Origin of the sequence: Bacteroides sp. 14(A), from assembly GCF_000526555.1 — a bacterium.
GTDB classification, from domain to species: domain Bacteria; phylum Bacteroidota; class Bacteroidia; order Bacteroidales; family Bacteroidaceae; genus Bacteroides; species Bacteroides cellulosilyticus.
In genome coordinates, this window is record NZ_JAGH01000001.1 from 230,687 (window position 1) to 692,059 (window position 461,373).

The 461,373-nt window shown below is 43.1% G+C and carries 309 protein-coding genes, 7 tRNA genes, 3 rRNA genes, 2 pseudogenes, 1 CRISPR repeat array and 1 riboswitch (2 of these 323 only partly in view); of the genes and pseudogenes, 220 read left to right on the top strand and 101 right to left on the bottom strand.

Features of this window, described 5'->3' with window-relative positions; genetic code table 11:
* The 3 genes from K429_RS0100820 to K429_RS0100830 all read left to right on the top strand — a co-directional run.
* On the top strand, positions 1-472 hold the end of the coding sequence (locus tag K429_RS0100820) for a beta-N-acetylhexosaminidase (RefSeq protein ID WP_231501793.1). The gene continues 1,190 nt to the left of window position 1, outside the view; only the last 472 of its 1,662 coding nucleotides appear in the window; its start codon lies beyond the left edge, outside the window; the stop codon is at positions 470-472.
* Between the two features lie 106 nt (positions 473-578).
* The gene (locus tag K429_RS0100825) at positions 579-1,223 is read left to right on the top strand and encodes a hypothetical protein (protein WP_007217084.1); all 645 of its coding nucleotides are present in this window, start codon (positions 579-581) and stop codon (positions 1,221-1,223) included.
* A gap of 5 nt (positions 1,224-1,228) precedes the next feature.
* On the top strand, positions 1,229-1,678 hold the full coding sequence (locus K429_RS0100830) for a hypothetical protein (RefSeq protein ID WP_007217085.1): 450 nt from the start codon (positions 1,229-1,231) through the stop codon (positions 1,676-1,678).
* 72 nt (positions 1,679-1,750) lie between these two features.
* On the opposite strand, the gene K429_RS0100835 is transcribed toward K429_RS0100830, so the two are convergent.
* The 22 genes from K429_RS0100835 to K429_RS0100950 all read right to left on the bottom strand — a co-directional run bounded on the left by K429_RS0100835 (position 1,751) and on the right by K429_RS0100950 (position 36,253).
* Positions 1,751-3,304, bottom strand: coding sequence for a Gfo/Idh/MocA family protein (locus K429_RS0100835; protein WP_022209511.1), 1,554 nt, complete (start codon positions 3,302-3,304; stop codon positions 1,751-1,753).
* A 56-nt stretch (positions 3,305-3,360) separates the two neighbouring features.
* Positions 3,361-5,436, bottom strand: coding sequence for a glycoside hydrolase family 2 protein (locus K429_RS0100845; RefSeq protein ID WP_369796065.1), 2,076 nt, complete (start codon positions 5,434-5,436; stop codon positions 3,361-3,363).
* 56 nt (positions 5,437-5,492) lie between these two features.
* Complete coding sequence (locus K429_RS0100850; protein ID WP_007210590.1) at positions 5,493-6,602, bottom strand: glycoside hydrolase family 105 protein; 1,110 nt, start codon at positions 6,600-6,602, stop codon at positions 5,493-5,495.
* A 23-nt stretch (positions 6,603-6,625) separates the two neighbouring features.
* Positions 6,626-8,065: an alpha-L-fucosidase gene (locus tag K429_RS0100855; protein WP_025725740.1), complete on the bottom strand. Its 1,440-nt coding sequence runs from the start codon at positions 8,063-8,065 to the stop codon at positions 6,626-6,628.
* Positions 8,066-8,122: 57 nt separating this feature from the next.
* The gene (locus tag K429_RS0100860; protein WP_025725741.1) at positions 8,123-12,184 is read right to left on the bottom strand and encodes a hybrid sensor histidine kinase/response regulator transcription factor; all 4,062 of its coding nucleotides are present in this window, start codon (positions 12,182-12,184) and stop codon (positions 8,123-8,125) included.
* Positions 12,185-12,361: 177 nt separating this feature from the next.
* Positions 12,362-13,525 (bottom strand): Ig-like domain-containing protein, encoded by a 1,164-nt coding sequence (locus K429_RS0100870; RefSeq protein WP_007217090.1) that lies wholly within the window; start codon positions 13,523-13,525, stop codon positions 12,362-12,364.
* 22 nt (positions 13,526-13,547) lie between these two features.
* A complete protein-coding gene (locus K429_RS0100875) occupies positions 13,548-15,536 on the bottom strand; it encodes a RagB/SusD family nutrient uptake outer membrane protein (protein ID WP_025725742.1) in 1,989 nt (662 codons plus the stop codon).
* Positions 15,537-15,557: 21 nt separating this feature from the next.
* Positions 15,558-18,815, bottom strand: coding sequence for a TonB-dependent receptor (locus K429_RS0100880; RefSeq protein WP_025725743.1), 3,258 nt, complete (start codon positions 18,813-18,815; stop codon positions 15,558-15,560).
* An 827-nt stretch (positions 18,816-19,642) separates the two neighbouring features.
* Complete coding sequence (locus K429_RS0100885) at positions 19,643-19,840, bottom strand: DUF2007-related protein (protein ID WP_025725744.1); 198 nt, start codon at positions 19,838-19,840, stop codon at positions 19,643-19,645.
* 137 nt (positions 19,841-19,977) lie between these two features.
* On the bottom strand, positions 19,978-21,633 hold the full coding sequence (locus K429_RS0100890) for an AMP-binding protein (RefSeq protein WP_007217093.1): 1,656 nt from the start codon (positions 21,631-21,633) through the stop codon (positions 19,978-19,980).
* A 49-nt stretch (positions 21,634-21,682) separates the two neighbouring features.
* Entirely contained in the window at positions 21,683-22,237 is a 555-nt protein-coding gene (locus K429_RS0100895; RefSeq protein WP_007210581.1) for a helix-turn-helix domain-containing protein, read from the bottom strand.
* A 33-nt stretch (positions 22,238-22,270) separates the two neighbouring features.
* Complete coding sequence (gene proC / locus K429_RS0100900) at positions 22,271-23,047, bottom strand: pyrroline-5-carboxylate reductase (RefSeq protein ID WP_025725745.1); 777 nt, start codon at positions 23,045-23,047, stop codon at positions 22,271-22,273.
* A 174-nt stretch (positions 23,048-23,221) separates the two neighbouring features.
* Complete coding sequence (locus K429_RS0100905) at positions 23,222-24,343, bottom strand: aspartate aminotransferase family protein (protein ID WP_007210579.1); 1,122 nt, start codon at positions 24,341-24,343, stop codon at positions 23,222-23,224.
* Positions 24,344-24,376: 33 nt separating this feature from the next.
* On the bottom strand, positions 24,377-25,345 hold the full coding sequence (gene argC / locus K429_RS0100910) for an N-acetyl-gamma-glutamyl-phosphate reductase (protein ID WP_007210578.1): 969 nt from the start codon (positions 25,343-25,345) through the stop codon (positions 24,377-24,379).
* Positions 25,346-25,367: 22 nt separating this feature from the next.
* Complete coding sequence (locus K429_RS0100915; RefSeq protein ID WP_007210577.1) at positions 25,368-25,580, bottom strand: PspC domain-containing protein; 213 nt, start codon at positions 25,578-25,580, stop codon at positions 25,368-25,370.
* Between the two features lie 67 nt (positions 25,581-25,647).
* Positions 25,648-26,853 (bottom strand): argininosuccinate synthase, encoded by a 1,206-nt coding sequence (locus tag K429_RS0100920; RefSeq protein ID WP_007210576.1) that lies wholly within the window; start codon positions 26,851-26,853, stop codon positions 25,648-25,650.
* 12 nt (positions 26,854-26,865) lie between these two features.
* Entirely contained in the window at positions 26,866-27,423 is a 558-nt protein-coding gene (locus K429_RS0100925) for an N-acetyltransferase (RefSeq protein ID WP_007210575.1), read from the bottom strand.
* 22 nt (positions 27,424-27,445) lie between these two features.
* Positions 27,446-27,919: an arginine repressor gene (argR, locus tag K429_RS0100930; RefSeq protein ID WP_007210574.1), complete on the bottom strand. Its 474-nt coding sequence runs from the start codon at positions 27,917-27,919 to the stop codon at positions 27,446-27,448.
* Between the two features lie 135 nt (positions 27,920-28,054).
* Entirely contained in the window at positions 28,055-30,142 is a 2,088-nt protein-coding gene (locus tag K429_RS0100935) for a glycoside hydrolase 43 family protein (protein ID WP_025725746.1), read from the bottom strand.
* A gap of 25 nt (positions 30,143-30,167) precedes the next feature.
* Positions 30,168-31,538 (bottom strand): glycoside hydrolase family 43 protein, encoded by a 1,371-nt coding sequence (locus K429_RS0100940; RefSeq protein WP_052340617.1) that lies wholly within the window; start codon positions 31,536-31,538, stop codon positions 30,168-30,170.
* Between the two features lie 63 nt (positions 31,539-31,601).
* Entirely contained in the window at positions 31,602-33,344 is a 1,743-nt protein-coding gene (locus tag K429_RS0100945) for a family 43 glycosylhydrolase (protein WP_007217098.1), read from the bottom strand.
* Positions 33,345-33,484: 140 nt separating this feature from the next.
* Complete coding sequence (locus tag K429_RS0100950; RefSeq protein WP_231501794.1) at positions 33,485-36,253, bottom strand: two-component regulator propeller domain-containing protein; 2,769 nt, start codon at positions 36,251-36,253, stop codon at positions 33,485-33,487.
* Positions 36,254-37,561: 1,308 nt separating this feature from the next.
* Between K429_RS0100950 and K429_RS0100960 the strand changes: the two genes are divergently transcribed.
* The 27 genes from K429_RS0100960 to K429_RS0101090 all read left to right on the top strand — a co-directional run bounded on the left by K429_RS0100960 (position 37,562) and on the right by K429_RS0101090 (position 82,063).
* A complete protein-coding gene (locus K429_RS0100960; protein WP_007210563.1) occupies positions 37,562-37,786 on the top strand; it encodes a hypothetical protein in 225 nt (74 codons plus the stop codon).
* Between the two features lie 157 nt (positions 37,787-37,943).
* Positions 37,944-40,475, top strand: coding sequence for a glycoside hydrolase family 88 protein (locus tag K429_RS0100965; protein ID WP_025725749.1), 2,532 nt, complete (start codon positions 37,944-37,946; stop codon positions 40,473-40,475).
* Between the two features lie 8 nt (positions 40,476-40,483).
* Positions 40,484-43,312, top strand: a complete 2,829-nt coding sequence (locus K429_RS0100970) for a glycosyl hydrolase (protein ID WP_025725750.1) — start codon at positions 40,484-40,486, stop codon at positions 43,310-43,312.
* 149 nt (positions 43,313-43,461) lie between these two features.
* A complete protein-coding gene (locus K429_RS0100975) occupies positions 43,462-45,291 on the top strand; it encodes a silent information regulator protein Sir2 (protein WP_025725751.1) in 1,830 nt (609 codons plus the stop codon).
* 37 nt (positions 45,292-45,328) lie between these two features.
* Entirely contained in the window at positions 45,329-46,852 is a 1,524-nt protein-coding gene (locus K429_RS0100980) for a glycoside hydrolase family 28 protein (RefSeq protein WP_022209528.1), read from the top strand.
* 119 nt (positions 46,853-46,971) lie between these two features.
* Positions 46,972-48,429: a rhamnulokinase family protein gene (locus tag K429_RS0100985; protein WP_025725752.1), complete on the top strand. Its 1,458-nt coding sequence runs from the start codon at positions 46,972-46,974 to the stop codon at positions 48,427-48,429.
* A 66-nt stretch (positions 48,430-48,495) separates the two neighbouring features.
* Positions 48,496-49,749: an L-rhamnose isomerase gene (locus tag K429_RS0100990; RefSeq protein ID WP_007210555.1), complete on the top strand. Its 1,254-nt coding sequence runs from the start codon at positions 48,496-48,498 to the stop codon at positions 49,747-49,749.
* Positions 49,750-49,848: 99 nt separating this feature from the next.
* Positions 49,849-50,880 (top strand): L-rhamnose/proton symporter RhaT, encoded by a 1,032-nt coding sequence (rhaT, locus tag K429_RS0100995; RefSeq protein WP_025725753.1) that lies wholly within the window; start codon positions 49,849-49,851, stop codon positions 50,878-50,880.
* Between the two features lie 101 nt (positions 50,881-50,981).
* Positions 50,982-51,791: a rhamnulose-1-phosphate aldolase gene (gene rhaD, locus K429_RS0101000; protein ID WP_007210553.1), complete on the top strand. Its 810-nt coding sequence runs from the start codon at positions 50,982-50,984 to the stop codon at positions 51,789-51,791.
* Positions 51,792-51,815: 24 nt separating this feature from the next.
* Positions 51,816-53,114 carry a glycoside hydrolase family 105 protein gene (locus tag K429_RS0101005; protein ID WP_025725754.1) on the top strand — a complete coding sequence of 433 codons (1,299 nt, stop codon included), beginning with the start codon at positions 51,816-51,818 and terminating at the stop codon, positions 53,112-53,114.
* Between the two features lie 133 nt (positions 53,115-53,247).
* Positions 53,248-54,174 carry an AraC family transcriptional regulator gene (locus K429_RS0101010; RefSeq protein ID WP_007217109.1) on the top strand — a complete coding sequence of 309 codons (927 nt, stop codon included), beginning with the start codon at positions 53,248-53,250 and terminating at the stop codon, positions 54,172-54,174.
* 243 nt (positions 54,175-54,417) lie between these two features.
* Entirely contained in the window at positions 54,418-57,651 is a 3,234-nt protein-coding gene (locus K429_RS0101015) for a TonB-dependent receptor (RefSeq protein ID WP_025725755.1), read from the top strand.
* Positions 57,652-57,664: 13 nt separating this feature from the next.
* Positions 57,665-59,764 (top strand): RagB/SusD family nutrient uptake outer membrane protein, encoded by a 2,100-nt coding sequence (locus tag K429_RS0101020; protein ID WP_025725756.1) that lies wholly within the window; start codon positions 57,665-57,667, stop codon positions 59,762-59,764.
* A gap of 223 nt (positions 59,765-59,987) precedes the next feature.
* On the top strand, positions 59,988-61,451 hold the full coding sequence (locus K429_RS0101025) for a pectate lyase (RefSeq protein ID WP_025725757.1): 1,464 nt from the start codon (positions 59,988-59,990) through the stop codon (positions 61,449-61,451).
* Between the two features lie 27 nt (positions 61,452-61,478).
* Entirely contained in the window at positions 61,479-63,350 is a 1,872-nt protein-coding gene (locus K429_RS0101030; RefSeq protein WP_025725758.1) for an FISUMP domain-containing protein, read from the top strand.
* Positions 63,351-63,428: 78 nt separating this feature from the next.
* The gene (locus tag K429_RS0101035; RefSeq protein WP_197031225.1) at positions 63,429-64,637 is read left to right on the top strand and encodes a family 43 glycosylhydrolase; all 1,209 of its coding nucleotides are present in this window, start codon (positions 63,429-63,431) and stop codon (positions 64,635-64,637) included.
* A 329-nt stretch (positions 64,638-64,966) separates the two neighbouring features.
* The gene (locus tag K429_RS0101045) at positions 64,967-67,264 is read left to right on the top strand and encodes a TonB-dependent receptor domain-containing protein (protein ID WP_369796066.1); all 2,298 of its coding nucleotides are present in this window, start codon (positions 64,967-64,969) and stop codon (positions 67,262-67,264) included.
* A 48-nt stretch (positions 67,265-67,312) separates the two neighbouring features.
* Entirely contained in the window at positions 67,313-68,710 is a 1,398-nt protein-coding gene (locus tag K429_RS0101050; RefSeq protein ID WP_025725761.1) for a DUF4374 domain-containing protein, read from the top strand.
* Between the two features lie 93 nt (positions 68,711-68,803).
* Positions 68,804-69,982, top strand: a complete 1,179-nt coding sequence (locus K429_RS0101055; protein WP_025725762.1) for a PepSY domain-containing protein — start codon at positions 68,804-68,806, stop codon at positions 69,980-69,982.
* Between the two features lie 889 nt (positions 69,983-70,871).
* Complete coding sequence (locus K429_RS0101060; protein WP_044096279.1) at positions 70,872-71,303, top strand: hypothetical protein; 432 nt, start codon at positions 70,872-70,874, stop codon at positions 71,301-71,303.
* Positions 71,304-71,313: 10 nt separating this feature from the next.
* Positions 71,314-71,793 carry a hypothetical protein gene (locus K429_RS0101065; protein ID WP_007210536.1) on the top strand — a complete coding sequence of 160 codons (480 nt, stop codon included), beginning with the start codon at positions 71,314-71,316 and terminating at the stop codon, positions 71,791-71,793.
* Positions 71,794-71,818: 25 nt separating this feature from the next.
* A complete protein-coding gene (locus K429_RS0101070; protein ID WP_007210535.1) occupies positions 71,819-72,337 on the top strand; it encodes a DUF5043 domain-containing protein in 519 nt (172 codons plus the stop codon).
* Positions 72,338-72,378: 41 nt separating this feature from the next.
* On the top strand, positions 72,379-72,924 hold the full coding sequence (locus K429_RS0101075) for a DUF5043 domain-containing protein (RefSeq protein ID WP_025725765.1): 546 nt from the start codon (positions 72,379-72,381) through the stop codon (positions 72,922-72,924).
* A 31-nt stretch (positions 72,925-72,955) separates the two neighbouring features.
* On the top strand, positions 72,956-73,165 hold the full coding sequence (locus tag K429_RS30155; RefSeq protein WP_022208488.1) for a DUF5043 domain-containing protein: 210 nt from the start codon (positions 72,956-72,958) through the stop codon (positions 73,163-73,165).
* A 159-nt stretch (positions 73,166-73,324) separates the two neighbouring features.
* Positions 73,325-76,255 carry a glycoside hydrolase family 2 TIM barrel-domain containing protein gene (locus K429_RS0101080; protein ID WP_025725766.1) on the top strand — a complete coding sequence of 977 codons (2,931 nt, stop codon included), beginning with the start codon at positions 73,325-73,327 and terminating at the stop codon, positions 76,253-76,255.
* Positions 76,256-76,596: 341 nt separating this feature from the next.
* Complete coding sequence (locus K429_RS0101085) at positions 76,597-78,747, top strand: hypothetical protein (protein ID WP_025725767.1); 2,151 nt, start codon at positions 76,597-76,599, stop codon at positions 78,745-78,747.
* Between the two features lie 154 nt (positions 78,748-78,901).
* A complete protein-coding gene (locus K429_RS0101090) occupies positions 78,902-82,063 on the top strand; it encodes a DUF4450 domain-containing protein (RefSeq protein WP_025725768.1) in 3,162 nt (1,053 codons plus the stop codon).
* A 90-nt stretch (positions 82,064-82,153) separates the two neighbouring features.
* Here the strand turns inward: K429_RS0101090 and K429_RS0101095 are convergent, their stop codons facing one another.
* The 4 genes from K429_RS0101095 to K429_RS0101110 all read right to left on the bottom strand — a co-directional run bounded on the left by K429_RS0101095 (position 82,154) and on the right by K429_RS0101110 (position 84,041).
* Positions 82,154-82,633: a DUF456 domain-containing protein gene (locus K429_RS0101095; protein ID WP_007212148.1), complete on the bottom strand. Its 480-nt coding sequence runs from the start codon at positions 82,631-82,633 to the stop codon at positions 82,154-82,156.
* Between the two features lie 90 nt (positions 82,634-82,723).
* Positions 82,724-82,796, bottom strand: a tRNA-Pro gene (locus tag K429_RS0101100).
* 16 nt (positions 82,797-82,812) lie between these two features.
* A tRNA-Phe gene (locus tag K429_RS0101105) sits at positions 82,813-82,885 on the bottom strand.
* Positions 82,886-83,039: 154 nt separating this feature from the next.
* On the bottom strand, positions 83,040-84,041 hold the full coding sequence (locus K429_RS0101110) for a malate dehydrogenase (protein WP_022210154.1): 1,002 nt from the start codon (positions 84,039-84,041) through the stop codon (positions 83,040-83,042).
* Between the two features lie 241 nt (positions 84,042-84,282).
* Here K429_RS0101110 and K429_RS0101115 point away from each other — a divergent pair, with 241 nt between their 5' ends.
* The 4 genes from K429_RS0101115 (at position 84,283) to K429_RS0101130 (ending at position 89,214) form a co-directional block, all read left to right on the top strand.
* Positions 84,283-85,131: a S1 RNA-binding domain-containing protein gene (locus K429_RS0101115; RefSeq protein ID WP_025725769.1), complete on the top strand. Its 849-nt coding sequence runs from the start codon at positions 84,283-84,285 to the stop codon at positions 85,129-85,131.
* Positions 85,132-85,251: 120 nt separating this feature from the next.
* A complete protein-coding gene (locus K429_RS0101120; RefSeq protein WP_025725770.1) occupies positions 85,252-86,307 on the top strand; it encodes a hypothetical protein in 1,056 nt (351 codons plus the stop codon).
* Positions 86,308-86,446: 139 nt separating this feature from the next.
* Entirely contained in the window at positions 86,447-86,800 is a 354-nt protein-coding gene (gene rplS, locus K429_RS0101125) for a 50S ribosomal protein L19 (RefSeq protein WP_007212144.1), read from the top strand.
* Between the two features lie 113 nt (positions 86,801-86,913).
* Complete coding sequence (locus K429_RS0101130) at positions 86,914-89,214, top strand: TonB-dependent receptor (RefSeq protein ID WP_025725771.1); 2,301 nt, start codon at positions 86,914-86,916, stop codon at positions 89,212-89,214.
* 124 nt (positions 89,215-89,338) lie between these two features.
* On the opposite strand, the gene K429_RS0101135 is transcribed toward K429_RS0101130, so the two are convergent.
* Both K429_RS0101135 and K429_RS0101140 read right to left on the bottom strand, forming a co-directional pair.
* Complete coding sequence (locus K429_RS0101135) at positions 89,339-90,136, bottom strand: DUF6266 family protein (RefSeq protein ID WP_025725772.1); 798 nt, start codon at positions 90,134-90,136, stop codon at positions 89,339-89,341.
* 411 nt (positions 90,137-90,547) lie between these two features.
* Positions 90,548-91,528: an ROK family protein gene (locus K429_RS0101140; protein ID WP_022210159.1), complete on the bottom strand. Its 981-nt coding sequence runs from the start codon at positions 91,526-91,528 to the stop codon at positions 90,548-90,550.
* Between the two features lie 178 nt (positions 91,529-91,706).
* On the opposite strand from K429_RS0101140, the gene K429_RS0101145 reads away from it, so the two are divergent.
* The 9 genes from K429_RS0101145 (at position 91,707) to K429_RS31125 (ending at position 104,314) form a co-directional block, all read left to right on the top strand.
* The gene (locus K429_RS0101145) at positions 91,707-92,423 is read left to right on the top strand and encodes an ABC transporter ATP-binding protein (RefSeq protein WP_007211960.1); all 717 of its coding nucleotides are present in this window, start codon (positions 91,707-91,709) and stop codon (positions 92,421-92,423) included.
* Positions 92,424-92,523: 100 nt separating this feature from the next.
* Positions 92,524-93,783: an ABC transporter permease gene (locus tag K429_RS0101150; RefSeq protein WP_007211959.1), complete on the top strand. Its 1,260-nt coding sequence runs from the start codon at positions 92,524-92,526 to the stop codon at positions 93,781-93,783.
* Positions 93,784-93,830: 47 nt separating this feature from the next.
* Complete coding sequence (locus K429_RS0101155; protein WP_007211958.1) at positions 93,831-95,075, top strand: ABC transporter permease; 1,245 nt, start codon at positions 93,831-93,833, stop codon at positions 95,073-95,075.
* Positions 95,076-95,140: 65 nt separating this feature from the next.
* Positions 95,141-96,241: an efflux RND transporter periplasmic adaptor subunit gene (locus K429_RS0101160; protein WP_007211957.1), complete on the top strand. Its 1,101-nt coding sequence runs from the start codon at positions 95,141-95,143 to the stop codon at positions 96,239-96,241.
* Positions 96,242-96,283: 42 nt separating this feature from the next.
* Entirely contained in the window at positions 96,284-97,594 is a 1,311-nt protein-coding gene (locus tag K429_RS0101165) for a TolC family protein (protein ID WP_025725773.1), read from the top strand.
* A gap of 75 nt (positions 97,595-97,669) precedes the next feature.
* Entirely contained in the window at positions 97,670-98,572 is a 903-nt protein-coding gene (locus tag K429_RS0101170; protein ID WP_025725774.1) for a glycosyltransferase family 2 protein, read from the top strand.
* Positions 98,569-99,666, top strand: coding sequence for a glycosyltransferase (locus K429_RS0101175; RefSeq protein WP_022210163.1), 1,098 nt, complete (start codon positions 98,569-98,571; stop codon positions 99,664-99,666). The genes K429_RS0101170 and K429_RS0101175 overlap by 4 nt, the downstream gene beginning before the upstream one ends.
* A 291-nt stretch (positions 99,667-99,957) precedes the next feature.
* Positions 99,958-101,517: a glycoside hydrolase 43 family protein gene (locus K429_RS0101180; RefSeq protein ID WP_025725775.1), complete on the top strand. Its 1,560-nt coding sequence runs from the start codon at positions 99,958-99,960 to the stop codon at positions 101,515-101,517.
* Positions 101,518-101,554: 37 nt separating this feature from the next.
* Positions 101,555-104,314, top strand: a complete 2,760-nt coding sequence (locus K429_RS31125) for an endo-1,4-beta-xylanase (RefSeq protein ID WP_025725776.1) — start codon at positions 101,555-101,557, stop codon at positions 104,312-104,314.
* On the opposite strand, the gene K429_RS0101190 is transcribed toward K429_RS31125, so the two are convergent.
* Both K429_RS0101190 and K429_RS0101195 read right to left on the bottom strand, forming a co-directional pair.
* The gene (locus K429_RS0101190; protein WP_025725777.1) at positions 104,311-105,453 is read right to left on the bottom strand and encodes a DegT/DnrJ/EryC1/StrS aminotransferase family protein; all 1,143 of its coding nucleotides are present in this window, start codon (positions 105,451-105,453) and stop codon (positions 104,311-104,313) included. The two genes, K429_RS31125 and K429_RS0101190, sit on opposite strands and share 4 nt — an antisense overlap.
* Complete coding sequence (locus tag K429_RS0101195) at positions 105,450-106,415, bottom strand: GNAT family N-acetyltransferase (protein WP_025725778.1); 966 nt, start codon at positions 106,413-106,415, stop codon at positions 105,450-105,452. The genes K429_RS0101190 and K429_RS0101195 overlap by 4 nt, the downstream gene beginning before the upstream one ends.
* A 927-nt stretch (positions 106,416-107,342) precedes the next feature.
* Between K429_RS0101195 and K429_RS0101200 the strand changes: the two genes are divergently transcribed.
* From K429_RS0101200 to K429_RS0101215, 4 genes are all read left to right on the top strand, one after another.
* Positions 107,343-108,116 (top strand): 5'-nucleotidase C-terminal domain-containing protein, encoded by a 774-nt coding sequence (locus K429_RS0101200; protein WP_007211763.1) that lies wholly within the window; start codon positions 107,343-107,345, stop codon positions 108,114-108,116.
* A gap of 45 nt (positions 108,117-108,161) precedes the next feature.
* Positions 108,162-109,082 carry a bifunctional UDP-sugar hydrolase/5'-nucleotidase gene (locus K429_RS0101205; RefSeq protein WP_025725779.1) on the top strand — a complete coding sequence of 307 codons (921 nt, stop codon included), beginning with the start codon at positions 108,162-108,164 and terminating at the stop codon, positions 109,080-109,082.
* A gap of 233 nt (positions 109,083-109,315) precedes the next feature.
* Positions 109,316-112,318: a glycoside hydrolase family 3 N-terminal domain-containing protein gene (locus tag K429_RS0101210; RefSeq protein ID WP_007211761.1), complete on the top strand. Its 3,003-nt coding sequence runs from the start codon at positions 109,316-109,318 to the stop codon at positions 112,316-112,318.
* Between the two features lie 130 nt (positions 112,319-112,448).
* A complete protein-coding gene (locus K429_RS0101215; RefSeq protein ID WP_025725780.1) occupies positions 112,449-115,589 on the top strand; it encodes a glycoside hydrolase family 3 N-terminal domain-containing protein in 3,141 nt (1,046 codons plus the stop codon).
* 204 nt (positions 115,590-115,793) lie between these two features.
* On the opposite strand, the gene K429_RS0101220 is transcribed toward K429_RS0101215, so the two are convergent.
* From K429_RS0101220 to K429_RS0101230, 3 genes are all read right to left on the bottom strand, one after another.
* Positions 115,794-116,423, bottom strand: coding sequence for a porin family protein (locus tag K429_RS0101220; protein WP_007211759.1), 630 nt, complete (start codon positions 116,421-116,423; stop codon positions 115,794-115,796).
* Positions 116,424-116,493: 70 nt separating this feature from the next.
* Positions 116,494-117,126, bottom strand: coding sequence for a DUF4136 domain-containing protein (locus K429_RS0101225; RefSeq protein ID WP_007211758.1), 633 nt, complete (start codon positions 117,124-117,126; stop codon positions 116,494-116,496).
* A gap of 626 nt (positions 117,127-117,752) precedes the next feature.
* Entirely contained in the window at positions 117,753-118,754 is a 1,002-nt protein-coding gene (locus K429_RS0101230) for an aldo/keto reductase (RefSeq protein WP_025725781.1), read from the bottom strand.
* Positions 118,755-119,083: 329 nt separating this feature from the next.
* Here K429_RS0101230 and K429_RS0101240 point away from each other — a divergent pair, with 329 nt between their 5' ends.
* The 15 genes from K429_RS0101240 (at position 119,084) to K429_RS0101310 (ending at position 143,060) form a co-directional block, all read left to right on the top strand.
* Positions 119,084-121,384: a glycoside hydrolase family 3 N-terminal domain-containing protein gene (locus K429_RS0101240; protein ID WP_025725783.1), complete on the top strand. Its 2,301-nt coding sequence runs from the start codon at positions 119,084-119,086 to the stop codon at positions 121,382-121,384.
* 165 nt (positions 121,385-121,549) lie between these two features.
* Positions 121,550-122,437 carry a helix-turn-helix domain-containing protein gene (locus tag K429_RS0101245; RefSeq protein ID WP_007211754.1) on the top strand — a complete coding sequence of 296 codons (888 nt, stop codon included), beginning with the start codon at positions 121,550-121,552 and terminating at the stop codon, positions 122,435-122,437.
* Between the two features lie 71 nt (positions 122,438-122,508).
* On the top strand, positions 122,509-123,792 hold the full coding sequence (locus K429_RS0101250) for an acetylxylan esterase (protein WP_022210179.1): 1,284 nt from the start codon (positions 122,509-122,511) through the stop codon (positions 123,790-123,792).
* A 26-nt stretch (positions 123,793-123,818) separates the two neighbouring features.
* A complete protein-coding gene (locus K429_RS0101255; protein ID WP_025725785.1) occupies positions 123,819-125,105 on the top strand; it encodes a cellulase family glycosylhydrolase in 1,287 nt (428 codons plus the stop codon).
* A gap of 1 nt (position 125,106) precedes the next feature.
* The gene (locus K429_RS0101260) at positions 125,107-126,090 is read left to right on the top strand and encodes a glycoside hydrolase family 5 protein (RefSeq protein ID WP_025725786.1); all 984 of its coding nucleotides are present in this window, start codon (positions 125,107-125,109) and stop codon (positions 126,088-126,090) included.
* Between the two features lie 214 nt (positions 126,091-126,304).
* Positions 126,305-129,475, top strand: a complete 3,171-nt coding sequence (locus K429_RS0101265) for a SusC/RagA family TonB-linked outer membrane protein (protein WP_369796067.1) — start codon at positions 126,305-126,307, stop codon at positions 129,473-129,475.
* 20 nt (positions 129,476-129,495) lie between these two features.
* The gene (locus K429_RS0101270) at positions 129,496-131,220 is read left to right on the top strand and encodes a RagB/SusD family nutrient uptake outer membrane protein (protein WP_025725788.1); all 1,725 of its coding nucleotides are present in this window, start codon (positions 129,496-129,498) and stop codon (positions 131,218-131,220) included.
* Between the two features lie 18 nt (positions 131,221-131,238).
* On the top strand, positions 131,239-132,591 hold the full coding sequence (locus K429_RS0101275; protein WP_025725789.1) for a glycan-binding surface protein: 1,353 nt from the start codon (positions 131,239-131,241) through the stop codon (positions 132,589-132,591).
* Positions 132,592-132,611: 20 nt separating this feature from the next.
* A complete protein-coding gene (locus K429_RS0101280) occupies positions 132,612-135,038 on the top strand; it encodes a hypothetical protein (protein ID WP_025725790.1) in 2,427 nt (808 codons plus the stop codon).
* A gap of 19 nt (positions 135,039-135,057) precedes the next feature.
* Positions 135,058-136,734, top strand: a complete 1,677-nt coding sequence (locus K429_RS0101285; protein ID WP_155923368.1) for a glycosyl hydrolase — start codon at positions 135,058-135,060, stop codon at positions 136,732-136,734.
* 174 nt (positions 136,735-136,908) lie between these two features.
* Positions 136,909-138,021: a glycoside hydrolase family 26 protein gene (locus K429_RS0101290; RefSeq protein ID WP_025725792.1), complete on the top strand. Its 1,113-nt coding sequence runs from the start codon at positions 136,909-136,911 to the stop codon at positions 138,019-138,021.
* 15 nt (positions 138,022-138,036) lie between these two features.
* Entirely contained in the window at positions 138,037-139,215 is a 1,179-nt protein-coding gene (locus K429_RS0101295) for a glycoside hydrolase family 130 protein (protein ID WP_007211744.1), read from the top strand.
* A gap of 74 nt (positions 139,216-139,289) precedes the next feature.
* On the top strand, positions 139,290-140,669 hold the full coding sequence (locus K429_RS0101300) for an MFS transporter (RefSeq protein WP_007211743.1): 1,380 nt from the start codon (positions 139,290-139,292) through the stop codon (positions 140,667-140,669).
* 393 nt (positions 140,670-141,062) lie between these two features.
* The gene (locus K429_RS0101305; protein ID WP_025725793.1) at positions 141,063-142,250 is read left to right on the top strand and encodes an AGE family epimerase/isomerase; all 1,188 of its coding nucleotides are present in this window, start codon (positions 141,063-141,065) and stop codon (positions 142,248-142,250) included.
* Positions 142,251-142,268: 18 nt separating this feature from the next.
* The gene (locus K429_RS0101310; RefSeq protein ID WP_025725794.1) at positions 142,269-143,060 is read left to right on the top strand and encodes a GDSL-type esterase/lipase family protein; all 792 of its coding nucleotides are present in this window, start codon (positions 142,269-142,271) and stop codon (positions 143,058-143,060) included.
* Positions 143,061-143,319: 259 nt separating this feature from the next.
* Here K429_RS0101310 and K429_RS0101315 read toward each other — a convergent pair whose 3' ends face one another.
* Entirely contained in the window at positions 143,320-144,642 is a 1,323-nt protein-coding gene (locus K429_RS0101315) for an aspartate kinase (RefSeq protein ID WP_025725795.1), read from the bottom strand.
* A gap of 279 nt (positions 144,643-144,921) precedes the next feature.
* Between K429_RS0101315 and K429_RS0101320 the strand changes: the two genes are divergently transcribed.
* From K429_RS0101320 to K429_RS0101360, 8 genes are all read left to right on the top strand, one after another.
* A complete protein-coding gene (locus K429_RS0101320) occupies positions 144,922-146,265 on the top strand; it encodes a sigma-54 dependent transcriptional regulator (protein WP_025725796.1) in 1,344 nt (447 codons plus the stop codon).
* A gap of 1,007 nt (positions 146,266-147,272) precedes the next feature.
* A complete protein-coding gene (kdpF, locus tag K429_RS31245; protein ID WP_081450799.1) occupies positions 147,273-147,353 on the top strand; it encodes a K(+)-transporting ATPase subunit F in 81 nt (26 codons plus the stop codon).
* Positions 147,354-147,365: 12 nt separating this feature from the next.
* Positions 147,366-149,072, top strand: a complete 1,707-nt coding sequence (kdpA, locus tag K429_RS0101335) for a potassium-transporting ATPase subunit KdpA (protein WP_025725797.1) — start codon at positions 147,366-147,368, stop codon at positions 149,070-149,072.
* Between the two features lie 30 nt (positions 149,073-149,102).
* Positions 149,103-151,154 carry a potassium-transporting ATPase subunit KdpB gene (kdpB, locus tag K429_RS0101340; protein WP_025725798.1) on the top strand — a complete coding sequence of 684 codons (2,052 nt, stop codon included), beginning with the start codon at positions 149,103-149,105 and terminating at the stop codon, positions 151,152-151,154.
* 12 nt (positions 151,155-151,166) lie between these two features.
* Positions 151,167-151,742, top strand: a complete 576-nt coding sequence (locus tag K429_RS0101345; protein ID WP_025725799.1) for a K(+)-transporting ATPase subunit C — start codon at positions 151,167-151,169, stop codon at positions 151,740-151,742.
* Between the two features lie 128 nt (positions 151,743-151,870).
* Entirely contained in the window at positions 151,871-152,620 is a 750-nt protein-coding gene (locus tag K429_RS0101350; protein WP_025725800.1) for a TorF family putative porin, read from the top strand.
* A 102-nt stretch (positions 152,621-152,722) separates the two neighbouring features.
* Positions 152,723-153,847: a sensor protein KdpD gene (locus K429_RS0101355; protein ID WP_025725801.1), complete on the top strand. Its 1,125-nt coding sequence runs from the start codon at positions 152,723-152,725 to the stop codon at positions 153,845-153,847.
* 21 nt (positions 153,848-153,868) lie between these two features.
* Positions 153,869-155,308 carry an ATP-binding protein gene (locus K429_RS0101360; protein ID WP_025725802.1) on the top strand — a complete coding sequence of 480 codons (1,440 nt, stop codon included), beginning with the start codon at positions 153,869-153,871 and terminating at the stop codon, positions 155,306-155,308.
* A 68-nt stretch (positions 155,309-155,376) separates the two neighbouring features.
* Here K429_RS0101360 and K429_RS0101365 read toward each other — a convergent pair whose 3' ends face one another.
* From K429_RS0101365 to K429_RS0101405, 9 genes are all read right to left on the bottom strand, one after another.
* Positions 155,377-157,371 (bottom strand): beta-L-arabinofuranosidase domain-containing protein, encoded by a 1,995-nt coding sequence (locus K429_RS0101365; RefSeq protein WP_025725803.1) that lies wholly within the window; start codon positions 157,369-157,371, stop codon positions 155,377-155,379.
* A gap of 45 nt (positions 157,372-157,416) precedes the next feature.
* Positions 157,417-160,182 (bottom strand): DUF5695 domain-containing protein, encoded by a 2,766-nt coding sequence (locus tag K429_RS0101370; protein WP_229126041.1) that lies wholly within the window; start codon positions 160,180-160,182, stop codon positions 157,417-157,419.
* Positions 160,183-160,211: 29 nt separating this feature from the next.
* Positions 160,212-161,831, bottom strand: a complete 1,620-nt coding sequence (locus K429_RS0101375; RefSeq protein WP_025725805.1) for a RagB/SusD family nutrient uptake outer membrane protein — start codon at positions 161,829-161,831, stop codon at positions 160,212-160,214.
* A gap of 19 nt (positions 161,832-161,850) precedes the next feature.
* Complete coding sequence (locus tag K429_RS0101380) at positions 161,851-164,853, bottom strand: TonB-dependent receptor (protein ID WP_025725806.1); 3,003 nt, start codon at positions 164,851-164,853, stop codon at positions 161,851-161,853.
* 208 nt (positions 164,854-165,061) lie between these two features.
* Positions 165,062-167,929 carry a two-component regulator propeller domain-containing protein gene (locus K429_RS0101385; RefSeq protein WP_025725807.1) on the bottom strand — a complete coding sequence of 956 codons (2,868 nt, stop codon included), beginning with the start codon at positions 167,927-167,929 and terminating at the stop codon, positions 165,062-165,064.
* Between the two features lie 179 nt (positions 167,930-168,108).
* Positions 168,109-170,361, bottom strand: coding sequence for a S9 family peptidase (locus tag K429_RS0101390; protein ID WP_025725808.1), 2,253 nt, complete (start codon positions 170,359-170,361; stop codon positions 168,109-168,111).
* 13 nt (positions 170,362-170,374) lie between these two features.
* Positions 170,375-172,780, bottom strand: a complete 2,406-nt coding sequence (locus K429_RS0101395; RefSeq protein ID WP_025725809.1) for a glycoside hydrolase family 127 protein — start codon at positions 172,778-172,780, stop codon at positions 170,375-170,377.
* A gap of 22 nt (positions 172,781-172,802) precedes the next feature.
* Positions 172,803-175,205: a family 43 glycosylhydrolase gene (locus K429_RS0101400; protein ID WP_025725810.1), complete on the bottom strand. Its 2,403-nt coding sequence runs from the start codon at positions 175,203-175,205 to the stop codon at positions 172,803-172,805.
* Positions 175,206-175,272: 67 nt separating this feature from the next.
* Positions 175,273-177,999 carry a glycoside hydrolase family 97 catalytic domain-containing protein gene (locus K429_RS0101405; protein WP_025725811.1) on the bottom strand — a complete coding sequence of 909 codons (2,727 nt, stop codon included), beginning with the start codon at positions 177,997-177,999 and terminating at the stop codon, positions 175,273-175,275.
* 916 nt (positions 178,000-178,915) lie between these two features.
* Here K429_RS0101405 and K429_RS0101410 point away from each other — a divergent pair.
* The 11 genes from K429_RS0101410 (at position 178,916) to K429_RS0101455 (ending at position 199,819) form a co-directional block, all read left to right on the top strand.
* Positions 178,916-181,351 carry a glycoside hydrolase family 127 protein gene (locus K429_RS0101410; RefSeq protein WP_025725812.1) on the top strand — a complete coding sequence of 812 codons (2,436 nt, stop codon included), beginning with the start codon at positions 178,916-178,918 and terminating at the stop codon, positions 181,349-181,351.
* A 60-nt stretch (positions 181,352-181,411) separates the two neighbouring features.
* A complete protein-coding gene (locus K429_RS28350) occupies positions 181,412-183,481 on the top strand; it encodes a SusC/RagA family TonB-linked outer membrane protein (protein WP_052340618.1) in 2,070 nt (689 codons plus the stop codon).
* Entirely contained in the window at positions 183,478-184,461 is a 984-nt protein-coding gene (locus tag K429_RS29325) for a TonB-dependent receptor (RefSeq protein WP_052340619.1), read from the top strand. The genes K429_RS28350 and K429_RS29325 overlap by 4 nt, the downstream gene beginning before the upstream one ends.
* Before the next feature lie 12 nt (positions 184,462-184,473).
* A complete protein-coding gene (locus K429_RS0101420; RefSeq protein WP_007217235.1) occupies positions 184,474-186,552 on the top strand; it encodes a RagB/SusD family nutrient uptake outer membrane protein in 2,079 nt (692 codons plus the stop codon).
* A 79-nt stretch (positions 186,553-186,631) separates the two neighbouring features.
* Positions 186,632-188,488, top strand: coding sequence for a DUF4859 domain-containing protein (locus K429_RS0101425; RefSeq protein ID WP_025725813.1), 1,857 nt, complete (start codon positions 186,632-186,634; stop codon positions 188,486-188,488).
* Position 188,489: 1 nt separating this feature from the next.
* Entirely contained in the window at positions 188,490-189,815 is a 1,326-nt protein-coding gene (locus tag K429_RS0101430; RefSeq protein ID WP_025725814.1) for a DUF6055 domain-containing protein, read from the top strand.
* Positions 189,816-189,825: 10 nt separating this feature from the next.
* Positions 189,826-190,737, top strand: a complete 912-nt coding sequence (locus K429_RS0101435) for a DMT family transporter (RefSeq protein WP_044096441.1) — start codon at positions 189,826-189,828, stop codon at positions 190,735-190,737.
* Positions 190,734-194,708 carry a hybrid sensor histidine kinase/response regulator transcription factor gene (locus tag K429_RS0101440; RefSeq protein ID WP_025725816.1) on the top strand — a complete coding sequence of 1,325 codons (3,975 nt, stop codon included), beginning with the start codon at positions 190,734-190,736 and terminating at the stop codon, positions 194,706-194,708. Before K429_RS0101435 ends, K429_RS0101440 begins: the two co-directional genes overlap by 4 nt.
* Before the next feature lie 80 nt (positions 194,709-194,788).
* On the top strand, positions 194,789-198,037 hold the full coding sequence (locus K429_RS0101445) for a S41 family peptidase (RefSeq protein ID WP_025725817.1): 3,249 nt from the start codon (positions 194,789-194,791) through the stop codon (positions 198,035-198,037).
* Positions 198,038-198,161: 124 nt separating this feature from the next.
* Positions 198,162-198,980: an MBL fold metallo-hydrolase gene (locus K429_RS0101450; protein WP_025725818.1), complete on the top strand. Its 819-nt coding sequence runs from the start codon at positions 198,162-198,164 to the stop codon at positions 198,978-198,980.
* A gap of 86 nt (positions 198,981-199,066) precedes the next feature.
* Complete coding sequence (locus tag K429_RS0101455; protein WP_007211320.1) at positions 199,067-199,819, top strand: NigD-like protein; 753 nt, start codon at positions 199,067-199,069, stop codon at positions 199,817-199,819.
* A gap of 78 nt (positions 199,820-199,897) precedes the next feature.
* Here K429_RS0101455 and K429_RS0101460 read toward each other — a convergent pair whose 3' ends face one another.
* Positions 199,898-200,749 (bottom strand): urea transporter, encoded by an 852-nt coding sequence (locus tag K429_RS0101460; RefSeq protein WP_007217242.1) that lies wholly within the window; start codon positions 200,747-200,749, stop codon positions 199,898-199,900.
* Positions 200,750-201,711: 962 nt separating this feature from the next.
* Here K429_RS0101460 and K429_RS0101465 point away from each other — a divergent pair.
* The 4 genes from K429_RS0101465 (at position 201,712) to K429_RS0101480 (ending at position 206,275) form a co-directional block, all read left to right on the top strand.
* A complete protein-coding gene (locus K429_RS0101465; RefSeq protein ID WP_025725819.1) occupies positions 201,712-202,941 on the top strand; it encodes a site-specific integrase in 1,230 nt (409 codons plus the stop codon).
* A 65-nt stretch (positions 202,942-203,006) separates the two neighbouring features.
* The gene (locus K429_RS28355) at positions 203,007-204,005 is read left to right on the top strand and encodes a hypothetical protein (RefSeq protein WP_044096282.1); all 999 of its coding nucleotides are present in this window, start codon (positions 203,007-203,009) and stop codon (positions 204,003-204,005) included.
* 284 nt (positions 204,006-204,289) lie between these two features.
* On the top strand, positions 204,290-205,564 hold the full coding sequence (locus K429_RS0101475) for a hypothetical protein (RefSeq protein WP_231501795.1): 1,275 nt from the start codon (positions 204,290-204,292) through the stop codon (positions 205,562-205,564).
* A gap of 84 nt (positions 205,565-205,648) precedes the next feature.
* Positions 205,649-206,275 (top strand): hypothetical protein, encoded by a 627-nt coding sequence (locus K429_RS0101480; protein ID WP_025725821.1) that lies wholly within the window; start codon positions 205,649-205,651, stop codon positions 206,273-206,275.
* Between the two features lie 501 nt (positions 206,276-206,776).
* Here K429_RS0101480 and K429_RS0101485 read toward each other — a convergent pair.
* Positions 206,777-207,001 carry a hypothetical protein gene (locus tag K429_RS0101485; RefSeq protein ID WP_025725822.1) on the bottom strand — a complete coding sequence of 75 codons (225 nt, stop codon included), beginning with the start codon at positions 206,999-207,001 and terminating at the stop codon, positions 206,777-206,779.
* A gap of 787 nt (positions 207,002-207,788) precedes the next feature.
* On the opposite strand from K429_RS0101485, the gene K429_RS0101490 reads away from it, so the two are divergent.
* The 3 genes from K429_RS0101490 to K429_RS0101505 all read left to right on the top strand — a co-directional run bounded on the left by K429_RS0101490 (position 207,789) and on the right by K429_RS0101505 (position 210,691).
* Positions 207,789-208,811: a DUF3871 family protein gene (locus K429_RS0101490; RefSeq protein WP_025725823.1), complete on the top strand. Its 1,023-nt coding sequence runs from the start codon at positions 207,789-207,791 to the stop codon at positions 208,809-208,811.
* A gap of 339 nt (positions 208,812-209,150) precedes the next feature.
* Entirely contained in the window at positions 209,151-209,789 is a 639-nt protein-coding gene (locus K429_RS0101500; protein WP_025725825.1) for a recombinase family protein, read from the top strand.
* 506 nt (positions 209,790-210,295) lie between these two features.
* Positions 210,296-210,691 carry a hypothetical protein gene (locus tag K429_RS0101505; protein ID WP_025725826.1) on the top strand — a complete coding sequence of 132 codons (396 nt, stop codon included), beginning with the start codon at positions 210,296-210,298 and terminating at the stop codon, positions 210,689-210,691.
* A gap of 247 nt (positions 210,692-210,938) precedes the next feature.
* Here the strand turns inward: K429_RS0101505 and K429_RS0101510 are convergent.
* Positions 210,939-211,012, bottom strand: a tRNA-Met gene (locus tag K429_RS0101510).
* Positions 211,013-211,268: 256 nt separating this feature from the next.
* Here K429_RS0101510 and K429_RS0101515 point away from each other — a divergent pair.
* From K429_RS0101515 to K429_RS0101530, 4 genes are all read left to right on the top strand, one after another.
* Complete coding sequence (locus tag K429_RS0101515) at positions 211,269-211,655, top strand: START-like domain-containing protein (protein WP_007211134.1); 387 nt, start codon at positions 211,269-211,271, stop codon at positions 211,653-211,655.
* 76 nt (positions 211,656-211,731) lie between these two features.
* Complete coding sequence (locus K429_RS0101520; RefSeq protein WP_025725827.1) at positions 211,732-213,630, top strand: LptF/LptG family permease; 1,899 nt, start codon at positions 211,732-211,734, stop codon at positions 213,628-213,630.
* A gap of 26 nt (positions 213,631-213,656) precedes the next feature.
* Positions 213,657-214,871, top strand: coding sequence for a bifunctional 3,4-dihydroxy-2-butanone-4-phosphate synthase/GTP cyclohydrolase II (locus K429_RS0101525; protein ID WP_007211132.1), 1,215 nt, complete (start codon positions 213,657-213,659; stop codon positions 214,869-214,871).
* An 83-nt stretch (positions 214,872-214,954) separates the two neighbouring features.
* Positions 214,955-216,148 (top strand): pyridoxal phosphate-dependent aminotransferase, encoded by a 1,194-nt coding sequence (locus K429_RS0101530; RefSeq protein ID WP_007217245.1) that lies wholly within the window; start codon positions 214,955-214,957, stop codon positions 216,146-216,148.
* A gap of 73 nt (positions 216,149-216,221) precedes the next feature.
* Here the strand turns inward: K429_RS0101530 and K429_RS0101535 are convergent, their stop codons facing one another.
* On the bottom strand, positions 216,222-216,392 hold the full coding sequence (locus K429_RS0101535; RefSeq protein WP_007211130.1) for a DUF362 domain-containing protein: 171 nt from the start codon (positions 216,390-216,392) through the stop codon (positions 216,222-216,224).
* 173 nt (positions 216,393-216,565) lie between these two features.
* Between K429_RS0101535 and K429_RS0101540 the strand changes: the two genes are divergently transcribed.
* The gene (locus K429_RS0101540; protein ID WP_025725828.1) at positions 216,566-217,267 is read left to right on the top strand and encodes a porin family protein; all 702 of its coding nucleotides are present in this window, start codon (positions 216,566-216,568) and stop codon (positions 217,265-217,267) included.
* 6 nt (positions 217,268-217,273) lie between these two features.
* Here the strand turns inward: K429_RS0101540 and K429_RS0101545 are convergent, their stop codons facing one another.
* The 3 genes from K429_RS0101545 to K429_RS0101555 form a co-directional block, all read right to left on the bottom strand.
* Positions 217,274-219,223, bottom strand: coding sequence for a histidine kinase dimerization/phospho-acceptor domain-containing protein (locus K429_RS0101545; RefSeq protein ID WP_025725829.1), 1,950 nt, complete (start codon positions 219,221-219,223; stop codon positions 217,274-217,276).
* Entirely contained in the window at positions 219,220-221,097 is a 1,878-nt protein-coding gene (locus K429_RS0101550; RefSeq protein WP_025725830.1) for a HAMP domain-containing sensor histidine kinase, read from the bottom strand. The genes K429_RS0101545 and K429_RS0101550 overlap by 4 nt, the downstream gene beginning before the upstream one ends.
* Positions 221,098-221,198: 101 nt before the next feature.
* Entirely contained in the window at positions 221,199-223,046 is a 1,848-nt protein-coding gene (locus tag K429_RS0101555) for a DNA polymerase III subunit gamma/tau (RefSeq protein ID WP_025725831.1), read from the bottom strand.
* 147 nt (positions 223,047-223,193) lie between these two features.
* Here K429_RS0101555 and K429_RS0101560 point away from each other — a divergent pair, with 147 nt between their 5' ends.
* Both K429_RS0101560 and K429_RS0101565 read left to right on the top strand, forming a co-directional pair.
* Positions 223,194-223,502 (top strand): septum formation initiator family protein, encoded by a 309-nt coding sequence (locus K429_RS0101560; protein ID WP_007211125.1) that lies wholly within the window; start codon positions 223,194-223,196, stop codon positions 223,500-223,502.
* Positions 223,499-223,834: a hypothetical protein gene (locus tag K429_RS0101565; protein ID WP_007211124.1), complete on the top strand. Its 336-nt coding sequence runs from the start codon at positions 223,499-223,501 to the stop codon at positions 223,832-223,834. Before K429_RS0101560 ends, K429_RS0101565 begins: the two co-directional genes overlap by 4 nt.
* A 2-nt stretch (positions 223,835-223,836) precedes the next feature.
* Here K429_RS0101565 and K429_RS0101570 read toward each other — a convergent pair whose 3' ends face one another.
* Together K429_RS0101570 and K429_RS0101575 are read right to left on the bottom strand one after the other, a co-directional pair.
* Positions 223,837-225,873, bottom strand: a complete 2,037-nt coding sequence (locus tag K429_RS0101570; protein ID WP_025725832.1) for a patatin-like phospholipase family protein — start codon at positions 225,871-225,873, stop codon at positions 223,837-223,839.
* A gap of 286 nt (positions 225,874-226,159) precedes the next feature.
* Positions 226,160-227,071, bottom strand: a complete 912-nt coding sequence (locus K429_RS0101575; RefSeq protein ID WP_007217252.1) for an AraC family transcriptional regulator — start codon at positions 227,069-227,071, stop codon at positions 226,160-226,162.
* A gap of 222 nt (positions 227,072-227,293) precedes the next feature.
* On the opposite strand from K429_RS0101575, the gene K429_RS0101580 reads away from it, so the two are divergent.
* The 3 genes from K429_RS0101580 to K429_RS0101595 all read left to right on the top strand — a co-directional run bounded on the left by K429_RS0101580 (position 227,294) and on the right by K429_RS0101595 (position 233,088).
* Entirely contained in the window at positions 227,294-228,397 is a 1,104-nt protein-coding gene (locus tag K429_RS0101580; protein WP_025725833.1) for an efflux RND transporter periplasmic adaptor subunit, read from the top strand.
* Between the two features lie 15 nt (positions 228,398-228,412).
* Complete coding sequence (locus K429_RS0101585; protein ID WP_025725834.1) at positions 228,413-231,592, top strand: efflux RND transporter permease subunit; 3,180 nt, start codon at positions 228,413-228,415, stop codon at positions 231,590-231,592.
* Between the two features lie 131 nt (positions 231,593-231,723).
* Positions 231,724-233,088, top strand: a complete 1,365-nt coding sequence (locus K429_RS0101595; protein ID WP_025725835.1) for an efflux transporter outer membrane subunit — start codon at positions 231,724-231,726, stop codon at positions 233,086-233,088.
* On the opposite strand, the gene K429_RS0101600 is transcribed toward K429_RS0101595, so the two are convergent.
* Entirely contained in the window at positions 233,056-233,256 is a 201-nt protein-coding gene (locus tag K429_RS0101600) for a hypothetical protein (protein WP_025725836.1), read from the bottom strand. The two genes, K429_RS0101595 and K429_RS0101600, sit on opposite strands and share 33 nt — an antisense overlap.
* Positions 233,257-233,680: 424 nt before the next feature.
* Here K429_RS0101600 and K429_RS30160 point away from each other — a divergent pair, with 424 nt between their 5' ends.
* The 14 genes from K429_RS30160 (at position 233,681) to K429_RS0101670 (ending at position 248,667) form a co-directional block, all read left to right on the top strand.
* On the top strand, positions 233,681-233,869 hold the full coding sequence (locus K429_RS30160; RefSeq protein ID WP_155923369.1) for a hypothetical protein: 189 nt from the start codon (positions 233,681-233,683) through the stop codon (positions 233,867-233,869).
* Between the two features lie 1,083 nt (positions 233,870-234,952).
* A 16S ribosomal RNA gene (locus K429_RS0101610) occupies positions 234,953-236,475 on the top strand.
* Between the two features lie 198 nt (positions 236,476-236,673).
* Positions 236,674-236,747, top strand: a tRNA-Ile gene (locus tag K429_RS0101615).
* Positions 236,748-236,831: 84 nt separating this feature from the next.
* Positions 236,832-236,905, top strand: a tRNA-Ala gene (locus K429_RS0101620).
* Positions 236,906-237,030: 125 nt separating this feature from the next.
* A 23S ribosomal RNA gene (locus K429_RS0101625) occupies positions 237,031-239,913 on the top strand.
* A gap of 69 nt (positions 239,914-239,982) precedes the next feature.
* Positions 239,983-240,092 (top strand): 5S ribosomal RNA (rrf, locus tag K429_RS0101630).
* The 16S, 23S and 5S rRNA genes sit together here with 2 tRNA genes alongside, the layout of an rRNA operon.
* 114 nt (positions 240,093-240,206) lie before the next feature.
* The gene (locus K429_RS0101635; RefSeq protein WP_025725838.1) at positions 240,207-241,355 is read left to right on the top strand and encodes a HAMP domain-containing sensor histidine kinase; all 1,149 of its coding nucleotides are present in this window, start codon (positions 240,207-240,209) and stop codon (positions 241,353-241,355) included.
* Positions 241,356-241,429: 74 nt separating this feature from the next.
* Complete coding sequence (locus tag K429_RS0101640) at positions 241,430-242,014, top strand: DUF177 domain-containing protein (protein WP_025725839.1); 585 nt, start codon at positions 241,430-241,432, stop codon at positions 242,012-242,014.
* A 12-nt stretch (positions 242,015-242,026) separates the two neighbouring features.
* The gene (rpmF, locus tag K429_RS0101645) at positions 242,027-242,212 is read left to right on the top strand and encodes a 50S ribosomal protein L32 (RefSeq protein ID WP_002562387.1); all 186 of its coding nucleotides are present in this window, start codon (positions 242,027-242,029) and stop codon (positions 242,210-242,212) included.
* A 111-nt stretch (positions 242,213-242,323) separates the two neighbouring features.
* Complete coding sequence (locus K429_RS0101650; RefSeq protein WP_007210034.1) at positions 242,324-243,328, top strand: beta-ketoacyl-ACP synthase III; 1,005 nt, start codon at positions 242,324-242,326, stop codon at positions 243,326-243,328.
* A gap of 80 nt (positions 243,329-243,408) precedes the next feature.
* A complete protein-coding gene (era, locus tag K429_RS0101655) occupies positions 243,409-244,290 on the top strand; it encodes a GTPase Era (protein ID WP_025725840.1) in 882 nt (293 codons plus the stop codon).
* Positions 244,291-244,337: 47 nt separating this feature from the next.
* Positions 244,338-245,651 carry a ribosome biogenesis GTPase Der gene (gene der / locus K429_RS0101660; RefSeq protein WP_007210036.1) on the top strand — a complete coding sequence of 438 codons (1,314 nt, stop codon included), beginning with the start codon at positions 244,338-244,340 and terminating at the stop codon, positions 245,649-245,651.
* A 153-nt stretch (positions 245,652-245,804) separates the two neighbouring features.
* A complete protein-coding gene (locus K429_RS0101665) occupies positions 245,805-248,006 on the top strand; it encodes a tetratricopeptide repeat protein (RefSeq protein WP_025725841.1) in 2,202 nt (733 codons plus the stop codon).
* A gap of 7 nt (positions 248,007-248,013) precedes the next feature.
* The gene (locus K429_RS0101670; protein WP_025725842.1) at positions 248,014-248,667 is read left to right on the top strand and encodes a response regulator transcription factor; all 654 of its coding nucleotides are present in this window, start codon (positions 248,014-248,016) and stop codon (positions 248,665-248,667) included.
* Between the two features lie 233 nt (positions 248,668-248,900).
* On the opposite strand, the gene K429_RS0101675 is transcribed toward K429_RS0101670, so the two are convergent.
* Together K429_RS0101675 and K429_RS0101680 are read right to left on the bottom strand one after the other, a co-directional pair.
* Positions 248,901-249,671 carry an ABC transporter ATP-binding protein gene (locus K429_RS0101675; protein WP_007210209.1) on the bottom strand — a complete coding sequence of 257 codons (771 nt, stop codon included), beginning with the start codon at positions 249,669-249,671 and terminating at the stop codon, positions 248,901-248,903.
* Entirely contained in the window at positions 249,668-250,411 is a 744-nt protein-coding gene (locus K429_RS0101680) for an ABC transporter permease (RefSeq protein WP_007210210.1), read from the bottom strand. The genes K429_RS0101675 and K429_RS0101680 overlap by 4 nt, the downstream gene beginning before the upstream one ends.
* A 123-nt stretch (positions 250,412-250,534) precedes the next feature.
* On the opposite strand from K429_RS0101680, the gene lptB reads away from it, so the two are divergent.
* Positions 250,535-251,290: an LPS export ABC transporter ATP-binding protein gene (lptB, locus tag K429_RS0101685; protein ID WP_007210211.1), complete on the top strand. Its 756-nt coding sequence runs from the start codon at positions 250,535-250,537 to the stop codon at positions 251,288-251,290.
* A gap of 127 nt (positions 251,291-251,417) precedes the next feature.
* Here the strand turns inward: lptB and K429_RS0101690 are convergent, their stop codons facing one another.
* Entirely contained in the window at positions 251,418-251,666 is a 249-nt protein-coding gene (locus K429_RS0101690; RefSeq protein ID WP_007210212.1) for an RNA-binding protein, read from the bottom strand.
* 453 nt (positions 251,667-252,119) lie between these two features.
* Between K429_RS0101690 and tig the strand changes: the two genes are divergently transcribed.
* The 19 genes from tig (at position 252,120) to K429_RS0101785 (ending at position 285,061) form a co-directional block, all read left to right on the top strand.
* Positions 252,120-253,475: a trigger factor gene (gene tig / locus K429_RS0101695; RefSeq protein WP_007210213.1), complete on the top strand. Its 1,356-nt coding sequence runs from the start codon at positions 252,120-252,122 to the stop codon at positions 253,473-253,475.
* Between the two features lie 139 nt (positions 253,476-253,614).
* Positions 253,615-254,277 carry an ATP-dependent Clp endopeptidase proteolytic subunit ClpP gene (gene clpP / locus K429_RS0101700; RefSeq protein WP_007210214.1) on the top strand — a complete coding sequence of 221 codons (663 nt, stop codon included), beginning with the start codon at positions 253,615-253,617 and terminating at the stop codon, positions 254,275-254,277.
* Positions 254,278-254,279: 2 nt separating this feature from the next.
* A complete protein-coding gene (clpX, locus tag K429_RS0101705) occupies positions 254,280-255,527 on the top strand; it encodes an ATP-dependent Clp protease ATP-binding subunit ClpX (protein WP_007210215.1) in 1,248 nt (415 codons plus the stop codon).
* 169 nt (positions 255,528-255,696) lie between these two features.
* Entirely contained in the window at positions 255,697-257,880 is a 2,184-nt protein-coding gene (gene recQ, locus K429_RS0101710) for a DNA helicase RecQ (RefSeq protein ID WP_007210216.1), read from the top strand.
* Positions 257,881-257,990: 110 nt separating this feature from the next.
* A complete protein-coding gene (locus K429_RS0101715; protein ID WP_231501796.1) occupies positions 257,991-260,540 on the top strand; it encodes a kelch repeat-containing protein in 2,550 nt (849 codons plus the stop codon).
* Positions 260,541-260,797: 257 nt separating this feature from the next.
* Positions 260,798-263,497, top strand: a complete 2,700-nt coding sequence (locus K429_RS0101720; protein WP_025725844.1) for a GH116 family glycosyl-hydrolase — start codon at positions 260,798-260,800, stop codon at positions 263,495-263,497.
* Positions 263,498-263,648: 151 nt separating this feature from the next.
* On the top strand, positions 263,649-266,780 hold the full coding sequence (locus K429_RS0101725) for a TonB-dependent receptor (RefSeq protein ID WP_229097795.1): 3,132 nt from the start codon (positions 263,649-263,651) through the stop codon (positions 266,778-266,780).
* A gap of 17 nt (positions 266,781-266,797) precedes the next feature.
* The gene (locus tag K429_RS0101730; RefSeq protein WP_007210220.1) at positions 266,798-268,729 is read left to right on the top strand and encodes a RagB/SusD family nutrient uptake outer membrane protein; all 1,932 of its coding nucleotides are present in this window, start codon (positions 266,798-266,800) and stop codon (positions 268,727-268,729) included.
* 20 nt (positions 268,730-268,749) lie between these two features.
* Positions 268,750-269,496: a DUF3823 domain-containing protein gene (locus K429_RS0101735; RefSeq protein WP_007210221.1), complete on the top strand. Its 747-nt coding sequence runs from the start codon at positions 268,750-268,752 to the stop codon at positions 269,494-269,496.
* 49 nt (positions 269,497-269,545) lie between these two features.
* The gene (locus K429_RS0101740) at positions 269,546-271,348 is read left to right on the top strand and encodes a GxGYxYP domain-containing protein (RefSeq protein WP_025725845.1); all 1,803 of its coding nucleotides are present in this window, start codon (positions 269,546-269,548) and stop codon (positions 271,346-271,348) included.
* 5 nt (positions 271,349-271,353) lie between these two features.
* Entirely contained in the window at positions 271,354-273,576 is a 2,223-nt protein-coding gene (locus K429_RS0101745; protein WP_025725846.1) for a glycoside hydrolase family 92 protein, read from the top strand.
* 586 nt (positions 273,577-274,162) lie between these two features.
* The gene (guaB, locus tag K429_RS0101750; protein WP_007218717.1) at positions 274,163-275,638 is read left to right on the top strand and encodes an IMP dehydrogenase; all 1,476 of its coding nucleotides are present in this window, start codon (positions 274,163-274,165) and stop codon (positions 275,636-275,638) included.
* A gap of 151 nt (positions 275,639-275,789) precedes the next feature.
* Entirely contained in the window at positions 275,790-277,331 is a 1,542-nt protein-coding gene (locus K429_RS0101755) for a peptidylprolyl isomerase (protein ID WP_025725847.1), read from the top strand.
* A 57-nt stretch (positions 277,332-277,388) separates the two neighbouring features.
* Positions 277,389-278,231: a peptidylprolyl isomerase gene (locus K429_RS0101760; protein ID WP_007210302.1), complete on the top strand. Its 843-nt coding sequence runs from the start codon at positions 277,389-277,391 to the stop codon at positions 278,229-278,231.
* A gap of 14 nt (positions 278,232-278,245) precedes the next feature.
* Positions 278,246-279,610, top strand: coding sequence for a peptidylprolyl isomerase (locus K429_RS0101765; protein WP_007210303.1), 1,365 nt, complete (start codon positions 278,246-278,248; stop codon positions 279,608-279,610).
* Between the two features lie 26 nt (positions 279,611-279,636).
* A complete protein-coding gene (locus K429_RS0101770) occupies positions 279,637-281,298 on the top strand; it encodes an OstA-like protein (protein ID WP_007210304.1) in 1,662 nt (553 codons plus the stop codon).
* 5 nt (positions 281,299-281,303) lie between these two features.
* Complete coding sequence (locus K429_RS0101775) at positions 281,304-281,594, top strand: hypothetical protein (protein ID WP_007210305.1); 291 nt, start codon at positions 281,304-281,306, stop codon at positions 281,592-281,594.
* Between the two features lie 97 nt (positions 281,595-281,691).
* Positions 281,692-283,623: a DNA mismatch repair endonuclease MutL gene (gene mutL, locus K429_RS0101780; RefSeq protein WP_007218721.1), complete on the top strand. Its 1,932-nt coding sequence runs from the start codon at positions 281,692-281,694 to the stop codon at positions 283,621-283,623.
* 247 nt (positions 283,624-283,870) lie between these two features.
* Positions 283,871-285,061: an OmpA family protein gene (locus tag K429_RS0101785; protein WP_007210422.1), complete on the top strand. Its 1,191-nt coding sequence runs from the start codon at positions 283,871-283,873 to the stop codon at positions 285,059-285,061.
* A 91-nt stretch (positions 285,062-285,152) separates the two neighbouring features.
* On the opposite strand, the gene trpS is transcribed toward K429_RS0101785, so the two are convergent.
* Positions 285,153-286,247, bottom strand: coding sequence for a tryptophan--tRNA ligase (gene trpS / locus K429_RS0101790; RefSeq protein WP_025725848.1), 1,095 nt, complete (start codon positions 286,245-286,247; stop codon positions 285,153-285,155).
* A 172-nt stretch (positions 286,248-286,419) separates the two neighbouring features.
* Here trpS and K429_RS0101795 point away from each other — a divergent pair, with 172 nt between their 5' ends.
* The 14 genes from K429_RS0101795 (at position 286,420) to tsf (ending at position 302,246) form a co-directional block, all read left to right on the top strand.
* Positions 286,420-286,854 carry a DUF6078 family protein gene (locus K429_RS0101795; protein WP_007210424.1) on the top strand — a complete coding sequence of 145 codons (435 nt, stop codon included), beginning with the start codon at positions 286,420-286,422 and terminating at the stop codon, positions 286,852-286,854.
* Between the two features lie 438 nt (positions 286,855-287,292).
* Positions 287,293-290,511 (top strand): carbamoyl-phosphate synthase (glutamine-hydrolyzing) large subunit, encoded by a 3,219-nt coding sequence (gene carB, locus K429_RS0101800; RefSeq protein ID WP_025725849.1) that lies wholly within the window; start codon positions 287,293-287,295, stop codon positions 290,509-290,511.
* Between the two features lie 113 nt (positions 290,512-290,624).
* Entirely contained in the window at positions 290,625-291,185 is a 561-nt protein-coding gene (locus tag K429_RS0101805; protein WP_022209484.1) for a sugar O-acetyltransferase, read from the top strand.
* Between the two features lie 48 nt (positions 291,186-291,233).
* The gene (locus K429_RS0101810; RefSeq protein ID WP_025725850.1) at positions 291,234-293,435 is read left to right on the top strand and encodes an alpha-L-rhamnosidase C-terminal domain-containing protein; all 2,202 of its coding nucleotides are present in this window, start codon (positions 291,234-291,236) and stop codon (positions 293,433-293,435) included.
* Positions 293,436-293,619: 184 nt separating this feature from the next.
* Positions 293,620-293,694, top strand: a tRNA-Val gene (locus tag K429_RS0101820).
* 29 nt (positions 293,695-293,723) lie between these two features.
* A tRNA-Val gene (locus tag K429_RS0101825) sits at positions 293,724-293,798 on the top strand.
* Between the two features lie 152 nt (positions 293,799-293,950).
* Positions 293,951-295,297, top strand: coding sequence for an adenylosuccinate lyase (gene purB / locus K429_RS0101830; protein WP_007218728.1), 1,347 nt, complete (start codon positions 293,951-293,953; stop codon positions 295,295-295,297).
* 145 nt (positions 295,298-295,442) lie between these two features.
* Positions 295,443-296,921, top strand: coding sequence for a pseudouridine synthase (locus tag K429_RS0101835; protein WP_025725851.1), 1,479 nt, complete (start codon positions 295,443-295,445; stop codon positions 296,919-296,921).
* A 30-nt stretch (positions 296,922-296,951) separates the two neighbouring features.
* Positions 296,952-298,355 carry an asparagine--tRNA ligase gene (gene asnS, locus K429_RS0101840; RefSeq protein WP_007210465.1) on the top strand — a complete coding sequence of 468 codons (1,404 nt, stop codon included), beginning with the start codon at positions 296,952-296,954 and terminating at the stop codon, positions 298,353-298,355.
* A gap of 141 nt (positions 298,356-298,496) precedes the next feature.
* Positions 298,497-298,988: a DUF4488 domain-containing protein gene (locus K429_RS0101845; RefSeq protein ID WP_007210466.1), complete on the top strand. Its 492-nt coding sequence runs from the start codon at positions 298,497-298,499 to the stop codon at positions 298,986-298,988.
* A gap of 289 nt (positions 298,989-299,277) precedes the next feature.
* Complete coding sequence (gene rplM / locus K429_RS0101850) at positions 299,278-299,739, top strand: 50S ribosomal protein L13 (RefSeq protein ID WP_007210469.1); 462 nt, start codon at positions 299,278-299,280, stop codon at positions 299,737-299,739.
* A 5-nt stretch (positions 299,740-299,744) separates the two neighbouring features.
* A complete protein-coding gene (rpsI, locus tag K429_RS0101855) occupies positions 299,745-300,131 on the top strand; it encodes a 30S ribosomal protein S9 (protein ID WP_007210470.1) in 387 nt (128 codons plus the stop codon).
* Between the two features lie 174 nt (positions 300,132-300,305).
* The gene (rpsB, locus tag K429_RS0101860) at positions 300,306-301,142 is read left to right on the top strand and encodes a 30S ribosomal protein S2 (RefSeq protein WP_007210471.1); all 837 of its coding nucleotides are present in this window, start codon (positions 300,306-300,308) and stop codon (positions 301,140-301,142) included.
* Positions 301,143-301,253: 111 nt separating this feature from the next.
* Positions 301,254-302,246, top strand: coding sequence for a translation elongation factor Ts (gene tsf / locus K429_RS0101865; protein ID WP_007210472.1), 993 nt, complete (start codon positions 301,254-301,256; stop codon positions 302,244-302,246).
* A gap of 116 nt (positions 302,247-302,362) precedes the next feature.
* On the opposite strand, the gene K429_RS0101870 is transcribed toward tsf, so the two are convergent.
* Positions 302,363-302,710 (bottom strand): translation initiation factor, encoded by a 348-nt coding sequence (locus K429_RS0101870; protein ID WP_007210473.1) that lies wholly within the window; start codon positions 302,708-302,710, stop codon positions 302,363-302,365.
* A 109-nt stretch (positions 302,711-302,819) separates the two neighbouring features.
* Here K429_RS0101870 and K429_RS0101875 point away from each other — a divergent pair, with 109 nt between their 5' ends.
* From K429_RS0101875 to K429_RS0101925, 11 genes are all read left to right on the top strand, one after another.
* Positions 302,820-305,309: a DUF5686 family protein gene (locus K429_RS0101875; RefSeq protein WP_025725852.1), complete on the top strand. Its 2,490-nt coding sequence runs from the start codon at positions 302,820-302,822 to the stop codon at positions 305,307-305,309.
* 97 nt (positions 305,310-305,406) lie between these two features.
* Complete coding sequence (locus tag K429_RS0101880; protein WP_007218733.1) at positions 305,407-306,069, top strand: redox-sensing transcriptional repressor Rex; 663 nt, start codon at positions 305,407-305,409, stop codon at positions 306,067-306,069.
* On the top strand, positions 306,069-306,686 hold the full coding sequence (locus K429_RS0101885; RefSeq protein WP_007210477.1) for a fumarylacetoacetate hydrolase family protein: 618 nt from the start codon (positions 306,069-306,071) through the stop codon (positions 306,684-306,686). The genes K429_RS0101880 and K429_RS0101885 overlap by 1 nt, the downstream gene beginning before the upstream one ends.
* Before the next feature lie 16 nt (positions 306,687-306,702).
* On the top strand, positions 306,703-310,539 hold the full coding sequence (gene porU, locus K429_RS0101890) for a type IX secretion system sortase PorU (protein WP_025725853.1): 3,837 nt from the start codon (positions 306,703-306,705) through the stop codon (positions 310,537-310,539).
* 151 nt (positions 310,540-310,690) lie between these two features.
* Positions 310,691-311,863, top strand: coding sequence for a type IX secretion system outer membrane channel protein PorV (porV, locus tag K429_RS0101895; protein ID WP_007210479.1), 1,173 nt, complete (start codon positions 310,691-310,693; stop codon positions 311,861-311,863).
* Between the two features lie 631 nt (positions 311,864-312,494).
* Entirely contained in the window at positions 312,495-314,114 is a 1,620-nt protein-coding gene (locus K429_RS0101900; protein WP_025725854.1) for a DUF6377 domain-containing protein, read from the top strand.
* A gap of 348 nt (positions 314,115-314,462) precedes the next feature.
* Positions 314,463-317,405, top strand: coding sequence for a TonB-dependent receptor (locus tag K429_RS0101905; protein WP_007218737.1), 2,943 nt, complete (start codon positions 314,463-314,465; stop codon positions 317,403-317,405).
* Between the two features lie 21 nt (positions 317,406-317,426).
* Positions 317,427-319,124, top strand: coding sequence for a RagB/SusD family nutrient uptake outer membrane protein (locus tag K429_RS0101910; RefSeq protein WP_025725855.1), 1,698 nt, complete (start codon positions 317,427-317,429; stop codon positions 319,122-319,124).
* 264 nt (positions 319,125-319,388) lie between these two features.
* Entirely contained in the window at positions 319,389-320,684 is a 1,296-nt protein-coding gene (locus tag K429_RS0101915) for a histidine-type phosphatase (RefSeq protein ID WP_007218739.1), read from the top strand.
* Between the two features lie 188 nt (positions 320,685-320,872).
* Positions 320,873-321,352 (top strand): 2-C-methyl-D-erythritol 2,4-cyclodiphosphate synthase, encoded by a 480-nt coding sequence (gene ispF / locus K429_RS0101920; RefSeq protein WP_007210486.1) that lies wholly within the window; start codon positions 320,873-320,875, stop codon positions 321,350-321,352.
* Positions 321,353-321,399: 47 nt separating this feature from the next.
* Complete coding sequence (locus K429_RS0101925; protein WP_007218741.1) at positions 321,400-322,416, top strand: metallophosphoesterase family protein; 1,017 nt, start codon at positions 321,400-321,402, stop codon at positions 322,414-322,416.
* Between the two features lie 150 nt (positions 322,417-322,566).
* On the opposite strand, the gene K429_RS0101930 is transcribed toward K429_RS0101925, so the two are convergent.
* Positions 322,567-323,937 carry a glycoside hydrolase family 28 protein gene (locus K429_RS0101930; protein ID WP_025725856.1) on the bottom strand — a complete coding sequence of 457 codons (1,371 nt, stop codon included), beginning with the start codon at positions 323,935-323,937 and terminating at the stop codon, positions 322,567-322,569.
* Positions 323,938-324,054: 117 nt separating this feature from the next.
* On the opposite strand from K429_RS0101930, the gene K429_RS0101935 reads away from it, so the two are divergent.
* The 4 genes from K429_RS0101935 (at position 324,055) to K429_RS0101950 (ending at position 328,672) form a co-directional block, all read left to right on the top strand.
* A complete protein-coding gene (locus K429_RS0101935; protein ID WP_025725857.1) occupies positions 324,055-326,097 on the top strand; it encodes a DUF3857 domain-containing protein in 2,043 nt (680 codons plus the stop codon).
* Between the two features lie 88 nt (positions 326,098-326,185).
* The gene (locus tag K429_RS0101940; protein WP_025725858.1) at positions 326,186-327,241 is read left to right on the top strand and encodes a Gfo/Idh/MocA family oxidoreductase; all 1,056 of its coding nucleotides are present in this window, start codon (positions 326,186-326,188) and stop codon (positions 327,239-327,241) included.
* Positions 327,242-327,249: 8 nt separating this feature from the next.
* Positions 327,250-328,068, top strand: a complete 819-nt coding sequence (thiD, locus tag K429_RS0101945; protein ID WP_025725859.1) for a bifunctional hydroxymethylpyrimidine kinase/phosphomethylpyrimidine kinase — start codon at positions 327,250-327,252, stop codon at positions 328,066-328,068.
* Positions 328,069-328,072: 4 nt separating this feature from the next.
* Positions 328,073-328,672, top strand: coding sequence for a thiamine phosphate synthase (locus K429_RS0101950; RefSeq protein WP_025725860.1), 600 nt, complete (start codon positions 328,073-328,075; stop codon positions 328,670-328,672).
* 79 nt (positions 328,673-328,751) lie between these two features.
* Here the strand turns inward: K429_RS0101950 and K429_RS0101955 are convergent, their stop codons facing one another.
* The 5 genes from K429_RS0101955 to K429_RS0101975 form a co-directional block, all read right to left on the bottom strand.
* On the bottom strand, positions 328,752-329,825 hold the full coding sequence (locus K429_RS0101955; protein WP_007218747.1) for a 6-bladed beta-propeller: 1,074 nt from the start codon (positions 329,823-329,825) through the stop codon (positions 328,752-328,754).
* 311 nt (positions 329,826-330,136) lie between these two features.
* Positions 330,137-330,910 carry a sulfide-dependent adenosine diphosphate thiazole synthase gene (locus tag K429_RS0101960; protein ID WP_007210494.1) on the bottom strand — a complete coding sequence of 258 codons (774 nt, stop codon included), beginning with the start codon at positions 330,908-330,910 and terminating at the stop codon, positions 330,137-330,139.
* Positions 330,911-330,930: 20 nt separating this feature from the next.
* Entirely contained in the window at positions 330,931-332,652 is a 1,722-nt protein-coding gene (gene thiC, locus K429_RS0101965) for a phosphomethylpyrimidine synthase ThiC (RefSeq protein WP_025725862.1), read from the bottom strand.
* A 17-nt stretch (positions 332,653-332,669) separates the two neighbouring features.
* Entirely contained in the window at positions 332,670-333,290 is a 621-nt protein-coding gene (locus tag K429_RS0101970; protein ID WP_025725863.1) for a thiamine phosphate synthase, read from the bottom strand.
* 59 nt (positions 333,291-333,349) lie between these two features.
* Positions 333,350-333,444: riboswitch (TPP riboswitch) on the bottom strand.
* A gap of 54 nt (positions 333,445-333,498) precedes the next feature.
* Positions 333,499-334,350 carry a hypothetical protein gene (locus K429_RS0101975; RefSeq protein ID WP_007218757.1) on the bottom strand — a complete coding sequence of 284 codons (852 nt, stop codon included), beginning with the start codon at positions 334,348-334,350 and terminating at the stop codon, positions 333,499-333,501.
* A 350-nt stretch (positions 334,351-334,700) separates the two neighbouring features.
* Between K429_RS0101975 and K429_RS29645 the strand changes: the two are divergent.
* Positions 334,701-334,976, top strand: a pseudogene (locus K429_RS29645) (DUF4846 domain-containing protein); the annotation flags it as partial.
* 68 nt (positions 334,977-335,044) lie between these two features.
* On the opposite strand, the gene K429_RS0101985 reads toward K429_RS29645, so the two are convergent.
* On the bottom strand, positions 335,045-336,100 hold the full coding sequence (locus K429_RS0101985) for a porin (protein WP_025725865.1): 1,056 nt from the start codon (positions 336,098-336,100) through the stop codon (positions 335,045-335,047).
* A gap of 317 nt (positions 336,101-336,417) precedes the next feature.
* On the opposite strand from K429_RS0101985, the gene xyn10D/fae1 reads away from it, so the two are divergent.
* Together xyn10D/fae1 and K429_RS0101995 are read left to right on the top strand one after the other, a co-directional pair.
* Positions 336,418-338,568: a bifunctional endo-1,4-beta-xylanase/feruloyl esterase gene (xyn10D/fae1, locus tag K429_RS0101990; RefSeq protein WP_025725866.1), complete on the top strand. Its 2,151-nt coding sequence runs from the start codon at positions 336,418-336,420 to the stop codon at positions 338,566-338,568.
* Positions 338,569-338,747: 179 nt separating this feature from the next.
* Positions 338,748-342,758, top strand: a complete 4,011-nt coding sequence (locus K429_RS0101995) for a hybrid sensor histidine kinase/response regulator transcription factor (protein ID WP_025725867.1) — start codon at positions 338,748-338,750, stop codon at positions 342,756-342,758.
* Positions 342,759-342,797: 39 nt separating this feature from the next.
* Here the strand turns inward: K429_RS0101995 and K429_RS0102000 are convergent, their stop codons facing one another.
* Together K429_RS0102000 and K429_RS0102005 are read right to left on the bottom strand one after the other, a co-directional pair.
* Positions 342,798-344,219: an alkaline phosphatase gene (locus K429_RS0102000; protein ID WP_022209203.1), complete on the bottom strand. Its 1,422-nt coding sequence runs from the start codon at positions 344,217-344,219 to the stop codon at positions 342,798-342,800.
* Between the two features lie 34 nt (positions 344,220-344,253).
* Positions 344,254-345,495 carry a DUF2264 domain-containing protein gene (locus tag K429_RS0102005; protein WP_025725868.1) on the bottom strand — a complete coding sequence of 414 codons (1,242 nt, stop codon included), beginning with the start codon at positions 345,493-345,495 and terminating at the stop codon, positions 344,254-344,256.
* A gap of 302 nt (positions 345,496-345,797) precedes the next feature.
* On the opposite strand from K429_RS0102005, the gene K429_RS0102010 reads away from it, so the two are divergent.
* The 5 genes and pseudogenes from K429_RS0102010 (at position 345,798) to K429_RS0102025 (ending at position 356,502) form a co-directional block, all read left to right on the top strand.
* Positions 345,798-348,989 carry a TonB-dependent receptor gene (locus tag K429_RS0102010; protein WP_025725869.1) on the top strand — a complete coding sequence of 1,064 codons (3,192 nt, stop codon included), beginning with the start codon at positions 345,798-345,800 and terminating at the stop codon, positions 348,987-348,989.
* 11 nt (positions 348,990-349,000) lie between these two features.
* A complete protein-coding gene (locus K429_RS0102015) occupies positions 349,001-350,743 on the top strand; it encodes a RagB/SusD family nutrient uptake outer membrane protein (RefSeq protein WP_025725870.1) in 1,743 nt (580 codons plus the stop codon).
* A 24-nt stretch (positions 350,744-350,767) separates the two neighbouring features.
* Positions 350,768-352,225 (top strand): Ig domain-containing protein, encoded by a 1,458-nt coding sequence (locus K429_RS0102020; protein WP_022209207.1) that lies wholly within the window; start codon positions 350,768-350,770, stop codon positions 352,223-352,225.
* A gap of 149 nt (positions 352,226-352,374) precedes the next feature.
* Positions 352,375-353,091 (top strand): annotated as a pseudogene (locus K429_RS31250) (metallophosphoesterase); the annotation flags it as partial.
* 60 nt (positions 353,092-353,151) lie between these two features.
* Complete coding sequence (locus K429_RS0102025; RefSeq protein WP_369796070.1) at positions 353,152-356,502, top strand: glycoside hydrolase family 2 TIM barrel-domain containing protein; 3,351 nt, start codon at positions 353,152-353,154, stop codon at positions 356,500-356,502.
* 68 nt (positions 356,503-356,570) lie between these two features.
* Here the strand turns inward: K429_RS0102025 and K429_RS28360 are convergent, their stop codons facing one another.
* Complete coding sequence (locus tag K429_RS28360) at positions 356,571-356,711, bottom strand: hypothetical protein (RefSeq protein ID WP_174518101.1); 141 nt, start codon at positions 356,709-356,711, stop codon at positions 356,571-356,573.
* Positions 356,712-356,995: 284 nt separating this feature from the next.
* Here K429_RS28360 and mnmA point away from each other — a divergent pair, with 284 nt between their 5' ends.
* The 7 genes from mnmA to K429_RS0102065 all read left to right on the top strand — a co-directional run bounded on the left by mnmA (position 356,996) and on the right by K429_RS0102065 (position 363,939).
* Positions 356,996-358,075, top strand: a complete 1,080-nt coding sequence (gene mnmA, locus K429_RS0102035) for a tRNA 2-thiouridine(34) synthase MnmA (protein WP_007210506.1) — start codon at positions 356,996-356,998, stop codon at positions 358,073-358,075.
* A 16-nt stretch (positions 358,076-358,091) separates the two neighbouring features.
* On the top strand, positions 358,092-359,462 hold the full coding sequence (locus K429_RS0102040) for a S8 family serine peptidase (protein WP_025725873.1): 1,371 nt from the start codon (positions 358,092-358,094) through the stop codon (positions 359,460-359,462).
* Between the two features lie 68 nt (positions 359,463-359,530).
* Complete coding sequence (gene xseA / locus K429_RS0102045; RefSeq protein WP_025725874.1) at positions 359,531-360,769, top strand: exodeoxyribonuclease VII large subunit; 1,239 nt, start codon at positions 359,531-359,533, stop codon at positions 360,767-360,769.
* 9 nt (positions 360,770-360,778) lie between these two features.
* Positions 360,779-360,994: an exodeoxyribonuclease VII small subunit gene (gene xseB / locus K429_RS0102050; protein ID WP_007210509.1), complete on the top strand. Its 216-nt coding sequence runs from the start codon at positions 360,779-360,781 to the stop codon at positions 360,992-360,994.
* A gap of 52 nt (positions 360,995-361,046) precedes the next feature.
* Positions 361,047-362,066: a branched-chain amino acid aminotransferase gene (locus K429_RS0102055; RefSeq protein ID WP_007210510.1), complete on the top strand. Its 1,020-nt coding sequence runs from the start codon at positions 361,047-361,049 to the stop codon at positions 362,064-362,066.
* A gap of 3 nt (positions 362,067-362,069) precedes the next feature.
* A complete protein-coding gene (gene trmB, locus K429_RS0102060; protein WP_007210511.1) occupies positions 362,070-362,828 on the top strand; it encodes a tRNA (guanosine(46)-N7)-methyltransferase TrmB in 759 nt (252 codons plus the stop codon).
* Positions 362,829-362,838: 10 nt separating this feature from the next.
* Entirely contained in the window at positions 362,839-363,939 is a 1,101-nt protein-coding gene (locus K429_RS0102065; protein ID WP_025725875.1) for an Mrp/NBP35 family ATP-binding protein, read from the top strand.
* A 104-nt stretch (positions 363,940-364,043) separates the two neighbouring features.
* On the opposite strand, the gene K429_RS0102070 is transcribed toward K429_RS0102065, so the two are convergent.
* The 3 genes from K429_RS0102070 to K429_RS0102080 form a co-directional block, all read right to left on the bottom strand.
* The gene (locus K429_RS0102070) at positions 364,044-366,071 is read right to left on the bottom strand and encodes a M56 family metallopeptidase (protein WP_025725876.1); all 2,028 of its coding nucleotides are present in this window, start codon (positions 366,069-366,071) and stop codon (positions 364,044-364,046) included.
* Positions 366,072-366,175: 104 nt separating this feature from the next.
* The gene (locus tag K429_RS0102075; protein WP_025725877.1) at positions 366,176-366,538 is read right to left on the bottom strand and encodes a BlaI/MecI/CopY family transcriptional regulator; all 363 of its coding nucleotides are present in this window, start codon (positions 366,536-366,538) and stop codon (positions 366,176-366,178) included.
* Positions 366,539-366,626: 88 nt separating this feature from the next.
* Positions 366,627-368,528: a TlpA disulfide reductase family protein gene (locus tag K429_RS0102080; RefSeq protein ID WP_025725878.1), complete on the bottom strand. Its 1,902-nt coding sequence runs from the start codon at positions 368,526-368,528 to the stop codon at positions 366,627-366,629.
* A gap of 130 nt (positions 368,529-368,658) precedes the next feature.
* Between K429_RS0102080 and K429_RS0102085 the strand changes: the two genes are divergently transcribed.
* The 3 genes from K429_RS0102085 to K429_RS0102095 are packed head-to-tail and all read left to right on the top strand — an operon-like array spanning position 368,659 to position 373,550.
* Entirely contained in the window at positions 368,659-369,723 is a 1,065-nt protein-coding gene (locus K429_RS0102085; protein ID WP_025725879.1) for an SGNH/GDSL hydrolase family protein, read from the top strand.
* Between the two features lie 21 nt (positions 369,724-369,744).
* A complete protein-coding gene (locus tag K429_RS0102090) occupies positions 369,745-372,036 on the top strand; it encodes a GH92 family glycosyl hydrolase (protein ID WP_025725880.1) in 2,292 nt (763 codons plus the stop codon).
* The gene (locus K429_RS0102095) at positions 372,036-373,550 is read left to right on the top strand and encodes a beta-N-acetylhexosaminidase (protein WP_025725881.1); all 1,515 of its coding nucleotides are present in this window, start codon (positions 372,036-372,038) and stop codon (positions 373,548-373,550) included. Before K429_RS0102090 ends, K429_RS0102095 begins: the two co-directional genes overlap by 1 nt.
* 16 nt (positions 373,551-373,566) lie before the next feature.
* Here the strand turns inward: K429_RS0102095 and K429_RS0102100 are convergent, their stop codons facing one another.
* From K429_RS0102100 to K429_RS0102120, 5 genes are all read right to left on the bottom strand, one after another.
* On the bottom strand, positions 373,567-374,799 hold the full coding sequence (locus K429_RS0102100) for an ABC transporter permease (RefSeq protein WP_025725882.1): 1,233 nt from the start codon (positions 374,797-374,799) through the stop codon (positions 373,567-373,569).
* Positions 374,799-375,977: an ABC transporter permease gene (locus K429_RS0102105; protein WP_007210521.1), complete on the bottom strand. Its 1,179-nt coding sequence runs from the start codon at positions 375,975-375,977 to the stop codon at positions 374,799-374,801. The genes K429_RS0102100 and K429_RS0102105 overlap by 1 nt, the downstream gene beginning before the upstream one ends.
* Before the next feature lie 32 nt (positions 375,978-376,009).
* On the bottom strand, positions 376,010-376,996 hold the full coding sequence (locus K429_RS0102110; protein ID WP_025725883.1) for an HlyD family secretion protein: 987 nt from the start codon (positions 376,994-376,996) through the stop codon (positions 376,010-376,012).
* A 61-nt stretch (positions 376,997-377,057) separates the two neighbouring features.
* The gene (locus K429_RS0102115; protein WP_025725884.1) at positions 377,058-378,545 is read right to left on the bottom strand and encodes a TolC family protein; all 1,488 of its coding nucleotides are present in this window, start codon (positions 378,543-378,545) and stop codon (positions 377,058-377,060) included.
* A gap of 117 nt (positions 378,546-378,662) precedes the next feature.
* The gene (locus K429_RS0102120) at positions 378,663-379,541 is read right to left on the bottom strand and encodes a hypothetical protein (RefSeq protein WP_025725885.1); all 879 of its coding nucleotides are present in this window, start codon (positions 379,539-379,541) and stop codon (positions 378,663-378,665) included.
* Positions 379,542-379,746: 205 nt separating this feature from the next.
* Here K429_RS0102120 and mdh point away from each other — a divergent pair, with 205 nt between their 5' ends.
* Positions 379,747-380,688, top strand: a complete 942-nt coding sequence (mdh, locus tag K429_RS0102125; protein WP_007210525.1) for a malate dehydrogenase — start codon at positions 379,747-379,749, stop codon at positions 380,686-380,688.
* A gap of 400 nt (positions 380,689-381,088) precedes the next feature.
* Here mdh and K429_RS0102130 read toward each other — a convergent pair whose 3' ends face one another.
* From K429_RS0102130 to K429_RS0102140, 3 genes are all read right to left on the bottom strand, one after another.
* Positions 381,089-381,892, bottom strand: coding sequence for a DUF4373 domain-containing protein (locus K429_RS0102130; protein WP_025725886.1), 804 nt, complete (start codon positions 381,890-381,892; stop codon positions 381,089-381,091).
* Positions 381,893-381,925: 33 nt separating this feature from the next.
* Complete coding sequence (locus K429_RS0102135) at positions 381,926-382,279, bottom strand: SH3 beta-barrel fold-containing protein (protein ID WP_007217150.1); 354 nt, start codon at positions 382,277-382,279, stop codon at positions 381,926-381,928.
* Positions 382,280-382,447: 168 nt separating this feature from the next.
* Positions 382,448-382,708, bottom strand: a complete 261-nt coding sequence (locus K429_RS0102140) for a hypothetical protein (protein ID WP_007210529.1) — start codon at positions 382,706-382,708, stop codon at positions 382,448-382,450.
* 690 nt (positions 382,709-383,398) lie between these two features.
* Between K429_RS0102140 and K429_RS0102145 the strand changes: the two genes are divergently transcribed.
* The 18 genes from K429_RS0102145 to K429_RS30165 all read left to right on the top strand — a co-directional run bounded on the left by K429_RS0102145 (position 383,399) and on the right by K429_RS30165 (position 399,646).
* Positions 383,399-383,932, top strand: coding sequence for a UpxY family transcription antiterminator (locus K429_RS0102145; RefSeq protein WP_025725887.1), 534 nt, complete (start codon positions 383,399-383,401; stop codon positions 383,930-383,932).
* Positions 383,933-383,965: 33 nt separating this feature from the next.
* Positions 383,966-384,448 carry a UpxZ family transcription anti-terminator antagonist gene (locus K429_RS0102150; RefSeq protein WP_025725888.1) on the top strand — a complete coding sequence of 161 codons (483 nt, stop codon included), beginning with the start codon at positions 383,966-383,968 and terminating at the stop codon, positions 384,446-384,448.
* An 18-nt stretch (positions 384,449-384,466) separates the two neighbouring features.
* Positions 384,467-385,102 carry a sugar transferase gene (locus K429_RS0102155; RefSeq protein WP_025725889.1) on the top strand — a complete coding sequence of 212 codons (636 nt, stop codon included), beginning with the start codon at positions 384,467-384,469 and terminating at the stop codon, positions 385,100-385,102.
* Positions 385,103-385,189: 87 nt separating this feature from the next.
* Entirely contained in the window at positions 385,190-386,623 is a 1,434-nt protein-coding gene (locus tag K429_RS0102160) for a lipopolysaccharide biosynthesis protein (RefSeq protein ID WP_025725890.1), read from the top strand.
* 25 nt (positions 386,624-386,648) lie between these two features.
* A complete protein-coding gene (locus tag K429_RS0102165; RefSeq protein WP_025725891.1) occupies positions 386,649-387,758 on the top strand; it encodes a DegT/DnrJ/EryC1/StrS aminotransferase family protein in 1,110 nt (369 codons plus the stop codon).
* Positions 387,759-387,847: 89 nt separating this feature from the next.
* The gene (locus tag K429_RS0102170) at positions 387,848-388,510 is read left to right on the top strand and encodes a hypothetical protein (protein ID WP_025725892.1); all 663 of its coding nucleotides are present in this window, start codon (positions 387,848-387,850) and stop codon (positions 388,508-388,510) included.
* Between the two features lie 25 nt (positions 388,511-388,535).
* Positions 388,536-389,687 carry a TDP-N-acetylfucosamine:lipid II N-acetylfucosaminyltransferase gene (locus K429_RS0102175; RefSeq protein WP_025725893.1) on the top strand — a complete coding sequence of 384 codons (1,152 nt, stop codon included), beginning with the start codon at positions 388,536-388,538 and terminating at the stop codon, positions 389,685-389,687.
* Complete coding sequence (locus K429_RS0102180) at positions 389,632-390,861, top strand: hypothetical protein (RefSeq protein WP_197031226.1); 1,230 nt, start codon at positions 389,632-389,634, stop codon at positions 390,859-390,861. Before K429_RS0102175 ends, K429_RS0102180 begins: the two co-directional genes overlap by 56 nt.
* A gap of 10 nt (positions 390,862-390,871) precedes the next feature.
* Positions 390,872-392,077: a UDP-N-acetyl-D-mannosamine dehydrogenase gene (gene wecC / locus K429_RS0102185; protein ID WP_025725895.1), complete on the top strand. Its 1,206-nt coding sequence runs from the start codon at positions 390,872-390,874 to the stop codon at positions 392,075-392,077.
* An 18-nt stretch (positions 392,078-392,095) separates the two neighbouring features.
* Positions 392,096-393,247: a non-hydrolyzing UDP-N-acetylglucosamine 2-epimerase gene (wecB, locus tag K429_RS0102190; RefSeq protein WP_025725896.1), complete on the top strand. Its 1,152-nt coding sequence runs from the start codon at positions 392,096-392,098 to the stop codon at positions 393,245-393,247.
* Positions 393,248-393,256: 9 nt separating this feature from the next.
* Positions 393,257-394,552: an O-antigen polymerase gene (locus K429_RS0102195; protein WP_025725897.1), complete on the top strand. Its 1,296-nt coding sequence runs from the start codon at positions 393,257-393,259 to the stop codon at positions 394,550-394,552.
* Positions 394,552-395,697, top strand: a complete 1,146-nt coding sequence (locus K429_RS0102200; protein WP_025725898.1) for a hypothetical protein — start codon at positions 394,552-394,554, stop codon at positions 395,695-395,697. Before K429_RS0102195 ends, K429_RS0102200 begins: the two co-directional genes overlap by 1 nt.
* Before the next feature lie 64 nt (positions 395,698-395,761).
* A complete protein-coding gene (locus K429_RS0102205) occupies positions 395,762-396,571 on the top strand; it encodes a glycosyltransferase family 2 protein (protein ID WP_025725899.1) in 810 nt (269 codons plus the stop codon).
* A gap of 1 nt (position 396,572) precedes the next feature.
* Complete coding sequence (locus tag K429_RS0102210; protein ID WP_025725900.1) at positions 396,573-397,349, top strand: glycosyltransferase family 2 protein; 777 nt, start codon at positions 396,573-396,575, stop codon at positions 397,347-397,349.
* Between the two features lie 46 nt (positions 397,350-397,395).
* Positions 397,396-398,478: a GDP-mannose 4,6-dehydratase gene (gmd, locus tag K429_RS0102215; RefSeq protein WP_025725901.1), complete on the top strand. Its 1,083-nt coding sequence runs from the start codon at positions 397,396-397,398 to the stop codon at positions 398,476-398,478.
* A gap of 2 nt (positions 398,479-398,480) precedes the next feature.
* Positions 398,481-398,711: a hypothetical protein gene (locus K429_RS0102220; protein WP_025725902.1), complete on the top strand. Its 231-nt coding sequence runs from the start codon at positions 398,481-398,483 to the stop codon at positions 398,709-398,711.
* A 282-nt stretch (positions 398,712-398,993) separates the two neighbouring features.
* Positions 398,994-399,503, top strand: a complete 510-nt coding sequence (locus K429_RS0102225) for an HU family DNA-binding protein (protein WP_007210068.1) — start codon at positions 398,994-398,996, stop codon at positions 399,501-399,503.
* A 47-nt stretch (positions 399,504-399,550) separates the two neighbouring features.
* Positions 399,551-399,646 carry a smalltalk protein gene (locus K429_RS30165; RefSeq protein WP_007218802.1) on the top strand — a complete coding sequence of 32 codons (96 nt, stop codon included), beginning with the start codon at positions 399,551-399,553 and terminating at the stop codon, positions 399,644-399,646.
* 64 nt (positions 399,647-399,710) lie between these two features.
* On the opposite strand, the gene K429_RS0102235 is transcribed toward K429_RS30165, so the two are convergent.
* Positions 399,711-400,580, bottom strand: a complete 870-nt coding sequence (locus K429_RS0102235) for an NAD kinase (protein ID WP_007218803.1) — start codon at positions 400,578-400,580, stop codon at positions 399,711-399,713.
* A 104-nt stretch (positions 400,581-400,684) separates the two neighbouring features.
* Between K429_RS0102235 and K429_RS0102240 the strand changes: the two genes are divergently transcribed.
* The 13 genes from K429_RS0102240 to folE all read left to right on the top strand — a co-directional run bounded on the left by K429_RS0102240 (position 400,685) and on the right by folE (position 411,805).
* Entirely contained in the window at positions 400,685-401,398 is a 714-nt protein-coding gene (locus K429_RS0102240) for a pyridoxine 5'-phosphate synthase (protein ID WP_025725903.1), read from the top strand.
* A complete protein-coding gene (locus K429_RS0102245; protein WP_025725904.1) occupies positions 401,398-402,114 on the top strand; it encodes a MotA/TolQ/ExbB proton channel family protein in 717 nt (238 codons plus the stop codon). Before K429_RS0102240 ends, K429_RS0102245 begins: the two co-directional genes overlap by 1 nt.
* Before the next feature lie 75 nt (positions 402,115-402,189).
* Entirely contained in the window at positions 402,190-402,564 is a 375-nt protein-coding gene (locus K429_RS0102250) for a biopolymer transporter ExbD (RefSeq protein ID WP_007210072.1), read from the top strand.
* Between the two features lie 50 nt (positions 402,565-402,614).
* Positions 402,615-403,442, top strand: a complete 828-nt coding sequence (locus tag K429_RS0102255; RefSeq protein WP_007218805.1) for a TonB family protein — start codon at positions 402,615-402,617, stop codon at positions 403,440-403,442.
* 14 nt (positions 403,443-403,456) lie between these two features.
* The gene (locus tag K429_RS0102260) at positions 403,457-404,005 is read left to right on the top strand and encodes a DJ-1 family glyoxalase III (RefSeq protein WP_007210074.1); all 549 of its coding nucleotides are present in this window, start codon (positions 403,457-403,459) and stop codon (positions 404,003-404,005) included.
* A 20-nt stretch (positions 404,006-404,025) separates the two neighbouring features.
* Positions 404,026-404,700 carry a 2-C-methyl-D-erythritol 4-phosphate cytidylyltransferase gene (locus K429_RS0102265; RefSeq protein WP_025725906.1) on the top strand — a complete coding sequence of 225 codons (675 nt, stop codon included), beginning with the start codon at positions 404,026-404,028 and terminating at the stop codon, positions 404,698-404,700.
* Positions 404,688-406,784: an ATP-dependent DNA helicase RecG gene (gene recG / locus K429_RS0102270; RefSeq protein WP_007210076.1), complete on the top strand. Its 2,097-nt coding sequence runs from the start codon at positions 404,688-404,690 to the stop codon at positions 406,782-406,784. Before K429_RS0102265 ends, recG begins: the two co-directional genes overlap by 13 nt.
* 201 nt (positions 406,785-406,985) lie before the next feature.
* Positions 406,986-407,855, top strand: a complete 870-nt coding sequence (locus K429_RS0102275) for a M23 family metallopeptidase (RefSeq protein ID WP_007210077.1) — start codon at positions 406,986-406,988, stop codon at positions 407,853-407,855.
* 105 nt (positions 407,856-407,960) lie between these two features.
* A complete protein-coding gene (locus K429_RS0102280; RefSeq protein ID WP_007210078.1) occupies positions 407,961-408,503 on the top strand; it encodes a DUF1599 domain-containing protein in 543 nt (180 codons plus the stop codon).
* Positions 408,493-409,833, top strand: coding sequence for a BT_3928 family protein (locus K429_RS0102285; protein ID WP_025725907.1), 1,341 nt, complete (start codon positions 408,493-408,495; stop codon positions 409,831-409,833). Before K429_RS0102280 ends, K429_RS0102285 begins: the two co-directional genes overlap by 11 nt.
* 54 nt (positions 409,834-409,887) lie before the next feature.
* On the top strand, positions 409,888-410,643 hold the full coding sequence (tpiA, locus tag K429_RS0102290; RefSeq protein WP_025725908.1) for a triose-phosphate isomerase: 756 nt from the start codon (positions 409,888-409,890) through the stop codon (positions 410,641-410,643).
* A 102-nt stretch (positions 410,644-410,745) separates the two neighbouring features.
* On the top strand, positions 410,746-411,201 hold the full coding sequence (locus K429_RS0102295) for an SPOR domain-containing protein (protein ID WP_007210081.1): 456 nt from the start codon (positions 410,746-410,748) through the stop codon (positions 411,199-411,201).
* 10 nt (positions 411,202-411,211) lie between these two features.
* Positions 411,212-411,805: a GTP cyclohydrolase I FolE gene (folE, locus tag K429_RS0102300; protein ID WP_007210082.1), complete on the top strand. Its 594-nt coding sequence runs from the start codon at positions 411,212-411,214 to the stop codon at positions 411,803-411,805.
* 168 nt (positions 411,806-411,973) lie between these two features.
* On the opposite strand, the gene dnaG is transcribed toward folE, so the two are convergent.
* A complete protein-coding gene (dnaG, locus tag K429_RS0102305) occupies positions 411,974-414,058 on the bottom strand; it encodes a DNA primase (RefSeq protein ID WP_025725909.1) in 2,085 nt (694 codons plus the stop codon).
* A 196-nt stretch (positions 414,059-414,254) separates the two neighbouring features.
* Between dnaG and cas9 the strand changes: the two genes are divergently transcribed.
* The 3 genes from cas9 (at position 414,255) to cas2 (ending at position 420,524) form a co-directional block, all read left to right on the top strand.
* Positions 414,255-418,556: a type II CRISPR RNA-guided endonuclease Cas9 gene (cas9, locus tag K429_RS0102310; protein WP_025725910.1), complete on the top strand. Its 4,302-nt coding sequence runs from the start codon at positions 414,255-414,257 to the stop codon at positions 418,554-418,556.
* A 704-nt stretch (positions 418,557-419,260) separates the two neighbouring features.
* Complete coding sequence (gene cas1, locus K429_RS0102315; protein ID WP_007210087.1) at positions 419,261-420,190, top strand: type II CRISPR-associated endonuclease Cas1; 930 nt, start codon at positions 419,261-419,263, stop codon at positions 420,188-420,190.
* A gap of 1 nt (position 420,191) precedes the next feature.
* Complete coding sequence (gene cas2, locus K429_RS0102320) at positions 420,192-420,524, top strand: CRISPR-associated endonuclease Cas2 (protein ID WP_007210088.1); 333 nt, start codon at positions 420,192-420,194, stop codon at positions 420,522-420,524.
* Positions 420,525-420,939: 415 nt separating this feature from the next.
* Positions 420,940-422,446: direct repeats of the CRISPR family, unit length 47 nt; unit sequence ACTGTTTCCTATGGTTCAAAGATACTAAAATGAAAGCAAATCACAAC.
* A gap of 247 nt (positions 422,447-422,693) precedes the next feature.
* On the opposite strand, the gene K429_RS0102325 is transcribed toward cas2, so the two are convergent.
* The 14 genes from K429_RS0102325 to K429_RS0102390 form a co-directional block, all read right to left on the bottom strand.
* Entirely contained in the window at positions 422,694-423,467 is a 774-nt protein-coding gene (locus K429_RS0102325; protein WP_007218812.1) for a prephenate dehydrogenase/arogenate dehydrogenase family protein, read from the bottom strand.
* Positions 423,468-423,546: 79 nt separating this feature from the next.
* Positions 423,547-424,614, bottom strand: coding sequence for a bifunctional 3-deoxy-7-phosphoheptulonate synthase/chorismate mutase type II (locus K429_RS0102330; protein WP_007210090.1), 1,068 nt, complete (start codon positions 424,612-424,614; stop codon positions 423,547-423,549).
* A gap of 215 nt (positions 424,615-424,829) precedes the next feature.
* The gene (locus tag K429_RS0102335; protein WP_025725911.1) at positions 424,830-426,011 is read right to left on the bottom strand and encodes a pyridoxal phosphate-dependent aminotransferase; all 1,182 of its coding nucleotides are present in this window, start codon (positions 426,009-426,011) and stop codon (positions 424,830-424,832) included.
* The gene (locus tag K429_RS0102340; protein ID WP_025725912.1) at positions 425,986-426,834 is read right to left on the bottom strand and encodes a prephenate dehydratase; all 849 of its coding nucleotides are present in this window, start codon (positions 426,832-426,834) and stop codon (positions 425,986-425,988) included. Before K429_RS0102340 ends, K429_RS0102335 begins: the two co-directional genes overlap by 26 nt.
* Before the next feature lie 328 nt (positions 426,835-427,162).
* Positions 427,163-428,746 carry an arylsulfatase gene (locus K429_RS0102350; RefSeq protein WP_025725913.1) on the bottom strand — a complete coding sequence of 528 codons (1,584 nt, stop codon included), beginning with the start codon at positions 428,744-428,746 and terminating at the stop codon, positions 427,163-427,165.
* 15 nt (positions 428,747-428,761) lie between these two features.
* The gene (locus K429_RS0102355) at positions 428,762-430,237 is read right to left on the bottom strand and encodes a sulfatase-like hydrolase/transferase (protein ID WP_081750819.1); all 1,476 of its coding nucleotides are present in this window, start codon (positions 430,235-430,237) and stop codon (positions 428,762-428,764) included.
* A gap of 174 nt (positions 430,238-430,411) precedes the next feature.
* Positions 430,412-433,438 (bottom strand): M14 family zinc carboxypeptidase, encoded by a 3,027-nt coding sequence (locus K429_RS0102360; protein ID WP_025725915.1) that lies wholly within the window; start codon positions 433,436-433,438, stop codon positions 430,412-430,414.
* Positions 433,435-434,580, bottom strand: coding sequence for a beta-aspartyl-peptidase (iadA, locus tag K429_RS0102365; protein WP_025725916.1), 1,146 nt, complete (start codon positions 434,578-434,580; stop codon positions 433,435-433,437). Before iadA ends, K429_RS0102360 begins: the two co-directional genes overlap by 4 nt.
* 14 nt (positions 434,581-434,594) lie before the next feature.
* On the bottom strand, positions 434,595-435,983 hold the full coding sequence (gene dcuC, locus K429_RS0102370) for a C4-dicarboxylate transporter DcuC (RefSeq protein ID WP_025725917.1): 1,389 nt from the start codon (positions 435,981-435,983) through the stop codon (positions 434,595-434,597).
* 144 nt (positions 435,984-436,127) lie between these two features.
* A complete protein-coding gene (locus K429_RS0102375; RefSeq protein WP_025725918.1) occupies positions 436,128-437,921 on the bottom strand; it encodes a RagB/SusD family nutrient uptake outer membrane protein in 1,794 nt (597 codons plus the stop codon).
* Between the two features lie 24 nt (positions 437,922-437,945).
* Positions 437,946-440,147 (bottom strand): SusC/RagA family TonB-linked outer membrane protein, encoded by a 2,202-nt coding sequence (locus K429_RS28365; protein ID WP_231501797.1) that lies wholly within the window; start codon positions 440,145-440,147, stop codon positions 437,946-437,948.
* Positions 440,122-440,988, bottom strand: a complete 867-nt coding sequence (locus K429_RS30780) for a TonB-dependent receptor plug domain-containing protein (protein WP_231501798.1) — start codon at positions 440,986-440,988, stop codon at positions 440,122-440,124. Before K429_RS30780 ends, K429_RS28365 begins: the two co-directional genes overlap by 26 nt.
* Positions 440,989-441,189: 201 nt before the next feature.
* On the bottom strand, positions 441,190-442,905 hold the full coding sequence (locus tag K429_RS0102385) for a DUF6377 domain-containing protein (protein ID WP_025725919.1): 1,716 nt from the start codon (positions 442,903-442,905) through the stop codon (positions 441,190-441,192).
* Positions 442,906-442,909: 4 nt separating this feature from the next.
* Positions 442,910-443,866, bottom strand: coding sequence for a tetratricopeptide repeat protein (locus K429_RS0102390; RefSeq protein WP_197031235.1), 957 nt, complete (start codon positions 443,864-443,866; stop codon positions 442,910-442,912).
* A gap of 193 nt (positions 443,867-444,059) precedes the next feature.
* Here K429_RS0102390 and K429_RS0102395 point away from each other — a divergent pair, with 193 nt between their 5' ends.
* Complete coding sequence (locus K429_RS0102395) at positions 444,060-444,860, top strand: M48 family metallopeptidase (protein WP_007210106.1); 801 nt, start codon at positions 444,060-444,062, stop codon at positions 444,858-444,860.
* A 52-nt stretch (positions 444,861-444,912) separates the two neighbouring features.
* Here the strand turns inward: K429_RS0102395 and K429_RS0102400 are convergent, their stop codons facing one another.
* Together K429_RS0102400 and recJ are read right to left on the bottom strand one after the other, a co-directional pair.
* Positions 444,913-446,838, bottom strand: coding sequence for an ATP-dependent DNA helicase RecQ (locus K429_RS0102400; RefSeq protein ID WP_025725921.1), 1,926 nt, complete (start codon positions 446,836-446,838; stop codon positions 444,913-444,915).
* 61 nt (positions 446,839-446,899) lie between these two features.
* Positions 446,900-448,615, bottom strand: coding sequence for a single-stranded-DNA-specific exonuclease RecJ (gene recJ, locus K429_RS0102405; protein WP_025725922.1), 1,716 nt, complete (start codon positions 448,613-448,615; stop codon positions 446,900-446,902).
* 222 nt (positions 448,616-448,837) lie between these two features.
* Between recJ and yaaA the strand changes: the two genes are divergently transcribed.
* Complete coding sequence (yaaA, locus tag K429_RS0102410) at positions 448,838-449,602, top strand: peroxide stress protein YaaA (RefSeq protein WP_025725923.1); 765 nt, start codon at positions 448,838-448,840, stop codon at positions 449,600-449,602.
* 13 nt (positions 449,603-449,615) lie between these two features.
* Here the strand turns inward: yaaA and aat are convergent, their stop codons facing one another.
* The 4 genes from aat to K429_RS0102430 form a co-directional block, all read right to left on the bottom strand.
* Entirely contained in the window at positions 449,616-450,254 is a 639-nt protein-coding gene (gene aat, locus K429_RS0102415) for a leucyl/phenylalanyl-tRNA--protein transferase (protein WP_007210110.1), read from the bottom strand.
* 4 nt (positions 450,255-450,258) lie between these two features.
* Positions 450,259-452,487 carry an AAA family ATPase gene (locus K429_RS0102420; protein ID WP_025725924.1) on the bottom strand — a complete coding sequence of 743 codons (2,229 nt, stop codon included), beginning with the start codon at positions 452,485-452,487 and terminating at the stop codon, positions 450,259-450,261.
* A 16-nt stretch (positions 452,488-452,503) separates the two neighbouring features.
* On the bottom strand, positions 452,504-452,812 hold the full coding sequence (locus tag K429_RS0102425; protein WP_025725925.1) for an ATP-dependent Clp protease adaptor ClpS: 309 nt from the start codon (positions 452,810-452,812) through the stop codon (positions 452,504-452,506).
* An 833-nt stretch (positions 452,813-453,645) separates the two neighbouring features.
* Complete coding sequence (locus K429_RS0102430) at positions 453,646-454,374, bottom strand: GntR family transcriptional regulator (protein WP_025725926.1); 729 nt, start codon at positions 454,372-454,374, stop codon at positions 453,646-453,648.
* A gap of 160 nt (positions 454,375-454,534) precedes the next feature.
* Here K429_RS0102430 and K429_RS0102435 point away from each other — a divergent pair, with 160 nt between their 5' ends.
* From K429_RS0102435 to K429_RS0102450, 4 genes are all read left to right on the top strand, one after another.
* Positions 454,535-456,265, top strand: a complete 1,731-nt coding sequence (locus tag K429_RS0102435) for a class I mannose-6-phosphate isomerase (protein ID WP_025725927.1) — start codon at positions 454,535-454,537, stop codon at positions 456,263-456,265.
* A 33-nt stretch (positions 456,266-456,298) separates the two neighbouring features.
* Complete coding sequence (locus K429_RS0102440) at positions 456,299-457,408, top strand: ROK family protein (RefSeq protein WP_025725928.1); 1,110 nt, start codon at positions 456,299-456,301, stop codon at positions 457,406-457,408.
* A gap of 116 nt (positions 457,409-457,524) precedes the next feature.
* The gene (locus tag K429_RS0102445) at positions 457,525-460,674 is read left to right on the top strand and encodes a GH92 family glycosyl hydrolase (RefSeq protein ID WP_025725929.1); all 3,150 of its coding nucleotides are present in this window, start codon (positions 457,525-457,527) and stop codon (positions 460,672-460,674) included.
* Between the two features lie 28 nt (positions 460,675-460,702).
* Positions 460,703-461,373 carry the 5' portion of a GH92 family glycosyl hydrolase gene (locus K429_RS0102450; protein WP_025725930.1) on the top strand. The gene runs 1,681 nt beyond the window's last position, so the window shows 671 of its 2,352 coding nt (coding positions 1-671); its start codon is at positions 460,703-460,705; its stop codon lies off the right edge, out of view.

Consider the following 461,373-nt stretch of genomic DNA (forward strand, 5'->3'; position numbering starts at 1 on the left):
TGAAGGAGGTATTTCTGAAGATTGTATTGTAATGAACTGGCGTCGGCCTGAATTTGGAAAAAAGGCAGTGCGGACCAATCATCGTACTATATTTACCTGTTCTGCCTGGTCGTATTTCAATCTGAAGGAAAGTCGTATCCAGTCGGAAATAGGTCCTCGTGGCCCGTTGTCATTGGAGAAGGTCTATGAATTTCAGATTGTGCCCGATTCGTTGACTACGGAGCAACAAGAACTTGTATGGGGTGCACAAGGGTGCCTTTGGACGGAATATATTCCTACAACCTGGAAGGCTGAGTTTGCCATCTTCCCGCGGATGTCGGCACTGGCTGAGAATGTATGGTCGCCGTTAGAGAAGAAAGACTGGATAAACTTTACCCGTAAAGTAGAAATGCAATTTGAACGCTATGAACTTTGGGGAGCCCGGTATTCGGAGGCATTCTTTCGTACACAGGATATAGAGCGGAAAAGGTAGCTGAAGAAGATGCGGATTTATAACTTTGATTAAAAATAGTTATTATCCGAATGCAGTACTTTCGATTTTTGAGTATTTATAAGGAAAAGACGCTATACAAATCATTATGAGATACTTGCTTTCTTTCTTTGTCGGGGTGTTATTAAGCGCCTCTTTATACGCTCAAAGTGCAGGTGATAAAAGATCATCATTTTCCGTTCATGCCGGACCGTCATGGTACCTGGGGCGCTTTGTGGGAATTACTGATAGGGCAGATACCTATCGCAGTGACTTACGAAAAGGTGTAGCCTGGGATGTCAACTACCTTGGACAGATTACGGGTAGGGAACTGAAGTTCGGGCTGGGATTCCTGTATCAGGGAAGTGCGTATAAGAACACACATGATACTGGGGCAGATAAGATATATATGCATTATATGGCTCCTCAGGTAGCCTTGACTATGGTGCAAAAGCATTATCAACTTCAATTCTCCGGTGGAATCGGATATCAACTTTATCGTGATAAGAGTACAGTATATGATAAACCTCGAAAAGTTACCATGAGTAAGTTTGCAGGTAACTTGTCTCTCTCGGGTGAGTATTTTCTGTCAAGTCATTGGGGAGCTTCTGCCAGGGTGAACTGGCTGGCATCCAGTTCCGAGTCTTATTCGGTGAAGTATCATAATGTGGAGTGGGATGTGGAGAGTCCGAGAGCCGGTAGCGGTTATTTCGGACAGTTATCCTTACTTTTCGGTTTAAACTATCATTTTTAGGCGTTATGAAAAAACTGTTATTTCTATTCCTGTTGGTTTGTTGTTGTGCTTGTGATGAAGACAAAACTGTTGATCCGACACTGATGCCGGAGGCTACGACTACGGGTGCAAATACGTTAGGCTGTCTGATTGACGGCTGGGTATATGCCAGTGGACGGTATGGGACACCCTCAGTTCGTCTTTCTGACGATGAAGAGAATCATTATGTTGAGATTGATGCCGCAGTCGGTGTCTTCAGTAGTTTGCATTTGGTACTTGTGAATCCTCGTCAGGGTACTACTTGTACTTATACAGATGCCGTTCTTGATGAAGGAGATTTAGGCGATGGCGAAGCTTATATTACCCGTATGGATGGAACCATTATTAGTGGTACATTCAGTGGTGGAAGTATCAAGGAAGGACGTTTTGATATAAAATATCGTGAGAAGCCCGAAGGAGGTGAAGCGGTATATTAAGATGAATAAAAAAACGCCCCTTCGGAAATAGAAGGGGCGATATCTTTTCACTTCGTTTTCTCAGCTATATTGCTATTTTGCTTCTTGATTCTCAGTTTCTCCCCATTCTTTTTCTCCTTGTTCCTTCAGTTTGGCTGTGAAAGCTGCTGCTTTCTCGGCTACGGCTTTTTCTTCTTCAGGACTTGCATAAGCGTGTTTGTAACCTTTTACAACATTCCACTCTCCACGGGTAAAGTCAGGAAATGCTACGGCGGCACAGTTGTTATCCATAGAGAGTGTTCCGAGTTCGGCAAGACAACACCACTCTGCTAGATCGTATACATCCATATCCAATGGCAAACCATTTTGTAAGCAATAAACTAGACGGCAGTCCATAATGAAATCCATGCCACCATGTCCCCCTACTTCCTTAGCCATTTCACCATATTTCTTCAATATCGGATGCTGGTACTTGGCTACAAGAGTTTCCATCTCACTCTTAGGCAAGAAACTATGTGAATTTAAATCATCAATCTTGGGCTGTACTCCGGAAGCTGTCAACTGTTTAGCATCAAGAGCATAACCGCTGATCGGATATTTATTGGCAAAGCCTTTAGTACCCGTAAGTTGATACAAGCGATTGTAAGGTTGCGGAGTCATTACATTATGTTGGATTTCTATAACTTTACCGTTTTCGGTACGAATCAGAGTGGTAGTATGGTCGCCATTGCGGAAGTTATTACAAGTGGAATCAGCTCTTTCTTCTACCAGTGCTTTACCTATGGCTGACTTGGTATCCATAGCCACTAGTGTCTTCATGCGATCTCCACGGTGAATGTCGAGCGCTTGTGCTACTGGACCCAGACCGTGAGTGGCATATACATCCCCGCGATGTCTCATGTTGTAGTCCAAGCGCCAACCCAGCTTGTCATTCTCACCGTTCTTCCAATAATGATTCCAAAATGGGCTTAGGTTGTGAATGTAGGCACCTTGTGCGCGAATTACTTCACCGAATACCCCTTGCTGTGCCATGTTCAGCGTGTTCATTTCAAACCAGTCATAACAGCAGTTTTCTAGAATCATGCAGTGCTTACGATACTTTTCGCTCATATTAATCAAGTCCCAACATTGCTGGAGATTCATTGCTGAAGGTACTTCGATCGCTACATGTTTGCCATTTTCCAAAGCGTATTTGGCTACGGGAAAGTGATGTAGCCAATCGGCAGCGATATAAACCAAGTCTATATCGTCTCGTTTACAAAGTTCTTCGTACCCTTTCTCTCCCGAATAGATGGCAGCTTTGGGCATGGATGCTTTCTTTAGGTATTTCTGACATCTCTCTGCGCGCGACTGCTCATAATCACAAAGTGCCACGACTTGTGTACCCGGTATATGCGTGAAACGTTCCACCGCACCGGGACCGCGCATGCCCAGTCCTACGAATCCTACGCGTACTACTTCCATCTTCGGGACAGTCAGTCCCAACACGCTTTTTTGGCCGGCGGGACGCTCGGGAGTTTCTATTACGATGGTCCCGTTTTCCCACTGCCAATTAGTGCCGTACTCATTGGTTTGCCGGGGAGTTTGTGTCGAGCATGCACACATCACGATGCAAAGTCCCAACAGCAAGGTCTTAAAAGTCTTCATACTTCAATCCTAATTTAATGTTATCAGTAATAATAATAATTTCTTTCTTTATGGAATTACCAACTACCATGCTCTTTCTTATGCTCCAGGAAATCAGCTTCCCGGTTGCACTCTCCGTTATAATTCCATTCTATTTCGTCTGTATATTCTTTTCCTTGATGGAGAAGGGATGCTTTCAGTACATTCTTGCCATCGTCCAGCACTACCTTGTCGAATATATAATGTACATCAGTATAACCTTTCCGCACTCCGGTCAATTCTTTCCCGTTCAGATACACCTTGGGGGTACCGATATTGGAATACACTGTAATGGAAGTCTCTTTTTTCTCGCGCACTGCATTCCGGCGCTGTGTCAGGTAAAGAACCGGTTCCTTGCTCCAGTTCGCCTTATACCAGAAATAAGAATCTTTCTTGATTCTACGATCGAAAGTCATCATGCCTTTCATGTTGCGGGCGTCTACACTGCCTCTTTTTGATGTTGGCACTGCAAAGTCGAACATATTCCACAGGTAAGAAGCAATGATGTAAGGATGCTGGGCAATGATGCTCCATTGGTATTCGTGGGTTTTAGTTTGAAATGTTTCCGGATAGAAAGGGCTTGTCCAATTCAGTGCATCGCCCAATATTTCCGTCTGATGTTCTATATTGGCGTCTGCACCATATTCTGTCAGCATCAGGCGTTGCCAAGGATATTCTTTTTCCATTTTCTCTATCCATGGCTTGATGTCTTGTATCTTCCGTTCGTACCAACCGAAGTAACGGTTCATGCCCTGTATATCCGCATTTTGGTTGACGGGGTGATCGGCATGACCGTAACCATTTACCGCAACCGTGTAGCGGTCTGGATCCTCCAGTTTGCAGAGGTCGTGAATGGATTGGGTAAGTGCGGCGGTATAACCATGCGGATGATACACTTCATTATGGATTCCCCATACATAGATGGAGGGATGATTAAAGCTTTGACGGATAAGTTCGCGCATCTGTTGGTGGGCATTGTCCCACTCTTGGCCGCTGACTCGGTTCACGAAGGGGATCTCTGCCCAGATTACCAATCCCAGCGTGTCGCAGCGTGAATAGATGTAGTCAGACTGCTGGTAATGTGCAAAGCGGACGGTGGTTGCACCGATATCCATAATTTGTTCCAAGTCGAAGTCGTGCTCTTTATTGGTGAGGGCGCTACCCAGTCCCCACCAGTCTTGATGGCGGGTTACCCCCAGCATGGGGTACTTCTTTCCATTGAGGAAGAATCCTTTGCCTGCCACGATTTCATACTTGCGAATCCCCAGGGGCTGAATAACTTCGTCTATCACGCGTCCATTCTGCATGAGACGTGAAACGACTTTATACAGATATGGGTCTTCACGTCCTTGCCATAAATGGGGATTGTTCAGTCGGAAGTGTGAGGAATAGTTCTGCACTCCTTGTGGAGTAAGTTCGAAGTTCTGACTATGTTTCTTTACCAATTTGCCGTTCCTGTCGTATATTGCATTCTCTAGTTCCAGTGGGACGGGAGCTAAGGTTGCATTGTCCACCTTTACTTTTACAGTCACTTCGGCTGACTTCTTTGAAACATTTTTCTGGGTAATATACACTCCCGGAGAGGCACAGTCGTTTGCAATGATGCTGCAAGTTTCCGTAACAACCAGCCATACGGGGCGGTAAATACCTCCATAAACACCGAACAAAATGTGGTTCGTGGGGATAACATCGGGACGTGAAGAGTTGTCTGCCTTTACTATAATTTCGTTTTCCTTGCCGAACTTCACTTGCGAGCTGATCTCGCATGCAAAAGCAGAGTAAGCTCCTTTGTGTGTTCCTGCCAGATAGCCATTGATATATACTTCGGCATAAGAACCTACACCCTCGAAGCGTAGAAAGATGCGCTTGCCTTCCATATTTTCGGGGAAAGTGAACTTTTTGCGGTAGTAGCCTACACCTTCATAGAAAGCGGAGGCTTGCTTTTGCATGTCGTCCGCATTCCAAGTATGTGGGATGGATACCTCCTGCCAGTCTGAATTCCATTTCTGTACAGCCTGCAACGCTTCTTTGGAAAACGGACCTTTCTTGAATTCCCAACCGTCGTTGAAGGATGCTACCTCACGTGCACCTATCGTACCGGATATACCTAACATTAGCAAAGCAATCCACAAAAACAATGTATAATTCTTCATGATAGATCTAACTTATTTTACTTCATCTTATAAATCTGACACCCGGACAGCAGGAATGCCCCTGTCCCATATACTTCGGTCATGTCCCGCGTCACTTTACGCGGATCAGCTCCGATGGGTTGTACGTAGCCTAACTTACCATCTGGTTCGACCGCATCTAATAAGGCTTTCCATCCCTTTTCGATGGTTGGCATAAAAGTGGCTTTGTCCAGCACCCCTTCGTTTACGCCATAGGCAAGTGCATAAACGATAAAACCGGTTGCACTTGTTTCGGGCGATGGGTAAGACGCTGGATCGAGCAGGCTGGCATGCCAATATCCATCAGCACTCTGCAGGCTGGCTACACGGGTGGCCAATGCCACAAATAAGTCCTGATAAAACGTGCGTGAGGATTCATCTTTAGGAAGAGCTTGAAGGATTTCGACCAGTCCTCCTAACACCCAACCGTTGCCACGTCCCCAAAACACTTTCTTACCATTAGCTTCGCGTTTGGCAAAATATCGATGGTCACGGTAGAATAAATGCTCTTCTTTATCATACAAATAATTATAAGTGGCCTTGTATTCCTTGTTCAGGAAATCCAGATACCTTTTGTCCTTGGTCAACGCATATAGTTTGGCATATACGGGGGGAGCCATAAACAATGCGTCGCACCAGGACCATCGGTCCAGAGTTTCGAGTTTGCCGTAATCCAGTTCCAAAGTAGTTTCAGCCGGATTTTCTACTACCCAGTTGGCTCGTGCCATGACGGGAGCGATCATCTTCTTATTGCCATATTTCAAGTAAAGGTCGATAAAGGGCTGTCCGACGGCAATAAAATCAGCATGATACATCCATTTACCTATCTGGAAGTGATTACGTTGTCCGATACGGAGCAACCACTGATAATAAGAATCGTCGCTGTCTTCTTTTTCTGTTAGCTCTGCCCAGTCCAACATACCCATGTACAGGGCTGCATGCGTCCAGTCTAAATCATCGTGCTCTGCTCCTTTGTTGGGATTGGCAATCTGCCAGTCAGCCACGCGTTTCATGACAGATTTTACGGCAGTCTTGTCAAAGCTTTGCTGTGCGGCAGCTTGCAGGACCGTTATCAGGAAGAAATAAATAAAAAGAGAAAGCCTTTTCATAACATAATCAGATTAAATAAGAATCAAGTCAAAGCATCACGGTATTTATCAGCGGAACTTACGTTTTCCTCTATCTGTAGTTTGATGACAAAGGGACCTTCGGGGGCTTTTGCGGGCATATCCACATTGTATTCATTGCGGGCGGTTTCTGTCACTGCCACCTCTTTCCCGTTTGTCACAGTTGCTTTCAGAATTTTTGTACCCTTTGGGGTTTTAACCACCAAGTGTTTGGAATAAGGAGGATTGAAGACAATCATATATACCTCTTTTCCCTTGTGGGTATAGTATCCCCAGGGTTGTTTGTCCCAACCGGCGTAATCACATCCGTAGATGCATTCGCCATATTGTTGCATCCATTTGCCAATGGTATCAGCCATTTCTTTTTCTTCCCGGCGGAAGTCACCGTCGGCTTGCGGTCCGAAGTTCACAACCATGTTTCCTCCCATTGAAACGGCATGCACTATGCGTTCCAGTACTTCCAAGGGAGTTTTCACATAGCTCAACGACCAATCTTTGTGATATCCCCATTGATTTTCGGGCAAGGTCATACATGCTTCCCAATCCCAGCGGGTTACTTTCAAGTCTTTCACTGGATCGGGTAGGCGGCGCTCATACCCTGACTCATAATCTCCCATCAAGTGTCCGTTACTGTCGAAGTGTCGCTTGCCGTAATCATCGGCACGTAGTCGACTGTTGATAGTTACGCCCGGTAACAGGTCTTTCAACATTTGTTCGGCATGAGCTGTCCACCAGCCATTTTTCTTGATGCTGGCATCCCATGTGCCGTCAAACCAGAAGTCTTTTACGGTAGGATAACGGGTAGCAAGCTCTTTCAGCTGGTTGTCCGTAAATTCAAGGAAACGCGCAAAAGCAACTTCATCATCTTTCGATTTGATGTCATATCGGTAGTCTGGATGACTCCAGTCCATCACCGAGAAGTAGAAATGAACGTCAATACCTTCATCATTGTAGGCCTTTACCAATTCGCCTAAAATATCTTTCTTATAAGGGGTTTGAGCCACTGTATAATTACTGTACTTACTTGGCCACAGACAGAAACCTTCATGATGCTTGGTTGTGATTTTCACGTATTTCACTCCCATCTTTCGAGCCATCTTTGCCCAAACTTTGGCATTGAACTTTTCTGGATTCCATTGGTCCATCAGCCTCAACCACTCATCTGCAGGAACTTTGGCCCACGACTTCAACCACTCGGCTGCTCCATTGTACATTTTTCCGTTCCATTCTCCTCCGGGAATGGCGTAAAGCCCCCAATGTATGAAAGCTCCCAATCTGTTGTCACGGAATTTTTTCATAGCTGCATCTGAACGTTTACCTAAACGATCGGCACCGTATTTTAAAGGAATTTCCTGATCGGCCGGTAATATTTGTTGTTGCTTTTGAGCAAACGAACCGACAGTCAATAAGGAAAACAAAATGGTTACCTGCAAAATCTTTTTCATGTTATTAAATTTATAAGTTTTTGCAAAGGAAGGCAATTCTTCTTTCCTTGTTTTACTCTATTTGCCATTTGTTTTATCTAAATCGCCTTTGGACAACTTTTTGTGCTTTGCGGCGAAGGATGTAGGTGTTTCACCAAATACTTTCTTAAATGAATTGGTAAAATAGGCTTGACTTTCTATACCTATTTGCATCATCACTTCCCTCATGGTCAGATTTTCCTCAATAATCAATCTGGCAGCTTTGCGTAACCGACAATTCAATACAAATTCTACAACAGACTTTCCGGTCAGGCTCTTAACCTTTGTGTAAAGTTTGCTTCTGCTTATCAACAATTCCTCGGCAATCTGATTGACATCCATTTGAGACTGGTCCATATTAGCCTCGATAAAAGTAATCAGGTGTTTTAGAAATTTACCGTCCTGCTCGTTGGAAGAGAGCTCGCTGCTGTCCGCATAATAATTCTTGGCATAATGTTCCTTCAACTGCTGCTGGTTTCTGAATATGTTTTGGATGGACAATTTTAGATAGGTCAAATCGATAGGCTTTTCGAAATAAAGGTCGGCACCCGAATCCACTCCTTCGATCTTGCTTTCAAGACTAGTTTTGGCTGTCAGTAAAATGACCGGAATATGTGATGTATTCATGTCTTTCTTGATGTCATTGCACAAAGATACCCCGTCTTTGTGAGGCATCATGATATCGCTTATAACCAAATCAAAATCTACATCCTCTATCAACTTCAGCGCTTCAACACCATCTCTTGCCTGCATCACCTGAAATTCATCGGATAGGGATTCGGCGATTAATACCCTCAAGTCATCATTATCTTCGGTAATCAATATTTTTTTCTTGTTTGCGGGCATGAATTCGCTTCCCATATCTTTAATATCGACAGGCAGGGCTTCTTTGTCTGTAATTTCCATGATAGTTTCTTGTGTCGTTTCCTTCTGTTTCATGAAATCAGTTTCGTTGAAGATACTGCTGTCAAGCGGTAAGTATACAATCATGTCCGTGCCCTTTTCCCGCTCACTGTGGATGGAGATAGTTCCTTTCTGTAACAATACCAAGCTCTTTACAAGTGCCAGGCCTATTCCCGTACCCAGGTGGGAGTCGGCGTTTACTGTATTTACCTTATAAAAACGTTCGAAAACACTGCTTATGGACTCTCGGGATATGCCTACTCCCGTATCACTGACGATGATAGAAAAGACATCGTTCGTGCTTTCGCCTACGGTGTAGCTGTTCTTATACAAGGATGTAAAAGCTTTCCTGCAGCGTGTTTCTAAAATAATGCTTCCCCTGTCAGGCGTATATTTGAAAGCATTGTTTAACAAGTTCATGACAATTTTTTCCACTATGTTTTTGTCTATATAAACGTCAGTGGGCATGCTTTCGTCGCATAGTATCTGGAAGTCGATATTTCGTTGCCGTGCATAGTCGATGAAGTCATTGGCGATTTCTTTTATGAAACGGTTGATGTCCAGTGGCTGCAATTCCAGTTTCATCATACCGTTTTCTACTGTTCTAAAATCCATCAGTTCGTTTACCAAATTCAGTAAACGTTGCACGTTGCCGTTCAATATACGATAATAATATTCTTTCAATCCTTCACGTCTCAGTTTGTCCAGTGCAGCAAGGATAAGAGATAGTGGAGTTCGGAAGTCATGTGATATGTTGGTAAAGAATCGTAGCTGTGCCTGATGTATTTGCTCCTTTTGGTCTTTTTCTATATTTTCTTGGTAGAGCAGCATCTCCAGTTTTTTCTTCTCGGCATAGTGATGATACATCAGGTAAGTGATTCCTATTACCGTCAGCACATAAAGGAAGTATGCTGGCAGACTAACCCACGGGGCTACTTTTCTTATCACTTTTATCACCGCGGGCTTGTCACTCCAGATACCGTCATTGTTGGCAGCGTAGACTTCAAAGTAATACGTACCGGCAGGTACTTTCGAGTACATGACTGTGCGCTGTTGTGCATTTGTAGTGATCCAAGAATCACTATATCCTTTCAGCCGGTATTTGAAGCGGTTTTTTTCAGGGATATGATAATTGTCGGAAGAAAATTGAAAACCGAAGTTTACCTGGTCATAATCAAGGATAATACAATTAAGTGTATCGTTGAGTGTATAGTTGGGATGAACCGCTTGGTGGTCAATAAAGAAATCTGATATAATGGCTTTGGGCTTGTAACTGTTGTACGAGATGTTTTTCGGATTGATGACGGTAAAGCCATTTGTTCCTCCGAAATACAATAATCCGTCTCTTCCCTTCATGGATGCCAGTGGGTAGTAAACTTGTCCCTGCGTATTTTCCCTTTTGTCGAATCTCATCAGCTGGTTGTCGGCTATGTTATAGCAAAACAGACCGTTGTCAGTTCCCATCCACACATTCCCGTTGTCATAGCAAATGCTGTAGATGGAGTAGATGTCCTGCTGCAATACATTTTTCAGCGAGATGAAGTGCGAGGTGTTGGTGTCGAACTTAATAAGCCCATTGCCGATGGTGCCGATCCAGATATTGCCGGAATCGTCCAGGCAGAAAGTAAACAGTCCTAGGTATGTGGAATCATTGGGAATGATCTTTTCCACGGCACGTGTGTGCGTGTCCATCTGATAGAGGGCCTCATTGCTGATAGCCCATAGTGTCTTCTCTCCTTGCCTCAGGATGTCGAACAAGTAGGCGTAATCGTGTATGCTATCGAGGCTGAAATGGGTGAACGACTTGCTGTGGAAAGAAAAATAGGATATTTCAGGCTTGTGATACTGATACGATATCCACATACCCGAGTCTCCTTCAAGAACAGTCTTTCGGATATCATCTACCAGCAAGGAACAGGAATCCTTTTTGGAATGTTTGTAATTGATTGCCTTATTCTGTCTGGAATCATAAAGATCCAGTCCGCCCCTGAATGTCGAAATCCATAGATTGCGTCCGGCGTCAATCACCAGCGATTTTACATTCTTGGATGTAACGTTGTTCGGGAGTGTAAAGCCACTTATTTCTCCGTTGACTTTATCCATCCGGTTAATGCCTCCACCTTCCGTACCTATCCAGATATAGTCCTGCTCCTCGGCGAACGCGCTTACCGGAGCATAATTCAGACCGCTGTTCTGGGTGTGATAAGTTCTGAACGCATGGTTTTCATTTACGTTTACATAAGATAAAGTGCCCGAATAGGTGCCTATCCAAACATTGTCCTGCCTGTCTTCATAGATTTCCCAAATGGAATTGTTCGGTAGACTGAAGGGGTCTGTTCCGGAATGTTTATAAAGTGATAGTTCTCTGCTTGACGGATTGAGTATGTACAATCCGTTTATGGTTCCTAACCAAATATTCCCTTTCTTGTCCACATGAAATGCTCGCAATGAGCTGTCGTCATATTCAGGGAGAGGTTTATAATGGTCTTCAATCTTGAAAGATGACAAGTCAATCTTATATAATCCATCTTTATCAATAAATACCCATAACTTTCCCATATGCGTCTGGGCAAAGCGAATATAACCACTGCCCGTATTGGGGAGCGTGAAACAGAGAACAAACCTACTCTCCGCATAATTGTAACGGTAAATTTCCCGATAAATGAATGTATATAGGTCCTGGTTGTGGAGGCAGAAAACTGGATTACTATAAACAGGAATTTTCTCGTCATAGTAAGGCGTATTGACTTCTCCTGTATTGGAATCCAATATGCTCCATTTGTTTTTAGATCTGATCCAGACATTGTCGGCTTTGTCGACCTTCACTTGAGAAACCGCATCATATATTTTCTCAAACCTATCCGAGATGCGCTTATAACGGTATAGTCCGTTGTTTGTATTTACATATAGATGACCGGAGGCGTCGGATGCTATATTGTTGAATATCCATCTTTTTGTTGGGGCAATCGAGGCAAAATAAGGATAGTACTTTTTATAGTGATAGCCGTCAAAACGGTAGAGCTCGTAGTCCATCATTACCCAGATAAAACCTTCTATGTCTTGCTCTATCGCCTTTATTCCATCATAGTAGAACCCTCCATCGGGCGACATGGTTCTGAACTTATACTTTTCAGTGGCAAAGGAAGCTGATGCTTGATAAATGAAGACCAGAAAGAGTAATAGGTATTTGCTTTTCATACATAAACTATCGGAATAAAGATTATTCGGCGGATTCTGAAAAATATAATGGCAAGTTATCAAGAAAACCTTGAATGTGCAAGAAAGAAAACGGAAATATTTTATAAGAAATTATTATCGTTGAAGAAAGAGGGAAATCTCATAATAAGATTTCCCTCGACACTTTAACAAAAGTAATTATCTGTTGTAAATGAATACCTGTAAGTCTCCCACGGAAACGTTTCCGGTTTCTGAGTAATCCCAGTCTGTATAGCCGCTTCTCAGATGCCCTTTGATAAAGGTTATTCTAATGTATTGGGCTTCCGTAGGTTCAACTTGGAACAACTGGTAATCATCCACCTTCAAGGCTTCTGTTACATATTCGCCTAGATCTGTCCATGCGTCACTTTCCACCTTTTTGGCTTCTAATTTGAAAGTGTGACATTGCAGATGAGAATAATTCAGATTACGGTGCCTGTAACCTAATTGACCGAATTTGATGATTTGCCCCAGATTGAGATCCAAGTAGCACACCGGATCATAAATGGGACGAGTGATGATCTCGGGTGCCCAGAATGTTGAATTCTTATCATCGAACAGGTTTTTCATGTCGCCTTCCTTGGTTCCCAGATTGGATGAGTAATTCCAGTTGTCCGAGAAGGGGAAGCCTACATACATAGGAGCTTCTGCGGCAACCTTTACTCTGCAAGTAGCCGTTTGTTTCCCTCTGTCGTTGGCGGTTATATAAATATCGGTGGTTTGTCCCACTTCTCCTATTACGGTTATCAAACCGTCTTGGTCTACTGTAGCCACAGTTTCATCTGCAGAAGAATAAGTGACGCTCTTGTCGGTAGCATTGTTTGGATTAATGGTTACATACTGGGCCAAATTGAAGGTCTTTCCATTTTCCACTTCCACACTCTGTCCGGCAGACTGAATCGTGATACTCGAAACAAGTACTATCTTACTGATTACTCTGATCGGGTATCTGACAAATGTGCCCGAACCGTCGTCAACTCTTACAATAATGGTATCCGTACCCAACGGAAATGGAATGTTTCCTTCGGCAGGTGTGGTCAGTTTAGGGGTAATCAAGCCGTCCGCGCTTAAGTCGATGGCACCCGAAGGCTCTCCGGCAAAGTGGTAGCTGACGGCATTTTCTCTCGCACTTTCGGGCATGATGAACGGTTTCAGTTGCACGGGCTGTCCTTCCGTCACGTCGACCCCGAAAACATCGCTTTCAAGGTTTGTTGCATTTTCAACGGTAATGGTCACCGCTTTACCAAAGTCATCGTCGTCGCATCCCGTAAACAGTGCCCCGAACGAAAGCATTCCTGCTAAGAAATATATATTTTTTTTCATGATCTTACGCTATATTTATCGGTTATCTATTAATGTCTTTCCAACCTGGATTCTGCGTCAGCAGCGGATTCATAAGCATCTCGTTTAAAGGGATCGGATAATAGTAACGTTTGTCATCCCAAGGTCGCACGCCTTTGATAACAGTGGTTGAGGTAGGATAAGGAATGATGAAACCGTCATCGTCTACAATCACCTTATTACCTACCTCTCCTATAGGAACTGTTACTTTGTAGGGATAATCCTTATATACTTCATCGTTGCGGTTTTTGCTGTACAATTCTATTTTCTCCTGCGTCATCTTCATTCCTCTTACGGGGACCGTGAACAGCTTACCGGCTTTCCATCTCATCAAATCTTCGTAGCGCATGCCTTCCATCATTGTTTCCACACGGCGTTCACGTCTGATTTCGCGAATTATCGGAGTAACGGAATAATCCAGATACTTTGCATAGATGGCGTCCAGACGTGGGTCAGCAGGTATGTTGGTTAGAGTCAGCTTGGCATTGGGGTATTTGGCAAAATCAAATCCGGCTCTTTCTCTTAAGGCATTGACGGTGATCTCCAAATCGTCGTTGGTAATTTCACCTAATTCCGCTCTGGCTTCGGCGTAAATCAGCAACAACTCTCCATAGCGGAACATGTGGGCTGTTTGCACACCTTTTGGGTTAGCTTCCCATTCAGCGTAATCGGGCATCCAGTGTTTGATGAATCGATAGCCGGTTACCGTTGAATTGTACTTCTTCATTGGAGAACCGCCACCTGTATCATACGTAATCATTGGATAGATGATACCGGATTCTTCCAAAGAATATGTATTATCGTCCGCATCAAAGATGGACGCATATTCACCCGGTCTGCAAACAGTTTGCGTCAAGCGGGGATCACGGTTGTCCAACTCCTCCCACATTCCGTCATATCCTTTGAACAGCGGGTTTACCTCGTAGCTGCCTTCTACACCTCCTATATAGATGGGACGTCCGTCTTCGCACAGATAGTCTTCGAGCATAGTTACGGGAGCACCCATGCAATAGCGTGTGTGGTTGTTCATTCCCCAATAACGCGGATTGTCATGTCCCAGTTTAACACCGTCGTATACACGTGACAGGATGGTTTCGTTGTTACCCTCAGTTTCGGGAGAACCTTTTTGTACGAACAGTTGCCAATAAGAATCTTTTGCTGTAGGATGTTTGAAAAGGGAGTATCTGTTCTTCTCGATAATCGTCCAGGCAGCATCACGACTCATACCCAATAATTCGTTGGCTGTAGATTGCAGATTCAATTCTGTATGATATTTCCGGAAGGTTCCTTCGAACAAACAGAAGCGGGCTTTTAAGAATAATGCCATATCTTTGTTGATATATCCACAGGAATTGTCGTTATCCTCCAAATTTTCAATGGCAAGGTCAAAACACTTCAGGATATTGGTAACCAATTCCGTGCGTGGCATGCGGGAGCCGTAGAGTTCCGGTGAACTTGTATCCAGTTCCTTATCCAACCAAGGCACTTCACCCAGAGCCACCAGTTTGATGTAATAGTCCCATGCCTTGAAGAAATAGGCCTGAGCTGCATATTTCTTCAATGTTTCCGGATCCCCTACTTCCGCATAATGATTCAGGAAGTAGTTCACCTTGCGAAGTTTTTCCCACTGCCAGGGCGCATCAAAATTCTTTGATGCTGTGTTCGGAGTGTCATAAGTACCGCCTAATTTAGCATCGATATTACCCGCATATACAGTATTGTCGCTGAATGCATCTCCAAAAATAATCTGGCTGCCTGCCTTTACCGCCAAGAAACCTTTATCGTGCGAGGTATTGTTGGTTCCACTCACTCCATGTCCGTATACATAATATCTGTAAATTCCGTCCAAGTACAGCTGTAAGTCGGCTTCTTTTGTAAAGAATGTACCGTCAGCCATGTCATCTATCGGATCTCGTTGCATGAAGTCGTCATTACAAGACGACAAAGATGCCACCAAGGTCACAAGTAAAGCTATAATTGAATATTTCTTCATAATCTCTATTGATTTAAAACGTTAAAAACCTACTTGAATACCTACGCTGAATGTCCGTTTCGGAGGATACGCATCGGAGAGATAGTCAGCATCATAATACTTGGGCATATCCGAAATAGTAAACAGATTATAGGCGGCTAAATTCAATCTCAATTTCTCCAAACCGATTTTGTTGATTAAAGCTCTCGGGAATGTATATCCCAGAATCACTTGTTTCAATTTGATATAGGAAGCATCAAGCAAATAACCTGTTTGGGGGTAACTACCTGTACCGGAACCATACATCGGGAATTTGGCATCTGTTCTTTCGGGAGTCCAGGAGTTGTTGTATACTTCCCATGAACCGGCTCCGTTGCCCCAATAACTGGAAGTAGACGACAACCAATAGTCTCGTTTGCCCACACCTTGGAACATCAGATCGAGATCGAATCCTTTGTACTGGAAGTTGGCGGTGATGTTGTAGCGATAGCGTGGTGCATTGTTGCCAATCACTTTTCTGTCACCCGGATCGTCTACGGTATTCAAGCCGGTAGTGATGACGCCGTCGTGATCCAAATCTTGATACCAAATGTAGCCGGGATAAGCCTGTCCGCCTTTGAAATAGGGGCCATGATACAGCGGTTTCCCATTTGCGCCTACACCGTCGAAGTCACCTTCCTGAAGGATACCTCCGGTTACGTATCCCCAGATATCTCCTACGGTATATCCCTTATACAATACACCGTCACCAATCTTATTCGTAGGGTTGGAAGGGTAGCTCACCACTTTGGCCTTATCATCTGAGAGTGCTACGCCTACGCTATAACGGAATCCGTTAGCCAGTTTGTCAGACCATTTTGCCTGGAGTTCAAATCCGGTGGTTTTCAAGATACCTGCATTCTCGAAGGGCAAGTCATCGTCACCGATCAATGCCGGGTAATCCTTTCCACCCGGTATCAGGATGTCGGTCACTTTTCTTTCGAATATGTCGGCGGTGAATGTCAATCGGCTCTGCAAGAAAGTAAAGTCGAAGCCAAGGTTCTTGGTAGTCGATTTTTCCCAAGTCAAATTAGGATTGATTAATGAAGGAGTATTGATACCAGTAGGGTAACGTGTTCCATCAAACAAGAAATATCCCTCTGAAGTACTGAAAACGGATTGATATGGGTATTCCGAATCGGGCTGGCTGCCCAAACGTCCCCATGAGGCCCTGATCTTGAAGTTGTCCAGCCAGTCCTTCGACCATTCCATGAATTTCTCTTCTGATACTCTCCATCCCAATGATACGGTGGGGAAGAACTGGAAGCGGGAATCTTTCGGGAACTTGGAACTACCGTCATAACGGGCATCCAGTTCTATCAAATATCTGCTCATGTAGTTGTACATGATACGGCCGAACAATGCGCGTGAAGCAATTTCATGATGAGAATTGGCAGAGGTGTTTGCCGTAACATCTTGCACCAGCTCGGGATTCAGGATGTACGGATCGAGCATGCTTTTCAGGTAAAGAGTAGAACCGGCATAAGATTCTTCTTCTTGGTTAAGGCCTAATAACACGGAAACATTGTGCTTTTCCTTGAAAGTTTGGTTATAATCCGCATACACGTTGATAGCATATCTATCCGTGGTAGAACGTGTGACTTCACCCGTATTTTCGGTTGCCCAGCGAGTTTCGAGAGCGGTCCATGAATTGTTTACACGCGCCTGTTTCGGATGAGTCTTTTCTTTTTGGTAAGTAGTGGGAGCCACAGATAGATCCGCCTTGATTTTCAATATCTTGGGGATGATTGTGAACTCGGGACTGATGGAAAGAATTGTTTTTCGTCTGGAACTGATATTACGTCCGCCCGCATACAAATAGCTTACGGGATTTTCTGTCGGGTGATTCGGTAGAAAATCGTCTGGTCCTGTCAATACAGGTTGATAAATAAAGTTCTCCGGATAGTAGGATTTGGCATAACTCCAAAGGTTCATACCATCTGTTTGTTGCGTAGGACCTTCATAATCGAACACATTGTATGAGGCTTTGGCAGCTACATTGAACCACTTCGTAACTTTGGCGTTAATGCTGAGCATGGCATTGTATCTTTTTAATCTGTCGGTTTTAATTTCATACATACCTTTTTGGTCTTGCATACCCAGAGAGATATAATAACTGATTCTGTCACCACCACCACTGATAGAGAGGTTATGCTTTTGAGTCGGAGTCCAGCTTTTCACTAACTCTTTGTAAGGATTCGTGTTGCCTACCCATTGTATGGCATCCCCCTCCATAAAATAAGGCTTGTTGTTCACAGGATCTTTCATGTAGGCCATCATGTGATCCAACATGTCTCTGTCGTGTTGGGAATACTCAGCGATAGTACCAGTCCAAACTTCTTTGTCCCTTAACGCTTTATAAATATAGTATGAATCCAAAATGTCAGGCAATTCATAAGGCTGATCGAAAGCTAAATTGTAAGAGTAGTCGATTTTCGCTTTCTGATTGTAATTACCTCCTTTGGTAGTTACCAGTATCACGCCGAAGGTGGCTCTTGTTCCATAAATAGCGGCGGCGGAAGCATCTTTCAGGAACGACATGTTGTCTATGTCATTCGGATTCAACTGATTCAAGTCTTCAGCAGTGATTTCCACACCATCCAACAGGATCAGCGGAGAGCCGGATTTCACATCGAACTTGTTCTTGTCATCATTAGATGTGCCTCTCTGGCGAAAAGTAGTGGCACCACGGATATTCAATGAAGGAACTTTGTTTGGGTCGCCACCTTCGATACTGATGTTTAAGCCCGGAACCATGCCTTGCAAGGCTTGTCCGATATTGGCAACCGGCCTGTTTTCCAATGCTTCTGCTCCAACGGAAGCTACAGAAGCTGTCAAATTCCCTTTTTTCTGTGATTGGAAACCGATGACTACTACTTCGTCTATCATCTTGGAGTCTTCGGATAGAGTGACATTTATACTCTTCTGATTACCAACGGTCACTTCTTTAGTAGTATATCCTACGAAAGAGAATGTCAGTACGCTCTTGTTTCCAGGCACGGATACGCTATACTTGCCGTCAATGTCTGTGATGGTACCGGTCCCCGTTCCTTTTACCATTACTGTCACTCCAATCATAGGTTCACCGTTGGTGTCTTTTACAACACCGGTAATTTGCAGTTGCTGGTCAATGCCCATTGCGATACTCTGGACGGCATATACCCTTTGCGACAATCCTGCAGATAAAAAGAAAAAGCATAGGAAAAACATCAAGCATTGATGTTTGTTCCAATCTCTCATTAATGTTTTTACATCTTTCATAATGTTTAAATTAAAATTAACGTCGCAAATCTATGCGTATTAAAATAATACGTTTTACTGATTTAATTTTTTTTTTTTACTCAAATTCAAACCTTAGAGTAATGTGCTGTTAATTAATGAATTATGTGGAGTGACTTGTCTCCGGACTGGACGTTTTGTATGTATAGTGGGAGAGTGAAAGGCAGATAAAGAGCGTCTATACACCCTCTTGCCGTAGTGCTCATATCAAATTGCTGTATACAAATCTGTGTTGCGGTCTTAAGTGTCTAAATGCCATTTTTGGCCCTTTTATTTTTGTACACTTCTTTTGGGTAATATTATATATGTCAGTGTATTAAAGAAAAGAAGTGTACAAAAATGAAATGATCAATATTACTTTATTTTATTCATTTCAGATACAAGAAGAATGTAAATACATCTTTTCTATATAATAATGGAATGCTTTCTCCTGTTTGTTTCACTTTGCTACGTATTTGCAACTTGAGCTCAAGCTAATGAACTTCACTTTGCGAAGACACGACTGTAATATTAGTACACAATTTAATCTTCTATAAAGAGATGCTATATCGCTGTTTTCCTGGCGGTTACAAATTGTTGCTTTTTTGTTGACAAGAAGTTAGGAGTTTGTCGACAAGAAGTTAACTTCCTGTTGACAAACTCCTAACTTCTTGTTGACGGGGAATGACTTGATTTTCTGTTCCTTTACACAAGGAAGGCGGTGAAGGGAGAATTATCATGGAGAAGCGGTATACTAATGAATAAAAAACTGCCCCTTCGGAAATTTCTTCCAAGGGGCAGTCCTTTTTCACTTCGTTTTCTTTTCAGTCTTATAAAGCCTTTCGGTTACTGATAACTCGCATGGCGGCAGTGTACTGCTGACAAGGCACAGACACGTGAATGCCATTACCTTTGTCCTCTGTTGAAGCGGTGATGTAAGCTGACTTCAGCAATTGCTTCACACTTTCCACTTCCCAGGGGCTACCTGCGAAAACGTTAATCTGAGAAATCTTTCTACTTGTAATCATGTGCTTTAAACTTTTTAGTTGTACTTTCCGGTCGCAAATGTAAGTGGTTTGCGGGAAACCGAATAGCTCAAATCGATCAAAAAGTAACATAAAAGGTGCAAACGATTTAGAAGTAGCTTATTCCTCATATTTTTTTCTTATTTCGTATCGTTCTTCCGGATTTCCACACGACGGATCTTTCCACTGATGGTTTTCGGCAGTTCGTCTACAAATTCAATCACACGCGGATATTTGTAAGGGGCTGTCACTTTCTTTACATGATTTTGCAATTCCTTGATAAGTGCTTCTCCCTCTTTCCCTTTATATTCTTTAGCCAGTACGATGGTAGCTTTCACTACCTGACCGCGGATTTCATCAGGTACGCCTGTGATGGCACATTCTATTACAGCTGGGTGTGTCATCAGAGCACTTTCCACTTCGAAGGGGCCGATACGGTAACCGGAACTCTTGATCACATCGTCGGCACGGCCTACAAACCAGAGATAGCCGTCCTCATCTTTCCAGGCAACGTCTCCCGTATAGTAGATATTATTGTTCCAGGCTTCGTGTGTACGTTCCGGATCGCGGTAATACTCTTTGAACAATCCCAGTGGCTTACCCTTGTCTGTACGGATTACGATTTGTCCCTGTTCACCGGCTTCTACGGAACGGCCGTCATTGTCTATCAGGTCTACATCGTATTGTGGATTAGGCAATCCCATACTTCCCGGTTTCGGTTCCATCCAAGGCATGGTAGCAATGGTCAGCGTGGTTTCTGTCTGTCCGAATCCTTCCATCAGTTTGATGCCTGTTAGTTTCTTGAAGGTCTCAAATACGGCTGGGTTCAGAGCTTCGCCAGCGATGGTACAATATTGCAGTGATGAGAGATCGTACTTTGTCAGATCTTCGTGAATGAGGAAACGGAAGATGGTGGGAGGTGCACAGAGAGAAGTTACGTGATAATCCTGTATCTTCTCCAGGATGGCGGCAGGGGTAAATTTCTCGTGGTCATACACAAATATATTTGCTCCGGCAATCCATTGTCCGTAAAGTTTGCCCCATACAGCTTTCCCCCAACCGGTATCGGCGATGGTGAGATGCAGGCTGTTTTCCGTCAGGTTATGCCAGAAACTACCGGTAACGATATGCCCCAACGGATATGTAAAGTCATGGGCGACCATTTTCGGTTCACCGGTGGTTCCGCTGGTGAAGTACATCAGTGAGATATCTTCGTTCGTATTCGGATGTTCCGGCTTCACGAAAGGTGCGGCATTTTCGATCCCTTTGTGGAAATCATCGAATCCTTCGGCTACTTGGGGACCTACACTGACGAGTTTCTTCACGCTGGGGGAATCCGGCATGGCAGCTACAATATGATCTGTGATAACCGATTCTCCTGCACAAACAATCATCTTGATGTCCGCAGCGTTACAGCGGTACACGATATCTTTCTTTGTCAGCAAGTGAGTGGCGGGAATGACGACGGCACCGAGTTTATGTAAAGCTATGGTGCTGTACCAGAATTCAAAGCGGCGTTTCAATATCAACATTACCATATCACCATGGCCGATGCCGAGGCTTTGGAAATACGAGGCGGTCATGTCCGTATAACGTTTCATGTCGGCAAACGTAAATTGCCGGTGTTCACCCTTATCATTAGTCCATAACAATGCAGGTTTGTCAGGTTGTTCGGCAGCCCAGGCGTCTACTACATCGTATCCGAAGTTGAAGTTTTCCGGTACGTTTATTTTAAAGTTTTTGATAAAGTCCTCTTGTGTAGTGAAAGAGGTTTGTGATAAAAATCTTTCTACCATAATTATAGGAATTAAGAATGAGAGATTCCCTTCATTCTCCATTTAGTTGTTACATGATAATTGCCAGGAATCGTACCGTTTTTCCATCCAGTGCTTTCATGCCATGCGGCAATTTTGAATTGAAGTACAGGCTGTCTCCTTCGTTTAGTATAAGCTCTTTGCCATCGATGTTGACCATCATGCGCCCTTCGAGCACAAGACTGAATTCTTGTCCGGCGTGGCTGTTGTAATGTATCGGTTCATCGTCCGGTTTAGGTTCAACGGTTACAATGAACGGATCTACGCTACGGTTCATGAAACCGGAAGCGAGGGCTTGATATTTGTAGGCCTTGGTACGTTCGATGCTGACACCTTTTCCGGCACGAGTCAGGAAGTAGCTGCTCATTTTAGGTTCTTCACCAAACATCAGTGCGTCCAATGAAACTCCGTATCTGCGTGCAATCTTTTGCAACATACTTACGGAGATATCAAAATCTCCCGTTTCGGCAAGACGGTAGTCGTAAGGAGAGATGTCACATTCACGGGCAATGTCTTCAGCGGTCAGCTCCAGTACATCACGAAGCCCGCGAAGGCGTTCTGCTATTTGCTTAATTTGTTCGTCCATGTGGTTGTTTATTTAATGAATTAATTGTTAGTCTTATTGCTTACTTGCTTTGATAGCATTGATGATGGCGGATGTATAACCGTCATGTTCCAGTTCATTGATACCTTTGATGGTAATACCGCCGGGGGTACATACTTTATCGATTTCTACGCTGGGATGCGTATCATTATTCAGTATCAGTTCGGCTGCTCCCTTTACCGATTGAGCCACCATTCTCATAGCATCTTTGGGATAAACCCCCATTTCTATACCGGCTTGCATGGCAGCCTGGATGTATTTCAACACATAAGCGATTCCGCAGGAAGCCATGGAAGTGCAGGCTGCGAATTTTTCTTCGGGGATCAGCATGGCAAGTCCCATCTGATTGAAAATATCCAGCATCAGTTGTTCTTGTTCTTTGGTCGCATTACGACTGGCAATCAGTGTCATACTTTCCATTTCGCTGATGGCGGTGTTAGGAATAATGCGGAACATGGTCATTTCCGGTTCGGGTACGTAGTGAGCCAGCTCTTCAAAGTTGATGCCTGCAGCAACAGAAATGATAATTTGTTTGCTTTTCAGTTTCAGCTCGCGCAGCACACCTTTGATAAGCCACGGTTTCACAGCGAGTATGATGAATTCGGCGCCGATGATGGCTTCCTGATTGTCATGGGTGATTTGTAAAGCAGGAAACTCTGCTTGTAGTTCATCCAACTTTCCTTGTGAGGGATTAGAAACTATGATATCCGAGGCGGGGATAATACTTCCCTTTGCCAATCCACGGGCTATAGAGCCGCCCATGTTTCCTGCTCCGATAATTGCTGTTCTCATATCATTCTGTTATTAAAAGGGTTGTCGATGGGCAAAGGTAGATATTTTTTCTACCTTTCTAACCTAATTGATGTAAAAAAAGTGCTTGTGTATTTAAAACAACAGGCAGCCTTAAGAAACGCTGAAACGCTTGAAGGCTGCCTGTTTATTGCTGATTATGTTATCAAATATACTTTAAAGTACTTTTCTGAAACGTTCGAGGAAGAGATTGGCTTCTTCCATGCTGAGGCAGAGGGGTGGAAGCAGGCGGAGTACATTTGTACCGCTGACACCGGTAAATACATGTTGTTCTTTCAACAGTTTCAGACGAAGTTCCTTTATTGGTTCTTCAAATTCAAGACCGATCATCAGACCACGTCCGCGAACTTCTTTGATCTGCGGGAACTTTTTTAACTCCGTCATCAGATACTCACCTACCTTGGCTGCATTTTCAACCAGATTCTCCTGACCTATTACGTCCAAGACAGCAAGCGCTGCGCTGCATGCCAGGTGATTACCGCCGAAAGTAGTGCCCAACTGTCCGTAAACCGGAGTGAACATCGGACTGATAAGTACACCGGCCATTGGGAAACCGTTACCGATGCCTTTGGCTACCGTGATAATATCTGCTTTGATACCATTATATTGATGAGCGAAGAACTTACCGCTGCGGCCATAACCGCTTTGAATTTCGTCCAGAACCAATATCGTATTATGAGCTGTACAAGCTTCACGCAAAGCCTGCATGAATTCATCTGTCGGCAATTGAATACCACCCACACCTTGAATACCTTCGATAATCACTGCGCAAACATCACCTTTTGCCAGTTCGTTTTTCATAGCTTCAATATCGTTCAGCGGAAGGTAAGTGACATGTCCGCAGTCATTAATAGGAGCTATGATTTTGGGATTATTAGTCACTTCCACGGCAAGTGAAGTACGTCCGTGGAATGCCTTGTTGAAGGAAACCACACGTGTACGTCCGTTGTAGAACGAGGCGAGTTTCAAAGCATTTTCGTTGGCTTCTGCACCGCTGTTAATCAGGAATAAGGAGTAGTCATCATAACCACAAACTTTTCCCAGACGTTCAGCAACCTGTTCCTGTAGCTTGTTAATCACAGAGTTGGAATAAAATCCCAACGTGGCAACCTGGTTGCTGATCATCTCCACGTAATGCGGATGTGCATGACCGATGGAGATAACAGCATGTCCGCCGTAGAGATCGAGGTACTCAGTACCGTTCTCGTCCCACACGTGGCAGCCTTTTCCCTTGACAATGTTGATGTCAAAAAGGGGATATACGTCGAATAAGTTCATTTCTTTAATTCTAAATTACAAAATACAAATTACTTAGAAGGCGCTGGGTTTCAATCGCAAGCCGACGGTTTCTTCTAAATTGAACATCAGATTCATGTTGTGCACCGCCTGACCACTGGCACCTTTCAACAGGTTGTCGATGCAGGAGATGATAAGCAGCTTATCACCGTGCTTTTCCAAATGCAGAAGACATTTGTTGGTGTTCACTACTTGTTTCAGGTCAATGTTCTTTTCTACGATATGCACGAAAGAGTCTTTGGCGTAATATTCTTCGTACATACGGACTATTTCATCCAGTGCAACTTTAGTTTTTACTACGATGGTAGCAAAAATACCACGTGCGAAATCACCGCGGTAAGGGATAAAGTCAATATCCGCATCAAAACTGTTCTGCAATTGCTTCAGAGATTGCTTGATTTCGGGTACATGCTGGTGCTCGAATGCCTTGTAAACACTCATGTTGTTGTTGCGCCAACTGAAGTGACTGGTTGATCCCGGTTTTACACCAGCCCCGGTGGAACCGGTAATGGCATTCACCATGATGTCATTGTTCAGCATCAGATGTTTGGCAAGGGGGAGCAATCCCAATTGGATACAAGTGGCAAAGCAACCCGGATTAGCCACATGCTTTGCTTTGCAGGTAGCGCGACGGTTCAATTCCGGCAAACCGTAAATAAAGTCATGTTCCGGAGAAGCGATGCGGTAGTCCATAGAAAGGTCGATAATTTTCAATTCCTCGGGAAGGTTGTGACTCTCCATGAACTTCTTCGTGTCGCCATGGGCGGTACAGAAGAATAACACGTCAATTTTGTCCAAAGGTAACTCGTCGGTGAAGACAAGGTCCGTTTCGCCGTACAATCCTTCATGTACGTCGGTAATTTTGTTTCCGGCGTTACTTGAGCTGTTGATGAATACGATTTCCGCTTCCGGATGATTGATCAGCAAACGAATTAATTCACCTGCCGTATATCCGGCTCCGCCGATGATTCCTACTTTAATCATGTTAGTTTATACTATTATTCTTTTATCTGTTATACAAGTTCTTTTCCTCGGGAACAATAAGCCACATTATAAGGTACACGGGGATACCGGCAAATACGGTAAAAAACGTCAATAACGCATAGCCGATACGTACGAGTGAAGGGTCGAGTCCGAAATAAGCGGCCAATCCTCCGCAGACGCCGGCAAGCATTCTGTCGCTGCGTGAGCGAGTTAGTTTTTTGTTATTATTATCCATATCTGTTCGTATAATTGTTCTATCCCCTAACCGTTCTCTATGAGAGATGGGTTAGGGGATAGGCTTTTTAGATTTCTTCGTCTTTATGATTGTTATAATATACTCTCAGTGGAGTAGAAGTAACCTTGATGAAACCTTTCGCATCTTCTGCTGTCCAGCCTTTTTGCATTTCGCCATATTCGCCGAACTTCGTTTTCACAAGGTCGTCTTCTGATTCTACACCTACCGTCGAGAAAGATAATGGGCGAAGTTCCAGAATAGCCGTACCGTTTACGTTACGCTGGCTTTCCTGTAGCATGGCTTCGATATCGCGCATTACCGGTTCCAGATATTGGCTTTCGTGCAGGAACATACCGTACCAATTGGCAACCTGGTCTTTCCAGTATTGCTGCCATTTACTCAGTGTATATTTTTCCAGGAATTTATGTGCACCGATAATCAGCATCGGAGCAGCAGCTTCGAAACCTACGCGGCCTTTGATACCGATAATTGTATCACCCACATGCATATCACGACCAATACCGTAAGCAGCACCGATTTCTTCTACTTTCTGAATGGCTTTGATGGGATCATCAAATTTCTCATCGTTCACAGCTTTCAACTCACCTTTTTCGAAAGTAAGACGGAGTTGTTCGCTGCCTTCCTTTACACAGTGTTTCAGATAAGCGCTTTCGGGTAATCCTTGTGCGGAATCCAGAATCTCACCACCGCAGATAGAGGTACCCCACAAACCTACATTGTAAGAGTATTTCAGTTTGGTGAAGTCTGCTGAGAAACCATGTTTGTTCAGATAATCGATTTCTTCCTGGCGGCTCAATGCCATATCACGAGTTAGTGTGATGATTTCCACGCCCGGAGCCAATACAAGGAATGTCATGTCAAAACGAATCTGGTCGTTGCCTGCACCGGTAGAACCGTGAGCGATAGCATCTGCACCGATCTCGTTGGCATAGCGTGCGATGGCAAGTGCCTGGAAGATACGTTCGGAACTTACGGAAATAGGATAGGTACCATTACGCAGCACGTTGCCAAATACCATGTATTTCAAGCTCTTTTCGTAATATTCCTGCGTCACGTCGATAGTGACATATTCTTTTGCGCCCAGTTTATAGGCATTTTCTTCGTTTGTTTTCAGTTGTTCGGGGCTGAAACCACCGGTGTTTGCACAAGCTGCATACACTTCATACCCTTTTTCCTTGGCAAGGTACATTACCGTAAATGAAGTATCAAGACCGCCGCTGAATGCGACTACTACTTTTTTCTTTTCTTCCATATCCTTTGTTTTTTAAATTTTATCATCTTCATGCAGAGCCGGGTCGTAGAGCATTGCTGTGCAGATGCAGAATTTGCGGTTCTTGGCTACTAATATATCATGGTTGATGCAGCCTTCGCAGCCTTTCCAGAAGGATTCGTCATCAGTCAGTTCATTGAAAGTGACGGGAACGTATCCCAGTTCCGTATTCATTTTCATGACGGCGGCTCCGCTGGTGAGACTGAATACTTTGGCGTTGGGCCATCGCAAGCGTGCCAGGCGGAAAGATGCCATTTTGATACGCTTAGCCAATCCAATACCGCGAAAGTCGGGATGCACAATCAAACCGGAAGTCGCAACATATTGTTTGTTTCCCCAACTCTCGATGTAGCTGAAGCCTGCAAACACGTCTCCGCATAAGGCGATGATGGCTTTTCCTTCTTTCATTTTTGTCGCCACATATTCGTGTGTGCGTTCTGCGATGCCCGTTCCACGTACTTTGGCCGCTTCTCTGATGGTATCCAAAATCTTATCCACATAAACTTCGTGAGAGGCGTCAGCCACCATCACGTCCACTTTTTTGGTATCCATTTCTTATTGATTCGTTCTTTATTTATTTAATGTTCGGAATGATTTGCGACAGAAATTCGCGTACTTCGCCATGTGAAGCAGCTTCATGCACTACCAACATGATGGTGTCGTCTCCGGCAATAGTGCCCAGAATGGCGGGACATTCGCGGTTGTCGATGTCGTAGGCCATACTGCTGGCATATCCCGGTCGTGTACGGATAACGGCAATGTTACCGGAGAATTGCAGGGACACGAATCCGCTGGTCATCAGCATTTCGCTGGCACTCTGGTCATTGGAACGTTTGTACATGATGTTGTTGGGTAATACATATACGTATTTCCCGTTCATGTTTGCCGCCTTGGCAACTTTCAGTTGTTTCAAGTCGCGGGAGAGAGTGGCTTGTGTCAGTTCAAAGCCTTCTTTGCTCAGAGCTTGCAGCAGTTCTTCCTGAGAACTGACGTCCTTGCTTGAGATAATCATCTTGATAGCGTCTAACCGATTGGCTTTTTTCTTCATTGTTCTGTATAATTATTCTAAGAATGGTGCAAAAGTAGCGATAATTTTGGAAAGAATATGCATTAAAGAGGGAATTTTTATACTTTTTATACTATGAATGCTGTGCTTTATGCATAAATCGGAGAATATATGCAATTATTTTATTTCCTGCCAGGAAAACACAGTCCCGTCTTTACGGTTGGGTATAGTCCCGGGCCAGTCGGCAGAATAAGGTTCGTCTGTACGCGGATCTAAACCAATGAAGCGATTGGTCTTTAGGGATAGTAGCATACACTGTCCCCATAGCATATCCTGCCACATGAAGAGGCTGCCTTCCGTTTCTTTCTGCATGAGTCGAACATCTGCTGAGAGGCCGGCTCCGGTGACGGTGACAAAGCCTGATCCGTCTAATGCTTCAAGAGCTATACGTCCTTGTCCGCGGTCGTGTACACGGAACTGGCATCCGGTACCGTTGAACGTATTACTTCCCGGATAGGAACGATTCAGCATACCGTGGGGATTAGCCCAGACTTGCTCACCGTTTGCGAGATTGGTTAGTGTTATCACTTTGCCGAGAGGACGATTTTTAGAGCGATCTGCCAGTGGTTCTTTTACCTTGAAATTGTCGAAGTCGGCATAACCTCCCGCTTTTCCATTCGTATTGAAAGCAAATAAGGCATACCGTACTCCCTGGAAAGTCTTCATTTGATACCCCAGACGCAGTTCGCCGCCGACTTCTTTAAATGTTTTACCGTCTGTACTGAAGCTGAGTGTTGCCAGGTCTCTATTGTAATCACCACTGGCACGCAGGTACACTTGTGGGCCGGATAATGGTTCGTCTGTAGACTGGTTCTTTACTAAGTCGTAAAATCTCAGGATGAATCCCTCGTCAGTACGCACTACACCGATCCAATAATAGGGAACATTCAATAACCCAAGTCCGGCTACGTCACCTTTCTTTAAGGATTTGGCATTTAATTCGACGGTGGCGCTGGACTCCGGACCGATAGCGCGTTGAGTAAGTGTATTTTTCGCATACATGAAGTTTTTGGCAGGGAGAGTGTGCAGACGCAGTACACCTTTTTTCTCAGTGAGCGACCATTTCTTATCTACCGGAATATGGTTCCATTGCCAGATCGGTTTTAGTTTGGCAGACGAGAAATCATCATCACGCTGATAAGTTGTCAGAGGAGCTATATCCGTTCCGGTATCCGGTTTGAACCAGGTGCGTGGTGAGCGTCCCAGGTTTCCTTCCAATCCGAAGTAGGGCCAACCATCTTTCCAGGTCACGGGTGAAAGGAAAGTCAGGCGGCCTGCGGATTTTACGTCCATCATTGAGAATCCCCACCATTCACCATTAGGCAGATCGACGATGCCTCCCTGATGAAGGGTTACTGCACCGAAACCATTTTCAGAAGGGCGCTCAAATTCCATTGCTTCTCCTTCATTGGGGATGTTCGACCAGAAGCCATATCCTTTGGTCCACCAGCCACGTTGTGTACCCATGGTTTCACGATTACTGATAACCACGGTTTCGTAAGGACCTTCCAGTTTGTCGGCGCGGGCACATTGCATACGGCCTACGGGTGCATAGTCTGCACTGATGATATAATATTTTCCGTCTATTTTATAGAAATGATGCCCTTCTCCCATGGCATTACCTTTAGGGATGATTACTTTTTCACTGCCTTCCACATAGCCGCTGAAGTCAGGTTTGAGTTGAATCAGATGTACTTCGTCGTAACCATGTACTGCATATATCTTGTCGTCGTCATCAAACAATATGCCCAGGTCGTAAATTCTGCCACCCATATTCTTGTGTGTCCAGGGGCCGGCGGGATCTTTGGCAGAGAAAACTTGTAAGCCATGGTCATTTACGTTGACGAATACATAGAAAGTGCCTTTGTGATAACGGATGGCAGGTGCCCATATTCCGTTTCCATAAATGCCTTTATCGCCTTCCAGATGAAAATCAGGTCCTAAATCGAGTTTGTCAAAGATATATGTTACGAACTCCCAGTTTACCAGATCTTTGGAACGTAGTAGCGGTAGTCCGGGCATGGCATGCATGGAACTGGCAACCATGTAATAATCTGTTCCTACACGTATCAGGTCAGGATCGGTAAATTCATCGTAAAACAGAGGATTGGTAAAAGTACCGTTACCGTTGTCGGCTGTCCACGACTGGGCTTGTAACTGGCAGAATGCCATCAGGCCGAGGATGATAGAGAATATATGCTTCATGGTCATAATAAATAGAATAAATTAATTAATTTGAGGACTTTTCGGAGAACATCCAATAATCGAAGTTGAAAAGCTCGTGGGGAGTTTTACCTTTAAATATAAGGTATAGGTCATGAACTCCTTTGACCGGCTTCACATGGGTAGAGTGTTGTTCCCAATTATCCCATTCTCCGGTATAGGGAATGTTTAAGGTGCCGATCACTTCACCTTCGGGTGAGTCGATTCTTAGTTCTATTTCTCCTCCATGATATCTGCTGGATGCGGAAGCGGTGAATTGCGAAGCACCTTTCTGTCCGAAGTTCACATCACGCACCTTGATGTAATCGGTATTATGAATAGCGGTTATATATACACCTTTTTCTTTATCGGTGGCAGATGTAACGCCTTGTGCCCATGCTATAGTTTCCGCTTCAGTTCGTTTGTATGGATTGAGTGTACCTGTTCCTTTCTTTATACCTTCATTAGTCATGTGCATTTGCGGTATGGTTCCGTCGGGGTTGTATGTGAACTGTTCCACACATACCGATCTGCAATAACTGTGCCCACCGGGCAGCGCATCATTATGATAGAAGAAGTAGGAGTTACCTTTAAAATCAATTATTCCGGGATGGTTGGTATTACTTCCTTTTTCCAATGGCATTACGACTCCTCGGGCTTTCCAGGGACCTTCTGCGGTCCGGGCGGTTGAATAATGTATGGATTCCGGGAATTCGGCGGCATAAATCATATAATACAGGTTGTTACGCTTATATACCCAGGGCGCCTCTGTGAACCTTCCCACAAAGGCGGTCTGGTCTTTGATGTCGAGTGCTGTGATTGAGCCGTCCAGGGATATCATATCTTTATTCAGTTTGGTCTGATAACAAGCCCCGTTTCCCCAATAGAGATATGCTTGTTTATTACTGTCGATAAAGACCGTAGGGTCAAGGTCATCCCAGGAGTGTTTGGCGGCTGTAGTCATGTCGTTGGTTACTAATGCCTGGCCCAATGCATCTCCGAAGGGACCATAAGGAGTATCTGCAACGGCTACACCGATGGATGAACCCGGACTGAATCTGTTTTGTGAGGATATATACCAATAAAACTTGCCATCCCGCTCTATGCATTGTGCAGCGCTGGCATCTCCGGCTGACCATTTGAAATCACTTGTTTTCAGCGGTGCTCCACAGTCCGTCCAATTCACCATGTCGGTAGTGGTATACAGGCGGTATTCTCTCATCAGGTATGCGTTGGAAGGAGCATCCTTTTCATCGCATCCCACATAAAGGAATAATGTATCGTTATGCACCATTGGAGCAGGATCGGCTGTATATTTGGTTTGAATAATCGGATTTTGAGCCGTTGCCAAAAGTGGAAGGAACCCCAGATATAGGGCTAAAATCTTGTTTTTCATCATAATCGTTATTGTTGATAGTTGTTTTTAATACAAATATTTATTGTGGATATTAATGTATGAATTTTATTGAATGGTTTTGATTTCTTTTCCGATAGTGACACCCGCTTCATTGAAACTGTCTATTGCGAAATAATAAGTCTGGTCAGTGTTCAATATGTTAATGGATACCTTGTTGTCTTCATATACCAGATAATTATGGTATAATTTGTTTTTCTGTGTACCGAACCGGATATTGTATCCGGTAGCATCGTTGACTTTACTCCAACTCAGATTTACGGTTCTGCGGTTATCGTTGTTTCTGGTTAATTCCGTGAATTGGGCAGTTGCCGGAACCGGTTTATCCACTTTCCCGAACACTCTTAAGCCGGAGATGGAAAACTTGCCGGAAGGGAAATAGATATTGGTGATACGGATATACCTGGTGTCTGCCGGTTTGTCCAATTGGATGTAGTCATTGGGAGCATCAACTTTGTTCTCTGATTTGTCAACTAACAGATTCCATGTAATCCCATCTTGGGATTCTTCTATCCGGTATTGGTAATATATGGAATCCGATTTTCCCAATGCGGTAGCATCCTGGTCGGCAAAGTTGACCTGAATGGCATAGACTTTAGAGTTCCGGTCTAAATCAACAGTCATAAACTCTCCTTTGTCTGCGGTTTTTGCGCTCCACCATGTTCTGATATCTTCATTCACGGCATTCTCTGTAGGATATCCTTCCAATGTAGATGACGCTTCTACCTTCTTTTTATAAGACAGGAGCATCCATCCCGGGAATAAATCTTGTGGAGAAGATATTTTTTTATCAGGAACAATCATAGGATAGTCCCCCCATGCTGTGTATGCATAAACATCCCCATCTTTGTCAAAGAAGGTTGGATATAGGGAAATCCTTCTTTCGAACATGTGCCTTCGTGAGATTGTGGAAGTACCGATATTCCAGTAGTTCCCATATAAATCCTGAAATGTGCTGCCATGTCCGGTTCCGTTGACAAAACCTTCGGGTTTATAAGAGAAAGGATTATGTTTGAGTAAAGTGAATGGGCCCAATGGATTTTCCGATACGTAAACTCCGTTGCTGTAACTTTTGAATTCGGTACCGGGTACTGCATATTGCAGGTAATACTTCCCTTTGTATTGGTTCATCCATGCGCCTTCAAGCCAGCAAGTGTGCTTGTAATTGGTATTATAGTCTCCGGATACTTCCCAACCGTATTTTTCAGCATTGCTGTAAAATAAGGGAATGGCTTCCCCTTTGGGCATAAATGTTTTTTTATCCAATTCCATTCCCATCATGGGAGTGGCTGCACCGGAACCATAGTATAGATATACTTTGTCAGTATCTGAATCGTAAAACAACATCGGGTCTGCCAGGATATAAGGAAACTGATCGGTTACCAACTCCCATTTGCCTGATTTGGGATCAGCGCTTTTATAGATTTTGTTGGTGGCTACGGAGGCCGTGAAGTAGATCTCTCCGTCCATTTCCATAACGGTGGGAGCATACTTCTCGATGGGAAGACTGTCAGTGGTTATTAAATCCCAATGAACAAGATCTGTTGAATGGAAATAACCGCCGGATTTAGAAAGGAAAAGATAATATTCTCCTTTGTATTTTATCATACTGGGGTCTGCTGCCTCACGCCAGGACGGAGAGTCGAGTGAAAAACGATAACTTAGGTTTACCGGATTACAAATTGTTTTGACCTTATTCTCTTTTTCCCTACATGCTGCCAATAGAATGGATAATAGGGAGAGTAGCAGAAATAATACTTTGGAATGATTGGTATGATACATGTTTTTCATTATTCTGATATTTTAAAAGTTCTGCCTGCAAAGTTAGGGGAGGAGATAGGGAAAGGACTTTTCATTTTAGATATTTCATTTTGCATTTCAGATAAAAAAGGCCTGCATAATGGTCTCCGGCCTTATTTTTGAGGCTTTTCTTAGATTTCGGTAGGTGTTTTGCCGAAATAGCTTTTGAAGGCGCGGCTGAAAATGCTAAGGCTTGAAAAACCGGAAAGTTCGCTAACTTCGGTTACAGTATATTGACCGGATTGCAGAAGTTTGAGAGCATGATTCATCCGTACGGTCTTGATAAAGTCAGACGGCGATTGATCCGTCAATGTTTTAATTTTCTTATATAGAAGTGAAGAACTCACATTCATGGCTGCGGCAAATTCTTCCTTTCCAAATTCGTTATTGGAAATGTTTTCGTTGATGATGCTAATTGCCCGGCTTACGAACGGATCACTTGGCTTACTCTGGGGCACAGGCAGCTCTTCCCGGATGCCCGGTTCTGCCTGTGCCATTCTTTCTTGCATGAGTGCCTGGACAGTATCGGCAATAAGCCTGTCATTGGTACTCTTCCGCTTCAAGCGGTTCGAATAACTTTTGAAAGCATAAATGATATAGCAGATGGTGCATAGACTGATGATAGCTGCAAACCACCAGGTTTTCCAGAAAGGAGGCGTGACGTGTATGTTCAGGCTGCGTTCATCAATCATTTGTGATAGAGAACTGTCGTACATCCTGATGTGTAATTTGAAGTTTCCACCCGGAAGATTGGTATAATTAATAAAGTGAAGTTCCGAAGGGCGGCTCCAGTTTGCGTCCAATCCCTCTAATAGCCACGAGAATTTCATGTTTCCTGAAGAATTCCCTATTGGAAGCAGCTCTAACATGAAATTGTTCTGAGTGTAGTTTAAGGAAAGATTCTTCTGTTGATTGACGGGAGTATTGTTTAATAAACCGGGAATTGTGCGTATGGAGCGGCCTGCTACGGTGATATTCTGGAAAAAGATATTTCCTCGTGGAGGGGTTTCCTGAATCAGTTCCGGCGCAAACATGATTGCACCGTTGCTTGTTCCCCAGATCAGCTTGCCATTCTTCAGCCGCGTACAGGAGTTGACGCAGAAAGTCGTGGTTGAAAGGGAATAGACCGATGTGTAGGGTTGGATTGTATTATCTAAGATGTTGAGCCGGCACAAGCCTCGTTCTGTACCAATCCATAAGAAACCGCTGTCAAATAAGATACTGTTCACATAGTTGGACGTCAGGCCGGATTCCGTTGTAAATCTCTCTGTTTGTTGTTTGTCATAGTCATATCTTATCAGGCCGTCTCTGCAAGTGGCAACCCATATTGTATTGCCGGTTACTACTACGTCCTGAGTCAGACTGCCTTCAACTAACGTTTCCACCGTTCCCTGATTTTTATCCAGCAACAACAAACCACGTGAGGTTGTAAGCAACAGTTTCCCCGGAGAAAGTTCGGCAAACGCGCTGACGGGCTGGACCGGATATTCACGGAAACGATCTTCTTTTACCAGATAACAGGATAGCTTTTGGTTGCCGCCTATCCACACGTCTCCTTCTTTATCCACGAAAAAGTCAAAGATGAAATCGCCAGTAAAGCCGGGAGTGTTGGTCTTGGAGGAGTAATGTTTCAGCGTTTTTCCGGTTTCACGATCCAATAGATAGATGCCGGAAGAATAACTTCCTGCCCAGATATGTCCCTGGTTATCTTCACATAGAGATAAGAATACCTTTGCCTGTTCCGATTTATTCTGGTAATAATGCTTCCACTTGTTGGATGCTGCATCCCAGCGGCTTACACCATTGTTTGTAGCAAACCATATATGCCCTTCGTGATCTTCAATGATCTGGTTGACGTAATTGTTTCCTAAGGAGTTTGGGTTGTTTATCTGGTAAGTGACCGGTGTGATCTGGGAGTTGTTGTTTTCAAAGAAAGACAGCTTTCCGGTGAATGTGGCTATCCAGTTTTTTGAACCGTCGCAAAGAATATCATATACTCCGTCACCCCGGAGTGAAAAAGGATTGTTCAGGTCCTCCTTATATATATGGAGAATTGTATCTCCTTTTTCGCTGATGTTCCAGATACCTTGTCCGTCAATACCAATCAGAAGGGTGTTTTTGGCATCCTTTCTGATAGCAAGAATGGGTTGCTTCGGAAAGTTTCTGATAGGGATATCTGATAAAGATTTCCGGATGATGTCATAGTAGAAAAGCCCGGCCGATCCGGTTCCAATCCATAGACGTTTTAGCTGGTCGTCATAGTACAGGCTGGGTACCTGAAAGAAATCTTCCGTAATGTTTGAGTAAAGAAGCCGGCTTTCTGATGTCGAAATATTCAGTAGTGAAATGCCTGCCGATGTAATATAGAATAAATGATTGCCGTCATAAAAAGTGAGATGCTTTATGTCCTCTTCCGTTTGTGGGATTTTTGTAAGTATGTTATTCTCATATTTAAAGAGTCCGATCGAGGAAGCAATCCAAAGTACATTGCTTGTATCGGCAACGATGGTTCCTATTGTAATGTGGCTATTATCGGTTTCTTCCCGCAAGTCTGTCAGGAAGAAGAACTGGTCTGTAGGTTCGTCATAATGGAATATCTGGCCGTTATTGGTGTAGGAGAATAGTTGTGAATTGCTATAAGTCAGCTTTACGAATACAAAATCTGTGGTTCGGCAGGGAAGTTCATAATTGCGGCAGTCGCCTTCAGTCACTCTTAAAATGCCGGTTTTGGTGGAGGTCCAGATAAAACCATACTGGTCTTTACAGATGGAAAATGCTTCTCCTGATGTAATGCCATAGGTGTCACTGATGTTGTAGAATTTGGTATTGGTAGAGAAAGAGTTCAAACTAATAGAAAGCAAGACAAACAGCAGCAGTTTGACTCTTTCTTGTAATATCATTTGGAACTTTTTCATTAAAGGAGCATTCGTTGTTTAGAAATTCTGTAGCAAAGATAATAAATATCTATTGAGTTATGAATTAATTCGCCACGGAGTAACACAGAGTTTCACGGAGATGAATCCTGCACCGTAAAGCAAATAAGAAAGAGCGCTTTGCAGGAGTTAGACTTCATTATCTCGTTATATAGAAAGCTGAATGATAGAGGAAAAACTTGATATGCTCCTTCCTTTTTCTCCTAAAGCCTTAATGTTAATGTTATTATGCTATAAGCAAAATCTCGTTTTTCAATTGAAGGCTGTGCAGCCCGCAGTTGTGGGACCGATAGCCCTCAACTGTAAAACGTAGAGCCCTCAACTGTGAAACGAAGTTTTGTTACGGGCAAAGGAACAAAAACAATAAGGCTAAGTTGGGTTTTCATAGGACCTTCTTTCCATTTTTCTTATTGTTCCTAAGTATTCTATTGTGGGATTTGTCGATCTCGCAACAGGATTTTCAAGTTCTTTTCGTCGCCTAATATTATGATATGAAAGGAATCAGGAAGGTTTTTTGAAGAATAATGCAGAGATATCCTCTGTTTTCTTGTAAAAGAGAGGTGTTTACGGGGATGTGCGTAAGGTATGTGAAAAAACGTGTTGAGAGTCTGATTATTAGCTGGTTGTAATAGAAAAAGTGCTTTGAAAGCCTGTTTTTGGGGTGTAGGATGAAATTTGCCTACACCATTCTACATCATTCTCCACGCATCTATTTGTCTGATAATCAAATGAAAAAAGTCTCCGGTGTAGGATGTAGGAAATAGAGAACTATTTTTCCAATAGAAGAAATTTATTGTTTGCGTTGTTTTTGTATGGGATAAATAGGCATTTGTATCTTTAACATACCGTTCTACAATACTTAGATTGCGTTATTCCGGTCGGGAACATTATTTCTAAAACGTTGGTGGAGTCGTTTTCTCTATCATAATGCGCTAAATGATAATTGCCGTATCCTATGATATCTATTCCGATATTTTGTGTATCTTTGTTGCATATTTCTTCAGTGGTGAAGGGATATGTTTATGATTTGGAGATCATTTTATTATTCGTAATTCAAAAAGTCTGGTAAATTTTTAAAAGCACGGATAATAAGTGAAGGTCTCCACGTCTGAGTTGCATATAACTTTGTTATATACATTCTGGCGTGGAGCTATTGCTTATTATTTGCTTGCGGGTTTACCAGAGCCTTTGAATTAAATAATATGTTAATAGCTCTTACGCCACTTCTATTATAGAGGTATAGGGGCGACATCAACCTTTAAAACTTATAACACGATGGATGAACCTTTTACTTGCACTTGCCAAATGAAAACCGACTTAGAAAACTCAGCCGATGTATTTTCCTTTTTTAAAGAGAACTACCCTTTACCCGGTATTGTTGATAATCTTAATAAACTTTCCAATAAAGAGTTACGCTGTGCCTGTTGCTTGATGGGGGCTGCTTTACTTAGCATCTCCCGAAAGAAAACGATTTGGGGCTGGCTGAAGATAAAGGGATAGATAATGCCAATTCTGTTTTTATGGAAACGACAAAAGCAATAAGAAAACTATCAAAATATAAAGAAGGGGTTTCGGTGGAAACCCCTATTTTTGTGCCGTCAGGTATTGGCATGTTCTATAAAATAATCTATGTGAATCTATAAACTATTAAAGGCACATGAAAAAGCTTCTTGGATTTTCTATTTTTCTTGTATTCGTTTTGATTGCTTCTCTCACGGCAGAAGCAAAGGTAACACTTCCTGCTATTTTTTCAGACAACATGGTATTGCAGCAAAACACACAGGTGAATGTGTGGGGGAAAGCTGCGCCCGGAGAAAAAGTAACGGTTAAAGCATCATGGCTGGATAAACCTGTGACTGCCAAGGCTGCGGCCAATGGTAAATGGACCGTGAAACTGAAGACACCGAAGGCAACAACCAACCAGTCCGTTACGGTGAGCGGTGAAAATGAGATTACCATTAATAATGTATTAATAGGTGAAGTTTGGCTTTGTACGGGACAGAGTAATATGGAGTTCCCCGTATCGCGTCATCCGGATGTGAAGTGGAATACCGGAATGCTGAATGAAGCGGAAGAACTGAAGGATGCTGATTATCCGGAAATCCGCCTGTTCCATGTGAAACACCAATTGGCGCACGAGGGTGAGTTGGACGACTGTGAGGGGGAATGGTTGGTTTGCAATCCGAAGAACCTGTATGACTTTTCGGCTGTGGGCTTTGTCTTCGGACGTAAGTTATATAAAGAGCTGAAGATGCCCGTAGGGTTGATTCAGTCTACCTGGGGCGGAACACATGCGGAGTCATGGACAAAGCTGGATGTAATGAAGAAAAATCCGCTTTATGCCGATGTGCTGAAAGACTTTGCATTGGAAGGCGTGAAGCAACAGAAAAACTATTGTAAAGTACCCGCAACATTGTGGAATGGTATGATACATCCCATTCTGGGATATACGATAAAAGGAAATATCTGGTATCAGGGAGAGTCAAACTCTATCCGTGCCGATAAATACCAGCAGGTATTCACCAATATGATAAACAGTTGGCGTAAGGAATGGAAACAGCCGGATATGCCATTCTACTTTGTGCAGATAGCTCCGCACTACGGACAGCCGGCTACTATCCGCGAAGCCCAACTCCGGACCTGGCAAAGCGGACTCAAGAATGTGGGTATGGCAGTTATCACTGATGCGGGCGACTCGCTCGATATCCATCCCCGCAATAAAACAGTGACGGGTGAACGTCTGGCTGCCTGGGCATTGGCAAAGCAATATGGTAAGGACGTGACTTATTCCGGCCCGTTGTTCAAGACAATGAAGGTGGAAGGGAATAAAGCTGTATTGAGCTTTGACTATGCTGACGACGGACTGATGACTCCGGACAATGAACCGGTGAAAGGTTTTATCGTTGCCGGTGAAGATCGCCGCTTTTATCCCGCTACGGCCCTAATCAGGGGAGACAAACTGGAAGTTTCCGCTCCGCAGGTTTCCGTGCCGGTAGCTGTGCGTTATGCATATTGCAATTTCTTCCGCGTGAATCTTTATAATAAAGCCGGATTCCCGGCTACTCCTTTCCGTACAGATACGTGGGAGCCGGATTCGTATGCCCGTTGGTTTGCCGATTCGGAAATGGTACGTTTTCCGAAAGCCTATCAGTTGGATCATGGGAAGCGTCTGTTCTTTGGATATGCGCAGGGTGTAGGCTGCTGTGCGATGTTGCGGATGTGGAAGAAGACAGGAGAGCGCCGTTATTTCGACTATGTGGAGCAATGGGCGGATTCGCTGATTAATGATAAAGGAGAAATCCATTTGTATCATGTGGAAACATACAACCTCGATTATATAAATTCAGGTAAGGTTTTGTTCGACCTGTACCGTGAAACAGGCAAAGAGAAATATAAAACAGCAATGGATGCCCTGGTTAAGCAACTGAAAAACCATCCGCGCACGCTGGAAGGCGCGTACTGGCATAAGCTGATCTATCAGCATCAGATTTGGCTGGATGGCTTATATATGGCATCTCCTTTCCTCGCACAATATGGTGCGGAGTTCAACAAACCCGAATGGATTGATGAGGCGGTAAAGCAGTTTACGCTTTGCCAGAAACATACGTATGATGCCAAAACCGGGCTTTATCATCATGCCTGGGATGAAAGCAAGAGCCAGCGTTGGGCAGATCCGGAAACAGGACATTCGCCTAACTTCTGGGGACGGAGTATCGGATGGTGGTTTATGGCGATGGTGGATGCGTTGGATTTCATTCCCGAGAACCACGAAGGACGTGCCCGGATGATTGGCTGGATACAGGGACTGGCTGAAGTGTTGCCCGCTTATCAGGACAAAAATGGTTTGTGGTATCAGGTACTCGACCAGCCGAAACGGAAAGGAAACTTCCCGGAAGCATCTGTGACCACGCAATTCATGTATGCTTATGCAAAAGCTGTGAATAAAGGGTATATTGACCCGAAATATCGTGCTGTGGCTGAGAAGGCTTTCAAGGGATTGAAAAGTAAACTGATGGTAGAACGCCAGGATGGTACGCTGACACTGACACGTTGCTGCCAGGTGGGCGGCTTGGGCGGACATCCGTATCGCGATGGCAGCTTCGAATATTATATCGGTGAGAAGATGCGGGATAATGATGCAAAAGCAACAGGACCGTTCATTATGGGCTGTCTGGAGCTGAATAAATAGTATATATCATGAAAAAGAATTTATTGGCAATAATCTTTGCTTCTTTCTGTGCCGGGACCCTTTCCGCACAAAATATAGCGTGGCCTGAAGTAACTACGGAAGCTAAACCGGGGGCTCGCTGGTGGTGGATGGGGAGTGCGGTAGATGCGGCTAACCTGACCCGCAATCTGGAAGCATATTCCAAAGCCGGGATGGGCACGATGGAAGTTACTCCTATCTATGGGGTGCAGGGTAATGATGCAAACGAAATTCAGTTCCTGACTCCCGGGTGGATGCAAATGTTACGCCATACGGAAAGTGAAGCTGCACGCCTGGGTATGAAGATTGATATGAACACAGGTACGGGCTGGCCTTTCGGTGGCCCGGAAGTGGGTATAGAAGATGCTGCCTGTAAATTGCTGATTGAAGAATATACACTGAAGGGTGGTGAACGCCTGAAAGCAAAGATAGAAGTGACGGATGAAAAACAACGTCCGTATGCCAAACTGTGTAAGCTGATGGCTTTCAGAGTGCTGACTGACGCTGCTACTTCGAAAGAACAAAAGGCTGTGCGTTGCTATGACCTGACTTCGAAGATAGAGAACGGAAAGCTGGTATGGAAGGCTCCGAAAGGGGAGTGGCGGCTGATTGCCGCTTTCGTAGGTAAAACATTTCAGAAAGTGAAGCGTGCAGCTCCCGGTGGTGAAGGATATGTGATGAACCATTTTTCGGCAAAAGCAGTATCCAATTATCTGAACCGGTTTGAACGGGCTTTTGCCGGAAAGGCGACTGATGGTTCTGCCGGAACTCCAACAGAGTATCCGCATAATTTTTTCAATGACTCTTATGAAGTTTACGGTGCCGACTGGACGGACGACCTTTTTGAACAGTTTGCCCGCCGTCGTGGCTATAAACTGGAACACTTTCTTCCGGATTTCCTTTCGAAAGACCGGACAGAGACTACCCGTCGCATTATCTCCGATTACCGCGAAACTCTTGCCGAACTGCTTCAGGAGAACTTCACCCGCCAGTGGACGGACTGGGCGCACAAACATGGTTCACGTACCCGTAACCAGGCACACGGTTCTCCCGGTAATCTGATAGATCTTTATGCGACGGTCGACGTGCCCGAATGTGAGGGGTTCGGACTGTCCGACTTCGGTATCCGAGGATTGCGTAAGGATTCGCTGACGCGTCCCAACGACTCTGATCTTTCCATGCTGAAATATGCTTCTTCGGCAGCGCATATTGCCGGAAAACCGTTCACTACTTCAGAAACATTCACTTGGCTGACAGAGCACTTCCGCACTTCACTTTCGCAGTGCAAACCCGATATGGACCTGATGTTTATCTCGGGTGTGAATCACATGTATTTTCATGGAACCACTTACTCGCCCGCTGAGGCTGCCTGGCCGGGTTGGAAGTTCTATGCTTCCATTGATATGAGTCCTACGAATAATATTTGGCGGGATGCCCCTGCATTTTTCGATTATGTCACCCGTTGCCAGAGTTTCCTGCAAATGGGACAACCGGATAATGACTTCCTGGTTTATCTGCCTGTATACGATATGTGGGATGAACAGGACGGGCGTCTGTTGCTTTTCGATATTCATAAGATGGCAAAGCGTGCTCCCCGTTTTATAGAGGCGGTGCATCGTATTTATAGTGCGGGATATGATATGGACTATATTTCTGATAACTTCATCCGTAATGCCATGTGTCAGGACGGCAAGATATTGACTTCCGGTGGTGTCTCTTATAAAGCGCTGGTAGTTCCCGGTGCCCGCCTGATGCCTGCCGATGTACTGGAGAAACTGCTTCGTCTGGCAGATGAAGGTGCTACGATTGTCTTTCTGGAGCAATATCCGGAAGATGTGCCGGGGTTGAATACTTTGGAAGGACGCCGTACTGAGTTCAATAAGGCGCTGGCACAGATAAAGGAGCGGGAAGGAAAGGGACATATTCTCTTTGGAACAGATTATGCTCGTACACTGGCCGCCACTGATGCTGTTCCCGAAGAGATGAAAACAACTTTCGGATTAAGCAGCATTCGCCGCTCGCATCCTGAAGGACACCACTATTTCATCTCTGCTTTGAAAACAGAAGATACCGAAAACTGGATACCTTTGGCTGTGCAGGCACGTTCGGCAATGCTTTATAATCCAATGAACGGAACCTCCGGTAAGGCACGGTTGCGCCAAAATAATGGCAGGACGGAAGTGTTCCTGCAATTGGCATCCGGTGAATCTGTTATCCTGAAGACGTTCGCGGACCAGGACGTTTCTGCACCCGAATATGGATACTGGACGCCTGTGGTGCAGAACGATGTGAAGAAGACGTCTCCGGTAACTTATTCTTTTACCGATAAATGGGGATTCCGCTTTGTAGAGGCAAGCCCTGCGGTTGCTGCCACTCCGGACAGTGTATCTCTTGGCTCATGGACGGAAATTCCTGCCGAAGGTGCAAAGAATGTGATGGGAGCTGCTTGCTATACCACTACGTTTACACTGAAGAGTCCTGCCGATGTCGAAGAGTGGATGCTCGACCTCGGGGATGTTCGTGAGAGTGCCCGTGTACGCATCAACGGACAGGCGGTAGCTACGCTTATTGCAGTTCCTTATCGTTGTCTGGTAGGTAAGTATCTTCGTCCGGGCGTGAATACATTGGAGGTGGAAGTAACCAATCTGCCCGCTAACCGTATTGCTGATATGGATCGGCGCGACGTTCCCTGGCGTATTTATAAGGATGCCAATATTGTGAATATCCATTATAAAAAGGATAATTATGGCAAATGGGAGCCGGTTCCAAGCGGTTTGCTGGGACCTGTACACTTGATTCCTATGCAGACTTTGAAATGAGAACTTTATAATTCGGAGACAGGAAAGCACCACAGATTACACAGATTATCACAGATTATTTTTTTATCATTAATAATCATATTTATATCTGTGTAAATCTGTGTAATCTGTGGTGATTCCGGTACATCCTCAAACTAAAGCGATAATCAATGAAATCGAATCTAATTATGCTCTGCCTGCTTGGGTTGGCGAGTACTCTGAATGCCCAGGACCCTCGCGAGAGGCATTACTACTATGAAATACTTGATCCGAGGCATGAACCGAAACCCTTAGTGGAAGGTTTTGCCCGGGAACGGGTGACTGAGAATCTGAACCGTGGATTGACAGTAATCCCTGCCCGCGATGGCAAAGGTATTTATCTCAGTTGGCGGTTATTGGCATCGGATGCTCCCGGTACTGCATTTCATGTCTATCGGGAAGCTGACGGTAAAGCGCGTCGCCTAACTAAAAAGCCGCTTACACAGACTTGTGACTTTATGGATGTCACTCCTGCCGAAAAGGCGTCTTATTGGGTGGAAGCTCTGGTGAAAGGAAAGAAATCTGCCTTATCGGAGAAACGGGAAGTGATTCTTTCCGAATTGAAGCCTTATACTTCTATTCCATTGAAAGAGGGTGTGAAAGCCGGGAAGATCGCTTTAGCGGATTTGAACGGTGACGGTATTTATGACTATATCATCCGTACTCCCGAAACGAATGTTGACCCCGGTATGCCCGGAGATACAACCGGAAAGACATATAAAATATCAGCTTACCTGAGTGACGGAAGCTACCTCTGGACCTATGATATGGGACCGGGTATCGAACCGGGAATCTGGTATTCTCCTTTCATAGTATACGATTTCAATGGAGATGGGAAAGCTGAAGTTGCTATCAAGACTGCTGCTGATGACTATGTAAAGAATGAAAAAGGTCGTGTTTGTGGTGGCAGTGAATACCTCTCCGTGCTGGATGGCATGACCGGTAAAGAGATAGATCGCGTGGACTGGCCTGAACGGAACGACCGCTATGGAAATCTGATTCGCCAGAACCGTAACCAAATGGGGGTTGCTTATCTGGATGGAAAGACACCTTATATATTGGCTGCCCGCGGCACTTACAAACTGATGGTGGTAGATGCCTGGATGCTGAAAGACGGAAAACTGCAACGTGCCTGGCGCTGGGATGGGGATGAAGAAAATCCCATTGTGCGCAGTATGGGTGCGCACAGCATGGTGACGGCTGATGTGGACGGTGACGGACGGGATGAGATTCTGTTAGGCTCGTGTATGCTCGATGATAATGGTACGTTACTTTGGTCTTCCGGCTTGGGGCATAGTGACAAGGCTTATCTCTGCAAACTTCATCCTGATATGGAAGGTATGCAGGTGTTTATGGTGAGTGAGCCGAAGAAAGAGGATGGTCGCGGTGTTTCCGTGGTGGATGCAGCTACCGGCAAATTGATCTGGAAAATCGGGCAGACCACCTATCATGTAGGTGACGGTATGGTGGCCGATTTTGATTCTTCACATCCCGGTATGGAATGTTTTGCCAGTGAAGACCGTAAAGGTGGCAGCACGGATAAATACCTGCTCACTGCCGATGGCAAGAAAATAAACACTACAAATGCGGAAGTACCCGGTTGCCGTAATTGGATATGGTGGGATGCGGATCTGCTGCGTGAGACTTTTAAAGGAGATGATAACCGCTGGGGAGCTTCTTCATCTTCAGGTGGGCGCAAACAAAGCATCTGGAAATGGCAGGGAGAAGTGTTGACTGAAGGAATCGAAGGTGATATCTTGATGATAGCTGACTTGGAAGGTGATTGGCGTGAAGAACTGATTACTGCTTTGCCGGGAGAGTTGCGTATCTATCATACCAATATTCCGGCTCGCGACCGCCGCGTAACGCTGATGCAAGATCCGCTTTATCGTAGCTATGTGGCGCATCGCAGCATGGGATATCCGCAGGCGCCCGTACCTTCCTTCTATCTGGGAGAATAGAAATAAATATCTGATTATAAATAAAAAAAAACTAAGAATGACGAAACAATTGTATGTGATTGCAGCCGTGTGTCTGTGGTTGCTCAGTGCTTGCCAATCTTCAACGTATAAGTATGAAGCAGTATATAAAGACCTGCCTTTTGATATGCCAAGGGTAGAAGCACCGAAATTCCCCGATCGCAAGGTGAACCTTGCTGACTTTGGTGCAGTGGGTAATGGCGAAGAACTTTGTACGGCGGCTTTTGCCAAGGCTATTGATGCCTTGGCGGAAAAGGGGGGCGGACATTTGATTGTTCCTGCCGGTGTTTGGTTTACAGGTCCTATTGTCCTGAAAAGTAATATTGACCTGCACTTGGAAAAGGGTGCTGTTATCCTCTTTTCACCTGATGTAGACCTCTATCCATTGGTAGAGACTGTATTTGAAGGATTGGATACCCGCCGTTGCCAATCGCCTGTCTCCGGACGTAATCTGGAAAATGTAGCGATAACGGGAGAAGGTGCCATTGATGGTAACGGACATTATTGGCGTCCTCTGAAACGGGAGAAAGTAACAGAAGGTGTATGGAAACAGACTATCGCCCGGGGTGGGGTATATAAACGTCCCACCTACTGGTTCCCTTATCCGCAGACGTTGAAAGGGGATACTATCAGTAATATGAACGTTCCTCAGAATCTGAAAACCGAGGAAGAATGGCAGAGTGTGCGTCATTTTCTTCGTCCGGTGATGGTGAGCCTGATAGAGTGTAAGAATGTATGGTTGCAGGGTGTGATTTTCCAGAATTCACCGGCATGGAACCTGCATCCGTTGATGTGTGAGAATGTGTTGATAGAAGAAGTACAGGTTCGTAATCCGAGTTATGCGCAGAATGGTGATGGTCTGGATCTGGAATCTTGCAAGAATGCACTGATTGTGAACTCTACATTTGATGTGGGCGATGATGGTATTTGTCTGAAGAGTGGCAAAGACGAAGACGGTCGCCGCCGGGGACGTGTTTGTGAGAATGTGGTGGTAGATGGTTGTACAGTATTCAAAGGCCACGGTGGTTTTGTGGTTGGTAGTGAAATGAGTGGTGGTGTACGCAATGTCTCTGTCAGCAATTGTCAGTTCCTGGGGACGGATGTCGGTTTGCGTTTTAAGAGCAAGCGTGGGCGCGGAGGAGTTGTTGAGAATATCTGGATACGTAATATTGCCATGATGGATATCCCGACGGAGCCGATTACATTCAATCTTTATTATGGTGGCAAATCGGCTGTTGAAGTGTTGGAAAGTGGTGAGAAGGTACCTGCTAAAGTAGAACCGTTGCCAGTGGATGAAACTACACCTTGTTTCCGTAATATTCATGTGAAGAACCTGGTTTGCGCCGGAGCCCGCCGTGCTTTATTCTTCAATGGTATTCCTGAAATGCCGATTGATGGTATTGTGTTGGAAGATATAGATATTACTTCTAAATTGGGGGCTGAATTTATATATAGTAAGAATATCAGTATGAAGAATGTGAATATTCGTAATACGGAAGGAGAAAAGATAGTGACCCGTTATTGTGAAGGAGTGGAGGAGTAATTTGATCTCTGTGCACTCTCTGGTAAGAATATCAGAAACAGCACCTTTTCAATCAAAACTAATACAAAGTATAGGGGAGGTTTCCCCTATTTTTGTATCGTCAAATTATATTTAATATCATGAAACATTGCTTTTTTGCGGTTGATTTGGGAGCTACCAGCGGCCGTACCATATTGGGAACATTTACTCCGCAGGGATTGGAATTGCAGGATGTAAACCGCTTTCCTAACTATCTGATCGAAGTCGGTGGACATTACTACTGGGATATTTACGAATTGTATCGTCACATTTTGGAAGGCTTGAAACTAGCTGCCCACATGGATGATGTACAGATAACTTCTATCGGAATTGATACTTGGGGAGTGGATTTTGTGTGCGTAGGTAAAGACGGTGGATTGCTTCGCCAGCCCTATTCTTATCGTGATCCGCATACCATGGGTGCTCCTGAGACATTCTTCGCCCGTGTTCCCCGTAAGCAAGTTTATGGATGGACAGGTATTCAGGTCATGAATTTCAATTCACTTTTTCAATTAGATACCTTACGCCGTAATAAAGATAGTGCACTGGAAGCAGCTGATAAAATACTTTTCATGCCGGACGCCCTTAGTTACTTATTGACGGGGGAGATGGTGACAGAATATACCATTGCCACCACTGCGCAACTGGTGAATGCTGAAACGCGTCGTTTGGAACCGGCATTGTTAAAAGAAATCGGTTTGACGGAAGAGCATTTCGGCCGTTTTGTTTATCCGGGCGAAAAGGTAGGTGTATTGACTAAAGAAATACAAACGATCACTGGGTTGGGGGCAATTCCGGTGATTGCTGTTGCCGGGCATGATACGGCTTCGGCTGTGGCGGCTGTGCCGGCATTGGATCGTAACTTTGCTTATCTGAGTAGCGGCACATGGTCATTGATGGGGGTAGAGACGGATGCACCGGTTATTAATGAAGAAACCGAAGCTTTAAATTTTACGAATGAGGGCGGTGTTGCCGGAACCATTCGTTTACTCAAGAATATTTGTGGAATGTGGTTACTGGAACGCTGCCGTTGCGATTGGGAAGAAATCTCTTATCCCGAACTGATCGCCGAAGCGGAAGCCAGTGAACCGTTCCGTAGCCTGATAAATCCGGATGATGCTCTGTTTGCCAATCCGATGAATATGGAACAGGCAATCCGTACTTATTGTGCTGACCATCATCAGCCGATACCGGAGACCCGAGGGCAAGTGGTACGGTGTATCTTCGAAAGTCTGGCACTGCGCTATCGTCAGGTGCTGGAGAACCTGCGCGGTCTTTCTCCCCGTCCGGTAGAGGCCCTGCATGTTATCGGAGGAGGCAGCCGTAATGATTTATTAAATCAGTGGACAGCCAATGCAGTAGGTATACCAGTAGTGGCCGGTCCGTCAGAAGCGACAGCAATCGGTAATGTCATGATACAAGCCCTTACAGCGGGTGCGGCGAGTGACGTTGTTTCCATGCGTCAGCTCATCAACCGTTCCATTCCGTTGAAAACCTTCACCCCGGAAAATGTGGAAGTATGGAATGCTGCTTATCTGCACTTCTTGCAGTTAGCCTGATTTACCTTACCGCCTGAATAGAAAATACTTAATACTTAAAACTTTATAATTAAAACTAGTACCATCATGAAAGAAGAATTAATCCAGAGAGCCTATGAATTGGCAAAAGAACGTTATGCGGCTATTGGCGTAGATGTAGAAAAAGCAATGGATGCTTTGCAAAAGATTTCCCTCTCCCTGCACTGTTGGCAGGCAGATGATGTAGCCGGATTTGAAGCGCAGGGTGCGCTGACAGGAGGTATCCAGGCTACCGGAAACTATCCCGGCAAAGCTCGCAATATGGAAGAATTGAGACAAGACGTCTTGAAGGCAGCCAGCTATATTCCTGGAACTCATCGTTTGAATCTGCATGAAATCTATGGTGACTTCGGCGGTAAGTTCGTTGACCGCGACCAGGTGGAGCCGGCTCATTTTGAAAGCTGGATACAATGGGCGGCCGAAAACAATATGAAGCTGGACTTCAACTCTACCTCCTTCTCTCATCCGAAGAGTGGTAATCTTTCACTTGCTAATCCTGATAAAGGAATCCGTGATTTCTGGGTAGAGCACACAAAACGTTGCCGTGCTATTGCCGAGGAAATGGGTAAACGCCAGGGCGATCCTTGTATCATGAACCTGTGGGTGCATGATGGAAGTAAGGATATTACTGTAAACCGTATGTTATATCGCGAGTTACTGAAGGATTCTTTGGATCGTATCTTCGAGGTGGAATACAAGAATATGAAGGACTGTGTGGAATCTAAAGTATTCGGTATTGGTCTGGAGAGTTATACGGTAGGTTCCAACGATTTCTATATCGGTTATGGTGTGAGCCGTAATAAGATTGTTACGTTGGATACAGGTCACTTCCATCCGACAGAAAGCGTTGCCGACAAGTTGTCTTCATTGTTACTGTTTATTCCGGAAATCATGTTGCATGTGAGCCGTCCGGTACGTTGGGATTCTGACCATGTAACGATAATGAATGATGAGACGATGGATCTTTGCAAAGAAATCGTACGTTGTAATGCGTTAGATCGCGTGCATATCGGTTTGGACTATTTTGATGCTTCTATCAATCGTATCGGTGCGTATGTAGTAGGTAGCCGTGCTACACAGAAGTGTGTGTTGCAAGCTCTGTTGGAACCGCTGGATACATTGCGTAAATACGAGGCGAACGATCAGCTGTTTGAACGCCTTGCTCTGCTCGAAGAAGGAAAATCTCTGCCTTGGAATGCTGTTTGGGATATGTTCTGTCTGAAGAACGGTGTACCTGTAGGTGAGGAATTCATTACTGAGATACAGAAATACGAAGCAGACGTTACGTCGAAACGTAATTGAGGGATTAATGGTTAGTGACGAGTGTTTAGCGGAGAAAGCTGTATCTTTGTACGGTTCTTTGTGTTAAACACTCATCATTTATCACTAAACGTTATTATCATGAATACACTGATAGGATTGTTGATTATAGCTATCGGGAGCTTCGGACAGAGTAGTTCGTATGTACCCATTAACAAGGTGAAAAACTGGTCGTGGGAGAGTTTCTGGCTTGTACAGGGAATCTTTGCATGGCTTGTTTTCCCATTGTTAGGTGCGTTGCTTGCCATTCCGGCGGGAAGTTCGCTGATTGAACTTTGGGGGGCCGGAGGCGCTTTGCCTGCAATGGTTTACGGCGTTCTGTGGGGCGTGGGTGGACTGACATTCGGTTTGAGTATGCGCTATCTGGGTGTAGCACTCGGACAGAGTATTGCCCTCGGTACGTGCGCCGGTTTCGGAACACTTTTCCCAGCTTTGTTTGTCGGAAAAGACTTGCTTCATGGTGAAGGACTGATGTTGCTCATCGGCGTATGTATCACGTTGGCAGGTATTGCTATTATCGGATATGCCGGTAGTCTTCGTTCCAAGAATATGACGGAAGAGGAGAAACGCGCTGCCGTTAAGGATTTTGCTCTGACAAAGGGGCTGCTTGTGGCTCTGTTGGCAGGTGTGATGAGCGCTTGTTTCGCTCTCGGTCTGGATGCGGGAACACCGATAAAAGAGGCTGCTTTGGCTGGTGGAGTAGAAGCGCTCTATGCCGGATTACCTGTAATTTTCCTGGTAACTCTTGGAGGTTTCTGTACGAATGCCGCTTACTGTATTTGGCAGAATATCAAGAATAAGACGGGTAAGGAATATCTTTCTGTGAAAGGTTCGGTACTGACGAATAATCTGTTGTTCTGTGCGCTTGCAGGCGTATTGTGGTATTCCCAGTTCTTCGGCCTTGAAATGGGTAAGAGCTTCCTGACAGACAGTCCTGTACTACTTGCTTTCTCCTGGAGTATCCTGATGTCATTGAACGTAACGTTCAGCAATGTCTGGGGAATTCTGTTGAAGGAATGGAAAGGTGTCAGCAATACTACGATTGCGGTTCTTATTCTGGGGTTGGTAGTTCTGATATCTTCTATTATTGTGGTGGCAATGGCACAAGTGTAATAGTATATATAGCTACGAGTTACGAGTTACAAGTGCCTTTCGGTATGATAGCGCAGCAACTCGTAGCTTGTAGTTCGTAACCCGTAACTTAATTTATTATAATGAAATCAATTCTCGAAAACCGTCCGGCATTGACTTATGCAGTCAATCAAGTGGCAGAGGTTGCCGGATATCTCTGGCAAAAAGGGTGGGCCGAACGTAATGGCGGTAATATCACCCTGAATATTACTGAATTTGTAGACGATGAAATAAAAGCATTGCCTGCCATCAGCGAAGTGAAACAAATCGGTGCTACTCTTCCGTATCTGAAAGATTGCTATTTCTATTGCAAGGGCACCAATAAACGGATGCGCGATCTGGCCCGTTGGCCGATGGAGCACGGTTCTGTAATTCGTATTCTGGATGACTGTGCCAGCTATGTCATCATTGCCGATCATCCGGTGATGCCTACTTCCGAACTTCCTGCCCATCTTAGTGTGCACAATCGCTTGATTGAGAAAGGATCTCCCTATAAAGCTTCATTGCATACCCATCCTATCGAACTGATTGCTATGACGCATTGCAAGAAATTCCTGGAGAAAGATGTGGCTACCAATTTACTTTGGAGTATGATTCCTGAAACAAAGGCTTTCTGTCCGCGTGGTTTAGGCATCATTCCTTACGAACTGCCAAGCTCCGTGAAACTGGCGGAAGCAACTATTGAACAACTTGAAGATTATGACGTGGCTATGTGGGAAAAGCATGGTGTTTTTGCTGTAGATGTGGATGTTATGTCTGCTTTCGATCAGGTAGATGTATTGAATAAATCTGCCTTGATTTATATTGCTGCCAAAAACATGGGCTTTGAGCCTGATGGTATGAGTCAGGAGCAAATGCAGGAAATGACTCGCGCATTTAATCTTCCTAAATGATAATCAAGTACTTAAACAAATATCATGAAACGAACATTCTTTTCCCTCGCCCTGCTGTTGGCAGTGGCAACCCTTACCGCCCAAACTAAGATGACGGCAAGAGAAGCTGCCGTAAAGATTGCAGACCGCATTCTTGCCAGCACTACATACGAGTTCAAGAATACGAAGACTGGTGAGATATATAAGTCCGTCAAGAAGTTACCTCTTGATATGGATGTAAAGGTTGCTTGCAAGTATAATAACTGGCACTATACCAATGGGGTAACAAACATGGCTTTGATGGAACTGGGTGATAAGCTCGGTGATAAGAAGTATGAGAAATATGTTTTGAAGAATATGAACTTCGTATTCAACGAAGGTAACCTTGATTTCTTCCGTAAACAATATGATGAAGCTTTTAAGCGGGATGGTTGGAATGCTGTCCGCAAATTGAGTTGGCACATGATCTTCCGTGGCAAACGTCTGGACGATAATGGACCGATGGGAGCCAGTTTGATAGAGTTGCAGTTGAAGTATCCTAATGATTCATTTCTGGGTTACATTAATGAGACTGCCGAACATCTGAATTATGGTGAACCTCGTCTGGTTGATGGTACCATTGCCCGCATCTGGCCACACGTTAATACTATCTGGGCGGACGATGCGTTCATGGCAATTTCTTTTTTGGCACGTATGGGTAAGTTGACCGGTGATGAGAAGTATTTCAATGATGCCGCTAATCAGGTATTGAATTATAATCGCTATCTCTGGTGTCCTGAAAAGCAGATTTATTATCACTGTTATCATACAGACAATAAGGAACATGGAGTAGCTCACTGGAGCCGTGCCAACGGCTGGGTGTTTATGGCACAAGCTGATTTGCTCAGTATGATGCCGAAAGATCATCCGATGCGTGAAGCGGTTATTGAAAATTTCCGCCAGCAAGCCAGTGGTGTAGCACGCTATCAAGGTAAGAACGGACTTTGGCATCAATTGCTGGATAAGGAAGATTCTTATGAAGAAATCACTGGTACCGCTATGTTTGTGTTCGGTATTGCCCGTGGTGTGAAGGAGGGTTGGTTGCATCCGGACTTTATCTATGTGGCTGAACAAGGTTTGAAGGGTATGATGAAAAAAATCTCAGATGATGGTGATGTAACTTCTATTTGTGTAGGAACCGGCATTATGCCTTCTGTGGCATACTATTACAACCGTCCTACCCAGGAGAACGATCCTATGGGTGAAGGCCCTGTACTCCGTGCACTTATCGAGATGATAGATGCACCTAAGTATACAGAAATCAAGGCCGAACAACAATATGATAAGATTGTCGTAAAGAAATAGACTCTTTCTCTTTATTCGTATTTATTAGTCCGCTCCGGTATATTTTTAGAATTAACCCGGAGCGGACATTTTTTTATTCGCAAATAATTTCTATTTTTGCCCTTACCTATCCTATCCTGTAAAAACACGTATTATGACTAAGAACTATAATGATTTAGGGGTTGAATTTAAGTACTTGATTGTAAATGACATGGACCAGAAATTCGGTCTGTGGGTAAATACTGTAGGCTTTCAGTCTATCCAGCCGAATTCTCCCTATCCCTTGAAGGATCATCCTTCTGGTTACTTCTTCAATGCTCAAAAAGGACGTGTTTTACGTGAGTATCAGCTGGTTTACATAACTAAAGGTCGAGGATTATTTACCTCTGAGACCACTCCTGAGAAGCAAGTTTGTAAGGGAAGGCTCATGGTGCTGTTTCCCGGACAGTGGCACACATACCACCCATACCAGCAGACAGGATGGAATGAATACTACATTGGTTTTGAAGGACCGGTCATAGATGATATGTTGAAAGGTGGTTTCCTTTCTAAAGATAATCAAGTATTAGAGGTAGGATTGAATGAGGAATTAGTTACTCTTTTCTCGCGTGCATTGGAAATTGCTGAAGCTGATAAGATTTCTTCTCAGCAATATCTTTCTGGTATTGTGTTGCATATGATAGGAATGATCCTTTCCATTTCTAAGAATAAGATTTTTGAGGTCGGTGATGTTGATCAAAAGATTGAACAAGCGAAAATCATTATGAATGAAAATGTGTTCAAAGATATTGATCCGGAAGAATTGGCTATGAAACTGAATATTAGCTATTCCTGGTTTCGCAAGGTTTTTAAGGATTATACGGGATATGCACCTGCCAAATATTTTCAGGAATTGAAACTCCGTAAAGCAAAGCAGTTGTTAGTAGGTACATCCCAGTCTGTCAAGGAAATATCTTTTATGCTCGATTATAAATCCACTGAGCATTTCTTCTCTCTTTTCAAAAAACGTACTGGATTTACCCCCTTGGAATATAGATCTTTTGGGCGTGAAACCAATGTAGAAGAAGAGGACTTATTGTAAAATCAAAACGTTTAGTCTTAGATCAAAATCATTATTAATCCTTTGTGAATCTGTTGATTTAGCTTCTGAAGTGCTTTTCTTTTCATGAATAAAATCAAAAGCAAAAGTGTTTCGGTCAAAATTCGCATTTTATATAGACGTAAGAGTTTCTATTTTTGCTGACACAAGTTCTGTGTCCGATAACGGTCATGGTGTAATTTGTTAGGCTTGAATTTATTTATTAATCAATTATATTAATAATCTATGAGAATCTTACACAAAAATCTGTGCTTATTAATGCTCATATTAATAAGCTGTCCTCTAAGCATTTTAGCTCAGAACAAAACGATTACCGGTACCGTCAGGGATGCAATTGACGTGGTAATCGGTGCTTCTGTTACGGTGAAAGGTAATAGTTCTGTCGGTACAATTACTGATATGGATGGTAACTTTAAACTCTCTGTGCCAGCTTCTGCCAAGGAGTTGATAGTCTCTTTTATCGGTTATGACAACCATACGGTGATAATCGGTAACAAAACGCATTTTGACATTACATTGAAAGAATCCAGTGTGATGTTGGAAGAAGTTGTTGCTATTGGTTATGCAAAGGTGAAGCGCAAAGATTTGACGGGGTCTACCTCTTCTGTTTCAAGCAGTGAGTTAGCAGCTGTTCCGGCAATAACAGCTGCTCAGGCTTTGCAGGGTAAGGCGGCAGGTGTGAACATCGTCACAAAAAGTGGTGCACCTGGTGCTGGTATTAATATCACTGTCCGTGGTGGTACTTCTATTACTCAGAGCACGGAACCTCTTTATATTGTAGATGGTTTTGAAATGAGTGATGCTTTGACCAATATTGATGTGAATGATATTGAAAGCATTGATATTTTGAAAGATGCATCGGCCACTGCTATCTATGGTTCACGTGGTTCTAACGGTATTGTGTTAATTACGACAAAGTCCGGTAAGAAAGGAAAGACACAGATAACTTATAATACTTACTTCTCTTTTGACAAACTTTCCAAAAAACTGGATATGATGTCTAATGCTGAGGATTTTGTGAAGTATCAATATGAGATGGCAGAACTGCAAGGTAAAACAGCAGTGTGGAGTAATGTATTTGATAATGGAAAAGGTATTGATGCCAGTGATTTTTATTCAGGAGTTTATGGACGTATCAATAGCCAATATGGAGATGCTTATGGCATCGACTGGCAAGATGAAGTATTTGGAGGTTCAGCCCTGACACAAAATCATAATGTCAATGTTTCTACTGGAACTGAAAAGACCCAGGTGATGTTGAGTTATAATTATAGTGATCAGGAAGGTTTGCTTGCTAATCATGGTATAAAGAAGAATTCAATCCGTGCGAAGGTTAATACGGAACTTTATAAAGGGGTTCGTTTTGATCTTAACACAATGTTTTCAGGCAATTCGACAGATGGTGGTGGCGCTTATTCCGGAATGAAGAATGTACTTCTTCAGCCTATTAATGGAGGAAGCATGTTTACCCGTGATGATTTGCTCTATACGCAGACTTATCCGGACTTCTCGGGACTTGATGCTTCTTTTGATACTGCTAATCCGATTGTACAGAATGATGCTTCTACTTCGAATAAACGTTCCAAATTATATACGGTAAATGCAGGTCTGGAATTTGACTTCCTGAAACATTTTACTTGGAGAACAGCAGGTAGTTATACATGGTCGCATAGTAAATCTACTTCTTTTGCCGATGAGAATTCTACTTCCTATATAATGGATCCCAGTAATACTGGTATAAACGGTAGTATCAGTAATTCAGAGTCATATAAATGGCAAGTAACCAATACCTTGAATTACAGCCAGACTTTTGCCAAGAAACACAAGGTAAATGTTCTTATGGGTCATGAAGTTACTTATTCAGAAAGTGAGAGTGATAAGATGACACTTATCAAGTTCCCTTATCCAAATCATGGACTGGATAATATTACTGATGCAACAGTTAAGGAACAATCAACGAGCCATAAAAACAGTGGTATTGTTTCGGCTTTTGCACGTTTTAATTATACATTTGACGAACGTTATTTATTAACAGCTACAGTTCGCGGTGATGGAGCAACTAATTTTGCCAAAGGAAACAAGTGGGGAGTATTCCCTTCCGTATCTGGTGCATGGCGTATTTCAGAAGAAAATTTCTGGAAGAACAGTAAATTGATGAATGTAGTTAATAGTTTAAAGCTTCGTGTTGGTTATGGTGTGACTGGTAATAATGCTATTGGTAGTAGTAAATATACCACTAACTATTCACAAACCACTTACCCTATGGGTAATAATGAGAATAATTCAGCTTATGTTGTAGGTACTACATTGGGTAATAAGGATTTGAAATGGGAGACTTTACATGCAACGAATATTGGTCTGGATATATCGTTGTTTAACAGTCGCGTGAATTTGACTGCTGAATGGTATAATAACCAAATCAGTGACTTGTTGATGAATTGTGTTATTCCGTCTTCAACGGGTTACTCAAGTCAGTATCAGAATGTTGGTGAAATGCGTAACCGTGGATGGGAAATCACTCTTAATACGGTGAACATCAACACGAAGAACTTCCGTTGGACTACTGACCTGAATCTTGCTTTCAACAGTTCTAAAGTTTTGGCTCTAGAAGGAGTAGAAGATCATAAGACGTTTGCAGCTGGTAGTAACCGTTCGGGTACGTTAACCTATTATGCTGTGGTAGGTGAAGCATTGGGTGATATGTATGGATACGTATATGACGGCATTTATACTACTGATGATTTTACTCAGGGAGAAGATGGTTCTTTCATTTTGCGTGATGGTGTTGTGAAACCTTTTGATGGAACACCCCAGCCTGGTGATATAAAGTTTGCAGCTGACAATGAAGCTGGCGATCAGTTTACGAGACAATATGTGAAAATAGGTAACGGTACTCCTGATTGCATTGGAGGTTTCAACAATACTTTCTCTTTCTATGGTTTTGACTTGAGTGTATTCATGAAATTCTCTATTGGAAATGATGTGTATAATGCAACAAAGCACAGTATGAGTCCTTATGCTCTCTATCAGAATGTTCCGGCTGAATTTGGCAATAATTATTATCGTTTGGTTGATCCTGCAACAGGAAAGAAAGCCACTACGCTGGCACGTCTTAAAGAGTTGAATCCTAATGAATCACTGCGTAAATGGAGTTTGAATACAACCAACTCAAGTTATATTACTTATCCTTCTTCTTATTATGTAGAGGATGGTTCTTATTTGCGTATTGCACAGCTGACATTGGGCTATACATTCCCTAAGAAGTGGTTGCAAAAGATAATGATATCTAATGCACGCGTCTATTTTACCGCTAACAATCTGGCTACTATTACCGGTTATTCGGGTTATGACCCTGAAGTATCGTCAGCTAATGATAACGTGGTTTGTACACCGGGCTATGATAGTTCTACTTATCCTCGTTCAAGAAGTTATGTTGTTGGTCTTAACTTAACATTCTAAATAAAGATTTATCATGAAAAAAATATCAATCATATTGGCTGGCATACAAAAGACATTTATTGCTTTGGCCATAGTATCTTTCTCTTTCGGAATATCTTCTTGCCAGGACTGGCTTGAAATGCCAGATTTAACGGCAGAAGATTCAGACTTCGTTTTTGAAAACGAGTATAAAGCTGACATGTTTGTACAAGGTTGCTATCGTGGCTTGATTCACTCAGAAATGTTTTACCAATTGGGCATGGGAGAAACAGTGATGCATGCCAGTGAAGATGGTACTACAAATAACTCGAAATATATGATTTGTAACTATAAGTATGATCCGACCATGCCGGCTACGGTCACTACTATTTTTAAGGAACAATATCGTATCATCGAATCTACAAATATCGGTATCAGTCAACTGAGTAATATGCCGGAAACGAGCAAACGCAATGCTTTAATGGGTGAATTGCTTGCTATTCGTGCGTTTTGTTATCATAATCTTATCCGTATATATGGTGATGTACCTTCCATATTTCAACCCTTGGAAGAGATGGATCCGTCGGATGAAAACACCTTTTATCCTAAACGTTCACCTCGGGATGGAATCTACGATAAAATTGTAGCTGACCTTCAGCAGGCAGTAGAATACTTGCCTTGGTACAGTGAAAGTGGTTATGGTACTCCTGAACGTTTATCCAAACAAGGTGCTTATGCATTGCTGGCTCGCGTAGCTCTTTATGCAGGAGGATATTCATTGCGTTGGAATTTCGAAACCAATGATCCGAGTACTCTCCAGATGGCTCGGCGTAGTGATGATGCTAAGGTAAAGGAGTTTTATCAGATTGCTGATGATGCATGTAAGGCAATTATCAATCGTAGCGAACACTCTCTGGTTAAAGCACAAAATAATATGACTGGTTTTCAGTACCTATGGTATAATTATTGTCAACGTAATTTCTCCGCAACCAGTGGTGAAATGATTTGGGAACTTGCCCAATATGGTACTACCACTAACTCTAATTTTGGTGTATATGCACATCCGGGTTCAAGAGGTGGTACGTATGGTTCGCGTAAGGCCATGCAGTTCATGTTGCCTACCTACTATTTGTCATTTGATGAGAACGATACCCGCCGTGATGTTTCTTGTACATCTTATAGTGTTTATTTTCTGAATAAAGGTGCCGCTGGCGACACATGGGTAGATGTCGGTACTACTTACTCTTGTATCATGCCGGGTAAGTTCCGTATTTCATGGTGTGTAGAACCGGCAGGAGCATCACAACGTAACTTGAATATTCCTGTTATGCGCTATGCAGATGTATTGCTTATGTATGCTGAAACTCAGAACTATTTGAATAATGGACCGACTCAAGCCGCTAAAGATGCTTTGAAAGAAGTTCGCGAACGTGCCGGTATTGGCTCTATGGAAATACCTACTGGACAACAGGAATTTGAGGACGCTATTGTTCAGGAACGTAAGTGGGAATTTGCTGGTGAGTTTACATTACGTAGCGATTTAACTCGTATGAACAGGCTGGCTGATGAGTTGGCTACTTGTAAACAGGCGATGAAAGATCTTTCTGATCGCAGAAATGAGTATGCGGATGTGTCGGTATATCGTTTGTATAAGTTCCAGGTAGATGCTCAGGCTTATGGTGATAAATTCCTGGCCTTAGATTATATTGATCTGACAGATGCTAATGAAATAGCTTTGGTTAAAGCTGTGCCTACTAATTCTGCTGAGTATGATGCTTTCCAGGAAACATTGGCAGACATTGTGAAAGCACACGGTATAACTATGGCCGATGGAGATAAATGGTATCCCGTCAATATGTTCGAAGCCTATACAAGTACTTATAATGGTAACGCACGTAAGGCAGTAGGATTTACCAATGGTTATAATGCTTTGCAGATAGGTAATATTATCTATACGAAACCGACCGGTTCTGCGGAAAATGGTGGTACTTATCCGAACTGGATTGAGGCTGCAGATGGTAGTGACGGCTTGTATTATGGTTTTGAGAAAAACAAATGTGAATTATTACCTTTTGCTGCTAAGTCTTCCGGACATCCGATGATTGACAATCCTAACCTGACACAACATCCAGGCTACTTACAAAGCGGTGAATAACCACTCTTTGACATACTTTTAATGTCTATAGCCTTAAATTCGCAGAGGTGTTTATCCTGCAATAGGTAATCGACTTTACGAATTTAAGGCTATATCTTTTCAATCTTTCTCGTAATTTATTTCAACTATTAAAAGATTGGCTTTTGTCCTTCCGGACAGAGGCAGCAATCTTTATTGCTTTTAACGAACAACAAAATGTTTACCTGTATAAATCAACCTAAAAATGAAAACTACTCTATTTAATTTCTTTAAGAATGCCGGGGTTTTACTCCTTATTGCAACATTAGGAATGAGTTGCAGTGATAATGATATTGAAGTTATTATAAAGAAAGGCAGCGACGGTCCTTTCCCTGATTATGGTAAAGTTTTGGCCTTTCCCGGTGCTGAAGGTTATGGAGCCGGGGCAACAGGAGGTCGTGGTGGTGACGTTTACCATGTTACTACTTTGGAAGACAACGGAGAAGAAGGCTCATTGCGTGCTGCAGTAAGTAAACCCGACCGGATAATTGTATTCGATGTTGCAGGTATTATCAACCTGAAAGAGGCACTTGTATTTTCCAAGAATCTGACTATTGCAGCTCAAACAGCTCCTGGAGATGGTGTAGTCCTTTATGGTAACCGCGTTTCGTTTACTGGAGCCAGTAATCTGATTTGTCGTTACTTGCGTATCCGTATGGGAACGAATGGGCCTGATGGAAAAGACGCTGCCGGAATAGCAAATGGTGAAAATATGATTTTCGATCATTTATCTGTTACTTGGGGACGTGATGAAAACTTCTCCATCAACTGGGATAGTAAAGGAACACTTCCACGCAATATTACCATTCAGAATTCAATTCTTGGTCAGGGATTACAAAATCATTCTTGCGGTGGTTTGATTCAAACAGATACAGAATCAGGCATTACCCTTTTCCGTAATCTTTATACTGATAATAAAACACGTAATCCGAAAGTGAAAGGTCTGAATCAGTTTGTAAACAATGTGGTTTATAACTGGGGAAGTGGTGCCGCTTATAATATGGGCGGTGATTCGTCCGGTCAGTCGGAAACAACTATTGAGGATAACTACTTCATTGTAGGGCCTGTGGACAACTGGCAGAATGTAAGACAAGAAGATAACTCTATTAAGGTGGAAAAAGTTCCGATGGGTCCTACTCCGCCGTTTCTGGGAGGTAATGCCGACTTTAGAGCTTATTATAAAGGAAATTATTATGATAATGATAAGGATGGTTCGCTCAATGGTTTTGAACTGACGCAAGCCAACTGGGCCGAATATTGCAAAGGGGAACCTACTTTCCTGAGTGCGCCTTCGGATAAACATCCTGCTATTAGCCAGCAAACATCTGCAACAGAAGCCTATAACTGGATTGTAAAGAATGTAGGTGCCAGTCTTCCGGTTCGTGACGAAGTGGACCAATATCTGATTGATGAGCTGACTTCACTGGGTAAAAAGGGAACGATTATTCAGAATGAACAAGATGTACAGCAGTTTTCATTGGGAGGTGTAGGTACTATTCAAAACGGGGAGAAACCTTTGGATAGCGACAATGACGGTATGCCTGATGAATTTGAAGACAAATATGGCTTGGATAAGAATGACCCCTCTGATGCTGCAAAGATAGCAAACAACGGTTATACGAATATCGAAAACTATATCTTTACACTTGATGCTAAACTTAATAATTAACTCTTAAACATAAGGAGAAGGAACAGTATGAAAACACTGATAAAATATCTCGTTGCTGCATTAGTGGTAATTATGGTTAGTTGTGACGATACCGAACAATTAATTTATGAACAGCCCAATTCGTTTACTTTAACCCTTAATCAGGAAGATGAATTGAAGGTAGAAATCCAGACCGGAGAAAAAATAGGCATCAATGGAACGGAATACTCTGTATTGTCGAATGCATGCGTTAGTATGTACGATGTTCCTGTTGCCAATCAATATCTGATTTATTATCCTGCTAATGCCCAACTTTCGGGTAATAATCTGGATTATTCTTTACCGACGGTTCAGACTTATACACAAGGTGCGATAGACCAGTCCGCTTGTCCGCTTTATTGCCTAACGGATAATGACGGTTTGAATAATATGAAAATGAATGCAGCCTGTGGAGGATTGAAACTGATAGTTCCGGCTAATGAAGATTTTGCTTCTCTTACCTCCGTTACTTTTGAGTCCAAGAACGATATGCTTGCGGGAGATGTACGTGTAGATGCAACGACGGGACAGGTTACTTTCCTGGAGAATACATCTAAAACACTTATGTTGAAAGGCGATATAAACATATCCGAAGGTCAGGAACTGTATCTTGCCCTTCCGCCGATGGCATTGAGCAGTACGTTGGATATAACACTTGTTTCTCCTAAAGGAATGGGGACTTGCTCTGTAGACTTGAACGGAAAGAGCATTGAACGCGGTAAAGTACTTTCTGTTGCTTTAGAGAGCATTGAATGGGTATCGGTGACCAATTATTATGGTAAGGCCAATTCAATCATAGTGGCTCCCGGTACAACTTCAGTAACTGTTGATTGTACTCCTTACTATACTACCAGTCTGAAGTACACTTACGAGAATCATGCTTCGGACGATAGCCGATTAGCTCGTTCTGCCAAATTACTTTGGAATGATGTTTCTACCGATTTTATAAGCAATGTGTCATTATCTTCCGACCGTAAATCTTTTACAGCTACTTTGAATGGGCAACCGGGTAATGCGGTTGTCGCTATTTATGACATGGAAGATCCTGATGCAGAAGATGCTACTATTCTCTGGTCTTATCATATTTGGGTAACTGATGTTGCAGATCAGCCTTTCGGAGTAAATAGCAAAGGCAATAGTTATACAGTTATGGATCGTAATCTGGGTGCTGTTTCTGTTACTCCGGGTGATGCGGGAGCCATAGGGTTACTTTATCAATGGGGGCGTAAGGACCCGTTTGTAACAACCTGTGAAATAGGAAAGAATACTGAAGCTGAGATGTATGACCAGAGTGGGGTAGTTAGCCTGAAAATAGAAAGTGGTAGTGAAGAAAGAGGTACGGTGGCCTATTCTGTCCGGAATCCGGCTACGTATATTAAGTATTCACGTTCCAAGAGTAATGTTTCCACCCCACCTTACTATTATTCATATGACTGGCTCTATTGGGGTGATAATGCTCTCTGGGGAAATCCCGAAGGATATGATTATCCGTCAGTTGCTTCTATTCAGAAATCTGTATACGATCCTTGTCCTGAAGGTTATATGGTTGCACCACGTGATACATGGTTGAATTCATCTTCTTCTACATCCGGCATTGAGGCGAGTGTTTTTCTCTCTACCTCTAATTGGGATGCGGAGAATTTAGGTTACTCTTTAAATTATAATGGACAGGAGTTGTGGTATCCGCTTGGTGGCTTACGTAATCGTAAAACAGGGAAACTTCAGGATGCGGAGAAATCCGGTTACTATTGGCAAAGTACAGCCTCCGCATCCAATGGGGCAGATGCAAGTTACATGAACGTGGGCAAGGATAAGGTAGATACGGCAGGGAAGAATAGCCGTGCCAATGCCTTCTCCGTGCGTTGTGTAAAAGTAGATTAATTTTATATATAGAAAAACATGAGAGTGAATCAGAGAATGTTTTCTTTTAATTCAAGCTTTGGAAAGAGTCTCCTTCTTGTGGTAAATTGTTTGTTTTCCTGTTGGGCATTTGCTCAGGAAGATACATATATTGCACCGCAAGAACAAATAGAGTGGGCTAAACAGTTCTCTGGCGTTAGCGGACCGGGAATGCCTGTAGAGGGAGATGGTCGTGGAGGCTGGAGAAGTGGTACTGAAGGAGTTGTATACTATGGTAATCATCCCCGTCCGGAATATCAGGAAGGAAATCTCCGGATGTGTACGGGTTCAGCTGTGGAAAAAGGATTGGTACCTCCCATTAAGCCTGCGTGGGAACTACATTTGCGTGATGGAGTTGTAACTTTGGGTGGCGATGGAAATTACTATCTTACAGGTTCCTCCGGTGATAATATTTGGGCTTGGGCTGAGGGTATAGAACTGTGGAAATCTGCGGATTTGCATAATTGGGAGTATTTAGGTCTGGTTTGGGATATTGATAAGGAAGCGGACGATTGGGTGAAAGCATGGCGTAAGCACCCGAAACGTGCAGTTCGTGCTGTTTGGGCACCTGAAATTCATTACATCAAAGGCAATTATTTCATCTGTTTCAGCATGTGCCCGGATGGGATTGGAATATTGAAAAGTAGTACAGGCAAGCCGGAAGGGCCTTACGTAAACGCTTTTACTATTGATCGTCCCATTGTTGAGGGAATTGACGCCACTTTATTCGAGGATGAGGATGGTAAAGTCTATTTCACATACGGGAAGGCAACTGAGATTGCTCTGTTGAAAGATGATATGAGTGGCCTGGCTGAACCCTTTCGTAAGGTTGTCCTGACTGAACCGGATCATAATCCGGACCATCATGCTAAGAAGTGTGTAGGTCGTGGTATGAATGATCTGGGACATGAGGGCGCGGTATTGTTCAAGCGGAATGGGAAATACTATCTGGGAGCGGCTGACAATTATGAAGGAAGATATTCTACTTGTTTGGCAATTTCTGATAATGTTTACGGACCCTATCAAAAACGCCATGAATCGATACCTTGCGGTGGTGGCACCGGATTCTTTAAAGATAAAGAAGGTAATTGGTGGTGCAGCTATTTCGGCAATGACAGCCAATCTCATTTCCGGGAGAAAATCGGATTTATCCGTGCTGACTTTACTTCTGATGGTCTGGTTTATCCAGCGAAAGAACAACCTTTTGTAGATAAGAAAGACCGGGGAACATGGGAGAATAGTTGGAATAAGATTTGGAAAGAAAAATAAATAGGGGTAATAAGGTTAGTTAGTGGATGAAGAGGTGGATGCTCATTATGAGTATGCCGCCTCTTTTTTTGTAAAGAACTATGATTGGATTCTTTTGTGTTAATGCAATATACCTATTAATAGCGATTGCGGCGTATACTCCTATCTGATATTCCGATTGGAAATTTACCTGCATATAGCGATTGTTTTGCCTCCCTTTTATAAAGACCTTTGCAGCGATTTATTAATCGTATAAAACTCTTTGTAAATTGAAAGCAAATATAATAAAACTCTCCGTTCTCGTTGTCTTGTTAATTCCCTCATTATCTGTCTTTTCACAAGACAAAGCAATGATCTCCGGTAAGATACTGTCTACTGAGAAGGAAATCGTTGATTTTGCGACTGTCTACCTGAAGGGTACCAGTTATGGTGGAACTACCAATCAGGAAGGTATTTACCATATAAAAGCACCCGCCGGTAACTATACATTGGTCGTGTCTGCCATCGGCTATAAGACAGTGGAGAAACAAGTGAAGCTGATTGCAGGGGAGCGGGTGAAACAGAACCTCACGATTACTCCCGAGACACAGCAGTTGGACGAAGTGACCATTGTTTCTACAGGGGTGACCCGTTTGAAGAGATCAGCCTTTAATGCAGTGGCTGTCGATACGAAAGAGTTACAGAACACTACTAAGAATCTGAGTGACGCCTTAACCAAGGCACCAGGTATGAAACTTCGTGAATCGGGTGGTGTGGGTTCGGATATGCAACTCATGCTGGATGGATTCAGTGGAAAGCACGTCAAAGTATTCATTGACGGTGTACCGCAGGAAGGCGTAGGAAATTCTTTCGGACTGAACAATATTCCTGTGAACTTTGCCGATCGGATTGAGGTCTATAAAGGAGTGGTACCTGTGGGATTCGGTACCGATGCTATCGGTGGGGTCATCAATATTGTAACTAACAAGAAACGTCGCCGCTGGTTTCTGGATGCCTCCTATTCTTATGGCTCATTTAATACACATAAATCATACGTCAACTTCGGACAAACCTTCAAGAATGGTTTTACTTATGAAATCAATGCTTTCCAGAATTATTCGGATAACGACTATCATGTAGAGGCACCGGTAGAAGATTTCGAAACCGGCAGAATTGACAGGGATAAGAAGGTGCGCGTAAAGCGCTTCAACGATACGTACCATAACGAAGCCATTATCGGAAAGATTGGTTTTGTAGATAAGGAATGGGCGGATCGTCTGTTGCTGGGTTTCACCTATTCGCACATGTATAAGGATATACAGACCGGTGTCCGTCAGGAAATCGTATACGGTCAGAAGCATCGTAAAGGTCATTCACTGATGCCTTCATTGGAATATAGCAAGCGTGACCTGCTCACCAAAGGTCTGGATGTGGCACTGACCGTCAATTACAATAAGAATGAAACCACTAATGTGGATACTGCCTCATACAAGTACAATTGGTATGGGCAGAAGGCGCTGATGAACTCTCCCGGTGAACAGTCTTATCAATATTCACGGGCGGACAATAACAATTGGAATGGTACGCTGACTGTGAACTACCGCATCAATAGGGTACAGATGCTGACTTTCAATCATGTATTGAATGCTTTCCACCGTTCTAACACCTCGCTGCTTGCCAAGGAAGAGCAAAAAGAGGCTATTGCCAAGGAAACTCGCAAGAATATTTCCGGCCTGTCCTATCGCCTGATGCCGTCTGAAAACTGGAACTTCTCCGTATTCGGCAAATATTACCACCAGTTTGTAGGAGGGCCGATAGCTACATCCAGTAATCAGAGTGAGTATGTGCGCACTACTCGCGATGTGAGTTCCATGGGTTATGGTGCAGCCGGAACCTATTTCATATTGCCCGGCCTTCAGGCCAAATTGTCCTATGAGAAAGCCTATCGACTGCCTACTATTGAAGAAATGTTCGGTGATGAAGACCTGGAAATGGGAGATATCGGCATCAAGCCTGAGAATAGCGACAACCTGAACCTTAACCTCAGCTATACCCGGACATTCGGGAAACACTCCGTATATGTGGAAGGAGGCTTGATATACCGTAATACAAAAGACTATATTCAGCGTAACATTGCCGACCTGAGTGGAGGTAAATCAGCTGCTACCTATATAAATTATGGTAAGGTGTTGACGAAAGGCTTTAATGTTTCCGCCCGATATGGTTTCGGAAGATGGCTGAGTGTTGGAGGAAACTTTACGCAGATGAACGTGCGTGACAACATGAAGACCTCGATCTCCAGCAGTGCGGCCAATCTTGCCTATAAAGAGCGTATGCCCAATCTGCCGTATATGTTTGCCGATTCGGATGTGACGTTCTATTGGCGCAACCTTTGGAAGAAAGGTAATACGCTGACGGTTTCCTATGACAACCAGTATCTGCATAGTTTTACTTATTATTCATCTAATATCGGATCGAATAAGAACGATTATGTGGTGCCTAATCAGTTCTCGCACAATCTGGCGCTTTCTTATAGTCTGCGCAACGGACGGTATAATTTGTCGTTTGAGTGCCGCAATTTTACGAACGAGAAACTGTATGACAATTTCAGTCTTCAGAAGCCCGGGCGGGCATTCTACGGGAAAGTGCGTGTGTATTTTGGTAACTAAAGATTCATAGATTATATAGTTTAGATTAAAATTAAAGGTAAAAGTAAGATGAAGAAGAATAACTTTTTGACTGGATTTTTTGCAACAGCAATAACCGGACTGGTGCTGACAGCATGTACTGACAATGAGCCGAGCCTTGGTGGTGGCACCGAAGGTAGAGGTGAGTATGTGATAGCATCCTCAGTGACAGCTTCGGGAAATACTACGAACGTTCTGCTGACTTCCGAAACATTGGATAAAGGAACGGTTTCCGCCATAAACAATGGCCTTGTGAATGACGGTGCGTCACAGTGGATATTTTATAAAGATCAATATCTGTATGGTTTGACCTACAATCAAGGTAATGCCGGTACTACCCGTTCATTCGTCATGAATTCAAATTATGAAATGGTGGCACGGTCGGGCGAGTATGCAGTGAAGCGGTTCACCAGCTATGGTATTTACGAGGGATATATCATCACTTCTTCTACAGGTGACGGATATACGGGGTATGCCGATGATAACGGTTACTTACCTAAAACATTCCTGCTTTCTTATCTGGATGTAGAGGCCGAAACTTATAAGACCAATGACACTCAAAATAAGGCCTATCTCTCAGAGAATTTCCTGGGAAATGGTGAGTTTGTGACGCTGGCTGGTATTTTGCAACACGGCAGCAAGATTTATAGCGCAGCTGTTCCGATGGGGCTGAGCCAGTATGGCGCAGCGTATAATAATGGCGAATGGGTGTTACCGGGTAATCAAGACCTGATAAAAAAGGAAGACGGTGGCTCAAACAGCAGCAGCTATAAAAAAGGAGAGTTGCAATGGACGCAATATCCGAATGAATGTTGGGTAGCTATCTTCGATGATGAGACTCTTACCAGCAAGAAACTGATCAGTACAGATAAAATCAGCTATGCTTGCGGACGCAATAAATCTCAGTATTACCAGACAATCTGGGAAGCAGACAACGGTGATATCTACGTTTTCTCTCCCAGTTTTGCAAAGACGATGGATGATGTGCGCCAACAGACTACTTTGCCTGCCGGTGTAGTACGTATTCCTAACGGCACGGAAGACTTTGATGATTACTATTGTGATCTGGAAGCTCAAAGTGGCGGAAAATCTTTCCTCCGTTGCTGGCACATTACGGGTGACTACTTCCTGATGTTGATGTATGACCGTCCTTTGACTGAAGAAGATTTTACTGCGAATCAACTGGCCATCTTCAAGGCAGGTGACAAGAGGCTGACTTATGTAACCGGCTTGCCTGAGACTAATTTGATTTCCGGTTTCGGCAACGCGCCTTATACCGAAAATGGCAATGTTTATCTGACTGTAACGACAACCGAGGGTTATCCTGCCATCTACAAGATCAATCCGTCGAGCGCCACTGCAACGAAGGGAGTTACCATTGAAGCTACTCAGATCAGCGGTGTGGGTCGGTTGACACCTACTAAATAAGTGCAAAACCATTCATTGATTATAATTAGGGATAAAGAGCCTGCTGGTATGTGCCGGCCAGGCTCTTTTTTACGAACTTCATAAATTGACATAATGAGAAAGATATTCCGTAATATACACTTGTGGCTTTCCGTTCCTTTCGGGATACTGATTACGTTGATCTGCTTTTCGGGTGCAGCACTGGTATTCGAGAAAGAGGTGATGGAACTTTGCCATCGTGAGCTCTACTTTGTGAAAAAGGTTGAGGCTGCTCCGCTACCCATGGAGCAATTGATGACTAAAGTGGCGGCAACCTTGCCCGATAGCGTGTCAGTGACCGGCGTTAATATTTCGTCTGATCCTGAACGGGCTTACCAAGTCACGCTTTCCAAACCTCGTCGTGCATCTATGTATGTGGATCAGTATACGGGTGAGATTACGGGGAAGTATGAACGGGCGCCCTTTTTCAACTTTATGTTCCGGATGCACCGTTGGTTGCTGGACAGCATGAAGCAGGATGGCGGCATCTTCTGGGGGAAGATGATTGTCGGCACCAGTACGTTGATGTTCGTGTTTGTACTGATATCAGGTGTAGTCGTCTGGTGGCCGCGTACGCGCAAGGCATTGAAGAACAGTCTGAAGATTGTAGCGAATAAAGGTTGGCGTCGCTTTTGGTACGACTTGCATGTAGCGGGCGGAATGTATGCACTTGTATTCTTGCTGGCTATGGCTCTTACAGGATTGACGTGGTCTTTCCAGTGGTACAGGACAGGATTTTATAAAACCTTTGGCGTGGAAGTGCAGCCCAGTATGGGACACGGCAACGCGGCAGCCAATGCGACCGCCAAAGGCGGTAAGCGGGACGGTAAACCGGAGGGTAGGGAAGGCCGTGGCGCACACAGGTATTCTCCTTATACTAATTGGCAACAGGTATATGAACAGTTGGCCGAGGCAAATCCAGACTACAAGCAGATTAGTGTTTCCGACGGTTCTGCCAGTGTTGCTGTCCCCCGTTTCGGTAACCAACGGGGAACAGACCGTTATAAGTTCAATCCCCGTAATGGCGAGATTACCGAAACTACTCTCTATAAGGACCTGGATAACTCCGGCAAAATCCGTGGCTGGATTTACTCCGTGCATGTGGGCAGTTGGGGCGGTATGCTGACGCGGATACTGACTTTCGTTGCAGCATTGATAGGCGCAAGTCTTCCGCTAACCGGATATTACCTGTGGATACGTAAGAAGATAAAACGGAGACCGGCATCTCCTAAGTTCCTTTCTGCGGAAGATTAGCGTATTTTTCTGCAAAGGTTTATTCTTTCCACCACGGTGGAAAGAATAAATAGATACTACATTTTTCCCTAACAGTCGTAAAGGAAAGAGATAAAAGTGCCGGTTCGGCAGCTTAACTCCCGTGTATCCTCTCTTTTTAGCGAAGTATAGTTGTTTTTCCAGCGATATATATCGGATAGTTTTTGGTATTTCTTTTCGGTTATGAGCTAAATGATAATTCCAATATTAAGTAAATAGAGTATCTCAATTCCCCTCCTCCAACTGGAGGAGAATTAAGATAGCATTACTTGACCATTTGACTCATTTCTGTACCTGTTATGAACTATCACTCTGCATCCACTATTTTTCCGTAAAAAGTTCTTTCCGTTCTTTCAGGCCTCACGGAATCCCCTGTTCATCGACGTTACGGCTGAAACTTCCCGCCTTATAGTAGTTTCAGGTATCTTTCAGCTGAAATGCCGATGAACAGGGCGTTTGGAAAAAACTGAAAGACTGCAGGAAGAAAAAATACTTATTGAATAACATCTGAAAACAAGCGGTGTTATGATCCAGAATAAGCAATGCAATGAATGATTACATTGCTTGTTCTTATCTACAACAAGCAATGTAATTTCAGGCAAGTCCGATTCCGCATTTAGTGTAGCTTGCAAGTGAAAAAACGACCGAATAGCTGTATGCTAATAAGAGTCGTGTTTTCTTATGGTTTTACAAAAGTGATGCTGAACTATAGAATTTAGAGTAATAATTATTATAAAAAGAGTATTTATTTCTGTTTGTAAAACATTAATTGGTTGATAGATAGGTGGTTGTGAATTTGATGCTTGCGTCTCAATTTTGTAAGGGCATATTTGTCTGTAAATAATGTTCTACCTTTGTTCCGACAAAATAAATGAAATCAGAATATGAAAAATACATGTTTTGGGATGATAATAATATTTGCTCTAACATCTATCATGAAATCTATCATATACGCAACGATGTAAATAGTGAAACAGATTGGGATTCTAAGTTGCAAAATTTAAATAGTATAAGATATTTTGATACTCCTCCTGATAATTTGATGAATTATTTAAGAGCATTACATATAGAAGAATACAACTCCTCACACTCTAGTGGAACGAGTTTGGATGAATATATTAAATATACAGAACTTATGGTTGCTACTACTTTGCCTCCGGAGTATTATTTAAATGATATTAATGCCTATACAAATGAAATTGAAACAGTTAAAAATGTTACGGATTCATATAGCATTGAAAGAGAGTATGGGTTGTGGTTACATCAACAAAAATATAAAATAGCAATAGAAGAATATAAATAAATTATAGATTATGAAATATATTATTTGCATATTAATTTCGTTCACATTTTCTACTTTGTGTTTATCTCAAAATGAATTAAAGGTGGATGTGTCTTATTTAAAAGAGAAACAGTTTTTACTTATAAAAGTAAAAAACGAAAGTAGCAGCAAATCATTTGGACTATTTAATGGTCGTATTGGCACGAATGAGTTTGATGGTAGTATTATTTACATTAGGGAAAGCCCGCAAAGTCCTTTTTCTGATGACGCGATGTTTTTGATGTGGGAATATGATGAAAAAGCAGATACTTTAAAGAAATATCGTTCTATGAGTTGGATGAATCCAAATGAAGAAAAATGTTTTGGCATTACTCTAAAGAATAAAGAAAAGTGGTTGAATGCAAAAAGTATAGTTGTAACAACTAAATTATCTATTAGGATAATTAAAGAGGGAGATGCTTCAGTGGTAGGAAAAATTAAGTGCTTTGAAACTCTTGTAAATATACGATAATTAGGTGAAAACTATTATTATTAGCATGTTGTTTTGTGTAACATATTTGCATGCACAGACGAATTATTATACCACTACCAAGACATTTAATGAGAACGGTTACACTTATCAGTGCGATGTAGCTGCTTCTAGATTTGTTTCGCTTTATAATAAGAGCAATAAATGGATAAATATTTATCCGGTCTATAAAGATACAGGTAAAAGCTTTGTGCAAGATGAAGCCGGTGATGGCATTAAGCTGCTTGAAAGTGACACTTGGACACGTTCTAAACGTTTTTCTATTGTCAATTCCGCATTCTCTGCTAGTGAGAAACAGAGAATAAAGGGGCATGACTTTACTATAATAATGTATATAAATTCAGGTACTGGTAAAGTTGATGAAGTAAGCTTTGAGTTTCCAAATTTTAGACCTTACGCCACTATTCCCGTTTCTGTTTATCGTAGGATTGAAACCGAAATAAAGGAAAATATCTGGTACACTCCGACTACCGTGGGAAAGAAATTGAATTATATCTTTTATTGGTGGGCGCAAGAGCCTAAGTAGTGGTTAGTTTAAATAATTCGTCTGTACATATAAATTTGCTTATGAAAACTTTAATTGTTTCTATCTGTATTTTATTCTATGTGGCATATTTGCATGCACAGACGAATTATTATACCACTACTAAAACATTCAACGAGAGTGGCTATACTTATCAGTGTGACATACCCCCATATAACTTGGTTACACTTTACAATAAGAGTAATAAATGGATCTATGTTCATTCTATTTATAAGGATACAGGCAAAAATTTTGTGCAAGATGAGGCTGGTGATGGTATTAAATTACTTGAAAGCGACACTTGGACACGTTCAAAACGTTTTTCTATTGTTAATTCCGCATTTTCAGCCAGTGAGAAGCAAAGGATAAAAGGACATGATTTCAATATAATTATGTACATAAATTCAAGTACTGGTAAAGTGGATGAAGTAAGCTTTGAATTTCACAAATCCGATCCTTTTGCCACCATTCCTGTTTCTGTTTATCGCAAGATTGAAACCGAAATCAAAAAAAATATTTGGTATACTCCGACTACCGTGGGAAAGAAATTGAATTATATCTTTTATTGGTGGGCGCAAGAACCTAAATAGTAAGTCATTTAATTAATAATCGTCTGTGCGTATGAATTTGCTAATAAGAACTTTAATTGTTTCTATTTGTATCTTATTCTATGTGTCATATTTGCATGCACAGACGAATTATTATACCACTACTAAAACATTCAACGAGAGTGGTTATACTTATCAGTGTGACATACCCTCATATAACTTGGTTATACTTTACAATAAGAGTAATTCAAGTACTGCTAAAGTGGATGAAGTAAGGACGTAGGGAAAAAACTAAGTTATATCTTTTATTGGTGGGCACAAGAGTCTAAATGGTTAGTCGTTCTCTTCCTGTCATTTTGTACAGATAGAAAATCATTCTGTTTATTTCCTGTTTGCCTGAGAATGTCTTTCTTTGTAAAATCGAATAATAAAGCCAAATACTATGAGCAGAAAGCACTTTCTCGGAATCCTCCTTTTCTTATTGACCACTTGGGTTGTACAAGCCCAGGAAACAGAACGCCAATATCTTTCCGGCACCGGGCTGGGCAACACGGTGACCTGGCAATTCCGCGTCTCCGAAGGCCGGAACAGTGGACGCTGGAGTAAAATAGAAGTCCCCTCGCAATGGGAATTGCAAGGCTTCGGCGAATACACCTACGGCCGCTGGTATAAAAAGCCGGGCGTGAAGAACCCTTCGATGGAAGAAGGCACATACAAACGTTCTTTCCGCGTACCCCGCAACTGGCAGGGACAGAACATACGTCTCTGGTTTGACGGTGTAATGACCGATACCGAGGTTTTAGTCAACGGGCAATCGGCGGGACCGGTGCATCAGGGCGGTTTCTATCGCTTCTCTTATGACGTAACGGAATTGCTGAAATACGGAAGTTCCAACCAAATAGAAGTACGGGTGAAGAAACATTCCGACAACCGTACAGTGAATGCCGCCGAACGTAAAGCGGACTGGTGGCTGTTCGGTGGAATATACCGCCCGGTATGGCTGGAAGCAAAACCGGCAACACATATAGAGCGTCTGGCTGTGGACGCGCAGGCGGATGGCACACTGAAACTGGATGTGTATTTGAAAGGGGTTACTGAGGAAGGGTACCTGGGAATAGAGGTAGAACCTTTGCAGAAAAAGGATACATTGTTCGAAGAAACGACAGTCGTATTTGTTCAATTTAAGGAAGGCGCATCTACGTTGCACTCCACAAGCCGTTGGGAAGATATTTGCCCGTGGACTCCGGAATCTCCCAACCTTTATCAACTTAGAGTGTATTTGTGTGATAAGAATACGAATCCACGTCACTTTGTGGATACCCGCATCGGTTTCCGCACCATTGATTTCCGTCCCCGCGACGGGCTCTACCTGAACGGTACGAAGCTGGTTATGAAGGGAATCAATCGCCACTCTTTCCATCCCGATGGTGGACGAACCACGAATAAAGAACTTAGCATACAGGACGTGAAGCTCATCAAAGAAATGAATATGAACGCTGTCCGTTCCCATTATCCGCCTGATGAGCATTTCCTGGATGCCTGCGACTCGTTGGGCTTGCTTTATATTGATGAACTGGCAGGCTGGCAGGATGCTTACGATACCCCGACGGGTACCCGGCTTGTTCGCGAAATGCTGACGCGCGATGTAAACCATCCGTGTATCGTGTTGTGGAGCAATGGCAACGAAGGCGGATGGAATACTGCCGTCGACAGCCTGTTCCGTACATACGATCCCCAGAAACGTCATGTCATCCATCCCTGGGCGGACTTTGACGAACTGGATACCCATCACTATCCCGCTTATCTCACAGGAGTGGCCCGTTTCACCAATGGCTATAAAGTCTTTATGCCTGCCGAGTTCATGCACGGCCAGTACGACCAGGGACATGGTGCCGGACTGGAAGATTTCTGGGCACGCTACACCGCTCATCCGCTCTTTGCCGGAGGTTTCATGTGGGCATATAGTGATGAGGCGGTGCGTCGTTCGGATCGCGGCGGGGCACTGGACAGTGAAGATTATAATGCACCGGATGGTATTCTGGGGCCTTTCCGGGAAAAAGAGGGCAGTTATTATTCAGTTCGTGAAGTCTGGTCGCCAATACATATAGAACCGTTGATGATTACTCCTTCGTTCCGTGGGGATTTCCGGGTATCGAACAGATATCTGTTTACAAACCTGGGTGCATGCTCCATGTGCTGGCGCGTGCTTTATTGCACGTCACCACTGAATGGTGATGGAGAAGGGGAAGTTGTGACAGTAGCTGACGGAGGTGCACGGGCATGGCGTCAGGTGCTGGACAGTGGAATGGTGCAGTTACCGTCATTGGTTCCCGGAGAAACGGGGTTTGCACGCATGAATCTGCCGGATAATTTCTTCAACGGAGATATTCTGGAACTTGAAGCTTATGGAGCAGATGGCGAGAGTGTCTGTACACGTACATTCCCGATACATTACGCGAAAGACTATCTGAAAGGTGAGTTACAGCCGAAGAGGGCAGATGCTCATCCGTCCGGTTCGCAAAGTGCGGCTGCAAGTAATTGCCGTGTTGAGGAAACAGATACTCTGATTACGTTGCGTTCTTCTGCCGTCACTGTCTCTTTCCGAAAGAGTGATGCCACTATCACTTCTGTGACGAGGAATGTTGACGGACGAATCATTCCGCTGAAAGATGGCCCTGTTGCTGTTGGGATGAAGATGGTGCTGGCTGATCTGTCGGCTCGTACGGAAAATGGAGATGCGGTTCTTTGTGCCCGTTATCGTGGTGCGGCGGACTCTATTGTTTGGCGTCTGGCGCCGGACGGATTGCTCTCGATGGATGCTGTGTTGCTGAACCGAGCTTCCGGTGGTGGTGGCTTCGACGATGCTTTCACGGACACGGAAGTGCTGAATCTTGGCCTTACTTTCTCTTATCCTGAGTCCGAGTGTTCCGGTATGCGTTGGATGGGACGCGGTCCATATCGTGTATGGAAGAATCGTATTCCGGGGGCAAATTATGGTGTTTGGCAGAAAGATTATAATAATACAATCACCGGTGAAAGTACCGAACGTCTGGTTTATCCGGAGTTCAAGGGCTATCATGCTAATCTTTACTGGGCAACTTTGCAAAGTTCTACCGCTCCATTTACGGTTTATGCGGCGAGTGACGGGATATTCCTGCGAGTATTTACCCCCGAAGAACCTCACGGACGTCAGGATGGCCTGAACACCATGCCCGACTTCCCTGCCGGAGATGTTTCCTTCCTGCTCGATATTCCTGCTATCCGTTGCTTCAAACCTATTAGTCAGCACGGACCACAGAGCCAACCGGGAATAATCCGTATCAAGAAGGGGGATGAGGGATTGAGATTGAATTTGATGTTTGATTTCAGATAAATGATAATTTACCAGCGTAGCGCTGGAGCAAGGTTCTCCTTCGGCGTGCAAGTAATCTTTCAGACGCGGATGACACGGATGACGCGGATTCTTTTTTCCTTCGGTGTGATATGCCGGTATGTATAGCGCAGCTTTAAAAATCCGCGTCATCCGTGTCATCCGCGTCTAAAAGATTAAAGTCCGCGTTCGTCCGCCTTATCCGCGTAGTCCGCGTACCCATTCCCTCGCCGCTAAATTATCATTTTCCTTATCATTTCCGTCAAACCCTGCACCGCCTGCTTTACCAGGAACTGCTATTTTTGTCCCAGCTATTAATCTAACTATCTGTTATAAAGAATACCATGAAAAAAGTATTTCATTCCCTTCTCGCCGCTTTCGTGCTGACGGCTTGTGGTTCGGAGAAACAAGCTCCGATAGACCGTGAAGCATTGGTGGCCCGTAACAATCCCCAAGTATCCTCATTCGATTCGTTGGCTTCGCTTAGTGTCGGCAACGGTGAATTTGCGTTCACGGTAGATGCTACCGGTTTGCAGACATTTCCGGCCATGTATAGTAAAGGTGTACCCTTGGGCACACAGAGCCAATGGGGCTGGCATTCATTTGCCAATCCTAAAGGATATAAGCATGAGGAAACACTGAAATCATTTGACTTCGGTCGTGGTCACGAAGAACTCTATGCCTGCCAGTTCAAGGAACCGGGCCGTCAGAAAGAATCTTCCGATTGGTTTCGTGTGAATCCGCATCGCCTGCATCTGGGCATTATAGGCCTCGAACTGGGCGAGGGAGTGAAAGCTTCTGATATTACTGAGATTCAGCAGACACTGAATATGTGGAAAGGTGAAATCACCAGCCACTTCATGTTGAATGGCAATGCTTTCGATGTGCAGACAGTCTGCCATCCTAACCAGGATATGATTTCTGCTTGTGTTACCAGTCGTGCGCATGTGGGGGTTAATCTGCGTTTTCCTTATCCTACAGGCGGACATGCCGATGATGCCTGCAATTGGAATGCGAACGACAAACATTCCACAACTATCGTTCGTCAGGATGCTCAAAGTGCTTTGTTGAAGCGTGTACTTGACGAAACAACTTATTACGTAACCCTACGTTGGGAAGGCAAGGCGAATCTGGCTGAGAAGTCGAAGAACTATTTCGTACTGACTCCTGAAGAAGATATGCTGGCCTTTTCCTGCCTGTTTACACCGAATTTTCAGGGAACCGTATTCGAAAGTGAACCTGCTGTCTATGCCGATGACAAAGCATTGCCCGCTTTCACCGAAACCGCTGCCGCCAGTGCTACATACTGGACGGATTTCTGGAAGAATGGTGCTGCCGTTGACTTCTCTCATTGCACGGATCCGCGTGCCAAAGAATTGGAACGTCGCGTGTTGTTGAGTCAATATCTGCTTGCTATCCAGTCGGCTGGAAGTGTACCTCCGCAGGAAACAGGTTTGACTTATAACTCCTGGTTTGGTAAATTCCATCTCGAAATGATCTGGTGGCATCAGGCATGGCAACCTCTTTGGGGACATGCCAATCTGCTGGACCGTACACTGGGTTGGTACGAAACAGTAGAGCCTGTTGCTCGTGAAATAGCACGTCGTCAAGGGTTCCCCGGCGTACGCTGGATGAAAATGACCGATCCCAGCGGTACGGAAGCTCCCTCGAATGTAGGTTCTTTCCTGATCTGGCAACAACCGCACTTTATCTATCTGGCAGAACTTGTCTACCGTGCCAATCCTTCGGATGAAGTGATTAAGAAATACAATCGTCTGGTGCAGGAAACTGCCGAGTTCATGTATGCTTTTGCAACTTATGATGAGTTTCACGGACGTTTCATTCTGAAGGGAGCTATCCCTGCACAAGAGACGTTGCGTGCAGCTACTACCATCAACCCGCCTTTCGAATTGTCTTACTGGCACTTTGCCATGCAGACCGCGCAGAAGTGGCGCGAGCGTGCCGGAGAGAAGCGTAATCTGGAGTGGGATGAGATGATTGATAAACTTTCTCCGCTTGCCTATAATGAGGATCATCTTTACCTTGCTTCTGAAGATGCTGTTGATACATACAAAGATATTCGTTTTACCAGCGATCACATGGCTGTATTGGGGTCTGTAGGTATCCTTCCGATGAATAAACTCATTCGTGACGACTACATGAAGAATACCCTGCACTGGGTGTGGGACAACTGGAACTGGGGTAAGACCTGGGGATGGGATTATCCGATGACTGCCATGAATGCCACTCGTCTGGGCGAGCCGGAAAAAGCTGTCGGTGCCTTGCTGATGGATAAGCGCACGAATACGTATTTGCAGAACGGGCATAACTACCAGGATGGTCGTCTGCGCTGTTACCTGCCCGGTAATGGAGGCTTGCTGACTGCCGTAGCATTAATGTGTGCCGGTTGGGATGGCTGCCAGGTGAAGAACCCGGGCTTCCCGCAGGATGGAACATGGGATGTCCGTTGGGAAGGTTTGAAACCGATGCCGTAACGGTATAGTAATGAACTAAATGCTGATAATGATTTAGGCGCGGATTACGCGGATTACACGGATTAATGGCTGCGCTATCGCACTATATTACAGGAAAAGAATCCGTGTAATCCGCGTAATCCGCGCCTAAAATTATATTCATAACCGAAAAGTAATGAAACAACTATTTTTTTATATCCTCATCTCTTTGTTGCCTGCTTTCGCCTATGCGCAATATACCACCGGTAATAAACCGCAAAGTGCCGGCGACCGCATCGAATCCACCTCTTACAATGATCATAAGCGGGGTGCTGCCCGTACCCTGCAATATCGCCCGGACGGTGAAGATTTTGTAAGTGTCAATGGAAAGAATCGCTATACTCGTGCCCTTTATGGCAGCCATACCGCTTTCCGTCTGGAAACGAGTGACCGTCCTATTTTTGCTGTCTACGAAAAGCGCAACAGTAAGAATATACATTTCCATCTCGTACTGGCTGATAGTTCAGTGACTCCATTGGAAGAAACCGCTTGGTGTGAGTCTCGTTACACTCCCGGACGGCGTTCCTATCATCTGAAGCACCCCTCCTGGGGAACAGATGCTGAGCTGCAAATCTCTGCTCTTGCTTTGCCGGATGAGGATGCTGCCATTTGGAAGATTACCCCCGTAAATATGCCTGTAGGCGCGGTTTTGCGCCCTATGTTGAGTGAAATCCGCCTGAACAGATTGAGTCGTAACGGTGATATGGGGGCCGATCCTCCCGGTTGTTTTGATGCACCCGAGCAACCTCAACAATTACAATCATTGGGTATCTCCCTTTTCGACCGGCAGGATGTTTATGTACTTGTACGTGACTATTCTTTAGTAGTACCTTCACAGGAGGAAGGCATTGCCCTTTATAATAAGTCTGAACAAGCCCGTGCCGATCTTGCCTCACGTATCAGGATCATAACTCCCGATCCATACTTTAATACTCTGGGTGGTGCCCTTGCCGTAGCTGCCGATGGCATCTGGGATGGTGAAGTCTGGTTGCATGGTGCTATTGGCTGGCGTATGCCTCTCAGTGGCTGGCGTGCTGCTTATACCGGTGATGCCTTAGGTTGGCACGACCGTGCCCGTACGCACTTCAATGCTTATGCCGCCAGTCAGGTGACAGAAGTGCCGAACACGATTCCACACCCTGCACAGGATTCAACTCTTGCTTTGGCACGTTCCGAAAAGAAGTGGGGAACACCCCAATATAGTAACGGTTATATCTGCCGTAACCCCCGTCGGAACGATCAGATGCATCATTATGACATGAATCTTTGTTATATTGATGAACTCTTGTGGCATTTCAACTGGACCGGTGATTTGGAATACGCCCGCCGTATGTGGCCTGTCCTGACCCGTCACCTTGCCTGGGAAAAACGAAACTATGATCCCGATAATGACGGACTTTATGATGCCTATGCCTGCATCTGGGCAAGTGATGCTCTTTATTATAATAGTGGTGCGGTCACTCATTCTTCTGCCTATAACTATCGTTCCAATCGCCTCGCAGCTATGATTGCCGAGAAGATTGGAGAAGACCCTGCACCCTATCGTGAAGAAGCTGACAGAATACTGAAAGCTCTGAATGCCCGCCTTTGGATACCCGAACGTGGACATTGGGCTGAGTTTCAGGATTTCATGGGGCATAAACGTCTGCATACCAGTCCCGGTGTATGGACTATTTATCATGCATTGGATAGCGATATCGCTGATCCTTTCCAAGCTTATCTTGCCACCAGTTATGTGGATCGCGAAATACCGCATATCCCCGTTCATGGTGATGGTTTGAAAGATGAAGGTTATGCTACTATCTCCACTACGAACTGGTTGCCTTATTCCTGGAGTATCAACAATGTTGCTTTTGCCGAAGTGATGCATACTGCTCTTGCTTATTTCCAGGCAGGACGTGCGGATGCAGGTTTTCATCTGCTCAAGAGCTCTGTCCTCGATGGTATGTATCTGGGTGAAAGCCCCGGTAACTTCGGGCAAATCAGTTTTTATGATGCTGCTCGTGGAGAGTGTTACCGTGATTTCGGGGATCCTATAGGTGTAGCTTCCCGTGTATTGATACAAGGACTCTATGGTATCCTTCCTGATGCCATGAACGGACGCCTGCTGGTGAAACCTGGCTTACCCTCCTCCTGGCCTTTTGCATCTCTGCATACTCCGGATATTGATTTTGACTTTAAGCATACTAATGAAACTGCAACATCCTATGCAATTATCCACCGATTACCTGCGGTACGTACATTGGAACTTCAGTTTCCGGCTCAGCGCTCGGAAGTGGCGAAGCTTACAGTCAATGGAAAGCCTGCAACATGGACATTGGTAGAGAACTCCATCAGCCGTCCGGTACTTTCCGTCGTTATCCCTGCTTCCTCGGATGAAAAAGTGGAAATTAACATTGAATGGGGCGGGGAAGTGCTTGGTAGTCCGACAAAGTCTCAGATAGAAGCTGTTTCAGCTGAAGCTCCTGTATGTTTTGTTCCGATGCAACAAGGGGATATGAAATGGTGGGTTCCTGTAGATAATCCGCTGTCCGCAGATAAGGATGATTCTATTCAGTTCTCCGCCTTCGCTAAAGTCAATTCTTCTAAGTGTGAACCGGTTGTGATGGATGAACAATTCAATTCTGCCGTTACAGATATATTCCGTAATGAGTATCTTTCACCTCGGTCTCCATATACCACTTTGCAGATACCCAAGCAAGGTATCGGTGAATGGTGCCATCCTTTGCATACGGTGGATATTGATGATTCCGGACTTCGCTCTTCCGTTCAGAAGGGAGTGTTGAATACTAAGCTGGGAGTTCCTTTCCGCACTCCTGCTGAGGGCCAAAATATAGCTTTCACATCCTTGTGGGATAATTATCCGGATAGTTTGACGGTCTCTCTCAAAGGAAAGGCATCCCGTGCCTATTTACTTATGGCAGGTAGCACCAATCACATGCAGTGCCATATTGACAATGGGCTGATCCGTGTTTATTATAAAGATGGTACTTGCGATAAGATGGCTTTGCGTAATCCCGATAACTGGGCGCCCATTGAGCATATTTTCTTTGAAGATGGTCTGGCTTTCAACCGACATGTTCCGGCGCTTTATCGCTTGCGTCTTAAAACGGGCGAGATCAGCAATAACTTTGGAGAAGAATTAGGCTTTCCAGGTGCCTCCCGTGAATTGGATGGTGGTGCTGCCATATTGCTTGAAATGCCCTTGAATCCTGATAAGAAACTTTCCCACCTCGTTCTTGAAACTCTTTCTAATGATGTGGTGATTGGGTTGATGGGAATTACATTACAACGATAATAGTATAATCACCACAGAGTGACACAGAGTCCCACAGAGTTCTGATTTCAAATTAAACTCTGGGGGACTCTGTGTCACTCTGTGGTGAAATTATATCAATGCCTTTACGAAACACCACACGAAGTATCCACAAACTACTACCTTAAACACTGTCCCTACCAGAAAACCAATCAGTGCTCCAATACCTGATTTTAGGGCATCCCTTGCACTTCTGTCTCCCAAGAGTTCTCCGATGAAAGCTCCTCCAAAAGGACCGATAACAATTCCCCACGGGCCGAGAAAGATGATTCCGACGATTGAACCTATCAGGCAGCCCCAACTGCCCCATTTACTTCCTCCGCTGTATTTGCTTCCAATCATGGGAGTGAAGTAGTCCAATACTTGCACTATCACTACCAGAAATAACCAAATCAGTAATTGCGATGTAGAAAATTGCGCCTTATCTGTAATATGGAGTAATAACAAACCGGCGTATGAAATGGGCGGTCCGGGAATTATAGGGAGGATACATCCCAATAAGCCTACTATGAGGCATAGACTTCCTAATATGATCAGTATGATGTCAAGCATAATAGAATCGGATTAGAATAATGTTGTTTGGGGGACTGATAATGTAACAAAAAAGGTCTAACTCCTTTTGAGAATCAGACCTTTTTTGTGTCGGAATGAGGCGACTCGAACGCCCGACCCCTACGTCCCGAACGTAGTGCGCTACCAACTGCGCTACATTCCGATACTTTGCTTACGAGTGGTGCCACCAGGAATCGAACCGGGGACACAAGGATTTTCAGTCCTTTGCTCTACCAACTGAGCTATGGCACCTTCTTCGTTTGCGGGTGCAAAGATAAATAGTTTTTTTAATACAGCCAAAGGATTTCTGAAAAAATAAAAGAAAATTCCCCCTGCGCCCGGTTTGTGTGAGCGCAAGAGGGAAAGTCTAAACAGGAGTTCTCGGGGATATTCCCTTATATATAATTTAGTCAATGTTCGGGTTGATGCTTTTCCAATCCTTAATAGCCGGAAGTACTCCCATTCCAATCACTTCGTCACGCAATTTACAGAGGTGAGCATAACTTTCTTTCAGCTTGGCTTCCTCTTCCGGAGTGCCTTTCAACTCTTTGTAGTGTACACCGTCTTTGGTGATTTCAGTTTCCATTGCCATCATGATGTGGTCGAAGCCATGACTGTGTACATACGTACCTGCAGGCCAACGGAATGGTTTACCACCCATGGCGGCAGCAATCATTTCTATGGAAACGTATGCCGGGCTTTGGAAAGAAGAGCGTCCGCGAAGATTGATGATGTTAGCGCCACCTTTGGTTACCTTGCTTTGGATTTCAGCCCATTGTTCAGCAGTAAGGGCAGGTGTGCCGATGATTTCCAACAGAGGTTTACCATCTACTTTAGCAGTTGAAGCATAAACAGCCATCTGTTCTCCGTGACCGCCATACGTACGGCAATTTTCTACCTTATCAGGAGAAATGTGGAAATGCTTGGCGAGTTCACTACGCAAACGGGTACTGTCGAGAGCTGCGAGAGTAGTTACCTGTGAAGGTTTCAGACCGGAATACAACAGAGTGATCAATCCGGTTATGTCGGCGGGATTGAAGATAACTACTACATGTTTCACGTCCGGGCAGTAAGCTTTTACATTTTTACCGAACTCTTCGGCAATGGCAGCATTACCTTTCAGCAGGTCTTCACGTGTCATGCCGGCTTTGCGGGCGGCACCCCCTGAAGATACAATGTATTTGGCTCCGGTCAACGCTTCTTTGATGTCGGAAGTATACGTAAGGTTCAGTCCTTCGAAACCACAGTGAAGCATCTCTTCTGCTACACCTTCCAGTCCCGGTCCATACGGATCGTACAGGCAAATATTGGGTGTCAAATGCATCATAATGGCAGTCTGTGCCATGTTAGAACCAATCATTCCGGCGGCTCCTACAATCGTAAGTTTTTCGTTTGTTAGAAATTCCATAACTTTTATGTATTTAAAAGGTGAATATAATTTTTCTTATCTTTAGTTTCCCGATACAAAAATAACTGTTTTCCAAGAGATTTGTTCATAGAAAAAAGTTATGGATTAGATTGAAAAGTTATGCCTTATGCTTAATCTTTGCTTAAAAGCGAAGATAAGCTGCATCTTAGCATTAAAAATAATCAAGCTTATTTTGTACTGCCTTCGGTTTACATTATCTTTGCCCCAAACGAAAGAAATTATGAGCATCGAATTAGGTAAATTCAATATCTTGCAGGTAGTCAAGGAAGTGGAGTTCGGTATGTATCTGGATGGTGGTGAAGATGGAGAAATCCTGCTTCCTCTGCGTTATGTGCCCGAAGGTTGCCAGCCGGGAGACGAATTGAATGTATTTATATATCTGGATAACGAGGAACGCCTTGTAGCCACAACATTGACACCGTTGGTGCAGGTAGGTGAGTTTGCCTGTTTGGAAGTAGCATGGGTAAATGAGTATGGAGCATTCTTGAACTGGGGATTGATGAAAGACCTTTTCGTGCCTTTCCGTGAACAGAAGATGAAGATGCAGGTAGGAAAGAAATACGTTATCCATGCTCATCTGGATGATGAAAGCTACCGTATCGTAGCTTCAGCCAAAGTAGACCGCTATCTTTCTAAAGAGGCAGCGCCTTATGAAGGCGGAGATGAGGTGAATATCCTCATCTGGCAAAAAACGGATTTAGGCTTCAAGGCGATCATTGAGAATAAGTATGGTGGCTTGTTGTATGATAGCGAGATATTCCAATCCTTGCATACCGGTGATCAGGTGAAAGCTTTCATCAAGCAAGTACGTGAGGATGGTAAGATAGACTTGATACTTCAGAAGCCGGGCTTTGAAAAAGTGGATGACTTCTCGAAAACCCTGTTGCAATATATAAAGGATAATGGCGGACAGATATCTCTGAATGATAAAAGTCCGGCAGATGACATTTATGCCACTTTTGGCGTTAGCAAGAAAACTTTCAAGAAAGGTGTAGGCGACCTCTATAAGAAACATCTCATCATTTTGAAAGAGGATGGCATCATATTGGCAAAATCCCCGAAGTCCTAAACAGATTAGGGAAATCCCTATATAAGAATAGAGAGAAACAAATGGATAGGGGATAATCTTCCCCTATTTTTGTTTCCAACAAAGAATAGACAATTCATAAACTAAGTAAAAAACGCTATCATGAAACGAATATTATTTATCCTGCTTGCCACTTTGAGTACTGCTGTTTGCAGCGCAGGCACGAATGCTATGAGTAATAGCAAAGTACGTAAGGAGACTCGTTTCCTCACAGATAAAATGGCTTACGAGCTGAACCTGAGCACCGAACAATACAATGATGTATATGAAATCAATTATGACTTCATTTCCGGTGTACGCTATGTAATGGACGATGTGCTATATGGTAATGAGTGGGCACTCAACCGATATTATGACTATCTGGATGTACGTAATGACGATCTCCGCTGGGTGCTTAGTAGCCGACAGTATGCCCGCTTTATGCAGGCGGAGTATTTTTACCGCCCCATCTATACCAGTGGAAACCGTTGGTACTTCCGTGTTTATATCACGTATACCAACCACAATCATTTCTATTTCCCCCGTCCGTATCACTACCGCACGTATGTAGGAGGGCACTATCGCACGCATCATAATAATGTGAGCTATTATCGCGGACGTTACAAACATCCATACTATAATGGTTCGTATCGAATTCGTGATACAAAATCCTATACAACACACCGCCGTTCGGATTTTGGCTCTGTAACTGTACGTCCCGGCTCTGACCGTGCGCCGTCGAGAGATGATGTGTACACTACCCGTCGCAGTAGTTCAAGTAGCAATCGCACTACCACTCCAAGCACTACCCGCAGGGAAAGTACGAACAGTAATGCAGCTACTAATACCAGCAGCAGTTCACGTCGTACCAACAGTAGTACGAAGAGTAGTGCTACTGACACTAATAATAGCTCGCGTACCAATAATAGTAGTTCACGTAATAGTGGCAGCTCTCGTACTAACAGTGGCAGTACGCGTACCAATAGCAGTAGTGAAACGAAGAGCAATACAAGCTCTTCCCGCCGTAGCAGCAGTACTACACCGAGTACCGGACGTAAGGAAAGCAGTTCTTCTAGTGTACGGAGTTCTTCCGGAAGCAGTACACGCAGCAGTGGTTCTTCTTCAACAAGAAGCAGCAGCTCCGGTAGTTCCAGCCGTTCTTCAGGTGGTCGTCGCTAAGCAAAAAACGAGCGAATTATTTGTGTATCTGCCGAATAATTCGTTCCTTTGCACCGCTTTCGCGCAATCGCTGTCAGGACCTACGAGAGAAGCCTGGTATGTTGCGTTGTAACGATCAAACAATTTAAGAATAATAACAATGGATTTAATTAAAATTGCAGAAGAAGCATTTGCTACCGGTAAACAACACCCGAGCTTCAAAGCAGGTGACACTGTTACAGTAGCATATCGTATCATCGAAGGTAACAAAGAACGTGTACAGCTGTATCGTGGTGTTGTTATCAAGATTTCCGGTCATGGAGACAAAAAGCGTTTCACTGTACGCAAAATGTCTGGTACCGTAGGTGTAGAACGTATTTTCCCAATCGAATCACCGGCTATCGACAGCATCGAAGTGAACAAGGTAGGTAAGGTTCGTCGCGCTAAATTGTACTATCTGCGTGCTCTTACCGGTAAGAAAGCAAGAATTAAAGAAAAAAGAGTTAATGGCTAATCAGCTATACTCTAATTTCGAGATAAAAAGAGGAAACTTCAATGGAGTTTCCTCTTTTTATTTGATTTAAGTAAACGATTCATGATGAAACTACTACATATTACATATTAAAAATGAAAAGGATTATCTTGTCAATGCTTTGCTTAACTGCATGCATCAGCCTTATGGCACAAAATATCAGTGGAAAACTGGTGGATGAAGCGCAGCAACCGCTTCCTTATGCTAACGTAGTGTTGCAAACCGTAGATTCTGCCTTTGTAACCGGAACTACTACTGGTGAAAAGGGTGAATTCAAACTTCAGAAAATCGTTGCCGGAGACTATCGGCTGGCGATTTCCAGCATTGGTTATCAATCGTTGTATCTTTCTCTCCAAGGCTTTGAACGTACTGCTGATGTAGGTACGCTAACTTTGGCAGACGCTTCGCAAGAGTTGGGTGAAGTAACTGTTACCGCTTCCAGCAGAGTGAGTCGGGCAGATCAGAAATTGATATTTCCCAGTAAAAAACAAATTAGTGCATCAAACAATGGTGTGGACATGTTGCGCCATCTGATGTTGCCCCGGCTTCGTGTCAATAGTATGGATGGCAGTGTAGGCATGACCGATGGTAGCAGTGTACAACTCTGTATCAATGGACGAAAAGCTACAAAAGAAGAAGTCACTGCCCTGTTGCCTGAAGAGGTTATACGTGTTGAGTTTCAAGAAGATCCAGGTCTGCGCTATGGCGATGCAGGTGCGGTGGTAAATTACATCGTTCGCCGTTATGAAGTGGGAGGCTCTTTCGGTTACAATGGTATGCAAAGCCTGAAGAGTGGCTTTGGCAATCATAATTTGACGGGAAAAGTAAATTTCAAGCAATCGGAGATTAGCTTTTACTACGGTAACCGCCTGCAATATTTCAACGAGATATGGTTCGATAAGAATGAAACGTTCACTTTTGAAGATGGTAGTCAGTACCATCGCAGCCAGTATGCTGAGGCAAACAAAAAGAAGAATTTGCAACAATGGGGTGCTGTAACCTATAATCTGCAAGAGACTGACAAGTATATGCTGAACGCTACCGTGGGCTTTTCTCACTATAATGATCCTGATTTACGAATGAAAGGCAAACTGTATACCGAAGAATTTCCCAATTCCGTAACCGATCGTGAAGAGTGGAATCATGACCGCAACCTCAGTCCTTATCTGGATCTTTATTTTCAGAAAAACCTGAAGCATAAGCAATTCCTGGCTCTCAATGTCGTAGGTACATATATTAATACCAAGAATCGTAGCAGCTATACCGAATTGTTGTCCGGAGAGCCGGTAGTAGATTACTATTCGGGGATACGCGGTAAAAAATATTCGTTGATCGGTGAAGGTATCTATGAGAAAGCTTTTAAAGATGGAGGAAAATTGAGTGCAGGCGTACGTCATACTCAGGGATATACGGATAATGATTATAATGGTACGCTGCAATACAGTTCGCAGATGAAACAGGCTGATACTTATGCTTACGCACAGTATAATGGTAAATGGGGTAAACTGGGTTATCGTCTCGGAATGGGTGTCACCCGCTCATGGTTTCAGCAGATAGGGCAGGAAGATTATGAAACCTATTCTTTGAACCCGCGTCTGAACCTGACGTATGCCTTCAACGATCAGTGGAGCATTTCACTGAATGGAAATGTCAATACAATGAATCCTTCGCTCTCGCAGTTAAGTGCTGTAGAGCAGCTGACCGATTCTTTGCAGTCGGAACGTGGTAACCCGAACCTGAAACCTTATTCTTATTACCGTTCTACTTTCCGTTTGAATTACAGTAAGGGCAAATGGGATATCGGATTGCGCAACCAGTATAACTACCGTGATAAGGCCATCATGCCTCATATTTATCGTGAGGATGATAGATTTGTCCATAGTTATGCTAATCATTCCAGTTTCCAGGACTGGACTGTCGGTCTGGATGGACGTGTAGGTATGCTTTGGAATGTGTTGCAACTGAGTGGAAGCATCGAAAGTCGTAAATATTGGAGTAACGGTATTGATTTTCGCCATACACAGCACAGCATCGGTTGGGATGTAGCTGCTACCTTTATGTATAAAAACTTCACAGCTTCTGTTGAATTCCAGCATAATAGTGATTATTTCTTTGGCGAAGTTCTGGCTACCGGTGAAGAGGCACATGCAATTGACCTTCAATATCGTTGGAAACGGTTGAATGTCGGACTGCGTATGTTCAATCCTTTCCAGAAGGATTACAAACGCAATGAGGAGGACTGGAACAAATATGCAGGATACAGCTATCAGTATCACATCGATGATGTTGCCCGCATGATTTGTGTTACGTTGTCATGGAACATCAACTTCGGACGCGATTACAAGAGTAATAATAAAAAAATGCAGAATAGCGATACTGACGCGGGGGTCTTGTAAACTGTAAAAACTATCAACAGGAAGTTAATACCTTGTCGGCAAGGAGTTAACTTTTTGTTGACAGGATATTGGCTCTTAGTGTACAGGGAGTTAAGGGCAGCGGAGCCTGGGGTGAAATATCGGTCTATTGTGGTGGCTTGAACTTCCATGTCCGAATGTCCTTGGGGGGAGCGTATGATGAATTTTGTTTTATCTGAATCTGAGTCCCTTTTTTCTTGATGGAGGTAGGATTTTTATAGTTTTTAGGAGTTGGTTCTGTTAGTATTTCTATCTCATTTTCCGGTGTGTCAATTACAGAAACCGACAGTCGAATGCTATTGGCTATAGTATTTCCATCGGCACTGCAAAAACTGAGATAAGCTATTAGCTCATCGTCTTGCCAGTCGGAAGGAAGTTGTAGTTCAGCGTGTTGGGAAGAGCGCAGTGCAGTTTTCGTATCATAAACGGCCGTTTCTTTGTTTTTGTTGTATACCAGTAACATAGCAATATCTGTATCTTCTGCATTCCCCATACCGCTATTGTCCTGCCAGTTGAAGTACATCTTATTTCCGTTTTGCGTAGCTGTACCTTCAAATATCGGCATTAGGGTTCCCATAGAAACCAATGCCCGGTCAAAGTCAATCCTGATTTCTTTTCCACTGCCAGTCACGGCTCTTTTCAATGTGTAGGACATAGCGGCGTTGAAGGCGGACTTATCTTGTGTAAATTCCTTGTAACCAATACGTATGAAAGGTTTTATAGCTTTCAGGAAGCTGAATGCCGTGGCGAATTTGCCACGTTGTTCCTGTTGCTTCGGTGTACGCGGATTGCTGACTTTGGCAGCCCGTGCGCGTATATAGTAGTTTGATTTCCAGCGGAACCCTACTATCGGTCCCACTTTACCGGAGAAACCTCCGAGAATGCCCTGGTTGATGATTCCCATGATATCGTGTTTTTAATTACTTGTTTCTGTCACTGCGCAAATATATGGAAAATAAATCTCTTCAACCCGCTTCCTGTGATTTTTGCGTTCATTTGCGTCATTTTGCGTAGTTAACTCTTTGATCTTCTTCATTGTATTATGACCTGTCTCCGTTACACCCGGAATGCACTTGCTCCGTATCAAGGCCGTACTTTCTTCGGTCAGAGGTACCTGTGAGTGGAGATGGTACGGAGCAAGTATCTGCTACATTTGGGCAGGCGCTGGAATTGGAATTGCAAAAGCGCGATACGGTTTTGGTATTTTAGGAGCGTACGTCAGTTGCTCATTCAAAATATATTTTTGAAATAAAAAATCCCCCTTCCCCGTTTTACCGGTAAAAGGAGGATTTCACTTAAAATTATGATGGACTTTTTATTTCAAGTCTCTCAGTTCCCAGCCCAGTGCACTGGCACCTAAAACAGCTGCATCAGAGTCCTTCAACTCAGACATCAACAATTTGGCTTTACCTTTATAGATGTTCAGCACATTGTCATCGATAGCTTTCTGGATGGGTTTGAAGATATAATCTCCGGATTTGGCCAATCCGCCAAACAGGATAATAGCTTCGGGGCTTGAGAAAGCGATAGCATCAGCAATAGCTTCACCCAGAATGTTGCCTGTGAAGTCGAAAATATCTTGTGCCAGTTTGTCACCTTGAACCGCTGCATCGTATACGTCCTTTGAAGTGATATTCTCAGCAGGGATAGAGCGAAGCAAACTTGGTTCGGTACGTGCAGTCAGGAATTCGCGGGCTGTACGTGCTACACCGGTAGCCGAGCAGTAAGTTTCCAGACAGCCGTGACGTCCGCATCCGCAAAGACGACCATTTTCGCGGCGTATGATAACGTGACCCAATTCTCCGGCAAAACCGTCGTGGCCATAAACCATCTGACCGTTGATAACGATACCGCTACCTACACCTGTACCCAGAGTAATCATGATAAAATCTTTCATACCACGTGCAGCACCATAAGTCATTTCACCGATAGCTGCGGCGTTAGCGTCGTTAGTCAATGCAGTAGGTATACCCAAGCGCTCCTCGAACATAGCTGCCAAAGGTATTACACCTTTCCAAGGCAAGTTGGGGGCAAATTCGATAGTACCGCTGTAGTAGTTACCATTGGGAGCACCGATACCGATACCTTTGATTTTATCTACACCGCCATTAGCGATAATCAAAGGCAACAGATTTTTGCAGACTGCATCTACATAATCATCTGCTTGATCGTGAGCGCCGGTTTTGATGGAACCGCTTGCAATAATAGTTCCGCGTGCATCCACAATACCAAAGACGGTGTTTGTTCCGCCTATGTCAATACCTACTACGTAGGGTTTTTCCATGCTTGAATTCATGATATTAATGTTTTGTTTAAAGGGTTAGTTAATTAGTATTATGGTTACAAATTACACAAAGAAAAACGACACTTCAAAATCTTTTTGAAAAAAAGTTCACCCTCTTTGCAACTTTTCGTAACATAGCTGCGTCTAATAGTGAAAATTAATAAGAAAACAGACTAAAACAGAGGTATACGTGATACAACTGAAAGACATTAACAAGACCTACAACAACGGAGCACCCTTGCATGTGCTCAAAGGCATCAACCTCGATATCAAGCGGGGTGAGTTTGTTTCCATCATGGGAGCTTCGGGTTCCGGTAAATCCACCTTACTTAATATATTGGGTATTTTGGATAACTATGATACCGGTGAGTATTATCTGAATGGTACACTGATCAAAAACCTCAGTGAGACTAAAGCGGCTGAATACCGGAACCGTATGATCGGGTTCATCTTTCAGTCGTTTAACTTGATTTCCTTTAAAAATGCAGTAGAGAATGTGGCGCTTCCGCTTTTCTATCAGGGAGTAAGTCGCCGCAAGCGCAACGCCATGGCACTGGAATATCTGGATCGCTTGGGATTGAAGGATTGGGCGCACCACATGCCGAATGAAATGTCCGGTGGACAGAAACAGCGTGTTGCTATCGCCCGTGCCCTTATCACTCAGCCTCAGATTATCCTGGCCGATGAACCTACCGGTGCTCTTGATAGTAAGACTTCCGTGGAAGTAATGCAGATTCTTAAAGATTTGCACAGTACGGGGATGACTATCATAGTGGTTACCCACGAAAGTGGTGTAGCCAATCAGACAGATAAGATAATCCATATCAAGGATGGTATTATCGGCAGCATCGAAGAGAATCGTGATCATGATGCTTCTCCATTCGGAAAAGACGGATTTATGAAATAAAAGAATGTACAATGTACAATTTACAACGTACAATTGAAGCTTCGCCAACATTCCGGAAGGCAAATTGTAAATTGTAAATTGTCAAATAGTAAATGAATATATGTTTGATATTTGGCAAGAAATATACGGAACCATTAAGCGGAATAAGTTGCGTACGTTCCTTACAGGGTTTGCCGTGGCATGGGGCATCTTTATGCTTATCGTGTTGTTGGGTGCCGGAAATGGTATCATCCACGCCTTCGAGCAATCGTCCTCAGAACGTGCATTGAACTCTATCCGCATTTTTCCGGGATGGACTTCCAAGCCTTATGCAGGATTGAAGGAGGGACGTCGTGTCCGTTTGGAGAATAATGACCTGGAGGCTACTGAAAAGTATTTTCCGGATTATGTAATCAGTGCCGGTGCTACCGTGCGGCAGAGCAATGTAAACGTCAGTTTTGGGCAGGAGTATGTGAATATCTCCCTGATGGGAGTACACCCCAACTATACGGAGGTAGAGACGGTGAAAACTGCTGACGGGCGTTTTGTTAATCAGAATGATTTGAAAGAACGCCGCAAGGTGATCGTTATACATAAAAAGACTGCCGATATTCTATTTGGCAAAACTCATACCGAACCTATCGGGCAGTTTGTCAATGCAAGTGGAGTAGCATATCAGGTGGTAGGTATTTATAATGACCAGGGAGACCGCGAAGCCAGTGAGGCCTATATTCCTTTTTCTACTTTGCAGACCATCTATAATAAAGGCGAACAGCTGAATAATATTATTTTCACTACTAAAAATCTGGAAACAATAGAAAGTAACGAGATCTTTGAGGCCAACTATCGCAGGGTAATTGGTGCCAGTCGTCGTTTTGATCCTCAGGACAACAGTGCCATCTGGATATGGAACCGCTTTACTGATTATATGCGGACACAAAACGCCATGGGGATGCTTCGTACAGCTATCTGGGTGATTGGTATTTTCACCTTGCTGAGTGGAATTGTAGGTGTTTCAAACATCATGTTGATTACGGTGAAAGAGCGTACGCGTGAATTCGGTATCCGTAAGGCTCTTGGGGCGAAACCATTATCTATCCTTTGGCTGATTATTGTGGAGAGCGTTGCTATCACTACTTTGTTCGGGTATATAGGGATGGTGGCCGGCATTGCCGTTACGGAATGGATGAACTCGGCTTTCGGTAATCAGACTATGGATGCGGGTATGTTCCAGCAAACCATGTTCTCGAATCCGACTGTAGATTTGAGTGTCGCCATTCAGGCTACGCTGACCTTGATTATAGCGGGAACGCTGGCCGGTTTCTTCCCGGCAAAGAAGGCTGTAAGCATCAGTCCGATAGAAGCATTGAGAGCGGATTAGTGGCTATAGTATGAATCACTAATCACTAAACATTAATCACTATTAACATGAGAATAGATATAGACTCTTGTGAGGAAATCCTCATCACGATTACAAGAAACAAGACGCGAAGCTTGCTGACGGCATTCGGTGTATTCTGGGGTATCTTCATGCTGGTGGCGCTTATCGGTGGCGGGCAGGGGATGCAGCAGGCTATGAGTTCCCAGTTCGAAGGCTTTGCCACGAATTCGGCTTTCCTGGTTTCGCAGAAGACGGGAGAGGCGTATAAAGGTTTCCGGAAAGGACGTTGGTGGAATCTGGAACTCTCTGATATTGAGCGTCTGCGCAATGGGGTGGCGGAAATTGATATCATCACTCCTTCTATCGCCTATTGGGGAAGAACGGCAGTGCATGGAGATAAGAAATATGAATGTAGCGTAAAGGGATTGTATCCCGAATATGAGCATATAGAGCACCAGGAAATGGCGTATGGACGCTTCATCAACGATGTGGATATTAAGGAAGCACGTAAAGTCTGCACAATAGGTAAACGTGTGTATGAAAGTTTGTTTCACCCGGGAGAAGACCCTTGTGGAAAGTATATCCGGGTAGACGGTATTTACTATCAGGTGGTGGGTATGTGCTCGTCCGAGGGCAACATGAATATTCAGGGACAGGCTTCGGAAGCAATAACATTGCCTTACACAACCATGAAACAAGCCTATAATCTGGGCAACCGGATACATGTGGCATGTTTCACCGTGAAGCCCGGTGTCAAAGTGACGGATATTCAGGATAAGGTGGAGCACATAGTAAAGGCGGCTCATTACATCTCTCCGGATGATAAGCAGGCAGTGATGATGCTGAATGCGGAGGCCATGTTCTCTATGGTGGATAATCTGATGACGGGAGTCCGAATATTGATCTGGATGGTAGGTTTGGGTACCTTGTTTGCCGGAGCTATTGGCGTATCGAACATTATGATGGTGACAGTGCGTGAGCGTACCACGGAAATTGGCATTCGCCGCGCCATCGGAGCACGTCCGAGGGATATCTTGCAGCAGATTCTTTCTGAAAGTATGGTGTTGACTACTATTGCGGGTATGGCAGGTATCTCTTTTGCTGTATTGGTATTGCAGGTATTGGAGGCTGCCGCCAATGATCCGGGGCATATCACTACTCATTATCAGGTTTCATTTGGCCTGGCTATCGGTACCTGTGCGCTGTTGATTGCTTTAGGAGTGCTTGCAGGTTTGGCTCCGGCCTATCGTGCCATGGCAATTAAACCTATTGAGGCTATCAGGGATGAATGATAAGAGGAGCGATAACTCCTTAATTTCCTAATATAAAAATAAAGAAACAATAATATAATAATAGTATGAAAAAGTATCTGAAAATCGCGTTATTGGTAGTTGTAGCTGCCATTTTCATCTTCACGTTTGTATTCCTTTACCAGAAGTCTAAACCCAAGATTACGGTGTATGATACAGTAACTCCGACAGTGGCCGACCTGGAAAAAACGACTGTGGCAACCGGAAAGGTAGAACCAAGGGACGAGATTCTCATTAAACCCCAGATATCGGGTATCATTGACGAGTTGTATAAAGAAGCGGGACAGACTATACGCAAGGGAGAAGTGATTGCTAAGGTGAAAGTGATTCCCGAACTAGGTACGTTGAACTCTGCCGAGAGTCGTGTGCGTCTGGCGGAACTTAATGCGAAACAGGGCGAAACGGACTTTGCCCGCATAGAGAAGTTGTTTGAAGACAAGCTGATCAGTCGTGAAGAATATGAAAAAGCCGAGGTAAGTGTAAAGCAGGTGCGTGAAGAGTTGCAGACTGCTAAGGATAACCTGGAAATTGTGAAGGAAGGTATTACAAAGAGCAGTGCTTCTTTCTCAAGTACGTTGATCCGTTCCACAATTGATGGTTTGATACTGGATGTACCGGTAAAAGCCGGTAACTCGGTGATCATGAGTAACACGTTCAATGATGGTACGACAATCGCTACGGTTGCCAATATGAATGATTTGATTTTCAGAGGTAAAATTGATGAAACGGAAGTCGGTCGTGTTCATGAAGGTATGCCTGTGAAGTTGACAATTGGTGCTTTGCAGAATCTTTCATTTGACGCTATACTGGAATATATCTCTCCGAAGGGGGTAGAAGAAAACGGTGCCAATCAATTTGAGATAAAGGCAGCTATACAGGTGCCCGATACGGTGATGATTCGTTCGGGGTATTCTGCTAATGCGGAAATTGTACTGGAACGTGCACAAAAGGCACTTACTTTACCTGAAAGTACTATTGAGTTCAGTGGAGACAGCACATTTGTATATGTGATGACGGATAGTGTGCCTGCCCAGAAGTTCGAGCGTAAAGAGGTGAAAGTGGGTATGAGTGACGGTATCAAGATTGTTATCAAAGACGGTGTGGACGGCAAAGCCAAAGTGCGCGGTGCAGAGAAGAAGGATAAATAAATGCCGGTGAAGTAACCTTGTATAATTCAATAATAACAGATTATGAAGAAGAACTTAATAATAGGATGTATGGCTGTTTTTGCTGTCTCGGTGCAGGCACAGGAGGGCTGGACATTGCGCCAATGCATCGACTACGCTATAGAACATAATATCAGTATCCGTCAGAGTGCTAATGAGGCAGAACAAAGTGCCGTAAGCGTAAATACGGCCAAATGGGCGCGTCTGCCGAACCTGAACGGTAGTGCAGGGCAAAGTTGGAACTGGGGACGTACGGATGTGCGTATAGGAGATGAGCAAAAGTACATTAGTGTGAGTAGCCACAGTACTAATATGTCTTTGTCTACCAATGTTCCTATATTCACCGGTTTACAGATTCCTAATCAGTATGCTTTGGCCAAACTGAACCTTAAAGCTGCTATGGCGGATTTGGAAAAAGCTAAAGAAGATATTTCTATAAATATTGCTTCTGCTTATTTGCAGGTACTGTTCAATCAAGAGTTACATCAGGTTTCTCTTGGCCAGGTAGAGTTGAGCAAAGAGCAATATGCCCGTATATCTCGTCTTGCGGAATTGGGTAAAGCGTCTCCTGCGGAGGTTGCTGAGGCGAAAGCCCGTGTTGCCCAGGATGAGATGAGTGCTGTGCAGACTGATAATAATTTTCAGTTAGCATTGCTTGATCTTAGTCAGCTTATTGAGTTGGAAACTCCGGAAGGATTCAGTTTGGCCGCTCCTGTAGTGAAGCTTGACTTGGAACCCCTTACTCCTCCGGATGAGGTCTATCAGACAGCTTTGTCGACTAAAGCTGCCATTCAGGCTGCACAATATCGTCTGGAGGGTAGCAAACACAACATCCGTATTGCTCAGAGTGCTTTCTATCCGCAATTGAGTTTTAGTGGTAGTCTTGGAACTAATTACTATTCTACCATTGACCGTAATTTTGGTGATCAGATGCGGGATAATTTCAGTAAGTATGTAGGATTTAGTCTGAGTGTTCCTCTCTTTAATCGCTTTACTACTCGTAACCGTGTGCGCACAGCGCGTTTACAGCAGGAGAATTATTCTCTGCAACTGGATAATACCAAGAAAACGCTCTATAAAGAAATTCAGCAAGCCTGGTACACTGCACTGGCTTCCGAAAGCAAGTATACCAGTAGTAGTACGGCAGCCAATGCCAGTATGGAATCTTTCAAGCTGATGAGTGAGAAGTATGATAATGGCAAAGCTAATGCCGTAGAGTATAATGAAGCGAAACAGAATTTGATGAAAGCCCAGTCTGATGAGTTGCAGGCCAAATATGAATATCTGTTCCGTACAAAGATATTGGACTTCTATAAAGGAATACCGATTGAATAACTTTTTTAGTGTCTTTCTCTTGAAAATCCTTCTTTGGCTGCGAGGCTGGGGGAGGATTTTCTGTATATTTGCCACATGACTCCTTTTATCAGTATAATTATTCCTTTTTATGGTACAGCAGACCCGGTATTGCTGCAACGCTGTATTACTTCTATCCGTGAACAGGGAATGGAAGAGGGGAGTTATGAAATCATTGTAGCAGACGATGAGAGTCAGACTACGGGGGGAGCACGTAATCGTGGAATGCAACAAGCGCATGGTGAATATCTTTTTTTTGTAGATGCTGATGATATTTTAGTACCGAATACACTTCGTTCTTGTTTACCTTTGTTGAAACTATACTCTCCTGATATTCTGAGGTTTGGTTTTAAGGAGTTTACCAGTGCCTCTTCGTTGGAGAAGCAGAATCCGACCAATCAAGTGCCGTCTTATGTAGAATACTCATCCGGTGCCCACTTCATGGCATTGAATAATTTTACGGGAGTTGTTTGGGCGCATTTCTTCCGTCGAAGTTTATTGGAGACGTCTTCTCTTTATTTCAGTAAGACGAGCCTTTTTGAAGATGAAGAGTTTGTTGCCAAAGCTTACTTCTTCGCCCGAAAAATGTTGGTGACTTCTTATAAAGTGTATGGTTATTACTGTTCATCTTCTTCTTTAACGAGAATGATTACTGAAGATGAATGCCGGAGGAGGGTATCTGATTTTAAAGAAATGCTTTTTCGGTTGAAAGCGTTTAGTCAGGCTTGTCAGTCTGACGCCTCTGTCGAGCGTTTGGAGGCATTGAATAGACGAATCCATTTTCTTGTTATCGACTATATCCGTCAGATGTGGCGGAATAAATGTAGTATAAATGAGATGAACCGGCAATTAGCTATCCTGAAACAAGCGGGATTAGTACCTTTGCCCTATAAAAAGTATTCTTGGAAGTATCGTTTGGTTTGTCCTGCCATTAATGTTTATATTCGTTTTGTTATATGAAGATATTGTTACTTGGAGAGTTTAGCGGGCTGCATTGGAATCTTGCGGAAGGACTTCGGGCATTGGGGCACGATGTCTGTGTTGCTTCTGATGGTTGTGGTTGGAGGAACTATCCGCGTGATATAGCTCTTGACCGGCCGACGGATAGTTTGCGTGATGGTATCTGTTGCCTTCTCCGTATATTGCGTCATTTGCCGGGTTTTCGGGGATATGATGTTGTGCAGATTATCAGTCCTTATTTTTTGCGTTTACGCAGTGAACGTACTTTGCCTGTTTACCGTTATTTGCAACGGCACAATGGCAAGGTCTTTTTGGGAGCTTTCGGGACCGACTATTATTATATTCGTGCTTGTATGGAAACAAGCACTTTTCACTATTCGGATTTTAAGATCGGAGACCGGTATCGTGATACGGCTTTTAATCAGATTACTCTTCAGGATTGGTATTATGGTGGGGCAGCTCGTGCCACTCGGGCTATAGCCGAAACTTGTAATGGCATTATCGCCTGTTTGTGGGAGTATTACGCTTCCTATCAACCTTACTTTTCAGATAAGACAGCTTTCATTCCTTTACCTATCGATTTGCGTGAGGTAACATCCCGCGTTCGCGGTGTGCCGGAGAAACTGAATTTCTTCATCGGTATTCAGTCTGCCCGTAGTAATTTGAAGGGGACTGATGTTATGCTGCCCGTTTTGCAAGAAGTGCAGCGCAAGTATTCTGAGCTTTGCCGCATCACTGAAGTGCATGATGTGCCTTATGCCCGCTATCAGCAGTTGATGGATGATGCTGATGTCCAGTTAGATCAGTTGTATTCGTATACCCCTTCCATGAATTCACTATTGGCTATGGCAAAAGGAGTAACGGTAGTGGGAGGCGGTGAGCCGGAGAACTATGAGATATTGAATGAAACAGAACTTCGTCCCATTATCAATGTCCTGCCCGACGAGCAAGATATTTATCAAAAGCTGGAAGATATAGTGCTTCATAAAGAGCGTATTCCGGAATTATCGGCGCAAAGTATTGAATATGTAGCCAAGTATCACGATCATGTGAAGGTGGCCCGCCAATATCTGGACTTCTGGGAAAAACATTAATCATTTCTTCTTGTATTTTGCCCTTGCAATAACTAAGTATTGTAAGGGCTAAATTTTATTAGGCAAAGTAATCATTTTCCCTTTGCCAAGGTAACTCGTATTATGTCTTCTAAGTACTTATAGATGCCCGATGTAACGTGAGTGAAAGATTATGAAACATACATCGGTAAAGATGTAATATCAGCGAAAGAATGTGTAAAATGATTATAGGTATCTCTTGGATTCGATACTGTATATTTGCTGTCGGTAAATTTTGCCTTTTCAAAAACAATAATAAAAAAGGATATAACTATGCGAAAACATTTTTGTCTTTTTCTGTTGGCATCTATTTTCTACAGTTATGCGACTCTTGCGCAAAACGCTTCTGCCAAAAATCCGGTGGTTCATGCCGATGTACCCGATATGTCAATGATCCGGGTGGGAGATACTTATTACATGAGTAGTACCACCATGCACATGGCTCCGGGAGTACCCATTATGAAATCTAAAGATCTAGTGAACTGGGAGTTGGTGAGTTACTGTTACGATATACTGGCCGATGTGGATGCACTGAACTTGAACAATGGTAAGAATGCTTATGGCAGTGGTACATGGGCAAGCTGCATTCGCTATCATAATAATATGTATTATGTGACAACATTTGCCGGCACCACCGGGAAGACCTATATATATACTACGAAAGATATAGAGAAAGGTCCTTGGAAAGCAATATCCTTTAATCCTTCTTATCATGATCATTCTGTTTTCTTTGACGATGACGATCGTATTTATATCATCTGGGGAGGTGGTAAACTGCATATAGCGGAACTGAAGCCCGATTTATCCGGGATAAAAGAAGGTACCGAACGTGTCTTTATAGAGAATGCCAGTGCTCCGTCAGGAGATAATGTCGGATTACCTGCCGAGGGTTCACAGTTATTTAAAGTAAATGGGAAGTATTATTTATTCAATATTACTTGGCCGAAAGGAGGAATGCGTACAGTGGTTATTCACCGCGCTGATAATATAAATGGTCCTTGGGAAGGTAGAGTAGCTTTGCAGGATAAAGGTGTTGCCCAAGGTGGCTTGATAGATACGCCTGATGGCAGATGGTTTGCTTATCTTTTCCGTGACAATGGTTCTGTAGGCCGTATCCCTTATCTTGTTCCGGTGAAATGGGAAGATGGATGGCCGGTTCTCGGAATAAATGGAAAGGTTCCGGAAACATTGGATCTGCCGGCAAGTAAAGGCTTGATACCGGGTATTGTTGCCTCGGATGAGTTTACACGCAAAAAGAAAGATGCGGCTTTGCCGTTGGTTTGGCAGTGGAATCATAATCCGGATAATTCTCTCTGGTCAGTTAGTGAACGGAAGGGATATCTGCGACTCAAAACCGGACGGATAGATACTGATTTCCTGTCTGCAAGAAACACGTTGACACAGCGGACGATTGGTCCGGTATGTTCAGGAACTACTTCTATGGATGTGTCTGATATGAGAGAAGGCGATTTTGCAGGGCTTGCACTTCTTCAGAAAAAATATGGATGGATTGGTGTGAAATATGAAAACGGGGTAAAGAAGATTGTAATGGTAAGTGCGCAGACTGACAAACCGGAAGAGGTGGAAAGTCTGCCACTGAACCAAAATACAGTATTCCTGAAAGCCGAATGTGACTTTACAGATAAGAAAGATATAGCGGATTTCTACTATAGCCTGGATGGTAAGAAGTGGACAAAAATAGGAAGCCAGCTCAAGATGGCTTATACTCTCCCGCATTTTATGGGATACCGTTTCGGACTATTCAATTATGCTACTAAGACTCCCGGAGGGTATGTGGACTTTGATTATTTCCGTATAAGTGACAGTAAATGAGATAACGAGTAATTATAAATCATAATTGATATTAGACATGAAAAAGGTGAAATCGACGCTTTCCGTGGGTAAGCGCATCATTTTGTTGTCACTTTGTATGACAATGTTTTCAGTGGCAGGTTTTAGCCAAGGGGCTAAAGGTAAAAAGGTGAAGGGTGCTCCGGTATTCTTGCAGGCGGTTTATCAGGGGAATGATCAGGTGTACAACGAGAATCCGTTGCAGGCCGGTGAGTTTTATAATCCCATTTTGCAAGGTTGTTACCCCGATCCGTCCATAACCCGCAAAGGGGATGACTACTTCCTGGTGTGTTCATCGTTCGCCATGTTCCCCGGTGTGCCTATCTTCCATTCAAAGGATTTAGTGAACTGGACGCAGATAGGCCATGTACTGGACCGTACCTCACAGCTGAAAGTACATGATACGGGTATCAGTGCCGGCGTGTATGCTCCGGCCATCAAGTATAACCCCAATAATGATACTTTCTATATGATCACCACCCAGTTTGCGGGGGGATTCGGGAATATCATTGTAAAGTCGAAAGATCCTTTCAAAGGATGGAGTGATCCTATCAAGTTGAATTTTGACGGTATCGACCCCTCTATCTTCTTTGATGATAACGGCAAGGCGTATGTGGTTCATAATGACGGACCGAAGCGTGGTGAAGAACTCTATAACGGACACCGTGTGATTAAAATCTGGGAGTATGATGTGGAAAACGATCAGGTGATTCCCGGTTCGGATCAGGTTATTGTGAATGGTGGTGTGGATTTGTCCAAGAAACCTATCTGGATTGAAGCTCCGCATATCTATAAGAAGAATGGACGCTACTATCTGATGTGTGCCGAAGGCGGTACCGGAGATTGGCATAGTGAAGTAATCTTTGTGAGTGACAGCCCGAAAGGTCCCTTTATTCCGGCTCCCAATAATCCTATCCTGAGCCAGAGATACCTGAATCAGAACCGGAAGAATATGGTGGATTGGGCCGGACATGCCGATTTAGTGGAAGGTCCTGACGGCAAATATTATGGTGTGTTCCTGGCTATCCGTCCGAATGAGAAGGGCAGAGTGAACATTGGCCGTGAAACGTTTATCCTGCCGGTTGACTGGTCGGGAGAATTCCCTGTCTTTGAAAACGGATTGATTCCGATGGAGCCGAAGTTGAAAACACCTAAAGGAGTGGAGAATAAAACCGGAAAAGACGGTTACTTCCCCAATGGCAATTTTACGTTCACTGAAAACTTCACATCTCCGCAATTGGATTACCGCTGGATTGGTTTGAGAGGCCCTCGTGAAGAGTTCATCTCAGTACTGAAAGACGGAGGATTGCGGATTACTCCTTTCCCGGTGAACATAAAAGAGGTGAAGCCTACTTCAACCCTCTTCTACAGACAGCAACATAATAACTTCTCGTTTACTACCACATTGCAGTATGTTCCGAAGACAGAGAAAGATCTGGCAGGCATCACTTGCGTACAGAGTGAAAAATTCAATTATGTCTTTGGCTTGACAAAAAAGGACAAAGATTTCTACATGGTGCTGGAAAGAACGGCAAGAGGTAAATCCGGACTTGTTGCAAGTGCAAAAGTAGATGTGAAGAATCCCATTCAATTGCGAGTAAAGGGTGAAGGAGATGGCTATGGCTTTTATTATTCAACGGATGGAACTGACTTCGTACAGTTAGGAAATACCGTGCCCGGTGATATTCTTTCAACGAACGTGGCAGGTGGTTTTACCGGTTGTCTGATAGGCTTGTACGCTACTTCTGCGAATGATATTGTTGTGAACAACCTGAAAGATGCGTATGCTGATTATTTCACTGTGGGGTGTGCCATAAATATGGCAAATCTGAATTCACCTCAACAGATGGCATTGATTACTTCCAACTTTAACAGTATCACTGCAGAGAACGATATGAAACCTCAACCTACGGAGCCTGTGGAAGGACAGTGGAACTGGGAGAGCGCTGATAAGATAGCCAACTTTGCCCGTGCTAATAAAATAGGACTTCGCGGTCATTGCCTTGTCTGGCATGCCCAAACTCCGGACTGGATGTTCCATGATGAAAAGGGAAATTTGGTTTCCAAGGAGGTACTGTTTGAGAGAATGAGAAAGCATATCCATACGATTGTAAATAGATATAAGGATGTTGTCTATGCTTGGGACGTAGTGAACGAAGCGATGACGGATGATCCGAAAGCAGAAGTTCCTTATCGTCAGTCTCTCTATTATAAGATTGCGGGGGACGAGTTTATAAAGAAGGCTTTTGAATATGCTCATGAGGCAGATCCCAAAGCATTGCTTTTCTACAATGATTATAATGAGACCAACCCGGCGAAGCGTGACCGCATTTATAATATGGTTAAAAGCATGAAGGCTGAGGGAATACCCATCTCCGGAATCGGAATGCAGGGACATTATAATACCCTTTCTCCTACGGAGGATGAGTTCAGAAAAGCTATCGAGCTTTATTCGCAGGTGGTTGATAATATCCATATCACTGAACTGGACGTTCGTATCAATACGAGAGAGCAGGGAGGACAGTTGAGTGTGAACCAGGATAACAGGACGTTGGAATTGACTCCTGAAGCGGATGCGGCGCAGGTAGCCCAGTATGATATGCTGTTCCGGGTGATGCGCGAATACAAGAATGTGGTTAGCAATGTTACTTTCTGGAATGTATATGATGGTGATTCATGGCTGGATCGCCGCCGTGGTAACCGTCAGCGTAACTATCCGCTTCTGTTTGACGAAAACTTACTGCCGAAATCGTCGTATTATAAAGTGTTGAATTTCTAAATAAAGGTATTTGCACAGTTAATAATCCGCTCTATATCTTCATTCGTCAGTAATGGATATATAGGGAGGCTTAACTCCTCATTATGGATGCGTTCCGTAATGGGGAGTTGTTGCATTCCATATTCTTTTTTCAACGCTTCCTGGCGATGGGGAGGGATAGGGTAATGAATTTGAGTACAAATGCCGTGACTATTGAGATAACGTTGCCATTCATCTCTGCGGGAAGAAAAGACGGGGAAGATATGAAAAACATTGGCTTCATTGATATCATCCGTATGGACAGTACTCTGTAATTCCAGACGCTGCCAGTCAATCCCTTCTTTATATAATTGCGCTATTTCCCTTCTACGGATATTATCCTGATCCAAACGAGAGAGTTTCACGGAAAGGACTGCCGCTTGCAACTCGTCCAGACGGCTGTTTATACCTTGATACCGATGTACATATTTCTCCGTGGAGCCATAATTGGCAATGGAACGCACTGTAGCGGCAAGCCTTGCATCGTGAGTGGTTATAGCGCCGCCATCTCCTAATGCCCCTAAATTCTTGGCTGGATAAAAACTGAAAGCAGCGGCATCTCCCAGATTACCAGCACGCAGAGGATGATTCCCTTTCCCCGGTAAACCTTTGTTCCAGACAGCTCCATGTGCTTGTGCAGCGTCTTCTATGACTTTCAGTCCGTAGCGGTTGGCTAACTTGCATATCTCTTTCATGTCAGCTAAACGGCCATACAGGTGGACGGGCAATATGGCACGCGTGCGGGAGGTAATCAGTGTCTCGGCATAGGCAGCATCTATATTGCATGTTTCGAAAGAAGGTTCACAAAGCATTGGCTTCAGGCCGGCACGAAGAATGGAAAGTAGGGTGGCAATGTATGTATTGGCGGGAACAATAACTTCATCTCCTGCATTCATCACTCCCAGTTCCCGGTAAGCCAGAAATATCAAAGTAAGAGCATCCAAACCATTTCCGGTGCCAACGCAATAAGAAGTACCGCAATAAGCAGCGAACTCCTCTTCAAAACGGGCTGTAGCTTCCCCGTGCAGATACCATCCGGAATGGGAAACACGCAACAGAGCATCCGACAGTTCGGGTTCGAAGGAGGCATTGATCTTTTGCAGGTCTAAATACTTTATCATAAGTGTAATTCGTAAACGTCATACATAATTGCTCTTGCGCCGAAACCTTCTTTTTGGAAGAGTAATCCCTCATTCAATATTTGTCCGCCGTGTTCGGTAGATATGCCAAAGTCGAAGTATCGCTTCTGCGCATAACGGTCGTATATTAATTGGTGGAAAAGCAGGTCGAGCGCACCGCATTTCTTTCCGCGTGGGGAAGCTGCGATGTATTGCACGTGGGCTACTTCGTCAGTCTCATACACAATGCATCCACCCAATGTTTCGGCTCCATCGCATACACGGAAAAGGGAAATCTGGCGGGGGAAATTGCTGTGCAGACGGGTAATCTCCTCTAGCGAATGTACGGGAGAGACACCGTATCGTTCGTGCAGGTTTTCTTCCAGTATCGGCCAGAAAGAAGCAAAGTCTTCATCTTCTGCAATCGTCAGTGAGGATGCCAGGGCTTTCTTCAGTTGGCGACGGCGGAGAGTACGGAAAGGCAGACGGTCGTCCAGTGGAATGACGGATGAGATGCTTCGTGCCACAAGGGTTGCACCCAGCCGGGTGAGGACATAAAGGTCTTCTTCTGCAGGATAGCGGTGATAGATATGTGGAATAGCACGATAGACTATCGACTGCACACTGCATTCCTTCTGCAGATAATCGAGTGCGGCATGAAATACGCTTTCTACTTGTTGCAGGGTGATGGAAGGAGAAAGGAGCATTCCGCCATACGTCAGTCCTTGATGGGAATAGAAACAACTGCCGGAAAGATTACCGGGAAGCAGGGCTGTTAACTTCCGGTTACAGAAGATCATTAGGGAACAATCCTGGAAACGGTCGGCATGATAATCCATATAGTCGCGCTGCATGAGGAACGTACCGTTTTTGGAGCGGCGCACGAAGCGGTCCCAGCGCTCTTTATCTCCTGCTGAGTAGCGGATTATATGCCATTCCTGATCGGTTGCCACACTTATTTCCATGTATCTGCCTGTCTTTTATATTACTTTCGGAATTCAAATATAGGTATATTTTTAAAGTTTTGCATATATGTCAGCCTGAAAGGCTATATGCGGAACTTACGTATAATTTAAATAACGTGAGTTTAGGTGGTTTATTATTTATGCGAATCATCAGGAGTTGAATTGGGATCATATCGGAAAAGTTACGAGCTACCGGCTACAAGCTACAAGTAGCTGCGCTATGTTCCGAAAGGCACTTGTAGCTTGTAGTCGGTAGCTGATTCATAACGGAATAGAAAAGAACAAAAGTGATTAGTGTTTAGTGATAAGTGATAAGCGCCATTCGGTATATTATTTTTTAGACGCGGATGACACGGATAACGCGGATTTAAAAGGCTGCGCTATAAAAGTGGATAAAAAAAAGATCCGCGTCATCCGTGTCATCCGCGTCTAAAAGATTATTTATCATTTAACTCATAACCCTACAGAGAAGAGCAAACCAAAGTTCATATGTCCCGTAACCACCTGTGTGACAAGAAACTTGGTGTTCCATCATGATCAGTCGTAGTGAAACACGAGTTCAGTCCTAGTGGGAGGTACCTTCAGTCGTAGTGGGAGATATCTTCAGTCGTAGTGGGAAGTACCCTCGGTTTAGCATAGTGAATGAATCATTGTGTTGTTCATGCCCCGCCATAACTGTGTCTCAACCGTACTTGCTCCGTACCTTCTTCGCTCAGAAGCACCTCTGACCGAAGAAATCCCGGACTTGGTACGGAGCAAGTGCATCTCGGGTACAGTCAGAAGTTGTGTAAGCCGTTTAATGTCGAAATATCCTGAAACTTAAAAAAATGTGTCTGAAAACGAAAAAGTTCATCTTTTTTCTTTCCGTCAGGACAGGATAAGAAAGACTATTCGTTATATTTGTAGCAATTTAAAAACCCGAACAAAATGAAAAGAATAACTTTGAAATTTATTCCCGGTGTATTTCTGGCAGTTATATTCCTGCTAAGTTCTTGTACTTCTGCATATAAGGTGACGAAGTCAGAGGGAACCATGGTGGCGATTGACTCTACTTGGGATGTGAACCCGGATGCTGAAGCGGTGGCACTGCTTGCTCCTTATAAGGCAAAAGTTGACAGTATCATGTATCGTGTGGTGGGTACTGCGGAAATGAGTATGGATAAAGGAGCTCCGGAGAGTTTGCTTTCCAATCTGGTAGCGGATGTATTGCGCAATGCTGCCGCACAAGTGCTGGGCAAGCCTGCCGATATGGGGCTGATAAATATGGGTGGTTTGCGTAATGTACTGACAGAAGGCCCTATCACTACCGAAAATATCTATGAGATATTACCTTTCGAAAATTCCCTTTGTGTATTAACAATGAAGGGAGTCTATCTGAAAGAACTGTTTAATAATATCGCTGTGCGTCATGGTGAAGGTATCAGTGGAGTACAGCTCCTGATTACGAAAGACGGGAAATTGCTGCAAGGTACGGTTGGCGGGCGTCCGATAGAAGACGATCAACTCTATACGATTGCTACAATCGACTATCTGGCTGACGGAAACGACGGGATGACTGCTTTGCCTCAGGCAGAGAAACGGGAATGTCCGGACGGAGCCACTTTGCGCGGCCTGTTCATGGACTATGTGGAACGTCAAACTGCTGCCGGAAAGAAGATCACTTCGCGTCTGGAAGGTAGAGTAACTGTGAAAGATGAGTAATCCTGCTCACCGAGAAAATAAATCATAATTCATAAATCAGAAATCATGAAACGATATATTCTTTTAATGTTGGCAGTCTGCTGCCTTCTTCCGGCATCAGCACAACAATCTATCCGGGAAATCTCCAAGGAACCCCTTTGTCTGCTGGCTCCCGACTCTGCACAGAAAACCAAGCAATTGGTGATTCTGCAAACAAGTGATACACATAGCCGCATTGAGCCCATTGCCGTAAATGCTGCCGACCGCTATGCCGGTATGGGCGGAACCGTGCGCCGGGCCACCTTTATTAAAGAGGCACGCAAGGTGAACCCTGATCTGTTGCTGTTCGACTGTGGAGATATCTCTCAGGGAACTCCTTACTATAATCTGTTCCAGGGAGAAGTAGAAGTCAAGATGATGAACCTTATGGGTTACGATGCCATGACGATTGGTAATCATGAGTTTGATTTCGGTCTGGAAAATATGGCACGTCTGTTCCGTATGGCAAACTTCCCGGTGGTATGTGCCAACTATGACGTAACAGGTACGGTGTTGGAAGGACTGGTGAAACCTTATACTACTTTCAGCCGCAATGGATTGAAGATCGGTGTCTTTGGTCTTGCTCCGAAGATGGAAGGATTGGTGCAGGCCGATAAATGTGAAGGTGTGGTTTATAATGATCCGATAGAAGTGGCACAGAAGACGACGGATCTGCTGAAGAACCAGGAAGGTTGTGATGTCGTTATTTGCTTATCGCATCTGGGTTATCAGCTTAAAGGTGCTCCTTGTGACGAAGAACTGGCACAGAAAACAAATAATATTGATGCCATATTGGGCGGACATACCCATACTTTCATGAAAGAGCCTGCTATTTATTTGAATAAAGACGGTAAGAATGTACCTGTGATGCATACAGGAAAAAGTGGAATTTATGTGGGAATGTTGAAACTGACACTTACAGAAGAAGAAGCCCAACCATCATTATAGATAATACATAATTAGTTGGGGGAGGATTTATTTGTATTAGGATGGTAATGAACTAAATGCTGATAATAGATTAGACGCGGATGACGCGGATAACGCGGATTTAAAAGGCTGCGCTATAAGAAGTATTAAAAAAAGATCCGCGTCATCCGTGTCATCCGCGTCTAAAAGATTATTTATCATTTAACTCATAACCCGTAAGAAATGAATAAATACCGCCAACGAACTACAAAGAAATGAAAAGAATAATTCTCTTGTTGTTGGCTATCCTTTTATGGGGTGGCACATCCTTGCTTCATGCCCAGGCAGAAGCCCCTTTTCTACCTTCAGCGGCAGATGCACGTTGCAAACAGTGGGTAGATTCCGTATTTTCCGGTTTGAACCTGCAAGAGAAAGTAGGGCAATTGATTGTCACCACTTTCCCGGCCAAGGCGGATAAGCAGAAAAAGAAGCAGATACGTGATCTTGTGAAGAAGTATAAGATCGGAGGTCTGCTCTTTGCCGAAGGTACGCCGGAAGAACAGGCAATACTGACGAATATTGCGCAGAAGAACTCCAAAGTTCCCGTTATGATCACTTTTGACGGTGAGTGGGGGCTCTCCATGCGTCTGGAAGGTACGCCCTATTTCCCAAAGAATGCGGCTCTGGGCTGCATTGAAGACAATCAGTTGATTTATGAATACGGACGTGAGGTGGCACGGGAATTTCGTGAATTGGGTGTGCATGTCAATTTTGCACCTGATGCGGATGTGAATACCAATCCTTTGAATCCGGTGATTCATGTTCGTTCGTTCGGTGAAGATCCGAAGAAAGTAGCCGAAAAGGTGCTGGCTTACAGTCGTGGGTTGGAAAGTGGTGGCGTGCTGTCCGTAAGCAAACACTTTCCCGGTCATGGAGATACGGACGTGGACTCGCATAAGGGACTGCCGGTGCTCTACTATAATCGTGAACGTTTGGATAGCGTCGAGCTGTATCCGTTCCGCGAAATGGTGCGTGCCGGATTGGGCGGTGTGATGGTAGGTCATTTGCAGGTGCCTGCTTTGGAACCGGACGCCAAAACGGCATCTTCACTTTCCAGAAATGTAGTAACGGGATTGTTGAAAGATGAAATGGGTTTTCAGGGCTTGGTGTTTACGGATGCGCTGGATATGAAAGGTGTCTCGTCTGTGCCCCAGCTTACTACAAAAGCCTTACTTGCCGGAAATGATATGGTATTGGTGCAGTACAACACCGCAAACGCTGTGCAGGAAGTGCTGAGTGCTGTGAAAGAGGGCGTTCTCTCTGAGAAAGAAGTGGAAGCGAAATGCCGTAAGATACTTACTTATAAATATTTGTTAGGCTTGCGCCAGCCACGCCCGCAGTTACAAGTTAGCGGAATGAGCTATCGTATCCATACGGATGAGGCGAAGGCTCTGGTAACCAGGTTGCGCCAAGCCTCCATTACGGTGCTTGGCAATCATTTCGGGATATTGCCTTTGACACCGGTCGGTGGTGCTCCTATTGCTCTTCTGAGTATAGGCGAAGGCAAAGACAGTGTTTTTGTGGATGAGATGAAGAAATTATCTCCTGTTCCTATGGAGTGTTTTCGTTTGACAAGAGAAATGTCGGAAGATGGCCGCCGTGAACTGGCGCGTAAGTTGGCGGACTATCGGCGTATAGTGGTCAGCGTATCGGGAAAAGATGCCGATGTGGTTGCTTATGCCGATTTCCTGGCGGGATTGGACTTGTCCGTGCCGCTGGTATATGCTTTTTTTACGTCTTATCGTGGAATGCAACCGTTAGAGCCTGCTTTGAACCAAGCCAGCGCCGTAGTGCTGGGACATTCTTCTGAAGCGGATATCCAACAATATGTGGCAGGTGTCATCTTTGCCAAAGTGCCTGCCCAAGGCAAACTTTCCATGAGTATCGGAAGTCTTTATCAGGCCGGTGAGGGAAGTGTGATCACTCCGGGGATGAAGCCGGGAAGTATTATTCCCGAGGATTTGGGGATGAAGTCCAATGAGTTACATCGCATTGATGCTATCGTGCGGGCAGGATTGGCTGCCGGAGCTTATCCCGGTTGCCAGGTGCTGGTGCTGAAAGACGGTCAGACAGTGTATGATAAATGTTTCGGTATACATTCCGATAAGGATACCACTGCTGTACGTCCTACGGATCTGTTCGACCTGGCTTCTCTGACAAAGACTACTGCAACGCTGCTTGCTGTGATGAAACTTTATGATGGTGGTAAATTAAAACTGACGGATAAGGTTTCCCAATACTTACCTTTCCTGCGAAGTACGAATAAGAAGAATATTACGATCAAGGACTTGCTTCTTCACGAGTCTGGCCTGCCGCCTTATATTCGTTTCTATCTGGAGGCTATCGACCCGAACTCCGTGCATGGACCGTATGCTCAAAGTTGGGTGGATGAATGGCATCGCACGCGGGTAAGCGAACATAGCTATTATTGTTCGGATTTCAAGTTCAAGAAAGGACTGGTGTCGGAGAAAGAATCATCGGTTTACAACTTGCATGTAGCTGATAAGATGTGGTTGAATAAGAGCTTTAAGAATACCATCCTGCAAAAGATTGCCCGTTGCGAAATGGACAGTAAGCGGTATGTGTACAGTGATCTCGGCTTTATCCTGCTGCAACAGGTGGTAGAGTCAATTGTCAAGTTGCCGATGGACCTCTATCTGGCTAAAGAGTTCTATGCGCCTATGGGCTTGCAGCGTACCATGTACCTGCCTTTGCAGAAATACTCCAAAGAAGAGATAATGCCTACGGCTGCAAACGACTTCCTGCGTCGTCAGGACTTGTGTGGCTATGTGCATGATGAGGCTGCTGCCTGCATGGGTGGCATATCCGGTAATGCCGGTCTCTTCTCCACCGCCTCCGAAGTGGCTAAAATCTATCAGATGATATTGAACGGTGGCGAATGGAACGGTAAACGCTATCTGAGCGAAGCGACCTGCCGCCTGTTCACTACGGAAACTTCCGCTATCAGCCGCCGGGGATTGGGCTTCGACAAACCTAATCTGAAGGATTTGAAGAATAGTCCTTGTGCTGCCTCTGCTACCGCTGCCGTTTATGGGCATACCGGTTTCACGGGGACTTGCGCCTGGGTGGATCCGGAACACGGGACGGTGTACGTCTTCCTCAGTAACCGCCTGTGTCCCAATGTGTGGAATACGAAATTGGGTGAAATGAATATTCGCACTGATATACAGGAGGCGATTTATAAAAGTCTGAAATAGCCGGAACATAGAAATACGGGAGACACGGGAAATACAGCGTTTTTTACTAATTAGTCGAAAAAACTCTGTGTTTTCCGTGTCTTTGTGTTTGAAATACTATAACTTTGGTAGCCTTAATGTATAGATAATAATGAAGAAACTATTCCTATTCCTCTTGATACTATTCAGTTGTTGTGCCCGTTTTGATGCTCAGACACATCGCTTACCGGCACCGCAATCCCCTGTTACGCCTGTTGAACCTATCCTGATGCGTCCCTTTACCAATGATGCCCGCTGCCGGCAGTGGGTGGACTCAGTGCTCAACAAGATGAGTCTGAAAGAACGTATCGGACAGCTATTCATTTATACCATTGCCCCCCAACAGGATAAAGCAAACCGCGACCTGTTGCGCAAAGTAGTGGACGACTACAAAGTGGGTGGCCTGCTTTTTTCCGGTGGTTTAATGGAAAACCAGGTGGCACTGACTAATGAAGCGCAGAAAATGGCGGATATTCCGTTGATGATTACCTTCGACGGTGAGTGGGGACTTTCCATGCGTTTGCGGGGTACACCGGTGTTTCCGCGAAATATGGTTCTGGGCTGTATACAAAACGACAGCCTGCTCTATGAGTACGGGCGCGAGATGGCCCGGCAGTGCCGTGAGCTTGGCGTGCAAGTCAACTTTGCTCCCGTGGCGGATGTGAATATCAATCCGAAGAATCCCGTTATCAATACCCGCTCTTTTGGAGAAAGTCCGGTAAATGTGGCGGATAAAGTGATAGCTTATGCACGTGGACTGGAAGATGGCGGTGTACTTTCCGTAAGCAAGCATTTTCCCGGTCATGGAGATACGGATGTGGATTCGCATCATTCATTGCCGAAGCTGTCGTTTTCGCGTGCACGTCTGGACAGCGTGGAGCTTTATCCGTTCAGAAAGGCGATTCAGGCCGGACTGTCCGGTATGATGGTGGGACATTTGGAAGTGCCGGTGCTTGAGCCGAAACGAGGAGTACCTTCCTCGCTTTCGCGCAAAGTGGTGCATGATTTGCTGACACAGGAGATGCAGTTCAAAGGGTTGGTGTTTACGGATGCACTTGCCATGAAGGGAGTATCTGCCAATAACACGAGTATTTGCTTGCAGGCATTGCAGGCGGGGCACGACCTGTTGCTCGTTCCCCGGCGGATAAAGGAAGAGGTGGAAGCTATACTGGATGCCGTGAAGAGCGGTGAGTTGACAGAAGCGGAGATCGAAACGAAGTGTCGGAAAGTGCTTACCTATAAATATGCTCTCGGATTGTCGAAGAAACCTTTTGTCCGTCTTTCCGGTTTGGGAAACCGTATCAATACGGCACATACGCGTGATCTGATACGGCGTCTGAACGAGGAAGCGATCACTGTGCTGAGAAATAAGAACAATGTACTTCCGCTGGATGCGGATACTCGTGAAGTGGCAGTGCTCAATGTGGGGGATGCGAAAGAGGTACAGCCGTTCCTGAAAGAACTCTCCGGATATATAAATTCAGCCGGGACGAAAGGAAGTCCCACCGTCTTTCAGCTGAAGAAAGACTTGCAGCCTGCTGCACGCAAACTGTTGCGTGATTCATTGTCGCAATATAAACGTATTCTTGTTTGCGTCACGGAACATCGTCTGGCACCCTACCAACCATTCTTTGCCGAGTTTACTCACGATGTGCCGGCGGTTTATCTGCTTTTTATTCCCGGTAAGCAGATGTTGCAGATACGCTGGGCAGTGTCTGCTGCGGACGCCGTAGTATTGGCACATTCTTCGATAGATGATGTGCAGTGCCGGACAGCCAAAATACTTTATGGAGATGCAACAGCCGACGGATGTCTCTCGGCAAGTATCAGCAATTTGTTTGCCACAGGTACGGGGCAGGTTATTACTCCGAAGACACCACTTCACTTTGTGCCCGATGAGTATGGAGTGAACTCTCGTCTGCTGACTCGTATCGATGAGATTGCGAAAGAAGGAATTAAGGAAGGTGCCTATCCCGGTTGCCAGATCGTGATATTGAAAGATGGAAAGGAAATGTATAATAAGGCATTCGGAACGCATACCTGGCCGGGCGCTTCTGCCAATAGGCTTTCTGCATCCGTTATTCCGGGTGCTACTTTGCCGGTATCCCCGACGGATGTTTACGATCTTGCTTCGCTGACAAAGACTACGGCAACGTTGCTTGCCGTCATGAAGCTGTATGATAAAGGACGTCTGAATCTTACTGACCGTGTGTCGGACTATCTGCCTTGGCTTCAGGATACGGATAAAAAGGATATTACTGTCCGGCAATTACTGTTGCATGAGTCCGGATTGCCTTCCACGTTGTTGTTCTATCTGGAAGCTATCGATAAGGAAAGTTATGAAGGAACTCTTTTCAAGGCAAAACCCGATGCCGCACATTCTGCACAGATCGGTGTACGTACTTGGGCAAACCCGAAGTTCAAATTCCAGAAGGGGCTGACATCCAAAGTACGCACGGCAGAGCATACATTGCAGGTTTCTGATAGCTTGTGGCTGAATCGCTCCTTCAAGGAGGCATACCGACAGAAGATTATAGAAACTCCGTTGCGCGACCGGCGCTATCGGTATAGTTGTGTCGGCTTCATCCTGTTGCAGCAGTTGGTGGAAGCGCGTACAGGAATGTCGATGGATGCTTTTCTGGAGCAGGAGTTCTATGCTCCGATGGGACTGAAACGTACCGGATACTTGCCGCTGCGAGGTGCAGCTACCGCGGGAACGGCTTATGCCGGCATTGTTTCCGGTAGCCATGCTCCTCTGTCGAAAGCCGAAATTATACCTTCTTCCTTTGATCCTTTCTTGCGGAAGACTGTTCTTCAGGGCTTTGTACATGATGAGTCGGCAGCCTTCCAGGGTGGTGTATCGGGTAATGCCGGGTTATTCTCTAATGCAACGGAAGTAGCGCGAATTTATCAGATGTTGCTGAATGGTGGTGAACTGGATGGCAAGCGCTATCTGAGTCCGGAGACTTGCCGTGTATTTACTACTACGGTTTCACGCATCAGCCGTCGTGGTCTGGGATTTGATAAGCCCGACCGTCAGAATCCGGCAAAGAGCCCATGCGCTGCCGCTACCCCTTCTACCGTCTATGGTCATACCGGCTTTACGGGTACTTGTGCCTGGGTAGACCCGACGAACGGCCTTGTTTATGTCTTCCTGTGTAATCGCATTTATCCCAATGTATGGAATACGAAACTGATGAAGATGGATATTCGTACACGGATACAGGAAGTGATGTATCAGGCGGTGAAATAATTACGAGTTACAAGCTACGAGCTACAAGTGCCATGCGGCATAATTGTTCGTAAACATAGCGCAGCAACTTGTAGCTTGTATCTTGTAGTTCGTAACTACAAAAGGGAATAGCCCCCCGCTCACGCGGCCGGTTATTCCCTTTTTCACGTCTTGAAACAATCAATTAATACCAGTCAAACTTATTGTGTTGCAATGCAAATTATGTTAGAATGCAATACCCAGGCGTAGACCGAAGTTGCTCAAGCCATCTACACTGTATGTGAACAAGTCACCCTTGTTCGTGCCGTAGCTATAGTAAGCGGCAACGTGCAGACCCGGACCATAGGCCCATGGGTAGATGTTGATACCAATTTCCGGTGATACGTAGAAGCCCCAGGTGCTCTTGTTAGCTTCGTACACATTGAAAGTAGATTTGATTTCGGCATATTGAGGACCTACTTTCAATCCAACGTAAGGTTGGAAAGCGCTACCGCGGTCGAAAGTATAACGTCCGGCAAGGCCGAAAGGCAACTGGAACAAAGTGTGCTGTTGGTCAGTATTGATGCTACCGCCTTCACCTACGGGAAGTGTCTGGCGACCGAAGTATTCGTGGTTGCTGTGGTAGGCCAGGAAGGCACCAAGAGCAATGTTCGGAGTCACATAGTAACCACCTTCAAAACTCATACCCCATCCGCTGGCTTTATCAGCGAAGTGGTTGCTCAGGGGGAAGTTGAATTGCCAATCGATGTTGGCATAACCGTTATCGGTTAATTGTGCCTTTGCCGGCATGGCGAAGACGAGAGCCAGGGCAGTGATTGCCAGTACTCTTATAGAAAGATATTTTATTGTTTTCATACTTGTTATTGTTTTTAGTTATGAGATACTTCAGGCTGTACCTCTCTACTTAACTATTTACTACTAACAATTACTTATTAGTAAGGTAAGAAGATTGAGTGTAGGCTTGGTTCACACCTTCAATGGCCAATTTGGTGTTTACAGCTGTAGAACCGCTAAGCAATCCGCTCATGTAGCTTGTCCAGAGTATGGGCAATTTTTCCTTTTCGCCTTGAGTGGCTTCTAGGTTGAGAAGCTCGGTGATGAATGAACCGGTGCTATATGTATAAGTCACAGCATACGGGTAGTACCATCCGCCCCAGTTACCCCAGTAAGGTGCATCCCAGTAGCCCGGGTAGTTCCACCACCATTCGGGACGTCCGTAGTCATTAAAGTAGTAAGTGCTCTTGATGTAGCTGACCTGCAAACCGAGGTTGGCTTCTTCACGATCGTCTACACGGACAAAACCGCGATTGTTCATATTGGTAGCATAGGCTTGCAGAATTTCCTGAGCGCTCTCGTCTTTCCAGTATTCAGCTTCTTTCTTATCACCGATGATAAGGATACTGTCCGGCATGTAGTACGTTTGGAAAGCTTTGAAATCAGCTTTCGTGTCATAGTTGGTATAAACCAGATACTTGTTGTCCAGCTTATCCGTGTCAGGGTCTTTTTCGCAGGCTGCGAAAGTCAAGACCACCAATAATAGGGGAATTAATTTCTTCATACTTTTATAATGTTTAGGTTAAATATAAAAATCCTGCCCTGGTACCTCAGGCTTTTGGTACATGAACAAGATAAAAAATAAAAGGTTCAGAAGGGGGTATGTTAAATTTTAATCTTTTGCAGAAAAACGGGGCGCTCTGAATTGGGGGAATAGGTGCATAGACGGTATTTTACAGGCTATAAGTCCACAGCTGTTTCCTTTCATGAAAATTCAGTTTACCCCAAATGGTAACTGTGTTGACTCTACACGGTGACTCTATTTACACACCGAGGTAAAGCTCGTTACATATCGAGGTAAATGTCGTTACAATAAGGGGGAAGTGTCGTTACATACAGTGGTAAATGCTTTTACATATTTCAGTAAACTATTGGTAAATACTATTTGCTGATTATCAATAGAGTAACAGAATATCCTTCGGTAACCTTTTATTCTTTTTTATCGGGTTATGAACAAAATGATAAATAATCTTTTAGACGCGGATGACGCGGATAACGCGGATTTAAAAGGCTGCGCTATAAAAAAAGATCCGCGTCATCCGTGTTATCCGTGTCTAAAAAATAATATACTGAATGGTGCTAATCACTTATCACTAAATCCTAATCACCTTTATTCCTTTCTAATACTTTTTAGTCCAGTATCCGTTGAATCGTTTCCAGCTCTTCCGCTGTGAACTTTGTATTTTCTATGGCTTTCAGATTATCTGCCAGTTGGGCTACGGAACTTGCACCTATAATGACCGAAGTGACCATTTCATCTTTCAGCACCCATGCCAACGCCATTTCGGCAAGAGTCTGTCCGCGGTGGGCAGCCACTTCATTCAGTGCCTTTATTCTATTGAGCACTTCTTTTGTCAGCGCTTCTTTCTTCAGGAATCCACCTTTGGCAATCCGCGAATCTTCGGGGATACCATTCAGATAACGGTTGGTCAGCAGGCCTTGTGCCAGCGGTGAAAAGGCAATGAAACCGGTACCGTTTTCGCGTGCCTGTTGCAGAATACCTTCTTCTTCCGGTTCCCGGTTGAACATATTGTATCTTCCCTGATAGAGCAGGCAGTGCACATCCCTCTCTGCCAGATAGCGGTATGCGAATTCGGCTGCTTCTTTCGGGTATTTGGAAATACCCACATACAGGGCCTTGCCTTGGCGCACGATGTCCACAAGCGCCTGCAATGTTTCTTCGAGTGGAGTTTCCGGATCGTAACGGTGCGAATAGAAGATGTCTACATAATCCAGATTCATCCGTTTCAGGCTCTGATTAAGACTGTTCATCAGATATTTCCTGGAACCCCATTCACCGTAAGGACCGGGCCACATATCATGTCCGGCTTTGGTTGAGATAAACAGTTCGTTCCGGTAGGGCATGAATGACTTCTTCATAATCATGCCGAAAGTTTCTTCCGCCGAACCGTAGGACGGGCCATAGTTATTGGCGAGATCGAAATGCGTGATACCCTGATCGAAGGCGTAATGTGCCATTGCCTGCGAATTGGAGAAGGTGTTTACATCTCCGAAGTTGTGCCACAAACCTAAAGAAACTTCGGGCAGCAATATGCCGCTTCGCCCGCAACGACGATATTTCATGCCGTTGTCATACCGCTTGGAATCGGGAGAGTAAATGGGGTTTATCATATCATTCAGTTTAAGTGAGAAATGTACTTTTATCAGGAAACAAAAATAGGTAATTTCTCCGGAAAAGACCGTTTTTCTTTGTCTAAAAGTGAGCGGATTACAACAGATGCCCCGACTGGAAACAAATTATACTATAATTGGATAAGAAAATGTTATCGGAAGTTTCCGGAGAGCGCTATCTTTGCGGGGGTAACGGGAAAGAAAGGAAGGAAACCAGTTGACGAGTTGACAAGGGAACAAGGGGCTGCGCAATGCTCCTATGCCGCATGGAACCTTGTCCCCTTGTCAACTCGTCCCCTTGTCAACTTTCCCTCAAAACCCTAATAATAATGAAGAAAATAATCGCAACTATGGCAATCGGAGCTTGTTTGTGTTCCTGCGGCGGAAGCCAGAAGGAAGTGTATAAAGACTCTACCGCACCCGTAAAGGACAGGGTAGAAGATCTCTTGAAAAGAATGACTCTGGAGGAGAAAGTAGGTCAGATGAATCAGTTCGTCGGTGTGGAACATATCAAGGCAAACAGTGCCGTGATGACCGAAGAAGAATTGAAGAATAATACGGCAAATGCTTTCTATCCCGGCTTTACGGAGAAAGATATAGAGAAGTGGACGGAAGAAGGCTTGATCGGTTCTTTTCTGCATGTGTTGACCATTGAAGAAGCCAACTATCTGCAATCTCTCGCTATGAAGAGCCGCTTGCAGATACCTATTATATTCGGTATCGATGCCATCCATGGCAATGCCAATGCGCCGGATAATACGGTATATCCCACCAACATCAATCTTGCCTGTTCCTTTGATACGCTGATGGCCTATAAGATAGCCCGGCAGACAGCGAAGGAAATGCGTGCCATGAACATGCACTGGACGTTTAATCCGAATGTGGAAGTTGCCCGCGATGCCCGTTGGGGACGTGTTGGCGAAACGTATGGTGAAGATCCTTATCTGGTCACTTTGCTGGGCGTACAGTCAGTGAAAGGTTATCAAGGCGATTTGAATGGCAACGAAGATGTATTGGCTTGTATCAAGCATTTCGTCGGTGGCAGTGAACCCATCAACGGAACGAACGGTTCTCCCACTGATTTGTCAGAGCGTACACTTCGTGAAGTTTTCTTCCCTCCCTTTGAGGCAGGAGTGAAGGCGGGAGCCATGTCTCTGATGACTGCCCACAATGAGCTGAACGGTATTCCTTGTCATAGCAATGAGTGGTTGATGCAAGACATCCTGCGTGGCGAATGGAACTTCCCCGGATTCGTAGTCAGCGACTGGATGGACATTGAACATATCCATGACCTGCATGCTACTGCCGAAAATCTGAAGGAAGCTTTTTATCAGTCTATTATGGGAGGTATGGACATGCACATGCATGGTATCCACTGGAACGAAATGGTAGTGGAATTAGTGAGGGAGGGGCGTATCTCAGAATCTCGTATTGACGAGTCTGTACGCCGCATACTGGATATCAAATTCCGTCTCGGCCTTTTCGAACAACCTTATGCCGATGAGGCCGAAACCATGAAAGTGCGCCTTTGCGATGAGCATCGTGCAACGGCTCTTGAGTCTGCCCGCAATGGCATTGTATTGTTGAAGAATGACGGTGTGCTCCCTCTGGACGCTTCCAGATATAAGAAGATCATGGTGACCGGTATCAATGCCGACGACCAGAATATCCTGGGTGACTGGAGTGCTCCTGAGAAAGATGAAAACGTAACTACCATCCTGGAAGGTCTGAAAATGATTGCTCCCGATACTCAGTTTGATTTTGTAGACCAGGGTTGGGACCCGCGCAACATGGATCCGAAGAAAGTGGCTGAAGCTACCGCGCGTGCCAAGAGTGCTGATCTCAATATTGTAGTGGCAGGCGAATATATGATGCGCTTCCGTTGGAACGACCGTACGGACGGTGAAGATACCGACCGTTCAGATATCGACCTCGTAGGTTTGCAGAACGAGTTGATAGAGAAAGTGGCTGCATCCGGTAAACCGACTATTCTTATTTTGGTGAACGGACGTCCTCTCGGTGTGCAGTGGGCGGCCGAAAATCTTCCCGCTATCGTAGAAGCATGGGCACCGGGGATGTACGGTGGTCAGGCAGTAGCCGAAATTCTGTATGGTCAGGTGAATCCGTCCGCCAAATTGGCTGTTACGATTCCTCATAGCGTAGGTCAGTTGCAGATGATATACAACCATAAGCCGTCACAATACTTCCATCCTTATGCGGTAGGTAAGCCAAGCACTCCGCTCTATCCGTTCGGCCACGGCCTTTCTTATACTACTTACAAATATGATGACCTAAAATTGGCACAGAAAGAAATCACTAAGGACGGTACGGTGGATGTGAGTGTAAAAGTTACGAATACGGGCGACCGTGATGGAGTGGAAATCGTGCAACTGTATATCCGCGATAAATTCAGTAGCGTCACCCGTCCGGTGAAGGAACTGAAAGACTTTGCCCGCGTACCGTTGAAAGCCGGCGAAAGTCAGGTCGTGAACTTTAAGATTACTCCCGATAAACTGGCTTTCTATGATAAAAAGATGAAGAAGATTGTAGAACCGGGTGAGTTCATTGTGATGGTGGGTGCATCTTCTGATGATAAAGATCTGCTGAAAGATTCTTTCTTTGTGAAATAAAATACAGTTATTGCTTTTTTCTTTTAAGGTTATACCTTTCCGATGGTTAGGTATAACCTTTCTTTCTTTTATAACAAATCTTACCCCATAATAAAACAAATTCTACCATTCAGGATTAAAAAGAATGGTTATTTTTGTGACATGATACTATTTTAACCAATCAATATGGAAAACTCAAACTACATTATGAGGGAGATTACTCCCTTGTCCGACCGCGATTGTTTTTATATCGCCGACCGTCGCAAGACGGAGTTTACTTATCCTATCCACTGTCATGCCGAATTCGAACTAAACTTTACGGAACACGCAGCCGGTGTCCGCCGGGTAGTGGGAGACTCTGCCGAGGTGATCAGTGACTATGATCTGGTACTGATTACCGGCAAAGAGCTGGAGCATGTGTGGGAGCAACACGAATGTACTTCGAAGGAGATACGGGAAATCACGATTCAGTTCTCATCCGACCTGTTTTTCAAGAACTTCATGAATAAAAACCAGTTCGACAGCATCCGGCGTATGTTGGAAAAGGCGCAATGCGGCATTAGTTTCCCCATGCAAGCCATCATGAAAGTGTATAACTGGCTGGATAAGCTGGCTTCCGAAGAACAGGGATTCTATGCGGTGATGCATTTTCTGCGCATCCTTTATGAGTTGTCTTTGTATGATGATGCAAAGGTGCTGTCCAGTTCTTCCTTTGCTAAGATCGAGACATTCTCTGACAGCCGCCGGGTGCAGAAGGTACAGAAATATATTGCCGATCATTATCAGGAAGACATCCGTTTGAATACTCTGGCGGATATGGTGGGTATGACACCGGTTTCGTTCAGCCGTTTCTTCCGTTTGCGTACAGGGAAGACGCTTTCCGACTATATTATAGATATTCGTTTGGGGTTTGCTACACGCTTGCTGGTGGACTCGGCGCATACCATTGCCGAAATCTGCTATGATTGCGGCTTTAATAATCTGTCCAACTTCAACCGGATGTTTAAACGTAAAAAAGATTGTTCACCAAAGGAATTCAGGGAAAACTATAGAAAGAAGAAGATTGTGATATGATAATATTGTATCATTATTCTTCTTCGAAACCACGTACATTTGCAACAACGAACAAATCTTAGTTTTCTACCATGAGAAAAATATCACTTCTTTTTGGATGTCTGTTGTGTATGCTTGCTGCAACAGCGCAGATACGCGGTAATGAAATCCGTGTAATGGTTTCTCCTGATCATACCGATTGGAATTATCGTTTGAATGACAAATGTACATTTACCGTGAGGGTGCTGAAGGCTCAGAATCTTTTGCAGAACGTGACGGTGGATTATGAGCTGGGGCCGGAGATGTATCCTACCGAAGTCAAGAAAGGCGTATTACTGAAGAATGGTGAATTAAAGTTGCAAGGGACGATGAAGACACCCGGATTCCTGCGTTGCAAAGTGACGGCACATGTAGGTGACCGTAAATACGAAGGATTGGCGACCGCTGCTTATGCTCCCGAACAATTGCAGCCTATTACGGAGTTTCCTGCGGATTTTCGTGAATTTTGGGTGAAAGAGCTGGAAGGTGCCCGTCGGACATCGCTTCAACCCTTGATGACTCTGCTTCCCGAACGATGCACTGCGACAGTCAATGTTTATCATGTAAGCTTTCAGACAGATCGTTGGGGTTCCCGTTTCTATGGTGTCCTCTGTGTACCGAAAAAAGAAGGTAAGTATCCGGCTCTGTTGCGTGTGCCCGGTGCAGGTATTCGTCCGTATGCCGGCGATGTTTATACAGCGGAACAAGGTGCAATCACATTGGAGGTTGGCATCCATGGTATTCCCGTTACTATGGAGCAATCTTTTTATGATAACCTGATGAATGGTGCATTGAATGGTTATTGGACTTTCTGCCGGAATGATTTGAGGAATTTCTATTATCACCGGGTGATTATCGGTGCTTTGCGTGCAGTAGATTTCATCTGTGATTTGCCGCAATATAACGGGCAGGCACTTGGTGTGACAGGCTCCAGCCAGGGTGGGGCACTTTCTGTGATGACGGCGGCCCTTGATCCGCGCGTCACTTTCTTTGCTGCCGTTCATCCGGCACTGTGCGATCATGAAGCCTTTATGAAGAAACGTGCTTGTGGCTGGCCGCATTATTTCTATTATTATGGTGCTCCCGATGCTAAAGAACTGGAAGTGGTGCGTTATTATGATACGGCGAACTTTGCCCGTTGTCTTACAGTACCCGGCTGGTTCAGTTGGGGATATAATGATGATGTTTGTCCGCCGACTTCCATGTATGCCGCTTATAATGCGGTGACTTCTCCCAAAGAACTTCATCCATATCTTGAAACTGGTCATTATTGGTATCAGGAACAATGGGACGAATGGCTGGCATGGCTGTGGAAACAGATGGGAATAGGGAAATGATAAAATTGTTACTAAAACCTGATAATATGAGACACTTATTCTTATTGACTCTTCTTTTATCCTTTTTGGGTGCATGTACTCCTAAACCTGTTGAAAACTCATTCGTTCATGTGAATGCGAACGGACAGTTCATCCGTAATGGAAAACCCTATTATTATGTAGGTACCAATTTCTGGTATGGTGCCATTCTTGGTTCTGAAGGTGAAGGAGGCAATCGTGAACGTCTGCATAAAGAATTGGATTTTCTGAAAAGTATCGGTATTAATAATTTGCGTGTATTGGTAGGTGCGGACGGTGAAAATGGTGTGAAAACCCGTGTACAACCTTCTCTGCAAGTAGCTCCCGGTGTGTATAATGATACTATTTTAGCCGGATTGGATTACTTCATGAATGAGTTGCGCAAACGGGATATGACTGCCGTACTTTATTTGAATAACTCTTGGGAGTGGAGTGGTGGTTATTCTGTATATCTGCAATGGTCGGGACACGGTAAGGCTGTAGTGCCTGCAATAGACGGTTGGCCTGCCTATATGGAGTATGTGAAACAATTTCAGCAATCGGATAGCGCGAAGGTGTTGTTTGCCAATTATGTCAAAGACATCGTCACAAGAACAAATAGGTATAATCAGATAAAATATGTGGATGATCCAACGCTTATGTCCTGGCAGATAGGCAATGAGCCTCGCGCTTTTTCCGATGAAAACAAGGAGCCTTTCGCTCAATGGATGGCAGATGTTGCCGCTCTTATTAAGTCACTTGATTCCAATCATATGGTTTCTTCGGGAAGTGAAGGTGCTGCGGGATGTGAGGGGGATATTGCATTATATGAAAGAGTGCATGCAGATCCGAATATTGACTATCTGAATATCCATATTTGGCCTTATAATTGGGGATGGGTAAAAGCTGATAGTTTGAAAGAACTTCTTCCGCGAGCTAAGGAGAATACGAAGAAATATATTAATGATCACATGGTGGTTGCGCAGAAATATAAGAAGCCTGTGGTACTTGAAGAATTTGGCTTCCCTCGTGACGGTTTTCGTTTTTCTAAAAGTACTTCGACAGAAGTTCGTGATGAATATTATCAATGTGTATTTGATTTGATTCGTCAGGACCGGGAGAACGGCGGACTTTTTGCCGGATGTAACTTTTGGGCATGGGGTGGTTTTGCTGAACAGAATTCCGACCATATCTATTGGGAAAAAGGAGATGATTACACCGGAGATCCGGCTCAGGAAGAGCAGGGATTGAATTCTGTTTTTGCAACGGATACTACTGTTGAGATTATAAAAACTGAAAATGCAAAATTGAAATAATATGATGAATATCTGGAAAAGTTTGTTGGCCGTTTGCCTGCTGACCGCAATGTTTGGATGTGGGGCGAGTGCGTCTAAAAAAGCAAATAAGGAAGGTGCTGCAAAGCAGTTGCCCCGTCTGTGTGTGACTGGTACGCAATTGATGAATGAACAGGGCGATACGGTTGTTCTGAAAGGTGTCAGTTATGGGTGGCATCAGTTTTGGCCTCGTTTCTATAATGCTTCTACCGTAGCTTATCTTTCTGGAGATTGGGGTGCGGAGGTGCTTCGAGCTTCTATGGGAGTGGACTTGGATAGTGCCTGCTATGTGTACAAGCCGGAGTTTGGCATTAAGTGTGTCACGACAGTAGTGGATGCGGCTATTGAAAATAATGTTTATGCAATCATTGACTGGCATAGCCATAATCTGCGTCAGGAAGAAGCCAAGGAATTCTTTGCACAAATGGCAACCCGTTATAAGGGTGTCCCTAATGTGATTTATGAAGTGTTTAATGAACCGGTGGAAGATAGTTGGGAACAAGTGAAGGCTTATTCTGTCGAAATTATCAAAACCATCCGTGCCATAGAACCAGAGGCTGTTATTCTGGTAGGTTGTCCGCATTGGGATCAGGATATTCACCTGGCGGCAGATGATCCTATTACCGGTTATAATAATATAATGTATACTGTTCACTTTTATGCTAATACTCACGGACAATGGTTGCGTGACCGTACAGACTATGCTTTGAGCAAAGGGCTTCCGGTATTTATATCTGAATGTGCCGGTATGGAGGCCAGTGGCGACGGTGCGGTAAATAAAGAAGAGTGGCAAAACTGGCTGGACTGGATGCAGCAACGTTCCATAAGTTGGGTAGCGTGGTCTGTTTCGGATAAGAATGAGACTTGCTCAATGCTTCTCCCCTCAGCTTCTTCTGACGGCAATTGGGCTGATCAGGATATGAAGGAATGGGGGCAGATAGTACGCGATGAACTACAGAAAAAATAGAATCATATAATCAATTCAGACATTAAAGCAAGGGTATGGAACTGATACTGTTATTTTGTAAATATAGTATTAGTTCCAGATAAAATTGTACTTGTTTGCGCCACTGATATCATCTACCTTTGTCGTGAAAGATTTGTGACATATTAAATCTAATAATTATAGTATGAAGAACTTTATGTTGTTTCTGATGACGCTCTTCCTGAGCTGTCATGTGATGGCCCAACAGACCACAGTTACCGGTACAATTACTGACGGTACGGATGGTTCCCCTCTGATTGGCGCCAATGTCCTGGTAAAAGGAACCGGTACCGGTTCTATAGCGGACGTAAATGGGAAATTTAGTGTGAGTGTTCCGACCGGTAAAGATGTTCTGGTAATTTCCTGTATCGGATATAAACAGCAGGAAATTACCTTGAAGGCGGGACAAAAAGTTGTGAATGTGGTAATGAAGGAGGACTCTGAACTTCTGGATGAAGTGGTCGTTGTAGGCTATGGTACAATGAAAAAGAGTGACCTTTCAGGCGCCTCGGTCTCTATGGGCGAAGATAAAATTAAAGGCTCGATTATTACCAACCTCGATCAATCTTTGCAGGGACGTGCCGCTGGTGTGACGGCGGTAACCACTTCTGGTGCACCAGGCTCTTCCTCTTCCATTCGCGTGCGTGGTCAGGCTACTATCAATGCTAGTGCAGAGCCTCTGTATGTAATTGATGGTGTGATTGTACAAGGTGGTGGACAAAGTGGCGCTGATTTTGGTTTGGGAGATGCTTTGGGTAATGGTTCAGTATCTACTATTTCTCCATTATCAACCATTAATCCCGCTGATATCGTCTCTATGGAGATATTGAAAGATGCTTCTGCTACTGCAATTTACGGTGCACAAGGAGCCAATGGGGTTATATTGATTACTACGAAGCGTGGTAAGAGTGGTGAGGCCAAATTTTCTTATGATGGTATGTTTGCTGTTCAGCGTCAGACCAAGCGTCTTGAGACTATGAACTTGCGTGAATATGCAGGTTTCTATAATGATTTTGTCAATGTAGGTGAAGCGACAGAAAGTAACTATCTTTCAGACCCGTCTTTGCTGGGAAAAGGTACTAATTGGCAAGATGCTATTTTCCAGACAGCTTTGCAGCATCAGCATCAGGTTAGTGCACAAGGTGGTTCTGAAAAAGTTCAGTATTACGTTTCAGGATCTTATATGGATCAAGATGGTACTATTATTGGAAGTAGTTTTGAGCGTTTCAGTGTACGTACCAATTTGGATGCCCAACTGAAGAAATGGTTGAAGTTGGGATTGAGTGCTACCTATTCAAATACGGATGAAAGCCTTAAACTGGCAGATAGTGATGAAGGATTGATTAATTACTCTCTGACTACTATACCGAGCATTCCTATATATAATGTAGATGGTAGCTATTCTTCTGTTTCCCAAGAAGGTTACACTAATCCTAATCCGGTGGCTATGGCTATGGAGGATGATGTTCTATTAGCACGTCAGAAACTGACGGGTAACATATTTTTAGAGATTACTCCTGTTAAAAATTTGACTTGGCATTCTGAATTAGGCTATGATATTAGTTCTAGTAAAGCTGAACGTTATAAACCAATGATTGATCTGGGTACTTGGAAGCGTGCTTCAAATTCCAGCAGTATTCAAAAGAATAGTTCAAAGTTTTGGCAGCTGAAGAATTATATTACTTATAACGGGAACATTGATAAACATAGTTTTTCGGTAATGCTTGGACAAGAGTGTTGGGAATCCAGTTATGATTATTCAAGTGTTGCCAATACAGACTTACCGTCTGATAATGTACATAATCCGGCTTTAGGTGATGGTACACCCTCTATCGGATATGGTTTCGGTAGTTCGGCGATGGCTTCATTCTTTACTCGTTGGTCTTATAATTATGCAGATCGTTATTTGGCTACGTATACTTACCGCTATGATGGTTCTTCAAATTTTGGTTCTGAAAATCGTTGGGCAGGTTTTCATTCTGTAGCTGCTTCTTGGCGTTTCTCTAATGAAAAGTTCTTCGAACCGATAAGAAATATCATTAGCAACGGTAAGTTGCGTCTTGGATGGGGGCAAACAGGTAACCAAGGTATTGGTGGTTATAAGTGGGGATCTGCTCTTTCTATCATGAATACGGACCTTGGCAAGAGTTATCGTCCTGCTAATATTGCTAATACGGGTATAAAGTGGGAATCCCAAGAGCAAATTAATGTCGGTTTGGATTTAGGTTTCTTCGATGATCGCGTTAATCTGACAGTAGATTGGTATAAGAAAGAATCTAAGGATATGTTGATGCAAATGCAATTGCCTTCCTATATGGGTACAAGTGGTAATGCATCTTCTGCACTGGCGGCACCTTGGGGTAACTACGGTCATATTCGGAATACAGGTTGGGAAATCACATTGAATACTCATCCGTTGATTGGTACTTTTCAGTGGGATTCTGACTTTCAGATTTCCTTCAATCGCAATAAGCTAATTGCTTTGTCGGGTACAAGTGCTGCCCAGATTGTGGGTTATGGTCAGTGGACCGATGTTGTTAGTGTGACCAATGTAGGTGAATCTCTATATAACTTCTACGGTTATGTGTGCGATGGGGTTTATAAGGATCTGGAAGATTTGCAGACTTCCGCAAAACCGGCCAAGTATCCGGCAAATGGTGTCTTTAATAAAAACAATACAGTTTGGGTAGGTGATGTTAAATATAAAGATTTGAATGGTGATGGTGTGATTGATGAGAATGATCGTACTAATATCGGTTCTCCGATGCCTAAATTCACTTTTGGTTGGACAAATACATTCCGTTATAAGAATTTCGATCTTTCTCTGTTCATCAATGGTTCTGTAGGCAATAAGGTATATAACTATTTGAGTATGAAACTGACTCACATGAATTCAACCTGGACAAATCAATTAACGACTGTCGGTGGTCGTGCGCAACTTGCTCCTATTGATGCTACAAAAGACTACTCAAGTGGAGTCTCTGTAAATGGTGTGACGGTCTATCATTGGTATGATGATGTTACCAACGTGTATGTTACTAATCCTAATGCTACTATTCCCCGGGCATCAGTTAATGACCCGAATGACAATGATCGTGTTAGCGACCGCTATGTGGAAGATGGTTCTTATGTACGTTTAAAGAATATCACTTTAGGATATACTTTTCCGAAGGGGATGATTAAAAAGTGGGGTATTGAGAATTTGCGCCTTTATGCCAACATTCAGAACCTGTTAACGATTACCGGGTATGACGGTTACGATCCGGAGATTGGTGTTAGCACAGCGGCAGCCAATGTGATGGGTTTGGATAATGGACGTTATCCATCTCCTACAGTTTACTCGTTTGGCTTGAATATCACTTTTTAACTTTTAAATCTTGAAGGAATATGAAATTCAGTAATATTAAATATGGTATGTTTGCGGCTATATTGGCTTTAGGAATAACCTCTTGCGAAGACTTTCTTGACAGACCTACCGAAGATAGTTATAATACGGATAACTATTATCAAACAGATGATCAGTGCATTGCAGGTGTGAATTATTTGTATAACTCACCGTGGTATGATTTTCAACGTGGTTTTATTAAAGTGGGTGAGGTGCTTTCTGGTAACTATTATTGGGGTAGCAGTCCTTATCTTACTTTTACAGTGAATGGTACGGATGAAGATTTGGTGAATATGTCTTATTCTTTATGGGCTGTTATCGGTCATGCCAATACCGTATATAACAGTATTCAGGGGTCTCCTGCATCAGCGTCCGTGAAGAATCAGTGTATGGGTGAATGTTTGACATGGAAAGCTATGGCCTATTTTTATTTGGTGCGCTCTTTTGGTGATGTACCTATCGTACATGATAATACGGCCGATCTGGTATCTGGCAGCTATAATGAAAAATACAAGATTCAGAAAGCGGATGTTTATGAATATATCATAATGACCTTGGAGAAGGCAATGGAACTTTTGCCCAAATCACGTTCAGAGGGACGTATCGATTACTATTGTGCGGAAGGTTTGTTAGCTAAAGTTTATCTGACTAAGGCTGGTGTCTCTGGTTCTTTGGATGCTGCGGACCTGGCTAAAGCAGCTGATTATGCGAAAGATGTGATTGATAATTCAGGTCGTAGCTTATTAAATAACTATAGTGATGTGTTCCGCTTGGCCAACAACAAGAGTCAAGAAAGTTTGATAGCTTGGCGTTGGACTGCCAGTGGCAATGTTTGGACTGCACAAAATACGTTACAATCTGATTTGGCTATTGAAGGCTTTGATGAATTTGGTGACTGTTGGGGCGGTTGGGCTGGTATGTCTGTTGATCTTCAGGAAGCTTTTGGTGTGAAATTGCTGGAGCAAACTCCCGATGCCTGGGTGAATGGACCGGATTCCCGACGTAAGGCAACAATGATGTTGGCGGGTGATAAATACAGTTATTTCTGGGCTGATAAAGGTGGATTTGATTATATTAAATTTATCTATGATACAGATTTTAATGCGGCGGCAACAGGTTCTTTACAATCTTCTACTGGGTCTAACTCTGTGAAACACCTCTATGGTAATGCACAGGATCATGTGAATGGTACGGGCGTTTCTGCTGCCTATATGTATAGTAGTTTGGCGACTCACTTGTTGCGTTTGTCTGATGTCTATTTGATTTATGCAGAAGCAAAGATGGGAACAGCCAAAACAACTACAGACGCTGATGCGATAGATGCTTTTTATACTGTTCGTCATCGTGCCAATGCTACTTATGAGCGTCCATCGTCTATTACTTGGGAAGATGTATGGAAAGAACGTCGTTTGGAACTGGCTATGGAAGGTGATCGTTGGTTTGATTATGTTCGTGTATCATATTATAATTCACAATTCTGTATTAATGAATTGACCAGTCAGAAACGTAATTATTTCAATGGCTTGAACGATCTTTATAAAGGTTATAGTGAAACAGGAAGTTGGTCGGTTGATACCGCTTCTATGAGTTATGATACCACCACTTCCGCACCGAATGTGACAGTGTCCAGTTTCACTCTTCCCTTTCCGACGGAAGATGTGGTTTTCAATCCTCATTTGATGGAAGATCCTGTTCATGTGGATGTTCGTAGCGAGTACAGTTATTAATCTTAAACTTGTGACAAAATGAAATTAATGAATAAATATATAAGGAAAAGTCTCGTTTTAGCAGTTATAGCTGCGGCGGGATTTGCAATGATTTCCTGTGAAGATGAACCTGATAAATATGAGGTGGCAGGCGGTGTTCCAACAGTTCGTTACATTCGTTCACCAAAGGCTTCTGCTTCTGATTCGCTGATTGTTGCTGCGACTACTGGCAGCTCTATTTGCCTTGTGGGTGATAATCTGCGCAGTATCTACGAATTGTATTTCAATGACAAAAAGGCTGTTCTCAACAATAGTTTTATGACCGATCATACAATGATTGTTGATGTACCACAAACTATTCCTACACTAGTATCTAACAAAATATATATGGTGACACAAAGCAAAGATACTGTAACTTATGACTTTGAAGTTACAGTGCCTGCTCCGACGCTTACCGCCATGTCTTGCGAATATGCTCCTGTAGGTAGCGAAGTGAGCATTATCGGTAACTATTTTGTGGATGATCCTAATGTGCCATTGTTGGTTACGTTGCCGGGTAATGTGGAAGTTAAAGATTTTACTAGCATCTCTCAGAGCTCTATCAGTTTTGTAATGCCCGAATGCTCGGAAGAAGGTACGATAGATGTTACAACAATCTATGGTACTACGACTTCCACGTTCCATTATCTTGATACCCGTGGAATGCTGTTTGATTTTGATGGTGTTACGGGGCTGGGAAATCATGGCTGGCATGCCCGAGATATAATTTCTGACGCTACATCTATTTCCGGTAAATTCGTTCAGCTGGGTGATGGTACTTCTGCTATGACAGAAGATGGTGCATGGGACGACACACACTTCGCGTTCGAATATTGGTGCGGTTCTTGGGATACTCCACAAAACGTGACTTCGGGTGATGGCATAGCGCTTCATAATTTAGTCGATTTTACTGATTATGTTGATATGTCGCTGAAATTTGAGATGTATGTTCCATCTACTAATCCGTGGAGTGCCGGAGCTATGCAGATTTGTTTCGAGGGTTATGATAAAGTTACTATTTCAGGATATGCCATTGAAGGTTACAACGGCACCATAGCCGGTCCCAATGCCAAAGCTTTCAATGGTGAAGATGGCTTGGGCGATTATGGTCGTGCCTTGTATCGTCCTTGGACCACAAACGGTTCTTTCGATACCGGTGACAGCTGGATAACAGTGACCATTCCATTGAAAAATTTTAATTATACCAGACAAGGAGCTATGGCGACAGAGGTTCCCAGTTCACCGGGAGATTTTGCCAGCCTGACATTCTTTGTTGTAGGCGGAGGAGTGAATGGTACAGAGTGTACGCCGATTATCAAGCTTGATAATATCCGTGCGGTTCCCAATAAATAACCTTTAAAGATACTATAGATATGAACAAGACATATAAACTTTCGGCACTTTGGATGATGTGCCTCATACTCTTGGGTTGCTTGTCATTTTCGGCCTGCGATGATGGAGATGAAGAAGATACTAACCAATATAAAGGTGGTATCAGTTTGAATGTGTTTGGTCCCAGTCCTGTAGCCCGTGGCGGTGAACTCCGCTTCCTGGGTAGCGGAATGGACAAGATACAATCTATATCTATTCCCGGATGCGGGGAGATTACTGATATAGAAGTAATCAGTGCGAATGAGATACGTGTAACCGTTCCTCAAACGGCTGAAGTGGGATATGTTACTCTGAAAACACCTACGGGAGAGATTACTACAAAGACTAAGATTACTTATACCGAGCCTATAGGCGTAGAGACGATTACACCTAATCCGGTGAAACCAGGCGAAGTACTTGTCATCAAGGGTGAATATCTGAATCTTATCAAAGAGGTAATCTTCTTTGAAGAGTTGCCAGTGGGTGAGGACGACTTCATAGCTCACTCACGCAAGGAAATCCAGGTGAAAGTTCCAATGGAAGCAAGAACCGGTGACGTGACTTTGGCCGATGCTTCTTCCGAGGATTCCGATGCTTTGCGTAATTTAATCCATGTGAAGGGACTTGTTGTTATTTTGCCTTCTGTAGAAGCACCGCTTGATCTGACAGCAAAGAAACCGGGTGATGAGATTGTAGTGAAGGGTAAAGACCTTGATTTGGTGAATATTGTGAAGATGCCGAATGGGGAAGAAGTGGAATTTGATTATGCCAAATCAGGGGAAGGTGAAGAAACTATCACATTTATATTACCAGAGAATGCAACGAATGGCGCTGTTGTGATGATTCCCGCTTCGGGTGTGGAAGTAGCTATTGCCAACATTGGCATGGCACTGCCCGAAAAAGTAGTAGCAACTCCGGCTAGCGGACTGCGTGGTGGTGACATGATTACATTGACGGGTATCAACATGGAACTGGTGACTACCGTTACATTCCCAGGTGTGGAAGAGGCTGTGGAACCTGCTGCGAAGAGTGCTACCGAGGTGGAAGTGGTGATGCCTGTCGCAGCTATCAGTGGTGAATTGTTATTGAATACGGCAAGTGGTACTTCTGTACCGGTGGCTATTACCACTCTAAAACCTGAATTCATAGCATTTGTCAATGATGCCGTTTCTTTGGGCGGTGATGTAACTATTCAGGGTAAAAATCTAGATTTAATAGCTAAGGTCGTTTATACCGGTGGAGCCGAAGTGGAAGTTACTCCAACCTCTACTACGGAGTTGACCATCGCTATGCCTACAATGGGTACTGAATCGGGTGTATTAACCTTGGTAATGAGCAATGGGGAGAGCGTTGAAACAACGATTCTTACTATCAATGCACCCGAATTTTGCTACATTCCTGTATTGCCGGGCGAAGATGAAGAACTGAAGGGTGGAGAGATATTTACCATTGCTGTGGAAAATGGCGACAAACTGACCGGTGTGGAAGTGGACGGAAAAGTTGTCCAGTTTATTATCAATGGCAATACACTTGTCATAGCTGTTCCGCAGACAGCCAATGCCAATACAAAGGTGAAGTTGATATCGGCCAATGGATCGATAGAATACGCCATCGCATTTGTTCCTGCCACCAACATCAAGAATGAAGTTTGGAAAGGTTTGGTCGACATAACTTGGAATGAGGGAGGCCGTGTCATCATCCCGGCTTCTGCCTTCAAGGATGTGCCTGCCGGTGCCCGCATGGTGTTGCATTATGCGCAGAAGGTAGACGATTGGGGACAGGCTCAAATCAATTATGGTGATTTCTCCGGCATCAACTTTACAGAGGGTGAATTTAAGGTTAATGGAATGTTAGTCCCTACCGATATTTATGGCTGGACATTTGCCAATCGTTCTACGCCTTTGGTGTTGACACAAGAAATATTGAATAACATTCAGGCCAAACAGAAAGAGTGCGAAGGCATCAACGATGCGGGTATTATTATCCAAGGGGACAAATTGACATTCAGTAGCGTGACGCTGGAATGGGAAATCTCGCTTGAACAGGATTTGAAAAACTGTGTAGTGAGACAGGATGATCAATCTGTTTTGATGCCTTTCCCAATTGCTGTGACTTGGGATGACGCAGGTCGTTTTCGTATTTTGATTGATAAGGAACCTTCCATTAAGGACATGAAACTTGTTGCAGGAAAATCTGCTATTCATTTTTATGTAAGCGGAACAGGTCAGTTCCAAATCAATGATGCGAACTGGACAGCACTCACAACGATTGCCGAATGGAGCGATGCATCTGCCCGTGTTATGGAATTACTGCTTACTCAAGAGATGGTTGATTGCCTGAAAGGCGTGAGAGGGGACGGTTGGAGTTCCACAGGGTTGCTGATTCAGGGAGATGGAATGACCATTAGTAAGATAACCATATTACCCTAATGTTTAAAGATTGAATATTATGAAAATGAATAAGATATGGGCTGCCCTGTTTGTGGCAACAGCCTTTGGATTTGTATCCTGCACTGATACTGATGCACAATATACCATTCCCGAAGTGGAGGCACCTGTACTGGTGTCCACCACTCCGGAGGCGAATGCTGCCAAGGTGAAGAGAGGCGAAATCACCATTGAGGTGAAGTATGACAAAAACGTGTTCTTTGCTACGGAAGACTTGAAGCAAATTTCGTTTACGGGTGGCACGCTGATTAGTGCTGATGTATATGGGTCCAGTAATGTACTGACACTGACTGTAGAAGTACCCACACGCGAAACTGTGTGTTCTCTCTCTATTCCCGAAGGTGTAGTGCTGGGGCCGAATAAGATGCCTGCTCCGGCTGTATCTCTTCAGTTTACTACCGTTGCTTTGGATAAATCGTTGGTAAATGCTTCTGCTACTCCTGCTGCACAGAAAGTTTATGCATACTTGTTAGAAAACTTTGAGAGCAAGACTATTTCGGCTATGATGGCCAATGTGAATTGGAATACGGAAAAGTCGGAACAGGTATATCAGTGGACAGGTAAGTATCCTGCTATCAATTGTTTTGACTATGTGCATCTGTATGCTTCTGGTGCAAACTGGATTAACTATAGTGATATTACTCCTGTGAAAGATTGGTGGAATGCCGGTGGTTTAGTGTCTGCTATGTGGCATTGGAATGTGCCGACAAAGGCACCTGATGTTTTCTCTGAGGGGCTATGGACGGGCGAACAGGCTATGCCCGGTGATTGGAGTGGAAATGTTCAGTTGACGGATGATGCAGCAAAAGCTGCTTTTGCTGAGGCACAAGTGGGGAATAAAGTAAGAGTAACTGTAAAAGATATAGCTGCGGGTGCACAAGGCTCTTTTAAAAATAGTAGCTGGCTTGAAATCGCTCCAGGTATGGATTATTTTGATATTACAGGTGACTTTGAATTGGAGATTACCGAAGCTGTTCTGACATCTCTGAAAGATGGTGGTTTGATTATCGGTGGTCACGACTATACGGTTACTGGCGTTTATTTGGAAGGTGGTTCGGCAAGTGATACTAAATATGCATTCTATAGGGAAGATACGGATTTTGATGCAGACAATGCTTTGACTGAGGGAACTTGGGAGAATAAAGTCTTTACTGAAGATTTGGCTAAAGTTGCGGCTAATTTAAAACTGTTGCAAGATGAAGGCATTCCTGTAATTTGGCGTCCATTCCATGAGGCTGCCGGTGGCTGGTTCTGGTGGGGTAAGAATGCCACAAGCTTCAAGAATATGTGGATTGCCATGTTCAACTACTTTAAGGCAGAAGGGTTGAATAACCTGATCTGGGTATGGACTACTGAAACCGGTGATGACGATTGGTATCCGGGTGATGCTTATGTGGATATTGTGGGACGTGATATTTATACGAAAGATGCAAGCACTTGTGCTTCAGATTATAGTTCTATAGTAGTAGCTTATGGCAATAAGATGGTTGCATTAAGCGAGTGTGGCACGGTAGGCAAGATTTCCGAGCAATGGGCAGCCGGTGCACGCTGGTCTTGGTTTATGCCTTGGTATGACGCGGAAGACGCGGAAACGCCACATGCTGATCAGGCTTGGTGGAAAGATGCTATGGAACAAAATTTCGTGATATCCCGTGAGGACTTACCTGACATGAAGTAGTTGGTTGATAGAGGACCATAATCAGGGATCGGAAGCGGCTTTATCACAAGCAGGTGAAGCCGCTTTTTTCCCTGATTGAATAAGGTTGGAAAGAGATAAAATAGTATCAATATGTCTGTAAATTATCTGCTATCTTCGCAGAACTAAAAGGATAGAAGCATGATAAACGTAATTATGAGAAACATTAGATTATTAACAATGACTTTGCTTATAGGAAGTCTTGTCTCGTGTGGACCGGTTCAGAAATCACAAAAGGAGGAAAGAAGTTCAGTACGTACCTCTGAAACTGAGAACCTGCTTGCCAATCTTAAAAAAGTATCATCCCGGGGCTTTATGTTCGGGCATCATGATGATACCAACTACGGTATAGGTTGGGAAGGCGACGAAGGACGTTCTGATGTGAAGAGCGTTTGTGGAGATTATCCCGCAGTTATAAGTTTCGACTTGGGACATATAGAACTGGGTGATACTATGAGTCTGGATAAAGTTCCGTTTACTAAAATAAGAAAGGAGATATTGAATCAGTATAAGAGGGGCGGAATGTCATCTTTAAGCTGGCATCTGCGCAATCCGCTGACGGGGGGAGACTCCTGGGATGTATCGGATACGACGGTGGTGAAATCTATCTTACCCGGTGGAGCCAATCATGAGAAGTTTACCGGTTGGGTAAGTAAAGTATCAGCTTTTATCAATTCTCTACAAACAGAAGAGGGGGTAAAGGTTCCGGTACTATTCCGTCCGTGGCACGAACATACAGGCAGTTGGTTCTGGTGGGGCGAAAAACTTTGTACTCCCGAAGAATACAAGGCGCTTTGGCATATGACGGTGGATATCCTTCGTAACGATGGTGTGGATAATGCACTTTATGCTTACTCGCCTGGTTCAGAACCTCAGGATACCGCACAATATCTGAAACGTTATCCCGGTGATGAACTTATTGATCTGATTGGCTTCGACACTTATCAATTCGAGCGTGATACGTATCTCGCCAATCTTGAAAAATCACTTGCCATTGTGGACAGCATCGGTAAAGCGCACAATAAAGTAATTGCCATTACCGAAACCGGATATGAAGGCATCCCTGATCCGAAGTGGTGGACGGAGACCCTGTTGCCGGGCATTGGAAATTATCCGATAGCTTACGTTCTGGTGTGGCGTAATGCCCGTGAGCGTATCACTCACTTTTATGCTCCCTATCCCGGACAGACCTCAGCAGAGGATTTCATGACATTCTATAATAATCCTAAGACACTTTTTGCGGCAGACATAAACTCTTTGTATAAATAAGAAAAAACAATCAATATGGAAACTTTTAATGAGAAGGTAACAAGACTCTTTCAGAAGCATGAGGCACTGATAACAAGAACGAACGAGCCGATAGAGGAAGGAAACGGCATATTTACGCGCTATAAATATCCTGTAGTGACGGCAGCGCACACACCGGTATTCTGGCGCTATGACCTGAATGAACAGACCAACCCTTATCTGATGGAGCGTATCGGCATGAATGCCGCACTCAACTCCGGTGCCATCAAGTGGAATGGCAAATACCTGATGGTGCTGCGCATGGAGGGGGCTGACCGTAAATCATTCTTTGCCGTGGCAGAGAGCCCCAACGGTGTGGATAACTTCCGTTTTTGGGATTATCCGGTCACTATGCCCGAGGATGTGATTCCGGCTACTAATATATATGATATGCGTCTTACAGCACACGAAGATGGTTGGATATACGGTATATTCTGTGCCGAACGCCATGATGATAATGCACCCGTGGGAGATCTATCTTCGGCTACGGCTACGGCAGGTATCGCCCGTACCAAGGATTTGAAGACATGGGAACGTTTGCCGGATCTGAAAACTAAGAGCCAGCAACGCAACGTAGTCCTTCATCCTGAATTTGTAGATGGTAAATACGCGCTCTATACCCGTCCGCAAGATGGGTTTATTGATGCCGGAAGTGGTGGAGGCATCGGCTGGGCATTGGTAGATGATATGACTCATGCCGAGGTAAAAGAAGAGAAGATCATAGACTACCGTTATTACCATACTATTAAAGAGGTGAAGAACGGTGAAGGACCTCACCCCATAAAGACTCCAAAAGGTTGGCTTCACCTGGCGCATGGGGTACGGGCCTGTGCTGCCGGACTGCGTTATGTGCTCTATATGTATATGACGGCTCTGGATGATCCTACGAAACTGATTGCTACTCCCGGTGGCTATTTCATGGCTCCCGAAGGAGAAGAACGGATTGGTGATGTGAGCAATGTACTCTTTACCAATGGCTGGATTGCCGATGAAGATGGTAAGGTATTCATCTACTATGCGTCTTCGGATACGCGGATGCATGTGGCTACCTCTACTGTAGATAAATTGGTAGATTATTGCATGAATACTCCGGTCGATGGTTTGTCTTCTTCCGCTTCCGTAGAGACTTTGAAGAAGCTTATCGACAAGAACCTGAAATTAAACATTAAATATTAGGTATGAAGCGCTATTTTTGTACTTTTATGCTCTTTTTTTAATACCTGATACTTAATACCTCATATTTCATACCTATGGCAACACTTAAAGAGAAAATTGGTTATGGCTTTGGTGATATGTCTTCCTCTATGTTCTGGAAGATATTCTCCTATTATCTGCCTATATTCTATTCTAATATATACGGGCTGAGCCTGGCGGACACAGGTGTCCTACTGTTAGTAACGCGCATTTGGGATGCGGTATCCGATCCGATGATGGGAATCATTGCCGACCGAACACATACGCGATGGGGAAAATACCGTCCTTATCTGCTGTGGATTTCTCTTCCGTTTGCTGTTTGCGGTATATTGATGTTTACCACGCCCGATTTTGGACCTACGGGGAAACTCGTCTGGGCCTACGTTACTTACATTCTGATGATGACGGTTTATACAGCTATCAATGTTCCTTATGGGGCTATGCTGGGAGTGATGACGGACGATTCGGATACGAAAACCGTGTTCTCTTCTTACCGGATGTTTTTTGCCTATGGTGGTAGTTTTATAGCCTTGTTTGCTTGGGAACCGCTTTGTACATGGTTCAGGGAGATGACTGGTTCAGTGACCGTCAGTTGGCAATATTCCATGATTGTGATTGCTGCATTGTGCTTTGTTGTGTTCTTGCTTTGCTTCAGTATGACGAGGGAATATGTAAAGAGTGTCTCTACAGTTTCTATCGGGAAGGACTTCAAGTCGTTGTTGTCCAATGTTCCCTGGTGGTTGCTGATAGGTGCGGCATTGTGTTCTAACTTGTTTAATACGGTGCGTGGTGCTACGGCTGCTTATTTCTTTAAAGATTATATAGGTGACAGTATCTTTTTAAACTTGGGTGACTTCACGATTTTGTTCTATGCGGGGTTATTCCTCGGAGTGGGTGAAGTTTCTAATATGATAGGGGTAGTACTGGCTGTTCCCCTTTCGCGTGGGTTGGGTAAGAAGTCTACCTATATTTTCACGATGGCGGCATTGGCGGTATTGAGTATCCTGTTCTTTTACCTGCCTTGCACACCGTTTGGTTTCTGGTTGATGCTGATAATGCAAATCATTATATCTATTTGTACGGGTATCGTTTCACCATTGATATGGAGTATGTATGCCGATGTTTCGGACTATGCCGAACTGAAGGACGGAACGGCTTCGACAGGACTTATATTCTCATCTTCATCTATGGCACAGAAGTTTGGCGGTGCGTTTGGCGGTGCGGCTGTGATGTGGATACTGGCGTCATTCGGCTACAATACGGCGGAAGGTGCCGTGCAGACAGCGGAAGCATTGACGGGACTGAACCTGCTAATGAGCTGGATACCTGCCGCTGTGGCTGTGGTGGCAATGATAGTCGTGTACTTCTATCCGTTGACAAAGAAGCGTGTGGAGGAAATTAACAAAGGACTGAAGAAAGTGCGAGCATCAGACTGAGGATTATACGATACGTATTTACCGATCCGCCAAATACGTATGCAGCGATCTGCCAAATACGTATGTGGTGGTCCACCAAATACCTATGTGTCGGTCTGCAAAATACTTGGAGTATAAGCTAACTAAAAAACTCATTGGCGAAATTCATTCATACCGGGAAAGAAAAGAACAAAAGTGATTAGTGTTTGGTGATAAGTGATTGGCGCCATTCGGTATATTATTTTTTAGACGCGGATGACACGGATAACGCGGATTTAAAAGGCTGCGCTATAAAAGTGGATAAAAAAAGATCCGCGTTATCCGTGTCATCCGCGTCTAAAAGATTATTTATCATTTAACTCATAACCCTACAGAAATGAATCCCGCCAGAAGTTAAACTAAAAACAAAATCTTATGAACATCACGAATCTGCGAAAAGAGATGGAAGAAGAGTTAGTAGGCAACATTCTTCCTTTTTGGCTGAACAAGATGACAGACAAGGCGAACGGTGGCTTTTATGGCCGTATCTCGGGAACCGGAATCTTGATGCCGGAAACAGAAAAAGGTGCTGTATTGAATGCCCGTATTCTCTGGACTTTCTCGGCAGCTTACCGTTTGCTGAAGAAAGAAGAATACCTGTCTGCGGCAATGCGTGCCAAACGCTATGTGATAGATCATTTCTATGACAGGGAGTTCGGCGGCATTTACTGGTCGCTCGATTATAAAGGTCACCCATTGGATACAAAGAAACAAATCTATGCTATCGGCTTTGCCATCTATGGTCTGAGCGAATATCATCGTGCCACGGGTGATACCGAGGCTTTGGAATATGCCGTTCGTCTGTTTGAGGATATCGAGAAGTATAGCTTTGATTCTGTGAAGAATGGCTATTGCGAGGCTCTTACCCGAGAATGGGGAGAGATTGCCGATATGCGTCTTAGCGATAAAGACGAGAACGAACGTAAGACAATGAACACCCATTTGCATATCTTGGAGCCCTATACCAATTTGTACCGTGTATGGAAAGATGAGCGCCTCAAGAGGCAACTTCGCAATTTGATAGAATTATTCACGGATAAGATTCTTAATCCTAAGACAGGACATCTGGAATTGTTTTTCGATGACAATTGGCGGAGTAAGTATCGCATTGTTTCTTACGGACATGATATAGAAGCTTCCTGGCTGATACATGAAGCCGCTTTGATTCTGGATGATAAAACTTTACTGGAAAAGGTAGAACCTTTAGTTGAGTTTATTGCCGCCGCAGCTGATGAAGGACTGACACCTGACGGTGCCATGATTTATGAAACTTTTCTGGGTAAGCAGAAGACTGATACCGACCGTCATTGGTGGGTACAGGCAGAAAATGTGGTGGGACATGTCAATCTTTACCAATATTTTGAAGATGAAGTAGCATTGCAGAAAGCATTCCGTTGCTGGGACTTCATCAAGAAGCATTTGGTGGATTACGGGAATGGTGAGTGGCATTGGAGTGTGCGTGCTGATGGCATGGTGAATATTGAAGATGACAAGGCCGGATTTTGGAAATGCCCGTATCATAACGGACGTATGTGTATGGAGATAATGGAACGTTTTTCATAAAATGGTTTAGAGGTTAGAATGAGAAGATCGATTGGATTTTGTGTTGTGTTGTGGATAGGGATTGCGTTACAAGCGCAGTCCCTTTATCCTGATTTCAGTAAGATGAATTTCGGCTGTGATGGAAATAGCATCACGGCGGGTGAACAATGGTCGAAGACGGTGGTCGATCTGCTTGGATTTGCCACCCATCATAATGTAGCGGTAGGTTCTGCAACCTGGGCCTGTCATTCCGATACACAGGATTATGGAAGTACAGGTTTTGCAGGGATATCCGGTGGTTGGCGTCCCACAGAAGACAGCCATGAATTGCAGATGCGGCATAATAATGTTTCTAAGGTTCACATCCAGAAATTCATTGCTGAAGTGGAAAACGGACAATATCCCGTTCCTGATGTCTTTGTCTTCTCTATGGGGACAAATGACAAGAACCTTGGTTCTGCCGAAGAGTCCTTGAAAGGTAAGACTCTTGCTGAAGTGGACGTTACCACTATGGCAGGTGGTGCCCGTTGGGCTATACAGACCATTCTGGAACATTATCCCAAATGTCGTGTTTTTGTTTGTACCCCTATTCAGACCGGTGATGTAACCCGCAATGAACGTAATCTGGAGAAGATTGCCATTCTGCGTGAAATCTGCCGTGCTCTTTCTGTACAACTGATAGATTGTTACTCCAATAGTGGTATAACCGAGAAATTCGAACAGCCTTCGGGCAGGGGACGCTATCTGCGCGATGGCTTACATCCCGATAAAGAAGGGCAGGAGTTGATGGGGCGTTATATTGCGAAAGAAATACGGAATAATTTCTTTTAGGTGCAGGTTGATTTCTTTCTGTAGGGTTATGAATTAAATGATAAATAATCTTTTAGACGCGGATGACACGGATGACGCGGATCTTTTTTTTATTCACTTTTATAGCGCAGCCTTTTAAATCCGCGTTATCCGTGTCATCCGCGTCTAAAAAATAATATGCTGAATGGCGCTAATCACTTACCACCAAACACTTATCACTTTTATTCCTTTCTTTCCCATTATGAATTAATTCCGCCAACAGGTGATATAGAGAATCTTTTCAAGACGCCTTCTTAAGCAACTTTTCGTCAAGCAACCGGAGTGCTTCCGCCTTGTCCGTTACTTTGACCACCAGCGACACATCATTCTCATCACTTCCGTAAGAAATCATCTTCAGCGGAATATTCCTCAATGCATCCATAATCCGTGCTTCGGTTTCGATGCACGATGATTTCATGTTTCCTACCACAGAAATGATACTCATCTTATCTTCCACCCATATCCGGGCATACTTGTTCAGTTCCCGCAGGATGAGAGAAAGAAAGTTCCTGTCATCTGTGGCTACGGATATGTTATCGTTGGATGAAGTCAGCAGACAGGGCATCGTCTTATATTTGGCGAAGATATCGAAAATCTTGCTGATGAACATATAAGGCCGGAGTGTATGGTTCGATTCGAACCGGATGTATGTGATAGAATCTTTGGTAGCGACTGCCTTTACCATGTTTCCGTTCAATCTGTTGGCGGATATATAAGTCCCTTCTGATGTCGGATTCATCGGGTTGAGCAGACGGATGGGAATATTCTCTTTCCATGCTGTAGCCAGACAAAGCGGGTGCAGGATTTGGGGATTAAAGTAGATGAGCCGTTCAGCTTCACTGAAACTCAGGTTTCTTATGGTGTCGGCATCTTTCACTACCAGTGTATCATTGCTGTGTATATCGACATCTGTCCATATCCGTATTTCCTCTGCCTGTATAGCTGTCCCTATTAGGGCAGCGGTGTAGTCACTTCCACCTTGTTTCAGGTAATCGGTCTCACCAAAGGCATTCCTGCAAATGCTTCCCTGTGTGAGAAACAGATGTGTATTGGGGTATGCTTTACATATCTCTTTCACCTTTTGGCTGATATATTCCTCATCCGCTTCCCCGTTCATACCGGTGCGTATGAAGTCGAAAGCACAAATCACGCTGTTGTCCATTCCCTGCTCCTGTAAGTAGAATCCCAGCAAGGTGGATGTCAGTAACTCTCCTTGTGCCAGAATTTCCTTTTCATCGGTAGAGTAGAAAGGTTCCATACTGTATTTCCATATTGCCTGGAAACAGTCGAGAATGCCCCGGATGGCTTCGTGCTTGATAGTGTCGTTCGTAAGTAGTTCATTGGCAAAGTCAATGAACTGGAATTCCAGTCGGGTTATTTTGTCGTGTGCTTCCTCTATGTTTCGGTTGAAGAAGCTGGCAGCTACCTCGCCCAAATGTTTGGTAACATCTTTGGGAGCGGATAGTACGACTATTTTAGACGTATTGTCTTGAATCAGTTTTGCCACATGTTGCATACCTCTTACGGATGCGGTTGCATTTCCATCGAATTTGTAGATTCTCATATTCTTCTTTTTTTTAGTTATTAATCAAATCTTTTTGTGAAGCTCCCTTGCCATTTCAGAATGATTTTATCAAAATGGAAGGGAAACTCCCCGCTGCCTGTTTGCTCTTTTCTGCTCTTATCTCCTTGTACGAATGGAGTTAAGCTCTAAAATCAGTTTCGGGGTTTTCAAGCTTTCTACTATAAAAGTTCAAAAGATGTGCCGTTCGTATTAGGGAAAAGCTTTATATTTGCACACCCTGTTTTTAGCATTTATCAGTTTAAAACTTATCCGAAAAATATGAGCAAGATTTTAATCGTTGATGACGAGGTGCAAATCCGTACCCTGCTGGCACGGATGATGGAGTTGGAGGGATATGAAGTATGTCAGGCTGGTGATTGCAGGGCTGCCCTGAAACAGTTGGAACTGCAAAGTCCCGATGTCGCTTTGTGTGATGTTTTTCTGCCCGATGGAAATGGGGTAGACTTGGTGTTGGCTATCAAGAAAGCTGCACCCAATGTGGAAGTTATTCTCTTGACAGCTCATGGCAATATTCCCGATGGCGTACAAGCCATCAAGAACGGAGCTTTCGACTATATCACCAAAGGAGATGACAATAACAAGATTATTCCCCTTATCAGTCGTGCGGTAGAGAAAGCCGCAATGAATGCCCGTCTTGAAAAGCTTGAGAAGAAGGTAGGGCAGGCGTACTCTTTTGATTCTATCCTGGGAGAGTCCAAATCTTTGAAAGATGCTGTTTTATTGGCGCAGAAAGTGTCGGTGACTGATGTACCTGTATTGCTGACCGGAGAAACGGGAACAGGCAAGGAAGTGTTTGCGCAGGCCATCCATTATAGCAGCAAGCGTGCACGGCAGAATTTTGTGGCTGTAAACTGTTCTTCGTTTAGCAAGGAGTTGTTGGAAAGTGAGATGTTTGGTCACAAAGCAGGTTCCTTTACAGGGGCGTTGAAAGATAAGAAAGGACTTTTTGAGGAAGCGAACAATGGAACGATCTTCCTGGATGAAATAGGTGAAATGGCCTTTGAATTGCAAGCCAAACTATTGCGGATACTCGAAACGGGAGAATATATAAAGATAGGAGACACCAAGCCGACACGCGTCAATGTGCGTATCATAGCCGCAACGAATCGTAATTTGCCGGAAGAAATAGCCAAAGGACGTTTCCGGGAAGACCTATTTTATCGTCTTTCTGTATTCCAGGTGCATCTGCCGCCATTGCGTGAGCGCGCAGGAGATATCCGTCTGTTGGCAAAGGCTTTCGTGAAGAACTTTTCCGCACAACTTTCCCGCCCGGTAACTGAAATAACCCCTGACTTCCTCGCTACTTTGGAGTTACAACCGTGGAAAGGAAATATCCGCGAACTCCGTAATGTGATAGAACGCAGTCTTATTGTTTGCGAAGGCGAACAGCTGACTATTGCCGATCTGCCACTTGACATCCAGAATGCCCACTACGAACAGTCGGATGAAGAGACGCCTGGCAGCTTCGAACTTTCGGCTATGGAGCGTCGTCACATTGCGCGCGTATTGGAGTACACGAAGGGGAATAAGACGGAGGCCGCCCGTTTACTGAAAATTGGTTTGACTACGCTGTACAGGAAGATTGAGGAGTATAGGATATAGCTTGTATTCACAATCAGATCTGATATGACAATAAGATACCAAAATGGGAAGTTTTGCTGCTATATGTTGAACATTCATCGTTATTAATAACAAGCGTTCCTGCTGGAAAGCTGCTTCTGGAAGAATATAACATTAGTTTATAAGGATTATATCATCTATTGGCAGCCCACAGATGATCTATTCAGCCCATATATATCATCTGTTTTAATCAAACAGATCATCAATTTCACTCAAATGGATGATGTGATTCGCAAAAGGGCTACACCTTTTGCTTCATAAGGCTACACCATCATCACTAAAAGGTTACACCATCTTCCAAAAAGGGTGTAGCCTTGTCAAAAAGCGGTCGATATTTCTCTATTTCAAAGAAGATAAGCAACGGAATCTAATAATCGATTTTGTGGGAATATATTATATATGCAATTAATAAGAACTAAATATGACGAAATCGGTTTCTAAAATATACTTTCTTTCTCGGTTTTAAGTCATATTGGATTTTTCTAACAGGAAATACTTGCGTTTTTTTGCAGCACAACAAGTATTGGTGCGAAAGAAAGAAATCTCAGATATCACGATTTACATTTTGACATTTTGATTAAGTTGCACAAAGTCCGATAGAAAAGTTCGACGCATGCAACGGGGGTATTGGGTAATCCGGAATCAGACAGAAATCGCCCAATAGTATTGTTTCTTTTCCTTATTCTTTCCCTCAATTCTTTTCAAAATAGATAATACCTTTTCATTTTGAAAGGGTGCTCTTTAAGGGAGTATCCTGATTCGCTTGTTGCATAAGGCTGTTTATTAGACGCTTATGAGTTTGTCCATCCTTCTGGCACGCTATTGGCACATAACCTTCCGATAAAATAAATAGTATTAATTCAATAAAGGTAAAAAACATGGGACTAACGATTTCATTTATTTTCTGCCTGCTGAGTGGCTTGTTCGCTTTCTGGCTGTTTTGGAAATGTGTGGACTGGTTTGAAAAGATTTAAGAAGGAGAGAGAATTATGTATACAGCATTATTTGTATTGGGTATTGCGGTTTTCGGGTATTTGATTTATGTACTTGTGAGACCGGAGAAGTTTTAAAGTAGAAAGAAAATGAACACAGAAATTTTAGGCGTAGCGTTGCAAGTTATCCTGATGGTGGTATTGGCTTATCCATTAGGAAAGTATATTGCAAAAGTCTATAAAGGACAAAAAACATGGTCGGACTTCATGAAGCCGGTCGAGAGATTGATATTCAAAGTTTCCGGTATCAAGCCACAGGAGGAGATGAACTGGAAACAGTTCTTGAAAGCATTGTTGATATTGAATGCTTTCTGGTTTGTGTGGGGCATGGTACTGCTGGTTACTCAACACTGGCTGCCTCTGAACCCTGACGGTAACGGGCCGCAGAGTCCGGACCAGGCATTCAATACCTGCATCAGTTTTATGGTGAACTGTAACTTACAGCATTATTCCGGTGAAAGCGGATTGACTTACTTTACGCAATTGTTCGTCATCATGCTGTTCCAGTTTATTACGGCGGCAACGGGTATGGCGGCTATGGCAGGTATCATGAAGTCCATCAGTGCAAAGACAACGAAGACAATAGGTAACTTCTGGAACTTCCTTGTATTGAGCAGTACACGTATCCTGTTGCCTCTTTCCTTGATTGTGGGCTTTATCCTGATTCTTCAGGGCACTCCAATGGGATTCGATGGCAAGATGGAGGTGACCACGCTGGAAGGACAGGAACAACTGGTTTCGCAGGGACCTGCGGCAGCCATTGTGCCTATTAAACAATTGGGTACCAATGGTGGCGGTTATTTCGGTGTAAACTCTTCGCATCCGTTGGAGAATCCTACGTATCTGTCCAATATGGTGGAATGTTGGTCTATCCTGATCATACCGATGGCAATGGTTTTCGCACTCGGTTTCTACTCTAACCGTAAGAAACTGGCTTTTAGTATATTCGGTGTGATGCTCTTTGCCTATCTGGCGGGTGTCGGCATCAATGTCTATCAGGAGATGAACGGTAATCCGCGCATTGACGACTTGGGCATTGCACAGGATGGCGGAGCGATGGAGGGAAAAGAGGTACGGCTTGGTTCTGCTGCAACAGCCTTATGGAGCATTACGACCACCGTCACTTCCAATGGTTCGGTGAATGGTATGCACGACTCTACGATGCCGCTCAGTGGTATGATGGAGATGCTGAATATGCAGATTAATACCTGGTTCGGTGGTGTCGGGGTAGGTTGGATGAACTACTATACATTTATAATTATAGCCGTGTTTATCAGCGGACTGATGGTAGGACGTACACCGGAATTCCTCGGAAAGAAGGTGGAGGCACGCGAAATGAAGATTGCGACCGTTGTGGCATTACTTCATCCGTTTGTGATCCTGGTAGGAACGGCTCTGTCTACGTATCTGTTTGCCCATCATCCCGATTTCGTGGCGAGTGAGGGCGGATGGCTGAATAATCCGGGTTTCCACGGGCTGAGTGAGCAATTATATGAGTTTACTTCGTGTGCAGCTAATAATGGGTCCGGTTTCGAGGGACTGGGAGATAATACTTATTTCTGGAATTATTCGTGTGGTTGGGTACTTATTCTGAGCCGTTTTATCCCGATTGTAGGGCAGGTGGCCATTGCCGGTTTGCTGGCGCAGAAGAAATTTATCCCGGAAAGTGCCGGTACACTGAAGACGGATACGGTGACATTTGCAGTGATGACTTTTGCGGTTATCTTCATTGTGGCTGCCCTGTCATTCTTCCCGGTGCATGCGTTGAGTACGATTGCCGAACATTTTAGTTTGTAATTCATAATTAGTAATTAGTAATTTCATAAAATGAAAGATAAGAAATCAGCTTCTTTGTTTCAAAAGGAGCAAGTAATGGAAAGCTTGAAGCAATCATTCGTGAAGTTGGATCCACGGGTGATGATTAAGAATCCGATTATGTTTACGGTGGAGCTTGTGACGCTGGTGATGCTGGTAGTCTGCATCCTCTCGCTGGGAACTACGGAATATGGAACATTCGGGTACAACTTTCTGGTGTTCGTCGTTCTCTTTGTTACTCTGTTGTTCGCTAACTTTGCTGAGGCTATTGCCGAGGCTCGTGGTAAGGCTCAGGCCGACAGCCTACGCAAAACGCGTGAGGAGACTCCCGCTAAAATTCTGATTGATGGCAAAGTCTGCAATATCAGTAGTGCACGCCTGAAGAAAGGTGATTACTTTATTTGCGAAGCCGGTGATACGATTCCGGCTGACGGTGAGATTGTAGAAGGACTGGCTTCCATTGATGAAAGTGCCATCACAGGCGAGTCTGCCCCGGTAATCCGTGAGGCGGGTGGAGATAAGAGTTCTGTAACCGGTGGTACGAAGGTGCTTTCTGATAAGATAAAGGTACTGGTAACCCAACAACAGGGTGAGAGCTTCCTGGATAAGATGATTGCATTAGTGGAAGGTGCTACCCGGAAGAAAACACCGAATGAAATAGCGCTGACTATCCTGCTGGCAGGTTTCACACTGGTATTCGTGATTGTTTGCGTCACGCTGATTCCAATGGCGGATTATACAAATATAGAGCATCCGGGAACGTATATCTCGATTGCAGCTATTCTTTCCCTGTTTGTTTGCCTGATACCGACCACGATCGGTGGCCTGCTTTCTGCTATCGGCATTGCAGGTATGGACCGTGCGCTTCGTGCCAATGTGATAACGAAATCGGGTAAGGCAGTGGAAACGGCCGGTGATATTGATACGTTGCTGCTGGATAAAACGGGAACTATTACAATCGGTAACCGTAAAGCTACGAAGTTCTATGCAGCTCCCGGTGTGGACGAACGTGATTTTATTGAGGCTTGCCTGCTGTCTTCCATCTCCGATGAAACGCCGGAGGGTAAATCAATTATAGAACTGGGACGGGAAACAGGTCGCCGTATGCGTGACCTGAATACTACGGGTGCCCGAATGATTAAGTTCACTGCTGAAACAAAGTGTTCAGGCGTGGATTTGCAAAATGGTACTCAGATACGTAAAGGTGCTTTCGATGCTATCCGTAAGATTGCAGCGAGTGCCGGAAACAGTTTCCCGAAAGAGGTGGAAGATGTGATTGCTGCAATTTCAAGTAACGGCGGTACACCGTTGGTAGTGTGTGTCAACCGGCAGGTGGCCGGCGTTATTGAGTTGCAGGACATCATCAAACCAGGTATTCAGGAACGTTTCGAACGCCTTCGCAAGATGGGAGTGAAGACGGTGATGGTGACTGGAGATAATCCGCTGACAGCAAAGTATATCGCAGAAAAGGCTGGTGTGGATGATTTTATAGCTGAGGCTAAGCCGGAAGACAAGATGGAGTATATCAAGAAAGAGCAGCAGTCCGGTAAACTGGTGGCAATGATGGGAGACGGTACAAATGATGCTCCGGCATTGGCACAGGCAAATGTGGGCGTTGCTATGAATAGCGGTACGCAGGCTGCAAAGGAAGCCGGTAATATGGTGGACTTGGATAATGATCCTACGAAGCTGATTGAAATTGTGGAAATCGGTAAACAGTTGTTGATGACGCGCGGTACGTTGACCACGTTCTCTATAGCAAATGACGTGGCTAAATACTTTGCGATTATTCCCGCTTTGTTTATGGTAGCCATCCCTCAGTTGGCACCGCTGAATATCATGGGGCTGCATAGTCCTGAGTCAGCCATCCTTTCAGCTATAATTTTTAACGCTATCATTATTCCTATATTGATTCCGTTGGCACTGAAAGGAGTACAGTATAAACCGATTGGTGCCAGTGCATTGCTTCGCCGCAACTTGCTGATTTATGGCTTAGGCGGTGTCATTGCACCCTTTATCGGAATTAAATTAATAGATATGATTGTCAGTTTATTCTTTCAATAAATAAAAACAGTAATGAAAACATTATTCAAATCCCTTAAAATAACACTTGCATTTTGCGTGTTCTTCTCTGTATTCTATATCCTTATACTGTGGATATTTGCCCAGGTGGCAGGTCCCAATAAGGGTAATGCGGAAGTAGCGACTCTGGATGGTAAAGTTGTCGGTGCCGCTAATGTAGGACAGATGTTCACAAAAGACATCTACTTCTGGGGACGTCCTTCCCATGCCGGTGACGGTTACGATGCTACCAGTTCTTCCGGTAGCAACAAAGGCCCTACCAACGAAGAATATCTTTCGGAAGTAGAAGCCCGTATCGATACTTTCCTCGTACACCATCCTTATCTGAACCGTAAAGACGTTCCTGCAGAAATGGTAACCGCCAGTGCTTCCGGTCTTGATCCGGATATCACTCCCGCCAGTGCTTATGTACAGGTGAAACGCGTGGCCCAGGCACGTGGCATGGACGAGGCACAAGTAAAGACTCTCGTAGACAATGCAGTACAGAAACCGCTTCTCGGCCTTTTCGGTACGGAGAAGGTGAATGTTCTGAAACTGAATATCGCACTGGAAGAAGCAAATAAGAAATAACTTTAGGTTGGTAGAGAGGCGGACAGATTCCATTCATATTTTGCCATGGTGATGTCTAAAACAGGGTGAATGGAACGCTGCCTCTCTTTTTTAAAGACAACCTTACTTTTAAAAAGATTGAATGAATTATGAAAAGATTAAGAAACAATATTTTTGCGACAGTAGCAGTTGCTGTTGCCTGTATTTTAGGAACTACAAGTGCAAAGGCTCAGGAATTTACTGTGCAGGGTGATTTAGTCAGCTCTTACGTCTGGCGTGGTGTTTATCAGACCGGAGCAAGTTTCCAGCCGACTTTAGGATTCAGCATAGGTGATTTTTCTGTGACAGCCTGGGGCTCGACAGACTTCGATGGTAATAAATCTTCAGAAGGACTGGCAAGCAAGGAGATAGATCTGACGGCTGCTTATACTTTAGGTGAATCAGGGCCCACACTGTCCGTAGCAAGTCTATGGTGGGCAGGTCAGGGAGCCGGGAAGTACTTCAACTTCAAGAGCCATGAAACTGCTCACTTCTTTGAAGCAGGTTTGGCTTATACGTTGCCTTGTGAGAAACTTCCTTTGTCTATGGCATGGTATCTGATGTTTGCCGGTGCCGATAAGAATGAGGAAGGTAAGCAAAATTATTCTTCCTATTGCGAGCTGAACTATCCGTTCAGTGTGAAGTCGGTAGATTTGAATGCAACCGTAGGATTCGTTCCTTATAAAACTTATACAGTAGGATATGGAAATTCCGGTTTTGCTTTTACCAATGTAGCGTTGAAAGCTACCACGGCTATCAGGATAACAGATTCGTTTTCATTGCCTATCTTTGCGCAAGCTATCTGGAATCCATGTTTGGAGGATGCTCATTTGGTATTTGGTATAACGTTGAAACCGTGATAACTAAAGATTAGGCACGGATTACGCGGATTACACGGATTAATAACTGCACACAGTAAGAAATTCGTGTAATCTGCGTAATCCGCGCCTAAAAATGAAAGTATGGACAGAGAACAAAGCGTACAGCACTTCCTCGACCTCATAAAGAAATCCCGTCGTGGCAAGTTCAAGATCTACATCGGCATGATTGCCGGTGTAGGTAAGTCGTATCGGATGCTCCAGGAAGCCCATGAGTTGCTGGACAACGGTGTAGACGTGCAAATCGGCTACATCGAAACCCACGGACGTGCCGGGACGGAAGTATTATTAGAAGGGCTCCCCGTTGTCCCCCGCCGCCGGATATTTTATAAAGGCAAGGAACTGGAAGAGATGGATTTGGAGGGTATTATCCGTATCCATCCCGATATTGTCATTGTAGACGAACTGGCGCATACCAATGTAGAGGGCAGCCGAAACGAGAAACGCTGGCAAGACGTGATGGATTTGCTGGACGAAGGTATCAATGTGATTTCCGCTGTCAACATCCAGCACATTGAAAGCGTCAACGAAGAAGTTCAGGGCATCTCCGGCATCGAAGTCAAAGAGCGTATCCCTGACAGTGTATTGCAGGAAGCGGATGAAGTGGTGAACATCGACCTCACTGCCGAAGAACTCATCACCCGCCTGAAAGCCGGTAAAATCTATAAACCGGAGAAAGTACCCATGGCGTTGAATAACTTCTTCAAAACCGAGAATATCCTTCAATTGCGTGAATTGGCTTTGAAGGAAGTAGCGTTGCGTGTGGAGAAGAAAGTGGAGAATGAAGTGGTCGTTTCCAGTGTAGGAGTCCGGCATGAGAAGTTTCTGGCATGCATCAGCAGTAAGGAGAAGACGCCTCGACGCATCATTCGTAAGGCGGCACGTCTGGCAACCCGTTACAATACTTCTTTTATAGCCCTATATGTACAAACACCCCGCGAGAGTGCTGACCGTATCGACCTGGCAAGTCAGCGCTATCTGTTGAATCACTTTAAGTTGGTCACTGAGTTGGATGGTGAAGTGGTTCAGGTACAATCCAAAGATGTATTGGATGCCATCATCCGTACTTGTAAAGAGAGACAGATCACTTCTGTTTGTATGGGCAGTCCTTCTTTCCGTTTACCTCAATCTTTGTTTATGGTGTTGAAATACAGAAAATTTGTGAATGATTTAGCTCAGGCAAACGTAGATTTGATTATACTTGCATAAAATTTAATTCATCAGTGCATTATGAATATTCGTACTAAATTAATACTCAGTGTAGGCATTCTGGCTGGTATGATCATTCTGCTGGTTGCTCTCTCCGTAGTGAATCTTCAGATACTGACAGCCACCGAACCGGACAGTCCTGCTGCTATGCCCGGACTGGAACGTGCTTTGCTGTGGATTTCCGTTACAGGTGCTATTTGCATTCTTGCCAGTATCGTGTTGCTGGTCTGGCTTCCCCGTTCCATCAACAAGCCTATCCAGGAACTGACGCGTGGTATCCTTGAAATCGCTAATCATAACTATGAGAAACGTTTGAATATGAGCGGACACGAGGAATTCCGCCAGGTGGCCGATAGCTTCAACAGTATGGCTGAGCGCCTGACTGAATATCGTGCCAGTACGCTGAACGATATTCTTTCTGCAAAGAAGTTTCTTGAAGCCGTTGTGAACAGTATTCATGAACCTATTATCGGTCTGAATTGTGAGCATGAAATACTCTTTATCAATAAAGAAGCACTCACCGTATTGAATCTGAAACGTGAAGATGTAATCCGTCACTCTGCCGAGGAACTGTCCTTAAAGAATGATCTCCTTCGTCGTCTGGTTCGGGAACTGATTACTCCGGGTGAGAAGAAAGAACCCTTGAAAATCTATGCGGATAATAAGGAAAGCTATTTTCAGGCTTCTTACATCACCATTATAAATACGGATGCCGATACGGATGAACCGCAGAACTTGGGTGATGTGATCCTGCTGAAAAATATCACCGAATTTAAAGAGTTGGATTCTGCCAAAACAACCTTTATCTCCACCATCTCTCATGAACTGAAAACGCCTATCTCAGCTATTCTTATGAGTTTGCAGTTGCTGGAGGATAAGAGGGTAGGAGCTTTGAATGATGAGCAGGAACAATTATCGAAAAGCATTAAAGAAAATGCCGACCGCCTGCTGGGTATCACTGGTGAACTTCTGAATATGACACAAGTAGAAGCTGGCAAGCTCCAGATGATGCCGAAGATAACCAAGCCTATCGAACTTATAGAATATGCCATTAAAGCCAATCAGGTTCAGGCGGATAAGTTCGGTATCCAGATAGAAGTAGAGTATCCGGAGGAAAAAATGCCGAAACTGTTTGTGGATAGTGAGAAGATAGCTTGGGTATTGACGAACCTTCTGAGCAATGCAGTCCGTTATTCAAAAGAAAACGGGCGTGTCGTTATTGGTGCCAAGCGTGAGAAGGAGTTTGTTGAACTGTATGTGCAGGATTTCGGCAAAGGTATCGATCCCCGTTATCATCAGAGCATTTTCGACCGTTATTTCCGTGTGCCCGGCACAAAGGTGCAAGGCAGTGGACTGGGACTTTCCATTTCAAAAGATTTTGTGGAGGCACATGGGGGAACACTGACGGTGGAAAGCGAATTGGGGAAAGGAAGTAAGTTCATTATGCGACTGAAAGCATAAACGAATAAGCCCCTACAACTATCATGGGAGCATTTCATGATTGTTTGCAGGGGCTAATTTATTCTTATTTACTTTGTACCTATGTTATACAGCCAGATTCCATACGTGAAAGCGTTAGCATATTTCTGTGGCTTTATTCCATCCGGGCGGAACCATTGCCCTATGTTTGCGAACGGAGTGAGAATCACATCTACCTCACTACCTTTATATAAGGCTTTCGTTTGATAAACCGGCCCTAACATATTGTTATCAGGCTTATTGATCAGTGTAGGTTTCATCGTTGTATTCATCCGTATATCCTGATCCATATTCACATCATCGTTGCAAAGCTGCTTATTCCATACCATGTCCAGTGAGTAAACAATCGGACCGCGTACAAAGGCATAAGGAATTCTATCAGTCGGTTCTTCCTTATACATGATTTCCCCACCTGCTAGTTTATAGGAAACATATTTGCTATGATGACTACGTGATACCCATTTCTCTTCCATAGGGAAAGTGATACTTACTTTATCCCCTTTTGTCCACTTGCGTGATAATTTCAGGTAAGCACCGGGCTTTACATCTGCGATGTTTTCACCGTTCACCTTTATTTCCGGATGTTCACACCAGGAGGGGATACGTAGGTTTAATGTTTTGTTTTTTGCTTTCTCTGAAACAATGGTCAGCTGCATATTTTCGGATTCCGGATAGTTTCCGGTGATTTCAAATGCGAAATCCTTTCCGGTATATTGCGAGGGGATGTATTGATTGATATAAAACTCTTTTCCTTTTTCTGCGTAAATGAAGGTGGGTAACATTGAGATAATCCGGTGTCCGCTTGCTGTGCAGCAATCCGGCCCATGGAAATAACCGTCAGGCTTACTTCCATTCGGAGCTGTATGATATCGACAAACTCCGCTTTCACAATCCTGGGCGGCAAATACATGGTTAATCATCAGGCGTTCCATGGCATCCGCATATTTGGATTCTCCGGTTAATTCCAACAACTGTTGTGTGAGTTGCATCCATGACATTGTGGCACAGGTTTCCACGATATTACCTGAAAGTGGTTTCACATAGTCGTGTTCATAATGTTCGGCAACACTTACACCACCGGTGATGTACATCTGGCGTTCATGAATGTCGTCCCATGCTCCGGACACTTTACGCAGCAACGTTTTATCACCGGTGATACGATACAGTCGCAAGAAGCCCATAAAGTTCATGTGGAAAGTATGCGAATGTACATAAGGTTGAAGTTTATCCACCCCTAAAGTACCGTCCGCAACGGAATCCAAACGGGAGAATGCATCCCATCCACTCCATTTGTCGATGTTGCTGACTACCCATTGGCTCCATTCCAGATACTTCTTCTTTCCTGTCAGTTCATATAGTCTTGTTATGGGGTCACAAAGTAAAGTACCTTCCCAAGAATAGTGTACACTATGCCCTGCAAAGTCTGAGTGTCCGTCCAGATGTTTTTGGTTGTTTTCAGGTGCTCTCAGATCAGAGGGCCAGAATTCCAGTTTACCCGGTCCGAAATATTGCAAGAAATAGTCTGCTAATTTCTCTGCGGCAGTTAGTGCTTTTTTATCTCCTGTTTCTTCATATACTGTGATAAAGGCATGGAAAACAAAATATAATTCGTAAGCGTCCATTCCTCTGACTGGTCTTTCGGGAGACCGGAAACTCTTGGCTGTGGCTCCTACATAACCGTTTGCTTCCTGTGAGTCAATGATGCGATTCAGTACGCTTTCAGCTTTAATTAGTAATTCCTTGTCATCACCCTGAACTGCCGACAGATAAGCTGATTCTATCCACTTTCCATGCTGTTCTGCCTGTGTCCAGTCCCAAGCCGAATGTTGCCTGTTTACAACAAAGTCCACATATTTATCTATTGGAAAGTGTTTCAGGTAGGCATTCCGGTTAACTTCCATACGATGTCCGAAGAATCCGGTTATATTTCTTACAGAAGAAACAGGTACCGGCTTTTCCAGTAATCCTACTTTATCGTGATTCTGAGCATTAAGCTTCGTCATCAAACTGGCAAATACTAAAATTGCAATAATCTTTGTTTTCATACTTTGATATGTTAATAATGAATTGTTTTTAATGGTTTATATGCATTATTTCCACCATATTGTAACTTCTTCGGTGATTTCACTTACTGGTAATCTCACTTCCCATCCGACAGTACATTTCTGTATCGTACAAACTTTCTTACCCACTTGTACTTTGTAAGGAACAATTTTGTCTGCTCTGATTTGTAATAATGTTGAATGCTCAGATTTAGATGGCTTAGTACCCATAGCAGTATTAATTTTATTTTCCAGCATAAAATGCGATTGTTTCCCCTTTCTTTCAATCTTTATTGGTGCTTCTGGTAGAAATCCGTCTCTTGACAAAGTGAGATGATAGCGAAATTCAGAAGTTATAAAACTGAATTGCTGTCTTACCCCGTCACGCGGAATAACAGACAGGGAAGTTTCCTCTTTGCTCAATACCCCACCATAGGCATGGAGTCCAAAGATTGAATCCTGTATTACAATTGTGCGGGCAGTATGAAAGGCCGCGCCATATCCTAGGTCTATCTCTCCATCATAACGCCAAGGGCCACGCTTTTCATTTCTATGCAACCATGTATATCCATTCTTTGTACCTACAAAACACCATCCGGTGGCTCCGTCTTTTTCTTTTCCCGGATACCAATAGCCATAGTTGGATGTCTCGTTTCCTGTATTCATTAACGACCATGAGCTAAGGAAAGAGTTATATCCTAATTCGATCCAATCAGGGTTCTTCGAGTAAAGCAGACCATAATCCAGTATAGACCAACCTCCCATCATGGCCATATAAGACATGTCGCCCGTATGTTGCTTGAATGCGCAATCTGTGCCGGACAGGTAATATTTGGGAGCTATCCACCCGCGTACGGACAAGCCTGCATAATGCTGTTGCTTCATAAATCTTTCAGCATCTTCTACTGTCACCTTCGGGTGTGAATGCCACGTTCTTTTATTTTTGTCATACCATAAGTCTTTATCCGGTTTCATCGGATGTTCTATCGCATATTTAGCCAGGGCATACGATGATTCAAAAGCTGTGCGGTCAAAACTATGTTCCGAACGATAAGGATATTTATCGTCATAAATAAAATACTTGGCTTTTTTCTCCCATTCGCCTCTCAAGTATGCAGCTTCATCGTTCCTGCCTCTTTGTTCCAATCCTTTTATAAGTTCAAGAACTACCCATTCGTTATACATACCCCATTTATAGATATCCAGCCAAGACCAAATTTCATACGGATACTTAAAGTAAGCCATAGCAGTCTGTACAGCTCGGTCGAAATACTCATCGGCAGTCAGGTAATGTGTCCATTCGGGAATCATTTCCGCTATTTGTGACATGTGATAATAAAGCTTGAAAATATGTGGATAATCATATGCTCTCCAGACTTTTATCCGATCTTTTGCATCATATTTGTATAGCTTTTGTAAGGCTGAATCACGGGCTACATGCCAGTTGGGTACCCCGTAGATAGCGAATGGATAAGGAGTTTCTTGATCTGTTCGTTGGAGTTTTCCCCATACAAAATTCTTCAGGTAGTATTCTAAGGAAGCTATTTCCGTAGAATCAGGATACACTACATTTTTAGCGGCAACAAAAGGTGCCTTACTCAATATCGGATCATCACATCCCCAGACGTATTCCCACCAACCATTAAATCCGTCGGTATCTTCCGGCCCTCGTAGTTTCCCATATTTCATATCATATACAGAATACAAGCCATCCCACCATTTGCCCGGAGCTTTATGTTGCTGTTTGTTGACAATGAAAGAGCTCCTTTTTTTGATAAGAACATCCAGAGGTTCCGTAGAAAAGAATTCTAGGAAAGACTTTTCACCATGGTTATAATTGACCCAAATAATATTCTCTCCAAGTTTGTGAAAACGTATGTCATACAAGTACCTGCCATCGGGACTTCTTCCAAGCTGTTTAATTTCTGTTTGTTGCGGATGTTCTGCTACAAGAGATTGAATTGTTCCTTTGAGACGAATGGCAACTCTTACAGATAAATCACTGGGAATAGTATATCCGGGGGCGGTACGAACATCCAGTAATCCATTTGTATAAATGGCGTTACGTATGTCCTCATATCGGGAAACGGAAGTGAGTAAAAAACTATAGTTTACTTTTTCTCCAGGTGTCAATACTCTTGTTGTATGAGGAATACGCCAGCTGCCTTCAGTTTTGGGACCAGTACATCCGGAATGAAGATATGCTGTATATACATTATTAGTAGTATCAAAGTATTCCAGTGGAGTGCCCTCACCGGTCATCATGATATAAAAGGGACCCACACCTGATGGTTTGGAAAGTATCTGAAATGAAGAATTCAGAGCTATATTGTGCTTATGTGTAAAGTTGCTCTCAAAGATTGTGCTTGGAGCGGCATTGAATCCTTCTCTCCACTTAAAGGGGAAAGCTATATCACCTAATTCTACAGAGCGGTTGGTAATATTTGAAATCTCGATTTTCAAATGCAGACCATCTTCAGCGAGAGTGTAATATCGCTTCATACATAAAGGCATATAGCACAACGAATCAGTATATACATATGTATTTTTATTTATACAAGTACGTCTGGTCAATCCCGTTTCAAGCATATTCCAGTCTTCTTGGTTGACACGATATCGTATCAAAATATCTCCCCACATCTGATTGTCTGCTATCAGGTTGACAGAATCTCTGTCAACCTGAAAAACAGACACGCCATCTTCTGAAAAATCAGTCCGAAAACAATCGTTTTTCACTGTTATATTTTGGGCGTTCAATCCTGATATTGAGTAGATACACAGGGCTACAAGTGTCCCGGTACATCTCTTTATCATTGCTTTTGTCATATAATGAATTAAATCTTTTAATTTGCGTAGGCAGGATTCTGTGTTAATTTCGGATTGGCATCTACGGCTCTCTGAGGTATTGGGAACACAATACGATGATCGCCCTGCGGTTTATGTGACAACCAGCTTTTCTTACAGAATATGCCAAAGCGTATCATGTCTCTCCGGGTATATCCCTCCCATACGAACTCCCAACATCTTTCATCAAACAGGCGTCCGAATTCTATTGGATCTTGGTTGCCGGGATCTGTGATCTGATATTTTTCAACCACTCCCCATTTGTAACTGGAATTCTCTTTCAATTCATCGTCTGTTACAATTGCTTTTGATGGGTTTGCTTTAAAAGCTCTTTTTCTTACTTCAGTTACTAATTCACCGGCTCCGGGCTGATTTGTCCTTAACAAGCATTCGGCTTTCATCAATAGTACTTCCGAATAACGTAAAAGTGGAATATCTGTGCTACAACTCCATTCTGAACCGGCAGGAACTTCTTGTTTATTATACCTGTATCCTTCCATTTCGTTTGTATAATTTCCGTCAGGAAGTTCTTTGGAGAATATTAATAGTTCTCCTTTCTTGTCATAAACACCGTATAATGGATTTCCTTCTGCATCAAATTGCTGGCCCATCAACCAGGTGTCTTCAAGCCTGGAATCACCTTCCTGATAGGTGTCAATGAATTGTGTTGTACCTTTCGGCCCACCGGCTGCATTGGGTACTGCGTTCAAAAGGAATTTCTTTTGCAGCTCACTATGCCATGAATTCATGAAAAGGTAGTTTCCTACTACTCCCCTATTGTAATCATAAGGGATTGTAAACAACACCTCCTTTGAAGATTCCACACCTTGAGCCCTGAAGGAGTCTTTAAACTCTGGTGACAGATCGCATTTTCCGCTATTAATGATATCGTTGCATTGTGACAGACATTCATTCCAGCGGGCGGTACCCGTATAGACTTCTGCATTCAGATATACATTGGCTAATATAGCTTTTCCTGCCCATTTATTAATGCGTCCATACATATTACCCCCTTGTTCTTCGTTCAGGGAAGGTATCACTTCACTTAGTTCCCTTACAACGAAATCGTAAACCTCTGCTCTTGGCGTTTTCTCCGGAAGATCCTGAGACATGGTCGTTACCAATGGGATATCACCAAAATTATCAAAGAGAATCCAATAATAATAAGCTCTCAATGCCCTTAATTCAGCCAGACCCGTTTGCTTTTCTGTAACCGATGGAGAAGGTATCAAGTCGCGTTCAAGTTTATTAATGGCGCTGTTGCACAATATTACACCGGTGAAATAGTTGTTCCACAAGTCTGAAATCTGTCCCAGTTCAGAATTCCAATTGTGGAATTGCAAGCGTTTATAGATCCCCCCGTCATCCCAACCGCTTGCATTAGCAGGGGTTGATATACAACATCCCGTTAATTCCTGAGTTTGCCAATACGTGCCCACATAACCATAATTTAACGCTGCATAAGCTCCTGCGATATTAGGTCCGAAATCTGCAAGAGTATAATTATAGGTTTCTTCTGTAACAGATGAAAATACTTTCTCATCCAGGTTGGTGCAATTGATAGTACCTATCGTCAATAAAAACAAAGATATATATTTAGTGAAAGTTCTTTTTTTCATAATAATTCGTTTTAATAGATTAGAAATTCAAATTTATGCCTAAAGAGAATGTGCGGGCAGAGGGGTATCTGTATCTGTCATCTATACCGGGAGTCAGGCCTGTAACTCCGACTTCCGGGTCAATCCCGCTATATCCGGTTATTGTGGCAAGATTTGATATACTACCGTAAATTCTGAAACTTTTTACCCATTTATTCTTTCCAATCTTCGGAGTGTATCCGATTGTGATATTGTCAATTTTCCAATAATCACCATCCTGAACGAAGTAGCTTACGTACTGCAAGGACTGGTCGTAAGCCAATGGTCGTTTGCCGTATACATTATCAAATGCTTTTTCCATAACATTATCTCCTCCTAATAATGAAATAGGAGCTGCGTAATGCATCTCTGCCATATTTAATATCTGAAAGCCGAATGCTCCTCGCATAGTGACAGAGAAATCAACCTGTTTATATCTGATTGTATTATTCCAATTCAGGTAAAATTTGGGAAGACCATTACCCAGAACTTTCTTGTCGGACTCCTGTTGCTCTGAAATCGGTTTGGGCTTGCCATCTGCGCCTTCTATTATCCAGTGTCCGTTTTCGTCTATATCGATAGTTTTATAACCATAAAAGTTTCCAACGGGTTCTCCTTCTTGTATTCTGTGAGTCGGCTGCTGAATGGGGGCAAGCGTGTTTCCTTTATTTTGATGGGAGTCGGAGAAATACTTGTCACTGGATAATGATAGGAGTTTGTTTTTATTAGTTGAGAAGTTGATGCCTGAATCCCAAGTGAAATTCTTGTTTTGGACAGGAACTATATTGAGAGAAACTTCAAGACCTGTGTTCCGTATCGAACCGGCATTCGCTTTAATCCATGGACTAAAATAAGGCGGCACGGGGACTTGATAATCTCCAATCAGGTCTTTTGTTTCCCGGTTATAGAAATCAATACTTCCGGATATCCTGTCGCTAAGGAAACCAAAATCAAGACCGATATTCAATTCTTCTTTTTTCTCCCATCGTAAATCAGGATTAGGATTTCCATCCGGTCGCAACAGATTCGTCCATTTACCATTGTAATAACCGTAACCTCCCATGTTCAGTTTATTTAAGGAGAGATAGGGAGTACCCGGTTCAGTGCCCGTTATACCAAAACCGGCTCTTAGCTTGAGAGTGCTAATCGCTTGGATATTATGAAGGAACTGTTCCCCTTTTATATTCCACGCCAAGGATATTGCCGGGAAGTTACCCCATTTGTGATCTTCACCGAATTGGGAAGAACCTTCATGCCTTATGCTGGCGGAGACAAAATACCTGCCTTTGTAATTGTAATTCACTCTTGCAAAAAATCCTATGAGCTTATTCTCGTTTTGATAAGAAGCTTGATTAGCTTTCCCTTCTTTCAAAGCATTGCCCAATCCCATATTATTGTATGAATAGTCGTCGGACGGAAAGTCATAATTATCCATAGAAGCGGATTGATAGTTCCATTTATTCCAACTATATCCGACTAATGCATTTAGATTGTGAGAATTGCTGAACAGTTTGTTATATTGGGCAGTTAATTCCATCATGGTATTTTCGCTGCGGGCTGTTGAACGTGAGGCATATCCGTTCTTTTTGCTTATAGTGGTTGATTTATGCTTCTTTGTCTCATAATATCCGGAAAAGTTGTTGTTGGTTTCGTTTGAGATCAGATACTTAATGTCCAGACCTTCGATTGGGATAAAAGTGATTGAGGAATACGCCCTTAAGTTAGTTGTTTTATTTTCCCCTTTTGTTTCGTTTAAAAGGGCAACTGGATTAAAAATCATATCACGTGCTATTTCGGTCCAGTTACCATTTTCATCTTTAATAGGACTTGTCGGATTAAAAATCAAAGCACTCTGATATACATCATTACTGTATCCGATGTCGTACTTCCTTTGATAACCATTCAGATTTGCCTCTACTTTAAGTTTGTTGTCGAACATACGGTGAACGATGTTAATACGAGGATAAATCATATCTACTTTTGAGCGTTTTACAATTCCCTCATTCGAGGTATAATCGAAACTGGCGATATAGCTGGTATTTGCCGATCCTCCCCTGAGGTTAATACTGTATGTCTGATTAAACGGAGTTTGTAGTATTTCGTCCATCCAGTCGACTTTGGCTCCACCATCCATTGCACCGGGAATTCCTTGCTGAACCTTTTCAAGGTATTGATTGGCATTCATCATAGGAAGTTTCTTATTTATTTTCTGAAACGAAATATAACTGTTGACTTCGATTGAGGGTTTCATTTCGGTTTTACCACTTTTGGTGGTTATCAGTATTACACCATTAGTTCCTCTGGTTCCGTAGATGGCTGCGGCCGAACCATCTTTCAATACATCGATTTGTGCAATATCATTCGGAGAAACGCTGTTGAGATCTCCCTGGACACCATCAATGATGACCAAAGGAAAGGTGCCTGAATTGAGCGTAGCAACACCACGCAACGAAACTTGTGAAGTGGACAATGGATTGGCATCAGGCGAAACTACAGCTAAGCCTGCAACCTTACCCCTGATTAGCCCTGCTACATCCGGTTTTGTTGCTTGTACAAACTCACTGGCTTTCACACTCATCACCGAGCTTGTCAGTTCCTCCTTGCGTTGTGTGCCATATCCTATTACCACTACTTCATCCAGCCGCTTGGCATCTTCTTTTAATACCACTTTTACAGATGCTTGTCCGTTTGTCTGCACTTCTTCTGTAATGTAACCTATATAAGAAATTACCAATGTACCTTTAGCTGCATTTTCCAGCGTGAAGTTACCGTTAAGGTCTGTAATAGCTCCTTTGGATGTACCTTTCATCATTACGGTAGCTCCGATGATGGGGTCTCCGTTTTCATCTACTACCTGTCCCTTTACAGGGTTGGATTGCATGACTGCTTGTACTTCATTTACCGTTGCAAAAGCATCCTGTGGGTAGCCCGCATAGAGAGCGGATACCATCATCACGGAGAGGAGAGTTTTCTTTGATGATCTTTTAAAATGATAGTTCTTCATGAATTTGAATTTAAAATTAAAGGTTTCTTTTTCTTTCGATAGAGGTGAGCTCATCCATCTTTCGGAAGCAAAGGAAAACAAATAAGAGTAAAGCTGTTAATGCTTATAAATCAAATCATAGGGGGTAATTAATCAACTCTAAATTGACTAATTACCCCCTATGATCTGAGCAAAATTACCTGAAATAATCGGGTGCTTTGCTGCTTAATTAAGATGGATGAGTACTTTCTTCTTTCTTCTCTTTTATCTGTTTCTGATATTCACCGGGCGACACACCGAACGCTTCTTTAAACGACTGGGTGAAATTCTTATAATCACTGTAGCCCAATGCTGTGATAACATCTGCCACAGTTGCTGTTTTATTTTCCAACATCCGGCAGGCATGTTGCATCTTTATATCCTTTATAAAATCCAACGGAGTTTTGCCAGTGATTACTTTTATCTTCCGAGAAAGTGTGGAACGGGACATATTCATAGCCTCTGCCAGTGATACCACATTGAATTCCGGTTCATTCAGATGTTCTTCTACCGCTTTGGTCGCCCGATCCAGAAGTAACTTATCTATCTCGGCAAATTCAGAGGTGGAAATGCTGTCTTTGGTATCCAGGTATTGATGCATTTTCACCAACTCGGCACTGTCCGCCCATTTCTCGTCGTTCTTGCGTTTCATCCGTTTCAGATAGGCATAAATGCTATATCCTATGATGCCCATAACTAGCAGGGTATAAAAGAGATAAGCCCACCAGGTTTCGTACCAGGCAGGTAGGCGGTGGATTGTTATCTCCGTCACTTCATTACTCCATAACCCGTTTTTATCGGTAGCTTTCACCTGGAATGTATATTTTCCCTTGTCCAATCTGTTGTAGAAGGCGGAATTCTTCCGGTCATTTAGGTAGATCCAGTCGTTGTCTATACCCACCATCCGGTATGCATAACGTATCTGGTCTAAGTTATGAAAATCTAATGAAGAGAATTCGATTTCCAGATTCTGATCATTGGGTGACAGGCGGATAGGTGTATTTATAGGGTCTTGCTTCAACTGGTCGTCCCAAATGCTCTTTCCCATGATCTTGATGTCACTGATATGGGTGGTTACCTGTTCGGGTATGCTTTCCAGTTGCTGGGTTGGTGAGATGGACACAATGCCTGAGATTCCGCCGAAATAGATTTCTCCTTTCCGGTCGTAGTAGACGGCTTTGGATAGCAGACGGGTAAGGAGGAAATTCTTATCCCTGGTGCTGTAACTCCGGTAAGCGCCATTGCGCGGGTTGAACTCTTTAATCATCTGATTGGTAGTGATCCATACATGATTATAGACGTCTACAGTGATATTATTGATGATATCCCCCTTCATGCCGCAACTGAAACTGTAGTCTTTCAGTTTCTCCTTTTGTCTCGGGTCGAACAGTAAGACTTCCCCTTCGGTAGTACCCATCCAGAGGTTTCCGTCACTCGTGGCATCTATGCATACAAAGTCTTTATCGAAGGGATAAGATTCGATACCTTTATCCTGCTCAATCCGGTAGATGCCTTTGTTTCGGATGACAGTCCATATCCGGCTGTCGGCTGTTTGGGTGATGCCGGCAACCGGACCCGATACTTCCGGAATGCTTTCAAGAGTTGCACTCATAATCCGGTATACGAACAATCCTGTCGTAGTACCTATCCATAGATTATTCTGAGGGTCTTCGAATAGTGAGGTAATCAGTCCCGGATTATTTGTGACGTTGCCAAGTTCTATCCGTACATCTTCTTTCATTTCCATATTCTGCTGGCTTAGGCCGAAGACGGTGGGGCCATACGAAGTAGCCCATATCCAGTTGTGGTTATATGATCTGGCTATGTTGGTGACATCTCCAAATGGTAAATTCCGGGTTCCTTGACATTGTGAATAGTGTTTGAGCTTTTCTTTCCGGCTATCATAAATGCATAGGCCGTATCGGTCTTGCGAAAACCAGAAGATACCGTCTTCATCTTTGCACAGTGAGTTTATGGCGGGATTCGCCTTTAACTGGTTTCTTAAATCCGGCAGGGGATACTTCTGGACAATGTAATCGCGGATATCGATAATAAAGCTTTCTACATCGAAAGCCGATACCCATAGCTTCCCGTCTTTATCCTTATATATTTCATAAAGTATTTTGTTGCCGGGGGTAAGGAAAGAGGAAGTGTCCACTTGTTCTAAGTGTCCCTCCTTTGTGATGCGGAAAGCAAACAAGTCTTTCCAGGAAGTGACCCATATATAGTGGAATACATCATCCTGCACCATGTGGTAGATAGCTCCCGTAGCATTTCCTGTAATATCTACAGGGAGAGGCTGGGGAATATATTGCGTTTCCGGAGATTTACTGTTCGGGTCGAAGCGTACGATTCCTTTTCCCCAGGTGCCGAGCCAGTAATATCCGTTTGTTTCGTCCCAGATGATCCGTTCAATGTCCATATAGTCCCTGTGGTGGAAGTAGGCTTCAAAGTTGTCCGTATCTTTATTGAGTTTATACATTCCGCCTCGGGTGAGGGAGATTATTAAATCCCCGTTCTTATCTTCGTAGACGATGTACACAAATTCAGGAGAGTGGTTGTATTCGGTTTTATACCGCTTTATCAGAGTGCCGTCAGCCTTGAACCGGAATAATACGCCATGCATGCTTACCCATATACTCCCGTCCCGGGTTACGTTTATAGTGAATACATTCTTGTCGGAGCACTCCTGCAAATCCATGGGAGTGATCCGGCAGGTAGCCTTATCCAGTATATAGCCTCCCTTCATGGTTCCGAACCAGATTTTTTTGTCGTGGTCTTCGGAGATATAAGTAATATAATTATCCGATAAGAGTCCCGGGTGATACAGATCGGAGCGGAAAACGCGGATATTGTATCCGTCGTTTCGGCAGAGACCGTTGAAAGTGCCGTACCACATGTAGCCATCGCTGTCCTGAAATATACGATGGATGGCATTCACCGGAAGTTTATCTAAGGAAGGTATTTCTCTGACCACGATATCCTGAGCATGCAGCAAGGGGCTGAATATTAAAAGACACAAGAGCTGCATCAGGTAGACTTTTTGTCTGATAATCATATTTGAGATGGCTTTTATCATAGTATCTTTTATATATCGATACACAAAGATATGAATAAAAACTCAGAAATCTTATTACCTGTAATGAATGAAAAATTATTTAATTGATAGTTAATACAATAAAAAGTAGAGTCAGACCTAAATCCGGCTCTACTTTTGAGGTATACATTATATAAATCCTAGCGATATGTTATTGCATTCCATTCCGGTGGAGTTCCTCCTTGTAAATGGCGTACAAAGAAATCATAGCGTTTATGTTCCCCGAAATCTTCTCCCATCGTGTGGTGTGCACCGGGAATCACTACCAATTCAAAATCTTTGTTGGCTTTTATCAGTGCGTTCACCACCTGCATGGTTGAGGCAGGATCTACATTATCGTCCAGTTCGCCTACCACCAGCATCAGGGGACGGCTCAGCAAATGGGCATTCTCTACATTCGATCCTTCCTTATATTGATCTCCTACGGGATATCCCAGCCAGAGTTCGTTCCACCAGATTTTATCCATGCGGTTGTCGTGGCAGCCACAGGCGGAATAAGCGGCTTTATAGAATTCGGGATGTAGCAGCACGGCAGTGGTGGATTCTTGGCCACCGGCGGAACAGCCGTAGATGCCTACGCGATCCATATCCATATACGGATACTTCTCTCCGGCAGCTTTAATCCAGGCGATGTGATCGGGAAGTCCTGCATCTTTCAGATTCTTATAACATACATTCTCAAATTCACGTGAACGGAAAGAAGTTCCCATTCCGTCTACCATGACGACGATAAAACCGAGTTCGGCAAGGGAAGTCATGTACCAGTTGTACGGGATGAAAGTCTTGGGTACATACTGGTCGCCGGGACCTTGGTAAATGTATTCGATAACCGGATACTTCCGGTTCGGGTCGAAGTTAGTGGGACGAACAATCAGTCCCCACATATCCGTTTTGCCGTCACGCCCCTTGGCGGTAAATACTTCCGGTGCTTTCCAGCCTTCTGCTTCCAGACGACTGATATCGGCTGTCTCCAGCGGCATCACCACCTTGCCATCTTCGGCACTGCGCAATACGGTAACAGGAGCTTTGTTTACCATAGAGTAAACGTCTACCAGATAATTCATATCTCCCGAGAACCAGGCACGGTGCATTCCTTCTTCCGGAGTAAGGCAAACCAAGTCTTTCCCGTCAAAACCAATGCGGTAATAGCGGATGAGATAAGGATCCTCACCGGGTTGTACACCATTTGCGGAGAAATAAATCTGCCGGTTGTCCTCGTCTACGCGGAGCACTTCGCGCACATACCATTTGCCGCGGGTTATCTGATGGACGGGTTGTGCGGTAGAGCGGTCGTACATGTACAGGTGGTTCCAGTTATCCCGTTCGCTCATCCAGATGATGTGCTTGTTATCCCTTAGGTCGTGGCGGAAACGGCGGGTATAATTCACGTATTTGTCGCTGGTTTCTTCTATCAGAGGACGTACGGTGCCTGTCTCGGCAGAGAGTTCAAGTACACGATATGCCTGATGTCCGCGCTGGTTGTACTCGAAGGTAACGGAACGGCTGTCCGGGTTCCATTCGGGACCGTATATTTCATACTGCCGGTCGAAGAGGTCGGTGCTGGGGATGATGCCTCGTCCTGTTTCAACTTCATAAATGCAAGGTATCTTGAAAGGAAGTTCGTCTCCCGGTTTGGCATATTCCTGCTTGTGCAGTTTCGGTTGGAGCTGATCTGCCGGAGAAGACTCTACATAGTACACATAGCGTTTCTCTACTGGGCGGATTTTGCAGGATGCCACTTTTTTGCTGTCCGGAGACCAGCGGATATAAACTGAGTAATAGTTGCTGAGTGTACCGTCAAGGCTCAACTGCTTCTCTTTTCCCGTGGCAAGTTCCTTCACATATACATTCTGATTTTTGATATAGGCGGTATACTTTCCATCGGGTGAAGTTACGGGAGCGGCTTCTTTTTCGTCATCCCGTTCCATCCAGTGTTTTTGTGGTGCATTGCGGTCGGGCAGGGCACCTTCATTTACCAACTGATTTTTGCGGGTGGCGTACATCCAGCGCTGATTACCAAAAACAAAACGAAGCGTATCTAAGCTCGGGTTCACTCGTAGCCGTTCCAGTTGGATTGCTTCGGGCTTTACTTCTTTGCCGGATGCGTTGCTCAGTGCGCTTGCCAGACGCTTGTGGTCGAACAACTCCTTTCTGTTTTTCTTGTCTGCGTTCACCGATACGTAGATACGGCCTTCGGGCGTATTGCGTACATACCAGAACTGATGTGTGCCTTCTATCCACTGCGGCGTGACGCTGGAGTAGAAAACTTTGTTGGCACTGAATTTCTCTCTCAATGCGTAGGCACGGTTATAATCGTCCACTGTGCCTTGTGCGAAAGCCATGCCCCCGCTAAGGAGCATGGCTATCGACAAACCTAACTTACAAACATTCATATCTAACTAACCTTTATTGTACTTCCCATTCATAAACACCTGCTGCATTTTTGTCCGGCAGGGTGATTTCCAGTTTTACTGATTTGGTCTTCACGGGATCAAAGTTTACGGTGTTTCCCGCACCTTTTACAACGCCATATTTGTCGACACCTGTGACGGGTTGCCACTGGCCTTGTGCATCTTTATAATATATCTTCCAGCTTTTCGGTACACGACAACCGCCCCAGGGAGCATCGTCGAACCAATATACGGTGGAGCTTGATACGGTAGCTTCTGCCGGGAACTCATACGTGATCCATTCCGTAGTTCCCTGTTTGGGCCACCAATGGTAGTAGGGCAGGGAACGGTCGTTCTCATCTTTCGGAACCAGGCGGTCGTTGATGGCTGAAATGGAGCTTGCGCGGTGGGATGCGTCTATTTTACTTTCCGAAGCCAGTGTGGCAGGCATGGCGGGGCGGGATGCGCTCAGCTCTTGTGGCAACCATACTTCCATAGCTCCCGAACCACGGTGGGCCCATGCGTAGTAAGGTATCAGTGTCAGGTTCACATCGGTAGTGGTCAGGCGACCCTGATCGTCATAGCCAAGTGTCTGTGCGCCGGTCTTCAATTGGTTGATGCCATACAGTAGATCGGGCTTTTCCACCACTTCAAACTTCGGGTTACGGTTCATGAATACGCTGAAGATGTCGAAGTTGTTATCCGGGAATTCTGCACAGTATACAATCGGTCCGCGTTCTACGGCAATGCGTCCACGGTCGGCTTCCACCTTATTGTTGGCTTTTACGGTGCGCGGTTCCATGTCGAAGTGTACTTCCACCTTATCACCCTTTTTCCAACGGCGGTCGATGCAGAAATAACCATCTTTCAGTTCATTCTGTACGGCTTCTCCGTTTACTTTCACTGTGTATTTCAGACGCTTGCCGTCACTATAGGTATACAGGTCACTGGGGACTACCTGACCCCGAACCCATCCGGGAATACGGACTTTCAGGTTGAACTGTCCGGCGTTATTCTTGTTGATGCCGATGGTAATGTCACCGTTCCACGGGTATTTGGTGGTTTGCTCGATAGAAACAGCTTTGCCACCCACTTTCAGGTCGGAAGTGTTGGACATGAAGAGGTTGACGTAAACGTCCTTATCCTTCACAGCGTAGATATATCCCGGCAGGGACGGGATGAAACGGCAGATGTTGGACGGGCAGCAGGCACAACCGAACCAGGGCTGGCGTTGATGCTGTCCCATACTTTCCAGCGGGTTGGGGTAGAAGAAACCGCCACCGTCCAGGGATACGCCTGAAATCAGACCATTGTATAAAGTGCGTTCCAGTACATCGTAGTATTTGGATTCACCGTGCAGGAGGAAAAGACGGTAGTTGACGTACACGTTGCCGATGGCAGCACAAGTCTCGCAATAGGCTGACATGTTGGGCAATTCGTAGTTCTTGCCGAAAGCCTCTCCGGCTGCTGTAGCTCCGATACCGCCGGTGATGTAATATTTCTTGCCAACGATATTGTCCCAGATGCGGTCGATGGCATGAATGTAGGCGGTGTCTCCCGTCAGGGCGGCTACGTCGGCCATACCTGCATACATATATGCGGCGCGAACGGCGTGTCCCACAGCTTCATCCTGTTGAACCACCGGCTTATGTGCCTGGCTGTATTCATCGGTACGACTGGTATATCCACGCTGGTCGAGGAAGAACTTGGCCTGGTCGAGGTATTTCTGGTCTCCGGTAACCAGATAAAGTTTGGCAAGTGCCATTTCGGCAATCTGATGTCCGGGGACACGGATTTGCTGTCCTTCGCCTGTACCGATTTCACGGCATACACAGTCGGCATATCGGATGGCGATATTGAGGAAGTTCTTCTTTCCGGTGGCCTGGTAGTGGGCGATGGCGCCTTCCACCATGTGCCCTAGGTTGTAGAACTCGTGGCTCAGGTCTTCTACCTTTTCCCAGCGTTTGCTTCCCGCCCATTCATGGGGATGTTTCGGATTCATGGTTCGGCTGGTATAAAGGTATCCGTCCGGTTCCTGTGCGGCGGCTACAATGACGAGCACGCTGTCAATGTATTTGGCCAGTTTCTTATCGGGATACGTCTGCAACAGGTAGCTGGCACCTTCGATGGTTTTGTATACGTCCGTATCGTCGAAAGCCAGTCCGCCTACTTTAATGGTATCACTAGGGTGGGCTGCGTTGACGAAGTTCTGGTATCTTCCGGTTTCCTCGCATTTGCTGAATGCGAAGGGGATGGTTACCTCTCGGCTCGCGTTGAGACGTTGTCCCCAGAAGGAGTCGGTTACTTTCACCGAGGTGAAAGGTACGGGATCGATGGGATACCCGTGCGATTGGTTTTTCACTTGCGCCTGACTGCCTACGGTGGCGGCAACCAGCAGGGTGGTAACTAATACTTTTCTCATGGTTATTATTCGTTTTATGGTATTATTTCTTGATTGGAATATATTCGTCCCATAGTTTCAGTGAATGCAGGTAGCCCGTGAACGGCCAGTTGTGTTCTGCATTCCGCCCCAAAGTTACGTATTGTGATGGTTTTATTAGCAATTGAATATCTTTTTCGCTAATTAATTTACCATTGATATATACTTGTTCTATGCGGCCGTCGAAACAAATATAGATATGCTGCCATTTGCCGGTCAGCTCTTTCATGTCCTTGTATCCGGCATCTTCGTACCAGCCGTAGTGGTTGATGACACCGCATCGGGGCTCCGTGCCATTGACGAGCATAATCTTTTCCAATTCGTCATGCGAAGTCGTGAAGTCGGCTACACATTCGTTTTCGGCAATAGAATCATTCAGTATCCAGGCTTCCAATGTATAGGGGGCATTGTCCAGCAAGGTTGCAGGCAGGGAGAAGCTGGACTGGAATACCTGATGACCATCAAAGCTGAAACTTTTCTTTCCTTCCACTTCCTTAATGATGGAGGGGGCTTTGTGGGCTTCGAAGTATCCTTCTATTCCATGATTGGAAAGATAATGTACGGTGTCGCCTGCGGCGAAGTCATCAGCGGTGATGCTTACTACTAGGCCACGCTTTCGCTGATCAGCAGCCGGTAAGCGGATGATATCCGTAGTGGTATCATATTCCTGTTCGGCAGGTGCCTGTTTCCAGTTATAGTAGCGCAGATTAGTGATGATTAAGGGTTCGGCTCTGCTTTGAAGCGAAATCACACCGGATGAAAGGGCAGGTTCCGCTTCGTAGCTTTGCCATCTACCTAACCTATGAACTAACCCACTAATTGTATGCTCTTTGGAGGGAGAAAGTAACGGATGACGGTATTCTAGCGTAGTGCCCGGTTCGAGAACCAGTGCGTCGCGTCCGTCAATGCGCTCGGTGCGAACTGATCCTACTTTCAGGATAAAAGCACCTCCTAACATTCCTTCATTATTCTGCCATTCGCGGCCATTCCAGTCGGCGGCTGTCAGTCCGAGCCATTGTTGGGGAGCGGAGTCTTCGATACCGGAAAATACCTTGAGGTTCCAGATAGCACCACCGAAGCCATTCTTCTGTCCGCCGGTATAGGTGAGGCGCACGAAGCGGGCTTTGGCTTTTCCGAAATCTACCATTGGGCTGCCTGCCAGATGATTGTTCCGCTTGTCGGCAAAGATAGTCCAGCGTTTACCATCTGTTGAAGTTTCAATCAGGTATTGATAGAACTGAGTGCCATATTCAAATTGTGTCCAGATCGTTTGTATCTGTTGGGGGCGTCCCAGGTCTATTTCAAGCCATTCCTGTCCCATGCCGCGCGGACGCCATAAAGTTCCGTTGTTATCATCTACGGCATATTCAGGACGGAAGTTGTCATCATAAGAGGAAGAGGCACGCACGCTTTTACCAAAGGCGAGGTTGTTTGATTTAACAACGGAGGGGGCCAGTGCACCTACGCCGTCATGAGTAGGGATGATTTTCTGAATCGTCCCGTCTGCATTGAATGTCATGCGGTCGATGGAAAGCTGGCGGTGGAAACCACGGTTGGAGTGTGGATTATCGTGGCGGTGATAAACGATATAGTAATCATTGCCTTCCTGAAGGATACTGTGGTGCCCGGGACCGTGAATGGTTCCGTCAGCATTGGTTTCGAGGATACAGCCACCATAGGTGTAAGGACCCAGAGGCTTGTCTGAAGTGGCGTATTGCACACGGTATGTGTGGTCGTGGCAGGAACCGGAGGAATACATAAAGTAGTAGGTTCCATTGCGTTTGATTACAAAAGGTGCTTCGAAGAAATCGGTGGCTTCGGTATTGGGGATGAGGCGGGTTTCGGTAAAACTCTTCAGATCGGGAGCTAATTTTCCGGCACCGCAACCGAAACCTTTGTAAATGCCCCAGGTTCCCCAGTACATATAGACTGAACCGTCATCGTCCACAAATGTTTGTCCATCCAGAGTGATGGCATTTGTTACGAAGCGGTCAGGGATAAGGACCGCTTCGCTATCGCCTAGGATATTCTTCCACGGACCACGGGGAGTTTCACTGACTCCGCAATGGATGATACAGGGCTGGCAGTAAAAGTAGTAGTACTTCCCATCAGAGTGCTGCATCACATCGGGTGCCCATATCCAGTGACTGTCGGGCCAGTTCATGGGCATCAAGGTCCAGTTTACAAAGTCCTTGCTGGTCCATACTTGTGCGGGGCCAAAGCCTGCACCATTGCCATCGGTAGTGGCATACATATAATAAGTATCACCAAACTTTTTGATAGTAGGGTCGGCGAAATATCCGGGAATCACGGGATTACCCGTTCCCGGAGCATTGAAAGCGGCCTGTGCAAAGGCAGAGACAACTCCTATTAAAAAGGAAGTGATTAAAAGGATGGTTCTATTCATATTGTTACTTTATTGTTAGAAAAATTACTTGCACCGCGCAGCAAACTTTGCTCCAGCGCTACGCTGGTCATTTATGTATTTCATTATTAATCGGTATCTCTATTTCATAAAAATATTCTTTCAACAGCTTGTACATTTCCGGATCGTAAGCTTTCAGCTTTACGCGACGATTCATAGAATTGTGTATGCCATTGGCAGGATCAGCGTAACGGTTACAGTTAAAGAAAGACTGTACACATTCAGCAAAATACTCTTCTTTGTTACTTAATGCATAAGTACCGGCCCATAGTCCTTTTTCTCCAGCACTTTTCCACAATACTTCCAGTCGGTCGTTGAAATCCGGTTCCACACCTGCAATTCCTACCATATGTATCAGATGGGCAAATTCATGAATCAAAATATTTTCGCCTGTATATTTATCTTGTGGTAAAGCCAACAGATTCTCTTCTCCGCAACTGGCGGAGAACTCATCTTCCGGTGCCCCACCGAAACCACGGGCACGCCAGTTCCAGTATGCAATGCTGTCCGGCGAATTGCAGATATGTGCAAACTCTGGTAAATCACAAGTATCTTCGTCTTTACCGATAACCATCACGTGACAACCTTTTTTCACCATATGCGCTTTTACATCCGGACGTTTTGATAGCATCAGACTGATGATATCACATGCTTTTAGCAACGCTTCATCACTTACCTTTTCGGAGGAAGTGACATACAATCCCTCAGTTTCAATGTATTTCTTATAAAAAGAAGGAATATTCTTTCTCTCGGGTATGGACGTTACTTCACCCCGCACCGGATATAACTCAAGCTTCATCGCGAATCCCCCGCCCGAAGCTAAATGTATCTTTATCCGGCTGTTTTTGTCTATAATCAGTTTCTCTGTACGATAATCTTCCGCTTGCTTGTTCGCATTAATACCATCAGCAAAGAGTGTGGCTGTATAGCGAACATTGGAAGGCAGGAACGAAAAGTCAAGTTCTACATCACGTTCATCCCAGTTTGTCATCCCGCCAATGTACCAGTTGATATCTTTCTTTCGTACACTGACGATATATTCTCCCATTTTACCTGCGGCGATAAAGGTAGAATCCGTCTCCACAGGAATTGAAGTGATGAAGTCCACACATTCCTGTTCATTCAGATAATTCGTCGGAGCATCGCACAGCATGGTGAGCGGAGAATCGTGTACAATATAAGCGGCCAACTGATGACAACGGGTTCCCATACTCATCGGTGAGTAATAGACGGCACGCCAGTCGGCTTTCGTTGCATTGCGCATGGCACCCGGAGTATAATCTACCGGACCTGCCATCATACGGATATAAGGGAAGGTCACATCGTAAAGAGGCATGTTATTCTTGATATCCGTCCACTTCACCTCTTCCATACCGAACAGGCTCTCAAAGTTGATGATATTCGGATAAGTGCGATTGATACCTGTAGGTTTGTAAATGCCATGAAGGTCGAGTGTCAACTTATGTTTTGCCGTAGCATCAGCGATACGATATACCATTTCAACGGCAGTCTGATCGTCACGATCCAGAAAGTCTACTTTGAAGCCTTTGATACCCATTTCGGAGTACTTCTTGCAGGCGGTTTCCAGTTGTTTGTCGAGTACATTGAATACTGTCCAAAGAATGATATCAACTCCTTTCTGTTTTCCGTAGGCAATCAGTTCCGGAAGGTCCAGTTCCGGAATGACAGTCAGCATATCACCGCTTTTCGGGTTATACCAACCCTCGTCGAGCACTATAAACTCTATATCATTCCTGCTGGCGAAGTCTATGTAATATTTATAGGTATCCATATTGATACCTGCCTTAAAGGGGACACCTTTCAGATTCCAGTCATTCCACCAATCCCAGGCTACTTTTCCGGTCTTTATCCATGATGTGTCACCTATGCGATTGGGAGATGCCAGTGCATACACCAGATTATTAACAGGCATATCCGTATCCTTTTCAGTAACAGCCAGTACGCGCCAGGGATAAGTACGTGCACCACTACTGCGTGCTATGAAATCACTGGTTTCTGTTACATACTCCTGCATACGCCAAGGATAGAAATCTGTTTGGGTAGGGTAGGAAGCAAAAACACCTTTTAGCCCATATCCATCTTTCTGAGATTCTACAAACATTCCCGGATATGCTTCAAGATCAGATTCCAGTAGAGTTAATTTGGTTTTACCGCAGTCCACTGTAACGGGTAGGAAAGCTACTTTCGGTTGTGCCTTCGATAGTGGGGTAACATCGTATATATTTTGAAAAGCCATTGCCATCGGCTTTTTGTCATTCGTCGTATAAGGAAGATAAGCTGTATAATCTTGATTAAAGTTGAAATTGGCTATTTCATTTTTGACTGTAATATCTGCTGTACGTGTAGTATAGAAACGGTAGGCTACTCCATCATCATAAGCGCGGAAAGTAACTCCAAAACCATCTATCAACTTCAAGTCGAGTTCATTGCATGCAGCAACGGACTCCTTGAAGCGGTAGAAAGGGGATTCTACATTATCCCTGATCTTTTTCCTTTTTATACCAGTTACCTGAGAGTTGTTTCCTATTTCGGTTCCGTCAGCCAGAACCAAGCCTATGTTAGAAAGAGAGAGAATTGTATCCTTTTCGTGCATTATCTGATAAGATAATTTGTCTCCGGTACTGATTTCTACTTTCAGTTTTCCGTCGGGAGATGTCAGTGCGTATTTCTTTCCGGATGCTGCTTCGAGTGAATTATTTCCGCAATACAGAAATAGGGAAATAATGACTAATTTGAAAGAGAGGTTGTTTTTCATAATTCGGTTAATTCTTATTTGTCTGTTTGCAAAGTAAAAGAAAAAAGAGCGAACGGAAAGACTGAATAATATAATGAAATAAAAGAATAGTCCAAAAGATACCTTTCTGTGGCCTTCTGAATGGCTGTTTGTAGTATTCTTGTATTCGATTGGACTATTTTTTCATTCATTTGCATGTACTTATCTGATTCTTATTTATCTCGTATTTAGGGCGTAGCTTCTTTGTATCTTTAAAATGATAGTTCTTCATGAATTTGAATTTAAAATTAAAGGTTTCTTTTTCTTTCGATAGAGGTGAGCTCATCCATCTTTCAGCAGCAAAGGAAAACAAATAAGGGCAAAGCTGTTAATGCTTATAAATCAAATCATAGGGGGGAATTAATCAACTCTAAATTGACTAATTACCCCCTATGATTTGAACAAAGTTACCTGAAATAATCGGGTGCTTTGCTGCTTAATTAAGATGGATGGGTACTTTCTTCTCTTTTATCTGTTTCTGATATTCGCCGGGCCGAACGCTTCTTTCTCCTTGTATAATAAGAAAGAGTAGATAGGGAGTAAGTAAGGAGTAGGTGCATTCCGGATATCTGTCTGGTTGGGTGTAGTTTTTGAATGATCATTATATGTGATGAATATGAGAAGCACTTCCTGTAAAATATTACAGATTCAGTTAATAATTGGTGTTCCGTTCCCTTTTCGTTTGTCATTTATGGGCTTATTGTGCATAGTACCTACAGGTATGAAAAAATAATCCAATATATGAAATGATTGTCTAAATCCCCTTCTGAGGCTTTGTGACTCGACTATTTTAGCATTCATATAGATTATTGTTTTATCCTGTTAAAAAAGAAATCCATTACTTTGTAATACGCTAATTGCAAGAAGAATTATGAAATCCATATCTTTATTACATATTATGAATAGAATAACTAAATACTTTTTCGGTAGTGTTGCCCTTTTTAGTATGAGTGCTTGTAACAACTCGTATGTTCAGCCCGATGCACCGATAAAAGAAGTTCCCTTTACTCAAGTCCACTTGGATGATAACTTCTGGACTCCACGCATTGAAACCAATCGTACTGTTTCCATACCTTCAGCATTTAAGGAATGTGAGAAGAATGGACGCTTTGATAACTTCGCCATAGCTGGTGGTCTGATGAAGGGAGAACATCGCGGTGACTTTTCTTTTGATGATACTGATCCTTATAAGATTATAGAAGGAGCCTCTTATTCGCTGGCTGTGAAATATGATAAAGCGCTGGATGCTTATTTGGATAGCGTTATTACCTTGATTGCTACTGCTCAGGAACCGGATGGCTATCTTACCACTTGTGTTACTAATAAATGCTATCGCCTTTCCGGTTGGTGGGGAAAGAGTCGTTGGGAAAAGATTAATAGTCATGAACTTTATAATAGCGGTCATTTGTATGAAGCTGCCGTTGCTCATTATCGTGCAACAGGGAAGCGTAATCTCCTTGATGTGGCTATCAAGAATGCCGACTTGGTATGTGAGGTCTTTGGTCCGAATGAAGGACAGAAGCATGTTCCTTCCGGGCATCCTATCGCTGAAATGGCCCTTGCTAAATTATATAAGGTGACAGGTGATGAAAAGTATTTGAAAATGGCTAAATACTTTGTAGAGGAAACCGGTCGCGGAACAGACGGACATCGTCTCAGCGAATACAGCCAGGATCACAAACCTATTCTGCAACAAGATGAAATAGTAGGTCATGCCGTACGTGCAGGATATCTTTATTCCGGTGTTGCCGATGTAGCTTCATTAACTCAGGATACTGCTTATTTCAATGCTTTAAGTCGTATCTGGGAAAATATGGCAAGTAAGAAGCTCTTCATCACCGGTGGTATCGGCTCACGTCCGCAAGGTGAAGGATTTGGTCCTAACTATGAATTGAATAACCATACCGCATACTGTGAGACTTGTGCTGCCATTGCCAATGTATATTGGAATCACCGTATGTTCCTAGCTACGGGTAATGCCAAGTATGCCGATGTACTGGAGCGTGCTCTTTATAATGGAGTTATTTCGGGTGTTTCACTCAGTGGCGATAAATTTTTCTATGATAATCCGCTTGAGTCTATGGGGCAACATGAACGCCAGCAATGGTTTGGTTGCGCTTGCTGTCCGGGTAATGTAACGCGTTTCATGGCTTCCGTACCTTTTTACATGTATGCTACTCAGGGCAATGATATTTATGTCAATCTTTATATCCAGAGTAAAGCCGAATTGAATACGGAAACTAACAATGTAAAATTGGAACAGATCACAACCTATCCGTGGGATGGCAAAGTCAGCATTTCTGTTAATCCCGAAAAGGAACAGGAGTTTGCTTTGCGCGTTCGTATTCCGGGATGGGCACAGGATGCTCCTGTACCTACGGACCTTTATTCGTTTACTGATAAGGCAAAGGCTTACACTATCTCTATTAATGGCAAGAAAGTAAATGCCACGCAACTGGATGGTTATGCTACGATTCTCCATGACTGGAAGACTGGAGATGTTGTGGAAATTAATTTCCCGATGGATGTCCGCCGTGTGAAAGCGAATGATAATGTAGAAGATGACCGTGGTAAGCTTGCTATTGAGCGTGGCCCAATTATGTTCTGCCTGGAAGGTAAAGATCAGGTTGACAGCATTGTCTTTAATAAGTTTATTCCTGACGGAACTTCAATGGAGGCAACTTACGATGCTGATTTATTAAACGGTGTCATGGTGTTGACTGGTACAGCTAAGGAAATAGAAAAAGATGGTAGTGTGAAAGAGGTTCCTTTCAAAGCCATTCCTTATTCCACTTGGAACAATCGTGGTGCAGACCAGATGGCGATATGGATTCCTGAAGCTGCAGAGTATGCCCGTCCTACTCCAGAGCCAACAATCGCCAGCAAGGCACATACACTGATGATACAAGCACCTATCCAGAAAGATGCTCCTGAATCTGCTTCGGTTGAAACTTGGGCATGGGGTGTGAATGACCAGTGGGAACCAAAGCGCTCATCGGATATTTCCAAACCTTATCACTACTGGTGGTTGAGAAATGGAACACAGGAAACTTTGGCTTATCAATTTGATCAACCTTATACGATTTCAAACGTAGAAGTGTACTGGTTGGATTTCGATCATTATGACGGGGATTTCCGGGTGCCGGAAAGTTGGAAACTCTACTATAAAGATGGTAAAAGCTGGAAAGAAGTAGAAGCTTTGAATGAATATACGGTAAAGAAAGACTGCTACAACAGCCTTGATTTCAAACCGGTGAAAACGACAGGACTGAAAATAGCTGCCCAATTGCAGAAAGGTGCATCGGGTGGGGTTATTGAATGGAAAGTAAACTAATAGTTAATCAAAATCTAATAGTTAATCAAAATCTAATAATTAAGTAAAAAACAATGTAGTATGCAAAAATGCCTATTAACACTGTTGCTCTGCTTTATCGGTGTATATGCCAGGGCACAATACCAGGTATCTGGTACAGTAATGGATCAAACGGGAGAAACATTGATTGGAGCCACTATCCGTGAGGTAGGGGATAACAACAATGGTACTATTACGGACTTCAATGGTAAATACACCATTAAAGTATCTAAGAAAAATGCTCAATTGTCAGTCTCTTATGTAGGATATGAGGATCAGACTGTGAGCGTTCAAGGGAAGACGATAGTGGATATTGTTTTAAAAACAAGCGAACAAACTCTGGAAGAAGTTGTAGTTGTGGGGTATGGCACTCAGAAAAAGGAGAGTGTCACAGGCGCGATTACTTCTGTTAATCAGAAAGTTTTAAAACAAACTCCTGTAGCCAATATTACGAATGCTTTGGTGGGTAAAGTGACGGGGCTTACAGCCATTCAGCAATCCGGTGAACCGGGCTATGATGGTGCTACTATATTTGTTCGCGGTAAAGCGACTTTTACGGGAAGTACAAATCCTTTGATTCTGGTAGATGGTGTGGAACGTTCGTTTGGCGATATTGATGCTAATGAAATCGAAAGCGTTTCTATATTGAAAGATGCTTCGGCCACAGCGGTATATGGTGTACGTGGTGCGAACGGTGTTGTATTGGTCACTACTAAACGAGGTGAAGTGGGGGCACCAAAAGTCTCCTTGACCTATTCTTACGGTGTCCAAACTCCAACTCGTTTGACTAAATATTGCGATTCTTATGATGTGTTGACATTGTTTGAAGAAGGGCTTTCAAATGACGGAAAGTCTAGTCAATATACTCCGGAGACCATTGCCAAGTATCGCGACCGTAGCAATCCTACTTATCAATATTTATATCCTAATGTTGACTGGACAGAAGAATTACTGAAAGATAATACTGGGCAGATGCAAGCAAACGTGAATGTTTCGGGTGGTGGCTCTTTATTCCGCTATTTTGTATCAGTAGGCTATATGAATCAGGATGGTATTTATAAATATTCTGATATGTCAGAGTACAATACTAATGCAAAAATGGAACGATATAACTTTCGTACCAATATTGATGTTGATATTCGTAAAGATGTGAAGTTGATGTTGAATTTGGGAGGTATTATTCAAGATTTAAACTTTCCGGGAACCAGTGCCAGTGATTTGTTCTATGCTATCAAAACTCGTTTGCCTTATTATTATCCGATGACCAATCCTGACGGATCTATTGCAGAATATGCTAATTCTGAGGGTAATCCTTACGCAATGCTGACAAAAACAGGATATGCAGCTAATAAAAGTACTACATTGAATGCTACGGCAGGCGTGACGTGGGATATGAGCAGGCTTATCACTCAAGGATTAAGTTTGACGGCACGTTTATCTTTTGATGCGGATAACTATCGTAATGTTAGTCGTAGTAGAGGATATAATGCTTATAAATTTTCTATTGCTGAGACTGAAACAGACTTGTCAAAAGGTACTTATGCAAATGTGAGAACTGGTAGTGAAGCTTTGGGGTATGGAGTCACAGCTAACGGTACACGTTACACTCTGCTGGAAGCCATGTTGAACTATTCTCGTAGTTTTGGCGAGCATAATGTGACAGGGTTGTTGATGTATAATCAAAGTAGTAAATTAATAGATGCTACAGATGCAATCAAAGGACTTCCTTTTCGTAAACAAGGTATTGTGGGACGTGTAACCTATAATTATGCCGGTAAGTATTTCGGTGAGTTTAATATGGGGTATAATGGTTCTGAAAATTTTATACAAGGGCATCGTATGGGCTTTTTCCCAGCTGTATCTTTGAGTTACGTACTATCTGAAGAGAATTTTTTAAAGAATACTTCATGGCTTGATTTATTGAAATTCCGTTTCTCTTATGGTTTAGTTGGTAATGATGACAATGGTTCGCGTTTTTTGTATCAAAGTCAGTGGACTACAGGTTGGAAGACTTATACATTTGGTCATACAGGTAATGGATTGAATTTAGGGGAGCTGGAGTTTATTCAACAGGCAATGAAAGTGTCACTTGGGAAAAAGCAAAGAAATTGAATATTGGTTTGGATTTGGATTTGTGGAAGAGTGCTATTCATCTGACCGTAGACGTATTTCATGAAAGACGTACTGATATTCTTTGTACTCCGGGTACGATACCGAGTACTATCGGTGTTACTTCTTTACCTTCTATCAATGCAGGTATTGTTACTAATAAGGGTTTTGAAATAGAATTGGAGCATCGCAAGAATTTCCGTAATTGGGGATATTCTGTTAAAGGTAACTTTTCATATGCAAAGAATAAAATTATATCAGCGGACGAACCTGATAATGTTGATAAACCTTGGCAACGCCGTGCCGGAACTAGTATTGACGAGATGTATGGTTATATAGCAGAAGGGCTGTTCCAAACTTGGGATGAAATAAATGATCCTGATATTGCGAAAACAACAGCTTCTAATTTACAACCGGGTGATATTCGCTATAAAGATTTAAATGGTGATGGTGTGATTAATGATGATGATCGTGGGTATCTTGGTAAGAATTCAACACCTGATAAGATTGTAGGTTTAGCTTTGTCCGGTAACTGGAAGAATTTTGATTTCAGTGTGTTATTTCAGGCTGCATTGGGTGGTAATACGTGGTTTACAGGTTCTGCTATTTGGCCTTTCGAATCTAAAGCATCTGTATCACAAGATGTATTGAATAACTATTGGTCTACAAATAATACCGCAGAACAGAATGCAAATGTATTTTATCCTCGTTTATCTTCTGACCATAGTGATAATAATTATATAGAGTCAACCTATTGGTTGAAGTCCAGTGACTATCTTCGTCTAAAGAATGTGGAAATTGGTTATCGCCTGCCAAAATCGGTTAACAAGTTTCTTGGAGTTGAAGAGCTTCGCTTTTATGCCAATGCGGTGAATCTGATTACTTGGGACCATATGAAAATTTTCGATCCGGAATCTCCGAATGGTGCCGTTAATTATCCGCAGATGAAGGTATTTAATTTTGGTGTTCATGTTTCATTCTAAAAGAAAAAGATTATGTTGAAAAATTATAAACTGAAAGCTTTTGCGCTTTTATTATTAGCTGGCTCTGTTTTAGGTTCTTGTGATTATCTGGATATTGCTCCGGCTGAAATCATGACGGAAGATAAAATTTTCCAAGATATAACTCTTGCACAACAAGATTTGGGCTCTATGTATCATGATATTATAAAATGGACAGCATTAAATAGCGATGACCGTCTTCTTCGAGATGGTCCGTTCACTTGGACCGGGTGTGCTGGTGATGAATCAATTGACCATTGGGGAACAACTGCTCCTACTACCTATTTTAAATTGGGTGGTCTGACTACTGGTTATAATCCGTTAGGAGACTGGAGTTGGAACTATGCACTTGTTCGTAAGGCTACTAACTTTATTAATAAAATAGAGGGTGTACCTCTGACACAGAGCCAACAACAAACTTATGGTACGAAAGTTAAACAGTTTAAGCAGGAGGCCCGTTTTTTGCGTGCGTATATGTATTTTGATTTGCTTCGCCAATACGGTGCTGTCCCTTTGATTACTGAGGTTCAAGATATTGCTGATATTTCCGGAGCACAGGTTCCTCGTGACCCAGTTAATAAAATAGTAGATTTTATTTGTAGTGAATTAGATGAGGCGGCTTCAGTATTGCCTGATACATGGTCGGATGATACCAACTATGGACGTATATCTAAAGCGGCATGTTTGGCGCTGAAAGCACGTACCTTACTCTATGCTGCTAGCCCGCTTTACAATGGAAATACGATGTATAAAGATGTCAAGAATCTTGATGGTACTCAGCTTTTCCCGCAAACTTATGATAAAGAATTGTGGAAGAGAGCGGCGGATGCAGCTGATGCTGCAATAAACTGCTGTTTAGGAGCTGGCATCCAAATGTCTTTGTCGGGAGAAAACTCTATTAATAAATATGAGAAGATGTTTTATAGTAATACTTCTAATCCGGAATTCATTTTGGCAAGTATTCAAACTTATGGTATTTATGAAGACGTGAGTTGTAATTCACACTCTGAAGACAAAGGTGGTTGGGGACGATTCTCTATCATGCAAAATCAAGTAGATGCTTATGAAACCGCTGATGGTCATTTACCCTTCTTGATGGATGATGACGGTTGTATTATTTATGATTCAAATGGACAGCCTACGGTTAATCCAGAATCTAATTATTCAGAATCCGGTTTTACACATGTTGATGAGTTGTGGGATGGAACAAGTTGGCAACCTTGTACCAATGTCTATAAGGATTTAAATGGAGCGGTGGTCAATGATATGGGAAAATATGATTTATACAATATGTATGTGAATCGTGATCCTCGTTTCTATGCTTCATTAACTTTTCAGGGAGCGAAATTCAGAAATGCTACTGAGGGGCTGGAACGTTGCTATCATTTTGCTTATTGGAGAAATCTGGAATATTATACATATTGGTGGGTAGACGGTTATCCTAACGTCAATACGAATAACGAAACTGGATACGGTTTACGTAAGTTCATGAATCCGGTAGCAGATATTAAGAATTGGATCGGTACAAGTTCTAATTATCCATTGTTCCGTTTAGCTGAACTTTATCTTATTAAAGCTGAAGCTCTGAATGAATATTATGAAAGTCCCAATCAAGATGTATATGATGCCATTAATGAAGTTCGTTCTCGTGTAGAAATGCCTGATCTTCCTATTGTTTCGGAAGATAATACAAAAATTGGCATGCGTAAACGTATTCGTAATGAACGGCGTGTGGAACTTTTCTTTGAAGGGCATCGTTTTTGGGATGTACGTCGTTGGAAGATTGGTGATAAGTGTTTTGGAATTCCTAACTATCGGATGAATGCACAACCGACAGAAGCGGAGATTATGGCAAAAGCCAATGAACTGGGCTATACGTCTATGACGGATAATGCCAATAATCCCGATTATTGGTGGGATCGGGTTTGGAATTCGAGAGATGTCGGATTACAAATATATTATAAACGTACGGTTGATGTGAATTGTGTATTTTCTGATAAGATGTACCTGTTCCCTATTCCGCAGGGTGATATTAATAAAAATTTGAATCTGGTACAAAATTACGGCTGGTAATTTAAATGATAATTTGAATTCATGAAAAAGGAGCGTATGGAAAAAACGTTCCTTTTTCTTTAAATAGTAGAATACTTCAATGAAAAATAAGTTAGTCTATATTGTGTTGTTTGTCGGTTTTTGTGTGAATATGTTTGCATGTTCTGATGGAAAAGGAGAGGCACTACTGCCTGAACCCATCCCCAATCCTACTCCTGTGCCAAAATACACTTTGCCGACAGGAAAATTGATATATATTCCTGATGAGTTACAGAGCAATGATTTTACGAAGGAGGAAAGTCAGTGGAGCTATTATCGTATGGATTATTCGGATAATTTTATCGTTTTCTGGGAGAAAGGTTTCGGCAGCAACCCTTTTACAGTGACAGATCAAGCTTTGAGGGTAGATATTAAAGACTTGTTGGAAAAAGCAGAGCTTTTTTATGATGTGAACGTTAATAAATTGAAGTTTGTTGAGACGGGAAAATCAAATACAGATAAATATCGTATGATGATTTTCCTGAAATATCAATCAGAATGGCTTGCAACAGGTTCCGGTTATGATGATATTATTGGTGCGTTATGGGTCAATCCCAGTACATGCCAGCCTGTTGGTTCTACAATAGCACATGAGGTAGGACATAGTTTCCAGTATCAGACTTATTGTGATAATCCGACAAGTGGCTGCGGTTGGCGTTATGGTTTTGGAGAGAATGAAGAAGGTGGAAATTGTTTTTGGGAGCAATGTGCTCAATGGCAAGCTTACCAGATATATCATGAAGAACGGTTCAATAATTATAATTTTGATGAGTATTTGTTGTCATGTTATAAACATCCGTTGCATGAGGCTCCTCGTTACGCCAATTATTTTATTCAGGATTATTGGTGTATGAAGCATGGCATCGAATTTATTGGTAAACTGTGGCGTGAGGCTCGAAGGCCGGAAGATCCTATTGAGGCTTATCAACGTATCACAGGTGTCAATCAGGAAACTTTCAATGATGAAATGTTTGATGCAGCCCGTCGTTTTGTGAACTGGGACATTGATGGGATAAAGGAATATGGCAGGAATTATGTAGGACGAAGGCAGTGTAAGTTAATTGCTTCAAAAGATGGGTATTATGCTATAGATCCGGCAGAATGTCCTGAGAATTATGGCTATAATGTGATTGTTTTGAATGTTCCTTCCGCTGGAGTAAAGGTTAGTGCGGATTTTGTAGGTATGGCAGGAGCTGACGGATACCGTAAGAAGAATGTGGACAAGGCTGGATGGAGATATGGATTCGTGGCTTATTTGGAAAACGGATCTTGTGTGTATAGTGATATTTTCTCAGAGAAAGAGGGCGAGGCTATTTTTGAATGTCCCAATTTCTGTAGGAAATTATATTTTGTAGTGAGTGGAGCACCTACTCAACATTGGCGCCATGCTTGGGATGATAATGATATGAATGATGAACAGTGGCCTTATAAAGTTAGATTTAGCGGAACAAACTTGTATGGTCAGATTGATGTTGATCCGGATAAGACTCCTGAAGATATAACCTTGATTTATGATGTACCTGTATCTTTGAGCAGTACGGATTATACGGGCTCTAATGTTCAAATAGAACTTCAGAGGCTTTGTCAATCCTTTTCATTGACTCCTGGGCAGATCAGTGATAAATGGGGAAAAGAAATTATTTTTGCTGGTGTAAACAAGGATGGCTCGCTGAATACGAATTCTACAGCTAATGAGCCGGGGCATTGGTTTGATATGGATGGAAATATTTGCGTTTGGGGAGAGAGAGCACAGATTTATTCTGAGCTCGATAAAGATAATTTTATTTTTAAGGTAGGACAATATCCAGGACATTGCAGAACTGGAGAAAAATATACCATAAGGCAATGCCTTGTTTATGGATATGAAACAGGACAGAAAGTACAAGCAACTTTTGTCTTTAACATAACAATTGAATAATATGAGGAAGTGTATTTTCATTTTATTGGTTATTCTGGCTGTGAGCTATAGACTAGAAGCTAAAAAGCAGGAGGTAGTTATGCCTTCCGGTAAAGAAATTTATATCCCTAAAGATTTGCAGGGTATGGATCTTCAAAATCCTGATAGTAAATGGAGTTATCACCGCATGGCATATACTGATAATTTCGTCATCTTCTGGGAAAAAGGTTTTGGAAATGATCTGTCTAATCCTCCTCAATTGGAAGGGCATGATATGAAAGTGGATTTGTTGAACTTAACGGAAAAATTGGAAAGTTTCTATCATTTCTTCCGAGATACCTTGAAGTTTTCCAAACCGGGTTCAAAGTGTGATAAGTATCGTATGATGGTCATGCTAAACTACTCTTTGGAAGGAACTGCCTATGGTGGTGATTATGATGGAGAAATCGGTGCATTATGGATTGCTCCCAATCGTGTGCAGGATAAGAAACTGAATTGCATTGCCCATGAATTGGGACATAGCTTTCAGGCTCAGATCAGTTGTGATGGAGAAGGAGAGGCTTGGGGAGGATGCGGTTTCTTTGAAATGACCTCGCAGTGGATGTTATGGCAAGTAAACCCCGAATGGATCACTGATGAAAAATATCATTGGGATGCTTTCATGAAGCTGACTCATAAAGCTTATCTCCATCTGGAAAATATCTATCATTCTCCCTATGTGCTGGAATATTGGGGTATGAAACGAGGATTGCCTTTTATTGCCGAACTCTATCGTCAAGGTAAGCGGGGAGAAGATCCGGTGATAACTTACAAGCGGATGACCGGATTAGATCAGAAGCAGTTCTGTGATGAAATGTTTGATGCTTATCGTCATTTTATCAATTGGGATTTTCCTCGTGTATGGAAAGAAACTCGACCGTATGCCAATAAATATACTACCAGTTTAACCACTCTATCGGACGGATGGTATGGAATCGTACCGGACAACTGCCCCGAAAACTATGGATTTAATGCTATTCCGTTAGCTTTACCTGAACGTGGGAAGAAAGTGAAAGTAGAGTTCTGTGGAGAAGCAGGAAAGGAAGGATATAATGCAATTCATACGGATAAAGCCGATTGGCGTTATGGTTTTGTAGCTATAACGGAGGATGGTAAATCTATTTATGGGGATGTGAGTGATAATAGCGGAAAAAGTATTATTTTTACAGCTCCAAAAGTAAATAATTTGACTCATTTGTGGCTGGTTGTGATGGGTGCCCCTACTGAACATTGGATGAATCCCAATCCGGAGGAAAAAGATGCCCAATGGCCATATCGCATCAAAGTTACAGGAAGTAAACCTTTATAAACAAAATGCTATGCTTGCAAGGGCAACTTATGTAAATAGTCGTAACAATACGAGGGCTATCATTTATGCCTGTATTGCGGTGCTTAGTTGGTCTACTGTTGCCACCGCTTTTAAAATTGCTTTGACGCATCTTACTCATTTTGAGATGTTGTTGATAGCCAGTTGTACTTCATTACTTATATTTGCCCTTTTGCTGACCTTCCAGAAGAAGTGGAAACTACTGTCTGCATTGCCTGCCCGGCAATGGGGATATTTTGCATTATTAGGCTTACTGAATCCAGTGGCTTATTATCTGGTGTTGTTTAAAGCTTATGATTTGTTGCCTGCACAAGTGACTCAACCTATCAATTATGCATGGCCTATTGTGCTATTAATTTTGCTGGCCCTATTTGCCCGTCAGCCCATACCTCCGAAGAAATATATCGGTATGTTTATTTCTCTGGGTGGAGTAGTACTTATTTCTGTAGGAACTGGGCAGTCGGGTGGCATGGATATACCTGTTCATGGGTTGTTGTTGGCAGCATTGAGTGCCTTGTTGTGGGCTATGTACTGGATGATAAATAATAAATTTAAGGATCGGACAGATGGTAGCGTTGCACTGTTTATGAGCTTTTTGTTTGGTACGGCATATTTACTGGTTGGCGCAATGATAGTGGGTGTTCACTTGAATACTTTGCCCGGTATCTTGTCAGGAATGTATGTCGGCGGATTTGAGATGGGTATCCCTTTCATCTTTTTCAGCCTTGCCATGCGGAAAACTACGAATCCGGCACTGGTCAATCAGCTTTGCTACCTGTCTCCCTTCTTGTCTTTGTTCTTTATTGCAATCATATTGGGTGAACAAATTGTGTTTACAACGTATATCGGCCTCATATTGATTGTACTGGGAATTATGTTCAACCAATATCTGGTAAAGAAATGAAAAAGATTATCCTTGCGATGGTAGCTGTTATGGTTCCGCTGATGCTTTCTGCCGGTTCTACTGATTTTTGGTTTCGTCATTTTTCAGTAGAAGATGGATTATCCTCCAGCGCTGTACGTGCTATTATGCAGGATAAATATGGCTTTATGTGGTTAGGTACGGATGATGGTCTAAACCGTTATGACGGTACCACTATTAAAATATACAGATTGAATCCGGAAGGAGTTAATGATTATATTTCATTTTTATACGATACTACAGATAGGATTTGGATAGGAACAGGGGACGGAGTTTATATTTATGATTATGAAACAGAGAACTTCGAGCCGTTTAAACTTCTGACTGCCAAAGGAGATAGCATTAAAACCAATGTGAATCATATTGCTGAAGACAGAGATGGTAATTTGTGGTTTTCAACCGTAGGTCAGGGAATCTTCAAATATAATATATCCAAACATTATCTGGAGCGTTATGAGTTTAAAGATGCTGATGGATTGATGGCCAGCGTGTTGATTGATAGTGAAAATCAAATATGGGCTGTTACTAATTGGGGAAACCCGACCGTTTCTAAGTTGAATAAAGCGGAGAATAAATTTGAGCCTTTCCATATTACCTACGACACGGGTGGGTATGATTCCAACTCTTTGGTTATGCTGGAAGATTCTGAACATGCACTCTGGTTGGGAACCTGGGAGTGCGGTTTGCAAAAGATAGACCGGTATACCGGTAAGGCAACTACTTACTTGCACCCGTCGGATGGTAAAGGGGCAACGCATATTCACTCTTTGATGGAATATGCTCCCCATCAACTACTGATAGGTTCGGATGACGGGCTTTTACTGTTTAATACCCTTACATGCGAACACCAATTATTTACAGAAGATGAAACGAATCCTTATTCTTTGTCCAATCGTTTTGTTTATCCTATTGTAAAAGACCGTGAAGGTGGAATCTGGATAGGAACTTTCTATGGAGGTGTGAATTATCTGTCACCCAATACCGGGCAGTTTGAGTGCTTTGCTCATTTTCGTTTTTCCAATTCTGTCAATGGAACTGTTATCGGACGCTTTTGTGAAGACACTTACGGGCATATTTGGATTGCCTCTGATGATGGTGGTTTGAGTTGCTTTTCACCTAAAGATAAACACTTTACTCATTATCTACCCGATGAGCACGGAAATAGTCTTTCTTATCATAACGTACATGCACTTTGTATGGATGGTGATGATTTATGGATTGGTACTTATACGGGGGGAGTTAATGTGTTGAATACAAAGACAGGGATATTCAGGGTTTATACAACTAAAGCGGGAGATCCCACTACCCTTGATAGAAGCAGTTCTTATGCTATCTTTAAGGACCGTGAAACACGTATTTGGGTAACTTCCATGTCGGGAGTAAACTTGTATAACAGGGAAGAGGATAACTTTACCCGAATAAGAGATCTTGGTTCCTGGATCATGGACATAGATCAGGATGCCGATGGAAATATCTGGTTCTCTTCTCAGGGAAACGGGCTGTTCAAGTATGATCCGGATAAGCAGGAATGGACGAATTATGTACATAGCAGTGCCCCCGGTGCATTGATTAATGATCAGGTGAATTGTGTATTGATAGATGGTAATGGGGAAATGTGGATTGGAACGATGAACGGACTTTGCAAATACAATGCAAAGGAAGACCAATTTGAATTAATTCCATTGGATATTCCCAGCAGTAATATTTGTGCTATTATTGAAGATCAGCGTGTCTTTTGGCTGACTACTACAAAAGGGCTGGTGCGATATGCTCCCGGAGAAAGTTGCCAGGTCTTTACACGAAGTGACGGATTGCAAAGTGAGCAGTTTCTGGTGAATGCTGCTTTGAAAGCTTCCGATGGGAAAATCTACATTGGTTCTGTAAATGGGTTTAATGCTTTCTATCCTTATCAGATTAAAACGAACAAGGTACTCCCTCCGGTAATTATTACGGGACTGGAAGTATTCAATAAAGAGATCCGGATAGGTGATAAGTTGTTGCCGAAGGCTCTGAACCATATGGAACAGTTGGAATTATCTTATAAAGATCATGTCTTCAGCTTGCTTTATGCTTCATTGAGCTATTGTACGCCCGAAAAGAATCAGTATGCCTATAAACTGGAGGGTTTTGATAAAGAATGGAATTATGTAGGTTCTCAAAATAAGGCTACTTATACCAATCTGCCTGCCGGAACCTATACTTTTAAGGTGAAAGCTACTAACAACGATGGTATCTGGAGCGAGCAGGAAGCAAGCCTGAAAATAGTTATTCATCCGCCTTTTTATTGGAGTCTACCGGCCAAATTGCTTTATTTCCTGTTGTTGTGTGTGGCATTGACTTTCTTCATCCGCTTTCTGCTGAAAAGGAGTGAAAAGAAACATACAGCAGAAATTAAGCAACTGAATGTGAATAAAGAGAAAGAGGTGCATGAGGCTAAGATTAAGTTTTTCACAATGATAGCTCATGAAATCCGTACTCCGGTTTCGCTTATCATTGGTCCGTTGGAAAAGATTATGAGATCATCCATACCTATGCCGGCGATGCTGCGTGATGACCTTAATATTATAGACCGTAATAGTCAGAGATTATTGTTCCTGGTAAATCAGTTGTTGGACTTCCGCAAAGTGGAACAGGAGGGGATGACCATGAAATACACCTCACAGAATATTCGTCAATTGCTGGAGGCTGTTTGTGAACGGTTTAATCCTTTCATTACCCAACATGGTGCCCATCTTACGGTGGAGTATCCCGATGCGAATTTTACGGCTATGGTGGATAGCGAGGCAGTTACAAAGCTTATCAGTAATTTGCTGACGAATGCAAGTAAGTATACAAAAGATGAAGTTATCCTTTCGTGTGTGGTGCAACCGGAACAGCATACATTTGTAATCAGGGTAACGGATAATGGAATCGGTATAAGTAAGGAGGATCAGAAGAAGATTTTCAAACCTTTCTATCAGGCCATGGACAATAAACCCGGTACAGGTATTGGACTGAGTATTGTGAAAAGCATTGTGGAGTCTCATAATGGCTGCATAGAAGTGGAGTCTGAAGTCAATAAAGGATCGTCCTTTATAGTAACATTGCCCATCGAACAAAGTCAGGAGGCAATTCAGGAAGGGGAAACGAATGGACTGAATCCGGCAATTCCCGAGGATATTTTGTCGGAAAGCTTACCGGCGGCGGTCTCTAAGGATAAACCGGTCATGCTGATTGTGGATGATAACGAAGAAATGCTGAACTTCCTTTCCGGTAATTTCTCTAATCAATACTCTATTCTTACGGCTGAAGATGGGATAGAGGCTTTGGAAAAGTTGAAAGAGAATGATGTGACCCTGATTGTGAGTGACTGGATGATGCCGCGCATGGATGGAGTGGAACTTTGCAAGGCTTTGCGTGCTGATCAGGCCATCAGTCATATACCGTTTATTTTGCTGACAGCCAAAACGGATATGAATTCAAAGATAGAAGGTATGGACTGCGGGGCGGATGCTTATATTGAAAAGCCTTTCTCGGTGCAGTATCTGGAAGCATGTATTAAGAATCTGCTTGATCTGCGTAATTTGTTGCGTCAGAAATTCTCTAAAATGCCATTGGTACCGTTGAACAGTATTGCCAATAACTCTATGGATAATAAATTTCTTACCCGTATCAATGAGATTATAGAGCAAAACTTCTCAAATTCGGAACTGTCTGTTGATTTTCTGGCAGAAGAACTTTGCATCAGTCGTTCCGGATTATTTGCTAAGATAAAAACGCTGGCTAATGTTACTCCGAATGAACTGATTCAGATTGTGAGGTTAAAGAAAGCTGCTGCCTTGCTTTCAGAGAATAAATACCGGATCAATGAGATTTGCTATATGGTAGGTTTTAATAATCCATCTTATTTTGCCAAATGTTTCCAAAAGCAATTCGGTATCAAACCCGGAGAATTTGTTAATGGAAAAGAGTAATTCTGTCAACAAATTCGTTCTATAAATTTGTACTATCTTTTTCTTTTCATACTTTTGTAAGTCAATTAATTTTTAAGAGTATGAATAAGAAATTACTTTTATCCTTATTTGCCCTTGTAGGTGTATCTGTCTGTCTTTCGGCAGCAGATGAAGCGCGTTTATTGCGCTTTCCGGCAACGAACGGGAACGAGATTGTTTTCTCGTATGCAGGCGATTTGTATAGAGTGCCTGTCACTGGAGGAGAAGCGCAGCGCCTGACTTCGCATGTGGGTTACGAAATGTTCCCTCGTTTTTCACCCGATGGCAAAACGATTGCTTTTACCGGTCAGTATGATGGAAATACGGAAGTATACACCATCCCGGCAGCTGGTGGAGAACCGCAACGCCTGACGTATACTGCAACGAATTCCCGTGATGACCTGGGCGATCGTATGGGACCTAACAATATTGTGATGACCTGGACACCGGATGGTAAACAGATCATTTATCGTAACCGTATCAGTGACGGTTTTGCCGGTAAGCTTTATTCTGTCAATCAAGAGGGTGGTATGCCCGAAATTATCCCTTTGCCCGAGGGTGGATTCTGTAGTTATTCTCCCGATGGCAAGCGACTGGCTTACAACCGTACCATGCGTGAATTCCGTACTTGGAAGTATTATAAAGGCGGTATGGCGGATGATGTCTGGATATACGATCCGGCAAAGAAATCAGTGGAAAATATAACGAATAATGTTGCTCAGGATATCTTCCCCATGTGGATCGGCGATGATATATTTTTCCTTTCCGACCGTGACCGCACCATGAATATCTTTGTTTATAATACGAAGACCAAACAGACGTCGAAGGTTACTAACTTTACCGAATATGATGTAAAGTTCCCGAGTGCTTCCGGCAATACCATTGTGTTTGAGAATGGCGGATATATCTATAAGATGGATGCTGCCACCTGTCAGCCCGAGAAAGTCAATATCAGTCTTGCTTCGGATAATATCTATGCACGCAGCGCCATAAAGAATGGAGCTAAATATCTGACAGCCGTCAGTGCATCTCCCGACGGAGAACGGGTGGTGGTGACTGCTCGCGGAGAGGTCTTTAATCTGCCCTCGACCAAGGGTGTGACGAAAAATATAACCCGCACTCCGGGTGCCCACGAACGTGATGCACAATGGTCTCCTGATGGAAAATGCATTGCTTATATCTCGGATGCTACCGGAGAGACAGAACTTTATCTTCAGGATGCAGTAGAAGGTAATCCGGTGCAGCTGACCAAGAATAATGATACGTATATCCGCTCTTTCGAATGGAGTCCGGACAGTAAGAAGATTGTTTATACCGACCGTCAAAATCGTATCAATCTGCTGGATGTAGCTTCACGACAGGTGACTATGTTATTACAAGACCCGATGGGGGAACCGCAGGATGTGACTTTTTCACCGGATAGCAAATGGCTGACCTATACCCGTGATGCAGATAATGAAATAACTGTTGTATATGTCTATGATATTGCCGGAAAGAAGGAATATCCGGTGACGGACAAGTGGTATAATTCTTCTTCACCGGTATTCAGTACGGATGGTAAGTATCTGATTTTCTCATCTGCCCGCGATTTCAACCCTACATACGGCTGGTTGGAATGGAACCATGTCTATAATAATATGTATGGAGTTTATCTTGCTTTGCTCTCGAAAGATACCCCGTCACCTTTTATACAGAAAGATGCCGGAATGAAGAACGACAGTGAGAGTGAGGCCCCGAAGGCTACTGAAAAGACTGCCGGAAAGAAAGACGCGAAACAGGAAACTGCTTCTGCGTCACTCGTCAAGTTTGATCCGGAAGGTATCACTGACCGTATCATCAAGCTTCCATTGTCGGCTTCTTATTATACTAATTTCTATTCAAACGGAAAGAAAGTATATTACTGGGGCAATGGCGGAACGAAGTTCTTCGATCTTGAAGGTCAGAAAGAAGAAACGGTTGCCGATGGTGCTATGATGACGGTTACTCCGGGTAGTCAAAAGGCTTTGTTCTACAAGGACAACAAGCTTTATGTAACCGCTATACCGGAAGGAGCGGCTAATCTGAGTACACCTGTCAATATGGATAATATGTCCATTACGATAGATTATCCCAAGGAGTGGGCGCAAATCTTTGATGAGGCCTGGCGTGCTTATCGTGATGGTTTTTATCTGGAGAATATGCATGGTGTGGATTGGAAAGCAATCAAACAGAAATATTCTGTTCTGCTGCCTTATGCAAAGACGCGTCTCGACCTGAACTATATCATTGGAGAGATGATTGGTGAGCTTAACTGCGGGCACGCATACGTCAATCCGGGTGAAACGGATAAACCGGCACGTATCAAGACTGGTTTGCTGGGTGCTGAGGTATCGGCAGATAAGAGTGGTTTCTTCCGTTTGGATAAGATACTTCCCGGTGCTTCCTGGAGTAAGGAACTGCGCTCTCCGCTTACTGAACCGGGTATTGAGGCTAAGGCCGGGGAATACATTGTTGCCATTGACGGTATACCGACGAATACGGTGAAGAATATCTATGCTTTACTGGTAGGAAAGGCTGATGTACCGACAGAAATCTCGCTGAACAGCAAACCGCAATTGGCAGGTGCAAGAAAGATTGTCATCAGTCCGCTGGAAAATGAGTATCCTCTTTATCAGTATAATTGGGTACAGGATAACCTGAAGAAGGTGGAAAAGGCATCCAATGGACGTATTGGTTATATCTATATTCCTGATATGGGTCCGGAGGGTCTGAACGAGTTCTCCCGTTATTTCTATCCGCAGCTCGACAAGGAAGGTCTGATTATAGACGACCGTGCTAATGGTGGCGGTAATGTATCTCCTATGATTCTGGAACGCTTGTCTCGCGAACCTTACCGCTTGACGATGGGACGTGGTACGAAGCGTGTCGGCACTATACCCGATGCTGTGCAAGTGGGGCCGAAGGTTTGTTTGATTAACAAATATTCTGCTTCCGATGGTGACCTCTTTCCATGGGGTTTCCGTGCATTGGGGCTTGGTAAACTAATCGGTACCCGCACCTGGGGTGGTATTGTAGGTATCAGCGGACCGTTGCCTTATATGGACGGTACGGATATCCGTGTTCCTTTCTTCACCAGTTATGATGCGAAAACAGGTCAGTGGATTATTGAAAATCATGGTGTCGATCCGGATATCTTGATTGATAACGATCCGGTGAAGGAATGGAACGGTGAAGACGAACAGCTCAATAAGGCTATAGAAGAAGTAATGAAGGAGCTGCAGAACCGTAAACCATTACCGCCTGTTCCGGCTCCAAGAGATTTCAGTAAGTAATTATATACTTTACTATACTGTTATAAATATGCCATTCTATAAGGAGAGTTTTGATCTTTCCTTATAGAATGGCATATTCTGTTTATCTTTGTGGCTCAGATTTCGTAATTATAGAATTAAGAGGATGAAGGATACTCAGATTATTATGTTAGGTACAGGTAATGCAGGCGTTACCAGATGCTATAATACTTGTTTCGCAATCCGGACAGCTGAAAATGTGCTGCTTGTGGATGCCGGTGGAGGAAATGGAATATTGGTTCAGTTGGAGAAAGCCGGTATCGCCATTGAACGTATTCATGATATGTTTGTGACACATGCTCATACGGATCATATATTGGGTGCGGTATGGGTAATTCGGATGGTAGCACAACAGATGCAAAGTGGGAAATATGCAGGAGGCTTCCGGGTATATGGACATGATAAAGTATTACAAGTTCTGGATTGGATCTGCCGGATGACGTTACCTAAGAAAATTGTACAGTATTTGGGAAATGGCATTGAACTTTGTGAGGTTAAGGACGGAGAGAGATTTAAAGCAGGGGAGTTAAAACTACAATCTTTTGATATAGGATCGACCAAAGAGAAACAATATGGTTTTCGTACCACATTGCCGAATGGCCAATCGCTGGTTTGTCTTGGAGATGAACCTTATAATGAGAAGAATCGTCCCTATGTGGAAGGGGCTGACTGGTTGTTGTGCGAGGCTTTCTGTTTGTATAAAGACCGTGATATATTCAAACCTTATGAGAAACACCATAGTACGGCACTGGATGCCGGGAAGCTGGCGGAAGAACTGAAAGTGAAGAATCTGTTGTTATATCATACGGAAGATAAGACGCTGAATACGCGTAAAGCGTGTTATACGGAAGAAGCTGCTCAGGGATTTTCCGGTGTGGTACACGTGCCGGATGATTTGGAAATAATAGACATTATTGTTAATTAACAATATGCTATGCAGTCTTTTTTCTAATTTGTTATTTCTCTAATACAAAGAAGTTATTTTGAATATTTAATTAGAGGAAGTACATTATGAAAATTAATTCAGTATTTAGTAAAGCACTTGCCGTGGCAACAGTAGTAGCCACTTCTATAGGTTTTCAGTCCTGCCTGGACGACGACGACAATAACGCTTATTACCTGAGGTATCCTAATGCCCTTGTGACAGTGAAGGAAGCTGCCGATGGAGCATTTTTCTTGCAGTTGGATGATAAGACGACCTTATTACCGACCAATGTGAAAACCTCTCCTTTTGGAGATAAAGAGGTCAGAGCATTGATGAATTACAGTGAAGTGGACGAAGCCAGTGGTGAATACACGAAAGCAGTGCACATCAACTGGATAGACAGTATCTTGACAAAGCCTATCGCTCCGGATCTGGGAGAAGAAAATGATAAAATATATGGTACAGATCCTGTGGAAATAGTAAATGACTGGGTGACTCTTGCAGAAGATGGCTATCTGACACTCCGTTTCAGAACTGTATGGGGAGGTTCGCAGAAACATTTTGTAAACTTATTGTTAGGACAAAATCCGGATAATCCTTATGAAGTGGAGTTCCGGCATAATGCGTACGGTGATACGTATGGAAAAACGGATGATGGCTTGGTTGCCTTTAAGTTGGATGAATTGCCTGATACGGAGGGTAAAACTGTTAAGTTGAAACTGAAATGGAAGTCATTCAGCGGTGATAAATCAGCCGAATTTGATTATTGCACCCGGAAATCCGTTGCACCGAGTGAGCCCGCTGCTGCGGCTGTAAGAAGTAATTTAAAGTTGAAATAGTTTTTGTATGACTATGATTGATTGATAGAAGGAAGGATACCATTAACTTTGGTGTCCTTCTTCCTTTTTTAAGATATACTATACAGTTTTCTCCAGGCTTCTCTTTAATATAATGGTTATCCATACGGAAATGACAAAAGGGGCAGTCAGGGTTGTAATTCCCCAATGCATGCCCAGCCATTGTAATAAAATGGATATAAGGATGGAACATACACACCATGCTCCGGAACGTATTGTTTTATCACCCAAAGCAATGGCGCACAATACACCGTTATAACCGATCAATCCAGCATTTAGTATGGCATGATCCATACCGCTTAGCACAGCCACAACTATTGGAAGGATGGAACCTAAAGCAGTATAGAAAGCATTGATGCGGGAATTAACTGCAATGGCAATCAGAAAGAATAATCCTGATATACTATTCCCCTGAAACATTACTTGACCTATATTCAAACAGAAAGCGCGGAGGAAATCAGAGGATGGCTCTGCCCCAACAGGTGTGGTGGATAATAATAATGAAGGAAATATCCAGTGACATCCAACCAGTAATATCCATACAGATAAAATAAAGGGAGCCGTATATCCGGATAAACGATGCTGAAGGCTGAAGAGATAAGTGATCCAGGTGGATAGGGCGGAAGTTATTAGCAGAAGCAACATTGATAGCCATGTTATCTCTATAAATACTCCGATGGCGATACCTACTAAAGTACCATTGAATCCGTATAGTCCATTTTTTATATCCTCACGGCTGTAGCTGCAAATCCAGGCAGTTGCAGTACTTATTATATTGCCAATAATAGCTAATAAAGCCAATTGCCAGGAACTGTACAGAATTCCTGATAGCATTAATATACCTGAAAATGCATTGTTTTGGAACATCACTTGGCCGATGCCACGGCTGATAACAAATAATCCCTCGCGCATAACTCTATTGCATATAGAAAAAAGTTTGTATTCTTGTCTTGCCTTTAAAGGCTTTATATATGACGTGTTGAACGAGTTTGGTTTCTTTTTCGATCATTGCAAAGATAGGTAAAAAGCTTTATGGCATCAAAAATGGAGGTGCTTTTTCAGTATGTAACCTTTAATTTTCCAGCAATAGCTATGAACTTTTCGAATGAACGGCTGTCCTGCATCCCTCTATTCATCGGCCTTAACGGATGGAAGGGGTAAAAACGGGTGCGGTGAAGGAATATGTGGATATAGTATTCATTCGTTTTGCTATAGTAATTATTTGATGTTGACTACCTTCAGTAAGTCTGCTGACTATAGTCAGTAAGCTTGCGGATTATAATCAAACAACTTACTGACTATAGTCAAACGATTGACATGCTTTATGTAAAGCAATGTCAAGCCTTATGCAAAACAATATAATGTATTCTATAATTGGCGTAGTATATGATGTATTGTAATAGGAAAATGCTTATCTGTTATGTTGTGGAAAATACGTAGATTATACCTTTCCACCCGATAAGGCCGATGAATAGAGGGATGCAGAGGTGTGGAAGGGTAATCTGTTGAACCTTGCTACATTAAATTTGAGGCTGGCTTTTACATGGATCCATCCGTTTTTACGTTGATCCTTGTAAACCATAGCGCAAACCGAGGGTAAAAAACAAAAAAGACCGCCAAGAGTGGAAGCCTCCTAACAGTCTAAATCTTAATCTTGTAGCGGGACCCGGGATTGAACCGGGGACCTCATGATTATGAACCTGCGTCTTTCAAAGGCTAACGCATTTGAAAGTTACCAGCAGAGCTCTGATTATAAGACTGTTAAGGTTTGTGTAACTTCTCATAAATCGCTCTCTTTTGTACAAAAAACCTTGAAATAGTCTATTGGAGTAAACCATAGCGTAAACCAAAATGTGATAATAAAAAATTACATTATGGATGCGAATATAAGTATTGTTTGTTTTAAATCAAAAGTTTTGGCTAACGGAGAACACCCATTAATGCTTAGAATAAGTCAAGGCAAGTTACGTTATTTCAAATCTTTGGGAATCTCTATTAAATCTAGTTTGTGGAATTTTGATAAAGAAGAACCCAAAAGAAACTATCCTAATCGTGAGCAGTTACTAAATATTCTGAATTTGACGAGACAAAAATATGTCAATATGATGTTTGAATTAAAAATGCTTGGTAAGGATTTTACGCCACAATCTTTAGCAGAGAGTGTGGAAAGAAGTGCTAACAAACAAAATGTTGGTACTTATATACAACATATAGTACAATATATGACTGCGGAAAAACGGTTAGGCAACGCTAAAGCATATATCGGGTGCTATAATTCATTATTAAAGTTTACGGGGAATTTGGATATTCCTTTTACTGATATTGATGTGAACTGGTTAAAAAGATATGAATTGTATCTTCGTAAGCGTGGCAATGCTGATAATACAATAGGTATAAGAATGAGAGAACTGCGAGCTGTTTATAATAAAGCTATTGAGGATAATGTTGTAAATGAAAAGTATTATCCATTTGCTAAATTTAGAATATCTCATTATCGTAAAGGCAAGTGTAAGCGTGCTATAACAAAATCGGAAATCAATAAAATCATTAATATCGATTTATCGGAAATTACAACATATTATAGTCCTTTACTTCACTTGAGTAAAGACTTATTTACATTCTCATATCTTTGCTGTGGTATGAATATGATTGATATAGCATATCTGAAATATTCAGATATAATTAATGGTAGAATTTGTTTTATACGGCATAAGACAAAGCAGCCAATAACTTTTCAGTTGCTTCCTCAAGCCATGCAAATAATTGAAAAATATCGTAGAGATAAAGTACAACAAAGTGATTATATTTTCCCTATATTAGACCGTAATTTTCATCATACAGAGCAGCAACAATATGACAGAATAAGAAAAGTTATAAAAGGAATGAATAAGTCTTTAAAAAAAATAGGTACACATTTGGATATTAGCATACCGTTAACAACTTACGTTGCAAGGCATTCATTTGCAACTGTACTAAAACGTTCTGGTGTAAATATTGCGTTAATAAGTGAGGCAATGGGACATACAAGTTTATCTACGACACAATTCTATCTTGATAGTTTTGAAAATGAGCAAGTAGATGCAGCTATGAAGAACCTTCTCTAAAAAAAATGCCACTTTATTTTTACGGTAAGGTGGCATTTCTTTATCTTTACACTCAAAAATAAAACATGGAATATCAGATAATACCTATCTCTTCATTAAAAAGAATAGAATCATGGCTGACTGACGAAACAGGTTTCAGCCTTTCAATGCTCCATAATGAATTGGATTACATTTCAGATGTATATCTTCTTGGCAAGCAATTCCCTGTAGAAATACAAGACCTGTACCTATCAATAAAAAAAGAAGAGCAGGACATCCCATATCCAAACAGGGGAACAGACGAAGACAAATATAAATTCAGTCTGACCGTTGGAAAGAATCTCGTTCTCGAAAGTGGCGATTTCGAAGCTGACTATATTTTGAATCTGTGGAACTTGTACGACACAAACGAAGACTCAGCTTGTGAAGACCAAGACCAAGACGTATTTAATGGCATCCTTCTTATTGTAGCCATCTATTATAAATATACGCAGACAAATGGCTATTTCGACTTTGGAGACTACGTTGCAGCCCCTGAACAGATACAATACACATACTCCGTCCGCCCTGATATGCTGAACTTATACAAGATGTTCCATGAGAAGAAAAAGACGAAGAATAACACGATTACGATTGAGTATAACAAACAGAAGATAGAGCTAACCAATGATGACAACTGGTTTCTCAATATGATAACTCCTTATCTTGATAAATATTTAGGCATACCTTCTTTGGAGGAAGCAGAAGCGGAGCTTAATAAGGATTACCCCACTACAGGTAAAAGAGGCAGGAAACGTGAAAATGTAATTCTTGATACAGTAACCCTGAGTATATATAATCTGTTGCGTCATTCTTCTTTCGCAGCTAAAGGCAAAGGGCTTACAGATAATGAAGGGAAGTTCATACTATCGCTTCTTGTGTACCTTCGATTGATTGACGAGGACAGTTCTAAAAATGACATACTGAATCTACGTGCCACAATCAGGAATCTACAGAAATATGAAGTTCGCCCCAACTGGTGGAGAATTCCCATGTGTAAAACGTCTCCCAATAATCCAGTTGAACATCTGAAATCCTATTGGTAAAACACATAAAATAAAAAAAGAAAATAGCCTTACATTAATTTGTGAGGCTATTTTTTTGTATCTATATATAGCTAATAAACAAGGTATTATGTCTTTATTTCCCACATAAAGAATTAAACATAAAAAAAGGGAATTCTTTATGTTTTTTTCTTCTTTTCATAGGCTTATCCCTCCATATATCTTTGCACCGTAATCAAAAACGATAAGATACTGAGTCGATGATTACACTCAAATAAAAATTAAAAATTAAAACCTAATGCTGAACAGGTTAAGCGTAAAAGATCATGGAAACAGTAAATAGTGTAAAGGTAGAGATGGTTAAAGAAAGTATTTCAAATGTTGAATCAATAAATGTAAATGGCATGGAAACAAAAGATGTAAAAGTAGTAGAGAACAATCAAAGCGAAGTAAAATCATTAAACAACAACATGGAAACTAAAAGTGCATCCCAAACAACAGAAGTTAGTAAACAAGCAACTGTAGAAGCAGCCCGTGACATCTTAGTAGAAAAGAAGCAATGGCTTGCTGATAATAGCAATGCAGATGAAAATGTAATCAAGATAGCCAAGGTTAACATTGCTAAAGCAGAAAACAATTACATAGCCGCATTGCAAGCCGTTGAGTTACCCTGTACTACTGTTGAATTCTGGGATGTGAAAGAATCTACAGAAGAGCTTGAAATAATCACTAAAAAGAAGGCAGAAATAATTATCGCTACTTCTGATTACAGTATGGCTGTGAATAAGGTAAACATAGAATTGGGCAAGAAGCTGATAAATAATAAGAATTTTGAAAAAGCACCTTTATTTGTAACTGATGCTAAATTATTCTATGAAACAGATATTGTATTGAAAGACCTTAATGGAAACGTTGTACCTAAAGATACTCCAAATGTTTATGTACCCGTTGATAGCGCTAATGGCTATTGGCAGTGGAAGACCTACCATGAATCCAACATTAATGCAATTGTAAAGGAAGAAAAACAACTAATTATTGAGAATGTGAAAATTAAGAAGTTCGCTTCATTGCAAGAATTTGCTCAATACAGAGGAGTAAACAATGTTCTGAGCAGAGGATTTAATGGTTTAGAAAAAGCGGGAAATGCAGCTTTGGCAACTCAACATGAATTCTATCAAAGAATATTCTCGAAAGCCAGAGAGTTAAAGGCAAATATCAGCGTTATCACGAAATATTATAATCAAGGTAAAACATTAAACTTGAAAGTTTGGAATAATGCAACGCTTGGTATGGTAGAAGAAAGCTTCTCTTACGATTTAACTATAGGTGATAAAATCATAACAACTTTACAAGAGATGAAATTTAAAGCCAAAACAATAAAAGAACGCTATATGATTGACGCAATTACCTTACTGGCAAATTATGCTCCACAAGGAAAAGAAAAAATTGGTATTGAAGAAGTAATCAGCACTATCAAATCTTTAAATAAGGAAAACATAGCCATTATAGAAAGTTGCTCTATGGATAAAGTTAATTCAATCCAGAATGAATTACTGACACAATGCTTAAAGAATCGCAATGAAATTAATCAAGCTGCGTAAATCCAAATATCAAAGAGCCTGTGTGACAGGCAGGCTCTATTTTTTACTTCTTATTATTTATAAACGATATTCAATCAGCTAGTAATGAAAATTATATCAGTAAATTACCAAAGAACGGCAACTATTAATTACTCAATACTTGGCAAGTTCAAACCTGCCAACATTTACAGATTTTTCTGCCTTTCGCTTTGCAGGGATGAATGGTACAATGTGAGAGTTACTTTGGACGATATTAAGAAGTTGACAGGTGACAAAAGCCTCAGTAAATTCAATAATGATTTCAGAGAGTATTTGGATATAAAACCTTATTATATTGAATGTGGTTTCATTCATAAATCAAAACGCAATATCTATCATATTCCTGCAATGGAAGAGAAGTGTATCACAATATCGAGAGACCTACTCAGCTATGAACAACCAGTGGCAGTAAAAGGCTTTTTTATCCAGCTTATTTTACTATCTCTGTTTAGTGATATAATCTTAGAGAAGAAGAGCATCATATCAGCTTTAAATATAGATAAGAAGACCTATGATAAATACCTATCCGCTTTAATAGTTGCAGGCTTAGTTACAGATGGTAAGGTATTGGTATTACATACTGATAGCATTTTATTAAAGAATAACTTTAGTATGCAGAAAATATTATCAAAAAGTAGACTACTCAAAAAGGATATGCTTAATGTTGATATAAAGTCTGAAAATGCCAAGTAATGGGGAAAATGTTCTCTTTATTATATATATAATATAACTAACTTTTTCCCCTGTACCTACTTGTTTATAAGTAAAGAGTGCAATAAAATTGTTTTATCCATTATAAAGTTTGGAGAAACAGCTATTAAAGAATCAGAGATATATCTTAACTTTATAAAGGCTTGGTAGTGGGGAAAATCTTATCTTTATTAATTATATAATATAACACACATTTTCCCCTATCACTAAAGATTATACGCTTTAGATGCAAATAAAACTCATATCTTTGGATGACAGGTTAATCATTTTCATTTTTAAAGATTAAGAGTTACTTATGGTAAACCTCCATTTGGGGAATACGGTAGTAAGAGATGCCCAATAAGATAAAATGAGACGACTGTAGAGACTTTAACAGGTGTGAAGTAGTACTTTATCAAGTGGATATAAATAAGCCGCCAGTGGACACATTTGTATATGTGCTCGCTTGCGGCTTTTTCTGTATAGGGATGAATCACTAATGAATCACTTTGATGTATGGTTGTATTTATACCTTTTTACAAGCCGTCTTTTGGGAGTAAGGTCAAGTTCTGAAGCGGCTTTTATCAATCGGGCAAGCAATTCAGGTGAAATCTTCAATGGTGCTTTATCTATCTGAATTGTTGTCTTATAACGGATGCAGTGCTCTTCTGTTTCATCCGTAAAGGTAGTAATGGCATTGGGTACGATTGGTATTCTGATAGTGGTCATTGTGTTTTTAAATAAAATGTCTTTCTAATATGATTAATCTGTCTTCTTTGTTTGCGATAGCCCTGTGTCTGTATCCATACGCCAATATGGACTTTGTTATCTCTGATGTTATTCTTCAAGGCTAATTCACGTAAATCCTGATAAGTGTATATTGTTGGCATAGATGGGATAAATATAAAAAATGAAAAGTGGCAAGCGACGGAGTAGACGCCGAATACCCCGTTTTTTTGCCACTATCCTACAAAATGAAAAAGTCGCTCTAAATACAATGCTTATAGAGGACTACCATTAAATCTATTTAGCTGAATTTTATCTATGGAAGATTGAAAGGCGAAAGATTATAATTCCTGAGAATGAGCATAATTAGGAGATATGAGCTATTCAGGAACATGTATATTTTTCTTTCTTGTGTACTACAAATTTACAAATAAGAAATCAGGTAAAAAAACGAACGGTGCATATTCTTGAAACATTGCCACTATGTTGATACCACTTTCTGTAGTGGTCGTGACTACTTCCACCCCTATGAAATTATACATTTATGCGCATGATAAAGTACGGGTACTTATATAAAGATACCCCTCCCCATCATTGCTAAAGCTGAAATATATATAGAGTTATTTCTCATAGGTTTATGAACTGAAAAGTGACAAGAAAGAGCGTGTAGAGTTAGTTATAAGCACGAATTCACAGTAACCTCTAACACCCCCCGAGGATAGTTGAAGATAAATGAAAATATTCATTGCTTCATCCTATCAATTTATAAACCATTTAAAATTAATTCATTATGAGAAATTTAGTTATTGGCAATTTGCCACAGAGCAGAAGAAGTTTAAATTTAGGTGAGTATGCAGAAGACGCTACTTTAGTAATGGAAGAACAACCCACAAAGGAAAAGAGACCGTTATTCATAGAAGCCAATACTATGGAAGCTACTTTGGATCATCTAAAGAGTGACTGCATTATCCCTGTATTCGCAAAGGATAATGAGGCTACCTTATCACATGTGGCTTTCATTGAAACTGTGCAAGACGCTGCAAGGACATTCTTTCAAGGTGAACAAATAGAATTGCCTGATATTCGTGTCTCTCATGTTATTAAAGGCAGAATACCCGAAGCAATTCATAAGCCTGCCAATCAATTACTGGAAAGTGATAAGACTATCTATTACGAAAGGTGTGCTTTTGTGATTGAAATACCTACTATCTATGAGACAGTAAACGGTAACAGGTTGACTCTTACTATTGGTGGAGTTCGTGCGTATAACCATACGAACTTATACAGTAAGAAGACCGCAGAACGATTTAAAGTATTCATAGGTTTTACCTGTAAGGTGTGTACGAACTTGTGTGTATCAACTGACGGGTATCTTTCATGTTTGGAAGTCACTAATACAAATGAGTTATATCGTGCCATCTTGGAATTGTTCAACCGTTATGATCCAGCCAAGCACATACATTTGATGCAGACTTTAGGCAATACTTACTTAACGGAACACCAGTTTTGCCAATTACTTGGAAGAATGAGACTTTATCAATCATTACCACAGAGCCAACAGAAAGCCATACCAAGAATGTTACTAACTGACAGTCAGATTAATAATGTGGCAAAGTCTTATATCCAAGATGAGAACTTTGGCAGCTTGGGAAGTGACTTATCAATGTGGAAATTCTACAATTTACTGACAGGTGCAAATAAAAACAGCTATATAGACAGTTTCTTGGATAGAGCTTATAATGCTACTGAGATGGCAATAGGCATAAATGCCGCTCTGCATGGAGACGATAAATATAGATGGTTTATTGATTGATTGAAACGGGGAATATTCTGAAATACGGGTATTCCCCTTTTTATTAACTACTTAAAATTGAAAATCATGTTTTATAAGAAACTATTCATTTGGCTATTTTGGCTGATAATCGCATTGTTCACTGGTTGTCTACCGCTTATTTTGATAATTCTATGTATTCCAAGCTTTATAAAGCAAGAAGCAGAAAAGCCACCTGTAAAGTGGATGAATAACAGTAGACCAGTGAAAAGGAGATATGAACGGTATGAGAATGAAATCAAAAAATGAATGTGTTCAAATAAGTCTGCATAGGTGGTTTGAACACGCTTCTTTCTGTTATCAATTTAATCTTTGAATAATATGAAAACAAAAGCAGTGATATATGCCCGTGTCAGTTCGTCAAATGACAGACAGGACACAACAAGGCAAATAGAGGATTTAAGGAAGTATGCCGTTTCTCAGAATATAGAAATCGTGAACGTATTCCAGGAACATATAAGCGGTGCAAAGAAGAATGAGGAAAGGCAAGTTCTTACAGATTGCTTGAATTATTGCACTACTCATTCAGTCAACTATCTGTTATTATCAGAGCTTTCGAGACTTGGAAGAAGTACATTACAGGTTCTTCGCTCTTTAGAAATGCTGCATGAGGCAAAGGTATCTGTTTATATACAGAACTTGGGACTTTACACATTACAAGCTGATGGCAAGGTCAATCCCATTGTTTCAGTATTGACTACTATGTTGGCAGAAATGGGAAACATAGAACGGTCAAACATACAATACCGCTTAAATAGTGGAAGGGCTAACTATATCGCCAAAGGTGGAAAGTTGGGAAGAAAGAAAGGCAGTATGAAGACAGAAGAAAAGAAATTGGAAGAATACAGAGATACTATAGCTTTACTAAAGAAAGGGTATTCAATCAGAAACATAGCCAAACTACAAGGTATTGGTATTTCTACAGTTCAGAGAATTAAGAATCAATTTATCAGAACATGAACTTTTAATAAACAATAGTTCTTGCCATTATAAACACTTTTCGTAACTTTGCAGCAATTTCAGAGGTCTAATGAGTTAGCACTGAAAGGACTTATTAGTTAACGAAGAGCGTTTGATATATTATTCTTAATCTGAAATCTCGACAATTTCATTCTCCAAGAATAATAGGCAAGAACGCTCACGCTTGTATGTTGTTATATGCTTCTCATGCTTATGGGAAGACTATATAATTTCATAGGGCGTGGGCTATTGTTTGTTATTTGGAGAAGGGCAGTCGAGAGCCTCAGATTAGATAACATCAGTAGTTCCCACGCTTCTTTTTTTGTATAACAGTCAGTAGGGAACACTGACTATAATACATACAAGTCAAGAAACAGATATTCTATTCTCTAATGTAGCAAACTATTAAAACAGTGTGCAGCTATCGCTGTGTTCCTCACACTTATTCAGAACTTACTTATTAACAGCATCTATAGGGAACATGGAGGCATAAACTATTTATAAAGATGAAAACATTAAGATTTATTGGAATGGCAGTAATTGCCGTAATTATGAGTGTGAATTTTATGGCTTGCAGTGACGATGATGATGAAGATGATAAGCAGTCTAATACTATTATAGGTACATGGGAGGTAACAGGGGATAGTGACAGTGATGAAGAGCACAATGCTATTGGTGAAATCTATACATTCTATTCAAATGGAACAGTCCTAAATGAATGGGAGAACGACTTTTATACCTATAATTATAAATTAAACTCTGATAATACCATTTTGTCTATTGACTATGAAGATGGGGATGGCTATGAAGAAATGTATTTAGAAATTACAGACAACAAACTAATGAAATGGACATATGTTAATTATGAAGGTGAATACTTAATTCTTAAACGTATTAAGTAACATTTGTATAATATCATAATAAAGACAGCATTTGAAGCAATTCATTTGCTGTCTTTTTTATTGTTTTCTATACATTAAGAAATAGATTATTCGTATCTTTGTGATGATAACTTAATGTCAAATCAGAACAGGTAATTAGGAAGTCGTTAATTAGCGTCACCTATAGCGTCACCTGCTACCAATTGATGAAAAAACAAAAAAGACCGCCAAGAGTGGAAGCCTCCTAACAGTCTAAATCTTAATCTTGTAGCGGGACCCGGGATTGAACCGGGGACCTCATGATTATGAATCATGCGCTCTAACCAGCTGAGCTATCCCGCCATTATTTCTTGTTTGCGGGTGCAAAGATATAGCTTTTCTTTAAATCGCCAAAACATTTGTGAAAATTTTCTGCAAAATAATTTATTGAATAGAAACGATACAAAGAAAAATAACCTTTCTATATGCCTCTTTTAAGAACAGTATCAGGGAGTTATGTGGTAAAAGGAAAAGCCGGATGAATAAAATTGGAGAAATATATTCCGTAATTAGAAAAAAGTCTCTATCTTGCCGCCGCAATAAAAAGCAAATATGAACTATGGAAAGACAAAAGATTCATCGGGAATACCTCTTGAATGCAACTTCTAAAAGCATTCTTTGGTCCGCGATAAGTACCCCCACCGGTTTGGAGGGCTGGTTTGCAGACAGGGTACAGTCGGACGATAAGATTGTCACCTTCTTCTGGGGAAAGACGGAACATCGTGACGCAGAGATTATCGCTGTGCGGGCTTTCTCTTTTATTCGCTTCCGTTGGCTGGATGATGAATATGAGCGGGAATATTTTGAATTAAAGATGACAAACAATGAACTGACAAACGACTTCGTGCTAGAAGTTACAGATTTCGCTGTGGTGGATGAAGTGAAAGATTTGTGCGAGTTATGGGACTCTCAGGTAGATACTCTGCGGAGAACGTGCGGTTTTTAGTTAACTTTGATATAAAAATTTTCCACACTCCCTTTTTTATGCTAATTTTGTGTCTTCATTGCATGAAACGAGTAAAATGCTGCGCATAAAAAAGTTAGATATATTTATATTGAAGAGCTTCTGCACGCTCTTTATGGGCACTTTTTTCATTTGCCTTTTCATTTTCATGATGCAGTTCCTCTGGAAGTACGTTGATGAAATGGTGGGAAAAGGATTAGAAATGAGTGTCCTTGCACAATTTTTCTTTTATTCCGCCCTTACATTGGTGCCGGCTTCATTACCGTTGGCTATTCTGTTGGCGGCACTTATTACTTTTGGTAATTTTGGTGAACGTTTTGAGCTGCTGGCCATGAAGGCGGCAGGTATCTCACTACTTAAGATTATGCGCCCGTTGATTGTGTTTATCATTTTCATCTGTGGCGTTTCTTTTTATTTCCAAAATGTAATAGGACCGAAGGCACAGACTAAGCTCTGGACATTGCTAATTTCCATGAAGCAGAAATCTCCGGAATTGGATATACCGGAAGGAGTTTTCTATGACGAGATTGATGGCTATAACCTTTATGTAAAACATAAGAACCGTAAAACAGGTATGCTTTACGATGTGCTGATTTATAATTTTGAAAAAGGGTTTGAGAATGCGCAGATTATCAAGTCAGATTCCGGAAGACTGGAAATGACGGCTGATAAACAGCATTTGTATTTGCATCTTTATAGTGGTGAGCAGTTTGAAAATCTGAAATCACAGAATATGAATCAGAAGAATGTGCCTTATCGTCGGGAAGCATTTCGGGAGAAGCATGCTATTATTGAGTTCAATTCCGATTTTAATATGGTGGATGCCGGCATCATGAGCAATCAGTCTAACAGCAAGGATATGGCGATGCTGCAAGCGGGCATTGACTCCATGAGGGTGCAGAATGACAGTGTAGGACGTGTCTATTTCAAGGAAGCGATGAATGGCACTTACAAGATTTCTGCTGACTTGAAGAAAGCTGATACGCTGAAGATAGAGCAGGCACATTTGGGAGAATACAATGTGGACAGTCTTTTCAATGTGGCTACCTTGTCACAGAAGCAGAAGATCATTTCTACTGCCGTGAACCGTGCAGAGAGTGCAGGGAGCGATTGGAGTGTCAAGAGTTATAGTATGTCACAGACAGATACCAGCCTTCGTCGTCACATGACGTCCTGGCATGAGAAATTAACACTTTCGGTGGCATGCCTTATTTTCTTTTTTATCGGTGCTCCGTTGGGTGGAATTATCCGTAAAGGCGGTTTAGGTATGCCGGTTGTGGTATCCGTTCTTATTTTTATTATTTACTACATTATTAATAATACGGGCTATAAAATGGCACGTGATGGACAGTGGGTTGTCTGGATGGGTATGTGGACCAGTACAGCTATCTTGGCTCCATTGGGTGCATTCCTTACTTATAAGTCCAATAATGACTCCGTGGTATTGAATGCCGATGCCTATGTGAGTTGGTTTAAGAAGATCGTCGGTATACGCAGTGTGCGCCATCTATTCCGTAAAGAGGTGATTATACACGATCCTGATTATACTCATTTGCCTGCCGATTTGCAGGCACTGTCTGCTGATTGTCGTGCGTATGCTGAAAGGAAAGCGTTGAAGCGTGCTCCCAACTATTTCAAGTTGTGGATGGCAGACTCAATCGATGAAGAAATAGAAGATATAAATGAGCGTCTTGAGAAATTAGTAGAAGAGATGTCCAATACTAAATCTGTTCATTTGTTGAATGCATTGAATAATTATCCTATTATCCCGGTTCACGCTCACCTGCGTCCTTTCCGTAATTATTGGTTGAATATGGCCTGTGGATTGTTGGTGCCGATAGGATTGTTCTTCTACTTTCGCATCTGGGCATTCCGTATCCGGTTGAATAAGGATATGGAGCGGATTATCAAGACTAATGAAGACATTCAAAAGATAATAGAAACTAATCTGAAATAACCTAAATAAATAAAGGAGAATACAGAATGGAAAAAGTGAAATTAAATACAATAGAAGAGGCGATTGAAGACTTCAAGGCCGGTAACTTTGTGATTGTGGTGGATGATGAAGACCGTGAAAACGAGGGCGACTTGATTATCGCTGCGGAGAAAATAACTCCTGAGAAGGTAAACTTTATGCTGAAGCATGCACGTGGTGTGCTTTGTGCGCCGGTTACTGTGTCACGCTGTAAAGAATTAGATTTGCCTCATCAGGTCAGTGACAATACTTCCGTATTGGGCACCCCTTTTACGGTGACTATCGATAAACTGGAAGGTTGCACTACCGGCGTTTCTGCTGCCGACCGTGCCGCTACCATTCAGGCGCTTGCTGATCCGGCTTCTACTCCGGCAACCTTCGGACGTCCGGGACACATCAACCCCTTGTATGCTCAGGAAAAAGGCGTATTACGTCGTGCCGGGCATACAGAAGCTACGATTGATATGGCCCGTATGGCAGGTCTTTATCCTGCGGGTGCACTTATGGAAATCATGAATGAAGATGGATCAATGGCTCGTCTGCCTGAATTGCGTAAGATGGCTGACGAATTTAACCTGAAGTTGATTTCTATTCGTGACATGATTGCCTATCGTCTGAAACAAGAATCCATTGTGGAAGAAGGGGTAGAAGTAGATATGCCTACCGAACACGGACATTTCCGATTGATCCCTTTCCGTCAGAAATCTAACGGTCTGGAGCACGTGGCTCTGTTCAGAGGTACGTGGGAGCAAGATGAACCGATTCTGGTACGTGTGCATTCCTCTTGTGCCACAGGAGATATATTTGGCTCCAAGCGTTGCGACTGCGGCGAACAACTGCATAAGGCTATGGAAATGATTAATAAAGCCGGTAAAGGAGTAGTTGTTTATCTGAACCAGGAAGGGCGTGGTATTGGTTTGATGGAGAAGATGAAAGCGTATAAGTTGCAGGAAGACGGACTGGATACGGTGGATGCCAACATCTGTCTGGGACACCTGGCTGATGAGCGTGATTATGGTGTAGGTGCTCAGATTCTGCGTGAATTGGGCGTACACAAAATGAGATTGATGACAAATAATCCTGTGAAGCGTGTGGGGCTGGAGGCTTATGGATTGGAGATTACAGAGATTGTTCCTATTGAAACAACCCCGAATCAGTACAATGAACGTTACCTGCGTACAAAGAAGGAACGCATGGGGCATACATTACATTTTAATAAGTAATTTGCTGTTTTGTTTTCTAATATCAAAGAAAATAGCTTAATTTGCAGCCAAATTTATGCAACAACCATAAAATAGATAGAAAAATGAATCAATTATCAGATCGTTTGAACAGTTTGTCGCCCTCGGCGACGCTGGCTATGTCGCAAAAGAGCGCCGAGTTGAAGGCACAAGGCGTTGACGTAATTAACCTGAGTGTGGGAGAGCCTGACTTTAATACTCCTGACCACATCAAAGAGGCTGCGAAAAAAGCGATAGACGACAACTTCTCTCGCTATTCTCCTGTTCCGGGATATCCGGCTTTGCGTAATGCAATCGTGGAGAAACTGAAAAAGGAAAACGGTCTGGAATATACAGCCGCACAAATTTCATGTGCCAATGGTGCTAAACAATCAGTTTGTAATGCAGTATTGGTGTTGGTGAACCCAGGTGATGAAGTGATTGTGCCTGCTCCTTACTGGGTAAGTTATCCGGAAATGGTGAAGTTGGCTGAGGGTACTCCGGTGATTGTTACCGCAGGTATCGAACAGGATTTCAAGATTACTCCTGCACAGTTGGAAGCAGCTATCACTCCGAAGACTAAAGCATTGATTCTTTGCTCACCTTCTAATCCGACCGGTTCAGTTTACTCTCAGGAGGAATTGAAAGGTTTGGCTGACGTGTTGGCAAAACACCCGCAAGTTATTGTTATTGCTGACGAAATTTACGAGCATATCAATTATATTGGCAAGCACCAGAGCATTGCTCAGTTCCCCGAAATGAAAGATCGTACGGTAATCGTAAATGGTGTATCTAAAGCATATGCCATGACTGGGTGGCGTATTGGCTTCATTGCCGGGCCGGAATGGCTTGTAAAAGCTTGTAATAAGCTGCAAGGTCAATATACTTCAGGCCCTTGTTCTGTATCTCAAAAGGCTGCTGAAGCTGCTTACACTGGAACACAGGCTCCTGTTGAAGAAATGCGTAAAGCTTTCGAACGTCGTCGCGATTTAATTGTGAAGTTGGCAAAAGAAGTTCCGGGATTTGAAGTAAACGTGCCGCAGGGTGCTTTCTACCTGTTCCCGAAATGTGATTCTTTCTTTGGAAAATCTGCCGGTGACCGTAAGATTGAAGATTCGGATGATTTGGCAATGTATTTGTTGGAAGTAGCTCATGTAGCTTGTGTGGGTGGTGCTTCATTCGGTGCACCTGAATGTATCCGTATGAGTTATGCGACCAGCGATGAGAATATTGTGGAGGCTATCCGCCGTATTAAGGAAGCATTGGCTGAACTGAAATAAATGATAGTATATAAAAATGAGAAAGCCCGGTTTCATAATTGAAACCGGGCTTTTCTTTTTTTGAGTGTTGTTATTATTCTGCCGGGTGAATTGCTTCAGACGGACAAACATCAGCACAAGTACCACAATCTGTGCAAGTTTCAGGGTCGATAGCGTAGATATCACCTTCTGAGATAGCTCCTACCGGACATTCGTCAATACAAGTACCACAAGCAACACAACTGTCATTAATTACGTAAGCCATTTTCTTTAGATTTTAAATTATTAGTACTAATTAGTTCGGCAAAAATAATGGTTTTCTTGATTAGTTGTTATCAAACCTGTTTAAATTCCCTTAATTTGTACCTTGTCTAAATAATAGTGGGGAGAAAACCGAAGGAAAATGCAATAAAATGTCACTTTCAGCGTTTTAAGGATGTGAAGCGCATTTGTCTGATAATCCTTACCTTACTCCTTGCTTTTGGTGCTTCGGCACAGAAGCGGAAGGTGCAGAACCGTCCGTATATCGATCAACGGAGGTGGCACTATGGTTTTTTGGCAGGTATCCATGTGCAGGACTATAAATTGGTGAATACCGGATATGTGACGGAAGATGGTCAGAGCTGGTTTGCCGATGTGCCTGAATATTCTCCCGGATTTACGGTCGGAGTATTGGGCGAGCTTTATTTGAATCAGTTTCTTTCCTTGCGTCTCGTCCCGACATTACATTTCGGGGATAAGAAAGTAGTATTTCGCGAGCAAGCCAGTGGTGAAGAACATTCGCAGTCGATGAAATCCGCCTATCTTTCTGTACCGGTAGATTTGAAGTTTTCTGCTGAACGTTTTAATAATTACCGTCCTTATCTGGTGGCAGGTATTGCTCCTACGTATGATTTCAGTGTGAAGAAGCAGGGGGCCTTATTGGTAAAGCCTTTCGATTGTTATGTAGAAGTAGGGTTGGGGTGTGATTTTTATCTGCCTTATTTCAAGTTAATCCCGGAACTGAAGTTCTGTTTCGGACTGGCAAATCTTATTAAGAAAGACCGTAAAGATCTTACGGATCAATCATTATTGAAGTTCACGCAGTCAGTCGACAAAATTACTTCCCGAATGATTGTACTCACTTTTTATTTTGAATAAGATTCATCACAGAGTAGCAATACTAAAAGTGATGGGATAGCCATCCTCGGCACTTTCACTTACCATAAAGCTACCACCAAAATGTTCAAATAACAATTGATTGATTTTTAGCCGTATGGAAACTTGCTGGGAGGCAAATGCAGGATCAACTAACGGGCTGTTTATGATACGGAATATCAGTAACTGATTTTCTTCGTCTTTGCTCAGTTGCATCTTCACTTCACGATCGGTATCGTTGGGTACAGGATAAATCAGCATACTCAATACAGCTTGGTTGAAGCGGTTGGCGTCCATTCTAAGCATCTGGTGTTCCACATCACTTTCCAGTTCGGCATGTATATGTCCGTTACTGTCTCTCCGGGCCATATATATAAGGTCGTTGCATATTTCCCGCATTTCGCAATCCTGTATCTGGAATTTCATCATTTTAGCTTCCAGGCGTGAGAGGTCGAGTACGTCGTTCACCAATTGAATCAAATCTGTAGAATTTGCCTGAATAATTTCAGAATACTCCAGTTTTTCTTTATCATCCAATCCCATATCAGTAGAGAGCAACTGTGAAAAACCGACCACATTATTCAGTGGAATACGGATATTGTAACTCATGTTTGCAAGGAAGCGGCTCTTTACTTCATTCGCTTCCTCAGCTATTTCACTCAGACGGGCCACTTCTTTCTCGTCTTTCTGCAATCTTTTTCTGCTGAAGTACATGTGGATAACGAAAGCGATCAGTGCCAGCAGGGCAATCCCAATAACGATCAATACAAAATAATGTATCTTTTCTTGTTGCTGTTCTCGTTTCAGCACCAGTTTATCCATATTGTACAAGCTCTGTATTTGCTCCATTTGCGCGTTCGACAACCCTCGGTATAGAGAGTCCTTATCACGCATTACTTTCCTGTAGATGTTGATAGCAACCTCCGGATGCCCCATATCCACTAGAATATCTGCTTTCATAGCCATATATAGTATGGCATCCGGGAAAGACATCTGAAGTGTTAGGGTAATGGCATTATCCAATGACTCCAAGGCTTTTTCGTATTCTTTTCGGGCACGATAATATTCTGCATAAGCTTGCAGACGGGATACTCTGTACGGCAGGAAGGTGTTAGGGGTATCATATTCATCTGCTTTTTGCAGGTGTTCCCAGGCTTTCTTGGGGTTTCCCGTGCGGACGTAGTAAAGGGCGTATTGAGTTTCCATTCCCATATATAGGGCTGAGTATGCATTCTTGAGTGCCGGTGTGGCGGTTATTAAGTCTTGTATCGCTACTTTCATCTGTTCCAGCGAAGCATACATTTTTTCATTATTATGCAGGAATGAATAAGCCAGCACAGCCTTCGACAACAGATTTATTTTATCCATAGGTCTGTCTTGCGGACTCATTAGATGGAATGCTTCTTCCAAGGCCTTTGCTCCATCTTCGTAACGTAGTGTGGCAATGTAGCTGGTCATGAGGCATAGACAGGCTTCCCGCATACCATTGCTGTCATTCAGTTTTTTAGCTTTATCATACATGATGTTCGCTTCATGGATGGCAAGTTCTATCTGTTGGTTGATTGTATACATTTCAATCTGTAACTTCTTGGCTTTGAAGTAATCATTGTAATAATTATGCTTCTCTGCCAGAACTTCCATTCTGTTCATCCACTGCGTTACGCGTTTCAGATCCAGTTTATTGAAAAAGTAGATGATATGCTCATAGGTAGCAAGACTCTGATAACGGAGGTTGTTTTGCTCCGTAGCCTCTTTCAGCAATTTATTCTCATAATAGAGGAATACCGGTGTCTGCTGGTCCAGGCGGGCGATGTCATGCAGTACATCCAGGCGCATAGAGTCGTGCGGCGCAGTGACGTAAATGCGCAATAGGCTGTCTTTAACGGCGCTATTTTGGGCATTGGCGGTGAATAAAATTCCAGTGCCTAATGCCAGTGCTATAATCAGACGCTTTATCATGCGCGACCCTCCTTTTTTTGTGTACCTTTTGTCTGGCGTATGGGGTGTGTAAATAAGAAACGGGAACCTTCGTCATAGTCCGGATCAATCCATATCCTGCCTCCTATATGCTCTATAATTAGCTGGCAGATAGACAATCCGAGTCCGCTTCCTTGTGCGTTCTCATCCAACTTTTCGAAACGTTGAAATATATGAGCTTGTTTTTCTTTCGGGATACCACAACCGGTGTCTGTAACGGAGAATAGAGCCATGTCATCCGATTCTTTTTCCAGTTTCAGTGTGATGGCACCTTCTGCTGTGAACTTAGTTGCATTTATCAGCAGGTTTATCAATACTTGCTGTAACCGAGAATCATCTGTTTCTATTTTCAATTCTTCCAGTGAGGTTACAAACAGCAGTTCCGCCTGTGTTTGTTTTACTTTGCCCACTGTGTCAGTAACATTTCTACAGGTAGCTACTGCATCATGTTCTCCAATGGAGAACTGCATCTTACCGAATTCCAGGCTCGACAGGTCAATCACATCATTTATTAGCTTCAATAGAAGTTCAGAGTTCTGTTGAATAATCTCAGTACATTGTAGTCGGGTGGCGTCATCCAACCCTTCTTCGGTCAGCAGTGCAGAAAAACCGGATAAAGCATTGAGGGGAGTACGTATCTCATGGCTCATATTCGACAAGAATACACTTTTTGCGCGCGTTGCACTCTCTGCGTTCCACCGGGACTGTTCCAGATTTTTCTTGGATAGTGCCACTTTCTTTTTCTGTTTTCTTTGCCATACGGCTAACATGGAGATGAAAGCCAATAATCCAAGTCCGATGAAGATGGATGCAAGTACAATTCTGTTTTCCTGTGCTTTATTCCCCAGTTCCAGTTCATCTATCTGATAGGTTGCTTTCAATGCATTTATCTGGCGGATGTAACTTTTCGAAGCGAGGGTGTCAGTAACGGTATATAACTCCTGATATATTCGGCAAGCCTCATCAAAGCGCCCCAGTAATTTATACAAATATATCTTTTCGGCAGAAATCGAGCGATACTCCAGGGAACGTTTGTTGCCGGAAACCAGTTCGAGCAGTTTATTGTAAAGGGCAAGTGCTTCGTCTGCTTTTTGCTTGTCATGATCATCTGCTGCCAATGCACGGTAGCAGGCTGCTGTATAATAGTCGATGGAGAACCCATGAGCCGGTTCGTGAGTATGGTTTTGGTATATGGAATCTGCCTTTTGCAGATACTGGAGCGCAGTTTGCTGATCTCCCGAGGAAATATAGTAAGTAGCATTTTCTATGAGTATGGGAATGGCGAGCGGATGTTCGGGCTGCTGTTCCAGAAGTTGGTTCAGGGGATTTACATACGTCATGGCCTCTTCCAATCGGTTCATCTGTTGCAATAGAGTGGAGATTTTCACCAGGAGTCGATAAGTTTGCGGATTATTCGGGGATAAGTGGTGCAAGGCATCCAGATAGGAACTTAACGCCTTGTCCTGTATGTAAGAGGCAGTATATGCCTGACCGATGGCTTGATTGGCAAGAGCAATACCGAAGTTGGAGTTCATATCTTTGGCACTTTCGTACATATACCGTGCCCGGTCTACTGCCAGACTGAGGTCGCCTCGCATGATATATGCACTAACTTGCCATAACAGTAAGGTGAAATAGGATTCTTCTGTCCGGGGAAATTTCAGAGTAGGTGCCAGTTGATTTGTCCAGGAGATAATGCTGTCTATCGGTGTGTTGGCATCGTAAGGAATTTCTCTGCTGATAAGTGATTGCAATGCAGACAAGTGTTCATTGTCTGTACGAGTAGCGTATGTTCTCGTCGCAAAGGAAAAGAGCAAAATAGTAGCCACTGCCGATATAATAGCAATCTTTCTCAAAGTAGAAGATATTTTATTTAGATTATTCGCAAATGTAGTGATAAAACTAAAAAAACAAAATTATTTGCTGAATAAATAATGCAATCTTTTACTTATAATTATCAATATAGTTCCAAACCGAACTCATCTTTCAGTTGTAGCAGTGCATTGTTCTTTTGGGCCATCAGTTGAAATTTCTCTACACGACTGTAAGCACGTACCTTTTCGGTGGGGGCACTGACACGGACGGTCATGGTGGCTTTACTGTTTTTTAGGCGTTTACGTAAGTAACCTTGCAAGGTAGGAATCAGATCGGTAAACTCCTTGGCTGCAATGTCATTTTCTACAACAACTTCGAAAGTGGTCGCATCCAGCATGGTCAGGCGGATTACTTGCATACGTTTGGCAAGAGCAGTCTGCTCCTGTGGTAAGCGGCCGGCATATTCCTGCCAATAGTAGTTCACGTCCTTTTCGTTGAAGATGAAATCTTCCTCAGGTTGTGCATTCTGCTGAACGGTGGAAACAGTACGTTTCTGTTGCTCTTCGTCTACTCGCGGATGCTTGATGGAAACACCCAGACCGGACATTTTCATGACTGGTATTTTCTTTTCCTCTTTTCCTTGTGCCATCAATACAGCAGTAGGAGTGGGACGCATGGTCGTCTGCGAGCTAAAAGCTTGCTGAACTTCCGGCGAGAGAGAGGCAGCCTGGGCTGCGGGGGCTTGTTGTACAGGTCGGGGCCGTGCCGGAGCAGCGGTTGTAGCCTGCTGTTGGGGCATAGCATTTGCGGCCTTTGGCTGCTGAGCGGCGGCAGGCTGCGAGAATATGGGTTTGATAGATTGTTTAGGGCCACGCCCATCGCCTGCATCGTCCCCCTCGGCGGTAAGCTGGGCTACCTGAATCAGAGTCAGTTCCACCAGCAAGCGCTTATTTTTGCTAGCACGGTAATTCAGATCACAATCGTTGCAGAGCTTCATAGCCCGGTAAAGGAAGGGCAACGGACACTTCTGTGCCTGAGACTGGTAACGTTCGCGAATACTGGCACCTACTTCAAGTAATGCCAATGTGGCGGGGTCTTTGCTTACTAACAGGTCGCGGAAGTGAGAAGATAGTCCTGTTACAAAATGACTGGCATCGAATCCTTTATTCAGCACATCATTCAGGAGCAGCAAAGCATCGCTGACCTGGTTTGCCAGAAAATGATCTGTCAGTCGGAAATAATATTCGTAGTCCAGTACATTCAAGTTCTCGATTACGCTCTTATAGCTGATGTGTCCGCCGGTAAAGCTGACCACTTGGTCGAAGATAGACAAGGCATCACGCATACCACCGTCAGCTTTCAGGGCAATCACATTCAGTGCTTCCGGTTCGGCGGTAATTCCTTCCTTTGAAGCTACGTATGCCAGATGAGCAACGGTGTCTTCCACACCGATACGGTTAAAATCATAGATTTGGCAGCGGGAAAGGATGGTTGGCAAAATCTTATGCTTCTCCGTAGTAGCCAGAATGAAGATGGCGTGGCGTGGCGGTTCTTCCAGTGTTTTCAGGAAAGCATTGAAAGCCGAGGCAGACAACATGTGTACCTCATCGATGATATATACCTTATATTTACCTATCTGGGGCGGAATGCGTACCTGCTCTACCAGCTGGCGAATATCGTCTACGGAGTTGTTGGACGCGGCATCCAGTTCATGAATATTGTATGAACGCTGTTCGTTGAATGCCGTACATGATTCGCATTGGTTACACGCTTCTCCATCAGCCGTAGGAGTCATGCAGTTGATGGTTTTGGCGAAAATACGGGCGCAAGTGGTTTTTCCCACGCCGCGCGGACCGCAGAACAGGTAAGCATGTGCCAGTTTGCCGGTGGCAATGGCATTCTTCAGCGTAGTGGTCAGGGCACGTTGTCCCACTACCGACTCAAAGGTGGTAGGGCGGTATTTTCGTGCCGATACGATATAGTTTTCCATGATTTGGGATATTCTTGTCCGTTACAATTTGTGCAAATGTACACAAAAAAAAGGAATTTCTCAGTTATTCCTCTTATCTTTGTAGGCGAAGAATCTCTCCCGGGCTTCTTTAATTATTAATTTTTTCATTCTTTAATTTGTTTATCAATGGATAAGTTAGCGACACTTTGGGCCTTTGTTTGCAGGCGTAAATACCTGATTACGCTTGTGGTGTTTGTGGTTATTGTCGGTTTTCTGGACGAGAACAGCATTGTGCGCCGCATGGGCTATGCGAATGAAATCAGCCGTTTGAATAATGAGATAGAGAAATACCGGGCAGAATATGAAGAGAACACAGAGCGGTTGAACGAACTAGCTGTGGACTCCGGTGCCATCGAACGCATAGCGCGTGAGAAGTACCTGATGAAGAAACCGAATGAGGATATTTACGTATTTGAAGAAGACATCGAAAAATGAAATCCCTGATACCTGCTTTGTTTACTGTAGGCGCTTTGATGGTGCTGTTTGGTGCTGCCGTCTATATTACCGGTTGGGAGCCTGCTCCCTATGTTTATACGATTGGTGCCACTATGGTAGCGTTGGCACAGATCAATTCACCTTCCAAGAGCAATAGAGCCAATGTGAAGCGCCTTCGTCGCCAACAAATATTTGGTGCGTTGCTGTTGGTACTTACGGGTGCATTCATGTTCTTTACTCATGGAAACGAATGGATTGTATGTCTGACGGTTGCTGCCATACTGGAGTTGTACACGGCTATCCGTATTCCACAGGAAGAGGCGAAAGAATAATGCTAAAACGTAAATCCTATCCCGATATAGTATCCTAACTTCTTTGACTGATTGGAATAGTTGAGTTCCGCCTCGATAGGTCCTATGATACTATTGTAGCAGTACCCTATACTGCCGCCCGCCAATCCGTGTGTATTTGTTCCGCCAAACAGATTTTCTATCTTGTTGGCTGTCCGTCCATAACTGCCCCGAACTACGATATACTGATTCTTGTAAGTTCTTGCCCTGACTCCCAACATTCCTGTCAAGATGGCATCCGGACTCATTTCGATGTGATTGATACCTGTGAAAGGGATCTGTTGTTCCATATACCGTCCCGGCACATTACCGCCCACGAAGTTCGATATGGCTAATGACTGCGTATTCTTCCCAACTACCCTTCCATACACCGATGGCATGATGGTGAATACCCGGTTTGGTGAGAAATATCCGCTCCAATGAGTTTGGAATACGGACACGGGACTGTTCGAACCATACGTTACCATGTTATCTGTATAGAGCCTGTACGCTGCTTCCCATTCCATTCCTTGAGTAGAGAATCGCTGATTATTCAGACTATTGTACATGATACTCGCCTGATAATTGAGCAAAGCCTTGTCACTGGATCTTGTAATGGAAACGTCCGGTCCCGAGGGCCAGTCATGGTAATTGAATTTCTCGAAGTGGATTCCCGCCTTGACAAGCATTTTATACCAGCTCTTCGTGAATCCGACCCAAGCCATGTGATGCACGTAGGTCAGATTCATCAGTCGCTTACCTTCTTCGTAAAGATTAAAATCATTGTATCCTATCTGATATCCTGTATTTATATCCCAGCTTTTTTGCGGTGAGTAAGTATATTCAAGCCTTCCAAAGGTCCGCTTTCCTAACCGGGTAGTGAGGCTTAACTGCGATTTCTTCTGTGCTCCGAAATAACCCCTCGCATTCAATAACAATACTGCCAGTTCTTCATTATCAAACCGTCCTCCAATATTTATAGTATTGACTGGTTTTTCATGGGGAGTGATTTGTGCTACGGAAGGTATCGTATCCAGCATAGCCCGTGTTGGTATTTTGAACGGTCCGGGATATTCCGCCCGGTAATTCGTACGGATACCTATTTCTTTTTTCAGTGCAATCAGCTTGTCCCAGTCTTTCATGGCGGCTTCTTTACCTCTGCGCATCAGGGTATCCAGTGCCTCGTGGTTGAAACTTGCCGCTGAATAACCGTCTACATCTACCTGAATATGGATGTTGCTGTCCTTCACATTTTTCCTGTAACTCTCTTCTCCCACCAGATTCAGAATTTGCCCGAGTACATTCGACATGCTTGTCAGCTCATCCGCTTTCATCAATGGATTTTGTACATCGACTCCGATAATAATTTCCGCTCCCATTTGCCGGGCAATGTCTACGGGATAATTATCCGTCAGTCCGCCGTCCACCAATACCATGCCATTGAGATAAACAGGGGCGAATACTCCCGGAATGGACATACTGGCGCGCATGGCAGTTGCCAGAATACCGTTGTGGAAAACGACTTTGCTGCCATTCACGATGTTATCCGATACACAGGCGAATGGAATAGGCATCCGGTTGAAAGAAATGGAGTCGTGATATCCCACTGTCAGTTCGGAGAGTAGCCGGGAGATATTTCTTCCTTTTATAATTCCGGCATCGGATACATGTGCCGATTTCCCTGCAATTGGTACAGACAGCAGGTATTGTTCTTCTCTTAGCTTCTCGCTCAACAGTGTGGTTTCCGGATCAAGGGCATCGGAAAGCAGATATTTCCAGTCCTGTGCATTGACAATGCTGTCCAGTTGTTGCGGGGTGTAACCAATGGAGTATAGGCCGCCCACGATGGCGCCCATACTAGTGCCCACTACGTAGTCTATCGGAATACCGGCTTCCTCTATCACTTTCAGTGCTCCAATGTGCGCTACTCCTTTAGCGCCGCCGCCACTCAATACTATTCCCACTTTCTTACGGTTCTGTGCTCCGATCGTACAGGCAGAAAACAATACTATAATTAATAAAGACAAGGATTTATATTCCATAATCGGGAGATTGTTACTAATCGTTCAGAGTAAGTAACAAATAAAGTGGGCAAATGGATTCAATAAAAGCAGTTTTACTTCATAACGGTATAGAAAAGAACAAAAGTGTTTAGTGATAAGTGATAAGCGCCATTTGGTATATTATTTTTTAGACACGGATGACACGGATAACGCGGATTTAAAAGGCTGCGCTATAAAAGTGGATAAAAAAAGATCCGCGTTATCCGTGTCATCCGCGTCTAAAAGATTATTTATCATTTAACTCATAACCCTACAGAAATGAAAATTATTCCTCTTTTGTGCTCCGATAGCGAATGGGTGATGTCCCCAGGTGTCCTTTTACATATTTCCCGAAGAAAGATTGATTTGGGAAGTTGAATTCTTCCGCAATCTCTTTGATAGACTTGTCCGAATGCTTCAGTCGGTATTTGATGTGCTCTATCGCAGTCTCATTTATCAAATCCAGAGGAGCCCTTCCGCATGCTTGTTTGATGACCTTCGAAAAGTGTTTGGGCGTATAGCAAAGTGCATCGGCAAAGTAAGTCACTGAACGATGCATACCATTGTCTTTCGACAACAGTTCCATGAACTTCCGTAGAATATGGTCAGCCTGCTTGATGCCCTCTTTCGATAGTTTGGCTTTCTCCGAATCGGCGATTTCTTTGTTGAGGTAACCCATCATCTCGCAAAAGATAGCGGCAAACAGATGCTGCACCACCGCTTTATGATAACAATGGGGTTCATCGTTAATTTTCGCCAGGATTAAGTCTCCATAGTGTTTAAAAATGCTGTTGTCATTTTCCCTGTTAATGGATTTCACCGGATTGTTGTGGATATGGATGGCAGTGTCCCACGTATCTTTTTCTACTTTGAGGATACGTTGCAGGAATCGGGTGGAAAATCCTGCAAGCCTTACTTTATATTTAGGACTCATCATTGTATGCCCGATAATGGTGTTGGGAAGGCCGAGCAGTAAGTCGCCCGGCTGTAGCTGGTAGGTCCGGTTGTTGATATCCAGTTGTATGCACCCTTCTATACAAACGGCAATAAGGAAACACTCCAATCTGACAACCTCATTACTATAAGGTATTCCATCCAGACTGTTGACTATCGCAAAGTCATCATCTATATAGTCAAGAATATGCTGACTGTTCTTAAAGTCTTCTATGGTTACGGTCTTAATGTTCTCTTTTTCCATATTATTTCATTTTTCTTTTTGCAAAGTTGGTAAATTATGGGGAAAACAGGATGTCCTATTATCCTTTAATATTGTTCTATATGATGCTTATTGATAATTAGTTAGCTTTAAAAGTGACGAATAACGAAAATGGGACATTCTTGGGGGAAAATTGATCACTATGGCTTTGTTCCTTTCTCCTACATTTGTCCCAGTTTTAATAAAAAGACAATTAGAGTAAGTATGATTACAGTGAACAAAAAATGGTTACGGCTGATAGGGATTGTCGGTTGTACAGTGTGGATGGCATCTTGCAAACAGGCAACGGATGCGGGAGTGAAACCTTCTTTTGCAATAATGGAAGTAAAAGCGGCGGATAAAGAACTTTCCACTTCGTATTCGGCCACTATCCGTGGGCGGCAGGATATTGATATCTATCCGCAAGTATCGGGTACTATCGAAAAACTTTGTGTGACTGAAGGACAGACGGTTCGCCGTGGACAGTTGCTTTTCGTTATCGATCAGATTCCCTACAGAGCTGCGCTCAAGACTGCCGTTGCCAATGTGGAAGCTGCACGTGCTGCAATGGCGACTGCCGAACTCACCTACAACAGCAATAAAGAGTTGTATGCACAGAAAGTAGTTTCAGAGTTCAGTCTGAAAACAGCTGAGAACACCTATCTCACTGCCAAAGCACAGCTGACGCAGGCCGAAGCCCAGGAAGTGAACGCACGCAACAATCTTTCCTATACTGAGGTGAAAAGTCCCAGTGACGGAGTAGTGGGGGCATTACCCTATCGCGTGGGTGCATTGGTAGGTGCCAACCTGCCGTATCCGTTGACTACGGTCAGTGACAATTCGGACATGTATGTCTATTTTTCCATGACTGAGAATCAGTTACTTGCCCTTACACGCCAGTATGGTAGCATGGATGAAGCTCTGAAAAACATGCCGGAAGTGGAACTAATACTGAATGATAATTCGGTATATAATAAGAAAGGTGTCATAGAATCCATTAGTGGAGTTATCGACCGTCAGACAGGTACTGTAATGGCACGTGTGGTATTTCCTAACGAATCACGCCTGCTTCATAGCGGAGCATCCGGTACGGTAGTGGTGCCCAGCATCTATAAGGATTGCATTGCCATTCCGCAGGGAGCCACTGTGCAGATGCAGGACAAAGTTGTGGTATATAAAGTAGTGGACGGCAAAGCAGTCTCTACACTGATCACTGTAGCCGGAATTAACGATGGGCGCGAATATGTGGTGCTCAGCGGATTACAATCCGGTGATGAAATTATATCGGAAGGTGCCGGATTAGTGCGTGAGGGCACACAAGTAAAATAAGAAGGGAGACAAATTATGAAAGGAAATGTATTTATAAAGCGGCCGGTGATGGCTATCTCCATCTCCGTGCTGATTCTGGTCATAGGGCTTATTTCGCTCCTTACGCTGCCGGTAGAGCAGTATCCGGACATTGCACCTCCCACAGTATATGTAAGTGCTCAGTATACGGGCGCTGATGCCGAGGCAGTAATGAACAGCGTCATCATGCCGTTGGAAGAGAGTATTAATGGTGTGGAGAATATGATGTATATCACTTCCACGGCATCCAACTCCGGCCTCGCTATTATACAGGTTTACTTTAAGCAAGGTACGGATCCTGATATGGCGGCAGTGAATGTGCAGAACCGTGTAGCTAAGGCACAGGGTTTGCTGCCGGCCGAGGTAACCAAAATCGGTGTAAGCACGCAGAAGCGTCAGACCAGCTTCCTCCAGATTGGTGCTTTGGTCTGCAATGACGGGCGTTATGATCAGACGTTCCTTGCCAATTATCTGGACATCAATGTACTACCTCAAATCAAACGCGTAGAGGGAGTAGGAGATGTAATGGAATTGGGAGATACATACAGTATGCGTATCTGGCTGAAACCGGAACGGATGGCACAATATGCCTTGGTTCCTTCGGATATTACTGCCGTACTGGGTGAGCAGAACATTGAAGCTCCTACCGGTTCGCTGGGTGAGAGTTCGAAGAATGTCTTCCAGTTTACCATGAAGTATCGCGGACGATTGAAGAGTGTGGAGGAATTCCAGAATACCGTAATCCGTTCGCAGAGCGACGGTTCTGTACTCCGCCTGAAGGATGTAGCCGATGTACAATTGGGTACGATGACTTATAGCTTCCGCAGTGAGATGGATAGCAAACCGGCTGTTCTTTACATGGTATTCCAGACGGCAGGCTCCAATGCAACCGCTGTGAATAAGGAAATTACTGCCCAGATGAAGCAGATGGAAAAGAGTCTGCCGGAGGGAACAGAGTTTGTCACGATGATGAGTTCCAACGACTTCCTTTTCGCTTCTATCCACAATGTGGTAGAAACATTAATCATCGCTATTATTCTGGTTATTCTGGTGGTGTATTTCTTCTTGCAGGACTTAAAGAGTACGCTCATTCCGTCCATATCCATCATAGTGTCGCTGGTAGGTACGTTTGCCTGCCTGGTGGCTGCAGGATTCAGTCTGAATATCCTGACACTGTTTGCACTGGTGCTTGCCATTGGTACGGTGGTGGACGATGCCATTGTGGTGGTGGAAGCGGTGCAGTCCAAATTTGATGCCGGATACAAATCTCCTTATCTTGCCACTAAAGATGCGATGGGTGATGTGACGATGGCTATCATCTCTTGTACCTGTGTATTCATGGCAGTGTTTATTCCTGTAACATTTATGGGAGGAACTTCCGGTGTATTCTATACACAGTTCGGTATCACGATGGCAACTGCCGTAGGTATTTCCATGATTTCGGCTTTGACGCTATGCCCGGCTTTGTGTGCTATCATGATGCGTCCGTCGGACGGGACCAAGAGTGCCAAGAGTATTAACGGACGGGTACGCGCAGCTTACAATGCCTCGTTCAATGCTGTGCTGGGTAAATATAAGAAAGGTGTGATGTTCTTCATCCGTCATCGCTGGATGGTGTGGGCTTCGTTGATAGCCGCTATCGCATTGTTGGTTTATCTGATGAGTACTACCAAAACGGGACTTGTTCCTCAGGAAGATCAGGGTGTCATCATGGTGAACGTCAGTATCTCACCGGGAAGCACGCTTGATGAAACAACGAAGGTAATGGATAAACTGGAAGATATCCTCCGGGATACGCCTGAAATAGAACATTATGCCCGCGTAGCAGGCTATGGACTTATATCCGGTCAGGGAACTTCTTACGGTACAATCATTGTGCGCTTGAAGGACTGGAGCGAACGAAAAGGAAAGGATCATAGTTCGGATGCTGTGGTTGCCCGCCTCAATGGACAGTTTTATGGTATTAAGGAAGCGCAGATATTCAGTTTCCAGCCTGCTATGATTCCGGGGTATGGTATGGGTAACTCCCTCGAACTGAACCTTCAGGACAAGACGGGTGGCGATATGGAAACATTCTACCAGTCGGTAATGCAGTTCCTCGGCGCACTGAATCAGCGTCCGGAAGTAGCTATGGCTTACACGGCATATGCCATCAATTTCCCGCAGGTATCGGTAGAAGTGGATGCGGCTAAATGTAAGCGTGCCGGTATTTCTCCGGGAGCAGTGCTCGATGCATTGGGCAGCTATTGCGGTGGTGCGTACATATCTAACTATAACCAGTTCGGTAAAGTGTATCGTGTGATGATGCAGGCTTCGCCTGAATACCGCCTGGACGAGCAATCTCTGGACAATATGTTTGTACGGAATGGTACGGAAATGGCTCCGGTAAGTCAGTTTGTAACATTGAAGAAAGTGTTGGGACCGGAAACAACCAATCGTTTCAATCTGTATAGCTCTATTTCTGCCAATGTAAATCCTGCCGAAGGTTACTCTTCCGGTGAAGTGCAGAAGGTGATTGAAGAGGTGGCAGAACAGACTTTGCCTACGGGCTACGGATATGAATATGGTGGTATGGCACGTGAAGAAGCAAGTAGTGGTGGTGCACAGACTATTTTCATCTATGCCATTTGCATATTCCTTATCTATCTGATTCTGGCATGTCTTTACGAAAGTTTTTTTGTACCGTTTGCCGTTATCTTCTCCGTACCGTTCGGATTGATGGGATCATTCCTGTTTGCCAAGTTGCTCGGGCTGGAGAATAACATTTACCTGCAAACAGGTGTGATTATGTTGATTGGTTTGCTGGCCAAGACGGCTATCCTGATTACGGAATACGCCATAGAGCGTCGTCGTAAAGGAATGGGCATCGTGGAATCTGCCTATTCTGCCGCACAGGTCCGCTTGCGTCCTATCTTGATGACGGTACTAACAATGGTGTTCGGTATGCTTCCGCTGATGTTCTCCTCCGGTGCAGGTGCCAATGGTAACAGTTCGCTGGGTACAGGCGTTGTGGGCGGTATGGTTGTCGGTACACTGGCATTGCTCTTCGTAGTTCCCGTCTTCTACATTATCTTTGAATTCTTACAGGAGAAAATCCGTCCGCCGATGGAGGAAGAAGCAGACGTACAAGTGTTGCTTGAGAAGGAGAAGAGTGAAGCTGAACGGAATAATAAATAAATGAAAGAAAAGATGATGTATCAAGGTGACATATTTTGGGTAGAGCAGTTGATTGCATATTGCATTGCTGCCATTCTATGGTGCATTATTGATAAAATCAATTCTAGGAAACATATTAAAGATACTGAAGAATGAAAAAGCAAATCATCACATTAGCTGTCACCGGTCTGCTGCTGAGCGGTTGTGGCATCTATACTAAATACGAGCCCACTACTTCCGTCCCCGACCAGCTTTATGGCGGGGAAGTAGTGACCGAAGACACCGTCAGTCTGGGTAATATGGATTGGCGGGAACTCTTCACCGATCCTTTTCTGCAATCCCTCATTGAAGTGGGATTGCAGACCAATACTGATTATCAGTCTGCCCAGCTTCGTGTAGAGGAAGCACAGGCAACACTGATGTCTGCCAAACTTGCTTTCCTGCCTGCCTTTGCTCTTGCTCCGCAGGGAACCGTGAGCAGCTTTGATACGCAAAAGGCAACGCAAACTTATTCGTTGCCCGTCACTGCCAGTTGGGAGTTGGACGTCTTCGGCCGTATGCGCAATGCCAAGAAACAGTCGCAAGCTCTTTATGCTCAAAGTGAGGATTATCGTCAGGCTGTCCGTACCCAACTGATAGCCGGGATAGCCAATACCTATTATACGCTGCTGATGCTCGACGAACAACTTGCCATTTCCCGGCAAACGGAAGAAGCGTGGAAAGAAACCGTGGCGTCTACTCGTGCCTTGATGAATGCCGGAATGGCGAATGAATCGGCCGTATCGCAGATGGAGGCGACGTACTATCAGGTACAGGGCTCCGTGCTCGACTTGAGGAAGCAAATCAACCAGGCAGAGAACAGTCTTGCTCTTCTGTTGGCTGAAACACCCCGTCATTATGAACGTGGTAGTCTGGCACAGCAGCAGTTCCCCACCGACTTTTCGGTAGGTATTCCGGTGCAGATGCTTTCCGGTCGTCCCGATGTCCGCAGTGCCGAGCGTTCACTCGAAGCAGCGTTTTATGGTACCAATAAGGCCCGTTCGGCTTTCTATCCCTCCATTACTTTAAGTGGAAGTGCCGGCTGGACGAACTCTGCCGGAGTGATGATACTCAATCCGGGCAAGTTTCTGGCATCTGCTGTAGGATCGCTGACGCAACCGCTCTTCAACCGCGGACAGGTAGTTGCCCAGTATCGCATTGCCCGTGCACAGCAGGAAGAAGCCGCACTTGGCTTCCAGCAAACCTTGCTCAATGCAGGCAGCGAGGTGAACGATGCTTTAACGGCTTATCAGACCAGTCAGGGCAAGAAACTTCTGTTGGATAAACAGGTTGCTTCTTTACAAACCGCCCTGAGAAGTACTTCCTTGCTGATGGAGCATGGCAATACCACTTATCTGGAAGTACTCACAGCCCGGCAGACATTGCTTAGCGCACAATTGTCGCAGACTGCTAATCATTTTACCGAAATACAAAGCTTAATTAACCTATTCCAAGCGTTGGGAGGCGGACAGAATTAAAACTGTATCATACTCTCTTTCTGTTACTTTACTTCTATGAAAGGAGAGCTGCCCGGAAGGTGTTCCGTGGCAGTTCTTTTCTTCATTTTCTAAGGCTATATACGCAGTGAAATCTTCTTTTTGCCACTCATCCGGTAAAGAAAGTTTGTAATGGCTATCCTTTTTCATTTCTTTTCGATTTCCGTTTTGTCTTGTTCATCTGGATAGTATGGAGTTAACCACTAATTTAGTAGACGTATTCTATCTGACATGCAGAGGTATCTGCATACTAATGGGAATAGTAGTGGGACATCGGGATGAGTCTAAATGATTTCTGCTTCTGTACTTCTTGTGAATTCCATAACATAGCCTTTCATCAAAGTATAATCCGCAGGTAGCCGAAAAGTTATTCAGCAACGCGCTGAAAATTGGACACAACGAGGTGCATATAAGTACCGCCATCCATCTGGTCGAACTGTGCGGCGTAAAAGAAAAGATCAAGCCGAAATTCCATCGTACGTTGGTACACTTGGTACAGAGGTTCACCATTCCCTTTGCCTCACACACACGCGCGTAATATATAAGGTGTACACTCAAGAGGAAGATGTGGTAAATGACAGTAATCCGCTGTCATGGGCGGAGCTTTCACGCTTCGCCTCACCGACGAACAGAAGAAGGAATTCAAGGCCTATGGGATCTCGCCATTACCTCCGCTTCCACTTGGCTGAAGCACTTGTGGAAATACGGTCTGTTGGAAAGCGTAGCCGTAAATGGAACTTATACAAAGTCGGATAAGCGGTGAGGAATGATCAGTGGTGGGGACAGAGTGGTGGGGATTCACACCTTATTATACGCGCACGTGTGTGTGAGGCAAAGGGAACGGTGAACCTCTGTACCAAGTGTACCAACCCCACCATTACAAAACCATACCTCAACTCCGCAAAAATGAATCTCAACCTTACCTCGCTAAACCTCAGCTCTGCAACGCTAAACCTCAGCTTTAGGTTCTTAAACCTTAGCTTTACACTTCCAATCCTCAGTTTTAAGGTTCTCCCAGTACTTTTCCCCGCCTCTGTCTACGCGCACATTGCGCGCACGCATATATAATAATGTACCCCCTTCCAGCTCCTTTCATCCCCCCTTTCAAATTTATGTTCTACAACATCCTTATCAATCAGCCATTTACGAAATTGTTTCAAAAAAGTTTCGAAAAAAAGACAGATATGTTTGGAGTGAATAGATATATCGGCTACTTTTGCACCCGCTAACCAAGAGACGGTCAGCCTTGAAATTGACATTCTGACAGAAACGGCGTAGGAACTCCAACGTTTTTCTTTTCTTTAGCCTTTATTCCGATCAGGAATACAGCATTCTAAAAGAAAAAAGAAAAAAACTTCCGGAAACATTTGGAAGATATGCTTAAAAGTTCTTACCTTTGCACCCGCTTTCCGAGAAGAGGCTGACACAGAGTCGGCTTCCCTGATAGAGGCGGCGCTAAGAACTTCTTCTTCTTTTATCTCCCTTTCGCAAAGAGAGACGACGAGAAAAAGAAAAAAGAAAAAAAACTTTCGAAATTATTTGGAAGATATACTTAAAAGTTCTTACCTTTGCATCCGCTTTCTGAAAAGAAAAGCAGTTTTAAAAAGAAGCGATCTTTGAAGAATTTACATAAACAATACAAGTAGTACAAGAGCAGGTGCTTCGCAAATTAGTAATTAAAAATTAATAATTAAAGCGCAGCATCTGGGTATAAAAAAAGAACCGTCAAGTAACTTATATATATAGGTAATTTGAAGACTTTTAATAAACCGAGCGTCCTGAACAGAGCAAAAACACTGTCGCTTTTTAATTATTAATTATTAATTTGCGCAGTCACAATACTTTTACAATGAAGAGTTTGATCCTGGCTCAGGATGAACGCTAGCTACAGGCTTAACACATGCAAGTCGAGGGGCAGCATGACCTAGCAATAGGTTGATGGCGACCGGCGCACGGGTGAGTAACACGTATCCAACCTACCGGTTATTCCGGGATAGCCTTTCGAAAGAAAGATTAATACCGGATAGTATAACGAGAAGGCATCTTCTTGTTATTAAAGAATTTCGATAACCGATGGGGATGCGTTCCATTAGTTTGTTGGCGGGGTAACGGCCCACCAAGACATCGATGGATAGGGGTTCTGAGAGGAAGGTCCCCCACATTGGAACTGAGACACGGTCCAAACTCCTACGGGAGGCAGCAGTGAGGAATATTGGTCAATGGACGAGAGTCTGAACCAGCCAAGTAGCGTGAAGGATGACTGCCCTATGGGTTGTAAACTTCTTTTATATGGGAATAAAGTGAGCCACGTGTGGCTTTTTGTATGTACCATACGAATAAGGATCGGCTAACTCCGTGCCAGCAGCCGCGGTAATACGGAGGATCCGAGCGTTATCCGGATTTATTGGGTTTAAAGGGAGCGTAGGCGGACTATTAAGTCAGCTGTGAAAGTTTGCGGCTCAACCGTAAAATTGCAGTTGATACTGGTCGTCTTGAGTGCAGTAGAGGTAGGCGGAATTCGTGGTGTAGCGGTGAAATGCTTAGATATCACGAAGAACTCCGATTGCGAAGGCAGCTTACTGGACTGTAACTGACGCTGATGCTCGAAAGTGTGGGTATCAAACAGGATTAGATACCCTGGTAGTCCACACAGTAAACGATGAATACTCGCTGTTTGCGATATACGGCAAGCGGCCAAGCGAAAGCATTAAGTATTCCACCTGGGGAGTACGCCGGCAACGGTGAAACTCAAAGGAATTGACGGGGGCCCGCACAAGCGGAGGAACATGTGGTTTAATTCGATGATACGCGAGGAACCTTACCCGGGCTTAAATTGCATCTGAATAATTTGGAAACAGATTAGCCGCAAGGCAGATGTGAAGGTGCTGCATGGTTGTCGTCAGCTCGTGCCGTGAGGTGTCGGCTTAAGTGCCATAACGAGCGCAACCCTTATCTTTAGTTACTAACAGGTCATGCTGAGGACTCTAGAGAGACTGCCGTCGTAAGATGTGAGGAAGGTGGGGATGACGTCAAATCAGCACGGCCCTTACGTCCGGGGCTACACACGTGTTACAATGGGGGGTACAGAAGGCAGCTACACAGCGATGTGATGCTAATCCCAAAAGCCTCTCTCAGTTCGGATTGGAGTCTGCAACCCGACTCCATGAAGCTGGATTCGCTAGTAATCGCGCATCAGCCACGGCGCGGTGAATACGTTCCCGGGCCTTGTACACACCGCCCGTCAAGCCATGAAAGCCGGGGGTACCTGAAGTCCGTAACCGTAAGGAGCGGCCTAGGGTAAAACTGGTAATTGGGGCTAAGTCGTAACAAGGTAGCCGTACCGGAAGGTGCGGCTGGAACACCTCCTTTCTGGAGCGACGCTCAGTCAAAATCAGAGATTTTGAAATTAATAATTAACAATTATAAATTAAAAACTCTCTGTACTAACAAATTAGAAGTTGGTTCTTTTGACATGCTACATAAGAACCTCTTGCACTACGCGTAGTTGTTTATATAATATATATTGAGAAAGAAGAAGCCGAGCCGCAAGGCGAGGTTGAACTCGACAGTCCTATAGCTCAGTTGGTTAGAGCGCTACACTGATAATGTAGAGGTCGGCAGTTCAACTCTGCCTGGGACTACTTCTTAAATTAGAAATTAGAAATTAAAAATTAAATTTACGACATCGCATTTTAATTTATAATTTATAATTTTTAATTAATGAAGGGGGATTAGCTCAGCTGGCTAGAGCACCTGCTTTGCACGCAGGGGGTCAACGGTTCGAATCCGTTATTCTCCACTCTGATAACAAATTTAATTATTAATTATTAATTTGTTAATCAACCGTTCTTTGACATGATGTACAAAAAAAAGTAAAGTTATAACAAGCTGAAAGTATATATCGAGCCATACGGCTAGGTAAGACTAAAAGTAAGTAAGGGCGCATGGCGGATGCCTTGGCTCTCGGAGGCGATGAAGGACGTGATAAGCTGCGATAAGCTGCGGGTAGGTGCAAATGACCTTTGATCCGCGGATTTCCGAATGGGACAACCCAATATCTTGAAGAGATATTATCCATCTTACGATGGAGGCGAACGCAGGGAACTGAAACATCTTAGTACCTGTAGGAATAGAAAATAAATAATGATTCCCCAAGTAGTGGCGAGCGAACGGGGAATAGCCCAAACCATATGTGTTACGGCATGTATGGGGTTGTAGGACCACGTCGTGGGACGAAAGTTAGTGAGTAGAATGATCTGGAAAGTTCAGTCATAGACGGTGATAACCCGGTATACTAAGCTAACTGAACCCTAGTGGTATCCTGAGTAGCGCGGGACACGAGGAATCTTGCGTGAATCTGCCGGGACCATCCGGTAAGGCTAAATACTCCCGAGAGACCGATAGCGAACCAGTACTGTGAAGGAAAGGTGAAAAGCACTTCGAACAGAAGAGTGAAATAGTCCCTGAAACCATGCGCCTACAAGCGGTCGGAGCAGTGTAAACTGTGACGGCGTGCCTTTTGCATAATGAACCTACGAGTTACTTTTTCCGGCAAGGTTAAGGATCTTGAGATCTGCAGCCGAAGCGAAAGCGAGTCTTAATAGGGCGGATAGTCGGAAGGAGTAGACGCGAAACCAAGTGATCTACCCTTGGCCAGGTTGAAGGACAGGTAACACTGTCTGGAGGACCGAACCGATAAGCGTTGAAAAGCTTCCGGATGAGCTGAGGGTGGGGGTGAAAGGCTAATCAAACTTGGAGATAGCTCGTACTCCCCGAAATGCATTTAGGTGCAGCCTTGATTTATACTAATATGAGGTAGAGCGACTGATAAGATGCGAGGGCTTCGCCGCCTATCAAGTCTTGACAAACTCCGAATGCGTATTAGTTCTATATCAGGAGTGAGGGCATGGGTGCTAAGGTCCATGTCCTAAAGGAGAACAATCCGGACCATCAGCTAAGGTCCCGAAATAATTGCTAAGTTGATCTAACGAAGTCAGATTGCTAAGACAGCTAGGATGTTGGCTTGGAAGCAGCCATTCATTTAAAGAGTGCGTAACAGCTCACTAGTCGAGGAGTTTGGCGTGGATAATAATCGGGCATAAGCAATTTACCGAAGCTATGGGATGTGCAAACATCGGTAGGGGAGCATTCTACTCAGCGTCGAAGGTGAAGCGTAAGCTTTGCTGGAGCGTGTAGAAAAGCAAATGTAGGTATAAGTAACGATAAAGGGGGTGAGAAACCCCCTCGCCGAAAGACTAAGGTTTCCTGATCAACGCTAATCGGATCAGGGTTAGTCGGGTCCTAAGGCTCAGCCGAACGGTGAGGCCGATGGCAGAACAGGTTAATATTCCTGTACTACCTTAAAGAGTGACGTGGAGACGGAGGCGTGACAGTGCCGCGAACTGACGGAATAGTTCGTTGAAGGGTGTAGATGTTGATCGGGGCAGGCAAATCCGCTCCGAGAGTCGAACCTGATAGTATGGAGCGTTCTTCGGAACAATCCAATAGTGCATGTAAACATACTCCCAAGAAAATCCGCTAAACTTAATCTTTAAGGTACCCGTACCGTAAACGGACACACGTAGTCGGGTTGAATATACTAAGGCGCTTGAGTGATTCACGGTTAAGGAACTAGGCAAATTGACCCTGTAACTTCGGGATAAAGGGTCCCCACTGCGAGGTGGGGCGCAGAGAATCGGTCCAGGCAACTGTTTAACAAAAACACAGGGCTATGCCAAATTGAAAGATGAAGTATATAGCCTGACACCTGCCCGGTGCTGGAAGGTTAAGAGGAGATGTCATCGCAAGAGAAGCATTGAATTGAAGCCCCAGTAAACGGCGGCCGTAACTATAACGGTCCTAAGGTAGCGAAATTCCTTGTCGGGTAAGTTCCGACCTGCACGAATGGTGTAATGATCTGGACACTGTCTCAACCGTGAGCTCAGTGAAATTGTAGTATCGGTGAAGATGCCGATTACCCGCGATGGGACGAAAAGACCCCGTGAACCTTTACTATAGCTTAACATTGAATTTGGGTAATTGATGTGTAGGATAGGCCGGAGGCTTTGAAGCAGGTACGCCAGTATTTGTGGAGCCGCTGTTGAAATACGGCCCTTTGGTTATTTGAGTTCTAACTCGCTGATGCGAGGACACTGTTTGGTGGGTAGTTTGACTGGGGTGGTCGCCTCCAAAAATGTAACGGAGGCTTCTAAAGGTGCCCTCACGCCGATTGGTAACCGGCGGCAGAGTGTAATGGCATAAGGGCGCTTGACTGGGAGACTTACAAGTCGATCAGGTAGGAAACTAGAGCATAGTGATCCGGTGTTTCTGTATGGAAAGGACATCGCTCAAAGGATAAAAGGTACTCCGGGGATAACAGGCTGATCCCTCCCAAGAGCTCATATCGACGGAGGGGTTTGGCACCTCGATGTCGGCTCGTCACATCCTGGGGCTGGAGAAGGTCCCAAGGGTTGGGCTGTTCGCCCATTAAAGTGGCACGCGAGCTGGGTTCAGAACGTCGTGAGACAGTTCGGTCTCTATCTATCGTGGGCGTATGAAATTTGCGTGGCTCTGACACTAGTACGAGAGGACCGTGTTGGACTGACCTCTGGTTTACCAGTTGTGCCGCCAGGTGCATTGCTGGGTATCTAAGTCGGGATTGGATAAGTGCTGAAAGCATCTAAGTACGAAGCCAGCCACAAGATTAGATTTCTTAGGGTCGTTGAAGACTACAACGTTGATAGGATGCAGGTGTACAGGTGGTAACATCATAGCCGAGCATTACTAATTGCCCGTTCACTTTTGGTCCTTGCCTTGTATGGCAGGTATATACGTTCAGTTTAAAATCTTTGCTTTTTTGCATCATGTCTAACTTATTTAGGTGACTATAGCATCAGGGTTCCACCTCTTCCCATTCCGAACAGAGAAGTTAAGCCTGATCACGCCGATGGTACTGCGTCAAGTGGGAGAGTAGGTAGTTGCCGTTTTTTAGAGAGAAGCCTCCATATCGAAATGATATGGAGGCTTTTTGTGTTTGTAGGTATAATATTTCTTTTGTTTTTCCGTTTATATACCGTAAGTTTACATCTTATTTATATATAATGCGCTTTATAAAGGAAATCCATCCGATAAAATTCTGGTTGGTATTAGCTGCCATGGTGATAGCTGTTGCCTCTCTTTACGTCTCACATTCTCTGATAAGCGATTTATCTGCTGAAGAACGGGTACGTATGGAAGTGTGGGCGGAAGCAATGAAGAATTTGCAAACTGCAGATGGAAATACGGATTTGACTATGGTCTTGAAAGTTTTGAATGCCAATCATACTATTCCGGTAATCGTGGTTGATCAGAATGAGGATGTACAGACATATAGGAATATAGAACTGTCTTCAGCCGATACAATAGTCTCCTTAAAGGAAAAACTGAGTGATTTTAACCGTGAAGGTAATTGTATTCGCATAGATCTCAATGGCGGTGGCGATTATCTGAATGTATATTATGGACCTTCCCTTATGCTTACCCGGTTAGCTGTTTATCCTTATGTTCAATTAACGGTAGTACTCATTTTTGTTCTTATTGCTATCTTTGCTTTGTTGAGTTCTAAAAAGGCAGAGCAGAATAAAGTATGGGTTGGGTTATCCAAGGAAACTGCCCATCAACTGGGAACTCCGATCTCTTCACTAATGGCATGGATGGAATTACTGAAGACACAATACCCACAGGATGATTTGATTCCTGCTATGGCGGAGGATGTAGAGCGTTTACAGATGATTGCTAATCGTTTCTCTAAAATCGGTTCTATTCCTGAGCTGGAGGATGCTGATTTAAAAGCTCTGTTGGAACGGGTGACGGATTATATAGCGCACCGTACTTCAGATAAAGTGAAAATCAGTACCCATGTACCCGATTCACTTCCCCCCGTGCGGCTGAATGTTGCTCTGTTTGAATGGGTGATAGAAAATCTTTGTAAGAATGCTGTTGATGCAATGGGTGGAGTAGGAGTATTGGTTATTTCGGTACAGGAAACGTCAAGATATTGGTGTATTGATGTGGCAGATACGGGGAAAGGAATTGACAAACGATATTTTGAAACGGTTTTTGCTCCTGGCTATACCACTAAGAAAAGGGGATGGGGATTGGGCCTTTCATTAGCACGAAGAATTGTGGTTGAGTATCATTCTGGATCCATTTTTGTGAAGCAATCGGAGATCAATAAGGGGACGATATTCAGAATAGAGCTTAAAAAATGAATATTTCGTTGCTAATTTCTACATTATGAGGATAATTATTTGTATCTTTGTCGCCCGAATAAATAAAAGAAGCTTTGGGAAAGTTTGATAAATACAAAATTGATTTGAAAGGCATGCAGGCAGACTCTTGTAAGTATGAGTTTGTACTGGATAACCTTTTCTTTGCTAACATTGATGGACCAGAAGTACAAAAGGGTAAGGTTAGTGTTACGCTGGTTGTAAAGAAAACATCTCGTGCTTTCGAATTGAACTTCCAGACGGATGGAATGGTATGGGTACCGTGTGACCGCTGCCTGGATGATATGGAACAACCGGTAAGCTCTACAGATAAGCTGATGGTGAAGTTCGGTCATGAGTATGCTGAAGAAGGTGATAACCTCATTGTGATTCCCGAAGAAGAAGGAGAGATCAATGTGGCATGGTTTATGTATGAGTTTATTGCATTGGCTATTCCGATGAAGCATGTACATGCTCCCGGAAAGTGTAACAAGGCAGTGAGCAGTAAGTTGCATAAGCATTTGCGGACGAAAGCGGACGAAGATGATGCGGAAGATGAAATCTTTATTGAAGGTGAAGATGCACTGCCGGGAGGTGATGTAGAGGAAACTCAGATTGATCCGCGCTGGAACGAATTAAAGAAAATATTAGATAACAATTAAAGATTAAAAAAAATGGCACATCCTAAGAGAAGACAGTCTAAAACAAGAACTGCAAAGAGAAGAACTCATGATAAGGCAGTAGCTCCTACATTGGCAATTTGCCCGAACTGTGGCGAATGGCATGTATATCACACTGTATGTGGTGCTTGCGGATATTACAGAGGCAAGCTTGCTATTGAGAAAGAAGCTGCTGTTTAATTTGCAGCCTGATAAAGAATATACTTGAATGCCGGATGTCTAAAAAGATTTGTAAGCACAAACCTTTTTAGACTGCCGTTGTTTAGGTATTCATTAACTTAAGCAGGATTAATGGAAAAAATAAATGCAGTAATTACAGGAGTCGGCGGATATGTACCCGATTATATCTTGACGAATGAAGAGATATCAAGAATGGTGGATACCAATGATGAATGGATTATGACCCGTATCGGAGTAAAGGAAAGACATATCTTGAACGAAGAAGGATTGGGGACTTCGTACATGGCTCGTAAAGCCGCAAAGCAGTTGATGCAGCGTACTGGTTCTAATCCTGATGATATTGATCTGGTGATTGTCGCTACTACTACTCCTGATTATCATTTCCCTTCTACAGCTTCTATCCTATGTGATAAGCTTGGATTAAAACATGCTTTTGCTTTTGACTTACAGGCTGCTTGTAGCGGTTTCTTGTACTTGTTGGAAACGGGGGCTAATTTTATCCGTTCGGGAAGATATAAGAAAATTATTTTAGTAGGTGGTGACAAAATGTCGTCTATGGTGGATTATACCGAGCGTGCTACTTGCCCGATCTTTGGTGACGGGGCAGCTGCGGTTATGATGGAACCGACTACTGAGGATGTTGGTGTCATGGACGCTATTTTAAGAACAGACGGTAAAGGCTTACCTTTCTTGCATATGAAGGCCGGCGGTTCTGTATGTCCTCCTTCTTATTTCACAGTGGATAATCACATGCACTTTCTTTATCAGGAAGGTCGTACAGTATTTAAGTATGCCGTATCCAATATGTCGGACGCTTGTGTTGCCATTGCGGAAAGAAATAATCTCACTAAGGATAATATCGACTGGATTATTCCTCATCAGGCGAACTTGCGCATCATTGATGCAGTAGCTCACCGCTTGGAAGTTCCCCGCGAAAAAGTAATGATTAATATAGAACGTTATGGTAATACAAGTGCCGGTACGCTTCCGCTTTGCCTGTGGGATTTTGAGGATAAACTTAAAAAAGGCGATAACTTGATCTTTACGGCATTCGGTGCAGGATTTACCTGGGGAGCCGTTTATGTGAAGTGGGGATATGATGGAAAAAAACAGTAACAACGTTACGTTAATAAATAAGAAAAAACGCATCCTATTTTCGATGCGTTTTTTTGTCTCAACTAAAATAGAGGAATGTGATGCATAAAGCTGGTTTTGTAAACATCGTGGGAAATCCGAATGTAGGTAAGTCTACGCTGATGAACGCCTTAGTGGGTGAGCGGATTTCGATTGCTACTTTTAAGGCGCAGACAACTCGCCACCGCATTATGGGTATCTATAATACGGACGATATGCAGATTGTATTCTCGGATACTCCGGGTGTGCTGAAGCCACAGTATAAGTTGCAGGAGTCTATGCTGAATTTTTCTACCTCGGCATTGACGGACGCGGATGTTTTGCTATATGTGACGGATGTGGTTGAGACGCCTGATAAGCATAATGAGTTTATAGAAAAGGTGGCATGTATGGAAATACCTGTCCTGCTGCTTATCAACAAGATCGATTTGTCGAATCAGGAGAAACTGGTGGAGCTGGTGGAAGCATGGAAAGCATTGTTGCCTAATGCGGAAATTATTCCGATTTCTGCAACTACGAAATTCAATGTGGAATATGTGATGAAGCGAGTGAAGGAATTATTGCCGGATTCACCACCTTATTTCGACAAGGATCAATGGACGGATAAACCGGCGCGTTTTTTTGTGAATGAGATTATTCGCGAGAAAATTCTATTATATTATGACAAAGAGATACCCTATTCGGTAGAGGTAGTGGTGGAACAATTTAAGGAGGATGCGAAGAAGATACATATCAATGCTGTGATTTATGTAGAGCGTGATTCGCAGAAAGGAATTATTATCGGTAAGCAGGGTAAGGCACTGAAAAAAGTGGCTACTGAGGCGCGCCGTGATTTGGAAAGGTTCTTCGGAAAGACTATTTTCCTGGAGACATTTGTGAAAGTGGATAAGGATTGGCGTAGTTCGGACAAAGAGTTGCGCAATTTTGGTTATCAACTGGATTAGAATATTCATACGACTGGGATAGTCGCAAAAAACAATGAGAGTGAACTATGGGAAATTTAGTTGCAATCGTAGGACGCCCCAATGTGGGAAAGTCTACTTTATTTAACCGCTTGACTAAAACTCGTCAGGCGATTGTGAACGAAGAAGCAGGAACAACACGCGACCGCCAGTATGGTAAATCAGAATGGCTGGGGAAGGAGTTCTCCGTGGTAGATACCGGCGGATGGGTGGTGAACTCTGACGATATTTTCGAAGAAGAGATACGCAAACAAGTATTGATGGCTGTGGATGAAGCAGACGTGATTTTGTTTGTGGTAGATGTAATGAATGGAGTAACTGACCTTGATATGCAAGTGGCTGCTATTCTGCGCCGTACTCAAAAGCCGGTATTGCTGATTGCCAATAAGACCGATAATGGAGAACTGCAATACAATGCTCCCGAATTTTATAAGTTGGGATTGGGTGATCCTTACTGTATCTCGGCTATGACGGGTAGTGGAACGGGTGATATGATGGACTTGATTGTTGGTACATTCAAGAAAGAAGCTGACGAAATACTGGATGAAGATATTCCCCGCTTTGCAGTGGTGGGACGTCCGAATGCAGGTAAGTCTTCTATCGTGAATGCTTTTATAGGTGAAGATCGTAATATTGTGACGGAAATTGCCGGCACAACACGTGATTCCATCTATACACGTTACAATAAATTTGGTTTTGATTTCTATCTGGTAGATACTGCCGGTATCCGTAAGAAGAACAAGGTGAATGAAGATTTGGAGTATTATTCCGTAATCCGTTCTATCCGTTCTATTGAGAACGCTGATGTGTGTATCCTTATGTTGGATGCTACCCGTGGTGTTGAGAGTCAAGACTTGAATATATTCTCACTGATACAGAAAAATGCCAAAGGTTTGGTAGTGGTAGTAAATAAATGGGATTTAGTACAGGACAAAACAGTGAAGGTAATGAAGACTTTCGAAGATGCTATCCGTAGTCGTTTTGCTCCGTTTGTTGATTTCCCTATTATTTTCGGTTCGGCATTGACCAAACAACGCATTCTGAAGGTGCTGGAAGAAGCGCGTATAGTGTATGATAATCGTATGACGCGTATTCCTACTGCCCGGCTGAATGAAGAAATGCTTCCCTTGATTGAGGCGTATCCGCCTCCTGCAACCAAAGGCAAGTATATTAAGATTAAGTATATCACGCAGTTACCTAATACGCAGGTTCCTTCTTTTGTGTATTTCGCTAACTTGCCGCAGTATGTAAAGGAACCCTATAAACGTTTCCTGGAAAATAAGATGCGTGAGAAGTGGAGTTTGACCGGAACTCCGATAAACATCTATATCCGTCAGAAGTAGGATTATCAGGGCTTTAAGATATTGAAATAAAACCGCTTGATTTAGTTATAAATTGGGCGGTTTTTTACGTTTTATCAGTGAAATGCAAACAAAAAATAGGTTAGTATGAATATAATATTTATTTTTGCTTAGGTAACAGAAAAAAAGGATTAGATGAAACGCTACAGGTGGTTATTGGGATGCTGCTTGTTCCTGTCCATAGGTATGCTATGGGCTGCGGATGAGCCGGATTTACGTATGCTTCAACAAAAGGCTGCCCAAAGCAGAGATATGGAGGGCTATGTCGGAGTTTGTAAATATCTCTACCAAACGGAAGAAAATCCTGAATTACTCCTTTTATATGCAGATTCTATTCATCAATTGGCTACAAAAAGCAAGAAGCCGGAACAACTCGTAGAATATTATATTTGGGCAAGTGAGGGAAATTTCATCAAGGGAGATTTCCAGCAGGGATATGCCTTAAAGCGGAAAGCTATTGCTCTGGCTGAAAAAGCGGGATTGAAATTTGCAATAAGCCAGTCTTGTTGTGATATGGGGTATTATTGCAATGTGGATGCTCGTTATGATTCTGCACGTTACTATTTTCGTAAAGGGTTGGAAGCCGGAGAGGATTTATCGGAGGCAGGAGAAGCGTGCCGTACCATGTTGACAAATTATGCCAGTTCGTTTCTTTTTGAAGGGAAGACGGATTCTGCTCTAGTTTATACTATCCGTGCCAGCGAGCGTTCTGCTGCTGATAAGGATACGGCCATGTTAATTGAGAATTTGAATCAGTTAGGTACTATCTATCGTCGGAAAAAGGATTTAGAGAATTGCATTGCCAACTTTGAACAAGCACTTCATTTATGCGAGTTACGTGGAAATCATAATGCAGTTGCTTTTATATATGGAAATATAGCAACGGCTTATTGTGATTGGAATCGTCCGGGAGATGCGATTCCTTTTTCTGAAAAAGCCGTGGAATATGCTTTGAAGACAGGTAATAAGCGAAGGATAGGTACATGTTATGTCAATTTGGGAGCTATTCAGACTCGATTGGTACAAATGCGTGCGGAGGGAATTGCTACATTATTGAAAGCCATACCTATTCTGGAAGAAGTGAATGACAGACGACTATTGTGCGATGCTTATAATTATTTGGTGAACGCCTATCGGATGGATGGAAATCTGAACCAGGCAATGTATTATTTGCAAAAACTTGATAAGCTGGCACATGAAATGCAAACTGATGCGGAACGGTTCCGATATTATCAGGCGAAGGCGGGTTTATTGCAAGAGAGTAAAAAGTATACAGAAGCCATTGTTTATTATCGGAGAATAATCGATATGCTCCGCAGTGGCTACAAGGACACCCGTGATTATGAACATTATAAGCGGTTGGCAGATTGCTATCTGGCTGTGAACAACTCATCTCAGGCCTATGAGTATCTGACCCAAGCCTATGCGCTGCGTGATTCAGCCTTTCATACTGAACAGACCGAACAGCTATCTGAGTATTCAGTAAAATATCAGACGAAAGAGAAAGAACTGGAGATCGTTACTTTGAGGCGGGAACAGTTGGAGCAGGAGACGTATATGCTGCGTCACCGTATCATTGTAGGATCAGTAATTTCACTGTTGGGAATTCTATTATTAGGTTCTCTCTATGCACGTCAACGCCAAAGGGCAAGGATCGCTGTGTTGGCTAATGCCGCTAATGAGAAAGAACGTGAGTTTCTGGAACTTCAGAAAGAGACTGAGCAGCGCCTGACACGAAAATACATTGATGGTTTGGAGAGTGAGCGTGAACGTATGGCGACTGAATTACACGATGATGTGTGTAACAGTTTGCTTGCGCTTGAAATGAATATTCGTACTATTTCCGGTGAGGAAAGTTCGGATTTGAGTGAACAGTTGGGACTATTGAGCAATACTCGCGAAAGGTTGAGAACTCTTTCGCATGAGTTGATGCCACCCGCCTTCCAGTATGCTACGCTCGACGAGATGTTGGGAGACTATGTGCTGCATTTGGCATTACCGGAGGGTATGTATGCGGAGTATCACTCTACAGAAAATGTCGACTGGAATATAATTCCTAAAGCTGTTGGATTTGAATGTTATCGTATTGTTCAGGAAGCGGTGAGCAATGCAGTGAAATATGCCAGCTCTGCCCGTATACAGGTGAAGTTAGCACTGGAAAACAAGAACCTTTCCATACTTGTTACAGATGACGGAAAAGGGTTTGATATGAGCAAGAAAACCAAAGGTATTGGCTTGCATACCATCTGGCAACGGGCTGAAACGATTGGTGCTAAAGTTGAACTGATTTCTGCTCCGGGTGAAGGAACCCGGCTGAGAGTAAATGTAATAATCTAATCGAGCAATGGAAAAGAATGTGAAAGCGGAATTATTGGTAGTGGATGACCATAGCCTGATTTTAGAAGGTATTTGCAAAATTGTGAATAAGATGCCGGAAGTAACAGTGGCGGATGCAGTGACTTCCGGAAAGCAGGCTATAAAGTTGATTGAAGAGCGTGATTATGATGTATATATTCTGGATATCAGTATCCCCGATATTTCAGGTTTTGAATTGATAGCCAAAATTCGTGAGTTGAATGACCAGGCGAGGATTGTCGTAAATACGATGCATGAGGAGATATGGATGGTGAACCGATTAGTGCAATGCGGAGTAAATGCGGTTATTCTGAAATCTTCGGCTCATGCAGAACTGGTGGCAGCTATTCGCAGTGTACTGAGGGGGGAGAGCTATACTTGTCCTCGTTTTGCTTCTATATTGCAAAAGTTAAATTCTTCATCATCAGGTTTACAACCAAAAGATGCTCCGACACGGCGCGAACGCGATGTTCTGGAAGCTGTAGCCAAAGGAATGAATACACATGAGATTGCTGCGTTATTAAAAATTTCAGAAAATACTGTAGAAACATTTCGCAAGAGGCTTATTAGTAAATTTGGGGCGAAAAATGCAATAGATATGGTGGTCAAGGCTGTTTCACAAGGATGGATAAAGCTAGATTGATTTACAGAAAATTCAATAAGTAACGGTTTTCCGTGATTTTTTATTAATATATTTTGGTTATCTTTGTTGCGTAATTGAAATTGTTCTTCATGTTTTCTCATGAGGATATAGGGACAATCAAAGTATGTCGTGAGGATATATGTCAATTCTATTAACTGGTTTTATAAGAAAAAAAACGTCCGGAGGTATCTCCGGACGCTTTTATTTATGACAGATGGATGAGATTAAGCGGCTTATCCTTCTATGTTTTGTACCTCCAATTCCTTTACCTTACGGAAGAGATCGGATGCAAAGATGAAGTCATTCAATTTCTTGTTGCTAGAGGTGAAGATATCGTCCTTACTGCCTTCCCATTCTTTATATCCGTCGTAGATATAGATAATTTTCTCACCTATTCCCATGACGGAGTTCATATCATGAGTATTGATGAGAGTGGTCATATTATACTCATGCGTGATGTCGTGTACCAGTTCGTCAATGACGAGCGATGTCTTTGGGTCCAGACCAGAGTTTGGTTCATCGCAGAACAGGTATTGAGGATTCAGAGCAATGGCACGGGCAATGGCGACGCGCTTTTGCATACCGCCACTGATCTCTCCCGGAAATTTGTCCTTTGCTTCTGCCAGGTTCACGCGGTCCAGGCAGAACATAGCACGGCGGGTACGGTCGCGGAATGTATCGTTACTGAACATGTTTAATGGAAACATCACATTATCCAATACAGTCATGGAATCGAACAATGCTGCACTCTGGAAAATCATTCCCATTTCCCGGCGCAATGCTTTCTTTTCCTTCTTGCCCATGGCAAGGAAGTTTCGGTTATCGTATAATAATTCACCACGTTCCGGCGTCAGTAGTCCGACGATACATTTCATCAGTACCGTTTTTCCTGAACCACTTTGTCCGATGATAAGATTCGTTTTTCCGTTCTCAAAAGTGGCGTTGATATCCTTCAATACATCCCTGTCTTCAAATGATTTCCAAAGTCCTTTTAGTTCAATCATCCCATTAAGAGTTTAGTTAATATTAAGTCGGCAAATAAGATAAGCACGCTGCTGCATACTACAGAGTCCGTAGAGGCTTTGCCTACTTCTATGGAACCGCCTTCGACGGTATAACCGAAGAAGGCCGATACACTGGCGATGATAAAAGCGAAGAACAATGATTTGATGATACCACACCAAATGAACCATTCCACAAACATGTATTGTAAACCGTATTCCAGGTCCACCGCCGACATGATGCCACCGAACCAACATGTGGCAAAGGCTCCGATGATACCGGCAAAGATACTGAACGTCACCAGGAAAGGGATAGTGGTGACCATGGCAAAAATTTTGGGTAGTATCAGGTAATTGGCTGAATTGACTCCCATGATTTCCAGTGCGTCGATCTGTTGTGTCACTCGCATGGTTCCCAGTTCTGAAGCGATATTGGAACCTACTTTTCCCGCTAATATCAGACACATGATGGAGGAAGAGAATTCCAATAGCATGATTTCACGCGTCACATAGCCTACCGTCCAGCGCGGCATAAACGGGCTTTCGATATTCAGCTTGATTTGTATGGTGATAACAGCGCCGATAAAGAACGAAATCAGCAACACAATGCCGATAGAGTTCACGCCGAGTTGCCCCATTTCGTTAATGTATTGGCGGAAGAACATACGCATACGCTCTGGTCGGGCAAAAGTACGCCCCATCAACATGATGTATCTTCCGACAGTTTTAAGTGCTTTTATCATGACTCTTAACTATTTTGTCTGCAAATATAGCCCATTTTCAGCTGATAATTGCTACATTTGCCGCAAAATGTGTGAGTGACAAGCTCGTCACTTGTGGTTTTGACAGTTTGTAACTGAAAGAATATGGAAGAAAGTAAAATGGTGCTTCGCACCGAAGACTTGGTGAAAAAGTACGGTAAACGTACAGTAGTGAGCCACGTCTCCATAAATGTGAAGCAGGGAGAGATTGTAGGTTTGCTGGGACCGAACGGTGCCGGTAAAACGACTTCATTCTATATGACCGTTGGATTGATTACACCGAATGAGGGACGTATCTTTCTGGATGATCTGGATATTACGAAATATCCGGTGTACAAGCGTGCGCAAACCGGAATCGGATATCTGGCACAGGAAGCATCCGTATTCCGCCAGATGAGTGTGGAAGATAACATTGCTTCGGTACTTGAAATGACAGATAAGCCTTTGGAATATCAGAAAGAAAAGCTGGAAAGTCTGATTGCGGAGTTTCGTTTGCAGAAAGTGCGTAAGAATAAGGGTAATCAACTTTCGGGTGGTGAGCGCCGCCGTACGGAGATTGCTCGCTGTCTTGCTATTGATCCTAAGTTTATCATGCTCGATGAACCTTTTGCAGGAGTTGACCCGATTGCGGTAGAGGATATTCAGCAGATTGTGTGGAAGCTGAAAGATAAAAATATTGGTATTCTGATTACTGACCATAATGTGCAGGAAACATTAAGTATTACTGACCGTGCTTATTTGTTGTTTGAAGGTAAAATCTTGTTCCAGGGAACACCGGAAGAATTAGCAGAAAATAAAATTGTGCGTGAAAAATACCTAAGTAATAGCTTTGTGTTGCGTCGCAAAGACTTTATGAAATAGTGATTAGGGGTAAGTGATTAGTGATTAGCGCAACATTAATCATTTACTCCTAATCACTAAAAACAAAGTCCGCCTGCTCTCTTTCTGAAAGGGAGCAGGCGGACTTGTTTTCTTTTCTCCTGTATAATTAGTATTTCGGAGGTCTTGCTTCTTTCACTACCATGTTACGGCCAAAATATTCGGCTCCATCGAGTTCTTCAATAGCTTTAGCTGCAGCTGCTGCATCTTCCATTTCTACAAATGCGATACCTCTGAAACGACCGGTTTCGCGATCTTTAATAAATTTGACTGCGGTTACAGCACCGTAATCTTCCATGACCTTTTGGAGGTCTGATTCCCTAACTTTGTAGTTAAGGTTTCCTACGTAAATGTTCATAATGAAAATGTAAAATAAATAAATGAATAAAACTCTCTTGGAAGGGTAACTATAATAAAAGGATCACAACAACAGAGAGTTTACAAAAGCGTTTCATGAAAAACGGAAGTAAAAACCATGTACTGAAAATCTAAGAACTAATGTATTACCATTCCGCAACAAAGAAACATAATTATTTCGGAATTTCCATATTTTCTTTCTGTTTTTTTTGCTTTTTCTTTCGATTCTGAAGCTAAATGCCTTATCTAATTACGATCTGTAGCTTATGGAGAATAATCATAATTATGTTTTCATTAAACAATACAGAGAGTATGATTTAGTGATAACTAATCTCTCCTTTTGTTATAAAGAAATAATTCAGCAATGTTTTTTTGATAATTGAAAGAATAACGCTAATTTTGCACCCTCGTTTGAGATTGGAATAAAGTATAAATCAAATAAATAATTGTCAGAATGAACGTTTCATTACAAAACATTGACAAAGTAAGCGCTCTGCTTACTGTGAAGCTTGAGAAAGCCGATTATCAGGAAAAAGTTGATAAATCATTGAAAAAACTTCGTCAGAAAGCTCAGGTTCCGGGGTTCCGTCCGGGGATGGTTCCGATGAGTCTGGTGAAGAAAATGTATGGTAAATCAGTTATTGCTGAAGAAGTAAACAAGGCACTTTCAGAAGCTGTATATAAGTATATTCAAGATAATAATGTATCTATTCTCGGCGAACCGCTGCCAAATGAAGATAAGCAACCGGATATCGACTTCGATACTATGGAAGAATTCGAATTCCTTTTCGATATTGCTCTGGCACCTGAATTCAAAGCTGAAGTAAGCACTAAAGATAAAGTTGACTATTATTTGATTGACGTTACCGAAGATATGGTAAACAATCAGGTGAAGGCTTACACACAACGTAATGGTAAGTACGAACAAGTGGACGTTTACGAAGATAACGATATGCTGAAGGGATTGCTGGCTGAATTGGATGAAAACGGCAATACCAAAGAAGGTGGCATTCAGGTAGAAGCTGCTGTAATGATGCCGTCTTATATGAAGAACGATGAGCAAAAAGCTATCTTTGCCAATGCAAAAGTAAATGATGTACTCGTATTCAATCCTTATACTGCATGGGATGGTAATGCAACTGAACTGTCTTCTTTGTTGAAGATCGATAAAGAAGAAGCCGCTGAAATGAAATCTAACTTCAGCTATCAGGTAGAAGAAGTGACTCGTTTTGTAGCCGGTGAACTGACTCAGGAAATTTTCGATCAGGTATGTGGTAAAGATGTTGTGAAGACTGAAGAAGAATTCCGTGCTAAAGTAAAAGAAGTAATTGCTAATCAGTTTGTAGCAGACACTGATTATAAATTTCTGATTGACGCTCGTAAGATGTTGATGGAGAAAGTTGGCAAGTTGGAATTCCCGGATGCATTGCTGAAACGCATCATGCGCATGAACAACCAGGACAAAGACGAGAAATTTGTAGAAGACAACTATGATAAGAGTATCGAAGAACTGACATGGCACCTGATCAAGGAACAGTTGGTGAAAGCTAACGATATCAAGGTTGAACAGGAAGATGTAGTCAATATGGCTAAGGAAGCTACCCGTGCACAGTTTGCACAATATGGTATGATGAGTGTTCCTGAAGATCTTCTGGAAAACTATGCAAAAGAAATGCTGAAGAAGAAAGAAAGCGTTGAAGGTTTGGTAAACCGTGTTGTTGAAACTAAATTGGCTTCTGCTTTGAAGTCTCAGGTGACGCTGGAAAACAAAACAATTTCTGCAGAAGAATTCAATAAGATGTTTGAATAAGCTTTTTTATTCTGAAAACAGTTTAAAAACATTAAGAAACACAGAGTCTTATATCATATAACTCTGTGTTTTTTTGTGTCTCTGTGTTCTTTTTTGTTTCTTTGCATTTCAATTTACTAAACCTAAAAAAGAAAGTAATATGGATGATTTTAGAAAATACGCTACCAAGCATTTAGGTATGAATAGCTTGGTGCTGGACGATGTGATTAAATCACAAGCCGGGTATTTAAATCCTTATATCCTGGAAGAACGTCAACTCAATGTAACCCAGTTGGACGTTTTCTCCCGCTTGATGATGGATCGCATCATTTTCCTTGGTACACAGGTTGACGATTATACCGCTAATACTTTACAGGCGCAGTTACTGTATCTGGATTCGGTAGAACCGGGTAAAGATATCTCTATTTATATTAATTCACCGGGTGGCTCCGTATATGCGGGATTGGGTATCTATGATACAATGCAGTTTATCACGAGCGATGTGGCTACTATCTGTACAGGTATGGCAGCAAGTATGGCTGCGGTGTTGCTGGTGGCAGGTGCAGAAGGCAAGCGTTCGGCGTTGACTCACTCTCGTGTAATGATACATCAGCCAATGGGTGGTGCACAGGGGCAGGCTTCGGATATTGAAATCACGGCACGTGAAATTCAGAAGCTGAAAAAGGAACTGTATACTATTATTGCTGATCACTCTCATACTCCTTTCGATAAAGTTTGGGCAGACTCTGACCGTGACTACTGGATGACGGCACAGGAAGCCAAGGAGTATGGCATGGTAGATGAAGTGTTGATTAAAAAATAAATATGGCAGACTCAAAAAGAAACAAAAATAGGTGTAGTTTCTGTGGGCGTACGGAAGATGAAGTCGGATTTCTGATTACGGGAATGAACGGCTACATTTGTGATAGTTGTGCCACTCAGGCCTATGAGATCACTCAGGAGGCGCTGAGTGGAGCAAAAAGGAGTGGCGCTGCAACGAAACTGAACCTGAGAGAACTTCCGAAACCTTTAGAAATAAAAGAATTCCTTGATCAATACGTCATTGGACAGGATGATGCAAAACGCTTCCTTTCCGTGTCGGTATACAATCACTATAAACGCCTGTTGCAAAAAGACGGCGGTGATGATGTGGAAATTGAAAAGTCTAATATCATCATGGTAGGTAGCACCGGAACGGGAAAGACACTGCTTGCACGTACCATTGCTAAATTGCTTCACGTACCTTTTACTATTGTAGATGCTACGGTGCTTACCGAGGCTGGATACGTGGGCGAAGACATTGAAAGTATTCTGACCCGCCTGCTTCAGGTGGCAGATTACAATGTTCCCGAAGCTGAGCAGGGTATTGTGTTCATTGATGAAATTGATAAGATCGCCCGTAAGGGAGATAATCCTTCCATTACACGTGATGTAAGCGGAGAGGGTGTTCAACAAGGTTTACTGAAATTGTTGGAAGGTTCTGTTGTGAACGTTCCGCCTCAGGGAGGACGCAAGCATCCTGATCAGAAAATGATTCCGGTGAACACAAAGAACATCCTTTTTATTTGCGGTGGAGCATTCGATGGCATTGAGAAGAAAATTGCCCAGCGTTTGAATACACATGTGGTGGGGTATAGTGCAGTGCGTAACACTGCGGTAATTGATAAAAGCAATATGATGCAATATATTGCGCCTCAGGATTTAAAGTCATTCGGTCTGATACCTGAAATCATCGGTCGTCTGCCGGTGCTGACTTATTTGAATCCGTTGGATCGTGCCGCTTTGCGCTCTATCCTGACTGAACCTAAGAATTCCATTATCAAACAATATGTTAAACTGTTTGAGATGGACAATGTGGAACTGACATTCGAAGCTACTGTCTTTGAGTACATCGTAGATAAAGCTGTGGAATACAAGTTGGGAGCTCGTGGATTGCGATCCATTGTGGAAACCATCATGATGGATGCTATGTTCGAAATCCCGTCCGAACACAAGGATCACTTTGAAGTGACGTTGGATTATGCTAAACACCAGCTTGAAAAAGCAAACATTGCAAAACTGCAAACTGCTTAAAATCAAATGGTAAGGGTGTACGAAACCGACTATTTTGTTTTTTATTGAAAAATATTCATTGGATTATGCTTGAAATTTAAGAAGTTGTTTATAACTTTGTTAGAGTTCTTACAAAAAGAATAGCTAACCGAGATGTTAAACAATCACTCAAAAAACAACCTAATGAATCATGGCAGGGAAGAAGATTAATTTGACAGACCAGCTGAAGAAGTACTTCGGATTTGACACATTTAAAGGAAATCAGGAGGCTATCATACAAAATCTGTTGGCAGGTAACGATACATTCGTACTGATGCCTACAGGTGGAGGAAAATCACTATGCTACCAGTTACCGTCATTAATGATGGAAGGTACGGGTATTGTGATTTCTCCGTTGATTGCATTAATGAAGAACCAAGTCGATGCGATGCGTAACTTCAGTGAAGAAGATGGTATTGCCCATTTTATCAACTCTTCTCTTAATAAAGGTGCGATAGATCAGGTGAAGTCTGACATCCTCAGCGGTAAGACAAAGTTACTGTATGTAGCTCCCGAATCGCTGACGAAAGAGGAAAATGTAGAGTTTCTGAAGACAGTGAAGATTTCCTTCTATGCTGTAGACGAAGCCCACTGTATCTCTGAATGGGGACATGACTTTCGTCCGGAATATCGCCGTATCCGCCCTATTATCAATGAAATCGGAAAAGCTCCGGTGATTGCTCTGACTGCGACTGCGACCCCTAAAGTGCAACATGATATCCAGAAGAATCTGGGTATGATTGATGCCGAAGTGTTCAAGTCGTCGTTTAATCGTCCGAACCTCTATTATGAGGTACGTCCCAAGACCAATAACATAGATAGAGATATCATCAAGTTCATCAAGAATAATTCGGAAAAGTCGGGCATTATTTATTGCCTGAGTCGGAAAAAGGTAGAGGAACTTGCTGAGATTCTACAGGCGAATGGTATCAATGCCCGCGCATACCATGCAGGAATGGATTCTGCAACACGCACGCAAAATCAAGACGACTTCTTGATGGAGAAAATAGATGTGATTGTAGCTACCATTGCTTTTGGTATGGGTATTGACAAGCCTGATGTGCGTTATGTTATTCATTATGATATCCCGAAAAGTCTGGAAGGATATTATCAGGAAACAGGACGTGCCGGAAGAGATGGAGGCGAAGGACAGTGTATTACCTTTTATACCAATAAAGACTTGCAGAAACTTGAAAAGTTCATGCAAGGTAAACCTGTGGCAGAGCAGGAAATCGGTAAACAGCTTCTGCTGGAAACCGCTGCTTATGCCGAATCTTCCGTATGTCGCCGAAAGACGCTGTTGCATTACTTCGGTGAAGAGTATATGGAAGAGAACTGTGGAAATTGTGACAACTGTTTAAACCCGAAAAAACAAGTGGAGGCTCAAGAATTATTGTGTACCGTGATAGAGGCTATTCTCGCGGTGAAAGAAAATTTTAAGGCAGATTATATCATCGACATTATACAAGGACGTGAAACTACCGAAGTGCAGGCGCATCTGCATGAAGACCTGGAAGCTTTCGGCTCCGGCATGGGAGAAGAAGACAGAACATGGAATGCTGTCATTCGCCAGGCACTCATTGCTGGTTACCTGAGTAAAGATGTGGAAAATTACGGTTTGCTGAAAGTAACGGATGAAGGAAAGAAGTTCCTGAAACATCCTAAATCGTTCAAGATAACCGAAGATAATGATTTCGAAGAAGTGGAAGAAGAAGCTCCGGCAAGGGGCGGTGGCTCTTGCGCTGTCGATCCGGCTCTTTATTCCATGCTGAAGGATTTGCGTAAGAAGCTTTCCAAGAAACTGGAAGTACCACCTTATGTAATTTTCCAGGATCCTTCATTGGAAGCCATGGCAACCATTTATCCGGTGACACTGGATGAATTGCAAAACATTCCCGGTGTAGGTGCAGGTAAGGCTAAACGCTACGGTGAGGAGTTTTGCAAGCTGATAAAGCGTCACTGTGAAGAGAATGAAATCGAACGCCCTGAAGACTTACGTGTTCGTACGGTTGCTAATAAATCCAAGATGAAAGTGGCTATTATTCAGGCTGTAGACCGTAAGGTGGCATTGGATGATATCGCACTTTCCAAAGGCATTGAGTTTGGAGATTTATTGGACGAAATCGAGGCAATCGTTTATTCTGGTACAAAGTTGAATATTGATTACTTCCTGGATGAGATTATGGACGAAGACCACATGTTGGATATCTATGATTATTTCAAGGAATCTACTACTGACAAGATAGATGACGCACTTGATGAACTGGGTGATGATTTCACGGAAGAAGAAGTAAGGTTGGTTCGCATTAAGTTTATTTCTGAGATGGCGAATTAAAGATAGGAATGCATTTTTGTTAAAACCGGGCTTATGTTTCATGAGTCCGGTTTTTAAGTTATATATTTGTCTGGTTAATAAATAAGTAACTACATGACAAGGAAATGATAATGAGATATATAGGATCTTTCATATTGCTACTTTGCTTTTTATGCCTGCGAGCCAATGCTCAAGGTCTTGAATTTAATACTTATGAATCTGAAACTATACAAAAGACAAGTTATTCTGTTTTTGATGAAAATCCTTTGACCTTTAAAGGTCATCTCTCTATATCTTATGATTTGGCTATTCAGGATTATGGATCTTTCGGTTATATATTCCGATTAAAAGATCTGAAGCGTGAGAATGCAGATATTTATAGTTTTGTTTTCTCTTATGACAATGACGAACGGAGTTATCTGAAATTTAATATTGAGGCAAAAGAATGTCTTATTGTAGATACTCTATGTAATAAAAAACTTGGTCCTCGGCGTTGGATACCCATAGAAATCTCCTTTTTTTTAAAAGAAGATTCTGTATGCCTTACTATTGATAAGCGACAATATCAATCAGGAAAATTAGGCTTATCCGGAGAATTGACCCCTACCATCATGTTCGGAAGTAGTAAGTTTTCTGAAGAAATACCTTCTTTTGCAATCCGGAATTTAGTAATCTCCGACATGAATCAACAAATCAATTTTCCTTTGAATGAAAGTTCCGGTATTCTTGTTCATGACAAACAAGGAAAGATCAGAGGAAAAGCAATTAACCCAATCTGGTTAATAAATAAATCCTATTATTGGAATTTGCTTCATTCACAGGCTTCTGAGAGTACGGCGGGGTATAATTATGATTTCAATTCTGGCAATTTTGTCTATTTTAACAGCGATTCTTTATATACTCTGGATATCCGCCGTAATATTTGGGAAGGGTATAAGCATCACCCCCTGCCGATGAAGATGTATTTGGGAACAAACTTTTTCTATCCGGATTCTCGTTCTGTTTATATCTATGAAGTGGATAATCATGCAGATGTTTGTACCATTTGTGCTTTGAATGTACTTACAGGAGAAGTGGAAAAGGTTGATGATAAATTTTTGCCTTCACAGCGACACCACCATTCTTCTTATCTGGATACTATTCGTAATAAGTTCTATATTTTTGGAGGTTTTGGCTCACGCAAATATACCAATACATTGGAAGTATATGATTTGGATCAAAAGTCATGGAATACTATTAAATTGAAAGGTGATTTTGTAGCTCCTCGTTTTTTCTCTTCTATGGGAGCATTGAATGCTAATGAGTTGCTTTTGTTTGGTGGTACTGGGAATAGTAGTGGGGATCAGAGTATCGGGAAAATATACTATTATGATCTCTATAAGATAAATCTGAAAGATTCAACCGTGCAGAAAGTGAGGGACTTCTCTTATGATGGAGCTCAGATTGTTCCGGTAAGAAACCTTCTTTTATCTGATGATGGAGCTTCTTTCTATACGTTGTGTTATCCTATGCAGGAAGCTTCTTCCCATTTGCAGCTTTATAAGTTCTCGTTGCAGAATGATTCCTATGAGGTATTAGGTAATTCTATTCCTATGGAGTCGAAGGCTATTTTATCTAATGCAAATCTTTATTATAATAAAGAAACAAAGGAGTTTTATTGTTGTACGCAAGAATTTAATGAACGTGGCGGAGAATCTTCTGTTACACGTTTTTATTCATTGTCGGCACCTGCCATTGCAGAGAACGCATTGTTTTTATATGCTGTTGAAGAAGGACTTTCTTTGCGTACTGTTATTTTTGTAATGGTTGTTGTACTGATATTGATTGTTGGCATTACGTATTACTTGAAAAGGAAGAAGGAGAAACAACCGATACCTAAAGTCACACCTGTTCGTGAAACTTTCACTCAGGTTGAAAATAAAAAGTCACCACAGGCAAATGCCTTGTATCTGTTTGGGGAATTCACTATAATAGATAAAAAAGGAAGAGATATCACTCATTTGTTTAGTTCCAAGATAAAGCAACTGTTCTTACTTACTTTTCTGAATGGTTTAGGTAATAAGGAAGGTATTACCTCGAATTATATCTATGGGTTGTTATGGCCAGAAAAAGAATTGAGTAGTGCCAAAAATCTGAAGGGCGTTACAATAAACCGATTAAGAAAAATACTGGATGATCTAGAAGGTATTGAATTGGTGTATACTAATAGTCGCTATTCTATCCAATTGTCGGAGGCTTTCTATTGCGATTATCAACAATATCTTGAACAAATGAATAAAATCCGGCAAAGTGATGCATCTCAGGAAGTCAGCCAATCACTGATCGGAATTTTGTCGCGAGGGAAATTTTTAAAGTCTATTGACGACTCTATGTTTGATTCCTTTAAGAGTGAACAAGAATATGAATTGCATGAGATGTTGACGATTGAGTTGAATAATCTATATATGAAAGCTGCGTATGAGCAGGTTGCTCAATTGGCTGAAATCTGGCTGAGAGTAGATTCTTTGAATGATACAGCTTTGTGGTACATGCTGAATGCCTGCCATAAGCTGAAGAAGGAAGATCAGGCTATGAAGAAATATTATCTGTATATTGCAGAATATAATAAAAGTATGGGTAATAACTATTCCTATTCTTACTCTGATATCATACACAATGACTTAAGGACAAGTTTTCAATAATCAGAAAAAAAGGACTGTTTCCAATTTATAAGTCTCTATATTTAGAGGTAATCTTTTTATGTCTGTAACTTTATGCCATAGAGCATAGATTTTCTTAAATTAATCGGGTAATTAATAAAATACCTCTCAAAATTAACCCTCGATTAACCCCAATGTAACCGCTATTGTAATCTATCAGCATCTATTTTTGCACTCGAACGCTAACGAAAGCAGAAGTAGATTCATAACTTCTATTATTAATCTTAAAAAACACATGTATGAGTAAAAGAACCTTTGTCTCTTTAGCCTTTTGTCTTGCAGGAATATTTGCACTGTATGGACAAGAAGAAAATCAGAACAATTATGGTGTCGATGAAGCCAATACCAAATTCAGTCTTCAAAGTGGTGTTTTAGGTGGAGAAACCAACTATACTTACCTTTCATTAAAAGATCATGAAGACGTAAGCGGAGTACCCTTAGGTGGTATTGGAGTAGGCAATATAAATTTCGCTCCAAGTGGCAAATTCACCAGGATAGGAATGAATAATATTCATACTCCTATTAAACGTTCGGAGCATTCATTCTTCTCTTTATGGACACGGAAGGGAAATGAAAAAGAAGCTGTTCGTCTGGTTAGGGATAATCATGTTTTGTATGGAATGAAAGGAGTAGAACATACTCAATATAAAGGATTATTTCCTACAGCAGAATTAAGTTATGCGGATAATAATTTGAAAGTAGCCCCTGTAATTCGTGCCTATTCAGGATTGGTGCCGCACAATGTGAAAGATTCCTCTTTGCCGGTAGTATGGTTTGAGGTTGATCTCATAGCTCAGGAGGACATGGAAGCTGCATTAGCGTTTTCCTGGGAAGATTTTATCGGATTGTTTAATGACCCGAAGAGCTTGGAAGGTTTTGACAATGGCCAGCTATTGAGTGAAGGTAGAGCTAATATAAATAATGGAGAAAACTGGCCGTTGCGTGAGAAGGCTAAAACCTATGTAGAACCTTATCAGATGGGAAGCCTGAAAGGATTGATACAATATGCTGCAGATAGCTTGCAACCTCGCAAATTGACTTTTCAGAACTATGTGAATCAAGTGGTGATTGCAGTGGAAGAAGAAAAGAATGTATCTTATCTTCCAGCTTATCGTTCGAATTCTGAAGCATGGGATCAGTTTAGAAATAATGGAGAATTCACTTCTTCACTAACCAAAAATGTACTGACGGAGCAATCTCAAACTTCTTCTGCTTCTGTACTGGCTGTTAAGACACAGTTGAAAGCAGGTCAAAAGAAAACAATTCGTTTTATGCTGGCATGGTATGCTCCTGAACTGCAGATTGATGCGGCAGCCCTTCCTATCGGTAGCTACTGGCCTTGTGGGGCTGACTACAATAAATACTATCATAATTATTTTAATAGTATGAATTCTATGGTGAGCTATGCTGTATCCAATAGGGCAAGAATTGCCCGACAGACTACGGAGTGGCAAATCCCGGTTCTTGAGAGTAGCCTTCCTGACTGGTATAAGTTTAAGCTTATTAATAGTGGATATGTCATTTACACCAATATGGTGCTTACTAAAGGAGGTGATGTTATGGTTAATGAAGGAGCCATGGGCGGCTTTGCCGGAACAATGGATCAGCGTTTGAGTTCACATCCTTTTTACCAGAAATTTTTCACTCAACTGGATCGTTCGGAGATGGATATTTTTGCAGATGCAATGGATCCGGAAGGTTATATACTTCATTTCATCGGACATTACTATGTAGGTATGGGTACCGTAGGTGGCCGTGTACCAACGGAAAAGGGTTGGATGTTGGATAATGCTTCCGGCTGGATCATACAACTTGTTAAAGACTATGAGCAGACTGGCGATACAGAGTACTTGAAAGCACATCTTACGGGACTTAAAAGAGCCATGAAATTCTTATATAGTCGTATGCCTCAAGGCAGTACAATTCCTGTAGGCCCTACTACGTATGATGATTTTACTCATCCTCCTTTGTACTCTTACTATGCAGGTGTATGGCTGACTACACTCAGGGCTTACGAAGCTATAGGAAAAGCTATTGGAGATGAAAGCATCGTGAAACAGGCGCAACAACAGTTTGCTACCTCTCAGAAAGAGGCTCTTGAGAAGTTGTGGAATGGACGTTTCTTTGCCTACGGCTGTGAACCGGATGGTTCCAAAAGACTGGATAATGTATTGTTTACGGGACAGTTGGCAGGCCAGTTCCTGAGCCGTTACTGCGGATGGGGAGACGTATATCCTATGGATATAGTGAAGGCATCTATGATATCTCAATGCAAGATTTCTCTTTCCAAGTCTCCTGATTATTACGCTAATAAAGTGTGGGATATCAATCTGAACCGAGGTATTGATAATAGGGGATCACAATGCTGGCCCTTCTACCTGGAAAGCTATACTGCTTTAGCCGGTATGCAGGCGGGATTTTATGAAGATGCCATGGATATTATGAAGCACATCCAATTAGTACATCTGCGTAAAGGCTGGACATGGACTCAAAACTTGTGGAATCCCAGTGACATTACTTATATGACAGCTCCGGTAACTTGGTTCTCTACAGATGTATTGGCTGGTGCTGGCGTTAACATTCCCCGAAAAGAATTGCGTCTGGCTCCTGTAGTGGCCGATGATAAAGTAATCAGCATCCCTCTGTTTTATCCTAACTTTTGGGGAGTAGTAACTGCTGATCCTCAGAAGAAATCCATCACTTTCAAAATAACGAAGAAATATGGTAAAGAGCGGATCAGTTTCAATAAAGTGATATCGGAACCTGCAGGACTTTCCACTTCCGAAAAGAGAGAAATCGAAATTAAAGAGTTTGTGGTGGAAGAGGGAAAAACGTTGGATCTGAGTCCGTACTGGGATCGTATTATTGACAATCGTCTGGAAGCCCCGGTACTTCAGGAGGCAGATAAACATGACTTTCGTTACGTAACAATAAAATAAGAATGTTAACCCCTAAAAGAAAATGCCTATGTTAAAAGAAAAGATTAAATGACCCAAAGAATGTATCCACTGAGAAAAGTTGGAAACGTAACATTTAGAAATCTTTTATGTAATTGTAAAGTTAAAAATCTTTTTTTATATGATAAAACACATGAATCATTTAGCACGCACCTTGTTGGGATGCATCATGTTACTCTGTACCACAATGGTATATGCGCAACATGCACAGTTTAAAGGACAGGTGATAGACCAGGAAGGGAATCCACTGGTTGGTGCGACCGTTGTAGTGAAAGGAGCCAATAATAAAAATGCCGTGGCAGATATGTCGGGTGAATTTGTGCTACAAAATCTTGAGAAGAACGCTGTTCTTCAGATATCTTATATTGGCTTTCAGACTCAGGAAGTCAAAGTAGGAGCCGAAAACTCAGTAAGAGTGGTGTTAAAGGAAGATGAAGCCGTTTTGGGCGAAGTAGTAGTTGTGGGATATGGCACTCAGAAGAAACAGACACTGACTGGGGCTATTTCTACTCTTAGTGGTGACAAAGTGCTGACAACCAAAAGCACGAGTGTGGCTCAGAGCTTACAGGGAAAGATTGCCGGTGTACAGATCCGTCAACAGGACGGTCAACCAGGTTCGTTCAGTTCTATGGTACAAATTCGTGGCTTTGGTAGTCCGCTGTATGTAATCGATGGTGTTGTCCGCGATAGTGGCGACGGTGGTTCTGAATTTCAGCGCTTGAATCCGGAAGATATTGAAAATATTTCTGTACTTAAAGATGGTGCTGCGGCAATCTATGGTATGAATGCCGCCAATGGAGTTGTGATTATTACCACCAAAAAAGGAAGAAAAGGTAAAGCCCGTTTTAATTACAACGGTTCATTCACAGCTATTTTCCCCACTTCCATGATGAAGGTTATGAATGCTGCCCAATATGCGGAGATTTCCAATGAATTGTCAATGAATGCGGGTACCGGCCCTACTACCACTCCTGAAGAACTTGCCAAATGGCAGGCCGGTGGTCCCGGCTATGAAAGTACCGACTGGTTGGATGCTGTATTCAAAAAAAGTGCAGGTAGCCAGCAGCATACTCTTTCTGTTGAGGGTGGTAGTGATAAGATGACCTATTATGCCAGTTTCGGTTATGCGCACGATGGTGACTTGACACGAGGAGGCGATTTCAATTACGAAAGATATACTATGCGTAGTAATTTTACAGCCCAGTTGTCTAAGTATCTCAAAGCGGAAGTTAATGTTTCCGGAAGATATGACGTGACGAATGCTCCTATCCAGGGAGTCTTTGACTTACTGTTCAAATCTACATTGATGAGACCGACATCCGGAGTGTATGCCAATAACAATTCCGAATACTACAATGCAGCTTATCCTTTCCTAGACAATCCAGTGGCAGCAATGAATGGTGATCTCACCGGTATGAATACCAGCAGAGGACGTAGTTTACAGTCAACTGCCACATTGACCTATGATGTTCCTTGGGTAAAGGGATTGAAAGCTAAATTAATGACTTCGTATGATGCCAGTGATAACCGTACCTCGCATGAGAGAAAACTCTACCAGTTGTACAGTTATAATTCGCAGAATGAATCGTATGATGTATCAAAGACAATTAATGACCCGAGCAGTTTGTATGTGAATATGAATAATGGTAATAATCTTAATATTCAGGCACAATTGTCTTATAGTACTACTATTGCGCGCGACCATAACATTTCTTTGATGGCTATGTACGAAATGAATCATGGCTGGAATGATAATGTTTCTGCTACCCGCGAGTATGAGATTTATTCTAAACCTATTCTTGACTTAGGTTCTCAAACGAATATCCAGAATTCTGGGGGCTATGGAGAGACGGCAAACATCTCTTATCTGGGGCGTCTAAATTATGACTACCAAGGCAAATATCTGTTGGAAGGTGCTTTCCGTTATAATGGTTCTTATCGTTATGCTCCGGGGAGTCGTTGGGGATTTTTCCCGGTTGTCAGTGCAGGCTGGAGAATGTCCGAGGAATCCTTTATTAAGGATAATATATCGTTTGTCAGTAACTTGAAGTTAAGAGCCAGCTATGGAGAGACTGGTATTGATGCCGGTAATGAATTCCAGTTCATAGAAGGCTTTACAATGGGATCAAAGGGGTACGAGTTCGTTGACGGTACACAAACCAATGGAGTACTGACTCCGGCACTTATTAATAAGAACCTGACCTGGATTACGACACGTACTTATGATCTGGGTGTGGATATAACTTTGTGGGACGGCTTGTTGGACTTCACATTTGATGTCTATCGTCGTGACAGAGATGGGCTGCTGGCTACCAGAGGCAGCCAACTGACCAATACATTCGGAGCTTCCCTACCGGAAGAGAATCTGAATGCCGACCGTACCGAAGGTATTGAGTTTACCTTGGGGCACCGGAACAAAATCGGTCAGGTTTCATACGGTGTACAAGGAAACTTCAACTTTGCCCGCAGTAAGATGACCCGCCAGATACATGGTGAATACGAGAGTAGTTGGGATGTTTGGAAATCCGCTACCGAAGGACGTTGGAGTGGTATCGGCTGGGGATATACAACAGCTGGGCAATTCCAGAACTATGATCAGATTTATAATGCACCTGTGCAAAGCGGTGATAGAGGTAATACCATGATTCTTCCGGGAGACTATTACCTGCAAGATGTAAATGGTGATGGATACATTGATGGCAATGACATGAAGCCTAAATATTATGGATTGAATATGCCGGCTCTGAATTATGGCGTCACTCTGACAGCTGAATGGAAATGGTTCGATTTCATGGCTTTATTCCAAGGAGCAGCCTGTTATTCTATCCAGATCCCCGACAACCTGCGCAATTATGCACCTTGGGAAGGTAATTCATCTGCTTATCTGTATGACAGATGGCATCGTGAAGATCCGTTTGATGCAAACAGCAACTGGATTCCGGGAAGATTCCCGGCAGCCCGCGTGGCCAACTACAATCCGATGGGGAACAATGCACAGGAGACAGACCGCAATACGGTGGATGGAAGCTATCTTCGTTTGAAGAGTCTTGAAGTCGGTTATACGTTACCTCAACGTTGGGCCAGTCATGTAGGCTTGCAAAACCTGCGTGTTTATGTAAATGCTTATAATATCTTCACATTCTGTGATTCTTATTTGAAGAAGGATTTGAAACTGGATCCGGAGAAAACAGCCGGTCAGGATAATCGTATGATGAATTATCCGTTATCGTCTTCTATCAACTTCGGTGTAAATGTTAGCTTCTAATATAAAAAACGTTAGATATGAAAAATATAAAATATTATTTGGTTATCGGTCTATCAGCTGTGTTTACGGCATGTACGGACTTGCTGGACATTGAGCCTAATAACAAGATCACTCCCAATGAACTGTTTAATAACCCTAATGGGGCAAAAGCTTTTATGGCAACTATTTATCGCGATTTGCCTATTGAAGATTACATGTTTATGCCGGGTACCAGCGGAGAAGGAGGTTTCAATAATCCGACAGGGAATATCGGTTTATTATGGTATGCCAATATCTGTGAGGAAGCTGTACAAAGTCAGTGGGGGGAGCAGTCACCGGGATACGTTATTCGTGCGGATTATTTTAATCATGGCTATGAAACGCTTCGTAATATTAATTTGCTGAAAAGCATCATCCCTACACTGGATATTCGTGACAGTGAAAAGAAAGAACTGGAAGGAGAGGCTGCTTTCATGACTGCTTATGTATATTTCTACCTGGCAGAAAAATTTGGTGGAGTACCGCTGATCAAGGAATTGCAGGAGTATGATCCGGCCAATCCGGGAGCTTTGGTGGTTCCACGTAGCACAGAGTATGATACATGGGATTATGTAATGCAGCAATGTGATCTTGCAGCCGCACAACTTCCTAAAGAGCGTTCGGACAGACGGGCAACCAGATGGGCGGCATTGGCTTTAAAATCTCGTGCCGCTTTGTATGCTGCTTCTATTGCCAAATTCGGAGAACTGGCGCCGATGGAAGGAGAGGCTGTGACAAAAGGCTTGGCCGGAATGAAACCTGAAAATGCAGCCTATTTTTATCAACATTGCATTGATGCTTCCCTGACTATTATGACAGAATCGAACCATAAACTGTATAAACCGAATCCTGCCAGTCCGAAGGAAGCGGAGGAGAACTATCGTAGTATCTTTGTTAATCCGAACCAAACAGACGGAGAGGCTATTTTTATTAAAGGTATTGTAAAAGAAGGATCTGAGTTTGCCAGCAGTTTAAATTACTTTATCGAGCCTTACCAGACACAGGGACAGGGTAAAATGTCTCCAGCTCTTAATTTGGTAGATGCTTATGAAGATTATACGGACCTGCCGGGTATCCGTTCGGATGCAAAGGTCAAGACTCGTGTCAATGACAATTATTCCAATGCAGGTTTTGATACTGGTTATACTGATTATATCAAAGTAAATAAGGATACCCCTTATGATTTGTTTAATGGCATCGCTTATGGAGATGAGAAAAAAGCGAAGGATGCTCGTCTGTGGGCTTCCATCATACTTCCCGGTACCGAATGGAAAGGGACTAAGATTGTGATGCAAGGCGGTGTGATTCAACCGGATGGAACAGAATTGTATCGCGTTCCGACTACAGTGACCGGAAAAGACGGTAAGACTTACTATTCTTTAGGAGGTGAAAAGCATCAGGTGTCCGGTTTCTGGCCAGGAGACGGAACTCATTCCATGTCTGGTTTCCTCATGAGAAAGATGATCAGTGAAAGTATGCCGGCGCAATATCATAAGACGACGTTGGATTATATCGTATTCCGCTATGCGGAAGTGTTGCTGAATTATGCTGAAGCAGTCTGCGAAAGCGGGTTGGGGGATAAGACTATTGCAGCAAAAGCGTTGAATGATATTCGTAAGAGAGCCGCACATACTAATGAAATAGAATTAACAAGAGAGAATGTGAGAAACGAACGTTTTGTGGAACTCGCTTTTGAGAATATCCGTATCTGGGATTTGCGTCGTTGGAGAGTGCTGCATACGTTGATGAATAATTTCTCTCATGACATTCTGGTGCCTATGCTTGATTTGCGTGATACGAATCCTTCCCTGATATTTGTGCGTAAAACCACTATGGGAGCAAGCCTGAATGGTCCCAATAGCTATTCAATCTCCGAATACTATGAAGATGTACCACGCAATGCCATTAACCAAATGATTCAGAATCCTTAACTTTTAAATTAGTACAGAATATGAGAAAGATTAAATATATAATAGCCGGAATCAGTGCAGCGGTTTTCATGGTAAGCTGCGAGCTGGATAATTTTGATGGTCCGGATGCACAAGTATATGGTGCGGTAATTGATGCCGAAACAGAAGAGTTGATCCAGCAGGAAATTGGTACCAGTGGTGATGCAGCTTGTGTGCAGGTTATAGAGTATGGATATGCTATCCGCAAGGTACAGCAATGGAAGCTCATGCTGAATGGGGAATACAGAAACAATCTTGTTTTCTCCGGTACTTATGATGTCATTATGAATAATGGCAACTTTGTGAAACTGGATACGATTAAAGGATATCGTTTCGACAAAGGAGAAAATAGGCTTGATTTCAGGGTGATTCCGAATATCCGTATCAAAGAGCCCATTGTGAAGAAAGAGAATAACGCTATTGTTGCCACCTTTAAATTACAGTATGGTCACAGAACAGGTAAAGCCGAAAAGGTGGCCTTGTTTGCTCAATCGGATCAGAATCCGTCCAACTCTTTCAATCTGGCACATGTAACGGCTAATATTGAAGGCGATGATATCAATTTTGAGAATAATAGCCGGAATGCGAATAAAGTCTTTACATTGACATTGGACTTGAACTCTGACGAAGGTAAGAAGTTGAAAGCCGGACAGAAGTACTTCTTCCGTATCGGTGCACTGCCCAAAGATCTGGGTGAAGGTATACAGGCTAAGTATAATTATTCTCCGGTTTTTGAGATACAGTTATAGTTAGTAGGTAGGATAACAGTTTTCAATAGGTATTTTTTTAAGTTGAATCATGAAGTTTATTATTGGTTTCCTGTTGCTTTTTGCTGGGCTGAAAGCGATTGGCAGTGTTCCTTATCGTTTCTCTGAAAGTCCATGGATATCTGAATCTGTGGCAGATGAGGGAAAATATCACATGCCCGGAATGAAGACTAAGCCGAAGAAGTACTGGAGTTGTGTGGGTGTAATCCCTGTGGATAGTCGTAATAGTGTAGACGAGACAGATAAAATGCGCGGATTGCAATACCATCTCTTGTGTCAGTCCTTGGCGGGATTGACGAACCGTGCGGTAGAAAAAGGCAAGAGTGAAATAGCAGTCTGGTTGTGCGACCACGGTGGAAAGACTTCTTATAAACTTTCCAGACAGGCTTTGGAAGATATGGGGATACATGAACAAGGCATGCAGAATGGGCTTGAACTGGCATGCAATGAATACTCCTCTGTGGATGGTGTAAAAGTCCAGTTAAAAGGAATGTTCGATGGATATGTATTGACCGATGTGAAGAATAATCCGGAAAGTGGTGTAGTGGCATCTGTCGCTTCTCATGTTTACAATTCCATTATTGTGGATATTCGTGATAAGGAGTATTTTGAGAAAGCGGGGTATAAGATGAAATATGATGCCACCCGAAAGACTACAGTGGATGCCTGGCGTGAATTCAGAAATAAATGCAGTAAAAGGGCACTGGTCATAATGCCGGTGCAAACCGGAGAATTGCGCGAATTTGCCATCAAGAACAATCTGTTTGTATTGAACCTGAACAAGGAACTGGGAGACGCTGGGGCCGGACAAAACATTTCATTACTCGAAGAAGTGCTTGCCTGGCTGGAACCCAATGCTCCGGTATACGGTTGGGAGCAAGGAGTAAGTGAAGATCAATTTGTAGCCCGTGTATCCAAAAGCGGACATCCGATGATCCCCTGCGACTGGAGCTATAATCATTCGTTACTGTCCCTGCTTTATGAAAAAGGCCGGGAACAGGTGTTGCCCCGGATTTTCGATCCCCGGTCTATCGATTTCAAGAAAAAGAAAAACTTTGTTTCTTTTTTCCTTTCCGATGGTGATAACATTCAGTGGATGATGCAGGATTTTGCTTCCCGGTATTATGATGTTCCGGAGGCAGAAGATGTGAAGATGACTTTTGGATTGCCGGTTGCTACGTTGGCGATGATGGCTCCTGTACAGTTCAACAATCTGATGGGCTTGCAGAAACAGAATTGCTCGCTTATGGAGATGCTGGGCGGAGGCTATTATTATGTGGATACGTACAGTCAGGATCATAACCGGAAAACCAATCTGAGAGTGGCAGCAAAACGCTTGGCGGTTTCTATGCGTCAATATCAGATCAAGTTATTGGGAATAATGGCTATGGATGTGAAGTCGGAAGCGGCCAAAGAAGCCTATCAAGTTTATGTGGACGCTAATGACCAGTTGGAAGGCATCGTTGTTTTGCAATATTCTCCGTATGCCGGAGGTGAGGGAGAAGTCTTCTGGGTGACTAATAAGGCAGGATATGATATTCCGGTTATTACGGTGAAATATTCTCTCTGGGACAGAATACATGAACGTGAAGGTTCTCCCGACTTTATAGCTTCGAAGCTGAAAGAGGAAGCACAGGAAGAAAGTTTCTCAGTGGTATGTGTACATGCCTGGAGTCGTTTTGAAGGCGATACTTATGGAGCCTCGGCTGCCAAACAGTGTGCCGAACGATTGGACGACCGTTTTGAGGCGATTAATATGCAGGAATTGGTTTGGCGTTTACGCATGAGTCGACGTCCTGAACAAACTCTGGATTATTTGAATAAAATCTATTAATGCTTATGAAGAAATTGATTTGCTTTTTCAACCTTTGCCTTCTGCTCGTTTCGTGCGGACATAAGTCTCAGGTGTCTTTAGTATCTTTGGTGAATCCACTGATGGGAACTGAGTCGACTTTCGAGTTCTCACATGGCAATACTTATCCGGCAGTGGCTGTACCCTGGGGGATGAATTTCTGGAGTCCGCAGACAGGAGAAAATGGAAGTGGTTGGATGTACACATATAAGGATAGCTTGATAAGAGGCTTTCGCCAGACACACCAGCCCAGTCCGTGGATCAATGATTATGGAACATTCTCCATTATGCCCGTATGGGGTGAACTGACTATGGATAATCAAAAACGTGGAATGCGTTTTTCACATGAGAATGAGAAAGCGGCTCCAGATTGTTATCAGGTAAAGTTCGATAATGGAGTCAGTACAGCATTGTCTGCTACTTCACGTGGAGCTGTTTTTGAGATTACATATCCTTCGGAAGAAGGGCAGTATATTGTGGTGGATGCTTATCAACACGGTGGAAGTGTGGTATGGAACAAAGAAGAGAACTGCATCTATGGTATCACTCATTATAATAATGGTGGAGTGCCTGAAAATTTTGCTAATTACTTTATTATCGAATTTGATAAACCCGTTGTCGAGTCCGGCACCGATGAAAATTCTTGTGCGTACGTTAAGTTTCAACTGGAAGCTGGCGAAAAAATGACTGTCCGTACAGCTTCCTCTTTTATTAGCCACGATCAGGCACGTCTGAATTTCAACCGTGAAGTGGCTGGGCGCTCACTGGCAGAAGTCTCAGCAGAAGCGAAAAAAATATGGAATGATCAACTGGGACGTATCCAGGTGGAAGGCGGGACACATGAGCAGCAGAAAACATTCTATTCATGCTTATACCGTACCCTTTTATTTCCGCGTGAGTTCTATGAATTTGATTCGGATAACAAGCCTGTTTATTACAGTCCTTACGATGGACAATTGCATGGCGGATATATGTATACTGATAACGGATTCTGGGATACTTTCCGTGCAGTACATCCATTGTTTACTTTGGCATATCCCGAGGTCAGCGGACGAATCATGCAGTCCTTAGTGAATGCATACGATGAAAGTGGATTTATGCCAGAGTGGGCCAGTCCCGGACATCGTGGCTGTATGATCGGAAACAATTCAATTTCTTTGCTTACCGATGCCTGGATGAAAGGGATACGGACATTTGATAAAGACAAAGCTTTGGAAGCCATGTTACATCAGACGCAGGCGCGCGGAGAGATAGCGTCGGTAGGACGCGACGGATATGAGGAATACGACCGTTTAGGTTATGTACCTTATCCTGAAGTGCCCGAGGCGACTGCCAAAACTCTGGAATATGCTTATGCTGACTGGTGTCTGGCACGTTTTGCAGAAGCTACGGGAAACCAGGAAATTGCGAAAGCCTATTATAAAAAGGCACAGAACTATCGCAATTTGTTTTATCCCGAAAAAGGTTTCATGTGGGCAAGGGATGCCAATGGCAAGTGGCGTGATAACTTTGACGCCACCGAGTGGGGAGGACCTTTCACTGAAGGCTGTTCCTGGCATTGGACCTGGAGTGTATTCCATGATCCGGAAGGTTTGTCTACGCTTCTGGGTGGTCATGAACAAATGGCAGAACGACTTGATTCCATGTTTACGGCTCCTAACACCTTTAATTATGGTACTTATGGTTTTGTTATTCATGAGATAGCTGAGATGGTGGCACTCAATATGGGGCAGTATGCCCATGGAAATCAACCCGTGCAACATGCTATCTACTTGTATAATTATGTAGGTCAACCTTGGAAAGCACAATACCATACACGCAATGTGCTGAACAAACTGTATAACTCCGGTCCGCAAGGTTATTGCGGAGATGAAGATAACGGTCAGACCTCAGCGTGGTATGTATTTACTGCATTGGGATTTTATCCTGTATGCCCCGGTGCTTCCGAATATGTACTGGGAAGTCCGTTGTTCAATAAGGCAACTCTTTCCTTGCCCGGAGGAAAACAGTTTGTAATTCATGCAGAAAACGCGTCGGAGGATAATTGCTATATTCGTTCGGCAACTCTGAATGGGAAGAATTTCTCCCATAATTTCCTGAAATATGAAGAACTAATGCAAGGTGGTGAACTTAAACTGATCATGGATTGTGTTCCTGATAAAGAAAGGGGAGTAAAGCCTGAAGACGCTCCGTATTCCTATAATAAATAAACTTGTTGGTGGAATTAATTTCTTTCTTTTCGGGCATGAACAACGGAATGATTCATTTACTATGCTAAACCAAGGGTACTTCCCATCAGGACTGAGGGTATTTCCCACTAGGACTGAAGGTGCCTCCCACTAGGACTGAAGGTATCTCCCACTAGGACTGAACTCGTGTTTCACAACGACTGATCATGATGGAACACCAAGTGTGTTGTTACACAGATGATTATGGGGTATATGAACTTTTATTTGCTCTTCTCTTTTCGGTTATGAGTTAAATGATAAATAATCTTTTAGACGCGGATGACACGGATAATGCGGATCTTTTTTTATCCACTTTTATAGCGCAGCCTTTTAAATCCGCGTTATCCGTGTCATCCGCGTCTAAAAAATAATATACCGAATGGCGCTAATCACTTATTACCAAACACTAATCACTTTTATTCCTTTCTATTTCGAAAGGAAATAAAGGGATTTTGAGGCTATACGGTTTAAAAAAAGTGAACTGTTATAAGCTTTTTATGCAGACATAGTGTGGTTAAACAAGAAAAACCGTATATTTGCACGCAATAAATTTTAAACGCATAGCCCTATGTCATTTATTGCTGATAAGATTGTAATGGATGGATTAACTTATGACGACGTTTTGTTAATCCCCGCTTACTCTGAAGTGCTTCCTAAAACTGTCGAACTCTCGACAAAGTTTTCTAAAAACATTGAGTTGAAAATTCCGTTTGTAACGGCCGCTATGGATACGGTTACCGAAGCGAAAATGGCAATTGCCATTGCACGTGAAGGTGGTATCGGTGTTATCCATAAGAATATGTCTATCGAAGAACAGGCACGTCAGGTAGCCATCGTGAAGCGTGCTGAAAACGGTATGATTTATGATCCTGTAACCATTAAGAGAGGTTCTACTGTAGGCGATGCATTGGCATTGATGGCGGAATACAGAATTGGTGGTATACCGGTAGTGGATGATGAGAGATATTTGGTGGGAATTGTAACAAACCGTGACCTTCGTTTCGTAAGAGATATGAATAAGCATATCGACGAAGTGATGACAAAAGAAAATATTATCACTACTAATCCGACCACTGATATGGAGGCTGTTTCTCAAATCTTGCAAGAACACAGAATTGAGAAGTTGCCGGTTGTAGATAAGGAAGGTAAGCTGGTAGGCCTCATTACTTATAAAGATATAACGAAAGCTAAGGATAAACCGATGGCTTGTAAAGACTCGAAAGGTCGTTTGCGTGTCGCCGCCGGTGTAGGTGTAACGGCTGATACTCTCGACCGTATGCAGGCTTTGGTGGATGCCGGTGCTGATGCGATTGTCATCGACACGGCTCACGGACATTCTATCTATGTAATAGAAAAATTGAAGGAAGCTAAGAAGCGTTTCCCGAACATTGATATTGTGGTAGGTAACATTGCTACCGGAGAAGCTGCTAAAGCATTGGTGGAAGCCGGCGCTGATGGAGTGAAAGTTGGTATCGGACCAGGTTCTATCTGTACCACTCGTGTTGTGGCAGGTGTGGGAGTTCCTCAGTTGTCTGCTGTATATGATGTGGCTAAGGCGTTGAAGGGGACAGGTGTTCCTTTGATTGCTGACGGTGGTTTGCGCTACTCGGGTGATGTTGTGAAAGCTTTGGCTGCCGGAGGATATAGCGTAATGATCGGTTCGCTGGTTGCCGGAACGGAAGAGTCTCCCGGTGATACAATTATCTTCAACGGACGTAAGTTCAAATCTTATCGTGGTATGGGTTCACTGGAAGCAATGGAGAATGGTTCAAAAGACCGTTATTTCCAGAGTGGTACCAATGACGTTAAGAAATTGGTGCCGGAAGGTATCGCTGCCCGTGTACCTTATAAGGGAACTTTATACGAAGTGATCTTCCAGTTGGTAGGCGGTTTGCGTGCCGGTATGGGGTATTGTGGTGCAGGTAGTATAGAGCAGTTGCACGATGCCAAGTTCACCCGCATCACTAATGCAGGCGTGCTTGAAAGCCACCCGCACGATGTGGCAATTACAAGCGAGGCTCCGAATTACAGTCGTCCCGAATAAAATATAGGCAATTTATATAGAAATACCCGGGGAGTAACAAATACTTTTCCGGGTATTTTTCGTTTAAAGAAAAGGCATCATCTGTTTGGTGTTGAGGCAATATAAAAGATGTTTCCCCGTTATTACATTGTTCTTTTCTAAGATAATAGTTATGATAAGAAGTGGATTGACAATAATTCTCCTTTGCCTGGGATTGGCAGTTTTTGCTCAGCAAGATCCGGTGCTGATGCGTATTAACGGGAAAGAAATTCTCCGTTCGGAGTTCGAATATATCTATAATAAGAATAATGCCCTTGCTGGTATCGAACAGAAAACATTGAGTGAATATGTTGATTTGTTTGTGAATTTTAAGCTGAAAGTCGCTGCAGCCGAAGCTGCCGGATTGGATACTACCCGGGCTTTTCGTGAAGAACTGGAGGGCTACCGTCGCCAGTTGGCAAAAGCTTATTTGACGGATGAGTCTGTATCAGAGCTTGCAGCCCGTCAGGTATATGATAAAATGAAAGCTAACAATCGTGCCGGACAGATATGGGTAAGTCATATCTTTAAGTCTCTTCCCCAAACTGTTACCAGTCATGTGCTGCGTTCTGCAGAAGCTCGGATGGATTCTCTTTATGCCGCATTGCAGAATGGGCAGGCGGACTTTGATGAGTGTGTACGTAATTTCTCTGATGAAAAAAAATCTTTTTGGGTAAGTTGGTTACAGATGCCTGTTGAGTTTGAAGATGTTGTATTTGCATTAAAGCAAGGAGAGATATCCCGACCTTTTTTTACACCGCAAGGCATTCATATTGTCAAGGCGATTGAACGGAAAGAAATCCTGCCCTTTGAAAAAGTGAAGGATGAAATCATGCGTCGCCAGAGCCGTCGTTACGGAATGGACAGAGGAACGGAGGCTTTGGTGGAAAAACTGAAAAAGGAATATCAATATACGGCAGATAAGACTGGAGTGGATGAATTACTGTCAAAAGAGCAGACAGATAAGAGACTGTTTACACTTGACGGCAGGGAATATACAGGAAAGATGTTTGCCGCTTTTGCAGCTTCCCACCCTCAGGGTGTGCAACGCCAGCTGAAAGGATTTATCATGAAGTCCGTACTGGATTATGAGTATAGTCGCCTGGAAGATAAATATCCGGAATTCCGTATGCTCATGCAAGAGTATCGGAATGGAATGTTACTGTTTGAAATCAGTAACCGGGAGATTTGGGAACGTGTACCCTCAGATGAGGTCGGACTAGCGGCCTATTTTGAAAAGCATCATTCGGATTATCATTGGAAAGTCCCCCGTTATAAAGGAATTGTATTACATACTACAACGAAAAAGCTTGGAAAGCAAGCCCGCAAATTCCTGAAATCTTTGCCGGAAGAGGAGTGGCAGAATGCTATCCGGCTGACGTTTAATGCAAAGACGCGGCAAGTGCAGGCGGAACAAGGTTTATTTGCTCCCGGAGATAATGCCTATGTAGATGAAGAAATCTTCAAAAAGGGGAAAACTGAACCTATGACGTCATTTCCTTTTACCACTTTTCTGGGTGAAAAGGTGAAGGGGCCGGAGACTTATCAAGAGGTGCGTGGACTGCTTGTAGGCGATTATCAGAACTATTTGGAGGAGCGTTGGATTGCACAATTACGGAGCACCGCTAAGGTTGAAATAAACCAAGAGGTTTTAAAAACCGTTAATAAGCACTGATGCAACCGATTAAACCGTTATCTTCGTACCTTGAAATAAAGTAAATATCAATCGGTAATGCGAATATTTTTCCTGGGACTCCTCTCCATCCTTTTGTGTGTGGCCTGTAGCGAGCAACACGACCATAAAGGGAAGACACCACTGGTGGAATTGGACGGCAATTTCCTTTACCGGGAAGACCTGCAATCTGCGCTTCCGGCGAGATTGTCGAAAGATGATAGTTTACTGTTCGCAGAACATTACATCCGCAATTGGGTGGAAGATGTCTTATTATATGAGAAAGCGCAGAGTAATATTCCCGATAACGGGGAGATTGAGAAACTTGTGGAGAATTATCGCAAGGCGCTGATTATGCACACCTATCAGCAGGCATTGATTCACCAAAGACTCTCGAATGAAATTTCAGAGGGAGAGTTGGCGGACTATTATGAAAAGAATAAAGAGCTTTTCAGGTTGGAACGGCCGCTGATGCAGGGGTTGTTCATCAAAGTCCCCCTCACCGCACCACAACTAAACAATGTACGTCGTTGGTATAAAGCAGCTACGCAAGATGCAGTAGAACATCTGGAAAAGTATAGCTTGCAGAATGCCGTGAAGTACGAGTACTTTTATGATAAATGGGTACCGATGGCAGATGTGCTTGATCTGATACCGTTGAAAGTACCCGAAGTAGAAGATTATGTGAATAAGAACCGTCATATCGAATTGAAAGATACGGCGTTTTATTATTTCCTGAATGTGAGCGATTTTCGTTCGGTGGGCGAGCAGGAACCTTATGAGTTTGCACGCCCTAAAGTGAAAGATATGATGCTGAACCTGAAACAAGTGGAGTTTATGAAAAAGGTGAAGGATGACTTGTATCAGCAGGCAGTGAAGAAGAATGAGATTAAATATAATTAGTTTAGATACACAGAATGAAAAATTTTATGAACTTTAAGTTTGTAGTTTTATGTGCCTTGGCGCTGATGACCGGTTCTGCCGTTTATGGACAAGACAACGTGATTGACGAAGTAGTTTGGGTAGTGGGCGACGAGGCTATATTGAAGTCTGAAGTAGAAGAAGCTCGGATGAGTGCTCTGTACGAAGGACGTAAATTTGATGGTGATCCCTACTGTGTGATTCCTGAAGAAATAGCTGTACAGAAGCTGTTTTTGCACCAGGCTGCTCTCGATAGTATTGAAGTTGCTGAAAGTGAGGTGATCCAGCGTGTGGACCAGATGACGAATATGTATATCGCCAATATCGGTTCGCGTGAAAAGATGGAGGAATACTTCAATAAGACATCCAGTCAGATTCGTGAAGCCTTGCGCGAGAATGCCCGTGAAGGATTGAAAGTGCAGAGAATGCAGCAGAAACTGGTAGGAGAGATTAAAATCACTCCGGCAGAGGTGCGCCGCCACTTCAAGGATTTGCCGCAGGACAGTATTCCTTATATCCCTACCCAGGTAGAGGTGCAGATCATCACACAACAACCGAAAATTCCTTTGGAGGAAATTGAAGATGTAAAAAGTCGTCTGCGCGAATATACGGATCGTGTGAATAAGGGAGAAAGCTTCTCTATGTTGGCACGTTTGTACTCCGACGACCGTGGTACGGCTATCAATGGTGGTGAAATGCCATTTACAGGACGCGGTTATCTGGATCCTGCATTTGCCAATGTGGCTTTCAACCTGCAAGACCCCAATAAGGTTTCCAAGATTGTAGAGTCTGAATATGGCTTCCATATTATCCAGTTGATGGAAAAACGTGGTGACCGTATCAAAGTGCGCCATATCTTGTTGAAGCCCCACGTACCGGAAGAAGCGCTGATGGCAGGTACTGCCCGTCTGGACTCTATTGCCGATGACATCCGTAACGGTAAGTTTACTTTTGAAGAAGCTGCTTCCGTACTTTCACAGGATAAGGATACACGTAACAATCACGGTCTGTTACCTAACCCTCAAACCAATACGTCAAAGTTTGAGATGCAGGAACTTCCGCCCGAGATTGCTAAAGTGGTGGATAAGATGAAAGTAGGAGAAATCTCCGAGGCATTCACTATGATTCCGCAGAAGACTGGTAAAGAAGAATGTGTAATCGTAAAACTGAAAAGCCGCATCAACGGACACAAAGCAACTATTTCGGAAGACTATCAGAACCTGAAGGAAATTGTATTGGAGAAACGTCGTGACGAGATGCTGGATAAATGGATTCGTGAAAAACAAAAGCATACGTACGTGCGTATCAACGAAAATTGGAAGAACTGTACATTTAAGTATCCGGGTTGGATTAAAGACTGATCCCGGGTGATACACTAACTTTTTGTATGCAGAAGAAAAATACAAGAAATAATTTTCTGAACAGGCATAGATTCCTTCTCACAGGCCTTCTATGCCTGTTTGGCATCTGTTTGCTGAGTGCCCAAGATAAGCCGAAACAGCCGGAAAAGAAGAAAACCCGGGTTGATTTGCTTTACGCTGAGGAGGCGCAGGCGGATAAAATTCTGCTTCCGGATGTTCAGATTCTGATCCGGTCGGTAAAGCTGCGTCATGACAGTATGTATATGTACTGTGACAGTGCGTTGATTTACGAGAAGACAAATTCGGTGGAAGCTTTCGGTAATGTCCGTATGGAACAGGGGGATACGCTCTTTATTTATGGAGATTATCTGTATTATGACGGTATGTCGCAGTTGGCAATGCTTCGTGAGAATGTCCGCATGATTAACCGGAATACGGTATTGACAACGGATAGTTTAAACTACGACCGTTTGTATAATCTGGGTTATTACTTCGATGGTGGTACACTGACCGATGAAGAGAATGTGCTGACTTCCGAGTGGGGAGAATATAGTCCGGCCACGAAAATATCCGTATTCAACCATGATGTGAAGTTGGTTAATCCGAAATTTGTATTGACTTCGGATACCTTGAAATATAGCACCGATACGAAGATTGCTACGATTCTGGGCCCTTCGGATATTGTGAGTGATAAGAACCACATCTATTCCGAACGAGGTATTTATAACACCACTACAGAGCAGGCTGAACTGCTGGATCGTTCCGTGCTGACCAACGAAGGCAAGAAACTGACGGGTGACAGTATTTTCTATGATCGTGTTTTGGGATATGGTGAAGCATTTGACAATGTGCAGATGAATGATACCATTAACAGGAATATGCTTACAGGTAACTATTGTTTCTACAATGAGATCACGGGAAGTGCACTCGCTACTCAACGTGCAGTTGCCATTGATTATTCACAAGGTGACAGTTTGTTTATGCACGGTGATACACTGCGGTTGATTACCTATCATATAAATACGGACTCCATGTTTCGTGAGATGAGGGTGTATCATAAAGTACGTGCTTATCGTACGGATGTTCAGGCAGTATGCGATTCTTTGGTGTATAATTCTAAAGACTCTTGCATGACTATGTATACTGATCCTATCTTATGGCATGGCTCACAACAATTGTTGGGTGAGGAAATTAAAGTCTATATGAATGACAGTACCATAGACTGGGCGCACATAATCAATCAGGCTTTGGCTGTGGAGCAGAAAGATTCTGTTCACTACAACCAGGTGACGGGCAAGGAGATGAAAGGCTTTTTTGTTGGCGGAGATATGCGTCAGGTGGATGTGAACGGTAATGTGCTGGTTGTCTTCTATCCGATAGACGATAAAGACAGTACCATGATAGGATTGAACTATTCTGAGGGCAGTTTCCTGCGTATGTTACTGAAAGAAAGGCGTATGGAGCAAGGAGCCTTTATAGGGAAAGCGAATGGTACGCTCTATCCGATGGATCAGATTCCGGCTGACAAATATAAGTTGCCGCCTTTTGTCTGGTTTGACTATATCCGACCGAGAAATAAGGAAGATATATTTGAGTGGAGAGGTAAAAGGGCTGGCGAACAATTGCAGAAATCAGATCGTAAGCCTATAGTTTCACCAAGGAATATGAATATAAAAAGAAATAAATAAGCGCTATGGGAATGTTCACAATGAGAAAGCCTCGTGGCTTTAATCATCCATATATATATGTGGATGAGCGGAAAGAGAAGTTGGCGAAGATGGAAGAAAGCGCCAAACGTGAATTGGGAATGTTGCCTGAGAAGGAGTTTTCGCCGGAAGATATCCGGGGAAAGTTCGTTGAAGGCACTACCCACTTGAAACGACGCAAGGAAAGCGGGCGTAAACCGGTACACCTGGGGGTGATACTGGTGATTATTGCTTTGCTGATATACTTGTGGTATGCCATAAGCACCGGAATCATTTAATTTAATTACGAGTTACAAATTACGAATTACAATGTAGCATCATGGAACCTGTTGTTATTCGTTATTTGTAATTCATAATTCATAATTTGTAATTATCATGAGCGACATAATTCATTTGCTGCCCGATTCGGTTGCCAATCAGATTGCTGCCGGAGAGGTGATTCAGCGTCCGGCGTCCGTCATTAAGGAATTGGTAGAGAATGCGATTGATGCCGAAGCACAAGAAATACACGTATTGGTGACGGATGCAGGGAAAACCTGTATACAGGTGATTGACGATGGTAAAGGCATGTCCGAAACGGATGCGCGCCTTGCTTTCGAACGCCATGCCACCTCTAAGATAAGGCAGGCTGCCGATTTATTTGCCTTGCGCACGATGGGATTCCGTGGAGAGGCGTTGGCTTCTGTTGCTGCGGTGGCGGAAGTAGAACTCAAAACCCGTATGGCGAATGAGGAACTGGGTACACGGATTGTGATAGCCGGCTCTAAAGTAGAAAGTCAGGAAGCCGTTTCGTGTCCTAAAGGAAGTAACTTTTCCATTAAGAACTTATTCTTTAATATACCTGCCCGCCGCAAGTTCCTGAAAGCGAACTCGACGGAATTGAGCAATATCCTTACTGAATTTGAACGCATAGCTCTGGTACATCCCGAAGTGGCTTTCTACTTATATAGTAATGATACCGAATTATTCAACCTGCCTGCGATGCCACTTCGCCAACGCATTCTTGCCGTATTTGGCAAGAAGTTGAACCAGCATCTGCTGTCGGTAGATGTGGATACTACTATGGTGAAGGTATCTGGCTTTGTTGCCAAACCGGAGACGGCGCGTAAGAAAGGAGCTCATCAGTATTTCTTTGTGAACGGGCGTTATATGCGTCATCCATATTTCCATAAAGCGGTGATGGATGCTTATGAACAATTGATTCCGGCAGGCGAACAGATTTCCTATTTCATTTACTTTGATGTGGACCCGGCCAACATTGATGTGAATATACATCCTACCAAAACCGAGATTAAGTTTGAAAACGAGCAGGCAATTTGGCAGATCGTTTCCGCAGCGGTAAAAGAGTCATTGGGTAAATTCAATGCTGTGCCGTCCATTGATTTCGATACGGAAGGTATGCCGGATATTCCCGCATTCGATCAGACTCGTCCGATAGAGCCTCCGAAGGTGCATTATAATTCAGACTTCAATCCGTTCAAGACTTCTTCAGCTTCCTCTTATAGTGGTGGGGGCAGCTATTCCCGGCCGAAAGTGGATTGGGAAGGACTGTATGATGGTCTGGAGAAAGCCAGCAAGATGAATACGCCTATGGAAGAAGAACCTTTTGTAGACGAAACGGACTGGACTTCTGCACCTGCATCGGTAGATATGTCCGAAGAACGTACTCCGTATGTTCAGGAGACGGAAACTGTATCCTCTCCATCTGCATCGTTGTATACCAACGAACCGGCAGTGGAGAAAGGTGCGCAGCATTTTCAATTCAAAGGGCGCTTTATTCTGACTTCGGTAAAATCCGGTTTGATGCTGATAGACCAGCACCGGGCGCATATCCGGGTGTTGTTTGAACGTTATATGAATCAAATACGTCAGAAACAAGGGGTTTCTCAAGGAGTTTTGTTTCCTGAAATCGTGCAATTGCCCGCTTCGGAAGCTGCGGTGTTGGAAAGTATCATGGAAGACTTCTCGGCAGTTGGGTTTGAACTGACACCTCTGGGAGGAGGAAGTTATGCGATCAATGGCATTCCGTCCGGCATTGAAGGGTTGAATCCGGTGGAGCTGGTGCGTAATATGGTGCATACGGCAATGGAAAAGGGAAATGACGTGAAGGAAGAAGTGCAAACGATGTTGGCTCTGACACTGGCGAAGGCTGCTGCCATTGTTTACGGCCAGGTGTTGAGCAATGAAGAAATGGCTAATCTGGTAGATAATCTGTTTGCTTGTCCTACTCCGAATTATACACCGGATGGACGTACCGTATTGTCAACGATTAAAGAAGAAGATATTGAAAAACTATTTGCTCGTTAAAGTAGTATAATCTATTTGTTAAAACAATTTTGCACATACGTGTGAATGATATTCGCCCCTACAGGACTGATTAAGGTGCTTGTAGGGGCGAATCATTATTTATTTATCTGTATAGAAGCCTTCCTGCCCGGCTTGTGGCGCGGTCGGAACAAAAAAAACTATCTTCGTAAAACCTTTTAGTTCGGATGGTGTTATTTAAACAGTTACAATAATGAATTTAAATTAACCACTTAACTATTTAAGGTATATGAAAAAGATTCTAATGTTACTGGCTTTGGCCGGTTTGTCTTCTGCTGCTATGGCGCAACAGAAGACTGAAGTAGTCGAATACGAAATTATCCAGGTACAGGATAAATATCAGGTAATCACCAATCCTTTCTGGAGTAATTGGTTCTTCTCTATCGGCGGCGGTGCTGAAGCTACTTTTGGTGATAATGATAGTGCAGGAAGTTTTGGTAAGCGTATCAGTCCTACATTGAATATCTCTGTCGGTAAATGGTTTACTCCCGGTTTGGGATTGCGTCTGCAATATAGCGGTTTGCAGGCTAGAGGCTTTACTTATGATAAAGGTGCCGACTACGTGAAGGGTGCCGAGCTGAAAGACGGTTACTATAAACAACGTTTTGACTATATGAACTTGCACGGTGACGTGATGTTCAATCTGAATGCTCTTTTCGGAGGTTATAATCAGCATCGTGTTTATGAGATTATTCCTTATGTAGGTGCCGGTTTCACTCACAATTACTCCAAACCTCATCGCGAAGCTTTGTCCGTGAATGCAGGTATTATCAATAAATTCCGTATTTCGAATGCGGTAGATATTAACCTGGAATTGAGCGCAATGGCTGCTGAAGATAAATTTGATGGTGAAGTAGGTGGTGATCACGGATATGATGGCGTATTGAGCGCTACGGTTGGTCTGACTTATCGTTTCCCCGCCCGTGGTTTCCGTCGCCCGATGCCGCAGTTGATCTCTCAGATCGAACTGGCAGCCATGCAGGATAAGTTGGCTATGATGGGTGCACAGAATGCAGAATTGAAGAATGCATTGGTACAGGCTGAAAACCAGCCGGTGGCTGAAGTAACAGAAACACAGGTGATTGTTCCGGATCCGGATATCGCACCGCGTACCGTATTCTTCCAGATTGGTTCTGCTGAATTGTCTCCGCGTGAAATCATGAACCTGTCTTATCTGGCAGAACAAATGAAACAGTTCCCGAATGCAACGTACACCGTAAACGGTTATGCTGACTCTGCAACCGGTACTCCGGCATTCAACAAGGAGTTGAGCTTGAAACGTGCACAAGCTGTTAAGAATGCATTGGTTAAGAATTACGGTATTGCTGCCGATCGCTTGAATGTGGAAGCCGGTGGTGGTGTAGACAAATTTGGTCAACCGATCCTGAACCGTGTGGTATTAGTGAAATCTGCTAACTAAATATAGTCTTTCCATTAAAAAGGGAACGCCCTGTTCTCTCGTAGATTCTACGGGAGGCCAGGGCGTTACTCGTAACAGAGGATATTGTTTTTTATTCTCCGCTGAATTTCTTCACTTGTTCTGCTATCAGTTTCGTATCGTCGAAATAGTTGATTTTCATTGCTTTGCGTACATCATCCAATGTAGCGGCGGCAACTTCGCGTGCTGCGTCGCAACCTTTCTTCAGCATGTCATAGATGGCAGGAATGTCTTTTTCAAATTCTTTGCGACGATTGCGAATCGGTTCCAGCGTTTCCTGCATGATGGAGTTAAGGAATCCTTTCACCTTCATATCACCCAGACCGCCACGCTGATAATGTGCTTTCAGTTCATCGAGGTTCGGATATTCGGGCAGGTAAAGGCCGAAGTGTTCGGGGCGGCAGAAAGCATCCAGATAAGTAAATACAGGGTTACCTTCTACTTTACCCGGGTCTTGTACACGCAAGTGGTCGGGATCGGTATACATACCTTTCACTTTCTTCTGTACTTCGTCGGCAGAGTCGGAGAGGTAGATACAGTTGCCCAGGCTCTTACTCATCTTGGCTTTTCCGTCTGTTCCGGGCAGGCGCAGACAGGCGGCGTTTTCGGGCAGGAGGATTTCCGGCTCAACCAGTGTTTCGCCATAGATATAGTTGAAGCGACGAACGATTTCGCGTGCCTGTTCCAACATTGGTTCCTGATCTTCGCCCACAGGGACAGTTGTTGCCTTGAAAGCGGCAATGTCCGCAGTCTGGCTGATGGGGTAGGTGAAGAAACCTACTGGGATGCTGGCGTCGAAGTTGCGCAACTGAATTTCTGCCTTTACTGTAGGATTACGTTGCAGGCGGCTTACGGTCACCATATTCATGAAGTAAAAACTCAATTCGCACAGTTCGGCAATCTGAGATTGAATGAAGATAGTGCTTTTTGCCGGGTCCAGTCCGCATGCCAGATAGTCAAGCGCCACTTCGATAACATTCTGACGTACCTTTTCCGGGTTGTCCACATTGTCAGTCAATGCTTGTGCATCGGCAATGAAAACGAATATCTTGTCATACAAACCGGAGTTCTGCAACTCCACTCTTCTTCTCAATGAGCCCACATAATGTCCTATGTGCAGGCGTCCTGTAGGGCGGTCGCCCGTGAGGATGATTTTCTCTTTAGACATATTTATATTATTCTATTTATTATGTTTTTCTTTGAAAATGAATACAAAGGTAACGCTTTTCTCTGACTTTAGCTTCATAATTCTTTAGAGAAGCGAAAGAGAAACTATACTCTTGTTGCTTTTCCTGAAAAAAGAGTTTACCTTTGTGGAAATATACTTAATATAAAACGCGATGAAAACAGATTTTGATTATCAAGCGGTCCCTCAAGGGTTTATTCATTGTTTCAAGGACGATTGTTCCAGGTCAGATACTTGCTTGCGCCGTTTGGCTGCGCGGCATTGCACGGCTGATAAACCTTTGATTACAATTCTCAGTCCGGCAGCTGTTCCTGCCGATTCTTCTCAGTGTTCCTATTTCCTGCCTATCCAGAAGATACGTGTGGCATGGGGGGTAAGAAACTTATTTGACGATGTTCCTCTTAGCTTGGCAGCCGATATGCGGCACCAGATTGTTTCCTACTTCGGCAAGACACATTATTATCGGATCTACCGTAAAGAGCGTTTCATTACGCCTGAAGGTCAACGATATATCAGGCATATATTTACTCAGAACGGCATTACCGACGCACTTCAGTTTGAGTCTTATTCGGAAGTCTATAAGTGGTGATTAGTTTCTCGGTGTGGAACTGGCGGTTTCATGCCTTGAAACCTGTAGTTTCACACCGAGAAACTGATAGTTTCAAGGCATGAAACTACAAGTTTCAGCTGATGAAACTAATGGCGGTACTATATCATGCTTTTAAATAGCTTAATAGGAGGCAATTGCTATTTTAAATAAATATAGAGAATAAAGACAGGCTCTAAATTTGTTTATTATCGAAATAAGTCGTTACTTTGCACAAATTTTAAAACAACGATGCAACAACACGGAAAAAGAGATACATATAATCTGTATTCGAATGAATTTCATTCGTTAGTCGATGATTTCTCTTTCTCTGAGAAGATATTGTTAGTTCTTTGGTAATGCGTTAATCCTTTGTTGGGTAACGCATTTTTTTTGTGCCCGAATGTATAGGAAGAAACTTAATAGACAACAAGAGAATATATGGAAAAGAATTTGAAGAAAGTGTTGGTCTTGGGCTCAGGTGCACTCAAGATCGGTCAGGCCGGGGAGTTCGACTATTCCGGTTCGCAGGCATTGAAGGCTCTGCGTGAAGAAGGTATCAGTTCAGTGTTGGTGAACCCGAATATTGCTACTATCCAAACATCGGAAGGTATTGCAGATCAGGTTTATTTCTTGCCTGTAACCACTTATTTCGTAGAAGAAATCATCAAGAAAGAACGTCCCGATGGTATTCTGTTGGCCTTCGGTGGTCAGACGGCTCTGAACTGCGGTGCCGAGTTGTACACAAGCGGTGTGCTGGCTAAGTACGGTGTGCGCGTATTAGGAACTTCGGTGGAAGCTATCATGTATACGGAAGACCGTGACCTCTTCGTGAAGAAGCTGGACGAGATCGATATGAAAACTCCCGTCAGCCAGGCTGTAGAAAGTATGGAAGATGCAATTGCTGCTGCTGAACGCATCGGTTTTCCGGTTATGGTTCGTTCCGCTTATGCACTGGGCGGTTTGGGTAGCGGCATCTGCCAGGATAAAGAAGAATTCCTGAAGTTGGCCGAAAGCTCTTTCGCTTTCTCTAAACAAATTCTTGTAGAAGAGTCTCTGAAAGGTTGGAAAGAAATTGAGTTCGAAGTAATCCGCGATGCTAACGACCACTGCTTCACGGTGGCAAGCATGGAAAATTTCGACCCGCTGGGTATCCATACGGGAGAGTCTATTGTAGTGGCTCCGACTTGTTCGCTGACTGACGAGCAGGTGAAGATGTTGCAAGATCTTTCTACGAAGTGTATCCGTCATCTGGGCATTGTGGGCGAATGTAACATTCAGTATGCATTTAATGCGGAAACTAACGACTACCGTGTGATTGAGGTGAATGCCCGTCTGTCGCGTTCTTCTGCTTTGGCTTCTAAGGCTACGGGTTATCCGTTGGCATTCGTGGCCGCTAAGATCGCATTGGGCTATACGCTCGATCAGATTGGTGAAATGGGTACTCCGTATTCAGCGTATGTAGCTCCGCAACTGGATTATCTGATTTGTAAGATTCCTCGTTGGGACTTGACGAAGTTCGTAGGTGTATCCCGTGAAATCGGTTCCAGCATGAAGTCTGTAGGTGAAATCATGTCTATCGGACGTTCTTTCGAAGAAATCATCCAGAAAGGTTTGCGTATGATCGGTCAGGGTATGCACGGATTTGTAGGCAACGACCTGCACTTCGATGATCTGGATCGTGAGCTTTCACGTCCTACCGACTTGCGTGTATTTGCTATTGCTGAAGCTTTGGAGAATGGCTATACGATAGACCGCATCTTTGACCTGACCAAGATTGATCCCTGGTTCCTTGGCAAGTTGAAGAACATTGTTGACTATAAGTTGAAACTTTCCCAATATAATAAGGTGGAAGATATTCCGGCCGACGTATTGCGTCAGGCAAAAGTGCTGGGCTTCTCTGACTTCCAGATTGCGCGTTTCGTACTCGAACCGCAAGGCAATATGGAGAAAGAAAATCTGATGGTGCGTGCACGTCGTAAAGAGTTGGGCATCCTGCCGGCTGTAAAACGTATCAATACGATTGCTTCCGAGCATCCTGAACTGACTAATTATCTGTACATGACGTATGCCGTTGAGGGTTATGACGTAAACTATTACAAGAATGAAAAGTCAGTGGTTGTACTGGGTTCCGGTGCTTACCGTATCGGGTCTTCCGTAGAGTTCGACTGGTGTTCGGTAAATGCCGTGCAGACTGCACGTAAGCTGGGTTACAAGTCCATCATGATTAACTATAACCCTGAAACCGTATCTACTGACTATGATATGTGCGATCGTCTTTACTTCGATGAACTGTCTTTTGAGCGTGTACTCGATGTTATTGATCTGGAACAGCCGCGCGGCGTAATCGTATCTGTAGGCGGACAGATCCCGAACAACCTGGCAATGAAACTGCATCGTCAGTCAGTGCCCATCCTGGGAACTTCTCCTCTTTCTATTGACCGTGCTGAAAACCGTAATAAGTTCTCTGCTATGCTCGACCAACTGGGTATCGACCAGCCGGCTTGGCAAGAGCTTACCAGTCTGGAAGATGTGAAAGGTTTCGTAGAGAAAGTGGGTTATCCGGTACTGGTTCGTCCGTCTTATGTACTTTCGGGTGCTGCGATGAACGTATGCTACGATGAAGAAGAATTGGAGAACTTCCTGAAAATGGCCGCTGAAGTATCTAAAGAATATCCGGTGGTAATTTCTCAGTTCTTGCAGAATACAAAAGAAATAGAATTTGATGCTGTTGCCCAGAATGGTGAAGTAGTGGAATATGCTATTTCCGAGCATGTGGAGTTTGCCGGTGTACACTCCGGTGACGCTACATTGGTATTCCCTGCACAGAAGATTTACTTTGCTACGGCACGTCGTATCAAGAAAATCAGCCGTCAGATTGCAAAGGAACTCAATATCTCCGGTCCGTTCAATATTCAGTTCCTGGCACGTAACAATGAGGTGAAGGTAATCGAATGTAACCTTCGTGCTTCACGTAGTTTCCCGTTCGTGTCTAAGGTGCTGAAGCGTAACTTTATTGAAACTGCTACCCGTATCATGTTGGATGCTCCTTATACTCGTCCTGACAAGTCGGCATTCGATATCGACTGGATTGGTGTGAAAGCTTCTCAGTTCTCTTTCTCCCGTCTGCACAAGGCAGACCCGGTACTGGGTGTGGATATGTCTTCTACCGGTGAAGTAGGCTGTATCGGTGATGATTTCTCCGAAGCATTGCTGAGTGCCATGATTGCTACCGGCTTCCAGATTCCTCAAAAGGGAGTGATGTTCTCTTCCGGTGCCATGAAATCGAAAGTAGATTTGCTGGAGTCCAGCCGCATGCTCTTCAATAAAGGATATAAGATTTATGCAACGGCAGGTACAGCCGCTTTCCTGAATGCTCATGGAGTGGGCACTGAAGCTGTTTACTGGCCCGATGAACGTCCTGATGCAGAGAACAACGTGATGAAGATGATTGCCGAACACAAATTCGATTTGATTGTCAACATTCCGAAGAATCATACGAAACGTGAACTGACGAACGGTTACCGTATCCGTCGTGGTGCTATCGACCATAACATTCCGTTGATTACGAATGCTCGTCTGGCAAGTGCTTTCATCGAAGCATTCTGCGAACTGAAGTTGGAAGATATTGCTATCAAGAACTGGCAGGAATATAAGTAATAAGATATCTGTCTGAAGTTAAAAAAGAGATGCTAAATTGGCATCTCTTTTTTTTATGGCTATCTTTGTGGGTAGATGGACTTTTTGAAACTATAATCTTTATCAACAGGAGTATGAATGAAGTAGAGAAAATGCGTAGTTCGCAACTGGCGGATATGTCTGCCCCGGAAGTACAGGTAAAGTTTGAATATGCCAAGAAGTTGTTGGCAAGGATGCGGCAATTGAGTACTTACGATGAGGCTTACAGAGGATTGTTGGAAGACCTGATACCGGGAATACCGGAGACATCCGTTGTGTGCCCGCCTTTCCATTGCGATCATGGGGATGGTATACGTCTGGGTGAACACGTATTTGTGAATGCAAATTGTACTTTTCTGGACGGAGGTTATATCACGATTGGTGCCCATACATTGGTGGGACCTTGTGTGCAGATTTATACTCCACAACATCCGATGGATTATGTAGAACGTCGTACTCCGAAGGAATATGCCTATCCGGTGACGATAGGAGAGGATTGCTGGATTGGCGGTGGTGCTGTTATTTGTCCCGGCGTAACAATTGGTGATCGCTGTATTATTGGCGCCGGAAGTGTGGTGACGAAAAACATACCCGATGATAGTGTGGCGGTAGGAAATCCGGCGAAGGTGATCAGAAAGGTAATGCCGGAACGATGAAGTGATGTGAATTCAGTTATCTGTTAAATCAAAATACGATCTTGAACCATGAAAAAAATCCCCCTTTTCTTTATTGTTTTAGTTTGTATGTTGGCTGGACAATTAAAAGCAGCAGACGATTTTCTTCCCCAATCCAGATGGATTGGCAGTGAACATTCTCAAAGTACTCCGAACACTTGGCTTTGTTTCCGTAAAACAATCGAGCTTCCCAGTGTTCCCGGTGAGATGATTGCCAACATTGCCGTGGACTCTAAATACTGGTTGTGGATTAATGGAGAACTGGTAGTTTTTGAAGGTGGGCTGAAGCGTGGTCCGGCTCCCGGAGCTACTTATTATGACCGGGTGGATATGGCTCCTTATCTGAAGAAAGGAAACAATGTTATTGCCTTGTTAGTGTGGCATTTTGGAAAGAATGGGTTCAGTCATGTAAACAGTGGGACTGCTGCTCTGCTTTTTAGTGCCCGGGCATCGGGGGTGACTATTGTCAGTGATAAGAATTGGCAGTGCAGTGTGTATCAGGCTTATCAGAATACAGAAGCGCCATTCCCTAATTATCGTTTGTCCGAAAGTAATATCCGCTTCGATGCACGCAAAGAGTTGGCAGGCTGGAATCAACCTTCTTTTGAGGGTAAGTTAGGCCCGGCCATCGAAATTGGCTTTCCGAATGAAATGCCGTTTGGAAAATTGGTGCCTCGTCCCATTCCTATGTGGAAGGATAGCGGATTAAGGGAATACCCGGAGGTGGTGAAGAATGAAACCGGGGATACTATTCGTTGCCGTCTGCCATATAATTGCCAGATTACTCCTTACTTGCATGTGAAAGCTCCTGCCGGATTGAAGATTGGTATGCTGACTGATAATTATACAGGTGGCAGTGCAAACAATGTGCGGGCGGAATATATTACTCGCGAAGGTGAACAGAACTATGAAAGTTTTGGATGGATGAACGGACATGAAATGCTGTATGTGATTCCTGCCGGAGTGGAAGTATTGGGGCTTAAATATCGGGAAACGGGTTATAATGCAGACATAAAGGGGACTTTCACCTGTGATGATGCTTTCTTTACCGAGCTCTGGAAACGGAGTGCCCGTACCTTATATATTACCATGCGCGACAATTATATGGATTGCCCTGATCGCGAACGTGCGCAGTGGTGGGGAGATGAAGTGAACGAGCTGGGTGAAGCTTTCTATGCGCTCGACCCGCGCGGCTGGCAATTGGCTGTCAAAGGCATTTATGAACTGATGAATTGGCAACGGCCGGATGGGATTATTGCCTCTCCGGTTCCATCGGCTAACTGGTGTAAAGAGTTGCCTCTGCAAATGCTTGCCTCTGTCGGATGGTATGGATTTTATACACAGGCATTTTATAGTGGTGATTATTCATTTGTTCCTCACATTTATGAGGGAATGAAAAAATACCTGCATGAAGTGTGGGAGGTGGACGCGCAGGGATTTCCTATTCCCCGTCCCGGTGACTGGAATTGGGGCGACTGGGGGACTGACGTTGACCTGGAAGTTCTTACTACTTGTTGGTATTATTTGGCTCTTAAGGCTGAGAAAGAATTCGCACTTTATTTATATAAACAAAACGATGCCAATCGGGTAGACGAAATGATGAAGCGTATTGCCGCTGCTTTTGATAATCGTTATTGGACGGGTACCGCTTATCGTTCCAGATCGTATAAAGGTGAAACTGATGACCGCTCTCAGGCTATGGCCGTTGTGAGTGGATTGGCTCCGGTGGGAAGATATAAGGCTTTGCTGAAGGTTTTCAAGAAGGAATATCATGCCAGTCCCTATATGGAAAAATATATCATGGAAGCTCTCTTTGTGATGGGGGAACCGAACTTTGCATTGGAGCGTATGCGTAGCCGGTATACTAAAATGATGGCATATCCTTATACTACCTTATTCGAGGGGTGGGGAATAGGTGCCGAAGGTTTCGGGGGTGGTACTATCAACCATGCGTGGAGCGGTGGTCCGTTGACTATATTGAGTCAAAAGTTATGCGGAATAGAACCTCTGAAGCCTGGCTTCAAGCATTTTCGGGTAGCTCCGCAGCTTGGTATGTTAAACGAGGCATCGGCAGTGGTACCTACTCTTTACGGCGATATACGGGTAGATATAAAGAAACAAGACCGTATCGTGAATATACATGTAGTCGTTCCTCCGGGTACTACTGCTGTAGTGGTATTGCCTGCTGGCAAAGAAAAGGTACTTCCACCGGGAAGTTATATCCTCCCGTAAACCGGGAAGAGAAAACATGAGTTATAAGGATGATTCTTTGATGAAAAAAAAGTTCTTTGTTAAATTGCTGAATTTCAATAAGTATATATCTTTCTGTATGTTTTTCTTAGAAAATAGTTCGCAATTATTTTGGTAATCTCAAAATAAGCTGTACCTTTGCATCGCTTTTGAAACGAAAGTGTACGGGCGCTTAGCTCAGCTGGTTCAGAGCATCTGGTTTACACCCAGAGGGTCGGGGGTTCGAATCCCTCAGCGCCCACACTAAAAACCGCACACTTTCGAACAAAAGGGCGCTTAGCTCAGCTGGTTCAGAGCATCTGGTTTACACCCAGAGGGTCGGGGGTTCGAATCCCTCAGCGCCCACATCCGATTTCTATAATGAGTGGTCTTACAAGTTATTGTAAGGCTATTTTTTTATCTGTTAACTTCCTTACCTAACTTTCTTTCCCCTTTATGGCTTATTACTCAGAAAAAAAAGCTAATTTTGCGGCTCGATAATTATCTAATATACACGTATGGAACTTGATTTACTTACTGCTATCTCTCCGATTGATGGTCGATACAGAGGAAAAACAGATGCTTTGGCAGCTTACTTCTCGGAATTTGCCTTGATAAAATACCGTGTGCAAGTGGAAGTGGAATACTTCATCACCTTGTGCGAATTGCCTTTGCCGCAATTAAAAGGCGTAGACAAAAACGTATTTGAAACATTAAGAAATATCTATCGTAACTTCTCTGAAGCTGACGCGCAGCGTATCAAAGATATTGAGAGCGTAACGAACCATGATGTAAAAGCCGTAGAATATTTCCTGAAAGAAGAGTTTGATAAAATGGGTGGAATGGATGACTACAAAGAGTTTATTCATTTCGGACTGACTTCACAGGATATCAATAATACTTCCGTTCCTTTGTCTATCAAAGAGGCTTTGGAACAGGTTTATTATCCACAAATAGAGGAACTGATTGCGCAACTTCGTACGTATGCGGAAGAATGGACGGCTATTCCTATGCTTGCCAAGACACACGGTCAGCCGGCTTCGCCTACTCGTTTGGGAAAAGAGGTGATGGTATTTGTATATCGTCTTGAACGCCAGCTGGCTACTTTGAAGTCTTGTCCGCTTACTGCCAAGTTCGGTGGTGCTACCGGAAATTACAATGCGCATCATGTGGCTTATCCGGAGTTCGACTGGAAAGCATTTGGTAACCGGTTTGTTGCTGAAAAACTGGGTTTGGAACGTGAAGAATATACTACGCAGATTTCTAATTATGATAATCTGTCTGCTGTATTCGATGCTATGAAGCGCATAAATACGGTAATGATCGATATGAACCGCGACTTCTGGCAATATATTTCCATGGAATATTTCAAGCAGAAGATTAAAGCCGGTGAAGTAGGTTCCAGCGCCATGCCGCACAAAGTGAATCCGATTGACTTTGAAAATGCGGAAGGTAATCTGGGTGTGGCAAGTGCCATTCTGGAACATTTGTCGGTGAAACTGCCTGTGTCCCGCTTACAACGTGACCTGACGGATTCTACCGTATTGCGTAACGTAGGCGTTCCGTTCGGACATATCGTAATTGCCATTCAGAGCTCATTGAAAGGTTTGCGTAAATTGTTGCTGAACGAAACGGCTATCTATCGCGATCTGGATAATTGCTGGAGTGTGGTAGCTGAGGCTATTCAGACAATTCTGCGCCGTGAAGCATATCCGCATCCGTACGAGGCGTTGAAGGCCTTAACCCGCACTAATCAGGCTATTACGGAAGCTTCTATAAAGGAATTTATTGAAGGTTTGAATGTAGATGAGGAAATAAAGAAAGAATTGCGTGCAATTACTCCTCATACATATACAGGAATCTAAGCTGGAAATATTAAATTTAGCTGTATAATGAAGCCAACATTTTAAATCCGGCGATTGTTAATATAGTATACATATATAATATAAGGTATAAGAGTGATAATAGAATGGCCGTGAGGCCAACGTTTAATTTTATTCGAATAAAACAATGAGTACAGAAAACGAAAATTGGCGTGACGATTCTTCCAGTGAGGAGAATTCAGGCAACAGATTTGAAAGAGAAAACAATTACAGCCGTCCGTCTTACAACCGTGAAGGTGGTGACCGACCCTATCGTCCGCGTTTTAACAGCGAGAGTGGCGAACGCCCACAGCGTGCTTACAGCAGTGATCGCCCGTATCGCCCGCGCTTTAACCCTAATGCTGAAGGTGGTGAACGTCCACAACGTTCTTATGGCGACCGCCCGTCTTACAATCGTGAGGGTGGCGATCGTCCGCAACGCTCGTATGGTGATCGTCCGTCCTATAATCGTGAAGGCGGCGATCGTCCGCAACGTCCTTCTTATGGAAACAACAGTGGTGGTGACCGTCCTTATCGTCCTCGCTATAATAGCGGTGATGGTGGTGATCGTCCACAGCGTCCTTCTTATGGAGGCTCTTCTTATGGTGACCGTCCCCAACGCCCGCGTTTCAATAGTGGTGACGGACAGCGTTCTTATAACAACGACCGTCCTTATCGTCCTCGCTATAATAGCGGTGATGGTGGTGATCGTCCACAACGTTCTTATGGTGGCTCTTCTTATGGAGGTTCTTCTTATGGCGACCGCCCGCAGCGTCCACGCTTCAATCCGGATGGCGGAAGAGGCGGATATGGTCGTCCCCAGCAGCGTCGTACACCGGATTATGATCCGAATGCAAAGTACAGCCGTAAGAAACAGATAGAATATAAGGAACAGTTTACGGATCCTAATGAACCGATCCGTTTGAACAAGTTCCTGGCTAATGCAGGTGTCTGCTCTCGTCGTGAGGCGGATGAATTCATCACGGCAGGTGTGGTTTCAGTAAATGGAGTAGTGGTTACAGAACTCGGAACTAAGATCAAACGTGCTGACGAAGTGAAGTTCCATGATCAGATGGTGAGCATTGAACGTAAGATTTATATCTTGCTGAATAAGCCGAAAGACACTGTGACTACCTCGGATGATCCGCAGGCACGTCGTACAGTAATGGATTTGGTGAAGGGTGCTTGCGATGAGCGTATTTATCCGGTAGGTCGTCTGGACCGTAACACTACAGGTGTGTTGTTGCTGACGAACGACGGTGACCTGGCTTCCAAACTGACACATCCGAAGTTCCTGAAGAAGAAGATTTATCACGTACATACAGATAAAAATGTGACGAAAGCTGATATGGATCAGATTGCAGCCGGTATTCAGTTGGATGACGGTGAAATACATGCAGATGCTATCAGTTATACGGATGATGTTAGACGGGATGAAGTGGGCATTGAAATTCACTCAGGTAAGAACCGTATTGTTCGTCGTATATTTGAGTCACTGGGTTACAAGGTAGTCAAACTCGACCGCGTATTCTTTGCCGGACTGACTAAGAAAGGCTTACGTCGTGGTGAATGGCGCTATTTGAGCGAACAGGAAGTAAACTACCTGCGCATGGGCTCTTTTGAGTAATTATATAATATAGAGGTTTAACACAAATTTATGGAAAAGATTAGTAGAACAAAGATTGTTGACGTGTTGAAGCGCGAAGATTTCGGCGCTATGGTCAACGTGAAAGGCTGGGTTCGTACCCGCAGAGGTAGTAAACAAGTTAATTTTATCGCCCTGAATGACGGTTCTACAATAAATAATGTGCAGGTTGTAGTAGATTTGGCAAACTTTGATGAGGAGATGCTGAAAGATATTACCACCGGTGCCTGTCTGAGTGTGAACGGTGAATTGACGGAGTCAGTAGGTTCCGGTCAGAAAGCTGAGATTCAAGCTCGTGAGATTGAAGTGCTGGGTACTTGTGATAATACATATCCTTTGCAGAAGAAAGGTCATACGCTGGAATTCCTGCGTGAGATTGCTCACCTGCGTCCCCGTACGAATACTTTCGGTGCGGTGTTCCGCATCCGTCATAACATGGCGATAGCTATCCATACTTTCTTTCATCAGAAAGGCTTCGTTTATTTCCATACACCTATCATTACGGCATCTGACTGTGAAGGTGCCGGACAGATGTTTCAGGTAACGACGAAGAACCTCTATGATTTGAAGAAAGATGAAGCCGGTTCCATCATTTATGATGACGACTTCTTTGGTAAGCAAACCAGTCTGACGGTTTCCGGACAGTTGGAAGGTGAACTTGCTGCTACGGCACTGGGCGCTATTTATACTTTTGGCCCTACATTTCGTGCAGAAAACTCCAATACTCCACGCCATTTGGCTGAGTTCTGGATGGTGGAACCGGAAGTAGCATTCAACGATATTACGGACAATATGGATCTGGCGGAAGAGTTTATCAAATTCTGTGTGAAGTGGGCTTTGGATAACTGTGCTGACGACGTGAAGTTCCTGAACGATATGTTTGACAAAGGCTTGATTGAACGTCTGCAAGGTGTATTGAAAGAATCTTTCGTACGTTTGCCTTATACGGACGGCATCAAGATACTGGAAGAGGCTGTTGCTAAAGGTCATAAGTTCGAATTTCCGGTATACTGGGGTGTGGACTTGGCTTCTGAGCACGAACGTTATCTCGTGGAAGAACACTTCAAGCGTCCGGTTATCTTGACTGACTATCCGAAGGAAATCAAAGCGTTCTACATGAAGCAGAACGAAGATGGTAAAACAGTACGTGCAATGGACGTATTATTTCCGAAGATTGGTGAGATTATCGGTGGCTCTGAGCGTGAGTCTGATTATGACAAGCTGATGACGCGTATTGACGAAATGCATATTCCGATGAAGGATATGTGGTGGTATCTTGATACCCGCAGATTCGGTACGTGCCCTCACTCCGGTTTTGGTCTGGGTTTTGAACGCTTGCTTCTGTTCGTGACGGGTATGGCAAATATTCGTGACGTAATACCTTTCCCGCGTACGCCGCGTAATGCAGAGTTCTAACTCTTAAAATAAATAAGTGAAGTAGCCCGCACAATCTTGTTGTGCGGGCTCTTTTTTTACTAATAAACTGTTATAATATTAAAATAATTACTTATATTTGTGACAGTCAGATGCCTATACGTTAACCAAATATATACGAACATGAAGAAGAAGTATTTCATTACCATGTTGGCAGCAGTGCTGTTGGCGGTAACAGGAGCGGCAGCGCAGAAGAAGGCGAGTTTCAAACCAGCGGATTTGAAAGGTATCTGGCAGCTGTGTCACTATGTATCCGAAATTCCGGATGTTCCCGGTGCTTTGAAGCCCAGTAACACATTCAAGGTATTGAGCGATGACGGGCGTATCGTCAATTTCACTCTTATTCCCGGCAAAGATGCCATAATCACCGGATATGGTACCTATATCCAGCTGACGGACAATAGCTATCGGGAAAGTATTGAGAAGAATATTCATCTGCCCATGCTGGATAATAAAGATAATGTCCTGGAGTTTGAGATGGGAGAAGGCGGGCTTATGCATCTGAAATATTTTATTTCTAAAGATTTGAATGGCAATGAATTGAACTGTTGGTATCATGAAACCTGGAAGCGGGTAACGATGCCGCCTGTATTCCCTGAAGATATTGTTCGTTAAAACGGGCTATCCGGATATAATAAGCAATGTTCCGATGCAAAGCAAGCAATCTTTTGCATCGGAACATTGCTTGTTTTGTGTCCTAACATTGCTTGTGATTGATAGTCAGCTTCTTTAAAAAAAAGAAGAAAACGTTTGCCAGTTTTGGGAAAATCCGTACCTTTGCAAGCCGATTATTATCTAATAAGGATAAGCAATTAATTCAGAGCGAGTTAATCCACCTTTGTCCGGGGTGGCTAATCCGTAATGAAGATTTTTTTAGTAGTAACATTTAAAAAACAAATCAAGAGTGGATACTTTAAGTTACAAGACCATTTCTGCAAACAAAGCTACGGTAACCAAAGAATGGGTTATTGTTGACGCTACAGACCAAGTATTGGGTCGTCTGGGCGCAAAAGTTGCGAAACTGTTGAGAGGGAAGTATAAACCAAACTTTACTCCTCACGTAGATTGCGGTGATAATGTAATCATTATCAATGCCGACAAAGTTAAAATGACAGGTAATAAGTGGACTGACAAAGTGTATTTGTCATACACAGGTTATCCCGGTGGTCAGAGAGAAATGACTCCTGCTCGTCTGCAGGCTAAACCGAACGGTGATGACAGACTGTTGAGAAAAGTAGTAAAGGGTATGTTGCCTAAGAACAAATTGGGCGCTAAATTGCTGAGCAATATGTACGTATATGCTGGCAGCGAGCACAAACATGATGCTCAGAACCCGAAAACAATTGATATAAACTTACTTAAATAATAGATATGGAAGTAGTAAATGCATTAGGCAGACGTAAAAGTGCAATTGCACGCATTTTCGTAACCGAAGGTACAGGAAAGATTACTATTAACAAGAGAGACCTTGCAGAGTACTTTCCATCAACTATTCTTCAGTATGTAGTAAAACAACCGCTGAGCAAGCTGGGTGTTGCTGAAAAATATGATATTAAAGTAAATCTTTGCGGTGGTGGTTTCACCGGTCAGTCTCAGGCTTTGCGTTTGGCTATTGCCCGCGCATTGGTGAAGATGAATGCTGAAGACAAAGCTGCTCTTCGTGCTGAAGGCTTCATGACTCGTGACCCGCGTTCTGTTGAACGTAAGAAACCGGGACAACCGAAAGCTCGTAGAAGATTCCAGTTCAGTAAACGTTAAGAGTTGCAGAAATGTTGGGGCGGACAAGTTGCTTAATTCTCAACTTTTATCTCTCAACTCTCAACTGAAAGAGCGTTTAGTATCTAAACTACCGGGACTCTGGATTGATAGACTACCCGGCGGTTGGTTTAGAAAAAACAAAAAAGAAAGTAAACGATTTAAAGAAAAAACAAGATGTCAAGAACAAATTTTGATACATTATTGGAAGCCGGTTGCCACTTTGGTCACCTCAAAAGAAAGTGGAATCCTGCAATGGCTCCTTATATTTTCATGGAACGCAATGGTATCCACATCATTGACCTCCACAAAACAGTTGCTAAAGTAGACGAAGCTGCTGAAGCTTTGAAGCAAATTGCTAAATCAGGAAAGAAAGTCCTGTTCGTTGCTACTAAAAAACAAGCTAAACAAGTGGTTGCTGACAAAGCTTCTGCTGTAAATATGCCTTATGTAATCGAGCGCTGGCCGGGCGGTATGTTAACTAATTTCCCCACAATCCGCAAGGCTGTTAAGAAGATGGCTACCATCGATAAATTGACGAATGACGGTACGTATTCTAATCTGTCTAAGAGAGAAGTACTGCAGATTTCACGTCAACGTGCTAAGTTGGACAAGACTTTGGGTTCTATTGCTGACCTGACTCGTCTGCCGTCTGCACTGTTCGTTATTGATGTTATGAAAGAAAATATTGCAGTTCGCGAAGCTAACCGTTTGGGTATCCCCGTATTCGGTATCGTTGATACGAACTCTGATCCTTCTAACATTGATTTCGTTATCCCGGCTAATGATGATGCTACTAAATCAATAGAAGTAATTCTGGATGCTTGCTGCGCTGCTATGCAGGAAGGTTTGGAAGAAAGAAAAGCTGAAAAAGTAGACATGGAAGCAGCTGGTGAAGCTCCTGCCAATAAAGGCAAGAAGAAAGCTACAAAAGCAAGACTCGACAAATCTGACGAGGAAGCAATCAATGCAGCTAAAGCTGCTGCTTTCCTGAAGGAAGACGAAGAGGCTTAATCATAATTGAATGGTAAGATGGTAAAATGATAAGATGATAATATCGTCTTACCATCCTATCATCTTACCATTTTATCATTTAGAATATTAATTATAAAAAGAAAATATATTATGGCTGTAACAATGGCTGATATTACCAAACTCCGTAAAATGACCGGAGCAGGTATGATGGACTGTAAGAATGCATTGACGGAAGCTGAAGGCGATTTCGACAAGGCAATAGAAATAATCCGCAAGAAGGGACAGGCTGTTGCCGCTAAGCGTTCAGACCGTGAAGCTTCTGAAGGTTGTGTTTTGGCTAAAACTACCGGTAACTTTGCCGTAATCATTGCGTTGAAGTGTGAAACTGACTTCGTAGCTCAGAATGCTGATTTCATAAAATTGACTCAGGATATTCTTGATCTTGCTGTAGCTAACAACTGCAAAACTTTGGATGAAGTGAAAGCATTGCCGATGGGTAACGGTACTGTACAGGATGCAGTGACTGACCGTAGCGGTATTACAGGCGAGAAAATGGAACTTGACGGCTACATGACTGTAGAGGGTGCAAGTACTGTTGTTTACAATCATATGAATAGAAATGGTCTCTGCACTATCGTTGCTTTCAATAAAGAAGTTGACGAGCAGTTGGCTAAGGAAGTGGCTATGCAGATTGCTGCCATGAACCCGATTGCAATTGACGAGGATGGTGTTTCTGAAGAAGTGAAGCAGAAAGAAATTGAAGTTGCTATCGAGAAGACCAAAGCAGAACAGGTACAGAAGGCTGTTGAGGCTGCTTTGAAGAAAGCAGGTATCAACCCGACTCACGTGGACAGCGAAGATCACATGGAGAGCAACATGGCTAAAGGTTGGATTACAGCTGAAGATATAGCAAAAGCAAAAGAAATCATTGCTACTGTTTCTGCTGAGAAGGCTGCACATCTGCCCGAACAAATGATTCAGAACATTGCTAAAGGTCGTTTGGCTAAGTTCTTGAAAGAAGTTTGCTTGCTGAACCAAGAAAATATCATGGACTCTAAGAAGACCGTAAGAGAAGTGTTGGCAGCAGCTGACCCTGAATTGAAGATTGTAGACTTCAAGCGTTTCACTTTGAAAGCTGAATAATTCAACTCAATATATATAAAAAACGACCGCACGGAGTTTCCGTAGCGGTCGTTTTTTTATGCATATTTGCTGTTTTTGAAAGAAGTGATATGCCTACTGAAAACAAATGGTCTGGATTATCCGACCGGTTTAGTCTGCGTATATCCCTCTTTCTTAAGTAGTTCCAGTACTTTCTGCTTGAAATCTCCCTGTACGATGATTTCTCCGTCTTTGGCACTTCCACCTACGCCACATTTAGACTTCAGTAATTTACCTAACTCCTTCAGGTCATTTTCCGTACCTACGAAACCCGTGACAAGTGTGACTACTTTTCCTCCTCGATTCTTGCGATCCAATTGAACACGCAACTTCTGCCTGGAAGCTTCCGGGGTAACCTGTTCCCCATCATCTTCCATTTCATAACTATAGTCCGGATTGGTAGAATAAACAACATTCAACCGTTCTTTCCAATCATTATTCTTCATATTCGTTCTGTTTTAAGAACCAAAAGTAATATTTTGCGTGGAACTTTGCAATCTTTTTGGACTTTTGTCGTCTAATAGAAAACGCTATTTAGCTTCAAATATACGAAATATGAAAAGAATCATCTGGCTATTCCTATTGTCTTTGGTTACTATACTGTCTTTTGCACAATCTTTCAAGGGTACTGTTACAGATACTGACGGAAAGCCGGTTCCTTATGCCGCTCTCTATCTGAGAGAAATGAAGTCCGGTTTAACTACCGATGAGCATGGGCGGTTTCAAACGAAATTATCTGCCGGACAATATACCTGTGAGGTTTCTTCTTTAGGATTCATATCCCAGACCTTTACTTTTCAAATGCTGAATCGTGATTATGAGAAGGATATAGTGCTTGCCGAACGTACCTATAGCCTGCCGGAAGTAAACATCACCAAGGGAAATGAAGATCCGGCCTATGCAGTGATGCGTAAAGCGATAGCACGTGCTCCTTATTATCGCACTCAGATAAAAAGCTACACTGCCGGCACGTATCTGAAGGGAACCGGTAAAGGGACCGCTATTCCCGCTGTCCTGAAACTATCCAAAGAGGTGCGGAAAGATGCAAAAGAATGGCTTGGAAAGCTGTTTGTCTTGGAGCAACAGCAGATCGTGAACTTTACTGCCCCCAATGTCTGGAATAATAAGGTATTAGCCAATAAGAACTCTTTTCCAGAAGAAATAGGGGTGGACATGGGTATAACTACGATTAATCTCTATACCCCCGAGCTTTTCGGTAAAGTTTCCCCGTTAAATAAAAATGCTTTCTCGTACTATCGTTTCAAACTTGACGCTTGCTTTGTAGAAGAAGGACAAATGATAAATAAGATCCGTGTGATTCCCAAGAAAGACGATAACCGTTTGCTGGAAGGGGACCTGTTCATTGTAGATGATTTATGGTGTATATCAGCTGCTGATGTCAATGTTCGCGCTACCGGGTTGAAAGCAAAGATTAAGATCACCTGCAAGGAAGTACAGTCTTCTGTTTTTCTGCCGGTTTCTATTACGACCTCTTCTACCATTGATATAATGGGTTTCAAGGCAGAGGCTTCTTATCTGGCAGCAATACACTATAGAGAGGTAAAAACGGATATCCAGCCGGAGACCAGTACGGATAAAACGACAAAACCTGTAACTGTCAATGCAGTAGCGCAGCCAAAGAAACATAAATTTGAACGTCCGGCACGGATCGGACGCAAAGATACTCAGGTTGATTCGCTTGCCGATAAGCGGGATTCTCTTTATTGGACCACTATTCGTAGTGTGCCGTTGCGATTGGAAGAAGTGCAGAGTTATCAATATAAAGAAGAAAAGATTGCGCTGAAAGATTTATCACCCGGAGAAAAATCCGAGAAGAAAACAGCGGTCGGGCAAGTACTGAATACCATTATGTGGGGAAAGACTTTCAGAACTTCCAATAAAAATGCATGGTTAACTTTACCTGGTCTTTCCGCTTATATTCCCGAATATAATTTTGTGGATGGCTTCTGGTTAGGAGTTAAGCTGAAGACAGGAGTGAAGTTATCAAAATCCTCTACACTCCGCTTTGTACCTTCCTTCTACTATACCACTGCCCGTAAAGACTGGATAGGACAAGGAGAACTGACATTGGATTATACTCCCCGAAACCGTGGTTATTTATCTCTTTCCGGAGGTCTTCTGTCCGCTGATTATAATTCGGAAAGTGGAGAATCCCGTTTGATTAACAGTATGTCCAGCTCGCTGTTCGGTCATAACCATCTGAAGCTTTACGAGAATACCTTCTTCACAGTTGACCATGCGATAGAGCCGGCTAACGGATTACTTTTTTCTTCCTCACTTTCCTGGCAACGCAGGAAGATGCTGGATAACCATATCCGTAAAAGTTGGTTCAAAAGAGATGCCGAACCGAATATTCCGAAAAACACTGCTTTCCGACCAATGCCGGAGAATGATATCCTGAAAGCTTCTTTTGAATTGGAGTACACTCCGGCTCACTACTATCACATGTCGCGAGGTAAAAAAGTGTATGAAGCTTCCCGTTATCCTACATTTGCCTTGAAATATGACAGAGCTTTCCCTATGAGCGGAAGCCGTTATCTTACCTCGTACCACCTGATGCAGTTCTCAGCTAAACAGAAAATCGAATTCGGAATGTTCAATCGCCTGCATTGGTCAGTGAATGCAGGTTCATTCTTTGATGCAAAGAATCTTCAGTTCCCCGACTTTAAGCATTTCGCTTCTACTCGCATATTGGTTACGGAACGTTCTTTCGATACTGGGTTTAGTTTACTGGACAACTACGTTTTGTCCACTAATACCCGCTGGGCACAGGCTAATGTCTCCTGGTATACTCCATATCTGCTTTTGAAACATCTTCCTTTTCTATCAAGAAAAGCATTTGATGAAGCTTTGCATCTTCGTTCCATCGTGATATATGGTGGGCGCCCCTATACGGAGATTGGATATTCGATCGGGTTTTCCGATATGGCACGGATAGGAGTCTTTGCCGGTTTCGATTGCCTGAAGTTCCATTCGGTGGGAGTTTCCCTTAGTTTGCCGTTATCCCTCTTTGCTGACAAGTAAAACTTTTGTGGAAATTATGTTAACTTTCTTCTGTTGGAGTATTCTTTTCCAAAAAAAGCGTATTTTTGTCCACCCGTAACCGAAAGAAATGAAGAAAATGACCACGAACCAGGCAATTCAATATAAGGATAGCATGAAAGTGCCGGAGCCTACTTTGCGCAGGTTGCCGTGGTACTTGTCGAATGTTAAGCTGCTCAAGCAGCGGGGCGAGCGGTACGTCTCTTCTACACAGATATCCAAAGAAATCAATATAGATGCTTCACAGATAGCCAAGGATTTGTCGTATGTCAACATCTCCGGGCGTACGCGTGTAGGCTACGAAGTCGATACGCTGATAGCCGTACTGGAAGACTTCCTCGGATTTACCGATATGCATAAAGCATTTCTGTTTGGAGTAGGTAGTCTGGGTGGTGCATTGTTGCGCGACTCCGGTTTGAAGCACTTCGGGCTGGAAATTGTAGCAGCATTTGATGTGACCCCGGAATTGGTAGGCACTACATTGAACGGAATACCGATCTTCCATTCCAGTGAATTCGAGCAGAAGATGCGCGAATATGATGTGAACATCGGTGTGCTGACTGTACCTATCGAGATAGCCCAATGCATTACGGATACCATGATAGCGGGTGGCATCAAAGCTGTATGGAACTTTACCCCGTTCCGTATCCGTGTGCCGGAAAATATCGTTGTTCAGAATACTTCTCTATATGCTCATTTGGCGGTGATGTTCAACCGCCTGAATTTTAACGAAATCGAATAATGAAGATTATTGCTGTCGGAATGAACTATGCACTGCACAATAAAGAGCTGGGGCATACGTTAGTTAATAAAGAGCCGGTTATCTTCATGAAGCCCGACTCGGCTATATTGAAAGACGGAAAGCCTTTCTTTATTCCCGATTTTTCGGATGAGGTTCATTACGAAACTGAGGTGGTGGTACGTATCTGCCGTTTGGGAAAAAACATTGCGCCGCGCTTTGCCAATCGTTATTATGACGCAGTGACTGTAGGCATCGACTTTACGGCACGCGACTTGCAACGTAAGTTCCGTGAAGCGGGTAATCCCTGGGAACTTTGCAAAGGGTTCGATCATTCGGCAGCTATCGGAACTTTTGTTCCTTTGGAGCAGGCAGGAGGTGATTTGCAGCAGCTTGATTTCCGTCTGGAAATAGACGGCAAGGAAGTGCAGCATGGCAATACCTCGGATATGCTTTTCAAAGTGGATGAGATCATTGCATACGTCAGCCGCTTTATGACGCTGAAAATAGGCGACCTGTTGTTTACGGGAACTCCCGCAGGCGTAGGTCCGGTACAGATAGGACAGCATTTGGAAGGATACCTCGGAGAAGATAAGTTGCTCGACTTTTATATTCGTTGAGTCAATTTATTACGATATGTTTATCAAACGTTGCTGGTTGCTTTGTTGCTTTATCGCTTTTCTTCTTCCGGTTTCAGCGCAGGAATTCATTACGCTGAACTGGCAGGAATTGTCTTCTGCACAAACGCTTCCCGTAGTGACGCGCGAACTTCCTTTGGGAAAAGACTTCCGTTCCTTCACCTATCAGGTGGAAATAGAGTTTCCGGAATATCAGAAGTTAAACCGGAGTGAGGTGGCTGCATTAGAGATGCGACTCGACAGTTTACGTCAGCTACCCAATGAGAATGTGGCTTTCCGGGAAGGCTTGCCGGCATCTCCACAGATAAACTCTTTCATTAAGGTTTCCGCACATCGTGGTTTTCTCTCCATAAGCTTTGTTCCTGTTGTTTTTCGTGAAGGAAGTTATCAACGGCTGAATTCTTTCAAACTATCCGTGAATTCTTTTCTTAAGAAAGATAGAATAGGGGAGGAAACAGCTACCCGAAATCTGAAAACAACTTTATCCGAAGTATCTCTAAAGGATTGTACAACATCACTTCTTGCTTCCGGCCGTTGGACGAAGATAAGTGTGAGAAATACCGGAGTCTTTAAAATCACGAATGCCGAATTAAAAAAGATGGGATTCTCAAGACCCGAAAAAGTCCGCGTATTTGGTTATGGCGGTTATTTGCTGTCCCAACGTTTCAATGAACATCCGGCAGCTGACTTGCCCGAAGTTCCTTTGTTGCGTTTGTCAGATGGTGTGTTGTTTTATGGTCGTGGCACTGTATCCTGGACACCGGATAGCCAAAATACTTACTTTGTTCGCGAGCGCAACTTTTACTCTGATGAAGGGTATTACTTCCTGACTGATCGGGAGGATATTCCGGAAATGGAAACTGAAATTTTTTCTTCGTTGAAAGAAACTTCAGCCAACAGACTGACGACTTTCAATTCCTTTGCTATCTATGAAAAAGATGCATATAGTTGGGCAGGTACCGGCAGGCAGCTTTATGAAGATTATGACTATGTGGCCGGAAATACGAAAAGTTATACATTGAACTTGCCGGGCATTGTGCTGGAAGCTGCCGGATGGTTGACTACTGTCTTTGCCGCCCGCTCCATTGATGCATCTACCAGCTACTCTGTTTCAGTGAATGGTGAACCGAAAGGCAATACCACACTGGCATCCATTGATTCCGATAATCAATATTATACCAGAGCTACTTCTGCAACGATAAATGCTTCCTGGCAAGGGACTAAGTCGGAAAATACGGTTGTAACCATCACCCATACACGCCCTTCGGGTACATCGGGGCGTCTGGATTACATTGCCTTAAACTACATGCGTACACTTACGTTGAACACTCCTTATCTTACTTTTCGCTCTTTGGCTTCCATTCATAAGGAGACAACGTTCGTTCTTTCCGGTGCCACAGCTTCTACTGTTGTGTGGGATGTCACCAATCCTGCAAACATTGGTAGAATAGAAGGCAGTTTTGCCGATGGCACCTATACATTTACTATTCCCGCAGGAGAGTTGCGTGAGTTTGTTGCCATCACTCCCGAAGCGGGAGGCTTTGATACAGTGGAAAACGTAGGTGGGGTTGCGAACCAGAATCTGCATTCTCTGGAAGCTACGGATATGATTATCATTGCTCCCGACCGGAAAGACCTGTTGGCACAGGCGGAACGACTGGCACAAGCCCATCGTGAGAAAGACGGATTGTCCGTCCTTGTCCTTACCGCTCCGCAAATCTACAATGAGTTTTCCTCCGGTACACCAGATGGAACGGCTTATCGCCGTCTGATGAAGATGTTGTATGATCGCTTCCCGAATGAAGCAGAACGTCCCAAATACTTGTTATTCTTCGGAGATTGCAGTTACGATAATCGTATGTTGACTTCTTCCTGGAAGAGTTACCGGCCTGAAAACTTTCTGCTGTCTTACCAATCGGAAGCTTCTCTGGAAGAGACTTCTTCCTATGTAACTGACGATTACTTCGGTTTTCTTGATGATGAAGAAGGGGATGATCTTACAGCCGGTATGTTGGATATTGGTATCGGACGTTTCCCCGTTCGTACAGCGGCTGAGGCAAAAGCTGCTGTAGATAAGACAATTGCTTATATGGAAAATAAACAGGCGGGTTCGTGGAAACATACAGTTTGCTATGTAGCTGATGACGGAGATAAGAATCTGCATGCTTCTCAATCTGAATTATTGGCAAGTTACACCGAGAGAAACTATCCTTCCCTGCTTGTCAACCGGATCTATGCCGATGCTTTCCATCGTGAATCTTCCGCTACCGGAGAAACTTATCCTGATGCTACGAAACGCCTCTTGCAGTTATTTAACAGGGGAATGTTGGTAGTCAACTATACAGGTCATGGAAGTACTTCTGCATGGGCGGCAGAGAATCTGCTGACGATGGCTGACATCACTAAAATGACGTCTCCCCGCCTTCCTCTATGGATTACCGCCACCTGTGACTTTACCCGTTTTGATGATATACAAACTTCTGCCGGAGAGCAGGCTTTCCTGAATACTAAAGGTGGTGCTATAGCTTTACTCACTACATCGCGGGTGGTGTATGCTTCGCAAAACTCCACGTTGAATCAGGCTTTCCTCCGTCATATTTTTTCGCGTCCCGAAGGTAAACGTTTGCGCCTTGGAGACATCATGCAGCTTTCCAAGTGCGATGAATCTTTGGCTAACGATAGGAATAAACTGAACTTCTCTCTGATTGGCGATCCTGCCCTGACTTTGGCATATCCCGATTACCAGGTGCAGGTAGACGAATTTGCGGGGGTGAATGTGGCAGAAGAAACGAGCGTCTATCCGCAGGTGAAAGCCGGTAGCAAGATTACAGTAAAAGGACGTATCCTGACTCCCGAAGGAGCTTTGGCTGAAGACTTTACCGGTACAGTGCACCCTACTGTGCTGGATAGTAAGGAAGAAGTGACAACTCTTGATAATCGTGATGAGGGAGCTTTCACTTATACCGAGCGCAGCAAAACTCTTTTCTCCGGCAGTGACTCGGTTCGTCAGGGACGGTTTGAATTTACTTTCCCCGTGCCGTTGGATATCAACTATTCCGATGAGGAAGGTTTATTGAGCCTTTATGCTCTGGATGCCGTTCATTCTCATGAAGCCGGAGGAGCTTTCGATCGCTTTCTGGTGGGTGGAACGGATGATGGCGTTTCTCTGACGGACACATTAGGACCTAAGATAACCGTTTATCTGAATACGCCGGACTTTAGTCCTGGTGGACAAACCAATACCACCCCGTTGTTTGTGGCGGAATTGGAAGATGCGGATGGTATCAATACGGTTGGCAATGGTATCGGGCATGATCTTTCGCTTTGTATCGACGGCAGTGCGGTGCTGACTTATAATCTGAATGATTATTATACTCCGGTAGCGGGAGACTATACCCGGGGAACGGTATACTTTTCTGTGCCCGAACTCACTGAGGGCAAACATACGTTGTCGTTCCGTGCCTGGGATTTGCTGAATAATTCCTCTACAAAGACTTTGGAGTTTGAGGTAGTTCGCGGATTGCGTCCCGGTCTGTTCTCTGTTATTTGTACACAAAGCCCTGCCCGTGAAAGTACTACATTCGTTCTTTCTCACAATCGCCCCGGTTCCACGCTTGCGGTCCGTATGTCCGTATACGATTTTGCCGGACGGGAAATGTGGACACATCTGGAGAAGGGAGTATCCGAAGGACAAACTTATTATGTGGAATGGAACTTGTGCAGTAATGGCGGGCAACGTCTGGCACCGGGTGTTTATCTGTATCGTGCATCTATTGTCTCCGACGGTAGTCGCGAAAGTACGAAATCACAGAAAATCATTATCCTGTCACAATAAACAGGGGGATTCTCTGTTTTATTAGTATTGTTATTAGAAATCATAAGTATCTCAATTGAAAGGAGTAACTAAATTCTCCTCCTCCCAAAAGGAGGGAAATTAAGTTAGATTTTGTTTTTTATATTTGAGATCGTATTATAAATAATATCGTATGAAGAAATACATCTTGCTATTACTCATAGCTTTCTTGTCCGTACACCTTCTTGCCCAGGATAAGAATCAGTTTAATCCCGTTAATACCGGTGTTAACTCTTTGGGTATTGCCCCTGACTCCCGTGGCGGTGGTATGGGAGATGTGGGTGCGGCTACAGATCCGGACGTAAACTCTCAATACTGGAATCCGGCTAAGTATCCGTTTACGATCAGCCGTGCCGGAGTAGCGGTTTCCTATACACCTTGGTTGCGCAAGTTGGTGAATGATATTGATCTGGCATATCTGGCAGGCTACTACCGTATCGGAGATTATCAGGCTGTCAGCGGTTCTTTGCGTTATTTCTCTTTGGGTGAAGTGCCCGTAGCATATCAGGATGAAAATTCTCCCGGATATACCATTAAACCTTATGAAATGGCGGTAGATGTGGCGTACTCCCGCATGCTTTCCGAACATTTCTCTGCTGCGGTTGCCTTGCGATACATTTATTCCGACCTGGCATACAGGGAAGATGAAGAAGTTTCCGCCGGCTCTGCTTTTGCTGCCGATATTGCCTTCTATTATACGAATTACGTCATACTTGCCCAACGGGAGTGTATGCTTTCTTTCGGACTGAATGCTTCCAATATCGGTACGAAGATTTCTTATGATAGTGGTAATACCAGCCAGTTCTTGCCTACTAACTTACGTTTGGGTGCTTCCCTGTTATTCCCGATAGATGATTATAATACAATCGGAGTTAGTTTTGATGCCAATAAGTATATGGTTCCTACCCGTCCTGTTCGTGGAGAAGATGAGTCGCAGGAAGAGTATGAAGAGCGTTTGGACCGTGATTATAATGATATTTCTCCCATTAAGGGTATTTTCAAATCTTTCAGTGATGCCCCCGGCGGCTTCAAGGAAGAATTGCAGGAGATACAGTGGTCTTTGGGGTTGGAATATACTTATCACGAACAGTTTTCCATTCGTGGTGGCTATCATTGGGAACATGAGAACAAAGGAAACCGCAAATATTTTTCTTTTGGTGCAGGATTCAAGATGAGTGTATTCTCGTTAGATGCTGCTTATCTGGTATCTACGGCACAGAGCAATCCGCTCGACCAGACACTTCGTTTTACGTTAGGTTTTGATCTGGATGGGATAAAGGACTTGTTCGGACGTCGCAGAAGATGAATCAGCTACGAGCTACGCGTTACGGGCTACAAGTGCCTTGCGGCAGAAGGGGGGAGTGGTGTGTAGTGTATTATTAGCTGTATATATCGGACGCGCAGCATCTATATACCGGATGCGTTGCACCTATATATCGGATGTGTAGTATCTATATATCCAACGTTACCGATATATAGATGCTAAAAGAGGAATCGGACTTGCCTGAAATTAGATTGCTTGTTGTGGATGATAATAAGCAATCTAATCATTCATAACATTGCTTATTCTGGATCATAAGACTGCTTGTTTTCAGATGTTATTCAATACATTGAGTGTTTTTTCTTCTTTCAGTCTTTCAGCTTATCTCAAACTCCCTGTTCATCGGCATTCCGGCTGAAATATACCTGAAACAGCTATAAAGCTGGAAGTTTCAGCCGGAATGCCGATGAATAGGGGGAGTCAGTGAGAACTGAAAGAACGGGAAGAGTTTTTTTCAAAAATAGAGGATGTCGGATGATGGTTCATTTTATTCAGAACCGTACGTCAACGTTTCCGGTGAATTCCTGCCAAAAGCCTCATGAAACTTTCCATTTCAGATATTTATTCCGTATTTTTGTCCGTGAAGATCTATTGTTAAACCGAGAAAGAAATCCGTATGAGGAAACTAAAGGTGTTTTTGGCAGTCTTGTTAGCATCCCTATCCCTGCATGTCCATCCCAGTGAAATTGATTCTTTGCTTCGTGAACTTGATATGTCTATCAGAAACCGTCCTCAATATACCCTGAAACGTCAGGAACAAATAGATGCCTTGCAACGAAAACTCCGGCTGTCTCATTCCGATCAGGAGCGTTATGATCTTTACCGCGAATTATTCGGCAAATATCGCTCTTACCGTATGGACTCGGCTCTATGGGTGGCCAATCAGCGCGTAGAACTTGCCAAGCGCATGAAGAATCCCCTTTATATTCGTTCGGCTGAACTGAATATAGCCGAAGTAATGATAGGAGTAGCCATGTATAAGGAAGGGCTGGAAATACTGGATGGAATCAAGTCCGCTGATCTGGACGCTTCCGGCGTTTCCTATTATTATTATCAGTATCACCAGGTTTATACGCTGATGGCGGATTATGCTTTCTCTGATCAGATGAAAGAACATTACCGGGGGTTGGCATACCAATATAAAGATTCTATTATCAGTATGCGCCGTCCCGGTTCACAGGGTTATCTGTTGATGATGAGTGAGAAATTGCTGTATGAAGAAAAGTATGATGAGGCCATAGAGATACTGAAAAGTTGCTACAAGACACATGAAGAGAAGGGATACAGTGTTGCCATTCCTTCTATCGGTCTCGCCAATGCTTATGCCTTTATGGGCAATACTGAATTGCAGAAGAAATATCTGGCTATTTCGGCTATTGCCGATATTCAAGCGGCAACGAAGGAATACATCTCCTTGTGGAAGTTAGCGAATCTTCTGTTTCAGGAAGGAGAAATAAAACGTGCTTATACTTATATAGAATGTTCTATGCAAGATGCCACCTTCTGCAATGCACGCTATCGTACGCAGGAGATTTCGGAACTGCTTCCCGTTATCAGCCGGACGTACGAAAACAAGTTGAAGGAGGAGAAAACACAAATGGTTGCCCTGGTCATTCTGACATCTGTCCTGCTGGTCATATTGCTGATTGCTCTGATGTTCATTTTCTATCAGATGAAGCGGCTGAATGTAGCCCGGAAAGCGGTGAACACTATGAATGAGGAACTTAAACATATCAATTCTGATCTGCATACACTGAATGATAAGTTGCAGGAATCCAATCAGGTGAAGGAAGAATATATCGGCTATGTATTCAATATGTGCTCTCTATATATCAACAAGCAGGAAGAACAACGGAAAATGCTTGCCCGTAAAATCAAGACCGGGCAATTGGATGATTTGTATAAGACTGTCAATTCCTCTTCTTTTGTTGCCAATGAGTTGAAAGAATTCTTCTACACGTTCGATAGTGTGTTCCTGAAACTCTATCCTAAGTTCATAGAACAGTTCAATACTTTACTTCAGGAAGATGAACGCATCTGTCCGAAGGAAGGTGAATTGCTGACCCCCGAGTTGCGCGTCTTTGCTCTGATCAGATTGGGTATTACAGATAGTGGGAAGATTGCGAACTTCCTTCATTATTCTGCCCAGACGGTGTACAACTATCGTCTGAAAGTGCGGAACAAATCTTTGCTTTCCAAGGATGAATTTATGGAAGCTGTGCAGCAAATAGGCTAATAAAACCTCTTTCTTTTTTCCTCAAATGTCTACTTAAATCTACTTTCCTGACTCATGTAGGGAAGTGGCTTTGTATTGTATTTCAATTACTTATCATTTTAAAGCGTCTACTTATATCTACTTTACTCATCTACTCAGATCACTTCCCCTGAAAGTTATGCTCTACCTTTGCCGTAGAAATTAAAGTTAACAATAGATTTTCTTTGGGTATTGGTTTTTATCAGGTAAACAGGTTACACGAGGATTATAGAAAAAAAGTCTGTGCCGTGTGCGGGCGAACAGAGATTCGCCCCTACAGGTACAGAGGTAAGAGAAAATTATTTTTTTATTAATTATAATAATAACCTTATGAAAAACATTTTTAGACTTGTCAAGGGACTTCTCCCTTTGTTGGGATTACTACTATCCCTGTCGCTTTCAGCACAAGACATCGTGGTGAAAGGGCATGTGAAGGATGCTACCGGTGAATCGGTTATCGGAGCTAACATTCTTATTAAAGGTACTTCTATAGGTACTATTTCCGATGTGGACGGCAATTTTACACTGAAGGCGGCTACCGGAAATGTACTTACCGTCACCTGTATCGGTTATAAAGGACAGGAAATCACCGTGACAGACAAACCTCTCATTGTAGTTACCATGCAGGAAGACAGCGAGTTGCTGGACGAAGTTGTAGTCATCGGCTACGGACAGGTGAAGAAAGGCGACGTGACCGGATCTTTGCTGACTGTGAAACCGGATGAGCTGAACAAAGGTAAGCAATTGACTGCTGAAGATGCTCTGGTGGGTAAAGTTGCCGGTGTGAATATCGTGCCGGGCAATGGTGCACCGGGTAGCGGCGGTACCATCCGTATCCGTATGGGAGCCTCTTTGTCGGCAGATAATGATCCGCTGATTGTTATCGATGGAGTACCCGTAAGCAATACTTCTATCAGTGCCATCAATCCGAACGACATTGCTTCCTTTACAGTATTGAAGGATGCTTCTGCCACAGCTATTTACGGTTCGCGTGCTTCCAATGGTGTCATCATCATCACTACCAAGAAGGGAAGTGCTGACGGTACCTCCCGTCCCTCCTTCAACTATAACGGAAACATGACAGTAAGCAATGTATATCAGTATATGGATGTACTGTCTACTGAAGAATTCCGTCAGGCTTTTGCCGAGCATGCCAATGCTCCGGAGACTTTCAAGCTGGGCAATGCAGATGTAGACTGGCAGAAAGAAATCTATCGCGTGGCACTGGGTACGGATCATAACTTGTCCATGACCGGAGCTTTGAAGAATATGCCTTACCGTGTATCCGTAGGATATACTAACCAGAATGGTACATTGAAGAATAATAACTACGAGCGTATCAACGCCAGTGTAGGTCTGTCTCCGAAGTTCTTTGATAAACATCTTTCTGTAGATATCAACGTCAAGGGAAGTATTGAGAATAATCAACCGGTTTCAACAGGCGTGATTGGCAGTGCCATCTCTTTTGATCCTACCCGTCCTGTTTACGAAGACTATGAAGGTAATGTAGGTCTGGGATATTATACATGGATGAATGGCGGTAAACCCATCACGCTGGCCGCTGCGAATCCGGTTGCCGATCTGGAACTGGCTGACAAACTCGAAAAAACAAAACGTTCTATCGGTAACATTGCCCTCGACTACAAGGTGCACGGATTGGAAGACCTGCGCTTCAATCTGAATATGGGCTATGACATCCAGAAGAATGACAATCGTGAAAATGTGCCCGATCTTGCTCCCTCCATGTACACTGGAAATCAGAATGACGGTACGGGCAAACGCTATAAATACCATCAGACCAAGCGCAACACCTTGCTCGATTTCTATGCCAATTACGATAAGGAACTGAAAGATCATCACATCAATGTCATGGGTGGTTATGGCTGGCAACGTTTCTGGTATAAGAATAATAGTGTAACCACCGACACCGAAGGCAAAGAACTGGCTACCCCCCAGCATGCCGAAGCTGAACTTTACCTACTTTCTTTCTATGGACGTGTAAACTACTCCTGGAAACAACGCTACATGTTGACGGCTACTCTGCGTGCAGATGCTTCTTCACGTTTTTCTCCCGATAACCGTTGGGGGTATTTCCCTTCAGTTGCGGCAGCCTGGCGTGTGAACGAAGAGGCTTTCCTCTCTAACTTCAAAGCCTTGTCCGATTTGAAACTCCGTTTGAGCTACGGCCAGACCGGTCAGCAATCCATCGGTTCATACTATCAGCACCTGCCGACTTATACGGCATCTTATGACGAATCCCGCTATTACTTCGGTGATCAATGGTACACTACTTACCGTCCCAATGGCTACGATGCCAACATCAAGTGGGAGACTACCGAAACTTATAATATCGGTATCGACTATGGTTTCCTGAACAACCGTATCTCCGGTACGATTGATTACTACTGGCGTACTACCAAAGACCTGCTGAATAAGATATTCGTTCCTGCCGGAAGCAACTTTACCAATATGATTGAAACCAATATCGGTAATATGAAGAGTAAAGGTCTGGAAATCGGTATCAACGTGATTCCTGTGAAGAACAAGGATTGGGAATGGACTGTCAGCGGTAATTTTACCTGGAATACTTCCGAAATTACAAAGCTGAACACCATTGACCGTGAAGACAACTATGTGAAGACAGGTAATGCCGGCGGTACGGGTAAATATCTGCAAGTCCACATGGTAGGCGAAACTCCGAATACTTTCTACCTGTTGCAACAGGCTTATGACGATAATGGTAAGCCGCTGGATGGCAAATATATCGCAAAAGATGGTTCCGTCACCAGCAGCGAAGAAGATGCCAACAAGTACGTGACCGGCAAAAGCTCCAAAGCTCCTTACTACTGCGGTCTTTCTACCCGTCTGACATACAAGAACTGGGATTTGGGTATCAACGGACATGGAAGCTTCGGTGCTTATGTTTATAACTATGTGAAAGCCTCCGATTCTTTGGACGGACTTTATGGCGGAACCGGCGTTTCCAGCAATATTCTGCGTTCTACCCTTGAAACCGGATTTACGCAGGATCGCATCTATACCGATTACTTCCTGGAGAAAGGCGACTTCTTCCGTATCGACAACATTACGTTAGGACATACCTTCGATAAGTTGTGGAACGAAAAGACCTCTCTTCGTCTCTCTTTCACCGTGCAGAATGTATGTACACTGACAGGCTATAGCGGTCTTGACCCGGAAATTTATAGCGGTATCGATAAGAACATCTATCAGCGCCCGCGTATGTTCATGCTGGGAGTAAATCTTAATTTTTAATTCATGAAAAATCAGAAAACAATGAAAACGAAATATTTCAAGTTAGCAAGTATATGTCTGGTATCTCTCTTCCTTCTTTCTTCTTGTCTGGGAGATTTGGATACATTGCCTTTGGACGACAATGAATTGGTGGGCGAGAAGGTTTATTCTACGCCTGAGGGATACATCGGAGTATTGGCAAAGTGTTACGCCAGCCTTATCCAGACCGGACAAAAGGGTGGTGATGGCGGAAACGGCGACGTGCCGGGTATTGATGAAGGTTATAGTGGCTATACACGTGCTCTGTTCTATTTGCAAGAGGCTTGTACGGATGAGATCGTTTTCCATTCCGGTGGCAGTCATGGAAGTTTGTCACTGTTGTATATGAACTGGGACCCTTCGACAAAGATTATTTGCTATTCATATTATCGTCTGTATATGGCCATTAACTACTGTAATGAGTTCTTGCGCGAAAGTACGGAAGGGAAATTGAAAGACCGTGGCGTATACGATGCTTTGCAGGCTGAAATGCCTTATTACCGTGCTGAAGCACGCTTCATCCGTGCTTATTGCTACAGCATGATTTGCGACTTGTACGGTTCGGGTCCTTTCATTGATGAAACGATGGATGTAGGTACGATTCCTCATCAGAAGACCCGCCAGGAAATCTACGACTATGTGATTTCCGAAACGGAAGAGCTGACAACCTTGCTGAAAGAACCGAAGCGGAATGAATATGGCCGTGTGGATCGTGTATCGGCTTGGTTTCTCCTGGCACGTGTCTATCTGAATGCCGAAACATGGGTAGGCAAGAATGAATATACCAATGCTTATAAATATGCCAAAAAAGTGATTACGGAAGGTAATTATCCGCTGGCTTCTGATTACCGTCACATCTTCCTGGCAGATAACAATACTTGCTCCGAAATCATCTGGCCTTTGGTGCAGGATGCTGACTATGCACAGAGCAGTGCCGGAACCAACTTTCTGATTAAAGCATTGATGAATGGTCCGATGGATAGCTATGTAAAAACCGGAGTAGGTAGCCGTGGTTGGGGTAATGCCCGTGTGAAGGTGGCGCTTGTAGATAAGTTTGATGAGGCTGACCAAACCTTCTATGAAAATGATCCTTGGGGAGATAATAAGAAAGATAAGCGTGCACAGTTCTTTACTATCGGTCATACAAAGGAAACCTGGGTAGAAGGTAAGGCTTTCCAGAAGACTTTTGAGAATGGTTATGCGTGCATCAAATGGAGAAATGTAACCAAGGACCGTAAGGAATTGGTAGATGGCGGTACTAAGTATTCGTCTGTAGACCTCCCGATGTTCCGTACGGCAGATGCTTACCTGATGGCTGCTGAGGCTATTCTTCGCGGGGCTGCGGAAGGCACGCGTGCTGAGGCGCTGGGTTATGTGAATGAAATCAGAGACCGTGCTTATATGTCCGGCAACTATGGTGACGGGGTATCCGGTCGTATTACCGACGGCCAGTTGAATCTGGACTTCATTCTAGATGAAAGAGCCCGTGAGATGAATATGGAGTTGGTGCGTCGCACAGACCTGATCCGCTTTGGCAAATTCACAAAAGGATATAACTGGGACTGGAAAGGTAGCAGCGACGGTGAAGTTGGTACGTATGTGGGTAAAGATGTGAACGATAAGTACAAATTGTATCCCATTCCGCAAGATGAGTTTACCACGAACCCGTATCTGACACAGAATCCGGATTATCAGAAATAAGGATGAAGGTTGATTCATTACCATAGGGTTATGAGCTAAATGATAAATAATCTTTTAGACGCGGATGACACGGATGACGCGGATTTTTTTTATTCACGTTTATAGCGCAGCTTTTTAAATCCGCGTTATCCGTGTCATCTGCGTCTAAAAAATAATATACCGAATGGCGCTAATCACTTATCACCAAACACTAATCACTTTTGTTCTTTTCTTTTCCGTTTTTACTAATACAATAATAAATACATTAAAAATAACAACTTGTTTATGAGAATGAAACGAACTCTTTTTTCAATCGTCCTGTTAGCCGCTTTGGCTGTGCAAGGCTTATATGCACAAGCCACACGCGAAGAAATCTTCAATGATATTGCAACGACAGGTGGTGTATATTACGCTTACCCCGGTCCTTCGGGCGTCCAGACCAAGGCTCCGAAAGGTTATGAACCATTCTATATCAGTCACTATGGCCGTCATGGTTCCCGCTGGCTAATTGCGGATGAAGACTACGTCCGCGTGATGGAAGTCTTTGAGAAAGCCCATGCAGCCGGAGCATTAACCGATTTGGGCGAAGATGTCCGTAAACGTCTGGACATTGTCTGGGCAGATGCCAAAGGACACGGCGGCGACCTCAGTCCGGTAGGAGTGAAGCAACAACGAGGCATTGCTGAACGTATGTATCAGGCATTCCCTGAAGTATTTAAAGGCGAACCGCAAATGTCTGCCCGCTCTACCGTAGTTATCCGTTGCGTGCTCAGCATGGATGCATTCTGCGAACGCCTGAAGGAATTCAACCCGAAGATGCGGATTGAGCGCGAATCCAGCAATAAATATATGGATTACCTAAATTTCCATACACAGGAAGCTATGAAGTTTACTTCACGCAAAGGGCCTTGGTATGAGGAATTCCGTAAGTTCGAAGAAGAACATGTCCGTCCGGAACGTCTGATGAATACACTGTTCAATAGCAAAGAGTATATTCGTAAGAATGTGAATCCTGAAGAACTGATGCGCGGTCTGTATTGGGTTGCTTCTGATATGCAGAACGTGGAACCGGAGGTTTGTTTTTATGATATCTTTGAGAAGCAGGAATTGTTTGATATCTGGCAGATACATAACTATAAGAACTATGTATGCGACGGCCCTTCGCCCATGACGAACGGACTGATGCTGGCAAACGCTAAATCTCTGGTTGAGAATATCATGGACTCAGCAGACGCGGCGATTGCCTCCGGTACAAACTCGGCCACTTTCCGCTTCGGACACGACGGTAATGTTATTCCTCTGGTAGGCTTGCTGAGACTGGAGAACTGTTATAATGAAGAGTCCGATCCAGCTAAATTCTATCAGGCATGGTGTAACTTCAAAATGGTGCCTATGGCTGCCAATGTGCAGATTGTTTTCTTCCGTAAGAAAGGCAGTGCAGACGATATCATCGTGAAGTTCATGCTGAACGAGAAAGAAGTGAGTATCCCGGTGAAGACCGACATCGCTCCTTTCTATCACTGGAAGGACGTCAGGGCATTCTACAAAGACCTGTTGTCCCAACTGCCGGATAGACCGTAAATCATAAGGAATACGGAATAGAACGCAAATTACACAGGTTACGCAATTTCTTTCAGGCCTCCTATCGGTTGCCTTATATAAGACGAAAAATTGCGTAATTTGTGTAATTTGCGTTCTGTCTTTATTCCCCACTTGCTTTTTTTTCCGTACTTTCGTGCATTCATCCAATAAAATAAAAGAAGAACGATATGAAAATACGTGTAGGCTTTGGCTTCGATGTACACCAGTTGGTGGCAGGACGTGAACTCTGGTTAGGCGGTATCCGCCTGGAGCATGAGAAAGGATTACTCGGACATTCGGATGCCGACGTGCTGATTCATACCATTTGCGATGCCTTGCTGGGAGCCGCCAATATGCGTGATATCGGTTATCATTTTCCCGATACCGCAGGAGAGTTCAAGGACATAGACAGCAAAATATTACTGAAGAAAACCGTAGAACTGATTGCAACCAAAGGCTATTCCGTGGGCAACATTGATGCAACCATCTGTGCAGAACGCCCCAAACTGAAATCCCATATTCCCGCCATGCAGCAGACGCTTGCCAAAGTAATGGGAATAGATGAAGACGACATCTCCATCAAAGCTACTACTACGGAAAAGCTTGGTTTTACCGGTCGCGAAGAAGGTATCTCAGCTTATGCAACAGTTTTGATAACCAAAGAATAATACTGATTTCAACCTAATAAACTACCTAAAAACTAATTACTAACAACATGAAGAGAATTTCTTTAACCCTTTGTCTGGCTTTTCTGACAGTTCTGTTCTGCCAGGCACAGGTTGCCCCCTTAAAGTTTAACAAGAACGGAGAGTTTAAAATCGTCCAGTTTACCGACATCCATTTTCAGTATCACAATCCAGCTTCAGCCATTGCCTTGAAGCGTATCAATGAAGTTCTGGATGCCGAACGTCCCGATTTGATTGTTTTTACCGGAGATGTAGTTTATGCACCGCCTGCTGATACAGCCATGCGAGCCGTACTTGATTGTGCTTCCTCCCGTAAGATACCTTTTGTCGTGACTTTCGGTAACCATGATAACGAACAAGGCAAAACGCGTGCCGAATTATACGATATAATCCGTTCCATGCCTTACAACATCCAGCCCGACCGTGGTAGTGTTGAGTCTCCCGACTACGTCCTCACCGTGAAATCTTCGGATGGCAAGAAAGATGCTTCAGTGCTCTATTGCCTGGATTCTCACTCGTACTCCAAATTACCGGATGTGAAAGGGTATGACTGGCTTACCTTTGATCAGGTGAACTGGTATCGTCAACAAAGTGCAGCTTTTACCGCTAAGAATAACGGAAAGCCTTTGCCTGCTTTGGCATTCTTCCACATCCCGCTGTCCGAATACAACGAAGCAGCTTCTGATGAGAACGCCATCCTTTATGGTACGCGTATGGAGAAAGCTTGTTCAGCTGCTATTAATACCGGTATGTTTGCCGCTATGAAGGAAGCAGGTGATGTAATGGGTACTTTTGTCGGACATGACCATGATAATGACTATTCAGTCATGTGGAAAGGTATCGTACTGGCTTATGGACGTTTCACAGGTGGTAATACGGAATATAACCATCTATCTAACGGTGCACGCGTAATTGTGTTGAAGGAGGGAGAACGTACCTTTACTTCCTGGATACGCCTGAAAGGTGGTGAGTTAAAAGATAAAACAGTCTATCCCGACAGCTATGTGAAGGATGACTGGCGTAAACGTCCGCTGGTTACGGAGTAACCTTTCTGAAGAGAACATTCTTATATACTATGCAAAAGATGCCATCTTTAACAGCAAAAGATGCCATCTTATGTAACGAAAGATGCCACCTTTTACATCAAAAGATGGCATCTTTTACATCAAGCCTCAGAATGTTCTATGTCTTTACCCTTAGTCTTCTTGTTCTGCGGAAGTAATCCGCTTACCGTTCACCTCTACGTTGTCGAGCGTTAAGTTCACTACATTGTCCATCTGTATGGCTTTCGGTGCCTGTTTTACCTTTATGTTCCGCAGGGTGATATTATAAAGTTTAGCTTCCGGTAATCCGTTTGCCATGAGTGCTACGCTGTCCACGCGGTTGCAAGTTACATCTTCTATGCAGATATTGCGGAAGAGTGTCGGATGATTTCCACCGCGGTATCCGTGGTAGTTCGTACGGAAATTAATCACTCCCCACAGGCAGACGTCCGCTTCTATCCGGCGCATGTTTAGATTTTCAAAGTAACCGCCACGGTCCAGATTTGATTTGAAGTAAATGCCATTGCGGCAACTGTCTATCTTGCAATCCTCGATAAAGATGTTCCGTACGCCACCGGACATTTCACTACCGATGGTAATGGCCCACCGGGCGAAGTGGCAGTTACGGATAATCACATTTTCCGTGGCTTGGCCGATGCGCCAGCCATCCTGGTCGCGTCCTGATTTTATGGCGATACCATCATCTCCCACATTGAAGTCCATGTTCTCAATCAGTACGTTCGTGCTTGATTCCGGATCACAACCATCGTTGTTGTAGTTGTTACTGTCTATATATACATTGCGTACGGTGACATTGTCGCAGAATACAGGATGGATAATCCAGAATGGAGAATCGTAGATCTGTACATCTTCTACAAGTACATTCTTGCAGCCGTAGAATTGTATCATGCATGGGCGCAGGTAATATCCCTCTCCGAATACGCGTTCGTATACCGGGATGGAATCGATACCCATCTGGCGCAAGCGATCCAGGGCAGGACCTTGCAGGGCGTGCCAACCATTGAAAGTTACAGCTCCGTTGCCGTCAATCGTGCCTTTGCCGGTCAGGGCGACATTGGTGCACTGGTAGGCATAGATGAAAGGGGAGTAGTTGAAACATTCCGTTCCTTCCCATTTGGTCAATACCATGGGGAGATAGTCAGAGGCCACGGTCGAGAATTCCAGACGTGCGCCATCTGCAACGTGCAGGTTTACATTACTTTTCAGCAGGATGGCGCCTTTGCTGAAATAGTTTCCGGCAGGGATGAGAACGGTGCCGCCACCATTTGTATTACATTGATTGATGGCCTCCAATATGGCAGGTCGGCTGTCAAAACTCGTATCGCTTTTTGCCCCGTAGGCAGTTACGTCATATATACTGTCCGGAAAAGTAGGCGGAACAATGTTCTTCAGGATTTCGGGAACTTTTGCCCATTCACCGGATTCTTTGCGGGTAGTTGCAGTGCTGCTACATGCCGCCCATAGAATGGGGAGTAGACAGGCTAAAAAAGCTAATTTCTTCATGGTATTCAATATAAATAATGTGTGTGGCAAAAATACCTGTTTTTTTTGTAAGATCAACGCCGCTGTATTGTATTAATTATTATTTTTGTACAATTGGTAATCTTAAAAAGTCAAATCATGAAACACGGGCTATTTATTTTCTGCATGCTTATTTCTTTATGCTTCCCGATGGCTTTTTCACAACAAGCTACTACTGTAATTAAGCCTGACCTGAAGTATGGCAAACCCTCCAAGGAGGAGCTATCACTGGAGACATACGCTCCTGACACTACCGCAGTGGCAGTTTATCTGTTTCATAAAGGCAAGAGCGGTTTTACTTATAATGATAAATTTGAATTGTATACGGAACATTGGGTACGCATCAAGATATTGAAGCCGCAAGGTGTTTCACAAGCTGATGTAGCCATTCCTTATTATGCGCCTTCTGACAGAGATAAGGAGAAAGACCGCATCTCCGATCTGGACGGATGTTCCTATAATCTGGAAAATGGGAAACTTGTTAAAACCCGTCTGAAGCGGGAGCTCGTTTCCGATGAGAGGCTGAATACCTATCACAGAGTACTGAAGTTTTCATTGCCTGCTGTCAAGGTCGGGACAGTTATCGAATATCACTATAAAATGACTTCCGACCATTCCGTACACATAGACAACTGGATGATGCAGGAAGAAATTCCCGTAGTATACAATCAATACGAAATAACTATTCCTCATGTATTTGTATATAATATAGAGTTTAGAGGGCGCCAATATATAGATGTTCTGGAAGAGAAAGGTTCGGTACAAGCCGCACAACATACAACAAGTGGCGTAGCGAGAGTGTCGAATGACTTTACTATTTCGGCACAGAAACTTACGTTTACTTCCCAAAATCTGCCTGCCATCCGCCAGGATGAATCTTTTTGCTGGTGTCCGGAAGATTATAGAATACAGGTTAGTTTCGATTTGCAAGGAACCAATTATCCGGATGAAGGCTACAAACCTTATAGCCAGAACTGGGAGGATGTGGATAAACAACTGACCCGGGAGGAGAACGAAGGCTTTGGTAAACACTTGTTGTGGAAAAGCCCGTACCTTGAAGAGATTCGGCAACTCAACCAATCGGGCAATTTGACTTTTAATCAAAAAGTTATAGGTGTTTTCCAATTGCTGAAGCAAAAGTTGTCTTGGAATGGAGAGTATAAACTTTACAGTGAGAATCTGGAGAAGGTACTTAAAGCCGGAACCGGCAGTAATGCCGATTTGAATTTTATTTTTATCAGTATGCTCAGAAGCTACGGCATCAAGGCCTATCCTGTCGTCATGAGCCGGCGTTCCGGGGGAATGTTGCCGTCTAACTTTCCCTCTCTTCAGAAATTGAACACTTTCGTAGTGGCTATTTATGATGAGGCAAGAGGAAAGTATGTTTATCTGGATAGTTCGATGGAGGTACCGGCTCTCAATGTGCTGCCCATTGAATTGTCGGTGACCAAAGCACGTATGCTTTCTGCCGATATACCGGAAAAACAAAAGTGGGTGAACTTGCAGGAAATATCTACCAATCAAGTTTTCATGAAAATCAGTGCTAATACCCGGGAGAATCTGATAACCGGACGTCGGACCACCATTCTGAAGGGACATCAAGCTTTAGAACACCGGAAAGAGAACCAGGCGAAAGACTCTCTTGTGAATAAGCAGGAATTGATGAAAGAAAAACTGACGGTTACCAATCTGAAGTTAACAGATAAGGAAGATGACTTCACAACTATACAGGAAGAATTTGATTTTGTACTTGAGGCGGAAAAGTCGGATGACCATATATATATTAATCCGATTCTTTTTCCGCAATTGACAAAGAACCCGTTTATACAATCGGAGCGGATCCTTCCGGTAGAGTTCCCTTATCCGTCAAAAGTCACTCTCTCTTGTGCGCTGACGCTTCCTGAAGGTTATGAGGTGGAAGAAATCCCCCACACGCAAGTGATAAAGACTGAAGACAGCAAGCTACAATGCAAATATGCAATCCAAAGAAACAGGAACAACGTCATTGTGAATTATACATTCATTTTGTCTTCCTCGGTCGTGCCTTCCGAATATTATGGACAGTTGCAGCAGATATGGAATAAGGCGGTGGAGATGAATCAGGCTCTCATTGTACTGAAAAAGGAGCTTCCGAAGGATTAAATTATCTTTCTTCGTAAAACCTTATTCCTTCATGTGTGGTACATCAGCGATAAATTCATTAGTTTTGCCGAAAGAAAAAATGAAAGATATGGATAAGATAAGAACCGGATTGGCTGCCTTTGGAATGTCGGGACAAGTATTTCATGCTCCTTTTATTTCCACAAATCCTCATTTTGAGTTGACTGCTGTCACTGAGCGTAGTAAAGAATTGTCACGGGCGAAGTATCCGCAATCCCGTATTGTGCGTAGTTTTGATGAGTTGATAGGGATGGAAGAACTGGAGTTAGTGGTAGTGAATACCCCTGACAGTTCCCATTACGAATATGCCCGTCGTGCTCTCGAAGCCGGAAAACATGTTATCGTTGAAAAACCTTTCACCACTACTGTAGAGGAAGGTGAAGAACTCGTAGCCCTTGCTGCGGAAAAAGAACTGACCTTAAGTGTTTACCAGAATCGTCGTTGGGATTGTGATTTCCTGACCGTGAAAGAAATATTGGCTCAGGGATTGTTGGGCCGTCTGGTCGAATTTGAATCAACCTTTCCCCGCTACCGGAATTTCATCAAGCCGAATACCTGGAAAGAAACCGGCGAGAATGGTGGTGGTCTGACTTATAATCTGGGTGCCCATGTCATCGACCAGGCTGTTCAACTATTTGGTATGCCCGAAGCTGTATTTGCTGATATTGCAACTTTACGTACCGGTGGTAAAGTAGATGATTATTTTATCATCCATCTGATGAAACCTGCCCGGATGCCGGAAGTGAAAATCACCTTGAAAGCCAGCTATCTGATGTGTGAGAATGAGCCTCGCTTTGTTCTTCATGGAACGGAAGGTTCTTATGTGAAGTATGGTCTTGATCCTCAAGAGGCGGATCTGACTAAAGGTGTGTTGCCGGATACTCCGCATTGGGGAGAAGAGGATGAATCCCAATGGGGAATACTCCATACAGAAAAAGATGGTAATGTGGTGCGGAAACCTTATCCGACCCTTCCCGGAAACTACGCTGCTTTTTATGAGAATATTTATCAGCATATCCGGAATGGAGCGGTGTTGCAAAGTGATGCGTGCGGAGTGCTTGGCGTTATCCGCCTGATTGAGGCGGCATGGGAGAGTAGCCGTACAGGGAATGTTATAAAGTTGTAATTTGGCTTATGGATAAGAAAGCAATCGTCCTTTCCGTTGCCGGTTCCGACAGTTCCGGTGGCGCGGGCATACAGGCAGATCTAAAAGCTATCTCGGCACTTGGAGGTTATGCAGCTACTGCTATCACAGCCATTACAGTGCAGAATACATTGGGTGTGCAAGCTGTTCATCCTGTTGCGGCAGAGCTGGTAGGCCAACAGATGCAGGCGGTGATGGAAGACTTGCAACCGGATGCCATTAAAATAGGTATGACTGGAAACGTAGAGATTATCTATGAAATAGTACGGATACTGCGTCGCTATTCTTCCCGGAAAGTGGTTTTCGATCCGGTGATGGTTTCTACCAGCGGGCATAGTCTGATGACGGATGAGGCATTGGAAGCCATTCGTACTAAGTTGATTCCGAAAGTAACTCTCGTAACTCCTAATCTGCACGAAACAGAAGTATTGTTGCAACAACCGGTTCAGACGATTGATGAAATGGAGGATGCCGCATGCCGGTTATTCGAAAAATATCACTGTGCTTTTCTTATTAAAGGAGGTCATCTGACCGGTCATGAAATGTGCGATGTACTTTATGACGGAAAAGAACTGAATATCTTTGGTGGCAGGCGTATTCATTCCGCCAACCTGCACGGTACGGGATGTACGCTTTCATCCGCCATTGCCACTTTTCTGGCGCAAGGATCATCCTTGTATGAAGCAGTGGAACAGGCCAAAGAATACATTTCCTATGCTATTGAAGCCGGGAAAAATTTACGTATAGGGCAGGGGAATGGTCCTTTGTGGCATTTCCCGTTTCCGACGCCTCCGGTAAATGAAGGATAGAAAAATGAAACTAATTATTATCACCTCTCCGGATTTTATTCCGGATGAAGCACGCATCGTCACTGAATTATTTAAAGCCGGACTGGACTTGCTGCATGTACGCAAACCGGATGCGGATGTTCATGCGGTAGAAAATCTGCTGCAAGGTATTGCTCCGGAATATAGAACCCGGATTGTCATTCATGATTTTTTCTTTTTAAAAGATAAGTATCTTTTAGGCGGAATTCACTTGAATTCCCGTCATCCGGAGGCACCAGCAAATTATGAGGGAATACTGAGTCGTGCCTGTCATAGCTTGGAAGAAGTGGAAACTACAGTCTCCCGGTTCAATTATGTGCTTATGAGTCCTGTTTACGATAGCATTTCCAAACAGGGATATCGTTCGGGATATTCAAAGGATGAGTTGAAACAAGCACAGGAAAGCGGGGTCATCCATGAAAAGGTAGTAGCCTTAGGCGGAATAAGTGAGGTGAACCTTGCGGAAATAAAGTCTCTTGGCTTTGGCGGTGCAGCTTTATTAGGAGATATCTGGAACCGTTACCATACGTGGAAAGATGCCGAAGAGTTGCTTGCTCATTTCAGGAGGCTGAAAAAGATTGCGTAGATTCTTATTGAAAGTACACATGAAGTGGTTTACAATAGGTTTTATATGCCGGGTTATCTCTAAAAATGCGTGTGAGATTTTATTTGAAGTATAATTTGATCAGGCAGGGATTATCGTCTTCTTGCCGGTTCCTCAATTTCTGATACTCTGTTGGAGGTAATACGGACTGATATGCTTCAAACTCCTCGCTGAAGGCAAACTGCACAATATATTCTTCTTCAAAAGTTTCCGGCCTTACTATTATGCCTTCTTTAGATTCTCTAAATAAAAAGCATTTATCATCTATTTTGCGATAGAAAACGTTTTTTAAAGTCAGATTCGGAAACCAGCCATATGACAAATTAACGTAAAAGAACTTGCTGTTTTGATACTGCGCTCTTAATAGATAAGGTATAGTATTATCTTTTATGTATTGGGTTATAAGGCATCCTTCTTCAGCCTGGTTATCATCGGTAAAAGTAAACTTATATTTTGAAATATCAATGTTGTCTTTACCGAAATTCCATTGATAAGCTAACCGTAGACTATCTTCCGTAATTTCATAAACTTCATTATTATGAAAGGTAGGGGCAAAATAACTCTTCCCATTGTAGGTATAAAAATTACCTACTGCTACAGAATTCAGGATGCGCGGTCCTTTCCAGAAACTGTTTGTTTCTTCTCCGGTATTGGCATCCACGATTGTGATGCAGGTTTCTTCGCAGCTATTGGGAATTGTCCATGTCATAATTTTATCTCCCATTGCTTCCATGGCTTGGTAATTGCTTTTGTCCGGTAATCTGATTTGCCTTACAAACTGACCTTCCAGGTTATAAACATAGATGCTTCCGAATGGAGAAAGTAGTTTTACCTGATTTTTTCCTTCATCAACAATCATATCATATACTTCCCTATACTCTCCGGGACCTTGTCCTTTTTTACCGATTGTATGCAAGAAGTGTCCTCTATCATCGAATACAAATACTTGAAAATTTTTCCAATCAAGAATATAATTACGGTTATTACCGACTACAATTTTCACTGGAGCTCGTAGCAGGCAGCTATCCGTTGTTTCTAACGGTATTACTTGAATAGTATCGAAAATCTCATGTACAGATATTTTGGAGGGATGTAAGTCTGCTTGTAAAACATTGCTTTGAGTATCACTCCCCATGTTGTTATTCCTGCATGAGGTTAATAAAATGCTTATTATTAAAAAAAGAATGTGTTTCATGTTGTACTAATTATTAATTAACGAGACTGTTATCAGTATGTTTACTGGGAACAAAGTTATGCAATTTTATTATTAAGCGATAATTTTGGCAAAAGAAAACACTGCATGGCAAGAAAAGAGAGGAGCGTAATAAGAATATAATATAAAGGCGAAAGATTCCCGTCTCTACAGGCGATTTATTATGTATTAATCACACTGTAGAGGCGGGAATCATACGCCTTGTATATAATAGAAATATAGCTTCTGAGAAATTACTTCTTCAGCTTCGCAATAATTTCCTCAGCTACCTTTTTACCGGACATCAACATTCCTCCAAAGATCGGTCCCATACGTGGAGTACCCGAAACGGCGGAAGCAGCCATACCGCAAACGTAAAGTCCCGGATAGATTTCCTTCGTACCGTTTACAACCTCTTCCTCTCCTGCAATTACATCCAGTGAACGTTCGCCAATTACACCACCGGTTTCGGTAGCCAGGCGACTGCCATTCTTGCGGGCTACGGTAGCGGCTATTTCGCTGTCATGGCCTGTTCCGTCTATTACTATCTTTGCAAGGATGTTCAGCGGGTCCACGTGCATACCTTCGCGCAATACAGGAGTCCAGTTTACCACTACTCCGCTTACCGTATTATTCTTGAAGATAACATCTTCTACGGAATAGCAGTTGAATACGGTGGCTCCGGCATGTACGGCATGATAAAGCAATGCAGAGGTACTCTCTACAGAGTCCATCACATATAAGCCGTCCTCATATTTCTCGTGGTTGATATTGAATTCCTTTACAATGTCAATCGCTTCTTCCTGAATCACAATCTGGTTGAACATCATGGCACCGCCCCACATACCGCCGCCGGGAGCAAGCTTACGGTCGAACTGCGCTACTTTCAATCCGGCCTTTGCCAGATAATAAGCGGCTACTATGCCCGACGGACCACCACCTACAATGGCAACGTCCAGATCAAGATTTCTCTCTAATTTTTCAAAATAGGTACTGATGATACCTTTGGATACTTTTGTTTCAATCATTTTCTTATAAGTTTAAAAAGTTATTCGTTCTCTGTATTTTCTATTTCTGCATCATAATCACAATCTTTCAGTCGTTGGCTGATGCGCATGGCACAGAAGTTGGGCCCGCACATGGTGCAATACTTCCCGTTCAGGTGGTTGGCTTCCTTGTAATATTGCAAGGCGCGTTCCGGATCGAGACTCAGATTGAACTGGTCTTTCCAGCGGAATTCATAGCGGGCTTTGCTTAAGGCATCGTCACGTACTTCGGCACCCGGATGGCCTTTGGCAAGGTCTGCGGCGTGTGCGGCAATTTTGTAAGTTACCACTCCTATGCGTACATCTTCTTTCTGCGGTAATGCAAGATGTTCTTTGGGTGTCACATAGCAAAGCATCGCTGTTCCGTACCAACCGATTTGTGCTGCGCCAATGGCACTTGTGATGTGATCATATCCCGGTGCAATATCTGTAACCAGCGGACCGAGAGTATAGAACGGTGCTCCGTGGCATTTCTCAATCTGCCGGTCCATATTTTCCCTGATCTTATGCATGGGTACGTGTCCCGGACCTTCGATGAATGCCTGTACATTTTTTGCCCAGGCGCGTTCTACCAGTTCTCCCATCGTATCCAGTTCCGCAAACTGTGCCCGGTCGTTCGCATCACGGATAGCTCCCGGACGCAAACCATCACCTAATGAAAGTGCCACATCATATTGTGCGCATATATCGCATATATCATCGAAATGCTCATACAGGAAACTCTCTTTCTGATGGATTTTACACCATTGGGAGATAATGCTTCCTCCCCGGCTCACCATTCCGCAAAGGCGGTCATTGGCATAATGAATATTCTTCAGGCGGATACCACAGTGGATTGTAAAATAATCTACCCCTTGCTCACATTGTTCGATCAGTGTATCTTTAAATAGTTCCCAGGTAAGGTTTTCCGCCTTTCCGTGTACTTTTTCCATTGCCTGATACATGGGAACAGTACCTACCGGAACAGGACAATTCCGGATAATCCATTCCCGTGTCTCGTGAATATTTTCTCCTGTAGATAAGTCCATCAGCGTATCTCCACCCCATTTACAACTCCAGACGGCCTTTTCCACTTCTTCTTCAATCGTGGAAGAGGTAGCTGAATTTCCGATATTTGTATTAATCTTTACGAGGAACTTTGAACCGATAATCATAGGTTCAGCTTCGGGATGGTTGATGTTGGCGGGTAAGGCGGCATGTCCTGCCGCAATTTCATCACGCACAAACTCCGGTGTGATGTAAGTTTCTATACCCAACTGTTGGCAGTTCATATTCTCACGGATGGCTACATATTCCATTTCCGGTGTTACGATACCTTGTTTGGCATAGTACATCTGCGTAATCTGCTTGCCTGCTTTGGCACGATAAGGCAAAGTGATATGATCAAAACGCAGGGAGTCAAGGCTTTTGTCTGCCAGACGCATCTTTCCATATTCGGAGCTGATTTCCGTCAACCGTTCTACATCCCGTTCCTGTATCCACGGTTCGCGGAGGCGTGGCAAACCTTTCTTTAAATCTACCTTCTGTTCCGGATCACTGTATGCGCCGCTTGTATCATATATGTAGACGGGCGCATTCTCCGTCATAACTTTTTTCCCGTTTTCCACTACTACGGTAGGGGTAAGGTTCACTTTTCGCATCCCAACTTTCAGATAAGGATGGAGTTGCCCCTGCATATAAACTTTCTCGGATTCGGGATAAGTAATTTTTGTTTTATCTTCCATGGTTCACTAATTGATTTCTATTGGGTCAGTCGTATAATTGTTTCCATTTCACGTACCGGATTCTCAGCTTTTAGAATACCGCCGCTCAATGCTATTCCGCTCAGTCCTGATGCTTTCAGGGATGGGATGTCCTCACGTGTGATTCCACCGATGGCAACGACAGGAATTGTTATTCCTTTTTCGCGCATTTGCGTCAGGATGGAATGATAACCTTCCAGCCCCAGAATGGGTGATAACTTTTGTTTGGTAGTTGTGAAGCGGAAAGGACCGCAACCGATGTAGTCGGCGCCATCAGTGGCATGTTGCCGGATGTCCTCGAACGTGTTGGCTGTTCCGCCAATAATGAAATCTTTGCCCAGTCTTTCCCTTGCTTCTTTTATCGGCATATCCAGTTTTCCTAAGTGGACACCGTCCGCGCCAATCTGTTTCACCAGTTCCACGTGGTCATCAATGATGAACGTGGCTCCGTATTGGCGGCAGAGTTCCTGCACTTGCACGGCTGTGGCTTTCAGCTCTTCTGAAGAAGCATCCTTCATCCGAAGCTGAACCCAGCGGCATCCCCCTTCAAGGGCTATGCGTGCGGAGTCCGAATAAGAAATGGATGCCGTAAAATGCGTAATGAATTGTACGTCAAACATTCAAACTCTGAATTTAGAAATTATACTTACAGAAAGGGATAGTAGTATAAACGAATAGTAGAATATAGAAAGAAAATTCCCTTCGACGGTACTAGCCGTATCAGGTTCATTGGGTATAATCTCAGCTATTTTTATAGCACCCCCTTTTCTGCCGACAAAGAAAGGACGAATGTTTTTAATAGGAATAATACCGCTCTATCTTTTAAGTTTATTTAAACTTGACATAATTGAGGCGGGTGTATTGTTTGTTTCCCGAAGTAAAGGTACAAGAGATGCGTGCCGAGGCAATATATACCGATTCTCCGGGCTCGAAGGCATGTTCCGTAGCGGGCACCTGGCACGATTCCCGGCTTGCCGTACGCGAGTTGGTCCGGAAAGTGACGAGATTGCCGATAGGATCTTCCAAAGTCAGTATCTGCCGGACATAGAAATAAGGAGTCGTTCCTTTCACGGTGGTTTTGTAAGGATCGTCTTCCAGCCGGACACGGAGTACTTTCAGTGTCAGTTCTTTCACTTTATCTCCTTCTTTCCCCAGAAAACGGCTGGTAGAATATTTCTGATGTGCCTGCCGCTTCTGAATATCCAGATGGACGGAATGATACACCTGTGCTATTTGTACGAAGCGTTCCTGTTTAGGTATACGTGGAGTAAACTTATAAGCAATCCAACTCACATATGCCGGATCGATACGGAAGATTTCGTGCAGGAAATGTCCATGATACTTTCCGAAAGAGATAATGTCGTCTCCCTTACTCTGCATACGTTTGGCATTATATTCTACCAACAGAATGCAACGTGGAGAATAATAACATAGGCTGCTTGCCGCTCGCAGACTTTCATGGATGTCTGTAGAAAGGTCCTGGACGTAAAAAATGGACTGGCGTTCGGGAAGAGGAGAATACACCCATAAGGAGTAACGGGGAGATTCCGGACGGGGCAGTACAACCAGATAAGCACCTGCCTCTTTGTAAGAGGTTCTTCCCTGATTGTATTCATTTAGTTTCTTGTACAACAGTTCTTGTTCAGCTTCTGATATACCAGGAAGAATCGGATTTGCCATAAGCTCTGAGTTATTTACTCAAATATACGATTTTTCGTGTAAATAATCAAGTTTTGTATGGAAAAGTTTAGGAAGAGATAATGTATATTCAATAAAATAATTGAATTTGTATTATTTGTTGGTCATGAAAAGGATGACTGTTAATCTCTTTTTTATACAATTCATACTTTCGTTATGATGTGTCTTTTTTGTATCTGCACCGTACCCGAACCGTATCAGGGCTGTACTTGCTCCGTACATTCTTCGGTCAAAGGTACTTCTACACGAAGAAAGTACGGAGCGGGTACGGAGCAGGTACGGCTTTGATACGTCACAGATGCTTCTGGAGGTATTTAAAACCTGGTGTTTATGTTCCTTATACATCTTTACAACCCGGAGATGTGTTTATCAAAGGCGGATCACCGGGGCACGCAGTCATTGTAGTGGATGTGGCGATTTACCCTCAAACAGGAAAGAAAGTGTTCCTGCTGGCACAGAGCTATATGCTGGCTCAACAGATTCACATATTGGTGAATCCCGCTAACCGTGGATTATCGCCTTGGTATGAGCTGTCTGACAATGATGAAGGTAAGCTCTACACTCCGGAATGGGTGTTTGAGAAGAAGGATTTGAAACGGTTTAAGTAGGATGAATGAGAGAGTCAAAGAGTACTTACCGGACGATGCACCTGTTGTTGGCAGGTGCATGTGAGGTGTTAGAACCGAACCATCAGTTCCAATACAATCTTATCTTGTTCAGACTCTTTGGCAATACTGTTTTTGGCATAGAAATACTTTTCGTAGTTCAGCCGGAGATCTGTGCGGAATGCCTTGCTGAGACTGAAAGTGATACCTCCGGTTATACGGTGGCGTTTGTAGTCGGTGGTAGTCAAGGCTCCGGTTTCTTCGTTGATGGCTTTACCATCGCTTTGACTGGTCATCATATCATAGCGTGCCAGAAAGGACATCTTGCTGAATACTTTTTGTAAGGGGAGGTCGTAATTGATAAAACTATTTACGGCATGCACGTTGTCATAGGCATTGTTTGCATAAGTTTTGTACAAATACTCTCCTTCAATATGGAAGCGTCCGAATTCATAGAAAGCACCGATGTCATACGAGTTTATCCTTACCTCTTGTGGCTGGATGCTCTGTATGCTTAAAGCCAGATTCAGCTTCTTGGCGAAAAGGAATTGTGCTTTGGCGGAATAGTTTACCTCTTTGTGCCATTCTTTTTGATTAGTCAGTCCCGAACCATTGTAGAGTCCGCCTTCTAAGGTTACAGGTATTCCAGTGCCGAATTTATATCCCAATGTAACGCCAACGTCACGCACATTACCAACTTGTTTCGCAATAAACGAACGGTTAGCGAAATATTGCTGATGTGGAGAGCGGTGGGCGTCGATTGTAAATGGTACTCGCATTTGTCCTGCGGTGACGGTCAGGTCTTTTATTGGGAAAAGACGGGCGTAGGCATCCAGCATTTTGATTTGTCCTTCATCGGAGAGATCAATTTCCGCCTTATAAGCTACGATGGGCAATACATTTCCGGTAATGCTGATGCGTGCATTGCGTACTTCGAAACGACTGGCAGCCATTTCTGTCTGATACTCAAACTTAGTACGGATAGTACCGTGTATTTCCGGCAGGTAATCCTTTGTTTCCAGCTCTTCTTTATCAATCTTCTTTCCGTCCTCGTTGCGGTACGGAGTCTGAGCGTTTGCTGTCAGCGACAGTAGGATGATGAGCAACATGAATGCGCTTTTCTTCATAATCATTAGTTGTAGTCGATTAATTTATGGCGGCAAAGTTCAGACATGTGTGTTATATTTTTGTGTCATGTATGTTTCGTTTTGGTTACAATCATCTTTTTCTCTTTACTTCAGTGGCGGTACTGACCTTGAGAATCCATTTTCTTTCACTTTTACTAAAGGAGGTAACATAAGCGAAAAAACGTGTTACACAAATATGAAGAATCTTTCTGAAAAAAGCATTCTTTTGTAACCGTTTCCAATTAGTGAGTGATATGCATGTACAAATACATGGTAGATAATAGATATACTATGAAAACCTTTTAAATAATTATCAGATGAAACATTTATTCAAATTTTCCCTTTGCGCATTGGCATTGACCATGGGCGCAAATACCGGATTCGCACAAAGCGGAGAAACGGGGCTGAAGGATGCCTATAAAGATTACTTCTCTATCGGCGTGGCTGTTAATATGCGTAACATCTCGAATCCTGAACAGATTGCCATTATTAAAAAAAACTTCAACAGTATTACGGCAGAAAACGACATGAAGCCGCAACCCACCGAGCCTGCCTACGGACAGTTCAATTGGGAGAATGCCGACAAAATTGCCAATTTTTGCCGTAGCAACGGAATCAAGTTACGCGGGCACTGTCTGATGTGGCATGCCCAGATAGGAGAATGGATGTATAAAGATGAAAAAGGGGATTTAGTGTCGAAAGAGAAACTTTTTCAAAATATGAAACATCACATTACAGCTATCGTGGAACGCTACAAAGACGTGATATATGCGTGGGACGTTGTGAATGAAGCAATCTCCGATGGTGGCTGGCAGGGTGGCCGACGAGGCATGGGAGAACACCCAAGTCCGTATCGCAATTCCCCTCTTTATCAGATTGCCGGTGACGAGTTTATTAAGAAAGCCTTTATTTATGCCCGTGAGGCCGATCCTAATATACTCCTTTTCTACAATGACTATAATGCTGCTGATCCTGGAAAACGCGATCGCATCTATAATATGGTGAAATCCATGAAGGAAGAAGGTGTGCCCATTGATGGTATTGGCATGCAGGGACATTACAATGTCTATGGTCCGAGCATGGAAGATGTAGATGCTGCCCTGACGAAATATTCTACGATAGTGAAACATATCCATATTACTGAGTTGGATATTCGTGCCAATCAGGAGATGGGAGGACAGCTCAATTTCAGTCGTGACGGCGGCAACATCAGTCAGGTAGTAAAAACGCTTCAGGAAGATCAGTATGCTCGCTTGTTTAAAGTACTTCGCAAACATAAGGATGTGGTAGACAATGTTACTTTCTGGAATCTTTCCGACCGCGATTCATGGCTCGGTGCACGTAACTATCCGTTGCCTTATGATGAAAATTATAAGGCGAAACGTGTCTATAGTATCATTAAGGATTTTGATCCGGCAAGCGATACTGCTGTAGTGAAAGAGGATTTCCGTCCTTCTGTACTTAATCAGCCCGGACAGCAATATCCTATGGTCAATTCGCAAGGATACGCCCGCTTCCGTGTAGTTGCTCCTGATGCCAAATCAGTCATTGTCAGTCTTGGATTAGGCGGTCGTGGTGGCACAGTTCTCCGCAAAGATAAAGAAGGTGTATGGGTAGGTACTACAGATGGCCCCATGGATGAGGGATTCCATTATTATCACCTGGCTATCGATGGTGGTGTGTTTAATGATCCGGGTACTAAGAATTATTACGGCTCTTGCCGATGGGAAAGTGGTATTGAAATTCCGGCTCATGATGAGGATTTCTATGCTATGAAGCAAGTGCCTCATGGAAATGTTCAACAGGTTTATTTTTATTCCAAGAGCACAGATACCCATCGTCGTGCATTTGTTTATACACCGCCCACTTACGGAAAGGATAAGAAGAAATATCCGGTTCTCTATTTGCAGCACGGATGGGGAGAAGATGAAACGGCATGGTCCAACCAGGGACATGCGAATCTGATTATGGACAATCTGATTGCTGAAGGCAAGATTGAACCGTTCATCATTGTAATGACGTATGGTATGACGAATGATGTGAAATTTGGACATATCAAAGAGTTCACGGCTAAGGAGTTTGAAACGGTGCTGGTAGACGAACTGATACCTTATATTGATAGTAACTTCCGTACACAGGCCGACAAGAAGCACCGTGCTATGGCAGGACTTTCTATGGGTGGCTTTGAGACGAAACTGATTACTCTGCGCCGTCCGGAAGTATTCAATTACTATGGACTGTTGAGCGGTGGGACTTATGCACTGGACGACATCACGGATAAAAAGCAGGTGGTATCCATTTTCATCAGTTGCGGAAGCAAGGAGAATCCGGATGGTGTGACTAAAGCCGTGAATGACCTCAAGGCAGCCGGTTTTAAGGCAACGTCTTTCGTTTCTCCCGATACGGCCCATGAATTCCTGACTTGGCGCAGGAGTTTGTATCACATGGCACAGTTACTTTTCAAATAAGGGTATAGCTTTATAAAGAGAAACATGAAGTCCCTCAAAAGTTGGATATGAACTGCACTCTTAAAGTTTTGTGTCTAACTTTTGGGGGCAGTTCTTTCAACAATAAACTTTGTTTTAGTAGGAGCTATATTCTTTTTTCCTTATTTTTGCATTCATAATAAAATGCGGAAACCATACTAATGAAAAACAGAATCATATCTCTATTTCTTTTGCTATTTAGCACACTTCCGGCAACTGCCGAATATTTCCGTAATTTGGGCTTACAAAATGGACTATCACAACCTTCGGTTTTGAGTATTGCCCAGGATGGATTGGGGCGAATGTGGTTTGGAACGCAGGAAGGCATTAATATGTATGATGGAGAGCAAATTACTTATGTCAAGGGCGAAATTACAAATGCGGATGGGGAAAAGCTTTGGATTGGTAATTATGTACCTTTCATTGTTCATGATATTGATGGCGATATTTTCTTCATAGCTGATAATAATTTGTTTGGCTATGACATTCATACCTCCACATTTAAGCAATATACGACAGACAATGCTACTACTGCTTTGGCTGTCTATCAGAATGAAATATGGTATGCCCGGAAAGATTCTCTTTTCGCTTACGATTGCCGACAGCATACCGCCCGGTCGAAAGTGAAACTTCCTCCTTATACCGTAAACACGCTGGCAATTAGCGAAACCAATATATATGTCGGCATGATGGAAGGAATGTATATCATTCCTCAAAACACACTCCAGCCATCCCGGTTTTTACTGGAAAATATAGATGTATATTGTATTTTCGAGAGTTCGGACGAAGAAGTGTGGATAGGCACTCGCATGCAAGGATTGTATCGGCTCAAGGATAATGTATTGCAAAAAGTTCCTTATGCACTTACCGGAAGTGCTGGAATCCGCAATATGCAGATACGTGCCTTTGTCGAGGATGATGAGCATAATATTTGGTTTGGAACTTTCGTTGGTTTACAAAAGTATGATGTCCGGAAGCAAACCTATACACTGATACAGATACCTCAGTATGTGGGGGGCTTGAATCATCCTTCTATTTTTTCTCTTTACACCGATCGGCAGGGAACTATCTGGATCGGCAGTTTCTATGGAGGAGTGAACTATTTTACTCCCGACCGCAGTGGATTTGTACATTATGACTACCAGGCCGGAAATCTTTCCAACCTATATTATTCATACATTGGTGAGATGACGGCTGATAAACATGGAAATCTTTGGGTCAGTACTGACGGAGGAGGTTTAGGTTGCATAAATGAAAACTGGGAACTGGTACATCAATTTACGGCAGGGGGACTGAACTCTATTCCGCATAACAATGTAAAGAGTATCTGCTATGACCGGGAGAATGACTATCTGTATATCGGAACCCACTTAGGAGGATTGTCACGTTATGATTTTCAGGAAAAAAGCTTTTATAATTACCTGGAACATCAGTTGGAAAATACTCCGGCTCCGCGCCATTTCATCTATCAGGTCAAGATGTGGAATGGTAAACTTTATCTTTCTTCCCGTGAAGGTGTTTTTCAACTCGATCCGGTGACTAATCACTTTACGTTTCTGTTCAAACCGGAGTCTTACTGTATAAATTTTGATATTGATGCAGAAGGAAACTTCTATGCTAACCAAGCAGACAAAGTTGTGATCGTCCCTCTTTCTGATGTTACTCAAAGAAGTACTCTCAAACTGCAGGATATGGGCTATAAGGGCAGCATATCGCATGTACGGGTGACGAAAGACGGTGTATATATCTGTACGTTAGGAAGCGGATTGCTGTTTTACGACCGGAATACCAAGAAAATGATTGTTTATAATACGGAGAACAGCACATTGCCCAGCAATTATTGCTACAATGTGAAACAGACTGCCAGCAATAAGTTTATCCTTACCGGAGACCGGGGAATCATACTTTTTGATCCGAAAGAGCAGTCATTTACCAGCTTGGGACAGAAAGAAGTCTATCTCAAGGCTCCGATCATTCGGGATTGCGGGATTTATGTCTCTTCGGACAATAAAATCTATATTGGAGATACCAAAGGGGTTACTCTTTTGGCGGAAGAAGAATTTCATGCTTCCCAGGTAGAGATAAGTTCTCTTTATTTCTCTACTCTTCATGTTAACAATCGGTTGATAAAACCGTCGCCTGAAAATAAAATACTCACTGCAGCGCTTCCTTTTACGAAGAGGCTAATGCTGGATACTGAGGACAATAACCTGCTTATCAAGTTTGCCCATTCTGATTATCAGAACAAATATGCGCAGCAAGGCTTTGAATATAAATTGGAAGGATTGGATAAAGTCTGGACATTTACTCCGACTCCGGAGGCCAGATATACAAACCTCGATCCGGGCGATTATACACTTTATGTACGTATGGCGTATGCTTCCGGTCAGCTTCCTATTCAATTGGCTATTCATATTGCCACTCCTTGGTATGCCACCTGGTGGGCATGGATATTCTATATGATTACAATTGTTTCGGGCATCACTTACTATGCCCGAAACCGATTCGTAAAACAGGCTTTGGCGCAATCGCTGGAAAAAGAGCGTATCGAAAAACAGCATATAGAAGAAATGAATCATGCCAAGCTGGTATTTTTTACTAATGTGAGTCACGAATTCCGTACTCCATTGACACTGATTGTCAGCCATATTGATACTTTGTTGCAGAATCAGCTGCTTCCTCCGCAAGTATACAACAAGATATTGAAAATAAAGCAGAGTGCACAGCAGATGACTAATTTGGTTTCTGAACTTTTGGACTTCAGACGATTTACCCAGAACCGCTTTATATTGCAAAAAGAGAAGCGGGATATAGGGAAATTCCTGAAAGAGATATTTCTTTCGTTCAGTGACTTTGCACATCAACGTAACATTTGCTATGATTTTCAGTGCAATCCGGTGGAGATAGTGTGCTGGTTTGATGCTAAGCAATTGGAGAAAGTATTTTTTAATTTGCTTTCAAATGCCTTTAAATATACCCCTGACGGAGGGAAAATAGGTATGATAATTGCTACTGATAACGGTAATGTGAAGATACAGATTTGCGATACCGGTAGTGGCATCTCAGATTTGGATTCCGCCCATATTTTCGACCGCTTTTATCAAGGCGGGAATCAGAAGGGAAACGAACAATCTCCAGGTACGGGTATCGGTTTGGCTTTGACCAAAAGCATCGTAGAAAAACATCATGGGGCAATTTCTGTAGAAAGTGAGATCGGGAAGGGTAGCACTTTTACAATTGCTTTATCGCTTAACATGAGTATCTATCAGGAAGACGAACATATTCAGTTTGTTGATAGTGTATCTGATATGATGACTACTACAGGACCATTGTTAGGCGAGAAAATAGCCTCTTTTTATGAAGTTCCTGTAGACTCACTATCGCAGGAAACGGCAAAGGAGAACGACAGGAAACTGTTGTTGGTGGAAGACAATAAAGAACTGCTGCAAATCTTGAAACAGCTTTTTGAACCTTTCTATCAAGTCTACCTGGCAAATAATGGAAAAGAAGGGCTTGCTCAAGCCTACGAGCATAAGCCGAATCTGATTATATCAGATATTATGATGCCTGAAATGACTGGAATTGAAATGTGCCTGCAAATAAAGAATAATGTTGATTTGTGCCATATTCCTATTATTCTGCTTACTGCGCTCAACAATACGGAGCAGAGTATTGAGGGGTTGAATCGTGGGGCGGATGACTATATAAGCAAACCTTTCAATGCACAGTTGCTTTTGGCAAGAGCTAATAATCTGGTAAGGAACAGATTGCTGATACAACATCAGCTTCGTAAGAAACCTCTGTCGGAAATTGATTTGACCAGCATCAACCCTCTGGATCAGGAGATGTTGCGCAAAACGTCACAAATTATTGAGAAACATATTGATGATCCTGATTTTGATATACCGGAATTGTGTAAGGAAGTTGGTATAGGTCGCTCTTTGCTGTATTCCAAATTTAAAGCTTTGACGGGCATGACTCCTAATAACTTTGTGCTCAATTATCGCTTGAAACATGCTGCAACTCTTCTTCGCCGATATTCTGATTTGCCGATTGCGGAGGTAAGCGATCGCTGTGGATTCAGTTCGCCGGTGTATTTCAGCCGTTGTTTCAAAAATCAGTACGGATGTACGCCACAGAGTTATCAGAAAAGAAAAGATTCGGAGGTTTAGGCACGGATTAATCCGCGCCTAAGATAAATTCATAATCATTTAGAAATCTATAGGGTATCCGGCAGCCTGAGCGATTTTTATAGGTATCTCTGTGTTGTCTATACGGCCTTGAAACAGATCTGCTCCGGCTCCAATGGCAAATACTGGAACATAACCGGCTGAATGTCCTCCGCTGGTCCAGCCTACAAGAGCTATTTCATTGATGATACGTTTAGCTTCCGATGCTATCGGTTCGTCTTGTGCATATTCGCTCTTTTCCAGCTTCATCTCCTGATGCATCAGGCTTTTTTCATGAACTGTTTTCAATCGGGCTTCCTGTTCGGCAGTTAGTTCTATCTTATCCCAGAAACCGAAATTGTCCTTCAAGGCCTCTCGGATGGCTTCCCAACTCACTTGATTGCTGGTCTTGGCGCGCATTTTGTTGACGATGCGGGTGAAACCGTTTTCGCTAACTTTTTGATTTTTCAATACCTGCAGATTCAGGTCATAAGTGCCTGTACCCAATACAAAGCCTCCGGTTTCGTGATCGGCAGTGACAACTATCAGTGTTTCATCCGGATGTTGCGAATAAAACTCATAAGCTATCTTGATGGCATTATCGAAGTCTATTATTTCATGAAATGTGGTTGCAGCATCATTGCTGTGGCAGGCCCAGTCAATTTTCCCCCCTTCTACCATCAGGAAAAAGCCTTTGGATAAATCTTTCGACAAGAAATTGATGGCGGAACGGGTGATATCCTGAAGAGTCATCTCTCCCTTTTTACGGTCGATAGCATAAGGAATGGCTACAAATTCACGTTTAGAGGCTTCTTCAGTTTGCAGTAGGAGCATCTTATCAGCTTTTTTGCTCTGTTTCAGATAATCTTTATAACCGCGTGCGATGGTATATCCGTTTTTGCCAGCCATTTCATATAAGTTGTCAGTCGTGGGATTGTTCTTGTCTGTTGCATCCCGGAAGTCGGAACCGGCATAGAAATCGAAGCCGGTCTTATATAAGTCTTTTCCGATCTCGTGATAAAGGGTACGCTTAGCGGCATGTGCGTAAAAAGCTCCGGGAGTTGCATGGTTGACGGTGACGCTGGTGGCAATGCCCACTCGGCAACCCTTATTCTTCGCCCATACAGCTACACTGTTAATTGGGGTTTCCTGATCCTTCAGTACACCAATTGCGCTGTTTTTGGTCTTACGGCCGGTGGCAAGTGCTGTACCTGCGGCAGCCGAGTCTGTAACCCTGTTTGTGGCAGAATTGGTAATTGCAACGGTAGAATAGGGAAACTGAGTAAATAGCAAAGGAGTAATTCCCATTTTTCCTTCCAGTTCTGCCCGATAGATTTCTGTACCTTGCACTTGGTTGACGCCCATTCCGTCGCCAATAAAGTAGAATACATATTTAGCTTGTTGCGCATAGCTCCAGCAGATGGATAAGGCTAACAAAAGTAATAAAGATGAAAGTTTTTTCATAATATTTATTTTTAGTGATTTGTTTGAATTCTTTTTATTTCTCGTTACGTAGTGAGTGATGTCCGTCGATTGGGAATGGTTTACCACTCCATGCTTTCTGGGAAGTCCACTCTGCTGCTTGATCACTCCAGAAGGGATGGGTAACAGGCAGAGCTAATGGCATAAATACCAATGCAGTCATATAGAGACTACCATTATTGGTGTAGTAGTTAGCCAGTTCTGGCTGGTGTCCGGCAAAACCCAGCCTGAGGAAATTTTTATCATCGAAATTTCCTTCTATACTAAACATATTCCGCATAACTGTACTCAGTGCACTACGCACCTGCCCGTTACTTAGCCCTTCTGGTAATCCATATTTCCAGCTAGCTAATGCCAACGTCTGGAAAGCTCCCATGCGATATATCACTGAACGTCCGAAGGCAGGATAAGTTCCTTCCGGTGAAATCAGGCGTTCGATGAAAACATTGAACCGTTGCATACGGCAAATAGCCAGTACAGTGCTGACGGGAGTCAGAAATTTTTTTGCTTTGCAAACTTCTAATATTTCCACATACATGGGATGAATGACATAAGAATTGTAATAATCTAAAGCAAATTCCGGCCCGTCTGAATACCAGCCGTCACTTAAATACCACTCGTTGAGTTTGTTCACTGCCACAGTAAGTGCAAACCGGTCAGCTTCCTCGCCAATCGAGAGTAAAAAAGCTTCGGTCATGGCACGGAACAACAGCCAGTTATTGTAAGTAGGACGGATGATACGCAATCCTTTGAAACATTGGATGTAACGTTGCCGGGTGACTTCATCCAACAACTTCCAGGTGGCATCTGGTGCACGAAGAAAACTTTCGGCGATGTAGGCTGCGTCTACCAGAATTTGGGTTGGTCCTTCCCACAACAAGTAATCCGGGCTTTGGGGATCTACAGCATTCTTGTATGCTTGTAGTGCCCACTCCTGCAATTGGCGGCGTTGCTGCCCTTCAGCTGTATTATCTGCAGGGAGAGATAACCAGGGAGAGATGCCTGCCATTAGCCGTCCAAAGGCCTCCATGTAGGCTACGCGTTTATCACGTCCATCCCATGTGGGGCTAAGTTCCAACTGCATATTCTTTTGCAGTTCACCTTTACTCATGTTTTCCAAAATGGGTTGTGCTATCTTATAACAGAGGTCAGCCCATTGTTGTCTGTCGCTTGGAGGTTCTTCCACTTTTCTTTTTGCAAATGTGTCTCCCAAGAGGCAGAAAGAAAAGACGACTAAGAGGATAATTCTTGTTTTCATATATAATAATTGCTTTTAATAGTTTGCTTCTTTTTTGAAATATTATTGCTGCAATATTAGTGCTATTAAATAAAACAGGATTGTAGTTATTGTACGGAATATATATGATTATTGTCGGGGATGATTTTTACAAAGATGTGACATTGAAATAGGAATGGTATGTATACCAATGAAAATTTTCCTGAATCCTATTAAAAATGTCCACGGATAATTTTCATCGTTTCTTTGGACGATTTGGATAATGCCTATAAAGTGAAAAGGCGTAAACTTGCAACGTTAATAACAACTAATTTTTAATACTTATGAAAAGAAAACTCAAACATTGCAGTTCTCTCCCCAAAAGAATGGTATTGGGGGCATCACTAGCTTTAATTGCTACCGGATCATTATGGGCGACAAGAGCCAGTTCAACGTCACTCCATACTGATATAGTAGAGAGTATCACACAACAAAAAACGATTAAAGGCAAAGTACTGGATGTACAGGGTGAATCGATTATCGGTGCTAATGTAATTATAAAAGGTACAAGCAATGGAGTCATTACAGATATTGATGGAAATTTCACGCTTGACAATGTACAGGTCGGCAGTGTTATTCAGATTTCTTATATTGGATATCTGACTAAAGAAGTTAAAATTACCGGCAATACTACGGAACTGAAAATAGCTTTGACGGAAGATGCGCAGTCACTGGATGAAGTCGTAGTTGTAGGATATGGTTCTGAAAAGAAGGTAAACCTGACGGGCTCTGTCGCCAATATCAATATGGCGGAAATGAGTGAAAGTCGTCCGATTACAGATGTATCACAGGGATTGGCGGGTATGGCTGCCGGTGTGCAGGTTACTTCCAGTTCAAATAAACCGGGTGATAATACGGCGTCTATAATGATTCGTGGTCAAGGAACCTTGAATAATTCAGCGCCACTTGTCATTATTGATGGAGTAGAAGGTTCATTAAACAGCGTGCAACCTCAGGATATTGAGAATCTATCGGTTTTGAAAGATGCTGCATCAGCAGCTATTTATGGTTCGAGAGCAGCTAATGGTGTCATTTTGATTACTACACGCAGTGGCAAGCAGGGTAAGACAAAAGTTGATTACAATGGCTATCTCTCTTGGGAATCTGTAGGAAAAACCTTTGATTTAGTGTCTAACTATGCTGATTATATGGAATTGATAAATGAAGGTTTTTCCAATTCAAACTTGCCAACCAAATACTCGGATGATGCCATCAAATTGTGGCGTGCCTATGAAGGAAAAGATGCGTTGAAATATCCAAATACAAGTCTGATGGATGAGTTGTTTAAAACATCTTTGAGTAACAACCATAGTGTTTCAATTAGCGGTGGTTCGGATAAAGTCAAGTTTTATACTTCTTTTGGCTTCCTGCATTCACCGGGGGTGATGGATAATTCTGGTTATAAAAAAACGCAAGCACGCGTTAATCTGGACATTGACGTAACTTCCTGGTTGAAGGTCGGAACTAATATTAATGGATATGTATCTTTTACGGAGCAGGGTACGAATAAGATGGAAGATGTCTTCACTTACGCTGCCGCTACTTCTCCGGGTATGGTGTTTCGCGCTCCTGATGGTCGGTTGGGTTCTGTCAATAATGACCAGGACGATGCTCAGAATGCAGCCAATAATCCTATTTATCGTTTATATAATACTGCGGGAGATATCCAAGAACGGTATGTGAAAAGTCGTTTTTACGGAACATTGACTCCTTTTAAAGGATTTACGCTGACTGGATCATTCAACTATATGCATCGTAATAAGACGGATGATTCTCAACCGGTATTTCTGGAGCAATGGAATTTTCTGAACGATGTGGTGGCTTCTACTGGCATTGGTAAAACTCACATCATGAACAGTGATTACAAATGGAATGACTATCTGATGGATGTGACGGCTGCTTATCAGAATAAGGTTTCCAAACTGGACTATAGCGTTATGGTGGGAGCCAGTCAGGAACTGTTCCGCTATAAATGGTTCAAGACAACCAAGCAGGACTTACTGGATCCGGGACTGGGAGTGATTGATGGCGCTACCGGAGCTGCTTCGTCTTCTGGTAATACAGTGGAATGGGTGATGCGTTCTTACTTCAGTCGACTGAAATTGAACTGGGATAACAAATATCTGTTTGAAGTGAATCTCCGCGCCGATGGTTCTTCCCGTTTTATGGAGGGTAATCGTTGGGGATATTTCCCTTCAGCTTCCGCTGCCTGGAGAATCAGTGAAGAACCTTTCGTGAAAGATTTTTCAGAAAGATTGACGTTGAGTAATCTGAAACTGCGTGCTTCGTATGGTGTGTTGGGTAACAATGCGTTGAGAAGTAAAAATGCAGATATTGAAGGTAATTATGATGCCCAATCTTTATATTCGGCATCCAACTATATCCTAAATAATAATATAGCTACCGGAGTAGCTATGCAGGCTATTCCTAATGGAAACCTGACTTGGGAAAAGACGAAAATCTTTAATGTAGGGGTGGATTTCGGTTTGGCAAATAACCGTTTTACCGGTACGGTCGAATATTTTCATAAAAAGACGGAAGATATCCTGATCGATCTTCCGGCTCCGCTTGTGAACGGGAATGCAACTATCCCAAGACAAAATGCAGGCATAGTGGTGAACAAAGGTGTGGAAATTAGTTTGGGCTGGCAAGATAAGATAAAGGATTTCTCTTATTTCGTGAATGGTAATATCACTTTTATAAACAACAAGGTAACCAAGTTCAAGGGTAATGAAAGTGCTATTACTAATGCTGATATGATTAAAGAAGGTTATTCGATAAATGTTCAGTATGGCTATGTTGTTGATCGCATTGTGCAGACACAGCAGGATTTGGACTTTGTGCAGCAGTTAGTGGATAATACTCCGATTGATCCAAGTACAGGCAAGCCTAAAAAAACATTTCCTTCTAATCGCCCGGAACTGGGAGACTTACTATATAAAGATTTGAATGGTGACGGTGTGATTAATGATGATGACCGTACGATTATCGGTAATGGAGCCACTCCGAAGTGTACTTTTGGTGTGAACTTGGGAGGGGCTTATAAAGGTTTCGATTTCTCTGTTCTTTTGCAGGGAGTCACCGGAGTGGAAACTTATTGGCTGGATAATTATTTTCGTCCGGTTGTTCGCCACAGTTATCAGCTCAACAAGAAGATAGCAGATGGCCGTTGGTATGAAGGCATTCAGGGCTCAGCCCGCTATCCCCGCCTACTGGAATTCAGTGATAACAGGAATACATTGATTAGTGACTTCTGGATTCAGAACAGATCATTCCTTAAAATTAAGAATATCCAGTTAGGATACACCTTTACGAGAACGGCATTTCCATCTCTACCTATAGAGCGTGTGAGAATCTACGGTAGCTTAGAGAATTTTTTTACGTTCACTAAATACGATGGTCTCGATCCGGAAGTGTCTGGCGTTGACTACCCTTCTATGAGACAGGCTGTTATTGGAGTTAATCTTTCATTTTAATTTGATGTTTTATGAAAAAGTATAGAATATTATTAGGTGCATTTGTTGCATCAATGTGCTTGAATAGTTGTTATGAGCTGGATAGGTATCCGGCTGACCAAATAAGCGATGGCATTTTCTGGCAGACGGAAACCCATGCCAAACAAGGGATGATGGGAGTATATGCGGCTCTTAGAGAAGATAATGCTTTTGGGATGAGATTTGCCTATGATTGTATGTCGGATATAGGTGTGGGGTATGATTCTCAGGGCTTTGGACCGGTTATCTTAGGTACTTATAGTGATCGGCATGCCTTAGTGGAGGATAAATGGAAGTCGCTTTATGACGGGGTGATGAGAGCCAATCTGGTGCTACAGAAGGTACCTGGGATAGAAAGTATGAGTGAAGAACTTAAAACCCAGTATTTGGCAGAAGCTAGATTTTTGCGTGCCTTGTATTATTTCGAACTTTATAATTTTTATGGAGCATTGCCACTGTATGACGAAAGTGTGAACTTGAGTACAGACTATAATGACTTGAAGAAGCCCAGAAGCTCTGAAGAGCAAGTCGTACAGTTCATTCTTGCTGACCTGGATGCCGCAGTCAATAGCAATCTTCCTGTAAAAAGGATACAAGATGACTATGGACGCGTGACATTGGGAGCCGCTTATGCATTGCGTGGAAAAGTATATTTATATACAAAAGAGTATGCAAAAGCTGCCAAGGATTTCGAGGAAATTATATTGGATCCGTCGGGCAAAGGATATAATTACTCTTTGTATGCTGATTATGCTAAGTTATTCACTCCGGAAGGCGATCAAAGTGATGAAATGATTTTCGCTATTCAGAACTCAGGAGGTGTAGGCAAAGATTATGGTATGCCAATGACTTTCTATATGGGCAGCCGTGCTACGTATGGCAGTTGCTGGAATGTCGTGCTACCGTCCGCTACGCTGGTAGGCATGTACGAGTATAAAGATGGCAAACCTTTTGATTGGGAAGAAGTTATTCCAGGATTCAGCAGTACGGACGTGAAGGATAAAACCTTTGTATCGGTACTTGCAGAAGGAGGTAAAACGGTTGCGTCTTATCCCGAATACAAAGATAAGTTACTTGAAATGTATTCGAAACGTGACCCGAGAATGAGTGAAACCATCATTATGCCTTATACTACTTATCCGGGATGGGTAAACAATCAGCCTAAGACTTGTGAGTTTATAATTGCCCGGAACATAGCTCCGAATGAAACAAACGGCTTTATTCGATTGAGTCCTGCTAGAACAGAGTCGTACATTTTCCGGAAATTTGTACCCGAAGGTAATATGAATGGAGAGATAAATAATAGAGAACATACTCCTATTAACTTTCCGATACTCCGTCTGGCAGATGTGTACCTAATGTATGCAGAGTGCAAGAATGAGTTGAATGACCAAGCTACGGCAGTAGAATATATTAATAAAGTGCGCCAACGCCCTTCTACCAATATGCCTGCTATTAACAGTGGCCCTGCATGGCTGAAAGCTTCTTCTAAAGAAGAGGTATTGACACGTATCAAACACGAAAGAGCCGTTGAGCTTATTGCAGAAGGACATCGTTGGTTCGATCTTCGTCGCTGGGGTATTGCCTTGGAGGTATTGCCGGGAGATGTATACGGAATAACCGGGCGGAGGCTGGTAACTCGCGTATTCACAGAGAAAGATTTGTTGTGGCCCGTACCGGGAGTGGAAATTGAAAGGAATCCAGATTTGAAACCTAATAATCCGGGGTGGAATTAATAATTGAACTAAAAATATATGTTTATGAAAAAGTTAAAGATGTTATTTGGTTTATTATTAGGAACGATGATATTGACATCATGTTCTTCTGATTTATTGAATACTAACGTTGATGGCCCTATGACCAGAAGTCTTCTTTCTACTGACGATTTTGGTCAAACAATGATTTTGGGAGCTCATAAGTGCAATGATGTTGTTAAGCTACAGGATGCTGTTGATTATGGAATAAGCAATTTTGAAGTGGATATTCATGTTTCCAGAGAGAGTGGTATTCCTGTTTTGATGATTGGGCATGAATTGGAAACTTCAACAGGCCAAACTTTTGAGGAATATATGGATGATCTCCTTGTGATGAAACCTGATTTTAATTTTTTATGGCTTGATTTTAAGGATTTGAGTACGGATGAGAATGAAGCGATTATTCGTGAAACCTTGTATCGCTTAGACAGCAAATATAATATAAAGCATCGTGTTTTGGTTGAAAGTCGTTATATTACGCATCTGACCTCATTTGCAAATGATGGATGGCATGTAAGTTTTTACTCAACCTGGAGCAGTTTGGTAGGAAAAACCGAACAAGAGCAAAAGGAAATTTGTGATGGTTGGCTGAAATCTATGCAGGATAATAATGTTGATGGAATAAGTTTTGATTCTGACGTTTATCAGGCTATGAAAACGAATTTTGAGAATGCGCAAGTTAATAACAGGCCCGTAAGACAATATTCGTGGAATTATAGAATCTATTATAATGAACCGGACATTTATGAAAAAATAAAGAAATACAGTCATTTGACCGTTCTCATAATAGGTTTTCCTAATGAAGAAATTCCGAAATTAATCATGGATGTACAATTTGCAGATAAGGGGATAGCTACTAATATGAATGAAGAAATATCTTCTTTGCCCGTTGTAGAAGGAACGACGAATGCCATAGAAACACGTTGGAATAGTTCGTATGAGAAATATGAAGCCGTTTTTGATGGAAGTAATTTCTTCTATATTCCTTATAGTAAAGAAGATGCTATTGGTAAGGCTATGAAAGGGATGTTTTCTATGGAAATCCTATTTTCTCCTGATGGAGGAGTAAACCCATTCTCCTCAATGGAAAGCGGTGGATTGGGGTATGAAATTACCAGCGGTAGCCAACTGGCGTTTTATTATAGGGCAAATAATAAGTGGGTATTGCCAAATAATAATTTTCAGACTCCCATTCAATTAGGAAAAGATATTTATTACCATGCTGTTGTTACATACGATAAAACAACTTTTAGGATGTATATTAATGGTGCTAAAGTGAAAGAAGTCAAGGTCTCCGGAACATTTAATTTCCCAAAGAAAGACCAAGCACCTGATTATCTGTTAGGAATTGGTGGCGATTATCGTGATACGGCTACTCCTTCAATACAAAATCCTTTCATTGGAAAGATTGTATACGCTAAATTGTATAAAGGAGTATTGAGTAACTTAGATATAACCAATTGAATCAATAGGTTTTAGATAATGAGATTATAAATGCAGGAATTTCCTGATTGTATTCTCATACTGAACAAGTAGAAGAATCTGTAAGCATTCAAGTTTATGTATACAGATTCTTCGTTTTGTTTATAACTATAAAATGAATTACCATGAAAATGTTTATCAGACTATTTACATGCTTGTTCTTTCTGGGAGGCAGTGCATTAGCGCAGGATATTTCTCCTATCCTTAAATTTGGACTATTTGCCGATACGCAGTATGCAGATTGCACCTCGGAAAATGCACGATTTTATAGGCAGGCATTGCAGAAGCTGGATACTTGCATCAATTATTTCAATCAGCAGAATGTTCAGTTTACTATTAATCTGGGGGATATTATTGACAGAAAGAACAGTGATTTAAAAAAGATAATGTCCTCTCTCGTTCATCTTAATAATGAGATTTATCATATTACGGGTAACCATGATTATAAAGAAGTGACAGATAATTCTGTTCTCTATCGACAGTTGAGTATGCCTTCCGAATATTATTCGTTCAAGAAGCAAAATTGGGTTTTCATCATGTTGAACACCAATGAAGTGTCAGCTTATGCTAATGTAACGGGAACTGAAAAAGAACAGGAATTGGCTGAGATGCTGGAGCAAATAAAACAAACTGGAGGAAAACAAGCCTACAGATGGAATGGAGGAATCAGCAGAAAGCAGATGAAATGGCTGGATGACTTGTTGGGAAAATGTGAAAGAAATCATAACAATGTACTGATCTTTACACATCATCCACTTTATCCGCAGAGTGAATTTACTGCTTTAAACAATATGGAAATTTTGAATACGATTTCGAAATATCCATGTGTAAAAGCTGTATTCTCAGGACATCATCATGCCGGGGCATTTGGATATTACAAAGGAATCCCGATGATTACCCAGGAAGGCATGATAGAGACGGAAACGCAAAATGCATACTCCACAGTAGAAATTACTCGAGATTCTATTCTTGTGAAAGGACGTGGAAGAGTGCCTTCGCGTTCATTCAAGTACTCGCATCTGCCTTATTGGAAAGATATTCAGACGACTTCTGTAAATACGGAAGATCCCCGAACTTCTTTTATGACGTATGCCAACCGTGCGCAGGCTATGACCGGGCGGTATGAAGAAAGCCCGTATTATAAACTTTTGAATGGTATTTGGAAATTCTATTATGTGGATTCCTATAAGAAGCTTCCGGCTGATATTGTGGATACTACGGCTGCTGCGGTCGGATGGAAGAGTATCAAGGTGCCTGGAAATTGGGAGATACAGGGGTATGGAACCGCCATCTATACTAATCAGTGTTATGAGTTTCAATCAAGTAATCCGCAGCCACCTCAATTGCCGGAAGAAAATCCGGTGGGTGTTTATCGTAAGGAGTTCACTCTGCCAACCGATTGGGAAGGGCGTGACGTTTATTTGCATATTGCAGGTGCTAAGTCGGGATGCTATGTGTATATAAACGGGTATGAGGTAGGGTATAGCGAGGACTCAAAGAATCCGGCGGAATATCTGATTAATAGATATCTGAAATCAGGCGAAAATACACTTGTATTGAAAATATTTCGTTGGAGTACCGGTTCTTATCTGGAGTGTCAGGACTTTTGGCGTATGAGCGGGATTGAGCGTGACGTGTTTCTTTATTCGCAGCCCAAAGCTTCCATAAAAGATTTCCGCATAACTTCTACTTTAGATGACAGTTACAGGAATGGGATTTTCCGTTTGGCCCTTGATTTAAAGAATCATAAGGATACTAATGCCAATCTGACTATTGGATATGAATTGATTGGCCACTCAGGCAGAGTGGTTGCTACCGGAGAAAAGAATGTGTCCATGAAATCGAAAGGTATGGTCACGGTGACTTTTGAGCGACAATTGCCGGATGTGGAAACTTGGACCTCAGAAGTTCCGAATCTGTATAAGTTGATGATGATTGTCAGGGAGAATGGTAAAACAAGCGAGGTGGTGCCATTTAATGTGGGGTTCCGTCGTATTGAAATCAAGGAAATAGAACAAAAGTCTGCTAATGGGAAGAATTACACGGTTTTGTTAATTAATGGACAACCGTTGAAATTGAAAGGTGTGAATGTTCATGAGCATGATCCGGAAACCGGGCATTATCTTACCGAAGAGTTGATGCGTAAAGATTTTGAGTTGATGAGGCGTGCCAATATCAATACAGTCCGTTTGTGCCATTATCCACAAGACCGGCGTTTTTACGAATTGTGTGATGAATATGGTTTTTATGTTTATGACGAAGCCAATATCGAAAGTCACGGCATGCGCTATGATTTACGAAAAGGTGGTACATTGGGGAATAACCCCGAATGGTTGAAACCTCACATGTATCGTACGATTAATATGTTCGAACGTAATAAGAACTATCCTTCTTTAACGTTCTGGTCATTGGGAAATGAAGGCGGGAACGGCTATAATTTTTATCAGACCTATTTGTGGATGAAGCAGGCGGACAAGGATATTATGGATCGTCCGGTGAATTATGAACGTGCTCAGTGGGAGTGGAACTCAGACCTGTACGTTCCGCAATATCCAAGTGCAGGCTGGTTGGAAAACATCGGAAAGAATGGAAGTGACCGTCCGGTAGTTCCATCCGAATATGCACATGCTATGGGCAATTCTACCGGTAGTCTTTGGGATCAGTGGAAAGCTATTTATAAGTATCCCAATCTGCAAGGTGGATATATTTGGGATTGGGTGGACCAGGGGATTCTAACCCAAGATGAAAAAGGACGTTCATTCTGGGCTTATGGAGGAGATTTTGGGAAAAACATGCCGAGCGATGGTAACTTTTGTTGTAATGGCATTGTCAACCCTGACCGCACTCCTCACCCGGCTTATAGCGAAGTGAAATATGTGCATCAGAATATAGCTGTTGAGGCTATAGATCTGGCCCGTGGTGAATTCATCGTCAAGAATCGATTTTATTTTACGAATCTGAAGAAATATGTGATTCATTATAAGGTGAAAGAAAATGCGAAAACGATTCGTAGCGGCAAAGTATGTTTGGATATTGCACCTCAGGATAGTAAATTACTGAACGTGAATGTGAGTGGATTGAAACCAAAAGTGGGTACTGAATATTTTGTAGAATTCAGTGTGACGACTACTCAGCAGGAAGCGTTAATTCCTGTAGGTTATGAAATAGCTAAAGAACAAATTCGTTTACCAATAGAGTCATTGGCGCGTATTTACAAAGTTGATGGGCCGGCGTTAAGTTGTAGTGTAGAAGACGAATTGTTGAAAGTAGCATCGTCAAAAGTCAATTTTGTATTTAACAAGAAAGAAGGACTGGTTACTTCCTATAGAATGAACGGCACTGAATATTTTACGGATAATTTTGGTTTTCAACCCAACTTTTGGCGTGCACCCAATGACAATGATTATGGAAGTCAGTCGCCTAAACGATTACAAACGTGGAAACAGGCCAGCAAAGACTTCAAGGTTGCAGATGCGAATGTAAAAATGGATGGTAAAGATGCCGTACTGACTGTTGACTATTTATTACCTGTCGGGAACAGATATATTGTCACTTATCGTATCTATCCTTCCGGTGTAATAAAGGCTGATTATACTTTTACCCCTGTGGAACAGAAAACCAATCGGACAGGAGATGCAGAGGTAGAAATAGATCCTTTTACTTTAGGTAGTGAGGATATTCAGAAAAGAAGATCGGAACTTGTGGTACCACGTATTGGAATGCGTTTCCGTCTGTTCGTGGATATGAACTTAATTACCTATTTCGGGCGTGGTCCGGAAGAGAATTACATAGATCGCAATGCCGGGGTAACTGTAGATTTATTCCAAAATACTGCCGAGCAGATGTATTTTCCGTATGTACGGCCACAGGAGAATGGGTACCGTACCGATACCCGCTGGCTTACTCTGAAAGAAAAGAATGGTAAAGGGCTGACAATTTATGCTGACCATACAATGGGCTTTACCGCATTGCGCAATTCAATAGAGGACTTTGACGGTGAAGAGGCCATTCTGCGAGATTATCAATGGCTCAACCGCAACGAAGAAGAATTGAAACATGACACTATAGCAGCTAAAAATGTGAGACCGCGCCAGACTCATATTAATGATATAACGCCTGAGAATTTTGTGGAAGTCTGCATTGATATGAAACAAATGGGAGTAGGCGGGTATGACAGTTGGGGAGCTATCCCCGATTCACAATATCTTATTCCTGCTAACCAAGAGTATCGGTGGGGAGTGACTATTGTGCCGATGTAATCTTTAGTTTGCCATAAGTTATTAATGCTTATGGCAAACTCATTTTGTTTAAAGTCTATGTATATATCTTATATAATTCCTTCCTCTTTCAATCCTTTTTCTTCTTCCAGAATTTCGGGTGTCAACAGTTCTTTGGGAAGATAATAGCTCAATGGTATGCGATAGCAGTCTATTTTCTTGAGACGTTTGAGCAAGTTGCGGTCTGCCATGAAATAGACTTTAGATACGCTGACTTCTAAGCTGTGAACTTATTACTATTCTTATTTTTGCTTACTACGGAGAATTTACGAGTTGTACAACTCATGCGACTCCAGTTGTATAACTTATGCTGCTCCAGTTATACAACTCGTAAGTTTTTCGTAGCTGCAAAGGTACGGAAAGGTAGGGAGAAACAAAGAGAATGATGTGAAGTCATGTGAAAAAGGTATGCCTTTTCTGTTTCTTCTCCCCGAAATCATCTATTTTTGTAAGCTAATAGAATGAATATCTAAAAATGAACAGTCCTGATAAGCGAGTATTGGTGGGTATGAGCGGCGGTATAGACAGTACTGCCACTTGCCTGATGTTGAAAGAACAGGGGTATGAGATAGTCGGATTGACCATGTGGGTGTGGGGAGACGAACCTGTGGAAGCTCGGCAACTTGCCGGCAGTATGGGTATCGAACACCATGTGGCTGATGAACGTGAGGCTTTTCGCAAAGTAATTGTGCAGAACTTTATTGATGAATATTGTCAGGGGCGGACTCCAAATCCTTGCGTGATGTGTAATCCTACCTTTAAATTCCGCATACTAACAGAGTGGGCAGACAAACTAGGTTGCGCATTTATCTCTACCGGGCATTATAGCCGTCTGGAAGAAAAGAATGGAAAGATATATATAGTGGCCGGAGATGACGATAAGAAAGATCAGTCTTATTTCCTCTGGCGACTGGGACAGGATGTGCTGAGGCGTTGTATTTTTCCGCTGGGCACCTATACGAAGTTGCAAGTGAGGGAATATCTGCGTGAGAAAGGTTATCAACTGAAGGCGGAAGAGGGAGAGAGCATGGAGGTTTGTTTCATCAAAGGTGATTATCGGGACTTTCTGCGCGAACATTCTCCTGAAATAGATAGTGCAATTGGTCCTGGATGGTTCGTCAGTTCCGAAGGAGTGAAGTTGGGAGAGCATAAAGGTTTTCCTTATTATACCATTGGACAACGGAAAGGGCTGGAAATAGCTTTAGGGAAACCGGCTTATGTGTTGAAGATAAATCCGCAGAAAAATACGGTGATGCTGGGTGATGCCGAACAATTGCGGACAGAATATATGTTAACCGAACAGGATAATCTTATTGATGAGCAGGAATTCTTTTCGGCTTCCGATTTGACGGTACGCATCCGTTACCGAAGCAAGCCGATTCCCTGTACGGTGAAAAGGCTGGAAGATGGGCGGTTGTTTGTACATTTCCTGTCAGAGGCATCGGCTATTGCGCCCGGTCAGTCGGCTGTATTCTATATTGGAAGGCGGGTAGTAGGTGGTTCTTTCATTGCTTCCCAACGGGGTATCGGGCTGGTTATTTCAGAAAATGAATAAGTAATAAAATAATAGAATGAGAAAATTAATATCCTTTTTAGCCATTGCCCTGCTTGCAACAGGGGCATCGGCGCAACAAGATACATTGAAGTATCGCATTAGTTTAAAAGATAAAGCTGCTACAGAATATTCTTTAAAAAAACCGGAGAAATACTTGTCGGCAAAAGCGATTGAGCGCCGCCGGAAGCAGAACCTTCCGATTGATTCTACAGATCTCCCGGTATGCCGTAAATATATAGATGAAATCCGCAAACAGGGAGTGAAGATTGTGGTAACGGGAAAATGGGATAATTTTGTAACGGTGTCCTGCAACGATACGACTCTGATTGATCGTATTGCGGCACTGCCTTTTGTGCTTTCAACAGAGAAAGTCTGGATTTCTCCCGGTGCCGGCAAACCATCGATGGCGACGGAACGTGATTCTGTGTTGAACCAACCGACGATACATCCGGATAGCATTTATGGGCGTGCTATCACTCAGATTCAGATGAGCAACGGTGACAAATTACACGAAGCGGGCTTCAAAGGGCAGGGTATGACAATTGCGGTTATTGATGCCGGATTCCATAATGTCGATAAGATTACTGCTATGCAGAATATCCGTATTCTCGGTACAAAGGATTTTGTAAACCAGCAGGCTGATATCTTTGCAGAAAGCAGCCATGGGATGAGTGTACTGTCCTGTATAGGTATGAACCGACCTGATATAATGACGGGGACGGCTCCCGAAGCTTCTTTTTGGTTGCTTCGCAGTGAGGATGAATATTCGGAACATCTGGTAGAACAGGATTATTGGTCGGCTGCGGTTGAATTTGCCGATAGCGTGGGAGTGGATGTAATCAATACATCTTTGGGATACTACACTTTTGATGATAAATCGAAGAATTATAAATATCGCGATCTGGATGGACGTCATGCATTGATGTCACGCCAGGCTTCCCATATTGCAGATAAAGGAATGATACTGGTGTGCAGTGCCGGCAACTCCGGTGCAGGTTCCTGGAAAAAGATCACTCCTCCGGGAGATGCTGATAATGTGTTGACGGTAGGAGCGATTGACAAGAGAGCTGTGCTGGCTACTTTTTCTTCCGTAGGTAATACGGCAGATCATCGTGTGAAGCCGGATGTGGTTGCGGTAGGAGTTGGATCGGATGTGATCCGTACGGATGGTAACCAGGGACGGGCTAACGGTACTTCTTTTTCTTCGCCTATCATGTGCGGTATGGTAACATGTTTGTGGCAGGCTTGCCCGACGTTGACGGCAAAAGAAGTGATTGAGTTGGTGCGCCGATCCGGTGACCGTGCCGGTTTCCCGGATAATATCTACGGATATGGAGTACCTGATATGTGGAAGGCATATAATGATTATAAATCAAATAATAAATAACTGATTACAAGCTGTTACTCGTAGTTCGTCACTTGTAGATGGTAGCTTGTCACTCGTAGCTGAACAATATGGAAGCATTATCTTTACTGGAACTTAATGCCTTGGTGCGCCGCAGTCTTGAACAATGCCTGCCTGATGAATATTGGGTACAGGCAGAGCTGAGTGATGTGCGAACGAACAGTACCGGGCATTGCTATCTGGAATTTATTCAGAAAGACCCCCGTAGCAATGGTCTGGTTGCAAAGGCGCGGGGTACTATCTGGTCGAATGTCTATCGGCTGCTGAAACCTTATTTCGAAGAAGCAACAGGGCAGGCTTTTGTTTCCGGTATTAAGGTGCTGGTTCAGGTTACTGTCAGCTTTCACGAGCTTTATGGCTATAGTCTGACCGTACAGGATATCGATCCTACTTATACGTTAGGAGATATGGCACGTCGTCGTCGGGAAATACTGAAGCAACTGGAAGAAGAAGGTGTCTTGACGCTGAATAAAGAGTTGGAAATGCCAACTTTGCCGCAACGCATTGCTGTGATATCCTCTCCAACAGCCGCAGGCTATGGTGATTTTTGCCATCAGTTAAAGAATAATCCCAGAAACTTTTTCTTTTATACAGAATTGTTTCCCGCTCTGATGCAAGGCGATAGGGTAGAAGAATCTGTATTAGCAGCTTTGGATCTAATCTTAAGTCGTCAGAATGATTTTGATGCCGTAGTCATCATCCGTGGCGGTGGAGCAACTTCCGATCTTTCCGGTTTTGATACGTATTTGCTTGCTGCCGCTTGTGCCCAATTTCCGTTGCCTATAATTACCGGAATAGGGCATGAAAGAGATGATACGGTACTCGATTCTGTGGCGCACACCCGTGTGAAAACCCCGACTGCTGCTGCAGAGTATCTTATAAATTGCATGGATCTTGCTGCTGATGAACTGGAAGTGCTTATCACCCAATTGCACGACAGCGTGATTTCCCGTTTGACGGAGGAACATCGAAGGCTGGCCTTGTATAGAAACCGTATTCCTTCTGCTGTTGTCCGTCGCGTATCTGATGCCAAGCTTGCATTGCTTACCGCCCGGAAGGATATCTCACAGGCTGTTACAACCTCTCTCGCGCGCCAGCAGCATCGCCTGGATTTGTTGCGGCAGCGTCTTGTAGATGCTTCGCCAGAGAAAATGCTTGCCCGTGGCTATAGCATTACTTTGAAAGATGGAAAAGTAGTGAAAGATGCCACCCTCTTGAATGAAAAAGATGAAATACTCACCCGTTTTTACCGGGGTGAAGTGACCTCCGTCGTAAATCATAAATCATAAAATATTCCTATGTCTACTTCAAAGAAAAAAGAAACCTATTCCCAAGCCATGGAACGCTTGGAGAAGATTGTCCGTCAAATAGACAATAATGAATTGGAAATTGATGCGCTTGCCGAAAAAATAAAGGAAGCGAATGAGATTATTGCGTTTTGCAGCGATAAATTGACCAAAGCTGACAAGGAAATCGAAAAATTACTGTCGGAGAAGCGGGAAAGTGAAGAATAAAGACTAAATTTGTTGCAGAATGTACGTAATGAGATTACTAATACTTTGAGATATGAAAGAAATAGATTGGTCTAATCTGTCATTCGGATACATGAAGACAGATTACAATGTGAGAATTAATTTCCGCGAAGGTGAGTGGGGAAAACTTGAAATCAGCAGTAGCGAACTTATTAATCTGCACATGGCAGCTACCTGTCTGCATTATGGACAGGAAGCGTTTGAAGGCTTAAAGGCATTCCGTGGCAAAGATGGTAAGGTGCGTATTTTCCGTTTGGAAGAGAATGCTGCCCGCTTGCAGTCTACGTGTCGTGGTATCATGATGGCAGAATTGCCGACAGAACGTTTCAAAGAAGCTGTGCTGACAGCGGTGAAAATGAACGAACGCTTTATACCGCCTTACGAGAGCGGTGCTTCCCTTTATATCCGTCCGTTGCTGATTGGAACCGGGGCACAGGTGGGGGTGCGTCCTTCCAATGAATATATGTTCCTGATATTTGTTACTCCGGTAGGTCCGTACTTTAAAGGCGGTTTTGCAGCTACTCCTTATGTCATTACACGTAAGTATGACCGTGCTGCTCCGCTTGGAACTGGTATTTATAAAATCGGTGGTAACTATGCAGCTAGCTTGCGTGCCAGCCACGAAGCACATGCGGCAGGGTATTCCGCAGAGTTCTATCTGGATGCAAAGGAGAAGAAGTACATCGACGAGTGCGGCGCTGCCAACTTCTTCGGAATAAAAGATAATACTTATATTACTCCTCTGTCTACTTCCATTCTGCCATCCATTACCAATAAGAGCTTGATGCAGTTGGCCGAAGATATGGGCATGAAGGTGGAACGTCGTCCGGTGGCTGAAGAAGAACTTACTACGTTCGAGGAAGCCGGTGCATGTGGTACGGCTGCGGTGATTAGCCCGATTGAGCGCATAGATGATCCTGAAAACGGACATTCTTATGTAATAGCCAAGGACGGCAAACCGGGACCTGTCTGCACGAAGTTGTACAACAAATTGCGTGGTATTCAATATGGTGACGAACCTGACACGCATGGCTGGGTAACCATTGTGGAATAACGCATGAGTAAAGGTAAGTTAGCGAAGTTTGCCGATATGGCAAGTTATCCGCATGTGTTCGAATATCCTTATTCAGCAGTAGATAACGTGCCCTTTGAGATGAAAGGAAAATGGAACGAGTCATTCTTCGGGAATGACCGTCCCATTGTTTTGGAATTAGGTTGCGGACGTGGTGAATATACCGTCGGGCTGGGACGATTGTTTCCTGATAAGAATTTTATCGGAGTGGATATTAAAGGTTCCCGTATGTGGTCCGGTGCTACGGAGTCATTACAGGCAGGCATGAAGAATGTTGCCTTTTTGCGTACGAACATTGAAATAATCGACCGCTTTTTCTCGGAAAATGAAGTGAGTGAAATCTGGTTGACGTTCTCTGATCCGCAAATGAAGAAAGCTACCAAGCGCCTTACTTCCACTTATTTCATGGAACGTTATCGTAAATTCCTAAAACCGGATGGTATTGTTCATCTCAAGACAGATAGTAACTTTATGTTCACTTATACCCGTTGTATGATCGAGGAAAATCATCTTCCGATGGATGTGCTGACAGAAGATCTGTATCACTCCGGCATGGCTGATGAAATTCTCAGCATCAAAACCTATTACGAGCAACAGTGGTTGGACCGTGGATTGAACATCAAGTATATCAAGTTCCATCTGCCGAAGGAAGGCGAACTGCACGAACCCGATGTGGAAATAGAGTTAGATGAGTATCGCAGTTATAACCGCAGTAAGCGGAGTGGGCTGCAAACTTCAAAATAAAAAAAGAGTAATGACACTTTATCCTAAACTAATTTTAGATGCACTGGCCACAGTGCGATATCCCGGTACCGGAAAGAATCTGGTTGAGGCGGAAATGATTGCCGATAATTTACGTATTGACGGGATGAAAGTTAGTTTCTCACTGATATTTGAGAAACCGACCGATCCTTTCATGAAATCTGTAATAAAGGCAGCGGAGGCGGCTATTCATACGTATGTATCTGATGAGGTAGAAATAACCATTACTACGGAAAGCAAACAGACAGCACGTCCCGAACCAGGCAAATTATTGCCTCAAGTAAAGAATATTATCGGTGTTTCTTCCGGTAAGGGTGGCGTAGGTAAATCAACGGTAGCTGCTAACCTCGCAGTATCTTTGGCGAAGTTGGGTTACAAAGTTGGTTTGTTGGATGCCGATATTTTCGGACCATCCATGCCGAAGATGTTTCAGGTGGAGGATGCGCGTCCTTATGCTGAACACGTAGACGGTCGTGACCTGATTGTACCGGTTGAGAAGTATGGTATCAAATTGCTTTCTATTGGTTTCTTCGTTGATCCTGATCAGGCTACGTTGTGGCGTGGCGGCATGGCAAGCAATGCCTTGAAACAGCTGATAGGGGATGCGAATTGGGGAGGGCTTGACTATTTCTTAATCGACCTTCCTCCCGGAACGAGTGATATTCACCTGACAGTGGTTCAGACATTGGCACTGACAGGAGCTATCGTAGTCAGTACACCGCAGGCTGTGGCATTGGCAGATGCCCGCAAAGGTATCAACATGTTTATCAATGATAAGGTGAATGTGCCTATTCTCGGTTTGGTAGAGAATATGGCCTGGTTTACACCTGCCGAACTTCCGGAGAATAAATACTATATCTTTGGAAAGGAAGGTGCCAAGAAGCTGGCGGAAGAAATGAATGTGCCTTTGTTGGGGCAAATTCCTATTGTACAAAGCATTTGCGAAAGTGGTGATAAGGGTACTCCGGTAGCGCTTGACGAGAATACCGTGACCGGACGCGCTTTCCTGCAATTAGCGGCAAGCGTGGTTCGCCAGGTAGATAAGCGGAATGTGGAGATGGCACCGACAGAAGTAGTGAAGATGCATAAATAAATGGTTATCTGCATCCTACTCTTGATTGTGCTGTTAAAAATCAGGAGTAGGACATTGCAGATAATCTTTATGTGAGAGAGAATTAATGTTGAAAGGAAGTTGTTTTATTGTAATCTGAATACGATAGGGAATGTATATTTTACGTTGACCGGCATTCCTCTTTGTGTACCAGGTTTCCATTTAGGCATACTTGCGGTGACGCGAATTGCTTCTGTATCCAATAAGGGGTCTACGGGCTGGGTAACTTTGGGATTGGTTACATTACCGTTCTTATCAATGATGACTTGCATTGTGACTCGTCCTTGGATTCCTGCTTTTTGTGCCTCTACCGGATATTTGATATTCTTAGACAGATATTGCATCAGCCCTCCCATACCACCGGGAAATTCAGGCATATTTTCAACCACTTCAAAAACCGGGTCTTCCTCTGCAGGGACTTGTTTGGGAACATATCCCACGACAACGGTTTCATCAATTTTAGGTACAGGCTTATACTCCTCTTTTTGACCATTATCCGATAAGCGGAACATGACAGGAACTGTATATTTCACCCGTACAGCTTTTCCTTTTTGCATACCCGGTTTCCAATTTGGCATTGTGCTGATAACGCGTACCGCTTCACCATCCAATTCCGGGTCTACTCCACGGATAATTCCTATGTTGGAGATGCTTCCGTCTGCATTTACAACAAATTGTACAGTAACGCGTCCTTGCGTACCATTTTTCTGTGCATTTACCGGATATCTGATGTTTTTCGATAAAAATTGCATCAGACCTGACATGCCGCCATCCGGAAATTCAGGCATTTGTTCCACTACTTCAAATACAGGATTATCAGGATCATCGGCTGGTGGATTTAGCCATTCCCTATCCATGACAATCTTCATGTTGGAGTTGTTTTCTTTGTTGACAGTGACGGGTACTCCCATCATTTTTCCATCTTTTTTCCAAATTACTATCATTTTAGCATTTTCGAATGCTTTGAAAGAAAAATTACCGTTCTTTCCCGTGATATACGATTGACCTTGTGGTAGTTTGTGGTCTTCATCAATGAAAAACTCAGCGCCTTCCACTGCTTTTCCGTCTTTATCCACTACTACTCCTTTGTAGTTCACAAGTTTGTCTTTGTCCTGTTGCGGTGCCGGTGTTTCCAGCGGTGCCGTTTCAGTAGCAACTTCCATCTCCGGCGTCGTTGCATTTGACGCCAGATTCTCTTCCATAGCTTCTATGACATCTTTCGCCATCTCCTTCGTGGTACGGGCCACGGCTTCAATGTTGCTGATTATCATAAGTAAGGCTGCCAAGGGGAGGAACATAAGATACTTAGTTCTCCCTATTTCTCGGGTTCTCTTTTTATTCATCATTTTGATGCGTTTTTTTAAAGGTAATACATTAAAACTGTTATAGATAGTTGCTGCAGCCTTATGGTGTGATAATCCTAACAGATGAAACTGATAGGATTTAGAGTCATGCCCGGTTTCCAGTACACGGTTGTCCGCCAGATACTCCAGATTGGTGCGAATTTCCCGTTTCATGAGCCAGGCAAAAGGATTGAACCAGCAAAATGTACATACAATCTCACTGACAAGAACATCAATGGAATGCCATTGGTTGGCATGAGTCTGTTCGTGAGTTAATATTTCGCTTAGTTCATCTTCTGTATGTGAAGCCGGATGGATAAAAATCCAGTGGAAGAAGGAAAAAGGCCCGCCTGCTTGTCTGAGCAAATGTACATGGGTATTTCCTATCTTTGCTTTCCGGCAATGGAAAGCCAGCCGGATAATGCCAGCCAACTGTATGAGGAAGCGGATCGCTAATACGATTACCATTCCCCAATAAGCAAAACCGGCCGTTTGGAGCAGGAGAGTTTTCCAGTCGGAAGTTGCCTGTTCCGGTGTTATCGTAAATTCCGGTAAAACGATGTCGGCATATAAATCAGCCATGGCTACCATAGGCTCCTGTTCCGTAATCCATGTCTGTATATTCAGCAGCGGATAAACGGCAGAAATGGCAAAGAAACAGAGCAAAGCAGCCCTGCGCCACGTGAAGAACGTGTCTTTATAGAAAAATAGCCGGTAGAACGCATAAAATAGCGCAATAGCTACGTTGATTTTTAGAAAATAGGCCAACATCTTTTGATTTATGATTTATAATTTATGATTTATGCGCTTCTTGATTTATGAAATATCCCCCTTACTCCAGATGTTATAAGTCAGAAATCAAAAAACATAAGTCTTCACTCTTTTCCTTTATCAATCATATCGATTATTTCTTTCAGGTCATTGGCTGAAATTTTCTGCTCTTTGGCAAAGAAAGAAACCATTTCCTTATAAGAATTTTCAAAGTAGTTACGCACGAAGCCGCTCATGAAGGTACGCTTGTATTCGCTTTCACGAATGGCGGGTGTGTATTGATATGTATTCCCTACCCGTGCGGCTGTAACATACTGTTTGCGTTCCAAGTTCTTGACGATGGAAGCTATCGTAGTGTAGGGAGGTGCCGGTTGGGGATATTTGGCAACAATGTCTTTTACGAAGCAACTGCCCAGTTCCCAAATGTAGATCATTGCTTCTTCTTCTTGTATCGTTAATTTTTCCATGGAATAAAAGTTTTTAGATGAATTCACTACAAATCTACGAAAGTTTCGTAATAATACAATGAACAGTGAGTTAATTAATCTAAATGCCTTATTGGTCAGTTACTTTCAGAAGCTCCTCTTTCATCGTTTTAACACCGGGGAAACCTACTTGTCTGTATTTTATATTTCCTTCGCGGTCAATAATAAGATAGGTGGGAACACCTGAAACATTGAAACTCTTGCCTAAGAAATTCCATTGGGCGGCTGTCACACGGTAATGTTCACCATGAATATCAGGAATCATATTTTCCCATGTCTTCAACGGAGATGTCTCACCGGTGATATACAAATACACAATATCCTTATCTTTTAATTCTTCCTTCATTGGAATCATTTCTTTGTTAGCCATGCGGCATGGACCGCACCAGGTAGCCCAGAAATCAACCAATAACACTTTACCACTGAACTTACTGATGATGGAAGCAAAGAGGTCTTCATCGCTGACTTCACCAGCTTCATTTACTGTGAATCCCGTCTTTTTCTTATTGGCTTCAATCTTTGCCAGGAGTTCATCATTGGCCACAGTCAGCATTTCACGATAAGCGGAAGGGAAAGTATTGATTGTGCTAATTTGCTCTTCAGTCAGCGGAGTGAAATTCTTGATGCTTTGATAAAGAGGAATAACCCGGACGATGTCAAAGAAGATGCCGTTGTCTGTTCCCCAAGTTTTGGCAAGGTCATCACTTTTCTGATAGTAACCGATTACGATATTTGAGTAATTGCTGGACAGGATGGCTTGCAGATCGTTCAGTATTGCAAAGTTAGCATTTGGAATATAATCAGCCGGTATTTTCTGTGCCCGTTCCATAAAGTATTTTTGAGCTTCTTCGCGTGTTATCTGATTGGTCTGTATGGCAGCTGATGTCAGTGTATTTGCAGCTAAACGCAATAACCCAATTGTGGACAGCTTATTGTTGATGGTGAGTACTTGACGTGTTGCCAGACTGCATGGGAGTTTATCTATTTCCGTTTGCACTTCAGCAGACAACTCCAGTACTTTTGATTTGTAAGTGTCTATATCCATACCGGCAAATGCCTTCATATCCTTATATACTTTATCTTGTACATTGGTACCGGGCATATCCTGGTTCAATTCTTGTGCAACGGTTGCTAAGGGGCCGTTAATGTATATAATCTCTCCGTAAGGCTTCTCCTCGCTATGGAATTTAGACCGGCGGCGGGAGATCTCACGCAAATTGATATATACTTCAGTCGTTTTTCCCGGCTCCATAAATAGTTGGAGGGGTGAGCTGCCGGACATATATATGGAGACGGGAGTGGTACTTGCCAAGGATATTTCTTTGCTGAAACTACCATCCGGTTGGATATCTACCAGCACTTCCGATATATCGCCTTTGGCACTTTCCCATGATACCAGAGTCATGGTCTTGAACATGCCGGGACGGAAATCCAGTAACTTACCTTTCAAGGTAGCTTTACCATATTCGATGACAGGGTCTGGCAGGGCAGTTTCTTTGTCTGCTTTATGGATAACAGCCTCTTTCGGCAGTACTAACTTCGGCAGATTATTGCCTTTCAACTGGATTCCCCAAATACTGAATCCATTTTCAACGTCGGCACCTTCTGTGAAGTCGATGGATGTAACGGAGGCGGGAAGGGGAGGAAACACCAGCTGAAACTCAGCTTCACCGGATTCCGGCATCCAGAACTCTGCATCCGGCGTGATGCCTATGCCCGAACGTAGTTGGTAAGTCTTTCCGTTATTATCTTGCAAGTAACTTCCCGAAGCAATCTTTATCCAGTTTTTAGGCCGGTATTTGGCAAAAATGTGCAGGACTGTGGCCGTGTCACTGATTTCGACCTGGCTGACTTCAATAGAGGTGGTGCTACTTACGACGAACGGAGGTTGTTCAATCACTTTGTTTTTAGCTTGAATGGTGCAGCACATGCATAGTAGCAGACTGCTAAGGAGAAAATTGAGTTTTTTCATACTATATAGTTTTTATCAAAGTTACGAATCTTTCGTATTTGTAGAACATCTTGCTTGTTAATTGATGTAAAACGAATGAAAAATGTAGTTTTTCAGTGTAACTTTGGGTCATCTTAATATCTATTAAATCATGAGAACCAAAGCTTTAATTTTCGGATTGCTGCTGGCAGCTTCTACTCATGCCCAGCTTCTTTATCACGATGCTTCCGCTTATCCGTTGTTAGGTAAAGCTACGGATGCTACTCTTACCCGTTACGAACGCCTTCCGGCTTCTTTGGAATCTGTTTCCCGCAAACCGCTTTGGGAATTGGGACGCAATAGTGCCGGGCTTGCTTTGCGCTTCCGTTCCAACTCTACATGCATTGGGGCAAAGTGGGAAGTGAGGGATAACAGAAGCATGAACCACATGACTCCTACCGGAATCAAGGGATTGGATTTATATTGCCTGCAAGATGGTAAGTGGGTCTTTGCCGGTAGTGGGCGACCTCAGGGAAAGGTAAATGAGGCTACTATCGTGAAGAATATGGATCCTGAAGAACGGGAATATCTTTTATATCTTTCTTTGTATGACGGGGTCACCTCATTGGCAATCGGTGTGGATAGCCTTTCTACGCTTGACCAGCCTACTGTTGATTTGCCGGTACGTGAGAAGCCCGTTGTTTTTTATGGGACCAGTATTTTGCAGGGTGGTTGTGCTTCCCGTCCCGGAATGGCCCATACAAATATTCTGGAACGTTGGCTCAATCGTGAATGTATCAATTTAGGGTTTAGCGGTAATGCTTTGCTCGATCTGGAGATTGCGGAACTTATAGCTACGGTCGATGCTTCCATGTTTGTGCTTGATTTCCTTCCTAACGCCACAGTGGAACAGATGAAAGAACGGGCGGAGAAATTTTACTCTATCGTTCGCAGCAAACATCCCGATACTCCTATACTTTTTGTAGAAGATCCTATTTTCACTCATTCCCGTTTTGATAAAAGGGTTGCTCGGGAAGTGAAAGCTAAAAATGAAACGATTGCGGCTATTTTCCAGTCAATGAAGAAAACGGGTGAGAAGAATATCTATCTTCTTTCTTCAAAGGATATCATCGGGCACGATGGTGAGGCTACTGTTGATGGTATTCATTTTACAGATCTGGGCTTTATGCGCTATGCGGAAGTATTATATCCGTTAATTAAAAAACATATCCGGTAATTTTTTCTATTTTATTATTCTATGAAACATGGCAGGTCTTGGCTATCGGCTTTATTGATTTCTTTTTCTATTTTGTCATTTGCTCAAAAAGAGCCGGTGGATTATGTCAATACGATTATTGGTGCTTCAACTTCGGCAGAGGCCGGAAAGTCGGGGCATGGATTGGGGAAAACCTTTCCGGGAAGTTGTACTCCTTTCGGACTTGTACAGTTGAGTCCGGATACTAAAACCGGTGGCGATAATGGTCCCGGATATTCGTGGCATCATTTTACTATCGAAGGCTTCAGCTTTACGCATTTAAGCGGTATCGGCTGGTATGGTGATTTCGGAAACTTTCTGGTAATGCCTACCACCGGACCATTACGGACATTCAAGGGAACCGAAAATAAACCGGAGGAAGGTTACCGTTCCAGATATTCTCATGATACGGAGATTACACAGGCCGGATACTATTCGGTATACTTGCAAGATTATCAGGTGAAAGTGGAACTGACATCCGCACCTCGTTCGGGGATTCTGCGTTTCACATATCCGGAGTCGGAAAAGTCACGTATCCAGATCGATCTGGCCCGTAGAATTGGTGGCACATCCGATGAACAGTATGTGGAAAAAGTAGACGAATATACGATTCGGGGATGGATGAAATGCACGCCCGCTTGTGGAGGTTGGGGAAACGGCTCGGGTAAATCTGATTATACCGTTTACTTCTATTGCTGTTTCGATCGCCCATTGACGGAATACGGTGTTTGGAGTGCTTCTATTCCTGAGGGTATTAGCAGAAAGAATGATGCCAATGATAATCCGGCCTATTTCAACTATATTAAGGATGCTCGGATAATACCTGCTCCCGGGAAAGCAAAGGGAAAGCACTTGGGCTTTTATACAGAGTTTCCTACCCGGAAAGACGAACAGGTGCAACTGAAGTGCGGTATATCGTTTGTCAGCATGGAAGGTGCCCAGCGCAATCTGGAACAGGATATTCCGGACTGGAATTTTGAGCGGGTAAAAGAAAATACACGTAATCTGTGGAATCAGGCACTCTCTTCGGTGAAGGTTGAGGGAAGCGAAAGGGATAAGACTATCTTTTACACCTCTTTGTATCATACAATGATCGATCCACGTTGCTTCTCTGATTGTGACGGCCGATATATAGGTGCGGATAAGAAGATTCACCAGATTGGGAATTTTACTTATCGTACTGTATTTAGCGGTTGGGATGTATTCCGTAGCCAGTTTCCATTGCAAACATTGATTAATCCCCGATTGGTGAATGATGAGATAAACTCTTTGATTCAGATTGCGCAATTAAGTGGGAAGGAGTATTACCCGCGTTGGGAAGTAGTGAATGCATATTCCGGCTGTATGTTGGGAAATCCCGCTATCTCGGTGCTGGCGGATGCCTATGAAAAGGGGATCCGGGAGTATGATGTACAGAAAGCCGTTGAATATGCTGCGAATACACAGAAGCAGTTTGGTAATGGAGACCTGGGATATACTCCCGGCAGTCTTTCCCATACGTTGGAGTATGCTTATACGGATTGGTGCTTAGGACAACTCATGAGTTCCTTGGGCAAAAAGAAAGAAGCAGCTGAATATGAAAAGCGTGCCAAAGCTTACCGGAATGTGTGGTGTGACAGCGTGCAGTGGTTTCGTGCCCGCGTGAAGGGTGGAGGCTGGTTGCCTTGGCGAGGTCGTACGGCACAGGATCAGGGTACTACGGAAAGCAATCCTTTCCAGCAAGGTTGGTTTGTCCCTCATGATATTGACGGAATGAAAGCGCTGATGGGAGGACAAAAGAAGTTTGATGCGGAATTGGAAGAGTTCTTTGCCAATGTTCCGGAGGATTTTTTGTGGAATGATTATTATAATCATCCTAATGAACCAAACCATCATGTACCATTCCTTTTCAATTACTCTTCTTGCCCGTGGCTGACACAGAAGTGGACGAGAAAGATTTGTGATAAAGCTTATGGTGACGATGTTCTGGGATTGTGCGGAAACGAAGATGTTGGGCAGATGTCGGCATGGTATGTATTGGCCGCTATGGGCATCCATCCGGTTTGTCCGGGAAATCCCCGTTATGAGATTACCAGCCCTGTTTTCGAAAGCGTAGAGATAAACTTGGATACGCATTTCTACTCCGGTAAGAATTTCAAAATCATAGCGCATAATAACTCGCCTCAGAACATCTATATCCAGTCGGTATCATTGAACGGTAAGAAATTGAACCGTTTGTGGATAACGCATGATGAGATCGTGAAAGGTGGGGTACTGGAATTTGAAATGGGAAATTGTTTTAAAATATATCAATGATGACAACTAAAATTAACCTGTTGGCAGTGAGTCTTTTTCTGCCAGTCTTTATCTCTGCACAAAATGTGATTCCTGAACCGGCACAATATCGCCCGGCAAAAGGAGCGTTCGTACTGTCTATTGCCGAAAATAAGGCACTTGAGACAAATAATGTACTTCCGTCACGAGTGGTACAGCGTATTGCACCGGATTGCACTACGGGGGCTGATGAGGCTTATCGTTTGGAGATAACTCCCGATTCTGTTTTTATTCAATCGGCTACTGTAACCGGAGCATTCCGGGGAGAAGAAACTTTGAAGCAACTTTTGCGTTCCGGGAAAGGCACTACGAGCGCTTGTGTAATCAATGATGCTCCCCGTTATTCGTGGCGGGGTTTTATGCTCGACGAGAGCCGTCATTTCTTTGGCAAGGAGAAAGTCAAGCAATTGCTTGATATAATGGCTTCTCTTCGCCTGAATGTTTTTCATTGGCATCTGACGGATGAACCGGGATGGCGTATTGAAATAAAGAAGTATCCTCTGTTGACAAAGGTTGGATCCAAAGGGAATTATCATGATCCGTCGGCACCTGCTGCTTTCTATACGCAGGAGGATATTAAAGATATTGTTGCTTATGCAGCTGCACGACACATAATGATTGTGCCGGAATTTGATATGCCCGGACATGCCACTGCTGCTTGCCGTGCTTATCCGGAATTGTCTGGTGGGGGTGAAGGACGATGGAAAGATTTTACTTTTCACCCGTGCAAAGAAGAAACGTTTCGTTTCATAAGTGATGTGCTGGATGAACTGATCACTTTGTTTCCCTCTCCTTATATTCATATTGGAGGTGATGAAGTACATTTCGGTAATCAGGAATGGTTTACAGATCCACAAATACAGCAGTTCATCAAAGATAAACAATTAATGAACGAAACCGGATTGGAGCAATATTTTGTACGCCGTGTGGCAGATATTATTGCTGCCAAAGGTAAAACGATGATCGGGTGGGATGAGATTGTGGATGCCGGTGTATCGCCGGATAAAGCAGTAGTGATGTGGTGGCGTCATGATCGTAGGTATCAGTTATTGAAAGCTCTCGAAAGTGGATATCGTGTTATTATGACTCCGCGCCGTCCGATGTATGGCGACTTTGTGCAGTATTCCACACACAATGTTGGGCGTTACTGGGATGGATATAATCCGATAGAAGATGTCTTCTCATTCCCTCGCTCGATAGAACATCTGTTTAAGGGGTACGAAAGCCAGATTATGGGTATGCAGTATTCACTTTGGACAGAACGTGTGGCTGATGTCAAACGATTGGATTTTATGATCTTTCCACGTCTTATTGCACTTGCCGAGGCTGCCTGGACACCTGTCGGACGGAAAGATTATAGTCGTTTTATGCGACGTTTACCTTTCTTCCTGCATTGGCTGGATACCAAAGATATTTATTATTTTGACCCGTTTGCCCCTGAAAGGAGGCCGGAGCCTACTGCTCCGGAGAAAGAAGATGTCCTGCAGAATGGATAATAATCTCCTGAAATTATTATTTATTCTTGTACTCTTTATATTTCTCAATCACATGCTTCCTGCTCTGGATAATCTGCCAACGATATACCCAGCAAGTAGTCAGGAAGTAGAGGCCTGCCTGTATCCATAATGCACGGTATTCAAAGGCTACTTCGTTGAGTGTAGCTCCCATGCTATTGATGCGTACGTAGCCATTGATGCCGAAAGTGGACGGGAAGATATAAGAGAAGTATCTCCAGAAATCCGGCATAGCGGCTCCCGGCCAGGAAACACCTGAAAGGAACAATAAGGGTACGGATGTGAAGACGAATATTAACATGCAGGTTTCACGGTTGCGTATGGCAATAGAAGCTGTCATGGCAAAGAAAATACATGCTGCCAGATAAGGCAACATAAAGAGGGTCAGTACACCCGGTTGAGCTATCTGGATGAGACTAAACAGGCGTGGCACTACACAGAGCACATATACGGATACAAGTGCATACACCATGAAATAACTTAAGCCTTTACCCAGTACGATACGTAATGTGCCGTTGTAGTGGCGGTTGATAGGAACCAAATCTTTGAAACGATTCTGTTCGCGGGCTGTTCCGGCAGAAAGTCCGATACCCAGCAGTAAGGTTTGCTGAATAATCAGTATCAATACCGCAGGTATCAGGAAAGCCGCAAAACCGTTTGCGGGGTTGAATAAGGTAACATCTTCATATTTTATCGGATAGGCGGTAATCTCATCCTGGCGGTTGGTGGTATTGCCGGCACGTTGCATTTTGATATCTGCATTCATATCCAGTGACACGCTGGTATTGGTGTTCAGCAGAGATTTATAATAAAGCAATCCGCTCATATCGCAATACAGACTGACCTGTGTTTGCTTTCCCCGTGCAATATCTTCACTGAATTCAGCAGGTATATAGATGATGCCATAAGCCAGACGATCTTTCAGCATCAGTTTGGCTTCTTCCATGTCAGCGCAATAAGATACAATCTTCACTTCCGGACTGGAGTCCACTTTGCGCAGGTATTCGCGGCTTAACGAACTGCGTGAGTTATCCACTACCACAGCAGGTACTTCCCGTATGGTTTCATTGGTATAAATGAAAGCATAAATCAGTGGATACACCAACGGGACAAGCACAAAGAAGATGAGCACACCCTGATCGCGAAAGGTCGTGCGGAATTCCCGTATCCAGATATAGAATAGGTCGTGGATACCTTGTACTACTTTCTGTTTGAACGTCAGATGTTTCATTAGGGCACGTATTTATAATAAATCAACGCTTCTTTGAGCCGGTGTACGACAAAGAAAGGAAGCATCATAAAAATAAGTAACGCCACATAGTTTATCCATGAATAAATCATCGGATAACCGTTCAGGGCCTGATCTACATAGATCAGGAAATAGTGACGCAGCGGGAACAGATTGGCTAATCCTTGCAGAACCGGATGCATGGCCATAGCTGGGAATGATAGTCCGCACATAGAGAATGAAAGCACCCCCCATAAGGATGCAAAACTCAGTCCCAGACGCAGGGTAGGCAATGTACCTATCATCAGTACACCCATCCCTTGCGAAGCCAGTACAAGGCAGAGGGTGGCAAGAAGCATCGGCATGATGCCACTGTTGCAGGGGAAGTGCAGGAAGCCATATAAATATACGTTATATAATATCCCCATCAGGAAGAAAATAGCCGTATGCGGCAATAGCTTTCCGGCAAGGGAGATGTAGATGGAATTATTTCCCATGCGCAGCCATTCGCGTGCGGTACGGTCTTTTATTTCCACACCGATGGAGTAAACCGTTATCATAAATATAAGCAGCATCAATACACCTGGTGCAAATGTGTTACACAAGTATACGGAGTAATTCAGCCACGGATTGTTCAGCGGATGTGTATCGATGACGATGGGCTGCAGGAATGCCATAGCCTGGTCTTCCGTAGCACCTTTAGCATACAAACTGGTGCGTGCGGCGGCTCCCGATGCCAACTCGCTCATCATCTTCATATCTTTGTAGAGCAGAGAACCAGCGATAAGCAACGTATTGTTGGTATAGAACGATACGGTAGGCTGTCGTTGAGATTGCGCCTTGGCGGTGGTACCTTTCGGAATGTAGTAGAATCCGTAGATTTCTCCTTTCTGCATGGCGGCACGTGCTTCGTTGATAGTAGGATAATGGGCTACGATGGCGGTCTGCTCAAATGCATCCAGGTTTCGCATCAATTGGCGCGAAGTGGATGTCATATCCTGATCCACTACCCCTACAGGCATATTGACCGGTAACCCCGAATCCATCAGTGTTGTGAAGAACACGTAGCAGAACAACGGCGCTATCACCATGCAGAACAGGTACAGCGGACGGGAAACGAGCCGTCGGCCTTCCCGTTTCATGACGTTCCACAAAGCTATATATTTCTTATCTCGTGCCATTCCTTTACTTATCACTAATCACTAACCGTTAATTACTTTTTCAGTATCACCGACATTCCGGGACGCAAGCCTTCCACTTTCTCCTGTGGCAAAGCTTTTACCTCAAAAGTCTTCAGATCAAATTGCCCGGTTGTTTTCGTAGCCTTCCAGGCTGCATAAGTACCAAGATCTTTCATGTAGTTCACTTTCAGGCGGATATTTTTGTCCAATGCCGGAACGAAAGCTTCGAATTCAGTTCCCATTGTCAGACCTTGCAGCAAATCTTCCCGGACATTGAATGTTACCCACATATCATCCAGTATGGCTATGTTCATGATCGGTGCACCGGTTCCTACCAATTCACCTACTTTGGGGAAGATTTCCGAAACTTCTCCGGCTGTTTGGGCTATAAGATAAGTTTCTTTGATATAAGATTCTACTTCTGCAACAGCTCCTTTGGCACGGTCTACCAAGGCGGCGGCAGCGGCTTTATCTTCTCGTTCCGCACCGTTCTTTGCCATGTCGTATTGAGCTTTGGCGGCTTTTTCTGTTGCGATGGCAGCGTCTCGCTGTGCAGTCACCTCATCCAGCTTTTGGGCTGACATCACGCCCTGATCAGCAAGATTCTTCACACGTTTATAAGATTTCTCGGCTATTTCAAGTCCTGCTTTAGCTTTTTGCCACATCTCAAAGGCAGCCTGTACCTGTTCGTGACGGACGCCTTTCAGTGCTTTCTCATTCTGTGCCTGAGCAGCGGCTTCCGCTGCACGAGCCTGTTCCAGTTTAGCTAATACGTCCGGAGCTTCCAGTATGGCGAGTGTATCTCCGGCCTGCACGCTTTGTCCCTCTTTCACACGGAATTCCAGAATACGTCCCGGTACTTTACTCGATACCCGGTATTCTGTGACCTCTGCCTGACCCTGTACGATTTCCGGTCCTTTACGCAACATGAAGAAACCTACTACGGCTACAATGGCAATGACGCCTGTCAGCGTTAAAAACGCTAATAGCATGTTACTGTTTTGTGATTTGGTATCCATTTAGGTAATTATGAATTATGAATTATGAATTATGAATTATGAATTCTCACCCTTTTAATTTTTAATTATTAGTTTTTAATTCTCCCAACGCCTTCTTCAGATAGATGTCAGTCAATTTCACATCAATTTGTGCATCTATCTTTTCGGACTGGGCTGAAAGCCAGGCTGTGTGTGCTTCGAGTACGTTGCTGGCAGCTATCACGCCTTCTTCAAATCCGAGTGTGGCATATCGAAGGTTTTCATCTGCTTTTTCCAGATTCTTTTCTGCCATAATCAGCTTTTTAGCGGCTTCATTAACCTTGAAGACGGACTGATTGACTTGAAGTTCTATCTTTTCTTTAGCATCGTCCAATTGGTATTGGGCGATACGGGCTTCCGCTTTGGCTGCCTTCACCTTGTACATGCCTTCACCCCAATGCCAGATAGGAACTTGTAATACCACGCCCACATTCCACATACCTTTGAACTTCTTTTCAAAACCATTGAAAACGGAGGGGTTGGTCATCATATAGCTTCCCATCAGAGCCAGTGACGGCAGATATTCGGAGCGAGTGACGTTTACCTTCTGCTTGTAGATTTCTGTGGCAAGTTCCAGACTGCGTACTTCCGGCCGTGTAGCATAAACCGTATTCAGATCAATTCCATTTGCTGCTACCGGATCAGGAGAGAGATCGTCTTCCCGTTCATCTTTCAGCGTGATAGGAGAGGACAAGTCCAAACCGCATAACTGGCATAATAACATTCTGGACAGGCTCAAGCCATCTTCGACTTTAGTCAGTGTCATTTCCGCTTCGTTCACTCTTACCTTTACAGATAGACCGTCCGCTTTGGTGGCAACACCTTCGGCGATCATCTTGTCCACATCGCTTTCCAACTTTTGCAGTAACTTGAGGTACCCTTCGGCTAACTTCTTTTTACTGGCTAGTGATACTACCTGCCAGTAAGCCTGGTCGGTACTAAGTATTACATCTTGCAGACCACTGTCATGTTGCTGACGTGCCAGTTCTTCTGCATATTTGGTGATTTTGTTGTAAGCACGGATTTTGCCGCCCATATATAAAGGTTGTGTCAGCGTCAGGGCGCCGGCATACATGTTGCGGGTATCTGTACGAAATGCGTCAACGAGGGAATTTCCGAGGCCGTTGAGCGGAGAGGCAACGTCCACACTTCCTAACGCCTGGATCAACGCCATGAATTGCGGATTCTGTGTCAACTCAGGGTGCTGTGTCAGTATACCTTGTATACCATTTTGCATGGCACCGCTTACTTGAGTTCCCATTGAACCTAATGCACCTTTCTGTGCATCGCTCAATAGTGAAATCTCTTTTTGGGTACGCATATATCCACCGGTGGCGGAAATATCGGGAAGGTAGTTGGTAAACGCCGCTTTTCTCTGATAATGTGCAGAGTTAATTTTCTCCTGGCTTATCAGTAGTTCTTTGTTATTGGCAATGGCCAATGCACGGCAACTATCGAGGCTCAAAACCTCTTGTGCACCGACAGAGAAGGTCAGACATACCAACCAAATGAAACAGAAGAACTTTCTCATCGTGTCTATACATTATTAAGGTGATTAAAACGTTGTTTTATGATGCAACAATAATTGCATAAACAACGATGCAAATGTATAGGCTTTCAGTGAGACCTCAAAATAATTTAATCTTTTTTAGTCCAATGTAAAGGATTGCGAGCCGATAAGTGTTCCGTCTGCGAAAAGATCTACCCGATAGGTACCTGCATATAGATACTCTTCTACGTTCCAGTACACGGTTATATTTTGCTCTTCACCGTTGTATTCAATGTACTTTTTGATGGAATACCCCAACTCGCGGTTTTCATACGGGAATGTATTGGAAGGGTTTTTAGTCAGCACGTCATTATCCGGTTTGGTGATGCGGACATAGATAGTACGTTCGCCTGTTTCAGCTGTGATGTTTTTGACGATAGTAAATCCTATCTTGAATTTCACCACGTCTTTTACTTTCTTGGCTACTTTATCCCGTTTGTTCACGGCTTGAATGTTGATGTTGGTCGCATCCAGTTGGGCAGCAAGAGTTACTTTTTTATTCAGATTCTTTTTCTCTTCGGACAAATTGCTGATTTGGCGGGAAGCATCGTTGTATTTTTGCGTGACCTGTGCGATCACCTCTTTCTGATGAGCGGTAAGCCTATTCAGTGAATCTATTTGGTTGATATAACCTATCATAACTTTACGCAAGGTGGCAAGTTCATTCTTCAGACGGCGTATTTCAGCGGCGTTACTGCTTTTTACGGTACGCAGTTCTTCTAACAGACGTTGGGTTTTCAGTTGCTCCTGTTCTAATAGTACGGACAGGGAATCGTTGGAGACTGTTAATTTCAGTTCGTCATACTGTTGTGCAAAGCGTGTATATTCGTTTTCCAGGTCTTCCTTTTCCAGTTGAAATTCCTGTACCAGTTCTTTGTTGGTCTGCTTTTCGGTGAGTAATAATACAGTGACGCCCACCAAGGCTAATACTAATACAGTACCTGCAATAATCACCAGCTTATTTTTGTTATTTGCCATATTGTTTCATTAATATAATAGGTGTGTAAAATAGGGTTAGGTCTATTCCGCCGCAAAAATAAGCATTAATCGTCAATCGCTAATCACCAACCCTTAACTTAATAATCATTTAACTAAAATTATTACGGAAAAATTTCCTTAATTACGAATGTCGTTGTACTTTTGTCGCAACTTTATTACACATATAAACAAAAAATTGAAGATTATGTCAAAAGTAACCGTAGTAGGTGCAGGTAACGTAGGTGCTACATGCGCTAATGTGTTGGCCTTTAATGAAGTGGCTGACGAAGTGGTAATGCTGGATGTTAAGGAAGGCGTTTCAGAAGGTAAGGCAATGGATATGATGCAGACAGCTCAATTGTTGGGTTTTGATACCACTATTGTAGGCTGCACCAACGATTATGAGAAGACTGCAAATTCTGACGTTATTGTTATCACATCAGGTATTCCCCGTAAGCCGGGCATGACTCGTGAAGAGTTGATCGGTGTGAATGCTGGTATCGTGAAAACAGTTGCTGAAAATGCATTGAAATATTCTCCCAACGCTATCCTTGTAGTTATTTCTAATCCGATGGATACAATGACTTATCTGGCATTGAAATCTTTGGGTCTGCCTAAGAACCGTGTTATCGGTATGGGTGGTGCTTTGGACAGCTCTCGTTTTAAATATTTCCTGTCTCAAGCTTTGGGTTGCAATGCAAACGAAGTAGAAGGTATGGTAATCGGCGGTCATGGTGATACTACTATGATTCCGTTGGCTCGTTTGGCTACATACAAAGGGCAACCGGTTAGCACACTGTTGAGCGAAGAAAAACTGAACGAAGTTGTAGCTTCTACTATGGTAGGTGGTGCTACTCTGACTAAGTTGCTGGGTACTTCTGCATGGTATGCACCGGGTGCAGCAGGAGCTTATGTAGTTGAGTCTATCATTCACAACCAGAAGAAGATGATTCCTTGCTCTGTATTGCTGGAAGGCGAATATGGCGAATCTGATCTTTGTATTGGTGTTCCCGTTATCTTGGGCAAGAATGGTATCGAAAAGATCGTTGAACTGGAACTGACTGCTGATGAAAAAGAAAAATTCGCTGCCAGTGCTAAGGCTGTTCACGGAACTAACGCTGCATTGAAAGAAGTAGGTGCTCTCTAATCAAGAAAGCGTTTTTTATATTAATATTCGCGGTTGACTCCTTTTGTGGGTCAGCCACTATTTTTTTGTCCATTCAGAATGGAAAGGAGTATCCATTTAGAATGGAATACCTATATTTGCACTTGAACTTTTTTAATCTGCCTGAGGGATTATTGCTGTCATTTAATCAGCATGACAAGTTTATTATTGGGGATAAAACGGTGCGTGTACTACCTGTATATGATTATTTCAAAAATATACATTGATGTATTATACATTGATGTATATTTTGTAAGCCTTGACGGGTACTTTAGGATGGCTACACCCTTTCGCCCGTATGGTGTAGCCCTTTGTCATAAAGGGTGTAGCCATAGGAGGCAAAGGGTGTAGCCTTGGTAAATGCTGATATTAGCCTTGATTATCAGCCGTTTCCGGTTTTCTCTTTTCTTAGTGCGGCGATGACGTATTTTCCTTTTGCCAGTACAGTACTCCATCGTGTACTACTGATTATTTTAAACACATACCCTCCTAGTCTTCCATAGTCGGATAGCCGTAGAATGGCATTGATTTCATTTCGGTCTACGATATGAAGTTGTTGCAGCTCCAACATCAAACCTTCCAGATTGTGTGTCTTCTTGTTGTAGGCATATCCCGGGATGCCGAAAGAAGAGCCCTCCGTTCCTTCTCCTCCGTTCTCCCCTTGGGGAGTTAGAGGGGGAGTGTTTTCCTTTTCTTTACTTTGCTTTTCTTTACTTTGTTCGGAATTGCATGCATTTTCTGGTGGAAACAATACATCCTGTATCTCATTTTCTTCTTTCCCGTTTTTAGGAACTTTGGTTTCCATAAGGAAGTAAGGGAGGGGAGTCAAGTCCCGTTTTCTGCGTTTGGTAGCTTCCAGCCATACTTTCTGTATGTGTACGGATGTCAATACCTGGTGTTCCTCATACATTTTCCGGTCAAATATGTCTTTCGCTATCAGAAGTTCTACGATTTCCTGCATTTCCTCATCCGATAATTCGTTTCCTAATTTGTGGGCAAAGAGCATGCATTGCTCTTTGTTCCACACCAGGTAATACCCCTCTTCTTTATAAATTTTTCCGAGTAGCTTTATGAATGCCGCTACACCTTTCAGCCCGAACCGGGCTTCTATCAATTCTGTTGCTACTCCTTCGAGCAGACTTATAGTTATGGGGAAATACAGTACCCCTGTACAATTCATTGCCATTTCTTTAGTGATTAAACGATAAGTGATTAATGATTAGCAGACGGGGCTCCAGTCTAGTAAATTCTCCAACTGGAAACTTCTCCAAGCCTGTGACTCTACATCCCAGTAAACTACAGTACTTTCTATGCGCTCCATTTCATAGAATCGGTGAAAGAAACTTTCATAGGGCATGAGGGTTGCTTTCACCATTTTGAAGATTGTGCCTTGTTTGTGAAAGGCAATAAGGGCATAGCCATACTGCATGTGGTCAATGAGGTCAATCAATCTTTGTGCCATGTATTCTGCACATTCTTCGGAATACCCCTTTTCGAACATGAACCGTTTTTTCCATTTTTCTGCCATTCTTTCACGGACTGGAACCGGATTTTTGAACTCGTGTCTTTTCATCTTACGATATATTTAATTAATAATAATGTTGGTTACGTTTTCGAGCTCATGCCATAGCATAAAAAAAGATGTCGCTTCGCATAAGAGGAAGCGGCATCTCATTGAGGTCTGACTTGGTCTTGTTAACGTGAGGGCAAAGGTAGGTCTTGCTGTTTTGACAGTATCTTTTTAATTTCTGTCTTTTCTGTAGGGTGATTTCTCCTTATGCTTTTCATTGTGTCGTACTCTTTTATCCTTTTGCCACATTTTTTCTGCCATTTTGGTTAAAGTACTCTTTGACATAGGGATTCCGTCATTATTTAGGAAGAGTTTGGTTTCTGCTATGCGCTCTATAAGCGGGGCCAATTCGAGTTTTTCGGGTGGAATCTTTTCATTGTTTCCAACGTAGAAATTACCCTCGATGTATTCATCCAAAAGATTTCCCAGCATGCTTTCTTGGTTATTGTTAATTCCTTTAACTTTTTTACCCTTAGGACGGCCTCTGTGTGGTTTATTTTCCGCTTGTTCAGAGGATTGTCTGTTTTGTTCACTTGATTTTACTAACCCTGTTTCTTCGCTTTTAGCAGCGTTTTTTTTGAATTACTCATTTTGAAAAATTATTTAATTAAAAACAGTTAATTTGTAAATGGGGGCGCAAAGATAAAAGGATTATTGATGTGCAGAATAGAGGAGAGACAATAAAATGAAATAAATACTTTTCGAACAGATGTAATATGCAGTAATTTAGAATAGTATAGCGAAAAATAGGGGGTGTCCAAAAAACGTTCGTTTAATGGTCGCAAAGATAAGGGGTATTTTTTGAACGTGCAAGATGTTTAATAAAAATATTTCTATTATTTCAAAATTACTTTGTTATATTATTAGTAATCAATGTGATAATATGTGTAATGTATATATTTAATATCCTCTCATTTTTATGATTTCAAACTTCATTTTGAAGACATGATGGCGTTACCCATTAAACGAACGATTAAAAAACGCTTTTTTGAATTTAATATCTTCGTTTATAACGCATTAAGTCGAAATATCTATTTGCTACGGTTTGAAAGAGAATATGTCTCGTTCAAACCGCGAAGCGCACCCGAAACTATAGTAAAATCCTCGATTCTCTTTTTGCAAGTGATTGAAAATCAAAAATATTGGTTTGCTGCCCGCACTCGTGATAAGCAAGAGTTTGCTGTCCGAAAATCCTTGGATAAGCTTAAGTCCGAAGAGAAGCTGGATCTTGACTATTATCTTCCCACGCGGATTGTGATATCACAGCTGAAGTATCGTCGTAAGCGTACTGAGGTTCCTGCTATTCGAAATTTAATCTTTATCTATGCCACTAAACAGACAGCCTGTGACATTTCTAATGTTTATGGTGTTCGGCTTTATTATATGAAAGACCTTTTTTCTCATTCCATGCTGGTGGTCCCTAATAAACAAATGAAAGACTTCATGTTTATTATGGACTTAAATCCCGATGGAGTCAGTTTTGATAGCGAACCCTTTGCTATAGGGAATAAAGTGAAGGTCGTCAAGGGGGATTTTAGCGGTATTGAAGGTGAGATTGCTACAGAGGCAAATAAAATCTATGTTGTTATTCGTATTAAAGGCGTTTTAATAGCGAGTGTCAAAGTGCCCAAATCCTATCTGAAAATAATAGAGTAATACTATCTCGATCATATTTTAATCATATACCAAATGAATTCTTTACTTTCTTGTGCTCTTGAGCTTCAATACGTTGCTCATGAGCTGATGTATCTTGGTATGGACGGTGAACCTATCTATTCCGATACTTTTTGTCGGTTAAATAAGGAAGTTCTCGTTAAATCCAATTCTCTTTTTTCCTCTAAGAGTTCCGATATTGAAGAAGAAGCCAATCTTTGTCTGGCTCTTTTGATGGGTTACAATGCTACAATCTACGATTATGGGGATAAAGAGCAAAAGAAGCAGTCGGTTTTAGACCGTGCTTATAATATTCTGGAACAGCTTCCTGCTTCCCTACTTAAAGTTCGTTTGTTGACTTATTGTTATGGCGAAATTTATGAGGAGAGTTTGCTTCAAGATGCTCATTTTATCATTGATCAGTGGGATAAGGAAACTTTGACTTCTGAACAAATGGAAATTATGGAAGAATTGAAGAATATTGAAGAAAATCAATATCCCTTTGAAATATTGCAATGATAAAATTAATTATGTCGTATGGAATCTATGGAACAAGATGATCATTTCATTCCTGATGGAATGAATGATTTCGAACGCAGTGTAAAACGCATTGGCGATTGTTTACTGGCTTTTATAGGTCTTATTATTTTTTCGCCTTTATTTTTGATTTGTTATCTTGCAGTAAAGCATGAAGATGGTGGTGCAGCCATATTCAAACAGGAACGTATTGGGCGTTTTGGTCGTCCTTTCTATATTTACAAATTTCGTAGTATGAAGTTGGATGCTGAAAAGTATGGTCCGGCACTTTATGCCGGTGGTAGAGATGAGCGTTTGACGAAAATCGGTAAATTTCTTCGTGAACACCATTTAGATGAACTTCCTCAACTTTGGAATGTCTTTCGTGGTGATATGGCTTTTATTGGCCCTCGTCCGGAACGGAAGTTCTATATAGATCAGATCATGGAGCATGATCCTCGTTATCGCTATTTATTTCAAATCCGTCCGGGAGTTACTTCGTATGCTACTTTGTATAATGGGTATACGGATACAATGGAGAAGATGTTACGTCGGTTGCGGTATGATTTGTTTTATTTGGAACGTCGCTCATGGTTTTTTGACTTCAAGATACTGTTTATGACGTTTATGAATATTGTGTTTGGAAAGAAGTTCTGAGGTGGATAGAGTGGGGAACCGTTAGTGAAAATGGTCTTTTAAAAATAATTGTATCTGTTTTTTTTTTAATGTAAATTTGTAATAATCTTGTCTTCATCTCTAAAGCATAAAACCATACATGGCATAATTTGGAGTAGTATAGAAAAATTTTCAGTACAAGGCATTCAATTTGTATTGCAAATTTTGATGGCTCGCATTCTTTTACCCGAAGATTATGGAACCATTGCTATGCTTACTATTTTTATTGCTATTTCGCAAAGTTTCGTTGATTGTGGATTCTCTAATGCATTGATACGAAAAGTTAATAGGACAGAAACTGATTACTCTACTGTATTTTATTTTAATATTTTTGTTGGACTAATTTTTTACTTTATCCTGTTCTTTGCATCTCCGCTTATTGCAGATTTTTATTACACACCCATACTTGGTCCATTAACTAAAGTCTTAGGATTAAGTTTGTTCTTTAATTCATTATGTGTAGTACAACAGGCACGTTTGACTATAAATTTGAATTTTAAGACTCAGGCAGTGATTTCATTGCTATCAGTGCTTGCTTCTGGAGCCTTAGGCCTTTGGATGGCATATAGTGATTACGGCGTATGGGCGCTTGCTGTGCAGACGGTGCTTCAAGCAGCACTTCGCATGATACTTTTTTGGGGACTTGCCAAATGGAAACCAACTCAGAAATTTTCCAAGGTTTCATTTAAAGAAATGTTTGGATTTGGTTCGAAAATTTTAGCGTCTGGATTGTTGGATACTATATATAAAAACATATATACAATTATTATCGGTAAATGTTTTTCAAATACAGTGCTGGGTTATTATTCACGTGCGGATCAGTTTGCTCAATTTCCTTCAAGTAATCTAACCGGAATTATGCAAAGAGTGACTTTTCCTGTTCTGAGTGCTATTCAGAACGAAGATGAGCGGTTGCGAACTAATTATAGAAAATTCTTGCGATTATCAGCATTTGTCATTTTTCCATTGATGATAGGCTTATCGGCTTTAGCAGCCCCTTTTGTTGAATTACTTTTGACTGATAAATGGGCGGGAGCTATACCTTTACTTCAAGTAATATGTGTGGCTTATATGTGGTATCCTATTCATGCCATTAATTTGAATTTATTACAAGTGAAAGGTCGCTCTGACTTATTTTTAAAGTTGGATGTAATTAAAAAGATTAGTTCGACAATTATTTTATTTATAACAGTACCTATTGGGGTTCTTGCTATGTGTTATGGTTCTATTGCAATCTCGGTTATGGCTTTGGTAATAAATACTTATTATACAGGGAAGTTGATTAAAATCGGTTTTTTGACGCAAATGCGCGATATATTGCCGATTATTGCCAGTTGTATCTTGATGTTTTTTTTGATAACTATCGCAATTTCTTTCTTTGAACATTGTCTGGTTAAATTGATTGTCGGTATTGTAATAGGCGTAATGTCTTATCTTTCGGTTGCTTATTTCTTTAGGTATACTGAGTTAGATGAACTTCTGTCAATAATTAAACGAAAATGAATATAAATATAAATGCTCTTTCCTCATGGAAAATAAACAGCTAATTACCGTAACTTCTCCTCTTCTTCCTTCTTTAGAGGAGTTTGATGAATTCCTGCAAAAGATCTGGAATAGTAAATGGATAACCAATAACGGTCAGTATCATAAAGCACTTGAAACTGCATTGTGCGAATATTTAGGAGTGCCTTATATAAGTCTGTTTACTAATGGCACGTTGCCGCTTATCACCGCTCTGCAAGCTATGCGTATTACTGGAGAGGTTATTACCACGCCATTCAGTTTCGTGGCAACTACTCATTCTTTGTGGTGGAACGGTATTAAACCTGTTTTTGTGGATATTGATCCTAGAACTTGCAATATTGATCCTGATAAAATCGAAGCGGCCATTACTTCTCATACTACAGCCATTATGCCGGTACATGTATATGGGAAACCTTGTGAAATCAAGCGAATTCAGGCTATTGCTGATAAATATGGATTGAAAGTAATCTATGATGCCGCCCATGCTTTTGGCGTAAAGATAAACGATGAGTCTATTCTGAATGCTGGTGATATGTCCACGTTGAGTTTTCATGCTACCAAAGTTTTTAATACAATAGAGGGCGGCGCTTTGGTGGTGAAGGATGAACAGACAAAGAAACGTATCGATTATTTGAAGAATTTTGGTTTTGTTGGAGAGACTGAAGTAGTAGCGCCCGGCATTAATAGTAAGATGGATGAGATACGGTCAGCTTACGGGCTGCTTAACTTGAAACAGGTAGATGCTGCCATTGCTGTGCGCAGAAAGGTGGCTGGCACTTATCGGAATGCTCTTCGGTGTGTAGATGGAATTTCTTTTATGGAAGATATGCCTGGAGTACATCACAATTATTCATATTTTCCTGTTTTTATTGATGCTGATAAATATGGTATGACTCGTGATGAACTTTATGTTAAGATGAAGGCGAATAATATATTAGGTAGACGCTATTTCTATCCGTTGATTAGTGAATTCTCTACTTATCGTGGGTTAGATAGCGCAAGGCAGGAGAATTTGAAGGAAGCACATAGGATAGCAAACAGTGTGATTTGCCTGCCAATGCACCATGCTTTGAGTGAGGAAGATGTAGATAGGGTCATAAATGTTATGATTTAATGTTTTCTTAAGCTTTTGTACCCCCGATTTCATGTAGAAATGATTGTTTTTTAGGATTGAGTAGGGCAATTATAAATAGGTAGGTAGTTATGAAGGATATTTATGTATTAGGCATAGGTCACAATACGCCTGTTTTTATCGATTTGGCTGAAATTTGTGGATATACCATAGCAGGCTTGTATCACTATAATGATGATCGTACTGGACAGGTAGACCATGGCTTTGAGATCGTTGGCTCTTTTGAGTATTTATTTTCTAAAGGTGATTTGTCTGGTATGGATTTCCTATTAACTATGGGGGATAATATGATTCGTGCGGAATTACTTCAGAAAATAGTTAATTTAGGTGGCAGAGTGCCAAGTATTATACACCCTATGGCCGTTATTTCCCGTTTTGCCTTTATTTCACCTACTGGAGTATATATTAGTGCTTTTGTTCATGTACAAGCTGATACTTTCATAGATGAAGGTACTGTTATTCTTTCAGGGGTAAATATTTCTCATACGAATCGTATTGGTAAATATTGTTTTGTAGCTGGTGGAGCTACTATTGGTGCTTATACTACAGTAGAAGATTATGTTTTTATAGGGCAATCGGCACTGACGATTTCTGCAAAAGTGAAACGGGTTGGGCATCATGCTTGTATAGGTGCAAGGGCATTAATTACAAAAGATGTTGAAGCGGGTGCTGTTATGATGGGGAGTCCAGCACGAACCATTAGGTTTTTGTTGCCAGCTGATGAAATGTTATGATCGTGTTTGACTCCATTTTAGGTAAATGAGACAAGGTAAAATCGTTATATTACATGTGTTTGATGATGAGAAATTTTTTGATTCAGCAAGCGACTTTTTTGATTCTATATCCGGAATTGAAAATTTATATTATATGTATATGCCTGATAATATGGCATTCAAGTTTATAAAAAAAAACGAAAAAATTAATATCATCACCTCTTATCAGAAATATATAAGTTTTTTTTCGGCTCCTTTTATTGATGGTATATACTTTCATAGTCTAAATTTTAAATATTATAAGTATTTCAAATATATCTCACCAGAAAAGAAAGTAATATGGTGGTCTTGGGGGTATGAAATTTATCATCCAGTGAGATTGTTACAACCATTAATTAAACTGGATTTATTTAAACCTAAGACTAGGGCTTATGTTTGGAAGCGTAGAAAGTTGATAAAGAATGTATTCAGGTTGTTATATTACGTACTAATCTACTGTCATGATAACTATATAAGGAAGAAGGTTTTAGCTCGGATTGATTATTTCACTCCTGTTATTCCTCTTGAATATACATTATTAGTAAAGAAACATTCTATATTCCGTGCTAAGCCTTTTTTGTTGGGTTTAGGACCTGGTATTTCTCAAAAGAATGAATTTGTTTACCATGAAAAAGCAAAATATGTTTTAGTTGGAAACTCTTTATCATATACAAATAATCATCTTGATATATTTTTTATTATTAGTAAATATAAATTAGAGAATCAAAAGATTGTGGTTCCTATAAATTATGGTGAAGACTATGGAGCTGATAGAGAATGGTTTAAGAGTGCCTCTTGTTTGGAAAAGGATTCGACTATATGGTTGGAAGATTTTCTACCTAGAAATGTGTATTTGGAATTATTCTCAAATATAACTCACGCTATATTTGGACATATAAGGCAACAAGCGATGGGAAATATCTATATCTGCTTGTTAAATGGGATTAAACTATTTTTGTATGAAAATAGTTTGATTTATAAACAGTTGGTAGAATGGGGATTTAAAGTATTTACTATTGATTCTGATTTGTCGGAATTGGCATTGAAGCAGGTGCTGTCTCCCGAAGATGCACTTAATAATTATAATATTATGTGTAAGAGGAATGAAGGGAAAGTTGCTAAATATAAGGATGGTTTATATTCTATTTTTAAACAGTAGAATATTACTGTTACTAAATATTATTATTGCATTATTCTTCATCTCTTGCTCGGATAATGAGACTATTGATGGCGATTCTTACATTGAGGTAAGGTTGTCTGATTATTTGAAGTATGGAGAAAATCATTCAGATGCTATTCGATTATGTTTGAATGATTGTGCACTTTATGAAACTAAAGTTATTTATTTTGATATACGTGAAATTTATATAGATGAAGCTATTTTATTGGATACTAATACAACAGTTGTTTTGGAAGACTGTATAATCAAACAAAATAATGGTGTATTTGATAATGTATTTAGAGGAAATAATTTGGTTCTTGATAATGATAATCCATTTGGAATTCCTTTGCATATAGATTCGATTTCCAATATACATATAATAGGAAGAGGAGAATGTAAGATTATTGGTCCAGACGTGAATGCAAGGATTTATCATCCTATTCGAAATATAGAAGAAGATGCAATAGGTGACTATTATGGATGGAGGACATTGCAAATATCTTTTTCACTTGCTTCTAATATTGAAATATCAGGTATTTCTTTTGAGCAAATAAGATGTTGGGCTATATCTTTTGATAAATGTTCTAATGTTAGTATTCATGATTTATCAATATTTTCCGATTGTAAAAATGGAGATGGTATTAATATTCGCTCGGGATGTCATCACTGTGAGATTTATAATATAACCGGAGATACTTCGGATGATACTATTGCTTGTAGTGCTTTAGGGCGTAGTGTGAAGAGAGTTTATCCTGATGGTAATTATATTTATCCAATGGAACCTACTGTGAATCTAGATCCTACCAGTAATATGGATATATTTGAAATAAATATTCATGATATATCAACAATTGGGAATCATCATGGTGTCATATTATTGACTGCCTATGATAATGAGGTTTATAATATTTCGATATCTGACTTTGTTGAACCAGAAAATGCTGGTAGAAATCGTAGTTCAATCCTATACCTATACACTGGTTACGGAGATCCTTCTTTATCAAACAAAATACATAATGTACATATTCGGAATATAGTATCTAGTACTGCTAGATATGTGTTACAAAGTAATATGAAATGCGAAGATATTCATGTCAGTAATCTAACTCAGAACAATAGTAATGGGGAGTTATATGATTTGAAGCACATTGATGGATTTGAATTTTATTAAACGTTTAAATATGAAAGCTTGTTTTATGGGGTTAGGCTATATTGGTCTGCCTACTGCAATTATTGCCGCTAAATATGGCATTGAGATTATTGGAGTTGATATTAATCCTAAGGTTGTTGAAATGACGAACCAAGGAAAGTTACATATCATTGAGCCTGGTATGGAGGAGCTGCTTCAAGAAGTAGTGAGGAATGGACAATTAAAAGCTTCTATTGTTCCTGAAGTTGCAGATGCATATTTTATGGTAGTGCCTACTCCTTTTAAAGGAAATCATGAACCGGACACATCGTATGTGGAAGCTGCTACTCGTGCGGTACTTCCTCTTCTCAAAGAGGGTGATTTATATGTTATAGAGTCGACTTCTCCTGTAGGAACTACAGATAGAATGAAAAAAATGATTTTTGAATTACGGCCGGAGTTAACAGATAAAATCTATATAGCTTATTGCCCTGAGCGTGTTCTACCGGGAAATGTGGTTTATGAATTGGTACATAATGATCGTGTAATAGGTGGCATGAATGAGGACTCAACTGATAAGGCCATTGAGTTTTATAGTCAATTTGTACAAGGTACACTTCATCGGACCAATTGTAAGACGGCTGAAATGTGTAAACTGACGGAAAATTCGTCACGTGATGTACAAATTGCCTTTGCAAACGAGTTATCGTTGATTTGCGACAAAGCGAATATTAATGTTTGGGAACTTATCAACTTAGCTAATAAACATCCGCGTGTAAACATTCTACAGCCGGGGTGTGGTGTTGGCGGACATTGTATAGCTGTTGATCCTTATTTTATTACAGCTGATTTCCCAATGGAGTCTAAAATTATTTCTACAGCTCGGGAAATAAATAATTATAAAGCATTTTGGTGTGCCGAAAAGGTAGAAAACGCTATGCTTAAGTTTGAGTTGGAACACCACCGTAAACCAACTATAGCCATGATGGGATTAGCTTTCAAACCAGATATTGACGATTTACGTGAAGCTCCTGCTAAATATATCACTACTAAGGTGATGCAAAGTTGTAATAATGCAGATATTTTGATTGTTGAGCCTAATGTGGAGGAACATAATGTGTTTAAATTGGCAGATTATAAAGAAGCTTATACAAAGGCGGATATTGTAGTGTTCTTGGTAGCACATACGGTATTTAAGTCTCTTGCTTATGATGATAAGAAAATTATTTTAGATTTCTGTGGCATATATAAAAAGTAAATAACAAGTTTTGGTGGTATGAAAAAAATAATGTTGGTTTTCGGAACACGGCCAGAAGCCATTAAAATGGCTCCTTTGGTGAAGGAGTTTCAAAAATATCCTGAGAATTTTAAAACGATTGTGTGTGTGACTGGTCAGCATCGTGAAATGCTTGATCAAGTATTACATATCTTTAATATTGCTCCGGACTATGATTTGAATATAATGAAGCAGGGACAGGATTTGTATGATGTGACGGCTCGTGTGCTGATAGGGATGCGTGATATTTTGAAAGAAGTTAGACCTGATGTTGTGTTGGTTCATGGTGATACTACGACATCCACTGCGTCAGCTTTGGCGGCTTTTTACCAGCAGATACCTGTTGGGCATGTAGAGGCTGGATTACGAACTTATAATGTGTATAGTCCATGGCCTGAAGAGATGAACAGACAGATTACTGGACGTATTGCTGCTTATCATTTTTCTCCAACATCTCTTAGCAGGCAGAATCTGTTGGGTGAGGGGATCAAAGAGAATACTGTTTTAGTCACTGGAAATACAGTGATAGATGCACTTTATATGGTAGTGGATAAGATTAAACAAAATGCAGTACTTGATAAAGAATTGGAAGATACTTTGATAGCTTCAGGTTATAATGTTAATCGTTTGAAAAATGGGAAAAAACTAGTCTTAATCACAGGCCATAGAAGAGAAAATTTTGGCAATGGATTTATTTCTATGTGTAGTGCAATAAAGGCACTTAATCAGAAATATCCGGATACGGATTTTGTATATCCCATGCACTTGAATCCTAATGTTCGTAAATCAATACATGAGGTTTTTGGTGAAGATTTTACCAATTCGGGCAATATGTTTTTTATAGAGCCTTTGGAATACTTGGCTTTTGTCTATTTAATGGAAAAATCGTCAATTGTATTGACTGATAGTGGAGGTATACAGGAAGAGGCACCAGGACTTGGGAAACCAGTACTTGTAATGCGTGATACTACAGAAAGACCGGAGGCTTTGGAGGCTGGTACGGTGAAGTTGGTAGGGACGAATTATGAAAGGATTATTGATGAGGTTTCTCGATTATTAGATGATAAGGCTTATTATGATCACATGAGTACTGCAGTAAATCCTTATGGAGATGGTCAGGCATGTATGAGAATTGTTAATTCTTTGTTATAAGAAGAATTTATGTTTGGCTGTGTTTGTTCTATTCTATTAATTATATTTATAGCCGTACAAATTTATAATAATAATATAAAGAGAGATCCTAATTTGTTTTCTGCTTTTTCAATGGGTTTTCTCTTTTATTACTGTGTTGTTCCCATTCTCATTCAAATATGTAGAGCGGCAAGTGATGATAGTAACTATTTCTTTTCGGAATTTCTTATGGATAATGGGATGTCTCCGTTGGTCTATTACTTGCTGTTATTAGTTTTTTACTTGGTATTTCTTTTTTCTTATAGATATTCATCAGGAAAAAATGAATGTCAATATTATTTTTCTCTGTTAAAAGCTAAGTTTTTTTTTACTTGTTTGGGATATTTTACATTAATTGTTGGTAGTATATCTTTGTTGATATATTTTAAAGCATTGGGCGGTTTTTTTCAAGCTCTTGTCATTGCTGAAGCGGCACGCTCTTTTTCTGCTGATATGGCTTCTTATGTTGGCGCCTCGTATAAGTTTATTGTATTAGCAAGATTTCTAAAGTTTTCCCCTTGGGGAATGCTGTTTTTATATGATTATAAAAAGACTTATCTGTCGAAATTATTGCTAATTGTGGCTGTCATATTTGTGCTGATGTTATATATGTTTCAAGCAAGTCGTTCGGCTTTAGGAGTTTTTATTATTGCGTTTTCATTTCCGTTGATAAAAAGATGGACGCAAAAGCCGTGGCTTTTCATATTTATAGCTGCTATTGTGGGGATCAATATGCTCAATGTATTGGATGCTCTATTTGTGTATTTTGAGAGAGAGTCATTTGATGTATCTTCATTTGATTATGATGCCGTATTGTGGCAATTTGCACATCCTTACCGGAATTTGTCACATTCCTTTAATATTATTAATGATTATGGAATAGCTTATGGTTCGCATTTTGTAACTGGACTTTTGAATTTTATACCAGGTGTTACTATGGAAGCATCATATGAAAGAACTTGTGAATACTATATGGGAGTAAATTGGAGGGACATGTATGGCATCCCCAATGATATAGTAACATTCTCAATTATTGAATTTGGTATTGTGGGTGTGGTTGTTTATTCTTTTTTTATCGGTAAATTGTTGAGATGGCTTGATAAGAGTCTTGCTTTGTTGAAAGAAAGTGGAAAACTACCTGCTTTTCATACTATGTTTCAAGTAAGTCTAATGCTTGCATTTTTCTTTCATGTGGCATCTGCCGATATTAGTACTATTTATGCCAACTACTCACTTGTTGTATATCCTTTAATACTGATTTTATCACTAAAAAAGAAAACTGTTTAATGAATATTTTATTTGTTACCACATATCCTTTAGAATATAATACTTCCGCTAATATAAGGAATATAGCATTAATAGAAGGATTGCTGAAGTTGGGACATGTGGTTTCTACTTATAGTCTATATCCGGAAGATGCCCGTTTTTTCAATAAGATACTTTCTATAGGAATAAAGTCTCGTTATTGGATAAATAAGGGGGATGCTATAAAAAGCATTTCAACAGTTCAGTTATCCAAGTGGAATGCGTATGTAAAGAAAAAAGCTTATTATATCTATAATTTGTTTTCTATTTATGACAGAAGAAAAAGTTTTGTAAAACAGATAAATAGTAAGTTGTTTAATGAAAAATTTGATGTTGTGATATCATCATCAGATATGAAATCGGCTCATTTGTATGTCGAAGAGTTATTTAAGCAAGATTCATTAATAGCAAATAAATGGATTCAATATTGGGGTGATCCATTGAGTAATGATATTTCAGTTAAAAGATTGCTACCGGACTTTTTAGTGGAAAAAGAAGAGCAAAGGATAATCTCCAAATGTGATAAAGCTGTATACGTTTCTCCATTTACTGCTGATATGATAAAAAACAAGTATCCCCAGTTGGCAGATAAAATTCATTTTCTTCCTATACCAGTTGTAGAAGCAGACGAAAATAGGTCTGGAACTTCTTCTACTAAACTATTGGGGTATCTGGGTGACTATGATACTGCCAATAGAAATATTCATCCTCTCTTGGAGGTAATAATCAATAATAATTTTGATTTTGTAATAGCTGGAAATTCTGATGTGAAAATAGAAAGCAATGATAAAATCAGGGTTTATAAGAGGATGCCGGTTGATGAAATAGAGAAAATGCAAAAAGAAATTGATATACTTATTTGTCTTTGTAACAAATCAGGAACTCAGATTCCAGGAAAAGTATATCATTATGCAGCAACCTCAAAGCCTGTTATCGTTGTTTTGGATGGTGATAGAGCTGATGATATAGCTCAATTTCTTTCTACATTTGAACGCTATTATCTATGTAATAATAGACCGGACGAAATATTGAAGTGTATTAAAGCTGCAATGAATAACTATGAAGCTTATTCTCTTCCAGCTGTATTGAAAACAGAAAATGTAGCACATGCGATATTAGCCAAATAATTTTTTTAATTATTTATTCTGTAATACAATATTTTCTTGTACTAATAATTTAATATTTTGTGCAGTGCTAGAAGTTTCTATAATTATACCTTCTTATTGTCCTAAAGATTATTTGAAGGAGTGTTTGTTTTCTGTAATGAATCAGACTTTGGAAAAGGAAAAATTTGAAGTCATTATTGTACTCAATGGTCCCAAAGAACCTTTTCATTCTGAAATCACGGGATTAATATCATCATATCCTACTATTCGTTTGTTATATGAAGAAAAGAGTGGTGTTTCTAATGCAAGAAATAAGGGTATTGAAAACTCTAAGGGTAACTTCATTTGTTTTATTGACGATGATGATATGATTTCTCCAACATATTTGGAAAGTTTGCTTGAAATCTCTAGTAGAGAAATAGTAGGGGTGAGTAATGTTTATAGCTTTGAAAAATCTGTTTTGGAGCGAAAAGATAATTTCTTTATATGCAAATTGTTGCGTCGTAAGCAAAAATATGATAATGCTTCTTTTTTTAAATGTCGAGCTTTTTTATCTGTTCCATGGGCAAAAATGATTCATAGAGAGATTATTTCTAATCATAGATTTGATTGCCGTTTTAAAAATGGTGAGGATGCTTTGTTTATTACTTCTATAACAGATAATTTTTCAAGTATAAAATTTTCTTCTGATGATGCTATTTATTATGTAAGAGAACGTGTGGGATCAGCATCAAGAAAAAGAATTAAAATATTTAAAATAGTATCGGATTCATTTTGGTTAATAAGTGAATATATTATTACCTATTTAAAACATCCGTTTAGATATAGCTTTTTACTGTTTGCAGCTAGAATACCTGGCGTGCTAAAAAATGCTTTTTTATTATCAAAAAATTGAGATGAGAATATCTATAATAACTGTTTCGTATAATAGTGGGAATACACTTTCAAATACAATTGAAAGTGTGTTGTCGCAGGGTTTCTCTGATATAGAGTATATAATAGTAGATGGCTGTTCAAAGGATGGTACTACGGCTATTATAAAAAGTGCTGAATCAAGTTTTAATGGACGTTTGAAATGGGTGTCAGAACCCGATAAAGGGCTTTATGATGCTATGAACAAAGGTATCAAGATGGCTACAGGAGATGTTATTGGTATCTTAAATTCTGATGATTTATTTTATGATTCCAATGTTTTGAGGGATATAGCTTTGGCTTTTGATGAAAATACAGATGCGCTTTTTGGCAATTTATATTTTGTTAAGTCTGATGACGTGCATTGCATAGTTCGTGCATGGAAGGGTAGTACTTATTCTTCTTTTAAGAAAGGTTGGCATCCTGCCCATCCTACTTTTTACGTTCGTCGGGAAGTTTATGAAAAATATGGAGGGTTTGATATATCGTTTGATGTGTCGGCAGATTTTGAACTTATGTTGCGTTTTATTGAGAAAAATCGTATCAGAACAAAATATTTGGATAGATATATGGTGAAAATGCGCATGGGGGGAGAAAGTACGAGGAATATAGCCAATATTATAAGAGGAAATAGAAATATAATTCGAGCTTTTCGTAAAAATGATATTCAGGTATCATGGGCATATCCTATATATCGTCTGTTTCCAAAAGTAGTAAGTTTGCTTCGGTATAAGTTAGGGCTAAAGAATGCCAATCTGTAAAACAATCAAACTAATTGTATTTTAATTTAAAAAGTGTATAGACTGCATGAAAAAAAAAGCATTAATCACTGGTATTACTGGGCAAGATGGTTCGTTCCTTGCTGAATTCTTAGTTGAAAAAGGATATGAGGTTCATGGTATTCTCCGCCGTTCTTCTTCATTCAATACAGCGCGTATTGAGCATCTTTATTTAGATGAATGGGTGCGTGATATGAAACAAAACCGTTTGATAAATCTCCATTACGGAGACATGACCGACAGTAGTTCGCTAATTCGGATTATTCAGTTGGTGCAACCAGACGAAATATATAATCTTGCTGCCCAAAGCCATGTAAAAGTAAGCTTCGATGTGCCTGAATATACTGCGGAAGCAGATGCGGTAGGTACGCTTCGTATGTTGGAGGCAGTACGTATTTTGGGTTTGGAAAATAAAACAAGAATTTATCAAGCTTCCACTTCAGAATTGTTTGGTAAAGTACAAGAAGTGCCCCAAAAAGAAACGACCCCTTTTTATCCACGTAGTCCGTATGGTGTGGCTAAACAGTATGGCTTTTGGATAACTAAGAATTATCGGGAGAGTTATGGAATGTTTGCTGTAAATGGTATTTTGTTTAATCATGAGAGTGAGAGAAGAGGTGAAACTTTCGTAACACGAAAGATTACGATTGCAGCTTCGCGCATAGCTCAAGGTTTGCAAGATAAATTATATTTGGGAAATTTAGATGCTCGTCGTGATTGGGGATATGCAAAGGACTATGTAGAATGTATGTGGCTAATTCTTCAACATGAAGTTCCAGAAGATTTTGTAATAGCTACTGGTGAGATGCATACGGTTCGTGAGTTTGCTACATTGGCTTTTAAAGAAGTTGGTATTGAGCTTCGTTGGGAAAATGAAGGAGTAGAGGAAAAGGGGATTGATATGAGGACAGGTAAAGTATTGGTTGAAGTTGATCCTAAATATTTTCGTCCTTGTGAGGTAGAACAGCTATTGGGCGATCCAACAAAAGCGAAGACTTTGTTAGGTTGGAATCCTACAAAAACATCTTTTTCTGAATTGGTGAAGATTATGATGACGCATGATATGCGATTTGTGAAGAAGTTGTATATCAAGAGCAAAATGGAAGAATGACAATGAATGTGAATTATAAAATTATTGATACACAGAAAATCGTCGATTATATTATATCTTTTCCGAATGGGATCTCGGTAGTTAATATCATCCTGTATTCTGGTGCGGATAAGTTGCGGGTATATCCTGCTCTGTTTGAACTGGAGCAAAGCGGGTGGTTGGAAGTGCTGAAAAGGGAAGAGCTTGGAGCGCCATTAATTGTTCGTAAGAAAAATGATTTAAGAGAAGATTAATGACAGGTAACAGCGGTTACTTTGTTTTAGGCAGCAGCCGGGATTGCTCTATATGAGGAGTGGTTCCGGCTGTTTGCCATACATTAATGATGTAGGAAGATGCATCATACAGGGTTCTGTGCGTAATTTGTTGTTTTATATATGTTTATAACTTTTTCTTAAAAAAAACTGCTCCTGGTGTACTTTTTCTTCATCATATTTGAAATTTTATCCTCACCTTTGCATCATCGTTGATCAGCGAAGTGAATTAAAACGGAATTTAAATCTCTAAATGAAAAAAGTATGAGTGTAATTTTTAGAACGGTGGAGAGACCGTCCGACCCTCGGGTTGAAAATTCTCCCAAAAAGTATTTTCCGCAGTTAATAACTTTAGGACAGACTGTAGATTTGGCGTTTATTGCTCAGAAGATGCAGGATCGTTCTTCACTTTCTATTGGTGATATCAAGAGTACCATGCAGAACTTTGTGGAGAAATTGAAAGAGCAGTTGTTGGAAGGTAAGACAGTGAATATTGCCGGGTTGGGTGTGTTTTTGCTGGCTGCTAAGTCGAAAGGAGAGGAAAAGGCAGAAGATGTGACTGCCAAGAGCGTGGACAGCGTTCGCATATTCTTTCAAGCCAATAAAGAGTTGAAGATAACCAAGACTGCTACGCGTGCTGGTGAAAAGTTGGATCTGGTCAGTTTGGACGATTATCTGAAAGGTCTATCAAACGTTCCTGCGGGAGGCGGCTCGGACGGTGGATCGGGAGATAATTCGGGCGATGGAGGGCTGGATGAGAATCCACTCGGATAAGGAGAGCTGAAAAGTAAAAGTTGAGAATGAAAATCAAAAGAATCGCTATGAAGAAAACGAATTGGAAGGTGATTTTTAAAGTGATTATTGCCGTTGCTACTGCCATCGCAGGTGTGATTGGAGGGCAGGCTATGACATTTTAAGTATAGTTGATAGACGAAGAGAAGCCGTTATCCGAGAAGTTGAAGTTCGGATAGCGGCTCTTTTTTATCTTACATCCGCCCCCCACATCAATTTATTGCGAAGTGTATCAAAGAACACATGATTGAAGCGCTTGATTACCTTAATGCTATAATCAGCCCGTGAGATTCGCAGACGGGTTGTTTCTTTGCAGGATTCACTACGACCGTCGATGGCAACCAGGAAACTGTGGCTACGGCTTTCTACGTCAAGAGTGATTTCCCAATCATCACAAATAACGATAGGGCGGACATTCAAACTATGCGGAGCCACCGGAGTGATAGCAATCGTTTTGCTATGAGGCACGATAACCGGACCACCGACACTCAACGAATAAGCCGTGGAACCGGTAGGGGTGGATACCACCAACCCGTCAGCCTGATAAGTGGTGAGATGGGCACCGTTGATAGCAGTATGAATGCTGATCATTGAAGAGCTATCACGTTTCAATACAGCAATTTCATTGAGTGCATAAGGCGATTCCATCAATTTTTTATCATCACAATGTAATTGCAACACGCTACGTTCTTCCACCTTGTAGTGGTTATTATAAATCTCATCGAAAGTCTCTTCCATCTCTTCCGGAGAAATGTCTGCCAGGAAACCGAGGCGACCGGTATTGATACCCAGAATGGGGATATTCTTTTTGCCTACCCGGCTGGCTGCTTTCAGGAACGTACCGTCGCCCCCGATACTGATGACCATATCTGCTGTAAAATCGTCTCCGTCAAAGAGTTCGGCGGAAGCGATAGTCATGTGCAGGTCGGAAGTCAGGAAGTTATAGAACTCCCTGCAAATGCAAAGCTGGGCATTACGCCGCTCCAACAAACGGAATAAAGTTTCCGCATGTGTTGATTTTTTTGCTTGGTAAGTATTTCCAAATATGGCAAATTTCATCGTCTGTACTTTCTTAATGAAATGCAAATATGGTGTTTTTTTCTCAGAACGCTGCCAATGTATCGCTATTATTTGTACATTTGCGGCAAACTATGATCCGAATTATGACTAGATTAAGTGTAAACATAAACAAGATTGCGACGTTGCGTAATGCGCGTGGAGGGGATGTCCCTAATGTGGTGAAAGTAGCACTGGATTGTGAAAGCTTTGGTGCGGAAGGAATTACCGTACATCCACGCCCTGATGAACGTCATATACGCCAGAGGGATGTATATGATCTTCGCCCGTTGCTTCGTACTGAATTTAATATCGAAGGATATCCCGCCCCCGAATTTATTGATCTGGTATTGAAAGTGAAGCCGCATCAGGTGACTCTGGTTCCGGATAGTCCGACTCAACTGACTTCTAATGCAGGCTGGGATACCAAGCAGAATCTGGAATTTCTGACCGAAGTACTCGAAACATTTAATGATGCAGGCATCCGTACTTCCGTATTTGTATCGGCGGATGCGGAGATGATAGAGTATGCTGCTAAAGCTGGTGCCGACCGGGTGGAACTCTATACCGAACCCTATGCGACCGCTTATCCGCAGAATAAGGAAGCCGCCGTTGCGCCTTTTGTAGAAGCCGCCAAAGTGGCACGTAGTCTGGGGCTGGGTCTGAATGCCGGACATGACCTGAGTTTGGTGAATCTGAATTATTTATATCAAAACATTCCATGGATGGATGAAGTCTCTATCGGACACTCGCTGATAAGCGATGCTCTGTATCTGGGATTGGAACGTACCATTCAGGAATATAAAAACTGTCTTCGTTGATGAATGCAATGTTGTTATTAGCCCAAGTGGCTCCGGCGCTGACCGATTCTATTGCGGGCGCCAATCCGGTATTAACTCCGGTAGCTGGTCCTGAAGAGATGAATTTATGGAGCATGGCTATCAAGGGTGGTTGGATTATGATCGTTCTTGGACTGCTGTCCATTCTTTGCTTCTACATCTTGTTCGAACGCAACTATGTGATCAGGAAGGCCGGCAAAGAGGATCCGATGTTCATGGATAAGATAAAGGATTATATCCTGGATGGAGAAATAAAAGCTGCCATAGCTTATTGCCGCAGCGTAAATACTCCGGCTGCCCGTATGATTGAAAAAGGTATCAGCCGTTTGGGACGTCCGGTGAATGATGTGCAGGCTGCCATTGAGAATGTGGGAAACATTGAGGTAGCGAAACTGGAAAAAGGATTGACGATTATGGCAACCATCTCCGGAGGTGCGCCGATGATTGGTTTCCTCGGTACGGTGACCGGTATGGTGCGTGCTTTCTACGAAATGGCCAATGCAGGTAACAACATCGATATTACATTGCTCTCGGGCGGTATCTACGAAGCTATGATCACTACGGTAGGTGGTTTGATCGTGGGTATTATTGCGATGTTTGCCTATAACTACCTCGTGACTCTGGTAGACGGCGTGGTGAATAAGATGGAGGCTAAAACCATGGCATTCATGGACCTCTTGAATGAACCCGCTTCCTAAATAATTAATAATTAGTAATTAATAATTGAACTAAGCGTGCTACAACGTAGAGCTAAAATATCGCCCAATTTCAGTATGGCATCCATGACGGACGTCATCTTTCTGTTGCTGATCTTTTTTATGATCACGTCTACGGTTGTTTCGCCGAACGCTATCAAGGTGTTGCTTCCGCAGGGAAAACAGCAGACGTCGGCTAAGCCCTTGACGCGAGTGATTATCGATAAGGACCTGAATTTTTATGCGGCGTTTGGAAATGATAAGGAGCAGGCGATTTCTTTGGAAGAATTGACTCCTTTCCTGCAATCGTGCGCTGCGAAAGAACCGGAAATGTATGTGGCGCTTTATGCTGATGAAGCTGTGCCTTACAGGGAAATCGTGAAAGTGCTGAATATTGCCAATGAGAATAAGTTCAAGATGGTGCTGGCTACACGCCCGCCTGAAGGGAAATAAATGTACGATGGGTAAATTGTACATTGTAAATGGTTAAATAGTAAATGGCAATGGTGGATCCGAAGAAGAAAGGCAAATATATAGGAATGGTAGGTGCGCTGCTGGTACATGTAGCGTTCATTCTCCTGTTGATACTGGTTGGCTTCGCTTTGCCGGAGCAGCAGGATGAAGACGGTATGCCGGTAATGCTGGGTGAAGTGCCCAATGCATTTGGAAGTGCTGATCCCTCTTTGGTGAAAGTGGATGTGATGCCTGAGACCGTTGCCCCTAAAGTGCAGGAGACGGTAGAACAGGAGATGCTTACCCAGGAGGATGAAGAAACCGTTGTTATCAAGCCCAAAGCGGAACCTAAAAAGGAAGAGGTAAAGAAGAAGCCGGAAAAGCCGGAGAAGACGGAAGCCGAGAAAGCGGAAGAAGCCCGGAAGTTGGCGGAAGCTAAAGCCGAGCGGGAACGCAGGGAGGCGGAAGAAGCTGCCCGTAAGAGGGTGGCAGGTGCCTTCGGAAAAGGAGCACAAATGGGAAGCAAAGGTACGACTGAGGGAACAGGTATCCAGGGAAGTCCCACCGGAAATGCGCCGGAAGGTGCGTCGAGCGGAACGGGAGGTTACGGAACTTTTGACCTCGGCGGACGTTCTATAGGACAAGGTGGTTTGCCGCGTCCGGCATATAATGTGCAGGATGAAGGGATTGTGGTGGTTTCTATTACTGTAAATCCGGCAGGACATGTTATTGCTACCAGTATTGACCGGAAGACCAATACCATAAATTCTGCCTTGCGGAAGGCAGCTGAAGATGCTGCTAAGAAAGCGCGTTTCAATGCTGTAAGCGGTTTGAATAACCAGACAGGAACGATAACATATTACTTTAAACTAAAATAATAAGGAGAACAATTATGGGTACAGTTTATGTTTTTTTTGCAGACGGATTTGAAGAAGTGGAAGCTTTCACCTCTGTGGATGTAATGAGACGTGCAGGGCTGAACGTGGAAATGATAACGGTGACTCCCGATGAGATAGTAACAGGTGCACATGATGTACCGGTGCTTTGCGATAAGAATGTAGTGAACTGTGATTTCTATGACGCAGATTTAGTTCTTTTACCCGGTGGAATGCCCGGAGCTGCTACTTTGGAGAAGTGCCCGGAACTTCGGAAACTGGTCTTGGATTTTGCTGAAAAGAATAAACCGATTGCTGCCATTTGTGCCGCTCCTATGATATTGGGTAAGCTTGGCTTGCTGAAAGGCCGCAAGGCAACTTGCTATCCCGGCTTCGAGCAATACCTGGAAGGGGCTGAATGTACAGGTGCTCCGGTGGAAAGAGACGGTAACATCATTACCGGAAAAGGACCGGGTGCTGCGATGGAATTTGCTCTGACGGTTGTAGATATGATGCTCGGAAAAGAGAAGGTACAGGAATTGAAAGAGGCAATGTGCGTCATCTAACTTTCATTTTTAATTTTTAATTGATGGAGTATGCTCTGATAGTTGCCGGTGGTAAAGGGTTGCGCATGGGAGGCGAACTTCCCAAACAGTTTCTGCCTATAGGTGGAAAACCTGTTTTGATGCGTACTTTGGAAGCCTTTTATGCCTACAATCCGGAGATACATATAATATTAGTGCTCCCGCATAGCCAGCAGTCTTATTGGACAGAGCTATGTGCGGAGCATTCTTTTTCTTTGCCGCATACAGTGGCGGACGGAGGTGAAACTCGCTTCCATTCGGTAAAGAATGGATTGGCTTATGTTACTACTCCGGGATTGGTTGGTGTCCATGATGGGGTACGCCCGTTTGTTTCCCAGGAAGTCATAGCCCGTTGTTATGAATTGGCTGCCGAAAAAAAGGCGGTGATTCCCGTGATAGATGTGGTGGAGACTGTACGCCATCTTAAAGGAGAAGAAAGCGTGACCGTCAGCCGGGATGAGTATAAATTGGTACAGACCCCCCAGGTGTTTGATGCCGATTTACTGAAACAGGCCTATGAACAACCTTATACTTCTTTCTTTACGGACGACGCTTCGGTAGTGGAAGCGATGGGAGTATCTGTATACCTCGCGGCAGGTAATCGGGAAAACATTAAAATTACGACTCCCTTTGATTTGAAAATAGCTGCTGCTTTGTTGGATTCATGTTTGATTTAGCTTCTCGTGACATAAAATACCTGTCGGGTGTAGGGCCGCAACGTGCCTCAGTACTCAATAAGGAATTGAATATCTATTCCCTTCACGACTTATTGTATTATTTCCCCTATAAATATGTAGACCGTAGCCGTATCTATTATATCCATGAGATAGACGGTACGATGCCTTATATCCAGTTGAAAGGCGAAATCCTGGGCTTTGAGACGATTGGAGAAGGTAGGCAGCGCCGTCTGATTGCCCATTTCTCGGATGGTACGGGGATTGTGGATTTAGTCTGGTTTCAGGGAATTAAATTTCTCGTCGGTAAGTATAAGGTACATCAGGAATATATTGTATTTGGTAAACCCAGCGTCTTCAACGGACGGATTAACATTGCTCATCCGGATATCGATAATGCTTCGGAACTGAAGCTCTCGACAATGGGATTGCAACCTTATTATAATACAACGGAGAAAATGAAGCGGAGTTCCCTCAATTCTCATGCAATAGAGAAGATGATGAGCGCCGTAGTGCAGCAACTCCGCGAACCGCTGCCCGAAACGCTTTCTCCCGCTATATTGACAGAACATCATTTGATGCCGCTGACGGAAGCCTTGATGAATATTCATTTTCCGGCAAATCCGGAATTGCTTCGTAAAGCGCAATATCGCTTGAAGTTTGAAGAACTTTTTTATGTACAGTTGAATATTCTCCGCTATGCCAAAGACAGGCAACGGAAATACCGTGGATATGTATTTGAAACGGTAGGAGAGATATTCAATACTTTCTATGCCAAGAATCTGCCTTTCGAACTGACCGGTGCCCAGAAGCGTGTACTGAAAGAAATACGCCGGGATGTGGGGAGCGGTAAGCAAATGAACCGTCTGTTGCAAGGGGATGTAGGTAGTGGAAAAACGTTGGTGGCACTGATGAGTATGCTGATAGCGTTGGATAACGGTTACCAGGCTTGTATGATGGCGCCTACCGAGATTCTGGCTAACCAGCATTTTGAAACAATCCGCGAGTTGTTGTACGGAATGGATATACGTGTGGAATTGCTAACCGGTTCTGTGAAAGGAAAAAAGCGGGAAGCCATTCTCACCGGTCTGTTGACAGGAGATGTACGAATACTGATCGGTACGCATGCCGTGATAGAGGATACCGTGAATTTCTCTTCACTGGGGCTGGTCGTGATAGATGAACAGCACCGTTTCGGTGTGGCACAACGCGCACGTTTATGGACTAAGAATGCACAGCCCCCTCATGTACTAGTCATGACAGCTACCCCTATTCCGCGTACGCTGGCCATGACATTATACGGTGATCTCGATGTTTCCGTCATTGATGAACTGCCGCCGGGACGTAAACCTATTGTGACCATTCATAAATATGATGCGCACCGTGTAAGCTTGTACCAATCCGTCCATAGGCAGATTGCAGAGGGCAGACAGGTATATATTGTATATCCTTTGATTAAGGAAAGTGAGAAAATCGATTTGAAGAACCTGGAAGAAGGCTACCTCCATATTTGTGAGGAATTTCCGGATTGTAAAGTCTGCAAAGTGCATGGCAAGATGAAAGCAGCTGAGAAGGATGCGCAGATGCAGCTTTTTGTTTCGGGCGAAGCACAGATAATGGTAGCGACTACTGTGATTGAGGTCGGCGTAAATGTACCGAATGCTTCCGTGATGATTATTGAGAATGCAGAGCGCTTCGGTTTGTCACAGCTCCATCAGTTGCGTGGTCGTGTAGGTCGTGGAGCAGAACAATCTTATTGTATTTTAGTGACCGGATACAAGTTGGTCGAGGAAACCCGCAAGCGCCTAGAAATTATGGTACGGACAAATGACGGCTTTGAAATAGCTGAAGCCGATCTGAAGCTACGAGGTCCCGGTGATTTGGAAGGCACACAGCAAAGCGGTATTGCCTTCGACCTGAAAATTGCCGATATAGCGCGCGATGGACAACTGCTGCAATATGTGCGCAATGTTGCTGAAGAAGTGGTGGATGCTGATCCTACCGGTATTCGTCCGGAGAATGAAATCCTGTGGCGCCAGCTAAAGGCACTTCGGAAAACTAACGTTAACTGGGCTTCCATTAGTTGAATAACGGTTAAACATACACTTTATTTGTATTTTTATGTTGTAAAACATGTTGGTCCTTATCTTGCCGATATACAGGGAGTTAGGAGGTGATTTAATATGTACCTTTTAGTCCCTTACCGAAAAAATAGTTAAGAACAGCCTTTTCATTTAGAGAAGAAATACTACCTTTGGGAGAATTTTTTAAAAGAATGACGAAACGGAATGAATTTCAATTGCATTAAAACGATCCTAATAGCTGCGACGGCAATGGTCAGCCTGAATTCTTTTTCTCAGGATTTGATTGCCCGACAAGCCCCCATCGACAGGAAACTAAAGAGCGTTGACTCGTTGGCTTTACAGAAACAGATACGTGCTGAACAATCTGCTTATCCAGGTCTAAGTCTATATCCGACTTGGAACAATGAGTATGTACAAGCTTATGGCGATGCTATCGTTCCTGAAAGCTATAAAGTGGACCTGACAGGTTTCTGTATGCCTACCACGCATACGAAGATTACCGATGTATTCGGTTATCGCCCCAGAAGACGCAGGATGCACTATGGCTTGGATGTTAAAGTATTCATCGGTGATACGATTCGAGCTGCTTTCGATGGTAAAGTACGCGTAGTAAAGAATCAGGGACGCCGTGGCTATGGTAAGTATATCGTTATTCGTCATGACAATGGACTGGAAACTGTTTACGGACACTTGTCCAAACAGATCGTAGAAATTAATCAATTGGTTAAAGCCGGAGAACCTATCGCTTTAGGTGGCAATACGGGACGTTCTACCGGTTCGCATCTTCACTTTGAAACCCGTTTCCTGGGAATTCCTATCGACCCCGCTTTAATGTTCGACTTTGAAAAGCAAGACGTTGTTGCTGATCATTATACTTTTACTAAGACCAAGACTTCAAAAGGAACTGCTCGCAGCATGGCTTCCGGTGAAGGTTTGTTCTATAAAGTGAAGAGTGGTGATACATTGTCTAAGATTGCATCCCGTCAGGGAGTATCTATTGACAAGCTCTGTCAGTTGAATCGCATTACACGGAAAACAATCTTACGTCCGGGACAGGTATTACGTTGTTCGTAAGATATCAATAAACCCATAAAGAAGAGGGCACTTTAATATAATTTAGAGTGCCCTCTTTTCTTTTTTCTTTAATTATTCCTACCTTTGCAACCAATTTGTAAGGAAATGAAAGATACCAAACAACAATTTGAGCATGTCATTGCCATCTGTCGTGATTTGTTCTCCAAGAAACTACATGATTACGGTCCGGCATGGCGTATTCTCCGTCCGGCTTCCGTGACTGACCAGATATTCATTAAAGCCAATCGTATCAGGAGTATTGAAACCAAAGGAGTGACGTTGGTGGACGAAGGAATACGTTCCGAGTTCATTGCGATAGTCAACTATGGTATTGTCGGATTGATACAGTTGGAACTGGGATATGCGGAATCAGCCGATATCACGAATGAAGAAGCAATGGCGTTGTATGACAAATATGCTAAAACTTCATTGGATCTGATGCTTGCTAAGAATCATGATTACGATGAGGCATGGCGCAGCATGCGTGTCAGTTCATACACTGATCTGATATTGATGAAAATCTACCGTACGAAACAGATTGAAAGCCTGTCAGGACAGACTTTGGTTTCGGAAGGAGTGGATGCTAATTATATGGACATGATTAATTATTCCGTATTCGGTTTGATTAAGATTGAATTTGGAGACTAAACAGAAACATATAATCTGGAAGAGCTGGGTGAATGTTTGCCGTTTTTTATTGGCGGCGGTATTCATCTTTTCCGGCTTTGTGAAGGCAGTCGATCCGTTAGGCTCTTTTTATAAGATTCAGGATTATCTGACGGCTTTCGGAATGGCCGCGTGGTTTCCTACATATTTGCAGCTACTGTTTGCCATCGTATTGTCGGCGTTGGAATTCTCCGTGGGAGTATTCCTGTTCTTCGGTATACGGCGGCGGTTTGCTACGACTCTGGCATTGTTGCTGATGATCGTGATGACACCGCTGACACTGTATCTGGCATTAGCGAATCCAGTGTCCGATTGTGGTTGTTTCGGTGATGCATGGGTGTTGACAAACTGGGAAACGTTTGGTAAGAATGTGGTATTGTTTATTGCAGCCGTATCTGTCTTCAAAGGTGGAAAACAAATCATTCGCTTTATTACGGCAAAGATGGCATGGATGGTTTCTATGTATACGTTCTTTTTCGTATTTGTGCTTTCGTTCTATTGTCTGGACAATCTGCCCATCCTTGATTTCCGTCCTTACAAAATCGGAAAGAATATCAAAGAAGGCATGGAAATACCCGAAGGAGCAAAACCCAGTGTGTTTGAGAGCAAGTTCATTCTGGAGAAGGACGGAAAAAAGCAGGAATTTACACTGGATAATTACCCGGATAGCACATGGACGTTTGTTGAAACACGTACGGTGTTGAAGGAAAAAGGATACGAGCCTCCGATTCACGACTTCTCTATTGTAAGTCTGGAAACCGGAGAGGATTTGACCGATAGCATTTTATCAGATAAGGGATATACATTCCTGTTAGTAGCTCATCGTATTGAAAATGCTGACGATAGCAATATAGACCTTATTAACGAGATCTATGATTATAGTGTGGAGCATGGGTACGGCTTTTATGCCCTGACTTCTTCGCCGGAGGAACAAATAGAGTTGTGGCGTGACAAGACCGGTGCAGAATATCCTTTCTGCCAGATGGACGACATCACTTTGAAGACCATTATTCGTTCCAATCCCGGACTGATGCTGATAAAGGATGGTGTCATTCTGAATAAGTGGAGTGATAACAGCTTGCCGGATGAATACGTGCTGACGGATAGTCTGGATAAACTGGAACTCGGTCAGCAGAAACAAGAAAGTGATTTGCGCACGATTGGTTACGTTCTTTTGTGGTTTATCATTCCGTTGCTGATGGTTATCGGCGTGGATATTCTGGTTGTGAAGCGCAGGGAAAAGAAGAGAGCGAAAAATAAAGTGATTAGCGATGGAGTGATGGGTGATAAGCAAGAGCTTTCTCAGCCATAAACCACAAATTATAAATTAAAAATACATTAACCCTTTTAATAAATAAAAAACAAAATGAGAAAAAACATTGTTGCAGGAAACTGGAAAATGAACAAAACCCTTCAGGAGGGTATTGCTCTTGCAAAAGAACTGAATGAAGTATTGGCTAACGAAAAGCCTAACTGTGATGTAGTCATCTGTACTCCTTTTATCCACCTGGCATCGGTTACTCCGTTGGTAGACCCTGCTAAGATTGGCGTAGGTGCTGAAAACTGTGCTGATAAAGAATCAGGTGCTTACACTGGTGAAGTTTCAGCTGCTATGGTTGCTTCTACAGGTGCTAAATATGTAATCCTGGGTCACTCAGAACGTCGTGCTTACTATGGCGAAACAGTTGCCATCCTGGAAGAAAAAGTTAAATTGGCTTTGGCTAATGGCCTGACTCCGATCTTCTGTATCGGTGAAGTGTTGGAAGAACGCGAAGCTAACAAGCAGAATGAAGTAGTTGCCGCTCAGTTGGCTTCTGTATTCTCCCTGTCTGCTGAAGATTTTTCTAAGATCGTATTGGCTTACGAACCGGTTTGGGCTATCGGTACAGGTAAAACTGCTACTCCCGACCAGGCTCAGGAAATCCACGCTTTCATCCGTTCATTAGTTGCTGACAAGTACGGTAAGGAAGTTGCTGACAACTGCTCTATCCTTTACGGTGGTAGCGCTAAACCGTCTAACGCTAAGGAATTGTTCGCTAATCCTGACGTTGATGGCGGCTTGATCGGTGGTGCAGCTCTGAAGGTAGCAGACTTCAAAGGTATCATTGATGCTTTTAATTAATAGATAATGGAAGACTGATAATTGATAACCGGTGAAGTGCCGGTTGTCGGTTATCAGTCTCTATAATCATATTATCAATCGTCTATTATTATATTATTCATTATGAAGAAGCTTGGTTTACTTTTAATTGCATGCTTTGCTTTCGCCGCTTTTGCTTCGGCGCAGAATAACATTGTGAAGAGTTTGGAACGCAATGTGCCGGGACAGGGTAAGGTAACCATCCATCAGGATGCCCGCATCGAGGCCTTGATAGGTCAGGAATATATCCCCAACGGAACGGAGAACAGAGTGCTTAAAAGTCAGGGTTTCCGTGTACAGGTGTATGCCGGAAACAATACCAGTAGAGCCAAGAACGAAGCTCACGCTGTGGGCTCACGAATCAAAGAATATTTCCCGGAACTTTCTGTTTATACCTCTTTCAACTCTCCCCGCTGGCTGTGCCGTGTAGGAGACTTCCGCAGTATTGAAGAAGCAGATGCCATGATGCGCCAGTTGCGTGCTACAGGCGTATTCAAAGAAGTTTCTATTGTGAAAGAGCAGATAAACATCCCCTTATAAAAACTTACTCATGTTAGGAAAAGAAGAAATCGTATCTCCTGCACTGGATGAACTAAAAGAACACTATCAGCGTATTATAACTTTATTGGGCGAAGATGCCGAACGCGAAGGACTACTGAAAACCCCCGAACGTGTAGCAAAGGCTATGCTGAGTTTGACAAAAGGCTATTTCATGGACCCGCACGAAGTGCTCCGCTCTGCCAAGTTCAAGGAAGAATACAGTCAGATGGTGATTGTGAAAGACATTGATTTCTTCTCACTTTGCGAACACCACATGCTTCCGTTCTACGGAAAAGCACACGTGGCTTATATCCCCAATGGTTACATTACAGGGCTGAGCAAGATTGCCCGTGTAGTGGACATCTTCTCCCATCGCCTTCAGGTGCAGGAACGCATGACGCTCCAGATTAAAGAATGTATCCAGGAAACACTGAATCCTCTGGGTGTAATGGTGGTTGTGGAAGCCAAGCACATGTGTATGCAGATGCGTGGGGTTGAAAAGCAAAATTCCATAACGACCACTTCCGATTTTACAGGTGCTTTCAATCAGGCAAAGACTCGTGAAGAGTTTATGAATCTCATTCGTCAGAATTCATTTACATAACAGTCCCGTACGTTATTTCATGAAAGGAAACTGCAGTTCCCATGAAGGGAAATTGTTGTTTCCATTAAAGGAAACGCGCGTTCCCTTTAGGAGAAACCGTCGTTCTCATTAGGGGAAACTGTCGTTTCTGCATGAGGGAACTATCGTTCTCATTAGGAGTAAGGTGATTTAACCGAGTACAACTCTGTCTCCCAACCGTTTGGCCATAATACTTTTGATCTCACGCAGTTCTGAGTAGCGTTTCATGATAGAGGTACATTGTTCTTCATCATTGGCTACGGCAGGGTCTTGCAAGGCATACATCATGTGTTTCATTTCTTCACTGATGATGGCGAACTTGAAATTAATCATGAGCGTAGGCACCAATTCAAATAGGCGTTCCTCGTCGGTCACTAACCTTTGGGCTTTGGAGTGATACTTACTCAGTTGGTAGCGATCGGCAATCAACTCTGTACTTAGTTTACTGATAATAGGGTCGGGATGTGCCAGGAAATACCGTTCTGCGGTGAATCCTTCATTATGTATATGCTCTGCCGCTTCTGTCAACATCTGCCTGTGCAGCGGGTTGTGGAAAGCCAGCTCATCCTCCTTTAAGTCATTGACTATGTATTCCGTTACCGTAATGGGAATTTCTTTCCCTTCCTCATCGGGAACGTTGCATAATACTTTCTCTCCGTAGCGTACTACCATTTGCAGGATAAGGCGCTCGTATTTGTAGAATTCCTGTCCTTCTTTTCCTTCTTGCGGGATATAAGATACGTATTCGGCAGCTTCCGGTGGAAGCGGTGTACCACCGTCAGGCATTTCTCTATCCATGGGATAAGGAGGCATGTCTTCAGGGTAGGGTGGTTGCATTCCGTCGGGAAGCGGTGCTTGTGCAGCGTCGCGGGCTGCATTATTCTTTCTTGTTTCCCGGTTTCTTTGTTCCGCCTGCTTCTCAGCCTGCGTTTCGCGTCGTTTGGCAACTTCCGAAACCAATAGCTTGTCTTCTATACGAAGCAGTTGGCTACATTCTTTAATATATACATCGCGGACAATTGCTTCAGGAATAATAGATATACTTTGTACAAGATTACCGATTAATTCAGCACGCTTGATAGGATCTTTTCCTGCATCTTCCAGCAGAAGATTGGTTTTGAAACGTATAAAGTCAGTTTCATTATCTTGTATGAATTTCTGGAATTCCGTAGCGTTGTGCTTGCGTGCGAAGGAGTCCGGATCTTCCCCGTCGGGAAGTAGGCAAACCTTGATATTCATTCCTTCTTCCAGCAGCATGTCGATACCACGGAGAGAAGCCTTGATACCTGCCACGTCACCGTCATAGAGTACCGTAATGTTATTGGTGAAGCGGTGAATGAGCTTAATTTGTCCCGGAGTCAGTGCTGTACCCGAAGAAGCTACCACATTCTCCACACCAGACTGGTGCATGGAAATAACGTCCGTGTATCCTTCCACCAGGAAGCAACGGTCTTGTTTCACAATCGCTTGTTTGGCAAAATAAATGCCATACAGTTCACTACTCTTATGATAGATTTCCGATTCGGGAGAATTGACATATTTAACCTTGACTCCCTTCGTCGCGCTGCTAAGCACGCGCCCGCCAAAAGCGACCACCTTACCGGAAAGTGTGTGCACCGGAAAAATAACACGTCCCCAAAAACGGTCACGCAAGCGGTGATCGTCCGTTTCGTAACAAAGCCCTGTCTTGACAAGGTATTCTTTCTTGAATCCCTTCTTTATGGCTTCCTGAGCCATGGCATCGTGACTTTCGGTGCAATAACCTAACTGGAACTTTTCGATGATATCATCCCGGAAACCACGATTACGGAAGTATGCCATACCAATGCTACGTCCGTCCACATGGTTTTTAAGTATATTTTGGAAGTAATCACGTGCAAAGTTATTCACGATGAACAGACTTTCACGTTCGCTCTGCATCAACTTCTCTTCGCTGGACAGTTCGCGCTCCTTGATTTCGATACCGTATTTCTTTGCCAGATATTTCAGAGCTTCGGGGTAACTCATCTGCTCATGCTCCATAATGAAGTGCACCGCATTGCCACCCTTACCGCAGGAAAAGCATTTGCACAACCCTTTGGAAGGCGATACATAGAAAGATGGTGTCTTGTCATCATGGAATGGACACAAGCCTACATAATTCACACCTCGCTTGCGCAACGTAACGAAGTCCGATACAATGTCTACAATCTGTGCGGCATCCAGAATTCTGTCTATGGTAGGTTGGTCTATCATTGGATAATTGTTTTTGCGAATGCAAAGATAAAAAAAATCCCCCGTTGAGGACGAGGGAACCTAATGTTTTCACAACGGAATAATCCTTATTGTGATTTGCTTCATTTTAGTCTGACAAATATATGAAATAAATTGGGAAAAGCAATAGAATATAGAAAGTTTTTTACTATATTTGACAAAACATCAAAATAATATCATGAAAAAAATATTAGGATTAGATTTAGGTTGCAATAGCATTGGTTGGGCATTGGTCAATGAGGCTGAAAATACTGAGGAAATATCGTCTATTATCAAACTTGGTGTAAGAGTGAATCCTTTGACAGTGGATGAAATGCAGAATTTTGAAAAAGGAAAAAGTATTACCACGAATGCTGACAGAACTCTTAAAAGAAGTATGCGTCGTAATTTGCAACGTTATAAATTGCGTCGTGACACTCTCATTGAAGTGTTAAAAGAGCACGGTTTCATAACAGATAGCACTTTACTTTCTGAACATGGTAATAAAACAACATTTGAAACATATCGTCTAAGAGCGAAAGCTGCAGTTGAAGAAATTTCATTAGAGAAGTTTGCTCGAGTGTTACTGATGATTAACAAGAAACGTGGTTATAAAAGTAGCCGAAAAGCCAAAGGAAGTGAAGATGGTGTATTGATTGATGGTATGGATGTAGCTAGAAAACTTTATGAAGAGGGCTTGACCCCAGGGGAACTCTGCCTACAAATACTTGAAGCTGGAAAAAAAAATCTACCGGATTTTTATCGTTCTGATTTACAGAATGAGTTTGACAGGATTTGGAACTTCCAAAAGCAGTTTAATCCGGAATTATTTTGTGATGCAGTGAAAGAAGAAGTTAGAGGTAAAAATCGTAGTCAGACTTGGGCCATTCTAGTAAAGTTCTTTGTTTGGTCAGAAAAAGAAGCTGTTTGGAATGAGAAAGAGGCAAGGACAGAAGAAAGAGTAAAGGAGTATAAGCTTGTCGGTCTTAAACGAGATACCAAAGGGAATGAATTAAAATTGGAAAATTATCGTTGGCGTGTACAAGCTCTTTCTGAACAACTAAATCCGGAAATAGTTGCTATTGTACTACAAGAAATCAATGGTCAGATAAGTGCTTCTAGTGGTTATCTGGGGGCAATCAGCGATCGTAGTAAGCAGCTTTACTTCAATCGTCAGACGGTTGGACAGTATTTGATGTCTGAGTTGGAAAAAGACCCTAATGTAAGTTTACGCAACCGAGTGTTCTATCGGCAAGATTATTTGGATGAATTTGACAGGATATGGGAGAAGCAGGCTGAGTTTCATGAGGAGTTGACTGTGGAACTAAAGAAAGAAATTCGTGACATCATTATTTTTTATCAACGTCGTCTGAAGAGTCAAAAAGGATTAATAAGTTTCTGCGAATTTGAGAAGCGAGAAGTTGTAGTAGAAGAGGATGGCAGAAAAAAAAATAAGACAGTGGGTTGCCGAGTGATTCCCCGTTCGCATCCGTTATTCCAAGAGTTCAAAATATGGCAGACCTTGAATGATATTGAAGTTTTTGCGTGGGATAAACAGAGTAAACGCAAGAAAGCGGATAAATCTTCTATATTGTTTGATAACTCGGAAGATGCTTTGCTCGTAGAAGGAAAACGGTTTTTGTATCAGGAAGAAAAAGAGTTGCTAGCTAAGGAACTTTTTGTAAAAGAGAGTATGAAAAAGGCTGAGGTTCTGAAACTGTTGTTCGAAAATTACCAGGAACTGGATCTGAATTTTAAGCAGATTGATGGTAATCATACAGGATTTGCTCTTTTCTCAGCATATAGCAAGATGATTGAGAAGTATGGTTATGAACCTGTGGATTTTAAGAAATCTGCAGATGAGATTATAGAAAAGCTGGAAACCATATTCACTAATTTAGGATGGAATACAGAACTACTTTCTATTGATTTGAGTAAAGAGGATAAAGAACTTGAGAGGCAGTCTTATTTCAGACTTTGGCATTTATTGTATTCTTTTGAGGGGGATAATACACCGACTGGGAATGGTAAACTGCTTGAGAAAATTATGCAACTTTGTGACGTGGAAAAAGAGTATGCTGTAGAACTTGCTAATGTGTCATTTCAAGAAGATTACGGAAGTCTGAGTGCAAAGGCTATTAAAAAGATACTACCTTATTTGAAAGAAGGTAATCAATATGACGTTGCATGTGACTATGCGGGGTATCGTCATTCCAAATCCTCATTGACCAAAGATGAAATAGAAAATAAGATATTGAAGGACAAATTGGAAATTCTTCCCAAGAATAGCCTGCGTAACCCTGTGGTTGAAAAGATTTTGAACCAAATGGTTAATCTGATTAATACACTCATTGATACCTATGGTAAACCTGATGAAATTCGTGTGGAACTAGCCCGTGAACTAAAGAAAAATGCTAAAGAACGAGAAGAATTAACAAAATCCATAGCACGAAATACTCGTGAACATGATGAAATCCGTCAGTTACTGCGAACAGAATTTGGCATGATGAATGTTAGCCGTAATGATATTATACGTTATAAACTCTATGAAGAATTAAAAGATAACGGGTATAAGACTTTGTATTCTAATGAGTATATTCCGAGAGAAAAAATATTCAGTAAAGAGATTGATATTGAACATGTCATTCCGCAAGCTCGCCTTTTCGATGATTCACTGTCTAATAAAACTTTGGAATACAGGGCTATCAATATAGAAAAAGGTAATAAGACGGCTTATGATTTTGTAAAAGAGAAATATGGAAATGATGGTTTAGAGAAGTTTCTCAATCGTTGCGAGACCTTATTCAAGGATAAAAGGACAAAGCTTAGGAAATTAAAAATGGAAGAGAAAGATATTCCGGAAGGATTTATCGATCGGGATTTGCGGAATACGCAGTATATCTCCAAGAAAGCTTTTGCTATGTTGAATGAAATTAGTCGCAGAGTGGTGGCTACTACTGGTTCCATAACTGATAAATTGCGTGAGGATTGGCAACTTGTGGATCTTATGAAAGAATTGAATCTGCCTAAATATGAAAAGCTTGGTATGGTAGAGATGTTTGAGGACAAAGATGGGAGAAAGATCAAAAAAATAACGGACTGGACTAAGAGAAATGACCATCGGCATCATGCGGTGGATGCTCTGACGGTAGCTTTCACAAAAGATGTATTTATTCAATTCTATAATAATAAGAATGCTGCCTGGATGCCCGCCTCCAAGGAACATGCTAATATTACAGGTATAAAGGCTCGTTACTTTGAAAATGGAAAGGCTCTTGCTCCCATGCCTTTGGCGCAATTTCGCGCCGAGGCGAAACGCCATTTGGAAAACTTGTTGGTATCTATCAAGGCTAAAAATAAGGTAATTACTTCTAATGTAAACCGTACAAAGAACAAAAATGGTGAAAACAGGAAACTGCAACAAACACCGCGAGGACAGCTACATTTAGAAACTGTTTATGGAAGTCATCGGCAATATGCCACGAAAATAGAAAAGGTGAATGCTGCTTTTGATGCTGCTAAGATTGCTACTGTAAGTAAGCTTGCTTATCGGAATGCTTTACTAAAACGTTTGGAGGCTTTTGGAAATGATCCAAAGAAAGCATTTACTGGTAAAAATACATTGGAAAAGAATCCACTCTATCTTGATGAGAATCAAACAGAAATGGTTCCGGAAAAAGTACAGACGGTAGAGTTTGAAACTGTTTATACTATACGAAAGCCGATTGATCCCAATTTAAGTATAGATAAGGTGATAGATGTGAAAATTCGTAGTGTCTTGGAAAAAAGGCTAAAAGAGTATGGTGGAGATGCCAAAAAGGCATTCGTCAACTTGGATGAAAATCCAATATGGCTGAATGAAGCTAAAGGAATATCGATTAAACGCGTGAGTATTCGAGGCATTAGCAATGCTCAATCGCTGCATGAAAAGAAAGATAAAGATGGTAACTTGATTTTGGGCAAAGAAGGAAGAAAAATCCCAGTGGATTTTGTGAATACTGGTAACAATCATCATGTGGCTATCTATAAAAAGCCTGTCTTGGACAAAGTGGGACAGATAGTACTTGATGAAGAAGGTAATCCGAAGTATGAACTTGATGAAGTAGTGGTTTCTTTCTTTGATGCGGTGACACGGGCAAACCTTGGTCAACCTATTATAGATAAGGATTATAGAAGAATTGAAGGATGGCAGTTTCTGTTTAGTATGAAGCAAAATGAATATTTTGTATTTCCCAATGAGAAGACAGGATTCAATCCCAAAGAGGTAGATTTGTTGAATCCGGAGAATTATGCATTGATAAGTCCTAATTTGTTTAGGGTACAAAAGTTTGCCTATAAAAACTATGTTTTTAGACATCATTTGGAAACTACTATTAAAGATACAAGTTCAACTCTAAAAGGTATAACATGGACTGATTTTCGTAGTTCAAAAGGGTTAGATAAAATAGTGAAAGTTAGAGTTGATCATATTGGGCAAATAGTATCGATTGGTGAGTATTAAAAATATAGGGTAATGAATAATATTAGTTGTTTCAAGATAAGAAAATCCATTTTACGTGGAATGAAGAAGAGTAACAATGGTAATTTTCAATTGTCGATGTGGCGGAGGCGTTGACTGATAGTGTTAATCTGAAACAGTATATAAAGCGATTGTGTTCACGGGACGAGGTTTATCATTGAACCAAGGTACACTTTATACCTCGGTTCAAATGATAGTAGAGGATGTTAAAAAGAGCAAAATTTAAGTAGTATGTATAAAGGATTATTTCGTATTATACAGTCTATTTCTTCTAAAATAGTACACTTTAAACTTTGACTAGCTCAGGTGAGGGATGAACGTATGCAAGAGATAGAGAAGTCAGAGCTTACCCAAGAGTATATGAAAGAACTCTATGAGCAGAAGGTTATCCTAAGGGTTGGATTGTCAGACGTGTGGTATAGTTATCCGTCTTCACAATGTTTGGCGAACATGTTACAGTGGAAATCCTCTCAAAAGAGTAGTTGAATACATCTAAAAAAGTAAGCAAGTTGTAAATCGTGGAGGTAATGTAACTAGAGTAGTTCATGAGCAAGCAGAGAAGGAGTTAGGAAGAAGCAATATATCTTTTCGAAACTTCTTAGCAAATTTAGGAAAAGGAGAAAAACCGCCCCAATTGTCTTTTGAAGCGGATAGTGAGTAGTAGATAATTTAAAAAGTAGAATACTATGATTAAAAAAACGCTTTATTTCGGTAATCCTGTTTATTTATCTTTGAGGAATGCACAGTTGGTAATCAAATTGCCGGAGGTTGTGAAAAATGACACCTTACCTGATGGCTTCAAACAACAATCAGAGGTAACTAAACCAATAGAGGATCTTGGTGTAGTAGTACTGGATAATAAGCAGATAACTATTACTTCAGGAGTATTAGAAGCGTTACTTGAAAACAATTGTGCTATCATAACTTGCGACAGTAAGAGTATGCCGGTTGGATTAATGCTTCCTTTATATGGAAACACGACACAAAATGAACGGTTTCGTCAACAGTTGGATGCCTCTCTTCCTCTGATAAAACAGTTGTGGCAACAGACTGTAAGAATGAAGATTGAAAATCAAGCAGCTGTATTGAAAAAATGCGCAGGTGAAGAAGTAAAGTGTATGACTATATGGGCTGCTGATGTGAAAAGTGGGGACTCTGATAATCTGGAAGCTCGTGCAGCTGCCTATTATTGGAAAAATTTGTTTAAAATAAAAGGGTTTACAAGAGACAGGGAAGGGATTCCACCTAATAATCTGTTAAATTATGGATATGCGATTCTAAGAGCTGTAGTTGCACGTGGATTAGTTGCCAGTGGACTTTTGCCTACATTAGGAATACATCATCATAATAGATATAATGCTTATTGTCTGGCTGATGATATTATGGAGCCATATCGACCCTATGTTGATGAGTTGGTCTATAAAATATTGCAGGAGGGGATGAATTGTAATGAACTGACGAAAGGGTTAAAAGCTCAGTTACTTACTATTCCTACACTAGAAGTTATTATCTCTGGTAAACGTAGTCCTTTAATGGTTGCGGTGGGGCAAACTACTGCATCTTTGTATAAATGCTTTAGTGGTGAATTGCGTAGAATATTATATCCGGAAATGTGAGATGAACCGATTTAGTGAATATCGTATTATGTGGGTACTTGTATTATTTGATTTGCCTACTGAAACAAAGAGGGATAAGAAAGCATATGTAGATTTTAAGAAGAATCTGCAGAAAGATGGCTTTACTATGTTTCAGTTTTCTATTTATGTTCGTCATTGTGCTAGTAGTGAGAATGCAGAAGTTCATATAAAAAGAGTTAAATCTTTCTTGCCGGAGCATGGGCAGGTTGGAATTATGTGTATTACAGATAAGCAATTTGGAAATATAGAGTTGTTTTATGGGAAAAAATCTTTGGATATAAATACTCCCGGTCAGCAATTAGAGCTTTTCTAGAAAAAGAAATCCCACTTAAATGCGGGATTCTTAATTGAAAACAGCATCGTTTTTGTATTTCAAAAATGGTTTATAACTAATTGAAAATCAATTTGTAATGTAGGTTGTACTGTTTCCTATGGTTCAAAGATACTAAAATGAAAGCAAATCACAACTGCAAGAGCGAGGACGTGAAGTATTGCCCGACTGTTTCCTATGGTTCAAAGATACTAAAATGAAAGCAAATCACAACAACGCTATCACCATAAACGTTTTTAAATTACTGTTTCCTATGGTTCAAAGATACTAAAATGAAAGCAAATCACAACAACCAAACTGATATGCAGTTTTCAAGATAAACTGTTTCCTATGGTTCAAAGATACTAAAATGAAAGCAAATCACAACTGTAGTTGATATAATAAACGGAAAAGAAAGACTGTTTCCTATGGTTCAAAGATACTAAAATGAAAGCAAATCACAACGCTCAGGTGTTTTCTTATCCCAAAATTTTAACTGTTTCCTATGGTTCAAAGATACTAAAATGAAAGCAAATCACAACTCGCTGTGTAGAGGACATACTGGCGGCTCAACTGTTTCCTATGGTTCAAAGATACTAAAATGAAAGCAAATCACAACTTCTCGGTCAGTTCAAATATCTTCTTTTCACTGTTTCCTATGGTTCAAAGATACTAAAATGAAAGCAAATCACAACGTAAAGTCGTTTGCTGAGAGTCCCTTGCCTACTGTTTCCTATGGTTCAAAGATACTAAAATGAAAGCAAATCACAACTATATCATACTTCTTATTCTGGTAATTATACTGTTTCCTATGGTTCAAAGATACTAAAATGAAAGCAAATCACAACAGCAACGCTTATATGCTATTTGCGGACGTGACTGTTTCCTATGGTTCAAAGATACTAAAATGAAAGCAAATCACAACGTAAAGTCGTTTGCTGAGAGTCCCTTGCCTACTGTTTCCTATGGTTCAAAGATACTAAAATGAAAGCAAATCACAACGTCAAGTACACTGTTCGCCCACTCATCCGAACTGTTTCCTATGGTTCAAAGATACTAAAATGAAAGCAAATCACAACCTTGAATAAGAGGGTGTCCGGGTTCTTAGTACTGTTTCCTATGGTTCAAAGATACTAAAATGAAAGCAAATCACAACGCCAACTTATTCTTCAGGCACATATCTTTAACTGTTTCCTATGGTTCAAAGATACTAAAATGAAAGCAAATCACAACCAGCATGGGAGTATTCTCAAATTTTTCTCCACTGTTTCCTATGGTTCAAAGATACTAAAATGAAAGCAAATCACAACGGAAAATGGAAGCTTGAAATAGATTCTATTACTGTTTCCTATGGTTCAAAGATACTAAAATGAAAGCAAATCACAACGAAAGATCATCCAACACTGCAGTAAGTTGCACTGTTTCCTATGGTTCAAAGATACTAAAATGAAAGCAAATCACAACGAAAGATCATCCAACACTGCAGTAAGTTGCACTGTTTCCTATGGTTCAAAGATACTAAAATGAAAGCAAATCACAACTTTCCATTGTATATTATTATTCAAATGTCCACTGTTTCCTATGGTTCAAAGATACTAAAATGAAAGCAAATCACAACTATTTGTTTATCACGGCAGCCGCCTGACGGACTGTTTCCTATGGTTCAAAGATACTAAAATGAAAGCAAATCACAACCAAGTTTCACCTCTTCACGATACGCACCAAACTGTTTCCTATGGTTCAAAGATACTAAAATGAAAGCAAATCACAACTCGGCAGACTCCATCTTCATAGTAATGCCACTGTTTCCTATGGTTCAAAGATACTAAAATGAAAGCAAATCACAACCACAAGTGCTCCAACATAAGGGATAAATCCACTGTTTCCTATGGTTCAAAGATACTAAAATGAAAACAAATCACAACAATCGAGCATATTCGTATCTACGCCAACAGGCTGTTTCTAATGGTTCAAAAATACAAAGATGAGAAACAAATCACAACAGAATTGTATATAATTCCTGCCAAGATTCAACATTTTAAATAATTTTAGAAATAAGTATGCTCCCCCAATCCTAAATATCATCCCCTCTCTTTATTAACGAATTGAAGAGAGAAGCCCCACTTCCTTTTCCGTACCCTCTTCTCTCTCCAATCCCTTAATCCCACCTATCTATTTTATCTTCTCCCTAATCTTCGTCAGATACTGCTTCATCCCTTCCGCATCCTTCGTACTGATAATTTCCAGCAAATTCTTCAGCTCCAGACGAATATTTTCCACTTGCGAGGGAGTGCGCGGATTAAAGAGAATTTCCTGAAGCAAGTAATCATCCTCACTCAGCAAACCCTTGGCAATAGCCATATGCTTCTTGAACGTAGTACCCGGAGCCTCCTGGTGCTTCATCACCGCTGCAAAAACAAACGTAGAGACAAAAGGAATAGACAGAGAATAAGCTACCGTCTCATCATGTTCGTCGAAAGTATATTCGAAGATATTGAGGCGGAGCGTCTGGTAAAGGTCTTTGAAGAAAATTTTTCCCAGGTGGTCACCTTCACTGATGATGATAGCATTCTCGCTGCTCAGATTGCTGAGGCTGGCAAACGTAGGGCCAAACATCGGATGCGACGATACATAACGAAAGCCACTTTCCTCATAGAATTTCTTCAATCCCGTCTTCACCGAGGCGATATCACTGATGATACAATCCTTGGGCAGCACAGGCAGCACCTTGCGGAATGCGTCCAGCGTATATCTCACCGTGGCGGCATTGATTACCAACTCCGGTTCGAAGTCCTTTATCTCTTCCAACGTGGTGAAACGATACGTGTTATAGACAAAACGCAACTGGTGCGGATTCACGTCGAACACTGCCGTTTCATGTTGGAAACTTAGAATATCTGTAAAGAAAGAGCCCATCTTGCCGGCTCCGAGTATTAAAATACGCATAAATTTAGTGTTTAGGTATTAATGATTAGTGATAAGTGAAAGATAGCGTAGCCATTAATCACTTATCACCAGTCGCTAATCACTTGTTTATAATTTCCATTTGTTGCCTCACACTTTCCTCGTGTATCAGTTCGAATACCTTCTTGATAAATTCCGAATCCACGCCCAGAAGCACACCTTGTGAGCCGCGTTTATCCAGAATTTCATTGTAACGTCCCGTTTGCAGAATCGTCATATCGTGTTCTTTCTTGAACGTACCGATTTCACGTGCCACACGCATACGTTTGGCAAGTTCCTGCATCAGGTTGTTGTCGCACTCGTCAATCTGCTTGCGCAGTTCGCTGAGGTTTTCCGTGGTCTGTGTCTCTTTACGGATGACGAGTAGATTCAGGATGTAATCCAGTACGTCCGGAGTCACTTGCTGCGAAGCATCACTCCATGCACAGTCGGGGTTGCAGTGACTTTCGATAATCAGACCGTTGAAACCGAGGTCCATAGCCTGCTGGCAAAGCGGTGCGATGAGTTCGCGCTTACCACCGATGTGGCTGGGATCGCAGATGATCGGCAGGTTCGGGATGCGGCGACGCAACTCGATGGGGATATGCCATTGCGGCAGATTGCGGTACAACTTCTTGTCGTAACTGCTGAAACCGCGGTGGATGGCTGCCAGACGTTTCAGACCGGCATTGTTGATACGTTCCAGGGCACCGATCCAGAGTTCCAGATCCGGGTTTACCGGATTCTTCACAAACACAGGAATATCCACACCCTTCAGTGCATCGGCTATTTCCTGCATGGCAAACGGATTGGCAGTGGTGCGTGCGCCAATCCAAAGGATATCGATACCTGCTTTCAGACACTCGTATACATGCTTTGAGGTGGCTACTTCGGTAGAAACGTACATTCCGGTTTCTTTCTTAACCTCTTTCAGCCATGCCAGACCGTCTACGCCTACACCTTCGAAACCACCCGGTTTGGTACGCGGTTTCCAGATTCCGGCACGGAATATCTTCATTCCCTTTTCGGCCAGTTGCTTGGCGGTGCACATTACTTGTTCTTCTGTTTCGGCGCTGCAAGGACCTGCAATTACCATGGGACGTTTGTCCTCAATACCCGGCAGCAAAATCGATTCTAATTCAAGTTCCATATTCTTTTATTTTTGTTCAATTATATTTTTATTGTATAGATATTTCTCAGTGTCTTCTGAACCCTCTGCAACCCCCGTCGATAAAGCCTTTCGAACGTGTTAATAAATACAGGCCTCGTTTTTTAAAAACGTTGCCCTTATTCTTTAAAAACGTCGGGCACGTTTTTTAAAACGGTGAGTGGATTGTGTTACAGGAGCTCTTTTTTGTAAATATATTACTTCATCTCCCTGATGCGCTTCAATGCCTCTTCCAATTTATGGTCTTTGCAGCAAAGCGAGATGCGGATATACCGTTTTCCGTTACTTCCGAAGATAAATCCAGGCGTGATAAATACGCGTGCGTTATGCAACACCTTTTCAGTCAGTTCTTCAACGTCGGCACAGCTATCGGGAATTTTTCCCCAAAGGAACATACCTACCTGTTTTTCATCGTATGTACATCCCAGTGCGTGCATGATTTCCCCTGCCAGATGGCGGCGGTTGCGGTAGTTCTTGTTATTTCCGTCGTACCATTCCTGTTCGGCTTCCAAGGCGTTGGCGGCTGCCAGTTGCATGGCGCGGAACATACCGCTGTCGATGTTGCTCTTCACTTTCAGGATCCATTGCACAAAGTCGGCGTTGCTTGCCAGCATACCGATACGCCAGCCCGGCATATTGTGGCTCTTGCTCATGGAGTTGAACTCGATGCAACACTCTTTGGCGCCCGGCACACTGAGGATGCTGAGGGGGTGGTCGTTCAGGATGAAGCTGTACGGGTTATCGTTTACAATCACGATGTCCTTGCGGCGTGCAAAGTCCACCAGCTTTGCATAAAGTTCCGGGGTGGCGTTAGCTCCGGTCGGCATGTTCGGATAGTTGGTCCACATCAGCTTTACGCGGCTCATGTCCATCTTTTCCAGTTCGTCGAAGTCGGGCATCCAGCCGTTTTCCTCTTTCAGGTTGTAGTTGATGACTTCCGCGCCCAGTATCTTGCTCAATGAGGTATAAGTGGGATAGCCCGGATTGGGAACCAATACCTGTTCGCCCGGATTGACGAAGGCCAGTGTGACGTGCAGGATACCTTCTTTTGAGCCGATGAGCGGCTGTATCTCAGTATTAGGATTCAGCTCCACGCCGTACCATTTCTTATACCAAGCGGCAAAGCTGCGGCGAAGTTCGGGGATACCGACATAAGGCATATAACCGTGTCCGTCAGGGTTTTGTGCTTCGCGGCACAGGGTCTGTATGGTTGCTTCCGAGGGAGGCATGTCGGGGCTGCCGATTCCGAGGCTGATTACGTCTTTTCCTTCGGCATTCATTTGTGCCACCTCTTTCAACTTCTTGGAGAAGTAGTATTCGCTCACGCTGGCCAACCGGTCGGCGGGCTTGATCTTAGATGTTTGATTTTCCGTCTGCATATTCGCCTAATATTTTAAGTTCTTTGGTTAGCGGTGTGATGGCCGCGATGGATTGTTTATATCTCAGTAGGTTGTCGAAAGCGACATCTACGTAAAATTGGTATTCCCATTCCCGCCCGATGATGGGCAGTGACTGTATTTTGGTCAGGTTGATGCTGTAGAACGAAAGAATGGACAGTACTTGCGAGAGGCTCCCTTCCGTGTGGGGCAGTGTGAATACCATGCTTGCCTTGTTGGTTTCCGGGTGTGGATGGCGGCGTATTTCGTCTACTTGCCAAGGATCGGCAACTACCAGAAAACGGGTGAAGTTGTGCTTGTTTGTTTCGATGCCTTCCTGCAACACCTTCATGCCGTAACGCTCGGCAGCGGCCTTGGAACAGATGGCAGCGTGTCCTTTCAGATTTTCCCGCTTGATGATTTCGGCGCTGAGGGCGGTGTCTTCCGCTTCCACTACTTTCATCTTCGGGTGCTGGGCAAGGAACTCGCGGCATTGCATCAGTGCGATGGGGTGGGAGTTGACTTCCGTCAGATCGTTCCAGTCCTCATCGGGCAGGCAGACAAAGCTGTGTGAAATGCGTAGTTTGTATTCGCCTATGATTTGTGTTCCGCTCTGCCGCAGCAACTCGTTGTTGTGCAACAGGCTACCTGCAATGGTATTCTCTATTGCCAACATTCCTATGGTCTTGCTGTCCTTCTTCACGGCTGCAAACACGTCCTCAAAAGTAGCGCAACAGATTAACTCTATTTCTTCTCCTTCGAAGTACTTGTGTGCGGCAATGTCGTGATACGACCCTAATGTTCCTTGAATGGCTATTCTTTTCATACTGTTTCTTTAAAATAAAAAATCCCGCTTCCATACAATGGAGCGGGATTAAGTATATTACTTTAGTTCTCTATTCAGTTCTTAAGCATCACTGTCACTTGACACATACAAACTCCCGCTCTACTTTCTGGCTAAAGTAAAAGTAAAAAAAGAAGTAATATGTATAAGTAAACAAATTCATACTTTCGTTTTCTTTTTGTTTTTAATTTCGTGGCAAAAGTAATACTTTTCTCTTATATGCAAGCAAAAAATGATATTTTTTTTATTTCTTCTTCAAAATTAGCTTTCAGACGAGTGCTTCCGGTTGTCTTTTTCTGCCGGAAATCCATCAATCGTCGTGCATGATTCCCTTGATTTGCTCCCATTTGTTCACGGCATCGTTGGGCTGTGCCTTGCCCGGAGTGCTACGGCCTTCGCGGATGTACTTTTGCAACAGGTCTTTCAGCTCGCTGACTATTTCGGGATGTTCCTGATAGACATTTTTGCTTTCGGTGGGATCGTCTTTCATATTATAGAGTTGTATCGGTGGGAGCTGGGCAATGGCTTCCTTGTCCACACCCGGCTTGGGATAGCTCCAACCGCCGGAACTGGGGGAACACAACAGTTTCCAGTCTCCTTTACGGATGGCAAACTCTCCGCGGATGGAGTGGTGCACGGTGGCTTCACGGATGGTTGGCGTGTGGTGCGGATTCCGGATGAGGGGAAGAATGTTGTAGCTATCTTCCGCTTCGTTATCTTTCAGGGGATAATGGTTGAGGGCGGCAAAAGAAGCGTAGAAGTCGTTGAGGCAGACGGTTTGTGTACAAGTGCCTCGGCCTGCACCGTTGGCCCATTCCACGATGGTGGGTACGCGGTGACCGCCGTCGAAGAGATCGGCTTTCATGCCTCGCCAGATGTAGTTGGCATGATGCCCTTTAGCGGCCATCTCAGGGATACCTCCGGCGGGAGAGCAACCGTTGTCGGTGGTGAAAACTACGATGGTACTGGAGTCTATACCGTTGCGTCGCAGGGCTTCGCGCACTTGTCCCACTACATCGTCCACCATCAGGACGAAGTCACCGTAATCACCCAGTCCGGTTTTTCCTTTGAAGGTTTCGGTGGGCAGGATGGGGGTATGCGGGGCGGGCAGGGGCAGATAGAGGAAGAAGGGGCGTTCGTCTTGTGCGTGGCGGTTGATGTAGTCTACTGCGCGGTGGGTCAGGTTGGGCAGACAGTCCTGGTGGTTGAAGTCGTTGGCTATGGCGCCTGCACGCCAGAAGCCCGGTTTCTTTCCTGCGGGTACGGTGCCTATTTGAGTGGTGGTGGACTGGCGGTTTTCTATATATACATAGGGGGCCATGTCGAGGGAGCCGCAGAAGCCGTAGAAGTAGTCGAAGCCTAAGTCGGCAGGACCGTTGGTGATGGGTTTGGAGTAGTCTACGTCTTCGTCGTTGAGGGCGTTGGCGCCGGGTTTCTCATGTCCCGGTTTTGTGCCCCAGTTCCAGCCTAAATGCCATTTGCCGATGCAGGCGGTGGTATATCCGTTTGCTTTCAGCATGGATGCCATGGTGCTGCGGGTGGTGGGGATGATAGGGTGGGAGTAGCCGTAGAGTACACCGCTTTTGAGGCTGGAACGCCAGTTGTAGCGCCCTGTGAGGATGCCATAGCGGGTGGGGGTGCTGACGGCTGAACAAGAATGGGCATCGGTGAACATTACGCCGTTGGCGGCCATCTGGTCGATGTGGCGGGTTTGGATATGAGAGTCTTTGTTGTAGGCGGAGACATCTCCATAGCCCATGTCATCGGCGAGGATGAAAATGATGTTCGGCTTTTGTTGGGATGCTGACTTTGCTTGTTCTGCGGTTTGTGCAGACACATGCTGTCCAAGGCACATAGGAATAGACAGCAATCCAAAATAAGATAATTTCTTCATAAAAAAGCACAGTATTTATTGAAACAATTCAGGATATATTGCTGCTAAGTTAAATGTATCTCCACTTTCTTTAGATAACTTCTGATATTCAGCACATAATCTCTTTACTATCCTTTTGTATTGAGGAGAGCCAAATAAGTTATTAGTTTCTTGTGGATCTTTTTCTAAATCAAACAGATAGGCATCTTTGGAGGCAGGGATAAAGAATAGCTTGTAATGTCCGTCTGTTACCATTCGCTGGGCTTCTTGCAGATAAGCGGAATAGATGGCTTTGCGATGGGAAGAAGCCTTGGAGCTCTTCAAAGCGTTGATTTGGGAGATGAATTCCAAATGATTGGGTTTCTTGATACCTACCAAATCATAAACAGTAGGTACCAAGTCTTGCAGATAGATTAACTGATCGCGAACTTCACCTTTAGGCAAACCTAACCCGCAAAACGCCAGTGGCACTTTTGCACTGTGGTCGTACATACTTTGTTTGCCGATAAGGCCATGATGCCCCACCGACAGACCATTATCCGAAGCAAAGACAATTAACGTATTCTTATCCAAATCATTTTTTTTCAATGCTTCTATGATACGCCCTACTTGAGCATCCATGTGAGTAATCAATGCATAATATTCCTGGCGATGTTTTTGTACGGAGTAGTGGGTGCGGGGAAATGGAGCAAGTTGCTCATCACGCAAGTTTTTACCGGATTTCATTTGTTCGCCAAGCGGATGGACAGGCAGGAAGTTTTGGGGCACCGAAATTTTATCCACATCATACATATCTACATATTCTTTTGGGGCCTGACGCGGATCATGCGGGGCATTAAAGGCACAGAACATGAACAAAGGCTCTTTAGAATCTTTGTTCTCTTCCATATATGTTATTGTTTCGTCGGCCAATATTTCACTCCAGTGTTTTCCTTCACTCCAATATCCGCCTTTTGATTTATCCCAGGGAAGCCAGGTATTATCTTCTTTGCTTTGAGGACGGTTATAGGCGTCTTTGGTATCTTTGGGCATGCCACCTCTGACTTTCACACTTTTGTCAAATAGCTGCTGTGCGGTGACGGATTTCATGTGCCACTTTCCAGTTTGAAACGTTTTATAGCCTGCTTGTTTCATTACTTGCGGCCACATCTCTCCATTGGCAAGTTCTGCTTCGTATTTTTGACTTTCGGCTTTGTGGGTATTCCAAATATAACGACCGGTTATCAGCTGTGAGCGGCTGGCGATGCTGATAGCGCCATTCCAACCACCCATAATATATGTATTGGAGAATCGTACTCCGTTTGATATCAGCTTATCGAGATTGGGAGATATAATCTCACTGTTGCCGAGAATATTCAATCCGTCATAGGTCAGGTCATCAACAAATATAAAAAGAACATTCGGCTTGGTTTGTGTGCTTGGGCTGTTCTCTTCAACTGTTGCGGAAAATAAAGTTTGCGGAATAGCTAATACTGAACTTGCTACCAAACTGGATAATAGTGTGTGTTTCATGACAAATAAATTAAAATTAAATGCCCAAAATTACGCCATTTATCTTAGGAGCGTTTGTAGTTTTGTATCAAACACTATTGCTGTTGTCTCAATCTTCTGCAATTGTGAGGTTGCCGATAGTCCATAGCTTTGTAATGAACTAATTCCATCAATGCGCAATGAGTCGGAATAGAGTTAGAAACCTTTCCTGTATATCGGCAACTCTTTCCCAAACTCCGCATGAACCACCTCGAAATTGACAAAGCCATTCACGGACTCCGGTTCTAACAGCGTTACCGCAAGGTTCGCATTCTTCTGTGAAAGACGAATCATGAAACAACCTGCCGGGAAGATCTTTTTTTCCTTTATCATCCGTGTAGATACTGTGACCGGATAAATCTTTTCCCATTCCTTGGTAGCTTTCTTGTATCCGGTAACCATATACTTCTCTACGGTGGCAGTGAAGGGTTTTCCTATCTCTTCTACCTCTATTCCTAAAGCCCGCAATTTCTCAGCTTGCATCCGGCAGGTATCCGGCAGAATATATCCTTTGGGACGTTTGCGTACTAACTCAGCTTTCAGTTGAAGCGCATCGAAAGTAGGCAGAGGCTCCGTAAAGCGTTCGTTCTTGGCAAGGTCAATAAAAGTAACGGGAAGCTCTGTCCGTGCAGATTGAAAAGTGATGGATATATCACTCTTTCCGCTGCAAGTCTCTTTTACGGCCTTTCGTATCTCACTTCTTACTTCTTTTGAATGAAGAGCCGCTGTTTCCAAAAGACTGCGGGATACCAGAAAACCACATTCTGCACGACGGGTAAAACACGCTTTTCCCAATCCTATTCCACGGATTTCTATGAATAGAGATACCGCATTGGTAAGCCCCTGAAACGTGGAACTGGATTGCGGGCTCTTGGCATCTTTCATTGCATACAAACTATCATTCCTGACACTGGGTGTAAAGTAAAAGCCTGAATGATAACCGTTAACCTCCAATGTCTTCTCTGCTTCTTCACGGAATAAGCCGTTGGAAAGTGTACGTATTCCGGCAGGGATGTTCAAATGCCCGCTGGGTAGGAAAAGGACATCGGCGGCCGTAGCTGCTTTAGTACCCCGCAGCAATTCAAACTCCTTGCGGAAAGGATTGAATTCGTGGATGTCCAGCGCTATTTCGGGGTTCCATTCCTTGTACGCTTTTTTAAGAAGAAGAGTCACCGGATCGGCAAGTTTACTTTGATCCCGGTTCAAATCATACCCACTGCCTGATTTACGGCTTTGCATGGCATAACCATCCGTATTGGCTACAGGTACAAGCGCAAGAGAAACCTTTTTCAACAGTTCGGCACCTTCAGGAGTATTCAGTAAATAATCGGTAAGCATACAGGTTGCTTCCGGCCCGGCAGGTTCGTTACCGTGCAGTCCTGCCTGTATCCAGACTCTTATTTTCTTTTTCTCGTTGGGAGTTCCGAAATAGAGCACGGGGATATCCCTGCCCTGTGGAGTCTTTCCTATATTGGATAGCGTAAACTTATCGGGATGCCTGTTGGCTAAATCCTTCAAATACCTGTTTATCTCGAACAAGGAAGCCAGACCTTCTTCAAGCGGCTTGCCGAGGGTGGGAGTGGAATATTGCTGCTCTGGTTCGGGATAGAAACGGCGGGTTACCTCTTCCGGCTGCACCGTGGGTTGGATATTCCAAAGAGAAGAGTTGCTGAATACGGTTTCTTGCGCAATGCGTTGCAGATAGAGTGCTTCCTCTTCGAGCAGTCCGGCATAATAAGTACCTGTATAGGGTTTCTGAAAAAATACGCTACAGAATACATTGGCGACAAGATAAGAACCCTGTCGGGAAGGGTGGCTGTGATCGTTGTTGTAAAGCGTGATGCTTGGATTTTCCGTGCGGACACGCTTCCAGGCGATGCCGACGGGGGCACACCAGGCATTCAGTTGTGCGGTCATCTCCAAATAACTTTCAGCCAGTCGTTGTTGCATTTCGGCATACGTGTCGATGTCGTGTCCCCAGGTCATGTAGAAGACGGTTTTTCCTTTCGGATTGTAGAGGCGGCGCAAGCTGTCGAGGGAGTGGGCGGGCTTGTACACATTCTCCCGTACCCATTCCTTTTCGCGGGCAGGCGCTTTACTTTGGTCTTGCAGGATGACGAAATCCCAGTTTCCTTCACGAATGGCATCCAGGGTTTCAGGGTTGGCGGCATGTTTCTTCAATGTCCAGCCGCCGTGTTCCACTAATTTTACAGAAAGCTTGTGACCGGTGGAGGCGGCAAGGGCCTGCACTTGTCGGACTAAACGGTTGTATTGTGTGTAGCTGTTACCTATGAACAGCGCGCGGAGAGAGTCTCCCAACATGACAGGAACGGCACGTCTGCCCATTCCGGTGGAGTGGTGTCCGATGCCTTGTTCTTCTATTTTCTGCCAGTTGCAGGGCCAGTTGTGTTCGGCTGCTATCCGGTGGAGGTATTGGTAGAACTGATTGCCACGCTCGTAACGATTGCATCCCTGTGCTTCGGCTTCGGGAGTCTTCCTTAAATACGATTCACGGATGGTGTCTCCCGTAGCCAGTTGGAGGATAATCGGTTTGGCAAGATACTTCCTGATTGTTTCGGGGGTGACATACGGAATGTTGCGTACTCCGTAGGGAAAATCTTGCGAAGCATCGGGGAAAGTGTACCATCCCGGACTACCGATAACAGCTTTCTCCACATACGGGCTGTCATGGAAAAGCATGAAACGCTGCACAAACTGCCCTCCGGCTGAGTGACCGTAAATCATATATCCTTTCCGTTCACTACCTGAAGATTGGCGGACGTACTCGAAGATTTTATCAACCAGTGCCGGAGTTCGCTTTTCAGCCGGACGTATCGTATGATCCTTATCGTCCATGACACCGATTTCCTGATAATCGGGTAAAGGAAACCTCTCCAAATCGAAGTGGGGAATGAAGACCATGAATTTATGCTTCTCTGCCTCCTGCTTCCAGGCTTTGAGTAGATAAGTGTAACCGCGGTCGGCACCTTCGAAGACAAAAACAATGGGCATACGGCGCACATCGCCCGAAGCCGGAATGTAGTAGTGCACATCTACCGGACGGTTGGCAAAGGGAGGATAGTCTTTGTAGGTGAACTTGCCTTCACCTACGGGAAGCACGGAGGCGGCACGGAGTCCGGTGCCCAGAAAAACAATAACAAGAAGTAGAATTAATCTTTTCATTCTTCATACCTCCCTTTTTTAATGACTTCCTTGTCTTTTAGGACGAGTTTGCCGCGTGCTATGACGTGCGTCAGTTGAAGTTCGGAATCAAGGAAACAAAGGTCGGCATCGAAACCGGCGGCTATTCTGCCTTTGGTGCGCAGTTTGAGGTTGCGTGCCGGATTGCTGGTGATAAGGGTCAGCGCCTGTTCCAGAGGCAGAAAGCCTTCTTTTACGAGCAATGTCATCTCCTGCAAGTTGAGGTGCAGGGGAGCGGGTCGATAGGTCGTTTCTCCTGTTTCGGGATTGGTGCGGCGCACTCCGCCACGGCCGTCACTGGAGAAGGTGATGCGGTCGAGGGGCACGTGGGCTTTGAGGGCTTTCATGACGCAGCGGTGGGGAGCGTCGAATTTGGTTCCTCCGGTGGAGAAATCTACCATACCACCCATGCAGGCAAATTCTACGGCTTGCCGGAATAAGGCTTCCGTGCGTATCAGGTGGGTGGGCGAGAGGTAGGAAATCAGTGTGGGATACTTGCGGGCGATATCCAGCAACGGGGCGATACCGTCGGGCAAGGCTCCCAGATGAATATGCAGAATACCTCCTTTGCCGGAAGTGAAACCGCCGAGGCGTACCTGGTTGATGAGGCGCAGTATCTCCAGTTCGGTGGGGAAAGCGCTGCGATCGTCACTCATGGCGAGTTTGCAACCAATCACTTTGTCGATGAAGATGAGATCGTCGGCTACGCAGGACATCAGTGTTTTGGGAGGCAATCCGTAGAAACTGGTAAGCATGTAGGCACTGAGGCCGTCGTCTTCCAGGGCTTTGGTTTTGGCGTAAAGGGTGGTCAGCTCTTTTACGAAACCGTCCGTGCCGAGTAGTCCTACCACGGTGGTGGTTCCGCAAGCCACCAGTTCGCTCATGGAGACGTCGGGGACTAAGGAAGCATAGCCGGTTTGTCCGCCGCCACCGGTGATGTGGACGTGCTGGTCGATAAAGCCGGGGGTGACGGCACACCCGCCGGCGTCTATGGTATTCAACGGAATACCGGTCAATTCTATTTTCCGGTCTATGAGGGTTATTTTGTCATCTGCCAGTAGAACGTCGTTCATGCCGAGATGCTCCGGAGAGTATAAGTTTGCATTTTTAATGAGTGTGAACATGATTCGGAGTTGTTTTATAGTGTTATGAAATGATAAGCTATCAGGAACAGGATGCTGCCTATAAGGGGCAGGGTGTTTCTCTTTGCCAGTTCAATGGGCGATACACCCGCCACACCGGCAATGGCGACAATGATTCCCGCTATGGGAGATGCGGCACGCCCCATGCTGGCGGATAACTGCAAGGGAAGCACGAGGGAATAGGCAGGCATACCCAACTGTCCGGCAATTCCGGGCAGCAACGGGCCGAACGAGAAGAAAGCCGCGTTTCCGCTTCCCATCAGCATGGCCGCACAGAAGATTATCAGGGCGAAGACTGCTGCGATGGCAATGCCGGAAAGTCCTATATGCGTGGAGTAATCTACCAGTGAGTCGATGAAGCCGAGGCTAATCAGTCCTTTGGAGAATATCTCGGAGGCAACAATCAGTGTCACGACACTTCCGAAGACATTTCCCATCCCTTTCCAGAAGCTGGAGAAGGCGTCAAAGGTTTTCCGTATATTGCGTGTGTGGCAACCTACGAATACGAGTGAGACAAAGAGGGAAAATAGCATGGCAGTCGTTGTATTGAGCGTTATGGGAGGCTGGAACAGGCCCACATAGGGCGAAAATACAATGAGAAGCGCAAGTGGAAGTATGGGAAGCATGGCGAATGTTAATGGAATATCCGGTTTGGCAGAGGTCTGCGGGACTTCTGCTGTTTCGCTATTTTCCGCGCTCTGCCTGGCGGCTTCTTTTTTATCGAAATACCTATTGTTGAAGTAAAACAGGGTCATGACTACCAAAGTGGTAGGGATAACCAATGGGAGTTGGTGGGTAATGAAATAAGCTACGTTGGTCTGGTCGATAAGTTCGGCGGCAAGGGCTGTATTTGCCGAGCCGGGACCCTGGTCGAACAGCGTTGCGGCGGCAATGACGGATAATGCGGTGAGGCGGCTTACTCCCAATCCGATGAGGACGGGGTAAACGGAAGCGACAAGCAAGAGTCCTAATCCGGCTGCCGAGGGGGTAGTGATAAAGAGCAACTGGCCAATGGGAATGGTGACGGTAGCTGCCAGGTAGGGATAACGGCGAAAGAACCCCAACGGTTTCATGGAGATGTGCACCAGGGCATTGGTGGCTTTTATGTGATTCATAAAGGCTACATAGCCGCCGATGGTCATAATCATCAGTCCTGCGCGGGACAGGTTGCCGATGAATGTTTCTTCCACCACTTTCACCAAATCGAAAACAACGCTGCCGGTGGATTTATCCGGAATGATGGGTTGGACATTGAGGATGAGGGCGAATGTCAACATTACAAGTCCGGCCAGCATCAAAACTCCTTGCGGGTTCAGTTTCCGGTAGAGGTAAATAGCTGTGACGGCGGTCACCAATATACAGAGGAGGAAGGCTACGACTGACATAATCTGATTGGTTCTGGGTTATAAATTGTTTTTTGAAGAGTGATCGGGGATGGGACAGGAATGAATTAAATGAAGTGTCTCAATTCTCCTCCTTTTGAGAGGAGGAGAATTGGGATAGCACTATTTAATCATTGTTCTACTGTCTTATAAGTACCCCGGATTATTCTCCAACTGGCGACCTGTATTGGAATCAATGAACTCTTGCGGAATCGGGAACAACACAGGCGTATCATACGAATTCATGCCTCGTGCATCGCGTCCTGCAATCTCATTCAACTGTCGCATACGACGTTTGAAGTAATTGTTCACATCACGTTCATCTCCACCTTTCTCCTGACTTACGCGAATCAGGGTGTGGCGGCGTTCTTCTTCGGAAAGAAGTTCACGGCTACGTTCGTCCAGAATGAAATCTACGCCTCCTGCGGTGAGTTCAGCTTCTGTGATGCTGACTGCATTGGAACGATTGCGTACCTTGTTAATCCATTTGATGGCTTCACCTGCCTGGTTGTTTTTCAGCAAGGCTTCCGCATAAAGCAAGTACGTGTCGGCGAGGCGGAGATAAACAATATCCTGATAACATCCATCCTTGTCACCATTTGCCAGTAACGGTGCCACGTAATCCCATTTGCGGGTAGTGGGCCAGTTATACTTCTTGATGGTTGTCTTATTATCATCCAGCATAGCGGCGGTTACAGTGGTGTCTACCACCATCTTACCGTTGTTAAGGAATTCCGTAATCTTGCCGTCGGCACCCTTCTCGTTAATAGTCCATACCACTGCATAATCGGATACACGGTCGTCCTGAGTTCCCTGATCTTTATAGTTGTAGAGACGGAAAGCACCTCTTGAAGGCACGCAACGTCCGGCACCTTTACCACCGTTGTTTATCCAGAACACCTGAGGCCAAGTGGCTGCACCGCTTGTATAGTCGGGATCGTACTTGTTGCTCTTGTTGATGACACCGTCGTTGGAGTAATAGTTTTTATATGTACTCTTCATGTAAACCTCGGCTGTACCGAAAGCACTATTTTCCGGTTCCGTGTTGACAAAAGCGTATAAAACCTCTGTGTTTCCGTCCGCATACATCGGTGTGCGGAATACGTCGATGAACGGACAGCCCGGATTGGCGGAGTTCTTGCCGAAACGGTTGGTTATCAAACTGTATTCGGAACCTTCTGCCAGTGGCTTCAAAACTTCGACTGCCTTGGAGGGCTGGTCCATTGCCAGATATAGTTCACCCAGATAGTGGCGTGCCATGGCTCCTGAAATCTTGCTGTTGCTTTCTTCACGCAACGGTAAATTGTTCATGGCGAAAGCAAAGTCCTGTTCCATGATTTCACGGATGGATTCTACGGAGTTGCGCTCCCAGTCGTTACGGTAGTTCATACCTGTAATTTCTTCGGTGGACAAAGGTACGGCACCGAATGAATACGTCAGATGACGGTAAGCCCATGCGCGGAAGAAGCGGGCCTGTGCAATGATCTTATTCTTGTGGGCGGCAGCTTCGGTTTCGGTTCCTTTCCAGTCGATGCCACTGCCTTCGGCACGTGAAATCACCATGTTTGCCGTATTGATGATGCGATAACACCATTGGAAGATGTTCTGGAATATCTGCAAGTCCGTCTGGTTGATTTGCGACGGATAGTACATGTATTTAAAGTCGCTGTGTGAGTTATTACTCCATGAATTGTCCACACCGCAACCCCATGCAGAGTGCAGAACGAGCGGCAGACCACCACCGAGTGCATCGGCACGGCGGTATTCGTTACGCATCATTCCGTAGAGGCTGGTTACCATGGATTGGAACCCGCTGTAATCTACTAACAGATTTTCAGGGTAGAGTGAAGCACGCGGATCTTCTTCCAGGAAGCTGGATTCATTGCATCCGGTCATGCAGAGCACGAGTAGTGCTATCAGTGTATATTTTAGCTTTTTCATACTGTTTCTCTTTGTTTTAACGGTTTATAAATCAAGTTTCAGACCGAATGTGAATGAACGTACCTGCGGAGTGGACTGTTGGTCGCTGATAAATTCCGGGTCGAGGCCGGTCCAGCTTGTCCAGGTTGCCAGGTTCTTGATATTCATATATACTTCGAGGCGGTTCAGGGAAATCTTCTTTAACCAACGTTGAGGAACACGGTAGGCCAGCGTGACATCCTGCACACGGAGGAAGTCGGTCTTTTCGTAGAAACCTGCGCTCATCGGGTTTACAGAAGTATCCAGTGAGTTTTTCGGGTACTTGTTGGTAGGATTCTCCGGTGTCCAGAAGTCTACCATGAGGCGGTTCTGGCGATAGGAGTTGTGAGATACGTCGTAAAGCCAGTTATTGGCTGTCTGTCCCAGTTGGGCATTGAGGAATACGCTCAGACTGACATTCTTGTAGCGGAAAGTATTCGTCATACCCATTGTTACTTTAGGAATTGCCGAGCCGATGATTTCCTTGTCTGCCGGGGTGATGTCGTTCACACCGTCCTTGTCATGGTACTTCATATATCCGGGGATGGAGTAGCGATAGTTCGGGTCTTGCTGTCCGTTCGGATTAGACGGGTCGGTGATCTGCCAGATACCGATGAAGCGGTAGTCGTAGTTCACGCTGATGGGCTGGCCGATGAACCATCTGGAACCAATGTCATCCACGGGGTTGCCGTTGGCATCGTAGAGACCTACATTCACGATCTTTGTCTTGTAGTGCGACAGGTTGAAGGTAGTGGACCAGTCGAAATCTTTCTTGGCAATGTTGTTGGAAGTAATCTGTAACTCTAAACCGCGGTTCTTGGTCTCACCGATATTCTCGGTAATGTTTCCCGTACCGTTGATGGTGGGGATGGAGCGGTTCAGCAACAGGTCGCTTGTCTTCGACCAGTACATGTCGAATGTTCCCTGGATACGTCCGTTCCACAGTTGGAAGTCGATACCGGTATTGATGGATTGTGTAGTTTCCCATCCCAGCGAAGGAGAAGCCAGCTTGGAAGGATAGAAACCGTAGTTTGGGGTATGGTCATCTTTCAGATAATTGAAGGTGGAAAGGTCAGGCAATGTAGTGTAGGCGCCTACCGCTTCGTTACCGTTCTTACCCCATGACAGACGGTATTTCAGGTTGCTCACCACTTTTGCCAACGGGCTTGCCTGGAAGAAATGCTCATTGGAAATGTTCCAACCGATAGCCATGGAGGGGAATACACCGAACTTGGATTGGCTGCCGAATGCGGAGTAACCGTCACGGCGTGCAGTCAGTGTCAACAAGTAACGGCTGTCGTATGAGTAGTTCAGACGTGCCATCTGAGAGATGTGGTTTTGCTTGGTATAGCTGGAACTGCCGGACATGGTGGCGGCTTTGGATATCTGGTAATAGTACATCACATCGTTCGGAAAGTCTTTGCCTTCCATTCCGTTGCCTTCCTTCTCGTAGCTTTGTGCAGAATACAGACCGGTGAAGAAGATGCGGTGCTTGCCGAATTCACGGGTATAAGTGATGATGTTTTCCAGAATCCACTCTTGTGAATGCCAGTCGTCGGTGTTCAGAATACCGTTGGAGCGTGCGCCGTAGTAAGTATCCATTCCCTGATACTGTTTCCAGCTACTGTTTTGGTACGTATAGCCGGTATTGAGCTTATAGCTGAGTCCGGGGACGAACGGCAACTTTATTTCTACCACGTTGTTGGTGATGACTTTAGAGCGTATGTCGTTGCTCTTGTTGTTGAGGCTACTTAAGGGGTTTACAGAGAAAGCTTCGCTGGAATCTTCCCAGGCGGCGGAACGGATGTTGCCTTCTTCGTCATAAGCTTCTGCCAGGGGATTCATGCGGAATGCTCTGGAGAAAGAAGCACTGCTGCCACTTCGGTCGTAGCGTCCCAACTGGGTGCTGGTAGAGAACTTAAACCAGGAAGTGAACTCCTGATCGAGGTTGAAACGGATGTTGTAGCGTTTGAATTGGTTGCCTACGGCAGTACCTTTCACATCGGTATAGTTCAGTGAGACAAAATAGTTGGTCTTATTGACGCCACCACGGAAAGAGATATTGTGCTGCTGCTTGAAACCGGTGCGGGTTGCCAGATCCAGCCAGTCGGTATCCATGCCGGCTTCGTGCATACGCAATTCTGTAGCGGTCATAGATCCCATCCACGGTTCGGGATTGCTTTCAGTGGGCGGGGTGGGTGTTGGCATCTTTCAATGCTTCCGTCTTATACTTCCAGAATTCTGCTCCATTCATAAGGTTGGGGAAGTTGATGGGATTGTCAATGGTGATGTAGGTGTCGTAGGATACGGTCAGTTTGCCTTTTTCACCTCTCTTGGAGCTGATGAGGATGACACCGTTCGAACCGCGGGCACCGTAGATGGCAGCCGAAGAAGCATCTTTCAATACTTCAATGGATTCGATATCGTTCGGATTGATTTCGGACCAGGGACCATCAAAGGGGATACCGTCCAGAATAACCAGTGGTTTGTTGTCTGCCGTGATGGAGTTCTCGCCGCGGATGCGGGTCTTGGTGGAAGAACCTTCCGCATTGGTTCCGGTCACTGAGATATTCAGACCCGGTACAGCACCTTGCAAAGATTGGATGATGTTGGTCTGCGGGCGATTCTCCAGTGTTTTGGTATTTACGGAAGCAACTGCACCTGTCATATCCGACTTGCGCTGCACACCATAACCTACCACTACTACCTCATCCAGCATCTTAGTGTCTTCCTTCAGGATAATGCTGACGGGTTTCGTGCCGTTGACTTTCACATCCTGATTCAGATAGCCGATAAAAGAGATTTCAAGAGTGGCGCCATTCTGTACATTCGCCAATGAAAAGTCTCCTTCTACATTGGTGACACTTCCTGTACCAGTGCCTTTCACAATGACATTAGCTCCGATGATGGGTTCTCCCTTTTCATCTTTCACGTTTCCGGTGACTGTGACTTGCTGTTGTGCAAATGTATTTACCGAAATGAACAGTAACAAAGCGCAGCAGGCAAGAATGAGTCTGCATGAGCGTTTTTCTTTTCTTTTGTTCTTCATGATTCGTTTAATAGTTAACATAAGTTTTTAGTTTGGATCTCTGTGGCAAAGGTATGCGCAATAAGGGTTACTTACTCTGCGAGGTAAACAGGCGAAGTAAACTGTTAAAACTGATAAGTATTTGATTATTAGTGTTGTTTTCTGAAAATGAAAGGTTCGGAAGTAAACTCTTTAAGTGGAATCGGTAGTAGAGAGCAGGGCTTACGCTTTGTATTTTCCGAGCTTTTTCACTGCATTTATAAAATCTTCTTTCGGGATAATGGATTTATTTCGGGTGCGAAGCCGGTTGTTATAAACCGTTTGTGCGGAACAATGAAGGAAGTCCGCTATCTTCACGCTGTCTGTGATGCCGAGTCTTATCAAGGCATGTATGCGCAGTTCGGTATTAAGTAGTTCGCCTTCTTTCAGTTCGATGCGCTCCTCGGGTAGCAATAAGGCATTGAAGGCGCCTACAAAATCGGGATAGAGATGCAGGAAGATGGTATCGAAATTCTGGTAGAACTCTTTCAGTTCGTTGGAGGCTGTTGCGGAAGAGTCCGTCATTGCTTTTACATCTTCTATCTGGCCTACTTTCAGTTTCCGGTTGATGTTCTTGCGAAACTCTTCCAGCTTACTGATGTAGGTGGAACAGATGTTGAATACATAGCCGATATATTCTTCCTTTACGTAATTAGATTCCCGCAACTGGTCGTTGACTTCCTGTAATTGCGTATTCAGGTCTTTCAGCTGCATGTTTACTTCTTCCAGGCGTTGATGTGCTGTAGAGAGGGCATCCATATTGACGGACAACTTCTGGTTTGTATTGTCTAACTTCAAGTTGGCTTCTTTTAGCCGGCGCATTTGTTTGCGGATGAACAGGAGGGCGCCGATCAGTACGAGGAATAAGAAACTGACGGCAATCAGGGAGGCTTGAAGGCGCTTTTGCTGTGTGCGGCTCTGTTCCTGGTACGCTTTGTAGATTTGGTTTTGCAAATGAGACATTTTGACTATTCGTACCCGGTTGTGGAAAAGCATGGCTTTTTGGGAACAATAGAGGATGTAGTTATAGGCGCGGTCTATTTCTCCATGCTTAAATAGGTATTCCGCTATTTCCTGCAAAGAGCCGATATCTCCGTTGACAGACCGGATGTCTGCCATAGCCGAAAGAATGAGGTTCTCCAGGTATTTGCTCTCGTTGTTTTCACTCCGGTAAATGGCGGAGAGATTATAAGTAGCTATGGAATACTTGCGGCTGTCGTTAGACAATGTTTGCTTGTTTTCCTCAAATGCCTGTTTGACGGGTTCTATTTCCGGGGTTCCCAGGTAGAGCCATGCCCGGCAGTTCCAGTAGCGCAATTCGTCAGGAGTGGCTGTGAGGTATACCGAGTCTCGGAAAGCCTTTTGGAGATTATTGTAATGTTCCGACAGTTGGGAGTTCTCACTGGAGTAATCCCGCAGGCGGGAATAGAGTGTACATAACCTGCCAAAATACTCGGAACGGAGATTTTGGGGTAATTCTTCCGGTTGAATGTCACTGACGGCTTTCAAGGCTTCGGTCAGTAGTCCAGAGGAGGTGAGGACAAATGATTGTTCGAGCAAAGAGACCACTTCCCAGGTACGGTTGTTGGTCTGTTGTGCCAGTTGTATGTTCTTGTTGATGTAATGCAGGGCGGAATCCGCATCATAAACCCGATACTCCAAATAGACCATTCTATTCATGGCATAGAGTTCCTTTACATCTTTGACCCGGCTATATTGCATTTTCAATTGCTTGATGCGCTCCTCTTTTACTCTGACAAATAGATCCTGTTGTTCCAGCAGGCTATCTAAAGAGTGAAGCAATTTCCTGTTTTCTTCTAAAGCATGTTTAGAAGTGTCTGCACAGACGTAGGCAGGAAAAAGAAGGCATACAATGAGTATAAAGAGGCCGCTTTTCATGGCGCTACAATCCTAAAACGTCCGTTTGTCTTGGCTGATTGTCATATTGTCCGCTGATTCCTTGGATTTCTTTGGGGTTCAACTCCAATCCTTTCTTCATATCTTCTGCAGAGCCTGCCGTGTCACCATTCAGCAACTTGGCGCGACCGCGTTCATGATAGGCTTGTGCGAAATTAGGATTCAGTTCGATGGCTTCGTCAAAGAGTGCGATAGCTTCGGGATACTTCTTCTGGACGATATAAAGTTGTCCTAGGCAAAGAAAAGCCTGTTCGTTGAATGGATTCAATTCTGTTACATAGCGATAATCGGTTTCGGCTTCTTCCTGCTGTCCCGCTGCTTCTTTCACTTTACCGCGGAGCAGTAATGCAGCTTCTTCATCGGGATCTTGGGAGAGTATAGCGTCGATATCTTCGGTAGCTTCCTTGTATTGCTGCATCTTGATTAAGGCTTCGGCACGCAGCAGGCGGGCTTCGGTGAAGTCGTCTTTCAGTACAATGGCTTTGGTGAGATGGGCGATGCTCATGATACCGTCGTCCATACCTTGCTTGGCTCTGCCCAGAAGATAGTATGCCATGGCATTTCCTTCTTCTATTTCAATAGCTTTTTGTGCGGCGTCTGCCATTGCCTGATAGTCTTCTTGCAGGTAGCATACGTTGGCAAGGGTGAGGAAAGTGGAGGGGTGGTCCGGTTCCTGTTTTGCCATGCGTTCCAGCAGTTCATGTGCTTCGCTGAGGGCATTGGTTTGAATGTAAACCTGGCTCAGATAGCTCATGGTTTCAAAGTCTTCCTGAAGGACAAGGGCTTCCGTGAAGCATTTGATTGCATAATCGGGACGCCCCATGCGTTGTGCACGCATGCCGTCATACTTGAATATCTCGAAGTTCTTTTGATCGTTTTTCTGTTTCTCAGTTTCCGGTTTTTCTTGTTTGCCGGAGAAGAAAGATTTAAAGAATCCCATAATCTGTATTTCTTAGGTGTTTTGTTTTTATTCTTTTTGCAAACTTACATAAAAATCTTGTTTCCATACCAAGAACTCGGTCTAAAAAGAAAAAACATTCGTGTTATTATTGATGGTATCATTTAAAATTTGTTCTTTTGCGATACATTTACCAATTATATTAATTAATCATCGTTTCTAAATTAAAAACACAAGAATGAAAAAGATTTTCATGAAGTGGGCCTTCTTTATGTTATGTATGGCCGTGACAATGCCTGCAATGGCTCAGTTTAATGTAAAAGCACTGAAAGGTGCGGCTAAAGCTGTTAAAGCTGTTACTCTGACTGATGCTCAGATGGCAGAATATGTAAAAGAGTATATCGACTGGATGGATACACATAATCAGGTATGTGCCGACGATAATGAGTATACAATTCGTCTGAAAAAGCTGACTGAAGGCTTGACGGATGTAGAGGGAATTCCTTTGAACTTCAAAGTTTATTATGTGATAGATGTCAATGCATTTGCTTGTGCTGACGGTAGTGTGCGCATTTTCTCGTCTTTGATGGATATCATGACGGATGATGAATTGCTGGGTGTAATCGGACATGAAGTAGGTCACGTGGCACACAAGGATTCTAAGAATGGGTTTCGTACGGCATTGCTGACTTCAGCTTTGAAGGATGGTATTTCTTCACAAGGTGGTACGGCTGCTAAGTTATCTGATTCTCAGTTGGGTGACCTGGGTGAGGCTCTGGTAAACTCTACATATTCACAGAAGCAGGAGAGAAGTGCTGATGACTATGGATATGAATTCCTGAAAAGTCATGGTAAGAATCCCTGGGCAATGGCTTTATCTTTCCAAAAGCTGAAGAAATTGCAGGAAGAAGCCGGTGCGCAGAAAAGTAGTAAGCTGAATCAACTGTTCTCTACTCATCCTGATTTGGATGCCCGTATCCAGCGTATGGAAGAACGTGCAACCAGCGAAGGTATTGAGAAGCCGGCAGTAACGGAATAATTCTTATTGATATAATAAGAAGAAGGGCGTGCAATTCACTGTACGCCCTTTCTTATGCCTTCAGGCTTATGATGCCGTTCTCCGCCTTCAGATCTTCATCTTCCAGCAATTCGCGGATACATTGAGAGATGATTTCTTTATCTGCTTCTATCTGTGAGGCAATATCGGCAGGTGTCAGAGGTTGCTTGCGAAGCAATTCTTTAATTTCTTCTTTTATTTGTTGGGAGGAAAGTCTGGGAGTCTCGGCACGGTGGCTGAGGCAGACATCGCATATTCCACAGTTATGTTCATTCTTCTCTCCGAAATAGCGTAGAAGCATACGGCTGCGACAAACGGTTTCGGTCGTTACATAATCTACCATTGCCTGAATGCGGGCTTCATAACGTTCCTTACGCTCCTCGTATATGCTGCGGGAGATTTGCAGATGTTGCCTGTCTACGCGTTCGCGTGTGTATATGATATAAGGTGTCTTTTTATGTGGAATATAGTCGATGACACGCATCTTGGATAGACGTATCAGCAAGTCGTACACCCGTTGTCGCGTTAATCCGCTACGTACCGCAAGTGAATTCTCGTTGATAAAGGTGTAATCCGTGAATACTCCGGTGTAAGACCGCAGAACGATTTGAATAAGTTTGTCCATGTCCTCTCCCAGTTCGCGTAATTTATACAGTTCATCACGGCGGACGGTGAAGTAAAGACGGGAGGCATTATCCTGTTCGTCGGTATATTCCAGATATCCTGCTTGCGTCAGAATCTTCAATGCACTGTCGGCAGGTACAGGGAAGTATTTGAACTTCCGGCAAAAGTCTTCCAGATTGAACTCTCTGACACATCCCAAACCGTCTCCCATTGCCATCTGGTAATAATATTGCAGATGTTCGTACACCTGTTTGATGTAGTCTTTCTCCGGAAAGGTGTCCGGGATACGTTTATGAAGGGTGACTTTGTCCGATTTGGCATAGAGTATTACGGCATACGCTTTGTTGCCGTCACGTCCTGCACGTCCTGCTTCCTGGAAATAAGCTTCGGGAGAGTCCGGCAAATCGAGGTGGATTACGATACGTACATCGGGTTTGTCTATACCCATGCCGAAAGCATTGGTGGCAACCATTACACGGCTTTCTCCTGTCTGCCAGCGATGCTGACGTATATCCTTGGTGGCATCATCCAGACCGGCATGGTAGAAGTCGGCGGTAATCTCTTCGTTAATTAAAAGTTCGGTGATTTCTTTGGTTCGCCGACGATTGCGTACGTAAATAATGGCACTACCCGGCATACGGCGTAGGATGTGAAGAAGTTCTCCGGTCTTATTTTCTGTTTTGCGGACTATGTAGGCAAGGTTCTTCCGTTCAAAACTCATGCGGAAAACATTTTCCTGCCGGAAGCACAGCCGCGCCTGGATGTCCTTCACGACTTCCGGAGTAGCGGTTGCAGTCAGTGCCAGCACAGGGACACCGGGTAGGAGATCACGTATTTCGGCTATCTTCAGATAGGCAGGACGGAAATCATATCCCCATTGTGAAATGCAATGGCTTTCGTCAACGGTTATCATGCTGACGTTCATTTTCCGTAGCTTGGTGCGGAAGATTTCCGTATCCAACCGTTCGGGCGATATATACAGGAATTTATAATTGCCGAAAATACAGTTTTCCAGTGTGACGATAATCTCTTGCCGGGACATTCCGGAGTAGATGGCAAGTGCTTTGATTCCTCTTTTTTTCAAGTTCTGTACTTGGTCTTTCATCAGAGAAATCAGGGGAGTAATAACTATGCAAAGCCCCTCTTTGGCAAGTGCAGGCACTTGAAATGTGATGGACTTTCCGCCGCCCGTAGGCATCAGCCCCAGGGTGTCTTTGCCTTCGCCAATGCTATTGATGATATCTTCCTGTATGCCCCGGAAGTTATCATATCCCCAGTACTCTTTGAGAAGTTGAGAGTAGGGAGTTGAAGGTTGGGAGTTGAGCTGCGCAGTCATAATACGAAGAATTGGAAGTTGAGAGTTATGTTACATAACTTAACTCTCAACTTCCAATTTATTAATTAGGTTGAATATCCTCTATCTGCAACTGTACCTCGCCCCGTTTATGGGTATTCTCTTCAATGGTGTAGCAGATATCAAACGAACGCTTGGTTTTGATGAAACGTACATGCGAACTTTGTCCGAAGGCGATGCCGTTCATTACATTATTCGATTTGTTGTCTACCAGTTCCAACTTGATATGCTCCTGATCACGCCCCACTACTTTACTGGTACCGTAATCATAGACATTATGCGTACAGAATATCGGTTTTGGATTATCCGGACCATAAGGATTGAATTTCTTCAGGTCATTAAAGAATTTCGGAGAAATATCCCTGAAATCTATCTCTGCATCGATATTTATGACCGCACTTGTCTGTTCCGGTAGGATGTTCTGTGAAACGAATTCCTCGAAGCGTTTGGTAAAGGCGGGAACATTTTCCACTTTCATCGAAAGGCCGGCTGCATAGGTATGACCACCGAAATTTTCCAGCAGATCACGGCAATATTCAATCGCCTTATACACGTCAAAGCCGGATACGGAACGGGCGGAACCTGTTGCCATATCGTCCGTACGGGTCAGCACTACTGCGGGGCGATAATAAATTTCCGTCAGGCGGGAGGCAACAATACCGATAACACCTTTGTGCCAATCTTCGTTATACAACACGATAGAACGGCGTTCGGCAAGTCCTTCCAGATCAGCTACAATCTGGTTGGCTTCCTCGGTCATGGTCTTATCGAGATCTTTCCGGGTTTCGTTGTATTGATTGATTTGATTGGCTTTTTCCAAAGCTATGGAGAAATCCTTCTCAGTCAGCAGGTCGACGGCTTCTTTTCCGTTCTGAATACGTCCGGAGGCATTGATGCGCGGGCCTATCTTGAACACGATGTCGCTGACGGTAATATCCTTTTCAGTCAATCCGCATACGTCGATAATCGCTTTCAAACCTACGCTGGGATTACTGTTCAACTGTTTCAATCCGTGGAAAGCAAGTATCCGGTTTTCTCCCATGATGGGAACAATGTCCGAAGCGATACTTACGGCAACCAGGTCGAGCAGTGGAATGAGGTGATGGAACTCGATGCCATTACTGATGGCAAATGCCTGCATGAATTTGAAGCCTACGCCGCAACCGGAAAGGTGCTCGTAAGGATACGTATTATCTAAACGCTTGGCGTTCAGGATAGCGGCGGCAGGTGGAAGTACATCGTCGGGCACATGGTGGTCGCAGATGATAAAGTCAATGCCTTTTTCTTTGGCATAGGTTATCTCCTCTACAGCTTTGATGCCGCAATCCAGTACGATAATCAATCCTACACCGGTTTCTGCGGCATAGTCTACCCCTTTGGTAGATACCCCGTAACCTTCGTTGTAGCGGTCGGGGATGTAATAGTCAATGTTCGAATAGAACTGTTGAATAAACTTGTAGACCAGTGCCACTGCGGTAGTGCCGTCTACATCATAATCACCATAAATCAGAATACGCTCTTTCTTTCCCATTGCCTTATTAAGGCGCTCCACGGCCACATCCATGTCTTTCATCAGGAATGGGTCGTGCAAGTCGGGCAACTGCGGGCGGAAAAACTTCTTGGCATCCTGTGCCTTCGTTATTCCCCGCTGCACCAATAATCCGCCAAGAATCGGGCTAATCCCTAATTCTTGGGCCAACTTTTGGCTTGTCTCTGCCTGTTCGGGTGTAATGGGTTGATAATTCCATTTGTGAGTCATTTTATATATTGTTTTTTCCTTTTTTCAGTCTCGTGGTTGGAAGAGGTTTCGTTTCTCTCGGGAAAAGCCTGTATTTTTCCAACAAGGCGTAAAAGTACGAAAAAGTATGGAAACAGAGGAAGGTTATGCGGAAAAACTTTGCGCAAAACTTTTTCATGCGAGCATGAAAGTTCTACATTCGATTTGTATTATCTTTGTTTCCCAAAAAACTTTGAACGTGATATGTTGACATTCATCTCTTGTGCCAAAACGATGACGGCACGCACATCTGTAGGAGTCCCTGAAATAACTGTTCCGTACTTTCAGGCGGAAGCAGTACAGAATGCCTTGGATATGGGGCAATTTTCTGCTGCTGACCTGGAACGTCTGTTACGTATAAATTCCAAGATTGCCGCTGAGAATTATCTGCGCTATCAGGATTTCTTTTCGGAGGCAAATTCTGCAATGCCCGCTATCTGTGCCTATACCGGTGCGGTGTTCAAACGTATAGTACCGAGAGATTTTTCCGAAGATGATTTTCGCTACGCTCAAGAACACATGCGCATCACTTCCTTTCTGTACGGACTGCTTCGTCCGTTGGACGGGATAAAGCCTTATCGTATGGAAGGAGATATACGCCTGCCCGAAAGGGGAGGGATGACTATGTTTGATTACTGGAAACCTTTGCTGACGGATTATTTTATAGCGGATATCAAACGTCAGGGTGGCATACTCGTTAATCTTGCCAGTGGTGAGATGAGAGATCTGTTCGATTGGAAGCGAGTAGAAGAAGAAGTCCGTGTCATTACTCCCGAATTCCAGGTATGGAAAGGCGGGCAGCTAAAGACAATTGTGATATATGCCAAGATGTGCCGCGGAGAAATGCTACGCTATATTATTAAAAATCGCATTGAAAATCCCGAAGACTTGAAAGCGTTTACGTGGGAGGGCTTCGCATACGATGAAGGACGCAGTACGGATGAACATTTGCAATTTACGCTGGTGTGACCAGCGAAGGTAGTTATGATTGCAGAAACTCCATGTATTCTTCGTAGCTGATATATCTTCCTCCCATCGATTTCAGATGGGGAGTTTCGAACTGGCAGTCTATCAGTACGCCGCCATGCTCTCCGAAGAATTGTGCCAAGTGGATGAGGGCTAACTTGGATGCACTGGGAACCAGTGAAAACATACTTTCACCGAAAAAGCAGCGCCCCAAGGTGACTCCATAGAGTCCGCCTACTAATTGTTCCCCTTCCCATATTTCCACGCTGGCGGCAAAGCCCTGTTCATGCAGAAGTGTGTAAGCCTCTATCATCTCCGGACCGAGCCAGGCACCTTCCATGTCCATCCTCAGTTCTCCGCACTTACGGATGACTTCATCGAAAGCCTGATTGATAGTGACATCGTACTTCCCTTTGTTTATGAGCGTCCGCATGGAGTGGGAGATATGGATTTCGTCGGGGAAAATGACGAAGCGTTCCAGTGGGCACCACCATTGTATCATTCCCTCCTGAAAAGTGTACCAGGGGAATATCCCGTTGGAGTAAGCCAGGATGAGGCGGTCGGTCGACAGGTCACCGCCTACTGCCAGCAATCCGTCCGGATCGCCGTAGTGCGGATCGGGAAATGTAATTTCGTCAGTTAGTGCAAAGACCATAGTGTCACTTTGTTGAAAGTTGTAAGACTAATTGATCTTTGTCTACCTGTATGCAAGTTTTACCACCGGATTTTAAGGAACCGAATAAGATTTCGCGCATCAGGAGTGGTTTCAGATGCGAAGCTATCACACGATCCATTTCGCGGGCGCCATATTCGGGCAGGAATCCACGTTGCAATAACCAGTTGCGGGCTTCCGGGCTCAGTTCCATCTCTATCTGGCGTGCGGCAAGCTTGCTGCTCAGTTCCCCAAGCTTCTTGTCGAGGATAAGTGAGGCCATTTCCCGACTCATATCGTGGAAAACGACAGTAGCGGACAGACGGTTGATAAACTCCGGTTTGAAGGTCTTCTTGACCTGTTTCAACATGGCTTCCCCGGCTGTAATCTGACTGCTGAATCCGATAGATGCCTGACGGGCAAATTGTGCACCGGCATTTGAAGTCATAATAAGTACAACGTGGCGGCAGTCGGCTTTTCGTCCTTTATTATCCGTAAGAACAGCATAGTCCATTACTTGTAGCAGAATATTGAATACATCGGGATGGGCTTTCTCAATTTCATCAAGCAGCAGTACGCAGTTGGGAGTTTTGCGAATGGCATCGGTTAATAAACCACCGTCTTCATAGCCTACATATCCGGCGGGTGAACCGATTAATTTGGCTACGGTATGCTTTTCGGTATATTCGCTCATATCGAAACGTTGCAGGGAAATACCCAGTTCGGAGGCGAGCACTTTGGCAACTTCGGTTTTACCTACTCCGGTAGGACCGACGAAGAGCAGGCTTGCCAGCGGTTTGTTTTCATCCAGCAGTCCGGCTTTGGACATTTGTACGGCTTCCACCACTTGGCGCACTGCCTCTTCCTGGCCGTAAATTTTGGCACTGATACGTGCATGCAAAGTTTCCAGTGAGGTGGTATCTTCTTCTTTCATGGCGAGTGCATCTACTTTGCAGATACGGGCGAGTACATCGGTTATTAATGTCTTGTCTACAATTTGCTCTCCGGAAGGTATAGGGTGAATTTCGCGGTAAGCTCCTGCTTCATCCACCAGGTCGATAGCCTTGTCGGGCAGAAAGCGGTCGCTGATATAGCGGACACTTGCTTTGACGGCGTAAGGGATTACATCAGGTTGATAGGTTACTCCATGAAATTCTTCATATTTTTCTTTCAGTCCTTCTACAATATGGATGGTTTCCTCAATGCTTGGTTCAAGTATATCTATTTGTTGGAAGCGACGCACCAACCCCTTGCTGCGGGCAAAGTAACGGTTGTATTCCTCGTAAGTAGTAGAGCCGATGAAACGGATGTCTCCGCTTTCCAGATAGGGTTTCAGCATGTTGGATGCATCCATGGAACCGTCTCCTGTACGTCCGGCACCTATCAGATTGTGTATCTCGTCGATATAGATGATAGCCCGTCCTTCATTACGAACACCTTCCATAATGGTTTTCAGGCGTTTTTCAAAGTCACCCCGGTATTGCGTACCTGCCAGTAGAGTACCTAAATCCAGTTCGTAGATACGGCAGTCGAGGAGTCGTTCGGGGACCTCACGTGCTTCAATGCGGGCAGCGAGCCCGTAAGCGAGGGAGGTTTTGCCAACGCCCGGTTCGCCTACATGCAACGGATTGTTTTTCTCTTTGCGACAGAGCACCTGAATGGTTCGTTCCAGTTCAGCTTCCCGTCCGATGAGTGGATTGTGGTCTTGCAGACAGTCATTCAGACAAGTTACAAAGTTTCGCCAAGGTTCGCTTTTTTCCTGTGGAGAGGTTTGCAGATCGTCTTCTTCCTCCACTTCTTCATATCGGGAGATGAGTTGGCTGATAAATTCGGGTAGATCTTCTTCAAGAGCTTCTTTCAGGATATGGCATGCCCAAGAGTCCTTGAGCTGGAGCATGCTTTGCACTAGATGGGGGACGTTCAATGCTTCAGCACTTGAATAGTCTATCATCAGATAGGCATGTTGTATCAGTTCGTTGAGCTGGGTTGAAACTTCCAGTTCATAATCCATGTCTGCGGGAACGCTTTCCAGTTCTTCCGTGAAATAATTCTCTAAAGAGAAAGCAAGTTCCTGGGTATCACAGAAACACATATTTAAAGCATTGGCAAAGGGACTCTGTTCCAGAAATGCACTCAGCAAATGCTCAGGTGTGATAAATTCATGGCGATAAGATATTGCCTTTTTTTGTGCATAGGTGAATGCGCTGTTCACATGCACTGTATTTTGTATATCCATAATCTTCTCCTAATTCTTATTCTTCTTCCGGCGCAACGGTGAGCCGGAGTGGAAAATTCTCTTCGCGTGCCATACGGGTGGCTTTCTGTACTTTCGATTGTGCAATGTCGTATGTATAGATGCCTACCACTGCCGATTGACTCTTGTGTACCTGTAGCATCAGCGTTTCTGCTTCTGCTGCCGATTTAAAGAATATGGTAGTAAGTATCTTGACGACAAACTCCATCGTGGTGAAGTCATCGTTATAGATGATCACCTTGAAGTGCTGCGGTTCGCGTAGATCTGTACGTTCCTTTTCTTTGAAAGATGATTGTTGCTGTTCCATAATGGGGGCAAATTTATGAAAAAGAGGCAGATTTGTCTGTTATGGAGTCAGTAAAAACATACCGGATTTGATCAGGTTAAGAGAATACACTATATTGGGAATGATTTGCAAAATGACAAAATGTAAATTCTAACGCCTTAGAATCTTTCCTTTTCGTACCAATTACTATGGTGGACGAAAAGATGCAGAGAATGTTTGATGGGGTGATGCGAAATGGTAGTAATTGATGAGGAAATGAGATTTTAAGATTATAGAATCCTTAAATGGAAGATGTTTTGGAATCTGTTTCCCGGATATTCTTTATAAATGTTACTTTTTCTTAGTGGTCGTTTCTCTTCGAAATAGAATAAATATCATGTGTTTTTTAGAAGGGTGACGCCCTTTGTGAGTGATGGCGTCACCCTTTAGTTATTATGGTGTCACCTTTTGGAGCAAAGGGTGTAGCCTTGGCAAATGAGACTTACTTTTTTAGGGAAGAAAGACCGTGCGATTGGTCTGAATAGATGGTCGGTTTAGGATAAATGAACCATCTGTTTGCTCTGGATAGATGATGTAAATCTTCAAAACAGTGGTTGTAATATTCTGGAAGCGTAGCTTTGATCGAAGTGTCTGTTAGCAATAATGAGGAAAATGGATTTTTTGTCTTGCAAAATATGATATAAGGTATCAGTTTGATAAGATGATTCAGAATGTGTTCGCTTCTTACCTGGATTGTATCTGAGACGTAGTTGCTCCGTACATTCTTCACTGAAAAGTACTTCTGGACGAAGAAGTACCGGAGAAGGTACGGAGCAACTACATCTCGGGTATATTCCAGGCCCGAATTTGCTTGCTTATCTTTCAGCTTCTATCGTGTAGGTGAAGCTGTCTGCCCGATAGTATCCGATATTGTATTCAATAGGTACTTGGTTGATATCGTAAACGAATCTTTTCCTTATTAAGATAGGATCACTTGACTTTATATCCAGTTTTTCCGCAATGAATTCTCCTGCCAGGCGTGCGGATACTTCCTCTTTACTGGTTTTCACAATAATGTTATATTTATTTTCGAGTACTCCGTAAAGAGGTTGGGTGAAATCCTCATCACCGGTTAACGGTATATTCGGATTGAAATAGGAGATAAATGAAACAAACGGATATTCTTTATTACCCCGTACCCTTTCCAGCACCATACATTTGGTTCCTTTTTCCGGGTCTATATTGAAGAAGGTGCATATTTCTTCAGATGGTTTCTTGAAACTGACGTGGAGTTCGAAATTCTTAATTTCAATACCCAGCATTTTCATTTCTTGTGAGAAACTTAGCCAATTTTTCACTCCGCCAATGATACCTTTGCGCACAACTTTTGTACCATGACCTTTTTTTCTGACCAGCAGTCCTTCAAATACGAGCTTGTTGATAGCTTGACGGAGAGTGTTCCTGGATATATTCAATTGTTCAGACAATAGAACTTCATTTGGAAGTAGCTTTCCGTTCTTGTACTCCTCTGATTCAATGAGTTTTCTAAGTACTTCTTCTGCTTGAATATGAAGAGGTTTCTCCGAATTGGGGTCTAACTTTATGGGCATAATTGTTTTCTTTATTTTTTTGATGCTACAAAGATAATTCTTTTTTTTCTTAAAAAAATACCCGTAGATTCTTTTATTTTATTTTTAAAGAGTATATATTTGCACAAAATACATATATGTTCATACATATAGATAAAATAAAGTATATATAATTATGAGAAAAGTGAATTACGACAGATTTCCTTCTACTAAGATTACGGGAACAATTCTTCAGGGATGGGATGCTGTTCATACATTGCTGGTGGAGTGTTTCAAGGTTAAGAAAGTTGTGGCTGTTGATTTCTATGCGGGTGTGCGTGAGGAAGAAGTTGCGGGTGAGTTGGAGTTGTTGTCTCCTACCTTATTTATTAATACGCGCAATTTGATGAAGCCACAGGATGAGATTAAAGCGATGACAGAGCGTTTCATGACGGATGATGTTCTTTTTGGCTATGTAACGAACCTAACCTTGAATGATTATTTTGATGCGGAAAAGCTGGAACAGGCTAGAAAGCAAGTGGCGGATGCAACCGGAAGAGTAATTATTGTAGGGTCAGGCGCTGCTATGGTGGCTCCGGCTGAGGCTACGGTGGTTTATGTGGATATGGCTCGCTGGGAGATACAACAGCGTTTTCGAGTACATGAAGTGAAGGCTTTAGGAGTGGATAATCGTGAAGATGCTGTATCTTTGCAATATAAGAGAGGCTATTTCAACGATTGGAGAATACTTGATAGGTATAAAGAAAGTTTGTTCGGCAGGGTAGACTTCTGGCTGGATACTCATATTGCCAATGAACCGAGGTTGATTGATAAGGAAACTTTTTTCAAGGGTATAGAAGAAACGATTAAGAATCCTTTCCGTGTGGTTCCTTTCTTTGATCCGGCTCCTTGGGGTGGACAATGGATGAAAGAGGTGTGCGGGCTGAATCCTGAAAAGGAGAATTATGGTTGGTGTTTCGATTGTGTTCCCGAGGAAAACAGTCTTTATTTTGAAGTGAACGGTGTACGCTTTGAATTGCCGTCGGTGGATTTGGTGTTGTTGAAATCGAGAGAATTGCTGGGTGAACCGGTAGAGGCACGTTTTGGTAAGGATTTCCCAATTCGTTTTGATTTTCTGGATACGGTGGGCGGAGGAAACTTGAGCGTGCAGGTGCATCCTACTACACAGTTTATTCGTGAGAACTTTGGCATGTACTATACTCAGGATGAAAGTTACTATTTGTTGGATGCCAAAGAAGGTGCTTCGGTTTATCTGGGTTTGAAGACTGGTATAGATAAAAATGAAATGATTCATGATCTACGCGAAGCGCAGAAGGGAGAAGTTGTGTTCGATACGGAGAGGTATGTGAACAGGTTGCCGGCTAAAAAACACGACCATTATCTGATTCCCGGTGGAACAGTACACTGTTCGGGTTCTGAAGCGCTGGTACTGGAAATTAGTTCAACTCCGAACTTGTTCACTTTTAAACTTTGGGATTGGCAGCGTTTGGGACTGGATGGAAAGCCTCGTCCTATTAATGTAGAAAGGGGGAAGGATGTGATAGACTGGAAACGTGATACGGAATATGTGAATAAGCATTTGGCTAATCGCTTTACGCAAGTGGCGGAGGGTGATGGCTGGAGAGAAGAATGCACGGGACTGCACCCGAATGAGTTTATCGAGACGCATCGTCACTGGTTCTCCAAGCCTGTTACGCATCATACCAATAACAGTGTGAACGTGCTGAATTTAGTGGAAGGTGAAGAGGCTGTTATAGAAAGTCCGATAAATGCTTTCAAGCCCTTTGTAGTGCATTATGCAGAAACTTTTATTATCCCGGCAAGTGTAGGTGAATATACGATTGCTCCTTATGGTAAGTCTGTGGGGCAAGAATGTGGGACAATCAAAGCTTATGTGAGATATTGACCGGAGAGTAGTATTAATAAAATCTGATATAATATGTATAAACATGACCAACGTACGGTGATGATCTTGGATGCAGGAGGTACAAACTTTGTTTTTTCAGCTATTTGTGGAAATCAGGACATTGTAACGCCTATTTGTTATCCGGCAGTGTCGGATAATTTGGAGGAATGCCTGACTGTTCTGCATCGGGGATTTTCTCAGGTGAAGGAGCAGTTGGAAGATGCCCCGGTAGCTATTAGCTTTGCCTTTCCCGGTCCGGCAGACTATAAGAATGGTATAATAGGCGATTTGCCTAATTTTCCGGCTTTCCGTGGTGGAGTGGCTTTGGGACCTTTTCTGAAAGAGAGATTTGGAATTCCTGTATTTATTAATAATGATGGTAACCTGTTTGCCTATGGTGAAGCACTGGCAGGAATTTTACCCTCTGTCAATGAAGAACTTGAAGCTGCCGGTAATCCGAAGCGTTATAGAAATTTGCTGGGAATTACGTTGGGAACGGGCTTTGGTGCAGGCGTAGTGATTGACAACTGTTTGTTGACCGGTGATAATGGTTGCGGTGGCGATGTATGGATTATGCGTAACAAGAAATATACGGATCTGATTGCGGAAGAAAGTGTTAGCATTCGTGCAGTACGGCGTGTGTATGGGGAACTGAGTGGAGAAACTATAGAAGATCTAATGCCCAAAGACATTTATGATATAGCTGAAGGTACTCGTACAGGTAATCGGGAGGCGGCTTTGAAGAGTTTTGACGAATTGGGGGAGATGGCCGGTGCTGCCATTGTCAGTGCGCTTCATATTGTAGATGGTATGGTTGTGATAGGCGGAGGAGTGTCCGGTGCAGCGAAATATATCCTACCGGGTATGATGCGTGAAATGCGTCGTTCCGTTTCTACTTTTTCAGGAAGAGACTTCGATTGTTTGCAGATGGAGGTTTGCAATCTGATGGAGGCGGACGACCATAAGAGATTCTTAGAGAATACAAGTACTTGGGTTCAGGTGCCTTTTACCAAAAGAGAAATTCTTTATAACCATACAAAGCGTATCGGAGTAGCGATTTCAACTTTGGGAGCAAGTAAAGCGATTGCTTTAGGAGCCTATGCTTTTGCATTGCAACAGATAGACAGGAAATATAAGGGTTAGTTTGATTTTTAGAAGTAAATAAGATTGTTTCAGAGATAACAAAATAAGCCTTTTTGTGATAAGGCTTGGAAAGAATATAGAATTAGATACTTAGATTTAAAAATTCAATACTCATTATGAATAAGAAAAAACTGATATCCTTTTTTATCGTTGCCTGCTGTGCGCTATATACGATGGCTGCAAAAGTGGTATGGCAGATAGGCGCTGCGGATAATTCCGGAGCGGAATTGGCTTTAGGCCCTTCTGAGTATAAGAGTTTTCTGGCTCATGACTTTGGCTATGAAGACCGTTATTTTTTGATAGGGACTTCTGTTGATAAGACTGATTTTCCATATGTATTACCCGGGCCTGATGATACTTGGGGTGGTACGTGGGGTACTTCCGGTTGGAGAACCCATGATGCTAATATCTTATTTGGAGTTGAAAAACTGCCGAAACGTGGAGAATGGAAGTTGGTGGTGGACTTGGTAGATGCTAACCCGAACCGTTCGATTGTTAAGGTAGTGGTAAATTCAGTTGAAAAAAAATTTGAGATTAAGGGGCACGCTATGGAAGTACTGGAAGGTAACCTGCAAAATGCCAGAGAGCAAGTCTTGGAATTTCCCATTTCGGCTGCCGACTTAAAAAAAGGAGGAAACATTGTGACTGTTTCTGTACTTGAAGGTGGGTGGATTGTATTCGATCAAATTCGTTTGGAAGGTTCGGATGGACTTGTTTTGGAACAGAATAATGAATATGCTTTTCTGCGTGATGTTTCTCCCGCCGGGTACGAAATAGAATTGGACGGAGTAAATGTACAACCTTTGCTGGTTGATGTGGAACATTTATCCGGAAACCCGGAACTGAGTGTGAAACTGGATGGAACAAGGATTTTTACTGCAAAGATGGATACGGCTCGTTATGTGTTTGAAGTTCCGATGCCTGCTGTGAATAAAAAGAAAAAGAGTGAATATCAGGTCTTTGTCAATGAACAGCTATTGGAAAGAGGTACGATTTTACGCTCTCCGCAGAAATTGCAGTCTTTTGCTGATTATGTAGATACAAAGATAGGTACGGCACATTCTCGCTGGATGATTGCACCGGGGCCTTGGATGCCTTTCAGTATGGTAAAATTGAGTCCGGATAATCAGAATAAAGGTTGGCAGGCCGGTTATCAGCCTACATTTGAGACATTAGGATGCTTTAGTCATATTCATGAATGGACAATGGGGGGATTGGGTATGATGCCAACCAATGGTAAACTGTTTACGAAGGTAGGAGATCAGTTCCGTCCGGATGAAGGATACCGTTCGCGTATTGACAAGAAGACTGAAGAAGCTCCATTGGGATATTATAAAGTTTTCCTGACTGATACGGAGATTTTAGCGGAGGTGACGGCTACTGAAAGAGCAAGTTTTCAGAAATATACATTTCCTAAGGATAAGGATGGACGTGTGATGATCGATTTGCATATTCAGGCTGAATATGACTATAATCTGTTGGATGTGGATGTCAGGAAAGTGAGTGATTACAGAATTGAGGGACGTTCTCATCAGATATCCCCTCGTCCACATGTATGGAGTGATGATGCTGATCAGGAGTATGTCGTAAATTTCGTTATTGAATTTGATGCACCGATTAAAAAGGTAGGTGGCTGGAAGGATGACCAGATATTGAATGAAGCGCATATTTCCGGTAAAGATCTGAAAGATGCAGGGCTTTATGTAGAATTTGATACGCAGAAGCAGTCGGTGATTCAGGTGCGTACAGGCATTTCGTTGGTAAGTGTAGCAAATGCTTCGGAAAATCTGCAAAAGGAGATTTCAGATAAGTTCGGTTGGGATTTCGAAGCTGTTGTTCAGAATCAGAAAAACGTATGGAATGGTATACTCAATCGCTTGGATATCAGAACGAATGACCGTATGGAAAAAGTACGCTTCTATACAAATGTATACCGTGCTCTCTGCCGTAATCTGTGGAGTGACGTGAATGGAGAATGGATGTCACCTGATGAGAAAGTACGTAAATTTACGAATCCGGATCATGTGGCTCTGGGTTGTGACGCTTTCTGGAATACTTTTTGGAATCTGAATCAATTCTGGAACTTGGTAACACCGGAATGGAGCTCCAAATGGGTAAATTCTCAGTTGGCGTTGTATGATGCAAATGGATGGTTGGCAAAGGGACCTGCGGGGATGGAATATATTCCGGTGATGGTAGCTGAACATGAAATCCCTTTGATGGTATCTGCCTATCAGATGGGGATTCGCGATTATGATGCGGAAAAGGCTTTTGAAGCCATGAAAAAGATGCAGACAACTCCGGCTACACATGTAGCAGGTGGATTTGCAGGCAATCGTGATTTACTTCCTTATTTGAAGTATAAATATGTTCCTATTGAATTGGGGCGTTTTTCCAATACATTAGAGTACTCTTATGATGATTGGACTGTGGGACAGATGGCTAAGGCATTGGGTAAATATACGGAGTATGGTACGTTTAATGATCGTGGATATTGGTGGAAGAATGCTGTAAATCCGGAAAACGGCTATGCGCATATGCGTGATTCAGCCGGTAACTTTGTAGCGGACTTTGATGCTTTCCAAACCGGGCGCAATCATCACTATGTAGAAGGTAACTCCTGGCAGCTTAGCTACTTTGTACCTCAGGATGTGCCGGCTTTGATTAATATAATGGGTGAGAAGGCATTTGTTGACCGCTTGAATTGGGGCTTCGTTGTGAGCGAACCTTGGAGATATAATGCTCCGAATGATCAGTACTGGGATTATCCAGTAGTTCAGGGCAATCAGCAGTCTATGCATTTTGCTTTTTTGTTTAATTGGGCTAAAAAGCCTTGGCTGACACAGAAATGGTCTCGTTCTATCATTGATAAGTATTATGGTTATGGTGTAGCCAATGCTTATTTGGGTGATGAAGATCAGGGGCAAATGAGTGCTTGGTTTGTTATGGCCGCTTTAGGATTATTTCAGACAGACGGTGGTTGCCGCATTGATCCGATCTATGAAATAGCCAGCCCGCTTTATGAAAAAGTAGTTATTGATTTGGGTAAGCGCTATGGTCGTGGTGAGACATTTACGATTGAGGCAAAGAATGTATCCCGAAAGAATAAATATGTTCAAAGCGCTACGTTGAATGGTAAGAAGCTGGATTGTTTCTTCTTCCCAGCTTCGGAATTGTTGAAAGGTGGAGAATTGATTTTGGAGATGGGAGATAAGCCAAATGAATCATGGGGTATTTATTCGTGTCCGGTTGGTGTAAATAGATGAGGATTTAACGCGTTAATGAATTTATATCATGAAAAAACTCGGTTTATTAGTCATATGGATTAGTGTGGCTTTGGGATGCTCTACGGATACCAGGGGCACTAAAACTTTGGTGGACTATGTAGATCCGAATATTGGAACTGCGCATTGTCGCTGGTTCTTTTATACGCCGGCGGCAGTCCCATTCGGTATGGCGAAGTTGGCTCCTTCTACTGATGCGCATTTGGGAAATTCCGGTGGTTGGCAAGCGGTGGGGTATGACTTTCGTCATACCTCCATCGAAGGTTTTGCTAACTTTCATGAGTTTCAGGTAGGCGGTATTGTTTTTGCGCCGACTGTAGGTGGGTTGCAGACTGTTCCGGGTGAACTGGATGATCCGGATAGTGGTTATCGTTCGCGTTTTGATAAGAAAGATGAGATTGCGGTTCCTGGATATTATTCTGTTATTCTGAAAGATTATGGAGTAAAGGCCGAATTGACTGCCACGCAGCGGGTGGGATTCCATCGTTATACTTATCCAAAGTCGGAACAGGCGAACCTCATATTTGATATTGGTAACAAACAAGGAGAAAGCGGTGAAGTAAAAGATGCCGAAGTGCAATACTTTGATGATGGTAGAGTAGAAGGTTATGTTGTGACTTCTCCTGTATATGTGGATATTTATCAGAAAGGTGCGGATGTTCGTATGTATTTTTCGGCGGT

Coding starts and splice junctions, on each gene's coding strand:
- K429_RS0101290 (WP_025725792.1), top strand. CDS start 136,909: ATGAGAAACATTAGATTATTAACAATGACTTTGCTTATAGGAAGTCTT.
- K429_RS0102130 (WP_025725886.1), bottom strand. CDS start 381,892: ATGGCAATGAATTGTACAGGGGTACTGTATTTCCCCATAACTATAAGT.
- era (WP_025725840.1), top strand. CDS start 243,409: ATGCATAAAGCTGGTTTTGTAAACATCGTGGGAAATCCGAATGTAGGT.
- K429_RS0102000 (WP_022209203.1), bottom strand. CDS start 344,219: ATGAAAAAACTTTCATCTTTATTACTTTTGTTAGCCTTATCCATCTGC.
- K429_RS0101315 (WP_025725795.1), bottom strand. CDS start 144,642: ATGAGAATCTACAAATTCGATGGAAATGCAACCGCATCCGTAAGAGGT.
- K429_RS0102080 (WP_025725878.1), bottom strand. CDS start 368,528: ATGAAAAAACTCAATTTTCTCCTTAGCAGTCTGCTACTATGCATGTGC.
- K429_RS0102180 (WP_197031226.1), top strand. CDS start 389,632: ATGAAGGGAAAGTTGCTAAATATAAGGATGGTTTATATTCTATTTTTA.
- kdpA (WP_025725797.1), top strand. CDS start 147,366: ATGAACACAGAAATTTTAGGCGTAGCGTTGCAAGTTATCCTGATGGTG.
- K429_RS0101245 (WP_007211754.1), top strand. CDS start 121,550: ATGGAAAACTCAAACTACATTATGAGGGAGATTACTCCCTTGTCCGAC.
- iadA (WP_025725916.1), bottom strand. CDS start 434,580: ATGTTCACACTCATTAAAAATGCAAACTTATACTCTCCGGAGCATCTC.
- K429_RS0101805 (WP_022209484.1), top strand. CDS start 290,625: ATGAATGAAGTAGAGAAAATGCGTAGTTCGCAACTGGCGGATATGTCT.
- K429_RS0102435 (WP_025725927.1), top strand. CDS start 454,535: ATGAGAAAAGTGAATTACGACAGATTTCCTTCTACTAAGATTACGGGA.
- rhaT (WP_025725753.1), top strand. CDS start 49,849: ATGAATACACTGATAGGATTGTTGATTATAGCTATCGGGAGCTTCGGA.
- K429_RS0102085 (WP_025725879.1), top strand. CDS start 368,659: ATGAGAACCAAAGCTTTAATTTTCGGATTGCTGCTGGCAGCTTCTACT.
- K429_RS0102240 (WP_025725903.1), top strand. CDS start 400,685: ATGACTAGATTAAGTGTAAACATAAACAAGATTGCGACGTTGCGTAAT.
- K429_RS0100960 (WP_007210563.1), top strand. CDS start 37,562: ATGGATGAACCTTTTACTTGCACTTGCCAAATGAAAACCGACTTAGAA.
- xseB (WP_007210509.1), top strand. CDS start 360,779: ATGTCTACTTCAAAGAAAAAAGAAACCTATTCCCAAGCCATGGAACGC.
- ispF (WP_007210486.1), top strand. CDS start 320,873: ATGAAAATACGTGTAGGCTTTGGCTTCGATGTACACCAGTTGGTGGCA.
- cas9 (WP_025725910.1), top strand. CDS start 414,255: ATGAAAAAAATATTAGGATTAGATTTAGGTTGCAATAGCATTGGTTGG.
- K429_RS0102015 (WP_025725870.1), top strand. CDS start 349,001: ATGAAAAAGTATAGAATATTATTAGGTGCATTTGTTGCATCAATGTGC.
- wecC (WP_025725895.1), top strand. CDS start 390,872: ATGAAAGCTTGTTTTATGGGGTTAGGCTATATTGGTCTGCCTACTGCA.
- K429_RS0101500 (WP_025725825.1), top strand. CDS start 209,151: ATGAAAACAAAAGCAGTGATATATGCCCGTGTCAGTTCGTCAAATGAC.
- K429_RS0101460 (WP_007217242.1), bottom strand. CDS start 200,749: ATGCGCGAGGGATTATTTGTTATCAGCCGTGGCATCGGCCAAGTGATG.
- K429_RS0101150 (WP_007211959.1), top strand. CDS start 92,524: ATGTTTGATATTTGGCAAGAAATATACGGAACCATTAAGCGGAATAAG.
- K429_RS0102155 (WP_025725889.1), top strand. CDS start 384,467: ATGGAATCTATGGAACAAGATGATCATTTCATTCCTGATGGAATGAAT.
- K429_RS0101845 (WP_007210466.1), top strand. CDS start 298,497: ATGAAGAAGAAGTATTTCATTACCATGTTGGCAGCAGTGCTGTTGGCG.
- K429_RS0101870 (WP_007210473.1), bottom strand. CDS start 302,710: ATGAAGAATAATGATTGGAAAGAACGGTTGAATGTTGTTTATTCTACC.
- rpsI (WP_007210470.1), top strand. CDS start 299,745: ATGGAAGTAGTAAATGCATTAGGCAGACGTAAAAGTGCAATTGCACGC.
- K429_RS0101880 (WP_007218733.1), top strand. CDS start 305,407: ATGACCACGAACCAGGCAATTCAATATAAGGATAGCATGAAAGTGCCG.
- K429_RS0102335 (WP_025725911.1), bottom strand. CDS start 426,011: ATGCAGACGGAAAATCAAACATCTAAGATCAAGCCCGCCGACCGGTTG.
- K429_RS30780 (WP_231501798.1), bottom strand. CDS start 440,988: ATGAAGAACAAAAGAAAAGAAAAACGCTCATGCAGACTCATTCTTGCC.
- K429_RS30160 (WP_155923369.1), top strand. CDS start 233,681: ATGACAGTAATCCGCTGTCATGGGCGGAGCTTTCACGCTTCGCCTCAC.
- K429_RS0101020 (WP_025725756.1), top strand. CDS start 57,665: ATGAAAAAAATATCAATCATATTGGCTGGCATACAAAAGACATTTATT.
- K429_RS31125 (WP_025725776.1), top strand. CDS start 101,555: ATGAAAAAGGTGAAATCGACGCTTTCCGTGGGTAAGCGCATCATTTTG.
- argC (WP_007210578.1), bottom strand. CDS start 25,345: ATGATTAAAGTAGGAATCATCGGCGGAGCCGGATATACGGCAGGTGAA.
- K429_RS0101410 (WP_025725812.1), top strand. CDS start 178,916: ATGAATAGAATAACTAAATACTTTTTCGGTAGTGTTGCCCTTTTTAGT.
- K429_RS0101265 (WP_369796067.1), top strand. CDS start 126,305: ATGGCCCAACAGACCACAGTTACCGGTACAATTACTGACGGTACGGAT.
- K429_RS0101385 (WP_025725807.1), bottom strand. CDS start 167,929: ATGATTATCAGACAAAAAGTCTACCTGATGCAGCTCTTGTGTCTTTTA.
- K429_RS0102440 (WP_025725928.1), top strand. CDS start 456,299: ATGTATAAACATGACCAACGTACGGTGATGATCTTGGATGCAGGAGGT.
- K429_RS0102280 (WP_007210078.1), top strand. CDS start 407,961: ATGAAAGATACCAAACAACAATTTGAGCATGTCATTGCCATCTGTCGT.
- K429_RS0101770 (WP_007210304.1), top strand. CDS start 279,637: ATGCAGAAGAAAAATACAAGAAATAATTTTCTGAACAGGCATAGATTC.
- K429_RS0101900 (WP_025725854.1), top strand. CDS start 312,495: ATGAGGAAACTAAAGGTGTTTTTGGCAGTCTTGTTAGCATCCCTATCC.
- K429_RS0101775 (WP_007210305.1), top strand. CDS start 281,304: ATGGGAATGTTCACAATGAGAAAGCCTCGTGGCTTTAATCATCCATAT.
- folE (WP_007210082.1), top strand. CDS start 411,212: ATGTTAGGAAAAGAAGAAATCGTATCTCCTGCACTGGATGAACTAAAA.
- thiC (WP_025725862.1), bottom strand. CDS start 332,652: ATGGAAGATAAAACAAAAATTACTTATCCCGAATCCGAGAAAGTTTAT.
- K429_RS0101285 (WP_155923368.1), top strand. CDS start 135,058: ATGAAAATGAATAAGATATGGGCTGCCCTGTTTGTGGCAACAGCCTTT.
- K429_RS0101795 (WP_007210424.1), top strand. CDS start 286,420: ATGAAAACAGATTTTGATTATCAAGCGGTCCCTCAAGGGTTTATTCAT.
- K429_RS0101300 (WP_007211743.1), top strand. CDS start 139,290: ATGGCAACACTTAAAGAGAAAATTGGTTATGGCTTTGGTGATATGTCT.
- K429_RS0102340 (WP_025725912.1), bottom strand. CDS start 426,834: ATGAAAAGAATAGCCATTCAAGGAACATTAGGGTCGTATCACGACATT.
- recJ (WP_025725922.1), bottom strand. CDS start 448,615: ATGACTCACAAATGGAATTATCAACCCATTACACCCGAACAGGCAGAG.
- recQ (WP_007210216.1), top strand. CDS start 255,697: ATGGCAGGGAAGAAGATTAATTTGACAGACCAGCTGAAGAAGTACTTC.
- K429_RS0101355 (WP_025725801.1), top strand. CDS start 152,723: ATGGACAGAGAACAAAGCGTACAGCACTTCCTCGACCTCATAAAGAAA.
- K429_RS0101065 (WP_007210536.1), top strand. CDS start 71,314: ATGAAATATATTATTTGCATATTAATTTCGTTCACATTTTCTACTTTG.
- carB (WP_025725849.1), top strand. CDS start 287,293: ATGGAAAAGAATTTGAAGAAAGTGTTGGTCTTGGGCTCAGGTGCACTC.
- K429_RS0101535 (WP_007211130.1), bottom strand. CDS start 216,392: ATGGCTTACGTAATTAATGACAGTTGTGTTGCTTGTGGTACTTGTATT.
- K429_RS0101255 (WP_025725785.1), top strand. CDS start 123,819: ATGAGACACTTATTCTTATTGACTCTTCTTTTATCCTTTTTGGGTGCA.
- K429_RS0101320 (WP_025725796.1), top strand. CDS start 144,922: ATGAGCAAGATTTTAATCGTTGATGACGAGGTGCAAATCCGTACCCTG.
- K429_RS0101010 (WP_007217109.1), top strand. CDS start 53,248: ATGACTAAGAACTATAATGATTTAGGGGTTGAATTTAAGTACTTGATT.
- K429_RS0101395 (WP_025725809.1), bottom strand. CDS start 172,780: ATGAGAAAAGTATTAGTTACCACCCTGCTGGTTGCCGCCACCGTAGGC.
- K429_RS0100890 (WP_007217093.1), bottom strand. CDS start 21,633: ATGGTAGAAAGATTTTTATCACAAACCTCTTTCACTACACAAGAGGAC.
- K429_RS0101030 (WP_025725758.1), top strand. CDS start 61,479: ATGAAAACACTGATAAAATATCTCGTTGCTGCATTAGTGGTAATTATG.
- K429_RS0101635 (WP_025725838.1), top strand. CDS start 240,207: ATGCGCTTTATAAAGGAAATCCATCCGATAAAATTCTGGTTGGTATTA.
- K429_RS0101555 (WP_025725831.1), bottom strand. CDS start 223,046: ATGGAAAACTATATCGTATCGGCACGAAAATACCGCCCTACCACCTTT.
- K429_RS0100875 (WP_025725742.1), bottom strand. CDS start 15,536: ATGAAGAAATATTCAATTATAGCTTTACTTGTGACCTTGGTGGCATCT.
- K429_RS0101135 (WP_025725772.1), bottom strand. CDS start 90,136: ATGGGAATCATCAACCAGGGCATTCTCGGAGGTTTCTCCGGTAAAGTG.
- K429_RS0101935 (WP_025725857.1), top strand. CDS start 324,055: ATGAAACACGGGCTATTTATTTTCTGCATGCTTATTTCTTTATGCTTC.
- K429_RS0101690 (WP_007210212.1), bottom strand. CDS start 251,666: ATGAACATTTACGTAGGAAACCTTAACTACAAAGTTAGGGAATCAGAC.
- dnaG (WP_025725909.1), bottom strand. CDS start 414,058: ATGATAGACCAACCTACCATAGACAGAATTCTGGATGCCGCACAGATT.
- xyn10D/fae1 (WP_025725866.1), top strand. CDS start 336,418: ATGAAACATTTATTCAAATTTTCCCTTTGCGCATTGGCATTGACCATG.
- K429_RS0100855 (WP_025725740.1), bottom strand. CDS start 8,065: ATGAAAAAGATTTTGCAGGTAACCATTTTGTTTTCCTTATTGACTGTC.
- K429_RS0100985 (WP_025725752.1), top strand. CDS start 46,972: ATGAAACATTGCTTTTTTGCGGTTGATTTGGGAGCTACCAGCGGCCGT.
- K429_RS0101595 (WP_025725835.1), top strand. CDS start 231,724: ATGAAAAAGCAAATCATCACATTAGCTGTCACCGGTCTGCTGCTGAGC.
- K429_RS0101130 (WP_025725771.1), top strand. CDS start 86,914: ATGAAAAGGATTATCTTGTCAATGCTTTGCTTAACTGCATGCATCAGC.
- K429_RS0100825 (WP_007217084.1), top strand. CDS start 579: ATGAGATACTTGCTTTCTTTCTTTGTCGGGGTGTTATTAAGCGCCTCT.
- K429_RS0101435 (WP_044096441.1), top strand. CDS start 189,826: ATGCTTGCAAGGGCAACTTATGTAAATAGTCGTAACAATACGAGGGCT.
- K429_RS28360 (WP_174518101.1), bottom strand. CDS start 356,711: ATGGCAGACCGCAACTTGCTCAAACGTCTCAAGAAAATAGACTGCTAT.
- K429_RS0101005 (WP_025725754.1), top strand. CDS start 51,816: ATGAAACGAACATTCTTTTCCCTCGCCCTGCTGTTGGCAGTGGCAACC.
- K429_RS0101905 (WP_007218737.1), top strand. CDS start 314,463: ATGAAAAACATTTTTAGACTTGTCAAGGGACTTCTCCCTTTGTTGGGA.
- K429_RS0101810 (WP_025725850.1), top strand. CDS start 291,234: ATGAAAAAAATCCCCCTTTTCTTTATTGTTTTAGTTTGTATGTTGGCT.
- porU (WP_025725853.1), top strand. CDS start 306,703: ATGTTTATCAAACGTTGCTGGTTGCTTTGTTGCTTTATCGCTTTTCTT.
- der (WP_007210036.1), top strand. CDS start 244,338: ATGGGAAATTTAGTTGCAATCGTAGGACGCCCCAATGTGGGAAAGTCT.
- rhaD (WP_007210553.1), top strand. CDS start 50,982: ATGAAATCAATTCTCGAAAACCGTCCGGCATTGACTTATGCAGTCAAT.
- K429_RS0101465 (WP_025725819.1), top strand. CDS start 201,712: ATGGATGCGAATATAAGTATTGTTTGTTTTAAATCAAAAGTTTTGGCT.
- K429_RS0101530 (WP_007217245.1), top strand. CDS start 214,955: ATGAATCAATTATCAGATCGTTTGAACAGTTTGTCGCCCTCGGCGACG.
- K429_RS0101675 (WP_007210209.1), bottom strand. CDS start 249,671: ATGATTGAACTAAAAGGACTTTGGAAATCATTTGAAGACAGGGATGTA.
- K429_RS0102350 (WP_025725913.1), bottom strand. CDS start 428,746: ATGAAGAAATTATCTTATTTTGGATTGCTGTCTATTCCTATGTGCCTT.
- K429_RS0102400 (WP_025725921.1), bottom strand. CDS start 446,838: ATGACTGCGCAGCTCAACTCCCAACCTTCAACTCCCTACTCTCAACTT.
- K429_RS0101915 (WP_007218739.1), top strand. CDS start 319,389: ATGAGAATGAAACGAACTCTTTTTTCAATCGTCCTGTTAGCCGCTTTG.
- K429_RS0101225 (WP_007211758.1), bottom strand. CDS start 117,126: ATGAAGAAATTAATTCCCCTATTATTGGTGGTCTTGACTTTCGCAGCC.
- K429_RS0101360 (WP_025725802.1), top strand. CDS start 153,869: ATGAATATTCGTACTAAATTAATACTCAGTGTAGGCATTCTGGCTGGT.
- K429_RS0100950 (WP_231501794.1), bottom strand. CDS start 36,253: ATGATATTACAAGAAAGAGTCAAACTGCTGCTGTTTGTCTTGCTTTCT.
- xseA (WP_025725874.1), top strand. CDS start 359,531: ATGGAAGCATTATCTTTACTGGAACTTAATGCCTTGGTGCGCCGCAGT.
- K429_RS0101400 (WP_025725810.1), bottom strand. CDS start 175,205: ATGAATAGAACCATCCTTTTAATCACTTCCTTTTTAATAGGAGTTGTC.
- K429_RS0101785 (WP_007210422.1), top strand. CDS start 283,871: ATGAAAAAGATTCTAATGTTACTGGCTTTGGCCGGTTTGTCTTCTGCT.
- K429_RS0100835 (WP_022209511.1), bottom strand. CDS start 3,304: ATGAAGACTTTTAAGACCTTGCTGTTGGGACTTTGCATCGTGATGTGT.
- K429_RS0102135 (WP_007217150.1), bottom strand. CDS start 382,279: ATGAAAAGACACGAGTTCAAAAATCCGGTTCCAGTCCGTGAAAGAATG.
- K429_RS0101885 (WP_007210477.1), top strand. CDS start 306,069: ATGAAGATTATTGCTGTCGGAATGAACTATGCACTGCACAATAAAGAG.
- K429_RS0101715 (WP_231501796.1), top strand. CDS start 257,991: ATGAGATATATAGGATCTTTCATATTGCTACTTTGCTTTTTATGCCTG.
- K429_RS0100970 (WP_025725750.1), top strand. CDS start 40,484: ATGAAAAAGAATTTATTGGCAATAATCTTTGCTTCTTTCTGTGCCGGG.
- lptB (WP_007210211.1), top strand. CDS start 250,535: ATGGAAGAAAGTAAAATGGTGCTTCGCACCGAAGACTTGGTGAAAAAG.
- K429_RS0102090 (WP_025725880.1), top strand. CDS start 369,745: ATGAAACATGGCAGGTCTTGGCTATCGGCTTTATTGATTTCTTTTTCT.
- K429_RS0102235 (WP_007218803.1), bottom strand. CDS start 400,580: ATGAAATTTGCCATATTTGGAAATACTTACCAAGCAAAAAAATCAACA.
- K429_RS0101730 (WP_007210220.1), top strand. CDS start 266,798: ATGAAAAATATAAAATATTATTTGGTTATCGGTCTATCAGCTGTGTTT.
- K429_RS0101120 (WP_025725770.1), top strand. CDS start 85,252: ATGAAACGAATATTATTTATCCTGCTTGCCACTTTGAGTACTGCTGTT.
- K429_RS0101480 (WP_025725821.1), top strand. CDS start 205,649: ATGAAAATTATATCAGTAAATTACCAAAGAACGGCAACTATTAATTAC.
- K429_RS0102375 (WP_025725918.1), bottom strand. CDS start 437,921: ATGAAAAAGCTAAAATATACACTGATAGCACTACTCGTGCTCTGCATG.
- K429_RS0102225 (WP_007210068.1), top strand. CDS start 398,994: ATGAGTGTAATTTTTAGAACGGTGGAGAGACCGTCCGACCCTCGGGTT.
- K429_RS0102330 (WP_007210090.1), bottom strand. CDS start 424,614: ATGGAACTTGAATTAGAATCGATTTTGCTGCCGGGTATTGAGGACAAA.
- K429_RS0101955 (WP_007218747.1), bottom strand. CDS start 329,825: ATGGGGAGTGATACTCAAAGCAATGTTTTACAAGCAGACTTACATCCC.
- K429_RS0102005 (WP_025725868.1), bottom strand. CDS start 345,495: ATGAAAACAAGAATTATCCTCTTAGTCGTCTTTTCTTTCTGCCTCTTG.
- K429_RS0101725 (WP_229097795.1), top strand. CDS start 263,649: ATGAATCATTTAGCACGCACCTTGTTGGGATGCATCATGTTACTCTGT.
- K429_RS0100870 (WP_007217090.1), bottom strand. CDS start 13,525: ATGAAAAAAAATATATATTTCTTAGCAGGAATGCTTTCGTTCGGGGCA.
- K429_RS0102395 (WP_007210106.1), top strand. CDS start 444,060: ATGAAAAAGATTTTCATGAAGTGGGCCTTCTTTATGTTATGTATGGCC.
- aat (WP_007210110.1), bottom strand. CDS start 450,254: ATGGTCTTTGCACTAACTGACGAAATTACATTTCCCGATCCGCACTAC.
- tig (WP_007210213.1), top strand. CDS start 252,120: ATGAACGTTTCATTACAAAACATTGACAAAGTAAGCGCTCTGCTTACT.
- K429_RS0102250 (WP_007210072.1), top strand. CDS start 402,190: ATGGCATCCATGACGGACGTCATCTTTCTGTTGCTGATCTTTTTTATG.
- K429_RS0102070 (WP_025725876.1), bottom strand. CDS start 366,071: ATGTTGGCCTATTTTCTAAAAATCAACGTAGCTATTGCGCTATTTTAT.
- K429_RS0101270 (WP_025725788.1), top strand. CDS start 129,496: ATGAAATTCAGTAATATTAAATATGGTATGTTTGCGGCTATATTGGCT.
- K429_RS0101875 (WP_025725852.1), top strand. CDS start 302,820: ATGAAAAGAATCATCTGGCTATTCCTATTGTCTTTGGTTACTATACTG.
- K429_RS0102210 (WP_025725900.1), top strand. CDS start 396,573: ATGAGAATATCTATAATAACTGTTTCGTATAATAGTGGGAATACACTT.
- K429_RS0101580 (WP_025725833.1), top strand. CDS start 227,294: ATGATTACAGTGAACAAAAAATGGTTACGGCTGATAGGGATTGTCGGT.
- clpP (WP_007210214.1), top strand. CDS start 253,615: ATGGATGATTTTAGAAAATACGCTACCAAGCATTTAGGTATGAATAGC.
- dcuC (WP_025725917.1), bottom strand. CDS start 435,983: ATGTCAGTCGTAGCCTTCCTCCTCTGTATATTGGTGACCGCCGTCACA.
- K429_RS0100945 (WP_007217098.1), bottom strand. CDS start 33,344: ATGAAAAACATGTATCATACCAATCATTCCAAAGTATTATTTCTGCTA.
- K429_RS0101560 (WP_007211125.1), top strand. CDS start 223,194: ATGGATAAGTTAGCGACACTTTGGGCCTTTGTTTGCAGGCGTAAATAC.
- kdpB (WP_025725798.1), top strand. CDS start 149,103: ATGAAAGATAAGAAATCAGCTTCTTTGTTTCAAAAGGAGCAAGTAATG.
- K429_RS0102360 (WP_025725915.1), bottom strand. CDS start 433,438: ATGAAAAGATTAATTCTACTTCTTGTTATTGTTTTTCTGGGCACCGGA.
- K429_RS0102025 (WP_369796070.1), top strand. CDS start 353,152: ATGATAGAGACGGAAACGCAAAATGCATACTCCACAGTAGAAATTACT.
- K429_RS0101720 (WP_025725844.1), top strand. CDS start 260,798: ATGAGTAAAAGAACCTTTGTCTCTTTAGCCTTTTGTCTTGCAGGAATA.
- K429_RS0102245 (WP_025725904.1), top strand. CDS start 401,398: ATGAATGCAATGTTGTTATTAGCCCAAGTGGCTCCGGCGCTGACCGAT.
- K429_RS0100850 (WP_007210590.1), bottom strand. CDS start 6,602: ATGAAAAGGCTTTCTCTTTTTATTTATTTCTTCCTGATAACGGTCCTG.
- K429_RS0101275 (WP_025725789.1), top strand. CDS start 131,239: ATGAAATTAATGAATAAATATATAAGGAAAAGTCTCGTTTTAGCAGTT.
- K429_RS0100885 (WP_025725744.1), bottom strand. CDS start 19,840: ATGATTACAAGTAGAAAGATTTCTCAGATTAACGTTTTCGCAGGTAGC.
- K429_RS0100980 (WP_022209528.1), top strand. CDS start 45,329: ATGACGAAACAATTGTATGTGATTGCAGCCGTGTGTCTGTGGTTGCTC.
- K429_RS0101515 (WP_007211134.1), top strand. CDS start 211,269: ATGGAAAGACAAAAGATTCATCGGGAATACCTCTTGAATGCAACTTCT.
- K429_RS0101680 (WP_007210210.1), bottom strand. CDS start 250,411: ATGATAAAAGCACTTAAAACTGTCGGAAGATACATCATGTTGATGGGG.
- K429_RS0101475 (WP_231501795.1), top strand. CDS start 204,290: ATGGAAACAGTAAATAGTGTAAAGGTAGAGATGGTTAAAGAAAGTATT.
- K429_RS0101455 (WP_007211320.1), top strand. CDS start 199,067: ATGAAAATTAATTCAGTATTTAGTAAAGCACTTGCCGTGGCAACAGTA.
- K429_RS0100925 (WP_007210575.1), bottom strand. CDS start 27,423: ATGGATACCAAAAAAGTGGACGTGATGGTGGCTGACGCCTCTCACGAA.
- K429_RS0102140 (WP_007210529.1), bottom strand. CDS start 382,708: ATGCTGGGAAATCTTTTGGATGAATACATCGAGGGTAATTTCTACGTT.
- K429_RS0102010 (WP_025725869.1), top strand. CDS start 345,798: ATGAAAAGAAAACTCAAACATTGCAGTTCTCTCCCCAAAAGAATGGTA.
- cas1 (WP_007210087.1), top strand. CDS start 419,261: ATGATTAAAAAAACGCTTTATTTCGGTAATCCTGTTTATTTATCTTTG.
- K429_RS0101835 (WP_025725851.1), top strand. CDS start 295,443: ATGAGTACAGAAAACGAAAATTGGCGTGACGATTCTTCCAGTGAGGAG.
- K429_RS0101070 (WP_007210535.1), top strand. CDS start 71,819: ATGTTGTTTTGTGTAACATATTTGCATGCACAGACGAATTATTATACC.
- K429_RS0102295 (WP_007210081.1), top strand. CDS start 410,746: ATGAAGAAGCTTGGTTTACTTTTAATTGCATGCTTTGCTTTCGCCGCT.
- mnmA (WP_007210506.1), top strand. CDS start 356,996: ATGAACAGTCCTGATAAGCGAGTATTGGTGGGTATGAGCGGCGGTATA.
- K429_RS0101250 (WP_022210179.1), top strand. CDS start 122,509: ATGAGAAAAATATCACTTCTTTTTGGATGTCTGTTGTGTATGCTTGCT.
- K429_RS0101925 (WP_007218741.1), top strand. CDS start 321,400: ATGAAGAGAATTTCTTTAACCCTTTGTCTGGCTTTTCTGACAGTTCTG.
- K429_RS0101180 (WP_025725775.1), top strand. CDS start 99,958: ATGCGAAAACATTTTTGTCTTTTTCTGTTGGCATCTATTTTCTACAGT.
- K429_RS0101545 (WP_025725829.1), bottom strand. CDS start 219,223: ATGATAAAGCGTCTGATTATAGCACTGGCATTAGGCACTGGAATTTTA.
- yaaA (WP_025725923.1), top strand. CDS start 448,838: ATGTTGACATTCATCTCTTGTGCCAAAACGATGACGGCACGCACATCT.
- purB (WP_007218728.1), top strand. CDS start 293,951: ATGGAACTTGATTTACTTACTGCTATCTCTCCGATTGATGGTCGATAC.
- K429_RS0102355 (WP_081750819.1), bottom strand. CDS start 430,237: ATGAAACACACACTATTATCCAGTTTGGTAGCAAGTTCAGTATTAGCT.
- rpsB (WP_007210471.1), top strand. CDS start 300,306: ATGTCAAGAACAAATTTTGATACATTATTGGAAGCCGGTTGCCACTTT.
- K429_RS0101060 (WP_044096279.1), top strand. CDS start 70,872: ATGAAATCAGAATATGAAAAATACATGTTTTGGGATGATAATAATATT.
- K429_RS0102040 (WP_025725873.1), top strand. CDS start 358,092: ATGAGAAAATTAATATCCTTTTTAGCCATTGCCCTGCTTGCAACAGGG.
- K429_RS0100860 (WP_025725741.1), bottom strand. CDS start 12,184: ATGAAAAGCAAATACCTATTACTCTTTCTGGTCTTCATTTATCAAGCA.
- tpiA (WP_025725908.1), top strand. CDS start 409,888: ATGAGAAAAAACATTGTTGCAGGAAACTGGAAAATGAACAAAACCCTT.
- K429_RS0101375 (WP_025725805.1), bottom strand. CDS start 161,831: ATGAAAAAAAGAACTTTCACTAAATATATATCTTTGTTTTTATTGACG.
- K429_RS0101485 (WP_025725822.1), bottom strand. CDS start 207,001: ATGACCACTATCAGAATACCAATCGTACCCAATGCCATTACTACCTTT.
- trpS (WP_025725848.1), bottom strand. CDS start 286,247: ATGTCTAAAGAGAAAATCATCCTCACGGGCGACCGCCCTACAGGACGC.
- K429_RS0101260 (WP_025725786.1), top strand. CDS start 125,107: ATGATGAATATCTGGAAAAGTTTGTTGGCCGTTTGCCTGCTGACCGCA.
- clpX (WP_007210215.1), top strand. CDS start 254,280: ATGGCAGACTCAAAAAGAAACAAAAATAGGTGTAGTTTCTGTGGGCGT.
- K429_RS0101165 (WP_025725773.1), top strand. CDS start 96,284: ATGAAGAAGAACTTAATAATAGGATGTATGGCTGTTTTTGCTGTCTCG.
- K429_RS0101765 (WP_007210303.1), top strand. CDS start 278,246: ATGAAAAATTTTATGAACTTTAAGTTTGTAGTTTTATGTGCCTTGGCG.
- K429_RS0101055 (WP_025725762.1), top strand. CDS start 68,804: ATGAGAAAGATATTCCGTAATATACACTTGTGGCTTTCCGTTCCTTTC.
- K429_RS0101085 (WP_025725767.1), top strand. CDS start 76,597: ATGAAAAAAGTATTTCATTCCCTTCTCGCCGCTTTCGTGCTGACGGCT.
- K429_RS0101310 (WP_025725794.1), top strand. CDS start 142,269: ATGAGAAGATCGATTGGATTTTGTGTTGTGTTGTGGATAGGGATTGCG.
- K429_RS30165 (WP_007218802.1), top strand. CDS start 399,551: ATGAAGAAAACGAATTGGAAGGTGATTTTTAAAGTGATTATTGCCGTT.
- K429_RS0100905 (WP_007210579.1), bottom strand. CDS start 24,343: ATGAACTTATTCGACGTATATCCCCTTTTTGACATCAACATTGTCAAG.
- K429_RS0102220 (WP_025725902.1), top strand. CDS start 398,481: ATGAATGTGAATTATAAAATTATTGATACACAGAAAATCGTCGATTAT.
- K429_RS0101450 (WP_025725818.1), top strand. CDS start 198,162: ATGAAGGATACTCAGATTATTATGTTAGGTACAGGTAATGCAGGCGTT.
- cas2 (WP_007210088.1), top strand. CDS start 420,192: ATGAACCGATTTAGTGAATATCGTATTATGTGGGTACTTGTATTATTT.
- K429_RS0101670 (WP_025725842.1), top strand. CDS start 248,014: ATGGAAAAGAATGTGAAAGCGGAATTATTGGTAGTGGATGACCATAGC.
- K429_RS0101425 (WP_025725813.1), top strand. CDS start 186,632: ATGAAAAATAAGTTAGTCTATATTGTGTTGTTTGTCGGTTTTTGTGTG.
- K429_RS0102020 (WP_022209207.1), top strand. CDS start 350,768: ATGAAAAAGTTAAAGATGTTATTTGGTTTATTATTAGGAACGATGATA.
- K429_RS0101735 (WP_007210221.1), top strand. CDS start 268,750: ATGAGAAAGATTAAATATATAATAGCCGGAATCAGTGCAGCGGTTTTC.
- K429_RS0102100 (WP_025725882.1), bottom strand. CDS start 374,799: ATGAAACATCTGACGTTCAAACAGAAAGTAGTACAAGGTATCCACGAC.
- K429_RS0102260 (WP_007210074.1), top strand. CDS start 403,457: ATGGGTACAGTTTATGTTTTTTTTGCAGACGGATTTGAAGAAGTGGAA.
- K429_RS0101170 (WP_025725774.1), top strand. CDS start 97,670: ATGACTCCTTTTATCAGTATAATTATTCCTTTTTATGGTACAGCAGAC.
- K429_RS0102425 (WP_025725925.1), bottom strand. CDS start 452,812: ATGGAACAGCAACAATCATCTTTCAAAGAAAAGGAACGTACAGATCTA.
- K429_RS0101190 (WP_025725777.1), bottom strand. CDS start 105,453: ATGATAAAGTATTTAGACCTGCAAAAGATCAATGCCTCCTTCGAACCC.
- K429_RS0101505 (WP_025725826.1), top strand. CDS start 210,296: ATGAAAACATTAAGATTTATTGGAATGGCAGTAATTGCCGTAATTATG.
- K429_RS0101490 (WP_025725823.1), top strand. CDS start 207,789: ATGAGAAATTTAGTTATTGGCAATTTGCCACAGAGCAGAAGAAGTTTA.
- porV (WP_007210479.1), top strand. CDS start 310,691: ATGAAGAAATACATCTTGCTATTACTCATAGCTTTCTTGTCCGTACAC.
- K429_RS30155 (WP_022208488.1), top strand. CDS start 72,956: ATGAATTTGCTAATAAGAACTTTAATTGTTTCTATTTGTATCTTATTC.
- K429_RS0100830 (WP_007217085.1), top strand. CDS start 1,229: ATGAAAAAACTGTTATTTCTATTCCTGTTGGTTTGTTGTTGTGCTTGT.
- K429_RS0101215 (WP_025725780.1), top strand. CDS start 112,449: ATGAAGAAACTATTCCTATTCCTCTTGATACTATTCAGTTGTTGTGCC.
- K429_RS0101230 (WP_025725781.1), bottom strand. CDS start 118,754: ATGATAAACCCCATTTACTCTCCCGATTCCAAGCGGTATGACAACGGC.
- K429_RS0101565 (WP_007211124.1), top strand. CDS start 223,499: ATGAAATCCCTGATACCTGCTTTGTTTACTGTAGGCGCTTTGATGGTG.
- K429_RS0101240 (WP_025725783.1), top strand. CDS start 119,084: ATGAAGAAAATAATCGCAACTATGGCAATCGGAGCTTGTTTGTGTTCC.
- K429_RS0102255 (WP_007218805.1), top strand. CDS start 402,615: ATGGTGGATCCGAAGAAGAAAGGCAAATATATAGGAATGGTAGGTGCG.
- K429_RS0101075 (WP_025725765.1), top strand. CDS start 72,379: ATGAAAACTTTAATTGTTTCTATCTGTATTTTATTCTATGTGGCATAT.
- K429_RS0101975 (WP_007218757.1), bottom strand. CDS start 334,350: ATGGCAAATCCGATTCTTCCTGGTATATCAGAAGCTGAACAAGAACTG.
- mdh (WP_007210525.1), top strand. CDS start 379,747: ATGTCAAAAGTAACCGTAGTAGGTGCAGGTAACGTAGGTGCTACATGC.
- K429_RS0101665 (WP_025725841.1), top strand. CDS start 245,805: ATGAAACGCTACAGGTGGTTATTGGGATGCTGCTTGTTCCTGTCCATA.
- K429_RS0101295 (WP_007211744.1), top strand. CDS start 138,037: ATGGAAACTTTTAATGAGAAGGTAACAAGACTCTTTCAGAAGCATGAG.
- K429_RS0102165 (WP_025725891.1), top strand. CDS start 386,649: ATGGAAAATAAACAGCTAATTACCGTAACTTCTCCTCTTCTTCCTTCT.
- K429_RS0100845 (WP_369796065.1), bottom strand. CDS start 5,436: ATGTTAGGTATATCCGGTACGATAGGTGCACGTGAGGTAGCATCCTTC.
- K429_RS0101155 (WP_007211958.1), top strand. CDS start 93,831: ATGAGAATAGATATAGACTCTTGTGAGGAAATCCTCATCACGATTACA.
- K429_RS0101365 (WP_025725803.1), bottom strand. CDS start 157,371: ATGAAAACAAAGATTATTGCAATTTTAGTATTTGCCAGTTTGATGACG.
- K429_RS0102325 (WP_007218812.1), bottom strand. CDS start 423,467: ATGCGTATTTTAATACTCGGAGCCGGCAAGATGGGCTCTTTCTTTACA.
- K429_RS0100990 (WP_007210555.1), top strand. CDS start 48,496: ATGAAAGAAGAATTAATCCAGAGAGCCTATGAATTGGCAAAAGAACGT.
- K429_RS0102115 (WP_025725884.1), bottom strand. CDS start 378,545: ATGAGAAAGTTCTTCTGTTTCATTTGGTTGGTATGTCTGACCTTCTCT.
- K429_RS0101575 (WP_007217252.1), bottom strand. CDS start 227,071: ATGGAAAAAGAGAACATTAAGACCGTAACCATAGAAGACTTTAAGAAC.
- K429_RS0101585 (WP_025725834.1), top strand. CDS start 228,413: ATGAAAGGAAATGTATTTATAAAGCGGCCGGTGATGGCTATCTCCATC.
- rplS (WP_007212144.1), top strand. CDS start 86,447: ATGGATTTAATTAAAATTGCAGAAGAAGCATTTGCTACCGGTAAACAA.
- K429_RS0101420 (WP_007217235.1), top strand. CDS start 184,474: ATGTTGAAAAATTATAAACTGAAAGCTTTTGCGCTTTTATTATTAGCT.
- K429_RS0101960 (WP_007210494.1), bottom strand. CDS start 330,910: ATGATTGAAACAAAAGTATCCAAAGGTATCATCAGTACCTATTTTGAA.
- mutL (WP_007218721.1), top strand. CDS start 281,692: ATGAGCGACATAATTCATTTGCTGCCCGATTCGGTTGCCAATCAGATT.
- K429_RS0102420 (WP_025725924.1), bottom strand. CDS start 452,487: ATGGATATACAAAATACAGTGCATGTGAACAGCGCATTCACCTATGCA.
- K429_RS0101405 (WP_025725811.1), bottom strand. CDS start 177,999: ATGAAAAACAACCTCTCTTTCAAATTAGTCATTATTTCCCTATTTCTG.
- K429_RS0102150 (WP_025725888.1), top strand. CDS start 383,966: ATGAATTCTTTACTTTCTTGTGCTCTTGAGCTTCAATACGTTGCTCAT.
- K429_RS0101195 (WP_025725778.1), bottom strand. CDS start 106,415: ATGGAAATAAGTGTGGCAACCGATCAGGAATGGCATATAATCCGCTAC.
- K429_RS0102195 (WP_025725897.1), top strand. CDS start 393,257: ATGTTTGGCTGTGTTTGTTCTATTCTATTAATTATATTTATAGCCGTA.
- K429_RS0101345 (WP_025725799.1), top strand. CDS start 151,167: ATGAAAACATTATTCAAATCCCTTAAAATAACACTTGCATTTTGCGTG.
- K429_RS28350 (WP_052340618.1), top strand. CDS start 181,412: ATGCAAAAATGCCTATTAACACTGTTGCTCTGCTTTATCGGTGTATAT.
- K429_RS0101950 (WP_025725860.1), top strand. CDS start 328,073: ATGAAACTAATTATTATCACCTCTCCGGATTTTATTCCGGATGAAGCA.
- K429_RS28365 (WP_231501797.1), bottom strand. CDS start 440,147: ATGCCAACACCCACCCCGCCCACTGAAAGCAATCCCGAACCGTGGATG.
- K429_RS0101140 (WP_022210159.1), bottom strand. CDS start 91,528: ATGAATTCAAGCATGGAAAAACCCTACGTAGTAGGTATTGACATAGGC.
- K429_RS0101370 (WP_229126041.1), bottom strand. CDS start 160,182: ATGATAAAGAGATGTACCGGGACACTTGTAGCCCTGTGTATCTACTCA.
- K429_RS0101115 (WP_025725769.1), top strand. CDS start 84,283: ATGAGCATCGAATTAGGTAAATTCAATATCTTGCAGGTAGTCAAGGAA.
- K429_RS0101160 (WP_007211957.1), top strand. CDS start 95,141: ATGAAAAAGTATCTGAAAATCGCGTTATTGGTAGTTGTAGCTGCCATT.
- guaB (WP_007218717.1), top strand. CDS start 274,163: ATGTCATTTATTGCTGATAAGATTGTAATGGATGGATTAACTTATGAC.
- K429_RS0102120 (WP_025725885.1), bottom strand. CDS start 379,541: ATGGCAAATAACAAAAATAAGCTGGTGATTATTGCAGGTACTGTATTA.
- gmd (WP_025725901.1), top strand. CDS start 397,396: ATGAAAAAAAAAGCATTAATCACTGGTATTACTGGGCAAGATGGTTCG.
- K429_RS0101745 (WP_025725846.1), top strand. CDS start 271,354: ATGAAGAAATTGATTTGCTTTTTCAACCTTTGCCTTCTGCTCGTTTCG.
- K429_RS0101280 (WP_025725790.1), top strand. CDS start 132,612: ATGAACAAGACATATAAACTTTCGGCACTTTGGATGATGTGCCTCATA.
- tsf (WP_007210472.1), top strand. CDS start 301,254: ATGGCTGTAACAATGGCTGATATTACCAAACTCCGTAAAATGACCGGA.
- recG (WP_007210076.1), top strand. CDS start 404,688: ATGTTTGATTTAGCTTCTCGTGACATAAAATACCTGTCGGGTGTAGGG.
- K429_RS0101200 (WP_007211763.1), top strand. CDS start 107,343: ATGAAAAGAATAACTTTGAAATTTATTCCCGGTGTATTTCTGGCAGTT.
- K429_RS0101015 (WP_025725755.1), top strand. CDS start 54,418: ATGAGAATCTTACACAAAAATCTGTGCTTATTAATGCTCATATTAATA.
- K429_RS0101760 (WP_007210302.1), top strand. CDS start 277,389: ATGCGAATATTTTTCCTGGGACTCCTCTCCATCCTTTTGTGTGTGGCC.
- K429_RS0100940 (WP_052340617.1), bottom strand. CDS start 31,538: ATGATGAAAAACAAGATTTTAGCCCTATATCTGGGGTTCCTTCCACTT.
- proC (WP_025725745.1), bottom strand. CDS start 23,047: ATGAGAACAGCAATTATCGGAGCAGGAAACATGGGCGGCTCTATAGCC.
- K429_RS0102110 (WP_025725883.1), bottom strand. CDS start 376,996: ATGGATACCAAATCACAAAACAGTAACATGCTATTAGCGTTTTTAACG.
- K429_RS0101930 (WP_025725856.1), bottom strand. CDS start 323,937: ATGAAGAAATTAGCTTTTTTAGCCTGTCTACTCCCCATTCTATGGGCG.
- K429_RS0101025 (WP_025725757.1), top strand. CDS start 59,988: ATGAAAACTACTCTATTTAATTTCTTTAAGAATGCCGGGGTTTTACTC.
- K429_RS0101110 (WP_022210154.1), bottom strand. CDS start 84,041: ATGGAATTTCTAACAAACGAAAAACTTACGATTGTAGGAGCCGCCGGA.
- K429_RS0102445 (WP_025725929.1), top strand. CDS start 457,525: ATGAATAAGAAAAAACTGATATCCTTTTTTATCGTTGCCTGCTGTGCG.
- K429_RS0101910 (WP_025725855.1), top strand. CDS start 317,427: ATGAAAACGAAATATTTCAAGTTAGCAAGTATATGTCTGGTATCTCTC.
- K429_RS0102200 (WP_025725898.1), top strand. CDS start 394,552: ATGAATATTTTATTTGTTACCACATATCCTTTAGAATATAATACTTCC.
- K429_RS0101205 (WP_025725779.1), top strand. CDS start 108,162: ATGAAACGATATATTCTTTTAATGTTGGCAGTCTGCTGCCTTCTTCCG.
- K429_RS0101390 (WP_025725808.1), bottom strand. CDS start 170,361: ATGAATGTTTGTAAGTTAGGTTTGTCGATAGCCATGCTCCTTAGCGGG.
- K429_RS0100920 (WP_007210576.1), bottom strand. CDS start 26,853: ATGGAAGAAAAGAAAAAAGTAGTAGTCGCATTCAGCGGCGGTCTTGAT.
- K429_RS0101440 (WP_025725816.1), top strand. CDS start 190,734: ATGAAAAAGATTATCCTTGCGATGGTAGCTGTTATGGTTCCGCTGATG.
- K429_RS0102105 (WP_007210521.1), bottom strand. CDS start 375,977: ATGGCACGAGATAAGAAATATATAGCTTTGTGGAACGTCATGAAACGG.
- K429_RS0101045 (WP_369796066.1), top strand. CDS start 64,967: ATGATCTCCGGTAAGATACTGTCTACTGAGAAGGAAATCGTTGATTTT.
- K429_RS0101050 (WP_025725761.1), top strand. CDS start 67,313: ATGAAGAAGAATAACTTTTTGACTGGATTTTTTGCAACAGCAATAACC.
- trmB (WP_007210511.1), top strand. CDS start 362,070: ATGAGTAAAGGTAAGTTAGCGAAGTTTGCCGATATGGCAAGTTATCCG.
- K429_RS0101970 (WP_025725863.1), bottom strand. CDS start 333,290: ATGTTTGACGTACAATTCATTACGCATTTTACGGCATCCATTTCTTAT.
- K429_RS0100975 (WP_025725751.1), top strand. CDS start 43,462: ATGAAATCGAATCTAATTATGCTCTGCCTGCTTGGGTTGGCGAGTACT.
- K429_RS0101445 (WP_025725817.1), top strand. CDS start 194,789: ATGAATAAGAAATTACTTTTATCCTTATTTGCCCTTGTAGGTGTATCT.
- K429_RS0101940 (WP_025725858.1), top strand. CDS start 326,186: ATGGATAAGATAAGAACCGGATTGGCTGCCTTTGGAATGTCGGGACAA.
- K429_RS0100915 (WP_007210577.1), bottom strand. CDS start 25,580: ATGGATAATAATAACAAAAAACTAACTCGCTCACGCAGCGACAGAATG.
- K429_RS0101995 (WP_025725867.1), top strand. CDS start 338,748: ATGAAAAACAGAATCATATCTCTATTTCTTTTGCTATTTAGCACACTT.
- K429_RS0102170 (WP_025725892.1), top strand. CDS start 387,848: ATGAAGGATATTTATGTATTAGGCATAGGTCACAATACGCCTGTTTTT.
- K429_RS0101600 (WP_025725836.1), bottom strand. CDS start 233,256: ATGAAAAAGGATAGCCATTACAAACTTTCTTTACCGGATGAGTGGCAA.
- K429_RS0101305 (WP_025725793.1), top strand. CDS start 141,063: ATGAACATCACGAATCTGCGAAAAGAGATGGAAGAAGAGTTAGTAGGC.
- argR (WP_007210574.1), bottom strand. CDS start 27,919: ATGAAGAAAAAAGCCAATCGGTTAGACGCTATCAAGATGATTATCTCA.
- K429_RS0101985 (WP_025725865.1), bottom strand. CDS start 336,100: ATGAAGAAAAGCGCATTCATGTTGCTCATCATCCTACTGTCGCTGACA.
- K429_RS0101525 (WP_007211132.1), top strand. CDS start 213,657: ATGGAAAAAGTGAAATTAAATACAATAGAAGAGGCGATTGAAGACTTC.
- K429_RS0101090 (WP_025725768.1), top strand. CDS start 78,902: ATGAAACAACTATTTTTTTATATCCTCATCTCTTTGTTGCCTGCTTTC.
- K429_RS0101740 (WP_025725845.1), top strand. CDS start 269,546: ATGAAGTTTATTATTGGTTTCCTGTTGCTTTTTGCTGGGCTGAAAGCG.
- K429_RS0102175 (WP_025725893.1), top strand. CDS start 388,536: ATGAGACAAGGTAAAATCGTTATATTACATGTGTTTGATGATGAGAAA.
- K429_RS0101430 (WP_025725814.1), top strand. CDS start 188,490: ATGAGGAAGTGTATTTTCATTTTATTGGTTATTCTGGCTGTGAGCTAT.
- K429_RS0101080 (WP_025725766.1), top strand. CDS start 73,325: ATGAGCAGAAAGCACTTTCTCGGAATCCTCCTTTTCTTATTGACCACT.
- rpmF (WP_002562387.1), top strand. CDS start 242,027: ATGGCACATCCTAAGAGAAGACAGTCTAAAACAAGAACTGCAAAGAGA.
- K429_RS0101755 (WP_025725847.1), top strand. CDS start 275,790: ATGATAAGAAGTGGATTGACAATAATTCTCCTTTGCCTGGGATTGGCA.
- wecB (WP_025725896.1), top strand. CDS start 392,096: ATGAAAAAAATAATGTTGGTTTTCGGAACACGGCCAGAAGCCATTAAA.
- K429_RS0101175 (WP_022210163.1), top strand. CDS start 98,569: ATGAAGATATTGTTACTTGGAGAGTTTAGCGGGCTGCATTGGAATCTT.
- K429_RS0100965 (WP_025725749.1), top strand. CDS start 37,944: ATGAAAAAGCTTCTTGGATTTTCTATTTTTCTTGTATTCGTTTTGATT.
- K429_RS0102095 (WP_025725881.1), top strand. CDS start 372,036: ATGACAACTAAAATTAACCTGTTGGCAGTGAGTCTTTTTCTGCCAGTC.
- K429_RS0100895 (WP_007210581.1), bottom strand. CDS start 22,237: ATGGACGAACAAATTAAGCAAATAGCAGAACGCCTTCGCGGGCTTCGT.
- K429_RS0101650 (WP_007210034.1), top strand. CDS start 242,324: ATGGAAAAAATAAATGCAGTAATTACAGGAGTCGGCGGATATGTACCC.
- K429_RS0101520 (WP_025725827.1), top strand. CDS start 211,732: ATGCTGCGCATAAAAAAGTTAGATATATTTATATTGAAGAGCTTCTGC.
- K429_RS0102065 (WP_025725875.1), top strand. CDS start 362,839: ATGACACTTTATCCTAAACTAATTTTAGATGCACTGGCCACAGTGCGA.
- K429_RS0100935 (WP_025725746.1), bottom strand. CDS start 30,142: ATGAAGCATATATTCTCTATCATCCTCGGCCTGATGGCATTCTGCCAG.
- K429_RS0101380 (WP_025725806.1), bottom strand. CDS start 164,853: ATGAAGAACTATCATTTTAAAAGATCATCAAAGAAAACTCTCCTCTCC.
- K429_RS0102055 (WP_007210510.1), top strand. CDS start 361,047: ATGAAAGAAATAGATTGGTCTAATCTGTCATTCGGATACATGAAGACA.
- kdpF (WP_081450799.1), top strand. CDS start 147,273: ATGTATACAGCATTATTTGTATTGGGTATTGCGGTTTTCGGGTATTTG.
- K429_RS0101570 (WP_025725832.1), bottom strand. CDS start 225,873: ATGGAATATAAATCCTTGTCTTTATTAATTATAGTATTGTTTTCTGCC.
- K429_RS0100880 (WP_025725743.1), bottom strand. CDS start 18,815: ATGAAAGATGTAAAAACATTAATGAGAGATTGGAACAAACATCAATGC.
- K429_RS0102075 (WP_025725877.1), bottom strand. CDS start 366,538: ATGGAAAAATTAACGATACAAGAAGAAGAAGCAATGATCTACATTTGG.
- K429_RS0102275 (WP_007210077.1), top strand. CDS start 406,986: ATGAATTTCAATTGCATTAAAACGATCCTAATAGCTGCGACGGCAATG.
- thiD (WP_025725859.1), top strand. CDS start 327,250: ATGGATAAGAAAGCAATCGTCCTTTCCGTTGCCGGTTCCGACAGTTCC.
- K429_RS0101210 (WP_007211761.1), top strand. CDS start 109,316: ATGAAAAGAATAATTCTCTTGTTGTTGGCTATCCTTTTATGGGGTGGC.
- K429_RS0101350 (WP_025725800.1), top strand. CDS start 151,871: ATGAAAAGATTAAGAAACAATATTTTTGCGACAGTAGCAGTTGCTGTT.
- K429_RS0101095 (WP_007212148.1), bottom strand. CDS start 82,633: ATGCTTGACATCATACTGATCATATTAGGAAGTCTATGCCTCATAGTA.
- K429_RS0101220 (WP_007211759.1), bottom strand. CDS start 116,423: ATGAAAACAATAAAATATCTTTCTATAAGAGTACTGGCAATCACTGCC.
- K429_RS28355 (WP_044096282.1), top strand. CDS start 203,007: ATGGAATATCAGATAATACCTATCTCTTCATTAAAAAGAATAGAATCA.
- asnS (WP_007210465.1), top strand. CDS start 296,952: ATGGAAAAGATTAGTAGAACAAAGATTGTTGACGTGTTGAAGCGCGAA.
- K429_RS0102385 (WP_025725919.1), bottom strand. CDS start 442,905: ATGAAAAGCGGCCTCTTTATACTCATTGTATGCCTTCTTTTTCCTGCC.